Here is a 451,119-nt window from a genome sequence, read left to right as displayed (position 1 = left end):
TCCAGCATCTGCTCCGCGTAGTTCTCCCAGTCCGTCGCCAGGTGCAGCACACCGCCGGAGACGAGCCGGGAAGCGATCAACCCGACCGTCTCCGGCTGCACGAGCCGCCGCTTGTGGTGGCGCTTCTTCGGCCATGGGTCCGGGAAGTAGATCCGGACCTCGTCCAGCGATCCCGGGGTCAGGTGCTCGCGCAGCAGGACGACGGCATCACCTCGGAGGAGGCGCAGGTTGGTCACGCCGAAGTTCTCCGCGCGCAGCAGGAGCTGGGCGAGCCCCGGCTTGTAGACCTCCACCGCCAGGTAGTTCACGTCGGGCTGGGCAGCGGCGAGCTGCGCCGTCGTCTCGCCCATGCCGGAGCCGATCTCCAGCACGACCGGCGCGGTGCGGTCGAACCACGTCGCGGTGTCGAGCGGTCCGTCGGGCAGCCCGGCTACCTCCGCGCCGAATTCCGGCCAGTGCCGGTCCCAGGCGCGCTGCTGGCCCACCGTCATCCGCTCACCGCGCTGGACGTAGCTGACAACCTGGCGGAACGGAACCTGCTGGTCAGAGGCATTCACAGGGAGCCAGTATCGCAAACCGCGCGAGGACCACGACAACCGGCGACCGACCGCGCCGCCGCCCGCCCGACTTCACCAGGTCTCGATCTGCGGGAGCGCCGCGACCAGCCCCGGCACCCCGCTGATCGGCACCGGCAGCGGCGGGGTGTCCCGGTGCGCCGGGACGACGCTCAGCCAGCCCCGGTGCTCATCGGTGAGCACCACGGTGGTGGGCATCATCATGGGAGCGCGGTCGGACGGCGCGTACTCCCAGAACCCCGCCTCGCTGATCCCCGCCCACGGCACGAAGACCCAGCCGGGGCGGTTGCTCAGCACGTGGTGCACCTCGTCCTCGATCTCGAACGCCGCCGCGCGGGATTCGATCTCCCCCCGGTCGAGGGCGCGCAGCCACCACGGGGCGGGCAGCCGCCGGTCGGAGCCGTGCAGCTTCCGGTACAGGCCGAGGACCTGCTCCTCCGTCGCGCGGTGGATCCAGCTGCGACGCAGCGAAGCGGGAGTGGCGGGTTCGGGCGGGGGTGGGTGCGCCTCGGTCGCCAACGACCATTCCAGGTGGGGGACCGGTTCCAGCAGGACCTCGGAACGCCGCGCCCGCTCCTCGTCCCGCGCGGCGTTCAGCGCCGACTCGTCAGTCGAATGCACCATGTGGCCCACCCCATCTGCTGTTGGCAAGCGCGGACCCAGCAGGAGTGGGCCGCCCTTGATCGACCCATGCCCCGAGCAACGCTGGTGCGGAGCACTGTTCTCACATAATGCCCTACCCATGGCCGATGGGTGAACAGCAAAAACGGATGTACTGTGGTAAACCTCACATACTAGCGGCCTGTTCCCGAGTCCCGGCGCTGGTCAACTCGACAAGCCGGAGGCCGGGGGTTGGAGTGGACTCGTGGCAGATCAGACGATTCAGCACGTCGAGGTCGACGGCGGCGTCGTGGTCGGCGTCGACGGTTCCCCGTCCTCGTTGCGGGCACTGGCCATCGCGGCCGACGAAGCCCGCATCCGCGATGCGGTGCTGCACGTGGTGCGCGCCTGGAGCATCCGGACCGCACCGCGTCCACCGGATTGCCCGCCGAACGCCATCCCGAGCGTCGACCAGTTCCACGACGAGGTCCTCAAGGACACCCAGCGGATCGTGGCGCAGCGGATCGGCGAGGACCCCGGCATCACGATCCGCTACCACGTCGCGCACGCACCGTCCCCGCACGCGCTGCTGTCCGCCTCGAAGGGCGCCGACGTCATCGTCGTCGGCCACCGCGGTCGCGGCGGCTTCGCGGGACTCATGCTCGGCTCCGTCGCCGAGCAGTGCGTGCGGCACGCCGCGTGCCCGGTCCTGGTCGTTCGCCCCAACGTCTGACCGCCCGCCGGGCCGCGCACCGCGGGCGCCTGCCCGACCGGGCGGCGCGCGCCGCGGCACGGCGCACAACACCGAACCGGCAGAACCACCGAAACGGGCGAACCGCTCGGCTCCCCCACCTCCGGGGAAGACCCCCGGACAGCACAGGGCCCGGGCCATCCCCCGAATGACAGCCCGGGCCCTCCCCCGTCCCGACCGCTGGCGCCCCCGAGCGCTGATGCAGTCGGTCGATCCTGTTGTGCCTGCCCGCGCCACCGCTGGTGTCCACTGGGGACTACCGCGGAGCTGGGCGCTACCTCGCCGCGATCTTATCGCCCGACGTGATCAGCCTCTCGGCCGCCCCGGGTAACACCGTGCGCCGACCGCACCACCAGGGCCTTCGATGCGTTGATCATGGTAGGTTCTCCTGTTGATCAGTACCGGCTGGTCAGGCGTCCCTGCGGTGCGTGACGAACAGCGCCAGCGCGAACACCGCCACCGAGACCGCCGCGAAGTAGCCGAGGGCGGCCCACTGGCCGAACGGCATGTCCGATCCCGAGACGTCCGCCGCGAGGAAGTGGCTCACCGAGCTGAACGGCATCCACTTCTGGATCTCCGGCCCGATGTTGGGGATGAGCGAGATCAGGTTCTCCACCAGCAGCGGCCACAGCAGCAGCAGGGTGATCGCCCCGGCGCTCTGCCGCACCAGCGCGCCGACCCCCACGGCGAGGATCGCGCAGAGCCCGTAGACCAGCCCGCCGCCCGCGACCTGCCGCCACGCGTCCACACCGGACAGCGCCAGGTCGGATTCGGGCGAGAGCACCCCGGCCAGACCCCACGACCCGAAGGCCGCGACCTCGCCGACGACCAGCGCCAGCACCGCGACGACCACGGCCTTGGCGACCAGCGCGGCGATCCGGTTCGGCACCGCGAGGAACGTCGCCCGGATGGTGCCGAAGCGGTACTCGGTGGTCACCGACAGCGCCGCCAGCACCAGCATCACCATCATGCCGAGCTGGCGCCCGCCCTGGGTCATCCCCAGGGTCATCGGCCCGTCCCACTGCCAGGCCATCATCGCCGCCATGCCGACGGTCAGCACCAGCGCGAGGGAGATGCACCACCACGGCGACCGGGTGGAGAACAGCTTCATCCGCTCAACGGCGAGCAAGGTCATCGGGCCACCCCCGCGAGCTGGTCGGAGCCGTCGCCGCGCAGTTGCGTCTGGTACTCCACGGCACCGCTGGTCATCTGCATGAACGCCTCTTCCAAGGAGCCCTGGCGGGCGGACAGCTCGTGCAGCACGACGCCGCGTTCGGCCGCCAGCTCCCCGATCTGGTCGGTGCTGGCGTCCTCGACGACCAGCGTGTCGGTCTCGGTGGACTGGACGCTCAGGCCTGCTTCGACCAGCGCCTTCTGCAGCACCGGCACCTGCGGCGTGCGGACCAGCACGGAGCGGTCACCCGCGTTGGTGACGAACTCCTCGGTGCTGCACTCGGCGATCAGCTCGCCGCGCCCGATGACCACCAGCTCCTCGGCGGTCAGCGCCATCTCGGAGAGCAGGTGGCTGGACACCAGCACGGTCCGCCCCTCGGCGGCCAGGCCCTGCATGAACCGGCGGATCCAGTGGATGCCCTCCGGGTCCAGCCCGTTGACCGGCTCGTCGAACATCAGCACCTGCGGGTCGCCGAGCAGCGCGGCGGCGATCCCCAGCCGCTGCGACATGCCCAGCGAGAACCCGCCCGCGTTGCGACCGGCGACCTCTTCCAGGCCGACCATGCCGAGCACCTCGTCGACCCGGCCGCCCGGGATGCCGTTGGACTTCGCCAGCCAGCGCAGGTGGGTGCGGGCCGACCGGTTCGGGTGGACCCACTTGGCGTCCATCAGCGCCCCGACGGTGCGCAGCGGGTGCTTGAGGTCGCGGTAGGCGCGACCGTCGATGCGGACCTCGCCCGCCGTCGGCCGGTCGAGCCCCAGGACCATCCGCATGGTGGTGGACTTGCCCGCCCCGTTCGGGCCGAGGAAGCCGGTGACCTTGCCCGGCTTGGCGGTGAACGTCAGGTTGTTCACCACCACCTTCTTCCCGTAGCGCTTGGTGAGGCCGATCGCCTCGATCATGTCTGCTCCCGCTCCCGCGAACTTTCCCCCGCTCGGGGGTCACCTGTTAAGGGTGGCAGTCCCCACGCTCGGAGCACATCGGCCCCTCGTCTGGACCTGGGTCAGCCTCAGGTCGTAGTGAACCCCGCGAGCGACCCCACGCGCCTCAGGGGCCACCCCGACCTCACCCCGGACGAACCCCCGCGGTCCTCGCCGGTCGGGGCCTGAGTGCGGGGCACCCGGTACCGAGTCACCGGGGGCGGGGCGCCCCTCGCTCAGGGTCTTTCCACCATGCGGCGGTGCCGGGTGCGGCACGCAACCGGCACCGCCGCCCGTGCTCGGACGGACCGCTCAGCGGTCCCCTCGCGAGGACAGCCGGAGCCGGGGTACCTCAGGAGCGGATCCCGCAGCGGGAAGACCGCTGGGGTTCCGGTACCCGCACCGCCACGCAAGCCCTCTGGAAGCGCCCCAGCCGAACGGGGGTCAGCGGAACCAGCGGTCCAGGGCCGTGGCCAGCCCGTCCTCGGCGACCGGTGCGGTGACCTCGTCGGCGGCGGCGTGCACGACCGCGGGCCCCTGGCCCATCGCGACGCCGTGCGCGGCCCACTCCAGCATCTGGACGTCGTTGTCCCCGTCACCGGCGGCGAAGGTCTCCGCGGCCGGAACGCCCAGCTCGGCGCGCAGCTTCTCCAGCGCCGCACCCTTGGTGACGTCCTGCGGCACCACCGTCACCCACGGCTCGTAGTGGTCCAGCGTGAAGGTCGCGCCGGGCAGCACCGCGCCGCGCATCGCCGCGACGACCTCGGCGGGCTCGTGCCCGACCCAGTTGGCGACCAGCCTGGGCACCGGTCCGGCGGTCACGTCCTCGATCGTGCCGACGTGCTGCGGGCCGTGCAGCTCGTCCGGGCCGAACGGCGCGGTGACCAGGTTCCCCTCGCCGAGCCGTTCGACGGCCAGGATCGAGCCGGGCACCCGGCGGGCGAGCTCGGCCACCACCGGCGCCGGCTCGAAGGTCTCGACCGACACCGCCTCACCGGTGGCCGCGTCGAGCACCACCGCGCCGTTGGAGCACAGCGCCACGCCCCGGGTCAGGCCGAGGTCGGCCAGCACCGGCAGGGCGCCCAGCATGCTGCGGCCGGTCGCGACGATCACCTCGGCGCCCGCGTCGACCGCGCGCCGCACCGAGGTGCGCACCGCCGCGGAGATGGTCTGGGTGTCGGGGTCCAGCAGGGTTCCGTCGACGTCGAGGGCGATCAGGCGAGGTTTCCAGGTCGCGTCGGGCACGACCGCAGGGTAGCCGGGCGGGCCCGCGAGGCGTTCCGGCGCGAGGCCGAAATCACGACTCGCCCGGCCGGACCAGGCCCGTCTCGTAGGCGAGCACCACGGCCTGCACCCGGTCCCGCAGGTCCAACTTGGACAGCACCCGGCCGAAGTGGGTCTTCACCGTCGCCTCGGACAAGTGCAGCTCGGCGGCGATCTCGGTGTTGGACAGCCCCTTGGCGACCAGCACCAGCACCTCGCGCTCCCGGTCGGTGAGCACGTCGAGCACCGAGGCGTCGCGCAGCGGACCGCTGCCCTCGGGCACGAACCGGTCCAGCAGCCTGCGGGTGACGCTGGGCGCGACCACCGCGTCGCCGCTGGCCACCGAGCGCACCGCCGAGACCAGGTTCTCCGGCGGGGTGTCCTTGAGCAGGAACCCGCTGGCCCCGCCGCGCAGCGCTGCCATGGCGTACTCGTCGAGGTCGAAGGTGGTCATCACCAGCACCTTCGCCGTGTCGGCCGCCGCGATCCGGCGGGTCGCCTCCACGCCGTCCACGCCCGGCATCCGGATGTCCATCAGCACCACGTCCGGGTGCAGCTCGGCGGCCAGCTCGACGGCGCGCTCGCCGTCGCCCGCCTCGCCGACGACCTCGACGTCGTCCTGCGAATCCAGGACCATCCGGAAACCCATCCGCATGAGTTCCTGGTCGTCCACCAGCAGCACCCGCACCATGCGGACCAGCCTAGAGCCCGCGACGCGGCGCAACGCCGCTACTTCGCCGCCGGTTCCGATCGGGCCGCCAGCGGCAGTTCCGCCCGCACCCGCCAGCCACCGCCCGCCGCCGGACCGGCGTCGAGCGTGCCGCCGTAGACCGCGGCGCGCTCCCGCAGCCCGATCAGCCCGTTGCCCCCGGAGGCCAGCCCGGAGGTCCGCGCGGTGGTGCCGTCGTCGACGACCTCCACCAGCACCCGGGAGCCGTCGTTGTCCACCCGCACCGCGGCGGTGGTGCCCGGACCGCTGTGCTTGACGGTGTTGGTCAGCGACTCCTGCACGATCCGGTAGAGGCTCAGCCCGATGCCGGTGGGCAGCCCGGCCAGGTCGCCGGACATCGCCAGCCGCACCGGCAGCCCCAGCCCGCGCACCCGGTCGACGAGCTCGTGCAGCCCTTCGGCGGACGGCTGCGGCGCCCGCTCGCCGGGGGTGTCGGTGTCGCGCAGCACGGTGAGCAGTTCCCGCAGTTCGGCGAGCGCGGTGCGGCCGGTGCCGCTGATCGCCCGCAGCGCCCGCTCCACCAGCTCCGGCCGGGACGGCATCGCGTACCCGGCGCCGTCGGCCTGGGTGATCATCACGCTGACCGAGTGGGCGAGCACGTCGTGCAGCTCGCGGGCGATCCGGTTGCGCTCCTCGGCGACCGCGATCCGGGCCCGCTGGTCGCGCTCGAACTCCAGGTTGCGCAGTCGCCGCTCGACCTCCGCGTGGTAGGCGCGGCGGGCCCCGATGAACTCGCCGAGCATCCAGCAGAACCCGGCGATGACGGCGAAGAACGCGATCTGGATCAGCACCAGGCCGAGCACGTCGTCCGGCAGCGTCCGGTTGGTGAACAGCCGCACCACGGAGAACACCCCGACGAGGACGGTGTAGAGCGTGGCGATCGGCCTGCTGGTGTAGGCGACCAGGGTGTAGATCATCAGGCACGGGACGAGCGTCCCGATCGACAGGTGCGGCCCGTACTGCGCGACCGAGGCGATCCCGAGCCCGCCGAGCGCGGTGTAGGCGGCGGGCACCGGCCACCGCCTGCGCCCCACCAGCGCCGCGGCCACCAGCAGCCCGGTCAGCACGTACAGCGGGACCCACATGCCCTGCCCGGAGATGTCGAGCGACCACAGGTGCAGCAGCAGCACCACCGCGGCGATCGCGCTGTCGCCGACCACCGGGTGCGCGCTCAGCCACAGGCTCAACCTCCGCATTGCACGAGGTTAAGCGCTCTTCGCGGTACCCGTCCTGCGCAGCGGTGCCGGTGGCGAGCGGCTGGCGCCGCTCCGAACGACGCGGTTCGGAGGCCCCGCGCCGTCGGTCCCGGGGACCGTCCGGGAGTCCTCCCGAGGTCGTGGTTGCCCGCCCGGGCGGGGGGCGGCTCGTGGCAGGATGGGCCGCTGGATCGGTGGGACGAGAGGTCGACGTGAGCACGGCAACCGAACAGCAGCACTGGGCCGGTCAGCACTGGGCCGGTCCGCTGTCGGCCGCTGTCGCGCGGCTGTGCACCGGTCTGCAACCGCAGGTGTCCGAGCGCACCGCCGCCGGGTTCGGCGAGGTGCTGCGCCGGTTGGCGGCGCCGTTGCAGGTCGCCGTCGCGGGCCGGATCAAGTCCGGCAAGTCCACCCTGGTCAACGCGCTGATCGGCCGCCGGGTCGCGCCCACCGACGTCGGCGAGTGCACCCGGCTGGTGACCCGCTTCCAGTACGGCACGGTGGACCGCGTCGAGGTCGTCTTCCGGGACGGCCGCAAGCAGGCCGTGCCGTTCGACGCCGACGGCGGCATCCCCGCCGACCTCGGGGTGGACGTCGCCACCGTCTCGCACCTGGAGGCGTACCTGACCAACGCGGTGCTGCGCGACCTCACCGTCATCGACACCCCCGGCCTCGGTTCGCTGGACAGCGACTCGGTGGCGCGCACCGAGGAACTCCTCGGCACCGAGGACGCCGCCGACCTGGACCCGGTGTCGCGCAACGCCGTCGCGGGCGCCGAAGCCGTGCTCTACGTGGTCACCCAGGGCGTGCGCGCCGACGACCAGGACGCGCTCGCCTCGTTCACCGCCGCCACCGCCAGCCGCGAAGCCGGTCCGGTGAACGCCATCGCGGTGCTCAACAAGGCCGACACCCTCGACCCGGACGAGGCCGGCGAGGTGTGGGGCACCGCCGCCCGGCTCGCCGCGACGCAGGCGCGGCTGCTCGGGTCCCGGGTCGCCGACGTGCTGCCGGTGATCGGGCTGCTCGCCGAGACCGCCGAGACGGGCGCGTTCACCACCGCCGACGCCGAGGCGCTGCGCTCGCTGGCCGCGCTCGACGAGGTCACCCGGGAGACGCTGCTGCTGTCGGCCGACCTGTTCACGAGCTGGGAGTGCGACGTCCCGGAAGGCGTGCGGGCCGGGCTGCTGGAGCGGATGGACCTGTTCGGCGTCGAGCGGGCGCTGGCCGCCCTGGACGCCGATCCCGGGCTGACGGCCGGGGCGCTGCGCCGGGCGCTGCTGGACTCCTCCGGGCTCGCCGCCGTGCTGGGCAGGCTCGACGCGGTGTTCCGCGCCCGCGCGGACGGGATCAAGGCCGCCGCCGCGCTGGCGTCGGTGACCGCGCTCGCGCACGCCTCCGGGGACCCGGGCGAGCGGCAGCGGGTGCACGACGCCATCGAGGTGCTGCTGGCCAGGCCGGAGGCGCACCAGCTCCGGGTGCTGGAGGCGTTGACGCTGGTCGCCGCCGGGACGGTGGACATGCCGGCGGACCTCGCCGAGGAGGTCGTGCGGGTCGGCAGCAGCACCGACGCCGCCGAGCAGCTCGGCCTGGTCGGGCACGGGCACCAGGAACTCACCGACTACGCGCTGGAACGGGCGGGCTGGTGGCGGTCGTTCTCCTCGTTCGGCGCCACCCCCGCGCAGGCCCGGGTGGCGCACGTGGTGCACCGCGCCTACTTCCTGATCTGGCAGCAGCTCCGCGGTGAGCGGCGGTGATTTCCCCGACCGGGGGAACGCGGCGATCGGGGGCCGCGTCGGAGACGTCGAGGGCCGGCCGGGGGGCTGGCGATGCCGAGGTGGTGAGGACATGGATGCCATGACCAGCGATGCCGTCACCGATCCGCTCGACCGCGCCCTGACCGAGCGCGCGACCCTGATCGAGCTGTGCGTGTACGCGATGGACCGGGCCCGCAGCGCGGGCGTGGTGGAACGGCTCGCCGAGGGGCTGGGGCGGATCGGGGTCACGGCGCTGCGGCCCGACGGGCAGCGGTTCGACCCGGCGCACCACGAGGCGGGCGGCACCGCGCCGACCGACGACCCGGCGCTGATCGGCACCATCGCCGAGACCGAGGTCCTCGGGTTCGCCGATCGCGAGCGGGTGCTGCGCCCACCGGTGGTCACCGTCTACCAATCGGCCGGGGCCTCGGCATGAGCTCGCCGATCACCACCGCAGCGCTGCCGCAGCAGGTGAAGCAGACCCGGGACCAGCTCCTCGCGCTGCTCCGGGAGGCCGATCCGCGGGCCGCCGACTGGGTCGCGTCGGTCCGCCGGAACCGGCCCGCGACGCCCAGCGTGGTGGTCGTCGGGGAGACCAACCGGGGCAAGAGCTCGCTGGTCAACGCGCTCGTCGGGCAACCGGGGCTCTCTCCGGTGGACGCCGACGTGGCGACCACGACCTACCTGCGGTTCGAGCACGGGCCGGAGTGGGCGGCCCGCGCCTGCTACCCGCACCAGGACCCGGTGCCGTTCGATCCCGCCGAGCTGGCCGACTGGGTCAGCGTCGGCGGGCGGCTGCCGGAGGGGCGGCTGCCCCCGCGCCACGTCCAGGTGACGGCGCCGCTGGACGCGCTGGCGCAGGTGTCGGTGGTGGACACGCCCGGCGTCGGCGGGCTGGACGAGGTCCACGGCGAGCTGGCGATGGAGGCCGCCGCCTCGGCCACCGCGCTGCTGTTCGTGGTGGACGCCTCGGCCCCGTTCACCCGGGGCGAGCTGGACTTCCTGCGCCAGGTCGCCGAACGCGTGGAGACCGTGGTGTTCGCGCTGGCCAAGACCGATCTGCACCGGGGCTGGCGGCAGGTGCTGGAGGCCGACCGCGCGCTGCTGGCCGGGCACGCGCCCCGGTTCGCCGAGCTGCCGATCCACCCGGTCTCGGCGCGGATGCAGGAGCTGGCCGCGCGGGCGCCGAGCGAGCAGGCCGCGGCGGCGCTGCTGGAGCGCTCCGGGATCGGCGAGCTGCGCAGCGCGCTGGAGCAGCTGATCGGCGGCCGGACGGCGATGCTCGGCGAGGCCAACACGATGCGCGCGCTGGCCACCGTGCTCGGCGAGCTCCGGGTGACGCTGGCGGGCCGGAAGCGGGCGCTGAGCGTCGGCGAGGACGAGGCGGAGGTGCTGCGGCGGCGGCGCGACGAGCTGGCCGCCGAGCGGCGGTCGTCGACCCGGGGCTGGCAGGTCAAGCTGCGCGGCGAGGTCCAGCGCACCCGGGTCGAGTCCGGCCACGAGGTCACCCGGCAGGTCCGCGACGTGCAGAACTGGTTCCGCCGGGCCATCGACACCGCCGACCGCGCGCAGCTCGCCCAGCTCCCGCAGCAGGTGGACGTGGCGCTGCAGATGGCCTCGACGCGGGTCGCCGGTCAGCTCTCCGCGCGGTTGGCGCAGGTCGCCGAGCACGCGCTGGCCGACCTGTTCTCCGCCGAGGAGCTGGACGTGATCCGGTCGCAGTTCGCGCGGGGCGTGCAGGCGCCGATCGCGCTGCGCCCACCGGACCGGCGACCGCCGACCGCCGAGGACAAGCTGCTGGTGTTCATGGGCGTGTCCGGCGGGCTCGGCGTGGGGCGGGCGGCGGCGATGCCGCTGGCCGGGCTCGGGGTGGCCGCGCTGAACCCGGTCGTGCTGCCGGTGACCATCGTGCTCGGGCTCGGGGCGGGCTGGTGGATGGCCCGCACCCGCAAGCACGCCGCCGACAAGCAGCACCTCAAGCAGTGGCTCACCGAGGCCATCGCGGACGCCCGGTCGGCGCTGGACCAGCTCGTCGCCGAGCAGCTCATCGAGGCCGAGCAGCAGTTGTCGCTGGCCCTGGACGACGCGCTGGCCAAGCGGATCGAGGGCATCGAGGCGGAGCTGCGCGAGGTCGACCAGGCGCTGAAGCTGGACGCCGCCGAGCGCGGCGAGCAGGTCCAGGACCTCGACCGCCGGATCGCCGAGGCCACCTCCGGACGCGACCGCGCCGAGAAGCTGCTCACCGCCATCCGCACGCTCCGCGACGCACCCCAGACCTGACCCCCGGAGCCTGACCCACGGGGGCCGACACACCGGGCCGACGCCCGTTCGCGCCTCAGGTGAGGGGCACCCTGTACCCGGTGACGTGGTACAGGGTGCCCCTCACCTCGTTCCCGAACGGGTGAGGTGCTCCGGTTCGGCACCCGGGCTCGTGCTGAGTGAGGGGCACCTTCATCCGGCATAGTCGGATGAAGGTGCCCCTCACTCGGGTCACGAACGGGTTAGCCGCCCGTTGAGGGGTCAGCCGCCGATGAGGTCCAGCTCGGAGTCGGGGCCGCCCGGGGCGCGGAGGCGGACGGTGGCGCGGTAGCTGCCCTCCGGGAGGCCCCGGGTGGAGAGGCGCACCGCGCGCTCCAGCTCGCCGTCGCGGGTGAGCACCAGCAGCTCGGCGCGCTCGGTGAGGAAGTCGCCGAGGCCGGTGCGGTGGCCGACCTGCTCGTCGATGGCCTCCGAGGTCGCCGGGCCGAGAACCACGTGCGCGGTGTCCCAGTCGCCTGGCACCAGCGCCTTGAGCAGGCGCTCACCGCCCTCGGCGCGCAGCCGCTCGATGCCCGCGGTGAGCCGCTCCCCGTCCGCCACCTCGGTCGTGCAGGCCGTGACCAGCGGCGCAGCCAGCAGCGCGGCCAGCAGCAGACCGCCGAACGGCCGCCGCGCGGTCCACCGCCCGAGCGCGAGTCCGGTCATGCCGCTGCTCCTCCGCCGCTCCGGCCGCGGTGTCCCCCGACCGCGGGGGCACGGTACTCGGCCCGGGCCAAGAGCAAGCCGCGGGCCGCACTCCCGCCGCGGACCCGTGGCGAATTCACGTCAGCGGCGGGGAGCGGGTCCTTCGGCTGGTCGGACCCGCACTGCGCGGGTCGGGCGCGGGTCGGGGGCTGGTCCGGGGCCAAGTTGGGGGTGCGATGGTCCCACCCTCGTTAGTCGGACCTCCATTGCTTTGATGACCTGCGGATTCTCCGCCGGGGGCGCGGTCGTACGGTGATCCGCGGGCGGGCTCGGCCGAGCCTTCCCGCTGTGGCAGGGCTCACGGAAGGGCCCGGTTTCGTGCCAGGATGGCGGTGAGCGTTCCCACCGGCCCCGGCCTTCCGCCCGGGCGCACACCCCGCGCCCCGCGGTGACCGCGGCCAGCCGGGCACGCCGCCACAAGCGGCGGTCCGGTGCGACACGAGGAGATCCGCATGTCCCCTGAACGATGGACACGCCCCGGAGACGAGACCGACACCGCGACCGGACCCCCTGCCGCTACCGCAGCGAAACCCACACGGGAGCAGGTGATCGCCGGTTTGCGCGCGACGAGTGAAGGTGGGGCTGACCTCGTTCAGCTCCTCAGCCCGGAAGGCCAGCGGGTCGAGCACCCCGCCTTCGACATCGATCTGACCGACGCGGAGCTGCGCGACCTGTACCGGGACATGGTGCTGGTGCGCCGCGCCGACCGGGAGGGCAACGCGCTCCAGCGCCAGGGGCAGCTCGGCATCTGGGTGCCGCTGCTGGGGCAGGAGGCCGCGCAGATCGGGGCCGGCCGCGCGCTGCGCTCGCAGGACATGGCCTTCCCGAGCTACCGGGAGCACGGCGTCGCGTGGTGCCGGGGCATCGACCCCACCGACCTGCTGGGCATCTTCCGCGGGACCGACCACGGCTCCTGGGACCCGATCGCCGCCGGGTTCCACCTGTACACGATCGTCATCGGCAACCAGTGCCTGAACGCCGCCGGGTACGCGATGGGCCAGCGCTTCGACGGCAAGGTCGGCGACGCCGACGGCGAGGCGACCATGGCGTTCTTCGGCGACGGCGCCACCAGCCAGGGCGACGTGCACGAGGCGATGGTGTGGGCGGCCGTCTACGACTCGCCGGTGGTGTTCTTCTGCCAGAACAACCAGTGGGCGATCTCCGAGCCGCTGGAGCGCCAGACCCGCGTCCCGATCTACCAGCGGGCCGCCGGCTACGGCTTCCCCGGCATCCGGGTGGACGGCAACGACGTGCTGGCCAGCCTCGCGGTCTCCCGGTGGGCGCTGGACGAGTGCCGCCAGGGCAACGGCCCGGTGCTCATCGAGGCCTACACCTACCGGATGGACGCGCACACCACCTCCGACGACCCGAGCCGCTACCGGCTCAGCGACGAGATGGAGGCGTGGAAGCTCAAGGACCCGATCGAGCGGCTGAAGGCGCACCTGCTGCGCGACCGGATCGCCGACGAGGACTTCGTGCGCTCGATCGACGCCGAGGCCGACGAGCTGGCGGCGCGGTTCCGGGACTTCTGCTTCAACATGCCCGAACCACCACCCGAGCGGATCTTCTCCGAGGTCTACGCGGAGGAGACGCCGCAGCTCGCCGGGCAGCGCGAGGACTACCTGCGCTACCTCGCCGGCTTCGCGGACGAGACGCTGGCGGGAGGTGTTCGCTGATGGCCGCGCCCGCGCTGGAGCGCCCGACCTCGGCGGAGTCGGGAACGCGCACGGTCACCATCGCCAAGGCCCTCAACATGGGGCTGCGGGCCGCGATGGAACGCGACCCGAAGGTGCTGGTGATGGGGGAGGACGTCGGCAAGCTCGGCGGCGTCTTCCGGATCACCGACGGCCTGCAGAAGGACTTCGGCGAGCACCGGGTGCTGGACACCCCGCTGGCCGAGTCCGGGATCATCGGCACCGCGATCGGCCTGGCCATCCGCGGCTACCGGCCGGTGTGCGAGATCCAGTTCGACGGGTTCATCTTCCCCGGCTTCGACCAAATCGTCTCCCAGCTCGCCAAGCTGCACTTCCGCAGCCAGGGCAAGGTGAAGGTGCCGATCGTGGTGCGGGTGCCCTTCGGCGGCGGGATCGGCGCGGTGGAGCACCACTCGGAGTCGCCCGAGTCGCTGTTCGCGCACGTCGCCGGGCTCAAGGTGGTGTCCTGCTCGAACCCGGCCGACGCCTACTGGATGCTCCAGCAGGCCATCGACTCCGACGACCCGGTGCTGTTCTTCGAACCCAAGCGCCGCTACTACGAGAAGGCGGAGCTGGACCTGTCGGCCGCCCCGCCGCCGCTGCTCACCTCGCAGGTGCGGCGCACCGGGTCGAAGGTGACCGTGGCCGGGTACGGCCCGGTGATGCGGACCTGCCTGGACGCGGCGACCGCCGCCGAGGAGGAGGGCCTCGACCTGGAGGTCGTGGACCTGCGGACGCTGTCCCCGCTGGACCTGGCGCCGGTGTTCGAGTCGGTGCGCCGCACCGGTCGGCTGGTGCTGGTCAGCGAGGCGCCGTCGGAGTCGTCGGTGACCTCGGAGATCGCGACCCGGGTGCAGCAGGAGTGCTTCTACTCGCTGGAGGCACCGGTGCTGCGCGTGACCGGTTTCGACGCGCCGTACCCGCCGAGCAAGCTGGAGGAGGGCTTCCTGCCCGACCTCGACCGGGTGCTGGACGCGGTCGACCGCTCGCTCGCCTACTGATCCTGCTCGCGCGTTCAGCGGGCCCGCCGCGCGGCGGGCCCGCGAGGGAGTCGTCGATGGCACAGCTCAAGCACTTCCCCCTGCCCGACGTCGGGGAGGGGCTCACCGAAGCGGAGATCCTCGGCTGGAAGGTCCAGGCCGGGGACACCGTGACCGTCAACCAGGTCATCGTGGAGATCGAGACCGCGAAGGCCGCGGTCGAACTGCCGTGCCCGTGGGCGGGCACGGTGCACCAACTGCTCGTCGAACCGGGGCAGACGGTGGAGGTCGGGTCGCCGATCATCGCCATCGACCTGGACCCGGCCTCGGCGGAGGCCGCCGAGCAGCCCGCCGAGGAGGGCGAGTCCAACGGCCAGGTGGCCAACCTCGTCGGGTACGGGCCGCGGGCCAGCAGCGGCAAGCGCCGCCCGCGCAAGGCGGGCTCGGCCGGGGCCGCGCAGCAGGCGGTGCAGGGGGCCATGCAGGGCGCCGCACCGGCCGCCACCGAGGTCGCCGAGCCGGAACCGGCGCCGGAGCCGCAGCCGACCGCCCCGGAGCGCTCCGGCGGGTACGTGCCGCTGGCCAAGCCGCCGGTGCGCAAGCTCGCCAAGGACCTCGGGGTGGACCTGCACGTGCTGCACGGGTCCGGCGACGGCGGCGTGATCACCCGCGAGGACGTGCGGACGGCCGCCGAGCCGGAGCCGGTGCGGCCCGGGGCGCGGGAGCCCGGAACTCGGGAGCCCGGGGCTCGGGAACCCGGCGCTCGGGAGCACAGGGTGCCGGTCAAGGGCGTCCGCAAGGCCACCGCGCAGGCGATGGTGGACAGCGCCTTCACCGCGCCGCACGTCACCGAGTTCCTCACCGTCGACGTGACGCCGATGATGGAGCTGCGCGAGCGGCTCAAGGCGCACCCGGGGTTCCGGGACGTGCGGGTCTCGCCGCTGGCCTTCGCGGCCAAGGCGGTGTGCCTGGCGGCGCGCCGGACCCCGGACGTCAACGCCACCTGGGACGAGCCGGCCGGGGAGATCGTCTACAAGGACTACGTGCACCTGGGGATCGCGGCGGCCACCCCGCGCGGTCTGGTGGTGCCCAAGGTCCGCGACGCCGACGGCATGTCGCTGCGCGAGCTGGCCGAAGCGCTGGAGCAGCTCACCGCCACCGCGCGGGAGGGCCGCACCTCGCCCGAGGCGCTGCGCGACGGGACGTTCACCATCACCAACGTCGGCGTCTTCGGCGTCGACACCGGCACGCCGATCCTCAACCCGGGTGAGTCGGCGATCCTGGCGCTGGGCGCGGTCCGGGACATGCCGTGGGTGGTCGACGGCCAGGTGGTGCCGCGCAAGGTCTGCCAGCTCGCGCTGAGCTTCGATCACCGCGTGGTGGACGGCGAGCAGGGCTCCCGCTTCCTCGCCGACGTCGGCGCCCTGCTGTCCGACCCGAGCATGGCCATCACCTACTGACCACGTCCGGGTGATCCTGGCCAGGTGAGGGGCACCCTTGCCCAAGTAACTGGGACAAGGGTGCCCCTCACTCACAACTCTTTCGGGTGACGATCAGGTGCGGTGGTGCTCCTCGACGCCGCGGTCGGGGGTCCAGCGGCGGATCACCAGGTGGGTCCGTTCCGGGCTGAGACCGGTGGTGACGACCTCGGCGAGGTCCAGGCGGAACAGGTGGGAGTCCGCGCTCGGCGGCCGGACCTGCGCCACCCACTCGCGGTGCTCGGCGCCGGTGACCTCGACCGCGGTCCCGGCCAGCTTGCAGTCCGGACCGTCGGCCAGCTCGTCGGCCGGATCGGCGTGGACCGCGCACCGCCCGTCGCGGCGCAGGTCCAGCGCCTTGCGGGAGCGCGGCATCGAGCCGAGCACCAGGTCGGCGCCCCGCCAGTCGAGCTCGGTGCCGCTGACCCGGGGCGAGCCGTCCGCCCGCAGCGTCGCGAGCACGTGGTGCCGGTGCGCGGTCAGCCGCGCGCGGACCGCGTCGGCCATGTCGGGTGCTCGCTCTTCGAATTCCTGCCACGTGACCATGCCGGTCATCGTGCTGGCGATACCGGACGTCCGCTGTCGTGCTTCGGAGCGGGCGGGTCCGGGCCCGTGGGCGGACCCGCCCGCCGGGCTCACTCCGGCTTGCGGCGGCGGCCGCCCTTGCGCGGTGACTCGGCGCCGTCGTCCTCCGCGGCGCCCTCGTCCTCGGCGAGGTCGAAGGCGTGCTGGTCGAAGTCGTGGATGTCGAGCTGCGGCAGCCCGAGTTCGGCGGTCAGTTCGCCGAAGATCGGCGTGTTCGGGTCTGACGTGGTCTTGCTCATGGATCGGCCCTCCCAGATCGCTGTGCCGACGACCGGAGCGGAGGTCTCCGGTCAGCTCGTGGCCCGCCGGACCGGTGGAGGCGGGCGGACCGAATACGGTACTCACCCGTTCGGCCTAACATTGTCGCCGCCCCCGAACCGGACCCGATCATGGCCCCCCCGCGAATCGTGCACCGGGCGAGTACAACCAGCGACTCGGGACGGCCATTCCGCGCCGTGTCGAACGCCACTCCCCGCTCGCTGCCTGATCGTGCTACTCGCGCGGCGCGGCGGGCGGGACCGGATCACCATCAGCAGCGGTCGGTGCTCCCCCCGCCGTGGCCGGCCCCCGTGCCGGTCACCCAGGGCGCCGCGGGCCGTATCCCACGCTGCGGCCCGCGGCGCCCGCTCACCCGGTCGCCTCGGCGCGGGTCCGCGCGGTGGTGCGGTCCGGGTGCAGCCGGTCCAGCTCGGCGTTGACCGCGGCGCCGACCAGCACCGCGAGCGCGGTCACGTAGACCCACAGCAGCACCGCGATCGGGGCCGACAGGGTGCCGTAGAGCGGGCTGTTCTCGATGGTCAGCGCCAGGTAGCCGCGCAGGCCGGCGCTGCCGCCGACCCACACCAGCAGGGCCACCGCGGCGCCGGGCAGGTGCTCCCGCCACGGCGTGCGGACCGGCACCGACAGCGCGTAGAGCGTCGCCAGGAACAGCGTGGACAGCAGCAGCACCGCGGGCCAGTACACCCACCGGATCAGCGCGTCGGCGGCGGGCAGGAGCTGGACCAGCACGTTCGGGCCGACGGCGAGCAGCGGCACCAGGGCGACCCCGGCGACCAGCCCGAGCGCGTAGAGCGCGACGGACATGGCCCGCTGCCGGATCACGCCGCGCTGCCCGCTGAGGTCGTAGAGCACGGTGATCGCGTCGATGTAGACGTTCAGCGCCCGGGACCCGGACCACAGCGCCACCACGAAGCCGACCGCGCTGACCCCGGCGCGCCCGGTGCCGAGCACGTCGTCCAGCGCCGGGCGCACCACCTCGGCGACCGACCGCGGCGAGAGCACCGCGCCGGCCCCGCCGAGGATCAGCTCCCGGACCTGGCCGAGGGTGTCGGCGCCGAGCGCCCCGGCGAGGTAGCCGAGCAGCCCGACGAGCCCGAGCAGCAGCGGCGGCAGCGAGAGCAGGGTGAAGAACGCCGCCTCACCGGCCAGCCCGGTGATCCGGTTGCGCGAGCTGGTCACGACGGTGCCGACCGCCAGCCGCCCGGCTGCGGTCCGCCCGGCCCACCGCGCCGCTCCCGCCAACCGGCCCTCGGTCAGCCGTGCCGCCCACATCCGCGCTCCCGTCCCCGACGTCCGTTCCGCCCCCTGCTGATTCCCGGTGACCCCGGCACGTCACGGTGTAGTGACACAGATCACGTAACTTGGGAGGGCGTCGGGTTCCCCGGCCTGCGGTGCCCGCGCGCCCGGGAACGATCACCGCGCGCCCACACCGGGTACCCCGTTGTCCGGCTTGCGCCGCCCGGCCCGGCGCTGGTAACCGGCGGCGCGCGATTCGCGATTCCGCACTAGCCGGGAGTGACCGGAAATGGTCCGTTCCGGCCACGGCTTCGGCATTCGAATGAGCGCGGGGGTCGGCTGGACGGTCAAGATCGGCATCGCTAGAGTTCGTCGCGTCCACAGCGATTCCCGCGGCGATTGGCATGGAGGGCACCCATGACAACGCGCGACGGCAGTGGTCGTCCGGAACCCGGTGCGACCAGGTCCGACGGCGTCCCGGCAGCACGGCGGCAACGTGCGCGGCACCCGTTCCGCGCCTTCTCCGGAACGAAATACGAATAGTCTCCGCGAATTCACCGGAATCCGCGTCCCGCAATTCACGCCATCCCTGGGGGGTGCGCGGTTGAATCGACCTGACCAACCGGTTCTCCGCGCACCCGAACTCACTGCGTCCGGTCCGCGCCACACCCCGGATGAGTGAGCAGCGAGGGGCGCCCCCGTCCTCGGATCTCCGACGGGGGCGCCTCCCGCCTCCCACGTGAGCTGAGTGAGGGGCCCCCTTGCCCAAGTAACTCGGACAAGGGGGCCCCTCACCTACGTCCAGAGGTCATCGGCCCGCTGGGCAGTGCGACGGCTAGGCGCGTGCCGGGAGGGCGATCTCGCCGTGGGCGGCCCGCTGCGCGATGTCGGTGCGGTAGTGCGCGCCGGGCAGGTGGACCCGGGAGACCCGGTGGTAGACCTCGGTGCGCGCGGCCTCCAGGTCGGGGCCGGTGGCCACCACGGACAGCACCCGGCCGCCCGCGGACAGCACCGCGCCGTCCTCCCGGCGGCGGGTGCCGGAGTGCAGCACGCCCGGGGCGTCGCCGCCCTGGATGGTGTCGTCGACGCGCGGTCGGCCCGGGTAGCCCTCGGCGGCCAGCACCACCGCGACCGCGTAGCCCGGCTCCCACACCAGCGGCGGCTGCGCGGCGAGCTCGCCGGTGGCCACGGCGTGCAGCACGGTGGCCAGCGGCGTCTGGAGCAGCGCCAGCACGGCCTGGGTCTCGGGGTCGCCGAACCGGCAGTTGAACTCGATGACCTGCGGTCCGTCCGAGGTCAGCGCCAGGCCCGCGTAGAGCAGGCCGCTGAACGTCGCCCCGCGCCGGTCCAGCTCGTCGACGGTGGGCTGCACGACGGTGCGCACCACCTCGTCGACCAGGCCCTCCGGCGCCCACGGCAGCGGCGCGTAGGCGCCCATGCCGCCGGTGTTGGGCCCGGCGTCGTCGTCGCCGACCCGCTTGAAGTCCTGCGCGGGCACCAGCGGCACCACCGTGGTGCCGTCGACGAAGCAGAACAGGGACGCCTCGGGGCCGTCCAGGAAGCTCTCCAGCAGCACCGGGTGGCCGCCGTCGAGCAGCGTCAGCGCGTGCGCCCGCGCGTCGTCGAAGTCGCGGGTGACCAGCACGCCCTTGCCCGCGGCCAGCCCGTCGTCCTTGACCACCCAGGTGGGGCCGAAGCGGGCCAGCGCGGCGTCCAGCTTCGCCGGGTTGTCCACGATCTCGCCCTGCGCGGTCGGCACCCCGGCCGCCTCCATGACGTCCTTGGCGAACGCCTTCGAGCCCTCGATGCGGGCGGCGGCCCCGGACGGCCCGAAGCAGGGGACGCCCGCTTCGCGCACCGCGTCGGCCGCCCCGGCGACCAGCGGCACCTCGGGCCCGAAGACCACCAGGTCGGCGTGCCAGCGGGTCGCCAGGTCGACTACCTGGCGCGGTTTGGCCACGTCGACGGCGTAGGACTCGGCGAGCGCGGCGGTCCCGGCGTTGCCCGGGGCGCAGGCGAGCGCCGTCACCTGCGGGTCGCGGGAGAGCGCCAGCACGATCGCGTGTTCCCGGCCGCCGGCACCGATCACGAGGATTCGCACGAACCGCAGCGTAGAGCGTGGGACGCGGCGCGGTGGCCAGGCCCCCGACTACCGCGCGTGGTGATGCTGTCCCCGTTCGTTCACCCGGGTGTCGCCCGATCGCTCGCAGACGGTCGATTGCGGAGCGCAGGGTTCTGGCCGAACGTGCGACTGCCGGTCGCAGCGCGCGACCCGCACCGACAGGAGGTCACCCCATGACGATCCCGGCTCGACTGACGGCGCTGGCCGTCACCGGGGCGGCGGTGCTGGGCCTGGTCGCCCAGACCGGCGCGAGCGCGGCCCCCGTCCGGCCGCCGCACCAGCACGTGGACGAGATCGACGTCTACGGCCACCGGGGCGCCTCCGGCTACCGGCCCGAGCACACCCTCGCCGCCTACGAGCTCGCCGCCCGGATGGGTGCCGACTTCATCGAGCCGGACCTGGTGCCGACCAAGGACGGCCACCTCGTCGCCCGGCACGAGAACGAGATCAGCGGCACCACCGACGTCGCCGAGCGCCCGGAGTTCGCCGACCGCAAGACCACCAAGGTCGTCGACGGCACCGCGATCACCGGCTGGTTCACCGAGGACTTCACCCTCGCCGAGCTCAAGACGCTTCGCGCCGTGGAGCGCATCCCCGAGCTGCGCCCGAACAACACGATCTACGACGGCCGGTTCGAGGTCCCCACCCTCCAGGAGGTGCTGGACCTGCGCGCCCGGCTCTCCCGCGAGCTCGGCCGCGAGATCGGCGTCGCGCCCGAGACCAAGCACCCCAGCTACTTCGCCGCCATCGGGCTGCCGCTGGAACCGAGGCTGGCCGACGTGCTCGACCGCAACCGGCTCAACCACCCGCGCGCCAAGGTCGCCGTGCAGTCCTTCGAGGTCGGCAACCTGAAGCGGCTCGACCGGGAGGTGCGGGTCCGGCTGGTGCAGCTGATCAGCTCCAGCGGCGCCCCGCAGGACTTCATCGAGGCCGGTGACCCGCGCACCTACGCCGACCTGGTCACCCCCGAAGGGCTGCGGGAGATCGCCGGCTACGCCGACGTGATCGGGCCGGACACCAAGGTCGTGCTGCCGGTCGACGAGCGGGGCTTCCTCACCGAGCCCACCGAGGTGGTGGCCGACGCGCACCGCGCCGGTCTGGACGTCGTGCCCTACACCGTCCGCGCCGAGAACGAGTTCCTGCCCGCCGACTTCCGGTCCTCCGCCGACCCGGCCGCCCACGGCGACGTGTTCGCCTTCTACGAGGCGCTGTTCGACCAGGGCGTCGACGGGATCTTCAGCGACCACCCGGACACCGCCGTGCTCGCCGCCCAGGAGCACGCGCGGCGCTGACCGCAACCGGGCGCTGACCGCAACCGGGCGCGGCGGCCACCGGGCGGCCTAACCTCCGCGGAGGAGGTGACGCCCGGTGGCCGCACTGCTGCTCGTGCTGATCGGTGCCCTGCTGGTCACGGCGGTGGCGCGCAGCCGCGAGATCGCGGCCCCGCTGCTGCTCGTGCTCGTCGGGCTGGCCGTGTCGCTGATCCCGGGCGTCGACGAACCGCACATCCCGCCCGAGGCGCTGCTGACCGTGGTGCTGCCGCCGCTGCTCTACGCCGCGGCGCTGGAGAGCTCCTACCTGAACTTCCGGGCCCGCATCCGGCCGATCGCGCACCACGGCGTGCTCCAGGTCGTCGTCACCACCGCGGTCATCGGCTGGATCGCCTCCGTGCTGGTGCCGGAGCTGCCGCTGTCCTCCGCGCTGGTGCTCGGCGCCGTGGTCGCCCCGCCCGACGCGGTGACCGCCGCGGCCATCGGCCGCCAGCTCAAGCTGCCGCGCGGGATCATGACGGTGCTCGGCGGCGAGAGCCTGATCAACGACGCCGCCGCGCTCACGCTCTACCGGATGGCCATCGCCGCCGTCGCGGGCACCGCGCCCAGCTTCGCGCACGGCGCCGGGATGTTCGCGCTCGCCGTGGGCGTCGGGATCCTCGTCGGGCTGGTGCTGGGGGTGCTCGCCCACACCGCCCGCACCCACGTGCCGGACGTGCAGGTGTCCACCGTGCTCGGCGTGCTGGTGCCGTTCGTCGCCTACCTGCTGGCCGAGCAGTTCCACGGCTCCGGGGTGCTGGCGGTGGTCACCGCCGGGCTCTACGTCGGGCACAACCAGCCGCGCGCGCGGTCGGCGGGCCGGTTGCAGGAGCAGACCGTGTGGGCGTCGATCAACCTGCTGCTGGAGAGCCTGGTGTTCGCCCTGATCGGGCTCCAGCTCCACGAGGTCGTCAACGAGGTCGGCCAGCGCCGCGACATCGGCCTGCTGGTCGTCGACGGGCTCCTGCTGCTGCTGGCCACGATGGCCTTCCGGGTGCTGTGGATGTACGGGTCGAACCTGGTCCCCGGGCTGCCCGCGCTGGTGCGGCGCGGTGCCACCGGCGGGCGGTGGCGGCGCACGGCGGTGCTGTCCTGGACCGGGATGCGCGGCGTGGTGACGCTGGCCGCCGCGGGCGCCGTCCCCTACACCACGGCCGACGGCGCGGAGTTCCCCGCGCGCAACGCCATCCAGTTCCTCGCGTTCGTGATCACCGTCGGCACCATCCTGATCCAGGGGACCACGCTGCCGTGGGTGATCCGGCGGCTGCAGGTGTCCGACCCGCGGGAGACCGAGCGCGACGACCGCGCGGAGGCCGGCGCCCGCCGCACCGCGACCGCCGCCGCGCTGCGCCACCTCGACGAGCTGCGCCCGGCCGACCTCGGCTACGACGAGCAGCGCTTCCACCGCGTCGTCAACCGGATGAAGGGCCTGATCGAGCACCAGGGGATGACCGCGGCCGAGCAGATCGGCCGCACCCCCGCCGAACGCGCCGACACCACCGGCAAGAAGTTCGCCGAGCTGCGCCGCGACCTGCTCGAAGTGGAACGCCGCGCGATGGCCGACGAGCGCGACGCGGGCCGCATCGACGACGAGGTCCTGCGCCGCGTGCTCCGCGAACTCGACATGCAGGAAGCCGCCCTCGACTCCTCCTGGCGCAACCGCTGACCCACCCGCGAACTGGGTGAGGGGCACCTTCATCCGACCATGCCGGATGAAGGTGCCCCTCACTCACAACACGACCAGGTGAGACAAGCGGCGCGAGCCGCTTCCAGCCCACGCACGCGCGAAACCCGATCACCGTCAGGCAAGCGGCGAAAGCCGCTTCCGCAGTACCCCACCCTCGCAGCTTGCACCGCCGCGGGTTCTCAGCTGTCTTCTCGCGAGGACGCCCTGTTGCCGTGTATTGACATACATCACGAAGGGCGCCCGGAGCGAGAAGACAGCTGAGGTTCCGCCACCGGCACCGCCCCGCAAAACGACCACCACACCCTCACGCCATCGTGTGGCGGACGATTGTTTGGTCCCTGCCCGGGCCCACCCCGATGGCCGACATCCGGGCGCCGGAGAGCTCCTCCAGGCGCAGCACGTAGGACCGGGCGTTGGCGGGCAGGTCCTCGAAGGTGCGGGCGTGGCTGATGTCCTCCCACCAGCCCGGCATCTCCTCGTACACCGGCACCGCGTGGTGCACGCCGGTCTGGGTCATCGGCATCTCGGTGACCCGCTCGCCGTCGACGTCGTAGGCCACGCACACCGGGATGGTCTCCAGGCCGGAGAGCACGTCGAGCTTGGTGAGGAAGTAGTCGGTGATGCCGTTGACCCGGGTCGCGTAGCGCGCGATGACCGAGTCGAACCAGCCGGTGCGCCGCGAGCGGCCGGTGGTGACGCCGAACTCGCCGCCCTGCTTGCGCAGGTTCTCGCCCGCCTCGTCGGTCAGCTCGGTGGGGAACGGGCCGGCGCCGACCCGCGTCGTGTACGCCTTGAGGATGCCGATCACCGCGTTGATCCGGGTCGGCCCGATGCCCGATCCGGCGCTGGCGCCGCCCGCCGTGGGGTTCGAGGAGGTGACGAACGGGTAGGTGCCGTGGTCGACGTCGAGCAGGGTGCCCTGCGAGCCTTCCAGCAGCACGGTCTCGCCGCGCTCCAGCGCCTGGTTGATCTCCAGCTTGGTGTCGGCGATCCGGGAGGCGAACCGCTCGGCCTGGCCGAGCACCGTGTCCACCACCTCGTCGACGTCCAGCGCGCGCCGGTTGTAGACCTTGACCAGGATCTGGTTCTTGACGTCGAGGGCGGCCTCGACCTTCTGCCGCAGGATCTTCTCGTCCAGCAGGTCCTGGGCGCGGACCCCGACCCGGGCGATCTTGTCCTGGTAGCAGGGCCCGATGCCGCGGCCGGTGGTGCCGATCTGCTTCTTGCCCAGGTAGCGCTCGGTGACCCGGTCGATCGCCACGTGGTACGGCATGATCAGGTGCGCGTCGGCGGACAGCAGCAGGCGGGAGGTGTCCACGCCGCGCTCCTCCAGCCCGGCGAGCTCCTCCAGCAGCACGCCCGGGTCGACCACCACGCCGTTGCCGATCACGTTGGTCACGCCGGGCGTGAGGATGCCCGACGGGATCAGGTGCAGCGCGAAGTCCTGCCCGTCCGGCAGCACCACGGTGTGACCCGCGTTGTTGCCGCCCTGGTAGCGGACGACCCACTGCGCCTGCTCGCCGAGCAGGTCGGTCGCCTTACCCTTGCCCTCGTCGCCCCATTGGGCTCCGATCAGCACGATCGCCGGCATCTGCAACTCCAAACCGGGCGGGGAAGCCGCCAACGTGTCCGACCACTGCCGGTCGATCAGGGTAAACCAGGAGCAGAACGTGAGTACCACCGCATTGTCCTGCGGAAACGACCACCGCGCAGAGCGCCCGTCCGGTCACGGTGTGCGATGGACCGAGGTACCGGCCGTGCCGGGGCGCGCCGAGATCGATCCGCTGCTCGACGCCGGGCGGATCGTGGTGCACGGCACCGACGCCGACCTGGCCGCCGTGGTGCTGCGGATGCTGCGCAAGCAGCGGCTCGCGGACCTGGTCGTGGCCTACGTGCCGGTGGCCGACTCCCCGGTCGCGCGGCTGTGGGGGCTGACCCCGGGCGACCTGGACCGCGCGATGACCGCGCCCGGCCGTCCGGCGCCGCTGGTCCGGGACGACTCCGGCGGGGTGCTGCTGGGCTCCGGCGTCGTCGCCCCGATCACCGGTCAGGTCTACTGCGACGACCAGCGGGTGCTCAACGGGCCGGCGCGGCGCCTGGTGGTCTCGCCCGATCCGGCGGCGACCCCGCTGCCCGAGTCGACCTCGGACCCGCTGAGCACCCAGCTCGAACCGGCCACCGACGGACTGCTGGTCACCGCGGTGCGGCGCGGGCTGATGCGCAGGCAGCAGGTCGCGCGCGGGCGCGCGGTGCAGGCGAGCTTCCGCGCCGCGACCGTGCACCGCGACGGCCTGGCGCACCCGCGCCCGGCGGAGAAGTGGGTCTGGTACCGCCACACCGAGGACCTCCTGCTGGCTCGGTGATGGTGTGGTGGTCGTTTTGCGGAGCGGTGCGGGTGGCGGAACCTCAGCGGCCTTCTCGCTCCGGGCGCCCTTCTTGATGTATTCCAATACACGGCATCAGGGCGTCCTCGCGAGAAGGCCGCTGAGAACCCGCGGCGGTGCAAGCTGCGAGGGTGGGGCAAAGCGGAAGCGGCTTTCGCCGCTTGCCTGACGGTGGTTGCTGGTGGCGCGTGCGTGGGCGCGTGCGTGCGGACGCGGCTGGCACCGCTTGTCTGGTGGCGGGCCTTGGTTTGTCGCTGAGGTGGGTGATGTCGGACTGCGCCATCGGTGGCGGTTTCACGTCAGGTCACCTGGTCGACACGCTCGGGCATTGCTCCGTCCACCGGGCTCGGTCATCGTCTGATCAGGCCGATCGCCTGATACGACGCCCACTCGGAGGCACCCATGGCAGTCCACCGATCGTTGCGCGCGACCCTCACCGCCCTCCCGCTCACGGCCCTGCTCGGCCTGGCGCCGACCGCCTCGGCCGTGGCCGAGCCGCCCGGCATCCCGACTCCCGGGACCGCGAAGTCCCAGCTCGCCGAGCTCACCGTCGCCCCCGAAGGTTCCATGGACGGCTACAGCCGGGACCGCTTCCCGCACTGGAGCTCCCACCCGGACAACTGCAACACCCGCGAGGTGGTGCTCAAGCGCGACGGCGACGGCGTGCAGGTGGGCACCGACTGCTACCCGACGGCCGGGTCCTGGTCCAGCCCCTACGACGGCGCCACCTGGCAGCAGCCCTCCGATGTGGACATCGACCACGTGGTGCCGCTGGCCGCCGCGTGGCGCTCCGGCGCGGCCGACTGGACCGACGACCGCCGCGAGCAGTTCGCCAACGACCTCGACGGCCCGCAGCTCATCGCCGTCACCGACAACGTGAACCAGAGCAAGGGCGACCAGACGCCGGACGAGTGGATGCCGCCGGAGGCCGGCTACCACTGCACCTACGCCGCGATGTGGATCGCGACCAAGCACAAGTGGCAGCTCACCGTCTCCGACGCCGAGAAGTCCAGCCTGGCGAGCACGCTCAGCGGGTGCTGACGCACCGACGTGGGGAGGGTTCCCGATGACCGCGGAGGTGCTGCGCTCCTCGCTGACCGCGCCCCCCGGCGGGGTGCGGACCGACGAGGTCGGCGTGATCACCGGTGACCTCGAACTCGCCACCGAGTGCGAGGCCGGTGCGGTGGTGGTGTGGCTGCGCTACGCGGGGGCCGACGAGTGGTACCGGATCTCCGGCGCCGACGTCGAGCTGCACGACGCGCGCGACCACGCCGCCCTGCACCGCGCCCTCGCCGCCGTCCTGCACCGGCCCGCGGGCTGACGGCGCCGGCTGACCGGGCGCTCAGTCGAGCATCGCGGTGGCCTGCACCTCGACCAGGTGCTCGGGCAGGTCCAGCGCCGCGACGCCCAGCATGGTCAGCGGCGGGACGGCGGTGGTCCCCAGCGCCGCCTTCGCCCGGTCGATGCCCGCCAGCAGCGCGGGCATCTTGTCCGGGTGCCAGTCGACGACGTAGAGGGACAGCCGCACCACGTCGTCGAAGGTGCCGCCGACCGCGGCCAGCGCGATGCCGACGTTGCGGTAGCAGCGCTCGACCTGCGCCCCGAGGTCGCCCGCGCCGACCACGACCTCGTCGGCGTCCCAGGAGACCTGCCCGGCGATGGAGACCAGCTTCGTCCCCGTCGCGATCGACACGTGCCGGTAGACGTCGATCTCCGGCAATCCGGCGGGGTGCACCGTGCTCACGGCCATGCTGTCGCCCTCCTCGTGCGAGACCACGCGGTCTCTTGCGGTTACTCGATCACCGTAGGAGAGTGTGCGCTGACGTGGAAGAACGCACTTTTCAGTGACTGGGGAACCTCATGGTGACCAAGCAGGGCAGCGGCACGGCCGACGACGCGGACCTCCGGCGCGCGGATTCCCTGGCGCGGGAGATCTTCTCCGACGTCGCCAACAAGTGGGCGCTGCTGATCATCGACGTGCTGGCCGGGCGCACCCGGCGGTTCAGCGAGCTCCGCGACGAGGTCGAGGGCATCAGCCACAAGATGCTCACCCAGAACCTGCGGATGCTGGAGCGCAACGGCCTGGTCGAGCGCACCGTCCACCCGACCGTGCCGCCGCGCGTCGACTACGCCCTCACCGGCCCCGGCCTGGCGCTGCGCGGGACGGTCGACGCGATGTGCGACTGGACCCACCAGCACATCACCCACATCGAGCAATCCCGCAACCGCTTCGACACCTGAGCTCCGCACCGCCCGAGCACGAGCCGACCACCGCCAGGCAAGCGGCGCGAGCCGCTTCCGCCTTACCCCACCCTCGCCACTGGCACCGCCGCGGGTTCTCAGCGGTCTTCTCGCGAGGACGCCCTGACGCTGTGTACGCGCTTGTACATGAGGAAGGGCGCCCGGAGCGAGAAGGCCGCTGAGGTTCCGCCACCGGCACCCCCAAGCAACATGACCACGAAACTCCCGCAGATCACTCAACTTCCGGATGTAGAGGTGGTAGGGCCGCACTGGCTTCTGTTCTGCTCAGCCCGCTGGCCTGGAGCAGGTCCACCGCGATCGAGCGGACCTGGAGCACCACGACCTGCATCGAGAAGTCGCCCTCGCCGAGCAGCTCGACGGTGGACCGGCGGGCGACCGACCGGGCGGCTTCGCGCGCCTGCATCGGTTCCGCGCCGCTGGCCAGTTCGTCGCGCAGCAGCACCACCGCCCCGGCGAGCTCCTCGAGCAGGCCGGGCAGCGGTCTGGGCACGGGTTCGTCGTCGCGCAGCGCCGCCATCGCGCGTCTGGCGAGCACGCGGGTGTTGCGCAACGCCCGGTCGATCGGGGTGGAGGCGGATTCGTAGCGCTGGAGCTCGCCGCGGCTGCGCCAGCGGATCGGGGCGAATCGGGAGATCTCCAGCCCGGCTTCCAGCGCGGTGCGGAACTCCTCGACGAGCCGCTGGCTCTTGCGGGCGTCGGCCAGCACGTCGGAGGCGCGTTCCACGTCGCTGCGGGAGACCGCGCCCGCGATGCCGCGCAGCGCGTCGGCGAGCGCGCCGAGCACCAGGCGACCGTTGCGGTGCGCCACCGCCAGCGGGTTGGCGGGCAGCAGCGCGGCGACGACGAAGCCGACCAGCCCGCCGATCGCCGCGTCGAGCATGCGGGTGAGCCCGCCGGCGCTGGCCGGGGGCAGCAGCGTCGCCACCAGCACCGAGGACGAGGCGGCTTGCAGCACGATGATCGCGCCGCTGTCCAGCAGCACGGCGGTGCTCATCGCCAGCGCCACGACCAGCGCGATCTGCCAGGAGCCGGTCCCGATGAACGAGATCAGGATGTCGCCGACGCCGATGCCGATGCTGACGCCGACGACGAGTTCCAGCGCACGCCGCATCCGCTGGCCGAGCGACACGCCCAGCGAGATGACGGCGGCGATCGGCGCGAAGAACGGCTTCGGGTGCTCGACGACCTCGGTCGCCAGGAACCAGGCGAGCCCGGCCGCGATCGCGCACTGCACGATCGGCACCCCGGTGCGCAGCAACCTGCGGATCCGGCGGATGACTTCCTCGCGCAAACGCAACACGGGCGCCATTGTCCGCCAACCCGGCCCGCTCCGGGCGCGACACCCGGAGCGGACGGGCGAGGTCACGCCAAGCCGGTGGCCTCCAGCGCGGCCTCGTCGCTGTCCAGGAGCAGTTGCCTGCACCGGTCGAACTCGTCGGTCTCGCCGATCTCGCGGGCGGCCTTGGCCAGCGCGGCCACCGAGCGGAGCACGCCGCGGTTGGGCTCGTGCCGCCACGGCACCGGCCCGAAGCCCTTCCACCCCGCCTTGCGCAGCGCGTCCAGCCCGCGGTGGTAACCGGTCCGGGCGTAGGCGTAGGCGGCGACCGGCTCACCGGCCTCCAGCGCGGCCTCGGCCAGCGACGCCCAGGCGGCGCTGAACGCCGGGTGCCCGGCGGCCACCCGCGACGGGTCGGTGCCGGTGTCGAGCTCCTGCTGCGCGGCCTCGTCGGTGGGCAGCAGCGTTTCCGGCGGTTCGAGCAGGTTTCGGTTCGTCATGGGCGCAATCCTGTCATCCGCGCGAGTCGGCGGTCGGGCACCGCCGGAATGCACCCGTCCAGGTGAGACCGAACGGAGTGAGGGGCACCCTTGCCCAACATACTGGGACAAGGGTGCCCCTCACTCAGGACACGAACGGGACTCAGGACACGAACGGGTGGTTCAGCCCGCGAGCATCCGGCCGGCGGACTTGAGCGTCTCGCAGGCGTTGGCGACGCGGGCGGCCATCGCCTGCTCGGCGACCTTGAGGTAGCTGCGCGGGTCGTAGACCTTCTTGTTGCCGACCTCGCCGTCCACCTTGAGCACGCCGTCGTAGTTCTTCAGCATGTGGTCGGCGATCGGCCGGGTGAAGGCGTACTGGGTGTCGGTGTCGATGTTCATCTTGATGACGCCGTAGGACACCGCCTCGTGGATCTCCTCCAGCAGCGAGCCGGACCCGCCGTGGAAGACCAGGTCGAACGGCTTGGAACCGGCGGGCAGCCCGAGCTTCTCGGCGGCGACCTCCTGGCCCTGCTTCAGGATCTCCGGGCGCAGCTTGACGTTGCCCGGCTTGTAGACGCCGTGCACGTTGCCGAAGGTCGCGGCCAGCAGGTAGCGGCCCTTCTCGCCGTTGCCGAGGGTCGCCACGGTGCGCTCGTAGTCGCCGGGCGCGGTGTAGAGCTTCTCGTTGATGTCGTTGGCGACGCCGTCCTCCTCGCCACCGACGACGCCGACCTCGATCTCCAGCACGATCTTCGCCTTGGCCGCCTGGTCGAGCAGCTCGGAGGCGATCTCCAGGTTCTCGGTCAGCTCCACCGCCGAGCCGTCCCACATGTGCGACTGGAACAGCGGGTTCTCGCCCCGGTCGACGCGCTCCTGGCTGACCTTGATCAGCGGCCGGACGAAGCCGTCCAGCTTGTCCTTCGGGCAGTGGTCGGTGTGCAGGGCGATGTTCACCGGGTACTTCGCCGCGACCACGTGGGCGTACTCGGCGAGCGCGGTCGCGCCGGTGACCATGTCCTTGACCTTGGTCCCGGAGGCGAATTCCGAGCCCCCGGTGGAGAATTGGATGATGCCGTCGCTCTCGGCCTCGGCGAACCCGCGCAGCGCCGCGTTGAGCGTCTCCGACGAGGTCACGTTGATGGCCGGGTAGGCGAATTCTCCCGCCTTGGCCCGGTCCAGCATCTCCGCGTAGACCTCGGGGGTCGCGATGGGCATCGGTGGTCCTCCTCGGGGTGGAGTGTGGCGTGGAGTCGCGCAGGATCCTACGAGTCCGCGGCGGCGGAGCTGTCGAGATCGGCGCTACACTTTCGCGTCACAGTGCCGCAGCTCGGTCGGCTTTGCAAAGCCGGTGACTGGATTCAGCGGCGGACCGGACCTGTGGACATGCTCACAGGATCACAGCCAGGAGCCGGTCACGGTGTTCCACTCGCGGATCGACGTCGAGGCGATCACACCCGCCCGGGTGTACGGGTCGTCGTCGAGGATGCGCTGGACGGCGTCGGCGTCGGCGGCCTCGTAGACGATCAGGGCGCCGCGCTGGTCCTCGAACGGCCCGCCCGCCAGCAGCACGCCCTGCTCGGCGAGCTCGCGGGAGTACTCGCGGTGCGCCGGGCGCACCTCCAGCCGGCGCTCCTCCTGCTCCCCGTACACGAGCTCGACCACGAACTTGGCCATCCGGACCTCCCTGACAGCGGATCTCCGGGCACGCTACCCGGTCGGGCGATCCTGGGGACCGCTCAACCGGTAGTTTTGCAGATCATGGGCGAGCAGCACGGAGTGGAACGGACCGTCGAGCGCACGCTCGGCCACCTGCGCGCGCTGGACTCCGAACCGGAGCCCGCTCCGGACCGGCCGCTGACCTTGGAAGACCTGTACCGGCAGCACCGGATGCGGTTGGTCCGGCTGGCGATCCTGCTGGTCGACGAACCGGCCACCGCCGAGGACGTGGTGCAGGAGGCGTTCACCGGCCTCTACCGCAACTGGGGGAAGCTGCGCGACGCGCGCGCGGCCGTCGGTTACCTGCGCACCGCGGTGGTCAACGGCAGCCGGTCGGTGCTGCGGCGGCGCAAGACCGCCCGCGAGTACCAGCCGCCGCACCAGGCCGACGCGCGCTCCGCGGAGTCGCTGGCGATGCTCAGCGCCGAGCACCAGGCGGTGGTGGCGGCGCTGGGCGAACTGCCGCGCCGCCAGCGCGAGGTGCTGGTGCTGCGCTACTACGGCGACCTGTCGGAGGCGGAGATCTCCGAGGCCACCGGGGTGTCCCGGGGGACGGTGAAGTCGACCGCGAGCCGGGCGCTGGACGCCCTGCAGAAGATCCTCGGCGTCGGGTAGCCGCGGACCCCGTTCGGCACCGCCCCCCAAGTTGGTGTAGACCAATGGGTGTGCGGTGGCGGAGGATCGACGGCGTGACCACACACGTCATCGCCGTCGACGTCGGCGGCACGGAGATGAAGGCCGCCCTGGTGGCGGTGGAACCCGGCACCGCCACGCCGCTGCGCGAGATCCGCCAGCCCACCCCGCGCGGGGACGGGCCGATCCTCGACGCGGTGCGGGGGCTCGTCGAGAGCCTGCGCGGCGGGGTCGAGCTGGCCGCCGCCGGGGTGGTGGTGCCCGGTGTCGTCGACGAACGCACCGGCGTCGGGATCTACTCGGCCAACCTCGGCTGGCGCGACCTGCCGATCCGCGACCGGCTCGCCGAGCAGCTCGACGTGCCGGTGATCCTCGGGCACGACGTGCGCGCGGGCGGGCTCGCCGAAGCGCGGCTGGGTGCCGCCCGGGGGCTGCGCGACGTGGCGGTGCTGCCCATCGGCACCGGCATCGCCGCCGCGCTGATCCTCGGCGGCGCGCTGCACACCGGGGGCGGCCGGGCCGGGGAGATCGGGCACGTCGACGTCGGCCACGGCGAGCGGTGCGGCTGCGGCCGGACCGGCTGCCTGGAGGCGGTGGCGTCCTCGGCGGCGATCGCCCGGCGGTACCGGGCGCGCTCCGGTGAACCGGCGGCCGGGGGCGCGGAGGTCGTCGCCGCGCTGCGCGACGGCGATCCGCACGCCGCGGCCGTCTGGCAGGACGCGGTCGACGGGCTGGCCCGCGGGCTGATCGTGCTGGCCGGCGTGGTGGCACCGGAATGCGTGGTGCTCGGCGGCGGGCTGGCCCGCGCGGGCGGACTGCTCGTCGAACCGCTGACCGCGCGGATCGACGAGCTGCTCGCCCCGCACCACCGGAAACCGCGCCTGGAGCTGGCGGAGCTAGGGGACACCGCGGGCTGCCTCGGGGCGGCCCTGCTGGCGACGGAAGGGCTGACAACGGCGTGAACACACCAGAACTGCTGTCCGGCGGGCGGATCGTCACCCCGGAGGGGGTGCTGGACCGGGGCTGGGTCCGGCTGTCCGGGACGACGATCCGCGAGGTCGGCCTCGGCGAACCGGACCCCACCGGCCCCGCGTTCGACCTCGCCGGGCGCTGGTTGGTGCCCGGGTTCATCGACCTGCACTGCCACGGGGGCGGCGGGGGCTCGTTCACCAGCCTCGACCCCGCGCAGGCGGTGGACGCCGTCCGCGCCCACCGCGCGCACGGCACCACCACCCTCCAGGCGAGCCTGGTGTCGGCCCCGCTGCCGGACCTGGCCAAGCAGATCGGCGCGCTGGCCGAGCTGGTCACCGACGGGCTGCTCGCCGGGATCCACCTCGAAGGCCCGTTCCTGTCCTCGGCGCGCTGCGGGGCGCACGACCCGGCGGTGCTGCGACCACCGGACCGGGACTCGGTGCGCGGGCTGCTCGACGCCGGAGCGGGCGCGGTCCGGATGGTCACCCTGGCCCCGGAGCTGCCCGGCTCGCTCGACGCCGTCCGCGATCTCGTCGACGCCGGGGTGATCGCCGCGGTCGGGCACACCGACGCGGTGCTCGACGAGGTGGTGCCCGCCGTCGAGGCCGGGGCGACGGTGGCGACCCACCTGTTCAACGCCATGCGCCCGCTGCACCACCGCGAACCGGGGCCGATCGGGGTGCTGCTGGACGACGAGCGGGTGACGGTGGAGCTGATCTGCGACCTCGTCCACCTGCACCCGACGGTGGCGAAGCTGGCCGCCTCGCACGCCGGGACCGAACGCACCGTGCTGGTCACCGACGCGATCAGCGCCACCGAGGCCGGGGACGGCAGCTACGAGCTGGGCAAGCTGCCGATCACCGTGGTCGACGGGGAGGCCCGGCTGGCCGACGGTTCGCTGGCGGGCAGCACCCTGACCATGGACGTGGCCTTCCGGAACCTGGTCGAGGTGTGCGGGCTCTCGGTGCCGGAAGCCGTCGCGGCGGCGTCCACGCGCCCCGCCGCGCTGCTCGGCGCCGCCGACCGGGTCGGCGCCATCCGGCCGGGGCTGGCGGCCGACCTCGTGGTGCTCGACGAGGACCTGCGGCTGGAGGGCGTGCTCAAGGACGGTTCCTGGGCGGTGCGGCCGGGTTGATCGCTACCCTCGGGGCGTGACCACCCGCGAACCCCAGGACGTCCTGGCCGCCGCGCTGCGCGCGCACGCCGTCGGCGGCAACCCCGCCCCGGCGCCGCGCCGGAAGCTGCCGGTGGCCGGGGTGCTGCTCTTCGCCCTGCTGCTCGGCGTCGTCGCGGGCGCCCTGGCAGCGGTCATCACCCTGCTCTGACACCCGAGCGAGGGGTACCTCTTGCGAGGATCCCGCCGATGATCTGCGTGGCGGTGCGGGTGGCGGAACCTCAGCGGCGGTGCGAGCTGCGTGCCCCACCGCATGCGGCTCCGCCGCATTGTGAAGAACCCTGGTGCGGGCAAGGTGCCCCTCACCGGGTGCCGAACCGCGTCACCAGGCCTGGGTGAGGTCGGCGTGCTGGCGGACCCAGGTGTGCATGACGATCCCGGCGGCGACCCCGGCGTTGATCGAGCGGGTCGAGCCGAACTGCGCGATGGAGACGACCAGGTCGGCGGCCTCGCGCGCGTCCGCGCGCAGCCCCGGGCCCTCCTGGCCGAACAGCAGCACGCAGCGGCGGGGCAGCTCGGTGCGCTCCACCGGCTCGGCGCCGGGGGCGTTGTCCACCGCGACCACCGCCAGGTCATGCGCCGAGGCGAACGCGCGCAGGTCCGCCACCTCCGGGTGGTGCCGGACGTGCTGGTAGCGGTCGGTGACCATCGCGCCGCGCCGGTTCCAGCGCCGCCTGCCCACGATGTGCACCGCCTCGGCCGCGAAGGCGTTCGCGGTGCGGACCACCGTGCCGATGTTGTGGTCGTGCTGGAAGTTCTCGATGGCCACGTGGAAGCCGTGCCGCCGCCGGTCGAGGTCGGCGACGATCGCCTCCCGCCGCCAGTACCGGTAGTGGTCGACGACGTTGCGCCGGTCGCCGTGCGCGAGCAGGTCCGGGTCGTAGCGCTCGTCCTCGGGCGGCGGGCCCTCCCACGGGCCGACGCCGACCGCCGTCCCCCACTCGGTCGGGCCGACCTCGGGCTCGGTCACAGGCCCAGCTCGGCCAGCCCGAGCAGCGTCCGGTACGGCAGCCCGGCGGCCTCCACGGCCTCCCGCGCGCCGGTGTCGCGATCCACCACGGTGGCCACCCCGACGACCTCCGCGCCGCCCTCGCGCAGCGCCTCGACGGCGGTCAGCACGCTGCCGCCGGTGGTGGAGGTGTCCTCGACGGCCAGCACCCGGCGGCCGGTGACGTCCGGGCCCTCGATCCGCCGCTGCATCCCGTGCGCCTTGGCGTTCTTGCGCACCACGAAGCTGTCCAGCGGGGCGCCCTCCGCGTGCAGCATGGCCGCCGCGACCGGGTCCGCGCCGAGGGTCAGGCCGCCGACGGCGGTGTAGTCCCAGTCCGCGGTGAGCTGCCGCAGCAGCGCCCCGATCAGCGGCGCCGCCCGGTGCTGCAACGTCACCCGCCGCAGATCGACGTAGTAGTCGGCCTCCTCGCCGGAGGACAACGTGACGCGTCCGCGCACCACGGCCAGTTCCCGGACCAGGCGGGCGAGCTCGGTGCGCTGCTGTTCATCGACCACGAGGTTCCAGCGTACCCGGCGGCCGGTGGCGCTCAGGTGCGGCCGGGCGTGGTGCGGAGGACGATGGCCCGCTGCACCGACTGCGGCACCAGGCGGCCGAGCGCGACGAGCGCCTTGTACTGCGCGCCGGGGATCGACACCATCCGGCCGCGCCGCAGGTCCGCCAGCGACTCGTGCACCACGTGGTCGACCTGCAACCAGAACGCCTTCGGCAACCGACCCATGTCCAGGTCGGCGCGCTGGTGGAACTCGGTGCGGGTGAAGCCCGGGCACACCGCCAGCACCCGGACCCCGGTGCCGGCCAGCGACACCGCGAGGCCCTGGCTGAACGTGGTCACGTACGACTTGGTGGCCGCGTAGGTGGAGCCGGAGGACGGGAAGAAGCCGGACACGCTGGACACGTTGAGCACGTCGCCGCGCCCGCGCTCGCGCATCCCCGGGACCACCGCGCGGGTCAGCTCCAGCACCGCGGCGACGTTGACCTCGAGCTGCTCGCGGAAGGTCTCGGCCGGGGTGTCCCAGAACGAGCCGGCGGTGCCGAACCCGGCGTTGTTCACCAGCAGGTCGACCGGGCGCTGCGGGTCGGCGAGCCGCCGCGCGACCGCCGCGCGCTGGTCGGGGTCGGCGAGGTCGGCGGTGAGCACCTCGGTCCGCACCCCGTGCCGGGCGTGCAGCCGCTGCGCCAGCTCGTCGAGCCGGGAGGTGTTCCTGGCGACCAGGACCACGTCGTGGCCCTCGGCGGCGAGGCGGCGGGCGTAGGCCCGGCCGATGCCGGAGGTGGCACCGGTGACAAGAGCGGTCGGCATGACCCCAACCTAACCGAGAGGTGCGACCGCGCTGAGGACCTGCCCGTGCTTGGCGGTGCGGGTGGGACCTCAGCGGTGCGAGCTCTCCGAGGACTCCTCGGACTCGACGCGCTCGGTGGGCTCCTCGTTCGGGTCGGTGTCGAACGGGTCCACCAGGTCGGCGAGGTCGCCGAGCGCGCGCAGCACCCGCTCCAGCCGGGACGGCTCGGCGTCGGCCGGGTCGAGCGCCGCCAGCACCCAGTCCTGCTCCAGCCACACCACGGTGACGTCGTGGCCGAAGTCCTCCGCCGCCGTCACCAGCGCGGGGGTGAGCAACCGGCGGGCGGCGCCGACGTCGGTGACGAAGGCGTAGCGGGAACCGACCGGCCCGAGCAGGTCGAGCTCGGAGTCCTGCGGCACCGGGACGTCGGGCAACCACAGCTCGACGGTCGCCGGGGTCCGGCGGCGGCAGCGCAGCGCGACCAGCACCGCGCGGGTCCGGCCGCCGTGGTCCAGGTCGAGCACGTAGACCTGGCGCCGCCCGTCGGTGGTGAACGTCGTGCCCGCCACCACGTCGACCGCGGTGGTGCCGCTGTGCTGGGCGAGCACGCCGCGCTCCCACCGGGTCGGCAGCACCCGGTCGGCCTCCTCGAACTGCCAGCCGCGCAGCGCCGCCCAGCGTCGTCGCTCCTTGTTGCCCGACGCGCGCTGGGAGCGGCCGGAGAGCAGCAGAGCGACACCCGCCCCGACGGCGATCGCGGCGATGACGAACCAGAGCCACGCAGGTATGCCCACACGACGCAGGGTAGTCCGATCCCCGCGCGCCGCGAAGATCAGCCGGGCAACCGACGACGAACGGCCCAGCCGCCCGACCATGACCAGCGATGACGATCACCGCTACGCGCTGCGCGAAACGCGTCGCGCGTCAGCACCCGACGGTGAGGCCGGTGTTGTCCCGGTCCACGTCGACCGTGACCACGTCGCCTTCCCGGACGTCCCCGGCCAGCAGCTTGCGCGCCAGCTCGTCCCCGATGGCCGACTGCACCGAGCGGCGCAGCGGCCGGGCGCCGTAGACCGGGTCGAAGCCGTTGAGCGCCAGCCATTCCCGCGCGGCCGGGCGCACGTCGAGGGTGAGCCTGCGCTGGGCCAGCCGCCGCGCGAGCCGGTCGACCTGGATGTCGACGATGGCGGTCAGCTCCTCGGTGGACAGCGCGTGGAACACCACCGAGTCGTCCAGCCGGTTGAGGAACTCGGGCTTGAAGTGCCCGCGCACCACCGACATCACCGCCTCGCCGCGGTCCCGCTCGGTCAGCGCCGGGTCGGCGATGGCCTGCGAGCCGAGGTTGGAGGTGAGCACCAGGATGGTGTTGCGGAAGTCCACCGTGCGGCCCTGGCCGTCGGTGAGCCTGCCGTCGTCGAGCACCTGGAGCAGCACGTCGAAGACGTCCTGGTGGGCCTTCTCCACCTCGTCGAGCAGCACCACCGAGTAGGGCCGCCTGCGCACCGCCTCGGTGAGCTGCCCGCCCTGGTCGTGGCCGACGTAGCCGGGCGGGGCGCCGACCAGCCGCGCCACCGAGTGCTTCTCGGCGTACTCGCTCATGTCGACGCGGACCATCGCCCGCTCGTCGTCGAACAGGAACTCCGCGAGCGCCTTGGCCAGCTCGGTCTTGCCGACGCCGGTCGGGCCCAGGAACAGGAACGACCCGGTCGGGCGGTCCGGGTCGGCGACCCCGGCGCGGGACCGGCGCACCGCGTCGGAGACGGCGCGGACCGCCTCCTCCTGGCCGACCACGCGGGCGCCGAGCGCCTCCTCCATGCGCAGCAGCTTGGCGGTCTCGCCCTCCAGCAGCCGCCCGGCGGGGATGCCGGTCCACGCGCTGATCACGTCGGCGATGTCGTCGGGGGTGACCTCCTCCTGGAGCATCGCCTTGCGCTCGTCCTGCGCCTCGGTGGCGGCGTCGAGCTCCTTCTCCAGCCCGGGGATGCGGCCGTAGCGCAGTTCGGCGGCCTTGCCCAGGTCGCCGTCGCGCTCGGCCCGCTCGGCCTGGCCGCGGAGCTGCTCCAACTGGGTCTTGAGGTCGCGGACCCGGTCGATGGACTCCTTCTCCTGCTGCCAGCGGGCGGTCAGCCCGGAGAGCCGCTCGCGGCGGTCGGCGAGCTCGCCGCGCAGCGCCGCCAGCCGGTCCAGGGAGGCCGGGTCGTCCTCCTTGGCCAGCGCCATCTCCTCGATCTCCAGCCGACGCACGGCGCGCTCGACCTCGTCGATCTCCACCGGCCGGGAGTCGATCTCCATCCGCAGCCGGGACGCCGCCTCGTCGACCAGGTCGATCGCCTTGTCCGGCAGGTACCGGGCGGTGATGTAGCGGTCGGACAGGGTCGCGGCGGCCACCAGCGCGCCATCGGTGATCCGCACCCCGTGGTGGACCTCGTAGCGCTCCTTGAGCCCGCGCAGGATGGCCACCGCGTCCTCCGGGCCGGGCTCGCCGACCAGGACCTGCTGGAACCGGCGCTCCAGGGCGGCATCGGTCTCGACGTGCTTGCGGTACTCGTCGAGGGTGGTGGCGCCGACCATGCGCAGCTCGCCGCGGGCCAGCATCGGCTTGATCATGTTGCCCGCGTCCATCGCGCCCTCGCCGGTCGCGCCCGCGCCGACGATGGTGTGCAGCTCGTCGATGAAGGTGATGACCTGCCCGGCCGAGTCGGTGATCTCCTTGAGCACGGCCTTGAGCCGTTCCTCGAACTCGCCGCGGTACTTCGCCCCGGCCACCATCGAGCCGAGGTCCAGCGCCACCACGCGCTTGCCGCGCAACGACTCCGGCACGTCGCCCGCGACGATCCGCTGCGCCAGGCCCTCGACGATCGCGGTCTTGCCGACGCCGGGTTCGCCGATGAGCACCGGGTTGTTCTTGGTGCGGCGGGACAGCACCTGCACCACCCGGCGGATCTCGGCGTCGCGGCCGATCACCGGGTCCAGGTCGCCCCCGCGGGCGCGGTCGGTGAGGTCCTGGCCGTACTTCGCCAACGCCTGGTAGGTGCCCTCGGGATCGGGGCTGGTGACCCGCGCCGAACCGCGCACCCGGGAGAACGCCTCGGTGAGCGCGTCGGGCGTGGCACCGTGCGCGCGGAGCAGTCCGGCGACCCGGCCGCCCTCGGCGGCGAGGCCGACGAGCAGGTGCTCGGTGGAGACGTACTCGTCGCCCATCTCGGTGGCCAGCCGCTGCGCGTGGCCGAGCGCCGCGACCGCCTCGCGGTCGAACTGCGGGGCCGACACGGTGGCGCCGCTGGCGGCGGGCAGGCCGCCGACGAGCCGCTCCAGCTCACCGCGCACCGCGGCCGGGTCGGCGCCGACGGCCGAGAGCAGCGGGGCGGTCAGCCCGTCGCCCTGGGCCAGCAGTGCGCCGAGCAGGTGGGCGGCGCCGACGTCGGGATGTCCGGCCACGGTGGCGGCCTGCACCGCCGAGGAGATCGCCTGCTGGGTCTTCGTGGTCGGGTTGAACGCGTCCATTCCTCACCTCGAGCGGTCCGGAACCGGGGCCGGGGACATCCTCCCCGGCGAACCCATGCTACTACGCAGGACCTGAGGAAAGTTGAGCTGCCGACGCTCAACTTGGCACGGCACGACACAACCCGGCTTCTTTTCGGGCAAATGTCACGCGCTGCGCTTGTCGGGGTAACGCGAGACTGATTCAGTAACCCGTCATGATGACGCATGCGCACGCAGAGTTATCCCCGCCGACGGCGGTCCTCGCCGCCGAAGGCGGGGTGCTTTCCGACGTGGAGAACGCGATCGACTCCGTGTTCACCCCGGTCTCCGACGCGTTCTACAACCTCGTGCTCGGCGAGGTCACGGTCTTCGGGCTCACCTTCCAGTGGATCGTGATCTGGCTGGCGCTCGCCGCGCTGATCTTCACCCTCGTCTTCGGGTTCATCCAGGTGCGCGAGTTCAAGCTCGCCCTCGACCTGGTGCGCGGCAAGTACACCGACGAGGACGACCCCGGCGAGATCAACCACTTCCAGGCGCTGACCGCGGCGGTGTCCGGGACCGTGGGGCTGGGCAACATCGCGGGCGTCGGCGTCGCGGTCACCATCGGCGGCGCCGGGGCGACGTTCTGGATGATCGTCTGCGGGTTCCTCGGCATGGCGACCAAGTTCGTCGAGTGCACCCTCGGCGTGAAGTACCGGGAGGTCGCCGCGGACGGCACCGTCTCCGGCGGTCCCATGCACTACCTGCGCAAGGGCCTCGCCGAGCGCATCCCCGGTGCGGCCGGGGCGGTGCTGGGCAAGGTGCTCGCGGTGCTGACCGCGGTGGGCATCCTGTTCTTCGCGCTGGCCGGCGGCAACATGTTCCAGGCCAACCAGACCTTCGCCCAGCTCCGCGACGTCACCGGCGGCGACGACGGGATCTTCGGGTCCGACGGCGCCGCCCTGATCTTCGGCATCCTGCTGGCCGCCGTCATCGGACTGGTGATCATCGGCGGGATCAAGTCCATCGGCGCGGTCACCAGCCGGCTCGTCCCGGCGATGGCCGTCATCTACGTGGTCGCCTGCCTGATCGTCATCGGCACCAACATCACCCTGGTGCCCGCCGCCGTCGGCGAGATCCTCTCCGGCGCGTTCACCCCGGAGGCCGGGCTCGGCGGCCTGATCGGCGTGCTCATCGTCGGCTTCCAGCGCGCCGCGTTCTCCAACGAGGCCGGGCTCGGCTCGTCCCCCATCGCGCACTCCGCCGTGCGCACCAAGCACCCCGCCACCGAGGGCCTGGTCGCGCTGCTGGAGCCGTTCATCGACACCGTGATCGTCTGCACCATGACGGCGCTGACCATCGTCATCGCCCGGCCGCAGTTCTGGGTCGACGCGCAGCAGACCGTGCTCTCCGGCGGCGAGACCCCGGACGGCGTCACGGTCACCTCGGAGGCCTTCGCCACCGTGCTGCCGTGGTTCCCGTACGTGCTGACCGTGGCGGTGGCGCTGTTCGCGATCTCGACGATCATCACCTGGGGCTACTACGGCCAGCGCGCCTGGCTGTACCTGTTCGGCGGCGGCAAGAGCAGCCTGCACGTCTACAACGCGCTGTTCTGCGTGTTCGTCGTGATCGGCGCGGTGCTGACGCTCAACAGCGTGCTGAACTTCGCCGACGCGGTGCTGTTCTCGCTGGCGCTGTTCAACATCATCGGGCTCTACATCATGATCCCGACGGTCAAGCGCGAACTCGCCGACTACAAGGCGCGGATCGCCTCCGGCGAAGTGGTCAAGAAGGAGAAGGTCACCGGCTGACCCCGGGCGGGCGCCCACCCGGGTGGTGGGCGTCCGCCGCCCGGCGCGGCGCCGCGATCGGCGGTGGCGCGCTCGCTACCTTCCGGCTCCGGTCCGCGTAGTCGGCACCACGCGGCGTGGTCGCGCGGACCGGACACCGGACCGTGGAGCGAGACCATGACCCCCTACGCACCGACCAGCACGGCGGCAGTGCTCGGCGCCCTCGAAGCCGAGCCGGAACGCCTCGCGCACCTCGACGACACCTGGCCCGAACTCGCCGCCGCGCTGGTCGCCCTGCACCGCGGCCACCACCGCGACCTCCCGGCCCGGGCGGTGGCCCGATGAGCCGGTTCGGCGCCGCGCTGTTCCTCGCCGGACTGGGCATCAGCGCGGTCTACCTCAGCGCCCACGCCCTCGGCCGCTGGCTCGACGAGCCCCTCACCCCGGACGACACCCCACCCCGCCCGGACCTGCACCCCCACCGCACCCGAACGAGACATGAGTGAGGGGCACCCTTGCCCAAGTAACTCGGACAAGGGTGCCCCTCACGCACTTCCCGAACGGGTGACCGTCCACCTGGACGGGTGGTGAGTGAGGGGCACCCTGTACCACGTAACGCGGTACAGGGTGCCCCTCACTCGGAAAAAGCGCCCGGGGTCAGTCCTCGCGGACCGCCTGGATGTCGATCTCCACCTTCAGGGTGGTGCCGATCGCCGCGATCCCGGTCTTGAGCGACTGGTTGAAGCTGATCGCGAAGTCCTCGCGGTGCAGCCGGGTGGTCGCCGTCGCCGAGGCGCGGGTGCCGCCCCACGGGTCCGGCCCCACCCCGGCGAACCGGGTGTCCAGCACCACCCGCCGGGTCACCCCGCACAGCGTCAGCTCGCCCGCCAGGTCCCAGCGGTCCTCGCCGCGCGGGCGCAGCCCCGTCGACCGGAACTCGATCGCCGGGTGCCGCGCCACGTCGAGGAAGTCCGCCGTGCGCAGGTGGTCGTCGCGCTGCCGGTTGCCGGTGTCGATGCTGTCCGCCGCGATCCGCACCGCGACCGACGAGGACTCCACCGGGTTGCCGATCAGCACCTCGCCCTCGAACTCGTCGAACCGGCCGTGGATGCTGCTGATCCCGAGGTGCCGCGCGGTCGCCCGGATCGAGGAGTGCGCGGCGTCGATCCGCCACGTCCCCGGCGCGGGCAGGTCGGCCCCGCCGACCCGGCGCAGCTCCACCTCGCCCAACGCCGCCGCGCCGCCCTCGTGCACCAGCGTGGTGCGGGCGACCGGCTCGTACCCCATCGCCGTGACGATCGCGGTGTAGGCGGCGGGGCGCAGCCCCGAGGCGACCACCGACCCCTGGCCGTCGCCCTGCACCCGCGCCACCTGCGTCCCCGAGCCGTCGATCACGGTCAGCACCGCCTCCGGCACCGGCCAGCCGTCCCCCGCTCGGACCTGCGCGGTCACCGCGCCGGTCCCGGCCTCCAGGTCCATCCCGAACATCCCTCCGTTCAGTCCGCTTCCGGGTAGCCGAGGGCGATGTCGTGCTCGTTGTGCTCGCCGGCCAACCGCAGCGACGACGCGTTCGGCGGGTAGCCGGTCGCGATCACCGTGTACTCCCCCGCGGGCAGGTCGGTGAAGGAGTAGCCGCCGTCGACGTCGGTGGTGGTCGCCGCGACCACCGCGCCGCCGCCGTCGAGCAGCGTCACCCGCGCGTCCGGCACCGCCACCCCGAGCTCGGCGGAGCGGACCACGCCGGTCAGCCGGCCGCCGTCCTGCAACGCCACGTCCAGCGTCTGCTGCCTGCCGTCGGCCACCTCCACCGGCGAGGCCACCGGGCGGTAGCCGGGTGCCGTCACCGTCAGCGCGTAGGAACCCCCGACCAGGTCGGCGAACGCATAGCGCCCGTCGGTCCCGGTCGGCGCGCTGGCCACCACCTCGCCGCGCACGTCGGTCAGCACGGCCATCGCCCCGGCCACCGGGGAACCCCCGGCCTGCACGAGCCCGGCGAGCCGCCCGGCGCCCAGCATCTGCACGTCGTGGCGCACCGGCCGGTCCACCACGACCACCATCGAGGCGGTCGGCTGGTAGTGGCCGCCGGAGGCGATGAGCACGTAGCTGCCGCCGTGCTCGACCGCCAGCCGGAACGCGCCGTCCTGCTCGCCGCGGGCCCGCTCGACCTGGCGCCCGTTGGCGTCGGTCAGCGTCAGCACCACGCCCGGGACCGGGTTGCCACCGGTGTCCTGCACGGTGCCGTGCACGAACAGCCCGCCGCCGTCCGCGGTCGCGGTGCCGGGCGTGGTCGGTTCGGTCCAGGCCTGCCGCACCGGTTCCTCGCGGGTCGTCGCCTCGGTCTCCCGGTCCGCCGTCGCCACCAGCGCTTCCTCCCGTTCCTCCGAACTGTCGATGGTGCTGCGCAGCGGGGTCTCCTTCAGGAACAGCACCGCGATCAGGGTCACCACCGAGATGCACGCCGAGATGAGGAAGATGTCCCCGATCGCGTCGCCGTAGGCGGCGCGCACCACGACCTGCACCGGCGCCGGCAGCGCCCCGACGTCCAGCGATCCGCTCTGCACCCCGGCCCCGGGCGGCACGCCCAGGTCGGCCAGCCCGTCGAGGATGTAGTCGGACACCCGTGCGGCCAGCACCGCGCCCAGCACCGACACCCCGGCCGACCCGCCGAGGGTCCGGAAGAAGGTGACCACCGAGGTCACCGACCCCATGTCCCGCGCGCTGGTGGTGTTCTGCACCGCCAGCACCAGGTTCTGCATCAGCATCCCCACGCCCATGCCCATCAGCGCGAGGTAGCAGCCGACCAGGACCAGATCGGTCTCGTGGTCGATCGTGCTCAGCAGGCTCATCGCCGCGATCATCAGCACCGAGCCGAGCAGCAGGAACGGCTTGATGCGGCCGGTGCGCCGGGAGATGATCTGGCCGGACGCGGTGGTCGACAGGAACATCCCGATCACCATCGGCAGCGTCATCAGCCCGGCCTCGGTGGGCGAGTAGCTGCGCGCGATCTGGAAGTACTGGCCGAGGAAGACCGCGCCGCCGAACATCGCGGTGCCCACCGCCACGGTGCCGATCGTCGCCAGCGTGACCGTCGGGTTGCGGAACATCCGCAGCGGCACGATCGGCTCGCTCACCCGGGTCTCGATGATCACGGCGATGATCAGCGAGACCAGGCCGCCGCCGACGTAGGCCGCCGTCTCCACCGACCACCAGTCGAAGGACTGGCCCGCCAGCGACACCCAGATCAGCAGCAGGCTCACGCCGCCGACCAGGAACAGCGCACCCAGCCAGTCGATCTTCACCGGGCGCTTGATCACCGGCAGCTTCAGCGTCTTGCCCAGCACGATGAACGCGATCACCGCGATCGGCACCGTGATCCAGAAGCACCAGCGCCAGCCCAGCCAGGAGGTGTCCACGATGACGCCGCCGATCAGCGGGCCGCTCACCGTGGCCACGGCGAACACCGCGCCGATGTAACCGGTGTAGCGACCGCGCTCGCGCGGCGAGACCATCGCGGCGATCACGACCTGGATCAGCGCCTGCAGACCGCCCATGCCGATGCCCTGCACCGCGCGGAAGCCGATCAGCATCTCCATGGACTGCGCGAACCCGCCGAGCACCGAGCCGACCGTGAAGATCGTGATGGCGAGCTGGTAGAGCAGCTTCTTGCTGAACAGGTCCGACAGCTTGCCCCAGATCGGGGTGCTCGCCGTGGACGTCAGCAGCATCGCGGTGACCACCCAGGTGTACTGGCTCTGGGTGCCGTCGAGATCACCGATGATGCGCGGCAGGGCGTTGGAGACGATGGTGGAGCTGAGGATGGCGACCAGCAGCGCCAGCATCAGCCCGGACATCGCCTCCAGCACCTGCCGGTGCGTCATCGGTGCAGCATCGGCGGACCCGGCGGACCCGCCGGACGTCGGCCCCGCGGCCTCCGCCTCCCGCACCGTCGAGCTGGTCATCGAGCTCCTTCCGCGTTCGAACCGCCGGCCTCGGCCGGCGCGTCGGTGGTCTTGTCCGGTCCGCTCCCCGAAGCGGTCGCCGGGTTCATCGCGTCGATCGTGTGGCGGCGGACGTCGTCCATCGCCGCGCCGAGCAGGTCCGCCAGTTCGCGCACCCGCTCGTCGTCCCAGCCGACCAGCGCCTCGCTGAGCCACTCGGCCTTGCGCCGCTCCAGCTCCGCGACCGCCTGCTCGCCCTTCGGCGTGGCCCGGAGCATCGAGACCCGGCGGTCGGCCGGGTCCGGGCGGCGCGTGATCAGGCCGGCCTGTTCGAGCTGGCCGACCTGCCTGCTCACCACCGAGGCGTCGACGACGCGGTGGTGCGCCAGGTCGGACGCCCGGCATTCACCCCGGAAGACCAGCTCGGCGAGCAGTCCGGCCGCCGCGTAGGGCACCTGGTCGGTGGTGAAGTGGCCTCGTTGCAGAGCGATCTGCTTCAGGCCCATCAGAGCGCGGAGCGGGCGGAGCAATTCGCTGCAGGTTTCCTGCGTCGGTCCCATCGCGCCCAATCCTTTAGTTGCTGCACGCAACTGTACGGAAGGTTAGTTGCTCAACGCAACCGATATTCGGCCCTCCGGCCCCCGCCCGACGCGTCCGTCCGCCGCATCCCCCCGCGCGACCAGGCATGGCGTCGCCGCGAGGACCGCCGTTGAGAGGCGCACCACAAGGGCAGCGCCGGTGCGGGCGGGGCAGGTGCGGGCGGGACTCAGAGCATGTGGTTGAGCTTGCCCAGGAGCCGCGCCAGATCGGCCAGGTCGGCGGTGGGCCAGTTGTCGAACTCGCCGAAGAGGTGGTTGCGCCGGATGGCGCGCAGCTCGGCGAAGCGGCGGCGGCCGTGCGCGGAGAGCTGGATGCGGCGAGCGCGACCGTCGTCCGGGTCGGGCACCCGCTCCAGCAGGTCGAGGTCCACGAGGGTGGCGATCTGCCTGCTGACGGTCGACTTGTCGAGCCCGGTGCGCTCGGCGACGTCCATGCCGCGCAGCGAACCGGCGTCGGCGATCACCAGCAGCAGGCTGTAGGACGCGGCGTCGAGGTCCGGGTGGACGTGCGCGGCGACGGCGGCCGACAGCGACCGCGCCCGCCGGAACATCAGCGCCAGCTCGCGCTCGATCGCCTCCGCGGCGCCGCGCCGCCGGGCATCCTCGTCGGGTGCCGCGCCGACCTCGTCCTGCTCGATCACGCCCCAACCCTACGGGTAGCGACCCGGGCCGGACCGATCGCGCGGCCGGTCAGGCGGGCTGGGTCGCGCGGCCCCAGGGCCGGTCGGCCTCCTTCGCGTCGAAGTAGTCACCGCCCTTGCGGCGGGCGTCGTCGGTGCCCCAGCTCCGCTCGTGCGGCATCGGGACCAGCCGCGGGATGTGCTTGCGGCAGTGCAGGTAGGCCTCCTCGACCTGCACCACGACCCAGCGCTGCGGACTGCGGCCGGGCGCGGACCCGGTCGGCAGCGAGGGGTGGATGGCGCGCAGGTCGCCGTCCTCGACGATGCGGGCCTTGCCGTTGACGTGCAGCCCGATGAGGGCCTCGGCGAAGTCGACCAGCAGGATGCCGACGTGCGGGTTCTCGCTGATGTTGCCGAGGCTGGCGTGCACGCCGTTGCCGCGGTACTCCGGGTAGGCCAGGTGCCGTTCGCCGAGCACCTCGACGAAGCCGGGCGGGCCGGCGCGCAGCGTGCTGTCGCACTCGCCCCGGGCGTCGGCGGTCGCGACGAAGGCGAGCTCCATCCGGCCGATGAACTCCCGCATCCGCGGGTTGAGGTGGTCGAGGACCTGCTCGTCGTAGAATCGGCGGGCGCGCTGCTCGGTGCCGTAGGCGGCCTGCAGCAGGTGTTCACCCGCGGAACCGGGCAGCGGTGCCGAACCGCCGGCGAACGGGTCGCCGGGGCTCGTCGCGGACGCCGGGACGGCTCGCCGATCGGTCGGGGGCGGCGGGTCGGACAGCTCCAGCGCGAGCAGCTCCGGGTCCGCGGTTCCACTCGGGGGCATGGAATCCGGGATCACGGCCGACACGGTGCCACGCCACCCATGTGCCGGACAACGACGTCCCGGAGGTTCCCCCCTTAGGTCCATGCGATCTCTACAAGAAGTAGTTAAGAATCCCTCAAAAGTGGCATCAAGGCACACGCGGAGCCCAGCAGAGGTTAGGGTCCCGGGTAGTCGGGGGACGTGTACCAAGAGCGATCTGCGCCAGTGCCGGAGAATGTGCCAGTGCCGACAGGCCGCCAACGTGGAGAAGACTGCCCCTCACCATGACCTCGAACGCCGACGCCGTACTGAGCCCCGGGCCGCCCCCGAACCGCGACTCCGAGCCCACCACCGGTGTGGACCGGATGGTGCGGCTGATCCGCGAGAGCTGGGCGGTCGTCGAACCCCACTCCGACGACGTGGCGCGGTTCTTCTACGGGATGCTGTTCAGCCTGTCCCCGGCGACCCGCGAGCTGTTCGCGGTCAACATGGAGGTGCAGCGCAGCCGGCTGCTGCGGGCGCTGGTGCACGTCATCCAGATGGTCGACCGGCCGGACGAGCTGCTGCCCTTCCTGCACCAGCTCGGCCGCGACCACCGCAAGTTCGGCGTCATCGCCGTGCACTACGAAGCGGTGGGCACCGCGCTGCTGGCCGCGATCAAGAAGTACGCGGGTGACACCTGGACCCCGCACGTCGAGCGGGCCTGGGCCGAGGCCTACACCGTGATGGCCTCGGCGATGACCGAAGCGGCCAGCAACGACGAGGGCCCCGCCTGGTACAACGGCGAGATCGTCCAGCACGAGCGGCTGAGCTGGGACATCGCCGTGATCCGGATCCGCACCGACCACCCGGTGCCCTACCACGCCGGGCAGTACGTCAGCGTCGAAGTCCCGCAGCGGCCGCGCCTGTGGCGCTACCTCACGCCGGCCAACGCCCCGAGCGACGACGGCACCCTGGAGTTCCACGTCCGCTCCGTGCACGGCGGCTGGGTGAGCCGGGCGCTGGTCGCCCACGCCCGGCCGGGGGACCAGTGGCGGATCGGTGCCCCGATGGGGCGGCTCGGCGTCGACCGGGAGCACGGCCGCGACGTGGTGATGGTCGCGGGCGGCACCGGGCTCACCCCGATGCGCTCGATCATCGACGACCTCGCCCAGTACGGCGAGAACCCGCGCGTCCACCTCTTCTACGGCGGTCGCACCCGCGAGGACCTCTACGAGCTGGAGAACCTCCAGCGGGTCGCGGTGAGCAACCCGTGGCTGTCGGTCACCCCGGTGCTGGAGAACGACCCGAACGTCTCCGGGGTCGAGCACGGCACCCTCGCCGAGGTCGTGACCCGCTACGGCGGCGCCTGGGAGGACCGCGACGTGCTGGTCAGCGGATCCCCGGCGATGATCCGGGCGACCGTGTCGAAGATGCTGGTGGCGGGAACGGCGCTGGACCGGATCCACTACGACCCGTTCGCCCTGGACTGATCCGCCCCGCGCGGAGGCCGTCCGCGCGACCCGCACCCGAGGTCGAACTGGGTGAGGGGCACCTCCAGCCGACCATGCCGGATGGAGGTGCCCTCACTCAGCACGCTGCCGGGTGACGATCACCCGTTCGGGACGTGAGTGAGGGGCACCCTTGTCCCAGTTACTTGGGCAAGGGTGCCCCTCACTCAGTTCGCGGTCAGCGCTTGCGGTCAGCGCTTGCGGTCGGGGCGCCAGACGACGAGGGCCGTCTCCTGGTGGATCGGGACCAGGTCGCGGCGGTACGAGGCGTGGACCTGGGCCGCCACCTGCTCGGCGGCGCCGTAGGCGGCGGCCAGCTCCTCGGTCAGCTCGCGGACCTTGTCGCGGAGGGCGTCCACCTGGTTCTCCAGGTCGATGATCCGCTTGATCCCGGCGAGGTTGACGCCTTCCTCCTGGGACAGCCGCTGCACCTCGCGCAGCAGCGCGATGTCCCGGAACGAGTAGCGCCTCCCACCTGCGGGGGTGCGGCCGGGCGAGACCAGCCCGAGCCGGTCGTAGCTGCGCAGCGTCTGCGCGTGCAGGCCGGACAGCTCGGCGGCCACCGAGATCACGAACATGGGCGTGTCCTCGTTGGCCCCGGGCGGGAACCCCGGCGGCACGGATGCGCCTCGACCGGCCATGACTACCTCCCGAGCAGCTCGTCCAAGTCCTGCCGCGGATCGTGGTCGGCGGTGGCCTCGGCGTAGGCCTCCAGCGCTTCGGCCGCCTTCCCGTCGAGCTTCGACGGGACCGCCACCTGCAGGGTGACCAGCAGGTCGCCGTGGGTGCCGTCCTTGCGGCCGACGCCCTTGCCGCGCACCCGCAGGATCCGTCCGGTGCCCGTGCCCGCCGCCACCCGCAGCGAGACCTTCCCGTCGAGCGTCGGCACGGTCAACGTAGTGCCCAGGGCCAGCTCCGGGAAGGTGACCGGCACCGTGATCGTCAGATCATCACCGGATCGTCCGAACACCCGGTGCGGCGCGACGTGCACCACCACGAACAGGTCACCGGCCGCGGCGCCGTTGCGCCCCGGCTCGCCCTGCCCGGCGAGCCGGATGCGCTGCCCGTCGGACACCCCGGCCGGGATGCGCACGGTCAGCGTCCGGCTGCGGGTGCTGACGCCCTCGCCCCGGCACTCGGTGCACGGGTCGTCGATGACCTTCCCGCGCCCCTGGCAGTCCGGGCACGCCTCGCTGAACGCGAACGCGCCCTGGTTGCGGGTGACCAGCCCGGAGCCGTCGCAGGTGGAGCACCCGCGCGGGCGGGTCCCCGGCCTGGCCCCCGAGCCGTGGCAGGTCGAGCACGTGGCCGGGCTGGACAGCCGCAGCGGCACGGTCGCCCCGCGCACCGACTCGGCGAAGTCGATGCGGACCTCGGTCTCCACGTCGGCACCGCGCCGCGGCCGGTTGGCCGTGGTCGAACCGCCGCCGGAGCGCCGGTTGCCGAACAGGCCGCCGAACAGGTCGCCGAGGCCGCCCGCGCCGCCGCCGGTGGTGGTCTGGCCGCCACCGAAGAGGTCACCGATGTCGAAGCCCCCGGTACCTCCGCCGCCGAAACCGCCGAAGCCGCCCTGGCCGCCTCCGCCGCCGAAACCGCCGGAGCCGAACAGCCGCCGCGACTCGTCGTACTGCTTGCGCTTGTCCGGGTCGGAGAGCACGCCGTAGGCCTCGGAGACGGCCTTGAACCGGTTCTCCGCCTGGGCGTTGCCGGGGTTGGCGTCGGGGTGGTTCTCCCGGGCCAGCTTCCGGTACGCCTTCTTGATCTCGTCCGCGCTCGCTCCGGAGGAGACGCCCAGATCGGCGTAGTAATCCTTGTTGAGCCACTCCCGCGCGCTCACCCGGCGCCCCTCCTTCCGACCTGATCGGCCACGTACCCGCCCGCGGGACCGCGGCGGTGGCGGCCGGGCGCGGTCACCCGGCCACCACCGCGCGCGGGATCATCCCTGCGCGCTGCCATCGGCCTCGTCCGCGGCGGGCTCGGCGGCCGGTTCGTGATCGGTCACCGCGACCATCGCGGGCCGCAGCACCCGGTCGTCGAAGCGGTAGCCGCGGCGCAGCACGGTGGTCACCGTCGGCCCGGAGACCTCCGGCGAGGTGGCGTGCTGCACGGCCTCGTGCACCGACGGGTCGAACTCGTCGCCCTCGGCGCCGAACGGCTCCAGGCCCGCCGCGCCCAGCGACGCGATCAGCTTGTCGGTGACCGCCTTGAACGCGCCGGTGAGGTCGCCGTGCGCCTCGGCCCGCTCCACGTCGTCGAGCACCGTCAGCAGGTCGCTCGCCACCCCCGCCTTCGCGGTGCTGATCACGGCCTCGCGGTCGCGCTCCACCCGCTTGCGGTAGTTGGCGTACTCGGCGGTCACCCGCTTGAGGTCGGCGGTCAGCTCGTCGACCTGCTGCTGCAGCGCCGCCTGCGCGCCGTCCTGCCCGGCACCGGAGTCCTCCTGCGGCGCGGCCTGCTCGGCCTGCTGCTGGAGGAGCTCCTCGTCGAGCGTTCCGGACATGCTCTCGGCCACCTGCGTCTCTCCTCCGTCCTCGGGCACCCGCCGCTGCCCGGTCTCGGGATCGATCCGCCGCCGGTCCCGGACCACGACGGGCTCCTGCTCGCCTTCGTCTCGTGACATCCCTGGCCCGTCCGCGGTCACTTCTTCTTCTCGTCCTCGTCGTCGACGATCTCGGCGTCCACCACGTCCTCGTCCTTGCCGGAGGTCGAGCCGGTGGAGCCGGTGGAGGTGGACTCACCGCCGGTGGCCCCGGCGTCGGCGCCCGCGGCGTTCGCCCCGGCGTCGGCGTAGAGGGCCTGGCCCAGCGCCTGGGACTCGGTGGCGAGCTTCTCCACCGCGGCCTTGATCGCGGCGACGTCCTCGCCCTTGAGCGCCTCGTTGACCTCGCCGATCGCGCCCTGGACCTTCTCCTTGGCCTCGGCGGGCAGCTTCTCGTCGTTGTCCTTGAGGACCTTCTCGGTCTGGTAGACGAGGGTCTCGGCCTGGTTGCGGGCCTCGGCCTCCTCGCGGCGCTGCTTGTCCTCCTCCGCGTGGGCCTCGGCGTCCTTGACCATCCGGTCGATGTCGTCCTTCGGCAGCGCGGAGCCGCCGGTGATGGTCATCGACTGCTCCTTGCCGGTGCCCAGGTCCTTGGCGGAGACGTGCACGATGCCGTTGGCGTCGATGTCGAAGGTGACCTCGATCTGCGGCACCCCGCGCGGCGCGGGCGGCAGGCCGGTCAGCTCGAACATGCCGAGCTTCTTGTTGTGCGCGGCGATCTCGCGCTCGCCCTGGAAGACCTGGATCTGCACCGACGGCTGGTTGTCGTCGGCGGTGGTGAAGGTCTCGGAGCGCTTGGTCGGGATCGTGGTGTTGCGCTCGATCAGCTTCGTCATGATGCCTCCCTTGGTCTCGATGCCCAGGGACAGCGGGGTGACGTCGAGCAGCAGGACGTCCTTGACCTCACCGCGCATCACACCGGCCTGGAGGCTGGCGCCGACCGCCACGACCTCGTCCGGGTTGACGCCCTTGTTCGGCTCCTTGCCGTCGGTCAGCTCCTTGACCAGGTCGCTGACCGCGGGCATCCGGGTGGAACCGCCGACCATCACCACGTGGTCGATGTCGTCGACCTTGACGCCGGCGTCGCGGATGACCGCCTCGAACGGCTTGCGGGTGCGCTCCAGCAGGTCGGAGGTGATCCGCTGGAACTCCGCCCGGGACAGCGTCTCGTCGAGGAACATCGGGTTCTTGTCCGCGTCGACGGTGATGTACGGGAGGTTGATGTTGGCCGTGGAGGAGCTGGACAGCTCGATCTTGGCCTTCTCGGCGGCCTCCTTGATGCGCTGGAGGGCCATCCGGTCCTTGGTCAGGTCGATGCCGTTGGAGGACTTGAACTTGTCCACCAGCCACTCGACGATGCGCTCGTCCCAGTCGTCACCACCGAGGTGGTTATCACCGCTGGTCGCGCGGACCTCGACGACGCCCTCGCCGATCTCCAGCAGCGAGACGTCGAAGGTGCCACCACCGAGGTCGAAGACCAGGATGGTCTGCTCCTTCTCGCCCTTGTCCAGGCCGTAGGCCAGCGCCGCCGCGGTCGGCTCGTTGACGATGCGCAGCACGTTGAGGCCCGCGATCTGGCCGGCCTCCTTGGTGGCCTGCCGCTGCGCGTCCTCGAAGTACGCCGGGACCGTGATCACCGCGTCGGTGACGTCCTCGCCCAGGTAGGACTCGGCGTCCCGCTTGAGCTTCATCAGCACGCGGGCGCTGATCTCCTGCGGGGTGTAGTCCTTGTCGTCGATGCCGACCTTCCAGTCGGTGCCCATGTGGCGCTTGACCGACCGGATGGTGCGATCGACGTTGGTGACCGCCTGGTTCTTCGCTGGCTGCCCGGTGAGGATCTCGCCGTTCTTCGCGAAGGCCACGATGGACGGGGTGGTCCGCGAGCCCTCGGAGTTGGCGATCACCGTCGACTCACCGCCCTCCAGGACGGAAACGACGGAGTTGGTCGTCCCCAGGTCGATGCCGACCGCTCGCGCCATGAAAGGTTCCTCCTGCTCTACACCTGTGCGCCCAAGGGTCCATACCCTTGAGCCTTGCTCACTCAAGTTCTACCGACCGCGGGTCGCGGACGTCAAACCGGGTTGAGCACCTGCCGCTCAACCTTCCTGCCGACCCAACGTCCGACCAGCCCCGGGAGTTCCCGCCCGACCGCCCCGGACCGGAGCGAGGTGCGCCGCCTCACCCGGACGGGGGCGGGTCAGTCGGCGCGGACTTCGATGTCGCCGCTGCCGGTGGACAGCTCCAGGGAGCGCGGCGCGTCCCGCTGCTCGGCGACCTCCACGTCGGCGGAGCCGCTGCCGGTGTCGGTGAGCACCCGGTAGGCGCCGTCGGGCACGGTCAGCTCGATCCCGCCGCTGCCGGTCTCCACCAGCACGGCCTCCGGCGCCTCGGCGACCAGCTCGACCTCCCCGGAACCGGTGTGCGCGCGCAGCGACCGGCCGCGCAGCCCCTCGCCCTCGATCCGGCCGCTGCCCGTCTCCGCCACCAGGTCGCCGTCGACGTCGGCGAGCTCGATCCCGCCCGAGCTGGTCCGCACGTCGACCGGTCCGGCGACGCCGCGCACGTCGATCTCACCGGAACCGGTCTCGGCCCGCACCGCGCCCATCCCGTGCACCCGCAGGTCACCGGAGCCGAGCCGCCCCGAGACCTCGACCGGTTCCGGCAGCTCGACGACGTAGTCCACCGAGCAGCCCCGCCCGCAGTCGGTGTCCAGGACCAGCCGGGAGCCCATCCGCCGGTGCGCCTCGTCCTCCGCGCCCGAGCCGAACCAGCTCCGGCTGACCGTCGCGGTGACCTCGCCCCGGCTGCCCGGCACGTGGCGCACCTCGACGTCGCCGCGACCGCCCTCCAGCACGACCGAGTCGATGCCCACGACCACGTCGGTGCTCGTGGCCTCGGACCTCGCCCCCCAGCTCAGCACCGCGCCGCCGAGCAGCACCAGCGCCGCTCCGCCGACCGCAATCCCCACTCGCACCGCAACCCCCTCGTGGTCGTCCCGATCGACGCTAGGCCGGTGCGCGCCCGGCCCGCATCGGGGAGATCCCCCACGCACCAGCACAGCGCATCGGGGCGTCCCGGTGGGGTGGATTCAGGAACCGAGCTCGTCGCGGGCGGCTTCGAAGGCGCTCAGCGCGGCGTCGTCGAACAGCACGAAGCGCACGTCCGCGACGTCGGTCGGGGTCTCCCGCACGGTGCGCAGCGCGATCCGGGCCGCCTCGTCGAGCGGGTAGCGGTAGATGCCGGTGGAGATGGCCGGGAACGCGACGCTGCCCGCGCCGAGCTCGTCGGCCACCCGCAGCGAGGAGCGGTAGCAGTCCGCGAGCTGCGCGGAGCGGTCGGCGGACTGGGCGTAGGTGGGCCCGACGGTGTGGATCACCCAGCGCGCCGGGAGCTCGCCCGCGGTGGTGGGCACGGCCTGCCCGGTGGGCAGCCCGTCCGGGTAGTCGCGGGTGCGCAGCAGCTCGCACTCGGCGAGGATCGCCGGACCGCCGCGGCGGTGGATCGCCCCGTCCACCCCGCCCCCGCCGAGCAGGCCGGAGTTCGCGGCGTTGACCACCGCGTCGACCTGCTGCTCGGTGATGTCGCCCCGCAGCAACGAGATCCGCATGGCCGCAGTGTCCTCCCGGACGAGCCCCCGGGCGACCCGGAACCCGCCCGCCAGCCAGGAACCCGCCCGCCAGCGGGTGCCCGCCCGGCGGGCGGCACGACCGCGTCCGCACCGCCCGCTCCGGCAGCCGCGTCACCCGTTCGAGACGTGAGTGAGGGGCACCCTTGTCCGAGTTACTTGGGCAAGGGTGCCCCTCACTCACGTCCACCGCACCCGTTCGGCGCAGCGCGCGGTTCAGCCGTCCCGGAGGCGCATGATGGCCCGGAGGGACTGGTGCAGGGCCTCCGGGTCCGGCGGCTCGTCGGCGATCAGGGCTTGCACCAGGAAGCCGTCGACGGCGGCGAGCAGCACCCGCACCGCCACCGGGTCGCCGCCGCAGGCGTCGCCGAAGTAGCCGGACGCGACGTCGATCCAGCGGCGCGCGGCGGGGCGCAGCGCGGGACGGCGGGCCGCCAGCAGGTACAGCTCGTACTCGGCGATGGTCCGCTCCCGGTGGTCCCGGACCATCGCGACCAGCAGGTCGGCCACCGCACCGGGCCAGTCCTCGGGGTCGTCGACCCGTTCGCGCAGCGCGTCGACGTCGGCGACCAGCGCGTCCACGCCGTCCAGCAGCGCCGCCACCAGCAGCTCGTCGATGCCGTCGAAGTAGTAGGCGATGGAGGCGGGCGGCACCTCGGCCTCGCGGGCCACGACGCGGTGGCTGATCGCGGCCACCCCGTCGCGGGCGACCACCCGCAGCGCGGCGTCGATGATCGCCCGGCGCCGCCGCTCGCCCTTGGCGCGCCTGCCGTCGGTCTCGGCGCTCAATGCGCGCCGCCGAGTTCGAGCGCCACCACGCCGCCGACGATCATGAGGATGCCGCCGATCTGCACGGCGGTGATGGTCTCACCGAGGAACAGCGCGCCGACGATCGCCACCAGCGCGACCCCGGCCCCGGCCCAGATCGCGTAGGCGACGCCGATCGGCAGCCCGAGCTTGAGCACGTAGGCCAGCGCGCTGAACGCGGCGACGTAGCCGATCACGACGAACACCGTGGGCAGCGGCTTGCTGAAGCCCTCGGAGTACTTCAGCGAGATCGTCGCGAAGACCTCGCTGACGATCGCCACGGCCAGGAGCAGGTACGCCACGACGCCTCCCACGAAGAAACCTGAACGGATGCCCAGGTTTCATCCTAGCTCAGCCGCCGGGCAGCTCCTCGGCGTCGTCGCGGCGCTTCTTCCGCTCCAGCTTCCGCTGCTTCTTCTCCAGCTTCTTGCGCTGCTCGGCCACGTCGTCACCGGAGATCATCCCGGCCACCAGCACGAGCGCCCAGATGCCGGAGGGGATGAGCGGCCAGAAGAAGTTCAGCCCACCCGAGGCGATCGAGGTGAACAGCCAGATGCCGACCAGCACGACGGTGACCGAGGCCCACTCGCGCCACTCCTTGTCCCGCTTGCGCTTGGCCACCTCCTTCGCCTGCTCGTCGAGGGCGGGTTCGGCGGACGGTTCGGGCGCCGGCGCGGGCAGGTCGGAGGTGATCGGCGCCAGCTCGCCGAGGGTCACCGCGGCGTAGGCCTGCCGCAGCCGCTCGTCGTACTCGGTGAGCGTCAGCCGCCCCTCGTCGAGCGCGACGCGCAGCCGCTCGGCGCTGCGTTCCCGGTCGCGGTCGGACGCCCGCGTCGAATCCGTCATCGCACACCCCCGGTGACAAGAACAGCTACCAGCGCCGGTCCGGGCGGCGCCCGGTCAGGAGGACGCCCACGATACCCAGCGATCACGGGCGACCGGCCCCGTTCGGCGCAGGCCGGCGAGCGGAGCGGGGATCACGTGGCGAAGATCGCACCTCCGGTGCGCCGCGGCGCGGGATCGATCCGGCCCGAGGCGCGGCGGGAGCGGGCGGGGCGACCGGGGCGCGGGATTCCGGCGCGTCCAGCAGGGACAACCCGCGCGACCCCGGACGACACGCCGGTGCGGACCCGGTCCCACGATCGGACCAGGTGACGCTCCCTCCGGGAAAATCGGGCGTTCGCCCAACTAGTTTTTCGTCCAGCGGCATCGCAGAATCACGCACTGTTCTCGACACGAAGCCGCGCCCCGATGGTTACCAACGAGTAACAGGGCGTACGCTCCCCAAACGGACAACGTCTCGAACTGGAGGCCGCGAGCATGGGAGCCCTGCAGCTCGTCCTGGGCCTGATCTGCCTCGCCGTGACGGTGGTCGCGGTGGTGATGGTCGTCAGGACCGTCCGGCGGATGGTGTCGTCCATCCGCCTCGGCCAACCCGATCCGACGAGGGGCGGGCCGTTCGGCGCCCGGTTCGGGAACATGGTCAAGGAGATCCTCGGCCACACCAAGATGCTCAAGTGGGGGCACGTCGGGGTCGCCCACTGGTTCGTCATGGTCGGCTTCGGACTGCTGAGCCTGAGCGTGCTGGAGGCCTACGGCGAGGTCGCCAACCCCGAGTTCGAGTTCTGGTTCCTCGGCGGGTTCGGCCCGTGGAACCTGGCCATCGAGCTGATCGGGTTCGCGACCCTGGTCGCCGGGATCTGGCTGGTGGTGGTGCGCCAGCTCAACCACCCGCGCCGGGCCGGGCGGGTCTCGCGGTTCCAGGGCTCCAACTTCTGGCAGGCCTACTTCGTCGAGGCGGTGGTGATCCTCGAAGGCGTCGGGATCATCGGGCTGCGGGCGTTCAAGGAGTCCAGCGGGCTGTTCCACGCGCCGGTGTGGTCGGCGCCGCTGACCCACGCGCTCGGCGCCGTGCTGCCGGCCAGCACCGCCGCGATCACGCTGTTCGCCGCGTTCAAGATCCTGTCCGCGATGATCTGGGTGATCGTGATCGCGCGGAACATCACGATGGGCGTGGCCTGGCACCGGTTCACCGCGTTCTTCAACATCTACTTCAAGCGCGAGCTGGGCGACGCCCCGGCGCTGGGCGCGGTGAAGCCGATGACCAGCGGGGGCAAGCCGCTGGACTTCGAGGAGGCCGACCCGGACACCGACGTCTTCGGCGCCGGGCAGGTCGAGGACTTCTCCTGGAAGGGCTGGCTGGACTTCACCACCTGCACCGAGTGCGGTCGCTGCCAGTCGCAGTGCCCGGCGTGGAACACCGGCAAGCCGCTCTCGCCGAAGCTGGTCATCACCTCGCTGCGCGACCACGCCTACGCCAAGGCCCCCTACCTGCTGGCCGGCGGCAAGAAGGACATGGCGGGCGACGAGGTCGGCATCACCGGTGACGGCGCCGAGGACAAGCTCGCCGGGATCGACGCGCTGGCGCTGGCCGAGTCGGACCGCCCGCTGGTCGGCGGCCCCGAGGAGATGGGCGTCATCGACCCCGAGGTGCTGTGGTCCTGCACGAGCTGCGGCGCCTGCGTCGAGCAGTGCCCGGTGGACATCGAGCACGTCGACCACATCATCGACATGCGCCGCTACCAGGTGATGATCGAGTCGAACTTCCCGACCGAGCTCGGCGGGATGTTCAAGAACCTGGAGAACAAGGGCAACCCGTGGGGACAGAACGCCAAGGACCGGCTGGCCTGGACCGAGGACCTGGACTTCGAGGTGCCGGTGTTCGACGGCGAGCTCGCCGACGACGTCGAGTACGTGTTCTGGGTCGGCTGCGCCGGGGCGTTCGAGGACCGCGCGAAGAAGACCACCCGCGCCGTCGCCGAGCTGCTGCACATGGCCGGGGTCAAGTACGTGGTGCTGGGCTCCGAGGAGACCTGCACCGGTGACCCGGCCCGGCGCGCGGGCAACGAGTTCGTCTTCCAGATGCTCGCGCAGCAGAACGTCGAGGTGCTCAACGGCGTCTTCGAGGGCCGCGAGCCCGGCAAGCGCAAGATCGTCGCCACCTGCGCGCACTGCTTCAACAGCCTGGCCAACGAGTACTCGCAGCTCGGCGGGGACTTCGAGGTCGTGCACCACACCCAGCTGCTGAACAAGCTGGTGCGGGAGAAGCGGCTGACCCCGGTGGCCCCGGTCGCCGAGGACGTCACCTACCACGACCCGTGCTTCCTGGGCCGCCACAACAAGGTCTACACGCCGCCGCGCGACCTGGTCGGTGCCGCGGGCGCCAACTTCCGGGAGATGCCCCGGCACGCGGACCGCTCGATGTGCTGCGGCGCAGGCGGGGCGCGGATGTGGATGGAGGAGCGCATCGGCAAGCGGATCAACCTGGACCGCGTCGACGAGGCGCTGGGCACCGCCCCGCAGAAGATCGCGACCGGCTGCCCGTTCTGCAAGGTGATGCTCTCCGACGGGCTCACCACGCGGCAGAGCGACAAGGTCGCCTCGGAGAACGTCGAGGTCGTCGACGTCGCGCAGTTGCTGCTCAACGCCGTCAAGCGCGGCGAGAGCACCGACGCCCCGGCCACGTCCGGGAGCTGACCGACCGAGCGAGCGGGCCCCTCCGGTGCGCACCGGAGGGGCCCGCTCCTTCTCACCGGGCACGCTCCGGGAACGACCGAGGGGCGGGTCCGGCCGGACCCGCCCCTCGTCCCGCGCTAGCTCAGCCGTCGAAGGAGATCGAGCTGCCCAGCCCGGCCCAGAAGTCGTACTCGTTCTGAGCGCTCTGCTCGATGTCGTTGCCGATGCCGTTGGCCTCGGCCTCCTGGACGGCGACGTCGCCGTCGTTGCCGATGACGTAGATGTCGGCGAAGGCGGCGGGGGCGGCGAGGGCGCCGAAGCCCAGCGTCAGGGTCGCGACGGCGGCGGCCTTGGCGAGGTTCGAGGACTTCATTCGGGGATCCACTCCATTTCGACTTCGTGAGCGGCGGCCGTTGTGACCGCCGCGTCCAGTCCTAGAGGCCGACGGGGTCCGAGCGCTGCCCCTGAGATCCACGATCACACCGACCGGTGACACCGAGTCGATCTTCAGAGTGTCACTCGATCTTGTAAAACCACGCTTCGTGATCAGAATCGGCGGGACTCCTGGGCGTATGAAAATCCCGAATCACCTTCGCCGGACCCGGGGCGGGTGTCATCCGGTCACGGCCGCGAAGAAGGCGCGGACGTCCGCGGTGAACAGCTCCGGGACCTCCGCGGCCGGGAAGGTGCCACCGCGGTCGTGCTCGGTCCACCGGACCACGTTGTTGATCCGCTCGGCGAACGGCCGCACCGGGCGCAGCACGTCGTGCGGGAACACCGCGACCCCGTGCGGCACCGCACCGGTCGCCAGCTCCGCCAGCACGCCTTCGCGCTCGGCGTGCTCGGCGTCGTCCGGCGTCTCCACGAACGACCGGGCCGCCGAGTTGGTGGTGCCGGTGAACCAGTAGAGCAGCGCGTGGGTGAGCACCAGGTCGGCCGCCAGCGGGGTGCGCGGATCGGTCCACTCCCGGAAGACCCCGCTGAACCAGCCGAGCAGGCCCGCCGGCGAGTCGGCCAGCGCGTAGGCGAGGGCCTGCGGCTTGGTGGACTGGATCAGCTTGTAGCCGTAGAGCTCGTCGGTGTAGCGCTGCCAGCCCGCCATCCGCTCCTGGTCGGCCGCCGAGAGCCCGGCGAGCTCCTCGGGATCGCCGGAGGGAAAGGTGATCATGCCGTTGGTGTGCACCCCGACCACCGAATCCGGCGCCACCAGCGCCAGCTCCCGGCTGATCCAGGTCCCCCAGTCACCGCCCTGCGCCCCGTAGCGGCGGTAACCCAGCCGCGCCATCAGCTCCACCCAGGTCTCGGCGATCCGGCGGGAACCCCAGCCGAACTCCCGGGTCGGTCCGGACAGGCCGTAGCCGGGCGGCGACGGGATCACCAGGTGGAACGCGGGGCCGTCGTCCTCGGGCTCGGTCAGCGGCGCGATCACGTCCAGGTACTCGGCGGGGGAGCTGGGCCAGCCGTGCGTGACGATCAGCGGCAGCGCGTCCGGCCGCGAGGAGCGCACGTGCAGGAAGTGCACCCGCTGGCCGTCGATCTCGGTGGTGAACTGCGGGAACGCGCGCAACCGCGCCTCCTGCGCGCGCCAGTCGTAGCGGTGCAGCGCGTGCTCGACGAGGTCGCGGACGTGGGCCAACGGCGGCCCGTACCGCCAGTCGCCCCCGTGATCGCCACCGGGCACGTCGTCGGGCCAGCGAACCCGGGCGAGCCGGGCCCGCAGGTCGTCGAGCTGCTCCTGCGGGATGTCGAGGTGGAACGGGGTGATGGCCATGCGCGCTCCTTCCGTACAACGTACGGTACTTCCTACGCGCGAAGCCCCGGATTTGTTCCCGCCCCCGAACAGCAATCGAGGGGCGCCCGACCCGGACACCCCTCGACCACAACCCCGTGCAGTTCTCAGCGACTCAAGGCCCGCGAGACGGAACCCCCGTCAGGCAAGCGGCAAAGCCGCTTCCAGCCCACGCACGCGCCGATCGGCACCCCCGTCAGGCAAGCGGCAAAGCCGCTTCCGCCTTGCCCCACCCTCGCAACTCGCACCGCCGCGGGTTCTCAGCGGCCTTCTCGCGAGGACAGCGCCGACGCCGTGTACGTGCTGGTACATCAGGAGGCGATCCCGCAGCGAGAAGGCCGCTGAGGTTCCGCTACCCGCACCGCAAAGCAGAGCGAGCCGCGTCCCAGGAGCACAACCCTCAAGTACCGATTTCCTCCAGGGTTTTGCCCTTCGTCTCCTTCAGGTACCGCAGCACGAACACCAGGGAGAGCAGGGCGAACCCGGCGTAGAGGAAGTAGGTCACGGGCAGGTTCCAGTCGCGCATGGACGGGAAGCTCACCGTCACCAGCCAGTTCGCGATCCAGTTCGTCGCGGTGCCCAGGGCGAGCGCGGCGGCCCGGATGCGCACCGGGAACATCTCGCCGAGCAGCACCCACATCACCACGCCCCAGGAGGAGGCGAAGAACAGCACGAAGGCGCTCGCCGACACCAGCGCCACGGCGCCCCAGACGAACGGGAGCTGCGCGTCCTCGCCGACGACCTCGGCGAAGCTGAACGCCCAGCCGGTGATCGCCAGCGACACCGCCATGCCGATCGAGCCGATCACCAGCAGCGGTTTGCGGCCGATCTTGTCGACCAGGGCGATGGCCACGAGGGTGCCGATGATGTTGACGATCGAGGTGAACAGGCTCAGCAGCAGCGAGCTGCTCTCGTCGACGCCGACCGAGCTCCACAGCGACGAGGAGTAGTAGAAGATGACGTTGATCCCGACGAACTGCTGCAACGCGGCGATCGCCATGCCGACCCAGACGATCGGCAGCAGCCCGAACCGGCCGCGCAGGTCGCTGAGCCGGGGCTTGCGCTCGCCGCCGAGGGCGGCCTGGATCTCGGCGACCTTGGCGCCCGCGTCACCGGAGTCGATGCGGGTCAGCACGCTGCGCGCCTCGGCCAGCCGACCGGCGGCCACCAGGTAGCGCGGCGATTCGGGGATGCGCGAGGCCACCACGAGGTAGACGATCGCGGGGATCGCGGCGGCGGCGAGCATCCACTGCCACGCCTGGAGCGGCCCGATCATCCCGGAGGCGCTGCCCCCGGCGCCGGCGGCCAGCCCGTAGTTCACCAGTTGCGACAGGGCGATGCCCAGCACGATCGCCAACTGCTGCAACGAGGCCAGCCGCCCCCGGTAGGCCGCGGGTGCGACCTCGGCGATGTAGGCGGGGGCGATCACCGAGGCGATGCCGATGGCGACACCGCCGACGACCCGCCAAGCGGCGAGGTCCCAGATCGCGAAGGGCAGCGCCGAGCCGATGGCGCTGACGATGAACAGGACGGCGGCGAGCTGCATGACGCGGATGCGCCCGACCCGGTCGGCCAGGCCGCCCGCGATCCCGGCGCCGACCGCCGAGCCCAGCAGGGCGGAGGAGACGGTGAGGCCGGTCAGGGCGGGGCCGACACCGAAGTGCTGCTGGATCGCGTCCACGCCGCCGTTGATGACGGAGGTGTCGTAGCCGAAGAGGAATCCGCCGAGCGCCGCGGCGCAGGCGATCATCACGACGTGCCCGAAGTGCTCGGTGGCAGCTCCCGAGGCACGCGACTGGGTTGCGGACATCGCGTTCTCCTGCTGCCCGCACGTCGACCCGCCACGGTGCGGGATCGTTCTAGAACGTCGGGCTTGAGGGATCGTAAGTTCTGAACCCCTTCTTTGCTGACACGATCCAGCGTGAAGTAGCTCACCGTAACCGAAACTCGGCCACTTGGGCCTTTTCGCCCCGCCGAACAGATGAGTTTCAGATCACTTGCACGCCGGAACGTGCACGCACAGTTACCGCCGGGTGTCGGCGCGCGAGAAGTTGATGTAGGCCCGCGACGGGGTCGGACCGCGCTGCCCCTGGTACCGCGAACCGGCCCGCTTCGAGCCGTACGGGTGGTCGGCGGGGCTGGACAGCCGGAACAGGCAGAGCTGGCCGATCTTCATCCCGGGCCACAGCGTGATCGGCAGGTTGGCGACGTTGGACAGCTCCAGCGTGATGTGCCCGGTGAACCCCGGGTCGATGAAGCCCGCGGTGGAGTGCGTCAGCAGCCCGAGCCGCCCGAGCGAGGACTTGCCCTCCAACCGGCCCGCGAGGTCCTCCGGCAGCCGGACCTCCTCGAAGGTCGCGCCCAGCACGAACTCCCCGGGGTGCAGCACGAACGGAACGTCGTCCGGCGTCTCGACCAGCGAGGTCAGCTCATCCTGCTGCTGCGACGGGTCGATGTGGGTGTACTTCGTGTTGTCGAAGACCCGGAAGAACCGGTCCAGCCGAACGTCGATGCTCGACGGCTGGATCATCGCCGCGTCGAACGGATCGACGTGCAGGCGCCCCTCGTCGAGCTCTTTGCGCAGGTCCCGGTCACTCAGCAGCACGGCGCCACCCTATCCGCACCCCGTCGACGATCGACGACGCCCACCGTGCTAAGCTCGATCACATCGCGACAGCGATGCGCGGATGTAGTTCAATGGTAGAACATCAGCTTCCCAAGCTGAATACGCGGGTTCGATTCCCGTCATCCGCTCAGCAGACGAAGGCCCAGCCCGGAGCGCAGTTCCGGCCTGGGCCTTCGGTGTTTCTGGGCCTCCGATGTTTCTGCGCCTTCGGTGTTCCTGCGCCTTCGGTGTATCTGCGCTGTGCCGTGCGGAATCGCCAGGCCGGCCCGCGAGTGCTGAAGTCCCGCGACGTGGGCGCTACGACTCGGTGGCGCGGGCTGCTCGGTTGGCCCTGCGGGTGGCGAGGAGGGCCGCGGCCAGGACGGCGGTGAAGCCGCCGCCGGGGACGATCAGGGCGAGCGGGTAGGTCTCGCCGAGGGCGAGCTGGGCCGCGATGAGCGCGGTGGTCACCGCTGCGGTGGTGTAGCCGGTGCGGGCGGCGGCGAGCATCCACGGGGCGGCTGCTCGGTGCCCGGCCCACCAGGCGGTGTCGGAGGCCATCGTCGCCTTGGTGCGGATGCCGATCGCGTGGTTGCGGCGGAGGGTGCCCGCCAGCGTCTGGTTCCGGACGGTGTGCGTGACGGCCGCGAGGCACAGCAGTCCGATGGCCAGGCCGATGAATCCGCTGATGGCTTCCACGACGTCCATCATCCCCGCCACAGTTGCGCGCAGGTGGGCAGTTCGGCCGGAGCCGTGGTCTCGCCGAGGAGTCCGGTGAGCTGGGCTAGGGACTGGCGGGTCACCGCGAGGTCGCCGCCGGGGACGGAGCAGAGCTCGCGGCGCACCGCGGTCGGGTCGAGGATGGCGAACTGGGGGCCGGGGCGGTAGCCGGGGAAGTCGTCGGCGGTTCCGCTGGTCGGCACGTGGCGCATCGCGGTGAGGTGGTGGTCGCCGGAGTGCAGGACGTAGCCCGGGAAGCGGTCCCGCACGGTGCCGTCCGCCGCCCGCACCGTGATCATCTCGGCGGGCAGCCACATCTGGTTCATGGAGAACGCGAAGGACGCGGGCGTGAACAGCGCGACGAAGGCGAGGCCGAGCAGCACCAGGCCGGAGAGCTGGCCCACGATCGCCGACAGCACGACGCGTCCGGCGGTCCGGCGGCGCAGCGCCGCCGCGGCGTAGGCGGCGCAGGGCAGCACGATCCACGGCGCCATCTGCATCGGCAGCAGCAGCACGACGATCGCCACGCCGAAACCCAGGGTCAGCGCCGCCGTTCCCGGGTCCTCGCGCCGCAGCGTCCAGTCCAGCACCCGGATCATCGCGAAGAACAGCAGCACCGGCACCAGCACCGTCGTGGCGTCGAGCGCGATCGCCGGGATGTTCAGGGTGGTGAGCAGGATCCGCACGGCGGCCGGATCGTGCCCCGCCACCAGCAGGATCCGGATCACCACCACGACCACCGGGATGACGGCGACGACCAGCGCCGCGGTGCCGTCCGCGCTCGCCCGCCGCGCGGCGGTGAGGGCGCGTTCCGCGAACTGGCTCAGCGAGGGCTCGGGGGCCGCCATGTCGGAACCTTACGGCTCCGATCCCCCGCGCCGGGGCGGTTTTTCACGCGGGGTCGACGAGCTCGTGGTGCCGCACGGTCGTCGTAGCAGTGGTGCAGGAGTCCCTTCCACCGCTGGTGATCCGGCGATCCCCCGGTGCGGTCGGTGAGGCTCCGCCAGCGCACCAGGTACCGGCCCGGCTCCTCGGCGCAGTGCCGGAGAGCCCGAGGAAACCCGGTGCTGCCGCGATGGTCCGCTCGAACTCCTGCCGCACGTGCGGCACCGCTGTTCCGAGGATCATGCCCCGGTGAGCAGCATCCCGAGGGCCGCGGCGGCGAGCCCGGCCGCCGCGGTGCCGAGCACGTTGAGCACCGCGAGCAGCCGGGCGCGTTCGGCGAACAACCGGACCGTCTCGTAGCCGAAGGTGCTGAACGTGGTGAGCGCCCCGCAGAAACCCGTGCCGAGCAGCGGGAACACCGGCCACGACGTGCCGACCAGCGCACCCAGCAGCAGCGAGCCGAGCACGTTCGCCGCGAGGGTGCCCAGCGGGAATCCGGTGGAGTGGCGCTGCACCCACCGGTCCAGGAGGAACCGCGCGCTCGCGCCCACCGCGCCGCCGAGCGCGACCAGCAGGACCGTCATCCGTACCGGACCACTTCCACCTCGTCGAGCAGGACCAGACCGCCCGCGGCCACGTCGTCGAGCTGCGGCAGGAAGTCCCGGACGCGCTGCTCCTCGTCGACGATCACGACCGAGATGGGCAGGTCCTCGCTGAGCGCCAGCACCCGCGTGGTGTGGATCGTCGAGGACGCGCCGAAGCCCTCGACCCCCCGGTACACCGACGCCCCCGCCAACCCGGCGCCGCGGGCCCGCAGCACGATCTCGTGGTAGGCCGGGTGGTGCCGGTAAGTGTCGCTCTCGCCGAGCACCACGGTCAGGCGCAGCGCCCGTCCGCTCAACCGCATGGTCACCTCCGTCGCAGCGATTCGGCCACCGAGCGGCTGCCCAGCAGCCCGAGGAGCACCGCGCCCAGGCAGGCGAACACCGAACCCACCAGGTACAGCGCGGCGAGGGCGGGTGCGCGCTCGGCGAGCCCGAGCCCCTCGACCACGTAGGTCGACAGGGTGGTGAACCCGCCGAGCACGCCGATCCCGACGAACGGCCGGACCAGCCGGTGCGCCTGCACGAGCTCGGTGATGACGTACATCAGCACCCCGATGGCCAGGCAGCCCGCGACGTTGGTCAGCAGCGTCGCCCACGGGAAACCGCGGTGCGGCAGCAGCACCGAGATCCCGTGCCGCAGCACGGCGCCGAGCGCGCCGCCGAGCGCGACGACGCCCAGCACGTCCCAGGGAACCGGTCGGATGGCGCACCTCCTCGAAACGCTGCCACTACACCACCGCGGGCATCTCCACGCGAGGTCGCCGCACCGCGGCGGTGCCCAGGTCACCGTAGTCTGGGAGCGTCGAACAGGAGTCCCGCACCATGGCCACCGAACCCGTCCCGATGCGGCTGGAGCACCTGGCCGGCGTCCTCGAACTGGGCAACCGCGTCTTCGACGTCTCCGCCATGCCGTACACGTCGTGGTCGCTGTCCAGCGTGGCGGTGCACCTGGACGCCCAGCCGGACTCGTGCTGGGTCGCCGAGCACGACGGGCGCGTGGTCGCCTTCGTGCTCGGGTCGCTGTCCTACGACGAGCGGGAGGACTGGGGTTACGTCGAGTGGATCGGCGTCGACCCGGAGCACCAGGGCGAGGGCTTGGCCCGCGCCCTGCTGGAGGCGTCCTGCCAGGCGCTGTTCGCGGCGGGCGCGACCCGGGTCATCACCGACGTCGAGAAGGACAACGAATCCTCGGCGAAGCTGATGCGGCGCAGCGGGTTCACCGACAGCGTGACCGTGACGCTGTTCATCCGGCACGCCCCCGAGCCCGGCCCGCCGCGCCCACCGCGGGTGCGGGAGGACCCGGCGAAGGCCAGGCTGCACGCCGCGGCCCGGAAGCGGCACCGCCAGGGCTAACCCCGGCGGTGGTCGGCGTTGGCGACGATCGCGGCGCGGACGAACTCCGCCAGGCCCGGCTCGATGGCCTCGTAGGTGGCGGTGAACCGCTCGTCGGCCACGTACATCTCGCCCAGGCCCCGGTGGATCTCGTAGGTGCAGTCGTAGCACCAGCGCGTGATCACCTGCCGGTGCTCCTCGGCGAGGTCGAGCACCGCCTCCTCGTCCGGGGCCGCGCCGGAGCGCAGCGCCTCGGCGAGCCGCTCGTGCACCGCGCTCTGCTCCCCGAGGAACCGCCGCCAGTCCTGCTCGCCGTACCCGGCCATCCGCTCCCGCGACTGCCGGTAGGCGTCGCTGCCGCCCCACCGGCGCTCGACCTCGGGCGCGTGGTCGTCCGGGTCGAAGTCGCCGAACAGCGCGAACTTCTCCTCCTGCGTCAGGTTGATGCCCATCGAAACCGCCTCCATCTCCTCGCGCACGGCCGCGGCGATCCGCTGGAGCCGGTCGATCCGCTCCAGCAGCAGCTCGTGCTGCCGCTCCAGGTGCGCGCGTGCACTGCCTTCGGCGAGGACCGCCGCGATGTCGTCGAGGCCGAGGTCCAGCTCCCGGTAGAACAGGACGCGGCGCAGCCGGTCCAGGTCCGCGTCCGAGTAGCTGCGGTACCCCGCGGACGTGCGACCGGAGGGCACCAGCAGCCCCACCTCGTCGTAGTGGTGCAGCGTCCGCACCGTCACGCCGGTCAGCCGGGCCACCTGGCCCACCGTGTAACCCACCGCCCTCACCTCCACGACGCTCAGCCTGCGGCCTCCCGCCACGTGAGGGTCAACCCGAGCCGCCACCACAACCCCCGCAACACGCCGGAGCACCGCCCGTCCAGGTGGGGTTTTTGCAGGTGAGGGGCACCCTGTACCAAGTCACGTGGTACAGGGTGCCCCTCACTCAGCTACCGAACGGGTGAGGCCGCATCGGGCTCGGATCAGCGCGAGTCGAGACCGCCCGCCTTGAGGTGGGTGAGGAATGACCGCCACTGCCCGGCGGTGAACCGGTGGAGGCCGGACCCGGGCGCCTTGCTGTCCCGCACCCACCGACCGTCACCGCCGGAGCCCGCCACCTCGACGCAGTGACCGTTCTGCCCGCTGTAGCTGGACCTGCGAAATCCGTTGCGCGGTGCCCCGCACCGAGGAACGTCTAACTCTCCGTCGCGCACTTTCACACCTCCTTGATGGCCCGCTCAATCATCCTCCGGGAGTCACCCGGTTCGGCAGCCAAGCCCGCAATTCGGCGGAACGTCCGCTCGTAGAGCAGGACTTCGGAGGGGTCTTCGAGGTAATGGCCGCTGCTGAGCAGTTCGTGGTAGACGACGCCGGGGTCACCGACCATGTCAACTGGGAACCGCATCAACGTGAAGGTCCCGCCCTGTTGAGCGGTATGGGCGTTGCCGGACAGCGGTAGGACCTGGAGATCTACGCGTGGCCGTTCCGACATGGCGAGCAACTGCCTGAGTTGGTCCCGCATCACGTCGGAGCTGCCGAGCGTCCGGTACAAGACCGATTCGTCCATGATGGTCCACAGCCGAACAGGTTCTTCAGACCGATCCAGCAGGTCCTGCCGTCTCATCCTCAGTTCGACCCGTTGACCGACCTCATCGTCGGAAAGGTCTGTGTCGGAACGGACCACAGCCTCGGCGTAAGCGCGTGTCTGGAGAAGTCCAGTCACGAGGAGGGCATCGAACGACGACAGCTCGGCCGCACCGGCTTCGAGCCCCAGGAAGAGGTCGAACCACTTCGGAACCGCACCGCTCAGGCCGGTCCACCAGTTGCGTCCCTTCTTCGCCGCGGAAAGCAGGTCACGCATGAAGTCGTGGCGGTCCTGCATCCCGTAGAGCCCAAGCAAGAGTTCCAGATCGCCGTGGGATGGCAGATTCCGAGCGCTCTCCAGGTAGCCGATGTGCTGTTGCGAGCGACCGATGCGCTGTGCGGCGTCCTTCTGCTTCAACCCGGCCTGCTTTCGCAGACGTCGCAACTCCAACGCGATCCAGCGCTTGAGCACGGCAGGACTCGACGGCGTAACCACGCTGCTCACCTTTCGCTGAGGTCCGGGGCACAAGCGTGCCCTACGGCATCGTCCACCGGATCGGATGACCACTTGGCCGTTGACGTTGTGAACACAACATTGTTGTATTCACAGTATTCCATTCACGTACTTCATGGGAGGTGTTCGATGCGATGTGCTGATCAGGTGCCCGAGGCGGCGGAGGCCGCGGTGTTGCGGGCGGTCGTCGAGTGGTTCGTCACCGCTCCGGTCGAGGAGACGCAGCTGCTCGTCAACGCCCACGGCGACGCGACCGCCGAGTCGCGGGTGCGGGTCCGGTGATCGACGTGACCGGAGTGCGCAAGGCCGTCGACCGGGCGGTGGAACCGCTGGTGCGGCGGCTCGTCGAGGCGGGGTTCAGCCCGCTGCCCTGCCCGTGGGCGGGCGGGGACGTGCAGCTCGTGCGGGTGCGCGACGAGGTGGTGATCGCCGTGCTGTCGGAGTACGGCTACGCGACGGTGAGCCGCTACGAAGCGCGCTACGAGCCGTCCGAACCGCTCGTGCACGCCGGGCGGTTGCTGACCAGGGTCGACGACGATCCGGTCAGCGCGCTGCGCGGACTGGTCGCCGGGCTCGGGCCCGCCGGGTCGTGGATGGTCTCCGGCTCGCTCCCGGAGTCCACCTCGTGACCGCCCCCGCCGAAGTGCTGCGCCGCGCCGAGGAGCGCTCCGCCGTCACCGCGTGGTCGGCCGGGCTCGACGCGGAACGCGCCGGGAACCCGGTGCTCGTGCTGCGCCGCGGCGCCCTCGGCCGCTGGCTCGTCGACGACGGCCGCGCGTGGACGATCGGCGACCTGGTGGTGATGCCCACCGCTCCCGGCGGACCGCGGTCCGCCATCGCCCGGGAGAAGCGGCACATCACCTGGGCGTTCGCGACGGCGCTGCACGCCGAGCTCACCGCGCTGGGCGTCCCGGCCTGGCTGACCGACGACGACCGCGCGCACCGGCTGCGCGACCTCCCGCCCGAACTCGCCGACGCCGTCTTCGACCGCGCCACCACCCAGGAGACCACCTCGTGAAGCGCTGGATCGCCGCCGGACTCCTCGCCACCGCCGCGCTCACCGCCTGGGCCGTCCACCGCCGCACCGCCCGACGCCCACCCGAACCGCCGGTCACCCCGCCCGACCCCACCCCGGAACCCGCGGCCGAGCCCGAACCGGTACCGCTCAGCACCACCTACTCCTACGACCCGGCCACCCTGCAACGCATCCTCGACGGCCTCCACCACCTCTGACCAGCGAACCGTGCCCGGACCAACCAGCGCGCCTTGGACGAGCTGCGCCTCCGCTGCGGCGTCACCCGGATGGGAGCTGAGTGAGGGGCACCCTTGCCCAAGTATGTTGGACAAGGGTGCCCCTCACTCAGGTGGCGGTGGGCTCGGGGGCCTGCTGCTCGGGCTGCTCGGGCTGGTCCTCGGTGGTGCGGGTGGCTCGTTGTTCGCGCCAGTAGCTCTTGTTGCCCCACCTGTTCCACTCGGCGTCGAAGTAGCCGATGCCGGTGCCGGTGTCCCGGCTCACCGCGTGCGCGTAGGCGTAGAAGAGGTCGCGCTTCCAGGTCAGCTGCGGGTCGGCGAGGTTGGCCGGGCGGTGTTCGATGTCGTAGCTGACCCAGTGGACGCGGTGGTAGGCGCTGCCGACGACGTCGCGGACCGCCTGGCTGGTGGCGTAGTGGTCGGTGTGGTCGTTCGGGTTGTTCGTCCCGAGGTGGTCGGCGGTGTTGACCCACTGCGGCGGCCGCAGCCGCGCCGCGGACATCTCCTGGTCGACGATCGCGCGGAGCGTGTTCCGGAAGTCGCTCCAGCTCGTGTAGACCGAGGCCGCGTCGCCGTCGACGGCCTGCATCCGGTTGATCCGGCCGTCGCGCAGCTTCACCAGGCTCGCGTGCCCGGTGCGCGGGAACCCGCCGCCGCCGATGTTGCCGTCCGGCAGCCGCAGGCAGTAGACCGCCCACTTCCCCGCGTCGTAGACGGTGACGTTCTTGCCGCCGAACCGCCGCTTCACGCCGGACGGGTCGGCGGCGTGGGCGCGCCCGTGCGCGTCGATCAGGCCCTTCTCGCGGGCCCGCCACCAGTACGCCTCCAGCCCGGCGTCGCCCGCCGTGGTCACCACGTGCACCACCCGCGCGTCCGGCGTGCTCGCGTCGGATCGCAGGAACTCGCCCCGGAACAGCAGCGCGTCGTCCTGGTGCGCGCCGAAGTAGAACCCGATCGAAGAAACCATCGTGCCTCCCCACGGCCGAAATCGGTCACCGACAGGGTGCGGCGGGGGCCGCGCCGGACCGGGGACGCTCGCCGCCCGCTCCTCCGGACCGGTGACAGGGGCAGGCACGACGCTCACCCGGACAGGCAGCGGGTGCGACCAGCTTTTCGAGGCCGATCGGTCCGGACCGGCCTCGACGGCCGCCGCCGGGCGGCATACTTCGCGCATGACGGTGACCATCCCCGGGGAGTTCGCGCTCCTGCTGCACAAGCCCAACGGCGGCCACTACGCCTCCTCCAACTACCTCGGCGCGGCGGAACTGGGCGAACTCGTGCTGCGGCACCGCATCGAGTTCGTCCGCCGGAAGGTCCGGGTCCTCGACGCCTCGCCCGCCGGGGAGCGGTGGATCGACGAAGCGCTGGCCCTGCTGGTCAGGCGCTCCGGTCCGGCCGGTCGGCCGGTGGACGCCGCCCGCTTCGTGCAGTCCCGCCGCACCCGGGTGCAGCACGCGAGCGACCTGGTCCGCGCGGGCCTGATGACCCACCAGCGGGAGAAGGTGCTCGGGCTGTTCCCCGTCGACCGCTTCCACCCGCACCCGGCCGCGCACGCGCAGCTGCTCGCCGAGCTGCGGCACTGCGCCGACGGCGGTCAGCTCACCAACCGGCTCGCGCTGCTCGCCGCGCTGGTGCACGCCACCCGGCTGTCCTGGTCGCTGGGCTTCACCGGTCCGCAGCGCGCCCGCCTCAAGCAGATCTGCCGCGGCGAGCAGCTCGGCACCGCCGTCGAGCACGCCGTCGCCGCCGCCAACGCCGCGATGGCCGGGGGCGCCGTCGTCGCCGCCACCGCCGCCGCGGGCTGAGCGGACCGGGGCGCTGGCCGGTGGGCATAGGATCGCGGGCGTGGACCGCTCAGCCCTGACCGCCACCGTCCGCGGGACCTGGCACGACTCCGTGCTGCCGAGCCTGTCGGACCTGGTGCGCATCCCCGCCGTCTCGCCCGCCTTCGACGCCGACTGGGCGGACACCGGACACCTGGACGCCGCCGTCGAGCACGTGCGGAGCTGGATCGCCGACCGCGAGCTGCCCGGCGTCGAGATCGAGGTGGTGCGGCTGCCCGGGCGCACCCCGCTGCTGCTGGTCGACGTGCCCGCCACCGGCGAGTCCGACGACACCGTGCTGCTCTACGGGCACCTCGACAAGCAGCCCCCGGTCGGCGGCTGGTCCGAGGGACTCGACCCGTGGACCCCGGTCGTCCGCGACGGCAGGCTCTACGGCCGCGGCTCGGTCGACGACGGCTACGCCGGGTACGCCGCCGTCACCGCCCTGGAAGCGGCGCGCGCGCACGGCGGCGAACACGCCCGCTGCGTCGTGCTGCTGGAGACCGGCGAGGAATCCGGCAGCCCCGACCTGCCCGCCTACCTCGACCACCTCGCCGACCGGCTCGGCGCCGTCTCCCTGGTGGTGTGCCTGGACTCCGGCGCCGGGGACTACGAGCGGATGTGGCTGACCACCTCGCTGCGCGGTCTGGTGCAGCTGGAGGTCACCGCCCACGTGCTCGACTCCGGGCAGCACTCCGGCACCGCGGGCGGCATCGTGCCGAGTTCCTTCCGGGTGCTGCGCCGGCTGCTCGACCGCATCGAGGACTCCCGCACCGGCGAGATCCTGCTGCCCGAGCTGCACGGCCCGATCCCGGAGGAGCGCGTCGAGGAGGCCCGCGCGGCGATCGAGGCCGTCCCCGGACTGGTCCGCCGCTCCGTCCCGCTGCCCGAGGGCCTGCGCCCCGAAGCCGACGACGAGGTCGAGCTCGCGCTGAACAACACCTGGCGACCCAGCCTCGCGGTGATCGGCGCCGCCGGGCTGCCCGACCCGGCCGAGGCGGGCAACGTGCTGCGGCCCTCCACCACGCTGATGCTCGGGTTCCGGCTGCCGCCGACCGCCGACGCCGACGCCGCGCTGGCCGCGGTGCGCGAGGTGCTGAGCACCGACGTGCCGCACGGCGCCCGGATCACCTTCGGCCACCAGGAAGCCGGGCCCGGCTGGAACGCCCCGGCCCCGGCGCCGTGGCTGTCCGACGCCCTGGACAGCGCCTCGGCGGACGTCTTCGGCGCGGGCTGGCGGACGATGGGGCTCGGCGGCTCGATCCCGTTCATGGGCCTGCTGCACGCCAAGTACCCGGAGGCGCAGTTCGTGGTCACCGGCGCCCTCGGCCCGGACAGCAACGCCCACGTGCCCGACGAATCGCTGCACCTGGACTTTGCCGCGCGCATCACCGCCTCGGTGGCCTGCGTCCTCGACGCGCACGCCCGGCGCTGACCCCGCGACGGCGGCGGCCCCGCTCGGGCCGCCGCCCGGTCAGGGCTTCCTGAGCTGGTCCAGGCCGCGCACGGCATCGCCGAACAGGCGGGTCAGGACCGCCGCACCGCGCTGGTTCTCCGCGCCCGCGGCGATGATCGCCCGCACCGCCGGATATCCGCGCAGGCCCACTTCGGTCGGCCGTCCCCCGGAGATGAGCGTGTAGACCTCGCGGACCGGGTAGGTGTGCAGGGCGCTGACGTGGTGGGCGAAGTCGGCCGGGCCCGCGAGGAGATCGCCGAGCACGGCCCCGTCGCGCACCGCGAGCTCGATCCAGCCGAGGTAGGTCTCCTCGCCCGGCCACCGGTGCGCCACACCGGGCGAGCTCATCGCCGACTCGTACGGCGGAAGCGGCTCGACGCGCAGCCGCACCACGTCCGGGTGCTCGCTCCACGGGCGCGCCACGCGCTCGGTCAGGAAGGCGTGGAACCCGTCGGCCGCTCCCGCTCGGGGGACGAAGCAGAGCGCGAAGGTCGGCACCGGCGGAGGTCCCTGCACGGCGGGATCGTTGATCCGGTCGACGAGGGTGCGACCACCGCCCGGAGGGGACAGCAGCGCACCGATGCGACCGAGGAAGTGGTGCGCATCGCGGGGGATGACGTCCTTGGGCAGCGGGTGGTCGCCGAAGGCGACCAGGTCGGCCTCGGACAGGAAGAGCCCGTGCGGGATGCCCTGCGGCTGGGCCACCTCCGGTGCGTCGAACGAGAGGCCCTGGACCGCCGGCCAGAGGTCGGGGCGGTTGCCGCCCAGGCGGAGCTGCCGGTACTGCCACAGGCCCGGGGCGCGGGCGAACATGATCCCGTGCACGTCGCGCCAGTAGGTCTCGCACACGGCCCGGGGGAGATCGGCGCGCCACCAGCAGAAGGACGTCAGGGCCAGTTCGGCGGCGTTCTCCAGGCCGACCACGTCCGGCACCTCGACCGATGCGTCCACGGGCCGAGTGTGCCAGCACCGCGGTCGCGAGCGACCTCGCAACACCCGTCCCGGTCGCGCCGTCGGCGCTGGAGGACGCGGGCGCCCGGGCCGGTCAGCTCGCGGGCGGCCCCGCGGCGAACGGCCGGTTACCCGCGAAGGGGCGAGGTGCCACGGGCACCGGTAGCCGTGCCGGGTAGCCGGTGTTCGGCTCCTGGCGGCCCGGCCACCGGGGTGTCCTGGCCAGGCGGTGCTGCTGGTCACCGCCTGGTGGGCGCGGCGGTGGTGGTCAGGCCTTGGGCACCAGGACCCACAGCAGCAGGTAGAGCAGGAACTGCGGTCCCGGCAGCACGCACGAGACCACGAACAGCAGCCGCACGGTGAACGGGCGCATCCCGAACCGGTCGGCGAGCCCGGCGCACACACCGGCGATCCGCTTGCCGTGACGGGGACGTCGAAGGGGCATCCGAGTAGCCATGTCCCCATCGTGCCCGTCCCGCGCGTCCCCGCACCTCGGGGCGAACCCCGAGCGAACCCGGAATCGCAGGTCATACCCCGAACATCGGCAGGCACGGCGACAGGCCGGTGATCGAGAACTCATCGCGGTCCGCCCATTCCGCCCGATCCAGGCGGAACCGCAGCTCCGTGCTCCGCCGCCCGCGCACCACCGCCCGCTGGACGCCGTCCGGCCGGTAGCCCAGCTTGCGCGTCACCGCCAGCGAGGCCGGGTTGTCGTCGTGCGCCCCCGACACCGCCTCCTCGGCGCCGAGCCCGGCGAAGGCCAGGTGCAGCACCGCCCGGCGCATCTCGGTGCCGATGCCCCGCCCCTGGTGCGCCTGGCCCAGCCACGAACCCGTGCTCACCTGCCGCAGCACCGCGAAGTCCTGCGCCTGCACCGCCTGGATCCCGACCGGGCGGCCCTCGACGAACACCGCCAGCGGCAGCACCCACCGCTCGGCGGACCAGTCGGCCAGCGCCCGCCAGTGGTGCTGCAGCACCGAACGCCCCCGCTCGGCGGGCGGCAGGTCGGTCCAGGGGTGCGCGAACGGCATCTGCTCCGGCGGGTGCACGCCCGCCAGCGCGACATCGGCCAGCGCGGCCAGCTCCGCGCCGTCGGGCAGCCGCAGTTCGAGGCGCGGGGTCCGCACCCGCAGCCCCGCCAGCGGCCAGTGATCGGTCAGCACCGGCCCAGCATGACCGACCGCGACCCGGCCGCGCAGCCGGTTTTCCCGCTGCTCGGCGGTCGCGTCGCGCCGGTTGGCGGGATTCCGGCGGCAGGCGGCGTTCTCGCCAGTTCCGGGGCCCGGCGCCGACTCCTAGCGTCCGGGGAGGACCGGCACCACAACCAGGAGACCACCATGATCGTCGTCACGGCCCTCTCGATCGGCGTGCTGTACGTGCTGCTGAACTCGCTCATCCGCGACCCGGACACCAGGCGCCGGTTCAACGCCATCGTGGTCGCCGGGGCCGGGGCCGCCTACCTCAGCGGCGGCGGCCTCGGGCTCTGGGAGTTCGCCTTCACCATCGTCGCGACCTGCTGCGCCTACCGCGGCCTGCGATCCTGGACCTTCATCGGCATCGCCTGGCTCCTGCACACCGCCTGGGACGTGGCGCACCACCTCAGCGGCGACCCGATCGTCCCGTTCGCCGAGCACTCCTCCCTGGGCTGCGCGATCTGCGACCCGGTGATCGCGCTGTGGTGCCTGGCCGGCGGACCCTCGGTCGGCGAACTCCGGGCTCGCTTCAGCCGCCGCGACCCCGCCGCCGACCACCTCCCGGCCTGAGCCCGGCCGGGCTCGGCGAGGAATCCCCGCCTCGGCAAGGGATTCCTCGTTCCGCGTTGCGCAGCGCGGCGGCTCAGTCCGCGGAGTGCTGGTGGTGCTGCCGGCCTGCCTCGCCGGCGTTGGCGGCGATCCGCTGCAGCGCGGCGATGTGCCGGGTCAGCGCAGCGCGGCCGGTTTCGCTGAGGTTGAGCCAGGTGCGCGGCCGCTTGCCGACGTAGCCCTTCTCCACCTCGGCGTACCCGAGCCGGTCCAGCGCACTGACCTGTTTGGACAGTGCCGAGTCGGACAGGCCGACGGAATCCCGGACGTAGCCGAACTCCGCCCAGCGCGTCGCCGCCAGCAGCGACACGATCGACAGCCGCGTCGGGTCCAGCAGTGCGGTGTCCAGCTCATCCATGCGTGCGCCTCCGCAGTCGGGCGCGCAGCGGTTCCCAGCCGAAGATCAGCACCGCCAGCAGCGCCATCCCGATCGTCGTGGGAAACGGCACGTCCGCGGCACGCAGGCCCGCCGCCAGCAGGAGCGCCAGCACCGCCCCCACGGCCAGCCGGGCCACGCGCCCGCCCCAGGAGACGTCCGGAGCCGGCGCGCGCCGGTAGCCCAGCGCCCCACCGAGCCGCCTCGACCGCGAAGCGGCGGTCAGGACCAGCGCGAACGCGGCCAGCCCGCAGTACACCAGCAGGTGCAGATCGCTGCCGAGATCCGCGGACACGCCGAGCGCGAGCGCCAGCACGGCGAGCACCGCGAGCGCCCAGCGCGGCTCGGCACCGCGCCGGGCGGCCGCCTGCTGGTCGCCGACCTGGTGCAGCGCCGCGCGGGCCTCTTCGGGAGTCGGGCTCATCATCGCAGTTCCTCCCTCGCTTGCTTCCTCGTCATGTTGTTGCCCACTGGGAAAGTACACGACCACTTTCCCGGTAGGCAAGTACCTTCCGGGGCGGAACCGCAGGGCGCCGTCGAACGGATCGACACGTGGCGCACCACCGCCTGGCGGGCGGCTGCCGGGGGAACCGGAGGTGGAAGGGCCGCTCGCCCGAGCTGCGGCCCGCCCCCGGACACCAGGGCCGCCCCACCCGCCGCGACCTGGCACCTCGGCCCGGTCCTCGCGCGCACGGCGGCGCCACCACCGCGACGAATCCGCTGGGCGCGGAATTCACCCGGAGCGCAACCGATTCCCGGCGCGCGGTGGCGGCCCTACCGTGGCCGCATGCGCTCACCGATCACCGGCACGGCGGCCGGCGTGCCCTTCACCGCCCTGCCACCGGCCCACGACGGCCCCGCCCCGCTCATCGTCACCTGGCACATGCTGGACGCGCCGAGGTCGGACGCCGCGTTCGCCGCCGCGCTGCCGATGGACGAGCTGCCCGCGTGGCGGGTCCACCTCGGCATGCCGATGTGCGGGGCCCGCATGGTCGACGGCAGCATGGACGCCGGCTGGGAACTGATCCAGCAGGACGTCCTGATGTCGGCGCTGCACCCGTTCGTCCGGCAGGCGACCGAGGAATTCCCCGCGGCGCTGGCGTCGATCCGCGCGCAGCTTCCGGTCGACGACGGGCCGATCGGCGTGCTCGGCGGCTCGCTCGGCGGCGCCGTCGCGCTGCGGGTCCTCGCCGACACCGGGGTCCCGGTCTTCGCCGCCGCCCTCGTCAACGCCGCCATCCGGATCCGGTCCGTCGTCGACCTGTTCCCCGGCGAGTACCCCTACGACGCCGAGTCCGCGGCGGTCGCCGACGGCCTGGACTTCGTCAGCCGGGCGGCGGCCATCGCCGGACGCGCACCGCTGCTGGTCGTCAGCGGCGAGCTGGACCACCCGGCGCTGCGCACCGACGCGTCCGAGCTGGTCGACGCGGTGGGCGACCGGGCCGAACTGCTGACCGTCCCCGGGCTGGCGCATCCGCTCGCCGACGAACCCGGCATCGAACCCGCACCGCAGCTCCCACTCGCCCGCGAAGTCGACGCCGGGCTGACCGCGTGGTTCCGCCGCCACCTCCCCGGCAGCCACCTCCAGGACAGCGACTGAGTTCACCCGTCAGGTACCTGAGTGAGGGGCACCCTTGCCCGAGTAACTGGGATGAGGGTGCCCCTCACCTGGCACCCAGGCCACTCGAACAGGTCACTCGGACAGGTCACTCGAACAGGTCACCCGGGCGTGTGCTCGGGTTCGCCCGAGGCGCCGAACCACTTCGAGAGGTGGGCGCGCAGGTCCCGCTGGTCGTCGCCCACCCACGCCACGTACCCGTCCGGCCGCAGCAGCACGGCGGGCACGTCCGGTTCCGCGCCACCGTCGGCGACGTGGTCGACCCGGTCCGCCCAGCCCGCGACCGACAGCCGACCGGTCCGGTCGAGCAGCAGTCCGCGACCACCGCGCGTCAGCTCGTAGAGCCGCCCGCGCCCCAGCTCCACGTCGCGCATCCGGCGGCCGAGCAGGTGGTGCCCCGGCCCGAAGTCGTAGCGCACCCCGATCGCGGTGATCTTCTCGATCAGGTACCGGTTCACCTCCTCGAACTCCATCAGCTCCGCCACCAGCCGCCGCGCCGCCCGGGGGCCCGGCTCGTCGGACAGCAGCTCCGTCTGCGCCCGGGTGTTGTCCAGCACGGCGGCGGCCACCGGGTGCCGCTCGGCGTGGTAGCTGTCCAGCAGGCCCTCCGGCGCCCAGCCGCCGACCTCGGCCGCCAGCTTCCAGCCGAGGTTGAACGCGTCCTGGAGGCCGAGGTTCAGCCCCTGCCCGCCGGTCGGCGGGTGGACGTGCGCCGCGTCCCCGGCCAGCAGCACCCGACCGCTCCGGTACCGCTCGGCCAGCCGGGTCGCGTCGCCGAAGCGGGACAGCCAGCGCGGCGAGTGCGCCCCGAAGTCGGTGCCCGCGAACGCCCGCAACTGCTGCCGCAGCTCGTCGAAGGTCGGCGCGACCGCGCGGTCCTCGGCCACCCCGTCGGCGGGCACGATGACGCGGTACGCGCCGTCGTCGAGGGGCATCGTGCCGAACCGCTTCTGGGTCTTGCGGACCTCGGCCACCACCTCGTCCAGCGTCTCGCACGGCACGTCCAGCTCCACCTCGCCCAGCAGCGTCTCCACCCGGCTGGGCTCACCGGGGAACGCGACGCCGAGCAGCTTCCGGACCGCGCTGCGACCGCCGTCGCAACCGACCAGGTAGCGGGCGCGCAGCTCGGTGCCGTCCGCCAGCTCGGCGGTCACCCCGTCCTCGTCCTGGGCCAGCCCGACCAGTGCGCGGCCCCGGCGGACCTCGGCGCCGAGCTCGGTGGCGCGCTCGGCCAGCAGGCGCTCGGTGGTGGTCTGCGGGATGGCCAGGACGTAGGAATGCGCGGTGTCCAGCCGTTCCGGCCACGACCTGCCGATCCCGGCGAAGAAACCCCCGGCCACGACCTTCCGGCCGTGCTCCAGGAACCGCCCCAGCAGGCCGCGCTGGTCCATCACCTCGATGCTGCGCACGTGCAGGCCGAGCGCGCGGACCTGCCCGGTCGGCACCGCTTCCCGCTCCAGCACGACCACCCGCACCCCGTGCAGCCGCAGCTCGCTCGCCAGCATCAGGCCGGTCGGCCCGCCGCCGACGACGATCACATCGATCACGCGGATTCCCCCGTTCGACGATTCCGGCCGGACGTCCCCACGATTCCGGCCTCGGACGGCGAATTCTGCGGCACGGCCGGGGTCTTGCCACAAGCCCAGGGGTGCGCTATAAGTTGAAGGTGGCCGGGGGAAGTCCCCGCGCATCGTCCGCTGTGGACGGGTTCGCCCACCGGCGAGGCGGAACCCGCGCCCAGCCGAAAGGTTCCTTGAGGAACTCAAACCCCGCGACTCTGGTTGACCCGCGGTTTCGCAGTTGTCCCACTGACTGACCACTCCGGTGGCGTCTCATCCCGGTGGCACTTCTTCGCATCCGAGGCGCGTGACGGCGTTGCCGCCCAGGCCCGGGGATGATTTTCACACTCGTCGAGTCCGCCCGGCAGCGGTGGCGGGCGGTCGTGCGGCCGACGGAGCCGGTTGGGCACTTCAGTGTTCGGCCCTGCTGGTCACGCGCCTTGTTCAGCTCTGCGGGCCCAGTCCCGCCACGGCCAGCCGGAACAGCCGGTCCGCCCGAGCGGCGGGGTCGGGGCAGTGTTCCGTGGCCAGGACGATGCCGACGATCAGCGTGATCAGGTCTGCGACGGTGATGCCCGTCGCCACCGCACCATCCTGCACGGCGCGGCGCAGCAGCGGATCTGCCGCCTCTTCCAGCGCCGCCGAGCAGGTGTTCTCGTGTGCCGGGTCGGACCCGGCATCGTCGTAGGCCAGTGCGGCCGCCAGTCCTCGGGCGGAGACGCAGTAGGCGACGACGTCACTCAGCCATTCCAGCAGTGCGTTGCGGCTGTCGCCCTCGCCTGCCAGGTCGTGAGCGCGGACGCGCAGGGCCTCGATCCGTTCCCGGGAAACCGCCTCCAACAGTGCGCGGCGAGTGGGGAAGTGGCGGCGCACGGTCGCCGACCCAACCCCCGCGGTGCGGGCGATCTGTTCCAGGGAGGCGTCGACACCATGGGCGGCGACCTCCTCTTCGGCCACGAGGAGGATGCGCGCGTAGTTGCGCCGCGCATCGGCGCGTCGGCGATCGGGCATGGCGTCATCTCCGAGCTTGCTAAGTGGCGGGGCCCGCCGTATTGTATCCCGCCAGAAGCGGCGGGCCCCGCCACTTATCGACGAGCCTGAGGAGCACCATGTCCGCGGATTCCGCGCCCGTCCTGGTCACCGGCGCCACCGGCAAGCAGGGCGGGGCCACCGCCCGCGCCCTGCGCGCGGCGGGCGTTCCCGTCCGCGCCCTGGTGCGTGACCCGGCCACCGGCCGGGCCAAGGCCGTCGAAGCACTCGGGGCCGAATTGGTCACCGGCGATCTCCATGACCGCGACTCGGTGATCCGGGCCGCCGAGGGTGCCCGCGCCGTCTTCTCCGTACAGGTGCCCGCCGTGACCGCGGAAGGCTTCGACTTCGACGGAGAGGTGGCCCAGGGCATCAACCTCATCGAGGCCGCATTGGCCGCCGGGGTGCCGCAGTTCGTGCACACCTCCGTCACCGGCGCCGGCCAGCACACCGAAACCCCCGGCTGGGCCGAAGGTCGCTGGGCTTCGATGGAACTCACCCTGGGCGCCAAGAGCGCGATCCAGGAGCGCCTCCGCGCGGCCGGTTTCCCCCGCTGGACCCTTCTCAAGCCGGGCTTCTTCATGGAGAACTTCCTCCCCTCCATGGCGTTCCTGTTCCCGCGCGGCGTAGCGGGCGGCCTGGTGAGCGTCCTGAACCCCGAGACCCGGCTGTCCCTGGTCGCGGTGGACGACATCGGCAAGGCGGCGGCCGCGGCCATCGCCGAGCCGGAGCGGTTCGACGAGGTCGAACTGGAACTGGCCAGCGACTACCTGTCGATGACGGAGATCGCCGAAGTCCTCTCCCGCGCACTGGGCACGCCACTGCCCGCGCCGGACATGACCGAGCAGGAGGCCCTCGCCGCCGGAATGCCGGCCATGGGCGCTACGCACGAGTGGCTGAACGTGGCCGGCCAACCGGGCCGCCCGCAGTACGCCAGGGACCTCGGCCTCACGCTCACCAGCTTCGAGGAATGGTCGCAGGGGCACATGGGGGCAACCGAAGATCCGGTCCACCCGATCTAGCGGCCCATCACCACATTCCCAGTCCGATGTCCGATTGGACGGACAGGGGACATCGGAATCGGGAATGGGACGTCGACTTCGAGACCCTGCAGTCCCCGGACTACTCCTGGGCCATGTCGACGAAGCGGCTGTAGTGGAGCTGGTGCGCCACGGTGATCGTCGAGGTCGGCCCGGCCCGGTGCTTGGCCAGGATCAGGTCCGCCTCACCCATCCTCGGGTCGTCCCGCTCGAAGGCGTCCGGCCGGTGGATCAGGATCACCATGTCCGCATCTTGTTCCAGCGAGTTGTGCATCGCGATGCCGTTGGCCACGAAGTTGTGCGTTTCCCCGACGGTGGCGTCGTAGACGGGCTGCTCGCCGAGACTGGTGATCTCCACGATCTCGTCCCAGAAGACGTCGTTCGTGGCGAGCATGTCCAGGTCCGCGTCGTCGAGCACGGCGGCCGCCTTCGCCAGCCGAGTTCGGCTCGGGGCCGCCTTCCACATCGTCGAACCGCAGAACTGGGTCTCCATCCGCTGCGCGAAGTCCCGGTGCGTCATCGATCGGGACGACAGCAGCCCGCGGACCCGCGTCCACACCTCCTTCGGCACCGTGTCGCGGTTGGTGTTGCCCTTGATCGACCGCAGCTTCTGCCTGACGACCTCGGCGCGCAGCGACCGGGCACCGTGGAAACCGGCCTCGTCCAGGAAGGCCAGTTGATTCTCGGCACCGTAGACGAGCACGTGGTAGCAGACCCGGTGGTCGGCCTTCGTCGTCGGTTTGATCCGGGCGAACACGTCGATCCGCCCGAGGAGCCGGACGAGATCGTCGGCGAGCCTCCTGCTGGTCGTCGCGTAGTAGAGCCGCGCCTGTCCGGCCTTCTCGTCCCACCGCACCGATCCATCGGTCGCCCAGAGGTGCCGGAGGAACAGCGCCACCTGTTCCCTCGGCAAGGAGAAGACGCGGTCCGGGAGGAACTTCTCGTGGCTGCGGAGACCGAACAGGCCCATCTCGTCGAGCCACGCGGCGATCGGGTTCCGCTTGCCGTGCGTGAGCCGGTGCGGAGCGGGCAAGCGCAACGTCGTCACCCGCGCCGCGGCGTAGTGGTCGCGGACGGCCGCGATCCCGAAGTGCGCCGCGGCGTCCTCGACGGCCCGCAGGTTCTCCTCGTCGACCGACGCGTAGCGGAGCGGTTGCCGCCTGACGAAGGAACCATCACCGATCAGATGCGCGAGCATGATCGCCTCGGCGTCCGGCATCTCCGCCTCGGCCAAGGGGGCCGGCGTGCGGCGCGGGACCGCCACTCGGCTGCCGACGGACAGTCCCTGGAGGGGGGACCAGCCGTCGACGGTGAGCATGGGGTGGTTCCCGGTCGCCTCGATCTCCCGACCGGAGGCCAATCGGACCTTGAAGACCTCTTTCACCCCACTGGCGAACACCCTGGTGATCGGGCGCGGGACCAACCTCATCCGATCGTCCAACGACCACACGATCGGCCGCTCCCCGCTGCGCATCAGCTCGCCGAAGCTCACTTCGGCCCCGGTATCGGCGCGGAGCAAGCGCGTTCCAGCGGTGAGGCAACCCGACTCGCGCAGGTCGGAGAGTTGCGGCTTCTTGTCGGTGCGCTGCTCGGGGCCTCGGTTGAGCTGGGAGATCGCGACCACCGGGACCTCCAGCTCCTTGGCCAGCAGCTTGAGGTTCCGGGAGAACTCCGAGACCTCCTGCTGGCGCGACTCGACGCGCTTGCCCGAGGTCATGAGCTGCATGTAGTCGACCACGATGAGCTGGATGTCGTGCCGCTGCTTGAGCCGGCGGGCCTTCGCGCGGATCTCCATCATGGTCAGGTTCGGCGAGTCATCGACGAAGATCGGCGCCTCGCTGATCTCGCTCATCCGCCGGGCCAGCCGGGTCCAGTCGTCGTCGGTCATCCGGCCACCGCGCATGTCGCCGAGCCGGATGCGGGCCTCCGCCGAGAGCATCCGCATCACGATCTCGGTGCGCCCCATCTCCAGCGAGAAGATCACGCTGGCCATGTTGTGCTTGATCGACGCGGACCGCGAAAAATCCAGTCCCAGCGTAGATTTGCCCACACCCGGACGGGCGGCGACGATGACCATCTGACCGGGGTGCAGGCCGTTGGTGACCGCGTCGAGGTCGGCGAAGCCGGTGGGGATGCCCTGGGACTCGCCGCCGCGCGAGGCGATGGCGTCGATCTCGTCCATCGTGGGCTGGAGCAGGTCCTCCAGCGCGGCGTAGTCCTCGCTGGTGCGGCGCTCGGTGACGTCGTAGATCGCCGCCTGGGCGCGGTCCACGACCTCTTCGATCGCGGCGCCTTCGGAGCCGTGGTAGCCGAGCTGGACGATCCGGGTGCCCGCCTCGACCAGCCGCCGCAGCACCGCCTTCTCGGCGACGATCTCGGCGTAGTAGTTGGCGTTGGCGGCGGTGGGGACGGTGGCGATCAGGGTGTGCAGGTACGGCGCGCCGCCGACCTTGACGAGCTCCTGGCGGCGTTCCAGCTCGGCGGAGACGGTGATCGCGTCGGCGGGTTCACCGCGGCCGTAGAGGTCGAGCACGCAGTCGTAGATCGCCTGGTGCGCGGGGCGGTAGAAGTCGTTCGGGCTGAGCGCCTCGACGACGTCGGCGATGGCGTCCTTGCTCAGCATCATGCCGCCGAGCACCGACTGCTCCGCCGCGAGGTCCTGCGGCGGGTGTCGCTCGAAGGTGCTCGGACTGCTCGCGCCTTCGTCGCCGTAGTACGGCTCGTCCCGGACGTCGGGTGCCCCCACCGGAACCGTCACCTCCTCGCGCCGACCTCGCGACGGTCGCACGTGTGCGCGGCGAAGTTAGATCGCCCCCGTCGAACCGGCAACTCAAGCTGTGGACAAACCTCGGGACAACCTGGGGATAGTTCTCCCCGGCCTGTGGACAACCGGGGACAACTTCCGCAGGAACTGGGGACAACCTGGGGACAACTAGTCATGATCAACTAGAAACCGCAGGTCATACCCTGTGTGCAGGCTGTGGAAAAAACCCGTGGAAAACCTTCGGCGTGTCGCGTGAAAAGGACCTCTTCGGCGTGTCGTCAAGGCGTCGACGCGCCGCGAGGACGAGACGGCCCCGGGCGTGTCGGTCTCCGGGCGCGCGGCACCGCGGCGGACCGGATGGGACGACGCGGGGACGACCGACCGCGACGGGACTTCCGGCGGTGGGCGGACGACGCCGCCCACCGCGGACGACGGGTGGTCCGGTCGACGGACCACCTCGGACGACCGCCGACCGGACCCGGGTGGACCGGGCCGGTTCAGCGATCGACGTGGCTCACTGAGCGGCGGTCACCTGGACGCTGACGGTCGCCTTCACGTCGGGGTGCAGGTTCACGTCGACGACGTGCTTGCCCAGCGACTTGATGTGACCGCGCAGCGCGACGGAGCGCTTGTCCAGGTTCGGGCCGCCGGCCTTGCGCACCGCGGCGACGACGTCGCCGCCGGTGATCGAGCCGAACAGCTTGCCCTGGGCGGACACCTTCGCGGTCAGCTCGACCGCGCCGAGGTCCTGGATCTGCTGCTTGAGCTCGTGCGCGTGCTCCAGGTTGCGCACCCGGCGGGATTCCTGGGCCCGGCGGATCGTCTCGATCTGCTTCTGCGCGCCCTTGGAGGCGACCATCGCCAGGCTCCGCGGGAGCAGGTAGTTGCGGGCGTAGCCGTCCTTCACCTCGACGATGTCACCCGACTCGCCGAGACCGGCCACGTCCGCGGTGAGGATGATCTTCACGACGTGTCTCCTTCGAAGTCTCTTCGATCCGCTCGGTCACCGCCGCGCCGGGCGGTGACCACTGCGCCGGATCAGCGGGCGGTCGAGGTGTAGGGCAGCAGGGCCATTTCGCGGGCGTTCTTCACCGCGATGGCGACGTCGCGCTGGTGCTGGCTGCAGTTGCCGGTCACGCGACGGGCCCGGATCTTGCCGCGGTCGGAGATGTACTTCCGCAGCAGGGTGGTGTCCTTGTAGTCGATCTGCACGGCTGCCTTGTCCTTGCAGAACACGCAGACCTTCTTCTTCGGCTTGCGCACGGGCGCCTTGGCCATCGGTCTTCCTCCTGAGCAAAAACTCTGTTAGCTGCCTGGATGCGCTAGAACGGCGGCTCGTCGCTGAACCCGCTGCCGGAACCGGCGGGCGGTGCGGAACCCCACGGGTCGTCGGCCTGGCTCGGGTTCGACTGACCTCCGCCGAACCCGCTGCCGCCGCGGCTCACCTTGTTCACCTTCGCGGTGGCGTAGCGCAGCGACGGGCCGATCTCGTCGACCTCCAGCTCCACGACGGTCCGCTTCTCGCCTTCCTTCGTCTCGAAGGAACGCTGCCGCAACCGGCCCTGCACCACGACCCGCATCCCGCGGGTCAGCGTCTCGGCCACGTTCTCGGCGGCCTGGCGCCAGATGTTGCAGCGCAGGAAGAGAGCTTCGCCGTCCTTCCACTCGCCCGTCTGGCGGTCGAACATCCGCGGCGTCGAAGCGACCGTGAAGTTCGCGACCGCCGCGCCGGACGGGGTGAAGCGCAGTTCCGGGTCGGCGGTGAGGTTGCCGACCACCGTGATTACCGTTTCACCGGCCATGACCTGGGGACTCCAGTCTGCTCGAAGCGGGTTCGGCTACCACCGGCGTCGGCGTCAGGCCGTCGCCTTGGCCTTCGCCTTGGCGTTGCGAGCGGCCTTGCGGGGCTGAACCCGGCGCAGCACCTTGGTCCGCAGGATGGACTCGTTCAGGTTGAGCTGGCGGTCGAGCTCCTTGACCGACGCGGACTCGCTGGTGACGTCGAGAACGACGTAGATGCCCTCGGTCTTCTTGTCGATCTCGTAGGACAGCCGGCGGCGCCCCCACACGTCGACCTTCTCGACGGCACCGCCGTCGTTGCGGACGACGTTGAGGAACTTCTCCAGGGACTGAGCGACGGTGCGCTCGTCCAGGCTCGGGTCGAGGATGACCATGAGCTCGTAGTGACGCATGATGACCTTCACCTCCTGTGGACTCACGGCCACGGGCTCTCCGTGGCAGGAGGGTCGTCGCGTCGACGAACTGGTCAAGGCTAGCAAGCACCCCCGCCACGACCGCCGACGGGGGCCCGCCACCTGCGACGTCACCTCCCGGGCGTGACGCCGCTCACCGCCTCGATCACCCGTTGGGGGAATGAGTGAGGGGCACCCTCATCCCAGTTACTCGGGCAAGGGTGCCCCTCACTCAGCGTCGACCACCCGGTCGGGTTCAGGTGCGGCGCAGGACCCAGGTGCGGACCAGGGCGGCGGTGGCCACCGCGAGCGCCACGGCCGCCACCAGCACCGGCAGCGCCACCCGGTCGGTCATCTCGGTCGGCATGGCCTGGGCCTGCCCGGCGGCGCGGACCTCCTCGCGCTGATCCTGCTGGCGCTGCTGCTCGCGGGACTCGGCCAGCAGGTCGCCCACCCGCGGGTCGAAGCCGGGGACCTGGCCGAACTCGGCGTGCGCCCACGGCGGCAGCGAGCCGGGCACGTAGGTGTAGTCGGGGACGATGCCGCCGAGCGCGCCGCTGGCGGCGGGGACCTGGGCGGTGGTCGGCGGTGTGCCGGTCCCGGGCGCGGAGGTCCGGGCCGGGGGTGGCCCGGCCGGGGCGGTGTCCGGCGGCTCGGTGGTCGGGTGCTGGGTGGTCGGCGGCCCGGTGGTCGGGGGCTGGGTGTCCGGCGGCTGGGTGGTCGGCGGAGGGGCGGGTTCGCCGGACGGCGGTGGTTCCTCGGCGGGTTCGGCGCGGACCGTGATCGCGTTGCCGAGGCTGACCAGGTTGACGAAGTGCCACCGCGCGGCGTCGACCCGGTCCTCGGGCAGGCCGATCCGGGCGAGCCGGTCCGCCGCGGCCTCGGCGACGTCGCGGCCGGAGAAGAAGCTGCGGCCCGCTTCGGCGGTGGTCAGCGGGATGGTGCCGAGCGCGAGGAACCGCTCGGAGGCCTCGGCGGCGGCGCCCAGCCGCAGCGGCATGGCGAGCTCGACGGCCCGGCGCAGCTTGAAGTCCATCGTCTCGGGGTCGATGACGACGTCCTGGCCGGGTTCGGCGTCGACGATCGACCAGGCGGTGCTGATCACCAGCGGTTCGGCGGCAGCCGCGGCGGGCGCGGCGCCGAGCAGTCCGCCCGCGGCGAGCACCGCGCCGCCGAGTCCTGCCGCGACCGTCCGCCGCAGTGCTGTCGGCTTGATCAGCGGATGCGCTCGCCGGCTCATCTCCTCGCCTCCCGCGGCTCGTTCGTGAACTGCTGTCACCTTCGCAGAGGGTTCAACGCGCGACCAGCCGCTCCGGTGACGTGTCGGCGGGGATTTTCGTCCGGATGGCCGCCGGGGCGGGCCGAGCGCACCGCGCGCCACCTCGGCGACCGGGGAACTCTAGACTCCGCACCATGCGAATCGGGGCCCACGTCCGCGACGACGATCCGGTGACCGCCGCCACCGAGCGGAACGCCGAGGTGGTGCAGTTCTTCCTGTCCGACCCGCAGGGCTGGAAGGCGCCCAAGCCGCACCCGCAGGCCGAGCTGCTCCGCGACGGCGACCTGTCGGTGTTCGTGCACGCCCCGTACGTGATCAACGTGGCGTCGCTGAACAACCGGATCCGGATCCCGTCCCGCAAGGCGGTGCTCCAGCAGTCGGTCGCCGCGGCGGAGGTCGGCGCGGAGGGGCTGATCGTGCACGGCGGGCACGTCACCAAGGACGACGACCCGGCCGAGGGCGTGGCCAACTGGCGCAAGATGTTCGAGCGGCAGGCCGCCGACGGGGGCTTCGCGGTGCCGATCCTGATCGAGAACACCGCGGGCGGGGCGAACGCGATGGCCCGGCGGTTCGACGCGCTGGCCCGGTTGTGGGACGCCGTCGGCGAGTTCGGCGCCGGGTTCTGCCTGGACACCTGCCACGCGCACGCGGCGGGCGAGGACCTGCTCGACGTGGTCGACCGGGTGCGGGCGATCACCGGGCGGATCGACCTGGTGCACCTCAACGACTCCCGCGACGAGTTCGGCTCCTCCCGGGACCGGCACGCCAACATCGGCGCCGGGCGCATCGAACCGGAACTGCTGGCCGCGGTGGTCCGCGCGGCGGGGGCCCCGGTGGTGGTGGAGACGCCGGGCGAGGGCCAGGCGGCCGACATCGCCTACCTGCGCGGCGCGGTCGGCTGAGGCGACGACCGGCACGACGGGGAAGGAGTCGACAGACCCGGTGGTGGACCTGCGGCGCTGGCCCGGCTCCCGGTGGCGGGGGCTGACCCTCTCCGGTGCGGTGTCGCTGTGCCTGCTCAGCGCGGTGGCGCTGGTGCTGGGCTGGGCGAACAAGGCCCGCTGCACCGGTCCCGGGTTCGACGTGTGGGGGCGTTCGACCCCGGACTACCAGGAGCGCGCCTACCGGGACGCCTGCTACTCCGACATCCAGAACCTGTGGATCGGCCGGGACATCGACCGGCACGTGTTCCCGTACGTCCACGGCGGCATCACCCCGGACGGCTCGCTGTACGGCGGGGTCGTGGAGTACCCGGTGCTGTCCGGGCTGCTGATGTGGCTGGGCGCGCTGTTCGTCGAGACCGACGCGGGGTTCCTGCTCGCCTCGGCGCTGCTGATGGCGCCGTTCGGGCTGGCGGTGACGTGGTGGTTGGGCCGGTTGAGCGGCTGGCGGGCGCTGCTGTGGGCGATCGGTCCGCCGGTGGTGCTCTACGCGTTCCACAACTGGGACCTGCCGGTGGTGGCGTGCGCGGTGGCGGCGGTGTTCGTGGTGCACCGGTGGCGGGTGCCGCTGCGGCGGCGGGCGCTGGTCGCGGCGGTGCTGCTCGGGCTGGGCGCGGCGCTGAAGCTGTACCCGGCGATGTTCGTGCTGCCGCTGGCGCTGTACGTGCTCACCGGTGGCCGCGATGGTGCGGAGCTGCCCGCGCGGAGCCGGTTCGACGTGGCGGGCGCGCTGGGCGCGGTCGGCGCCGCGGTCGGGACCGTGGTCGTGGTGAACCTGCCGTTCGCGATCGCCGGGTTCGGCGGCTGGCTCGCCTCGTTCGAGTTCCAGTCCCGGCGGCAGGTCGACCTGAGCACGAACTCGGTGTGGTACTGGGGTTTCCGGCACTGGACCGGCGACGAGGAGTTCCAGTCGGCGATGGGCGTGATCTCGCCCGCGCTGGTGCTGCTGTCGTTCGCGGTGGCCTGCCTGGCCGGGTGGTGGCTGCTGCGGCGCACCGGGACGTTCCCGTGGGTTCAGGTCTCGGCGGCGATGCTGTGCGGTTTCCTGCTGCTGCACAAGGTGCACTCGCCGCAGTACACGTTGTGGCTGCTGCCGTTCTTCGTGCTGCTGGGCGTGCGGTGGGGGTGGATCGCGGCCTACCTGGTCGCCGACGTGGCGATGGGGATCAGCATCTTCCACTGGCTGTACCTGAACATGGCCGGGGAGCCTTCGGGCATCCACGACGGGTTCACCGCGCAGGCGTTGATGATCGGCGTGTGGGGGCGCGCCGCGCTGCTGGTCGGGTTGTTCGTCGCGTTCCTGTCCGCGCGGGCGGTGATCGACGACCGCACCCGACGCAGCGACGCCCGAGGCGCCGTGAACCACCGCTCCTGGTGAGGGGCACCTTCATCCGACCATGCCGGATGAAGGTGCCCCTCACTCATGGGATCCCGCGGGTGTCAGCAGCGGAGCGGGGCGTAGGTGCGCTCGGCGTGGACGGTGCCGGCCGCGCGGACCCGGACCGTGGTCGTGCGGTCGGCGGGCACGGTGAGCTGCGCGGAGATGAAGCCGTTCTTCCCGACCATGCCGGTGCCGCGGACCTGCCCGTCGACGGTCACCTCGTACGGCGTGGGCCGGTCCAGCGCGGCGGTGCCCCGGATCTCGTAGCGGACCGTCGGCACCGCGGGGAGGTGGGCGAGGTGCTGGCCGATCAGCGGGACCGCCTGCATCGCGGACATGTCCTGGCAGGCGGCCGCGCCGAGCCGGGCCTGGATCGGCGCGGACGCCGGCGCGGACGGTGGCGCGGCAGCGGCAGCGGCGGCGGGGACGGCGGTGGTGGCGAGCGCGGCGGCGGCCAGGACGAGGGCTCGGCGGATCACGGCGTACTACCTCCTGGGGGAAGGAATCCCCAGCGCACCGCTGGTCCGCCGGGGGAATCCGGTCAGTGACGCCCCGAAGCTAGGTGCTCCCGTTGATCTCCGTCGGCTGAGTGCCTCCAACGTGGGATGCCGGGTAGCACGAACCGGTCGCCGCGCCCGTCCAGGACGCCGCCGGTGGGATCGTCCACCGCGTCCGGGACCAGCCGGGACGGCACCGCCAGCGTGGTGCGCACCCGGTCCAGCTCCGGGCGCAGCACCTCGCGCACGACCAGCACGCACAGCGCGACGACCACCGCGTCGCGGATCAGCACCGCGCCGAGGAACCACCCCTCGGGCAGGCCCTTGTTGCCGGTGCCGAGGTAGTAGTACATGCGCGGCGCCCAGATCGCCGCGTCGACGGCCATCCAGGCCAGCAGCAGCCGCCAGCGGGGCAGCGCGAGCACCGCGAGCGGCACCAGCCACAGCGAGTACTGCGGGCTCCACACCTTGTTGGTGAGCAGGAACGCGGCGACGACCAGGAAGCACAGCTGGGCCAGCCGGGGACGCCGGGGCGCGGCCAGCGCGAGCCAGCCGATCCCGGCGCAGGCCAGCAGGAACAGCACCAGGCTCACCGCGTTGAGCACGACCGGTGGCGCACCGGGTGCCAGCTGCCCGTCGAAGCCCGCCCAGCCGGTGAAGTGCATCAGCACGTTGTAGAGCGAGTCCGGGTCGGCGGGTCGTGCGCTGTTGAGCCGGAAGAACTCCGCCCAGCCCGTCGGGGCCACCAGCAGCAGCGGCACGTTGACCGCGAGCCAGCTCGCGGCGGCGGCGGTCAGCGCGCGCAGCCCGTCGCGGACCCGCCCGGCGCGCAGGCACAGCAGCAGCAGCGGCCCGAGGAAGAACAGCGGGTAGAGCTTGGCGGCCCCGCCGAGTCCGATGAGGACCCCGGCGAGGACGGGTCGTCGGCGCGCCCAGGCGAGCAGTCCCGCGGTGCCCAGCGCGGTGGCCAGCGCGTCGAAGTTGGTGAAGGCGTGCACGAACACCAGCGGGGACAGCGCGGCCAGCGCGGCGTCCCAGACCCGCCTGCGGCACAGCGAGGTCAGCGCCCAGATGGTGACCAGCCAGGCGGCGGCGAGCCAGAAGGCGGTGATGTTGAAGTAGAGCACCGAGGAGTTGCCGCCGGGCAGCAGGTCGAGCCCGGCCAGCGTGGACCAGCCGTCGGTGATCTTGGCGTTGACCCACTGGAACAGCCCGGTGAGCACCGGGTACTCCATGTACCGGACCTGCTCCTCGGCGGTGCCCTGGTTCTCCACCCACGACGTGACGTAGGGGAAGACGCCGTCCGGGGCGAGGTCGCCGACGCCGTAGCGCGGGATGATGTCGGTGTAGCACATCGCGACGTACTGGCGGTTGTCCCGCCAGTCGAGCTGCGGCCCGGCGTCGGTGTCGTAGGTGACCGTGCACGGCGCCTTGAACAGCCAGGCCGCCGCGAGCAGCAGCACGGCCAGCAGCAGGATCACCCGCAGCGGCGTCCAGAACCACTGCCTGCCGACCTGGGCGTGCCTGCCCAGCTCCCCGCCGAAGGGGCGGCTCGCCGCCCGGGCCAGCGCTTCGGTCCAGGTCGGCACCACCCGGTCGGCGGGACCGAGCGACTCGCCGTCCACCGCGGCGCTGCGCCGCGGTGTCGGTCCGGGGCTGGGCTCGGAGGTGGGCACGCCCGGAGATGCTACTTGGGGCGGTGACGACGAAGGGGCACCCGGCGGAACCGGGTGCCCCTGTCGTGCGGTGCCCGCGCTACTGGCCTTCGCGGCGGGTCGGCGGTAGCGCGCCGTTCGGGCCATCACCACCGCCGCCGTCGCCGTCACCGCCATCACCGTCGCCGCTGCCGTTGTCGTTCGACGGCGGGCAGAACACGACGCAGTCCTCGGAGGTCTCGGTGGTCGACGAGTCCGTCGGCTCCGAGGTGTCGGTCGGTTCGGAGGTGGTGGTGGGCGGCTCGGTGCTGGTCGGCGGCGGCGCCGTGGTGGTCGAGGTCGGCGGGGGTTCGGGGGCGAACTGGCCGATCGGCTCCGGCTCCGGGAACTGCTCGACCGGCAGGCCCTGGTGGTACTTGCTCATGAACTTCTGCCAGATGTCGCCGGGCAGTCCCGAGCCGTAGACGATGCTGCCCTGCGCGTTGTAGAGCGGGGCTGGCGTCTGGTCCTCGCTCTCGGCGAGCATCCCGACCGCCGCGGACAACTGCGGGGTGGCCCCGACCATCCAGGCGTTCTTGTTGTCCTTGGTGTCGAAGAACTGGTGGGTACCGGTCTTCGACATCACCGGGCGGCCGTCGTCCAGCGGCAGCTTGGAGGCGTCGGCCACGCCGATCATCGACTCGATGAGGTTGGCCGCCAGGTTGGCGCTCTCCTCCTGGTCGTCGGAGAAGGCCGGTTCGGGAGCGGCGTTGCCCCACTCCTCGCCTTCGCCCTGCTCGTTGCGGACGCTGGAGACCAGGTGCGGGGTGACCCGCTGCCCGTTGTTGGCGATGGTGGCGTACGAGGCGGCCATGTCGATGGTCCGGACCTGGTACATGCCCAGCGCGATACCGGCGTGGACCTGGCCGTTGGGGCTCTGCAGCGTCGGGTCGCCCCGGTACTCGCGGGGGATGCCCGCGTCGTAGGCGGCCTCGGCGACCTTGTCGGTGCCGAACTGGGCGGCCATGTTGACGAACGCGGTGTTGACCGACTCGTTCATCGCCTCCCGGACACCGCAGTACTTCGGGTTCTCGCACGCCGAGCCGGGCGCGTTGTCGAACGGCGTGCCGAAGATCGTCTGGTCCGGCGAGCCGTCGTAGGTCTCCCCGATGCCGATGCCCTGCTGCAACCCGGCCATCACCACGAACGGTTTGAACGAGGACCCGGGTTCCTGCGGTTGGCTGGCGTAGTCCAGGCCACCGACCTCGGTGCTGCCGCCGTAGTACGCCTTCACCGCCCCGGTTCCGGGTTCGACCGCCACCAGGGTGGAGCGGAGGTTCTCCGGCTGGCCGTTCATCACTTCGTTCACCGACTGCTCGGCCGCCTGCTGGGCCTTCGGGTCGATGGTCGTCTTGATGGTGAAGCCGCCGCGCATCAGGGTGTCCTCCCGCCAGCCCTTCTCCTCCAGCTCGGCGATGACCTGCCGCCGGATCGCGTCCTGCGGCGGGGTGAGCCTGCTGTCCTTGCGGTAGGCGTCGCGGTCGCGCATCTGCGGGTGCTGCATCGAGCTGCTCGACCCCGGCGGGATGAACCCGTGCCGCTCCATCTGGCCGATCACGTAGTCCCAGCGGTCCCAGCCGAGCTCGGGGTCGTAGCCGGGGTCGTTGTCCGTCGGGCGCTGCACGACGCCGGCCAGCACCGCGGCCTCCTGCGCGTTGAGCTCGCTGGGCTTCTTGCCGAAGTAGTGGTCGGCGGCGACGGTGATGCCGTTGGCGCTGCGCCCGTAGTAGGCGGTGTTGAGGTAGGCCAGCAGGATCTCGTCCTTGCTGCGCTCGTTGGTCATCTTGTAGGCGAGGACGATCTCGCGGATCTTGCGCTCGTAGGAGCTCATCTTGGTGTTGAGCTCGAGGTCGAGCTTGATGAACTGCTGCGTGATCGTCGAACCGCCGCCGACGCCGGAGCCGGTGGCCAGGAAGAACACCGACCGCAGGATGCCCATCATGTCGAAGCCCGGGTTGCTGTAGAAGCTCCCGTCCTCGGCGGCGATGGTCGCCTGCTGCATCGGCTTGGAGACCTCGTCGAGGCTGCGGACCATCGCCGTGGGCCCGCCCTTCTCCGGGTCGATGGTGGCCAGCGTCTCACCGTTGGCGTACTGGATCTCGATGGTCTCCTGGGCGTTGGCCAGGCGCTCCGCGTCGGGGATCTCCCACGCGAAGTAGCCGTAGGTGAACACGCCCACCGGCACCAGGATCATCAGCGTCAGCGCCACGTAGGCGGTCCTGCGGACGCGGCGCCAGATCGTGCGCCGCTTGAGCTGCTTCGGGCTCATCTCGTCGTCCGAATCGTCGTCCGGCTCGTCCGGCCCGAACGCCGCGAACTCGTCGTCGTACCGGTCGTCGTCATACCGGTCGTCGTCGTAGCGGTCGTCCCGGTGGCCGTAGGGATCGTCGTCGTCGAGTTCCTCGGCGTAGTAGTTGTAGCGGCCGGGCGACTCCTCGTGCGTGAGCAGCTCCGGCTCGCGCGGCACGTCACCGCCGCCCTGGCCGGGTCCGCCCGGCGCGCCGGGACCACCTTGGCCGGGTCCACCGGGGCCGCCCGGGCCGTGGCCCGCCATGCCCGCGGCACCGGCGCCCGCGGCACCGGCCGCACCGGCGCCCGCAGCTCCGGCGGCACCGGCCGCACCGGCGGCGCCGAGGGCCCCTCCGGCGGCGGCACCGGCGATCCCGCCCGCCGCGGCGGCGCCACCGCGCCCGCGGTCGTCGCGGCCCCGGTCACCGCCGGGGGCCTGCGGGATGTTCTCGGTCGGTTGCTCGCCGCGCTGCGGCGGACGTCCGGGCGGCGGGGGCGGCGGCCCCTGCCGGTGCTGCTGGGGACCGCCCTGCTGAGGTCCGCCTTGTTGGGGTCCGCCCTGCTGGGGTCCACCCGGGGGCGGTCCCGGGCGGTTCGGCGGCGGTCCCTGGTGGCCGTGCGCTCCGGGAGGTCCGGGCGGCGGGGCGGCCGAGTATCGGGTGTCCTCGGCCGCGAGCCGCCTGCTCAGCGGCGTTTCCTCTTCGTCGTCGTCGAACGACGGGGTCCAGGCACCGGTCTGCTCGGTGTTCGAACCGGCCTCGGGGCGGCGCCCGCCGGAGGGCGGCACGACGCCGTGCTGCTGCGTGGCGTCCTCGTCCCGGCGCGCGGGCGGCTCGCCCGGCCACTGGGGTCCGCCCTGCTGGGGTCCACCTTGCTGCGGTCCACCCTGCTGGGGCCGGGGCGGGGGCTGCGGCGGCCGTTGACCGCCGCCGCGCGGGTCCTCGCCCGGCCACGCGGGCCCGCCGGGCGGCGGGCCGGGGCGCTGCGGTGGCGGCCAGCCCTGCTCACCCTGCCGGGGACGGCCGGGGGGCGGTGGCGGGGGTGGCGTACCCCGGTCATCCGGCCGACCGGGGTCTCGACCTTCGTGCCGTGAGTGGCGGCCCGATCGGTCGTCACGCTCGTCGTTCACGAGTTGGCCTCCAGGACGGGCGCCACGCGGCGCCGTGGTGATGCGTTCTTGTCGGGGTGCGCCGCACCCGGCGCCCGGCCGCTTCGGGGACGGCCGGAATCTTCACTCGGCGGCAGCCATCTTCACTCGGCGGCGGTACGGCGCCGCGAACGGCCCTCGTTCCAGCCCCTGCCCGAGACGTATGACAGCACCAGGTGGTTCCAACTACATGTGCGGCACACCTCTACGACGTAGACGTTGAACTCATCGAACACGGTTGCCATCCGTTCCAGCTCATCGGGGGCGCGAGCCGTCCCGGAGGCCTTGCCGAGCTCGTCGCCGAAGATCCAGGAGACCTCGGTGAGCTGTTCCTTCCGGCACACGGGGCAGAGGTGGTCGGTCGACACCCCGTGGAAGGCCGCCGCCCGCAGCAGGTACGGATCCGCATCGCAGACCTCCATCACCCCGACGCGACCCGAGTGGACCTGCGCGAGCAGCGACCTGCGCTGCAACGCGTAATCGACCACCTGCCGTTGGGTCCGCACGACCACAGGGTACGTGCCGGTCGCCACCGCTCCATGCGCCGTTCAGGGCAGGGAGCCGTTCAGGCAGGGAACCCCGCCGAATCGACGTGGTGTTCGTCGCTCGCCGTCCTCGATCACCGGGAAGTGTGAACCGATATATCGACGCGATATACTGGCGCGCGGCCCGCACCGGCGTGATCACGCCGGTGAACAGCGCGAACCCGCGACCGGAGGTGCGCCGATGCTGGAGCTCGCCGTGCTCGGCCTGCTGCACGAGGCGCCGATGCACGGGTACGAGCTGCGCAGGCAGCTCCGCGAGGCCCCGGGGGCCTTCCGCGCCTGCTCCTGCGGAACGCTGTACCCGACATTACGCCGGATGTTGCGCGCCGGGCTGATCGAGGAGGTCGCCGACGACCCGGCGGCGGGCTCGGGCCGCCGCGCCCGGCGGGTGTACCGGCTCACCGCGGACGGCGTGGTCCGCTTCGACGAGCTGGTCGGCGAGTGCGGCCCGCAGGCCTGCGAGGACGCCTCCTTCGGCGTGCACGTGGCGTTCTTCTCCCGCACCCCGGCCGACGTTCGGCTGCGGCTGCTGGAACGGCGCCGCCTCCGGGTCGAGGAGCAGCGCGACGGCCTGCTGCAGGCGCTGGCCCGGTCCGGCAACGGGTTCGACCGGTACCTGGTCGAACTGCACCGGTTGCAGCTCGACCGCAGCGAGCGGGAGGTCCGCTGGCTGGACGAGATCATCCGGCAGGAACGCGCCGAGCAGGCAACCTCGGTGGAAGACCGGCCACGAGCCGGTGCGAATCGCAAGGACATCACTGATGAGCAATGAGGAGGGCCCTGCCATGGGCGGAGATCGTCCCGGTGAAGCCGCGGTGCGGGTGGCCATCGTCGGCGTCGGGAACTGCGCGGCATCCCTGGTGCAGGGCGTCCACTACTACGCCGACGCCGATCCGCAGACCCGGGTGCCCGGGTTGATGCACGTCACCTTCGGCGACTACCACGTGGGCGACGTGCGGTTCGTCGCCGCGTTCGACGTGGACGCCAAGAAGGTCGGCCGTGACCTGTCCGAGGCCATCGTGGCCAGCGAGAACAACACCATCTCGATCGCCGACGTGCCGCCGCTGGGCGTGGCGGTGCAGCGCGGTCCGACCCTCGACGGGCTCGGCCGCTTCTACACCGACACCATCGAGGAGTCCGACGAGCAGCCGGTCGACGTGGTGGAGGCCCTGCGCGAGGCGGACGTCGACGTGCTGGTGTCCTACCTGCCGGTGGGCTCCGAGGGCGCCGACCGCTACTACGCGCAGTGCGCGCTGGACGCCGGTGTGGCGTTCGTCAACGCGCTGCCGGTGTTCATCGCCTCCGACCCGGAGTGGGCGCAGAAGTTCACCGACGCCGGGGTGCCGATCGTCGGCGACGACATCAAGTCGCAGGTCGGCGCGACCATCACCCACCGGGTGCTGGCCAAGCTGTTCGAGGACCGGGGCGTGCACCTGGACCGCACGATGCAGCTCAACGTCGGCGGCAACATGGACTTCCTGAACATGAAGGAGCTCGACCGGCTGGAGTCGAAGAAGACCTCCAAGACCCAGTCGGTCACCTCCCAGGTCGAGCGCGACCTCGGCAAGAACAACGTGCACATCGGCCCGTCGGACTACGTGCCGTGGCTGGACGACCGCAAGTGGGCCTACGTGCGGCTGGAGGGCCGGGCGTTCGGCGACGTGCCGCTGAGCCTGGAGTACAAGCTGGAGGTGTGGGACTCGCCGAACTCGGCGGGGATCATCATCGACGCGGTGCGCGCGGCCAAGATCGCCAAGGACCGCGGCATCGGCGGTCCGATCCTGTCGGCGTCCTCGTACTTCATGAAGTCGCCGCCCGAGCAGTACTCGGACTCGGCCGCCTACCAGGCGGTCGAGGAGTTCATCGCGGGCGAGCGGGAGCGCTGAGCCGCGCGCCGGGCCGGGGTCGCACGACCCCGGCTCAGCGCGCGAGCTGCTGTTCGGCCCTGGACAGCACCGAGTGCACCGACGCCTGGCCGTCGGTGGTCACCCAGGACACCCGCAGCGCGGGCTGGACCCGCCTCCTGCCGATCCGCATCGGCCAGCTCGCCAGCTCCCGGGCGTGCTCGGCGATCTGCTCGCCGGCGCCGTTCGGGTGCTCGGCGACCACCGCGAACTCGTCCCCGCCGAAGCGCGCGACGGTGTACTCGTCGCTGAGCCCCTCGCGCAGCCGGGCGGCCAGCGTGGTCAGCAGCTCGTCGCCGCGGTCGAAGCCGTGTTCGCCGTTGAAGTCGGCCAGCCGGTGCACGTCCACCAGCACCAGGGTGGACAGCGTGCCGCGGGTGCGGGCCCGGACCAGCGACTGCTCGAGCCGGTCCAGCAGCAGCACCCGGCCCGGCAGGCCGGTCAGCGGATCGCGCAGCCCTCTGCTGTGCGAGACGTCGGTGTGCACCGACTGGAGCAGGATCAGCACCCGGCGCCTGCCCTGGACCTCGACGGCGTGGTAATCCGCCCAGATCCGGGTCCTGGGCTGGCCGGTGCGCTCGATCACCATCGGCGTGGACAGCGGGCTCCCGGCCCGCAGCACCTGGCCCGCCAGGTCGGCCCAGTCCGGCATCGGCGCACCGGTGTCGTCGCGCACCGTCCAGCCGCTCGGGCGGTTGCCGGTGAGCAGATCGGACTTCGCCAGCTGCATCAGGTCCGCGGCGACGTCGTTGGTGGCCAGCACCTGACCCCGCTCGTCGGTGAGCAGCATTCCCACGGTCAACCCGGTGATCAGCTCGTCCCACACCGGCGGCAGTTGGGACGGAGCGGTCACCCCGAGGACACTCATTCGGCCCTCACCTCCCCACCAAACGGAGCAGTTGTTCTGAGCCTCCCCCCGGCGACGACCGGTTTCAAGAGAGCCGCGACCACCCGTAACGGTGGTATTCACGGTCCGCGACTAACGCAGTGTCAGTGATTCACCCGATAAACAGAACGGGGTCACCTCGTCGATCGGAACTTGGTGATTCGAGCAGGTGACAGTGCACCTGAGCGGGCCGCTCAGCTTCGACCTCTACCCTGGTCACGAGCGGCTGGGCCGCAAGTGGCGCGGCCTCCCCACCTGCGGGCGATGGCGAGGAGGATGTGCCGGTGAACGGAGCAGCAGGGGTCCGGACCGGGTGGTGGCGCGAGCATCGCGCCCTGCTCGTGGTGATCGGCGTGGCGGAGCTGATCGCGTTGCTCATGGTCTCGGCGATCAGCCCGCACGACCACATCGACGGCGAGGTGTACCGGCTCGGTGCGCGGGCGCTGCTCGACGGCAAGGACATCTACCACAACCTGCCGCCCACCAACTCGGGGCTGAGCCTGCCCTTCATCTATCCCCCGTTCGCCGCGATCCTCTTCGCGCCGCTGGCGCTGCTGCCCAAGATGGGCGCGGTCGTGGTGATCATGGTGGTCTCGCACCTGGCGCTGCTGGCCACGCTGTACGTGGTGCTGGGCGCCTCGACGTTCCTCGCCGCGCACCGGGAGCGGGTGCTGCTCATCACGGCGGCGGTGCTGCCGCTGGCCACGGTCACCGAGCCGGTGCTGGAGACCATCACCTACGCCCAGATAAATCTGGTGCTGATGGCGCTGGTGGCGGTGGACTGCCTGTGGCGGGTCGGCGGTGACAAGAAGCTGCCCTACCCGCGCGGGATGCTGATCGGGATCGCCGCCGGGATCAAGCTGACCCCGCTGGTGTTCCTGCTGTTCCCGCTGCTGCGCCGGGACTTCCGGCTGATCGCGACCGCGCTGCTGACCTTCCTGGGCACGGCGGTGCTCGGGTTCCTGGTCACCTTCGACAACGCCCGGCACTTCTGGGTGCGCGAGATCATGGCGACCAGCGACGTCTCGTTCGGCCCGAAGTTCACCGGTGACGCCTCCACGTACGCGGGCAACCAGTCGGTCCGGTCGCTGCTGAGCAAGCTGGAGGTGCCCGGGCTGACCCCGATGTTCCTGGCGCTGTCGGTGGTCGTGCTGGCCATCGCGGTGCTCGGGATGGTGCACGCGCTGCGCCGCCGCGACCTGCCGACCGCGGTGGTGCTCAACGGCGTGCTCGGGCTCCTGGTGTCGCCGATCTCGTGGTCGCACCACTGGGTGTGGGCGATCCCGGCGCTGGTGCTGCTGATCGGCGCGGCGTGGTCGCGCCGGGACCACGCCCTGCTGCTGGCCTCGACGCTGGCCGCCCTGCTGTTCGTGATGGGACCGCACTGGAACGTGCCGCAGGGCCAGGGCCGGGAGCTGCGCTGGAACTTCTTCGAGCACCTGATCGGCAACGCCTACGTCTACTTCGGACTGGCGTTCCTGGCCTACTGGGCCGTGCAGTGGTGGCGCAGCCGCCAGCGGACCGGCGCGCTCAGCACCGACCAGACCCCGGAGGCCCCGGCCGCCGTGCCGTGACCGCCTGAACGACGAAGAACCGGGGCGGGAGCTCGGCTCCCGCCCCGGTTCTCGTTCTCGTCCTCGCCGCGGCCCGCTCAGCTGCGGGGTGCTCAGATGCGGGCGAAGACCACCGTGTCGTCCTCGGCACCACCGCGGTCGGCGAAGACCGCGGTGAGGTCGAACCGGACGGTCTCGTCGGTCAGCGTCGGCACCGCCTCGATCACCGGCACCGCGTCGATCACCGGCAGCGCCATCCCGCCGGGGGCGGGGGCGGGCGCGGCGGGCTCGCGGAACGGGTTGGTGGTGACCTGCTTGCCCTCCGGCATCCCGGCCGCCAGCTCGTCGAGGAGCACGACCTCCACCGGAGCGCTCATCGGGTCGGCGCTGAAGGCGACGCGGGCGTCGGCGCCGGTGAGCGCGGCGGTGATCCGGTTGAGCACCGGCAGCGAGGTCTGGCCACCGCTGAAACCGTTGAGCTCGCCGACCAGCGGCAGCGGCGCCTCGATGCCGCGGCCCTCGGGCAGGCCCTGCAGCGTCGGGACCTCGTCGACGGCGACCTGGTGCTCGCCCGGCACGGCCAGCGGCACGAAGTCCTGGCGCGCGGCGACCGGCTCGGCCCCGAACGCCGTGAGCAGCGCGCCGACCAGCCCGCGCGGCACGTCCACCAGGTCGACCCGGTGCTCCGGCAGGCCGGTCTCGGTGAGGTCGACGTCCTCGGTCGCGAGCAGACCGCGGCCGAGCGCGCCCTGCCACAGGTCGACGATGCCGGTCGAACCGAAGTCCGCGGCGTGCGCCGGGTCGTCCGCCGGGGTCACCAGGCCCGCAGCGACATGCTGGCCGCCAACGGGAAAGGCGCTGGTGCGCAGGCTCTCCGCGCCGCCGCGGATGACCTCGCCGATGGGTCCGGCCCAGCTCAGCGAGCGGTGGAAGCCGGCGGCGGGGGAGCCGACCCGCGGCTGGGGGGCCGGGGCGGCCTCCTCGGCGACCCAGCCCGCCAGCCGCATCGGGTCCACCGGCTCCGGCGCGTCGAGGTCGCGCAGCACCGGGATCTCCCGGGTCAGCTCGTTCTCGACCTCGGGGAGCAGGTCGCGGACCGGGTCGATGGTGCCGGTCATGGTGGTCACCGGGCGGGCCGGTGCCGCGTGGCGCGGGGTCGCCAGGTGGTGCCTGCCGCGCTCGGCCTCGGGGAACAGCTCGCCGGTGAAGCAGGTGCGGGCCGCCTCGTGGCCGCCGGGCAGCGGCGGCACCGCGTCCATCGGTCGGGTCGGGTGGTCGGGGTGCGACGGGCCGTGCGGGCAGGTTCCGTCGGCGGAGGCGACGCCGGTACCCGCGGCAAGCATGCCGCCGGTGACCAACGCGGCCTGCACACCGCGCTTCGCCCAAGTCTGCATGGAACTCTCCTTCACAGTGCTCCCCGGGGGAACGGGGAAATCGGGGGACGCCTCGGCCGTCGCGGGACGGCGGGCGCGGATGTCCGGACATGGCGCTGCTGCGGCCGCGCGGGGGCGCGGCGGGCGCGATCAGTCCGGGGTGGTGCCGGGCTGCGGCTCGGGGAGCCCGGTGGGCAGCGACGCGGCCTCGCGGGCGGCGGCGCTGGGACCGGCGCGGCCGGGCAGCCGGTCGACGGGGTGCCAGCCGAGGGCGGAACCGCCGTGCTGCGGCCCGTCGGCGCCCACCGCGCACCCCGCCCCGGCGGGCGCGGGCAGCACGAACGGCCCGGGTCCTTCGTGGACCGGGCGATCGCGGGCCGGGTCGTCCTGGGCCGAGTCGGGCGCGGGTTCCGCGGGCCGCGCGGCGGGTTCGGTGAGGACCACGCGGGCGGTGGTGTCCGCGGCGGACGGCGGTGCGGGCGCGGGGGCCGGGGGTTGCGGTGCGGGCTCCGGCGCGGGATCCGGTTCGGGGAGCGCCGGACGCGCGGCGGGTGCGGGCCTCCCGGGGTCGAGCGCCGGGCCCACCGCCGGACCGGGCTCCGCCGGTGCCAGACCGACCGACGAGCCGAGCTGCTCGGCCTGCTCGCCCGCACCGGTGAGGGCCCGTCCGGCCACCTTCCCGACCTCGTCGGCGGATTCCCGCAGCACGCCGGTGACCGGCTCGGCCGCGCCCAGCAGGGCCTGCGCGGACCGGTCGAGACCGAGCCGGGCGGTCGCACCGTCCACGGCGGACAGCGCGTCCCCGGACAGGCCGGACAGCGCGTCCACCCCGGGCAGCGCGACTTCCCCGGGCAGCGCGGTGTCGCCGGGGAGCACGGTGTCGCCGGGGAGTACGGTGTCGACGAAGGACGCGGGGCCGGGATCCGCCGCCTGGGCCGGGGTTCCGGTGCCGAGCAGCCAGGCGGCCGAGGTGCCCGCGGCGGTCGCGCCGAGCACGACGAGGGCCCGGGACAGCAACCGCCCGGGGCGGAAGCCTCCCGTCCTCAGCTCGGTGGGCGCCATCGTGCTGCTCGAACCTCCCCGGTGCGCGGTCGACCCGGTGTGCCGTCGAGCCGCACTGTTTCAGAACGACGCAGGATTGCCCATGCGTTGCGCGATCAATTCGCTACATCGGGTTACTGGTCCGGCGCGGGGCTCCTCGGACCGGACCGACGGCGCGCGGCCCGTTCACGACCGGTTCGCGCCGCGACGGCGCTACGGTGGAGACCGTGACCGACGACAAGATCACCACCCGGGACGACGCGGCGGCTTCGCTGCCGCCCGCGCTGCGGATCTCCGCCGCGGTGAGCTGGCGATTCCTCGTGATCGGCCTGGCCCTGTACGTGCTCGGGCTCGTGCTCTCCCGGATCTACGTCGTGGTGATCCCGGTCGCCATCGCGCTGCTGCTCTCGGCGCTGCTGGCGCCCGCGGTGTCCGCGCTGGCCCGGTGGGGCGTGCCCCGGGTGCTGGCCACCGTGGTGATGCTGATCGGCGGGCTGGCCGCCGTCGGCGGCGTGCTCACGTTCGTGATCAACGCGTTCATCGCGGGCTTCCCGAGCCTGCAGGACCAGGTGATCCGCAGCCTCAACGAGCTGCGGATGTGGCTGGCCCAGGGCCCGCTGCACATCAACGACCAGCAGATCAGCAACTACCTGGACCAGGCGCGGAACTGGTTGGAGGCCAACCAGGCCATGCTGACCAGCGGGGCGCTGTCCACCGCGGGCACCTTCGGCAACCTGCTCACCGGCATCCTGCTGATGCTGTTCACGCTGATCTTCCTGCTCTACGACGGCCGCCGGGTGTGGCTGTTCGTGATCCGGCTGGTGCCGCGCGGGGTCCGGGCGCGGGTGGACCTGGCGGGCGTGCGCGGCTTCGCCTCGCTGGTCGGCTACGTGCGGGCGACCGCGCTGGTCGCGGTGGTGGACGCGCTGGGCATCGGGCTGGGGCTGGCGATCCTCGGCGTGCCGCTGGCCGTGCCGCTGGCGGCGCTGGTGTTCCTCGGCGGGTTCGTGCCGATCGTCGGCGCGGTGGCCTCCGGCGTGGTCGCGGTGCTGGTCGCGCTGGTCACCAAGGGCTGGATCACGGCGCTGATCGTGCTCGGCATCGTGCTGGCCGTCCAGCAGCTCGAGGGCAACGTGCTGCAACCGCTGCTGCTCGGCCGCGCGGTCCAGGTGCACGCCCTGGCGGTGGTGCTCTCGATCAGCATCGGCGTGGTGGTCTCCGGCATCATCGGCGCGCTGCTGGCGGTTCCGCTGGTCGCGGTGCTCAACTCGGCGATCCGCTCGCTGGTCTCCGGGGAGGACCCGGACCAGGAGGTGACGCCCACCGACCCGCACGAAGCGGTGCCCGTCACCCCGATCCCGGCCGAGCAGCACGAGGCCGACGACGGCGCCGTCCCCGGTCCGGACGGGGAGAAGCACCGCGACGAACCCCCGTCCGGCGAGGGCCGGGACTGACCCCTGCCCGGGCACGCCCCCGCGCCGTCACGCCAGTGCGACGAGGTTGCGGCCGCCCGCCTTGGCCGCCAGCAGCGCGGCGTCGGCGGCGCTGAGCAGGTCGGCGAGCTCGTAGCCGAAGCGCGCCGTGGTGGCGACGCCGATGCTCGCGGTGAGGCCGTCGAGCTCGCAGGCCCGGCCCCGGGTGTCGTGGGTGCTGACCGACAGCGCGGCGGTGGCCACCCGCATCCGGTCGGCGACCGCGCGGGCGATCCCGGCGTCGGCACCGGGCAGCAGGACCACGAACTCCTCGCCGCCGAAGCGGCCGACCACGTCGGCGCGCCGCACGTTGGCCCGCAGCACCTCGGCGACGGCGACGAGCACCGCGTCGCCCGCCATGTGCCCGATCCGGTCGTTGACCCGCTTGAAGTGGTCGAGGTCCAGCAGCAGCAGGCCGACCGGCTGGGTGCGCGGGCGGGCGCGGGCGAGTTCGGCGCGGGCCAGCCGGTCCCAGTGCGCCGCGTTGGCCAGCCCGGTTTTGCCGTCGCGCTGGGCGGACCGGCGCCACTGCGGGAGCTGCCCGGCCAGGTCGAGCAGCGCCAGGGGCGGACCGGCGAGCAGCGCGCAGGCCGGTTCGGCGGTCACCGCGACGGCGAGCAGCCCGCCGAGGCTGGCCGCGACGATGCCGAGCAGCACGTCGATCGGCTCGCCGAGCACGTCCACCCGGGCCGCGCGGGGGTTGCGCAGCCGGATGCCGAGCGCGACCAGACCGGAGCGCACCACCAGCAGCACGGCACCCGCCAGCACGAACGTCACCGCGCCCCAGCGGGGTTCGGTCCAGCCGATCGCGAACCGGGCGGAGAAGGTGGCCAGCGTGATCGCGCCGGTGGTGAACAACCAGCGGTGCAGCTCGGGGCGCACGTCGAGGACACCGTGCAGCGCGGGGCCGAGCAGCAGCAGGACGAGCAGGTTCGGCGGCAGGGTGAGGATTCCGGTGGCCAGGTAGGCGATGTGCAGGGTCCACGGGTCGCGCCGGACCTGCCGCCGCACGGTGATCGACAGCGAGGTGAGCAGGATCACCGATCCCGCGGTGAGGGCGAGCAGGGCGAACACCGCCCACTCCCGCGCCGAGGGCACCGGCGTGAGCGCGACGACCAGCGCCACCAGGAGCACGGCGAGGGCTTGCACCAGCAGGACGTAACCGATCGCCACCGGCCGCAGGCTCCACAGCAGCCACCGCCGCACCGCGGCACCTCCTCGAGGTTCCTTCCCCCGGGGCTCGAGGTTTCTTCCCCCGGGCTCGAACTTCCGCCCCGGGCCGCGCCCACCGGTCGTTCCGGGAGCAGCGTGGCACAGCGCGGCTCCGATGCGGTGTAGGCCACTCGCGGCAATCGGCTTGCACCGGCGGTGAGCACGAACACCCGGCGTGCTCTGACAGGCGGTCTCGCCGTCCGACCGGGTGCGGCAGGATGATCCCCCGAGGAAGGAGCGAGATCGTGGCAACTGCCCAATCCTCAGGTCCACCGCCCGCCCCCCGGGTGGCCGATGGGCGCACGCCGCTGTGGCGCGCCCACAACGTCTACCGGGTGGTGACCCTGCTGTACGCGGGGGTGTGGGTGGTGCTGCTGTACCCGGAGTACCGGCGTCCCTGGCTGGCCGCGGTGGTGTACGCGCTGATGGTCGTCTGGACTGCCTACACCGTGCGGCGGTACGTGCACCGGACCGGACGCACGAAGCGGTTGGTGCTGGCGGACCAAGCCGTGGTGACGGTGCTGTTCCTCGCCAGCGAGTTCGTGCTCACCGAGCAGCAGATGGCCACCGGCCTGCCGTCGGTGGTGACCACCTGGCAGCCGGTGATGGTGATCACGGCGGCGATCCAGTTCGGGGTGTACGCCGGGGCCGCCTCGGGCCTGGTGTCGGCGGCGGCGAACTTCCTGCTGCGCGGCTACCTGGCACCGGACATCTGGATGGACACGCTGCTGCTGGTCGGCGTCGGGCTGGTGCTGGGGCTGGCCGCGGACACGGCGCGCCGGTCGACCGAGCGGCTGGCCCGCGCGCTGCGGGCGGAGGCCGCGACGGCCGAGCGGGAACGGCTGGCCCGGTCCATCCACGACAGCGTGCTGCAGGTGCTGGCCCGGGTCCGCCACCGCGGCGCGGAACTCGGCGGGGAAGCCGCCGAACTCGCGACGCTGGCCGGGGAGCAGGAGATCGCGCTGCGGGCGCTGATCGCCACCACCGAGCACGAGTCCACATCGGACGGTGGTGCGGATCTGGCGGGGCGGTTGCACGCGCTGCGCACCGCGCGGATCGAGGTGTCCACCCCGGGCGGTCCGGTGCGGCTGCCCGAGCCGATGTGCTCCGAGCTGGTCTCGCTGGCCCGCGAGGCGCTGGCCAACGTGGAGCGCCACGCCGGGGAATCGGCCCGCGCGTGGGTGTTCCTGGAGGAGCTGCCCGACGAGGTGGCGCTGACGATCCGGGACGACGGTCCGGGGATCCCGCAGGGCAGGCTCGACCAGGCCGCCGAGGAGGGCCGGATGGGGGTGGCCCAGTCGATCCGCGGACGCGCGGCGGCGATGGGCGGCACGGTGGAGCTCGACACGGCCCCGGGCGAGGGGACCGAGTGGGAAGTCCGGGTACCGCGCCCGGCCGGCTGCCGCGAAGGAGGAGGACGACGATGACCCAGCCCACCGTCTCGGTGATGGTGGTGGACGACCACCCGATGTGGCGGGACGGAGTGGCCCGCGACCTTTCCGAGCGCGGCTTCGACGTGCGCGCCACCGCCGGTGGCGCCGCCGCCGCGCTGCGCATCGCGCGGACCGTCACGCCGGACGTGGTGCTGATGGACCTCAACCTCGGCGAGAGCTCCGGGGTCGCCGCGACCTGGCAGATCACCCAGGAGATCCCGGGCACCCGGGTGCTGGTGCTGTCGGCCAGCGGCGAGCACAACGACGTGCTGGAGGCGGTGAAGGCCGGTGCGTCGGGCTACCTGGTGAAGTCCGCCTCGGCGGCCGAGCTCGTCGACGCCGTGCAGCGCACCGCCGACGGGGACGCGGTGTTCACCCCGGGCCTGGCGGGCCTGGTGCTGGGCGAGTACCGGCGGATGTCGGCCACCCCGGACGCCTCGGCGCAGGCGCCGCAGCTCACCGACCGGGAGACCGGGGTGCTGCGGCTGGTGGCCAAGGGCCTGACCGCCCGGCAGATCGCCAAGAAGCTGGGCATCTCGCACCGCACCGTGGAGAACCACGTGCAGTCCACGCTGCGCAAGCTCCAGCTGCACAACCGGGTCGAGCTGGCCCGCTACGCCATCGAGCACGGGCTGGACAACGGCGAGGAGGACGAGGAGAGCTGACCGCTCGCCACCCGGACGGGACATGAGTGAGGGGCACCCTTGCCCGAGTTACTTGGGCAAGGGTGCCCCTCACTCAACGTCCGAACGGGTGATCGGCACTCGGGCGTCACCCTTCGGGGATCCGCGCCTGCCTGGTGGGGCTCGGGTGGTCAGCTGCTGCCGTCGAGCAGCGCGTTCCAGCGCAGCCGCGTCGCCCGCTCCACGCTGGAGGTCGAGGCGCAGAGCCCGAGCACGATGTTGGACCAGAGCGGCAGGTCGACGGGCGAGGTGAAGGTGCCGAAGCGCTGGGCCACCGGGGGCACGTGCGAGACCGCCTCGACGACCTGCGGGATGACGAGGACGATCGGCGGACCTGCGCTTGACCCTGCCCCCGGGGCGGGGTGTGGACTGCGGGTCCGCGCGGGGCGCAGCGCGGCGGAAGAGGAGGCATCGCGTGGCGTGGAGCACTCAGCAGGTCGCCGAGCTCGCGGGCACCACGGTGAAAGCCGTTCGGTACTACCACGAGATCGGCTTGCTGGAGGTGCCGGACCGGACGGCCAACGGGTACAAGCAGTACGAGGTCGCACACCTGGTCCGCCTGCTGCAGATCACGCGGTTGCGGGATCTGGGGGTCCCGCTGTCGGAGGTCGCGTCGATGGGCCGGGCCGACGACGACCCGGACGAGGCGATCCGCGTGCTGGACCGGGAGCTGGCGGCGACGGTCGAGCGGCTCAACCGGGTGCGGGCGGAACTGGCCGTCATCCTGCGCCACCGCGCCCCGGCCTACGTCCCGCCCGCGTTCGCCCCGTTCTCCCGCGCCCTCACCGATCGGCAGCGTTCCCTGCTGATGGTCTACTCGACCGTGCTCAGCGAGCGGTCCGTCGAGGGGTTCCGCGAACTGATCAGCGAACCCGACGAGGTGGACGACGAGTTCGAGGCGCTGCCCGCGGACGCCGACGAGGCCGCGATCGACCACCTCGCCGCGCGCATGGCGCCGGTCGTCCGCAGGAAGCGCGAGCAGCACCCGTGGGTGAAGGATCCCGCGGCGGACGCGCCGCGCGGTGCGCAGCACGCCGAACGGACGATGGCCGAGGCGGTGGTGCAGTTGTACAACCCCGCGCAGATCCGGGTCCTCGTGCGGCTGAACGACCTCATCCAGGAGGAGGACCCGGACGCACCGTGACGCGCCCGGGGATGCGCCCGGGGTGCGGCGCTCAGGCGAGGGCCGCCGCGGCGGCCTCCTTGGCGGCGGCGGGGGACGGGGCGGCCAGCGCGGCCTCGGCGGCGGCGCGGTGCGCGGCCATCGGGTGCGCGCGCACGGCCGCGCCGACCGCGGGGATCGCCGAGGCGGTCATCGACAGGCTGGTGACGCCGAGCCCGGCGAGGACCCCGGCCAGCAGCGGGTCGGCCGCGGCCTCGCCGCAGACGCCCACCGGCTTGCCCGCCTCGGCGCCGGCCCGGCCGACCATCCCGATCAGCCGCAGCAGGGCGGGCTGCCACGGGTCGCCGAGCTCGGCCAGCGCCCCGGCCATCCGGTCGGCGGCGAAGACGTACTGCGCCAGGTCGTTGGTGCCGAGGCTGACGAAGTCGACCTCGGCGAGCACCTCGGCGGCGGTGAGGGCGGCGGCGGGCACCTCGATCATCACCCCGGCCCGGTCGATCCCGGCGGCGCGGGCCCGCGCGGCGAACCAGGCGGCCTCCTCGGCGGTGGAGACCATCGGGGCCATCACCGAGACCTGCGCGCCGCTGTCGGCGGCGGCACCGGCGATGGCGCTGAGCTGGCGGTCGAGCACGTCGGTCCGGTCCCGCGCCACGCGCAGTCCGCGCACGCCCAGCGCCGGGTTCGGTTCGGTCCCCATGTCCAGGAACGGCAGCGGCTTGTCGGCCCCCGCGTCGAGGGTGCGGACCACCACCGGCTTGCCCGCGAACGGCGCGAGCACCTCGGCGTAGGCGGCGCGCTGGACGTCCTCGCCGGGCTCCTCGGTGGCGGCCAGGAAGCAGAACTCGGTGCGGAACAGCCCCACGCCGCCCGCGCCCGCCGCGACCGCCGCGCGGGCGTCGCCCGCCGCGCCGACGTTGCCGAGGATGCCGACCGGCCGGTCGTCGGCGGTGCGGCCGGTGCCGTCCCAGTCGGCGTCGGCGGCGGGCTCGGCGGCGCGGGTCGGCACCGGTTCGGCGGAGAGCTCCACGGCGCCGGTGGACCCGTCGACCACCGCGCCGACCGCGCCGGTCTCGGCGAGCAGGCCGCGGACCGCGACGACGGCCGGGATGCCCAGGGAACGCGCCAGGATCGCGGTGTGGCTGGTCGGGCCGCCCTCGGCGGTGACCAGCGCGAACACCTGCCCGGGGTCGAGGTCGGCGGTGTCGGCGGGGGCCAGGTCGCGGGCCACCAGCACGCTGGGCCGCTCCAGGTCGGGCACGCCGGGCGGGGTGGCGCCGAGCAGCGCGGCGATGATCCGGTCGCGCACGTCGTGCACGTCGCGGACCCGCTCGGCCAGGTAGCCGCCCGCGGCGGCGAGGCCGTCGGCGAACCCGTTGGCGGACTCGAAGACGGCGCGCGGGGCGGGCAGCGCGCGGCCGGTGACGAGCTTCTCGGCCTGGGCGGTCAGCGCCGGGTCGAGGGCCATCGCGGCGGTCGTCTCCAGCACCGCCTTGGCCTCGCCGGTGACCCGCGCGGCGCGCTGGAACAGCGCGTCGGCGACCTCCTCGGCGGCCGGGCGGATGCGGGCCGCCTCGGCGGCCGGGTCCGCGGGTTCCGGGTGGGCAGCGGGTTCCGGCAGCGGCTCGGCGACCCGGGCGATCGGCCCGGAGGCGCGCCCCGGGCTCACTCCGACACCAGTCCAACGCGACATGGTCTAGACCATACTCCCCTCAACGGGCCGATGGGGCGATCGTAGGCAGTGCTGCACCGATCGACTGCACCAGCGGGCCTCCCGTGGTCACCCTCCGCCGTCGAAGTGGTTCCTACGTCGCTCGATCGTCGCAACGTCCGCGATTACTGCTGAGTAACAAGTGAGTAGCCGTACGGATCCGGCCAGAACGGTCGAACAGCACCCTTGGGGCCATGACCTTGACGATGAACGCACCGCTCACCGACCCCCGCGCAGCAGGCGACCGGCTCCGGGCCGCGCTCACCGCGCTGCTGGTCATGTCCGCTTCCGACGACCGGCGCCCCGGTGACCCGCGACCGCGCACCGGCGCCCGCGGAGCCGACCGGTTGCCTCCACCGACCACCGCGGCGCGACCCGACCCGGTTCCCGGCGAGCCGGTGGACACCAGCTTCGCCGACCCCGGACCGTACGCCGAGGACCCCTCCGACCCGTCCACCCGATGATGGCGGCGATATCGGCGAAATCGCAGCGCACGGCCACAGTGGAGGATCGCGGCCTACGCCCGGGGGTCCACCGTTCGAGCGAACTTGACGGTCGACGTGGATCTTTTTGGGCCCGCCGCGCGTCAAACTGAAGTGGTTGCTGCTCGCCGGTATCGCGCCACCGACGATCGCAACCGAGCTGTGGGCCGGCCGCAACGCCCCCCGTGCGGCCGGTCCACGGCGACAACCCCGAGCACGGTGGACCGCGGCGGCCCCGGCCCCGCCGCACCGACGACCGAACGAAACAGCGGTGCCCCCGAGGGACGATCCCCCCGGGGGCACCGCTGTCGGCGGGCTAGTTCTCCTTCTTGCGCAGCCCGAGCGCGTCCAGCGCGCCGCGCACCGGCCCCGGCCGCTGCGCCGGGACGAGTTCCGGCGCGTGCTCGGCGACCGCGTCGAGCACCTCCGCGGCCGACGGGTTGACCGCCTGCCACCGGCGCTCCGAGTCGTGGTCGACCACCACGGTCGGCACCGTCTCGTTGCCGTCGGCGATGGACCGCACCACCGCCGCCGCCTCGGCCTCCCGCCAGATGTCGACCTCGGTGAAGGACAGCTCCCGGCGGCGGAGCCCGGACCGCAGCGACATGCAGAACGGGCATCCCGGTCGGGTGTAGACGATCACTTCGCTGGCCATGCTGTCCTCCTAGTCCGCGGGCGTCACCGCACCGATTCCAGCTCCCGCTGGTCCTCGGACTCGTGGATACCCGCCTTCTGCTGCATCCGCTGCAACGGGCCCGGCGCCCACCACGCGGACCGGCCCATCAGCTTCAACACCGCGGGCACCAGAATCATCCGCACCACGGTCGCGTCCAGCGCCAGCGCGAAGATCATCCCGATGCCGACGAACCGCATGATGGTGACCTGGGAGAAGGCGAAGGCGCCGGTGACCACGATGAGCAGCAGCGCGGCGGCGGTGATCATCCGGCCGGTGCGCGACAACCCGACGCGCACCGCCTCCTCCGTGGAGGCGCCGCCCGCCCGCGCCTCGACCATCCGGGACAGCAGGAACACCTCGTAGTCGGTGGACAACCCGAACACCACCGAGGCCATCAGCACCACGATGCCGACCTCCAGCGGCGACGGCGTGACGCCGATCAGCTCGGCCCCGTGGCCCTGGACGAAGATCCAGGTCAGCACGCCGAAGGTGGCGAGCAGGCTGAGCGCGCTCATCACCACGGCCTTGACCGGCAGCAGGATCGACCCGAAGGCGAAGAACATCAGCACCAGCGTCGCGCCGATCAGCACCGCCGCCACCAGCGGCAGCGCCTCGGCGGTGGCCTGGAGGCTGTCCACGTTCAGCGCGGTCGGGCCGCCGACCAGCACCTCGCTGCCCGCCGGGGCGGGCAGGTCGCGGATCGCCTCGACCGCGGCGTTGGCCTGGTCGCCGTAGGGGTCGCCCTGGATCCCGGCGGAGAGCACGGTGACCTCGCCCTGCTGGGCGCTCGGCGCCACCTGGGTCACGCCGTCGACCGCGCCGACCTCCTCGGTGAAGCGCTGCACGTCGGCGGGTGCGGCGGTGCCGTCGAGCACCACCTGGATGCCGTTGTCGCTCATCGCCGGGAACTCGGCGCGCAACGTCTCGATGGCCTGCCGGGACGGGTCGCCCTCGGGCAGCATCCGCTCGTCCGGGGTGCCGAACTGCACGTTGAAGAACGGGGCGGCGAGCACGCCGAGCACCGCGACGATCGGGACGGCGGTGAGCAGCGGGCGCTTCATCACCTTGGTGGCGAACCGGGACCAGCCGTTGTCGTCGGTGGCCGGGCGGTTCTTGCGCCACGGCACGGCGAGCTTGTCGATCCGGGGGCCGAGCATCCCCAGCATCGCGGGCAGCACGGTCAGCGAGATGACGGCGGCCAGCCCCACCGCGGCCATGCCGCCGTAGGCCAGCGACTTGAGGAAGCTCTGCGGGAACAGGGTCAGCCCGCCCAGCGCGATGACCAGCAGGGTCGCCGAGAAGGCCACGGTGCGCCCGGCGCTGGCCACCGAGCGGCGCACCGCCTCGCCGGTGGCCATCCCGGTGGACATCTCCTCGCGGAACCGGCCGACGATGAACAGGCCGTAGTCGATCGCCAGCCCCAGTCCGAGCAGGCTGGCCACGTTGACGGCGAAGACGTTGACGTCGGAGAACAGCGACACCAGGTGCAGCAGGCCCAGCGAGCCGAACACGGCGAGGCCGCCGACCAGCACCGGCAGCGAAGCGGCGACCAGACCGCCGAAGATCAGCACCAGCAGCACCAGCGTGATGGGCAGCGACACCGCCTCGGCCATCACCAGGTCGGAGGTGGCGTGCTCCTCCACCGAGGCCTGCATCGGGATCATCCCCGCGACGTGGCTGTCCAGCCCCGCCACCTCGAAGGAGTCGGCGACCTTCTCGTAGGAGGCCGTCTTGGCCGCCATGTCCGCCCCGGCGAGCTCGACGGAGGCGATCCCGGCGGTGCGGTCGTCGTTGGCGAGCTGGGGAGCGGGGAGCTGCCAGTAGGAGGTGACCCCGCTGACCGCGTCCGGGGGCAGGTCGCCGAGGACGCGGTTGATGTCCTGGGCGTACTGGGGCTCGTCGATGGTGCGGCCGTCGGGCGCCTGGTACACCACGACCAGGTCACCACTGGTCCCCTGGGCCTGCTCGGCGAGGTCCGCGGCGGCCACCGCCTCGCTGCCCGGGGCTTCGTAGCCGCCTTGGCTCATCCGGTCGAAGACGCCGAGGCCCCACGTACCGCCTCCGATGACGGCGAGGAGGATGGCGATCAGCACCACGCGGCGATGCCGGAAGGCGAACGATCCCCAGGACGCGAACATGACTTGTCCTCCAGTGACTGACCCGAACGGGTTACGGTTCGGTAAACGCCGTCAACAAAGGTGAACGCCGTTTACCCTGCACACTGTACTGACGCGAATCCGCTTCAGCATTCAACGGAGGAAGGCATGACCGAGCTCACCCGCCGGGAGCGGATGCGCGCCGAGACCGAGCAGGAGATCCGCCAGCACGCCCGGGCGCTGCTCGTCGAGCACGGCCGGGAAGCCGTGACCCTGCGCGCCATCGCCCGCGAGCTCGGCATCACCGCGCCCGCGCTCTACCGCTACTACGACTCCCGCGAGGAGCTGCTCCGCCAGCTCTGCGACGACATCTGCACCGACCTCGCCGCCGAGCTGCACACCCACGTCGGCCCGGCCGGCGAGGAGTTCATGGACAAGGTGTTCGCGGTCTGCCGGGCGTTCCGCCGCTGGGCGCTGGCCCACCCGGAGGAGTTCACGCTGGTCTTCGCCAGCCCCGCCGGCCAGGTGCGCGACGGCGCGCAGGACCGGTTCGCCGAGGTCTTCCTGGGCATCGTCGGCCCGTTCATGGCCGCCCAGCCGACCACCGCGCCCACCGAACCCGGCTTCACCCTGCCCGACCTCAGCGCCCAGCAGGAGGTGCTGGCCACCGCGTTCTCCGACCAGGGCATCGAGGTCCCGCCCGAGGCGCTGGGACCGCACGCGGTGTACTTCCTGCTGCGCTGGTGGGTGCGGCTCTACGGGCACGTCGCGCTGGAGGTGTTCGGCCGCTTCCCGTTCGACCTCAAGCACGCCGACCAGCTCTTCGACTCGATGCTGCACGAGCTCGCCCACGAGATCGGGCTGCCCTGAACGGGCACCATCGCCCTCGGTGATGCGCGGTCAGCTGAGCGCTACCATGAGACCGGGCTCGAAAGCGGTCCCAGCTGGAACGATGCCCCCGGATCGATTCCCGGGACCTCCCGGGGCGAGCCCGGTCAACGACTGGAGGACGGCAGTGATCGGCGACTGGACGCGCCCGGCGGTCGCGGCGGCGCTCGGAGCGGCGGTGCTGGTCACCGGGGTGGTCACGGCCGATCCCGGGTGGGACGCCGAGGAGCGCCCGGGCGTGGCCGACGCGGCCTTCACCCCGGACGTGTTCGTCCGCAGCTACGCGCCCGTCGGTCCGGCGATCGAGACCGTCCGGTGGCCCGGCGAGTTCGTCCCCCCGGCCCCCGACGAAGAGGGGCCGGGCGACCTGCGGCTCACCGAACTCCGCTGGCAGCGCTGGGACTCCGACCGCGCCGAGGCCCTCGGGACCGCCGTGGTCGAGCGCGAGGACGGGCGCACCGACCACATCCCCGGCGTCTGGATCACCCTGCGCGACCCCGAGCGCATCGGGCAGGTCGTGCAGTACACGCGCTACCGGCTGGAGTGGCCCGGCGCCCTCGAACCCGACGACTACGAGCTCGACTTCACCGGGTCCGACTGACGTCCCGCACCACTCGAAGGGGTGGTGAGTGAGGGGCACCTTCACCTGGGAAAGGATCACTCGGTCGGGGGTGCGGTGTCGTGCTCGCGCATCTCCCGCTGCCTGCGCTCCTCCGCGCCCGTCGCGATGGGGGCGGTCAGCCACTGCCGCGGCACGCCGAAGGCGGTGACCAGCTCCACGGCGTGCGGGCGCAGCGCGCCGCACAGCGCGTTGACCGCCGCCGTGATCGACTTCGACCGGCGCGGGGTGATCCGCTCGTGCTCCAGGAACCAGCCCCGGTCCTGCTCGATCGCCGACAGCGCGAACAGGTCGCACAGCCGCTCCAGCACCGCCGCGACGTCGCGGTCCCGGCACCGGTCGATCGCCGCGACGAACGACTCCAGCACCGACCGCTCGACGTGCACCCGGGCCGCGTGCAGCACGTGGTCCTGCGCGTTGTTGAACACCTCGAACGCGTCGTCGCTCCCGGCCCCGCGCAACCGGCGGCCGAGCCCGTCGAGGACGTGCTTCTCCCGGTCGTCGAACATCGCGAGCTGCCAGCCCCGGTCGAAGATGACGTCCTCGTCGTCCTTGCCCGGCGCGGCGGCGATCAACCGCTGCACCAGCGAACGCGCCGCGGTGCGCTCGGCGACCGCGCCGACGAACCGGTCGGCGACGAACCGGACCATGCCCAGCGGGCTCAGGTCCCCGAACTGGTCCTTGTAGCCGGTCAGCAGCCCCTTGGCGACCAGTTGCAGCAGGACGGTGTTGTCGCCCTCGAAGGTGGTGAACACGTCGGTGTCGGCCTTGAGCCCGGCGAGCTGGTTCTCCGCGATGTACCCCGCGCCGCCGCACGCCTCGCGGCAGGCCTGGATGGTGGCGGTCGCGTGCCAGGTGGACAGCGCCTTGAGCCCGGCGGCGCGCGACTCCAGGGCGCGCTGGGCGCGCTCGTCCCCGCCGCCCTGCACGTCGTGCAGCGTCGAGACCAGGTCCTCCTGGGCGAAGTGCAGCGCGAAGGTGCGCGCCAGCGCGGGCAGCAGCTTGCGCTGGTGGCCCCGGTAGTCCAGCAGCACCGCTTCCTCGTCGGTGCCCGGCCGGGGGAACTGGCGGCGGGTGTCGCCGTAGCGCAGCGCGATCTCCAGCGCGAGCTTGGTGGCGCCGCCCGCGGTGCCGGACACCGCGATCCGGCCCCGGATCAAGGTGCCGAGCATGGTGAAGAACCTCTTGTTGGCCCCGGCGATCGGGCTGCGGTAGGTGCCGTCCGGCTCGACGTCGCCGTAGCGGTTGAGCAGCGCCTCGCGCGGCACCCGCACCCGGTCGAAGGTGATCCGACCGTTGTCCACGCCGTTGAGCCCGGCCTTGCGCCCGGTGTCCTCGATGTGCACGCCGGGCATCGGACGGCCTTCGGCGTCGCGGAGCGGCACCATCAGCGCGTGCACGCCGTGGCCCTTGCCGCCGGTGATGAGCTGGGCGAACACCACCGCCATCCGGCCGTCCCGGGCGGCGTTGCCGATGTACTCCTTGCGGGCCGCCTCGTGCGGGGTGTGCACCACGAACTCCCCGGCGTCCGGGTCGTAGGTCGCGGTGGTGCGCAGGCTCTGCACGTCGGAGCCGTGGCCGCTCTCGGTCATCGCGAAGCAGCCGGGCAGTTCCAGCCGCATGATGTCGTGCAGGTACCGCTCGTGGTGGCGCTCGGTGCCCAGCGCGACGACCGCCCCGCCGAACAGGCCCCACTGCACGCCGGACTTGACCATCAGCGACAGGTTGCCGGGCAGCATCTCCAGCGCCACCACCGAACCGCCGACGTCGCCCCCGCCGCCGTGCTCGGCGGGGAAGCCGTAGTCGATGGCGCCGGACCGGGCGACCATGCCGAGCTGCTCCAGCGTCCGCGCCCGGTGCGCCTCGGTGTCGAGGTCGTCGCCGGGGGAGAGGTCGAGGCCGGCCAGCGCCTCGCGGACCTCGGCGCGGACCCCGGCCCACCGGCCGTCCAGCAGCGCCGAGAGCTCCGCCGCGTCGAACCCGCTCGGGGTCTTCGGGATGTCCATCTGCCCGCCTCCACGCCAGTCGGTGCCGTGACCCCGAGCGTAGTTACCGGCGGGTAACTACGCCACGTGACCTGGCTCGCCACCGCCGAACGGAGCACCACCACCCGCCCGGACAGCACCGGCGGAGTACCCCGTGATCGAACGAGAACCACCCCGCGCGACCGATCCCGAACAGGCGTCACCCGTTGTCGACATGAGTGAGGGGCACCCTTGCCCAAGTAACTCGGACAAGGGTGCCCCTCACCTCGAAAAACAGAAGCACACCGCCCGCGCAAGCGGCGCCAGCCGCTTCAGCCCACGCACGCGCCGAACAGAACCCCCGTCAGGCAAGCGGCGAAAGCCGCTTCCGCTTTGCCCCACGCACGGAGCTTGCATCGCCGCGGGTTCTCAGCTGTCTTCTCGCGAGGACGCCCTGATGCCGTGTATTGGCATACATCAAGAAGGGCGCCCGGAGCGAGAAGGCAGCTGAGGTTCCGCCACCCGCACCGCCACGCAACGGGACCACGGCACCTTCAACCGCGAGAAGGCCGCTGAGGTTCCGCCACCCGCACCGCCACGCGAAAAGACCACCACACCAAAAACCTCAAGCGACGACGTTGACGAGGCGCCCTGGCACGACGATCACCTTGCGCGGCTCCTTGCCCTCCAGCGCGGCGGCGATCTTCTCGTCGGCCAGCGCCGCGGTCTTCACCGCGTCCTGGTCGGCCGAGGCGGGCACCACGACCCGCGACCGCACCTTGCCGTTGACCTGGATCGGGTACTCCGCGGTGTCCTCGACCAAGTAGCGCTCGTCGGCGACCGGGAACGGCGCGTGCACCAGGCTCTCGCCGTGGCCCAGCCGCTCCCACAGCTCCTCGGCCAGGTGCGGGGACAGCGGGGCGACCATCAGCACCAGCGGCTCCACCAGGGCGCGCGGCGTGGCGTCCTGACCCGCGTAGGCCTTGGTGATCCGGTTGTTGAACTCGATCAGCTTGGCCACCGCGGTGTTGAAGCGCAGCTCGGCGTAGTCCTCCCGGACCCCGGCGACGGTCTTGTGCAGCGCGCGCAGCGACTCCTCGTCCGGCTCGACGTCACCGACCTTGAGCGCACCGGACTGCTCGTCGACCGCGTTGCGCCACAACCGCTGCAGGAACCGGTGCGAGCCGACCACGTCCTTGGTCACCCACGGCCGGGACGCCTCCACCGGGCCCATCGACATCTCGTAGAGCCGCAGCGTGTCCACGCCGTAGCTGTCGATCATCTCGTCCGGGGAGACGGCGTTCTTCAGGCTCTTGCCCATCTTGCCGTACTCGCGCTGGACCTCCTCGCCCTGGAAGAAGAACCTCCCGTCGCGCTCCTCCACCTGCTCGGCGGGCACGTAGACGCCGCGCGCGTCGGTGAAGGCGTAGGCCTGGATGTAGCCCTGGTTGTACAGCCGCCGGTAGGGCTCCTCCGAGGACAGCAGGCCCAGGTCGTAGAGCACCTTGTGCCAGAACCGGGAGTACAGCAGGTGCAGCACCGCGTGCTCCACGCCGCCGACGTAGAGGTCCACCCCGCCCGGGTCGTCCGCGCCGTGCTCGGCCGGGCGCTTGCCCATCCAGTAGCGCTCGTTGTCCGGGTCGACGAACCGCTGGTCGTTGTCCGGGTCGACGTAGCGGAGCTGGTACCAGCAGGAACCGGCCCACTGCGGCATCACGTTGGTGTCGCGCTGGTAGCGCCGCAGCCCGTCACCGAGGTCCAGCTCCACCTCGGCCCAGTCGGTCGCCTTGGACAGCGGCGGTTCCGGCAGGGTGTCGGCGTCCTCCGGGTCGAAGGTGCGCGGCGAGTAGTCGTCGACGTCGGGCAGCACCACCGGGAGCTGGTCCTCCGGCACACCGCGCGGCACGCCGTGCTCGTCGTAGACGATCGGGAACGGCTCGCCCCAGTAGCGCTGCCGGGCGAACAGCCAGTCGCGCAGCTTGTACTGGACGGTCCCGCGGCCGTGACCGCGGTCCTCCAGCCAGGCGATCACCGTCTTCTTGGCGTCGGCCAGGTCCAGCCCGTCCAGGTCCAGCCCGGCCGCCGGGTTCGCCGAGTTGATCCGCGGGCCCTCGCCGGTGAAGGCGCCCCCGTCGAAGTCCTCCGGCGGCTGCACGGTGCGCACCACCGGCAACCCGAAGGCGTGCGCGAAGTCCCAGTCCCGGGCGTCCTCGCCGGGCACCGCCATGATCGCGCCGGTGCCGTAGCCCATCAGCACGTAGTCGGCGATGAACACCGGGATCTGCCGCCCGTCGACCGGGTTGGTCGCCCAGGCACCGGTGAACACGCCCGTCTTGACCTTGTTCTCCTGGCGGTCCAGGTCGGACTTCATCGAGGCGTCCCGCCGGTACGCCGCGACGGCCTCCGCCGGGGTCGCCGCGCCGCCGGTCCAGCGCCCGTCGACGTCGGCCGGCCACGCCGCGGCGGTCAGCTCGTCGACCAGCGGGTGCTCCGGCGCCAGCACCATGTAGGTCACGCCGAACAGCGTGTCCGGGCGGGTGGTGAACACCTCGATGCGGTCCGCCGAGCCGTCCAGCGGGAACTCGACGTTGGCGCCCTGCGAGCGACCGATCCAGTTCCGCTGCATGGTCTTGACCTTCTCCGGCCAGTCCAGCCGGTCCAGGTCGTCGACCAGGCGGTCGGCGTAGGCGGTGATCCGCATCATCCACTGCTTCAGGTTGCGGCGGAACACCGGGAAGTTGCCGCGCTCGCTCAGGCCCTCGGCGGTGACCTCCTCGTTGGCCACCACGGTGCCCAGGCCGGGAACCCAGTTCACCGGGGCCTCGGACAGGTAGGCCAGCCGGTAGGAGTCGACCACCCGGCGCTGCTGCTCGTCGGTCAGCTCGCCCCACGGCGTGCCGTCCGGGGTGGCGCGCTCACCGGTGGCGAACTGCTCGACCAGCGCGCTGATCGGCCGGGCCCGGCCGCGCCCGCCGTCGGCCTCGGTGTCGTACCAGGAGTGGAAGACCTGCAGGAAGATCCACTGGGTCCAGCGGTAGAACGGGATGTCGGTGGTGGCGATCCGGCGGCGCTCGTCGTGCCCCAGGCCCAGCCGGCGGATCTGCGCCAGGTACCGCTCGATGTTGGCCTCGGTCGTGGTGCGCGGGTGGGTGCCGGTCTGCACCGCGTACTGCTCGGCGGGCAGCCCGAACGAGTCGAAGCCCATCGTGTGCAGCACGTTGCGGCCCAGCATCCGGTGGAACCGGGCGTAGACGTCGGTGCTGATGTAGCCCAGCGGGTGCCCGACGTGCAGCCCGCTGCCCGAGGGGTACGGGAACATGTCCTGGATGAACAGCTTGTCGTCCGGGACCTCGCCGGCGAGCGAACCGACCGGGTTCGGTGCGTGGAACGTGCCACGTTCCTCCCAGCGGCGCTGCCACCGCTGCTCGATCTCGGCGGCGGTCTCCGCGGTGTAGCGGAACCGCGGGGCTTCCTCGCCGCCGGTCGTCGCGCCGTCTTCCTGGCCAGTCATCGTCTGCGTCCTTCCCTGGTCGCCCGAACGCGCGGAAAAATCGCCCTCAGTGTGCCGCCTGCCGGAAAAGCAAAACCCCCCAGCCCTGCCGGGCATGAGGGGTAGCCGCGTCGATCCGCCGTCAGCGGTCGGTCAACGCGGCCTCGGAAGGAGCAGCGTACGGGCGGTGCTCATACCGACATGGTAGCCGAGCGCGCAACCGGGATCCGGCATCGGGGAGTGATCGCCGCGCAGCGGAGGGTGACCGGCACACTACTCACGACGACCCGCGACCCGAACGGCGCGAGGACCAGAGCCTGAGCAGCGACAGAGCCCGGGCAGCAGCAGAGCCTGAGCAGCAAAAGGCCCCGGGCGGCATGCGAAGCAGCGGCGGACCCGGGGCGTACGTGATTCAGCGTAGCACAGCCGGTACCGAGACCGAGGAGCCCAGAAGAGTGATCGACGATCCCGACGAGCAGTCCACGGCCTGGGTGCAGCGCGCCCTGTCCCCGGCACGACTGGCTCCGTACCTCGCCGCGGCCGGTGGCGGCACCGCCGCCGCACTGGAGCTGTACCGCTGGAACCTCGACCTGTGCGCAGCGTTCTACCCACCGCTGCACTGGTGCGAGATCGCGCTGCGCAACGCCATGCACTCCCAACTGCGCAGCTACTTCGGCGCGCACCACTGGTGGGACGTCGCACCGCTCAACGAGAACGGCCGGTCGATGATCGGCAAGGCACGGGATGACCTGGCCAAGCGCGGGAGGCGCGAAACGCACACCCCGGACGACATCGTCGCCGCCGTTCCGCTGGGATTCTGGGTTTCACTGACCAGCCGGGGAGATCGCTACGACCAGACGTTCTGGAAGCACTCCCTGTACTTCGCGTTCCCGCACCTCACCGCTACGAGGCGGGTCCTCCACCGGGACCTCAACGGGATCCGCGAATTCCGCAACAGGATCATGCACCATGAACCCATCTTCAACCGGAACCTGCCGAACCAGCGGGACCGCGTTCACCGGGTCATCGGCTACCTGTCCACCCCGTTGTACGACGAGACCATCCGGGTCGACCGGATCCAGACCGTCTTGGCCGCCAAGCCGGGTCATGCTCCGCTGTGACGGCTCGGCATGGGCTGGGGCACATCCGAACGGGTGAGCGGCGGGGGTGCGTCGCCCGGAGGCTTAGGCTGGGCGGGTGCTCGCTGTTCAGGTGATCCTCTGCGCCCTGCTGCTCGTCGGCGGGATCGCGCTGCTCTACGTCGGACTGCGCGGCTGGCGCGGTCGGCTGGCCCGCAACCGCTTCGTCGGCGTCCGCACCCCGGCGGCGCTGCGCGGCGAGGAGGCGTTCGCCCTCGCCAACCGGGTCGCCTCGCCCGCCAACATCGCCGGGGGAGCGGTGGCCGTGCTGGCCGGGATCTCGCTGCCCGCGCTGGCCTCGACCGCGAGCGTGCTGCTGGTCGGTGCGCTCGGCCTGGTCGGTGCCGTGGTGCTGCAGGCCGTCGGCGGGGTGATGGGCAACCGCGCCGCCGAGGCGATGCCCGCCCCGGCTCCGGCCGTCGGTGGCTGCGGCGGCTGCGCCGGGGGCTGCTGCGGCGCCGCGCAGTGACCTGAAGGGGCGCCGACCGGCGCCCGACCGCCACCGCACGCGCGTTCCGGCGGCAGGCACCAGCCGTTGTTATCAACGGCGCGACGTCCGAGCGCACGACCTGCGGAACCCCACTCGGCATTATTAGCCGGTGCTCGACAACGCGAGCCGTCGTCCCGGAGCGGGCGCGGCGCCGCGCGACCCGCCGCCCGAAGCCCGGCGGGTGCCGGTTCACCCGGAAGCCTGGTGAGTGAGGGGCACCTCACTCACGCTGTCAGTTGACCTGGACGTCTCCGGGGTGGGTGGCGAGGAACGCCAGCGGTGGTCCCTGGCGGCGCAGCACCCGGCCCCAGAGCTCGGTGCCCGGGGCACCGACCACGTCGTCGGGCAGGGCCGGGACCACGTGCCAGTCGCCGCGCTCGATCTCGCCGGCGAGCTGCCCGGCCTCCCAGCCCGCGTACCCGGCGAAGAACCGCATCCCGCGCGCCTTGGCCACCAGCTCGTCGGGTTCGCCGTCGAGGTCCACCAGCCCGACCGGTCCGCGCACGCCGACCATGCCGGAGACCGCCGCGACGTCCTCCCCGGCGCGCAGCGCGGCCAGGCAGATCGCCGTGCGCTGCTCGACCGGTCCGCCGACGAACAGCGCCGACGGCTCGGTGGCGTGCGGTCCCCACTTGGGCAGCACCTCGCCGACCGCCACCTCGCTGGGCCGGTTCAGCACGACCCCGAGGGTGCCTTCCGGGCGGTGGTGGATGACGAAGACGACCGTCCGCCGGAAGTTCTGGTCGACGAGCTGCGGCGCGGCCACGAGCAGCGTCCCCGGTTCCACGTCCACGTCAGTTCCCACCGCCGCATGATCTCACCGCGGCGCCGCTCCGGAACCCGAAGTGTGCCGAAGTTCCCGAAGAAACCCGACCTCGGCGTACCAGCGGTACTAGCACCGCGCGGGCAGCACCGAGCAGTACCACCCAGCATTACCACCAGGTATTATTAACAGCCTCGTGACCTGCGATGACGTCTCGGTCAGCGGTCGGCGGGCGGCTCGATGCCCTGGTCCCGGGCCCACCGCAGCAGCGCCTCGACGGCCTCGTCGCGGTTCATCGGCCCCTGGTCCAGCCGGAGCTCCTTCAGGTGCCGCCACGCCTGGCCGACCAGCGGTCCGGGCTCGACGCCGAGCAGCCGCATGATCTCGTTGCCGTCCAGGTCGGGGCGCACCCGGGCCAGGTCCTCCTCGGCGGCGATCCGAGCGATCCGCTCCTCCAGGTCGTCGTAGGCGCGCTGGAGCGCCGCCGCCTTGCGCCGGTTGCGGGTCGTGCAGTCGGCCCGGACGAGCTTGTTCAGCCGGGGCAGCAGGTGCCCCGCGTCGGTGACGTAGCGGCGCACCGCCGAGTCGGTCCAGTGGCCATCGCTGTAGCCGTGGAAGCGCAGGTGCAGGAACACCAGCCCGGAGACGTCGGAGACGATCTCCTTCGAGAACTTCAGCGCGCGCAGCCGCTTGCGGGTCATCTTCGCCCCGACGACCTCGTGGTGGTGGAAGCTCACCCCGCCGCCCGGCTCGAACCGCCGCGTCGCCGGCTTGCCGATGTCGTGCAGCAGCGCCGCCAGCCGCAGCACCAGGTCCGGCTCGCCCTCCGGATCGGCCGCGCGCTCCAGGTCGATCGCCTGGTCCAGCACGGTCAGCGAGTGCCGGTAGACGTCCTTGTGCTGGTGGTGCTCGTCGATCTCCAGCTTCATCGCCGGCAGCTCGGGCAGCACGTGCTCGGCCAGCCCGCTGTCCACCAGCAGCTCGATCCCGCGCCGCGGGTACCGGCCGCACAGCAGCTTGGACAGCTCCGCCTGCACCCGCTCGGCGGTGATCCGGCTGATCTGCTCGGCCATCCCGGTCATCGCGCGGACCACCCGCTCGGCCGGGGTGAAGCCGAGCTGGGCGACGAACCGGGCCGCGCGCAGCATCCGCAGCGGATCGTCGGCGAAGGAGTCCTCCGGGGCGGCCGGGGTGTCCAGCCGCTCGTCGACCAGGTCCGCCATCCCGTCGTGCAGGTCGACGAACGACCGGCCCGGCAGCTCGATGGCCATCGCGTTGACCGTGAAGTCGCGGCGCACCAGGTCGCCCTCGATGCTGTCGCCGAAGGCCACGTCGGGGTTGCGCGTCACGCGGTCGTAGGTGTCCGCGCGGAAGGTCGTGATCTCGACGGTGGCGCCCCGGCGGTAGGCGCCGAGCGTGCCGAACTGGATGCCGGTGTCCCACACCGTCTCGGCCCAGCCGTCGAGCAGCACCCGCACCTGGTGCGGCAGGGCGTCGGTGGTGAAGTCCAGGTCGGTGCCCAACCGGCCCAGCAGCGCATCGCGCACGCTGCCACCGACCAGGTAGAGCCGGTGCCCGGCGGCGGCGAACAGCTCGCCGAGCTCCTCGGCCATCGGCGCGACCCGCACCAGCTCCACGACGGCGTTGCGCTGCGCTTGGCGTTCGCGCGCGCGGTGCTCAGCGGACGTCGTACCGGCGTTGGGCTGCGAGGATGACACGAGGAAGCAGGGTATCGGCCGCTCCCGCCCGCCTCGTGCGCACCGGTCCCGAGGAGGCCGCACCCGGTGGCAGCAGGGCCACTTTCCTGTCACTGATGGCAGCAGGGCCACTTTCCTGTCACCCGTGGCAGCAGGGGAACCTTCCTCTCACCGCCCCCACCGAGCGGCGCGGCGGCAGGGCGTCCGGCGGGAGCGGGCGTACCTCGTACGCCGCCGGGGGTGGAGCCGGTCGCACTACCATCGGGGCATGCCCCCGTCGCCTGGCCGCTCCGGCGGCGCCGAGCCGGGGCGCCGGAACCGGCGCCGGCGGCGGCGCAGGCTGCGGACGGTCGACGAGACCTCGGCGGGTGGGCTGGTGGTCGACGCGGCCTCGGAGCGCGCTGCGATCATCGGGCGGTTGGATCGTCGGGGCCGAATGCTGTGGTCGCTGCCGAAGGGGCACATCGAGGCTGGTGAGACGCCCGAGGTGACCGCGGTGCGCGAGGTCGCGGAGGAGACCGGGATCATCGGCCGGGTGCTGGTCCCGATCGGATCCATCGACTACTGGTTCGTCGCGGGCAGCAGGCGAATACACAAGACCGTGCACCACTTCCTGCTGGAGGCGGTGGGCGGCGACCTTTCCGACGAGGACGTGGAGGTCACCGAGGTGGCGTGGGTGCCGCTGGGCGAGCTGGACTCGGTCCTGGCTTACGCCGACGAACGACGGCTCGTGCGGCACGCGCTGAGCCTGCGCGCGGACGGCGCGGCGACGCGGAGGACGGAGCAGCCGGGGTGAGGTTTCTGCTGGTCGCCGTGATCGCGGCGCTGGGGATGGCGGCGACGGTGCTCCCGGGGGTGGTCCCGGGGACCGCACCGCGCGCGCACGCCCAGGACGCGCCGCTGACCCGACTGGAGGTGACCAATGTCACCCCTTCGGTGGTCCAGGGGAATTCGCCGGGTGAGCTGGTCGTCACCGGGCGCCTGACGAACATCAGCGACCGCACGATCAGCGGCGTGGAGGCCCGGATCGAGCGCGGCAACCCCGCGGCGACCGAGGCCGAGGCGCAGCGGGCGCTGCGCGCGGGCTCGCGCAGCGCGACCGGACCGGCGTTCCGCCCGGTGGTCGACGAGCTGAGCCCCGGGCAGGTGCTGCCCATCGAACTGCGCATCCCGCTCACCGGCCCGAACTCGCTCCAGCTCACCCAGCCCGGGGTGTACCCGCTGCTGGTGAACATCAACGGCGTGCCCGAGGCGGGCGGCCGGGCCCGGGTGGCCGAGGCGCAGTTCCTGCTCCCGGTGCTGGCGTTGCCGGGCGGGGCGCCCGCCGCGCCGCCGCCGCAGCCCACGCCGATGTCGATGCTGGTGCCGATCGTCGACTACCCGCGGATGGAGCGGGAGGCGCTGCCCAACGCCCGGGGCATCCTGGTCGACGACCAGCTCTCCACCTCGCTGGCGCCGGGCGGACGGCTCTACGAGCTGGTGCAGGCGGTGAGCGAGACCGCGCCGCCGGGGTCCCCGCTGGGCAACGGGCTGTGCTTCGCGATCGATCCGGACCTGCTGATGACGGTCCGCACCATGCAGGCGGGCTACCTGGTCCGGCAGGACGACGGCACCCTCGCGGAGGGCATCGGGTCGAGCGCGGCGGAGCTGTGGCTCAGCAAGCTGCGCGAGGCGACCAACGGCCGCTGCGTGATCGCGCTGCCCTACGCCGACGTCGACGTGGTCGCCCTCGGCCGCGCCGACCTGCCCGACCTGGTGACCGGGGCGATGGAGGGCCGCGCCCTGGTGCGCGGTGAGCTGGGCACCGAGCCGCGCGAGGTGATGTGGCCGGTCGAGGGCGCGCTGGACGGTCCGGCGGTGGAGCAGATGCCGCGCACGGTGCTGATGCAGCCGGAGGCGATCGGCATCCCGGCCGGGTCGCTCTCGCCCGCGCGGGTCCGGGGGGCCGACATCGCCGCGGTGCCGATCGATCCGCTGCTGAGCCGGGCGCTGGATCCGCTGCACGACACGCCGCAGCGGGTCACCGCGCTGTCCCCGCCGGAGAACGGCCGGTTGTCGGCGCAGAACGTGCTGGGCGCGCTGACCGTCCGGGCGACGACGGCGCGCGTGCCGAACGCCACCTCGGTGCTGGCCCCGCCGCGCCGCTGGCGGATGGGCGGCGACGACCTGCGCGGGCTGCTGCGCGGGATGCAGGACCTGTCCGAGGCCGGGTACGTCGAACCGACCGCGCTGCCCACCCCGGACCCGGCGAGCCTGCCCGAGGCGGACCTGACCTACCCGGTGGACGCGGGCGCCGACGAGATCCCGCAGCCGGTGCTCGACGCGCTGGCCGCCCAGAACTACAAGGTGGGCGACCTGTACCGGAGCTCGGACAACGAGCCGTCCAGCCAGGTGCAGCCGGGGCACGTCACCACGCCGCTGCGCAACGGCCTGCTGCGCGGCGCGTCGAGCGCGTGGCGGGGCGATCCGGACGCCGCGCGGCACTGGGTGCGGCTGGCGACCCGGACGCTGGAGGGCGTCCTCTCGCAGGTCCGGATCGGGGCGTTCCCGGGCACCATCATGATGGGCTCGAACACCAGCCACGTGCCGATCACGGTGATCAACGACCTGCCGATCCAGCTCCGGGTGGAGCTGGTGCTGCCCCGGCTGCCGGGCGTGGAGTACCGCGAGCTGGGCGTGCTGCGCATCCCGGCCAACGGCAAGCGGACGTTCTGGCTGGAGACCTCGGCGCAGCGGCCCGGCAAGTTCTTCATCGACGTCGGCCTGGTCACCGAGGGCGGCACCCGGCTCAGCTCGGGCGCCCGGATGCCGGTGCAGTCCACCGCCTACGGTGCGGTGATCCCGATCATCACGGCCATCGCCGGCGCGCTGCTGGTGGGGCTGTCGGTGCGGCGCATCGTCCGCAAGGTGCGGGCCAAGCGCCGCGACGAGCGGACCGGCGGCGGCACCGATCAGTCCGGTCCGGTCGACGCGGCGGTCCCGGCCGCCACTGACGGTGATCGGGACGCGGACTGACATCCTGTGCGGGTCCACGGATGAGTGCTTGGCGGTGACCGCGGGTCGCCACGGGCGGAGGTAGTGAGCGAGTGAACCACGACAGGGACGGCGGTCGACCGCCGTCCGGCCGACCCCAGCCACCACCTGACGCGCAGCCGACGCGACCGCTGTCCCGCCCCCAGCCCGGCGGTGGGCCGCACCGGCCCGCCCCCGGTCCGCCCCGGCCGCCGCAGCCGCCGCAGCCGCCCGGGGGGCACCGCCCACCGCCGCCGGGACCACCACCGCAGCCGGGACCACCGCGCGGCTGGCACGCGGCCCCGACCGAGCCGATCCCGCTGGTGGTGCCGGAGCCGGGCGTGGACCAGGCCACCGAGCAGGCGGTCGAGCAGACCCAGGTGATCCGCCCGGTCTCACCGGGCAAGCCGTCGCTGCTCAAGGCGACCGGGTCGATGGCGATCGCGACGCTGATCAGCCGGGTCACCGGGTTCCTGTGGAAGCTGCTGCTGGCCTTCGCGGTCGGCTTCGGCGTCGTCAACGACTCCTTCACGGTGGCCAACACGCTGCCGAACAGCATCTTCGAGCTGCTGATCGGCGGGGTGCTGACCAGCATCGTGGTGCCGGTGCTGGTCCGGGCGCAGAAGTCCGACCCGGACGGCGGCCAGCGGTTCACCCAGCAGATGATGTCGATCGCGATCGTCGTGCTGGGCATCGGCACCGTGCTGTCCCTGATCGCCGCGCCCGCGCTGACCTGGGTGATGGTCACCGAATCCGACGGTTCCAACCCGGAGCTGGTCACCGCGCTGGCGTACCTGCTGCTGCCGCAGATCTTCTTCTACGGGATCAGCGCGCTGGTCGGGGCGATCCTGCAGTCCAAGCAGACGTTCAGCCCGCCGGCCTGGGCGCCGGTGGTGAACAACCTGGTCGTCATCACCACGATCCTCGCCTACATGGCGCTGCCCGGGCAGATCACCGTCGACCCGGTGCGGATGACCGATTCCCACCTGCTCGTCCTCGGCGTCGGCGTCACCCTCGGCGTGGTGGCCCAGGCGCTGATCCAGCTCCCCGCGCTGCGCCGGACCGGGTTCCGGTTCCGGTGGCGGTTCGGCTGGGACTCCCGGCTCGGCGAGTTCGGCGGCCTGGCGCTGTGGACGGTCGGCTACGTCGCGGTGAGCATGATCGGGCTGGTCGCGCTGACCCGGGTGGCCACCGCCGCCGAGGTCGGGAGCTGGTCGACCTACAACTACGTGTGGATGCTGCTCCAGCTGCCCTACGGCGTCATCGGGTTCTCGGTGATGACCGCGATCCTGCCCCGGATGAGCGCCGCGGCGGCCGATCACGACTACGAGCGGGTCAAGGGCGACCTGTCGCTGGGCAACCGGCTGTCCACCGCGATGCTGCTGCCGATCAGCGGTGTCATGACCGGGCTCGGGGTGCCGCTGGGGACCGCGCTGTTCGCGCTCAACGGTTCCGGCGAGGACGCCTCGACGCTGGGCGTCGCGCTGGCGGTGTCGTCGTTCGGCGTGCTGCCGTACGCGATCACGATGATGCAGATGCGGACCTTCAACGCGTTGAAGGACGCGCGCACCCCGACGCTGATCATGGTGGTGATGACCGCCGCCAAGCTGCTCATGGCGCTGGCGGTGAGCGCGCTGCTGCCGCCGGAGCGGGTGGTGTACGGGTTGACGTTCATCAACTCGCTGAGCTTCGTGGTCGGCTGGCTGGTCGGGGAGGCGTGGCTGCGGCACCGGCTCGGGCCCTTGGGCAGTCGGCGTTTCCTGGTGACGCTGGGCAAAACGCTGGTCGCCTCGGTGGTCGGCGGCGGGCTGAGCTTCCTGTGCGCGTGGCTGATCGGCGCGGGCCAGATCGGCGGGCAGGTCGGTGCCGCGGTGGCGTGGGTGCAGCTCGTCGTCGGTGCCGTGGTCGGGTTCGCTGCGATCTTCGGCCTGATGGCCTTGCTGCGGGTCGCCGAACTTCAACCCGCGATCGGACGGCTCACCGGTTTGCTGCGTCGTGGCTGACTCCTGCGTCACGTACCCTCAACGGTGAAGTCTCCTCCCGTGCGGGAAAGTGGGTTGGCACGTACCCCGGCGGGACCGGGAGGAGCGGGAGAGGGAAGGTGACCAGCAAACCGACCGAGCAGATCGCGGCGGAACGCGACGAGACCGGTGGCAACGAGGGTCCGGCGGACCAGGGGCTCGTCGCGGGAGCCGTCCTGGACCACGGCCGATACCGACTCCTCGCGCAGGTCGGTTCGGATGCCCGGTGCGACGCGCAGCTCTGGCGCGCCAAGGACGGCGTGCTGGGTCGCGACGTCGCGCTGACGATCCTGGTGGGGGACCGCTCCGATTCCGAGTCCGCGACGAACGCGCGCCGCACCTTGGAACGCGCGATGCACGCGAGCACGTTCAACCACCTCGGCGTGGCGCGGGTGCTCGACGTCGTCACACCGTCGACGGGGGATCCGACCGGCGTGCTCGGCGTGGTGATCGCCGAGTGGACGCACGGGACCGACCTGCTGGACCTGGTGGCCGAGGGGCCGCTGCCGCCCGGCACCGCGGCGCGGCTGCTGCAGCCGCTGGCCGCCGCGGTGGAGGCGGCGCACCACGCGGGCCTGGTCCTCGGCGCGGACCACCCGCAGCGCATCCGGATCACCCCCGAGGGCGAGATCCGGATGGCGTTCCCGGGCCCGATGGCGCAGGCGAGCTCCAGCGACGACGTGCGCGGTCTCGGTGCCGCGCTGTACCTGCTGCTCACCGGCCGGTGGGCGCTGGGCAACCCGCCGGAGAACCTGCCCAGCGCGCCGACCGGACCGGACGGCACCGTGGTCGCGCCGCGCACGCTGCGGCCGACCGTGCCGATGGAGCTGTCGACCGTCGCGGTGCGCGCCCTGGGGAACCCGGATTCCACCGGGACGACCGGCGGCGTGCGCACCGGGGCGGCGGTGCTGCGGGTGCTGGAGCAGCACGCCACCTACGAACCCGCGCCGAACACCGGGCAGGCCGGTGCCGCCTCCGCCGGGGAGACCGGCGAGGTGTGGCGGCGCGAGGACCCCAAGCCGGACCGCACCAAGCGGCGCAAGCTGATGGTCAGCCTCGGCGTGCTGTCGGTGGCCACGCTGCTGGTGGTGAGCTGGATCGCGGTGCAGCTGATCGGCGCGTTCACCGAGGGCCCCACCGGCGACACCCGCACGCTCGACACCAACGGCGATCCGACGCAGCCGCCGCAGCAGGTCCCGGCGACGAAGGTGGACATCACCGGCGTCGTCCAGTTCAGCGCCAACGGCTCGCCGGACAACCCGAACAGCGTCGCCTACCTCGCCGACGGCGACCCGAACACCGACTGGGGGACCTCCCGCTACAACCAGCAGCTCGGTCCGGGCGGGATCAGCGACGGCACCGGCGCGGTGCTGAGCTTCGGCCAGCCGACCTCGCTGCGCCAGCTCGTGATCGACTCGCCGAGCGCGGGGGCCACGGTCCAGGTGCGCACCATCTCCGGGCAGCCGAGCATGCAGTCCGGCGAGGTGATCGGGGAGGCGACGCTGGAGGCGGGCGAGACGCCGATCCAGCTCCGCTCCGCTCAGCCCGTGGAGCAGGTGCTGGTGGTGATCACCCAGCTGGTGCCCTCCGAGGGCGGGTTCTCCTCCAGCATCAACGAGGTGTCGGTGCTCGGCTCCGCCACCTGAGGACGTTCCCCGGCGGGCCGGTGATCCACGAGGTCACCGGCCCGTCGTCGTACCGGGGCGCCGGGGGAGATCAGCGTCGGGCGTGTTCGACTTTTCACGTTCAGTACAGTGCTGAACCGTGTCTGTTCCCGCCAGCTCGGACGCCGAGCTCATCGCGGCGCACACCAGCGGAGATCCGAACGCGTTCTCCGAGCTCTTCCGCAGGCATCGGGATCGGCTCTGGGCGGTGGCGCTGCGCACCATGCGCGACCACGAAGAGGCGGCCGATGCACTGCAGGACGCGATGATCTCGGCGTTCCGCAACGCTTCTTCGTTCCGCGCCGAATCGCAGGTCACCACGTGGCTGCACCGGATCGTGGTGAACGCCTGCCTGGACCGCATCCGCCGCCGCCAGGCGCGCCCCACCGTTCCGCTACCGGACACCGGCCCGGCCGAACCGGCCGTGCCCCGCGACGCCATCGCCGAGCAGGACACCCGGATGGTCGTCCAGGACGCCCTGGCCGAGCTCCCCGAGGAGCAGCGCGCGCCCATCGTGCTGGTCGACGTCGAGGGCTACTCGGTGGCGGAGACCGCGACGATCCTCGGCGTCGCCGAAGGCACCATCAAGAGCCGGTGCGCACGCGGCCGGGTCAAGCTCGCCAAACTTCTGGGACATCTGCGGAACGCCAGTGCAGATGCGAACGTCCCAGATGACGCGATGGCCATGCGTCGACGGGAGGGACGATGAGTGGCGAGGAACGGCGCGCTGGAGCGCCGCAGGGGCCACCCTGGTCCCAGGACCTGCTGGCCGATCTCCACGCCGGCGCGCTGGACCGGGACACCGCGGACGCGCTGCGGGTCCAGGTGCGCGAGGACCCCGACGCCCGCCAGGTGCTCGCGGCCCTGGAGGCGGCCGAAGCCGGCCTGGCCGGGCTCCGCGCCGACCTCGCGCACCCGCCGCCGCTGAGCATCCCGGACGACGTCGCGGCGCGGATCGACGAAGCGCTGGAGAACGAGGTCCGGAACTGGTCCCGGCCCGCCCCGGAGCAGGGCCCGCCCGCCGAGGTGGTCGACTTCGCCGCGGCCCGGCGCCGCAGACGGCGGGGGATCACCGCCGGTGCCGGGCTGCTCGGCGTCGCGGCGGCCGCCGTCGCGGTGTTCTCGCTGGTCCCGACCGGTGACGACACCGATCGCACGGCCGCACCGCCGCCCGTCCCGCCGCCCGCCGCCGGCGGACCGCCTCCGCTGGCGCTGGGCGGCGGCCAGGTGTCGCTGACCGGGGCGCAGTTCGCCGACGTGCTCGGCACCGAGCAGTACGGCGCGCTGGCCGACCCGCAACGCCTGCTCGGCTGCCTGCAGGCCAACGGGGTGACCAGCGGTCGGCCGATGGGCGCCCGCGAGATCACCCTCGACGGACGTCCGGCCCAGCTCCTCGTGCTCCCGACCGGTCAGATCGGGCAGTTCCGGCTGCTCGCGGTCGGCCCCGACTGCGGCCCGGACAACCCGGCCACCCTCTCCGACACCACCTTCGGCGGCGGCTGATCGGCACCCGCCACCGGCCGCCCGCCACCGCGACTCGCCGGTGCACCCGGAAGGCTTCTGAGCGAGGGGCACCTCCATCCGACCACGCCGGATGGAGGTGCCCCTCGCCCGGTTCCGGAACGGGTGGTGGGCCGGTGTGTTCGACGCGCGGCGGTGCGCGGCCCGCGGGGGTGGCCGGGGTCAGGCCTTCGGGTTCCGGTGGGTGGGACGTCCCACTGGCCCCGGTGATCGGGAACAGAGCCGAATAGGATCGCGTTACCCCAGTACGGTCGCGCGGCGAGCGCGCGAGGGGCACGTGACGACGGAAAGGCACGCGGTGACTGACGACGTTCGCAACGTGATCATCGTGGGCTCCGGGCCCGCCGGGTACACCGCCGCGGTGTACGCCGCCCGGGCCGAGCTGCAACCCCTGGTGTTCGAGGGGACCCAGTTCGGCGGTGCGCTGATGACCACCACCGACGTGGAGAACTACCCGGGTTTCCGCGAGGGCATCATGGGCCCGGACCTGATGGACCAGATGCGCCAGCAGGCGGAGCGGTTCGGCGCCGAGCTGCGCGCGGAGGACGTCGAGCGGCTCGACCTGGCCGGTGACGTCAAGACCGTGCTGGCCAACGGCGTGGAGTACCGCGCGAAGGCGGTCATCCTGGCGATGGGCGCGGCGGCCCGCTACCTGGGCGTGCCGGGCGAGGAGGCGCTGCTCGGACGCGGCGTCTCGGCCTGCGCGACCTGCGACGGCTTCTTCTTCCGCGACCAGGACATCGCGGTGGTCGGCGGCGGCGACTCGGCGATGGAGGAGGCGACGTTCCTGACCCGGTTCGCCCGGTCGGTGACGATCATCCACCGCCGCGACGAGTTCCGCGCCTCGCGCATCATGCTGGACCGGGCCCGCGCCAACGACAAGATCCAGTGGCGGACGAACGCCCAGGTCAGCCAGGTGATCGGGGACGGCACCGTGCAGGGCCTGGAGCTGGCCGACACCACCACCGGCGAGACCTCGCGGCTGGACGTGTCCGGCATGTTCGTCGCCATCGGCCACGACCCGCGCAGCGAGCTGGTGCGCGGCCAGGTCGAGCTCGACGAGGAGGGCTACGTCGGCGTCCAGCACCCGACCACCCACACCGGCGTCCCCGGCGTGTTCGCCGCCGGTGACCTGGTCGACAGCACCTACCGGCAGGCCGTCACCGCCGCCGGCTCCGGCTGCTCGGCGGCGATCGACGCCGAGCGCTGGCTGGCCGAGCAGGAGGCCTCCGGCGTCGCCGAGGTCGCGCCCGAGCTCGTCGGCGGCGGCTACGGCCCCGGCACGAACTGACCCACCCACCGGGAAGAGGAGCAAACACATGGCAGGCACGCCCGTCGAGGTCAACGCCGAGAACTTCGACACCGAGGTGATCAAGAGCGACAAGCCGGTCCTGGTGGACTTCTGGGCCACCTGGTGCGGCCCGTGCAAGATGGTCGCCCCGGTGCTGGAGGAGATCGCCGCGGAGAATCCGGAGGCGATCAAGATCGCGAAGCTGGACATCGACAAGAACCCGTCCTTGCAGCGCGACTACCAGGTCATGTCGGTGCCGACGCTGCTGCTGTTCCACAACGGCGAGCCCGTCAAGCAGATCGTCGGGGCCAAGCCGAAGGCCGCCCTGCTGTCCGATCTGTCCGAGTACCTGTGAATTCGGCCTCTCCCTGAGGCAACCGACTAACACGGCCCCGCCGTCCACACGATGACACGTGTGACGGCGGGGCCGTGTTTTCGCGCACAGGGCCCGTTCCGCTGAGATCGCCCAGGCACCGCACGTCTGCGCACGTCCGCGCGGTACGCGTGGGCCGCGACGCCAGGTCCGGGCGGGCAAGGCACAATACCCGGTGGGTTCGGGGTAGTTCTCCCGAATCGCAGTCAGCGGACACCGGGGGAGTCCCGAAACGTTCGCGTCGGAGCCACCCCGGCGCCTGAATCGAGCGAGGAGTGCATGCAGCTACTCCACCGCGGTGACGTCGGTCCGGCCGTTGCCGAGATCAGGAACACCCTTGCTGCGCTGGGACTGCTCCCGGCCGCCAACGGCAGGCCGGGGCCCGCGGTCTTCGACGCGGCGGTGGAACACGCGGTCCGGGGCTTCCAGCAACAGCGGGGCCTGATCACCGACGGCGTGGTGGGTCCGGCGACCTACCGCGCGCTCACCGACGCCCGGTGGCGCCTCGGCGACCGCTCGCTGGCCTTCCTCGTCTCCCGCCCGATCAGCGGCGACGACGTCTTCGCGCTCCAGGAACGGCTGCTGGAACTCGGCTACGACGCCGGCCGCCCGGACGGCATCTTCGGCCGGGAGACCGACCTGGCGCTGCGCAACTTCCAGCGCGACTGCGGCCTGAACGCCGACGGCATCTGCGGCCCGGACACCCTGCGCACGTTCCGCCAGCTCGCGCCGAAGGTGCGCGGCGGCCGACCCGTCTTCCTGCGCGAGCAGGAGAAGGTCCGCCGGGCGGGCCCGCGGCTGCGCGGCAAGCGGATCGTGATCGATCCCGGGCACGGCGGACCGGACCGCGGCGCCCGGGTCGGCAACGTGTGCGAATCCGACCTCACCTGGGACCTGGCGCGCCGGCTGGAAGGCCGGATGGTCGCCACCGGGATGGAAGCGCTGATCACCCGCGGCCCGCACTCCTGCCCGGCGGACGCCGAGCGCGCGGGGCTGGCCAACGAGGCCGGCGCCGACATGTTCCTGTCGCTGCACATCGACGCCAACCGCTCGCCGGAGGCCCAGGGCGTCGCGAGCTTCCACTTCGGCACCGGCAACGGCACCACCTCCACGGTGGGCGAGGCGCTGGCCGGGTTCCTGCAGCGGGAGATCGTCGCCCGCACCGGGATGCTGGACTGCCAGACGCACCCCAAGACCTGGGAGGTGCTGCGCCTGACCCGGATGCCCGCGGTGCGGATGGAGATCGGCTACCTCACCAACCCGAGGGACCGCGACCGGCTGCTCGACCCCGCCTTCCGGGACGTCGTCGCCGAGGGCCTGCTGGTCGCGGTGAAGCGCCTGTACCTGCTGGGCAAGGACGACCAGCCCACCGGCACCTTCACCTTCGACGACCTGCTGAGACACGAGCTAGCCAGAGCAGAAGGCGCCTGAGCTTTTCTTCGGTGAGGCTCTTTTCGCGTAGCGGTGCGGGTGGCGGAACCTCAGGGCTCTTCTCGCTCCGGGCGCCCTTCTTGATGTATTCCAATACACGGCATCAGGGCGTCCTCGCGAGAAGAGCCCTGAGAACCCGCGGCGGTGCAAGCTGCGAGGGTGGGGTAGAGCGGAAGCGGCTTTCGCCGCTTGCCTGACGGTGGGCGGGTGCCGTTGTGGGCGTTCTACCCGTGCTCACCGGAAGACCGCTCGGGTGGGGCGGCTGCTGCGCCACTCGCACCGCCCCGCAAAAAGAGCCTTACCGAAGCAAAGGTTCGGCTGTGGTGATGCTGACCGTGCCTAGCAGCCTCTCCAGGGCCGCCTCGACGTCTTCCTTCCAGGTGATCGCGGTGCGCAGCTCCAGGCGCAGCCTGGGCCACCTCGGGTGGGCGCGGACGGTCTTGAAGCCGACCTGCTGGAGGAACCCGGCGGGGATCACGCAGCCCTCGCCGCTGTCCTGGAGGTCGCCGAACGCCTCGACGGCCTTGACCCCGCGCCGGGTGAGGTCCTTGGCCACGTTCTGCACCAGCACGCGCCCGAACCCGGCGTCCTCGAACTCCGGGACGATCTTGAGCGCGGTGAGCAGCACCGCGTCGGCGCTGACCGGGGCGGTGGGGAAGCTCGCCGCCCGGGGGACCGCGGCCGGCGGGGCGTACATCGCGTACCCGGCCGGAACGCCGTCGACGTGGATGATGCGGCCGCAGGAGCCCCACTCCAGCAGCACGCTGGAGACCCATGCCTCCTTCTCCAGGCCGGTCTCGCCGAACTCCTCGGCCTGCTCCCGGATGTGCGGCGCCAGCTCCCAGTACACGCAGCGGCGGCACCGCGGGGGGAGGTGATCGAGGTTGTCGAGCGTGACGCCCACGACGCGTCGCGACACCTGACCTCCTGGAAGCGCGAGGGGCCCGCGAACTGCGGCTGGTCGTCAGGATAGGCCGCCCACCGGACCCGGGGAAGTTCCGCAGGTCACCGTCCGCTACCCGATGGGGTGAGATGGGTTACCCATCCGCCGCAGCAGGAGTCGTGCGTGACACACCGCGGGGGTCGTGGCGATAAGACCGTTAGAATCGCCCGATCGCAGCCGTCACGCTGCGGTCGCGGCGCACAACCGAACCCCGGAGCGCGAATATGTCCGACGAGCACCAGCCGACCACCCCGCCGGAGAAGCACGGACCGGCGCGCAACCTCGACGCGCACCGGGCGCGCTACGCCCAGCGCACCGCAGGGATGACGGCCTCGGAGGTACGAGCTCTGTTCGCCGTCGCCAACCGCCCCGAGGTGGTCTCGCTGGCCGGCGGCATGCCCAACCTCGCCGCCCTGCCGCTGGACTCGCTGGCCGGCGAGGTCGCCTCGCTGATCGCCCAGGACGGCCAGGGCGCGTTGCAGTACGGCTCGGCGCACGGCGTTCCGGAGCTGCGCGAACAGATCTGCGACGTGATGGCGATGGAGGGCATCAGCGCCCACCCGGACGACGTGATGGTCACCGTCGGCTCGCAGATGGCGCTGGACATGGTCACCCGCATCTTCTGCGACCCGGGCGACGTGGTGCTGGCCGAGGGGCCGTCCTACGTCGGCGCGCTCGGCTCCTTCTCCGCCTACCAGGCCGAGGTCGTGCACGTCGCGATGGACGACGACGGCTTGCAGCCGGAGGCGCTGCGCGAGGCCATCGGGAACGTGACGGCCCGGGGCGGGCGGATCAAGTTCCTCTACACCATCCCGAACTTCCACAACCCGGGCGGCGTGACGATGGCGCTGAACCGGCGCGCCGAGGTGCTGGAGATCTGCGCTCAGCACGGCATCCTCGTGGTGGAGGACAACCCGTACGGGCTGCTCGGCTTCGACGGGCAGGTCTACCCGCCGCTGCGCAGCCTCGACGCGGACAACGTGGTCTACCTCGGCTCGTTCTCCAAGACCTTCGCCTCGGGCCTGCGGGTGGGCTGGGTGCTGGCCCCGCACGCGGTCCGGGAGAAGCTGGTGCTGGCGGCCGAGTCGGCGACGCTGTGCCCGCCCACGCTGAACCAGATGATCGTGTCCCGCTACCTCACCACGCACGACTGGAAGGGCCAGATCAAGGCCTTCCGCGAGCAGTACCGGGAGCGCCGCGACGCGATGCTCAGCGCCTTGGAGCAGCACATGCCCGAGGGCTGCACCTGGAACACGCCGGACGGGGGCTTCTTCGTGTGGGTCACCGTGCCGGAGGGCATCGACACCAAGGCGATGCTGCCGCGGGCGGTGACCCAGCGCGTGGCCTACGCCTCGGGCACCGGCTTCTACACCGATGGCTTCGGCAGCAGGCAGATGCGGCTGTCCTTCTGCTACCCGACGCCGGAACGCATCCGCGAGGGCGTCCGGCGACTGGCCAACACGCTGACCGAGGAGCGGGAACTGGTCCGCACCTTCGGCAGCATCCCGCAACGCGAGGTGCCCGGCCCGCAGGCACCGTCCCCGGACACCGCCTGAGCGTCCGGGTCCAGGGTCCGTCCGTGCAGTCCACCGCGCCCGCCCGCGCGGTGGACTGCTCGTCTGTCGTCCGTCGAGTAGTAGTAGCTGAGGTGTGCTGAACGTGTCTGATCGCTGGGTTGCCGTGCTGGCCGGGGGCTTGTCGCACGAGCGCGAGGTCTCGTTGCGATCGGGCCGCCGCCTGTCCGCGGCGCTGCGGTCCTCCGGCATGACGGTGGAGGAGTGGGACGCCGACTCACGGCTGCTGGCCCGGATCGAGCAGGAGCGCCCGGAGGCGGTCGTCGTCGCGCTGCACGGCGGCGAGGGCGAGAACGGCGCGGTGCAGAGCGTGCTCGACATGATGGGCGTGCCCTACGTCGGCACCGGCCCGCACGCCTGCCGCCGCGCCTGGGACAAGCCCACCGCGAAGGCCGAGCTGGCCCGCTCCGGCCTGGCCACGCCGGACTGGGTGGTGCTGCCGCACGCGACCTTCCGCGAGCTGGGTGCCCAGGCCGTGCTCGACGCGCTGGTCTCCAAGCTGGGGCTGCCGCTGATGCTCAAGCCCGACCAGGGCGGGTCGGCGCTGGGCGCGCACGTGGTCCGCGATGCGGCGGAGTTGCCCTCGGCGATGGTCGGCGCCCTCTCCTACGGCGACACCGTGCTGGTCGAGAAGTTCATCGAAGGCACCGAGGTGGCGATCACCGTCGTCGACGGGGCGGACGGACCGCAGGCGCTGCCCGCGGTGCAGATCGAGGCCGCGGACGGCGTGTACGACTACACCGCCCGCTACACCGCCGGGCTGACGAGCTACCGCACCCCGGCGGAGCTGCCGCGCGAGGTCGCGACCGCGGCGGGGGAGCTGGCCGTCGCCGCGCACCGGCTGCTCGGCCTGCGCGACCTCTCCCGCACCGACGCGATCATCGACCAGCGCGGCGTGCCGCACTTCCTGGAGGTGAACGTCTCGCCCGGGCTGACCGAGACCTCGCTGCTGCCGATGGCGGTCGAGGCGGCGGACCGCTCGCTGGGCGAGGTCTTCGCCGGGTTGATCGAGCAGGCGATCGCTCGCGACTGAACTGTTCCACGTGAAACATCAGGGGCCGCCTTCCACCGGGAGGCGGCCCCTTCGTCGCTACGCGGTCCGCGGTCGAGACGCGTCGTCCGGAAAACCACTACTGAACGTCACCGTCACCGTGACGAAAGACGTCGGTGTCATAGATCGTGGTCTTCATCGGCCTGATCGCCCAAGATCACCATCGCCAGCCGTTCCAGATCGTCCACCGAGCCGAACTCGACGACGATCCGTCCCTTGCGCTGGCCCCGCTCCACCTTCACCCGGGTGTCGAGCCGATCGGAGAGCCGGTTCGCCAGTCCGTCGAAGTCGGGGGAGTCGGGCTCGGGCTTCTTCGCCGGGGCCTTCTTCTTGGCCGGGGCTTCGCCCTTCTTGAGGGTGACTTCCTCCTCGGTCGCCCGGACCGACAGCCCTTCCTTGACGACGCGGCCGGCCAGCTCCTCTTGGCCGTCCGGATCGCTCAGCCCGAGCAGCGCCCGGGCGTGCCCGGCGGTGAGCACGCCGACCGCGACCCGCCGCTGCACCATGACCGGCAGCCGGAGCAGCCGGATGGTGTTGGTGATGACCGAGCGGGACCGGCCGAGCCGGTCCGCGAGCTCGTCGTGCGTCACCCCGAACTCGTCCAGCAACTGCTGGTACGCCGCCGCCTCCTCGAGCGGGTTGAGCTGGACCCGGTGGATGTTCTCCAGCAGCGCGTCGCGCAGCAGGTCGTCGTCCTGGGTCTCGCGCACGATCGCCGGGATCACGTCGAGCCCGGCCTGCTGCGACGCCCGCCAGCGGCGCTCGCCCATGATGAGTTCGAACGCCTCGGGCGCGATCTCGCGCACGACGATCGGCTGCATCAGCCCGAACTCGCGGATCGAGTGCTCCAGCTCGGCCAGCGCGGCCTCGTCGAAGACCTGCCGCGGCTGGCGCGGGTTGGGCGTGATGGCCGCGACCGGGATCTCCCGGTACACGGCCCCCGCGACCTCACCGCCGGACGTTTCACGTGAAACCGGAGCCGCCTCGGCGGTCGGCGCCGACGCCCCCTCGCCGAAACGCGGACCGTCCGCCCCGCCACCGCGCAGAACCGGGGTCTCGGCGCCCTGCTGCGGGCCGCTGGGGATCAGCGCGGCCAGGCCGCGCCCCAATCCGCCTCGACGCTCGGTCATGCCGTCTTCCTTTCCGCCCCGCGTTCCGCGATCTCGCGAGCGGCGTCGAGGTAGCTCATCGAGCCGCGCGAGCCGGGATCGTAGGTCAGCACCGTCTGCCCGAAGCCCGGGGCCTCGGAGATCTTCACGCTGCGCGGGATGACCGTCCGCAGCGCCAGGTCGCCGAAGTGACCGCGCACCTCCGCGGTGACCTGGTCGGCCAGCTTGGTGCGCCCGTCGTACATGGTCAGCAGAACCGTCGACACCCACAGCGAGGGGTTCAGGTGCGCCTGGACCAGCTCGATGTTGCGCAGGAGCTGCCCCAGCCCCTCCAGCGCGTAGTACTCGCACTGGATCGGGATCAGCACCTCGTGCGCGGCGACCATCGCGTTCACCGTGAGCAGGCCCAGCGACGGCGGGCAGTCGATGAGGACGTAGTCGGGCGCGAGCTCGTCCATCGCCGGCGAGTTCAGCGCCTCCTTGAGCCGCCCCTCGCGGGCGACCATCGTGACCAACTCGATCTCCGACCCGGCCAGGTCGATCGTCGCGGGCACGCACCACAGGTTGGGGGACTGGGTGCTCTGGCCCGCGGCGTCGACCACGCTCATCTCGCCGAGCAGCACCTCGTACACCGAGGGCGTGCCCGCACGGTGCTCCACGCCGAGCGCGGTGCTCGCGTTCCCCTGCGGGTCGAGGTCGATGACGAGCACCGTGAGCCCGTGCAGCGCGAGCCCGGCCGCGAGGTTCACCGTGCTGGTCGTCTTGCCGACGCCGCCCTTCTGGTTGGCGACGGTCATGATCCGCCTGCGCTCGGGGCGGGGGAGTTGCAACGCCTCGGGGTGCAGCACGCTGGTCGCCCGCTGCGCCTCCTCCATGATCGGGGTCCAGCCGATGTCGTCGGCGGCACCGAGACCGCCGACCGCACCGTCACCGCCGGTGCTGGGGAAGCGCATCCCCCCGACCGACCTGGTTTCACGTGAAACACGACCCGCTCCGTTTGGATTCACCGTCCACGATCCTTCCTCGGCCGACGTCCGCCGTCGCGACGCCGGGCGGAGGCGTTCGCCGCCACCCGTTCGACCACGACGACCGTTGTCGGCACGTCGAGCACACCGTCACCGCACGAGACCACTTCGCCCCGGTCGCCTCCGACCGCGGCGATGGCTGCCGCGTCCCGCTCCAGTTCCTCGGCCGCCGACTCGCCCTTCATCGCGAGCAGCCGGCCACCGGGGCGCAGCAGGGGGATGCACCACTTGGCGAGCCGTTCCATCGGCGCCACGGCACGGGCGGTCACGACGTCGTGATCCGCCAGTCGCGTGCGCACCGGTCCTTCCTCGGCGCGACCGCGCACCACCTCGACGCTGAGGTCCAACTCGGTGATGACTTCCTGCAACCACGTCACCCGTCGAGCCATCGGTTCCAACAGGGTCAGGTGGAGATCCGGGCGGGCGATCGCCAACGGGATGCCCGGCAGCCCCGCCCCAGAGCCTACGTCGATCACCCCGCACTCCGCTGGGAGCAACTCCGCAACAACTGCGGAGTTCAGCACATGTCGCTCCCAGAGGCGTCCCGCTTCGCGCGGACCGATCAGTCCGCGGCGCACGCCCTCCTCCCGAAGCCGCGCCACGAACCGCTCCGCGAGCTCCACCCGATCGCCGAACACGTCTCCAGCCGCCGCAGGCACCTGCTCCGGCTCACCTTCCGCTGCGGTCACTGCCTCTACCCCGATGTCGATGTTCCACGTGAAACACGTCCGCGCGGACGTGCCACCCCAGCCTGCCGGATCACGTCCGGAGCACTCGCGGCAACCCGCCGATGTTCCACGTGAAACAACGGTGCCCCCGGCCGAGCATCGACCGGGGGCACCGCAGGCTGGGGGAGAGGGGTCAGCCCTTGAGCACGACCACCTTGCGGTTCGGCTCCTCGCCCTCGCTCTCGCTCCGCACGCCGTCCACCGCGGCGACCGCGTCGTGGATGATCTTGCGCTCGAACGGGGTCATCGGCCGCAGCCGCGCCTCCTCGCCGGTCTCCAGGACGGTCTGCGCGGTGGAGCGGCCGAGCTCGGTGAGCTCCGCGCGGCGGTCGGCCCGCCACCCGGCGACGTCGAGCATGAGCCTGCTGCGGACGCCGGTGTCCTGCTGCACCGCGAGCCGGGTCAGCTCCTGGAGGGCTTCGAGCACCTGGCCGCGGTTGCCGACCAGCTTCTCCAGATCGCTCCCACCGTCGATGCTCACCACCGCACGGCCGGCCTCGACGTCGAGGTCGATGTCGCCGTCGAAGTCGAGGAGGTCGAGCAGGCGTTCGAGGTAGTCGCCCGCGATGTCGCCTTCCTGGACCAGCAGCGACTCGGTGTTCGACTCGCCCTGTTCGGGAGCCTCCGACTCGGCGGCCTCCGCGTCGGTCTGCTCGGCGTCAGTCTGTTCCGGGGCCTCCGGCTCGACCGGTGCCTCGGTGACCTGGCTCGGCTCCTGCACGGTTTCGGACACTAGGTGTCTCCTCTCCACGGGGTCGCGCGCGGTTACCGGGTCTCGCCCGGCTTGTCCGCGTCGCGGGAACGGTCTTCGATCACCCCGGGGGTCTCACCGGGTTGGTCCTGTGCGGCCTCGGCCCGCTCCGACGGCGCCGTCCGCGGCGTCTCAGCATCGGAGTCGGTGGCCGGAGCGGCGTCGATCTGCTGCGGCGTCCCGGTCCGCTGCGCCGGATCGGCCTCGCCGGCGGCGGGGGAGTCCTCCCGCTCGGCCGTCACCACCGTCGACTCGACGACGGTGGTGGACTCGGCCTGCTTCGCCGCTTCCTCCCGGTCGATCCGGCCGAACACCACGCGCTGCTGGCCCAGCGTCCAGAAGTTGTTCGCCAGCCAGTAGAGCAGGATCGCCAGCGGCAGGAACGGACCACCGATGATGGCGAACATCGGGAAGATCCACAGCGTCATCCGGTTCATCATCTGCGCCTGCGGGTTGTCCGCCTGCTCGGCGGTCTGCCGCTGCACCGAGTGCCGGGCGGTGAAGTGGGTGGCGATCGCGGCGGCGATCATCAGCGGGATGCCGACCAGCAGCATGTGGAACCGGTCGGTGTCGAAGTTCGCCAGGACCTCGGCGGGCTGCACGATGTGGTTCGACAGCTTGGCGCCGAACAGGTCCGCCGCCACGAAGGAGGCGACCTCGTCGGCGTTGAACACGAAGTTCGAGGGCGCCCCCGGCTTGAAGCCGTTGAGCACGTGGAACAGGCCGAACAGCACCGGGATCTGCACCAGCATCGGCAAGCAGCCGCCCAGCGGGTTGAACCCCTGTTCGAGCTGGAGCTTCTGCATCTCCCGCGCGAGCTTCTCGCGGTCGTCGCCGTGCTGGGCCTGGAGCTCGCGGATCTTCGGCGCGAACTCCTGCATCTTGCGCATCGCGCGCACCTGGTGCACGAACGGCTTGAACAGCAGGGCGCGCAGGGTGAAGACGAGGAAGATGATCGACAGCGCCCAGGCGTACCCGCTCGCCGGGTCGAGGAGGAAGCCGAACACCTTGTGCCAGAACCACAGGATGGCCGACACCGGGTAGTAGATGAAGTCCAGCAAAGCGGGCTACTCCTGGGTCTCGGATGCGGTTGATCCCCCGGTCCGGTCCGCGGGTCCGCGCGCCGGGGGGACGGGGTCCAGGCCGCCGGGGTGCCAGGGACCGCAGCGCAGCAGGCGGCGCGCGGCCAGCCAACCGCCGCGCAGCGCGCCGTGCGCGGTGAGCGCCTCCACCGCGTACGCGCTGCAGGTCGGGTAGAACCGGCAGGTCGGCGGGAGCAGCGGCGAGATCACCTTGCGGTAGACGTGGACCGGCCCCAGCAGCACCCGGGCCATCGGGCTCGGCCGGGCAGCCGAGGGGGCGGAGTCCTTCGTCATCGCAGCCTTCGCAGCGCAGCATCGAGGTCCGCGCCGAGTTCGCGACTGGACGCGGTCGCCGCCGGTGGCAGCGCGCGGACCACCACCAGTGTGCCAGGCGCCACGGCGTCGAGGCGGTCGCGCAGGAGGTGCCGCAGCCGTCGGGTCACCTGGTGCCGCACCACGGCGTTGCCCACGGCTTTGCTCACGACAAAACCCACCCGGGTCGAGACCCTCGAGTCCCGGGTGGGTGCCGTATTCAGCTCGGCTTCCAGCGACGTCTGCTGCCCCGACGTCACCGCGTCCGGCCGCAGCGCGTGGACGACCAGGCGTGGACGACCGGCCCGGCGGCCCCGACGGACCACCAACCGGAACTCCTCGCTGCTGGTCAGCCGGGCTGCCGCGGGAAGCACGGCGGCGCGATCAGGCAGACAGGCGAGCGCGACCCCGGCGACGACGGGCGGCCACGATGGCCCGCCCCGCCCGGGTGCGCATGCGCAGCCGGAACCCGTGCTTCCTCGCGCGGCGGCGGTTGTTCGGCTGGAAAGTGCGCTTGCCCTTGCTCACGGTCGGATCTCCCGGTTACTACAGGCGCGTTGACCCTCGTGGGCCACGGTTCGGTCAGGTATCCCCGTCTCGACGAAGCCGCATCCGCTGCGCGCCGGTCGTGCGATCGCCGGCACGAGCCGAGCGGGTGCACGAACACCGGCCACCAGGCGCAGTGACACGCCCGCTCGTCAAAGCGGGGGACTGCACGAGAATACGCACCGCACACGTGGCGCTCACAACCGGGGGCGCCACGACCGGGCTACCGAGTCGATCTCAGCCTGCCACATGCCGATCATGGCCCTACAGTCAGCGGGGTGTGCTTGTGAGCGGCAGGACAGCTTGTTAGCGTGCCCCTCTGCGTTGCGCGACCCGGTGGTGGGAGCACCGGGTTCGACGGGGGACGACCGAGCTGACCTCGGTGGCAGCGGAATCTCGGGGGTCCGGCTGATCACCGGGGCGCGCTGCCGTACCTTCATACACAGGCTGTGGACAACTCTGTGGACAGCTCGTCGAACAGAAGTTCAACCACGTCCGGTATCACCCGTCCCAGCGTCCGACGCCGTGGCCGGAACGTCGGTCCGCGGGGAAGCCGAGCGCGAACGAGGGGAGGGGAGCACAGCGGTGTCCGACCACCAAGCGGATCTCGTCCGGGTCTGGGACGAGGTGGTCCAGGAGCTGTCCTCCGGCACGCTCTCCCCGCAGCAACGCGCGTGGATGCGGGTGACCCGCCCGATCGGCCTGCTCGACGGTACCGCACTGCTCGCCGCGCCCAGCGACTTCGCCAAGGAGGCCATCGAGCGCGCGCTGCGGGACCCCATCACCGACGCGCTCTCCCGCCGCCTCGGCCGCGACGTCTCCCTCGCCGTGAAGGTCGACGCGACCACCCCCGGCCCGACCCGGCCGGTCGCCGCGCCGGGCGGCCCCGAGGTCTGGACGCCGCCGCGCGCGTCCGAGCCGCCGGCGCCACCCCTGCCGCAGAGCGGTCTGGGCCGCGCGCAACCGGCGTGGCCGGAGTCCTACTCCGGGGACAAGTACGTCCCCGAGAAGAACTACGGGACCGAGGGCTTCCCCGCCGACAAGTACGTCCCGGACAAGTACGTGCCCGACAAGTACGGCACCGAGGCGTTCGGCTCGGAGTCCTTCGGCCCCACCGCGCACACCGGCTCGATCCCGGCGATCACCGCCGACCACCCGTGGCGCCCCTCGGAGCCCAAGCAGCAGGACCTCGACTTCCCGACCACCGAGTTCAAGTGGCCCGGCGGTGAGATCCCGCAGCTCCCGGAGGCCGACGCCGAACCGGAGGACGAGCCGGACGAGGAGCCGGAGCAGGCCCAGCAGCAGGCCCAGCAGCAGGCCGAGTCCTGGCCGTCGTTCAACCGGGGCAGCGGCGAGCCGCAGGGGCAGGGCCAGCCGTTCACCGCGCCGAAGCACGCGCCGCCGACCTCGCAGACCAGGCTGAACGCGAAGTACACCTTCGACACCTTCGTGATCGGCTCGTCGAACCGCTTCGCGCACGCCGCCGCGGTCGCCGCCGCCGAGGCCCCGGCCCGCGCGTACAACCCGCTGTTCATCTGGGGCGAGTCCGGGCTCGGCAAGACGCACCTGCTGCACGCCGTCGGGCACTACACGCAGCGGCTGTTCCCGGGGATGCGGGTGCGCTACGTCTCCACCGAGGAGTTCACCAACGACTTCATCAACTCGCTGCGCGACGACCGGCAGGTCGCGTTCCAGCGGCGGTACCGCGACGTCGACGTGCTCCTGGTCGACGACATCCAGTTCCTCGAAGGCAAGGAAGGTACCCAGGAGGAGTTCTTCCACACCTTCAACACGCTGCACAACTCCAACAAGCAGATCGTCGTCTCCTCGGACCGCCCGCCGAAGGCGCTGCGGACCCTGGAGGACCGGCTGCGCACCCGGTTCGAGTGGGGGCTGATCACCGACATCCAGCCGCCGGAGCTGGAGACGCGGATCGCCATCCTGCGCAAGAAGGCCGCGCAGGACCGGATGAACGCGCCCGCCGACGTGCTGGAGTTCATCGCGTCCCGGATCGAGCGCAACATCCGCGAGCTGGAGGGCGCGCTGATCCGGGTGACCGCGTTCGCCTCGCTGAACCGGCAGCCGGTGGAGCTCCAGCTCGCCGAGATCGTGCTGCGCGACCTCATCCCGGACTCGCAGGTCCCGGAGATCACCGCGCCGACGATCATGGCGGTCACCGCGGAGTTCTTCGGCGTGACGATCGACGACCTGTGCGGGCCGGGCAAGACCAAGGCGCTGGCGCAGGCCCGGCAGATCGCGATGTACCTGTGCCGCGAGCTGACCGACTCCTCGCTGCCCAAGATCGGCCAGTACTTCGGCGGTCGGGACCACACCACCGTGATGTACGCCGACAAGAAGATCCGCAAGGAGATGGCCGAGCGGCGCCGGGTCTACGACCAGGTGCAGGAGCTCACCGCGCGGATCAAGCAGCAGTCGCGCTGAACCGGCGCACCACCCACCGCGGCGCGCGGGCGGTCGAGCACCGTCCGCGCGCCGGTTCGTCTCCGCACCCCGTCGGCTCGCGTGCGAGCGGGGGAACCTTCCTGTCACCGGTGGCAGCGGGGGAACCTTCCTGGCACCACCGCGGTCTCCGGCGGCACCTGACCTCCGGGCGCGCCCGCCGGGACCTTTCTGCCGGACCACCCCGACGCGACCGGTCCGGTCCGGGAGAAAGGTCCCGGCGCTTCCGGTGCGACCCCGGCCCCGCATCCCGCTGAGCCGACCGGGGCCCCGCTGAGCCCTGCCCGTGCCGCGCCCGGCCCCGGGGGACGGGCGCGGCACGGACGAACCTTTCTGCCGGACCGATGGGGCCGCGCCCCACCCCTCCACCGGAAATATCCGGCCGCTCGCGCGCGCCTCCCAACCCCGCGGCGCACCGCCCGGAAAAGCACCCGAAGTGCCCGGCCGCGCACGGTGCGCGGCCGGGCGAGCGCGCTGCGGGCTCGCGGCGCGCCGATCCGGGCGGATTCTTTTCTGGGAACCGGGTGGCTTTCGCCTCACCCCGCCGGGAGAAAAACGCGCGGTGAAGCCCAGTTGTCCACAGCACCACGATCCACAGCGCTGACCTGGGGTTTTCCCCAGACCATCCACAGGCTGTGCACAGCGCGGAGCGAGCTGCCCACAGGCTGGCGGGGAGTTGAGCACAGCTGGCCCACAGATCCGCCCACAACCCGACCGGGCGACGGGCGGCTATCGACAGGGCCTGGGTACAACTGGGCCTTGAGCTGTGGACAGCGGTGTGGAGAACTCGGCGCGGCTGTGGATGGACCCGAACGGGCCGGAAGTTGTCCACCACCCGCTTGCAGCAGTCCACGATCACATCCCGTGTTCATCCACAGCACGCCGCGCCGTGCGACCTGCGACAACGGCGGTTGTCCCCACAACTCACAGGACCTACTACTACTGCGCTCTTCTCTTCTCCTTCATGAAAAAAGAGAACAGAAGTAGGGCAGCGGCGAATCGGTGGATAACTCGCTTGCGAGCGCCCGGCGGGTGCGGCGGACCCGGATGCGGAGATCGGGGAAGACGCTCTACGGTGGAACTCCCGTGAGGACCGCTCCGCAGGTTCTCCGCTCCGCGGCACGGGGCAACGCGTCCGTCCGTGACGCCTGAAGCAGACCGACCCCCGATGAGCTGCTTCCAGCGAGTTCTCGGCAGCTTCAGCTATGGCTGGAACCGAAAGGACATCCATGAAGATCCGCGTGGAACGTGACGGTCTCGCCGATGCCGTCGCCTGGGTCGCGCGCAGCCTGCCGTCGCGCCCACCGGTCCCGGTGCTGGGCGGAGTGCTGCTCGACGCGAGTTCCGGCGAAGCGCTGACCATCTCCGGCTTCGACTACGAGGTCTCCGCCCAGGTGACCGTCGAGGCCTCGATCGACTCGACCGGCCGCACCCTGGTCTCGGGCCGGTTGCTCGCCGACATCACCAAGGCCCTGCCGCCCCGACCCGTCGAGCTCACTGTGGACGGTGCCCGGGTCACGATCACCTGCGGCAGCTCGCGGTTCTCCCTGCCGACGATGCCGGTGGAGGACTACCCGGAACTGCCCGCGATGCCCGAGCACGCCGGCTCGGTGCCCGGCGACCTGCTCGGCGAAGCCGTCGCCCAGGTCGCGATCGCGGCGGGCAAGGACGACACGCTGCCGATGCTCACCGGCATCCGGGTGGAGATCAACGCCGACAAGCTGACGATGGTGGCCACCGACCGCTTCCGGCTCGCGATGCGCGAGTTCACCTGGGAGCCGGGCACGTCCATCGAGGACACCGCGGTGCTGGTCCCGGCCAAGACGCTGGCCGACTCGGCCAAGACGCTGGGCACCGGCGGCGCCAAGGTGGAGATGTCGCTGGCCTCCGGTGACGGGCTGCTGGGCCTGTCCGGGACCACCCGGCGCAACACCACCCGGCTGCTCGACGCCGAGTTCCCGAAGTACCGGCAGCTGCTGCCCGCGGAGAGCGCCGTCACGGCCAACGTCGAGGTCGGGGCGCTCGCCGACGCGATCAAGCGCGTCTCGCTGGTCGCCGAGCGCGGCACCCAGGTGCGGCTGGAGTTCACCGAGGACGGGCTGCGGCTCACCGCCGGGGGCGACGACGAGGGCAGCGCCGAGGAGGAGCTCCCGGTCGAGCTGGTCGGCGAGCCGCTGACCATCGCGTTCAACCCGGCCTACCTGCTGGACGGGCTGGGGGCGCTGCGCAGCGACCGGGCCCAGCTCCAGTTCACCACGTCGAACCGCCCGGCGCTGCTGAAACCGGTCGGCGAAGATGGACAGGTGGCCGAGGGCTACCTGTACCTGCTGATGCCGGTGCGGTTGCCGGGCTGAGGACTGCTCCCGGAAAGATCCGCGCGGCCGCGGGGAGCGACCTCGGGCGTCGTCCCGGGAACGCTCCCCGCGTCCGGCCCCGCACGGCCACCGCCGCTTCCCGGGAGAGCCCAGACTCGGTCGCGGTCGTCACCACCGCCCGCGACCGGTCACCTCCCAGTGGCCACCCATGCCAGAAATTCGCTTCGCAAAGGGAGATCCGGTGCAACTCGGACTTGTCGGTCTAGGCAAGATGGGCTTCAACATGCGCGAGCGGCTGCGCGCCGCCGGGCACGACATCGTGGGTTACGACCGCAATCAGGACGTCAGCGACGTGGCCTCGATCGACGAGCTGGTGAGCCGGCTGTCCGGCCCGCGGGTGGTGTGGATCATGGTTCCGCACGGCGACCCGACCCGGCAGACCATCGAGCAGCTCGCGGGGCTGCTGGCGGCGGGCGACCTGGTGATCGAGGGCGGCAACTCGAAGTACACCGACGACCAGCGCAACGCCGCCCTGCTCGCCGAGCACGGGATCAAGTACCTCGACGTCGGCGTGTCCGGCGGCGTCTGGGGCGCGGCCAACGGCTACGGCCTGATGGCCGGCGGTGACGCCGAGGACGTCGAGCGCGCGATGCCGATCTTCGACGCGCTGCGGCCGGAGGGCCCGCGCGAGGAGGGCTTCGCGCACGCCGGTCCGGTCGGCGCCGGGCACTACGCCAAGATGGTGCACAACGGCATCGAGTACGGCCTGATGCAGGCCTACGCCGAGGGCTTCGAGCTGCTCGCCGCCTCCGACGTGGTCACCGACGTGCCCGCCACCATCAAGGCGTGGAGCCGGGGCACCGTGGTCCGCTCCTGGCTGCTGGACCTGCTGGTCCGCGCGCTGGAGGAGGACCCGGAGCTGTCCGAGCTGCGCGGCTGGGTCAGCGACTCGGGCGAGGGCCGCTGGACCGTCGAGGAGTCGATCAACAACGCGGTGCCGACCCCGGTGATCACCGCCTCGCTGTTCGCCCGGTTCTCCTCCCGGCAGGACGACTCGCCCGCGATGAAGGCGGTCGCCGCGCTGCGCAACCAGTTCGGCGGGCACAGCGTGCAGAAGTCCGAGGGCTGACGCGAGGGCGCTCCCCGGCGGTGCCCGCCGGGAGGTCGCGTCCTGGTCGCCGCCGTCGACGAGTCGGCTCGTCGACGGCCCGACATGTCGACAAGGCGATGCCTCGACTCGACGTCGCGGTCGCCGGACCGCCCCCGCGGTGGTCCGGCGACCGCCCGCCTCCGCCCCTGCTCCAGGTAGGACCTCCGTGCACGTCCGCCATCTGCAAGTCACCGATTTCCGCTCCTGGCCGCACGCCGACCTCGCGCTCGACCCCGGCCCGTCCGTGCTGGTCGGCGCCAACGGCCAGGGCAAGACGAACCTGGTCGAAGCGGTCGGCTACCTCGCCACGCTCGGCTCCCACCGGGTCGCCCAGGACGCCCCGCTGGTCCGCGACGGCGCGCAGCGGGCGGTGGTGCGCGGCGCCGTGGTGAACGCGGGCCGCGAACTGCTCGTCGAGCTGGAGATCAGCCCCGGCAAGGCCAACCGGGCGCGGATCAACCGCGGCGCGGCGGCCAAGCCGCGCGACGTGCTCGGCATCCTGCGCACGGTGCTGTTCGCCCCGGAGGACCTGGCGATCGTGCGCGGCGATCCGGGGGAGCGCCGCCGGTTCATGGACGACCTGCTGGTGTCCCGGGCCCCCCGCTACGCCGGGTTGCGCGCCGACTACGAGCGGGTGCTGCGGCAGCGCAGCGCGCTGCTGAAGACGGCGGGCGGCGCGCGGCGCGGCGGCGGGTCCGCCGATCTGCGCACCCTGGAGGTCTGGGACGGCCACCTGGCGCGCTTCGGGGCCGAGCTGCTGGCCGGGCGGCTGGACCTGGTCGCCGCCCTCGCCCCCCACGTGACCAGCGCGTACGCCAGCGTGGCGGCGACCGAGGAGGCGACCAGGCCGTCCGGTCGGGTCGCCGACCTGCACTACCGCAGCAGCCTCGGCGACGCGCTGCCCGCCGGGTACGGCGACCCGCTGGGCGAGCGCGCCGATCCGGCGGTGCTGGAGGCGGCGATGCTGGCGGAGCTGGAGCGGGTCCGGTCCCAGGAGATCGAGCGCGGCGTCTCGCTGGTCGGGCCGCACCGCGACGACCTGGAACTGCTGCTCGGCGAGCTGCCCGCCAAGGGCTACGCCAGCCACGGCGAATCGTGGTCGTTCGTGCTGGCGTTGCGGCTGGCTTCCTACCACCTGCTCACCGAGGATGGCGCGGAACCGGTGCTGATCCTCGACGACGTGTTCGCCGAGCTGGACCGCCGCCGCCGGGCGCGACTGGCCGAGCTGGTCGCCGGTGCCGAACAGGTGCTGGTCACCGCGGCGGTCGTGGAGGACGTCCCGGACGAGCTCTCCGGCGCGCGGTTCGACGTGCGCGAAGGCGAGGTGCGACGTGTCCGCTAACCGATCGCGATCGGCGGTTGCACGCAGCGTGACGCCCGCGGGGGCGGATCAGCCGCGACTACCCACATCTGGGGATAACTCTGTGGATGCTGTGGATAACCCGGTGCCATCCGCCGAGGCCGCGGCGGGCTCGGACGGCTCCGCGCTGCGCGGTCCGGACCTCGCGCGGGCCGCGCTCCAGGCCGCCAAGGAGCAGTCCGCAGCGCGCCGGTCCACCGCCCGCAAGGCCCGGGTCGGTCCCGGCCGCCGCAAGCGCCGGGGCTGGTCGGGGGCCCGACCGGACGACCGGGACCCGCAGCCGCTCGGGCGGCTGGCGTCCCGGATCGCCGCCGAGCGGGGGTGGACCGACCAGCTCGCGGGCGGTCAGGTCTTCGCCCGCTGGCCGACGCTGGTGGGCGGGGACATCGCCCAGCACACCCGGCCGGTGGCGCTGAAGGAGGGCGAGCTCACCGTGCAGGCCGAGTCGACCGCGTGGGCCACCCAGCTCCGGCTGCTGCAACGGCAGATCCTCAAGCGGATCGCCGACGGGGTGGGCGGTGACGTGGTGCGCCGGATCAAGGTCCAGGGCCCGGCCGCGCCGAGCTGGCGGCGGGGTCCGCGGCACGTGTCCGGCAGAGGGCCGCGCGACACCTACGGCTGAGCGTGCGGGTGGTGGGTGGTTCTCGCTGTGCGTGGCGGTGCGGGTGGCGGAACCTCAGCGGTGCGAGCTGTGTTGGTGGCCGCAAGCGGCTGCCGCCGCTTCGCGAAAGACGCACAGGAGCAAATTCCACAACGGGAACTCGGGGAGCTGCGGTGCGGGGCGGGCGGGGAGCCGTCCGATCGAGTCGTGGGCTCGCCGATCCGCCCGCGAGGCTGTCGGATGGTGTCCGGGTTCGAGTTATCCGCTCTGTGAGCAAGTCAGGGGTGTCCTTGCCCCGCTTCTGTCGCGGGGGACCAGTAGAATCGTGAACGGGGTGTGGTCGAGACTCACCGACAACGGCCGCGCCCGGGGGTGAGCGGCCCGGTCACCGAGCCGCCCAGGACCAGGTCCGCAGGGACCGGGCCCGCACCGATCAGGACCGGCACCGACCGGGATCCCACCGACCCCGGCCTGCGCCGCCGTCGGAGGGGGCCTGGCCCGCACCCCAGACTGGCATCGTCGGCTCAAGGAGAAATCGAGGCCCGTGGCACCGAAGAAGAGCGACTACAACGCTTCATCCATCACCGTTCTCGAGGGCCTTGAGGCCGTCCGCAAGCGCCCCGGCATGTACATCGGCTCCACCGGCGAGCGCGGGCTGCACCACCTGGTGCAGGAGGTCGTGGACAACTCGGTCGACGAGGCGATGGCCGGGCACGCCACCCGGGTCGAGGTCACCCTGCTGGCCGACGGCGGGGTCCGGGTCGTCGACGACGGCCGCGGCATCCCGGTGGACATGCACCCGGTGGAGCGCAAGCCGACCCTGGAGGTCGTGCTCACCGTGCTGCACGCGGGCGGCAAGTTCGGCGGCGACTCCTACGCGGTCTCCGGTGGTCTGCACGGCGTCGGCGTGTCCGTGGTGAACGCGCTGTCCACCGCGCTGGAGGCCGAGGTCATCCGGGACGGGTACGTGTGGCGGCAGCGCTACGAGGACTCCAAGCCGGTGTCCGAGGTGCAGCGCGGCGAGAAGACCCCCAAGACCGGCACCACGATCACCTTCTGGGCGGACCCGAACGTCTTCGAGACCACCCGGTACAACGCCGAGACGGTGTCCCGCCGGCTGCAGGAGATGGCCTTCCTGAACAAGGGCCTGACCATCGTGCTGCGCGACGAGCGGGTCCCGGAGGAGGACGAGTCGGGCGCGGACGCCAGCGGCACCGCGGCCCGCGCCACCGAGCGGGTCTTCCACTACCCGGGTGGCCTGGAGGACTTCGTCCGGCACATCAACGCCACCAAGGAGCCCATCCACAAGAAGGTCGTGTCGTTCAGCTCCTCCGGCAACGGGCACGACCTGGAGGTCGCCCTCCAGTGGAACTCCGGCTACAACCAGTCGGTCTACACCTTCGCCAACACCATCAACACGCACGAGGGCGGCACCCACGAGGAGGGCTTCCGCTCGGCGCTGACCCGGGTGGTCAACTCCTACGCCAAGGACAAGAAGCTGCTCAAGGACAAGGACGGCAGCCTCACCGGCGACGACGTCCGCGAGGGCCTGGCGGCGATCGTGTCGGTCAAGGTCTCCGAGCCGCAGTTCGAGGGCCAGACCAAGACCAAGCTGGGCAACACCGAGGTCAAGTCGTTCGTGCAGACCACCGCCTTCGAGTGGTTGACCGACTGGTTCGAGCGCAACCCGGCCGACGCCAAGACCATCGTGAACAAGGCGGTCGGCTCGGCGCAGGCCCGGATGGCGGCCCGGCGGGCCAAGGAGCTCGTCCGGCGCAAGAGCGCGATGGACATCGGCGGCCTGCCCGGCAAGCTCAAGGACTGCCAGTCCAACGTCCCCGACGAGTGCGAGCTCTACGTCGTCGAGGGCGACTCGGCGGGCGGTTCGGCCAAGGAGGGCCGGGAGTCCCGGTTCCAGGCGATCCTGCCGCTGCGCGGCAAGATCATCAACGTGGAGAAGTCGCGGATCGACAAGGTCCTCAAGAACGCCGAGGTCCAGGCGATCATCACCGCGCTGGGCACCGGCATCCACGACGAGTTCGACATCTCGAAGCTGCGCTACCACAAGATCGTGCTGATGGCCGACGCCGACGTCGACGGCCAGCACATCCGGACGCTGCTGCTCACCCTGCTGTTCCGCTTCATGCGCCCGCTGATCGAGGCCGGGCACGTGTACCTCGCGCAGCCGCCGCTCTACAAGATCAAGTGGCCGCGGTCGGAACCCGAGTACGCCTACAGCGACCGGGAGCGCGACCAGCTCCTCGAGCGCGGTGCCGCCCAGGGGCGCAAGCTGCCCAAGGAGGAGGGCATCCAGCGCTACAAGGGCCTCGGCGAGATGAACGCCGACGAGCTCTGGGAGACGACCATGAACCCGGACACGCGGCTGCTGATGCAGGTCACGCTCGACGACGCGGCCACCGCCGACGAGCTGTTCAGCGTGCTGATGGGGGAGGACGTCGAGGCGCGGCGCTCGTTCATCACGCGCAACGCCAAGGGCGTCCGCTTCCTCGACGTGTGAGCCCCGCCCGGGGCGGTCGGCGAACCGCCCCGGGCCGCGGTGCCCACCTCCCGAACACCTGAAAGGAACGTTGCCTCGTGACCGAAATCCTGCCGCCGGATCAGGGCCGCGTCGAACCGGTCGACATCCAGCAGGAGATGCAGAACTCCTACATCGACTACGCGATGAGCGTGATCGTGGCGCGGGCGCTGCCGGACGTGCGGGACGGCCTCAAGCCGGTGCACCGCCGGGTGCTCTACGCGATGTACGACTCGGGCTACCGCCCCGACCGCGGGTACGTGAAGTGCTCCCGCGTCGTCGGCGACGTGATGGGCAACTACCACCCGCACGGCGACTCGGCGATCTACGACACGCTCGTGCGGCTGGCCCAGCCGTGGTCGATGCGGCACCAGCTGATCGACGGCCAGGGCAACTTCGGCTCGCCGGGCAACGACCCGGCCGCGGCCATGCGCTACACCGAGTCGCGGCTGGCCCCGTTGGCGATGCACATGCTCGCCGACATCGAAGAGGACTCCGTCGACTTCTCCGACAACTACGACGGCCGCACCCAGGAGCCCGACGTGCTGCCGTCGCGGTTCCCGAACCTGCTGGTCAACGGCGGGAGCGGGATCGCGGTCGGGATGGCCACCAACATCCCGCCGCACAACCTGCGCGAGGTCTCCGAGGGCGTCATGTGGGCGCTGGACAACCCGGAGGCCGAGGACGACGAGCTGCTGGAGGCGCTGCTCGCCCGGGTCAAGGGTCCGGACTTCCCGACCCACGGGCTGATCCTGGGCACCAACGCGATCGCCGACGCCTACCGCACCGGTCGCGGCTCGATCAAGATGCGCGCCGTGGTGACCATCGAGGAGGACAGCAAGGGCCGCACCACGCTGGTCATCACCGAGCTGCCCTACCAGGTCAACCCGGACAACCTGATCGAGGGCATCGCGACGATGCACCGGGACGGCAAGATCTCGGGCATCTCCGACATCGCCGACGAGTCCAACTCGCGGCGCGGGATGCGGATCGTGATCACCCTCAAGCGCGACGCCATCCCCAAGGTCGTGCTGAACAACCTGTACAAGCACACCCAGCTCCAGACCACCTTCGGCGTCAACATGCTGGCGCTGGTCGAGGGCGTGCCCCGCACGCTGCGGCTGGACCAGGTGATCCGGTACTACGTCCAGCACCAGATCGACGTCATCGTGCGGCGCACCCGGTACCGGCTGCGCCGGGCCGAGGAGCGGGCCCACGTGCTGCGCGGCCTGGTCAAGGCGCTGGACGCGCTGGACGAGGTCATCGCGCTGATCCGCCGCTCGCCCACGGTCGACGAGGCCCGCCAGGGCCTGATCTCGCTGCTCGACGTCGACGAGGTCCAGGCCAACGCGATCCTGGAGATGCAGCTGCGCAGGCTGGCGGCCCTGGAGCGGCAGAAGATCGTCGACCAGCTCGCCGAGATCGAGCGGGAGATCGAGGACCTCAACGACATCCTGGCCAAGCCGGAGCGGCAGCGCGCCATCATCCGCGACGAGCTGAAGGAGATCGTCGACAAGTTCGGCGACGACCGGCGGACCAAGATCGTGCCCTACGAGGGCGAGGTCTCGATGGAAGACCTCATCGCCACCGAGGACGTGGTCGTCACCATCACGCGGACGGGGTACGCGAAGCGGACCCGGACCGACCTGTACCGCTCGCAGAAGCGCGGCGGCAAGGGCGTGCAGGGCGCGCAGCTCAAGCAGGACGACATCGTGTCGCACTTCTTCGTCTGCTCGACCCACGACTGGATCCTGTTCTTCACCAACAAGGGCCGGGTCTACCGCGCCAAGGCCTACGAGCTGCCGGAGGCCAACCGGACCGCGCGCGGTCAGCACGTGGCGAACCTGCTGGCGTTCCAGCCCGACGAGCAGATCGCCCAGGTCATGCAGATCAAGGACTACACGGCCGCGCCGTACCTGGTCCTCGCCACCCAGCAGGGCCTGGTCAAGAAGTCCAAGCTGACCGATTTCGATTCCAACCGATCGGGTGGACTCATCGGGATCAACCTCAAGGACGACGACGAGCTGGTCGGCGCCGTGCTCTGCTCGTCGGACGACGACCTGCTGCTGGTCTCGGCCGAGGGGCAGTCGATCCGCTTCCACGCCACCGACGAAGCGCTGCGCCCGATGGGCCGCGCCACCTCGGGCGTGCTGGGGATGCGGTTCAACCAGGGCGACGAGCTGCTCGCGATGGGCGTCGTGCGGCCCGACCGGTTCCTGCTGGTCGCCACGGACGGGGGATATGCCAAGCGCACCCCGATCGATGACTACCCCGTGCAGGGCCGCGGTGGAAAGGGTGTGCTGACCATCCAGCACGACACCAGGCGTGGCAGGCTGGTGGGTGCGCTCATCGCCGACGTGGACGATGAGCTCTACGCGATCACCTCCTCCGGTGGCGTGATCCGGACCTCCGCCAAGGAGGTGCGCAAGGCAGGCAGGCAGACGAAGGGAGTTCGTCTGATGAACCTGGACGAGGGCAACGCGCTCGTGGCCATCGCTCGCAATGCCGACGAGGCCGCGGACCCGGACACTGCGGGGCCGGAGCAGCAGCAGAAGTAACCACCACCGCCGCCGACGATCAGTGAAGGACCGATCGTGACTAGTTCCGAGAAACCGGATCGCCCGGATTCGCAACCGCAGGATGGGGACCGGACGTCGGCCAGCACGCAGACGGTTGCCGACAGCGCGCAGGCCGCCCCCGCCGGACCGGGCACCTCCCGGTCCGACTCCGCCGAGTCGGCGGCCGGGTCCGGTTCCGGCCAGGAGTCGGCACCCGCCGACGAGCCGGAGGGCACCGCGGTGCCGCCGCCGTGGCAGCGCGGCGCCGCGACCTCGGTCGCGGTCGACGCCCAGCAGAGCGCGCCCCAGCAGCCGGCGGCGGGCTCTGCTGGGGCGAGCGGCGCGCTGTTCGGCGGGCCGGACGCCGAGGACACCCAGACGATCCCCAAGCCGGTGCACGACCAGGAGACGGTCCGCACCAAGCTGCCGGACGCCGGGCGCACGAAGGTCTCCTTCACCGGCGGCGCCGGGGCGGCCGGGCAGGCCAGCGGCACCGCCGCGCGCCGGCCCAGCCGGGGACCGCGGCGGGCCAGCCTCCAGATCAAGCGGCTGGACCCGTGGTCGGTGCTCAAGCTCGCCCTGGTGCTCAGCGTCGCGATGTTCTTCGTCTGGATGATCGCCGTCGCGGTGCTCTACGGGGTGCTCGACGGGATGGGCGTCTGGGAACAGCTCAACGGCACCTTCACCGACCTCACCCAGCCGGAGGATGCGGCCAGCGAACCGCTGATCAGCGCGGGCCGGGTGTTCGGCGTGGCCATGATCATCGGCGCGATCAACATCGTGCTGATCACCGCGTTGTCGACGGTCGCCTCGTTCATCTACAACGTGGCCGCCGACCTCGCCGGGGGCGTCGAGGTCACCCTGTCCGAGCGCGAGTGACGCCGCGGGTGGCGTTCCCGGGCCGCCGGGAACGCCACCCCCCGGCGCCGACCGGATGATCCGTGCTGTACTGTAGGTGCAGAACGGAACAGGGGCCTATAGCTCAGGCGGTTAGAGCGCTTCGCTGATAACGAAGAGGTCGAAGGTTCAAGTCCTTCTAGGCCCACCCCCAGGAGACTGGGACGTCACAGGCTTCGTGCCCACTAGGAGGCGACCGGAATGAAGAAGCTGCTCGCACTCGCCGCCGTTGCCGGTGTCGTCCTGTTCGTCATCCGGCGCAACAAGGCCGCCAAGGCCGAGGCCGACCTGTGGCGCGAGGCCACCGCCGAGGCGTGAGTCGGCAACCCCAGATCCGGTAGTCCCGGCGGTTCGGGCGAGTTCGCACCGGCCGCCGGGATTTTCGCCGCCTCGGGCGGCCCGGTACCGATCCGGGGACGTAGCTCAATTGGCAGAGCACCGCCTTTGCAAGGCGGGGGTTAGGGGTTCGATTCCCCTCGTCTCCACCGAGGCGGCGGATGCTGCTCGCTGGAGCAGCTTCGCCGTTGCCCGCCAGTGCTTGTCGCGGGGGCCGAGCCCCCGCGGGCCCCCACGGTGCGGTGGCCGGCTTTTGGTCGGCTCCGCGCCTTTTTTTGTTTTTTGGCCTGGTCTTGGACCAGCCCCCCTGGCGTGAGGCTGGAGTTGTTGTTGGGGTTGTTGTTGGGGTTGTTGCGCGGGTTGGGTGTCTTCGGTCGCTTCGGGTGGTGATCGGGGGTTGGAGCCCTGCGGGTTTCTGCGGTGCGGTGGTCGGTTTGTCGACTCCGCACCTTTTTCGTTCTCGGCTGGTCCTTGCTTGGCCTTTGGTGGGGCTCGGGGTTGTTGCGCGGGTTCGGCCGCTCGTGGGCGGCTTCGTCTTCGTCCGGGGTCGTGGCGGTTGCTGGGTTTCCGGTTCGGGCCGTGCCTTCTGGCGCTTCTGCTTGCTGCAGGTCGAGTTCTGGTTACGAGTGGGGGTGCGTTTCTGCTGGGTGGAAGGCCGTTGCTGGTGTCACCTTCTCGTCGGTGCAGCATTCCCCGACGGGCCGCGTCCGGGTTCGGCGCGGCGTGCTGCGACGAGGCAGGTGGAGGTGTCATGTCGGCTCGGGGAACGGTTCGCGACGCCCGGTGGGTGTTGCCGCTGTGCTGGACGGCGGTGCTGCTCGACGGGTTCGACCTGGTGGTGCTCGGCAGCGTGCTGCCGGTGCTGCTGGACGAGGGGCAGTGGGGGCTCACCCCGGCGTCGGCTTCGCTGGTGTCCACGGCCGGGTTGGTCGGGATGACCATCGGCGCGCTGGCCATCGGCACCGTGACCGACGTCGTCGGCCGCCGCAAGGCGCTGATCTTCGCGGTCAGCTCGTTCTCGCTGCTCACCGCGTTGTGCGCGGTGGCGCCCTCCGCGCTCGTCTTCGGGCTGCTGCGCTTCCTCGCCGGGCTCGGCCTCGGCGGCTGCCTGCCGACCGCGATCGCCCTGGTCACCGAGTACGCCAAGCCGGGCCGCAGCGGTAGCGCCACCACCACGATCATGACCGGTTACCACGTCGGTGCGGTGCTCACCGCGCTGCTGGGCATCGCGGTGCTGCCGAACCTGGGCTGGCCCGCGATGTTCCTGATCGGCGCGGCTCCCGCCCTGGTGCTGGTGCCGCTGATGGTGCGCTACCTGCCGGAATCGGAGTCGTTCCTGGCCGCGCCGTCGCGCGGTTCCTCCGGCGGGGCCGCCGCGGCGGTCGCCTCGCTGTTCCGCGGCGGGTTCGCCCGCGCCACCCTCGCCTTCTGGGTGACGTCCTTCATGGGCCTGCTGCTGGTCTACGGGCTGAACACCTGGCTGCCGGAGATCATGCGCGCCGCGGGCTACCCGCTGGGTGCCGCGCTGGGCCTGCTGCTGACGCTGAACGTCGGCGCGGTGATCGGCCTCGTCGTGGCGGGGCGGGTCGCCGACCGGGTCGGTCCGCGGCCGGCGACCGTCGGGTGGTTCCTCGCCTCGGCGGTGTTCCTGGCGGCGCTGAGCATCCGGCTGCCGGGCATCGGCGTCTACGTCGCGGTGCTCGTCGCGGGCTGCTTCGTGTTCAGCTCGCAGGTGCTCGTCTACGCCTACATCGGACGGGTCTACCCGGCGGCGAACCGGGCCACCGGGCTGGGCTGGTCGGCCGGGATGGGGCGGATCGGCGCGATCTGCGGGCCGCTGCTCGGGGGCGCGATGCTCACGGCCGGGGTCGCCTACCCGTGGGGCTTCTACGCGTTCGCGGTGATCGGCCTGCTGGGTGCGCTCGGCGCGGCGGTGGTGCGGCGACCGGCTCAGGCCGACCGGCGCACCGAGGAGAGCACCGCGGCGTAGTCGACCCCGCGCTCCGCCAGCACCTCGGCGGCGACCCCGCCGCCGGTGCGCAGGGCGAGCAGCAGGTGCAGCTCGCGGACGGAGCGGTCCCCGTGCTCGAGCGCCTCGCGCAGGGAACGCTCCAGCACCGCCTTGGCCTCGGCGGTGAACGGCCGGTGCCCGGCGAACAGGCCGCGCCGGCGACGGCGCCGCCGGACGAGCGCCTCCGCGCCGTGCGACCGCTCCACGGCGGCCATCACCTCGCGCACGTCGATCCCGATGCCGTGCAGCGAATCGGACTCCGCCTCGCTGAGCCCGCCGCGGCGCCGGGACCGCGCGTAGGCGTCCTCGACCTCGGCCGACCGCACCCCGCGGCCCGCCAGCAGCGCTCCGGCCTCCCCGGTCCGGTCGCGCAGCAGGGCGAGCAGCAGGTGCTCCTCGCCGATCTCGTCGCGCTCCTGCCGCCGGGCCTCCTCGACGGCCTGCCGCACCGCCCGGCGGGTGTCCGCCGCGAACCGCTCGAACATCATCGCCTCCCGTGCTTTTTGTGCACCGCCTGGCGGGACACGCCGAGCTCGGCGGAGATCTCCTGCCACGACCAGCCCTGCGCGCGGGCGCTGCGCACCTGCACCGCCTCCAGCCGTTCGAGGAGCTTGCGCAGCGCGGCGACCGCCCGGAGCCCGGTCCGGGGATCGGGGCTGCCCGCCGCCGAGGCCAGATCCGTCGCTTCAGTCATGGTGTCAACGTAGGTTGACCACCAAGGTCATGTCAACGTGCTTTGACAACCCGTGCTGAGTGAGGGGCACCCTCATCCGACTTGCCCGGATGAAGGTGCCCCTCACTCAGCACCCGAACGGGTGGTGCCGAACCGCGGGCGGTGTCGTCGTGCCATCACCGGCAGCGGGCGGGGACGTGGCGCTTCCGCGGGCGGCCGGGTGCTCGGGGTGCCGATGCCGCGCTCGGCCGACGACCCGGTGCGGGAGCGCCGGGCGTGCGGGTCGCCGGGCGTGCGGTGGCCGGGCGTGCGGTGGCCGGGTGGGATCCAGGCCGTCGGCTCGCGCGGTCGGGCGCCGCAGTCCACTCATGCCGGCGTCACTCGGGCGCGCGTCGCCCATGCGCGGGTCGCTGCCGCGCGCCGAGCCGCGCGGGCGCGGACGGCTGCCGGGTGCGGGGCGGCCCAGGCGGACCGGGGGCGCGTCCCCGCGCCGTCCGCGCCCTCGCGCGGGTCAGGGGAGCTGGTCGCTCTTGCCGCTCTCGGCGGCCAGCCGCTCCGAGTCGGGGTGGTGGCCGTTGCCGTCGCGCTTGGTGAGGTCCTGGTCGGCCTCGGCGACGGGGAACTCCTCCGGGCGGCGGGACAGCGCCACCGCGGCCACCGCGCCGAGCGCGGCGAGGGCGAGCAGCAGCCACGGCCACTTGCGGCGCTTCGGCGGCGCCGGCTCGATCCGGGCGGCCAGCTCGCGGCGGGCCGCCTCGGTGTTGCGGGCGAGCTGCTCGCGCGACTTGGCCGTCTTCTTGTCCCACTGCTTGCGCGCCTTGCGGGCGCGCTTGGCCAGCTGCTTGCGGGACATGCCGGTCGTCTTCTGGGCGAGCAGTTCCTGCAGCTCGTCGGTGGACAAGCCGCGCTCGGCGAGTTCCTGCTCGGCGCGGGCCGCGGCCTGCTTGGACAGCGCCACGCCGACCTCGCCGGCCCGCTTGGTGCCGATCCTGGCCTGCTGCACTCCGGTCCCCACGGCCTTGCCGACGCTCTCCCCGGCTCGGGACATCGCCTTCACCTCGTCCATCGTGCCTCCGTTCGCTGTCACCAGCGGTGCGCCGACCCGTCACGGGTGCCGTCGCACCCGTCACCCCGGCTCCGCGGGCGTCGATCACCACCCATACTGCACCCAGAGACCGGCTGCGCGCTTTCCGATGGCAGGATGGACGGGTGGCTGAAGACAACGGATCGCTCGTTGGGACGACTGTGACCGCGACCCTGCACACCACGCAGGGCGACATCAGGGTCAACCTGTTCCCCAACCAGGCGCCCAAGACCGTGGCCAACTTCGTTGGCCTGGCCGAAGGTACGGCCGAGTACACCGAGCCGAACGCCCGGGGTGAGCGCTCCGGACCGTTCTACGACGGGGTCATCTTCCACCGCGTCATCGAAGGCTTCATGATCCAGACCGGTGACCCGACCGGTACCGGACGCGGTGGCCCGGGCTACACGTTCGCCGACGAGTTCCACCCCGAGCTGCAGTTCACCCAGCCCTACCTGCTGGCGATGGCCAACGCGGGCCCGAACACCAACGGCTCGCAGTTCTTCATCTCGGTCGCCGCGACGACCTGGCTGAACTTCAAGCACACCATCTTCGGCGAGGTGGCCGACCAGGAGTCCCGCGACGTGGTGGACTCCATCGCGAGCACCGCGACCGGCACCGCGGACCGCCCGCTCAACGACATCGTCATCGAGAAGGTGACCATCGAGCGCGGCGCCTGACGCCCAGGCGCCCGCTCCTGCTGCGAGGACGGCGACGTGACTGTTCCGCCTGAGCCTTCCGGGGCCGACGGGGCGCCGCAGCAGCTCCCGGGCTGCGCGCGGCACCCCGATCGGCCCACCGGCCTGCGCTGCACCCGGTGCGAACGACCGGCCTGCCCGGAATGCCTCCGGGAGGCGTCGGTCGGGTACCAGTGCGTCGACTGCGTCAACGAGGGTCGGCGCGGGGCGCGCGAGGCGGTCACCGTCGCCGGGGCGCGGCTGTCCCGCAAGCCGGTCGTGGTCCCGGCGCTGATCCTGATCAACGTGGCGTTCTTCCTGGCCACGGCGGTGCAGGCGGGCAGCGCCACGGCCAACCACTCGTCGGCGCTGTTCGCGGACTTCTCGCTGTACCCGCTGCTCACCGCGGGCGGCCAGTGGTGGCGGCTGCTCAGCAGCGGCTTCCTGCACATCGGGCTCATCCACCTGGCGATGAACATGCTCGCCCTGTGGGTGCTCGGCCGGGACCTGGAGATGGTGCTCGGCAAGCTCCGGTTCGGCGCGGTCTACCTGCTGTCGCTGCTGGGCGGCAGCACGGCGGTGTTCCTGTTCGGCGAACTGCTCCGCCCGGTGGCCGGCGCCTCGGGTGCGGTCTACGGCCTGATGGGCGGGATCGCGATCGTCGCGCTGCGCACGAAGCTGAGCCTGCGCCCGGTGCTGATCGTGATCGCGCTGAACCTCGTGGTGAGCGTCACCATACCGGGCATCTCGCTGCTCGGCCACGTCGGCGGCCTGGTGATCGGCGTCGCCGCGACGGCCGCCCTGGTCTACGCGCCGCGCGGACGCCGCAACGCCGTGCAGGCGGGGGTGCTGATCGCCCTGCTGCTGGTCCTGGTGGCGATGCTGGTGACCCGCGATCTGCAGTTCGGAGCGCTGAACTGCTGGGGCTCGGGCATCGAGACCAGGTGCGGCATCCGCCCCTGACCACCGCCCGCCAGCCACGCCCGCCGGGAACCACCGGATCCGCAGCCGGTCCTCGACACCCGCACCACCCGTTCGTGTGCTGAGTGAGGGGCACCCTTGTCCGAGTAACTTGGGCAAGGGTGCCCCTCACCTGTCGGACTCCACTCGAACGGGTGGGTCGTTGAGGGGTGGGGTCAGGGGCGCAGCGCCGCGAGTTCCTCGGCCGCGTCGGCCGGGTCGGCCCCCAGGTCCAGCCTGGTCAGCACGAACAGCGAGCCGTCGGTCAGGTCGAGTTCGAGCACTTCGACGGTGCGGCCGATGCGGCGGTCCCGGCGGACCCGGACGGTGACCTCCGACCAGGGCAGCCGCCGCGCGCCGGTGATGCCGCGCAGCAGCAGGCCCGCGTCGTCGGCGGTGAGCCTCGGGCGGCACCAGGATCCGAAGGCCGCGGCGGCGACCAGCACGACGACCATGGTGCCGACGAACAGCCGGTCCACCGCCGCGTCCAGGCTCAGCCACCACAGCGCCGCGACCAGCGCGAACACCCAGCCGCAGAGCACCAGCGGCAGCGGTGGCGACCAGCTGCGCGCGCTTTCCCGAGAGCTGCTCACGAGTTATCCACAGGGGTTATCCCCAATGGGGATGGCTTACATGAGTGTGTTTCACATACGCGGTGCGTACGGCAGGTGTCAGCGCCACCGCATCGTCATGAACAGCCCGATGATCATGAAGCCGAAGCCGACGGCGAAGTTCCACGCCCCGAGCTCGGCCATGAACGGGATCTGCTCGGCCGCGAGGTAGTTCACCACCAGCCACAGCAGCCCGACCAGCATCATGCCCAGCATCACCGCGACGTAGATCGGGTGCGACGGGCCGGAGGTCTTCGCCTTCACCGGCGTGCGGCGGTCGGTGACCGGCGCGGGGGAATCCTTCTTGCGGACCTTGGACTTCGGCATTCGTGTCCTCGCCAGGTGGTGCGGCGCGGGGCCGCTCGTGCTCGGGGCTGACTCGCTCGTGTTGTGGGCGGCGTCCACCGGCCGCGCCCGGAACGGGTGCGCGAACTCGCCCGGAACCGGCGCGGTTGCGGCTCGTTGTCCACCTACCACGTTAACGTAATCACGAAGCTGATCGAGCACCCGTGGCCCATCCCGTGACCAGAGAGGTATCCGTTGGGCTCCTCCGGTGAACAGCGGAACGCGACCGAGACCTCACCCCCGGTGCACCGACCGGCGCGGGGGCGCTTCGCCGTGCAGGTCTTCGGCGAGCTGCTCATCACGGTGGGACTGGTGGTGCTGCTCTTCGTCTTCTACACGCTCCACGTGACCGACCTGTTCACCGCGCGGCAGCAGGCCGAGGCCGGTCGGGAGCTCCAGCAGCGCTGGCAGGAGCGCGGGCCGCAGCCGATCACCGAGCCGGTCGTGCCGGTGGCGGGGGAGGGGTTCGCCCAGCTGCACATCCCCCGCTTCGGCCCCGACTACCGGTTCACCGTGCTGGAGGGCACCGACCAGGACACCCTCGCCGCCGGACCCGGCCACTACGCGAGCACCGCGCTACCGGGTGAGCGGGGCAACTTCGCCGTCGCCGGGCACCGGATCGGCCGCGGCGCCCCGTTCAACGACCTCGACGAGCTGGAGTCCTGCGACGCGCTGGTCGTGGAGACCGTCGCGGCATGGTACGTCTACCGGGTGCTGCCGATGGCCGACGAGGCGATCGGCTGGACCGGGCGCGGCGGCGACCCGCGCTGCGCCGGGGTGGCGCCGATCGGCCCGCCGTACGACGCCGCGGTCGGCAGGCGCGTGGTGGATCCCAGCAGCGGCGAGGTGATCCACCCGGTGCCCGGCGCGCCGCTGGGCGTGCTCCCGCCCGACCGGCGGACCCGGCTGATCACCCTGACCACCTGCCACCCCGAGTTCTCGGCCGCGCAGCGGCTCATCGTGCACGGGGTGCTCGCCGCGCAGTACCCGAAGGACGCCGCGCACCCCGAGCTGCGGCCGCCCGAGCTGGAGGAACGCTGATGTACGGGTGGATCTGGCGGCACCTGCCCGGACCGGTGCCGGTGCGCGCGGTGCAGGCGGTGCTGCTGGTCGCCGCGGTGGTGGCGGTGCTGCTGTTCGGGGTGTTCCCGTGGCTGGAGCCGCGGCTGCCGTTCAGCGCGGTCACCACGGGCTGACCCCGGCGCGTACCCTGGCTGCGTGCGCGTACTCGTCGTCGACAACTACGACAGCTTCGTCTACAACCTCGTGCAGTACCTCGCCCAGCTCGGCGCGGACTGCCAGGTGCGCCGCAACGACGTCGTCACCGACGACGACGTGGCCGCCGCCGACGGGGTGCTGCTGAGCCCCGGCCCGGGGACCCCGGACCGCGCGGGCCGCACGATGGAGCTGGTCGGGCAGTGCGCGGAGCAGCGCCGCCCGGTGTTCGGCGTGTGCCTGGGGCTCCAGGCGATCGGCGCCGCCTGGGGCGGGGTCGTGGAGCGCGCACCCGAGCTGCTGCACGGCAAGGTCAGCGACATCCGCCACTCCGGCGCGGGCGTGTTCGCCGGTCTGCCGGAGCCGTTCACCGCGACCCGCTACCACTCGCTGATCGTGCGCGCCGACACCGTCTCCGCGGAGTTCGAGGTCACCGCGCGCACCGAGTCCGGCATCGTGATGGGGCTGCGGCACCGGGAGTTGCCGGTCGAGGGCGTGCAGTTCCACCCCGAGTCGGTGCTCACCGACGGCGGGCACCGGATGCTGGCGAACTGGATGGCCGCCGCCGGGCACCCGGTCGACGAACCCCGGGTCGCGGAGCTGGAGCGCGGGATGCGCGAGGTCGCCGCCGCCGCCCGCACCTGACGACGCGCGGGACCGTCCGCGAACCGAGTGAGGGGCACCTTCGCCCCGGTTGGGATCCTGTCGGGATGCGGCGGAGCCGCATGCGGTGAGGCCGTCAACCGGCACCGCCGCTGAGGTTCCGCCACCCGCACCGCCACGCACGCCATCCGGTACAGCAGTTCTTCCCGGATGAAGGTGCCCCTCACTTAGTTCGTCAGTTGAACGGCGGGAGGATGCCGTCCGGGCTGGTGGGACTGGTCGGGCTGCTCTCGTACTCCCCGACGTAGATCGTCACCGACTGGTTCTTGTTGATCTTCTGCCCGGCGGACGGGGTGCTCCGGACGACCTTGCCGTCGAGGTTCTCGTCGTTGGTGGTCTCGTCGGACTCGTTGAGCTGGCCGGTCCAGCCGAGGTCCTTGAGCGCCTGCTCCGCCTGCTGGGGCGACATGCCCTGCAACGACGGCACCTGGATCTGCTGCCCGTTGGACACCACCAGGGTGATCTCGGACCCCGGCCGCACCTCCGAGCCGCCCGACGGGCTCTGGTTGATCACCGTGTCGGCCGGTTCGGCGGAGTCGGTGACCTGCTTGTTCACCGTGAACCCGCGGCCCCGGAGGAACGCCTCGGCGGTCGCGTAGGTGTCCCCGCGCACGTCCGGCACGGCGGTCGTCTCGATCTCCTTGCCGACGACGACCTTGATCGCGGTGCCCTCCGAGACGGCGACGCCCCGGGGCTCCCAGCTCATGATCTTGCCGATCTCGGACTCGTTGTCGGTCTCCCGGTACTCGGTGTCACCGAGGCCGAGCCCGACCTCCGCGAGCCGCTGGGACGCCTGCTGGGTGGTGAGCCCGGCCAGGTCCGGCACCTGGATCTGCTCCGGGCCGACGCCCTTGCACAGCGTCAGGGTCCGGCCCTCCTGGACCGCCCGGGTGTTGGCGCGCGGGGTCTGCTCCACCACCTTGTCCACGCTCTCCATCTCGGAGGCGCACTCGGTGACCGTGGCGTTCCAGCCGTCCGCGCGGGCCTGCGCCAGCGCGACGTTGCTCTCCATGCCCACGTAGTTGCGGACCTGGACCGCGGCGGGTTCCTCCTCGCTGGTGAACACCGTGGCGGCCAGCCAGGCGACCAGGGCGAACACGATCACGCAGGCCGCGGTGACCCCGGCGTAGAGCCAGCGCTTGCGGCGGCCGCGGCGCTCCTCCTCGTCGATCTCCGGCGGCTCGCCGCCCTCGTCGGTGCGGTGCCTGCCGGAGGAGATCACCTCGGTCGCCGAGGCCGGCGCCAGCATCCCGGTGCGCTCGTCCTCCGACATGATCATCGGGGCCTTCGGGCGCTGCCCGGACAGCACCCGCACCAGGTCGGCGCGCATCTCGGCGGCCGACTGGTAGCGGTTGGCCGGGTTCTTGCTCAGCGCCTTGAGCACCACCGCGTCCAGCGAGGCGGGCACCGTCGGCACCACGTCGGAGGGCTTGCGCGGGTCCTCCCGGACGTGCTGGTAGGCGACCGCCACCGGCGAGTCGCCGGTGAACGGCGGTTCCCCGGTGAGCAGCTCGAACACCACGCAGCCCGAGGCGTAGACGTCGCTGCGCGCGTCCACCGACTCGCCCCGCGCCTGCTCCGGCGACAGGTACTGCGCGGTGCCGATCACCGCCGCGGTCTGGGTGACGGCGGCCTGCCCGTCGGCCAGCGCGCGGGCGATGCCGAAGTCCATCACCTTCACCGCGCCGGAGCGGGTGATCATGATGTTCGCCGGCTTGACGTCGCGGTGCACGATGCCGTGCCGGTGGCTGAAGTCCAGCGCCGCCGAGGCGTCGGCCATGACCTCCATCGCGCGGCGCGGCGACAGCGGGCCCTCGGTCTTGACGATGTCCCGCAGCGTCCGGCCGTCGACGTACTCCATCACGATGTAGGGCAGCGGACCCTGGTCGGATTCCGTCTCGCCGGTGTCGTAGACGGCGACGATCGCCGGGTGGTTCAGCGCGGCGGCGTTCTGCGCCTCGCGCCGGAACCGCAGCTGGAACGTGGGGTCGCGGGCGAGGTCGGCGCGCAGGATCTTGACCGCCACGTCCCGCCCGAGCCGGATGTCCCGGCCGCGGAAGACCTCCGACATACCGCCGTACCCGAGCGTGTCACCGATCTCGTAGCGGTTGGAGAGCAGTCGCGGTGAACTCATCGATGCGTCGTTCCGATCCTTGTCAACGATCGTCCCATCACAGGCGGTCCGTCGTGCCCGGGTGATGCGGCCAGCACGACGTTCGCGGTTCCCCCGACCTCGGTTGTGCTCGAAGTGGCCTCGTGCGCGTTCGCGGTCGCGTGCTGCGCAGTGTGGCGCAAACGCGAACCGATATCCAGGTCGGCCCCCGCGAGCGGATCGACCCGCTCGACGCCGAACGCGCTGGTCGGCGCGGGTCGCAGCGCACCGGCCCGGTTCTCCACCAGCATCCAGTAGGTGGCGTACCCCACGGCGATCAGGACGACCAGCGCGAACGCCGCCAGCACGATCCACACCGCGATCCTCCCACCGCGCGGCTGCGTCGAGCGCGGCGGGAGCGCCGGTGCGGGGGCCGGCGCCGGGGCCTGCGGCGGGATCAGCCCGGGCGGGTAGGTGTTGCCCATCGGCGGGAGCTGCGCCGGGAGCTGCTGCGGCCCGGTGACGCCCCTGCGCTGCGGCGGGATCGCGGCCAGCGACGCCGGGGTGGGCAGCGGACCGCCGCCCCGCACGCTGGCGACCGCGGCGGCGAACTCGCCCCCGTCGCCGTAGCGGCGCCGCGGGTCCTTGGCCATCGTCGCCTCGATCAGCGCGCGGGCCCCCGGCGGCACGTCCGGCGGCAGCGGCGGCGCGAGGTCCCGGATGTGCATCATCGCGACCGTGACCGCGTTGTCCGACAGGAACGGGCGGTGGCCCATCAGGCACTCGTAGCCCACCACCGCCAGCGAGTACACGTCGCTGGCCGGGGTCGCGTCGGCGCCCAGCGCCTGCTCCGGGGCGATGTAGTGCGCGGTGCCCATCACCATCCCGGAGCGGGTGACCGGTGCCGCGTCGGCCGCTTTCGCGATGCCGAAGTCGGTCAGCTTCACCTTCCCCTCCGGGGTGATCAGGATGTTGCCGGGCTTGACGTCGCGGTGCACCAGGCCGCGTTCGTGCGCGGCCTTGAGCGCGAGCCCGGCCTGTTCCAGCATGTCGAGCACGTGGTCGGTGTTGATCCGGCCCTCGCGCGCCAGGATCGCCGCCAGCGGCTCACCCTCGACCAGTTCCATCACCAGGTACGCCGTGTCCTGCGGACCGTCCGGGACGGCGGCGGTCTCGCCGTAGTCGTGCACCGCGGCGATCCCCGGGTGGTTCAGCGAGGCGGTGGTGCGGGCTTCGGTGCGGAAGCGGTGCAGGAACTCGGCGTCCCCGCACAGCTCCGGCTTGAGCACCTTGATGGCCACCGTCCGGTCCAGCCGGATGTCCACCGCCTGCCACACCTCGCCCATGCCGCCGACGGCGATCCGGCGTTCCAGCCGGTACCGCTCGGCGAGCAACTGGCCGGAGGTCAGCACCGATCAGCCACCTCCCTGGAGACCGGCCCGGATGACCTCCCGGCCGATCGGGGCGGCGATCGACCCGCCGGTCGCCTCGGCCCCCTCGTCACCGCCGTTCTCCACGATCACCGCGACGGCGATCTGCGGGTTCTCGGCGGGGGCGAACGCCACGTACCAGCCGTGCGGCTTGTCCTCCGGATCGCCGTGCTGGGCGGTCCCGGTCTTGGAGGCGATCTGCACCCCGGAGATCTTGCCGGAGCCCTTGGTGTTCTTCTCCGACTCCAGCATCATCTCGCGGATCGTGTGCGCGATCTCCGGGCTGACCGACTGGCGCAGCTCCTCGGGCTGGAAGCTGTCCAGCTCGCTCATGTCCGGCGCCCGGGTGCTCTTGACCAGCTGCGGCTTCATCATGGTGCCGTCGTTGGCGATGGCCGCGGTCATCATCGCGTTCATCATCGGCGTGGTGCGCACGTCGCGCTGCCCGATCGCGCTCTGGTACAGCGCGGCCTCGTCGGCCATCGGGCCCAGGCTGGAGTTCTCCACGCCCATCGGGATGTTGACCTCCTGGCCGAACCCGAAGTTCGCCGCGGTCTCGCGCAGCGCGTCCGCGCCGATGTCCCCGGCGATCTTGGCGAACGCGGTGTTGCAGGAGTGCGCCAGCGCCTCGGACAGGGTGTCGCCCGCGCACTGCGTGCCGCCGTAGTTCGGCAGCGGTGTGCTGCTGTTCGGCAAGGTGATCGAGGCGGCGTCCTCGACCTTGCTGTTCGGCGTGTAGCCGTGCTCCAGGGCGGCGGCCGTGGTGATCAGCTTGAACACCGAGCCGGGCGGGTAGATCGTGGAGACCGCGCGGTTGACCATCGGGTCGCCCTCGGCCTGGTTGAGCTCCTGCCACGCGGCGCTGGCGTCCTCGGTGCTGTGGGTGGCCAGCCGGTTCGGGTCGTAGGACGGCGCGTTGGCCATCGCCAGGATCTCCCCGGACGACGGGTTCAGCGCCACCACCGAGCCCTCGAAGCCGTTCTGGGTGAGCTGCTCGTAGGCGACCTGCTGCATCGCCGGGTTGATCGTCAGCTCGACGTTGGCGCCGCGCTGCGGCTCCCCGGTGATCAGGTCCGAGAAGTTGCGGAACGCCATGCTGTCGTCGGTGCCGTTGAGCACGTCGTTGCGGGCCCGCTCGATGCCGTTGGAGCCGTAGATCGACGAGTAGAACCCGGTGACCGGCGCGAACATCGGCCCGTTCGGGTACTGGCGCAGGTACTTGAGCTGGTCGTCGGTCTCCACCGAGTTCGCCAGCGACTGCCCGCCCGCGATGATCTGCCCGCGCTGGCGCTCGTACTCGGCGATCCGGGAGCGGCTGTTGCGCGGGTCGTCCTTGAGCGCGTCGGCCTGGATGACCTGGATGTAGGTCACGTTGCCCATGAGCAGCAGCACCATGGCCATCATGGCCAGCGCCACGCGGCGCAGCGGCTTGTTCATCGCGGACGCTCCACCAGTTCGGTATGTGCTTCGGCGATCGGCGCCTGCTTCGGCTTCGGCTTCGGCGTCTCCTGCGGTCGGCGAGCGGCGTCGGAGACCCGGAGCAGCAGGGCGACCAGGATGTAGTTGGCCAGCATCGACGAACCACCGGCGGCCAGGAACGGCGCCGTCAGACCGGTCATCGGGATCAGCCCGGTGCCGCCACCGGCCACCACGAACAGCTGCAGGGCGAGGGTGAACGACAACCCGCCGGCGAACAGCTTGCCGAACGAGTCGCGCACCGCCAGCGCGCTGCGCAGCCCGCGCATCATCAGCAGCACGTACAGCATGAACAGCGCCATCAGCCCGATCAGGCCGATCTCCTCACCCAGCGCCGGGATGATGAAGTCGCTGAACGCCAGCGGCGTGCGGTCCGGCATCCCGCTGCCCAGGCCGGAGCCGGTGATGCCCCCGCTGCCCAGCCCGAACAGCGCGTTGCGGAGCTGGTAGCCGGGGTCGTAGGAATCGGGGTCCTCGGGGATCGCCAGCGGGTCCAGCCAGGTGTTCACGCGCTCCTGCACGTGCGTGAACAGGTTGAACGCCAGCAGGCAGCCCGCCGCGAACAGCGACAGGCCGAGGAACACCCACACCGCGCGCTCGGTGGCGATGTAGATCATCACCAGCACGATGCCGAAGAACAGCAGCGAGGTGCCCAGGTCCTTCTCCAGCACCACGATGCCGATGGACAGCAACCAGGCCACCAGCAGCGGACCGAGGTCGCGGGGGCGCGGCCAGTCCACCCCGAGGAAGCGCCGGCCCGCGGTGGTGAACAGCTCGCGCTTGGACACCAGGAACGAGGCGAAGAACACCAGCATCAGGATCTTCGCGAACTCGCCGGGCTGGATCGAACCGAGCGGACCCAGCCGGATCCACAGCTTCGCCCCGTTGGACTCGGAGATGCTCGCCGGCAGCAAGCCGGGCAGGGCCAGCAGGGCGAGGCCGACCAGCCCGCAGGTGTAGCCGTAGCGGGCCAGCGTCCGGTGGTCCGTGATGAACGCCAGGACCAGGCCGAACAGCACCACGCCCACCGTGGTGAACAGGATCTGGCTGCCGGTGTAGGGCGCACCGGGGACCTCGGCGAGGTCCAGCCGGTGCAGCATCACCAGCCCGATCCCGTTGATCAGCGCCACCAGCGGCAGGATCAGCGGATCGGCGTAGGGCGCCCAGCGGCGGACCGCCAGGTGCGCCGCGCCGAACAGCACCAGGTACGCGGCGCCGTAGTAGAACAGCTCGCTGGTGACCGTGTTCTCCTGGCTGAGCTCCACCACGGTGAGCGCGAAGGTGACGATCACCGCGGCGAAGATCAGCATGACCAGTTCGGTACCGCGGCGGTTCTTGACCTGCGCGGCCGGGGCGTCACCGCCGCCGGCCGATTGGGGAGCGGCGGTCGGTTGCGACATCAGCTCACCGTCCGGCAGGTCACGCCCGGCGTCTGCTCCTCGGCCTCCAGCGGGGTGGCGCCGGGAGTGGTCGGCTCCCCGGGCGGCGGGCCCGGGGTCTGCTCGCCCTCCGGCGGACCGGGGGGCTGCTCGCCCTGCGTCGGTTCACCCGGCGGCGGCGGCGGGGGCTGCCCCGGCGTCTGCTGGCCGGGGACCTGCTGCTCCGGCGGCTCCGGCTCCTTGCACTCGGGCAGCAGCGCGGTCATCCGCAGGCGCAGCATCGCGTCCCGCGCGGCGTCGAGGCCGTTGACCTCGGTGATGCCGTTGCGGACGTCGGGCCGCTGGGCCTCCTGCAGGTCGTCGATGGTGATGGGGGTGCAGTCGGCGGCCGAGCCCTGCGGGCACGAGTCCTCGACCTGCCGGTTCAGCGACACCCCGACGAGGCTGCCCTGCAACCCCTGGAAGATCACCACTTCATCGGTGTCGTTGACCCCGATGAAGTACTGGTTGAGCACCCACCAACGCCCGACCAGCACGGCTCCTGCCAGCACGACGAGCACGCCACAGGTCACCAGCAGCGAACGCAGCCAGCGCCGGCGGCGCCGGGGCTGCTCCGGTGGTGAGGTGGGCTCGAAACGCTGCGACACCTGCCGCGGTGCCACCGCGGAGGCCCGGGCCGCAGACGAATCGGGTTGCGGGTGCTCATCGCCATTTCCCGCCGCGCCCCCGACGATCGGGGCGTCGTCGCCGAACTCGACGTCGACGACGTCGGCGACGATGACGGTGACGTTGTCCGGACCGCCACCGCGCAGCGCGAGTTCGATCAGCCGGTCCGCGCACTGCTGCGGATCGGCGATGCGCAGCGCGTCGGCGATCGTCTCCGTGCTGACCGGACCGGTGAGGCCGTCCGAGCACAGCAGGTACCGATCACCGGCGCGGGCTTCCCGGATCGCCAGGCTCGGTTCCACCTCGTGACCGGTCAACGCGTGCAGCAGCAGGGACCGCTGCGGGTGGTTGGCGGCTTCTTCCTCGGTGATCCGGCCTTCGTCGATCAGGGACTGCACGAAGGTGTCGTCGTGGGTGATCTGGGTCAACTCGCCGTCGCGGACCTGGTACGCGCGGGAATCGCCGATGTGCACCAGGCCGAGCCTGGTACCGGCGAACAGCACCGCCGTCAGGGTGGTGCCCATCCCTTCGAGGTCCGGGTCACCGGAGACCAGTTCGGCGATCGCCCCGTTGCCCGCCATGACGGCGTCGCGGAGCTGGCCGAGCAGGTCATCGCCCGGTTCGTCGTCGTCGAGCGGCGCGAGGGCCGCGATGACGACCTTGCTGGCTACCTCTCCGGCGGCATGGCCACCCATGCCGTCCGCGAGGGCGAGGAGTCGTGGGCCGGCGTAGACCGAGTCCTGGTTGTTGGAGCGCACCAGGCCGCGGTCGCTGCGGGCTGCGTAGTGGAGGACGAGGGTCATGAGCGCAGCTCGATCACCGTCTTGCCGATTCGGATCGGAACGCCGAGCGGAACCTTCGTCGGTCCCGTGACCTTCGCCCGATCGAGGTATGTGCCATTAGTGGAGCCTAGATCCTCCACGTACCAGTCGTTGCCGCGAAGCGACAATCTGGCGTGTCGGGTCGACGCGTAGTCGTCGTCGAGCACCAACGTGGAGTCGTCGGCTCGCCCGATCAGGATCGGACGGCCGTCCAGGGAAATGCGCGTGCCGGCCAGAGCTCCGTGCGTCACCACCATCTGTCGGGGCGACTTGCTCTTGTTCCCGGGCTTCTTGCTCGGGGACCGGCTCGCACCGGGCATCGGGACGCGCATCCCGGAGGCCGAGTACAGATCGGACCGGACCACGCGGAGCGCGGCCAGCACGAACAACCAGAGCAGGGCGAGGAACCCTGCTCTGGTCAGCTGCATCACCAGCTCTGGCACCTGTTGTGACCGTTCCTACTCGATCCGGACGCGTGGGAGCCGGGGTGCTCTCACGCCTGCTGGGCGCGGAAGACCAGTGACGAGTGCCCGACCCGGACCACGTCTCCGTCCGCCAGTTGCCAAGTCTGCACCGGAGTGCCGTTCACCGTGGTGCCGTTCGTCGAACCGAGGTCGGCCAGCATCGCGCTCTGCCCATCCCAGGTGATCTCGATGTGCTTGCGGGACACCCCGGTGTCGGGCAGCCGGAACTGGCCCTCCTGGCCGCGGCCGATGATGTTCGACCCGTGCTGCAGGGTGTACGAGCGGTTCGAGCCGTCGTCCAGGTGCAGCGTCGCGGTGACCTGGCGCGCCTCCGGGTAGCCGCCCGGCGCGCTCGGCGGGTACGCCCCGCCGGGCTGGCCGTAGCCCTGCTCCGGGAAGCCGCCGGACTGCGGGTAGCCGCCACCGGGCTGGCCGTAACCGGCCGGGGGCTGGCCGTAGCCGGGGTCGAACCCGGGCTGCGGCTGGCCGTAACCCTGGTCGTAGCCGGCGGGCGGCTGACCGTAACCCTGCCCGTAGCCCTGGTCGTAACCGGCCGGCGGCTGACCGTAACCCTGGTCGTACCCGGGCTGCGGCGGCTGGCCGTAACCGGCGGGCGGCTGGCCGTAGCCGGGGTCGAACCCGGGCTGCGGCTGGCCGTAACCCTGGTCGTAGCCGCCGGGCTGACCGTAACCCTGGTCGTAACCGCCGGGCTGACCGTACCCGGGCGGCTGGCCGTAGCCCTGGTCGTAGCCGGGCTGCGGCTGACCGTAGCCCTGGTCGTAGCCGGCCGGGGGCTGGCCGTAGCCCTGGTCGTAGGCCCCGGGCTGCTGTCCGTACTGGCCTTGGCCGTAGCCCTGGTCGTAGCCGTACTGACCCTGCTGGTTGTACGGATCTCCCTGGGGGTAGTGGCCTGGTGGCTGGCTCATGGGTCGGTCTCCTGCGGTACGCGGTTGTGCCGGCCGTCGAGTCACGTCGGGGTCGACGGTCGAGCTGATTCGAAACTGTCCCGTGTGCAGCGTCTCAGAGCGCTCCAGGGAGACTACGACGTCACCATATGTGTCCCACCCCTGCTCGGTGAGGTGCTCCTGAACGCAATCGGCGAGGAGATCGGTCACCCGGTCCTCGTCGTCGGCGAGCCGACCGTGATCGGACGGGCTCAGTTGCACAACGTAGTGGTTGCACGCGAGCAACCGGCCCCCGGCGAGCTCGCGGACCTGCAATTCGGCTTCCCGTTGCAGCGCCTGCGCGACTTCCTGGGGGACGACCTGTCCGCCGAACACCCGCGCGAAGCTGTTTCCCACGATGCCTTCGAGCCGGCGCTCGAAGCGCTGCACGAGGCCCACGGCAATCCCCTCCACGCGTACGACTCCTGCCACCATCGTATCCGGGTCAACGGGCCGGGACACCGCCCAGTTCCCAACTGGCGCGACCCCCCGCCGAAGCGGCTCGTCAGCGCGTGCTAATCTGCCTCAGCCAACAGGGCAGCGGACGCGAAAGCGACCCCGGTGCCAGGTCCGGAATCGAGCGGTGTAGAGTTCGGACCAAGCCACGGGCGAGTGGCGGAATGGCAGACGCGCACGGTTCAGGTCCGTGTGTCCGTAAGGACGTGAGGGTTCAACTCCCTCCTCGCCCACTCGGAAAGGCCCCCGGTTTCGACCGGGGGCCTTTTTCGCGCCCCGCTCCGATTCGCGCCCCGCTCCGATTCGCGCACGGTCCGATTCGCGCCCGATGCGTTCCCTTCGTGCGCCGAAGCCCGGTTTTCGCGCGATTCTTCGTTCGCCAGGAGCTGAGCGCCGCGGGCTGTGGTCTCCGGCACTCCCGCCACCTGTGGCCTTCTCCACAGCGCGGCGGCGCCAGCGCGCGGGCCGGTCCGCGAAGCGGTTCCGAGGTCTTGGCTCCCGGGTCCGGTTGTGCTGGGCTGAACGCCATTCGCGGACCACGGGAGGCGAGATGGCGGGCAACAGTCGGGATCCGGGCCGGTCGGTGACGGCCCGAGCGCTCAGCGTGCTCACCGCCTTCGACGTCGAGCACACCCGGCTGACCCTGACCGCCATCGCCCGCCGCGCGGCGATCCCGCTGGCCACCGCGCACCGCCTGGTCCGCGAACTGGAGATGTGGGGCGCGCTGACCCGCGACGGCGACGGCCGGTACGCGATCGGCCTGCGGTTGTGGGAGATCGGCCTGCTGGCCCCGGTCAACAGCAGCCTGCGCGAGGTCGCGCTGCCGTTCCTCCAGGACCTGTGCGCCAGCACCCACGACAACGTGCACCTGGCGGTCCGCGACGAGCTCGCGGCGGTCTACGTGGAGAAGCTGTCCACCCCCCGCGCGGTGCCGATCCTGTCCCGCACCGGCGGGCGGCTGCCGCTGCACGCCACCGGGGTCGGCAAGGTGCTGCTGGCGCACGCCCCCGCGTCGGTGGTGCAGGAGTGCTGCGAACGCGGGCTCGCCCGCCGGACGCCGTACACCATCACCGAGCCGGGGCGGCTGAACCAGGAGCTGCACGCGGTGCGGACCCGCGGCTTCGCCCGGGCCAACGAGGAGATGACGTTGGGCAACTGCTCGGTCGCGGTGCCGGTGCTCGACGCGACCGGCGAGGTGATCGCCGCGCTGGGGATCGTGGCGCACAGCGTCCGCGCCGACGTGGCCAAGCTGGTCAAGCCGCTGTTCCCGGCCGCCGAGGGCATCCGGCAGCGGCTGCTGGAGCACGAGCGCGCCGGGCACGACGCGGTCTCCCGCTAGGCGACCGCCCCCGCCGGTGATCCGCGTGGCGCGACCGCGGGCAGCGCCGCGGTCGCTCACCTGAATGGCGGCATCGCTGGGCTGAAGTCCCGTTGTCATTCGTCGACCAGTCACCGATCCAAGCGCGCCGCCGGTCGCAGCACCCCCCGCTGGACAGCGCGGTCCGTCGGGCGAGCTGTTCAAATCGGGGAGGCCCGCAGCGGCGGGCCTGCGGAAGTGCAAGCGAGGTGCTTCAAGGGAGGCGGAAAGTCGTGACCGGAACACCGGGACGTACCGCGATCGACGGCGAGGCACGGGTCGACCCGGCCGGGGATCGGTCACCGCTGGGCTTCTCCACCGCGATGGGCACGCTCCTCGAGGCCGCGGTGGATCCGCTGGGCTGGCCGGGCAGCGTGCTGCCCCCGGTCAAGCTCCTCGGCCGCCGCGTCGTGGCCGTCGCCGAGCTGGTGCCCGAGGCCCACGCCGAGCGGCTGTGCCTGGGCAGCGCCCCGGTGCTGGACCGCGCCGAGATCGCCACCTGGGTCTGGCCCGAGATGTCCGGCCGGGTGCCGCCGGCCGCCGCCCGGATCAGCGGCCTGCTGGCCCCGGCCCGGCACTGGCGCACCGCGCTCACCGCGGCGGTGCCCTTCGCCCGGTTCGCCGCGACCGCGATCGTGGTGCCCAAGAGCGTCGCGGTCGCACCGGACTTCGCCGAGACCTGCCTCATCCGGGCCCGGCAGTTCGGCATCGCGGTGCTCAGCGCGGACGCCGACGAGGTGCGGGTGGAACTGCCCGGCCGCGGCTTCGCCGAGCCGGGGGAGGACACCGCCATCTCGCGCTGGGTGAACGAGGTGGTGTACGGGCAGTTGGTAGAGACAGAAGTACCAACCCCGTCGCGGGGTTGAGTGTGCGGTCGCTTTGCGGGGCGGTGCCGGTGGCGGAACCTCAGCGGCCTTCTCGTCGGGAAGAGGTGCGGTGGTCGTGTTGGTGCGGTGCGGGTGGCGGAACCTCAGCGGCCTTCTCGCTCCGGGCGCCCTTCCTCATGTACCAACCACGTACACAGCGTCAGGGCGTCCTCGCGAGAAGACCGCTGAGAACCCGCGGCGGTGCAAGCTGCGAGGGTGAGGCAAGGCGGAAGCGGCTTTGCCGCTTGCCTGACGGTGGTTGGCTCGTGCTTTGGTGGCGGAGCTCCGGCTTCGCCGCTTGTCCGGCGGTTGCTTTGTGCTCGTGTGGTTGCTTTGCCGGTTGCTTGGTGTTGCGCCGGTTCTGGTTGCTTCGCCGCCGTGCGGGGGCTTCCCGGGACCGGTGTTCGCGGGACTCCCCCGTCCCGACCGCGCTGCCGCCCGCAGCGCCCGCGGTGTCCCCGCCCCCGAGGGGCGCCGCTGAGGAGGCCGCCCGTCGGCGTGGTGGTCTCCGCGTCCCCGGCCGCCCCGAAGGCCGGTCCGACGCGTGCGGTGCCCACCGGGATCGGGCGCGAGATGCCGGTGGGCACCGTGGAGTTGTCCACAGGTCCGCGGGAGTTGTCCACAGGTCGGTGCCGCGCCGGAACCGCGCGCCGTCAGTACCGTGAGGACCATGCGCATCGTGATTGCCGGAGCCCACGGGAAGATCGCCCGCCAACTCGGACGCGAGCTCGTCGGACGCGGTGACTCGGTCCTCGGGCTGGTCCGCAACCAGGACCACGCCGACGAGCTGGGGGCCGACGGCATCGAGCCCGCGATCGTCGATCTGGAGGCCGCCGAGTCGGGCGAGCTGGTCGGTCTGATCACCGGCGCGGACGCCGCCGTGTTCGCCGCCGGGGCCGGTCCGGGCAGCGGCGCGCCCCGCAAGGACACCGTCGACCGGGGCGGCTCGGTGCTGCTCGCCGAGGCCGCGGAACGGGCCGGTGTCCGGCGGTTCGTGCAGATCAGCGCGATGGGGACCACCCGGCCGAACCCGCCGGACGTGGGTGAGGTCTTCGGCGCCTACCTCGACGCCAAGCGCGCGGCGGAGGCCGACCTGCGGCAGCGCGACCTCGACTGGACGATCCTGCGCCCGGGGCGGCTCACCGACGACGCCGCCACCGGCCGGGTGCGGTTGGAGGTCTCGGTCGAGCGCGGCGAGGTGACCCGCGCCGACGTCGCCTCGGTGGTGGTCGCGCTGCTCGACCAGCCGCGCACCTCGCACCGGGCGCTGGAGGTCGTCGGCGGTGACGTGCCGATCGACGAGGCGGTCCGGGCGACCCTGAGCTGAGCCCGGTTCGCCCGTTCGGTGCTCCACCGGTCCGGCGAGTTATCCACAGGGCCGGGGACCGAGGACGCGGTCGAGGTAGGGGTTGCGGAACGTGCCGCCGGGGTCGACCTCGGCGCGGACCCGGCCGAAGTCGTCGAACCTCGGGTACCGCTCGCGCAGCGCCGCGGCGTCCAGCCGGTGCAGCTTGCCCCAGTGCGGTCGGCCGCCCGCGGCGTCGGCGATGTCGGCGAGCACCGAGAACCAGTGCCGGTAGGGCATCCCGGCGAACTGGTGCACCGCGACGTAGGCGCTGCGGCGCCGGTGCGCGGTGGACAGCCAGGCGTCGTCGGCGTCGGCGACCCGCACCTCGACCGGGAACATCACCGGGTGCTCCAGCCCGCGCACCGCCGCGCGCAGCTCGCGCAGCACGTCGACCAGCGACTCGCGGGGCACCGCGTACTCGGATTCGACGAAGCGCACGCTGCGCGGGGTGGTGAACACCCGGTGCGAGCGGTCGCTGTAGGAGCGGGCCGACCAGGTGGCGCCGCACAACCGGTTCAGCGGCCGGACCAGTCCGGGCAGCGCCCGGCCGATCCGGCACACCGCGCCGAACAGCCGGTTCTCCAGCAGCTCGTACTCGACGTGGTGCCGCCACGGCGGCAGCGGTGCGGGCTCGGCGTCCGCGGGCAGCCGGTTGTTCCGCTTGACCAGGGCGAGCGGGCTGTGCGGGAACCAGTAGAACTCGGCGTGGTCGTTGCCGTCGACGAGCTCGTCGAACCCCTCCAGCACGGCGTCGAGCGGTACCGGGCGCTCGTCGGCGGCCAGCGCGAACGCGGGGACGCAGCGCAGGGTGACCTCGGTGACCACGCCGAGCGCGCCGAGCCCGACCCGCGCCGCGGCGAACAGCTCCGGGTGCGCGGTCGGCGAGCAGCGCCGCGTCGTGCCGTCGGCGAGCAGCAGTTCCAGCTCGGCGACCTGGGCGGCGAGCCCGCCGAGCCGGGCGCCGGTGCCGTGGGTGCCGGTGGCCAGCGCGCCCGCCACGGTCTGCCGGTCGATGTCGCCGAGGTTGGGCAGGGCGAGCCCGAGCGCGTCGAGTTCGGCGTTGAGCCGGTGCAGCGGGGTGCCCGCCCGCGCGGTGACCAGGCCGCTGTCCCGGTCGGCGCGCACGATCCCGGACCACGCCGACAGGTCCAGGGCCAGCGCGCCCTCGGGTGCGCCGATTCCGGTGAACGAGTGGCCGCTGCCCAGCGGTCGGACGGTGCGCCCGTCGCGGACGGCGGCGCGCAGCGCCTCGGCGGCGGCGTCGACGTCGAGCGGCCGGAGCCGCCCGGACGGTTCGGCGGCGGAGGTGCCCGCCCAGTTCGACCAAGACCTCACCACGACGCCCCCATCACCACCAGCCCCGCCCCGACCCGCGCTCCGGGAACCGGGTGCGGGGCACCTTCATCCGGGTATGTCGGATGAAGGTGCCCCGCACTCATCCACCGTCCGGGTGAAGCGGCCTCCGCAGACCACCTCGAAGCCCCCGTCCTCACCCGTTCGAGGGGCAGGTGAGGGGCGCGGGCACGTCGTTGGTACATCAGGAGCGGCTCCCGCAGCGAGAAGGCCGCTGAGGTTCCGCCACCGGCACCGCCACGCAGGCCATCCTGGAAGCGGTCCTTGCCGGGGCAAGGGGGCCCCTCACCTGCTTCCTGAGCGAGGTCGGGGGTGGGTGGTCCGGGTGGGCGCCTCGCTTCTGGTGGGGGTTGCGGCATGGGCGGGACACCTCCGGGCGGGCGCGGCGGGTGCTGATTGGGGGAAGTTATGTGAAACGGATTCGCATAACAAGGGTTCTCGGCTTACCGTTGGTGCTGTGCGCACGCTCGATGCGGTGACCGCCGAGCTCGACCCGCCCTTCGCGGTGGTCGGGCTCGATGCCCTGGACCACAACGCCGACGACCTGGTCCGGCGGGCGGCCGGGGTGCCGATCCGGATCGCCACCAAGTCGGTCCGCTGCCGCGAGCTGCTGCGCCGGGTGCTCGACCGGCCCGGTTTCGCCGGGCTGATGTGCTATTCGCTGGCCGAAGCGCTGTGGCTGCACCGGTGCGGGACCTCGGACGACCTGCTGGTCGCCTACCCGACGGCCGACCGGGCCGCGCTGCGCGCACTGGCCGCCGACCCCGCCGCCGCGGCGGCGATCACCCTGGTGGTCGACTCCGCGGAGCACCTCGACGTGATCGACGCGGCGCTCGGCGCTCAGCACCCCGAGATCCGGCTCTGCCTGGAGGTCGACGCGTCCTGGCGGCCGCTGCCCGGCGTCCACGTGGGCACCCGCCGCTCGCCGGTGCACACCGCCGCCCAGGCCCGCCGGGCGGCCGAGGAACTGGTGCGGCGCCGCGGTTTCCGGCTTGTCGGGCTGATGGCCTACGAGGGCCAGATCGCCGGGCTCGGCGACGCGCCGACCGGCGCGCCGGTGCGCGGTGCGGTGCTGCGCTGGATCCAGCGGCGCTCGGCGGCCGAGCTCGCCGACCGCCGGGCCGAGGTGGTGCGCGCGGTGGGCGCGCTGGCCCCGCTGGAGTTCGTCAACGGCGGCGGGACCGGGAGCCTGGAGCGCACCCGGGCCGACGGCGCGATCACCGAGGTCGCCGCCGGGTCCGGGCTGATCGGCCCGACGCTGTTCGACCGCTACCGCGCGTTCCACCCCGAACCGGCGCTGCTGTACGCGCTGCCCGTGGTGCACCGGCCGACCCGCCGGGTCGCCACCGCCTTCAGCGGCGGCTACATCGCCTCCGGCCCGGCGGGCGCGGACAAGGTGCCCGCGCCGCACCTGCCCGCCGGGCTCCGGCTGCTCGGCACCGAAGGCGCGGGCGAGGTGCAGACGCCGGTGACCGGTCCGGCCGCCCGGCGGCTCCGCCTCGGCGACCGGGTGTGGTTCCGGCCGGCCAAGGCGGGGGAGCTCGCCGAGCGGTTCACCCACTACCACCTGATCGGCGCGGACGGGCCGGTCGCCGCCACGCCGACCTACCGGGGCGAGGGCAGGTGCTTCGGCTGATCGGCGGGCATCCGGGTGGACAGGTAGCCGCGCACCAGCTCCTTCGCCTCGGCGACCAGCGCGTCGTCACCCGCCGGATCGCGCCGGAACGCCATGTGCAGGATGGCGTCGGCGGCCTCCACCGCCACCGCCAGCGGGAGCGCCAGGTCGGTCAGCTCGATGCCGAACCGCGCCGAGATGAGCGTGGTGAGCTGCTCGGCGATGACCGCGTTGTTGTCCTTGCCCGGGTCGAGCAGCCGCAGGTCCACCACGTCGCCGAAGTGCAGCCTGCTGAACGCCGGGACCTCGCGGTGCATGGTGAGGTAGACGTCGAAGACCGCGCCCACCGCGTCCCACCAGTGCTCCAGCTCCAGCTCCTCGAAGCGGGCCGAGATGGTGCGCACGAAGCGGTCCAGGTTGCGCAGCGTCAGTTCCTGCACGACCGCCCGCTTGTCCGGGAAGAACTGGTACAGCGAACCGACCGCCACGCCGGCCCGCTCGGCGATCAGGGTCGTCGTCAACCCGTCGTAGCCGACCTCGTCGATGAGTTGGGCGCAGGCGACCAGCATCTTCTCGACGCGTTGCGCGCTGCGTTGCTGGACGGGCTTGCGGCGCAAGGGGGTTGCTTCGGCTGGCAAGGCGACTCCTCGATCACGCGACCCGGCCCGCGCCGCCGATCGCCCACCGCCGGCGGCGGCGGGGCTGCCGAGCGGGTGCTCGACGGTCGGGACGACGACGGTCCGGTGAGGATTGTCCTCGAATCCGGTGCTCTGGACAGTTTCCCGGTCGAAATGCCCGCACGCGTCCCGGACTCGCCGAAAGTTGATCATACGAACAGGTGATTCCGGGTCAGACATCTTGACCGTTCCTTCCAGCGGCGGAGCCCCCGGGGCCGGGCGGATCGGCGGACGGGAGCGCCGCGTTACGGCTGCGGCATATGCATTCAGTCATGTTGTCAGCGCGCAAGGTCACTATCTAGCGTGAGTCCGTCGTCGTGCTCCGCGGCAGGAAGGTCAACGTGGGTTACTGCGCAGACGCCTCTCGTTTCCGGTGCGTTCATCGTGCTGTGCTGGCTCGATGGACACCAGCAGGGGGGATCAGCGGGCGGCGCGCCACGTCGGCTGCCCGCACGGCAGGACCCGCACCAGCAGACCGCCGAGCGGCGGGCCGCACGGCCCCGTGACCGCCCGACTCGCCGAACTCCACCCGGTCCACCGGGACACCGAGCCGCCGCCGGCGCCCGACCCGTGGTCGCCGCTGGACCCGGCCGAGGCCGACGCGCTGCTCGCGGCCGGCCGCTACGGCCTCCGGCTGGACCGCGACCGGTGCGGTCGGCTGCTGCTCACCGGGCCCGGCACCGGGCGCGGCCTGCCGCTGGGGCGGGACCCGCGCTGGACCGACCTCTACCGGGCGCTGATCCGGTTGCGCCGCACCCGGCAGCGCTACGACCCGGAGTGGCTGCGGCGGCTGACCGGTTCGCTCCCCGGGGCGGCCCGGCCGATCGCGCCCGCGCCGCCCGCCCCGCCCGGCGAGGTGATCACCGCCGGGCCGGAGGACCACCTGGTCCGCGACTGCGTCGCCGCGCTGACCGGGACCGCGCCGCGACCGGCGACCCGCGCGGGCCGGTCGTTGCAGCTCGACGTGGCCGGTGACCGGACCGAGGTGCTGCACCGCATCCGGGGCTGGCGGCGGCTGGCGGCGGCGGTGGAGTCCGACCCGGTGCTGCGGATGCACTGCGCGACGCAGCCGACCCCGGCCGCGGTGGTCGACGCGGGCAGCGGAACGGCCGCGCTGGCCCGCGTCCCCGACCCCGCACCCGCGCATCCCGCGCATCCCGGCGGCACCGTGGTCGCCCCGCTCGCCGCGCTGCTCGGCGGGCCGGGGGAGCCGCCGAAGCTGCTGCGCACGGTCGTCGGCAACCGCTTCGAGCGGCACGAGGACGGCCTGGACCACTTCCTGGAGCACTTCGTCCGGCCGCTGCTGCGCACCTTCCGGCTCGCCCTGGACGGCCACCGGCTCGGGCTGTTCTCGCTGGACGCCGCCGGGGTCGGCTTCGAGCTGTCCCCGGAGCTGGAGGCCACCGGCCGGGTGGTGGTCACCGACTGCGCGCGGGTGTCGGAGCGGCCCACCGAGGCCGAGGTCGCCGCCGGGGTGCAGGCGCTGGTCGGCACCCTGGACCGGCTCAGCGAGGGGTTCGGCCGGACCGGACCCGGCTACCGGTCGGTGCGCCGGGCGGTGGACCGGGTGATCGGCGAGGAGCTGCGCTACCTCGCCCCGCGCACCGCGGAACTGCTCGGCGGCCGGCATCCGCTGCGGTGCTTCGTGCACTCGGTGCCGGAGGAGCAGCACGCGGTGCTCACCGACGTGCTCGGCCGGGTGCAGGAGCGGACCCGGCGGCGGCGGTGGGATCCCGGGCTGCCGCAGCCCGCCGTGGTCATCGACGTCGACCTGTGCGCGCTGCTGCCGTTGCAGCGCATCCTCGACGCGGTGCGCTCGGTGTCCGGCCCGCGCCCCGGTGCGCCGGAGGGCATCCCGGAGTTCTCCGGACCCGGCGCGCTGCCGGTGCTGCCCACCCACGCGGTGTCCACCTGGCGGCACTTCGTGGACCGCTGCGGGCTGCGCGGCCGGTACCCGGAGGTGGACTGGCACCAAGTGCGCTCCGAGTTCCTGCGCGCCTTCCTGTCCCGGCCGCAGGATCGGTTGCGCGGCGACGGCGTCAACGCCGGGTTGGCCCGGTTCGTGTGGGACGTGCAGGACGCGGGCGGCCGGGTGGTGTTCTGCACCGGCAGGCGGGAGCGCTACCGGGAGCACACCGAGGACGTGCTGCGCGCCGCCGGGGTGCCCGCCGCGACGCTGCTGTTCCTGCCCGACGACCGCACCCGCCCGCGCTGCGAGCTCACCGTCGAGCGGTTGCGCGACCTCGGACCGGTCGACGTGGTGGCGGTGTTCGACGACCTGGTGGCCAACCGGCTCGCGGTGGCCAAGGAGTTCACCGGCGCGCTGCCGGTGGCCGTCGCCGCGCCCGGACTGGCCACCGAGCACCCGCCGGAGGAACCCGCGGTGGACACCGACGCGGTGATCGCGACCTTCGAGACCAGCCCCCGGCCGCGGTCGGGACCGCGCCTGTCGCACACGCACTCCCTGGAGGAGTTGCAGGTCGGCGCGCTGCGGCAGAACCGGCTCGCGCGGCGCTGGGCGGTGCACCTGAGCGAGTCGGAGTCGCTGTCCATCGTCGGGTCGATCCTGGCCGACGGGGACCGCGCCGCGGCCCGGGTCGCCCGCGGCGCCGCCGCCAAGTTCGGCCTGGACCGGTGCCGCGCGCTGCCCGACCGCCGGGACCGGGTGGTCCGGGCGCTGCACCACGTGCTCACCCGCAAGCAGTTCATCAAGGGCGCCCGGGCGCACTACCCCGTCGAGGACCTGCGCCGGGACGTCGAGCCGTTCCTCCGGCAGGACCGGCCGATCGACGTGGTGCTGCTGGGCTTCCCGGTCAAGCAGTGCCTGAACCGGCTCAAGGCCGCCGGGCCGCTGCCCGACCTGGCCGAGCTCGGCGGCCTGGCCCGGCTGCGCGAGCTGCAGCGGGCGGTCAGCGCGATCCACCCGCCGGGGCTGCACTTCAACATCCTCAGCGACGGGCGGCACTTCCGGAGCCGCCCGCCCGCCATCACCGAGGCGTACCGGCGCAAGCTGCGCGAGTACGTCGAGCTGGTGGGCATCGCCGACTGCACCACGGTGGAGGAGATCGACGAGGTCGCCGGGCAGCGGCTCGGGCCGGACCTGCACGCGGTGCGCGCGGCGCGGATCAGCCGCTACCGGGCGCTGCTCGCGGATTCGCTGCGGGACTTCGACATCACCGACGAGCCGTTGCGCACCCTGGAGCGGGTGCACGAGCGCACCGCGGGCATCACCGGCCTGCGCCCGCACATCGTCGGGCTGTTCCGCGAGATGCTGATGTCGCTGATCTACTCGGTGCCGGTGGGCGAGCCGCCCGGCGGTGACCGGCTGGCCTGGTCGGCGGCGGTCTACGCCGACATCTACAACACCACCGATCGCGGGGTGCCCGCCGCGGTGCGCGCCGAGCGGTCGGCGGTGCTGCGCCGGGCGTGGCGCACCGCGATCCGCTACCTGGCGACGTTGCAGGTCGACGAGGACCTCGGCTACGAGCGGATGTTCGGGCACCGGGTCCGGCTCACCGTCACCGCGTCGCGCCCGGGATGCCTCGGCTTCACCTACCTCGGCGGGTCCGGGCTGCTGCCGTGGCAGGGCACCGGGGTGGTCGACGGCCGGGGCCAGGTGGCGGTGGACTTCGCCATCTCGACGCTGGACCAGGGGTTCGTGCCGGTGTACTCGCCGCTGCTCGGACCCCGCCAGCCCTGGCTCATGGTCCCGGCCGACCGCACCGAACTCCCCGAGCCGGGCCACCAACCGGTACCGGCCCAGCGGGGCGCGGAACCCCCACCGGCGGTGTCCGGGGGCGTGCGCCTGGACCCGGACTTCGCCGCCAGGATCCGCCTCCGCCGCCGCTGAGACGCGTTGACCCGGATGTGAACTGAGTGAGGGGCACCCTTGCCCGAGTATCTGGGACAAGGGTGCCCCTCACCTGCTGGCGGAACCCGCGGCGGCGCGGGCGCGGGGCAGGGGTGGATGAAGCGGAAGGCACTGGTGGCCCGTGTCGGGGGGACGAGCCACCAGTGCCTTCCCACCTCCGGGCCGTCCGGGGAAACGGCAGCCGGAGAGGTGGAGTCCGCGGACCAGCACCGGTCGGGGGGAGGGGAGTGCGTCAGCACCGGCCCGCGGAAATCTGGACCCCTGTGGAGTTTTTCAGCGGCGGTCGGCGAACGCGGTGCCGAGGTCGGGGGCGCACGGCTGGTGCGTCGCCGACCGCCGCCAGGCGGGCCCGGGAACCGGTCGGGGAGGGGGTGGTGCTTTCCGGTCCCGGGTCCGCCGGTCTACGGCACCTGCGCCGCCGGTCGCGCGTCGGGCGCGGGTCGCAGGTGCCGGGCGGGACGGGGGGCCAGGCCACCGCTCACCAGGTGCTCGTAGGCCGAGCGCCACACCGAGCACGGTGCTTTCTGGGGGCGCCAGCGGCTCGAGCACTCCGGGCAGTTGCCCTTGTCGTCGGCGTCGTGAGCGGCCAGCAGCGTCCGCCACCCCTCCGTGAGCCGGGGGAGTTCGGAGCGCGCCACGGAGAGCAGGGAAGGGGCGTCCGCGCGGTCGGCCAGTTCGGACAGCAAGTCCAGCCGCTCCCACACCGCGCGCCGCAGCACCTGACCCAGTATCTCGTCCACCGAAGCGTCACCGTCACTTTCTCGCCTGAGAAGCGGCATCCCGCAGCGCCGTGCTCACCCGGACCGTTCCGGTGCGGGTCAGCGCCGAGGAATTGCCGGGCGGTCCGACGAGGACCACCCTGTCCCGGTTGACCAGCACGGTCAGGAAGCGGCGGGAACCCGTCACGTCGCGGCAGTCGACGCGCCACCAGCGGCGGCGGTCGGCGGGCGCCGGAGCGGACTCGGCCGGACGGCCCATCCCCTCCTGCTCCTGCCGCGACGTGGTGTCCACCGGTTCCGCCTTTCCCCGTCCGTGCTCGGTTGCTTGCTGATGACTAGATTGGAGTGCGTCGGCCACCGCGGCTAGCGGGTAGGCGACGACCGGGCCGACGGCGACGACGAACGGTCGGCGGACTTCGGCCCTGCCGATCACCTCTACCGAAACGCACTTCACCGCATTGACGGAGTGCCCTTACTCTGCGACCAACGCCCGTGCAGAGCGTCAGGGGGTCTAAATGAACATCATCGGTTCGAGCGGCTCGCCCGTTACTCCCGATACCTGGAACGAACGGGAGATGCGGGACGCGTTGGCGCGGCGCGATGTCAGCGAGATCTACAAGCAGCTCCGCAGGCACGGGGTCTCGCAGCGGCAGATCGCGGCGTCGACGGGGCAGTCGCAGTCCGAGGTGTCCGAGATCCTCAAGGGTCGGCAGGTCATGGCCTACGACGTGCTGGCGCGCATCGCTGACGGGCTGGGTATCCCGAGGGGGTTCATGGGCCTCGCCTACGACGGGGCCACGGCGGTCCGGGTCGGCTCGGCGAAGAACCCCGAGGCTGAGGAGGACGAGTCGGTGAAACGCCGAAACTTTCTGTCCCACGCCGCGACCGTGACGATGGGCGCGGCGGTGCTCGGTGTGGAGGCGAGCGCGTGGAACCCCGCCAGCGCGCAAACGCCGGCACCGACCCGGATCGGCATGACCGACGTGCAGCAGATCCAGGCCGCCACCAAAGCGCTGCGCGACCTGGACTACCGCTACGGCGGCGGGACCTGCCGCGACGCGGTGGTCGCGCAGCTGTCCTGGGCGCAGCAGCTCCTCGACGCCAGCGCCACCGAGCAGGTGCGCAGGCACCTGTTCGTCGCGCTGGCCGACATGCACAGCCTGGCGGGGTGGACGTCCTTCGACACCGGGCTGCTCGACCCGGCGCGCGGCCACTTCGGCAAGGCCCTGGAGTTCGCCAAGCAGGCCGGCGACGAGGGCCTGGTGGCCTGCGTGCTCTACCGGATGGGTCGGGTCTACCTGCACTACCAGGAGCCCAACGAGGCGCTGAAGCTGTTCCAGCTCGGCCAGGTCGCCGCCCAGGAGTCCGGCTGCGCGCTGACCGTCGCGGTGCTCAGCGCCAACCAGGCGTGGGCCTACGGGATGCTCAACCGGCCGGACCAGGTGCAGCAGATGCTCGGCCGCACCAAGGACGAGTTCGCCCGGCACGACGGCCGCGAGGCCCCGGACTGGGTGCGCTTCTTCGACGCCAACGACCTGCACTGCATGATCGGTTCGGCGCAGGACGCGCTGGCGGTGTACTCGCCGGAGAAGCACGCGCCGCTGGCGGTGGCCGCGACGATGAAGGCCAACGCCTCCTACGGGCCGAGCATGCAGCGCTCGCACGTGTTCGGGCTGAGCATGCAGGCGACGAACCACATCCGCTCCGGTGACCTGCAGGAGGGCATCCGGACCGGCCGCAAGGCGCTGCAGCTCGCCGAGCGGGTCAAGTCGCAGCGGATCGTGGACCGGATGCGCCCGCTGCAGCTCGAAGCGGCCCGGCACCGGATGAACCCCGACGCCCGCGAGCTGGTCGAGGACGTCCGGTTGTTCCGCGACGCCTGATCCGGACGTCCTCGCGCACGACCCCCGCCGCGGCGGGTTCTTCCCGGTTGGAGCACATGGTTTCGCAAGTCCGCTCGGGCACCGGCGAGCGGTCGTCCCGTTCCGCGCCCGCGGGGCGCTACAGCGGCCCGAAGCTGGCGATGGCGCTGGCCGACGTCTGCGCGGCGGCCGGTCTCGATCCCCGCGGCGCCCGGCTGCTGCGCTTCGTCAACAACGCGGTCTTCCGGCTGCGCGAGCACCCCGTGGTGGTGCGCATCGTGCTGGCGCCGTCGCTGGCGCACCGCGCCGGGCACGTGGTCGCGGCGGCGCGCTGGCTGGCCGAGCACGACGTCCCGGCGGTGCGGCTGCTGCCCGGCGTGGAGCAGCCGGTGCGGGTCGGCGAGCACGTCGCGACGTTGTGGGAGGCGGTCCCGGAGGTCGGGGCGGCGACCGCCGAGCACCTCGGCGGGCTGCTGCGCCGGTTGCACGAGTTGCCCGCGCCCGCGGTGCTGCCCTGGTGGCAGCCGTTGCGCGACGTGCGGCGCAAGTTCGCCGACGCCGAGGAGCTCGACCCCGGGGACCGGCGCTTCCTGGAGCGGCACTGCGCCGACGTGGAGCACCGCCTGGAGGAGATGAGCCTGTCGCTGCCGTGGACGGTGGTGCACGGCGACGCGCACCTGGGCAACGTGATCGCCGGGCCGGACGGGCCGGTGCTGTGCGACCTGGACTCGATGTGCGTCGGCCCGCCGGAGTGGGACCTGACGCCGCTGGCGGTCGGCAGGCTGCGGATGGGGCACCCGGCGGAGCGCTACGAGCGGTTCGCCGCCGCCTACGGTCGCGATGTCACCACGTGGCCCGGGTTCCCGGTGCTGCGCGACTTGCGGGAGCTCAAGATCGCGGTGAGCGCGCTGCCGATCCTGCGGAGCAACCCGGGCGTCCGGGAGCAGTTGCGGCACCGGCTGCGGGCGATCCGGGAGCGGGACTTCGACACCCAGTGGGCCCCGTACGGTTAGTGCTCATGCGTCCGAATGCGCTAGGCCGTTCGGGGGAAAAACTCCTGGCTTGTGCGGGCATTCGGTGATGGATGGTGACGAAAGCCGCGCCGAGCGGGTAAACCATACGAGCGAACGGGCTGCACCTCGGCGCGAACGGGTTACCCATGAACTTCTTCAAGTCGTTCCCCCTCCGGCGTCGCCGCGCGCTGCGCTCCGCGCGGGTCCTGGACGAGGTGGTGGACGCGCAGCTCGCGCTGCTGCCCGAACTCCCGGACGACCTGCGGGAACGCGCCGCCGACCGGCTCGCCGAACTCGTCGGGCTGAGCCAGGCGTACCGGCACTTCAGCCAGGGCTGGATCACCCGCCGGGAGCTGGAGACCCGGGGCCGCGCCGCGCTCCGGCGCCTCGAAGGCGATCCGTTCCACCCGGATGGAGCAACTCACCGAATCTGAGCTACCGCTCACCGAGATCCGGGTTGTTCCGCCCAGCGGGAGCCCGGACGGCGATCTTCGGCCCGGCGGTCCCCCTGCCGGGGTGATCGCCCGTCCGCCCACGTGCTCGTCCCGTGCACGGCGGCGGCGGCCGTGCACGGGACTGCGGTCTCAGGTCTGCGGTCTGCGGCTCAGGACGAGTCGAGGGCGTCGCGCAGGCCGGCGAGCCAGTCGAGGTGCCCGCGGATCGCGACCCGGCCCTCCTTGGTCAGCCGGAACCAGGTCCGCGGCCGACGGCCCACCGAGCCCTTGCGCACTTCGAGGTAGCCGGCTTCCTCCAGCGTGCGGCTGTGCTTGGAGACCGCGGAGTCGCTCGCGCCGAGCATGTCGCGGGCCGTGGCGAAGTCGACCCACTTCGCGCCCTGCAGCAGCGCGCACAGCGCCAGCCGGGGTCCGGTCTCGAAGATCGGGTTCCGCCCCGCGCCCTCGTCCGGCGTCCGGTCCGGTCCGGGATCGTGGCCGGTCACGGCTTGACCTTGCCCGATTCGATGTCCCGGCGCATCGCCGAGCGGGTCTTGATCTGGATGACGAGCACGGCGATCGCCAGGACCGGGTACACCACGAACGCGACCTGCCGCTGCCCGTTCTCGACCAGCGCGAAGAGGCTGCCGAACCCGATCACCGCGATCGCGATTCCGGCCAGCCAGATCAGTCGGGCGCTGGGGTAGGAGTAGATCCGCTTGGGGAGGTAGACCCCGGAGCGGCGGCGCCGGGACCAGGAGTGGACGGCCGAGGCGAGCACCACCGCCACCAGCCCCCACTGGAGGTACTGCGAACCGCCCCCGTCCAGCCAGGAGAACCAGATCGGGAGGCCGGCCACGAGCGCCAGGAGGACGCCGTTGACCACCCAGTAGGAGGTGGAGAACTCGGCGTGGGCCGCGAGGCGGCGGCGTGCGTCGGCAACTTGGTCGAGCTCGGACTTCTCGGACATCGGAGGCTCCCTCTCGCATGTACTTGCAATATGGAAAGCGTAACCGACTTGGGAAGTAGATGCCACACCACCCGGGAAGTCGCCGACCACGCACGTCATCAACGCTGGTCGGGGCGCGGACGCGGGGTGGCGCGAGGACAGGTGCCGACCGCCCGGCGTGGGGTTCCGCCCGCTCGGCGGGGGACGTGCTGGACGAAAAAGTGCCCCCCACCTGGCGGGAACCAGGTGAGGGGCACCCTCACTCAACTCGGGCCGGGCCCGAACGTCACTTCTTCGGTTTGCCCAGGCGCAGGGCCAGCACCATCCCGAGGACCACGAGCACCGCGGCGCCCGCGATCCACGGCCAGACCGGCATCCCGCCGGTGCCCTCCTCCTGGGACGCGGCCTCCGGCGGCGGCGCCGGGGTGCCCGAGCCGGCCTGGGCCACGCTGAACGTGACCTTGCCGGACACCGGGTGGCCGTCGTTGGACAGCACGCGGTAGCCGATCACGTACTCCCCGGCCGGACCGAGCTCGCGGACCGGCGCGACGACCGAGTTGCCCTCGATCCGCACCTGCCCGTCGGTCCAGTAGGTCTCGCCGGGGCCGACCACGGTCACGGTGTTGTAGTCCTCACCCGCGCGGACCGGCTGGTCGAAGGTGAGCACCACCTCCCGGGGCCCGGTCTCCAGCCGCGCCCCTTCGGCCGGGTCGCTGCCGACCAGCACGTTGTGCGCCAACGCCGGACCCGCCCCGCCGAGCAGGGCGGCGACCGCGAGGGCCGTCACCACCAGCGCGCGCCTCATGAGCGCCTGCTCCGCAGCAGCGCGCCGGCGCCCACGCCGAGCCCGAGCGCGCCGACGACCAGGCCGGCCCCGCCCAGCCACCGGGCGGTGTCGTCCGAGCCGCCGCCCGCCGCCGCGGCGCCGTCCTCCTGGTGGGAGCCGCCGCCGTGCGAGTGGCCGTCCTCGGACTCGACCAGGGTCAGCGTCGGCGCCGGGTGCTCCGGTTCGGAGCCGTCCGGGGCCGGCGGCTGGTCCCAGCGGACCACCTCACCGCTGTCGTAGGTCTGCGCGGTGGGCAGCACCAGCGTGTCGGTGTCGGTGGGCATCGTGCCGAGGCTGGCCTCGAACTCCTGGTACTCCCCGGGGTCGATCCGGGTGCCGGGCCGGGCGGTCCAGGTGATGGAACGCACGGCCTCGGTGACCTCGGCCCCGGCGACCTGCACCGGCCGGTCCAGGGTGACCTTCTCCACGGAGGCGGTCCAGCCCGGCAGCGGCTTGGTCCGCACCGAGCTCAGCGGGGTGTCGGTCGGCAGGGTGACCTGGATCGCCACGGTGCCCGCGTCCGGGCGCTCGTTGGGCACCCGGAACGCGAGGGTGGCGTGGCCGCCCTTCGGGGCCTCCCCGGGTTGGGCGCTGACGTGGGCGGACGCGGTGCCCGCGCCGGCGAAGGCGAGCAGCGCGCTGATCGCTCCGGCGGCGGCGAACCGCGCGCCGAGAGACTTCTCGGACAAGATTGTTCTCCCGTTCTGGTATCGCGCGCGAATAGTGGCGCGAATGCGAATTGACAACGATCAGGTGTCGGATGGCACCGAATCGTGATCGAAAACGGGAGTTCCGGGCGGGCCGCGAAGTCCGTGAATGCGCTGTCCGATCAACTCCGCCAGAACGCGCACGACGGGCGCCGGAATCATGATCGGGCACACGTCGGCGACTACGGGGAGTGGCGACGGTCGGCGCGGCAGGAGGCGTCCGAGCAACGAGGCGGCCACGAACAGCGCGCGCTCCGCGTGGGCCATCACGAGGGCCGTGCCGACCGCGACGGCGGCGTGCCCGGCGGTCATCTCCCAGGGCGAGAACGGCATCGGAGCGACCCCGCTGCCGTGCTGGTGAGTGCCCACGAGCTGGAGAAATGCGTGAAGTGCCCCCTGGCTCACGGCCAGGGCCCCTAGAATGCTCCACGACCCGCGCTTGCGACCAGCGAGCGCCGCACCGGCACCGGCGATGAGGGAGATGATCACTGCGGTGCTGCCCGGACCAGGCAACGCGCCGCCCGCGGCGGCATGCGCCGCTACGGACAGTGATGCCGATGTGATGGCCAGCACAGCACCGCGCAGGACCCGCACAAGGCCCTGCGCAGGAGCCACGTAGACCACCACGACGGTCAAGTCTAGATGTCGGTTCGGCCACGTCGAACGCTGGTGAGCTTGCCTTGTTCACCCGTTTGGGTCACGGTTTATAGGTTGCAGACGGTCGGGATCAATCCCTGCACACGTGCACGAGCACACGGTTCCGAATCGTCGTGACTGACGACGGAGAGGAGGGGGCGTCGGTTTTCGACGCCGTAACCTGTGTCGAGCGAACCTGAACACAGCGGTACCGCCACGGCGGCACCCACGGAATTACCCGGAAAACCCGATTACACCGGTGGTAGGCCCCGAACCGACTGGGTCGTGTTCGGCGTCACCGCGGCCATCATGTTCGTCCTGGTCGGCTGGGGCGTGGCGAGCACCGAGACGCTGAGCAGCGTGTCGAAGGCCGCGCTGGACTGGCTGATCCTGAACACCGGTTGGGGCTTCGTGCTGGCCGCCACCGGATTCGTGTTCTTCGCCCTGTTCCTGGCCTTCAGCAAGTACGGCCGGATCCCGCTGGGCAACGACGGCGAGAAGCCGGAGTTCCGGACGGTCTCGTGGATCGCCATGATGTTCAGCGCCGGGATGGGCATCGGTCTGATGTTCTTCGGCGTCAGCGAGCCGCTGAGCCACTTCGTCTCGCCGCCGCCGGGCACCGTGCCCGGCGAGACCGACGAGGCCATCCGGACGGCGATGGCGACCTCGCTGTTCCACTGGACCCTGCACCCGTGGGCGATCTACGCGGTGGCGGGCCTGGCGATCGCCTACAGCAGCTTCCGCCGCGGGCGCAGCCAGCTCATCAGCAGCGTGTTCCGCCCGCTCATCGGCAAGCGCAACGCCGAGGGCCCGATCGGCAGGCTGATCGACATCCTGGCGCTGTTCGCCACCCTGTTCGGGTCGGCGGCGTCGCTGGGCATCGGCACCCTGCAGATCCGCAGCGGCATGGAGGCCGCGGGCTGGCTGGACCCGGACAGCGCCTCGACCACGGTCCTGGTGCTGATCATCGCGGTGCTGACGGTCTGCTTCATCGCCTCCGCGGTGTCCGGCGTGGCCAAGGGCATCCAGTGGCTGTCCAACATCAACATGGTGCTCGCCGCGGTGCTGGCGATCTTCGTGTTCGTGGTCGGCCCGACCATCCTGATCCTGAACCTGCTGCCGACCTCGCTGGGCACCTACCTGAGCGACTTCGGCGAGATGGCGTCGCGGTCGGGTGCCACCGGCGGCGACCCCATGCACGAGTGGCTGGCCGGCTGGACGGTCTTCTACTGGGCGTGGTGGATCTCCTGGACGCCGTTCGTGGCGATGTTCATCGCCCGGATCAGCCGGGGCCGCACCATCCGCCAGTTCATCAGCGGCGTGCTGCTGGTGCCCAGCGCGGTGAGCCTGGTGTGGTTCGCGATCTTCGGCGGCGCCGGGATCGACAGCCAGCAGGCGGGCAACAACGTCTACGGCGACGGCACGCCCGAGGCGCAGACCTTCGCGGTGCTGGAGCACCTGCCGCTGACCCTGGTCACCTCGGTGATCGTGATGATCCTGGTGGCGATCTTCTTCGTCTCCGGTGCCGACGCCGCCTCGGTGGTGATGGGCACGCTGTCCCAGCGCGGTTCCATCGAGCCGAGCAAGTGGGTGGTCATCTTCTGGGGTGCCGCCACCGGTGCCGTCGCGGCGATCATGCTGGTCGTCGGAGGCGGCGAGGACGAAGCGCTGTCCGGCATCCAGAACCTGACGTTCATCGGTGCGCTGCCGTTCGCGGTGATCATGGTGCTGATGTGCGTCGCGTTGATGAAGGACCTGCGCAGCGACGACATCACGCTGCGCGACGCCAAGGGCGCCGAGGTCCTGGAGCAGGCGGTCATCATCGGCGAGGAGGAGCACGAGGGCGAGTTCCAGCTCGTCACCACTCCCGCCGAGCCCAACGGGGACGAGAACGGTTCCGCGAGCAGCGGTTCCGGCGACCCCGACGACCTCGGTGACGAGGACGAGGGCAAGGGCAGGACCGAGGAAGCGGGTAAGGCGTGAGTTTCCTCGATTACGTCGGTTCGCGTTGGCAGCAGCTGCTGGTCGACGCGTACCAGCACGCCAGCATGGTGGTGCAGTGCATCGTGCTGGCGACGATCGTCGGCGTCCTCGTCGGGGTTGCGGTCTACCGCAGCCCCGCCGGGGCGGCGATCGCCACCGCGCTGTCCAGCGCGGTCCTCACGGTTCCGTCCTTCGCCCTGTTCGGCCTGCTCATCCCCGTGCTGGGGCTGGGCGTGGCGCCGTCGGTGCTGACGCTGGTGCTGTACGCGCTGCTGCCGATCGTGCGCAACACGATCGTCGGGCTCTCCACGGTCGACCGGCCGATCGTCGACGCCGCCCGGGGCATCGGGATGAGCCGCTTCTCGGTGCTCACCAAGGTCGAGCTGCGGCTGGCCTGGCCCCCGATCCTCGCGGGCATGCGGGTGAGCACCCAGATGCTGATGGGCATCGCGGCCATCGCCGCGTACGCCAAGGGGCCCGGGCTGGGCAACAGCATCTTCAGCGGACTGTCCCAACTCGGCGGCGCCAACGCGTTGAACATGGCGCTCGCGGGCACCATCGGCGTGATCGTCCTCGCCCTGGTGCTGGACGCCGTCTTCGTGCTGATCGGACGGCTGACCACTTCGAGGGGAATTCGTGGCTGACAACAACAACCCCGGTACGACCGGCGGGCACGGTGTGGAGATCCACCTGGAAGAGGTCTCCAAGCGGTACCCGGGGCAGCAGGCCCCCGCGGTGGAGTCGGTGACCATGACCATCCCCGCCGGCGAGACGGTGGTGCTGGTCGGGCCTTCGGGCAGCGGCAAGACCACCACCATGCGCATGATCAACCGGTTGATCGAGCCGACCTCCGGCAAGATCAGCATCGCGGGCGAGGACGTGCTCGCGCTGGATCCGGACAAGCTGCGCCGCGAGATCGGCTACTCGATCCAGCAGGCCGGGCTGTTCCCGCACATGACCGTGGGCGAGAACGTCGGGATGGTCCCGGGGCTGGTCGGCTGGAGCAAGCAGCGGATCGCGGAGCGGGTCGAGGAGATGCTCGACCTGGTCGGGCTGGACCCGGCGGAGTACACCAAGCGGTTCCCGCGGCAGCTCTCCGGCGGTCAGCAGCAGCGCGTCGGGGTGGCCCGCGCGCTGGCGGCGAACCCGCCGGTGCTGCTGATGGACGAGCCGTTCGGCGCGGTCGACCCGATCACCCGCGGCGTGCTCCAGGACGAGCTGATGCGGCTGCAGGCCGACCTCGGCAAGACCATCGTGTTCGTCACGCACGACTTCGACGAGGCCGTCAAGCTGGGCGACCGGATCGCGGTGCTCGGCGAGCGGTCGAAGATCCTGCAGTACGACACGCCCGAGGCGATCCTGACCAACCCGGCCGACGACACCGTCGCGGGCTTCGTCGGCGCCGGTGCCGCGCTCAAGCAGCTCACCCTGCGCCGGGTCCGCGACATCGACGTCACCGAGGTGCCGACCGCGAAGGTCGACGAGGCGCCCTCGGCGCTGGCCGAGCGGCTCGGCTCCCGGCGCGGCGCGATCGGCCTGGTGCTCGACCGCCGCAACCGGCCGCTGCGCTGGGCCACCGCGCGGGAGGCCGGCGCGGTGGCGGCGCTGGAGCGGGCCGGACGTCCGGTGGAGGACAGCGTCTCGCTGGCCTCCACGTTGCAGGACGCCCTGGAGGCGATCCTCACCGACGACGACGGCGTCGCGGTGGTCACCGGCAAGCGCGGCGAGTACGCCGGCGTGGTCGACATCGACACGGTGATGAACGCGATCAAGGCGTTGCGCGAGGAGAACGCCGAACCGGACGAGGCCGCCGTCGCCGGAGCGGGCTCATGACCGCTCAGCTCACCGCCGACTCGGGCCTGTCCCGCGCGGACCGGTTGCGGCTGCTGGCCCAGCCGGTCGCGGTGCTGGTCCTGGTGCTGGGCGTGCTGGCGTGGGCGTTCGCCAACAACGACGACGACGTCACCGCCCGCAGCATCAACGGGCCGACGATCCTGAACCTCACCTGGCAGCACTTCCTGATGAGCCTCGCGGTCGCGCTGATCGTGGTGCTCCTCGCGGTGCCGCTCGGGGTGCTGCTCAGCCGGTCCTGGGCGCGGCTGGCCGCGCCGCTGGTGATCGGCCTGGCCAACATCGGCCAGGCGGCCCCGTCGGTGGGCCTGCTGGTGCTGTTCTTCCTGTTCACCGGCGGGAGCACCGGCTTCTGGATCGCGGTGCTGCCGATCGCGCTGTACGCGCTGCTGCCGGTGCTGCGCAACACCATCGTCGGGTTGCAGCAGGTGGACTCGTCGCTGATCGACGCGGGCCGGGGCATCGGGATGTCGGCGGGCAAGGTGCTGCTGCGCATCGAGCTCCCGCTGGCCATCCCGTACATCCTGGCCGGGCTGCGCACCGCGCTGGTGCTCGCGGTCGGGACCGCGACGCTGGCGCTGTTCGTCGGCGCGGGCGGGCTCGGCGAGCTGATCGACACCGGGTACAAGCTGAACAACTGGACCGTGATGGTCGTCGGCTCCGTGCTGGCGATGGCGCTGGCGCTGCTGGTCGACTGGCTGGGCGCGCTGGCCGAGACCTACCTGTCGCCGAGGGGGCTGCGATGAAACTGCGAACCCGACGAGGTGCGATCAAGCTGGCGTCGCTGGCGATGGCCGGTGCGCTGGTGACCTCCGGCTGCGGGTTGTCGTCCGGTTCGGCGATCCCGCTCCAGGTCGAGCCCGGTTCGATCCGGCCGGTGCCGGAGCTGGAGGGCGTCACGCTGACGGTGGGCTCCAAGGCGTTCACCGAACAGCTCGTGCTCGGCTACATCGCCGAGTTCGCGCTGGACGCGGCGGGCGCCAACGTGCGCGACCTGACCAACATCGTCGGCTCGTCCAGCGCGCGGCACGCCCTCAAGAGCGACCAGATCGACCTGCTCTGGGAGTACATCGGGACGTCCTGGGTCAGCTACAACGGCCAGACCGAGGTGATCCCGGACGCGGAGCGGGCGTACCAGGCCGTCAAGAAGATGGACCTGGAACGGCACGACGTGGCGTGGACGGCGCTGGCCTACGGCGTCGACAACACCTACGCGTTCGCGGTGAACCAGGAGAACGCGGAGAAGTACGGGCTGGAGACGGTCTCCGACATGGCCGAGCTCGTGCGGGAGAACCCGGAGGCCGGGTCCTTCTGCCTCGACACCGAGTTCGCCAACCGCAACGACGGGATGCCCGGCGTCGAGCAGGAGTACGGCTTCAAGGCCGACCCGTCGAAGATCCGCATCCTGATGGAGGGCCCGATCTACCAGGCCACCGCCAACGGGACCTGCGTCTTCGGCGAGGTGTTCACCACCGACGGCCGGATCAAGGCGCTGGACCTCAAGGTGCTGGAGGACGACCGGCAGTTCTTCCCGCGCTACAACGCCGGGATCAACACCCGCGCCGAGATCCTGGAGCGCTACCCGCAGATCACGGAGGTGTTCGAGCCCGTCTCGGCGGCGCTGAACAACGAGGAGCTCAAGGAGCTCAACGCCGAGGTGGACGTGGAGGGCCGCGACCCGGCCGACGTCGCCCGCGACTGGATGGTGGAGAAGGGCTTCGTCACGCTCCCCGACTCCCCCCAGAACCAGAGCGGCTGACCCACCCCGACGAGAGCGCCCGCCCGGCCACCGGGCGGGCGCTCTCGTCGCATCGAGGACGGGTCCCGGCGCCCCTACAATGCGCGGGTTGCAGCAGGGGAGCTGGGAGGGCGCGACGATGGGACGTTCGTGGAACGACGTCAAGCAGGCCAAGGCCGACATCGACCGGCGCAACGGCCGGGACCTCGAGTCCGCGGCGGAGCTGGCCGAACGCCGGACCCGGGCCTACGTCCTCGCTGACCGACTGGCCGAACTGCACGAGCACGAAGGGCGCACGCCGGAGCGCTCCTTCCCGCCCGGGTGACTCTTGCTGAGTGAGGGGCACCCTTGTCCAAGTAATTTGGGCAAGGGTGCCCCTCACTCATGTCCCTTTCGGGTGAGGCGCGGCGGATGCGCCGTTCCCTGGGGTGGCTCAGGTGTCGTAGCGGCCGGTCTTGATCGCGGTCAGGAAGCTGGTCCACTGGGCGCCGGTGGTGGTGAAGTACCCGGTGGCGCGGTCCTTGGTGTCGCGGACGGCGGCGCCCTCGCCGACGCGGCCGACCTCGACGCAGTTGGTCTGCTGCGACGAACGGGTCGACTTGCGCCATCCAACGGGCTGAATGCTCATCGTGTTCCCTTCTCCAACTCCTTGACGCGATCGGCGATGACGCCTGCCGACTCGTCCGGTGCCATCGCCAGTCGCGTGAGGTTAGCGACGGCGTCGCTGTACACCCTGACATCTCCGGGTGCGTACAAGAACGCCGATGAGCTCAGATGCTCGAGGTGCACGATGGACGGTTCCTTGCGGAAATCGAAGAGCATGAACGGTCCGGCATGGGCCGGATGCCAGGACGTCGCCCCGCCCGCGAGTACGTGCACCGTGATGTTCGGCTGGTCCGCGACATCGAGGATGTGCCGGAGCTGGTCCGCCATGACGGCGGCACCACCGGGTGACTCTTGCTGAGTGAGGGGCACCCTGTACCAAGTCACGTGGTACAGGGTGCCCCTCACTCATGTCCCTTTCGGGTGAGGCGCGGCGGGTGCGCGGCTCCTCCGGGGTGGTTCAGGTGTCGTAGCGGCCGGTCTTGATCGCGGTCAGGAAGCCGGACCACGTTGATCGGCTGAAGGCCAGCGTGCCGTAGCCCCGGTCCTTGGTGTCTCGGACGCCGGCGAAATTCTGCGCGATACCCACTTCGACGCAGGCGCCGTTGTTTCCGTTGCTTCGACTGGACTTGCGCCATGCAGCGCGGGACAGGTCCGGAGTGTTCATCGTCCGTCCCCTTCGTGTCGATTCACAGTGATTCGGCCGCGGATTCGATCATCGACCGTGAGCTGACGTGGCTCAGGGCGACACGATCGAGTTCGCTGAGTATGAGGTTATAGCGGTCGATGTCGCCAGGATCTTCCTGGTAGACCGCTCCACGGTCGTTCTCCACGTAGGCGAAGGCTGGTTCGGGTTCATCCGGGAACCGCATCATGATGAAGGACGCAGACATGGCGGCGTGGGCTCCTGCGGAGAACGGCACGATCCGAAGCTCGATGTGATCGGCCGTACCGGCCGCAACGAGATGTTCCAGCTGCTCGCGCATGACCTCTGCGCCGCCCACGGTGCGGCGGATCACGGCTTCGTTCAGGTAGAAGCGCAGTTGAGGCGGTTCTCCTTCGTCGAGCCGTTCTTGCCGTTCCCGACGCAGGCTCACGGACCGATTGACTTCCGCATCACTGGCGTTCGGGCGTGAGGCCCGTGTGATCGCTGCTACGTAAGCAGGCGTTTGGAGCAGTCCTGGGACGTACTCGGCTTGGTAGTCCCAGATGGCGGCTGCATCAGCTTCGTGCCCTACGAATCGCCGGAACGACTCCGGCACGGTATCGCGGTACGCGACCCACCATCCGCGTTGGTTCGCTTCCTTTGCCAGGCGGAGGAGGTTGTCCAGCGTGCCCGCGTCGACGTCGTAGAGCTGGCACAACAAGCGAACGTGAGGCGCCTTGATCGTCTGGCGCCCGATTTCGATCTTGCTCAGCGTTTGCTGGCTGATCTCAAGCCACTCAGCGGCGTCATCGCGCTCTTTGCCCGCGTCCTTCCGCAGTTGTCGGAGCATCGCGCCGAGCTGACGCCGTCGAACGCTCGGGCCGGGCCGTTTCGCCACTGGTGTGACCTCCACAGGTGTTGAGCAGGTGGCGTGTTGAGTCTGGCACGCCGGAACGGCATACCGGCGGACCTCTCTTTGGGTGAACAAGAGGCGCGCGCCTATACACAGGCGCGCGCCTCTGGAAGGTTTCGAGTACCAGGTGATCGCCGACCTCGGACCAGCGATCGCTCATATCTCGCGAAAGGTGGTCGAAAATGGCTCCCGAACAGCTGGGTCCGTACTCACCTCATCCGTTCCACTGGGTTCCGGGCGCTGAGCGGCGGCACGCGACGAAGGTGTCGCGGTGGCGGTGCGAGAGGACCGTGGGGACGTTGTGCGGCCAGGAGGTCGCGCCCGCGGACACGGTCCTGGCGTGGTTGTGGGAGACCTGCCCGGCCTGCGACGTCGCGGCGCACCGGCTCGCGGGCGTGCCGATGCCGCCCGGCCGACGGGCGCGCGCGTCGCCGCGTCGCGGGGCCGCGGCGAGGGTCGGCGATGAGGCGGAGCGCGGCCGGTGAGCGCGGGGTGGTGGGCGGCCGGACTGGCGGTCGCGGGCGTCGCGGCGGTGTGCGCGTCGCGGTACTTCGCCTCGGGGCGCCACGGTGGCGCGGGCGCCGGGGCGACGTCGGCGTGGTGGCTGATCGAGCAGCACCGCACCACCGGCTCCGCGCCCGCGCCGGTGCGCACGTCGTGGAGCGGGAATCTCGCCGAGGCGCTGGCCGAAGCCGTGGCCGAGGCGCCGACCGAGGTGCTGCCGAAGGTCCCGGACCTGCCGCCGTCCTCGTTCGTGCGGGACCCGGCGTCGCTGCAACGGCTGCTGGACGGCCTGCGGGCCCTGTAGTCCCGGCCCGGCGCCGACCGCACCCGGTGCTCGGCGCGGGGTCGCGGCCGACCGGTGTCACCCCGAGCACCGGTCGGCCTTCCACTCCAGGCGTGGCTCCCCGCGAGCAGAGGACGTGCCGGTCGGCAGGTCGGAGTGGCCCGAACGCTGTTGAGCAACTCCGCCGACCGGCCGGTTACCCGGTGGAGGCGCGAGTAACTCCTCGCTACAGTGGTGGCATGGCAGATGCGCAGGTCACGATTTCGGACCTCATCCATCGCCATCGCCAGGTCCTGAGCCGCCTCCAGCGGGAACGGCGGATGACCGTGACCCGGGACGGCGTGGTGGTGGCGATCATGACCGCCCCGGACGAGGACCACCAGCAGATGGACGAGTGGGCCGCCGCCGGGCTCGCTCACCCGGATTGGCGGGAGCGGCAGGAAAAGCTCTGGGACGACCTGCTGGCCTCGCCGACCCGGACTTCCTCCGGTTCGCTCGACACGGCGGGCACCGATGCGATCCTGGCCGACCGCGAGGAAACCGACCGGTGATCCAGCTCGACTCCTGCGCGGTGCTGAAGCTCGTGCGCCCGGAACAGGAGACCGCAGCGCTCACCGGCTGGCTCGGTGAGCACCGCGGCACGCCGCTCGTCGCCAGCGCCTTGGTGCGCGTCGAAGTGATGCGCGCGCTGACGCGCGTGGAAGCCGACCGCGGCGATCGATCCCGAGCCGCGTTGCTCCTCAGCGGCCTGCACCTGCACCCCGTCGCCGACGACGTGCTGGAACTGGCCGCCGGGATCGGCGGACAGCACCTGCGCAGCCTGGACGCCCTGCACCTGGCCACCGCGCTCGTCCAGCGGAGCAGCCCCACCCTGGTCACCTACGACAAGCGCCTGGCCGCGGCAGCCGAGGACGAAGGCATCCCCGTGGCCATGCCGCTCTGACGGTCCTCCGAACGCCCGAGGAGCGCGACCGCGGGTAACGCCCCGGACACCGGCTGCGACGTGATCACCAGGAGTCGTGTCCGGGAGGTGGGAGCGTGGCGGGTTGGCAGGTGCTCGCGGCGGTGGCGTTGGCCGCCGTCGTGGTGGCGGTGCTGTCCGGGGTGGGGATCGAGACGGGCGGGGTCGAGATCACCGGCGACCCCGCGGTCGCCGTCACCGAGCCGCCCACCCGTTGACCCGTTCGCGTGGGTCCGTCCGGAGTGAAGGTGCCCCTCACCCGGCGCTCAGAGGCCGAAGCGGGTCATCAGCTCCTTCTCGATCCCGTTCAGCTCGCGGTGCACCGAGCGGTGGGTGGCCCGGCGGCGCCCCGCGGGGACGCGCTCCGCGGCCCGGACGGCGCTGATCAGCTGCTTGAGGCGCGCGCCGGTCCGCTCGGCGAACTGGTCCACCGACTGCTGCTCCTCGGTGCCGCGCCCGGTGCTCTGGGTGCGCAGCGCGGCCAGCGCCTGCGCGTCGCCGTCGATCCGCGCGTGCAGTCCGGCGCCCCGACCCGAGTAGGTGCCGAGCTGGTCGGCGGAGATGCCCATCCGCCGCGCCTTGAACCGGTCGTAGTTCTCCCGCACGGCGGTGGCGGCCCACATCGCGTACGGCGCGACGACCGGGGCGAGCACCCTGGTCACGCCCACCACCTTCTTGGCGTTGCCGGGCGTGAACCGGCCGAGCTCGCCGCGCTGCTGCGCCTTGGCGCGCTGCTTGCCGAGCTTGACCTCCTGCTTGCCCGCCTTGAGCCGCTGCTTGCCCACCGTGCGGTCCAGCCGGCTGTCCCGGCCCGACCCGACCGCGCTGCCGAGGCGGTCGAGCGCCGACCGCCCGCCCCTGCTGCGACGCACCGGACGCCACCTCCCTCGTCGGCCCCACGGTCACGCTAAGTCCGCGCGCCCCGACCCGCGAACGCTGCGCGCACCCCCGGCCACGCCGGGTGTCCGACGCGCCCGGCGTCGGGGTGTCGAACGGCCGGGTCGGCCCCACCGCATACGCTTTCCGGGTGGAAGATGAGGTGCTGCTCGACGCCGGCGTGGTGACGCGGTGTCGCCGTCGCGTGCACCTGGAGCACGATCCGGCGATGCGCGATGCCCCGCGCGCGCCGCTCGACCTGGGCATCGAGCAGCGCATCGCCGACGCCACCGCGCACCGCGCCGACGTGGCGCGCGTGCTCGGCGAACTGCTCGCCCCCGACTGGATCGACGTGCTCGCCGCCGACGTCGACGACCGCGTCGAGGTGACGCTGGCCGCGATGCGCGCGGGCGTCGGCCACCTCTCCGGCGCCCAGCTGCCGCCGGTCGACGGCAAGCGCGGCAGCGCGGAACTGCTGGTGCGCGACGGCGCGGGCTACCTGCCGGTGCTGGTCGTGCGGCACAAGATCAGCGACCCCGGGATGGGCGCCCGCCTCTCGCCGCTGGAGCGCCCGGTGCCCGCCGCCTCGTACGTCGACCAGCGCCGCAAGGTCCGCGCGCAGCCGCGCGACCTGCTCCGCCTCGCGCACCTCACCCGGATGCTCGACGCCGTCGGGATGAGCTCGTCGGCCGGGCTCGGCGGGGTGATCGGCGTGGACGGCGACGCGGTGCTCTGGCACGACCTGACGCTGCCGAACTGGCCCGGCGGGCGCAGCGCCCTCGACGAGTACGACACCCGCTTCGCCGACCGGTTCGCGGTGGCCACCGCCGCCGCCACCGGCGACGAGCCGCAGGCCCAGCCGTCCCGGGTCAACGAGTGCAAGGGCTGCCCGTGGTGGCCGGTGTGCGAGCGCGAGCTCACCGCGGACCGGGACGTCAGCCTGGTGGTGCGCGGGGAGGACGCCGTCGCGCTGCGCGGGGTCGGGGTGCGCACCGTCGACGACCTCGCCGGGCTCGACCCGCTCGCCGTCGAGACCCCGCTGACCGCGCCCCGGCTGGCCGACCTGGTGCTGCTGGCCAAGGCGTGGCGGCTGGAACTGCCGCTGGTGCGCCGGGTGCGGTCGGTGTCGGTGCCCCGCGCCGACGTCGAGGTCGACGTCGACATGGAGAGCTACGCCGACGCCGGGGCCTACCTGTGGGGGAGCTGGCTGTCCGGCGCCGACGTCGGGCAGGAACCCGGCTACCGCGCCTTCGCGAGCTGGGAACCGCTGCCGGACGACGACGAGGCCCGCTCGTTCGCCGAGTTCTGGGCCTGGTTCACCGGGGTCCGCCGGGAGGCCCGCAGGCGCGGCCTCACCTTCCGCGCCTACTGCTACAACGAGCTCGCCGAGAACCGCTGGCTGCTCGCCTCCGCCCAGCGCTTCGCGGGCAAGCCGGGCGTGCCGCCGGTCTCCGAGGTGCGCCGGTTCATCCGCTCCGACCAGTGGGTCGACCTGTTCGCCTCGGTCCGCGAGAACTTCCTGTGCCCCAACGGCAAGGGACTCAAGGTCATCGCCCCCTGCGCCGGTTTCCACTGGCGCGACCCGGAGGCCAGCGGGGAGAACTCGATGCGCTGGTACCGCGACGCGGTCGGCCTCACCGGCGCCGATCCGGACCCGGGGCAGCGCGACCGCATCCTGCGCTACAACGAGGACGACGTCCGGGCCACCTGGACGATCCGCCGCTGGATGACCTCCGAGGCCGTCCAGGACGTCCCGTTCGCCGCCGAGCTGTAGGAACCGGCCTCCCGCCCGGCCGCCGCGCGGGATCATGGGCGGCGTGGACGACCGGACCGCCAACACCACCGCAGGCCACGTCGGCGCGCAGGTCAACGCGCGCGACGTGCACGGCGGGGTGCACTTCCACGCGCCCGCCGGACCGCAGGCACCCGTGGAGCGGTGGCCGGTGCGGGTCGGAGTCGTGCCGCGCCGGGCGGGCTTCTTCCAACCGCGCGCGGTGCTCGCCGAGCTGGTCGCGGCCGTGTCCGGCGGTGAGGCGGCGGTGCTCACCGGCGAGGCCCGGGTGCTCAGCGGGCTCGGCGGGGTGGGCAAGACCCAGCTCGCCGCCGACTACGCCGAACGCGCCTGGCGGGCGGGCGAGCTCGACCTGCTGGTGTGGGTGGCGGCGGGCTCGGCGAGCGCGATCGTCGCCGCCTACGCCACCGCCGCCGACCGCCTCGGCTGGTACTCCGGCGACCAGCCCGAACTCGGCGCCCGGCGGTTCCTGGAACGCCTCGCGGAGCTGGACCGCCGCTGGCTCGTCGTGCTCGACGACCTGCGCGGTCCCGAGGAGGTCCGCGACCTGTGGCCGCCGCTGACCGGCACCGGCCGGGTGGTGGCGACCACCCGGCGGCGGGACGCGGCGCTCACCGGCGACCGGCGGCGGCTCGTCGAGGTCGGCGTGTTCAGCCCGGCCGAGTCGCTGGCCTACCTGCGCGCCCGACTCGGCGACGTGCCCGAGCGCGACGCGGCGGGCCTGGCCGACGACCTCGGCCACCTCCCGCTGGCGCTGTCGCAGGCCACCGCCTACCTGCTGGACGAGGGCCTGGACGTCGCCGCCTACCGCGCCAGGTTCGCCGAGCGGCGCCGCACGCTCGACGAGCTGCTGCCCGAGCCCGACGCCCTCCCGGACGACCACCGGAGCACCGTGTCGGCCACCTGGTCGCTGTCGGTCGAGCTGGCCGAACGCGCCCGGCCGCGCGGCCTGGCCCCCCGGGTCCTCGACCTCGCGTCGGTCCTCGACCCGCACGGCGTGCCCGAGGAGGTGTTCACCGCGCAACCGGTCCTGGACGCCCTGGAGGTCGACGCCGACCAGGTGCGCAGCGCCCTGCGCGTCCTGCACCGCCTCGGGCTGGTCACCCACGACACCACCGACCCGCACCGCTCGGTCCGCGTCCACGCCCTCGTCCAGCGGGCCACCCGCGACGAGCTCGGCGACCCGGCGCTCGGCGCGGTCGCCCGCACCGCCGCCGACGCCCTCCTCGACGTCTGGCCGCCGCACGCGCACGACCTTCCCCTGGCGCAAGCCCTCTACGACAACGTCGAGGCCCTGGCGCAGCACGGCGGTATCCACCTGTGGACTCCCCGAGCGCATCCGGTGCTGGCCGATGCCGGGACCAGCCTGGGCGAGCACGGGCTCGTGGACCGGGCGCGCGAGCACTTCGAGCGGTTGGCGGAGCGGTCGGCCGCGGTGCTCGGGGCCGACCACCACGATCACCTGCTCACCCGGGGAAATCTGGCGCGGTGGCGTGGTGAGTCGGGCGATGTGGCGGGTGCGGTGGCGGAGTGGGAGGCGGTGCTGGCCGACGGGGTGCGGGTGCTGGGTGCCGACCACCCGGATGTGCTGAGAACGCGGAACAACCTGGCGCGGTGGCGCGGTCAGTCGGGTGATGTGGCGGGCGCGCTCGCGGAATTCGAGGCGCTGTCGACCGATGTGGTTCGGGTGCTGGGTGCGGAAGACCTCGGCGCCCTGGCGGTGCGGGACAACCTGGCCAGGTGGCGCGGTGAGTCGGGTGATGTGGTGGGTGCGGTGGCGGAGTACGAGGCGGTGCTGGCCGATGCGGTGCGGGTGCTCGGTGCCGACCACCCGACCGTGCTGCGGACGCGGGGCAATCTGGCGCAGTGGCGCGGTAAGTCGGGTGATGTGGTGGGTGCGCTCGTGAAGTACGAGGAGTTGCTGGCCGATGGGATCCGGGTGCTCGGTGCCGACCACCCGGACGTGCTGACGATCCGGGGCGTCCTCGCAGACCTGCGTGGCTGGTCGGAGAACGCCGCGGTGGCGGTGGCCGAGCTGGCGGAGTTGCTCGCCGACGGGGTGCGCGTGCTGGGTGCCGAGCATCCGGACGTGCTGTCGATGCGGGGCAGTGCGGCGCAGTGGCGCGGCCGGTCGGGGGATGCGGCGGGTGCGGTGGCGGAGTACGAGGCGCTGCTGGCCGATGAGATCCGGGTGCTGGGCGCCGACCACCCGAGCGTGCTGGTGACGCGGGGCAACCTGACCCAATGGCACGGCATGCGAGGAGATGTCACGGCGGCGATCGACGGGATCGAGGCGCTGCTGCCGGACGTGGTCCGGGTCTTCGGCCCGGACCACCCGCACACGGCCACGACCCGCGACAACCTCGACTTCTGGCGCGAGAAGCGGTCGTAGCCCCGTGTCAGGGGAGGATGACCGCCCGGCCGCGGATGCCGCCCTCGCGGAAGCGGTCGTAGATCTCCGGGGTCTCCTCGATGCCGAAGGTCTCGACGTGGGCCTTGACCATGCCACCGCGGGCCAGTTCGAGGACCTCGATCAGCTCCGCGCGGCTGCCCCAGTACGGCGAGGACACCGAGACCTCGAACGGCAGCAGGCCGAAGCCGACCGGCAGCGGGGCGCCCGCGACGCCGACGATGTTGATGTCGGCCTCCACCGCGGCGCACCGCGCGGCGACGGCCACGGTGGGCTCGTTGCCGACGAAGTCCAGCACGACCTCCGCGCCGAGACCGTCGGTGAGCTCCTTGACCTGCGCCGCGGCGTCCTGGTCGGAGCGGACCACCTCGTGCGCGCCGACCTCGCGGGCCAGCGACAGCTTGTCGTCGGCGATGTCCATCGCGATCACCCGCGACGGCGTCATGGCGCGCAGCAGCTGGATCGCCAGGTGGCCGAGGCCGCCCGCGCCGATCACCACCGCCGTCGACCCGGCGACCAGCTTCGGGATCGACGTCTTGATCGCGTGGTACGGGGTGAGCCCGGCGTCGGTGAGCGGCGCGGCCTGCACCGGGTCGAGCCCGTGCAGCGGCACCAGGTGCCGGGCCGAGTCGACCAGCAGGTACTCCGCCATCGCACCGGGCCGGCCCAGACCCGGCGGCCGAATGCCCAGCTCGGCGGCGCGCAGGCAGTAGTTCTCCTTGCCCTGCGCGCACTTCCAGCACACGCCGCAACCCCACGGCCCGTACACCGCGACGGACTCGCCCTCTTCGACGCCGACCGTGCCGGGCCCGAGCGCCGCGACCGTGCCGACGCCCTCGTGGCCGAGGGTCATCGGCAGCTCGTAGGGCATCTCCTCGGCCGGCCAGCTCATCACCGAGATGTCCGAGTGGCACATGCCCGCCGCGGTCACCTTGAGCAGCACCTGTCCCGGCCCCGGCTCCGGCACCGGGACCTCGACGACGTGCGGGCTGCGCCCGACCTCGTAGTACTGCACCGCCTTCATGGTCCGGCCCATGCCGTTCCTCCCGCTGATCCGACTGCGCCCATCGTGCTGCGCGGCCTCGTCGACCGCAGGACTACCGGGGAGCCATGCGCAACGCGCCATCCATCCGGATGACCTCGCCGTTGAGGTAGTCGTGCTCGACGATCCCCACCGCGAGCCGCGCGTAGTCCTCCGGCACGCCGAGCCGCTTCGGGAACGGTACGCCCGCCGCCAGATTCGCCCGGAACTCCTCGCTCACCGTGGCCATCATCGGGGTGTCCACGATGCCGGGCGCGATGGTCATCACCCGGATGCCGGAGGACGCCAGGTCGCGCGCCGCCGGGAGCGTGAGGCTGACGATGCCGCCCTTGGACGCCGCGTAGGCGGCCTGGCCGATCTGCCCGTCGTAGGCGGCCACCGAGGCCGTGTTGACCACCACGCCGCGCTGCCCGTCGGCGTCCGGCTCGGTCTCGGCGATCGCCGCGGCGGCCAGCCGCAGCACGGTGAAGGTGCCGATCAGGTTGACCTCGACGACCTTGCTGAACAGGGCGTGGTCGTGCGGGCCCTGTCGCCCGACGACCCGGGCGGACGGGCCGATGCCCGCGCAGTTGACCACGATGCGCAGCGGGTTGCCGCCGCCCGCCGCCTGCGCCACCGCGGTCCGGACCTGGTCCTCGTCGGTGACGTCGGCGGCCACGTAGGTGACGCCGTCGAGCACCGGGGCCGAGCTGATCGCCTCCGGCAGGTCCACGGCGAACACCAGCGCGCCCTTGCCCGCCAGCGCCCGCGCGGTGGCGGCGCCGAGGCCGGAGGCCCCGCCGGTGACGATCGCCGCAGTGTCCGAGATCAACATCAGGTGTGCTCCTCGCGTCCGGGTGCTGGCGTCCTGTCTAGCACCCCGAGGCGAGCACCCGGGAGCCCGAGCGTCCGGCTCCGCGCTACGGGTCCCGGCGCGACCTGCCCTCCACGACGGCGAGCAGCACCACCAGCGGCACGGCGGCGAGCAGGGCGAGCAGGGCGAACATGGCGGCGATCCCGATCAGCTCCATGTTCCGAGGGTGGTCGTCACCGCCCGCGCCGCGCGTCTGCCGCAGGTGCCATTCTCCGCGCCGTCCGAGGGATTCCGCCGGTCACGGCGGGTGATCGGGAGCGCTGCGGTTCACAAGGCGTCCAGCTCGGCGAGCTGGGCCGCGTCCGGTCGCCACCGGCCCGCGGCGGCGTTGGTCCGCACCTGCTCCGGCGTGGTCGCCCCGGCGATCACCGAGCCGACCACCGGCTGCGCGGCCAGCCAGCCCAGCGCCACCGCGGTCATCGGCACCCCCGCCTGCTCGGCGAAGTACCGCAGCCGCTCGATCCGCTCCCACGGCGCGTCGGCCAGCAGGTGCCCGCGCTCGGCCAGCCTGCTGCCCGGCGGTGCGGTCTGACCGCGCCGGTACTTGCCGGTGAGCAGCCCGTTGGCCAGCGGGAAGTACGGCAGCAGGCCGACGCGGAACCGCTGGCACGCCGGCACCAGTTCCCGCTCGGCCTCCCGGGCCAGCAGCGAGTAGTGGTTCTGCGCCGCGATCGGGACGGTGCCGCCCGCGTCCGAGGCCGTCCACACCGCGTCCGCGAGCTGCCAGGCCGCCATGTTGCCCAGCCCCACGTAGCGGATCTTGCCCTCGCGCACCAGGTCGTCCAGCGCGTCCAGGGTCTCGGCCGGCGGCGTCAGCGGATCGGGGCGGTGCAGCTGGTAGAGGTCGATCCAGTCGGTGCCCAGCCGCCGCAGCGAGGACTCCACCGCCCGGCGCAGGTAGCGGCGCGACCCGCGCGCCCCGAAGTCCGGACCGTTCGAGCCCTGCATGTCCTGCCCGAACTTGGTGCCGATCACCGCGTTCTCCCGGCGACCCGACAGCGCCTGCCCCAGCAGCTCCTCGCTGCGCCCGCGCGGCGACCCGTAGACGTCGGCGACGTCGAAGAACGTGATCCCGCTGTCCAGCGCCGCGTCCACCACCTCCCGCGCCCCGGCCAGGGATTCCGTCGCCGTGCCCGGCCTGCCCAGGTTGTTGCAGCCGAGCCCGACCGCGCTGACCACCAGACCTGATTCGCCCAACCGCCGCTGCTCCACGCCCGGGAGCCTAGTTGTGGCCCGGCGCGCGCCGAGGCGGGTCGTCGGCGGGCGGTGGCCCGGCGTCGGCGGACGGCTGAACGCCCGATCACCACCGCGTCACCTGGGACGTCCGGGTGATGAACAGTTGCCGATGCGGCTCGGCGAGCGCCTCCGCTGTGCCACGCTGCCCCTGGTCACGAGCGTGTCGAGGGAGGGATCCGGGATGTTCGCCCGTCGGATTGTGGTGGTGGGGACCGGTTATGTCGGGTTGACCACGGGGGCGTGCCTGGCGTCGTTGGGGCATCGGGTGGTGTGCAGCGATGTGGATGCGGTGAAGGTGGCGGCGTTGCGTCGGGGTGAGGTGGGGATTCGGGAGCCGGGTTTGGGGGAGTTGGTGGCGGAGGGGTTGTCGGCGGGGCGGTTGGAGTTCGTGGTGGGTTCGGCGGAGGCGGCGGCGGGGGCGGAGGTGGTGTTCCTGTGCGTGCCGACGCCGATGGGTGCGGGGGGTTTGGCTGATTTGTCGGTGGTGGAGTCGGTGGTGGCCGAGGTGGGGCCGGTGCTGGCTTCGGGTGCGGTGCTGGTGACGAAGTCGACGGTGCCGGTGGGGACGGCGGCGCGGTTGCGGGCGTTGGTGGGGCGGCCGGATGTGGGGGTGGTGAGCAATCCGGAGTTCTTGCGGGAGGGTTCGGCGGTGGAGGATTTCCTGCGTCCGGACCGGATCGTGGTGGGGTCGGAGTCGCAGGACGCGGCGGAGCGGGTGGCGGCGTTGTACGCGCGGTTGGGGGCGCCGACGGTGCTCACGGATGCGGCGAGTGCGGAGATGGTGAAGTACGCGGCGAATTGTTTTCTGGCGATGAAGTTGTCGTATGTGAATGCGGTGGCGGAGTTGTGCGAGCGGGTGGGGGCCGATATCGGGGATGTGACCGAGGGGATGGGTTACGACCGGCGGATCGGGGGGTCGTTCCTGGCGCCGGGTCCGGGGTGGGGTGGTTCGTGTCTGCCGAAGGACACGGCGGCGTTGTTGGGGGTGGCGGAGTCGGTGGGGTTCGAGTTCGGGTTGTTGCGGGCGGCGGTGGCGGCCAATGAGCGGCAGCGGGAGCGGGTGGTGGGCAAGGTGGTGGCCGCGTGCGGGGGGTCGGTGGCCGGTAAGCGCGTGGGGTTGTGGGGGTTGGCGTTCAAGGCCGGTACTGATGATGTGCGGGAGTCGCCGGCGTTGGCGGTGGCGGGGTTGCTGGCCGAGCGGGGGGCGGAGCTGGTGGCCTGCGATCCGGGTCTGGCGGGTCCGGTCGAGGGGATCGCGTTGGTGGAGGATCCGTACGAGGTGGTCAAGGGTGCGGCGGGGTTGGTGGTGCTGACCGAGTGGCCGGTGTTCCGGTCGATGGACTGGGCGCGGGTGGCGGGGTTGATGGCCTCGCCGGTGGTGGTCGATGCCCGCAACCACCTGGACCCGGACGCGCTGGGCCGGGCGGGTCTGGTCTGGCACGGCGTCGGCCACCCCACCCCGGACACCACCGCAGTGTGAACCGCGCGCGTGGCGGGCACCGCCCGCTCGGCCGGGTGATCGTGAACGGGGTGAGGGGCACCCTTGTCCCAGTGTGTTGGGCAAGGGTGCCCCTCACTCCGATCCCGTCCCCGCGCACTATCGCTCGGAAGGGTGAGAGGTGCCTAAGGTGTCGAGGTGTTCACCACTCGCCCCGAAATCGCCGGAACGCACGGGATGGTCGCCTCGACCCACTGGCTCGCCTCCGCGGCGGGCATGGCGGTGCTCGAGGACGACGGCAACGCCTTCGACGCCGCCGTCGCCGCGGGCTTCGTCCTCCAGGTCGTCGAGCCGCACCTCAACGGTCCGGGCGGTGAGGTGCCCGCGCTGTTCGCCACCGCGGAGGACCCGCGCCCGCGCGCGCTGTGCGGGCAGGGCCCGGCGCCCGCCGGAGCCACCCTCGGCCACTACCGCGACGAACTCGGCCTGGAACTGGTGCCCGGCACCGGTTTCCTCGCCACCACCGTCCCCGGCGCCTGGGACGGCTGGCTGCTGCTGCTGCGCGACCACGGCACCAAGACGCTGCGCGAGGTGCTGAAGTACGCGATCGGCTACGCCCGCGGCGGGTTCCCGGCCGTGGAGAAGATCCGCACCACGATCGACACCGTCCGCGCCATGTTCACCGAGCACTGGCCGACCTCCGCGCAGCTCTGGCTCACCGACGGCGCCACCCCCGCCCCGGGCGGCCTGCTGCGCAACCCCGCGCTCGCCGACACCTGGGAGCGGCTGCTCGCCGAGGCCGAAGCCGCCGGGGCGGGCCGGGAGGCCCAGCTCGACGCCGCCCGCCGCGCCTGGTCGCAGGGCTTCGTCGCCGAGGCGGTGGAGAAGTTCGTCGCCACCCCGCACCGGGACAACTCCGGCCGCGACCACGCCGGGGTGCTCACCGCGCAGGACATGGCCGACTACCAGGCCACCTACGAGGAGCCGCTGACCGCCGAGCTGGGCGAGGACTGGACGCTGGCCAAGTTCGGCATCTGGACGCAGGGCCCCGCGCTGGCGCAGCAGCTCCGGCTGCTGGAGGGGCTGCCGGTCGGCTACCAGGACGGCATCGCCGACGCCGACACCGTGCACGCCGCGGTGGAGGCCGCCAAGCTCGCCTTCGCCGACCGCGAGGCCTGGTACGGCGACTCCGCCGACCCCGCCGTGCTCGCCGACCTGGTCTCCCGCGAGTACGCCGCGTCGCGGCGCGAGCTGATCGGCGACCGCGCCTCCCTCGAACTGCGCCCCGGCGCGCCCGGGGGCCGCACCCCGGTGCTGCCCCGCTACGTCGCCGAGGGGCGCGGCCTGGAGGCCCCGAAGGATCCCAGCGGCGTGGGCATCGGCGAGCCCACCGTCTCGCCGACCGGGGAGAGCCGCGGCGACACCGTGCACCTCGACGTGGTCGACCGCTGGGGCAACATGGTGACCGCGACGCCCTCCGGCGGCTGGTTGCAGTCCTCGCCGACCATCCCCGAGCTGGGCTTCTGCCTCGGCAGCCGGGCGCAGATGTTCTGGTTGGAGGAGGGCCTGCCCGACTCGCTGGCCCCCGGCAAGCGCCCCCGGATCACCCTCAGCCCGTCGTTGGCGTTGCGCGGCGGGGTTCCGGCGCTGGCCTTCGGCACCCCCGGCGGGGACCAGCAGGACCAGTGGCAGCTCTGCTTCTGGCTGGCCCACGTGCACGGCGGGCTGAACCTGCAGGAGGCCATCGACGCCCCCGCCTGGCACACCGGCGCGTTCCCGGCCTCGTTCTACCCGCGCGGCTGGGAACCCGGTCGGCTGGTCGCCGAGTCCCGCCTCGGCGCCGACCGCCTCGACGAGCTGCGCCGCCGGGGTCACGACGTGCTCGACGCGGGGGAGTGGGCCCTCGGCCGCCTCTCGGCGGTCTCCCGCGACCCGGAGACCGGCCTGCTCCGCGCGGCGGCCAACGCCCGGGGTGCCCAGGGGTACGCGGCGGGCCGCTGACGCCGGAAGCGACCTGGGTGCGGGGCACCTCCATCCGAGCAAGCCGGATGAAGGTGCCCCGCACCTGCCGGGGATCAGGCGGTGAGTGCGCGGCCGACGAGGAGCATCCGGAGGGTGCGCGCGGTCGCGTCGGCGATGAGCTCGGGCGCGCGGGTGATGGCGTCGGCGAGTTCGACCGGGCCGGTGAGGATGCCCGTGAACGCGTCGATCCCGGTGTCGTAGCTGCTCTCGGCGCCCGGACCGATGGTGCCGCACAGGGCGATCACCGGCTTGCCGTGGCGCTTGGCCCGCCGCGCGACCTCGGCCGGGATCTTGCCCAGCGCGGTGGAGGCGTCGATCGAGCCCTCCGCGGTGATCACCAGGTCCGCGGCCCGCAGCCGGTGCACCAGCTCGCCGCCGTCGAGGAAGACGTCGAACCGCGACTCCAGCCGCGCGCCGAGCACCCCGGCCAACCCCGCGCCCAGCCCGCCGGAGGCACCGCCGCCGGGCAGCCCGGAGTAGTCCGTCCCGCTGTGCTCGGCCAGCAGCGCCGACCAGCGGCGCATCCCCCGGGCGAGCTGCTCGATCCGCTCCGGCGTCGCCCCCTTCTGCGGCCCGTACCGGCGGGCGACCCCCACCGGGCCGCACAGCACGTTGTCCGGGTTGACCGCCACGGTGAGCTCCACCTTCGCCAACCGGGGATCGAGGTCGGCGGTGTCGATCCGCGCCGCCTCGGCCAGGTGCCGCCCGCCTTCCCCGATCTCCCGGCCGTCGACGTCGAGCACCCGCGCGCCCAGCGCCCGCAGCGCCCCGAGCCCGCCGTCGCAGGTGCCGGAATCGCCGCAGCCGATGGTGATCCGCTCGACGCCGAGGTCGAGGGCCGCGCTGATCAGCTCGCCGACGCCCCGGCTCGTCGTCGCCCCGGGATCGCGCTGCGTCGGGGGGACCAGCGCCAGCCCGGCGGCGGCGGCCATCTCGACGAACGCGGTGCGCGGCCCCGGGCCGCCGAGCAGGGCGAAGTGCGAGTCGATCCGCTCCCCGACGGGGCCGGTGACCGCGACGGGCACCAGCTCGCCCCCGGTGGAGTCGGCCAGCAACCGGGCCGAGCCCTCACCACCGTCGACCAGCGGCATGGTGTCGACGATCGCGGCCGGGACGACGCGGCGGATGCCCACGCCGATCCAGTCGGCCACCGCATCGGCGTCCAAGCACTCCTTGAACCCGGTGGGGGCGACGACGAAACGCATCATGATCTCTCCTCGGTGGACGGGGTGGTCAGAACAGCGGGAGGCCCAGGTGCGGCCAGACGACGAGGGCGAACACCACGACCAGCGCGCTGATCAGCGGCGCCAGCAGCGCGGACAGCCGCAGCAGGTCGCGCGGCGGGCAGGCCAGCGGCGGGTCGAGCCGGGAGAACATCGCGACCGGCTTGGCCGACGAGGGCAGCGTGTGGCAGAAGCCGGCCGCGGCGGTGGAGGCGAACGCCAGCGCCACCGGGTTCAGCCCGCTCTCCAGCGCCGCCGCGACGACCAGCGGCACCAGCACCGACGAGCGCGCCGAGCGGGACTGCACCACCAGGTGCGCGGCCGTGCTCACCACGACCACCGCGATGAGCAGCGCGGTGCCCTCCGCCTCGTCCAGCGCCAGGTCGGCCAGCCAGGTCGCCGCGCCGGACGCGGCCAGCGCCGCGCCGAGGGCCGCGGTGGCCGCCATGAACAGCAGCAGCGACCACGGGATCTCCCCGACGGCCTTGCCGAGCTTGACCACGCCGATCCGCGGCGAGGTGATCAGCAGCGCACCGGCCAGCGCGACCAGGGCGGGCGGCAGCCCGTGCAGCGGCTCGGTGCTCCACAGCAGCACGACGCCGCCGAGCAGCAGCAGGGCGCGCAGCTCGGCGCGGGTCCGCTGCTCCGGCACGCCCAGCTCGGCGCGCAGCGCGGCGGCGTCCACCCGCACCGGGGCGCGGCGCTCGGCGTGATCGGTGGTCAGCAGCAGCACCAGCTCCGCGGCCAGGTGCGAGCTGACCACCGCGAACGGCAGCCCCCACAGCAGCCACTCGGCGAAACCGATGCCCGCGCCGGTGGTCGCGGCGAGGATCTCGCTGGTGATCAGGTGCGCGCCGGCCCCGACGAGGGTCGCGACGGCGGAGAGCAGCACCGTGGTGGGCAGCAGCAGCGCCAAGGCGCGCACCAGCCGCGGGCGTCCTTCGAACGCGGTGCCCAGCGCGCGGTGCAGCGGGACCAGCAGCGCGGCCCGGCCGCTGGTGCTCGGGATCAGCAGCGCGGTGAGCACCACGCCGAGCGTGATCAGGTGCGCCAGACCGCGCGGCCCGCGGGCGCGGGCGGCCAGCCCGATCGCCAGCCGGGCGGGCAGACCCGTGGTGTTCACCCCGGCGGCCAGCACGAAGGCGGCGATGAGCAGCCAGATCGGTTCCGCGCCGAGGGTGGCGAACAACGCGTCCGGGTCCAGCGCGCCGAGCAGCACCGCGGTCGCGGCCGCCGCCAGCGCGACGTGGGTGTCGTCGAGCCGCGGGTGCAGCCAGCCCGCCACCGCGGCCGCGAAGAGCAGCAGGGTGAGCAGCCCGGTGCCGTTGAGCCCGTCGAAGCTGAAGCTCGACGAGGGGAGCGCGACCAGTCCCAGCGCGGCGAGCGCGGCGGCGGTGATGCCGATCGCCCATCCCGCGCCGGCGTTCGCGGGTGCGGGCCGGGGACGCGACGGCCGGGGAACGGTGGCGTAGTCCGTGCGGTCCTCGGTCATGTTGCCAGCGTCGGTCGTACTGCTGAGGCGCACGTGAACCAACCATGAGGACCGCTTCACATTCATCTTCGCCCCAGTTGTCCACAGTCCTGTGGATTGAGTTATCCACAGGGGCTTGAACTGCGGAAATGCGGCCACGAGGGGTGGGTTGTGCACAGCTGTGGAGAGAGTTATCCACAGTTGTGCACAACCCGCGTTCATGATCTGTGGAGCAACCGTCGAACTCGGACCCGACCCGACGCCGCGGACGGCGCGCCCCCACGACTTCCACCCGAACGAGTGAGGCAATGCCCCGCGCCTCGAAGGCCATCGGATGCCAGCAGGGGAACCTTCCTGTCGCCCGGTGCGAGGAAGGTTCCCCTCCGGCGCGTCAGGGGCGCCGGGTGCCCGCCAGGACGAGCCCGGCGAGGAGGAGCGCCATGCCGAGCCAGGACTGCGCGCCGAACCGCTCACCGACCACGACCACGCCGAGCACCGCCGCGACCAGCGGTTCCAGCAGGGTGAGCGTGGTGGCGACGCGGACCGGCGTGCGGCGCAGCCCGGCCCCGAAGGCGACGTAGGCGAGCCCCATCGGCACCAGCGCGAGGTAGCCCGCGACCAGCACGCCGGTCGTCGAGCGCAACAGCCCCCCGCCGGTCAGCGCGAGCACCGGCAGCAGCACCGCGGCACCGGCTCCGAACAGCGCGCCGAGCACCGCGCGCGAGCCGTGCCCGCGCCGCATCAACCGACCGGCGACCCACGAGTAGACGACGTAGGTGGCCCCGGCCAGCAACCCGAGCAGCACGCCGAGGACCGAGCCGTCCCCGCCGCCCTCCCGGGAACCGCCGGTGATGAGCAGCGCCCCGCCGAGGACGGACAGCGCGGCGGCCAGGGCCCACCGGCCGTCGAGCCGGGCGCCGTCGGCCCAGCGCTCCAGCAGCGCGGCGAACACGGGTGCGGAGCCGAGCGCCACGACGGTGCCGATGGCGACCCCGGCCAGCGCCATCGAGGTGTAGAACGCCAGCGGGTAGACGGCGACCGCCAGCGCGCCGAGCAGCAGCAGGCCGGGCCCGGCGGCGCGGGCGGCGGTGAGCGCCGAACGCCCGGCGAGGGCGAGCAGCAGCAGGCCGCCGAAACCCATGGTCGCGGCACCGATCGACACCGGGTCGGCGGGCGCGAAGGACGCGGCGGTGCCGGTGGTGCCCCAGAGCGCCGCGGCGACGAGCACCGGCAGCGGTCCGGCGGCGAAGGTGCGCAGCCGGGTGGGCGGGACGGACGTGTGCAGATCCATGTGAACTCTTCCGTTCGCGGGGACGCGGGCGAACGGGCGCGCGAGGACACCCCCGCGGTGGCGGGGGTGCGGTGGAGGACGCCGCCCGTCAGGCGGACGGGGGCGGCAGGACGCGGTGCCAGTGCGAGTTCACGGCCCAACCCTAGGTGCCCCGCCCCGCCCGGCGGTCCCGGGGAGCGGTGGTTCCGCGAAATCGCGGCGGCCGGGTGCCGCCGGTAGCGTCCGGAACCGGAGCCCGACGGGGAGGTCTTCATGGCGATCCTGCACACCGACATCCCGACCCGGAGGCAGATCAGCGCCCTGCTGGCGGCGCGCGATCGGGCCAGCGCCTCGCTCTACCTCGTCACGGACCCGACCGCGATCGACAACTCGAACCAGCTCGAACTGCGCGGGCGCGGGCGCGAGGCGCTGGACCAGCTCCGCGCGGGCGGGGTGGACAAGCACGACGTGGCGGCGGTCGAGGAACACCTGGTCGCGCTGATCGAGGACACCGAGTTCTGGCGCTTCCAGGCCCGCAGCCTCGCCGTCTTCGCCACGCCGGGTTCGATCCGGACGTTCCGGCTGCCGAACCGGTTGCAGCCGGGCGTCGAGGTCGCCGACAGGTTCCACGTGAAACCGCTGCTGCGCGCGGTCACCTTCCCGCAGACCGCGCTGCTGCTCGCGCTGGCGCAGAACTCGGTGCGGGTGCTCCAGATCGTCTCGGACATGGACCCGAAGCACGTGGAGGTCCGCGACCTGCCGAAGAACATCGACACGATCCTCGGGCACTACTACACCGACGACCGGTCGCCGATCCGCCGCCTCCAGGGCGACGAGGGCCGCAAGCTGCGCCTGACCCAGTACGCGCGGGAGGTCGACCGGGCGCTGCGCCCGCTGGTCACCGGCAGCGGGATGCCGCTGATCCTGGCCGCGACGGAGCCGTTGCAGAGCACCTTCCGCTCGATCTGCGGCGCGGCCGAGCTGGCCCCGGTCGGGCTCACCGGCAATCCCGAGGAGAGCACCGATCGCGAGCTCGCTTCGGACGCCCGCGCGGTGCTCGACGACGTCCACGCCGACGAGCTGCGCGCCGTGCGCGAGCGCTTCGACGCCCGCGTCAGCCAGGCGCTCACCGCGACCGACGTCGCCGAGGTCGCCCGGCTCGCCACCCTCGGCGCGGTGGACACCGCCTTCGTCGACATCGACAGCGTCGAGCCCGGCCACGTCGACGACGCGGGCGGCGTCACCTTCACCGGGAGCGACCCCAGCCCGGCCGAGTCCGCCGCCGACTACGGCGTGGTGGACGAGATCGCCCGGCGCGTCTGGCTCACCGACGGGCGGGTCCTGGCGGTCCGCCGCCCGGACATCCCCGGCGAAGGCCCGGTGGCGGCGATCCTCCGCTACCGCCCACCCGCCTGACCACCCCGGCCCCGTCACCGGCGCGCGCGCCACCCGAACGTGAACTGAGTGAGGGGCACCCTGTACCAAGTCACGTGGTACAGGGTGCCCCTCACCCACAACCCACGCGGTGCGACGACGCGGGGAGCGGCCTCCGCCGCATCCCGCGCACACGCCCCACCTCGCACATGGCGCCGAGGTGGCCCGGACCCCGACGCGCCCGTTCGCCACCCGTTCGGGAAGTAGGTGAGGGGCACCCTTGCCCGAGTAACTTGGGCAAGGGTGCCCCTCACTCATGGCACGAACGGGTGTTCCCCGGGGCGCGCCGTTGTGGGCGCCGGGGGGTCAGGCGCCTAGGCGGTAGCCCATGCCGCGGACGGTGCGGATGCGCTTGGCACCGATCTTGCGGCGCAGCGCCCGGACGTAGACGTCGACGACGTTGGAGCCCGGGTCGAAGTCGTAGCCCCAGACGTGCGACAGGATCTGCTCGCGGGAGAGCACCTGGCCCGCGTGGCGCAGGAACAGCTCCAGCATGGCGAACTCGCGGGCGGTGAGGTCGACAACGGCCTCCGGCACCTGGGCCCGCCGGGTGCGCAGGTCCAGCGACAGGTCGCCGTCGCGGAGCACGGTCACCTCGGGCGCCCGGTCGCCGGGCCGCAGCCGCAGCCGCACCCGGGCCAGCAGCTCCTCGAACCGGAACGGCTTGGTCATGTAGTCGTCCGCGCCGCCCTCCAGCCCGGCGACCGTGTCGTGCACCGAGTCCCGCGCGGTCAGGATGATCACCGGGACCGTGACGTGCTGGGACCGCACCGCGCGCAGCACCGAGAAGCCGTCCTTGCCGGGCAGCCCGAGGTCGAGCACCACCAGGTCGAAGTCCCCGGTCAGCAGGTAGTCCAGGGCCGTGTCGCCGTCGCCGACGACGGTGGTGCCGAAGCCGTTCGCGCGCAGGCCCTTCTCGATGAACGCGGCGATCCGGTCCTCGTCCTCGACGATCAGGATCTTGCTCATGCCGTGGTCTCCTCGGTCGGGGCGTGCGGGGGGAAGGCGGGCAGCTCGAGCCCGAAGGTGGCGCCCTCGCCCGGGGCGGAGAGCACCCGCACCCGCCCGTGGTGGGCGTCGGCGATGGCCTTGACGATCGCCAGGCCGAGTCCGGCGCCGCCCTTGCCCGGCCCGGGGCCGTGCGCGAACCGGTCGAAGATCTTCTCCACGTCGTCGGGCGCGACGCCGGGACCGGTGTCGGTGACCCACAGCGACACCACGCCCTGCCGCAGCGCGGAGCCGACCTTGATCCGCGCACCGGGCTGGGTGTGCTGCACGGCGTTCTGCGCGAGCTGGATCATCGCCTGGGTGACGCGCTGCTCGTCGACGGCCACCTCGCCCTCGCCGATGGCCTCCAGCGACCACTGCCGGTCGGCCAGCGACCGCGCCTTGGCCTCGATGTCGCTGGTCAGCTCGGCCAGCGAGACCGGGGCCGGGCGGACGAAGTCGGGCCGGTCGGCCTTGGCCAGGATGAGCAGGTCCTCCACGATCCGGGTCATCCGGTCCAGCTCGTCGGTGCAGAGCCGGACCACCTCCTCGCGCTCGGCCGGGTCGTCGCCGAGCAGTTCCAGGTTGCCCCGGACGATGGTGATGGGGGTGCGCAGCTCGTGGCTGGCGTCGTCGACGAACTGCCGCTGGATGCGGAAGGCGTCCTCCAGCCGGTCGAGCATCGCGTTGAACTGGTCGGACAGCGCGGCGATGTCGTCGCGCCCGGCCACCGGGATGCGCCGGGTCAGGTCCTGCTCGCTGATCTCGGCGGCGGTCTGCCGGACCTGCCGGATCGGCGCCAGGATCAACCCGGCCACCACCCAGGACAGCGCCGCGGCCAGCAGCACCCCGAACGCGCTGATCAGCAGCAGCATCCGGACGGTCCGCTCGGTGTCGGCGATGCTGTCCGCGGTGAAGTGGGCGGTGACGAACCAGGCCCGCTCGCCGGTGCCGGTGTCGGCCTGCACCCGCAGCCAGCGCATCGGCCCGGCTGCGGTGTCGACCTCGCCGTGCGGGAGCGGGGACGAGGTGATCCGGGCCAGCAGCGCCGGATCGCGGGCGAGCCGCTCCAGCTCGTCCTCCTGGCCCTGGGACAGCGGCCGGCTGAGCCCGGTCGGGGTCTCCCACACCCCGACCAGCGCCTCGGCCTGGTCGGGGTACTGCTGCTCCAGGTAGCTGAGGAACAGCGACTCGGCGCCGGTGAAGGGCTGCCCGCGCTGGTCGCGGCCGCGTTCGGCGAACGCGACGAACTCCCCGGCCTCCTGCTCCAGCGCCTGGGTGACCTGGTCCTCGGAGTCGTTGTAGAGGTGTTGCCGGACGATCAGCATGATCGCCATCAGGACGACGACGAGCACCAGCAGCAGCCAGCCCATGATCTGCGCGCGGGCCGGGATGCGGGTGCCCTGCCGACGGGCGGGCTCGGCGGCCCGATCAGTCGTCGTCGTCATCGTCATCGTCGTCGTCATCGTCCTCGGGCGGCGGCGGTGGCAGTTGGTCGGGCGGCGGCGGTGGCGGTGCGCCGGGGTTCGAGCCCGGGTTCGGCTCGGGCGGCGGTGCGGGCGGTTGCTGTCCCGGCGAGCTGCCCACCTCGACCTTCGCGGGCACTTCGGGGCTGCGCGGGCCGCCGGTCAGGGCGAAGCTCAGCAGCACGGCGGCGATCGGCAGCGCCAACGCCGCGAGGAGCAGGGCCGCTCTGGGAACCGATCTCATGGTCCTCAGCGTGTCGTGATCTTCGGAAGCGGAGATGAAAGGCGAATGAGAACTCTTTCATCCGCGCCGACCTGGCACGTCGACCGCCACCCCGCCGGGTGAGCACCACGACCTCAGCAGTCCCCCGAACAGCGGACCCGTCGAAGCGCTAGCCTGCCTTCGGCAACGGCGCTCGCTCCGCCACTCGCGCAGGTCATGAGGAACTTTCGATGAACGAGACCGACACCCCGCTCGACTGGACCGGGGAACGTTGCGTGCCGTGGGCCGATGACCTCCAGGTCGTCTACGAGCACTACCACCGCTACGCCCTGGCCGCACGCCACGTGCGCGGCAAGCGGGTGCTCGACCTCGGCAGCGGTGAAGGCTACGGCGCCGCGCTGCTGGCGCGCGAGGCCGCGGCGGTGGTGGGCGTGGACGTCGACGAGGCCGCCGTCGAACACGCCCGGGCCCGCTACCCCGACGTCCGCTTCGAGATCGGCTCGCTCACCGACGCCGACCTGCTCGCCGACGAGCCGCCGTTCGACGTGGTGGTGTGCTTCGAGGCGATCGAGCACGTCGCCGACCACGACGCGGTGCTCGCCCTGGTCCGCGCCCGGCTCGCGCCCGGTGGCCTGGCGCTGATCAGCACGCCGGACACCACCGCCCACGCCGCCGACAACCCGTTCCACGTCGAGGAGCTCACCGCCACCGAGTTCACCGGCCTGCTCGAAGGCGCCTTCCGGCACGTCGCGGTGCTCAAGCAGAACGTCGCGGCCGGGTCGTTGCTCGCGCCGACCGACCCCGGCGACCTGGACACCGTCGTGGAGGGCGTGCGGTTGCAGACGCTGCGCCGCGACGGCACCGGCTGGACCGTCGAACCCGGCGTGCCGCACACTTACCTGCTCGGCGTCGCCTCCGACCGCCAGCTCCCGAAGCTGCCCGCCGCGGCGCTGCTGCTCGACGCCGACGGCCGGGTCGGCCCCGAGCCCGGCGCCGACGTCCGCGCCGAGCGGGACCGGGCGGTCGCCGACGTCGCGCGGCTCAACGACCTGCACCGGGCGGTGCAGGCCGACGCCGAGGAGCTCAAGGGCGCCGTGGCCCGGCTGGAGGAGCTGCGCCGCGTCGAGGCCGAGCGCGCCGAGGGCGCCGGGGTCGAGCTGCTCGAAGCGCGGCAGCAGGCCGAGCGCGCCGAGGTCCGCATCGAGTGGCTCACCGACACCATCGCCCGGCTGGAGGGCCGGGTGGCCGGCGCCGAGCGCCGCGCCGAGGAGCTCACCGAGCGCAACGCCGAGCTCGAAGCGCAGAACTCCGCGCTGGTGCAGCGCGCGGTGACCAAGTACCGGCAGCTCGTGGAGCGGGTCGCACCGCGCGGCACCGGACGCCGCGACGTCTACGAGATCGCGCTGGGCCGCGAGCCCGGCGCCGCCCGGCCGGTCGAGGAGGTCGGTACCGGACCGCTGCCAGTGCCGCGCAGCGAGCACCCGGTGGTCAGCGTGATCGTCCCGGTGCACGGCAAGTGGTCCTACACCCGGCAGTGCCTGCGGTTCCTCGGCGGCCACCACGTGACGGTGCCGTTCGAGGTGATCGTCGTCGACGACGCCTCCCCGGACGACAGCGCCGCCAAGCTCGCCGAGTGCGAGGGCGTCCGGCTGGTCCGCGCCGAGCGCAACCTCGGGTTCATCGGCGCCTGCAACCTCGGCGCCGAACACGCCCGGGGCGAGCACCTGTTCTTCCTGAACAACGACGCCACCGTCACCGAGTCCTGGCTCGACGTCCTGATGGACACGATGAACTCCGACGACCGGATCGGGCTGGTCGGGGCGAAGCTGGTCTACCCGGACGGCACGCTCCAGGAGGCCGGCGGCATCGTCTGGTCCGACGGCACCGGCTGGAACTACGGCCGGAACCGGACCGCCGGGGGCGCCGAGTTCAACGTGCTGCGCGACGTCGACTACTGCTCCGGCGCGGCGATCCTGGTGCGCGCCGAGGTGTTCCACCAGCTCGGCGGGTTCGACACCCGCTTCGCCCCGGCCTACTACGAGGACACCGACCTGGCCTTCGCGGTGCGCGCCGCCGGGTACCGCACGGTGGTGCAGCCCAAGGCCGTCGTCGTGCACCACGAAGGCGTCTCCCACGGCACTGACGAGACCACCGGGGTGAAGAAGCACCAAGAGCTCAACCGGCAGGTGTTCGTCGAGAAGTGGGGCGAGGTGCTGGCCGCCGAGCACCTGCCGGAGGCCTCGCCGACCGCGCTGTGGCTGGCCCGGCAGCGCGGCACCCGCGGGCACCGCGGGCCGCTCGTGCTGGTCAAGGACCACCAGGTGCCGCGGCCGGACTTCGACTCCGGCTCGGTGCGGATCAGCCGGGTGCTGGAGCAGCTCGTCGCACTGGGCTGCCGGGTGGTGTTCTTCCCCGCCAACCACGCCGCGCCGAAGCGCTACACCGAGGAGTTGCAGCAGCTCGGCGTGACCGTGCTGCCCGCCCCGGAACTCCAGCAGGCGTTCCTCGCCGAGGCGGGCCAGGAGATCTCGCTGGCGCTGCTGTCCCGGCCGCAGGTCGCGTGGAGCCTGGTCGAGGAGCTGCGCACCTGCGCTCCCCAGGCCGTCATCGCCTACGACACGGTGGACGTGCACTTCCTGCGGCTGGACCGGGAGGCGGAGCTGGCCGAGCGGGAAGGCGAGCGGGACCGCGCCGCCGCGCTGCGCCGCAAGTCCTTCGCCTCCCGCGAGATGGAGCTGGGGCTGACCCGGTCCTGCGACGTCACCCTGGTCGTCTCCGAGGCCGAGCAGCGCCTGCTGCGCGAGCTGGTGCCCGACGCCGACGTGCGGGTGCTGTCCAACGTGCACCTGCCGGACCGCACGCCGGTGACCCTCGACGGCCGCCGCGACGTGGTGTTCGTCGGCGGCTTCGACCACCCGCCGAACACCGACGCGGCCCGCTGGGCGGCGCGGGAGATCATGCCGCTGGTCCGCGAGGTCTGCCCGGACGCGGTGCTGCACGTGGTGGGCAGCAACCCGACCGAGGAGGTGCGCGCGCTGGCCGGAGCGGGCGTCGAGGTGCACGGCTGGGTCGCCGACCTGGGGCCGATGTACGACCGGGCCCGCGCCACCCTCGCGCCGCTGCGCTTCGGCGCCGGGGTGAAGGGCAAGGTCGGCGAGAGCCTGAGCCTGGGCGTGCCGGTCGCGGGCACCACGATGGCCGTCGAGGGGATGCACCTGGACCACGGCCGCGACGTGCTGGTCGCCGACGACGCCGCCGGGCTGGCCGCCGCCGTGATCCGGCTGCTCACCGACGACGACCACTGGCTGCGGATGTCGGCCTCCGGCCGGGACGCCATCGAGGCCCAGTTCGGCCCGGAGGTCTCGAAGCGCTGCCTCACCGAGCTGCTCACCACCGTCGACGGCCTCACCACCGCCGACCTCCGCACCACCCCCGACCCCCGCACCAGCCCGGCATAGCACCAGCCCGGCGTAGCACCGGATCCAGGTGAGGGGCACCCTTGCCCAAGTAACTCGGGCAAGGGTGCCCCTCACTCAACACCGGAACGGGTGACGCCCCGGTCACCGCACCTCTTCGTGCCTTGAGTGAGGGGCACCCTGTACCAAGTCACGTGGTACAGGGTGCCCCTCACTCATGTCACGTTCGAGTGAGGGCAGGTGCCGGGTGCGTTCGGGCTGAATCCGGCTCGCGGGGTGTGGCACGGTCGGGGTGCGCCTTGATCCGCACCCGTGCTCGTGGAGGTGCCGTGGCACGCCAGAAGCCGTGGGAGGTCGACGACGGGACGTGGGCGATGGTCGAGCCGTTGCTGCCCTGGCCGCAGGACACGTCCCCCGGAGATCCCGACGACCGCACGACGTTGCAGGGCGTCCTGTTCGTGCTCTACAACGGTCTCCGCTGGGAGCACTTGCCGCCGGAGGTGGGGTTCGGTTCCGGTGCGACCTGCCAGCGGCGGCTGGCCGAATGGCAGCGGACCGGGGTGTGGGCGGAGCTGCGGCCGATCCTGCGGGACCGGTTGCCGTCCTCCTACCGGATGGACTTCACCCGGTCGGCGATGGCCTCTCCCGGGCCCGAGCCCTGGTGAGGGTACCTCCGGCAGGCCGGAGGCACCCCCTCGGTGGTCACTCGCCCAGGTAGGTGGGCGGGAGGTGGTTGAGCTGCTGGGTGAGCAGGTCGTCGAAGACCTGCTTGGCCTGCGCGTCCTGGTCGGCGGAGACGTCGACGATGACCGCCCACTGGTGGCCGACGTAGGCGGTGCGGAAGGTGTCGCCCGTGGTCACCACCGGCACGCCCTGGTACGACAGGTCGTCCACCTCGGACAGCCCGGTCTGGCGGTCCATGTAGTTCTCGACCACGTCGAGCGCGGCCTGCTCGTCCGGCATCTGGAACGCCAGCAGCGTGACCCGCGGCGCGGGCGCGTTCGGGTCGCTGCCGTTGAACCAGCCGTCGACCAGCCCGGCCTGCAACGCGGGCTCCAGCACCTCGGGGATCAGCAGACCGCCCTTGGCGCCTTGCAGCGCGGGCACGTCGAGCGGGCCGCTCCAGGTGTGCGGCGGGCCCGGCGCGGGGATCAGCGCCTCGGCCGAACCGGGCGGGGCCGGCTTGGCCGCCGGGGGAGCGGGCAGTTCGGGCGTCGGCGGCGGCGGAGGTGCCTGCTGGGTCTGCTGCGCCTGCGGATCGGGTTCCTCCCCGCCGCTGGTGAAGTAGAAGACGCCCGCGACGACGAGCACCACGACCAGCACGGCGCCGATCGAAACGCCGACCCACAGGCCCTTCTTGGACTTGCCCGCGGACTCGAAGACCTCCGGGCCCTGCCGCATCCAGGCGGGCTCGGTGCCCCGGTCCTGCGGGGGCGGCGGCGGAGGCATGTCGGATCCGCCCCACGGCGTGTTCGTGCTGCCGCTCTCGTTGCCCCAGCTCGACTGCTGCGGTCCCCAGGCCGCCTGCTGGCCCCAGCCCTGCTGGCCGACGTTGACCACCTGGGTGCTCTCGGAGTTCGGGTTCGGCACCACCTGGGTGCTGTTGTCCTGCTGGGCGGCCTGCGCCGCCTCGCCCCAGCTGAACGCGGGCGGGAACGGGTTCTGCTGCGGCACACCGCCGGAGTTCGGCCCCTGCTGCGGGAAGCCGCCGGAGTTCGGGCCCTGCTGCGGGAAGCCGCCCGAGGACGGTCCGTTCTGGGCCCGCCCGAGCACCGCGTCCCGCCGCTGGCGGTACTCTTCAGCTGAGATCCGCCCCGCCGCGAGCTCGGCGTCGAGGTTCTGCAGCTCGTCTTGCCAGGTCACCGATGCGCCCTTTCCCGTTCGCGCGAAACGCCCCCACATGCGATCGATCGCCATTCTGCACGGTGCCGAGGTTCGCGGGTGCACCGGCCGGATAACGATCGGAGCAGGTGGCTGGTCGGGTGCGTCCGACTGGCGGCAATGACCGCCCAAACCCGTTCGTGGGAGATACGCTACCCGGCGTCGTGCAGGTCGTGGGGGCCTTTTTTAGCTGATGGGGTGATCTGAGTGGGTGACGCTCGGGTCGTTCACACCAACCCTGAGTCGTTCGCCCAGCCGCACCACGGCTTCGCCTGGATCCGGATGATCGGTGCGCTGCTGGTCATCTACGGGCACTGCTCGCCGCTGGTCGGCTCCGGGGAGCTGTTCCCGCCGGAGTGGCCGGTGCAGCCGGACGAGGGCGTGCTCATGGGGTTCTTCGCCATGAGCGGCTTCCAGATCACCGAGAGCTGGATGCGCGATCCGCACCCGCTGCGCTTCGCCGTCAAGCGGGTGCTGCGGCTGTGGCCGCCGATGCTCACCGTGTCGATCGGGATGGCGCTGATCGTCGGGCCGCTGATCACCACGCTCTCGCTCGGCGACTACTTCGGCTCCCGGGACACCTGGGGCTACGTGATCAACAACGCCGGACTGCTCACCCTGGAGCACGAACTCCCCGGCGTGTTCAGCGACAACCCGTGGCCGGACGCGGTGAACGGCTCGCTGTGGACGCTGCCGATGGAGCTGCTGGCCTACGCCGGCCTCTACGCCCTGCTGCTGATCGGCGCGGCCAAGCACCGCTTCCGCTGGATCTCGGTGGCGGCGCTGGTCGCGCTGGTGGTCTGGGACCGGCACCTGGAGCACCAGCCGGAACCGGAGTCGGCGGGCTCGCTGCTGGCGGTCCCGGTGGAGTCGCTGGTGGCGTTCCTGGTGGCCTTCGCGCTGGGCGTGGTGCTCAACCTCTACCGGATCCCGCTGTCGCCGACCGCGATGCTCGCCGGGATCGCGGTGGTGGCGATGATGCCGAACAGCGTCGCGGCGTCGTTCCTGATGACGTTCGTGGTGGGCTACGCGGTCATCGTCGTCGGGCACTTCTGGCCCGCCCGGCTGACCGTGCCGGGGCTGTGGGTCAACGGCAGCTACGGCGTCTACGTGTGGGGCTTCCCGGTGCAGCAGCTGCTCGCCATGGCCGGGGTCGCCAACCAGTACCTGATGCTGGTGTGCGCGATGCCGATCGCCTACGTGCTGGGCACGTTGTCGTGGAAGTTCGTCGAGGAGCCGACGATGCAGCTCCGGCACTACATCGCCCCGCAGCGCTCGCCGCGGCACGACTCGGTCGGCCCGAAGGACGACGAGGACGACGCCGACGAGGACTTCGACGACGACGACTTCGACGACCGCGAGGACTACGACGACTACGACGACTACGAGGACTACGAGGACCACGGGGACTTCGAGGAGGAGCCGGAGGAGGACGTGCGCCCCGAGCCGCCGACGCACCGCCGTCCGCAGCCGGGGCGCCCGGGTCCGCCGCGCCCGCCCGCGACTCCGCCCCCGGGCCTGCCGAACCCCGGCACCCCGGCGGGCGGCCTGCCCGCGCCCGGCCGGGGCGGCCCGCCCCGACACGGTGCGCGGCCACCCGGCACTCCCGTACCGGGCACTCCGGCGCCGGGCACTCCCGCGCGGGGCACTCCCGCACCGGGTACTCCGGCACCGGGCACTCCCGCGCCGGGTACTCCGGCGCCGGGTACTCCGGCACCAGGCACTCCCGCACCGGGCATCCCCGCGCCGGGCGCTCCGCCGAACGGCGCTCCAGGCCCAGGCGCCGCGCCGAACGGCGGTCGAGCTCCGGGCCTCCCGCCGAACGGTGCTCGGACTCCCGGCCCGCCGGTGAACGGCGCTCCCGCCCCAGGCACCCCCGCGAACGGTCTGCCCGTTCCGGGACCGCCCGCGCAGGCCCGGCGTCCGGCCGCCCGCCCGCCCGCGGGACGTCCGGCGGCGCCCCGCCCGGGGCCGTGGCGCGCGCCCGACGAGGCGTCGCTGTCCGGGGACCTCGCGCCGCCGCCTCCCGAGCGCCCGGGGGCGCCGCCGCGCCCACCGGGGAGCAGGCACGGTCGTGCGCCGGAGCCCGCCGAGGAGGCCACCCGGCCCAGCTTCCGGGACCCGCGTTCGGACCGGATCGACCGGCGCTGACCGCGTACCCTGGAGGCATGGCACTCTTCGGTGACAAGTCCCGGATGATCGACGCGGACGAGGCGCTGCCCGGGCGTTCGACCGCGCTGGCGGTGGATCCGCAGCACGCGGTGTTCCCGGATCGCCGGATCGTGCCCCCGTTCCCGGAGGGAATGTCCGTCGCGGTGCTCGGGATGGGCTGCTTCTGGGGCGCGGAGCGGATCTTCTGGCGGACCGAGGGCGTGTGGACCACGGCGGTGGGCTACGCGGGCGGTCACACGCCGAACCCGACCTACCAGGAGGTGTGCTCCGGCCGCACCAGGCACGCCGAGGTGGTGCTCGTCGTGTTCGACCCGGAGGTGATCAGCTACCCGCAGGTCCTCCAGCTCTTCTGGGAGAACCACGACCCGACGCAGGGGATGCGGCAGGGCAACGACCTCGGCACCCAGTACCGCTCGGCGATCTACTACACCGACGACCGGCAGCGGATCCAGGCCGAGAACAGCCGGGACCGCTACCAGGAGGCGCTGCGCACCGCCCACCTCGGCGACATCACGACCGAGATCGCGCCGCTGGGCGAGTTCTACTACGCCGAGACCTACCACCAGCAGTACCTCTCGGACGCGAAGAACCCGAACGGCTACTGCGGCATCGCGGGCACCGGCGTCGCCTGCCCGATCGGCACCGGCGTCTCCACCTGACCCGATCGAGTCCACCCGAACCCGAGTGAGGGGCACCCTGTACCAAGTGACGTGGTACAGGGTGCCCCTCACTCACAACCCGAACGGATGAGCGAACCCCAGCACGGGCGCCACTCACCCGTTCGGGAGCTGAGTGAGGGGCACCCTTGCCCAAGTAACTCGGACAAGGGTGCCCCTCACTCACTTCACGTTCGGGTGCGGTGCGGCGGCGAGCGGGTGCGAGGTCGGGGCGGTCGCGGTTGCGGGGTGGTCGGGGCGGTCCCACGCTGCGGGCATGGACGACCACATCTACCGGGTGACGAACGTCGTCGGTTCCTCCCGCGAGGGGATCGACGACGCGATCCGCAAGGGCATCGAACGCGCGTCGCGGACGCTGCGCGAAGTGGAGTGGTTCGAGGTCGACTCGATCCGGGGCCACGTGGAGGACGGGCAGGTCGGGCACTTCCAGGTCGGCCTGAAGATCGGCTTCCGCCTGGACGAATGAGCCGCGAACGACGAAGGCCCCGTCCGCGGACGGGGCCTTCGTCGGTACGAGCGGATGACGGGATTCGAACCCGCGACCCTCACCTTGGCAAGGTGATGCGCTACCAGCTGCGCTACATCCGCACCGCCGTTGTCGGCGTGATGGGAATACTCTAACCCATCCGGACAAGCCCCTCGGAGGGGGGTCGGTCAGCCCACGGCGCGGGTGGGGGTGAGCCGCAGCAGCACCCGGTCCTCGCTGCGCATCGCCTCGCGGTAGGCGTCCCAGTCCTCGTGCTCGCCGGAGATCGAGCGGTAGTAGTCCTCCAGCAGCGGCAGCGCCTCGGGCTGGTCGACGACCTCGGCGTCGCAGTCCACCTGGATCCACCGCCCGAAGAACGCCTCGGGCAGCACGCACACCCAGGCGCGCGGGTGCCTGCGCAGGTTGCGCACCTTCGCCGCGCCCGCCCTGGTGCTCACCGCGAGCACGCCCGGCCCGCCGGTGGTGATCAGCACCGGCGAGAGCTGCGGTTCGCCGCCGGCGCGCAGCGTGCCGAGCACGGCGCGGTGCTGCTCGGCGACGATCCGGTGGGCTTCGTCGAGGTCCACGGCCGCTCCCTTCGTCGGGGACGGTTCCACGGTAGGCGCGCGGCGGGCTTGGCGCGGGCGGGTGCATGATCGACAATGGGCTCACTTTCACCCATCGGGCCCATGCCGCACGCGGTACCGTGGCAGCACGCTCGGTGACCGGAGGTCGGCCCGGCGGGACGAGATCCGATGCGACCAGCCCGGGTGGGCGGGGAGGCGACGATGAACCGGGGTGTCCGGGGCTCCGACGGCCGCGTGTGGAACATCAAGGCGAACCTGGAGTGGTCGAACCCGATCACCGGCGACGACTTCGAGCACGAGGTCAGCGGCGGTTCGGCCCCCGCGATCCTGATGGGCGGCGCGCTGCTGTTCCTGGTGGTGCTGTTCGTGCTGTGGACGCCGCCCGCGGTGTACGTGCCGATCTGGCTGGTCCTGGCGCTGATCGCGGCGGCGGCCTTCTTCCCGGTCCGCTGGCTGGTGCGCCGCCCGTGGACGATCACCGCGTCCACGCCCGGCGACGCCGACGACAACCCGCCGGAGACCTGGGTCGGCGTGGTGCGCGGCTTCCTCAACGTGCGCCAGGAGGTCGCGCAGGTGGCCCGGCACATCGAGCTCTACGCCGAGCCGGACATGAACGGGGAGCTGCAGCCCACCGAGTAGCGCGACCGCCGGGCCGCGCTGGGGCACACTGGGGGAGTGCCGGAACTCCCCGAGGTCGAAGCGCTGGCCCAGCACCTGCGCGAGCACGCCGTGGGCCGGGCGGTGACGCGCGTCGACGTGGTGTCGATGAGCGTGCTCAAGACCTTCCAGCCGCCGATCACCGAGCTCACCGGGCGGGAGGTCACCGGGGCGACCCGCTGGGGGAAGTTCCTGGACCTCGACTGCGACGGCGTGCACCTGGTGTTCCACCTCGCCCGGGCGGGGTGGCTGCGCTGGTCCGACGCGCTCCCGGCCGCGCCGCCGAAGCCGGGGCGGGGGCCGATCGCGCTGCGGGTGCACCTCGGCGGCCCCGGGTTCGACCTGACCGAGGCGGGCACCCAGAAGAAGCTCGCCGCCTGGGTGGTGCACCGCCCCGCCGAGGTGGAGCGGCTGGGGCGGCTCGGTCCGGACGCGCTGGGCCTGGAGCTCGACGAGCTGGCGGCGATCCTGTCCGGCCGCACCGAGCGGTTGAAGAACCTGCTCACCGACCAGTCGGCCATCGCCGGCATCGGCAACGCCTACTCCGACGAGATCCTGCACGCGGCGAAGCTGTCCCCGTTCGCCACGCCCGCCAAGCTGGACCGGGCGGCGGTGGAGCGGCTGCACGGCGCGCTGCGGGAGATCCTGCAGGACGCGCTGCGGCGCTCGCTGGAGCAGGACGCGGCCCGGCTCAAGGCCGAGAAGCGCTCCGGGATGCGGGTGCACGCCCGCACCGGGCTGCCGTGCCCGGTGTGCGGCGACGCGGTGCGCGAGGTGTCCTACGCCGACCGCTCGATGCAGTACTGCCCCACCTGCCAGACCGGCGGCAAGCCGCTCGCGGACCGGCGGATGTCGCGGCTGCTGAAGTGAAGGACCGCTTAGCGCGGCTTTCCCGCCGAGCCGCTAAGGGGTCCTTTCAGCATGCGGCGGAGCCGCATGCGGTGCGGCCGTCAACCGGCACCGCTGCGGGTTCTCAGCGGTCTTCTCGCGAGGACGCCCTGATGCCGTGTATGGGCATACATCAAGAAGGGCGCCCGGAGCGAGAAGGCCGCTGAGGTTCCGCCACCCGCACCGCCACGCAGGCCATTGGCGAAAACAGTCCTCAAGAGGCCCGGCGCTGCTCCGGACGGTGATACCGGGTTCCGCTGACCAGAACACGGGTGACCGCTCACCGATGGAATGGCGACACCCAGCGTAGTCGCCTTGATTCCGGGCGTGCCGACCACGAAGATTGGTGCCGTGCCGGAGCTGTTGACGGAGCGCACGGTGCTGACCTCGCTCGCCGCGCTCGCCGTGCTCGGAATGTTCGTCATGCTGTGCCGCGCCAGACGGGTGTCCACCTCGGTGGAGGACGCCACGTTGTCGGCGCTGCAACGCGTGACCCGCGCCGCCCCCCACCTGCGGGACGGCCTGACCCAGGAGTCCGCCGACCGGGCGGCGCCCCACCTGCGGGAACTCGGCGCCTGCGTGGCGGTCGGGTTGATCGACGCCGAGGGCACGCTGCTGAGCTGGGACGGCGAGGCCAACCACCACTACGCGGACCTGCGGACCAGGATCGAGGCGGTGCTGCGCACCGGCAAGCGGGAGTTCCTCGACCACGGCCAACTGCTGTGCCCGCACCGGCCGTGCCCGATGCGCCACGCCATCGTGGTACCTCTGGAGGTCGAGGGCGAGACGGTCGGCGCGCTGGCGCTGATCGCCAACTTCGACCGCAAGCGGCTGCTGCGCGCCTCCGCGGCGGTGGCCGACTTCGTGTCCACCCAGCTCGAACTCGCCGAGCTCCAGGAGTCCAAGGAGCGGCTGGCCCAGGCCGAGGTGCGGGCGCTGCGGGCGCAGATCTCGCCGCACTTCATCTACAACGCGCTGAACACGATCAGCTCGCTGATCCGCACCGACCCGGACCACGCGCGGGACCTGCTCCAGGAGTTCGCCGACTTCACCCGCTACTCGTTCCGCACCAACGGGCTCTACACGACGCTGGCCGACGAGATCCGCAACGTCGACCGGTACCTGATCCTGGAGCGCGCCCGGTTCGGCCCGGACCGGCTCAAGGTGCAGCTCAAGATCGCCCCCGAGGTGCTGCCCGTGGTGATGCCGTTCCTCGCGCTGCAACCGCTGGTGGAGAACGCGGTGCGGCACGGGCTGGCCAACAAGCCCGGCGGCGGCACCCTCACCGTGGTCGCCGAGGACAACGGGGCGGAGGCGCTGATCAGCGTCGACGACGACGGCATCGGGATGGACCCGGACCGGCTCGACGCCGAGCTCGCCGACGCCCACCTCACCGGCGCGCACGTCGGGCTGGGCAACATCAACAGCCGGATGCGGGCCACCTTCGGCAACGAGTACCGGCTGGTCGTGGAGACCAACGAGGGCGCCGGGATGAAGGTCATCATGCGGGTGCCGAAGTACGCGCCCGGGGTGCGCCCGCTGGCCGCGCACGAGTTCGACGACCCGGGTCTCGACCTCGCGGCCGGAGCGCCTGCCAGCCGGTAACGTCGGGGCATGACCGACAAGGCTCCGCAGAAGTTCACCGACGCGCTCAGCGAGAAGCTGTCCGCCAAGCTCCCCGGCAAGCTCGCCGAGCGGACCGAGCGCGGTCCGGTCGTCGCCGTCGTCAAGCTGCACGGGGTCATCACGCCCAACCCGACCCCGGTGAACCGCCAGTCGATCTCGTTGCAGAACGTCGATTCCGCGCTGGGCCGCGCGTTCAGCCACGAGCGGCTGAGCGCGGTGGCGCTGGCGATCAACTCGCCCGGCGGGTCGGCCACCCAGTCCGCGCTGGTCGCCGAGCGGGTCCGGGGCCTGGCCGAGGAGAAGAAGGTCCCGGTGCTCGCGTTCTGCGAGGACGTCGCGGCCTCCGGCGGGTACTGGCTGGCCTGCGCCGGGGACGAGATCTACGCGCACCCCACCTCGATGGTCGGCTCCGTCGGCGTGATCAGCTCCAGCTTCGGGCTCACCGGCCTGCTCGACAAGCTCGGCGTGGAGCGCCGCGTCTACACCGCGGGCACCAACAAGATGCGGCTGGACCCGTTCCTCCCCGAGAAGGAGGACGACGTCCGGTGGTTGCACGGGATGCAGGAGGAGCTGCACGGCCAGTTCCGCGACTGGGTCCGGCAGCGCCGCGGCGACAAGCTGGCCGGCTCCGACGACGACCTGTTCTCCGGCGAGGTGTGGACCGGGCGGAAGGCCCGCGAGCTCGGGCTCGTCGACGGCCTCGGCACCCTGCGCACCGTGGTGAAGGAGAAGTTCCCGGACGCCCACCTGCTCACCGTCGAACCGCGCAAGCCGCTGCTGGCCCGCCTCGGCGTGGCGAACTCGGTGCGCGGACCGGAATCGCTGCTGGCCGCGTTCCAGGCGCTGGAGCACAAGGCCCACTGGAGCCGCTTCGGCCTGTGACCTCCCCGGCGACCGCGCGCGCCGGATTTCCCGAGTCCGGATTTCCTGAGTGAGGGGCACCTTCATCCGGAAGGTGCCCCTCACTCAGCTCTCGAACGCGTGAGCGGGCCGTGCTTCGGCGGCTCGGGTTCGTGCTTTCGGGGTCGGAACCACCCGGGAGATGGCACGGCACTGCTCTTTTCGGGCGATCATGGGTGTCTTTCCGTTGGGGAAAGGGGAAAGTGGGCCCCTGGTGTCCGGCCGCGCCGGGTGAACCACTAGCGTGGAACCGCGCATGAGTGACTCAGCTCACTCTCCGGCCCGATGTGGTGCCAGAGTGATCCAACGGGGTGGGAACGGGGCATCCGAGCATGGCAGGGATGGACGTTGCGGTGACCGCACAGGGGAGTTCGCGAGGGCTGGTCGTCCTGGCCGTGGACGACGAGACGGCCGGGCTGGACGAGATGGAGTTCCTGCTCGGCAGCAACCCCCGGGTCACCAAGGTGCTGACGGCGTTCGACGCCGCCGAGGCGCTGCGCGAGCTGCGCACCGAGGAACCGGGTCCGGAGCAGGACGCCCCGGTGGTGGACGCGGTGTTCGCCGACGTCTCGATGCCCGGGCTCAGCGGGATGGAACTGGCCAGGGTGCTGACCGCCTTCAAGCACCCGCCCGCGCTGGTCTTCATCACCGGGCACGAGGAGAACGCGCTGGAGGCCTTCGAGGTCGGCGCGCTCGACTACATCATGAAACCGGCCAACGCCGAGCGGGTGGACCGGGCGCTGCGCACCATCGAGCGCCGCAAGGCCCAGGCCGGGGTCAAGCGCGCCCTGGAAGCCGCCCCGGCGCAGGCCCCGGACGAGGAGGAGGTCATCCCGGTGGAGCTGGGCGGCACCACCAAGCTCGTCCCCCGGTCGTCGGTGCGCTGGGTGGAGGCGCAGGGCGACTACGCCCGGCTGCACACCACCGACGGCTCGCACCTGGTGCGGATCCCCTTGGCGCAGCTGGAGGAACGCTGGTCCGACGCCGGTTTCCTGCGGATCCACCGGTCCTACCTGGTGGCGCTGCCGCTGGTGACCGAGCTGCGGATGTCGTCCTCGGGCTACTCGGTGGTGCTCGGCGGCGGGCCGCAGCGCGAACTGCCGGTCAGCCGCAGGCACACCCGCGAGCTCAAGGACCGCCTGGTGCGGGCGCCCCGGCAGGGCTGGGAGCAGCAGAATTGAGCCCGGAGCACGGTTTCGAGCTGCGCAACCGCAACGGCGAACCGGCCCGGCCGCGCCGCAGGCGGGTGGTGCTCGCCGACCGCAGGCGCACCCGCCAGGTGGCCCGCACGATGTCCGAGCTGGAGGAGCAGACCAGCGTCGGCGAGGTGCTGGTGCAGCACCTGGTGCGGGTCCAGCTGCGCAGCGCGCTGCTGCTCGGCGGGGCGGTGGCGCTGGTGATGCTGGCGTTGCCCACCGCGTTCTACCTCTTCCCGGCGTTCGGCACCTACGAGGTCTTCGGCATCCGGCTGGCCTGGCTGCTGCTCGGGGTGCTCGCGTACCCGGCCCTGGTCGTCGCCGGCTACCTGTGCACCCGGACGGCGGAGCGGCACGAGCGCGATTTCGTCCACATGGTCGAGCAATGACCGCCGCGACGCGGTTGGGATGATCGGGTCGGCCCGCTGGGCCCGATGGTGACGGCTGGCAACGAGGGCGGTGCGATGGATCCGAACGCCTGGTCGCTCGTGGGGGTCGCGCTGATCGTCGTCGCGACATTCGCGATCGGCATCTGGGGTTCCCGGTCGGCGCGCACCACCTCGGACTTCTCCACGGCGCGGCAGATGGTCCCGGCCGAGCGCAACGCGGCGGCCATCTCCGGCGAGTACCTGTCGGCGGCCTCGTTCCTCGGCGTGGCCGGGCTGGTGCTCAAGGACGGCGCCGACGCGCTGTGGTACCCGATCGGCTTCGCCGCGGGCTACCTCGCGCTGATGCTGTTCGTCGCCGCGCCGATGCGCCGCTCCGGCGTGTTCACGCTGCCCGACTTCGCCGAGGCGCGGCTGGATTCGCGCCCGCTGCGCTCGCTGTGCACCGCGCTGGTGCTGGTGATCGGCTGGTTCTACCTGGTGCCGCAGCTCCAGGGCGCCGGCCTGACGCTCTCGGCGATCCTGCCGATGCCGTACTGGGTCGCGCTGCTGGTGGTCGCGGTGATCACGCTGACCAGCGTGGTCTCCGGCGCGATGCGGGCGGTGACCCTGGTCCAGGCCTTCCAGTACTGGGTGAAGCTGTTCGCCATCACGCTGCCCGCCTTCGCGCTGTTCGTGGTGTTCCTGTCCACCGGCGGCCCGCGCGCGCAGGCGCTGGACCGGCCGCTGCCGCCGGTGTTCCCGCAGGACACCTCGGTGCACGTGCACACCGACGTGCGGTTGCAGGTCACCGCGCCGGTGTGGCTGGCCGACGGTCCGGACGCGCTGTACCTGCGGCCGGGGGAGTACTCGGTGCCGGCGGGTTCGGTGCTGCACTTCCCGGAGGGCGCCGCCGTGCCGGTGGTGGTCGGCGGCGAGACGAACAACGCCGACTGGCTGCGCCCGCAGCACGGCGGACCCACCGGCCTGATCGAGACCTACTCGGTGCTGATCGCGACGTTCCTGGGCACGATGGGCCTGCCGCACGTGCTGGCCCGCTTCTACACCAACCCCAGCGGGCAGGGCGCCCGGCGCACCACGCTGTACGTGCTGGCGATGCTCGGCGCGTTCTACCTGTTCCCCACGATCTTCGGGTTGCTGTCCCGGTTGTACGTGCCGCAGCTCCTGGTCACCGGGGACACCGACGCCGCCGTGCTGATGCTGCCGCACGCGATGCTCGGCAACTGGGTCGGCGGCCTGCTGGGCGCGGTCACCGCGGCCGGTGCGTTCGCGGCGTTCCTGGCCACCTCCTCGGGGCTGATCATGAGCGTCGCGGGCGTGCTGTCCACCGACGTGCTGCGCGGGCGGATCCGCGACTTCCGGTGGGTCGCGGTGCTGGCCTGCGTGCCGCCGGTCGTGCTGGCGTTCCCGGGGCTGGAGCAGGACGTCGCCCGCAGCGTGGGGATGGCGTTCGCGATGGCGGCCTCGACGTTCAGCCCGCTGCTGGTGCTGGGCATCTGGTGGCGCGGGCTGACCGCGGTGGGCGCGGCGGCCGGGATGACCGTCGGCGGCGTGCTGGTGGCGCTGGCCATGGTCGTCAACCGGGTGTTCGGCCCCACCGGCACCTGGTACGCGACCCTGATCGAGCAGCCCGCGCTGCTCACCGTGCCGCTCGCCTTCGCGGTGACGGTCGTGGTCAGCCGGGCCACCCGCAACCGGGTGCCGGCCGGGGTCGGGCGGGAGATGCTCCGGATGCACGCGCCCGACCGGCTGGGCTTCGTCCGCGACCAGACCCGCCGCCCGGGCGAGGACACGGTGCCGCCCACCGGTGGCAGGCACCAGCGCCGCGTGGAATGACCCGAGGATCCCGAACCACCAATTCCGCGCGCGAATTTCTTCCGAATGCAATCCGCTGAACGGCGCAATGCTGCTTCGAAAAGGGCATTTCGGTGATCTCAATGGGTCAGGACTTCTTCATTCGATCGTTAGCCGCACTGCTCCCAACGGGCCTTCACAGCTCCCGCGCGACTCCGTAGTTTTTCGCCTTGATCAACGAACGACGAGGTCGCGGGCGGTAGTGCGCCGGGCCATGCACGCGGGGGAGGACGCCGTGAGCAGCACGGGCCAGAGCGGGTCCGAATCGGAAATCGACGCGGAAACCTGGGCGGCCGCGCAGCGCAGTCCTGAATTCGCCACGTTGCGGAGGCGGTTGCGCGCCTTCGTCTTCCCGGTATCGGGTCTCTTCCTCGCCTGGTACCTGGTGTACGTGCTCCTCGCGGACTACGCGCACGGATTCATGAGCATCAGGCTGGTCGGCAACATCAACGTCGGCCTCGTCCTGGGCCTGCTCCAGTTCGTCTCCACCTTCGTCATCACCACCCTCTACGTCCGCTACGCCAACCGGCAGCTCGACCCGGTGTCCGAGGAGATCCGGGACCGCGTGGAAGGAGCGGCGCAGTGAACCTCGCGCTGACCGCGCTGGCGCAGAACCAGACCGCGGACAACCGCTGGCTCAACATCGGCATCTTCGCCGTGTTCGTCGCGGTCACGATGGTGATCGTGCTGCGGGCCAGCAAGAACACCAAGACCGCCTCCGACTACTACGCGGCGGGCCGGGCGTTCACCGGACCGCAGAACGGCATCGCCATCGCGGGCGACTACCTGTCGGCGGCGTCGTTCCTCGGCATCGCCGGAGCCATCGCCGTCTACGGCTACGACGGGTTCCTGTACTCGATCGGCTTCCTGGTCGCCTGGCTGGTGGCGCTGCTGCTGGTCGCCGAGCTGCTGCGCAACACCGGCCGCTACACGATGGCCGACGTGCTCAGCTTCCGGATGCGGGAACGCCCGGTGCGCACCGCCGCCTCGCTGTCCACGCTCGCGGTGACGTTCTTCTACCTGCTGGCGCAGATGGCCGGGGCCGGCGGGCTGATCGCGCTGCTGCTGGGCATCACCCACCCCGGCGGGCAGGCCGCGGTGATCGCCGTCGTCGGTGCGCTGATGATCCTGTACGTGCTGGTCGGCGGCATGAAGGGCACCACGTGGGTGCAGATCATCAAGGCCGCGCTGCTCATCGCGGGCGCGTTCGTGATGACCGTCTGGGTGCTGGCGCTGCACGGCTTCAACCTCTCCGGGCTGCTCGGGGCTGCGGTGCAGACCGCGGGACCGGGCGGTGAGGCGCTGCTCAACCCCGGTGCGCAGTACGGGGAGAGCCCGGCGACCCAGCTCGACTTCGTGTCGCTGGGCATCGCCCTGGTGCTGGGCACGGCCGGTCTGCCGCACGTGCTGATGCGCTTCTACACCGTCCCGACCGCCAAGGAGGCCCGCCGCTCGGTGGTCTGGGCGATCTGGCTGATCGGGTTGTTCTACCTGTTCACGCTGGTGCTCGGCTACGGTGCCGGGGCACTGGTCGGGCCGGATGCCATCCAGGACGCCCCGGGCGGGGTGAACTCGGCGGCGCCGCTGCTGGCCCTCGAACTCGGCGGTCCGCTGCTGCTCGGCTTCATCTCGGCGGTGGCGTTCGCGACGATCCTCGCGGTGGTCGCGGGCCTGACCATCACCGCCTCGGCGTCCTTCGCGCACGACATCTACGCCAACGTGATCAAGAAGGGCGCGGTCGACGACAAGAACCAGGAGGTGCGGGTCGCCCGGATCACCGCGGTCGTCATCGGCGTGGTCTCGATCCTCGGCGGCATCGCGGCCAACGGGCAGAACGTGGCGTTCCTGGTGGCGCTGGCGTTCGCGGTGGCGGCCTCGGCGAACCTGCCGACGCTGCTGTACTCGCTGTTCTGGAAGCGGTTCAACACCACCGGCGCGCTGTGGAGCATCTACGGCGGGCTCGCGGTGACGATCGTGCTCATCGTGTTCTCCCCGGCCGTGTCCGGCAACGAGTCCGCGATGTTCCCGGGGATCGACATCGCCTGGTTCCCGCTGAAGAACCCGGGCCTGGTCTCCATCCCGCTGTCGTTCCTGCTCGGCTACCTCGGCACGGTGCTGAGCAAGGAGCCGTTCAACGAGGAGAAGTACGCCGAGATGGAGGTCCGCTCGCTGACCGGCGCCGGCGCGGAGAAGGCCAACCCGCACTGAACCCGCGCCGACGGCCGGGACCGGGGTCCGCCCCGGTCCCGGCCGTCCGCGTCCGGCGGTCGCGCGGTGCCGCGGCGCGCTGTCGCCGGTGGGCGGCCGCGGGGCTCGGCGCGGCGGGTCCGGCGCTCAGGCGGCGGTGGGCTGCCCGGCGATGAGCGGGACCGACAGCTCCCAGACCTCGGTGTCGTCCAGGCTGGCCGGTGAGCGGTCGAGCAGCACCTGCAGGCGCGGTTCGGAAAGCCGCACGAAGCCGCAGAATCGCGGCCGGCCTTCCTCGACGACCGCGAGGTGCCCCCACTCGCCTTCATCCGACCACCGCAGAATGGCACGTCGAGACACGAGATTCCTTCTTCCCATCGGAGCGATTTCGAACCCGCGAACCGTAGGCAGTCGGAAGTCCCTTCGGTTGTGCGACATTCCGTCAAGTCATACGAACGAGTGGCTGACACCCACCCGAACGTTTGACCGAGTGATCGTTGCGGCCGAGCGGACGTGCCGGGTGATGAGCACCCCGCAGGAACCTCCCGAACGGGGGTCGCGCGGACGTGGGGCAGTCCTCACACCCGCACCACGCCGCGCGTGGCAGCATCGGGGGCGTGACTACTCCGGTTCCCCCTGATCAGATCCCCGGCGTCCAGCCCGAAGACCTGCCCGCGGACCTCCCCGAGGGCAGCGCCCTGCTCGACGTCCGCGAAGACGACGAGTGGCGCGCCGGGCACGCCGCCGAGGCGGTGCACCTCCCGATGAGCGAGCTGCCGCAGCGGCTCGACGAGATCCCGGAGGCCGACCGGCTCTACGTGGTGTGCCGCTCCGGCGGCCGGTCGGCGCGGGTCACCGCCTACCTCAACGCCAACGGCTGGGACGCGGTCAACGTCGAGCGCGGGATGAACGGCTGGGCGGCCATCGGCAGGCCGCTGGTGTCCGACGGCCCCGGCGAGCCCTGCGTGCTGTGACCCGCCGACCGCCGCGGACCCGGGTGGAGTGGGTGGCCACGCCACCCGGCGACCCGCGTCCCGTCCGCCGCCCGGCCCGGCGCCCGCGCTACACCGGTCCGCCGTCGTACCCGGCGGTCCCCCGGTGGGGCTTCCCGCTGCTGGCCTGGCGCTGGCCGCTGGCGCTGCCGCTGCGCCCGCAGGCCGACGCCACGGTCCGCGCGGAGTCCTCCGGCGCCACCGCCGTGACCGCGCTGTGGATCACCACCGGGGTCGCCGGGCTCGCGGCGGTCGCCGAGGTGTGGCGCTACCTGCTGCTGCTGCGCAGCCGCGACGAGGCGCTGTCCCGGGTGGTGCTGACGGTCTCCGACGCCCTGGTCGGCACCACCGGCCTGCTCACCTGGCTGCTCGGCGCGGTGAGCGCGGTGATCGTGCTGGTCTGGGCGCTGCGCACCCGGGTGGCGGCCAACGAACGGGTCGGCGTCACCAGCGCCCGCCCGGACTGGCAGGTGGTCGTCGGCACCCTGGTGCCCGGCCTGAACCTCGTCGTGCCCGGAGCGGCGCTGGCCGAGCTGGAGCACACCGTGCTGGTCGGCGAGGGCGCCCGCGCCCCCGGCACCCGGCCGTCCCCGTCGCTGCTGGTCCGGTTCTGGTGGGCGGCGTGGGCGACGACCCTGCTGCTCGGCTGGCTGTCGTTCGCCTGGGCGTTCCGCACCAGCGTGCAGGCGATGGCCGACGGGGTGCTGCTGCACGCGGTGAACAACGCGGCGGTCGTGGTCCTCGCGCTGCTCACCCTCCGGTTGATCAAGGAGATCACCGCGCTGGTCGCCCCCGTCGACCCCACCGAGCTCCGCCGCCTCCGCGTCCTCGACGTCCACGGCGCCCCGCGCCCCACCAAGGCCCCCCGCCCCCAGGACACCCCCCGCTGACCCCCGCCGAGGTTTCCGAGCCCCTCGCGCAGGACTGCTTTCGCCGTTGATCTGCGTGGCCGGTGCCGGTGGCGGAACCTCAGCGGTCCCCTCGCTGCGGGATCCGCTCCTGATGTACCCGCTCCGTGCACGGCGTCCTCGCGAGGGGACCGCTGAGCGGCAACGTCCGAGCACGGGCGGGCGGTGCAGGCTGCGTGCCGCACCGCAATGCGGCTCCGCCGCATTCTCGAAGACCTCCCAGCGATCGAACGGGTGAGGGTGAGGTGAGCCGGTGGACGAGCGGGTTCCGCATAATGGCGGCGTGTCGACGCGGAGCCTCGAAGTCGTGGCGCACCGGGGGGCGTCGGCGGAGCGCGCCGAGCACACCCGGGGTGCCTACGAGCTGGCCTTGGAGCAGGGCGCCGACGGGCTGGAGTGCGACGTCCGGGTGACCCTCGACGGGCACCTGGTGTGCGTGCACGACCGCCGCATCGACCGCACCTCGGACGGTCGCGGGGTGGTGAGCCGCCGCACCGCGGAGTCGATGGCGGCGCTGGACTTCACCGGCTGGTTCCGCTCCTCGGCCGGGCTGGCCCCGCCGACGGGCCCGGAGGGCGTGCTGCGGCTGGAGGAGCTGCTCGGCCTGGTCCGCGACCACGGGCGCGCGGTGCGGCTGTTCATCGAGACCAAGCACCCGGTGCGCTACCGGGGACTGGTGGAGCGCGAGCTGGCGCGGTTGCTGCGCCGGTACGGCCTGGCCGCGCCGCCGGTCCGGGACGAGTCGGCGGTGCTGATGATGTCGTTCTCGGCCGCGGCGGTGCGCCGGTTCCGGGCCGAGGCCCCCGGGGTGCCGACCGTGCTGCTGTTCGAGCAGGCGCGCGGGGCGCTGCGCCGGGGCGTGCTGCCGCCGTGGGCCGATCTCGCCGGGCCGGGCATCCGGGTGGTGCGCCGCGATCCCGGGCTGGTGCCGCGGATCGCCGCGCACGGCCGGGACACCTACTGCTGGACGGTGGACGATCCGCGCGACGTGGCGCTGTGCCGCGACGCCGGGGTCCGGTTCGTGGCCACCGACGCGCCCGCCACCACCCGCTCCCACCTGTCCGGTTCCTGACCGGGTTTCGGTAGCGTCGGCGCTCCAGCAGCGCCGACGACGAGGAGACTTCCGTGGCCAAGCGAACTGCCCCCACCCGCGAGGACGGCGGGATCGGTCGGCGCCAGCCCTGCCCGTGCGGTTCCGGCAAGCGCTACAAGGCTTGCCACGGTGCCGCGGGAGGGGCGGCCGACGTCATCGTGACCCGGCCGTTCGAGGGGCTGGCGGCGGAGACGGAGCTCGTCGCGCTGCGGGAGTTCGTGCCGTCCGGCACCGCGCCGCTGCCGCTGCGCGACGGCGGGTCCCTCACCCTGGCCACGGTGCTGCCGATGGCCGCGGCGGCGCTGCGCCGCAACGACGACCGCGCGTTCGTCGGGCTCCAGGTGCAGACCAAGTCCGGTGACATCAGCCGCGACCTGGCGCGCGCGGTGGAGTGGGTGCGCACCGCCGAGACCGGCGCGTCGCTGCCGGTGGTCGGGCCGGAGACCGGCGGGGGCGAGCTGGTCCGGTTGCAGGACCTCGTGGATCCGGCGGCCGAGCTCGACGTCGAGGTGCACGAGGACTTCTCCTGGTGGATGCCCGACGACGTGGAGCCCACCGGCGACGTCGCCCTGTCGCTGGAGCGCGCCAACGCCGCGATCATGCCCACCTCCCGGCTGCGGGCCGAGGGCGTGACCTCGGCGTACTGGGTGGACGCCGGGGAGAAGGCGCACCTGCGCTGGGTGCGGCCGGAGCCGGAGGAGAAGCTGGTCGCGGCGCTGGCCCGGTTGAGCGCGCGGGGCGAGCTGGCGCTGGACGAGGACAGCCGGTACGCGGGTTCGTTCCGGGCGCACGGCCTGCTGGTGCCGGTGTGGGACCTGGACCGCGAGAAGCACGCCCGCGAGTGGGACGAACCGGCCGCCGCGCTCGGCCGCCGACTGGACGAGGCGCTGGCCTCGCTGGAGTCCGAGCCGCTGGACGCCGCCGAGCGCCGGGCCCGCGACGGCCTCCGGGGCCGCCAGGTCACCATCCGCTGACCGAGCGCCCACCGGCCCGCGGGCGGGACAAGCCCTGACTGGTGAGGGGCACCCTGTACTCCGTGACGTGGTACAGGGTGCCCCTCACTCAAGTTCCGGACGGGTGGTGCCCGGCGTTCGACCGCGCGGTTCACCCGAACGGGGATCAGGTGAGGGGCACCCTTGTCCCAGTAACTTGGGCAAGGGTGCCCCTCACTCAGGTTCCGAACGGGTGGCGGAGCCGCATGTGGTGCGGTCGTCAACTCGCACCGTTGAGGTCCCGCCAGCCGCACCGCCATGCAGGCCATCGGCGGAACGGTCCCCCGTCGGATGACGGTGCCCCTCACCTTGCGCGTACCACCCGTCCGGGTGCCGGTGGCGGTCGCGGTGACCGCCCGTGGTCCACTGGTGGCGGACGATCAACTGGAGACCACGTTGCCCTGAACGGGTGGTATCCGGGTTTCGCGGGCAACCGTGGGGACCGCGCTGACGTGCTCGGGTACGGCCGGTGGATGCGGAGGGGGTGGTGCGGATGACCGCGCAGCTTCCCGCTGCGCCCGCCGTTCCCGAAGCGACGGGCGCGTGGCGCGAGGGGGCGCGTCGAGGGGACATGGCGTCGGCGGAAGACGACTTCGCGGAATTCGTCCGGGTGGCCTTGCCCGGGCTGATGCGCTACGGCCACGCGCTGACCGGGAACCCGCACGACGCGGCCGACCTGGTCCAGACCGTGCTGGAGAAGGTGGGCGCGCGGTGGTCGAAGATCAACCGCAGCTGCGCCGATCCGATGGCGTACGTGCGCAAGGCGATGGCCAACACCCACGTCAGCCGCTGGCGGCGGACCCGGCGGGAGACGCTGCTCGCCGACTTCCCGGACATGCCCGCCGCGTCCCGCCACGACCGGCTGGAGGACGAGCCGGTGTGGGCGGCGCTGCGGGCGCTGCCGCCGCGGCAGCGCGCCGTGGTGGTGCTGCGGTACTACGAGGGCCTGTCCGAGGCCGAGATCGCCGAGAGCCTCGGGATCAGCGCCGGGACGGTCAAGAGCCAGGCCAGCAAGGCGCTGGCGGCACTGCGCAAGCGGCTCGGGCCGTTGGCGGAGGGAGGTGACGTGTGATGGACCTGGAGGACGAGCTCCGTCGCGTCCTGTCCGACGACGAGCGGCTCGACGTCCCGGTGCGGACCGGGGTCGAGTGGTCGCTGGTCGAGCGCGCACGTCGCCGCAGGCGGCGCCACCACGTCGCGGCGCTGACCGGGGGCGCGGTCGCCGCCGCGGCCCTGTTCGGCGGCGGTATCGCGCTGGTCGCGATGCCCGACCGGCCGGAGTACCGGCGGCCCGCGGTGCCGCACCCGGTGGTCACCTCCACCTCGGAGTCCGAACCGAAGACGACCCGGCCGCCGGTCGAGGAGCCGCCGCCGTTCGTCCCCGAGCCGCCGGACTGGGAGCCGCCCCGGCACACGCCGGTCACCACGACCACGGAGCCGGTGGTGCTGAGCGAGACGACCAGCGCCCCGCCGCCGACGTCCTCCTCGGTCCCGGAGTCGAGCGGCCAGGACGTCCCGTCGTCCCAGGACCAGCCGCCGACGACGCAGCCCAGCCAGCGCGACGACAAGCCCGCCGGCTGAGCGCTCAGAGCGCGCCGCCCGCGGCGGGCGGCGCGGTGGCGTCCTCGCCCGCGTCGCCGACCGACTCCCGGTACAGGTAGTTCTCCACGTCGAACAGGTTGCCGTTGGAGCGGTCGACCACGTTGAGCAGGGTCGACATCTGGGAGACCTCCTCGACCTGCTCCTTGAGGAACCACTGCACGAACTGCTCGCCGAGGTAGTCGTTCTCCTCGCGCGCGGTGCGGGCGAGGGCCTCGATCTCCCGGGTCACCTCCCGCTCCTGCTCCAGGGCGAGCGCGACCAGCTCGCGGGTGTCGCCGAAGTCGTTGCGGACCTGCTCGATCCCCGGGATGCGCGGGCTGACGTCGCGGTCCATCAGGTACTGGACGATCATCATCGCGTGGTTGCGCTCCTCCAGCGACTGCGCGTAGAAGTGCTTCGCCAGTCGGGGGAGGTCGTTGTTGTCGAACCACACCGCGAGCGCGATGTACTGCTGCGACGCGGCGAACTCGTTGGCCACCTGCTCCTGGAGGAGGCGGTGGAAACCGGATTCGTGCTGCTCGATCTTCTTCGCGCTGAATGCCATGTCCCCAAGCTACTCTGGAATGAGTCCAGTTTCATCCCAGGGTAACCTAAGAAGAATGCGGTGACCCTCATTTCGTAAAAGGAAGGCTCACCTCACCAAGGCAAACCGAACCTCACCGAGCCCACCCCCCGCGCCATGCCGCAACCGCAGGTCAGAGCCATGATCACCACTCTGGAGTTCCATTCCCCGGCGCGCCCGGGAATGATCTACGCGAATGCGCTTCGCGGAATGAGTCCCCCGTCACGGAACGCGCCGCGGAAAAAGATAACGCCATTCCGGTGCTCGCGCGCGGCGTGTCCCGCGCTTCCACCGGAACCGCACCGGCCCGACCGATCCGGCCCGACCCAACCGCGCACCGCTGCTCGATCGGGTGAACAACCGTAGGTGAGGGGCACCCTTGCCCAAGTAACTCGGACAAGGGTGCCCCTCACTCCGTCCCCGTTCGGGTGAGCGAGGTGGTTCAGAGGGCGTCGCGGTGGGTCGGGCAGGACATGCAGCGCGGCCCGCCCCGGCCGGTGCCCAGCTCGGAGCCGTCGATCCGCAGCACCTCGATCCCGGCCTCCTCCAGGCGGGCGTTGGTCTCCACGTTGCGCTCGTAGGCCACCACGACGCCCGGCGCCACCGCCAGCGTGTTGTTGCCGTCCTCCCACTGCTCCCGCTCGGCGGTCACCGGGTCCAGCCCGGTGTCGATCACCCGCAGCGCGTCGATCCCCATCGCCTCGGCGGCCGCGGTCAGGAACGGCTCCGGCCCGGCCACGTCGATCCCGCCGTCGTGCGGGCGCAGCACGTAGGCCTGCAACGAGTGCTGCACCGCCGGGTACATCACCACGGCGTCCCGGTCCACCATCGTGCAGACCGTGTCCAGGTGCATCGACGCCCGCGCCTGCGCGATCGGCACCGCGAGCACGGTGTGCGCCAGGTCGTCGGCGAACAGCGAGCGGGCGAAGGACTCCGCGCCCGCCGGGGTGGTCCGCTCGCCCACGCCGACGGCGACCACGCCCGGGTCCAGCAGCAGCACGTCACCGCCCTCGACCGGCGCCGAATGCGCCCCGTACGCGCGGCCGGCGTGCGCGAAGCGCGGGTGGTAGGCGTAGATCAGATCGGTGAGCGCGGCCTCCCGGCGTCGCGCGGGCAGCGCCAGCGAGCCGACCGCGACCCGTTCGCCGACCCAGATCGACGAGTCCCTGGTGAACAGCAGGTTCGGCAGCGGCTCGATCGCGAAGTCGTGCGGGTGGTGCATCCGCCGCACCAGCGAACGGCCGTCGCCCGCCGGGAGCTCCTCGAAGGTCATCCCGCCGATCAGGACCTCGGCCAGCGCGGCGTCGTCCCGCCCGGCGAGGTGCGAGGACAGCGCGTCGGCGATGTCGGTGCCCACCCGCAGCTCGTCGACCGCGGCCAGCACCGCCGCCGCGCGCGCCCGCTCGTCGGCCAGCGCCTCGGCCAGCAGGTCCCGCAGCAGCAGCACCTCCACGCCCCGCCCGCGCAGCACTTCGGCGAAGGCGTCGTGCTCCCGCTGCGCCCGGTCCACCCACGGGATCGCGTCGAACAGCAGCTGATCGCTGTTGCGCGGGGTGAGGCGCTTGAGCTCGGTGCCCGGCCGGTGCAGCACCACCGTGCGCAGCGGGCCTACTTCGCTTCGGACCTGCGGTTCGCTCACACCGCGCAGCCTAGCCGCCGACGCCCGCCATCACCCGTCCGTGACGGGTTCCCGACCGCGACCGGTTCAGTGCCCGACCGGATCAGGGCCCGACCGGTTCAGTGCCCGACCGGATCAGGGCAGCCAGCCGACCCTGCCGCGCAGCGCCGCGTACCCGACGAAGGCGACCACGTCGATCAGGGCGTGCCCGACGACCAGCGGCCACAGCCGGTTGGTGCGCTGCCACACCCGCCCGTACACCAGGCCCATCACCACGTTGCCGAGGAATCCGCCGAATCCCTGGTACAGGTGGTAGCCACCGCGCAGCACCGCGGCGAACCACAGCGACCGGTTCTCCGACCAGCCGAGCTGGCGCAGCCGCGTGATGAGGTAGGCGACGACGAGCACCTCCTCGGCGAAGGAGTTGCCGAACGCCGACAGCACCAGCACCGGCGCCCGCCACCACGCTTCGTCCAACGTGGACGGTTGCACGGTGAGGCTCAGCCCGAGCGTGTGCGCGGTCAGGTAGAAGGCGAGCCCGGGGACGCCGATCAGCGCGGCGAGCCCGGCGCCGCCCGCCGCGTCGCGCCACGGTCGCGACCGGTCCAGCCCGATCCGCCACAGCGCCATCCCGCCGCGCCACAGCAGCAGCGCGCCGAGCGCGCCCCACGCGCACAGCCGCAGCACGTTGGTGAGTTGCTGGAGCAGGTCGAGCATCCCGAGGTCGGCGCGCGAGACGTTGATCGCGGCGTTCTGGGCGGCCAGCGGTTCGGGCCGCAGCAGCGCGTCGATCAGCGACAGCAGGCTCTGCACCGCGGAGAGCCCGAGGGTCACGGTGAACACCACGAGCAGCTCGATGACGATCGCGCGGCGCTCGGCCGGGTCCACCACCGAGGGCGGTTCCGGGGGACGCGCCGGGACGAGCCAACTGCGCAGGGTGCCGCTCACGCGCGCCGAGACTACCGGTACCGGGAAATCCGGTGAGGATCCCGGCACAACGCGGCGGCCGGGCTGGGCGTCGACACCAGTGGTGGCGGTGGTGAGGAGCGGTGTGGACGGATTGCGGGTGTTGTTGTGGGGCGGGGCCGACGCCGACCACGCGGTGCGGGCGATGACCGCGCTGCGCCCGTTCCAGGTCCTCGACGGGCCGTTGGGCGCGGCCGACCTGGTGGGGCTGCGCGACGGCGTGCTGGTGGAGCTGCGCGGCGTGGGTCCGGCCGGGCTCGCGGTGCGGTTCCTCGACGCGGAAGCGGCGGGGCGCGCGTGGATCGCCGCGCACTCGTTCCTGTGGGTGATCACGCGGTGGGGCCGGGTGGAGGAGGCGGTGCTGTTCGGCGGCGGCGCGGAACCGCTGCGGTTCAGCGACGGTCGGTTCCGCCCGATGCCCCGGCCCGACCTGCGCTGAGGCGCCCGGGCCGGGGCTCGAATCCGGTCAGCGGTGCGTGGTGGCCCCGGTCAAGGCGCAGTCGGCGCGGGACAGGTCCACCCGCGAGCCCTCGGTCAGGCAGTCGGTGATCCGGTGGACCTGCTGGCCGTAGCTGCGGCCCCGCACCGCGGTCACGGTCCCGTCCCGATCGACCTCGCACGGGTTGCCCTCGGTGCACCGCTCGCCGGCGCGGTTGGAGGTGTTGTTGATGCCCACGACCGTGTTCCCGTCGGGGCTCAGCAGCGCCGCGCCGGAGTGGCCGGGCCTGCTGGCGCAGGTGTCGCCGGGGGCGTAGCGCACCGCGCCGTCCTGCTGGTACCCGGCTTCCCGCAGGTGCGGAACCACGGCTCCCACCGTGCACTCCGGACGGCTGCTCCGGATGCCCAGGAGGAACTCGTCCCCGGCGCGCATCGGGGCGGTGGACAACTCGAAGACCTTCGCGCCCTCCGCGGCGAGCTGGCCGTAGGTCTTGTCCAGCCGGTACAGCGCGATGTCGGTGCCGGTCATCGTCGCGTACTCCAGCCGGGTCGCGCGGGCGCTGGTCAGCGGATAACCGGCGGAGTCGTTGATGGTGACCGGGTTCGCCAGGTCGGAGGGCTGGTCCACCACCGCGGTTCCCGGCGCGGGACGCCCGCTCGGCAGGCAGTGGCCGTTGGTCAGCGCCAGCGCCGGGTCCTCGGGGCGCGCGGTGGCGGTGCGCACCACCGACCCGTGGCAGCTGCCCACCGTGGCCACGCCTTCGACGTTCGGGATCGGGCTGAGCGGGGGCACGTCGGTCCCGGACACGATGCCGCCGATCCAGTCGGCGTTCTTCGCGACGTCGGTGTACATGACGGGCAGGTCGGCGCCCCGGATGCCGGGGCCGATGACCGTTCCGGCCAGCGCCCAGCCGTCGCCCTCGCGGACCAGAGCAGGACCACCGGAGTCCATGTTGCCCGCCCCGACGGCAGGATCGGCCTGGCCGACGCACAACGGCAGGGTGTGCCCGTCGTCGTCGAAGCACCGGTCGAGCGGCACGATCTCGGTGTCGGCTTCGCGCAGCTCGCTGGGGTAGCAGGTGGGGTCGGTGTAGTCGCTGAAGCAGTCCGACGAGGTCGCGCCCCAGCCGAGGAGGCGCACGGGCGTGCCGACGGCGGGTGTGGTCCCGGCGAGCCGCACGGGTTCGGCCTGCACCGGCTCGCTCAGGTGCAGCAGCGCGATGTCCTCCCCGGCGGGGTTGTACGAGTTGTGGCGCCGGTAGAACCTGTCGACCTCGGCGAGTTCGCCACCGCTGGCGGCGTCCGGCGATCCGACCCGGACCTGCCAGCCGCGGGGGACGCCGGCCGTCGCGCCGGTCGGGGTGTTGGCGCAGTGGCCGGCGGTCACCACCCACTCCGGGTCGATGAGCACCGCCCCGCAGCGGTGCCCGTCCGGGCGGGGCGAGTCGTACTGCAACGAGGCCATGAACGGGTACGGCTGGGTGGACTCGGTGCCGCCGATGATGGCCGACGCGGGGGCCGCGCCCGCAATCGTCGTCACCAGCGTGAGCCCGGCCAGCAGCGCGGCGGATCGAGGACGGAATTTCATGCCCACGACCCTGGCCGGTCCCCGTCCGCGCGGCGCCATCGTCACGTCATGGGTCGGCAACGGCGAGCGCGACCCCCCGGGGGCGTCAGCCGGTGCGCTGCTGGGCGAGGAAGGGGCAGCCGACCAGGTGGCGGAGTTCCCGGCCGAGGTCGTCGGTGGTCATGGCGGGGCGGGAGAACGCCAGCCGCACGTCGTGGTCGCCGTCGCCGGACTCGACGCGCAGCCGCAGACCGCACTTGTCGAGCCCGAGGGGCCGGATGTGCCCGCCGCGCAGGTGTTCGGGCAGGTGCCGGGACAGCAGCCCGACGACGTCGCGGTGGGCCAGGTCGAGGTGCCGCAGCCAGCCGTCCTCCATCAGGCAGAACGGGTCGGGCGCGGCGGCGCGGAAGTCCTCGGCCACCACCGGGCCGGTGTCCTCGGCGTCGGCGAGCACCATCGAGGCCGCGTCCAGGCGCAGCAGGCTGGCGCCGTGGCCGACGTCGAGCAGCCGGCTGTCGGGGCGCTCCTCGGCGACGGCGAGCGCGTGCTCGCGCGCCTGCTCGGGCTCGACCGGCCGCAGCAGGCCGGTGAGCCACAGCAGGCCGCGCACCGGTTCGCGCAGCCGCACCGGCGTGGGGTCGGCGACCTCCAGCACGGCGGCGAGTTCGCGCTGCGGCGCGTGCCAGGTGGTGGCGACCAGGGGGTGCTCGTCGGCGAGCAGGACGGTGGCGGTGCCGTCGCGGTGCACGTGGTGCAGCAGGGGCACGATCCGCGCCGAGGTCTCTCCGGACGGCAGCAGCGCGGCGCGACCGCCGCGCCTGGCGATGCTCCTGGCACGTTCGGCGGGGCTCGGCGTGGCGGGCCGCCGGGTGGTCGTTTCGCCCACGGGATCACCTCCAACTTAGGTAAGCCTAACCTAGACCACTCGGCGAAGGAAAGTCGTCGTTCCGTCCTACCAGGTCATCAGGCGTGCCGGGAGGCACGGGAGGGTGAGTTCGCGGGCCCGGACCGGACCAATCCGGCGAAGCGGGGATGATGGGGGCGCCCGGCGGGTTCCGGTGCGGACCGCGTCCGTTTCGACGTCCGTTTTCCGGGCGCCTTTGTTCGCTGGGCGATGCGGCACTAGCGTGTCAGCCGTGTCAAGCGCTGTTGAGCTTCGCGCGCCTGGTCCGCGCGGCATCCCGCCCCTGTTCGCCCGACTGGTCGACGACGCCGCGCTGTTCCCACCGGGAACCGCGACCGTCCCGGAGGCGGTGAGCGCCCACCTCGACGCGCGCAGCGGCAAGTTCGCCGGTGTGCTGGGACCGATGCTGTGCCAGGCGTCCCGGCTCGCCGAGCTGATCACCGAACTGGCGAAGATCAAGCCCGCCGAACCCGTCCCGCTCTCGCTGGTCTGCGACAGCGGGCTCGGCGGCGTGCCGAAGTCGCTGTCCATCATCGAGGGGCGGCAGGAACTGCTCTCGCTGCGGATGGTCGAGATGCCCGCGCCGTCCGACGTCGACGACGTCTGGCTCGAACGGGTCTCGGAATTCGTGCCGGAGGACGTCATCCGCGTCGTCGAACCCCGCCGCGGCGGGGAGGGTTGGCTCGACGGGGTGCGCCGGGTCGCCGAGCACGGCTGCTGGCCCAAGCTGCGCGTCTCCGGGCCGACCACCGAATCCGTGCCGCCGGCCGAGGTGGTGAAGGACTTCCTCGTCGTGGCCAGCAGCCTCGACGTGCCGTTCAAGGCCACCACCGGCCTGCACACCGCGGTGCGCGCGGAACGCTCCGGCGTCGAGCACCACGGTTTCCTCAACCTGCTGGTGGCCACCGCGCGCTCGCTGTCCGGCACCGACGTGCGGGAGGCCCTGGTCACCACGGACGGCGCCGCGCTCGCCGAGGAGGCAGGGTCGTTGTCGACGGACGCGGCCAACGCGGTGCGGGACGTCTTCGCCTCCTACGGCGGCTGCTCGCTGACGGACCCCGTCGCGGACCTGGAAGGACTGGGACTGCTGTGAGCTGGATCGAGGACCCGGAGTTCGGCCCGGACCGGCCGTTCGGGCCGCAGACGCTGCCCTACGGGGTGCTGGTGACCGGTTCCGGTCCCGGCGTCGCGGTCCGGGTCGGTCGCCACGCCATCCCGCTGCGCGGCATCGCCGAGCACCTGGGTCCTCGACTCGCCGAACCCGTCGCCGCCGCCTCGCTCGACCCGCTGCTGGCGGCGGGCCGGGACGCCTGGCGGGAACTCCGGGAACGGCTCACCGAACTGGTCACCGCCGACCGCGCCCCGGCAGGCGCCACCCTGGTGCGCACCGACTGGCACACCGTGGCGATGCCGTTCACCGTCGCCGACTTCGTCGACTTCTACTCCTCCCGGCACCACGCCGAGAACGTCGGCCGGATCTTCCGGCGGGCCGCCGCGACGCTGCCGGAGAACTGGGCGCACCTGCCGGTGGCCTACCACGGCCGGGCGGGCACGGTGTGCGTCTCGGGCACCGACGTGCACCGGCCCAGCGGTCAGCGCCGCGCCGCGGGCGACGTCAACCCCGCGTTCGGGCCGACCCGGCGGCTGGACTTCGAGGCCGAGGTCGGGTTCGTCTGCGGCGGGACGCCCACCTCCCGGGTGCGCACCGCCGACTTCGCCGACCACGTCTTCGGGGTGGCGCTGGTCAACGACTGGTCGGCCCGCGACATCCAGCTCTGGGAGTCGCAGCCGCTCGGCCCGTTCCTGGCGAAGTCCTTCGCGACCTCGCTGTCGGGCTGGATCACCCCGCTGGAGGCGCTGGAGCACGCCCGGGTGAGCCCGCCGGAACCGGAGCACCCGCTGCACGACTACCTCGTCGAGGACCAGCCCTGGGGCCTGGACCTGCGGCTGGAGGTGCGCTGCAACGACACCCCCGTCGCCGGACCGCGGTTCGAGCACATGGCGTGGACGCCCGCGCAGCAGTTGGCGCACCTGACCGTCGGCGGCGCCACCGCCCGGCCCGGCGACCTGTTCGCCTCCGGCACCGTCTCCGGCCCCGAGCGCGAGCAGCGCGGCTGCCTGCTGGAGCTCACCTGGGGCGGGGCCGAGCCGATCACCCTGGAGGACGGCGAGCAGCGCACCTTCCTGCAGGACGGCGACCGGGTGTCGATCAGCGGCACCGCGCCCGGCCCGGACGGATCCGTGGTCGGGCTCGGCGAGGTGACCGGCACGGTCCTGGCCGCGGTGCGGAGGTGACGTGATGGCCCCGCCCACCCCGGAACCGATCCGCACCCCGATGGGCGGTCAGCGCGAGGTCCCGCAGCCCAAGGAGAGCTCGCTGACCCTCGAACGCGGCCTGAGCCTGCTCCAGGCCATCGCCGACGCCGACAGCGAGGCGCCCACCATCAGCGAGCTCGCCGCCGGGGTGGGGGTCAGCCGGGCGGCCGTGTACCGGCTGCTCGGGCCGTTGCAGCGCCGCGGGCTGGTGCGCCGCGAGGGCAGCAAGGTGCGCCTCGGGCTCGGCGTCCTGTGGCTGGCCGGGCAGGTGCTGCCGCAGCTGCGCGCCGCCGCGCTGCCCGCGCTGCGCGCGCTGGCCGAACGGGTCGGCGCCACCGTGCACCTCACCGTGGCCGACGGCGCCGAGGCGCAGGCCATCGCCGTGGTGGAACCGTCCTGGACCAGCTACCACGTGTCCTACCGGGTGGGCAGCAGGCACCCGGTGCAGCGCGGCGCGGCGGGCCGGGCGGTGGACCTGCCGCCGGGCGGCCCGCGCTGGCTCAGCAGCACCGGTGATCCGCAGCCGGGCGCCTGCGCCATCGCCGCCCCGGTCCGCGGCGTCCCCGGCCTGCGCGCCAGCGTCGGCGTGGTCGCGCTGCAACCGCTCAAGTCCGACGAGATCGGCCCCCTGGTCGTGGAAGCGGCCGAGGCGGTAGCGAAAACCCTCCGCTGACAAGGACCGCTTTCGCCAATGGCCTGCGTGGCGGTGCGGGTGGCGGAACCTCAGCGGCCTTCTCGCTCCGGGAGCCGTTCCTGATGTACCAACGACGTACACGGCGTCACGGCTGTCCTCGCGAGAAGACCGCTGAGAACCCGCGGCGGTGCAAGTTGCGTGCCTCACCGCATGCGGCTCCGCCGCATTGTGAAAGGACTCCTCACTCGGTCAAGGGTGCCCCTCACTCCGCACCCGATCGGGTGGTTCGCGCGCCGGGACGGGCGCCGTGCGGGTTCCGGTGCGCGCGGCCGGGTTCCGCGTTGACCAGTGGCGATGCTGGAAGGCCTTCCGCCGTCGGCGTGCGGGTGCTACAACGGGAGGACGCGTGCGGCGCCCGGCGGGACCTTGGTCCCGCTGATCTCAGGCCCCTGGTCCGGTGACATCGGGACGCCCGCCCCTGCGGGGCGGTCCCCGCCCGGACGCAGGGTGGACCCGTGGAATTGCTCGACATCGCACGGTGGCAGTTCGGGATCACGACCGTCTACCACTTCCTGATGGTGCCGCTGACCATCGGGCTCGGCGTGCTGGTCGCCGGGATGCAGACCGCGTGGTACCGGACGGGCAACCCGCGCTACCTGAAGATGACCAAGTTCTGGGGCAAGTTGATGCTGATCAACTTCGCCATGGGCGTGGTCACCGGGATCGTGCAGGAGTTCCAGTTCGGCATGTCGTGGAGCGCGTACTCGCGCTTCGTCGGCGACGTGTTCGGCGCGCCGCTGGCGATGGAGGGCCTGGTCGCGTTCTTCGTCGAGTCGACCTTCCTCGGCCTGTGGATCTTCGGCTGGGACCGGCTGTCCAAGGGCGTCCACCTGGCCTGCGTGTGGGCGTTCTCGCTGGCCACGGTCGCCTCGGCGTACTTCATCCTGGCCGCGAACTCGTGGATGCAGCACCCGGTGGGCGTCGAGGTGGTCGACGGGACGCCCCGGCTGAACTCGATCTGGGCGGTGCTGACCAACAACACGCTGCTGGCGGCGTTCCCGCACACCATCTTCGGCTGCTTCGCGGTGGCCGGGGCGTTCCTGGTCGGCATCGCGGCCTGGCAGCTCGCCAAGAACCACCGCGGTTCCTCGCCGGAGGACGAGGACCGCAAGGTCTGGCACGGGTCGATCCGGCTCGGCGCCTGGGTCGGCGTGGTGGCCTTCGCCGGGCTGGCGATCTCCGGTGACTTCCAGGCCAAGCTGATGTTCCAGCAGCAGCCGATGAAGATGGCCTCCGCCGAGGCGCTGTGCCACTCCGAGGCCCCGGCGGGCTTCTCGGTGTTCGCCGTCGGCGACGTCAGCCGTCCCGACTGCGAGAGCGTCAAGAGCGTCACGGTGCCCTACGTGCTGTCCGCGCTGGCCAACGGCGACCTGCACAGCGAGGTCAAGGGCGTCCAGGAGCTGCTGCCGGAGTACCAGGAGCGCTTCGGCACCCACTACCCGGACGACCCGAAGCTGGGTTCGCTGGCCGGGCAGCCGGTCGACTACGTGCCGAACCTGCCCGCGACCTACTGGGGCTTCCGGTTCATGATCGGCTTCGGCGCGGTGGCGGCGCTCGGCGCGGTGGCGGTGCTGTGGCTGACCCGGCGCGGCCGGTTCCCGAAGGGCCGGTACTGGGCGCCGCTGGCCATCGCCAGCATCGCCACCCCGTTCCTGGGCAACGCGTTCGGGTGGATCTTCACCGAGCTCGGCCGCCAGCCGTTCGTGGTGGCGCCCAACCCCGATCCGTCCGGCATCGACGGGGTGTGGATGTACACCGCCAGCGCGGTGTCCTCCGGGGTCACCGCCGGCGAGATGCTGACCTCGGTGATCGCCCTGACCGCGCTCTACGGCGTGCTGGCCGTCGTCGAGATCTGGCTGATCGCGAAGTTCGTGCGCGGCGGCATCGAGGGCGTGATGCCGCCGAAGCCGAAGGACCGCGATCCGGACGACGAATCCCTGTCCTTCGCCTACTGACGAGGAGCCGAGGTGGATCTGCCGACTCTGTGGTTCTGCGCGATCGCCCTGCTGTGGTTGGGCTACCTCTTCCTGGAGGGCTTCGACTTCGGCGTCGGGATGCTCGGCCCGGTCCTGGCCCGCAAGGAGTCCGAGCGCCGGGTGCTGATCAACACGATCGGCCCGGTGTGGGACGGCAACGAGGTGTGGCTGATCGTGGCGGGCGGCGCGATGTTCGCCGCCTTCCCCGGCTGGTACGCGTCCCTGCTCAGCACCGCCTACCTGCCGTTCCTGGTGCTGCTGCTGGTGCTGATCGGGCGCGGCGTGGCCTTCGAGTACCGGGGCAAGCACGACTCCGCGCGGTGGCGCCGCAGTTGGGACGCGGTGATCGTGATCGCCTCGTGGACCGCGCCGTTCGTCGTCGGGCTGGTGCTGTCGGCCAACGTGTTCGGGCTGCCGCTGGACGCCGGCGGCGACCGGGTCGGCGGCTGGTGGCAGATCTTCACCGTGCCCAGCGTGCTCGGCGGGCTGGCCGTGCTCGGGTTCTCGCTGCTGCACGGCGCGGTGTTCCTCGCGCTCAAGACGGAGGGCGGGATCCGCGAGCGGGCGCACCGCTTCGCCGTCCGCTACGGCCTGGTGCTGCTGGCGCCGGTGGTCGCGCTGGTGCTGCTCGCCCAGCTCACCGAGGGGCACGCCTGGACCTGGGTGCCGCTGGCGCTGGTGCTGGTCGCCGGGCCGGCCGCGCTGGCCCGGATGGCGGCCTGGCGCGAGGGCCAGGCGTTCGCGTTGCAGGGCGTGGCGCTGGCCGCCGCCGTGGTGACGCTGTTCGGCGCGCTGTGGCCGAACGTCATCCCGTCCACACTCGACCCGGCGTGGTCGCTGTCCATCGCGGGCACCGCCTCCAGCCCCTACACCCTCACCGTCATCACCTGGGTCGCCGCGTTCGGGATGCCCGCGGTGCTGGTCTACCAGGGCTGGACCTACTGGGTGTTCCGCAAGCGCATCGGGACCCGGCACATCCCGCCGGTGCACACGCCCGCATGAACCCGCTCGGCGCGCTCCCGAAGCTGTCCCGCTCCGCCCGCCGGGCGCTGCTGCTGGCCGGCGGGCTGGCGGTGCTCAACGCGGTCGCCCTGATCGTGCAGGCGTGGGCGCTGGCGCACGGCCTGGCCGAGGTGGTCACCGCGGGCGCCGACCCGGACCGCATCGCCGACCACGTCGGCTGGCTGGCCGGTGCGGTGCTGGCCCGCGCGGTGCTCGGCTGGGCGACGGAGTCGGTGTCGGCCCGCGCGGCGGCCGGGGCGAAGGAGGAGCTGCGCGCCCTGCTGCTGGACGCGTCGCTGCGCCGGGGGCCGGAGTGGATCCGCGGCCGGGGCCCGGCGGAGCTCACCGCGCTGGCCACCAAGGGCCTGGACGCGCTGGACGCCTACTTCACCAAGTACCTGCCCGCGCTGGTCACGGCCGCGGTGGTGCCGCTGCTGGTGGGCGGCTGGATCCTGCTGTCGGACTGGCTCTCGGCGCTGCTGGTGCTCATCACGGTGCCGCTGATCCCGCTGTTCGCGTGGCTGGTCGGCAAGTTCACCGAGCAGCGCACCGCGCGCGCCGCCGACGCCGTGCAGCGGTTGTCCGGGCAGCTGCTGGAGCTGATCCGGGCGCAGCCGGTGCTCACCGCGTTCGGCCGGGCGGCGGCGCAGGGCCGGGTGGTGCGCCGGGCGGGTGCGGCGCACCGGCGGACCACCATGGGCACGCTGCGGATCGCCTTCCTGTCCGCGCTGGTGCTGGAGCTGGCGGCCTCGCTGTCGGTGGCGCTGATCGCGGTGAGCATCGGGGTGCGGCTGGTCGGCGGCGAGCTCGACCTGGCCACCGGGCTGCTGGTGCTGGTGCTGGCCCCCGAGTGCTACCTGCCGCTGCGCTCGGCCGGGGCGGCGCACCACGCCAGCGAGGACGGCGTGGAGGCGGTCCGCCGGGTGGACGAGGTGGTCGACCGCGCCCCGGCGACCTCGGGGACCCGCGCGGTGCCCGCGGACTCGGTGCTGCGGGTGTCCGGACTGCGGGTGCGCAGGCGCGGCGGGTTCGCCCCGGACGGGCTGAGCTTCACCGCGCGCCCCGGCGAGGTCCTCCGGCTGGACGGCTTCGACGGGATCGGGCCGAGCGGCAGCGGCAAGTCCACCGCCCTGTCGGTGCTGCTCGGGTTCACCGCCCCGGACGGCGGTGCGGTCACCTGCGGCGGCGTGGACGTCGCCGAGCTCGACCCGGCGCGGTGGCGGCGACGGCTGGCCTGGGTGCCGCAGCAACCGACGTTCAGCGGCGGCACCGTCGCCGACGAGCTGCTGCTCGCCGTCGCCGACCAGCCCGAGGGCACCGCGCGGTGGCGGGACGCGGCGCTCGCCGACGCCGCCGCCGGGCACCTGCGGGACCGCCGGGTGGACGAGCTGTCGACGGGGGAGCGGCAGCGCGTCGCGGTGGCCCGGGCGCTGCTGCGGCTGCGCGGCGACGCCACGATCCTGCTGCTCGACGAGCCCACCGCCCACCTCGACGGCGCCACCGGGCGGCGGATCGGCGAGGCGATCGACCGCGCCGCCGCCTCCGGCGCCACCGTCGTGCTGGCCAGCCACCGGGGCGCGGGCGCCGGGGACCGGCCGGAGCGGACCGCGGCCGAACCCCCCGCCGCCGCCCCGGAACTGCCCGCGGTGCGGGGTCGGCTGCGCGAGCTGATCACCCGGCGCACCGCGTGGGGCGTGCTGCTCGGCGCGCTGTCGCTGCTGTTCGGGATCGCGCTCACGGCCACCGCGGCGTGGCTGATCGCCCGCGCCTCGCAGCAGCCGCCGATCCTGTCGCTGTCGGTGGCCGCGGTCGGGGTGCGCACCTTCGCGCTGTCCCGCGCCCTGCTGCGCTACCTGGAGCGGCTGGTCACCCACGACGCGGCGTTCCGGCTCTCCGGCGGGCTGCGGGAGCGGCTGTGGGACGCGCTGGTGCGGCTCGGCCCGGTGCGCGCCGCGGGTCTGCGCCGGGGCGACGGGCTGAGCCGGCTCGTCGACGACGTGGACGAGGTGCGCGACCTGGTGCCCCGGGTGCTGGTGCCGCCGCTGGTCGCGGTCGTCGTGGTGCTGGCCTCGGTGGTGCTGCTCGCGGTGGTGCTGCCCGCGGCCGGGCTGGTGGCCGCGGTGGCGCTGGGCGCGGCGCTGGTGCTGGCCCCGCTGGTCGCGGTGGCCGCCGAGCGGCGCGCGAGCAGCGCGGTCGCCGCGGGCAGGCGCCGGGTCGCCGAGCGGGTGCTGGCGCTGCTCGACGGGGCCGCCGAGCTGCTGGCCTTCGGCGCGCACCGCGCCCGCCGGGACGATCTCGCCGAACAGGACCGGTTGCTGGCCGCGCGGGCCAGGCGGGCGGCGTTCGGCGCCGGGGCGGCCACGGCGGTGAGCACGCTGCTGGTCGGCGTCGCGGTCGTCGGCGGCGTGGTGCTGGGCTCGCTGGCGGTGTCGCAGGGGAGGTTGGCGCCGGAGCTGGCGCCGCTGCTCGCGCTGGTCCCGCTGGCCACCGCCGAGGCGATCGGGCTGCTGCCCCCGGCCGCCCAGCAGTGGCGGTCGCTGCGCGCCGCGCACGACCGGGTGGCCCCGCTGCTGGCGGTCCCGGAGCGTCCCGCGCCGCGCCCGGAGACCGGTCCCGAGCTGGTGCTGGACCGGGTCACCGCGCGCTGGCCGGGCTCGGCGGTACCGGCGCTGCACGAGGTGTCCGCGCAGGTCCCGGCGGGTCTGCACGTCGCGGTCGTCGGCCCGTCCGGCAGCGGCAAGTCCACCCTGGTCGCGGTGCTGCTCGGGTTGCTGCCCGCCGAATCCGGGACGGTGCGGCTGCCCGGCCGGGTCGCCTGGTGCCCGCAGGAACCGCAGCTGGTGTCCACCACGGTCCGGGAGAACCTGCGGCTGGCCGACCCGCACGCCGACGACGCCGCCCTCGCCGAGGCGCTGCGGCTGGCCGGGCTGCCCGGCTGGTCGGACCGCCTGGACGTCGTGGTCGGCGCCGGGGGAGCGGCGGTCTCGGGCGGGGAGGCGCAGCGGCTCGCGCTGGCCCGCGCGCTGCTGCTGCCCGACGCCCCGGTGCTGGTCCTCGACGAGCCGACCGCCCACCTCGACGTCCCGACGGCCGAGGCGCTGCTGGACCGGCTGCGCGCGGAACTGCCGGACCGCACCGTGGTCCACGTGACCCACCGGCCCGCGGAGGCCCGGCACGCCGACCGGGTGCTGCGCGTCGAGCGCGGCCTGCTCACCGATCGGGCGGAACTCGGTGCGGGAACCGGGTGAGCGGCGTTGCACCGCCGCCGTCGGCCGCTGATGCTGCGATCAGCGGCGATCCGGCCGCGCACTGGTGAGGAGGTCGGGATGGACGGGCACGACTACATCGCACCGGAACTCGTCGAGGTCGGCGGCTTCGGCACCGACACGCTGGGCGGCGGGGGCAACCGCGTCTACGACTACCAGGGGTTCTTCTCCTGACCGCCCGACCGGGTGACCGCGACCGGTTCCCGGGCAGGTGCGGGGCACCTTCATCCGACACAGCCGGATGGAGGTGCCCCGCACTCAGGTGTCGAACGGGTGAGGACCGGGGTGCCGGGTCCGGGAGGATGGGCGCCCCCGGACCCGAGGAGGACCATGAACCGCGCCCCCGCGCTCGCCGCGCGCATCGACCGGCTCGCCGAGGTCGCCGCGGCCGAACCCCGGCTGGACGGGGTGGTGCTGTACGGGTCGTGGACCCTCGGTGAGGCCGACGAGCACTCCGACGTCGAGGCCTACGTCTTCGTCCGGGACGAGCACGCCGCGGACTTCGACGGCGACGCGTTCCTCGCCCGGGTCGCGCCGCTGGCGCTGGCCTGCACCAACTCCTTCGGCGTGCGCGCGGTGGTCTTCGACGACCTGATGCGCGGCGAGTTCCACTTCGGACCGGCGGGGCCGGGCATCGCGGCGATGGCGGGCTGGCGCGGCCTGGTCCACTTCCCCGAGCCGGAGCGGGCGGTGCTGCTGGACCGCAGCGGTCGGCTCACCGAGCAGGTCGCGCGGCTGGCCGAGTTCGTGCCGCCGGAACCGGGCAGCACTGCCCGGCAGCGCGTCGACGAGCTCACCAACTGGACGCTGCTGCTGGCCCACCTCCTCGACCGCGGCGAGACCGCCCGCGCGCACGCGGCCCTGACCACGCTGGTCGCGCCGCACCAGTTGCAGCTCTGCCGCCTGCTCCGGGGCAGCACCCGGCACTGGCTCACGCCCTCGCGGGCCCTGGAGGCCGACCTGCCCGCCGCCGACCAGGTCCGCTACACGACCACCACCGCCGCGGCCGAACCGGACGCGATCCGCGCGGCGGCGCGGGAGAGCTGGCGCTGGAGCCGGGAACTCGCGGGCGAAGCCGAGCAGCGCTGGGGCGTGGCCGTCCCGCACGAGCTGCACGCCCGGATCACCCACCGCCTCGACCCCTGACCAGCCCGCGTCACCCGTCCGGGAGCTGAGTGAGGGGCACCCTTGCCCAAGTAACTGCGACAAGGGTGCCCCTCACTCACGTCCCTTCCGGGTGAACGCGCGAGTTCCCGGGGTCATCGGTCGGGTAGCCGTCGCCACCACCACGGTGCGGTGATCCCGCCGGGCCAGATGAGCGGGCGGGGATCGCGGTAGGTGCGCCTGCGGAACTCCTCGTCGAGGGGAGCCAGCGCCCGGCGCAGCTCCGCCCGGGACCGGGGTGGCAGCAGCGACCGCGCTGCTTCCAGCTCGTCGCGCACGGCGGCGACACCGCAGTACGGGTCCGCGAGGGAGGCGGCGATCCGGTCGCCGGACCGCACGAGCCGCCGGTACCGGCCGAGCGGGTGGGCGACGTGGAGCAGCCACCACTGCCTGCGGGCCACGACCGGGTCGATCGCGGACCGGGGGCCGCGGCCCGCACCGGGGAGGTGGCATCCCCGCCGGATGAGCCCGACGCGGTGGCGGTCGGCCCGCACCGCGCCCGGTCGCCTACGCGGCAACGTCCTTTCGGATCGAGGTCATGCCACCACTCTGCCACGGTGGTCGACCGGCGGTGAGCTGCGTCCGGAGCTCACCTCGGAGGGGTGGTGGCGCGGTGAGCCTCGGAGGTGCCTCCGCCGAGGGTCGGGTGCGGGTGCAGCAGGTTTCGTGCGGCGGGAAGGGCGCTGCCCCCTCCCCCGGGCGCCGGAACGCGAGGGGCGAGGGGGCCGGTGCCGAGGCCCCGCTGGATTCGCGGACGCGATCAACGGCTCCGCGCGGAGCACGTCGGCGGGTGACCGGACCCGAAGCCGGTCACCGGTTCCGTCCTCAGGCCTTGACCATGACCTCGAGGTTCCACTTGCCGTCCTTGTCCCAGTCGAAGCAGCCGCCGCCGTGGACCCGGTGGTCGTGGTTGATCGCCGTGTCCAAGCGCTGCTGGCACTGCTCATGGGTGAGACCGGTGGCCCAGACCTCGTTGCGGTACTCGGCGGCGAGCGCGGTTCCGGCGCCCAGCACGGACATTCCGGCGGCGGTCAGCACCAGGGTGGTGGCGAACTTCTTGATGCGCATGGGTGTTCCTCCAGAACTCGCGGTCGTGCAGGACGTCGGTCGTCGTTGCCTCCGGCGGGCGGTCGATCGCCCGCCGCGTCCTTCGCCGTGGGAGACGTGCCGGTCCGGTTCGGGTTGCGCGGCGGGTTCGCCTCTGTCCGAACGGGAAACCGGTCTGCCCGGAGGGGAGCGGGGACGTCGGTCCGGTGGCGAGGTCGTCGACGCGCATCGAACTCCGGCAGCCGGGCGCCGGGGCGTGGTGGTCGCCGGAATCGGCGTCGGGCGAGACGCGCTACGGGCTCACCGTCCTCGGGGACACCACCGACCCGACCTGCTGCGGCCTGGTCGGGCCGACGCTGCTGGTCGGCATGATCGCCCGCCGCATCCGGGGCGCGGTGCCCCTCGCCGTGGCGGTCGCGGGAGCCGCGGCCATCGCCACGGCGTTCGTCTTCGCGTACTGCGGGCTCGGGTACGTGCGGCTCTGATGGCGAGGACCCGCTGAGGCGGTGCGGCCGGGCGCCGAGCAGCGGTCCAGCGGTTCGGGGCGACCGCGGTGCCGTCCAGCGCCGGAGCACCACTCGTCGTCCCACCGGCGCCCCGTACGCCTCTGACTCCGCCCCGGCACCGCCGGAACCCTCGCCACTCGGAAGGGTGGTGAGTGAGGGGCACCCTGTACCGAGTAACCGGGTACAGGGTGCCCCTCACCTGGTCACGATCACCCGGTCGGGACGGGCCGTGAGCTGCGCCGGTGGTGCATCAGGCGAGGTCGACGACCTCGTGCAGGCGCATTCGGCGGTTGAACGCACCGGCCACCCGCGCGACGACGGTGCGCGGCAGCACGCGCGCGGGCCAGGTGAGGGCCCGGTTCACGGCACGGGTGACGGCACGGCCCGGGTAGGACACCGCGCGCCGCCGGGCGTAGTCGTCCAGGGTCCGGGCCGCGACGGTGGCCGGAGTGTCCGCCACCGGGTTGATCGTGGCGGAGGTGCCGTCGAAGAAGCCGGTCGCGATCGGGCCGGGATGCGCGGCCATGACGTGCACCCCGGTGCCGCGCAGTTCCTCGGCCAGCGCCTCGGTGAAGGAGAGCACGAACGCCTTGGTCGCGGCGTAGCTGGCCTGGTAGGGCATGGGTTGGAAGGCCGCGGTGGAGGACACGTTGATGATGCCGCCGCGACCGCGGCTGACCAGTTCGGCGCCGATCGCGTGGGTCAGCGCGATCAGGCCGTCGACGTTGAGCGCGACCGAACGCAGCTGCGGTTCGAGCGGACGGCCGAGGAACGGGCCCGCGCTGCCCGTACCGGCGTTGTTGAGCAGCAGGTCGACGGACAGGTCGCGGTCGCGCAGCTCCCGCAGGACCCGCTCCGGGCCGTCCGGCGCGGCGAGGTCGGCGACGATCACCTCGGCGTCCGGCCCGCCGTGCTGTTCCCGGATGTGCGCGGCGAGCTCCCGCAGGTCGCCCTCCGAGCGGGCCAGCAGGATCACCCGCGCTCCCCGACGGGCCAGCTCCAGCGCGTACGCCCGTCCCAGCCCCTTCGACGCGCCGGTGACGAGTGCGGTGACACCGCGATAGCCCTCTCCCACGTCAACCTCCTGTTGATTCGAGTCTCGAAGCATCGACGCCAGCATAGTACTTCGACACTCGAATCAACGGTAGGATGACGGCATGACCGCGCCCGATCTCCACGCGGCGCTCGCCGCGACCTACGACGTCTGGATGCGGACCGTCGATCAGACCGGGTCGGCACTGGCCGGGCACCGCCTGACCCCGGCGACGTTCCAGGCGCTGTGGGTGATCGACCCGGCCGAGCCGCCACCCTCGATGAAGGCGATGGCCGAGCGCCTGTACTGCAACGCCCCGAACCTGACCTTCATGACCAACCAGCTCGTCGACCGCGGCCTGGTGGAGCGCGCCGTGGACCCGGCCGACCGCCGGTCCCGAGTGCTGGTCCTGACCGCCAAAGGCCGCCGGGTCCGCGACGAGGTGGTCCGGGACGCCCTCCGGAGCACCCCGCTGGCGGTGCTGACCGACGCCGAACTGCGGCAGCTCACCACCCTGCTCGACCGAGCCCTCCACCCCGGCTGACCGGGCACGACACGCAGGCGCGCGCCGTCCCCCTCGCGATCCGGCCGGGCGGGGTGGTTCTCCGGCATCCCGCAATCGCGTCGGCGCGCAACGCGCCCGGTGCGCTGCGGGGCATCGCCTCGACCACGGCCTCCGCATCGGCCTCGGTGATCCCGCCTCGGCGGTCGTGCAGCCTCCGCGTCCCAGCCCAGGACCGTCCGCCCGGCGGGTCTGCCAGGGGTTGTGAGCTGCGTCCGGAGCTCACCCGGTGAGGTGGTGGCGCGGTTAGCCTCGGAGGCGAGATGGAACCCAGACTCGCCAAGCGGATGCTGGCGGCCTCCACCGAGATCACCCGGGTCGCGCTGTCCACCGACGACCCGGACGCGGTGCTGCCGCTGGTGGTGCGCCGCGCCGCCGAACTCGCCGAGGCCGACCTCGGGCTGGTCACCGTGCGCACCGACGACGGCCGCGTCGCCGTCGAGGCCACCTACGGCGCCCCGTCGGCCACCGGGCCGCTGGCCGATCCGGTCGGCACCGTGCTGTCGTCGCGCTCGGCCGCCGCCCGGGTGGCGCGCAGCGGCGTCCCGGTGGTGGTCGACGACCTCATCGACGATCCGCTGACCGCCCCGTACGTGCCGCCGTCGCTGCGGGTGTACGGGCCGTTCGCCGTGGCGCCGTTCGGCACCCGGGAACGCCGTCTCGGCGCGCTGGCGGTGTACCGGCGGCGCGGGGCGAGCACCTTCACCCGCGTCGCGGTGGACGTGCTCACCTCGTTCGCGGCGCAGGCCGGGCTCGCCCTGGTGCTCGCCGAGGGCTCGACCGCCCGCCAGCGGATCGCCGTCTACCAGGAGCGCGAGCGCATCGCCCGCGACCTGCACGACGTGATCGTGCAGCGGCTCTACGCGGCCGGCGTGCAGCTCGAAGTGCTGGAACGCCGGCTGTCCGGGCGGCTCGACGGCACCGACGCGGACCGGCTCTCCGAGACGATGGAGCAGATCGACCAGGCCATCGCCGAGGTCCGCGCCACCGCCCGCACGCTGCGCTCCGCCGACCCCGAAGCCTCCGCGCAGGCACCGGCGCTCGACGAGTCGATGCGCTCCGAGGTGCGCATCGCCGGGGAGCTCCTCGGGCGCCCGGCCAAGCTCGACCTGTCCGGCGACCTCACCGACGTGCCCGTCGCCGTCGCCGACCACGCCCGCGCCGCCCTGCGCGAAGCCCTGTCCAACGTGGTGCGGCACTCCGGGGCCCGCTCGGTCCTGGTCCGCGTCCGCCGCTCCGACCGGGGCCTGCGGCTCCAGGTCGTCGACGACGGCTGCGGCATCCCGCGCGACGTGAGCAAGCGCGGGCTGCGCAACATGGAGGAGCGGGCCACGGCGGCGGGCGGGCAGTGCGCCATCACCTCCTCGCCGGACAGCGGGACCACCATCACCTGGGAGGTCCCGCTGGGCTGACGCCCGGGGGCGCCTCAGGCGTCGTTCTGCCTGCGCGCGACCCAGGCGGCCGCCTGGGTGCGCCGCTCCATGCCGAGCTTGGCCAGCACCGAGGTGACGTAGTTCTTCACCGTCTTCTCGGCGAGGAAGAGCCGCTCGGCGATCTGGCGGTTGGTGAGCCCTTCGCCGATCAGCTCCAGGACGCGGCGTTCCCGCTCGGTCAGCGCCGCCAGCTCGTCGGGTTCGGGGTTGGCGGACTGCCGGAGCCGGTCGAGCACCCGCGCCGTGGTCACCGGGTCGAGCAGCGAATGCCCGGCGGCGACCTCCCGGACCGCGTTCACCAGGTCCTGCCCGCGCACCTGCTTGAGCAGGTAGCCGGACGCGCCCGCGTTGATCGCGCCGACCAGCGCCTGCTCGTCGTCGAAGGCGGTGAGGACCAGGCAGCGCGGCGGGTCGGGCAGGGCGCGCAGCCGCCGGCACAGCTCCAGGCCGTCGCCGTCGGGCAGCCGCATGTCGACGACGGCGACGTCGGGCCGTCCCGCCTGGGCGCGCACCACGGCCTCGTCGACGCCGCCCGCCTCCGCCACGATCGACACGTCGGGCTCGGTGTCCAGCAGGTCGCGAAGACCTCGCCGGACCACCTCGTGATCGTCGACCAACAGCACCCGCACCGGCACGGCCTCCACGCTACTGACCGGCTCCGGAGCAGGTCGCGCGAGGGTCGGCCTACTTCAGCCCCGCCTTCCGCTTGCCCTTCTCGGCGCTGAGCTTCGCGGCGCCCTTGGCCTGGTGCGCCTGGGCGGCCACCCGGTCGGCCCGGTGCCGCGCCCGGTAGCCCACCGAGGGACGCCCCTCGTGGTCCACCGCGGTGATCAGCAGGCCGCCGAGCAGTCCCAGGTTCTTCAGGAAGTGGATCTGCTGGCCCGCCCGCTCGTCGGGGTCGTCGAGCTCCCAGAACGCGTGGGAGGACAGGGTCGTGGGCACCAGGCTGCCCGCGAGCAGCAGCGCGGCGAAGCGCGGGCACTTGCCCAGCGCCAGCAGCACGCCACCGCCGATCTTCACCGCGCCGTCGATGCGCACCAGCGTCTCGGGATCGGACGGCACCTGCTCGGGAACCGAGTCCTGCACCGACGACGGCGCCTTCTCCATCAGGTGCGACGCGGCCTTCGCGTGGTTGCGCACGTCCCGCAGCACCCCGATGCCGCCGTAGACGAACACGGCGGCGAGCATCGGGCGGGCCAGTCGGCGAACGAGCATCTGTGACCTCCTCGGTGGTCGGCCGGTGGGCCCGACGGTACGCACTCCACCGCCGCTCCGCCCGGTTTCACCGCTGCTCCGAAAGTACCCGGGAGGTGTCCGCCGAAAAGCCGCACCAGGCCCGTTGAGCTGCACCGATGCCGTCGGTGGGACGGTCCGGTCAGCGTTGGTCGACCGGTGCGAAGACCTCGTCCCAGGCGGCGGCGACCTGCCGCGCGCACAGTTCCGGCGCCACCCCGCCGATCCCGGTGCCCATCCCGGGCATCGCGATCGAGTGCACCACGTGGCGCACCGGCGTCCCGTTCTCCAGGATCGCGCTGGCCCACAGCCGCAGCACCGCGCGCGCCGCCAGGTAGGGGTGCACGGTGTCGGCCGGGAGCTGTTCGCCGGGTTGGCGCATGGTGGGCGAGCTGATCAGCCAGATCGGGTTGGGGACGCCGGTCGGCACCAGCAGCGCTTCGCCGACGGGCAGCTCCCCGCCGTGGTAGGCGAGCACCGCGCTGCGCACCTGCCCTTCCACCTCGGGGAAGGCGGCGGCGTACACGGCGTCGATGCCGCCGCGCATCCAGCCGTAGGAGTTCGCGGGGCTCACCGCCGCGTCGATCCGCAGGTCCAGCACCGAACCCCGGTGGACGGCGAGACCCTCGCGGTGGTCGGCGATCTCGTGCCAGGCCGCGGCGAGCGGCTCGTCCACGGCGCAGAGGACGAGCCGCAGCTCCGGCTCCGCCCCTGTCGTGGAGCGCTCCGAGTCTGCGGTCACGCCTGACAGCATCGCAGGAATGTCCGCGGGCGTGGCATCGGGTAGGTCACACCCGTTCGGAGGCCCGCTCCGACCAGCGAGGAGAACGCACCGACGTGCCGCGCACAACACCGGCCGCACCAACGTCACCCGGTCGGCCGCCCCGCCCGGGTGAACCCGCGGGTGAGGCGCCGTCGGCGGGTGCGGTGGCGCCGCGCCGTACCCTGTGCAGGTGCCACTAGTCGCGTACCTGGGCCCCCGAGGCACCTTCACCGAGCAGGCCTCCCGTTGCCTCACCGACGACTTCGACGCCGAGCTGGTCCCGTTCGACGCGGTGTCGCAGGCGTTGCGGGCGGTGCGGACGGGCGAGGTGCTCGCGGCGGCCGTCCCGGTGGAGAACTCGGTGGAAGGCTCGGTGCCCGCCACCCTCGACGCGCTCAGCGCCGGCGATCCGCTCGTCGCGGTGCGCGAGGCCATGCTGCCGATCCGGTTCGACGTGCTGGTGCGGCCGGGGACCCGCGACGTCCGCTCGGTCGCCAGCCACCCGCACGCCCTCGGGCAGGTGCGCGGCTGGCTCGCCGAGCACCTGCCCGGCGCCGAGGTGCGGGTCAGCGGGTCCACCGCCGCCGCGGCGGCCGAGGTGCTCGCCGGTGAGCACGACGCCGCCGTCACCGCGCCCACGGCGATCGAGGAGTACCCGTCGCTGGTGCGGCTGGCCGAGGGGATCGCCGACCTGCCCGACGCGGTGACCCGGTTCCTGCTGCTGCGCCGGCCCGGGATCCCCCCGGAACCCACCGGCGCGGACCGGACGTCCATCGCCGCCGTGATCGGCGACGAGGTGGGCGCGCTCACCGAACTGCTCGCCGAGCTCTCGCTGCGCGGGATCAACCTGAGCCGGATCGAATCGCGGCCGACCAAGGACCGCCTCGGCGAGTACCGTTTCTTCCTGGACTTCGACGGCCACATCGCCGACGCCCGGATCGGGGACGCGCTCAGCGCCCTGCACCGGCGGTGCAGCGAGGTCCGGTTCCTCGGGTCCTACCCGAAGGCCGACCGGTCGCCCGCCACCGTCCGGCCCGCCGCCTCCGAGCAGGTGTTCCGGCACTCGGCGCAGTGGGTGGACGACCTGCGAGCGGGAGCGATCGGATGACCCTGGAAGCACCGGCGGGCGCGCGGCTCGTCCTGGCACGGCACGGCCAGACCATCGCCAACGTGCACCACGTGCTCGACACCCTGCCGCCCGGACCGGGCCTCACCGAACTGGGCACCCGGCAGGCCCTGACCCTGGCCGAGCGGCTCGGCGAGGAGAAGATCGCCGCGATCCACGCCAGCCGCGCCCGGCGCGCCCAGGAGACCGCGGCCCCGCTGGCCCGGCGCCTCGGGCTGCCGGTGGAGATCGCCGAGGGCACCCACGAGATCGGCGCGGGCGACTACGAGGGCCGCGGCGACCCGGAGGCGATGGGCGTCTTCGAGGACGTCTACCGGCGCTGGCAGCTCGGCGAGCTGGACGTCCGGATGCCCGGCGCCCAGACCGGCCGCGAGGTGCTCACCCGGTTCCTCGACTCGGCCCGGAGCACCCTCGACGGGGTGTCCGGCGGGGCGATCGTGCTGGTCAGCCACGGTGCGATGCTGCGCATGGTGGGACAGCACCTGGCGGCCAACGTCACCGGCGAGATGGCCGACGCGGTCCACCTGCCCAACACCGGCCTCATCGTGCTCGACGCCGACCCGGACGCCGCGACCGGCTGGACCTGCACCACCTGGGACGGCCTGGACCTGTAGCCCCGCCCAAGTGAGGACCGCTTTCAGGATGGCCTGCGTGGCGGTGCGGGTGGCGGAACCTCAGCGGTCTTCTCGCTCCGGGAGCCGTTCCTGATGTACCAACGACGTACACGGCGTCACGGCTGTCCTCGCGAGAAGACCGCTGAGAACCCGCGGCGGTGCAAGCTGACAGCCTCACCGCATGCGGCTCCGCCGCATTCCCCAACCGGAGCAAGGGTGCCCCTCACTCAGTGTTGGGACTGGTGCGTCGGCGCGTCGGTCGGAGTCGCCCGGCGTCGGCTGAGGGGCCGGCACCGCCTTCACCGCTCCGAGCTGGAGGCCCATACCCCGTGGGGCCTGACGACGAGGTCGTCCTGACCGGGTTGCCGGGTGTTGACCGCCTCGTCGATGTGGACCAGGAAGAGCTGGAGAGCGCCCACCAGCGGTGCTTCGCCCGGGAACGCGCGGTCACCGTCACCGGCCATCGAGCGCAGGTGCTCGCCCAAGGAGTCGCGCGTGATGTGCAGGCGCACCGGAGTCGATTCCCCATCGGCGGCCGGAACGAATTCGATCACCGGGCCCGAGGACCGGTCGGCGGTGTGGGCACCGCCGCCGAGCCGTCGGATCAGCTCTGCGTACAGCTCGTCATCATCCATGCCCGGTCCTCACCCGAGGGCTATCGCGCCGGGTATGCCGCAATGATTTTGGTGTCCTGGTGGGCGATGATGACGAAGGGGCGATACGTGTCCCGCACCACCCCGTTCTGGTCGATGATCTGGACCGGGACGTCAGCACGGTCGCCGCGACCGCCAGCGCCATTCGTGCTCCGGTGATCCGTTTCATCAGCAATCCTCGCGAATGGTGACGCGGGCGGGTTCGCGGCGTGAGAGCAGTGGAGCTGATCCCGATTTCCCGGCAGGTGCGTGAACTCGGGTCGTGTCGTCACTCGACCAGGTGGCGAGGCTCGTGCTGCTGCTCGATCCCGGACGGCGGCGGGCCCGCGGCCACCGCCTCGACCGGCGGGTTCACCCGGACCGCTCGCCTCGTGGCGCCGAGCAGCGCGGCGCCGAAGGCATCATGGGCGCATGAACGTGACGCGCGGTGAGTTCGACGAGCTCGTCTCGGATGCCTTGGACACGATCCCGGAAGAGCTGATGCGTTTGCTGAACAACGTCGTCGTGCTCGTCGAGGACGAACACCCTTCAGACCCGGGCTTGCTCGGCTTGTACGAGGGCATCGCGCTGACCGAGCGGGACAGCACCTACGGCGGAGTGCTCCCGGACCACATCACCATCTACCGCGAGCCGGTGCTCCGGATGTGCTCGACGCACGACGAGGTCGTGCGCGAGGTCGCGACGACCGTGATCCACGAGGTGGGACACCACTTCGGCATCTCCGACCAGCGCCTTCACGAACTCGGGTGGGCGTAGCACCAGCGGGCGCCCAGCGCCGTGGAAGTCAGCGCGGTTCGGTGGCGGGAGCGCCCGGCTGCGGCGGGGTGGGGTCCACCGGCGCGGGTTCGGTGCCGACCTGCACCTCGCCCTTGACGCTGCCGGTGACCGGGGCCAGCCCGCTGCCGTCCGGCAGGGTCGCGCCGACCTTGCAGTTCACCTCGCGCGATCCCGCGTCCCAGCTCTCCTGCGCCAGGGTGTCCCAGGACACCACCAGGCCCTTGTCCCGCGCGGCGGTCGGGCTGCCCGCGTACTCGGCGGTGATCTCCTCGCAGCGGGTGGCCAGGAAGCCGTCCTGCTCCTCGACCGGCGGGTAGCCCTCGGGGAACTGCTCGGCGAGGTTGACCAGCCCGGTGATCTCCAGCGAGTGCGGCTGGGCGCAGTCCACCGGGTCCCACGGCTCGGTGCCGTTGATGCCCAGGCAGGTGCCGACCGGCCAGGTGTTGGACTGGTCGATCCGCGCGGCGTCGCCGGTGATCGGGTGCAGCCTGCCGGAGGGCCCGGGCTGCTGGAGCCCGCAGAACAGGGTCCGGTCGCCGCGCTGCCAGCTCTCCTCGCTGGGGGTGAACGCGCCCACGCCGAACTTGCCGTTGGGGTCGAAGCGCCCGCCCAGGAAGTTCCGCGCCACCTGCGTGCAGTGGTCCATCTTGAGCTGCTGCCACTGCTCGGTGGGCGGGTACGGCGCGTTCGGCGGGAACTGCGCGGCCAGGTCCGCCTTGCCGGTGACCTCGAACAGGTGCGGGCGCTCGCAGCCGATCTTGCCGATGTCGGAGGCGTCGGCCGACCGCCAGGTCAGGCAGGTGCCCGCGGTGGCGTCGAACACCGCGGGCGGGGCCGGGTTCGCGCCGAACCGGTTCGAGCCGCCGCCACCACCGCCGGTCGGCCAGTTCAGCAGCGCGCTGACCACCAGGATCAGCAGCGCACCGAGCGCCGCGGAGATCATCACGAGCCGGGTGTCGGGCTTCTTCCGGCGCTGGTGTGGAGGGGGAGCTGACTCGGCCACACGAACATCATGCCCGTTCGCTCGCGGCGCCGCGCGGCACCTCGGAACCGATTCTTGACCCGCGCGCTGGTGGGGATGGGTAATGTGGCTACCGGGAGTGGCTACGAGGGAAGATGGCTAGCAGTGGCAGATGACGACCGGCCGCAGCGGGACGACGAGCAGCCGAACGGGGTCCCGGAGGAGTCCGAGGCGGGAGCCGACGAGGCCCGCCGCGGACGCATCCGCTACCAGGACGCCGAGACGACGACACCTCGCGAACCCACGCTGGCGGAGAAGCGCGCCCGGATCGCCGCCGAGAAGCGGCAGGAGGAACAGCGCCAGGCGGAGGTGCAGGCCGCCGCGGACAAGACCAGGAAGCGGCGCCGGGTGATGATCGGCGGCGGCGCGACGGTGGGCGTCGTGGCGCTGGTCGCCGCGATGTACTCCGCCTCGGAGTACCGCAACGAGGCGACCGCCGTCACCGAGTTCTGCGCGTCGAACGACCCGAACAACCCGGTCGCGCAGGACCCGGAGAAGTGCACCCCGGAGTACGCCGAGTCGCAGGGCGGCTACGTCAGCGGCGGGATGTTCTTCATGCCGATGATCCTCCCTGGCGGCACGCTCGGTCCGCCGACGCCGCAGTACCGCTACGGCTACACCCAGCCCGGCGCGCCGGCGCCGACTCCGGGGCAGACCGTGCAGGGCTCCTCGTTCACCAAGCCGACCGACTCGCAGATCAAGAACACCCGCGGGCAGACCATCCAGCGCGGCGGTTTCGGCATCACCAACAAGGGCGGAAGCGGGAGCTGACGGGTGCGACGCAGGACTGGTCAGCGCAGGCCGGACTGGCAGGCGAAGGTCGAGGAGCTGGGGCTGGTCTTCGGCACCCCCGCGCGCGAGGCCGACGGCACCGCCCGGCCCTACTGGGACGAGGGCGTGCACTACGAGTTCGGCCTCGACGAGGTGCTCTCGCTGGAGGCCGACGTCGAGCTGCTGCACTCGATGTGCCTGGACGCGGTGGACCACGTGATCACCACCGAGCGGTACAAGGACTTCGGCATCCCCGAGTACGTCTGGCCGCACATCGCCGAGTCGTGGCGGCGCGGTGACCCGCACCTCTACGGCCGCTTCGACCTGCGCTACGACGGCAGCGGCCCGGCCAAGCTGCTGGAGTACAACGCCGACACGCCGACCTCGCTGCTGGAGGCGGCGGTCGTGCAGTGGCACTGGCTGACCGAGGTGCACGGCGGCGACGACCAGTGGAACTCGATCCACGAGAAGCTGGTCGAGCGCTGGGAGGAGATCAGCGACCAGCTCGCCACCCGCGAGGTGCACTTCACCTGGTCGTCCTCGGACACCTCCGGGGAGGACAACCTCACCGCCGCCTACCTCCAGGAGACCGCCGCCGAGGCGGGGATGGACACCGTCGGGCTGCCCATCGAGGAGATCGGCTGGGACTCGCTGCTGGAGCGGTTCGTCGACCTCGAAGAGTCCCCGATGAACACCGCCGTCAAGATCTACCCCTGGGAGTGGATGGTCGACGACGAGTTCGGCAAGCACGCGGTGAGCGCGCTGCCCAAGACGCAGTGGGTCGAGCCGCTGTGGAAGATGCTGCTGTCGAACAAGGCGCTGCTGGTGATCCTCTGGGAGATGCACCCGGGCCACCCGAACCTGCTGCCCACGTTCCTCGACCAGCCCGGCCTGCTCACCGAGTACGTGCGCAAGCCCCGGCTCGGCCGCGAGGGCAGCAACATCACCGTCGTCGCCCCCGGCTGGGAGACCGAGACCGGCGGCGTCTACGGCGAGGAGGGCTACGTCTACCAGGCGTTCGACCCGCTGCCCGAGTTCGACGGGATGCGTCCGGCGCTGGGCGCCTGGATCGTCGGCGACTCCTCGGCGGGCCTGGGCATCCGGGAGACCGCCGGCCTGATCACCGACGACGGCGCCGCCTTCGTCCCGCACCGCATCCCCGGCTCCTGACCGGGTGACGCTTTCCCGAGTGAGGGGCACCCTGTACCGCATTACTGGGTACAGGGTGCCCCTCACCCAATCCCGCTCTCACCCGTTCGGGAGTTGAGTGAGGGGCACCCTTGTCCCAGTAACTTGGGCAAGGGTGCCCCTCACTCACTTCACTTCGGGGTGAAACCGGTGGTGGGTCGGGCGCTGCTGCCCAGTGGCACCCGATGGCCGTCGGGGGTGCGCGGGCCGCTACGCTGACCTGCTGTGATCGACCTGAAGACGCTACGCGAGGATCCGGAAGCGGTGCGCGCTTCGCAGCGCGCCCGGGGCGAGGACGCGGCGCTGGTGGACGCGCTGCTGTCCGCCGACGAGCGTCGCAGGTCGGCGGTGTCCCAGGCCGACACGCTGCGCGCCGAGCAGAAGCGGCTGGGCAAGCTCGTCGGCGGGGCCAAGGGCGAGGAGCGCGAAGGGCTGCTCGCCGAGGCCAAGCAGCTCGCCGCGCGGGTGAAGACCGCCGAGGCGGAGCAGTCCGCGGCCGACGAGGAGCTGCTCGCGGCGCAGCGTCGGCTCTCCAACGTCATCGACCCGCGCACGCCGGCCGGTGGCGAGGCCGACTTCGTCACGCTCAAGCACGTCGGCACCCCGCGCGAGTTCGACTTCCCGGTCAAGGACCACCTGGAGCTGGGCACCGGGCTCGGCGCGATCGACATGGAGCGCGGCGCGAAGGTCTCGGGCGCCCGGTTCTACTTCCTCAAGGGCGTCGGCGCGCAGCTGGAGCTGGCGCTGCTGAACATGGCCGCCGCCCAGGCCACCGCCGCCGGGTTCGACCTGGTCGTGCCGCCGGTGCTGGTGCGCCCGGAGATCATGGACGGCACCGGGTTCCTCGGCGCGCACGCCGGCGAGGTGTACCGGCTGGAGGAGGACGACCTCTACCTGGTCGGGACCTCGGAGGTGCCGCTGGCCGGCTACCACGCGGACGAGATCGTGGACCTCTCCGGCGGACCGCTGCGCTACGCGGGCTGGTCGACCTGCTTCCGCCGCGAGGCCGGGTCGTACGGCAAGGACACCCGGGGGATCATCCGGGTCCACCAGTTCAACAAGCTGGAGATGTTCGTCTACTGCGCCGAGCAGGACGCGGAGGCCGAGCACGAGCGCCTGCTCGCGTGGGAAGAGGAGATGCTCGCCAAGATCGAGGTGCCCTACCGGGTCATCGACACGGCGGCCGGTGACCTCGGCGCGAGCGCGGCCCGCAAGCTGGACTGCGAGGCGTGGGTGCCGAGCCAGCAGACCTACCGCGAGCTGACCTCGACGTCGAACACCACCACCTTCCAGGCGCGGCGGCTCAACGTCCGCCACCGCGACGAGGGCCGCACCCAGCACTGCGCCACGCTCAACGGCACGCTGGCCACGACCCGCTGGATGGTGGCGATCCTGGAGAACCACCAGCAGGCCGACGGCTCGGTCCGGGTGCCCGAGGCCCTGCGCCCGTTCCTCGGCGGCGTCGAGGTCCTGGAGCCGAAGGGCTGAGCACCCCGCTCAGGGGCTCGGTCCCGGACAGCGGGACCGCAGCGTCGCACCCGGAACCGCCCCGTGATGCACGCGAGAGGGCCGCTGAGCACCCGCCGCGGTGCCGACCGGGTGCCGCACCGCGGCTCCGCTCCGAAGGGGCCGTCACCCGAACGTGACGTGAGTGAGGGGCACCCTTGCCCAAGTAACTGGGGCAAGGGTGCCCCTCACTCAGCTCACGAACGGGTGAGGGGCGGGTCAGCTGAGCAGGTCCGGTTCGAGGTCGACGCGGATCAGCGCCGCCGCGAAGCGGTCCAGGTCGGCGGCGCGCACCAGCTTCGCCAAGCCGTCCGGGTCGGTGGGCAGGCCGATGCGCTCGGCGGACTGGAGCGCCTTGCGGTCGAAGTAGGGCCGCAGCTCCGGCCACACGCCCTGCGCCTCGCGGCAGAAGATGTCCGCGCCGACCGGACCGAGCCGGGGGAACTCCTGGAGCAGCCGCCGCACCGCGCGCGGGTCGCCGTCGGCCTCCGCGCGGAGCTTGCGCAGGTCGTCGCCGTAGCGCTGGTGCATCAGATCGGCGCCCTGGCCGAGAGCGGTCGCGGTGCTCTCGTCGTAGCGCCGGTAGTGGCCCCGGACCAGCGCGTCGACCCGCTGCTGCCAGGTGGCCTCGCGCATCCGGCGGGGCGTGCCGAAGCCCTTGAGCTCGCGGGTCGCCGACAGCGCGATGCCCGCCTTGATCCGGGTGGACAGCAGGACCGACATGGTCAGCAGCCGGTACAGCGGGGACGGCTTGTCGGCCAGCGTGATGCCCGCCTCCGCCGCGTAGGTGGTGCCCGCGCGCTCCAGCAGCCGCCGAGCCGTCGTCCCGGTGCCGCCGCGCTGCGCCGGGACCTGCGCGGTGCGCTTCGCCTGCTTCGTGGCCATCGGCCATCACCTCCTGGTCGTCGGCCTACCCGGTGTCCGACCAGCGCACACCCGACGTCGCGGCGGAGCGGGCGCGGCCGTCCTATGGTGGGGGCGTGGCTGATCGAGCGGACGGGCCGGAGCCCCCGGGGCAAGCCCTGGAGGGCCTGGGCGACCGGGTCCGCCGCCGGCGCGAGGAGCGCGGCCTCGCCCCGGCGGCGCTGGCCGAACGCGCCGGGCTCGACACCGCGCAGCTCGGCGACCTGGAAGGCGGCGGCCCGACGCCCGCGCTGGAGGTGCTGGCGCGCCTGGCCGACGCGCTGGACATCGACCTCTCCGAGCTGTTCACCGACACCAAGCCGGGCCCGGCGGTGGTCGTGCTGCGCGGCGACGAGGCCAGGACGGTCGTCGACGAGGGCCTGGTGCTCCAGGTGCTCACGCCGCGCGCGGTGATCCCCGGGATGTACGCGGCGCGCTACCGGCTGACCCGCACCGCCGAGGGCGTCCGGCCGGTGCGCCACGTCGGGCACGACTGGCTGTACGTGCTCAGCGGGGAGCTGCTGGTCGAGTTCGGCGAGGACTCCACGACGCTGCGGGCGGGCGACAGCGTCAGCTTCAGCTCCCGGGTGCCGCACCGGCTCTCGGCGGTGGGCCGGGAACCCGCGGAGTTCCTGGCGGTAGGAGCAACCCTCGCCGAATGAGGGTTGTTCGGTGGTGTCGTGGTCCGGTTGCGTGCCGGTGCGGGTGGCGTGGCGGTCAGGGGGCCGCGGAGCGTCCGGACACGGCCGGAACGCCAACACCACCCTCACAGTCAGGCAAGCGGCGAAGCCGCTTCCGCTTTGCCCCACGCACGCAACCGGCACCGCCGCGGGTTCTCAGCGGTCCCCTCGCGAGGACAGCCGCGACGCCGTGCACGCGCCTGGTACATCAGGAGCGGATCCCGCAGCGAGGGGGCCGCTGAGGTTCCGCCACCCGCACCGCTCCGCCGGGTGCGCCGGACACCTAGAGCTCCGGCAGGACCTCGGAGGCGACCTCTTCGACCGTGGCTTCCGAACCCATGTAGGGCTCCTCGGGGCGCGGCCAGTGCGTGATGACGTCGGTGAACCCGAGCTCGGCCGCGCGGCCGACCGCCTCGCGGAAGTGCTCGGCGCTGGACAGCGCGTAGGCCGGTCCGGCGTCGATCTGGAGGTAGCGGTCCACCGAGGCCGGTTCGCGGCCGTGCTCGGCGAGGGTGTCGGCGAACCGCAGCGACAGGTCGGCGACCGAGCGCCACCACGACTCGACGTCGTCGGCGGGGCGGCCGGTGGTCACCCAGCCCTTGCCGTAGCGGGCCGCGAGCCGCATCGTGCGCGGGCCGTTGGCGGCGACGACGAACGGCAGTCGCGGCACCTGCACGCAGCCGGGGCTGCGCCGCGCTCCGACGGCCGCGTAGTGCTCGCCCTGGTAGTCGGTGCGGTCCGAGGTCAGGATGCGGTCGAGCAGGTCGAGGAACTCGGCGAACCGGTCGGCCCGCTGCCCGGCGGTGAGCTCGGGCGCGCCCAGCACGCCCGCGTCGAAGCCCGGGCCCCCGGCGCCGATGCCGAGGGTGAGCCGCCCGTCGCTGATGTCGTCGAGCGCGGTGAGTTCGCGGGCGAAGTGCACCGGGTGCCGGAAGTTCGGCGACGCCACCAGCGTGCCCAGCCGGATCGTCGTGGTCACGGTGGCGGCGGCGGTGAGCGTCGGCACCGCGTCGAACCACGGTTTGTCCACCAGCTCGCCCCAGCCGATGTGGTCGTAGGTCCAGGCGTGGGCGAAGCCGTACTCCTCGGCCATCCGCCACAGCGGCTCGGCGGCCCACCACCGGTGTTCGGGCAGAATCACGATCCCAACTCGCACGGCTCCGACCGTATCGGTACGCGCCCGGGGGATCGACCCGATGACGCCAACGCGCTGTGCGCCGATGCCCGGGACGCAATCGCTCGGGCGGGCGAAACCGCCCGGTACGTCCGTCCCGACCACCCAGGAGCCCGCCGGACGAGGACATCCCGCGGGGAGACCTCCGCTCCGAGCGCCGTCACCCGATCGGGAGCTGAGTGAGGGGCACCCTTGCCCGAGTAACTGGGATGAGGGTGCCCCTCACTCAGCGACCGATCACCCGGACGGGTGTGGTGCGTCGGCTGCGGCTCGGCGTACCGCTGCCGGGCGCGGGCGGGGGACGATGCAGCGATGCGCCCTCCTCGCCTGATCGCCTCCGACGTCGACGGCACCCTGCTCGGCCCGCTCGAACGCCTCACCGCCCGCACCACCGCGACCGTCCGCCGGGCGACCGCGGCCGGAGTCCCGTTCGTCCTGGTCACCGGCCGTCCGCCGCGCTGGCTGGGGCCGCTGGTCGACGAGCTCGGCGGGGTCGGGTTCGCGGTCTGCGCGAACGGGGCGGTGCGCTACGACGTGGCGGCGGACCGGATCCTGGGCAGCCACCTCATCGACCCGCTGGTGCTGCACGACGCGGTGCACGACCTGCGCGAGGAGCTGCCGGGGTGCACCTTCGCCGTGGAGCGGGTCGGCGACCGGGCGCGGGGGACGACGGCCGCGCAGTTCCTCGCCGAACCGGGTTTCCGCCGGTCCTGGGCGGTGGACGTGCGGACGGCCCCGCCCGACGAGCTCACCGGCAAGCCCGCGGTGAAGCTGCTGGTGGTGCACGACGAGCTGACCAGCGCCGAGATGGCCCCGGCGGCCGAGGAGGTGCTCGCCGCGCGGCTGGGCGTCACCTACTCGACGGGTTCGGGTCTGCTGGAGCTGTCCGCGCCGGGTGTCGACAAGGCGACCGGGCTGGCGGAGGTCGCCGAGGAGCTGGGGGTGCCGCGCGGCGAGGTGATCGCCTTCGGCGACATGCCCAACGACGTGCCGATGCTGCGCTGGGCGGGCCGCGGGATCGCGGTGCGCAACGCCCACCCCGCCGTCCTCGCGGTCGCCGACGAGGTGGCGCCGAGCAACGCCGAGGACGGGGTGGCCGCGGTGCTGGAGCGCTGGTGGTGAGCTACAGCGCCTGCTGGGCGGCGTCATCCTCCTCGGCAGGCGGCTCCTCGGCGGGCGGGTCCTGAGCGGGTGGATGCTGGGCGGCGGCGGCCCGGGCGCGGATGTCGCCGAGCGCGGCGTAGCCGAACCTCCCCGGGCACAGCGTCCGGCCGACGTCGCGGTGCCCGAAGATCGTCGGCAGCGTGACCCGCGCGCCCGCCGCGTGCAGCGAGCCGCCCTGGCCGGTGAGCACGACGGTGCCGTCGGCGGGCACGCCCGCGCGGTCCAGCTTCCAGCCGCTGATCCGGGCGACGCCGTCCAGCATCTCGGGGCTGGGCCGGGCCTGTTCGAGGTTGCCGAGCATCGCCACCCCGAAGGTCTCGTGGTTGAAGCCGAGCGCGTGCCCGCCGATGACGTCGCCGTCGAGCCCGCCCCGGCGGCCCTCGAAGACGGTGCCGCACTTGTCGACGAGCGCGTGGTAGCCGATGTCGCCCCAGCCCAGTTCGACGGCGTGGTAGTGGAACAGGCCGCGCACCACCGACGCCGAGTCGGCGCAGCGGTAGTCGTTGCTCCCGGCGGTGTGGTGCACGGCGACCGCGCGGGTGGTGGTGGCCTGCCCGGCCCAGGTCGTCTGCTTCTCGTCGGCGCCCCACCCGGCGCGCTCGACCACCGGTGGTCGCCCGCCCGGTCCGGCGGCGGGGGCCTGCCGGGCGGCGGGGGCGGGGCCCGGGTCGAGCGCGATGAGCTGGAGCTCGGCGGTGACGTCGCGGCCGTCGCGGGTGGCGCGGACCTGCGCGGTGCGCGCGTCCCCGGTCCACAGCGGTTCGCTGGCCCGGTCGGTGGCCGGTTCCAGCGGGGTCCACGGCCGCCAGCCCCGGTCGGTGCGGCTCCGGACCGCGACCTCGTCGGGCGCGGCGCCGGACCAGCGCACGCCGAGCATCGAGAACGGCCGGTCGGTGCGGACCTCGCGGGTGGCGTCGCGGGCGGTCGGCACTTCGCCCAGCGCGACGCGCTCGACGCGCGGGCCGGGTTCGACGGCGGTGGCCGCGGGCGCCAGGGCACCGGGAGCCAGGGCGCCGGGAGCCAGGGCGGCGGTGGCCAGCAGGACGAGCGGCAGGACGAGCCGGCGGCGCATGGGTACCTCGCTGCGCGGGAGCGCACCGCGGCGGCGGTGCTCGGTCGGGGGCGCGGCCGAGTATGGGGCGCCCTCCGTTCGGATGGTGCTGCTTACCGCCGATCAGGCGATCAAAGCCGACCCGGACGGGTGGATCACCGCGCCTTCCGGTGAACGTCGAGCCGTCCGGGTGACGTGCCGCCGTCGCCGGTGCGGCGGACGTGGCTCACGCTCTGCCGTAGGTCGGCGCCTCGGTGGCCGCCGCCGGCCGGTACCGGGTGAACCGCAGGTGGCCGATCGCCCCGGCGATCAGGAAGCCGATCCCGATCAGCACGTAGGAGTTGCCGACCACCTGCTGCGAGAACGTCCAGTCCAGTTCCCGGTCGTTGGTGTAGGGCAGGTACCAGTGCGGCCCGATCGCCACCGCCAGCGCGCACAGGCCGACGGTGAGCTGCACGCCGTACCAGCGGTGCCGCACCGCCATCGCGCCGACCAGCGCCAGCGCGGGCGCCGCCCACACCCAGTGGTGGGACCAGGAGATCGGCGAGACCAGCAGCACCAGGACGGCGTTGAACATCAGCGCCAGCGGCACGTTGGCGGTGCGCAGCGCGTAGCGCATCGCGAGCACGGCGACGACCAGCAGCAGCGCGCAGCCCAGCAGCCACGGCACGTTCAGCGCGGCGTCGGTCAGCTCCTGCTTGGCGAGCAGGCTGCGCAGCGTCTGGTTGCCCGCGTAGACCAGGCCGTGCTCGTCGCCGGTCGCGACCATCTCCTCCAGCCACCACACCGCGGAGTCGCGCGGCGCGGCGAGCACCCCGATCAGCACCGTGGCCAGGAAGGTGAGCCCGGTCACCGCCATCGCGCGCAGGTCGCGGCGCAGCAGGAACAGCAGCAGGAAGCCCAGCGGGGTCAGCTTGATCGCCCCGGCCAGGCCGACCAGCAGCCCGCGCGGCCACGGGGTGCGGGGCAGCAGGCAGTCCAGCGCGACCAGGCCCATCAGCAGCAGGTTGATCTGGCCGTAGTTGATGGTGTCGCGGGCCGGTTCGAGGACGGTGAACCACGGCAGCAGCAGCGCGGTGGCCAGCGCGACCTGCCCCGCCCGGGGCGCGAAGTAGCGGCTGGACCGGGCGAGCGCGTAGGCGGTGGCCAGGATCGCCAGGTGCGAGAGCACCGAGACGACCACCACCGCGCCCTCGGTGGACAACCACGTCAGCGGGGTGAACAGGATGGCCGCGAACGGCGGGTAGATGAACGGCAGGGTGCCCGAATCCGGCGTTTCCGGGGTGAGGTCACCGCCGTATATCTCGTTGCCGCGAAGCCACGCGCGAGCGCCGAGTCGGTAAATTTCGGCGTCCATGTATCCCCGGGTGTCGATCCAGTGCACGAACCAGATCGCCACCACTTCCAGCACGATCGCCACGGCCAGCAGAGATCGCTCGCGTGCGGAAGTCACGCTCCTAGATCACCTTTCCCCGCGTCCCGGTGGCGCGCCCGCCGACCGGATGGACCGGCGAATCGGATATCGCGGGACGATGCGGATCACCCCGGGGGTCGCGCCGCCGCGATGCTACCCAATGCGAACTCGCCGGCCTGGTCATCCGGCCCGGTCAGGATTGGTCGCGGTCGCTTCGGGGAGTGCGCGGTTCGTCACTCGATACGGTGGACAAAATTGCAGGACACGCGGTTCTCGTCCTCCGCAACGCGGCGATATCACCACTACGGGTAACGATGTCCCTCCGCTAATGTCAACGCGGTTTCGGAGCGTCGCGCCGCCCCAGCTACCCTCGTCGCCGTGAGCTTCGCAGGCTATGACCTGATCGTCGTTGGTTCCGGATTCTTCGGCCTCACGATCGCAGAGCGCGCCGCCACCCAGCTCGACAAGCGGGTGCTGGTGCTGGACCGTCGTGACCACATCGGTGGCAACGCCTATTCCGAGGCGGAGCCCGAAACGGGCATCGAGGTGCACCGCTACGGCGCCCACCTGTTCCACACGTCCAACAAGCGGGTGTGGGAGTACGTGAACCAGTTCACGGACTTCACCGATTACCAGCACCGGGTGTTCACCAAGCACCAGGGGCAGGTGTACTCGTTCCCGATGAACCTCGGCCTGCTGTCGCAGTTCTTCGGCCGCGCGTTCAGCCCGGACGAGGCCAAGGAGCTGGTCGCCGAGCAGGCCGCCGAGATCGACACCGCCGAGGCCGCGAACCTCGAGGAGAAGGCGATCTCGCTGATCGGGCGCCCGCTGTACGAGGCGTTCGTGCGCGGCTACACCGCCAAGCAGTGGCAGACCGACCCGAAGGAACTGCCCGCCGCCACGATCAGCAGGCTCCCGGTCCGCTACACCTTCAACAACCGCTACTTCAACGACACCTACGAGGGCCTGCCGGTCGAGGGCTACACCGCCTGGCTGACCCGGATGGCCGAGCACGACAACATCGACGTGCGGCTGAGCACCGACTACTTCGACGTGCGCGACGAGCTGCCCGCCGACGTCCCGGTCGTCTACACCGGCCCGCTGGACCGCTACTTCGACTTCGTCGAGGGCGAGCTGGGCTGGCGCACCCTGGACTTCGAGAGCGAGGTCGTGCCGACCGGCGACTTCCAGGGCACCCCGGTGATGAACTACGCCGACGAGGAGATCCCCTACACCCGGATCCACGAGTTCCGGCACTTCCACCCGGAGCGGAGCCACTACCCGTCGGACAAGACGGTCGTCGTCCGCGAGTACTCCCGGGCCGCGGAGAGCGGGGACGAGCCGTACTACCCGATCAACACCCCGGAGGACCGGCGCAAGCTGGAGGCCTACCGCGCGCTGGCCAAGCAGGAGGCCGCGGAGCGCGGTGTGCTCTTCGGTGGTCGACTGGGGACGTACAAGTACCTGGACATGCACATGGCCATCGGTTCGGCGCTGAGCATGTTCGACAACAAGATCGCCCCTTACTTCACCGAGGGACGTTCGCTGGACGGCTCCCTGGAGGACTGACGTGACCGACCGGACCGCCCCCGAGGACCCCGGCGCCGCCAAGGCCGCGAGCAAGCGCGCCGCGACCAGGACCGCTCCCGCCAAGGGACCCGCGGTCGGCGAGAGCAAGATCAGCGACGCGACGTCGATGCGCGCGGGCACCGGCGCGGTGGCCGCCGAGCAGGTGCTGCAGCGCATCGTGTTCCCGCGCGGTGAGGACCCCCTCGACGTGCGGGCGCTGTACCTCGACGAGCCGGAGGCCCGCAGCAGCGCGGCCACCGTGCTCTCGCGGCGCTCGCTGAAGGTCCCGGCCAACAGCAAGATCTCGCTCGCCTCGTACTTCAACGCCTTCCCGGCCAGCTACTGGAAGCGCTGGACGAAGGTCGAGGAGGTCGTGCTCCGGCTGAAGGTCAAGGGCGCCGGTCGGCTCGACGTCTACCGCTCCAAGCCCAACGGCGACAGCGTCCACCTCCAGGGCGCGCCGGTGTCCAGCCCGAAGTCCTGGAAGTCGCTGGAGTTCCGGGTCGCGCTGACCCCGTTCGAGGACGGCGGCTGGATCTGGTTCGACGTCTTCACCAACGACGCCGCGCTGGAGATCGACGAGGGCTCCTGGACCACCGACCTGGAGCTGCCCAAGCAGCAGGTCGTGGTCGGCACCACCACCATCCGGCCCGCCGACTGCGTGCTCGCGCTGCAGACCCTCGGCGAGGACCCGCAGGTGATGGACGTCGTCGAGCGCGTCATCGTGGCCGACCAGGGGCCGCAGAAGATCCGCGACACCGAGGGCTTCGACCTGGCCGCCCAGCGGCTCGGCGACAAGCTCCAGGTGATCGAGCAGGCCAACCTCGGCGGTTCCGGCGGGTTCACCCGCGTCATGTACGAGGGCGTCTACCACTCCGACGCCGAGCAAGTCATGGTCATCGACGACGACATCGCGCTGGAGCCGGACGGCGTGCTGCGGGCCAACGCGTTCGCCCGCGCCGCCTCCCAGCCGGTGATCGTCGGCGGCCAGATGCTCAACCTGCAGGCCCGGTCCCGGCTGCACACCATGGGCGAGGTCGTCGACCTCGGCGGGGCGATGTGGCGGGCGGCGCCCGGCGCGGTCACCGACCACGACTTCGCCAAGAAGCCGCTGCGCAAGTCTCCCAAGCTGCACCCGCGGATCCACTCCACCTACAACGGCTGGTGGATGTGCCTGTTCCCGCGCGAGGTCATCGAGGAGACCGGGCTGCCGCTCCCGCTGTTCATCAAGTGGGACGACGCGGAGTACTCGCTGCGCGCGGGCGGCCACGGCTACCCGACGGTCACCCTGCCGGGCGCGGCGATCTGGCACATGCCGTGGACCGACAAGAACGACGCGACCGACTGGACGGCGTACTTCCACACCCGCAACCGGCTGATCCTGGCCGCGCTGCACAGCCCGGAGGACGTCAAGACCGGCATCGTCAAGCAGGGCCTCAAGCTCACCCTGCGGCACCTGCTGTCCATGGAGTACTCCACGGTCGCGGTGCAGCAGCGGGCCATCGAGGACTTCATGGCCGGGCCGGAGGGCCTGTTCGAGAGCCTGCGCACGGCGCTGCCGGAGGTCCGCGAGCTGCGCAAGGACTACGACGACGCGCGGACGCTGCCCTCGGCCCGCGAGTTCCCGCAGCCCTTCGCCGACCCGGTGATGGCCGAGGGGCTGCTCAAGCCGCCGGTGAACCCGGCGGTGATCGCGGCGCGGGCGTCCAAGGCGCTGCTGCACAACCTCAAGGAGCCCTCCGGCGAGGCCTCCGACCGGCCGCAGCTCAACGTGCCCGCCGCCAGCGCCCGCTGGTTCCTGCTCGGCAACCTGGACAGCGCGACCGTGTCCAACGCCGACGGCAGCGGCGTGGCCTTCCGCCGTCGCGACCCCGAGGAGTTCCGGCGGCTGGGGCTCCGGGCGATGGCCAACTACAAGAAGCTGGGCCAGGAGTGGTCCCGGCTGCGCGCGGCCTACCGCGCCGCGCTTCCCGAGCTCACCAGTGCCGAGTCCTGGAAGCAGGTCTTCGACCAGAAGTGACCCGGCCCCGAAACCCCCCGGAGATGAAGTGGCTGCAGAGCTGACCTCGGCGACCGCCCCCGACGTGCCGGTCGCCGTGCCCGACGACGAACCGGCGCCGGAGGTCACCACCGAGACCCGGGCGCTGCGCTCGGTGCAGGGCGCCCTGGCCAAGCCGCCCGTGGTGAAGGCCGCGCGGGCGATGTCGCTGTTCGGCGAGCACGCGGGCGGCTGGCTGGCAATCGGCGCGATCGGCGCCGTCGCCGACCGCCCGCGCCGCGCCGAGTGGCTCACCGCCGCGGCCGGGGTCGCCGCCGCCCACGCCGCGTCGATCGCGGTCAAGCGGGTGGTCCGGCGCCGCCGCCCGGGCGACCCCGGCGTGCGGGTGCTGGTCGGCACGCCGAGCAAGTTGAGCTTCCCGTCCTCGCACGCGACCTCCACGACGGCGGCCGCGGTGCTCTACGGCGGGTTGACGGGCAAGAAGCTGACCCCGGTGCTCGTGCCGCCGATGATGGTCAGCCGTCTTGTCCTGGGGGTTCACTATCCGAGCGATGTGGTCGCCGGGTCCGCGCTGGGCGGGGCCGTCGCGCTGGGCGTCCGGCGATTCATGACACGGCGGAGGAACCGTGCCTGACAAGAACGAACAGGAGCAGCGGCCGGACGACCTCCAGGTCGACACCGCTGCGAAGACCGACGACGAGGGGACGACCGCCGACGCGTCGTCGAACGGCGTCGCCTCGAACAACGGGGCCTCGAACAACGGGGCCGCGAAGAACGACGCCACGGACGACGACGCCACGGACGACGATGCCTCGAACGGCGGTGCCGCGAAGGACGGCGCCTCGACGAACGGGGCCTCGGTGAACGGCAGCGCGTCGCGGCGGACCGAGCTGGAGCGCGAAGAGGCCGAGGTCGAGACCGACTCGGAGGGCACCATCGGCGCCGAGTTCGGCGACGAGGTGCTGGAGCCCGGCGCGGCGGCCTCGGACGACGTCAAGGACAAGTCGTCCGACGCCTACCACGCGAAGGTCACCGCCAAGGCGGGCACGCCGGCCGGACTGGTCTCCGGGCTGGTCAAGGAGCTGCGCCCGAAGCAGTGGGTGAAGAACGTCCTGGTGCTGGCGGTGCCGTTCGCGGCGGGCCACATCCTGGAACCGGCGATCCTGCTGGACGCGGTGATCGCCTTCATCGTCTTCTCGATGGCCGCCTCGGGCATCTACTTCGTCAACGACGCCATCGACGTCGAGGCCGACCGGCAGCACCCGACCAAGCGCAACCGCCCGATCGCCGCCGGGCTGATCCCGGTGCCGATCGCCTACGCGGTGTGCGTGCTGCTGCTCGGCGGCTCGCTGGTGATCTCCGCGCTGACCAGCGTGCCGCTGCTGACCGTGATGGCGGTCTACATCGCGGTGCAGCTCGGCTACTGCTTCGGGCTGAAGCACCAGCCGGTGATCGACCTGTGCATCGTGGCCTCCGGCTTCCTGCTGCGCGCCATCGCCGGTGGTGCCGCCGCCGGGCTCGTCATCACGCAGTGGTTCTACCTGATCGTGGCGTTCGGCTCGCTGTTCATGGTGGCGGGCAAGCGCTACGCCGAGGTGAAGCTGGCGCTGGACACCGGCGCGAAGATCCGCAAGTCGCTGAAGGCGTACTCGCCGTCCTACCTGCGCTTCGTGTGGGCGATCGCGGCGGCGATCACGATCATGTCCTACGCGCTGTGGGCCTACGACATCCGCACGGTCGAGGAGTCCCGGTGGGGCCTGATCTCGATCATCCCGATGGTCATCGCGATACTGCGCTACGCGGTCGACATCGACAAGGGCGTCGCGGGCGAGCCGGAGGAGGTCGTCCTCAAGGACAAGGTCCTCATGGTCCTCGGCGTCGTCCTGGCCGGGTTCCTCTTCCTGGCCTTCTACCTCTAGCCGGACCACCCGGCCCCCACGTCACCCGGACGTGTGCTGAGTGAGGGGCACCCTTGCCCAAGTAACTGGGACAAGGGTGCCCCTCACTCACGTCCCGACCCGGTGGCGTCACCCGGGCGGGTGGTGGAGGCCTAGGTCGCGGATGACGTCGTGGGCCATCCGGATCGCGTAGCTCTGGCCGCGGTCGTGCGGGTAGATCTGCGCCATGGTGGCGAGGGTGACGCCCGGCAGGTGGGTGCGGTGGCCGGGGATGCCCGCGCGGTACCCGGGCGTGACGATCGGCTGCGCGAACGGGGCCCGGGAGAAGTGCCAGTCGCGGATCCAGGACCGCTCGAAGTCCGGGTTCAGCGCCCGCAGCCACGGCAGGTAGTGCTCCAGCACGGCGGCGGGGTCGGCGGTGAAGCGCCAGTCCTCGCGCGGCACGTAGTTGCCGACGTAGACGACGTGCCTGCCGCCGTACTCGGCCGGGTCCACCAGGTTGGTGTGCTCGACCACCGCGAGGAACGGGAACGCCGGGTCGTTGATGTTGAGCCAGTAGTGCGGGATCAGGCTCCGGTCGCACTCCAGCACGAAGCAGGTCGCGCCGAGGTACCGGTTGCGCCGCAGCACGTGGTCGGCCCCGATCCCGGCGGCCTCGGCGAACACCGGCTGCGGGACGGTGACGACGACGTGGTCGAACAGGTACCCGCTGTCGTCGGCGGTGCGCACCCGGACCTCGGCGCCGACCTGCTCGATCGCCGTCATCGGCTTGCCGGTCTCGACCTTGCCGCCGCGCTGGGTCACCGCGTCCAGCAGCGCCCGGTACAGCAGCTCGAAGCCGCCGTGCAGGTAGCCGAGCTCGAAGGTGCGGCAGTGGATCCGCGCCCACAGCCAGGCCATCGAGATGTCCGCGGCGTGCGCGCCGAACTTCCCGGTCAGCAGCGGTTCCCAGATCGTCTCGGTGACCCGCGGTCCGGCCCAGCGGCGCATCCAGTCCAGCGCGCGCACCTCGGTGAACCGCGAGCCGTCCCGGACCGCCTTGAGCACCGCGGCCGACGCCGCGAAGCGCAGCCGGTCCGGCACCGACCACCCCGGGAACCGCAGCATCTCGCCGGGGGTGCCGAAGGGGTGCAGCGCCCCGTCCCGGTACACCCCGGTGCTCGGGCGGTGGAAGCGCAGCCGGTCGCCGAGGCCGAGCTCCTCGACCAGCTCGATCAGCGCCCGGTCGGTGCGGAAGCTGTGGTGGTAGAACCGCTCCAGCGGGGTCCCGGCGACCTCGATCGAGGACGCCAGCCCGCCGGGCTCGTCCGCCGCCTCCAGCACCGTCACGTCGTGCCCGGCCTTGACCGCGTCGTGCGCCGCCGTCAGCCCGGTCGCCCCCGCCCCCACGATGCCCAGCTTCATCCGAAGCTCCACTTCTTGTTCACGGTGTACTGCAGGAACACCACGACGGGCAGCGCGCCGCCCTTCACCCACCTCGGGTCCAGGCCCAGCCAGCCGGAGAACACCTGGAGCACGACGAAGGTCAGTGCCAGCCCGGTCAGGCCGACCGCGTAGAAGCGCAGGAACCGCACCGCGAACCGGTCCCGGGTGCGGAAGTTCAGCAGCGCGTTGAGCAGGAAGTTGTTGGTGATCCCGACCGTGGTGCTGATCGCGTTGGCCACCTGCGGGTGCAGCGCGTCGAGGCCGAGCAGGAGCAGGAACACCAGGTAGTCCAGCAGCACCCCGCTGACGCCGATCACGCCGTAGAGCGCCAGGGTGCGCGGGACGCGCACCTCAGTCCGCGTCATACCGGACCACGTCGCGCACGATGTAGAGCGGACGCTGCTGCACCTCGTGGTAGATCCGTCCGATGTAGCCGCCGATCACGCCGAGGGACAGCATCTGCGCCCCGCCGACGAACAGCAGCACCACCATCAGCATGGTCCAGCCCGACACCGTCACCTCGGGCAGGAACACCCGCATCCCCACGGCGTAGAGGATGCCGATCGCGGAGAGCACCAGCCCCGCGAAGCCGATCCGGGTGATCAGCTTCAGCGGTGCGGTGGAGAACCCGGTGACGCCGTCGGCGGCCAGCCGCAGCATCCTGCGCAGCGGGTACTTGGTGTTGCCGGTGACCCGTTCGTCGCGGTCGAAGACCACTTCGGACTGCTCGAACCCCATCGACGCGACCATCCCGCGGATGAACCGGCTGCGTTCCCGGAAGCCGCGCAGCTCCTCGGCGGCGCGCCGGTCCAGCAGCCGGAAGTCGCCGGTGTCGAGCGGGATCTTCACGTCGGCGCAGCGCCGCAGCACGCGGTAGTAGGCGTGCGCGGTGGCCCGCTTGAACTTCGAGTCCTGCCGGGTGCCGCGCCGGGCGGAGACGATCTCGGCGCCGTCGAGCCATTCGTCGAGCAGCGCGAGGCTGACCTCCGGCGGGTCCTGCAGGTCGGTGTCCATGGTGATCACCGCGTCGCCGTCGGCGTGGTCCAGGCCCGCCGTGATGGCGATCTGGTGGCCGAAGTTGCGGGCCAGGTCGACCACCCGCACCCGCTCGTCGTTCTTGGCGATGTCGTGCAGCGCGCGCAGCGATCCGTCGGTGGAACCGTCGTTGACGTAGATGAACTCGTAGTCGAACTCGGGTCTTTCGGCCACCGCCCCGGCGAGCTGTTCGTGGAACCGCCGGATGGCGCCGATCTCGTCGTAGACCGGCAGCACGTAGGACACCAGCGGCGGTTCCGCCGGTTCGGTGCTCGCCTGCACCGGGACGGGTACGGGGACCTCGGTCCCCAGCATGTCGGACATGGCGCACCCCCAGGCCAATCCGGCTCCTCGGGTTCAGCCGGGCGGCACCCCCACGCCGCCGGCACCCGGACACCGAGAGTATCCGCACCGTCCGAGGTCAGCGCGGTGAAGTCGCCCGGGTTCAGCAGCCCAGGGTCCATCAGCTCAGGGCTCATCCGCCGAACGGGTAAGGCGGATCGCCCGCCGCGCCGCCGATGCGCTCCCGGTGCACGCGGGTCGCGTAGGCGTCCCGCGCCAGGTCGCCGTAGGACGCCAGCAGCAGGTGGCCCCACACCGCGCCGGGCGCGCCGCGCAACCGGCTCGGCAGCTCGTACCGCTCGGCCAGCGCGGGAACCCCGGCGAACACGCCGCCCATCGTCGGGTCGTAGGCCATCGAGTCCTCCCCGGCGGCGGGGGTGATCAGCGCGCGCGGGCTCGCCGCGGTCCCGCCGCCGACCCGCGGGTACGCCCGGTGGCACGGGAAGTGGAAGCTCAGCGGCCAGTCGACCAGCGTCGGCCCGGCCCCGGCGAGCACCCGGTGCAGCGGCACCACCTCGCGCAGCACCGGCCCGCCGACCGCCAGCCAGCCGTCCGCCGCGGTGCTGCGGTCCTCGGCGCGCAGCCGGAGCCGGTCGGCGCCCGGCGGCGGGGCGTCGAGGGTGAACACCCGCCACTCCGCGCGTCCCGGGGCCGGTCGGCCGCGTCGCGGGTCGTCGTAGGGGAGGGCGGCGGGCGGCGGATCGCGCAGCTCGCGGGTGCCGAGCGTCCGGTCCCCGGCGGCGAACTCCACCCGCAGCGCGGTGCCGTCGCCCGGTCGGCCCGCCACCCGCAGCGCCACCACGTGACCGTCGGGCACCGGGGGCAGCGCGAACCACGGCGTGCTGAGCGATCCGGTGCCCGGGGCGGTGGAGGCCCACGCGTGCGGGGTGGCCCGCACGGCCTCGACCGCCGCCGACGCGGTGGGCGGCGCGGGTTCGAGCGGCACGTCGGTCGGGGTGAAGCCGTCCGGTTCGGCGGCGCTGCCCGGCACCGGGTGCAGCGCGGCGCGCAGCGGCAGCACCTCGACGGCCTCGGCGAGCCCGCAGTCGGCGGTGGAGACCCGGTCGTCGCGCGCGGTGAGGAACGAGCCGAGCAGCACCAGGACCCCGGCCAGCGCCGCCGAGCCGAGCACCGCGCCGGGCATCGCCGTCCACCCCGGACCGGCGCGCCGCCGGACCGCGGCCCAGGTCCCCAGCCCGGCCAGCGCGCCGACCGCCAGCCACAGCGGCGGGCTGTCCAGCGGCCGGACCGGGGTGTCGGCCCACGGCAGCCCGAGTTCGCCCGGGAACGGCCAGGCGTTCGGGCCGCGGAAGGCCAACGCCGCCGCCCCGGCCGCGGCGAGCCCGCCGACCACCCCGAGCAGCCGCGCCTCCCGCCGCGCCCGCTCCAGCGCGCCGACCCGCGCCAGCAGCACCACGACCACCGCCAGCAGGGCGGGGCCGACCCCGGCCAGCGCGCCGAAGTGGTGCGTCCACTTCGACGGGACCACCACCAGCACGGCGAACACCCCGACGACGGAGCCCAGCAGCGGCGGCAGCCCGGGAATCCCGGTGTAGTAGTGCAGCCGCCGCAGGGCGCACGCCGCGGCCAGCAGCACGGCCACCAGGACCAGGAACACCGCGAGCCGCTTGCTCGCCGAGCCCCACGTCCCGGTGGACAGCAGCGAGGCGTAGCGGTTGAGCTCCTGGTACCAGCCCAGGCTCGGCCCGAACGCCTCGTGCAGGTGCGTCGCCCGCCGCACCCCGGTCCAGGTGGAGTCGGCGAACATCGCCACCAGACCGAGGCAGCCCAGGCAGCCCAGCGCCGCCAGCCGCGCGGACACTGCCAGCGGGAGGAGCACCGCGCCGGGTCGGGCCAGCAGCCGCAGCACGCGGGGCGCGAACGCCGCCACCGCGACCAGCGCGGCGATCCCGGTCGGCGTGACCGCGACGGTCAGCCCGGCCGAGGCGGCGGCGAGCCCGAGCCAGCCCGCCGGAGCCGCCGAGCGGTCGGCTTTGAACAGCGCCGCGACGGTCGCGGTCAGCCCCAGCGCGACCGCCGGTTCGGGGCGGATGCCCAGCCCGAACGGCAGCCAGCAGGCCAGGAAGAACACCGACGCCAGCGGCACCGCGGCCCGGCTGCCCCGGCACAGCGGCGCGACGATCCCCCGGCTGAGCAGCAGCCAGGTGAGCAGCCCGGCGACGGCGCTGGGGGCGCGCAGCACCGCGGGGCCCTCCTCGGCCACCGCCCGCATCAGGTGCTGGACCAGGGTGAACGGCGCCTCGGCGGCGTTGAACCAGCGGTAGTAGTTGCCGATGTAGCCGTCGGCCTCGTAGTTGCGGACGGTCATCATCGCGAAGCCGTCGTCCTCGGTGTTCGGCCCGATCAGCAGCCACAGCGCCAGCACCCCGGCCACCGCGAGGTCGACCGGGAGCCGCAGTCCGGACCGCCACCGCGGCGCGGCGGCCGGCGCGCGCGGGCCGTGCGCGACCAGCAGCAGCAGCGACGCGGCGGCCAGCACCACCGCGGTCACCGCCAGGTCCGACTTGCCCCGGGTCGGCGCGGTGTCGAACCAGGAGTACGGCCGCGCGGTGACCGACACCCCCGCGGCCGGGTCGAGGTCGGTGCGGAAGGCGAAGACCTCCGGGGCGGGCACCTCGGGCAGCAGGATCGGCGGGGCGATCCCGGTGCGCACCGCGGTGCCGTGCGCGCCGGACTCGATCCGCAGCCCGCACGTCCCGGCGGGCAGCGGCACCTCGCGCTGGCCGAGCACCAGGTGCGGCTCGCCGTCGCGGGTGGTCAGCACCAGGCCGTCGCGGGCGCTGCCCTCGGACACCGTGCTCAGCACCGTCGTCGGCCGGTCCGGGGTCCCGCGCAGCGCCGGGCACGGCACCGATGCGGTGAACTCCGCGGGCCGGTAGGGGGCGAACAGCGCCGTCGTGGACTCGCCCGACCAGTGCACCTCGGTGCGCTCGGCCCACACCGGGGCGAACGGCAGCGCCACCGCGCAGCCGATCCCGGCGAGCCCGGCGCACAGCGCCAGCAGGTGCCAGCACCAGGCCGCCCACCTGCGGTTCCGGCTCCGCCCGGCGTCGGTGGTCGACGTCGGCGGTGCCGGGCTGCTCCACCTGTCCACCGGCGCTCCCCGACCGCGTTCGCGTGCTGCCGGTCATGGTCGCCGGATCGGGGGTCCGGCGCTGGCCGACGAAGCGCCGGACGCCGCGCGCCGACCTACCATCGGAGCATCCCGGCACAACCCTCCACTGAGGACTGTTGTGCGCCGCCCGCGACCCGGATGGTGCCGGATGGCCGTCGACGCGCTCACCCGCTCTGGTGAAATCCCGCCCAGCACCCGCACCGCGGCGTCGTTCCTGCTGCCCGGCGGGGTCGGCCTGCTCGCCGCGGCGCTGTTCTGGCTGGTCCACGACGCGCTGATCGACGACAGCTACATCGCGCTCGGCTACGCCCGCAACCTCGCCTTCCACGGGCACTGGGGGCTGATCGCCGAGGAGCCCGCGAACACCGCGACCGCCCCGCTCAACGTGCTGCTGCTGGCCGCCGGGACCGCGCTGCTGCGCAGCCCGGTGGCCGCGCTCGGCGTGCTGTTCGTGCTCTCGGCGGTGGTGCTCGCGCTGAGCCTGCGCCGCGCCGCCCTGGAGACCGGGCTGCCCGGTTGGACCGGGGCGCTCGGCGCCGGGCTGGTGCTGCTCAACCCGCTGGTGCTGTCCAGCGCCGGACTGGAGGTGGCGCCCGCCGCCGCGCTGCTGGGTGTGCTGCTGCTCAGCGCGGTGCGCCCGCGGCCCGTGCTGTTCGGGCTGGCCACCGGGGCGCTGGCGCTGCTGCGGCTGGACCTGCTGCTGTTCGCGGTCGTGGTGCTGCTCGGGCGGCCCGCGCTGTGGCGGGGGTGGACGCGGTGGCTGCCGATCGCCGCCCTGGCGCTGCCCTGGTTCCTGTGGAGCTGGCTGCACTTCGGCTCGGCGGTGCCGGACACGCTGCTGATCAAGCAGCTCCAGGAGTCCTGGGGCGGCTGGACGGTGCGCGACGGCATCGCGCTCTACGTCGACTTCTTCCCGGCGGCGGTGCTGCTGTCCGCGGTGCCCGCCTACACCGGGGCCGGGTTCGCGGTGTTCCTGGTGCTGCTGCGAATCCGGGGGCGGGTGCCGGAGCTGTGGCCGTGGACGCTGCTCGGCGTCGGTGCGGTGCTGCACCACTACGCCTACACGCTGCTCGGCGTGCCGCCGTACCACTGGTACTACGCGCCGGCGGTCGTCGGGCTCTGCGTGCTGCTGGCCGGCGGGATCGGCGCGATGGCCCCGCACCGCTTCGCGGTGGTGCCCGTGCTGGTGGCGGCGGTCGGGGTGCTCGCGGTCTCGGCGGCCTTCGCGGTGCAGCACGGGATGCCGTGGCGCTCCGCGGCGATCACGACGAACTGGGCGGCCCCCGCCGAGTACGCCCGGATCGGCACCGAGCTGGGCCGCGTCGTCGGCGACCGCACCGTGTCCAGCCCGGGGGAGATCGGCACGCTGGCGTACTTCTGCGGGTGCCGGATCGTCGACCAGTTCTCCGACCGGGGCTACCTGGACGAGCGGCTCCGGCAGCGGCTCGACCGGGCGGGATCGCTGGAGCGGGCGCTGCTGGCCTGGAACCACCGGCACTTCGAGCCGACCGAACCCCGGCCGGTGGACCTCGTGCTGCGCCGGGTGCCGGGACCGGGGCCGGATCCGAGGTGGACGGTGCGCTCCCCGTGGTCGGGCACCGCGCACTTCGTGCTCGAATCCCGGTAGGACGCGGCCGCGGGCCCTCGGCGCATCGAGGACCCGCGGCCCGAGGCGGTCCCCGCGGACCCCACTCCGCGGGGCGACGCCCGTCATCGACCCGGCGCGCGCCGGGTGCCTTCCCGTGTCAGGGTCGGTGCGAACCCCCTCGCGGGTTGCTCGCGTTACCGATCCGTGTCATCGCGGGGCGTCGACGACCTCACCGGTCTCCCGGTTCCAGGTGATGATCCCTCCTTGGAACTCCACGGCCCGACCGACCTCGACCTCGTGCTCGCCGCTGATCGGGAAGCCCAGGTAGGAGCGCTCCCAGCCGAGGTTCGCCCAGTGCGCGCGGATGCCGCCGTAGACCTCGTGGGCGCCGGTGCCCGCGGACCAGTAGATCGAGGCGCCGCCGGTGCCGGTGAAGTGGTTGTAGCGACCGGTGCCGCCCGGCGTGGCGGTCTCGTCGGTGGTCGGGTAGCCGAGGATCCCGGCCGGGCCGCCCAGTCCGACGTAGCGCTCCGCGATCACGCCCTGCACGCTGTGCGCGCCGGTCTCCGGGCTCCACACGATCCCCGCGGGGTAGGTGCCGTCCCCGGAGAACATCGAGTACTTGCCGACCCCGTCACCGGCGTCGGTCTCGTCGGTGGTCGGGTAGCCCAGCGGGCCCTGCTCCCAGCCCGAGGCGGCCCACTTGTCCCGGATCGCGCCCTGGACGGCGTGGGTGCCGGTCTCGACGGTCGAGTAGATCGACGCGCCGTGCCCCGACGGCGTGACGAAGTGGTTGTAGGTGCCGCGGCTGTCCGGGGTGGCCGCCGTGTCGGTGGTCGGGACGCCGAAGCCGAGGTCGGCACCGAGGGCGCGGTAGTGCTCCAGCACCGGACCGCTGATCAGGTGCGCGCCGTGCGCCGGGGTCCAGTAGATCGCCGAGAGGGCGCCGTCGTCGTCGAAGTCGCTGTAGCGGCTGCCGCCCTCGCCGATCTGCTCGTCGGCCACCGGCACGCCCAGGGTGCCGTGCGCGCCCAGCGACAGGAAGTGCACGTAGATCCCGCCGTAGACGGCGGTGACGCCGCGCTCCGGGGTCCAGTAGAAGCGGCCGTTGGCGTAGGCCTGCCAGCGCAGCGAGTCGCCCTCCACGACCTCCTCGCCCTGCGGCGCGCCGAGCTGCTCGCGCTCCTCCGGGGTGAGGGACTCGTAGCGCTCCTGGATGGCGCCCGCACCCGGCTCCGGGTCCTCGGGCTCCTCCGGCGGGTCGGTCGGCTCGGGCTCCTCGGGCTGCGAGCTCTCCGGCGGGTCGGTGGGCTCCGGCGCCGGTTCCTCGGTCGTGGTGCTGGTGGGCGGGTCGACGGGCGCCGACGAGCTGGTCGGCGGCTCGGTGCTGCCCGGGGTCTCCTGGGCGAGCGCCGGAGCGGCGGTCAGGGCGAGCACCGCCGAGGCGGCGACGACCGCTCCCATGTGTCGTTTGATCCTCACAACTTCCCCTTTCGGACGCGTCCACCACGTGATCGCGCGGCGAGCCCGGAAGGTTGCCCGTTGTTACCGATTCGCTGCATTGGAGCAGCACGTCCGGGTTCACCTCACCCGAACGGACGAGCCCCGTCCCCGGCCGGACATGAGTGAGGGGCACCCTGTACCAAGTCACGGGGTACAGGGTGCCCCTCACTCACGAAACTTTCGGGTGACGCGGTGGTTGGTCTGGCCGCCACCGGCGCCCGTTCCCGGGGAACGGGCTCAGAAGGGGAGGCGGCGGAAGATCGCGCGGGGGACGTGCCGGAGCACGGTCATCACCCAGCGCATCTGGCCCGGCGCCCACACCTGCTCCTTGCCCTTGCGCACGGCGTCGACGATGACGTCGGCGACCTGCTCCGGGGTCTGCGCCATCGGCGCGGGCTTGAGGCCCTCGGTGAGCTTGGTGTGCACGAAGTTCGGCCGCACCACGGTGACCTGCACGCCGGAACCGCTCAGCGCGTAGGTCAGCCCGGTGTAGAAGGCGTCCAGCCCGGCCTTCGAGGAGCCGTAGACGAAGTTCGAGCGGCGGGCCCGCTCGGCGGCGGGGGAGGACATCGCGACCAGGTGGCCGTGGCCCTGCTTGCGCAGCTTCTCGACCAGCCGGACGCCCAGCGTCATCGGCGCCACGTAGTTGATCTCGGCGACCTCGCGGGCGGCCTCCACGTCGGTCCAGCCCTGCTCGTTGTCGCCCTGGACGCCGAAGGCGACCAGCGTGACGTCGATGTCGCCGTCGGCGAAGGCCTTGTCGACCACCTCGCCGTGGGTCTCCGGGGAGCGGGCGTCGAACGGCAGCGTGGTCACGGTGCTGCCGGTGGCGCGCAGCCGCTCGGCCGCCGCCTCCAGCCGGTCCGACCCGCGGGCGGCCAGCACGATCCGCAGCGGGCGCTGCGCGGCGTACTTCTCGGCCGTGGCCAGGGCGATGTCGGAGGTCCCACCGAGGACGAGCAAGGACTGCGGGTTTCCAACGGCGTCAATCACAGCTCAAGCCTCCGGCTCATGTCTGAGGCGAAAATGCCTTCGGGGTCAACGGATTGGCGGATCTTGCGGAATTCCTCGACGCGCGGGTACATCCGGTGGAACGTCTCCGCCGCGGTCCGCGAATCCTTCGCGGTGTACAGCCGACCGCCGAGCGCCAGGACGTCCTCGTCCAGCTCGGTGCAGAACCGGCCCAGCCCGTCCACGATCGGGAAGTCCAGGCACACCATCCAACCCGGGTGCGGGTAGGACAGCGGGGCCCGGTTGCCCTCGCCCATCTTCTTGATGACGTTGAGGAACGAGACGTGCCCGGAGTGCGCGATCCGGCGGATGATCCGCTTGAGGTCCTCCTCCTTGCCGTAGGGCACGGAGAACTGGTACTGCGCGAAGCCCTGCGAGCCGTACGCCCGGTTCCACTCGCCGACGAGGTCGAGCATGTGGTAGAAGCCGCTGATGTTCTGGATCAGGCCGCGGCCGCGCTTCGGGGTCTTCCGGTAGTACAGCTCACCGATCGCGCTGAACGTCAGCTTGTTGCCCAGCCGCGGCGGGAACACGTCCGGCAGCGTCAGCAGCTGCGGGGCGTCGAACTTGAGCGGATTCGCGCGCAGCTTCGGCGGTAGCTGGTCGACCGTGGCGAGCGAGCCCCGGCCGAACGCGGCGCGGCCCAGCTTCGGGCCGGTGGAGATCGAGTCGAACCACGCCGAGGAGTAGGTGTACCTGTCGTCGGAGCCGTCGTCGAACAGCGCGATCGTCTCGTCCAGATCGGCCGTCCGGTCCACGTCCGCGAGGAAGTAGGCGGTTTCCGTCCGGGTCATCCGGATCTTCGCCCGGAGCACGATGCCGGTCAGCCCGACCCCCGCGACGGTGGCCCAGAACAGCTCGGACTCCGGGCCGTCCGGGGTCACGGTGCGCACCTGGCCGTCGGCGGTGAGCAGCTCCATCGACAGCACGTGGTTGCCGAAGCTGCCCGCGCTGTGGTGGTTCTTGCCGTGGATGTCGTTGGCGATCGCGCCGCCGATGGTCACCTGGCGGGTGCCCGGCAGCACCGGGACCCACAGGCCGTGCGGCAGCGCCGCCTTCATCAGCTGGTCCAGGCTGACCCCGGCGTCCACGTCCACGATCGCGGTGTCCGGGTCGATCTCGTGGATCCGGGTCAGCCGCGTCATGTCGATGACCACGCCGCCGGCGTTCTGCGCGACGTCGCCGTAGCTGCGGCCCAGGCCGCGGGCGACGACCCCGCGCTCGTCGGCCTCGCGCACGGCGCGGGCGATCTCGTCGAGGTCGGTGGTGCTGAGCACCCGCGCCCGGGAGGGCGCGGTGCGGGCCCAGCCGGTCAGGTTCCGGACGGTCGTCGTCACAGGTTCAGCCTCCGGGCCAGGTCGGAGCGGAACACCCCGGCCGGGTCGACCGCGGCGCGGACCTCGCGCCACCGGTCGATCTGCGGGTACATCCGCTCGATCATCTCGGCGTTGGTGCGGGATTCCTTGGCCAGGTACAGCCGCCCGTCCGCGTGCAGCACCATCTCGTCGAGCTCCTGGCAGAGCCGGTCCAGCCCGGGGGTGATCGGGATGTCGACGGTGAGCGTCCAGCCCTCGCGGGGGAAGGACAGCGGCGCCTGGTTGCCCGGGCCGAAGGTCTTGAGCACGTTGAGGAACGACGCGTGGCCGGACGCGCTGATCTTGTCGATCGAGCGCCGGAACATGTCCTCCTGGCCGAACGGCACCATGAACTGGTACTGGAGGAACCCGTTCGGGCCGTAGATCCGGTTCCACTCGCCGACCAGGTCGAGCGGGTGGAAGAACTGGGTGATGTTCTGCACCGCGCCGTACTTCGTCGGCGCCTTGCGGTACCAGACCTCGTTGAACGCGGTGATGGTGTACTTGTTGACCAGGCCGTTCGGGAACACCGGCGGCGCGGTCATGAGCTGCGGGGCGTTGAACTTCAGCGGGTCCTTGCGCAGCTTCTTCGGCAGGTCCTCCAGCTTCGCGGAGTTGCCCCGGGTGAGCAGCGCGCGGCCCATCTGGTCGCCGCGGGCCAGCGAGTCGAACCAGGCCACCGAGTAGACGTAGTTCTGGTCGGAGCCGTCGGTGAAGTGCTCGATCAGCTCGTCCAGGTTCTTGGTCCGGACGTTGTCGACCACGAAGTAGGCCGTCTCGACGCGCTTGAGCTGGATCGTCGCGCTGAGGATGATGCCGGTCAGGCCCATCCCGCCGACGGTCGCCCAGAACAGCTCGGCGCCCTCGCCCCGCGGGGTGAGGCTGTGCACCTGGCCGTCGGCGGTGAGCAGGTCGAGCGCGAGCACGTGGCTGCCGAACGAGCCCTGCGAGTGGTGGTTCTTGCCGTGGATGTCCGAGCCGATGGCGCCGCCGATGGTGACCTGGCGGGTGCCCGGCAGCACCGGGATCCACAGGCCGTAGGGCAGCAGCCGCCGCATCAGGGTGTCCAGCGACACACCGGCGTCGACCACCACGGTGGCCTCGTCCACGTCGATCTTGTGCACGCGGTCCAGCGCGGTCATGTCGATGACCGTGCCGCCGGCGTTCTGCGACGGGTCGCCGTAGCTGCGCCCGAGACCGCGGGCGATGACGCCCCGGTCACCGGCTTCGCGGACCGCCCGCGCGATCTCCTCGACGTCCGGGGTGCTGACGACTCGCGCCCGGGTGGGCGCGGTGCGCCCCCAACCGGTCAGCGTCTGAAGCTCGTCCTTTACCGATCCCACCCAGCCGAGTCTATCCGCGCCGGACCGGTGGGTACCGGCGGGTAGCGGCCGGTCTCCGGCGATGTGCGGTGGGTCATCGCTACACTTCCGGTGGACCCGGTTCGCCCGGGGACCCCTGTGGTGCCGACCGCCCGAGGTGAATCAGTGACCGTGGCCGAACCCGCCGCTGCGACCCAGACCGCCCGGCTGGGCGTCGTGCACCAGCTCCTCCGATTCGGGCTCATCGGCGGTGGCTGCGCGCTCATCGACTTCGGCACCTACTCGCTGCTGCTGGGCGCGGTGGGCTGGCCGTCCTGGCTGGCCAAGTCGATCTCGTTCATCCTGGGCACCACCGCGTCCTACGTGATCAACCGGAAGTTCACCTTCCAGGGCGCGAGCAAGGGCAACACCAAGGCCCGGGCCGGTGCCTTCGCCGTGCTCTACACCACGACGTTCTTCGTCAACATGGGCTCGAACGAGGCGCTGGTCCAGATCTTCGACGCCACCGAGCCGTGGCAGTTCACCCTGTTCTGGGTGATCGCGCAGGGTCTCGGGACGATGATCAACTTCGTGATGCTGAAGCTGCTGATCTTCCGCGACTGAGGGTCCTGCCGCGATGCGGTGGAGCCGCATCGCGGTGTGGCACGCAGCTCGCGCGGTTCTCAGCGGTCCCCCCGCGAGGACGCCCTCGGCGGGCGCCCGGGGCGAGAAGGCCGCTGAGTTCCGCGCCGCGGCGCAGATCGTTGGCGAAACCGCTCTCGAGCGGGGTGGCCGCGTCACCGCGCCGTGGTGGGCTACCGGCGGAACCCGGTCTGCCGCGACGGTGCCCCGTAGGCGTTCGACTCCGAACGGGTCGTCTCGATGTGCGCCGTCGCCACGTGCCCGAAGTTGATCGCGAAGTGCCCGCCGTCGGCGGTGGCCAACGACTTCGTCTGGCCGGCCGCCATCAGCTCGGCGAGCACGTCCCGCAGCGCCTCCGCTTCCGCGGCGGCGAGCGCGACGGTCACCGGCTGGTCGACGCCGGCGAGGTGCAGTACCAGTCCTGGGCGCGTCTCACTCGTCATCCTCCGAGAGCACCACGTCCGGGCTCCCCGCGACACCCCGGTTCGCCCACGGCGGACCGGGATCCGCCCACAGCGCAATCCCACCCCGCGCCACCGCACCAGCACCCCGACCCGACGTCCGGCACCCCAGCAGCACGGGGAACCCCGGCATCACCCGGCCCCTCACCAGGCAAGACTCACCCGTTCGGGAGATGAGTGAGGGGCACCCTTGTCCCAGTAACTTGGGCAAGGGTGCCCCTCACTCCGCGAGAACCACCCGGACGGGTGCGCCGGACGAGTCGCGGGTGGCTACTCCTCGGTGCCCTCCTCCTCGGGGCTTTCGAAGACGCGGACGTCGTTGCGGTCGTCCGAGCTCGGCACGTCACCGGGGAGCTGGACCGTCTTGGTCAGCGGTCCCGGCGTCCAGGTGCCCCACTTCGTCTCGGTGTGCACCTCCATCGCGGCCTGCGCGGGCAGCGCGTCGGGCTCGTACTGGTCCACCGCGTACAGCGAACCCCAGTCGCGGTGGATGTTGTTGCGCAGGTACGTCGGCAGCTCGCGCATGCTGGTGGACACGTTGAGCCAGCCGAACGGCCCGCCCGCGTCCGGCGACGACCAGCCCTGGCCGATGTCGCGGACCTCGGCGCCCGCCTGCACCCGGAACTTCGGGATCTCGGCGATGCCGTTGTGGATGCCCGGGATGTTCAGGCACGGGTGCACCAGCCCCGCGGTCCACTCGACGAAGGCGGTCTGGTCGCCGACGAAGTCGGTCATGTTGACCAGTTGCGGCGCGCGCGGCGCGCTCACCGCGAGCCAGCCGTTGGGGCCCAGCGAGTTGTCGGTGGCCACGACCCGCATCTTGGTGGCCTCCTCGGACTTGCCCGAGATCGTGTAGCGGTAGTCCCGCCACGGCGGCGCGGCGCCCTGGGTGACGTAGTGCCTGCCGATGACCTCGAAGCCCTCCTCGGTGTCCCGGCCGAACTCCAGCGCCAGCGAGTTGGCGCCCAGCTCGGCGCCCGCCAGCGACAGCACGATCGGCACCTCGCCGTTGATCGCCCGCTCCGGCAGCTCGTACCACTGGGTGCGCAGCTCACCGGTGCCCGCGCCGGCCGGGTCGTAGCTGCCCCACACCGGCGCGTCGTCGGTGCCGAACTGGTGCGGCGGCTTCCAGTCGGGTTCCTGCGGGTCGGAGCCGTCGCCCGGCGGCAGGCCGGGCCGGTTGAAGCCGACCAGCTTGGCGCCGAGGTACTCGTCGGCGTTCTCCCGGCCCTCCAGCCGCTCGGGCGGCATCCCGATGTCGGGGTCCCGGGACGGCGCGGCCGTGGCCGGCTGCTCCGGGGCGACCCGCAGCATCCCGCTCTGCGGGTTGGTCTCCACGTAGATGTAGTCGGACAGCCCGCAGCTCGACCCGACGAGCTGCTTGATGTTGTCCGCGCCGAGGCTGTAGCTGCCCCACTGCTCCTGGATGACCTTGCCGAAGTTGGCGAGCTCGAACACCACCAGCAGCGCGCAGAGGATCGACAGCGGGGCGGTGCCCAGCCGCAGCGCCCGGCTGCGCTTCTCCAGCGGTCGCTCGTCGACGACCTTCGGGTTGTTCTCGTCGATGCGCAGGTGCTCGACGAACGCCACGATCAGCGCGATGGCCGCGACCACCAGGAACAGCGTGCTGAAGTGGTAGCCGGACAGCTGCGGTGCCTTGTCGAACCACGGCACGCCCCAGCCGGACACGTACCACCAGGCGTTGGGCCCGGTGGCGGCGAAGGCCAGGATCATCATCAGCCCGGCGAAGAAGATCGCCCGGTTGCGCCTGGACCGCAGCACCGTGCTGCTGGTGGCCAGCGCGGTCAGCGCGGCCAGCGCCCCGCCCATCGCGGCGTAGATCCCGAAGTGGTGCGACCACTTGGTCGGGGTCATGATCAGCACGACGAAGGACAGCGCGGTGATCGCCAGCAGCCGCCGGCTCGGGCCGAGCGCGGCGCCCCGGATGCGGCCCCGGCGCAGCAGCACCACCGCGCACACCGCCAGGCACAGGATCACCAGCAGCACCGGGAAGCGGCGCGTCATGGAGCCGTCGGCGGTGGGGCTGAACAGCAGGCTGTAGCGGCTCAGCTCCTCGTACCAGCTCTGGCTGGGGCCGAGGTCGGTGCGCAGGTCGGTGGCGTCCATGACCGACTGCCAGGTCTGGTCGGCGAACACCACGGTGAGGATCACGAACCCGGAGGCCGAGATCGGCGCCAGCACCGATGTCCAGCTGAACTCCTGGGCGCGTTTGCGCACCAGCAGGAACAGCGGCTTGATCGCGGCGACGAACGGCAGCACCGACACCAGGCCGTGCGGGTTGGCGCCGACCGACAGCGCCGCCACCACCAGGCCGAGCGCGGCGGGCATCAGCCGGCCGGTGGCCACCGCGCGCTCCACCGCGCAGAGCGCCAGCAGCGAGAACAGCACCACGACCGGCTCGGGGCGCAGGCCGTTGTTGTAGGGCAGCCAGAACGCCAGGAAGACGGCGGCGGCGGCCCACCCGGCGGCGTTGCTGCGCCGCACCTGCTGGCCGAGCCGGGGCAGCACCTCGCGGCTGAGCAGCAGCCAGGACACGATGCCCATGAGCAGCGCGGGCAGCCGCACCCACGGTACCGAGGTGGAGACCTGCACCCACAGCGCGTAGAGCTCGTAGAACCACCCGAACGGGGCTTCGGGGACGGCGAACCAGCGGTAGTAGTTGCTGACGTACCCCGCGCTCTCGCGCGCTCGGGCGATGTTCAGGATGTACCCGTCGTCCGAGGTCATCGCGCCGATGATCCACCAGACGGCGAGGGCGCCGATGACCGCTATGTCGCGGAACGTGGGCTTCCACCAGCCCGCGGGCACCAGCTTCGGGGGGCGCCGCCCGGCGCGCACGTCCAGCCGCCGCAGGCACACCACGGAGCCGATGAAGGCGGCGATGGCCAGCACGATGGCGGCCACCTTCAGCGCGGTCGGGTAGCTCTCGTAGCGGTTGTCGACGCGGGCCTCGAAGGACAGCCCGCTGACCGGGTCGATGTTCTCGTCCAGCGCGGAGTAGATGCCGGTGACCTGCGGGCGGGCGTCACCGGCGAAGTTGGCGAGCGACTGGTCGCCGACGCTGGCCTTGAAGCCGTAGCCGTCGGAGTGCACCGAGATCGTGCAGTCGCCCGCGGCCAAGGGCACGGTGCCGACCTGCTGGCCCTTGTTCATCATGGTGAGCTGCCCGCCGTCGACCTGCAGGATCAGCCCGGTGAGGTGGCCGTAGTCCGAGGACGGCGGGTTGGTGCTCAGCAGCACGGCCGGTCCCTCGGTGCGCTCGTCGAGGCTGCGCGCCGCGGCGCAGGGCACCTCGGCGTCGAGCCACACCGGGGAGTAGGCGACCAGCGGCGCGGAGACCGACTTGGTGCCTTCGGCGGTCGGCCACCGCAACGTGGTGATGTCGTGGTGGACCGGGAGGAACGGGATCGACAGCGCGAGGACCGTTCCGAGCAGTCCCAGCACCGACGCGAAGACCTTCAGCCGCGTCGCCGACGGGCGCGGTGTCGTTCCGGTGGATGCCGGATCGTCGTTCGATGCCATGTCGTCATCGCCCGATCGGCGGTTATCTCCGTGGCCGTTGAGCACGCAGGCGAGAATAGTATCCCCAGGTCCGGGGCCTTCCGGCGCATTCCGTACCGCCGCCGACGGCCCGCGACACGAGGGCTGTGAGCAGGCAACTCAGCAGCCTCTCAGGCGGGTCTCAGCATCCCGAGACCGCGCAGTGATCTCCCGGAAACACCCCGTAGACCCACCCGCACCCCGAGCACCAGTCCACAGAGGAAGCCCCACAACCGGCAAAGCCAAGCACACGCCAACCGACCATCAGGCAAGCGGCGAAGCCGCTTCCACCCCACGCACGCGCCGAACGGGACCCTCGTCAGGCAAGCGGCGAAGCCGCTTTCGCTTCACCCCACCTAAGCAACTTGCACCGCCGCGGGTTCTCAGCGGTCTTCTCGCGAGGACGCCCTGACGCTGTGTACGCGTTTGTACATGAGGAAGGGCGCCCGGAGCGAGAAGGCCGCTGAGGTTCCGCCACCGGCACCCCTACGCAACCGGACCACAACACCGCCCTAACGACGGAAGAAGTGTTCCTTTTGTCCTTGCCTCAGCAACCTCAACCACTCGCGGAAAGCCTTCGGGTCCTTGCGCTGCCCCACGAAGTACAGCCCGAACCGCAGCACCTCCAGGGCGCCGATCTTGCGCATCCCGGGCTGGGACAGCAGGTACCCGCGGTTGCGGTAGGTGTAGTAGCGCTTGGTGTCGTCGGAGGGGTCCTGGGCGTGGAACCGGCCGCCGAGCATCGGCTTGAACTCCGCGGAGCCGTCCGGGTGCAGGAAGCGGGTGCGGAAGGTGGTGCCGAACGGCAGCCCGGAGCGCACCACCCGGCGGTGCAGCTCCACCTCGTCGCCCCGGAAGAACAGCCGGTAGTCCGGCACGCCCACCACGTCCAGCGTGGCGGCGCGGAACAGCGCGCCGTTGAAGAACGAGGCGATCCCGGGCAGGAAGTCGCCCTCGCCGAGCTCGCTCACCCGGCGCTTCCAGGTGAGCCCGCGGCGCAGCGGGAAGGCCAGCACGTCCGGGGTGTCGATGTTGACCACGACCGGCGACACGGCGGCCAGCCGGCGCTTCTCGGCGACCTCCAGCAGGGTTTCCAGCGCCTGCTCGTCGGCCGGGCGGCCGTCGTCGTCGCCCAGCCACACCCATTCGGCGCCGATCGACAGCGCGTGCAGCATCCCCAGCGCGAACCCGCCCGCGCCGCCGAGGTTGCGCTGCGAGGGCAGGTAGGTCGACGGGATCGGGCAGTCGGCCACCACGTCGCGGGCCGACTGGTCCGGGCCGTTGTCCACGACCACGAGGTGATCGGGCAGGCGGGTCTGCGTGGCGATCACCTTCAACGACTCGGCCAGCAGCTCGCGCCGATGTCTGGTGACGATCACCGCGACCACGGAGCCGGCGGGAAGCTGCTGGGCGGAGTCTGCGTTCATGGGCTCTCGTTGCTCCCGATCGTGGCCGCGGACTCGCCGATCCGGGCCAGGGTTTCCTGGCTGAGGTTCTCGAAGGGGTCGTAGCCCTTGTAGTGGGTCAGCACGGTGCGCAGCGGCCCCTGCTCCTTGATGCTGCCCTTGTCCATCCACAGCGCGGTGTCGCACAGCTCGACCAGGAACTCGTCGGAGTGCGAGGCGAACACCAGGATGCCGGAGCGCTTGACCAGGTCGTGCAACCTGGTGCGGGCCTTCTCCAGGAAGTCGGCGTCGACCGCGCCGATGCCCTCGTCCAGGATCAGGATCTCCGGGTCGATGGAGGTGACCACGCCGATCGCCAGCCGCACCCGCATCCCGGTGGAGTAGGTGCGCAGCGGCATCGACAGGTAGTCGCCGAGCTCGGTGAACTCGGCGATCTCGTCCATCCGGTCTTCCATCTGCTTGCGGTTCATGCCGAGGAACAGCCCGCGGATGATGATGTTCTCGTAACCGGAGATCTCCGGGTCCATCCCGACGCCGAGGTCGAACACCGGCGCCACCTTGCCGACCACCCGGGCGCTGCCCCGGGTCGGCTCGTAGATGCCCGCGAGCAGGCGCAGCAGCGTGGACTTCCCGGCGCCGTTGTGGCCGACGAGCGCCACCCGGTCGCCGTGCTTGAGCGACAGGTCGATGTCGTGCAGGGCCTCGATGATCGGTACCTTGCTGTCGGTGCCGATCCGGCCGCCCGCCCTGCCGAGCACGGCCTTCTTCATCGAACGGGACTTCGCGTCGAAGATCGGGAAGTCGACCGCCGCGTTCCAGACGTCGATGCTCACCATGAGTCTCTCAGCCTCCCCGCTCAGACCCAGTACGCGACGCGCGCGCGGTAGTTGCGCAGGACCAGCAGCGCCAGCAGCCAGCCGCCGACGGTGAAGCCGATGACCACGTACCAGTGGTGCCACGCGATCGGCTCGCCGAGCATCGGGGCCCGCAGGATCTCCACGAAGTGGTAGATCGGGTTGATCTGGGCCAGCGCGGCCCGCGGCCCGGCGTTCTGCTCCAGCAGCTCGATCGGCCAGACGATCGGCGACATGAAGAACAGCAGCTGCATGAAGCTGGTGACCACCGGCGGGATGTCCCGGAACCGGGTGCTCGCCACGCCCAGCAGCATGATCACCCAGCCGCCGTTGAACAGCAGCAGGGCCAGGCCCGGCACCATCAGCACCAGGGTCCAGTTCACCGGCGGCAGGAAGATCGCCAGGATCGCCAGGTAGACGACCAGGTTGTGCAGGAAGAGCAGGAACTCCCGCCACACGGTGCGCAGCACGTGCACGGTGATCGGCGCCGGGAGCTGCTTGATCAGGCCCTCGTTGCGGATGAAGACCTCGGTGCCCGCGGTCAGGCAGCCCTGGATGAAGTACCAGATCATGAACCCGGTGGTCATGTACGGGACGTATTCGCTCGGGTCCTGCCCGAAGATCGTCGAGTACATGATGCCGAGACCGGCGGCGGTGACGCCCATGCCGATCGTGATCCACAACGGGCCCAGCACGGAGCGCCGGTACCGCTGCTTGATGTCCTGCCAACCGAGGTGCGCCCACAACTGCCGCTGCGAGAGGCCCTCAGTGATGTCCTTGAACGCTTTGCGCCAGCTCCGCGACGAACTCTCAGCCGGCGCGGACGGTCGGTCTAGCGTGCTCGTGGCCTGCACAGTGCGTCAGAGTACCGACCGTCGGTAGGCAGCAGAGGGCTGGGCGTCACTCGATGCGGGTTTGCCGCAAAACGGGCGCGACCCCCCGTGGCGGCCGGGCCGGGGGTGCCCCGGGCGGTGCCGCGCCCACCCCCGAGGCCGTTCCCGGGGGTGCGGGCGGGCGCGCGGGCTCAGAGGTACTGGCCGCCGCGCTGCGGGGGCTCCGACTCCCCGCTGCCCGCCGGGAGCCCACGGCGCATCTGCTCCAGCTGCGCCCGGGCCGCCATCTGCTGCGCGAACAGCGCGGTCTGCATCCCGTGGAACAGGCCCTCCAGCCAGCCGACGAGCTGGGCCTGGGCGATCCGCAGCTCCGCCTCGGACGGCGTGTCCTGGGCGAAGGGCAGCGACAGCCGCTCCAGCTCCTCGATCAGCTCGGGCGCCAGGCCCTGCTCCAGCTCCTTGATCGAGGACTGGTGGATCTCCTTGAGCCTGCTGCGGCTGGCCTCGTCCAGCGGCGCCGCCCGCACCTCCTCCAGCAGTTGCTTGATCATCGTGCCGATCCGCATCACCTTGGCGGGCTGCTCGACCAGGTCCCCGATGGCCTCGCCGTGCTCCGCGCCCTCGCCCGAGGCCGCACCGACCGGCGAGCCGTCCTCGCCGACCACGAACACCGAGGGCTTCTCCTCGTTCCGATCGCCGTTCATGCCTCCATCCTGGCGCGTGGGCGCGCGCGGCGGGAGCCTGGGACGCCCTCGCGTGTCGCACGGGGCCGTCGCCGATCCGTGATGCGATAGAGACCACCCGGCGGCGAGATCGGGGGTGCGGCTCCGTACGGTGGACTCATGGCGTTCGACGTCGCTGCGGTCCGCGGATTGTTCCCCGCGCTCGGCGACGGGTGGGTGCACCTCGACGCCCCGGCGGGCATGCAGGTTCCCGAGCAGGTCGCCACCGCGGTGTCGACCGCGATGCGCGCGCCGGTCTCCGGGCCGGGCGGGGTCTTCCCCGCGTCGCAGCGCGCCGAGGCCATCGTGGAGGCCGCCCGTCGGGCCATCGCCGACCTGGTGGGGGCCAGCCCGGCCGGGGTGGTGCTCGGCCCGAGCTCGGCCGTGCTGCTGCAACGGCTCGCCGACGCGCTCGGGGACGGCTGGATGATCGGCGACGACGTGATCGTCTCCCGCCTGGACCACCCGGCCAACGTGGCGCCCTGGCAGCGCGCCGCGCAGCGCTCCGGCAGCAGCGTCCGGTGGGCCGAGGTCGACATCGAGACCTGCGAGCTGCCCACCTGGCAGTACCAGGACCTGATCACCCCGCGCACCAAGGTGGTGGCGCTGACCGCGGCCTCCGGGTCGGTCGGCACCCGCCCGGACGTGCGCCCGGCCGCGGCGGCCGCCGCCGAGCACGGCGCGCTGGTCGTGGTGGACGCCTCCGCCGCCGCGCCGTTCGTGCCGGTGGACATCACCTCGATGGGCGCCGACGTGGTGGCGGTCAACGCGACGTCCTGGGGCGGGCCGCCGGTCGGCGCGCTGGCCTTCCGCAACCCCGCGATGCTCGACCAGCTCCCGTCGGTGGCGCTGGAGGCGGGCGCGCGGGGGGCGGAGCGCTTCGAGCTGGGCCCGCACGCCTACGCGCACCTGGCGGGGCTGGTGGCCTCCGTCGACTACCTGGCGGGCCTGGACGACGCCGCGCTCGGCCCGCGCCGCGAGCGGCTGCTCACCTCGATGGGGTCGGTCAAGTCCTACCAGGCGGGCCTGCTCGCCCACCTCACCAGCGGCCTCCGCCGGATGGGTCATGTCATGGTCATCGGCGACGCGATGCGCCGGGTGCCCTCGATGGCGTTCACCATCAACGGCGTCAAGGCGGAGGACGCCGTCGAGCACCTGGCCGACCGGGGCGTCTGCGCCTTCGCCGACCCGGGCACCCACGGCGTGTTCGCCGTGCTCGGCGTCGGCGAGGTCGGCGGCGCGGTGCGCGTCGGCCTGGCCCACTACACCAACGCCCACGAGGTCGAGGAACTCCTCAGAGCGGTAGCCGAACTAGCCTGAGCCGAGCCGTCCCCGCGCCCACGCCCGGGTCCGCGCCCACGTCAGGGTGAACTTTTTCCAGGTGAGGGGCACCCTTGCCCCAGTAACTTGGTCAAGGGTGCCCCTCACTCACGTCCCGAACGGGTGATCAGCGGACGAGCAGGATCTTGCCGTGGACGCCGCCGGCTTCGAGGGTGGCGTGGGCCCGGGCGGCTTCGGCCATCGGGATGCGGTCGTGCACCAGGGTGCGCACCTGGCCGGACTCGACCAGCGGCCACAGCCGGTTGCGCACGTCGGCGACGATGGTGGCCTTGCCCTGCGGTCCGCCGAGGGGACGGCCGCGCAGCCCGAGCGCCGACATCCGCAGCCGCTTGACCAGCATCTTGCCCATGTCGAGCTCGGTCTTGCGCCCGCCCTGCATCCCGATCACCGCGAGGTGCCCGTCGGGGGCCAGCGCGGAGAGGTTGCGGTCGAGGTAGGCCGCGCCCATGTTGTCCAGGACGACGTCCGCCCCGCCGAGCTCCTTGACCACGGCGACGAAGTCCTCGTCGCGGTAGCTGATCGCCGGGTCGGCGCCGAGCTCCCGGCAGAGCCGGAGGCTGTCCGCGGAACCGGCGGTGGCGGCCACCCGGGCGCCCAGCGCGCGGCCGATCTGGATGGCGCAGGTGCCGATCCCGCCGGAACCGCCGTGCACCAGCAGGAGCTGCCCGTCGGCGAGCCCGGCCTCCATCACGACGTTGGACCACACGGTGCAGGCGACCTCCGGGATGCCCGCGGCCTCGACGAGGTCCACCCCGGTGGGCTTGGGCAGCACCTGCGCGGCCGGGACGGCGACCCGCTCGGCGTAGCCGCCGCCGGCGAGCAGCGCGCAGACCTCGTCGCCGACCTGCCAGCCGGTGACGTCGGCGCCGAGCTCGGCGACGGTGCCGGAGCACTCCAGGCCGGGGATCTCGCTGGCGCCCTTCGGCGGCGGGTAGTTGCCCTGCCGCTGGTTGAGGTCGGCGCGGTTGACCGCGCTGGCGGCCACGTCGATCAGCACCTCGCCCGGACCCGGTCGCGGGTCGGGGTGCTCGGTCCACTCCAGAACGTCCGGCTCGCCCGGCTCTCGGATCGCGATCGCGTACATGCCCCGACCGTAATGCGCCGCGGCGGGATGGCGGGCGCGGCGCGTCAGGAGCAGACTCCGAGAGATCGCCCAAACCGGCAAAAACGGGAATCGGTTCCCGAAAAATAACTCTTCCGGGTAAGTGCTTGACGCCGCTGCGTGACCTTGCCAAGGCTGACGACCACCACAGAACCCACCCGAATCGGGGAGCACGATGAGTCTTCGAACCATCAGATCCCGTCGTAGCGCCGCCACGGCGATCGCACTCGTCGCCGTGCTGGGGGCCGCGGCCCCGGCCGCCGCGGCACCGGACCGGGAGCTCGGCGACCGGATCGGCGTCAACGAGGTCAACCGTCACCTGATCGCGTTCCAGCGGATCGCCGACATCCACGGCAACCGCGCCTCCGGGCATCCCGGCTACGAGGCGAGCGTGGACTACGTGGCGGGCAAGCTCCGGGCGGCCGGTTTCGACGTGAGCACGCCGGAGTTCAGCTACCAGGCGTACTTCCTCGATTCGTTCGCGCTGAGCGCCGGTGGGCAGCCGGTGGAGGGCGACGCGCTGGAGTACTCCCCGGCGACCCCGCCCGGCGGCGTGACGGCGCCGCTGTCGGTCGCGCCGGTGGACGACACGCCGGGCTGCGAGGCCGCCGACTACGCGGGCACCGATCTCGCGGGCACCGTCGTGCTGGTGCAGCGCGGGGCGTGCAACTTCTCCGAGAAGGCCCGGGTGGCCTCCGAGCTGGGCGCCGAGGCCGCGATCGTCTACAACAACGTCGACGGCCCGCTCAACGGCACCCTCGGCGACCCGGCGGCGGCCACCATCCCGACGGCCGGGGTGACCCGGCAGGTCGGCGAGCAGCTCGCCGGGCGGGCGGGCACCGAGGTGACCGTCGACGTGCAGTCCCGGCTGGAGTCGGTGACCACCCGCAACGTCCTGGCCCAGACCCGGACCGGCCGCACCGACAACGTGGTGATGGCCGGGGCCCACCTGGACAGCGTGCCGGACGGCGCGGGCATCAACGACAACGGCACCGGCAGCGCCGGGCTGCTGGCCGCCGCGCTGGAGATGGGCGGCAGCCCGGACGTGCACAACGCGGTGCGGTTCGCCTGGTGGGGTGCCGAGGAGTCCGGTCTGGTCGGCTCCACGAAGTACGTGCAGGGGTTGAGCTTCGAGCAGCAGCTCGACATCGCGCTGTACCTGAACTTCGACATGATCGGCTCGCCGAACGCCGGCTACTTCACCTTCGACGGCGACGACTCCGACGGGGTCGGCGCGGGTGAGGGCCCCTACGGCTCGGCGCAGATCGAGCAGGACTTCATCGACGCGATGGCGCGGCGCGGCGTGGAGCTGCGCGGCACCGACTTCAACGGCCGTTCCGACTACGGCGAGTTCATCGCGGTCGGCATCCCGGCGGGCGGTCTGTTCACCGGGGCCGAAGGGGTCAAGACCGAGGAGGAGGCGGCCCTGTGGGGCGGCACCGCCGGGGAGTCCTACGACCCGCACTACCACACCGCGGGCGATGACCTGGGCAACGTCGACCGGCGGGCGCTCAAGCTCAACACCAAGGGCCTGGCCGACGTCGTCGCCGGTTACGCCCGCAGCACCGAGGCGGTCAACGGGATGCGGACCCGGGCGGAGCGGGCGGAGCTGCGCGCCGCGCAGGGCTCGCTGATGGCCGCCCGGCTCGACACCGCGAAGGTCCCGCACGGGCACGACCTGTCCTGATCCGGGCCCGGCCCCCGCGCCGCGGGCACGCCGACGTGCACCTGCTGTTCACCACGTCGGCGTTGTCCGGTGCGGGGGCCGCTGGGATCCTGCGGGACGGGCGGACCCCGGACGGGGTCCGACGGCACAACCGAACGAGGAGCACCCGTGCGCCGCGCCCTGCTCGCCGCCCTCGCGGTCACCGCGACCGCGTTGGTCCCCGCCGCCCCGGCGGCGGCCGCCGACCCGATCCGGTTCGCGACGTTCAACGCGTCGCTGAACCGCCCCGCCGAAGGCGAACTCCTGGCGGACCTGTCCACACCGGACGACGAGCAGGCCCGGGCGATCGCCGAGGTCGTCCAGCGCACCCGCCCGGACGTGCTGCTGCTCAACGAGTTCGACCACGTCGCGGGCGGCGCGGCGGTGGACGCCTTCCGCCGCAACTACCTCGCCGTCGGCCAGCGCGGCGCCGACCCGATCCACTACCCGCACGCCTTCACCGCCCCGGTGAACACCGGCGTGCAGTCCGGTGTGGACCTCAACCGCGACGGCGAGGTCGGCGGCCCCGACGACGCGCACGGCTTCGGCCAGTTCCCCGGCCAGTACGGCATGGTGGTGCTGTCGAAGTACCCGCTCGGCGACGTCCGCACCTTCCAGCACTTCCGCTGGGCCGACCTGCCCGGCGCGTCCTGGCCGGACGACCCGGCGACGCCGGAGCCGGGGGACTGGTACTCGCCGGAGGCGAAGCGGGTGCTGCGGTTGTCCTCCAAGTCGCACTGGGACGTGCCGGTGCGGGTCGGCGGGAAGCCGGTGCACTTCCTGGTCTCGCACCCCACGCCGCCGAGCTTCGACGGCGCGGAGGACCGCAACGGGTTGCGCAACGCCGACGAGATCCGGTTCTGGGCCGACTACGTCACGCCGGGCCGGTCCGGCTACGTCCACGACGACGAGGGGCGGCGCGGCGGTCTCGCACCGGGCGCGCGGTTCGTCGTCGCGGGCGACCAGAACTCCGACCCGGTCGACGGCGGCAGCACCGGCATCCGCGAGCTGCTGCGCGCGCCGAGGGTGATCGACCCGCTGCCCGCGAGCCTCGGCGGTGCCCGCGCCAGCCAGGAGCAGGGCGGCGCCAACGACCAGCACCGCGGGCTCTCCGTGTTCGACACCGCCGACTTCGCCGACGAGGCCCCCGGCAACCTGCGGGTGGACTACGTGCTGCCCTCGCTGTTCCCGCTGCGCTCCGGGGTGTTCTGGCCGTCCGGCAGGCTGGCCGAGGCTTCGGACCACCGCCTCGTGTGGGTCGACGTGCTCGGCTGAGCACCGGCGGGTGTGCGCGTGGCCAGCGGAAGGATGAACGGTCATCGCCCGGACGGCTGCTGAGCGCGCTTCCACCCGGCCGCGTCGGGCGCACCAGTGCGAGTGTTCGGCGGGAGAGGTTCGGTGGAAGGGGATCGGATGAACTCGTCGGCGTTGCTCGCGAAGGCCGCGGTGGTCGGCTTGTCGCTGTCCGCGCTCCTGGCGCCGGCGGCCTCCGGCGCTGAGCGTTCCACCCATCCCCTCGCGTTCCAGGGGGCGGGCGTGGGGGTGTGCGATCGGGGCACCTATTGCATCTACGAGTCGAAGAACTACAACGAGGAAGGCCCCGGGGCGCCGCCGCTGATGCAGGTGTGGCAGCACGACGGCGCGTGGAAGGACTTCCGGAAGCACCCGGTCACCGGACAGCCGTTCGTGCCCGACGCCACGAACCGGGTCCGGTCGGTGTCGAACGACCTGGACCGGACGATCTACTTCATGGAATGGGAGTGGGGCGACCCGGGGTCGGGCGTCACCGAGTGCATCGCGATCCCGCCGCATTCCGCCGTCCGGGACGTGCTCGCGCAGGGTTCGGACGGCGGGTACGGGTCGGTGTCGCTGGACCCGGACCTCGCGCGGCAGTACGGCTGCCGGGAGCTCACCCCCGACAGCACGATCACCTCCGGGCAATAGCGCCGAGCATTCCACCGCCGGTGGCCCCGCCGGGCTGGCACGATCGGTGCCATGGGCCTGTTCGAGGAGAAGCCGAAGCTCGCCACCGTGCTGGGGCGGGCGTTCCGATGCCTGGTGTGCGGGCACGCCCGGTTCTCGTCCCGAGAGGTGAAGCTGAACTCCACCGGCGCGGAGCTGTTCAACGTGGCGTGGGCGAACCAGTCCGCGATGGGGCTGATCTGCGCGCGGTGCGGGTACGTGCACGAGTTCACCGGCAACCGGCCCGAGCTGTGGAAGGAGAAGGACGGCTACCCGGAAGGAGCCGACTGACCACCGCAAGCACCGGCCCGACCGGCCTCACCCGGGCGGGCGCTCCCACGCCGACGGTTCTCGCACGAACTGGGTGCAGCGCAGGTCGCAGGCCCCCATGGTGCGAAAGTTGCGGCGAGCTTCGGTGAGGCTCAGCGAGCCGTTCGGGCCGCCGCGCACCCGGTCCGCGTCGTGGTCGTCCTGGCCGTCGTCCTCCCAGAAGCACACCGAGCAGACCTCGAAGCCGCCGCGCTCGTCGAGCGTCACGAATCCGCAGCAAGGGCAGGGGTACGGGCCGTCTTCCGGCTCCCCGTACACGTTCACGAACACCACCGGCTTCCCGCGTCGTGGTGGGGGATGGGTCCGCATGACCCAAGCACGCCAGGAACCCGCGAACAACTGATTTCGCCGGGACCGGCGCCGGCTCCCGCGGGACATCAGACCAGGCGGTGCACTTCCCGGATGCGGGCCGCCGTGCGGGCGGACGGCATCGCCGCCGCGCGGCGCCGGGCTTCGGCGAGGGTGCTGCGCGCGGCGTCGAGCTCACCGGCGCGGGCGTGGGACTCGGCGAGCCACGTCAGGTAGAGGGCGACCTCCCGCGCGTGCTCGGCGGGGTAGCCGCTGATGGCGTGGGCGAGCAGCGGCGCGGCGTCCCGCGGGCGGCCGAGCGCGACCATGCAGCGAGCGGCCATCACGTCGATCTCGCCGCGGTCGAGCCAGTAGGTCCATTCCGGCTCGTCGCCGCCGCGCCGGTCGTAGGTGTCGTCGACCGCGTCCAGCGTGCGCCACGTCAGTTCCGCGTCGCCGGACCGCGCCGCCGCCCACGCGGCCCGTTCGAGCAGCAGCGTGCGCACCACGGGCGTGGCCCCGTCCGCGCCGCGCACCGCGGTGCGCGCCAGCAGCGACGCGTCGACCGGGTCGCCGACGTTGGCGATCTGGTAGCTCAGGCTCGACAGGAGCTGGGCGCCGAGGACGCGATCGTGCGCGTTGTTCGCGGCCCGGACCCCGGTCAGGTAGTGGCGCCGGGCGTCGGCGTGGTTCCCGGCGTCGTCGGCCACCCATCCGGCGAGCTGGTACAACTCGCCGAGCGCGGTGAACAGGCGCCGCCCGATCGCCTCGGTGCACGAGGCGTCGTCGGCGAGCCGTTCGGCGCGGGCCAGCTCGCCGGTGATGACCGGGAGCAGATCGGCGCTGCTCACCACGTCGTCGAGGTGCCGAAGCTCGACCACGCGCGCTTCCAGCCCGGCCACGTCCGAACCACCGATGCGCCGACCCGCGCGGCCGGGCGGGGGCTCGGCGAGCAACCACTCGTGCGCCACGCGGAGCGGCTCACCCGGCGCGTCCGCCAACGGCACCCCGAGCACCTGCTCGTAGGCCAGGACGACAGCGCGCACCACCGGACGCTTCCCGGTCTCGATCATGCTGAGGTAGGAGCGGGCGAAGTGCGTCCGCAGCGCCATCCGGCCCAGGCTCAACCCGGCCGCCTCCCGAGCGGCCCGCAGATCCCACCCCAGCACCATCCCGGCTCCCGCTGCGAAGCTGCTCCTGCCGCGTCACTCCGCTGGGAAGGTGTAGCGCAGTTCGTACTGCCCGGCGGGCATGACCATGTCGTTCACCTCGACCACGCGCTCTCCGGACCGCGCGATGCGCCGGACGCGCAGCACGGCGCGGACCTGATCCCCGAGGACCGCCCGTTCCTCGGCGGTGCTCACACCGGCGGAGACGATCTCCTCGAAGTCGCTCAGCGCGAAGCCCATCTCCTCGATGCGCGCGTACGCGCCTCCGGGCCCGGTGACGACCTCTTCGAGCACCGTGCCTTCCGTGATCGACCGGGGCAGCCGGGACGTGGCGAGCTGCACCGGCATCCCGTCGGCCCGCATGACCCGATCGCGGACGCACACCTGCGCCTCGGGCGCGATTCCCAGCACCTCGGCGAAGTCCCCGGCCTCCTCGACCCGGATGCGGACGCTGGGACCGGCCGCGAATCCCTGGTCGTCCGCCTCGGCGAGGAACGCACCCTTGTCCTGTTCCCGGCGCGCCCGGGACAGCCGCTGGCGCGAGTCGAGCCGCTTCACGACCCGCGGCGGGGTCACGAACACGCCCTTGCCATGTTCGATGGTGACCACTCCGTCCTCCGCCAGCCTGCTCAACGCCTCCCGGACGGGACACGTCGTAGGCCGACCCGATCGCAGGCTCGCACCCGACGTCTGCACCTGAGTCGCCGCACCTCCGGACGTCCTGACGACAGGATCAGCCAGGGCCGGTACGGGCACAAGGAGCTCAGCGGGTGATGGCGCAGGCAGGAGCGTGGCAGTTCTGCCCGGCGGTGCGAAGTCCGCTCTGCCGTCATCACCGCCCGCTGCGGTAGCGTCGCGCCCCGTGGCGACCGATTCCGAACCCGTGCTGACGACGTGGACGATCCACGGGGAAAAGCTGCTGGACGACACCCGGCGGTTGAAGCTGAGCGTCGCTTCCGTGGAGCTGCCGGACGGTGTGACGTTCGAGCAGTACGTGTTGCGGATGCCGAAGGCCGCGATGACGGTCGTGGTCGATTCCGGTCACGTCCTGATGATCTGGCGGCACCGGTTCATCCTCGACAAGTGGGTCTGGGAGCTGCCCGGCGGCTACGTCGACCCGGACGAGGACCCGGCCCTGACCGCCGCTCGGGAGGTCGAGGAGGAAACCGGATGGCGCCCGCTGTCGGTCGAGCCGTTCGGGGCGTTCCAGCCGATCACCGGAACGGCGGATTTCGAGAACCTGCTGTTCCTGGCCGAGGGGGCTGAGGACACGGGTGCGGCCGCCGACGTCAACGAGACCGCCCGGGTCGCGTGGATCGATCTCGACGAGGTTCCCGCGATGGTCGCCCGCGGCGAGATTCCGGGAGCGGCGGCCCAGGTCGCGCTGTTCAAGCTCCTCGCGGCCCGGCGGTGACGCCGAGCTGCGCGAGGTCGGCCACGAACTCGGCCACAGCGGGAGCGCAACGGTAGCGGCGGAGGCGGCGTGCGACATCGCGCAGGTACTCCCGGCCCCGGGCCGATTGCACGGCACCGGCCAGGCGGACCGCTTCGCGTCCCACCGCGCATGCTTCATCGACGGCCCCCCGCGCGGCGAGCACGGAGGCCAGCAGGGCCGTGTTGAACAACCGGCTCCGGTCGTACCCGGCGCTCATGCGCAGTGACCGGCGCGCGAACTGCTCCGCCTGCCGGTGATCGCCGAGTTGGAGCAGGCAGTGCGCCGACTTCGCCGCGAGGTACGCCGCGTCGTAGTAGCTCAGCCACTCCGGATGGGCTTGGCCCGCAGCGCGGGCGAACGCCGCGTCGGCATCGTGCAAGGCGCGGAGCGCCGCCGGCTTGTCCCGCACCAAGGCGTGACCGTGAGCTGCCATCGCGGCCGTCTCCGACTCCAGGGCTGCGAAGGGCGTTCGCTTGGCGGTGTCGCGTGCTGCGGTGGCGAGCGCCAGCGCGGTGGCCCCGTTGCCCGCATGGGCCGCTTGGTGACTCATGCCGGCCAACATCTCGGCGCCGAGCGCCGCATCACCGGCGTGCTGGCACATGTGCAACGCGTGCTGGAGGTGCCGGCGCCCGGAAAGGGCGTCACCGACGTCGTAGGCCATCCATCCCGCGAGTTGGTTGAGCTCGGCGACAGCACCGGCGAACTCCGGGTTCGCGGTTCGCCACCCGGTCAGCGCGGGCGCGACCTCGGCGCTGAGGTAGGTACTCACCGCCGACCGGGCGTGGCCGCCGCCGAAGCGGTTGTCGAACCTGCGGAACATCGTCGTGTGTTGGCGGATCGATGTCACGTCGACCGGCGTAGCGGATGCGGCCGTGAGCACGGGCGGGGGCCCGCTGAACCAGCCGAAGGCCGCTCCGCTGCCCCGGTCACGAGCGGTCCTCCGATCGGGGAGCCGGAACCACAGGAAATTCTCCGGGATGTGCAGCACTTCCGCCCACGCCGCCAACTTGTCCAGGTCGGCAGGTGGACGAGGAGCCCGCTCGATCCGGCTGACCTGCGCCTGCGTGAGGCCGAGCCAGCGCGCGACCACGGCCTGCGTGAGCACCGGCCGGTGTTCGTACCGGTAGGCGTAGAGCACGGCACCGAAGTGGCGCGTCTTCAACGCCTCCGCCAACGCCGGACGTCGCCAGAACACGTCGGGTTTGGTTTCCGGCACAGTCGCGGCATCCCTGCGCTGGCATGCGCTGCACAGCGAAGCGGTGTTGTCCGCTGCAAGTCCCTTGCCGCAGGTCCTGCACACCCGCCTCGCATGTGAGCGCAACGCCAACTCCCCATCAGCCGCAGTGCGGACGCTCAGCATACGCCCGGGTCCGGACAGTGCTGGGCGAATATGCGTCACGCGCATATCGCATACCGAACGTGACGTTCCACCGGGCCCTCACCGCCACGACAGTCGGTCTTGTTCGGTCCTGCTCCTGCCTTCCCCTCGGGCGGAAGGCGCGTGAAGAATGAGGTGAAGACATGCTCCATCCGTTCCATCGGGTTCCTGCTGCGGGGCAGCGGCATGCGACGGCGGCGTCGCGGTGGTGCCACGGCGAGCGGGTCGTGGCGTTGTGCGGGGTGGCGTGGTTGTGGTGGACCTGCCCGCGGTGCGATGTGCGGGCGCACGAGCTGGCGGGCAGCGGGCCGGAGCGGCGTCCGCCGGGGTCACAGTCGGACGCGGGCCCAGCGGGCGAATCCGGCCAGGCTCCGGGTCGTCCGGTGGTCGGCGGTGGCCAGGGCCCGCACGGTCTCGCGCACCGACGGGTGGGTTCGGGTGCGGTGCGGCGAGATCCGGCGTGCCTGGTGGAGCTCGGCGAGGGCCCGTTCCCGATCGCCGTGCAGGGTCCAGGCGCGGGCTTGGTCGATGTGGTGGTGCCCGACGCGTTCCGGGCGCGTCCGGTCGGTGATGGTCACCCTGCTGGCGCGGGTCACGGCCTCGGTGCCGTCGTAGCGCTCGACCGGTACCGCGCACCAGTGGATCAGGACGTTGAGCTCGCTGGCATCGACGTTGTAGTACGGCTCCGGCACCGCCCCGCGCGCCACGCGGGCGCGCGCTTCCCGGAGGTGGCCGTCCGCGCGGGCGCCGTCCCCCAGGCGCGCGGACATGACCGCGGCACGCAGGTGCAGTTGTGCGGCGATGCCGTGCGCGGCGCCGTCCGGCGCGCGGTCGTCCACCCCGGTGAGCGCCCGGTCGAGGAGCCGGAGACCCGCGGCGTAGTGCCCGTTCTGCAGGAAGTGGCTCGACCGGTGCCAGTCGGAGACCGCGGCGCGCAGCGGGTCCCCGGTCGCGGGGGCGAGCGCTCGGTGCCGTTCCGAGGCGGTCGCGGCGATGTCGGGATGGCCGAACCGCCCGCCGACCGTCGCGGCCAACCGGTAGGCGTCGTGCAGCATGGCCCGCACCCGCTCGCCGGGTTCGGTGCCGGGCGAGGTCTCGGTCGCGCGCACGAACAACTGGTGCAGCACCGGCGGGAGGACGACGGCGAGGTCGGCGTACTTCTCCTTCTTCCGGAGCGCTTCGGCGCGGTCCAGCCGGGCCCGGATCGCGGCGGGGCCCAGCTCCGGCCCCTCGGGCAGCGGATCGTCGAAGGACTGGAGGGCTTCGCGCAGCGCGGCGATCTCCGCCGATTCGCTGTGCAGCTCGGCGATGCTGTCGGCGACCTCCACCCCGTAGAGCTCGCGCACCTCCACCCCGAAGGCCGAGGCGCACGCCGCGACGAAGGCCGGGCTCGGCGGGGTCCTGCCCTGCTCGACCTTCTTCACCAGGCTCACCGAGACGAACGCGTGTGCCGCCAGTCGCGCTTGGGTCCACCCGGCCAACTTGCGGAGGCGAGCGATCCGGTCGCCGACCCCGCCGTCTCCACCCATGACCGCATTGTCCCTTCGTTGTCCTTCCGGACCACCAAGCGCTCCTAGTGTCCACATGATTACAGGAGGTGATCACCATGTCGACATGGCGGACTTATCCGTTCAGCTGGGTTCCTGCTGCGGGGCAGCGGCATGCGACGGCGGCGCCGGGGTGGTGCCACGGCGAGCGGGTCGTGGCGTTGTGCGGGGCGGGTGTGGAGGCGGTCGATTCGGCGCAGGCGTGGTTGTGGTGGACCTGCCCGCGGTGCGACGTGAAGGCGCACGAGCTGGCCGGGGTGCCGATGCCGGGCAGCGGCCCGGTCGTGGTGTCGCGGTGGGCGGGTGTGTGGTGAGCGAGGATCTCCGGCGCCTGCTGCTGACCATGCAGGCCGCCGTGATCGGGCTCGGGGCGATGGCCCAGAACCTCGAATGCGGCTACCGGCCCACCGCGGCGCAACTCACCGAGCAGGCCCGCACCGCCGAACTGCTGGCGGCCCGGCTGCGCGAGGCCGCCGGAACCGGCGCCCCGCTGGTCATCGACAGCAACCCGGTGCGGCCATGAGCGGCCTGGTCGTCTTCGACGGCCTGCTGCTGCTGATCGCGCTCGTGCTGGGCATGACCGAGCACCACTTCCCAGACCAGCCCCCGCGCGTGTCCGCACCGGCATCCGGGCACGTGGCCGAACCGGAACGAGTCGCCGCAGCGCACTGGGTGATCTCGCCGGATCAGACGCGGTGCCACTTGAGCACGCTGCCCGGCTTGGCCGTGTGCGGACACCCGCTCCGGGGCGACTGGGCGCGCACCACTCGGCTCGACGCGATCCGCCCGGGAGAGCACGTGCCGTGCGAATCCTGCGTCGCCACCGGCGGCACCGAGCGCGAGTTCTACCAAGCCGCGAACGCCACCGGCCCACCCAAACCCGCCGAGGCAGCACGGCCGCTGCCGCCCCCGTCGACCTGGACCACCGACGAAATCCCGCTGATCACCGCCTACGTCGAAGCCGCACGACGCGCCCCGACCACGAGCGCCGCACGGAACCCCGCCCACCGGTCGGCCATCCCCGCACCCGGAAAGGCCAGACCATGACGACAACGCAGGCGCGGTCCGTGATCACCGGAATCTTCGGCCACGAGTTCCGCTACGCCTGGACGCCGGACGAGGCGCGGGACCTGGTCGACGCGATCCTCTACGGAGAGCCGGAGCAGTTCGCGCAGGTCTACGTGTGGGACCGGCCGTGCCGCCAGTCCGAGGACGGCACGGTTCACGAGTTCCCGCCGGGGCGCTTGCGCATCACCACCGACCGCGAGAACGGATGGGGCGCGCTGAACTACATGCACCCGGGCACTCCGGATGGTGACCTGGTCGACTCGTTCAACCCCGACACCGACGAGTCCGCGCCGGTGCTGCTGTTCGACGACGAGGGCGGGCTGCTGTTCCCCCGCTCGGCGTCGTTGCCGCTGGACCAGGTTCGCGGCGCCATCGCGGAGTTCTGCCGGACCGGGGCGCGGCCGACGTGCGTGCGGTGGCAGCCGGGCGAGTGGTTCTGACCGCGCCGGGCGAGGTCGGCGTGCTCGGAACGGACGGCAATGTCCCGAGTAGCGCCCAGTGATGAAGCCGCCCGACCAGCACGGCTGCTGCTGATCGCGGTCGTGCTGGGAGTGGTGCAGCCACTTCCCGGGCGAGCCCTCGCGCGGGGCCGCACCAGCCGACGGGCACGTGTCCAGCTTCGCCCCCTGCAGCGATGCGGGGGCGCCGTCGATGGTTACCCATTCCGGGCCGAGTGCGCCGCGATGATGCGCGAGGCCGGACACGCCCGCGGCGTGATCGTGCTGGACCGCACGGTGTGCGGCCTCGACGGCCGTAGCGCTCACCTTGGCGGAAATCCCCTGCGACCACGTGCGTTGCGCCAGGATCAGGGACATGGAGCGACGCCTCAGGGTTCTCATCTCGTCGGCGGATCAGCGGCCGCCAGCAAACCTCGTGATCACCGTAGCCGCCGCCCTGGCCGCATGGCCTGGTGCTCGACGTAGGCCGCATGTCTTGGCATACCGCGTGATCAAGCCGAAGCGGGGAGTGGGCGCATGACGGATGGCAACGGCGAGAACAAGGACAAGATCAACGGTGACATAGACGTGATCTGGTGGATCCTGGGAGCTGTCGCCGGGGTGGCCCTGACGGCGAAGTACATCCAATTTCTCGGAGTTGCCCGCGACGAAGAATTGCCGTTGTCGCAGGGACTATTGATGCTTGCCTGCATGTTCGGCCCGGCGGCGGTTCTTGGTTTGATCGCAGACCAGTTCCGCAAAGAGGTGCAGCGGGGGAGGATGCCTTGGGAGGTGTACTGGACCGTGCTGTCCGGCATCGCTGCCTCGGTGTTCACGTTCCTGGGCGTCACGGGTATCGACGACATCCTTGAAGCGGGGAGATTCGTGTTCTCCTCGGACGGGTGACGGTGAACCCGGCCGGGAACGTTCTGGCCGCGCCCGTGCTGACGGGTGGGCGGGGCGGCGTGCTCGGCGGTCGGGGACGGACGGTAATGTCCCGAGCACTCCAGGTGATGAAGCCGCCCGATCAGCGAGGAGCTTCCGTGACCCCGTACGCCCCGAGCTCGACCGCCGCGGTGCTCCACGCCGTCGAGAGCGCGCCCGACCGGTTCAAGGAGCTGCGCGACTCGTGGCCCGACCTCGCCGACGCGCTCGTCGTGCTGCTGCGCGCCCACCACCGCACCGTCCCGCCGGGAGCCGCGTCGTGAGCCGGTTCGGGAACGTCCTGGTGCTGCTCGGCATCGCGGGCGGGCTGGTGTACCTCGCGGCGGACGCGCTCGGGCGGGCGCTGGACGACCCGGCGCCGCCCCGGTCGGAGCTCGACGAGGACCAGGTCGAGGCGCTGCGCGCGGCGCTGGCCGAGCGGTAGCCGGTCCGGCCTCGAAAGCCGCGACCGCCCGGCGGGAGCGGCTCGGGGCGGAGGTGTGCGACCCTCGGCGCATCCGCTCTGCTGTGAGGGAAGGTCGATGCTCGTCCGCCGCGCCTACATCCCCGAGTCCCGCCGTCCCGGGGCGTTCGACGCGTGGCCCTACACGGTGCCCTGCGTGGCGGAGCTCGTCGAGCGGGGTCTGACCTTCACCGCCCCGGTGACCATGCTCGTCGGGGAGAACGGATCGGGGAAGTCGACGCTGGTCGAGGCGATCGCCGAGGGCTTCGACCTGGACGCGCACGGCGGACGCGCCGGCCGCAAGTACGCCAACGACCGCCCGAAGACGCCGCTGGGCGAGGTGATCGCGTTGGAGACCACCCCGGCCGGCGGGCGGATGCGGTCCGGCCCCCGGTTGCGGAAGAAGGGGTTCTTCCTCCGCGCCGAAACCGCGTTCGGTCTGATGAACGCCGTCAACGGCGGCTACGGCTACTGGCAGGACGACACCTCGACCATGTCGCACGGCGAGGGCTTCCTGACCGTGTTCGACGCGATGTTCCGGGACCGCGGCTTCTACGTCCTCGACGAACCCGAGGCCGCGCTGTCGTTCGACTCCTGCCTGCGCCTGGTCGCCCTGCTGCACGAGCTGGGGCGCACCGGGGCCCAGGTGGTCTGCGCGACGCACTCACCGATCCTGGCCGCCGCTCCGGGCGCGGACATCGTCGAGGTCGGCGACCACGGCAGCCGCCGCGTCGCGTGGGAGGACCTCGACGTGGTCGACCACTGGCGCCGCTACCTCACCGACCCGAGCCTGTACCTGCGCCACATCACCGGCTGATGCCCGCAACCGTCGCGCCGAGCAGGGTCCGGGTGCTCAGTCCAGGGCGCGGCGGAGGAAGAAGTGGATGCCGAGGCCGCCGAAGAGGAGCCCGGAGCCGACGAGGGCGAGGACGCAGACCCACGGTGGCAGGTGCGGGACGTGGGGGAGCAGGGCGCCGCGCATCCCTTCGCTGACGTAGGTGAGCGGGTTGAAGGCGCAGATCACCTGGAACCAGCGCAGGTCGTCGAGCTGCATCCAGGGGAACTGGGTGGCGCCGGTGAAGATCAGCGGGGCGAGGATCACCGCGAACATGATGTTGATGCGGCGCGGTGGCACGGCGGCGCCCACGGTCAGGCCGACCGCCCCGCCGCACAGCGAGCCCAGCACCATGCAGAGGAACGCGAACGGCAACCCGGCGAGGTCCCAGGTGACGGTGCCGAGCATCCAGAACCCGATCGGGACCATCAGCAGCGCGGCGACCAGCCCGCGCAGGGCACCGAACAGCATCTTCTCCACCGCCACGGCGCTGATCGGCAGCGGTGCGAGCAGCCGGTCCTCGATCTCGCGGGAGTACGAGAAGTCCAGGACCAGCGGGAACGAGGTGTTCTGCAGGGACACCAGGAAGGCGTTGAGCGCGACCATCCCGGGCAGCAGGATCTGGGCGTAGCCGGGCTGCACGTACCCGAGTTCGCCCAGGACCTTGCCGAAGATGAACAGCAGCGCCACCGGCTGCACCAGGACTTGCGCCAGGAAGCTGGGCAGCTCGCGGCCGGTGACGAACACGTCGCGGCCGAGGACGGCGAAGAACGCCCGCGCCGAGCTCATCGCAGTTCCCTCCCGGTGAGTCCGATGAAGACGTCCTCCAACGTCGCCGACCCCAGCGACAGACCGCTCAGCGCCACCCGGTGCTCGTCCAGCATCCCGGCGACCGGTCCGAGCAGCGACGCCGGTTCGCGGTCCACGTAGAGCCGCAGCCGGTGCTCGGTGACGCAGTCGGCGGCGGTGGTGACGCCGACCTCCTCGACCCCGCACACGCCCGCGACCCCGCGCAGCAGCTCCGGCACCCGCTCCGGGGCGAGCCCGTCGGGCCGCACCGAGGCGTCGATGGTCCCGCTGGCGGGCAGCGTGCCGATCAGCGCGCGCGGGGTGTCGAGCGCGAGCAGCCTGCCGTGGTCGACGACGCCGACCCGGTCGGAGAGCTTCTCGGCCTCGTCCATGTCGTGCGTGGTGAGCACGATCGTGACGCCCTGGGCGCGCAGGTCGGCGATCCGGTCGTGCACGAACAGGCGGGCCTGCGGGTCGAGCCCGGTGGACGGTTCGTCGAGGAACAGCACCTCGGGGCGGTGGATCAGCGCCCGGGCGATCATCAGCCGCTGCGCCTGCCCGCCGGAGAGGTCGTCGACCTGCGACTTGCCCTTGGCCGCCAAGCCCATCCGGTCCAGCAGCTCGTCGGCGAGCCGGTGCCGGTCGGCGCGCGGGACGCCGTGGTAGGTGGCGTGCCAGATCAGGTTCTGCCGGGCGTTGAGCGAGCGGTCCAGGTTGTTGCGCTGCGGGACGACGGCGACCTTGCGCCGCGCGCCCACCGGGTCGGCGGCCACGTCCACCCCCGCCACGACGGCGTTGCCGCTGGTCGGCAGCACCCGGGTGGTGAGGATGCCGACCGCGGTCGTCTTGCCCGCGCCGTTGGGGCCGAGCAGGCCGAACACCTCACCGGGCGGCACCCGGAAGCTGATCCCGTCCACGGCGTTCGTCCGGCTCTTGGGGTACCGCTTCACCAGCTCGTTGACGACGACAGCGGCTTCGGGCACGCCAGACGGTAACCCGCGGCACCCGTCCCGGAGCAACCGGAATTCCGCCCGGCGAGTCGACTACCGTGTCGGTGTGGACACCGAAGGTGAGCACGTCGGACGGGTCCGGGTGTGGCACACCGAGTACGGCTGGGGCGTCGTCGAGGTCGCGGGCGAGGAGGTCTGGGCGCACTTCTCGCGCCTGGAGGCGACCGGCTTCCGCGCGCTGGCCGAGGGCGACCGGGTGCGGCTGCGCGTCGAAGCGGCCGAGCAGGACGGCTACCGGTGGCGCGCGACGTGGGTCCGCCGGCTGCCGGAGCGGCGCCGGGGCCGCTGGTCCGTTCGCCGAAGGACCGGCCACTCCGGGTGAGGAGGGGTAATCTGGTCGGGTGAACGAACGGCAAGCCGCATGGCTCGACCAAGGCGAAATGGCCGCGTGGCGTTCGTACATCGACGGCAGCGCTCTGCTGGAACACCGCCTGAACAAGGAGCTCCACGCCGCGCACGGACTGTCGATCGCGGACTACGAGATCCTCGTCCGGCTCGCCGAACAACCCGACCGCCGGCTGCGGATGAGCAAGCTGGCCAAGGACGTCGCGCACTCCAAGAGCCGCGTCTCGCACCAGATCCGCCGCCTGGAATCCGGTGACCTGGTCCGGCGGGTGGAGTGCGACAGCGACGGCCGCGGCGTCCTCGCCGAACTCACCGACAAGGGCATGGCCAAGCTGCGCAGCGCCGCACCGATGCACGTGGCCGGGGTCCGCAGGCACCTGATCGACCTCCTCGAACCCCACGAGCAGCAGGTCCTCGCCACCGTCTTCAGCAGGCTCGTCGACCACCTGCACGACGTCGACGACTGACCCCACCGGGCCCGCAGCCCGCCCGGATTGGCTACGCTGCGCCCTGGAAGCGTGGCAGAGCGGCCGAATGCACTCGCCTTGAAAGCGAGCGTCCCGAGAGGGACCGGGGGTTCGAATCCCCCCGCTTCCGCTCTGGTGACCAGGCACGGCGGCGGCCGACGCCCCCGCGCCGACCGCCACCGCCCTTGGCCTCGGTCCTGGTCCCGTTGGGCTTTGCCGTCGTCGCTGGCCGTTGTTCGCGGCCCGGCCCACGACCTGTGCGCCATCTGGTCGGCGACGATCCGCGCACGGTCCCGTTCACGTGCGGGTAAGCGCCTCGCCATCAACGCGTTCGACCACGTGCATGGCCGTGCGGCTGTGGTCGCGGTTCCGCCACCCGAGCCCATTTCCGTCCGCACGAGGCAGCCGGTCCGGTGTCGTCCGGGGTGGTCACCAAGGCGGCCAGGCCCGTCGGGGGCTGCCCCGGGCCGGAAAGCTGTCGCGTGCCGTCGGCAGCCGCGCGGCATCGGCCGATCGGCCGATGCCCACTGCCGTGTCATCAGTCGATCGGCCCGACCTCACTAATATGAAATGGTCGATCGGCCGTAAACATCGGCTCCGCGGCTCCCTTGCTTGTTCGGAGTCCCATTTTCCCGGGAGTCGTCGTTACCTTTCATTCGTACACGCAGTCGACGAATGAGAAGTGCGATTGTGCTGAGTCTGGAATCGGTGTTCTCGACCGTGGAGAACACGTTGTCGAACCCGCTCATCCTCGTTGGAATGCTCGTGGGCGTGGTCCTGCTGGGCGCCGCAGGGCTGGTGGCGGCGCGTCGCTGGGGATGGCGGCCGGTGCCCTCGGTGCTGGCCGGGATGAGCCTCGGTGCGGTGTTGGGGGTGACGCTCTCCCGCACCCGGCCGGATTACGCCTCGATGCCCGGCGTGCGGGTGATCGAGGAACCGTTCTGCCAGTTGAACGGGTTCTCGATGATGGGCGGCAACGAGTTGTGGAACGTGCTGCTGTTCGTGCCGCTGGTGTTCTTCGCCGTCCTCGCCACGCGCAGGCCGCTCCCCGTGCTCGCTTCGGCCATCGGGCTCGGCGTGGTGATCGAGCTCGTGCAGCAGATCGCGAACCGAGGTGTGTGCGAGACGCAGGACCTGCTGAACAACGTCGTCGGTGCGGTGGTCGCCGCCGCGGTCGCGGCGCTGCTGACCCGCCGCCGGGGCAAGGAGGCAGCCATGCCCGCCCGCTGACCTGCACGGTCCCGTCACCTCGTCGGTGGCGGAGCAGCAGGTGCGTGGAGAACACCGGTGCGCTGGCGGCCGCGCTCTCCGCGCAGAGGAAATCCAGCAGCACTCGTGATCACGACCCGCGCATCCCGGACGCCTTCGCGGGCGGTCACGACACGTCCGCCTCGGTCTCGACCTGCGGGGCTCCACGAGCAGCGACGACGGATCAGCTCGAACGCGCCTGCTCAGGGCTCGGTGACGACCGTGCAGGGCGGCACCGGCGACCCGCTGCCGCCCTGACCCGCCGGGGCGCCGGGCGGAGGCGCCAGTGCGGTGGTGAGCGAGCGAGCAGGACGCCCGCTCGGTGGAACTGCGACATCAGGAATGGGGAAGAGCATGGAGACCGCCGCCGGTGCCCGAACGGGCAAGAGCCGCGGGGCGCGCACGCGGAATGCCGGAACGCCGGGCGATGCGGGTCCGGACGGCGCCGCGAGGACCGACGAGGCCGAGCGGACGCTGCCGCGAGCGGCTCCGCCGTGGATCGACCGCCGGTTTCGCCTGGTCCTGGTGGTGTCCGCACTGGCGCTCGCCTGCTGCCTGGGGACGTTGGTGTCGCTGTACTCGTTCTGGGGCGACTTCGAGGTCTACCGGTGGGCCGTGCACACCTGGCTTGCGGGCGGCGACTTCATCAACACCAGGTCGCCGGTCCGCAACCCCGATCCGCTGCCGTGGGTCTACCCGCCGTTCGCGCTGTTACCGCTGGCGCCCTTCGCCGTGGTGCCCTCGACGGTCGGTCTCAGCATGCTCAACGCCGTCGATGTGCTGGCTCTCGGCGCGACGCTCTACCTGGTCACCCGCCATGCGTGGCCGAGCGCGGGCACGCGGGGGGCGCTCTCGGTGGCCGCGGCCGGACTGCCGCTGACCTTCCTGCTCGAACCCGTGCACGCCTGCTTCGGGCAGGGCCAGGTCAACATCGCGCTGATGGGTCTGGTCGCGCTCGACTGCCTGGCCCGCGCGCCGCGCTGGCCGCGCGGGCTGCTGGTCGGCATCGCCGCCGCCATCAAGCTGACCCCGGCGGCGTTCCTGCTGTTCTTCCTGCTCCGCAAGGACTACCGCGCCGCCCTCACCGCAGTGATCACCGCGGCCGGGTGCACCGCGATCGGCTTCGCCGTCGACTTCACGGCGTCGGTCGACTACTGGTTCCGCCACGGCCCGGCCGCCGACGTCGCCGGACACGTGCTGAACAGCAACCAGTCGGTGTCGGGCGCGCTGAGCCGCCTGGACCTGCCACCGCTCGCGCAGCACGCCGGGTGGGCGCTGCTGTGCCTCGGCCTGCTCGTCCTGACCGCCCGCATCCTGCCCCGGGTGAGCGCTCCGACCGCCTTCGTCACCGTCGGCCTGTTCGCCGTGCTCGTCTCTCCGACCTCTTGGTCGAACCACTGGGTGTGGGCCGCGCCCGGCCTGCTGCTGCTGTGCGGCGCGGCGATCCGGCACCGGTGCGGCTACCTGCCGGTGGTCGCGACCGCGCTGGTCGCCATCACGGCTCCGTGGCACTTCCCGCCCAGCGTCGGGGGAGCCGAACTGACCTGGACACCGGTGCAGCACCTCGTCGGCAACACCTACGTGCTGACCGCCGTCGTCGCGCTGGTGTGGATCGCGCTGGCCACCAGGACCCGTCGATGAGGGCGCCGGTGCTCCGGTCGAGCGGGTGCCTCCGCCCTGGGAGCAGGGCGGTGCGGCCGAGTTCGCACCCGCGCGATGCCTTCGCGGGTTCGGTCGTCCCGAGCCCCGGTGCGCCGAGCGCCTGGTCGGGACGGCCTGGTGCGGGCCGCGCAGGTCGTCCCGCGAACGGCACGGGAGGGCGGACGCCCGCCGACCGTCGCAGGCACCCGGTGCTCACCGTCGGCACGTGTCCGCCGCCGTGGCCCACCTGGTCGCGGCTGCCCGCACGTCCGCCGGGCCCGGTGACGACCGCTCCCCGCGCTCAGTCGAGGTAGTTGCCGAGCTTGATCAGGTTCCCGTCGGGGTCGCGCAGGTGGAGGCTGTGGAGCGATGAACAGCGCCAAGCCGAATACCAAGAAGCCATGCAAAATGCTCCCGAGTCCGCTGAACACGAAGTCGTAATCGTGGCTTACCAAGCTGGAAATTATTGACAGCAGTACCCCTCGGGATCTAAAAAGAAGGAAACGGGCCTTGAGGGTAAGGCCGTAAAGCTTGAAGGGAAGGCCAAAGGGGATAAAGAATCGCCCACTTGCGAGTGGGTTATTGGCGGTGTCGGTATCTACCAAGGTTTTACGTGGGGCATGGCCTTCGGTCCTTGGGGCGCCGTCATCGCTGGCGGCGGTTGGCTGGCAATTTCGCAATTTGTTTGCTGAATGGATTGGTTGATTTCATGAAAAAAGAGCGCGACTTGGTGGCTGTTGGGATCAGTTCATCATTGATTGTTCTGTGCATTTCGGCACTGCTGTATATATTACAGCTCTCAGGGGTTGTGCCGTGGGGAGGCGCTCAGAAGACTGTTCCGTTTATTGTATTCTCGTCTATAGCTGTGGTAGTCTTTCTGGCGACCTATGCGGCCCGACGGCCACGAGGGAAAGATAAGTAGAGGCTCTGCCCAATCTGTTTGTCGATGTAGGGCTCCGTGGTCGGAAGGAATGGTATAGGTCCGGTAGTCATTATTGTTTAGGTGCTGCCACCTCCGGTGGGGTTGATGTACTTTGGCGCGGTATCAGCCCCACCGCCGCGCCCGAGCGACCAGGCGATCCATATCCGCAGCATGCGATTGATTGAACTGCCCAAGGGGGCTACGATGAGTCGAATTGTGGTCGGTGAGATTCTAGGGCTGATTGCCATGGCGCTCGCATGCGTTAGCCTGACTATCGGTGCCTTCTCCGAAAATCTTTCGGTATTTATCTCATCTATTTTTTTATCCGTGATGTCGGCCTTGGTCTTGCTTGTGGCGCGAAAGAGGCGGAACTCGGGTGAGCGGTAAGGAGGCTGTTCACGAAGGCCGTCAAGTCTTGGTGACGATCGTGCGGCGGCGCCGCAGTGGCCAGTATGTGAAAGAATTCGGCGGCCATGCCTTGAGAAGGTCACGGAGCCGGGGGAAAAGTCTACTCAGTCCTTTCTTCTGTGGCGCTTTTTCCGGGATTTGCAAGGGTGCCCCCGTTGGTTCCGGGCCTGGGGAGTGAGGTGGGCTTTTCCGCCCTGACGGTCATGCGTATGGTTTTGGCTGTGCGGCGCTTGCCATTGGTTTTCTCGCCATAAAGGCGGAAGGCTGTAGCGCTGTCCCGATGAATATCGGAGGGGTGGGAAGCAAATATTTCCCGCCCCTCCGGTGCTGCCTTTGAGGCAAGAGTGGTGCGAGCGGGTGCCAAATCGGCATGTGGGCAGTAGTAGCTCAAGCACGGCTTGCGCAGTCCTTCGTGCCACGCCCGATCGCGCGGGGTCCACCACGGCTGTCCGGCGAACAGCGGTCCGCTCAGTCGAGGTAGTTGCCGAGCTTGATCAGGTTCCCGTCGGGGTCGCGCAGGTGGAGGCTGTGGAGCGTGCCGCGTGCGCCGGTGCGGCTGACCGGGCCCGCCTCGATGCGCACGCCGCGGTCCTGGAGCTTGTCGATCAGGAGGAGTACCGGCTCTTCGACGACGAAGCCGAGCTCGGCGGTGCCCGGAACGGGGCCGGAGCGCTCCGCGTCCTGCCCGACCACGCGGAGGTCGATCCGGGTGTCGCCGAAGGCGAGCGCCGTGCGTCCCTCGTGCGCGACCACGTCGACGTCGAGCACCCGCGTGTAGAAGTCGATCGTGGCGTCCCGGTCCGCGACGTCGAGGACCAGGTCGTCGAGCCGGTCGATGCGCGCGGCACTGGTGATCCCGTTCGCCCGCGCATCGGCCGGTGCCGCGGGTTCCTCGGGCCCCGACTTCACGGTCGCGCCGGTCGCCGCTCGATGCGCGTTGGCGGTGCGGCCCCTCGCCACGAGCGCGCCGAAGCTGGGGAACGGCTCGGGGTCGGAGCCGTCACCGGTCGCCCATTCGTAGGCGATCGCTTCCCCGTCCGGCCCGGGCTTCGTCGGGTCGAGCAGCCAGTGGACGGCGCAACCGGAGTGGTCGCTCACCACCAGGCACGGCTTGACCACCTCGATGATCTCGTCGAGATCCGCGTCCGCCCAGGCTTCGAGCAGGTCGGCGTCCCGCTCCGCGAACCACTGGACCTCGTCGGCCCCGAGCAGCTCGCCGATCTCGGGATCGACGTCCCGCCAGCCGTTGCTGACGAGCAGGAAGTTGCGGTAGCTCGGCGGGAGCCGCACGCCGAGCCGCTCCTCGGTGGCGAGGACCGCTTCCTCGGTGGCCGCTTCGTAGCCCATCCAGCGGTTCTCGCGCTGGCGGGCATCGACGTGGGACAAGTCCTCGTTCGTGGCCGTTCGCAGGTATTCGTCGCTGTAGTCGCGGAGGAACTGCTGCCACTCGGGCACCGCGACGGGGTGGTTCGCACTCACGATCCCAGGGTCGCCGCGCGGTCGGCCGTCGGCGCCGATCGCGCGTGGGGCGCGGGGGATCCCTCGATCCGCAACGCGCGGCCAGACGCGCCCACCGCTGCCGGGTCAGTCGCGGTGGGGGACGTCGCGGGGTTCCGGACCGGTGTAGTCGGCGAGCAGGGAGCGGGGGATCGGGCCCTTGATGCGGGTTCCGCTGCGGCTTTCCTCCCAGGCGTGGGCGAGGACGCCCACCGAGCGGGACAGCACGAACAGCCCCCGGCCCAGTTCGGGCGCGAACCCCAGTTCGGAGTAGATCACCGCGGTGGCCCCGTCGATGTTCATCGGCACGGGTTTGCTGCGGCCCCGCGCCAACGCCCGCTCGACGGCCTGGGCCGCGCGCAGGTGGTGCCCGTCGACGACGCCTTCGGACACCGCGGATTCGACGAGCGACAGCAGCGGGTCGCGACGCGGATCGCGCGGGTGGAAGCGGTGCCCGAACCCGGGCACGTAGCGGTGCCTGCGCACCACGTCGGCGACGACCGGATCGAGGTCCTCGCCGTCGCGGGTGCGCCGCACCACCTCGGCCAGCAACTCCATGCACTGCTGACCGGCTCCGCCGTGCACGTCGCCGAGCAGGTTGGCCCCGGTGGCCACGGCGTTGTTGAGCCCCACCCCGCAGGTCGCGGCCATCCTGGCCGCTGCGATCGAGGGGGCCTGCGGCCCGTGGTCGACCCCGGCGGTCAGCGCGGCTTCCAGCAGCCGCGAGCTGCTGCGGTCGGGGAGTTCTCCCCGCAGCATCAGCCAGATGGTGTCGACGAACGAGGCGTCCCCGATGAGCTGCTCGACCGGGTAGCCGGAAAGCTCGATCTTCCCGGGTTCCACGCGCACCAGGTCCGTGGACCACCAGGCGGTCGTCTCCGAGCTCATACCGCTCCCTCCTCGCGCAGCGCCGCGATGGCGGCGGTGTCGTAGCCGAGTTCCCGCAGCAACTCGTCGGTGTGCTCGCCCAGCAACGGCGGCGGCCCCGCGGGCGCGGACGGGTTGTCGTCGATGCGGACGCCGTTGCCCACCACCTGAACGGTGTCCGCCGCGGCACCGGGGAACGGCAGGTCGTGCACGAACTCGCGCTCCGCGAGCTGGTCCAGCGCGAGCACGTCCGGCAGTTCGAGCACGCGGGCGGCGGGTACTCCGGCGGCGGAGAGCACCTCTTCCCAGTGCAGCGCCGGATGCCGGACGAGTCCTTCCTCCAGTTCCGCGCGCAGTTGCTCGCGGTGCTGCTTGCGGGACTCCCGTTCGGCGAACCGATCGTCGTCGATGAGCTCGGCGCGGCCGACCCGGCGGCAGAGCTCCTCGAACTGCTCCTGCTTGTTGGCGGCGATGTTGAGGTGGCCGTCGGCGGTGCGGAAGGTGCCGGAGGGCGCGGCCGTCGCGTTCTCGTTGCCCATCGGCGTCGGTTGGCGGTCGGCGATCAGGTGGTTGGACGCCACCCACCCGAGCGCGGTGATCGCCGTTTCCAGCATCGACAGGTCGAGGCAGGCGCCCCGCCCGGTCCGCTCGACCCGGACCAGGGCCGCCGAGACGGCGAAGGCCGCGGCCATCCCGCCGAGGGTGTCGCCGATGGGGAAACCCGCCCGCAGCGGCGTGGTGCCGGGCGTTCCGGTCACGCTCATCATGCCGGACAGGCCCTGGATGATCTGGTCGTAGGCGGGCCGGTCCCGCATCGGGCCGGTCTGCCCGAACCCGGAGATGGCGCAGTAGACCAACCGCGGGTTGAGCTCGTGCAGCCGCTCCTGGGAGAACCCGAGCCGGGCCAGCACCCCCGGGCGGAAGTTCTCCAGCAGCACGTCGGCGCCGGCGATCATCCGCTCCAGCACTTCCTTGCCCGACGGCGACTTGAGGTCGAGGGTGATCGAGCGCTTGCCGCCGTTCTGCGCGAGGAACGAGGTGCCGAGCAGCCGCCCGTTGAGCTCGGCGTCCGCGCCGAGCTGGCGGGCGAGGTCACCGCTGCCGGGCAGCTCGACCTTGATCACGTCCGCGCCGAGCAGGCCGAGCTGGTAGCTCGCGAACGGGCCGGCGAGCACGTTCGTCAGGTCCAGCACCCGCACGCCCGCCAGGACCTCCGGCGGAGCCGATTCGTCGAGTGGCACTGCTATCCCTCCGATCTACTGGGAGCTGCCCGGAACGAGTCCGATGCGGGAGACCTCGTCGGCGGCGCGCCGGACCGCCGCAGCGAACTCGACCACCTTCTCGTCCGTGAAGCGCGGGGTCGGTCCGCCCAGGCCCAGCGCGGCGACCACCCGGTTCGCCGAGTCGAGCACCGGAGCCGACAGCCCGGAGGCGCCCAGTTCCCGTTCCCCGTGGGTGACCGCGTAGCCCTGCTCGGCGGCGTGCGCGACCTGGGCGCGCAGGTCCGCGACCGCGACCTCGGCGGTGGCGCTGATCCGTTCGAGCAGCGCGTCGTCGGCATCGGCGAGCAGCACCTTGCCTGCCGCGCCCGACCACAGCGGCAGTTCGTCGCCGACGCGCACGACGTGGCGCAGGGCTTGCGGCCCCTCCTCCTGGGCGACGCACACCCGGTGGATGTCGCTGCGGACGTAGACGTTCACCGTCTCCCCGCAGTGCTGGGCGAGGTCCCGGATGATCTGGCGGGCGGGCTCGGAGAGCTGCCAGGCGGAGCGGGCCAGCCGCGACCAGCGCAGCAACCCGGGGCCGGCCGAGTACTCCCCGGCTCCCGCCGCCCACAGCAGGCCACGCCGTTCCAACGTGCTGACCAGCCGCAACGTGGTGGTCTTCGCGAGACCGCTGGCCTCGGCCAGCTCCCGCACGTTCCACCGCGAACTTCCCTCGGTGAACAGCGCGAGCAGGTCGAGCGCGCGCAGGACGCTGCGCACCCCGGCCTCCTCGGCCGGGCCGTCGTCCTTGGCGTTCATGGCGGGCTTCTCCCCTCGTGACTGTTGCCACCCGTCCGGGTGAGCCCTACAGTAGCCGGAACCATCAGGCGGTTCAAACGGACCACTCTGCGGACCCGCCGTGGGTCAGGCGCTCGACGACGCACGCCAAGGAGCACGCAATGCAACCACCCGCCCCACCGCCCTCGGGCGCTTCGCCGGATCCCGGCGGCACCTCGCGTCGGCGGCTGCTCACCAACGCGGCGGCCCTCGTCCTGGGCACCGCGGTGGTCGGCGCCGGATTCGCCGACGCCCGGAGCGGGGCCGGAGGTGGCGCCGGACCTCGGGACCGGTTGCACCTGCTGGTGCCCGCGGCACCCGGCGGTGGCTGGGACTCGGTCGCGCGCGAGGTGCAGGCGGTCGCCCAGCAACACGCGCTGGCGGGCACCATCGAGATCCTCAACGTGCCGGGGGCCGCGGGCACGATCGGGTTGGCCCGGCTGGTCAACCAGGCCGGTCGCGGGGACACGCTCATGATGACCGGGACCGTGATGATGGGCGGCATCGAAGTGACCGGTTCGCCGCACACGTTGCGCGACGCCACCCCGATCGCCCGGCTGGCCGACGACTACGCCGTGGTCGCCGTGCCCGCCGGATCGCCGTTCGCCCGGATCGACGACCTGCTCGCCGCCTGGCGCGCGAACGCGGCGGGCGTGGTCGTCGGCGGCGGCTCGATCGGGGGCACCGACCACCTGCTCGCCGGGATGCTCAGCAAGTCCGCGGGGGCCGACCCCCGGGACCTCAACTACATCGCCTACGCCGGTGGTGGTGAGGCGGTGGCGGGCGCGCTCAACGGCAGCCTCGACGTGGTCGTGTCCGGTTACACCGAACTCGCCGGGCAGTTCGAGTCCGGACAGCTGCGGGCGCTCGGGATCTCCGCTGCCCGGCCGGTCGAGGCGATCCCGGTGCCGTCGTTCCGGGAGCAGGGGGTGGACGTCGAACTGGCGAACTGGCGCGGCCTGTTCGCACCGCCGGGAATCGACCGCGGGCAGCGGCAGGAACTCGAATCGCTCGTCGCCGACGTCCACGGCACGCCGGAATGGCGGCGAACGCTGACGACGAACTCCTGGCAGGACACGTTCCAGACCGGGGACGAGTTCGAGCGCTTCGTCCGCAACGAGACCGACCGCATCGAGCGGATCAGCGAAGAACTGGGGCTGTCATGACCGCCGCGAGGGACGAGACGAGCAGCGCTGCGCCGCCACGACGCACCGCCGACCTCCTGGTCGCCGCCCTGGTGACCGGCATCGGCGCCTTCCTGCTGCACGGCGCCGCGACCATGGACGTGCCCGACACCGCGGGGTTCCTGGGTCCCCGCTTCTTCCCCACCGCGGTCGGGGCGTTCCTGGCCGGGCTGGGGGTCCTGTCCGCCATCCGGACGTTCTGGCGGGGCCGCACGGCCGCCGAGCCGCCGCGGGACCGCGTCGACTGGAAACCGCTCGGCGTGGTCGGCGCGACGCTGCTGCTGCACCTGCTGCTGCTCGACGTGCTCGGCTGGATCATCGCCGGAGCGCTGCTGTTCTGGGGCGTCTCCTACGCGCTGGGCAGCCGACGCGTGCTGCGCGACCTGGGCATCTCCTTCGTCGTCGCGGCCGCGGTCCAACTCGGCTTCTCCGCCGGGCTCGGCCTGAACCTGCCCGCCGGAATCCTGCTGGGAGTGGTGTGACGTGGAGACCTTCTCGCTGCTGCTCGGCGGATTCGCCGACGCGCTGACCCCGATGAACCTGCTGTGGTGCCTGATCGGAGTGGTGCTCGGCACCGCCGTGGGGGTGCTGCCGGGCCTCGGCTCCGCGATGGCGGTCGCGCTGCTCGTGCCCGTCACCTTCACGCTCGACCCCACCGGCGCGTTCATCATGTTCGCGGGCGTCTACTTCGGCGGGCAGTTCGGCGGTTCCACCACCGCGATCCTGCTCAACACCCCGGGGCAGAGCTCGTCGCTGGTCACCTCGTTCGAGGGCTACCAGATGGCCAAGCGCGGCCGGGCGCCGCAAGCCCTGGCCACCTCGGTGCTCGGCTCGTTCCTGTCGAGCATCGCCGCCGTCACCCTGGTGTCGTTCTTCGCCCCGGCGATGGTGGACCTGGCGGTGAACTTCGGCCCGGCCGAATACTTCGCGCTCGCCGTGTTCGCCTTCCTCGCCACCTCCGCGGTGGTGTCGGGCGATGCGCTGCGCGGACTGGTCTCGCTGGGGATCGGGTTGGCGCTGGCCATGGTCGGCATCGACGAGCAGAGCGGCGCGGTGCGGCTCACGCTCGGCTCGTCCCAACTCCTCGACGGGGTCAGCATCGTCGTCATCACCGTCGGCCTGCTCGCCATCGGCGAAGTGCTGCACGTGGCCTCCACGGCGGGCAGCCGACCGGCCACCGGGACCATCGCCTCCGGACGCCCCTGGATGAGCCGCGACGACCTGAGCCGGTCCTGGCGCCCCTGGATCCGCGGCACGATCCTCGGGCTGCCGTTCGGCGCGATCCCCGCCGGCGGCTCGGAGATCCCCACGTTCCTGTCCTACGGCGCGGAGAAGCACCTCGCCGCCCGCCGCGGGCGCAGCGAATTCGGCACCGGCGCGATCGAAGGGGTCGCCGGTCCGGAAGCCGCCAACAACGCGACGGTCGCGACCTCGCTGGTCCCGCTGCTCGGGCTCGGCCTGCCCACCTCCGCCACGGCGGCGATCATGCTCGGTGCCTTCCAGCAGTACGGCATCCAACCCGGGCCGCTGCTGTTCACCGAGGAAGCGGACCTGGTGTGGGCGTTGCTGGCCAGCCTGTTCGTCGGCAGCGTGATGCTGCTGGTGCTGAACCTGCCGTTCGCCCCGGTCTGGGCCAAGCTGCTGCGCATCCCGAGCAACTACCTCTACGCGGGCATCGTCGTGTTCGCCACCCTCGGCGTCTACGCCGCGAAGTCCTCGCTCACCGACGTCGTGCTGCTCTACGTCATCGGCGCGCTCGGCTTCGTGCTGCGCCGCCACGGCTTCCCCATCGCCCCGGTGCTCATCGGCGCGATCCTCGGGCCGCTGGCCGAGAGCGAACTCCGCCGCGCGCTGGCCATCAGCCAGGGCGACATCGGGATCCTCTTCGACAGCCCCGTCGCCCTCGCCCTCTACGGGATCATCGGAGTCGCCATCGTGCTCAAGCTGATCCACGTGGCACGAACCCGAGCGGCGCGGGCGCGACCGGCACCACAGCTCGACGACTGATCCGGCGGTGCCGAATGGCCGGTGCTGCCGCGGGGACGGTTGCGGTCGGTGGTCGAATTCGGATTCGGTTAATGGCATTCACCAATGGGCGGGAGAAGGGGTCGGGCCGACCGCGGAATTGTCCGAACGCGCGCGCCGGGGCTTCATTCCGGACGGCGGACGGCGACCGCATCCGACCCGATCCACCTGCGAAGACGGCGTCCGCGGAAGGTGGCCACCGCGGTGGCGATCCGGTCGGCGGCGGGCACGGTCCGATTCGGCGATTTCGCACATCGCGGACAGGGGTGCGGCGGGTCGTTCGCGGTTACCAGGAGTAGGGCGTGAATGAATTTCACATAAAATGGTTGTGGGGGTGCTCTCACGAAGTGCTGACCGAGAGGTATTGCGCATTCGAACGCGGCATTTGAAACTGCCCGCGATGAGCTACCACCCCCAGGGCCGCGCGCCGCGCGATCAGCCCCACTACCCACGGCAAGAACAGCCGCCCCACCGCGATCACGACGGCGAGCGCCATCGCGAGCGGGCGGACTCGGAGTCGGTCGCGGGCGTCGTGCGCGTGGTGATCGGCGCGATCGTCGCCATCTTCGTGCTGCACGTCCTGTTCGTGGTCTTCGACGCGAACCAGGGCAACGGCTTCGTGACGTTCGTCTACGGGGCGGCGAAGGTCTTCGTGCTCGGCCTCGGCGACGTGTTCACCCCGGACGACGCACTGCTCGGCCTGGTGCTCAACTACGGGCTGGCCGCGCTGGTGTACCTGGTCATCGGTCAGCTGGTCATCAAGGCCCTGCGGCGCTGAGCAGCGCGCCCCGGGGGTGCGACCCCCGCTCCCGGGGCGCCCGGCCCGGTCGGGATGCTGGTGCTCGGGCCGCGGTGGCCTCGTGCCCTGCGCGGGCAGCCGAGGTCGGCCCGGGGAGGAGGGACGATCGTGAGCCAGGTGGTCAACCTGCTCGCCGACCGGTACCGGCTCGAACGTCGGCTCGGCAGCGGGGCCATGGGCGTCGTGTGGCTCGCCACCGACGAGCGGTTGCGGCGGCCCGTGGCCGTCAAGCAGCTGATCGTGCGGACCGGCTTCGATCCGGCGCGCTCCGAGGAAGCCCAGCAGCGCGCGCTGCGGGAGGGCCGCATCGCGGGGCGGCTGCACCATCCGAACGTCGTCGCGGTGCACGACGTGGTGGAGCACGACGGCCTACCCGTCCTGGTCATGGAGTACCTGCCGTCGCGCAGCCTCGCCGACGTGCTCGCCGAGTCGGGCGCGATGGCGGTCGGGACGGTGGCGACCATCGGTGCGCAAGCGGCGTCCGCGCTGGCCGCGGCGCACGGGGCGGGGATCATCCACCGGGACGTCAAACCCGGCAACGTGCTGCTCGGCGACGACGGCACGGTCAAGCTCACCGACTTCGGGATCTCCTTGGCCGCGGGTGACGTGTCGGTGACGCAGACCGGGATGCTCAACGGCACGCCCGCCTTCCTCGCGCCGGAGATCGCCCGCGGGCAGCGGCCGACACCGGCTTCGGACGTGTTCTCGCTCGGCGCCACGCTCTACGCCGCCCTCGAAGGGCGCCCTCCCTTCGGCGACGAGACCGAGAACTCGCTGGCCGTGCTGCACCAAGCCGCCGCGGGGCAGGTCCCGCCGCCCCAGCGGGCCGGCGCCCTCCTCCCGCTGCTGGCGGGGATGATGCACGACGACCCCGCGGCCCGGCCGACGCCGCAGCAGGCGGGCGAATTCCTCCGCGCCGTGGCGGACGGGTCGCCGGTGGCGACCGAGCACAGCTCGCCGGAGGCCCGCACCCAGCCGCTCCCGGTGTTCGGCGAAGCGGCCACCGCGCCGAGGCCCTTCGCCCGGCACAGCGGCACGCGGGTCGCGGAGCACCCGGCCGGTGCCCGGGAGGTCACCGCGGCGTCGGCCGGCGCTGCGGTCCGGCGGCACCGCACGCCGTTGTCCGTCCTGGGCGCGGTGCTCGTCGCGGTCGTCCTCGCGCTCGTGCTGGTCCCGCAGCGCGACGACCCCCCGCCTCGGCCCGCGCCGGTCGCGGCACCCGCGGACCTGGAGCGGGTCGTGGCCGACTACTACGCGCTGTTGCCCGAACGTCCCGGCGATGCGTGGACGAGGCTGGGCCCCGCGCTGCGGGCCCGGGGGCACGGCGCCTACGAGGACCGGTGGAACGCGGTGCACGCGGTCGGGGTCATCGAACCGCCGCGGGCCACCGGCCACGACGTCCACGTCGGGGTCGAGCTGCGCATGGCCGACGGCAGCACGGTCCGCGAGTTCCACCGGCTCGGCATGACCCCGAACACCAGCACCCCGCTGATCGAGTCCGACACCGTCGTCCGCAGCGAGACGACGGCACCGCCCCCGCCTCCCTTGATCATCGAGCGGCCCGCGCCCGACGAGGACGAGAAGGCGGAGGAGAAGAAGGGCCGCGGCGAGGAGGAGGGCCGTGGCGAGGAGAAGGGCCGCGGCGAGAAGGACAAGAAGGGCGAAGAGGACAAGAAGGGCGAGGAGGGCTAGCCCTCCGGTCCGGCGCATCGCGACCCGGATTCCGGGCATTCACCGTGTTCGGCCGACAAGGCGGGGTTCGATTGAGTTCCCGGGGTGATAAGACCCATGCCGGTCGCCGGAGTCGGACCGGTTCTGGTTAGGGTGGGGAACCATGCTGCGAGCATTCATCCCCGGGCGCGGAGGTACCGCGTTCGTCATGGTGTTCGCTCTTTCGGCCTTCTTGGTGTGCCTCCTTTCGCCGCACCACTCGTGGGCGGAGGAATCCGCGCGGTCGGGCGTGTCCGCGTCCGCGGGCCACGCCTCCGCCGCGGACGCCGCTGCGGCATCGGACGCGGATCACCCGGATGGCGGCGAGGACCATCCGGCGCCGGTGTGCCACGCGACGAACGGGCACGTGGCGGACGTGGTGAAGCCGGTCCAGGGGCTGCTCGCGGGACTTCTCGCGGCGCTGTTCGTCGCGGTCGCCGCCGTGCGGCCCGATGCCCGGGCGCGGGCCCGGTGGTGGTCGACCCGACCGCTCACCTTCCTCTCAGGTTTCCGCCTGCTGCTCGCCCTCGGCGTGTCGCGGACCTGATCGCATTCCGCAGGATGATGTGAACTCTCGCTGAACAATTCCTGAGAGACATCACTTCCTTTCTCAGATATCGCCGACTTCGCTGCTGCCGCCATTGCGCGCAGCCGGTCGGAAATTCGTTCACCGCCCGCGTCGAAATCGCGGTCGGTTCCGTTGACGTGAATGCGTTCGGCCCCGCGCGCGTGTCGTGGTGGCCGACCGGGAGGTTGTCGTGACGTACGAATCCGTTCTGGACGCCGTTGGTTCGACCCCGCTGGTCCGGTTGCGGCGGTGCTTCCCCCGCCCCGGGGTCGAGGTGCTGGCCAAGCTGGAGATGCTCAACCCGTGCGGGAGCATGAAGGACCGCCCCGCGCGCTACATCGTCGAGCAGGGCGTCCGCGAGGGCACGCTGCGGCCGGGGATGCGGCTGGTGGAGAGCACCTCCGGCAACCTCGGCGTGGCGCTGGCCGTGGCCGCCCGGATGCACGGGCTGTCGTTCACGGCGGTGGTGGACCCGAACACCTCCGCGACGAACCTGCGGCTGCTGGACCTGTTCGGCGCCGACGTGGACATGGTCACCGAACCCGACGAGGCCGGTGGCTACCTGCACACCCGGGTGCACCGCGCGCGCGGCCACGCCGAGGCCGACCCGCACGTGGTGTGGATCAACCAGTACGCCAACGAGCGCAACTGGAAGGCCTACTACGACACGGTCGGCCCCGAGATCCTGCGGCAGGTGTCCGGGCCGATCGACTACCTGGTCGGCCCGGTGTCCACCACGGGATCGTTGCAGGGCACCGCGCGGCGGCTGCGCGAGTCGAACCCCGGGCTGCGGGTGGTGGCCGTCGACGCGGTCGGCTCGGTGATCTTCGGGGCCCCGCCGCGCAAGCGCCGCATCCCCGGGTTCGGCGCCAGCCGCGTGCCGGAGATCGCCAACCCGGACGACATCGACGAGGTCGTCCACGTCGCCGACCTGGACTCGGCCGCGGGCTGCCGGCGGCTGGTCGAGACCGAAGGCGTCCTGGCCGGCGGCTCCTCCGGTGCGGTGATCTCCGCGCTCGACGGGCTGGTGCGACGCCTGTCCGGTCCGGCGCGGGTGGTCGCGCTGCTGCCCGACCGCGGGGAGCGCTACCTCGACACGGTCTACGACGACGCCTGGGTCGAGGAGCTGAAGGACGAGGCCACCCGCGACGACCTGGCGGAGGCCCCGTGAGCACGGCCGACCGCGTCCAGCGGCGCAACCTCGTGCTGCTGTGGGCGAGCCAGTTCACCAACACCGCGGGCCTGATGGTGCTCGTGCCGATCATGCCGTTCTACGTGCAGGGCATGGGCGTGCGCGGCACGGCCGAGGTCCAGACGTGGGCCGGCGTGGCGATCGCGGCGCCCGCGCTGGCGTTGACCGTGGCGACCCCGCTGTGGGGCCGCCTCGGCGACCGCGTCGGACGGCACTGGATGGTCGTGCGCGCACTGGTCGGGCTCGCCGCGTCGATGGTGGTGATGGCCGTCGCGAGCAACCCGGTCGCGCTGGTCGTGGGGCGGCTGCTGCAAGGCACCCTCGGCGGGGTCGTCGAGGCCGCCCAAGCCTTCGCCAGCGCGGTCGGCCCGGGTGACAAGCGCGGCTCGGCGCTGGGCAAGTCCTTCAGCGCCACCGCCGCCGGTTCCCTCACCGGGCCGGTGCTCGGCGGCGCCCTCGTCGGCGCCGGTCAGCTCGACGGGCTGATGCTGGCCATCGCCGCCATCGCCACCCTGCTCGCCGGGGCCTGCGCGCTCGGGCTGCGCGATCCGCGCGCCGCCCGGCCCGGAACCCGCCCCGCACCGCAGGACCGCTCCCGGCGGCCCGGGTTCTGGCGGACCGGCTTCTGGCAGGTCCCCGGGGCGGCACCGCTGGCGGTGGCCGCGGTCGCCGCCTACCTCGGCGTCTACGGGCTGATCCCGGTCTTCGCCGAACACGTGCAGCGAGGGTTCCCGTCCGGCCAGGCCGGGCTCTGGGTGGGGGTCTTCCAATCGGTGACGTGGGGGGCGACGCTGATCGCCTCGTTCTGGTGGGGACGGCACAACGACCGGGCCCAACGCCCGGTGCGCGCCCTGGCCATCGCGGCGACGGCCTGCGGGGTGAGCATCGCCGCCCAGGCGCTCCCGCTCGGCGCGGCCGGCCTGGTCGTGCTGCGGATCGTGCAGGGGGCGAGCTTCGCCGCGCTGGCCCAGTCGCTGTTCTTCCACGTCGGCAAGCACGCCCCGGAGGAACGTCGCAGCGGTTGTGTGGGCGCTGCCAACAGCTTCCTGCTCGCGGGCCAATCGGCGGGACCGCTGCTGGCCGGTCCGATGGCCGTCGTCCTGCCCACCCACGCCTCGATCGCGCTGCTGGGTGCCGCGTGCGCGGTGGCCGGGCTGTGCTGCGTCCGGGCGCTGCGGGGCGAGCACCCGCACCGGGACCACGACCGCGCCGAGGTGCTCACCGGATGAGCGGGCCGCCGCCCGCGGCGAGCAGCCGCACGGCGTCGTCGGCGGTGCGGCACCCGGCCGTGGTCAGCTCCAGGGCGGCCAGCGACGCCTCGTGCGCGGTCTCGTCGGCGGCGGCCACGCAGTCGCGGACGACGTGGACGTGGAACCCGAGATCGGTGGCGTGGCGGGCGGTCTGCTCCACGGTCAGGTTCGTCGCGACCCCGGTGATCAGCAGCGTCCCGATGTCCCGGGCGCGCAACCGGTCGGCGAGGTCGCCGCCCGCGAGCCCGGAGAGCTTCTGGTTGTCCACCACCAGGTCCGGCTGGTCCGCCATCGCGGCGATCAGGGCTGATCCCGGCGAGTCCGGCCGGAACGACTCGCGCGCGTCGTCGACCGCCCGCATGAACCCGGTGTTGCGCACCAGCTCGCCGCCGCCCGCGGGCACGGTGAACCGGGTGAACACCAGCTCGGCGCCCGCTTCGGCCGCGGCGGCGTGGAACCGCGCCGCGCGCTCCACCACGCCGCTGCGGGCGACCGGCTCGGCGAGCATGCCGCCGAAGAAGCCCTCGGGTTCGATCACGTTGACCTGCCAGTGCAGTGCCAGCACGGCACACCTGCTCCCGTCCATGCGCCGAGTCTGCCGCAGCGCGAGCCCGTTCGGCGGGGCATCCGGCGGGCGGGCGGCGCGCGGCCTCAGCCCTCGGTGGCCTTGTCCGGGACGAGGACCAGGCTGATGACGTGCCGGGTGCGGCCGTCGCCGGGCGTGGTGCGGCGTTCGACGGCGGCTTCGAGCTCGTCGACGAGTTCGGCGAACTCCTCCTCGGTGACCCACACCGCGCCCTGCCGGTAGAGGACGCCTTCGCGGGCGGGTTCGGCGTCGTCCCGGGAGAGGTAGCGGTCGAAGTCGGCCATCAGGGCCCCGGTGAAGACGGTGAAGGCCTGCCGGTGGTCGTCCTTGGTCATGGTGGTGCGCGCGTCGTCGTCGACGAGGGCCTGGTCCTGGCGCACCCGGTAGCTGCGCTCGACGGTGCCGCGCACGGGCGTTTCCCGCACCACGTCGAGGATCCCGGCCTGGGTGAGGGCGGCGACGTGCCGGTACATGGTGGCCGGGGCGACGTCGGGCAGCCGGTCGCGCAGTTGGGCGGTGGTGAGCTCGCCCGAGCCGAGCAGGGTCTGCAGGATCCGCAGCCGGACGGGGTGGAGGAGGAGATCCGCGGTTGCCATGCCCTCATGGTCTCACATCTGATAACGTTCTCAACGTTGAGAACAATGAGAGGTGGAGCGCAGCCTTGTCCGACGTCGACATGACGGTCACCGCGGCCGACGGGACCCCGCTGGCCGGGACCCTGACCCTGCCCGCCGGGACCGGACCGCACCCCGCTGTCCTGCTGCTGCACGGCTCCGGGCCGCTGGACCGCGACGGCAACACCCGGAAGCTCCGGGTGGACCTCGGTCCGCAACTGGCCGCCGCCCTCGCGGCGCGCGGCATCGCCACGCTGCGCTACGACCGGCGCGGCGTCGGTGCCACCCCCGGCGACCCCCGGGCCACCGGCTTCACCGACCACCGCGAGGACGCCGCCGCCGCGGTGCGCGCCCTGTCCGCCCGCCCCGAGATCCGCTCCGGTGCCGTCGCCGTCGTCGGCCACAGCGAAGGCGCCCTGCACGCCACGGCCCTCGCCGCCCGCGACGACGTGCGGGCGGCGGTGCTGCTGGCCGGCTACGCCCGCCCGGGCGAGGAGGCGATGCGCTGGCAGGTCCGCTCGCTGCTCGGGACCATGCCCGCCCCCGTCCGGCTCCTGCGCCGCCCGCTGCGCGCCGCGGGTCCGCGGGTGCTCGCCCGGATCAAGCGCGGCGGATTCCCGCTCGGCTCCCGCTGGCTCCGCGAGAACCTGGTGCACGACTCCCGCGACGACCTCGCCGCCGCCACGGCGCCCGTGCTGGCCGTCACCGGCGCCAAGGACCTCCAGGTCGACCCGGCCGACCTGGACGTGATGCGGCGGCTGGTGCCGGGCGGGGCCGAGGTCCACCGCGTCCCGGACCTCACCCACCTGCTGCGCCGCGACACCGGGCGGCACACCCTGCGCTCCTACCCCCGGCTGCTGCGCGAGCCGGTCGACGCCGACCTGCTCTCGCTCGTCACCACCTGGCTCGCCCACCGGCTCGACGCCGCGTGAACCCCCCGACCCACACCACCAGGAGTCCTGACATGTCCGCACCCGCGAACCCGCACCGCGGCGACCTGATCCTGTTCATGGCCGCCACCTTCACCGCGAGCTGGGCGGCCTGGGCCGTGGCGATCGCGCTCGGCGGCCCGGCGGCCAACCCCGCCGCGCTCGTGCCCCACCTGCTCGGCGCCTTCGGCCCGATGGTCGGCGCGCTGGTGCTCCGGATCCGCCGCGCCCGGCGCGGTGCACCCGTCCCCGAGCACGCGGTCCGGTTCCGGCCGGCGCACCTGGTCGGGGCGCCGCTGCTGCTGGTGCTCGCCTCGGCCACCGTGCTGGGGGCCGTCCTGCTGGCGCACGTCGCGGGCGGCCCCGGCGTGAGCGCGGAGGGCGCGCTGGCCGCGGTGCAGGGCTCGGGCGGGCTCGCGGTGTTCCTGGTCAACATGGTCGTGGCCGGTCCGCTGGCCGAGGAGCCGGGTTGGCGCGGGACCGCCTACCCGCGGCTGCGCGCGTCGATGGGCCGCTTCCGGATCGGCCTGGTGCTGGGCGTCATCTGGGCCGTGTGGCACCTGCCGCTGTTCTTCCTGGACGGGACCGTCCAGCACCAGCTCGGTCTGCTGAGCCCGAGCGGCGTGCTCTTCGCCGTCAGCTCCATCCCGATGACCATGCTGGTGTGCTGCGCCTACGAGCGCGCCGGGGTCCTCGCCGCGATCGCGGTGCACTTCGCTACCAACACGACGATGGTCCTGCTGGGCGTGCACGCCCCGGTGGCGCAGGCGATGATCATGGGCTTCCAGGTGATCGTCGTCGCGGTCCTGCTGGCCACCCAGCGCCGGGGGAGCGGGCCGACCGCCGAGCCCGCCGCCCGGCCGCAGCCCGCCGTCGGCTGAGGCGCGGGCCGCACGGCAGGTCGGGCACCCGGTGCCCGACCTGCCGATCGCGGTGTCCTCAGACCGGGTTGAGCATGGCGGTGAGCCTGAGGGTCCGGTCGTGCGCGTCGAACTCGAAACGCAGGTAGCGGTTGTTGACCGCGTACCGGTCGAAATCCGGCCCGACCCGCTCCGGGCTGCCCAGGAAGGCCGTGACCTCGGCGCGGGTGGCGGTGGGGGACAGCCCCTCCACCAGCGCCGCCGGTCGCGGGTACACCCCGTAGGGCTCCTCCTCGTCGTTGGGCTGCGTCCGCACCACGGCGCCGATCAGGACGTCCTCTTCGAACATCAGCTCCGTGCCGGAATCGTTGAAGGTGTAGTGCGTCGACTTCTCACCGCCGAAGTCGAATTCCTCGACCTCCATTTTGGGGCCGACCAGGACGACCGCTTCGAGGATGCGGTCATCGCCCTTGCGGAGTCCCATCAGGTCCAGCATCACGGCCATTTCGCCGGTGACCGTACTCATATACCCCTCTTCTTGTTCTCGGCGCGCAACTCGTCGAGGGCCCTGTCGACAGCCTGGGGCGAGTGACCATCGGCGATGAGGTTCCTGCGGGTCGTAGCATAGTCCCTCTTCGCCGCCGCGCTGAGATCGGCCGCGTCGGCGTCGATCTGGGCCTGCGTGTTCTTGCCCCGGTACGTGTCGCTCTTGGCGTGGACGGAGCTGGGAACCTCGATCGTGTTCCCCTCGTTGTGGATCTTCCGCTTCTCGGCCTTGGTCAGCGGCCCGCCGCGCTTCTTTTCCGCGGCCCTGATGAGCGCGGCCGAGGACGGGATGTGGTCGTGCTCCAATTTGTCGCCGACCTTTTCGAGCTTCTTGTTCTCGATGTAGGTCCGGACGTCGAGCGGCTTGACGGCACCGGGCACCGGCTTGCTCTTGCGGGACTTCTTCACGACCCCTTGCAGGAGACCGGCCGCGGCCTTGCCCGCCGCGCTCCCCGCGCCGCTGCCCTTGCTGCTACCCATCGAGCACCGAGCTGATCGCCAGGTCGAGCGCCTGGTCCAGCAGCAGGTCGGTGATCTGCCGGAAGACCGGGATCTGAAGCAGCGAGGCCCCGAAGGTCGGCACCGCGGTGGCGATCGCCTGGGCGATCTGGACCGCGAGCATCGCCAACTGCGCGATCACGGTGGTCTTCAGCGCCAGGACCACACCGGCGCACGTGTTGAGCCCGGTGCTCATCAGCGCGCAGGCGGCGGCGCCGTCGTCGAGGTTCTGCTTCGGCGCCTCGCCGTCGGACCAGAACGTCCCGAACTGCTCCACCGCCGCACCGGAGTTGTTGCTCAGCACCTGCTGGGCCTGGTCGTCCGCCCCGGCCGCGGCGGGTTCGAGGCGCTCGCCGAACGACGACCACTGACCGGCGAGGTCGAAGAGCTTGCCCTCATCGCTGAGCGGCCAGCTGAAGCCGAGGGTGTTGAGCACGGCGGACAGCTCGGGCGGCAGCATGAGCCCGGTCGTCATGCCATCCCTCCCACCAACTGCTGGAAGGAGTCCTGGTTCGCGGTGTCGATCTCGGCGTACTCGTCGGCCATGGACCGCAGGTTCTCGCCGATCTCCTTGAGGCGCCCGGCGTTGTCGTGGAAGGACTCGAAAGCCGCCTCGGAGGCGACCTGGTAGATCCCGGCGAGCGCCGACCCGAGGTCGTCGTCGCCGAAGGCGTCACCGAGGGCTGCGGTCTCGGCTTGGAACGCCGTGATCTCGCCGGACAGGTTCTGCCCGGTGTCCGCCAGCTCGTCGGCCGCCTTGCCCATGTCCTCGGGATGGACGTTGAATCCCGCTGCCACCGTGGTGCCTCCCCGCTCTAGTCGGCATCGCGCATGATCGAGGTCATGCTGTCCGTGTAGGTGCGCAAGTGCTGCATGCTCCGCTCGCGGACGGCGTCGGCCCGCTCCGCCAACCGCCCCAGCGCCTCCAGGTCGAGCGGTCCGCGCTCCACCGCCGCGCTGCGCTGCTCCCACTCCGCCAGCGCGTCGTTCACCGCCTGCTGCACCGCCTGGCCCAGTTCGCCGGGCGACATCCGCAGCGCGAAGCCGCTCAGGGTCAACCGGGTCAGCTCGCCCTGGGACACGGTGGCCATGACCTCGTCCGACTCGTCCCGCCCCGCGCCGGTGACCGGCGTCGCGGAGCCGTCGTCGAGCGCGGTCCGCATGGACCGCACGACCGCCATCGCCTCGTCGAAGAGGGAATCGAGGTGCTGCGGGGAAGCGTCGCCCGAGAGCTGGACCTTCCCGTCCAGCTTCGCCATCGACTGCTCCACCGCGCCCTGGATCCGGCGCATGGCCTGACCGCTCTCGCGCGCGAAATCCGCCATCTGGTCGCCGAGCGCGGCGAGGTCCGGCCCCGGGTCACCGGCCTTCGGGGACTGCGCCAGCGACCGGGTCAGGGCGCGGTTGATCGCCTCCCGCAGCAGCTCGGCGGCTTCGCCGCGCGACTGCCCGGTCACGCCCGCGCCGAGGACGACCGAGGTGATCCGCCGCTCCCGCAGCACGACGCGCACCGCGCCGTCCCCGGAAGTCCCCACCGCTTCCAGGTCCGGCGCTTCCCGGTCCGCCGGCTCCGGCGCCGTCGCCGCGGCGCCCTCCGCCCGGATCCGGGCCAAGCGCGCCCGCTGCTCGGCGAGAAGCCGCTCGTGGTCCTCCCCCTGCTGCGCCACAATTCCCCTCACGTCGCGAACACGGATGATCACGCTTGGTAAAGAGATTAGCGGCCCGCGAGACGGGTTCCAAGCCTCATCACCCGCGGCCGCGGGGCGCGGGCGGAATCGGTGCAGCACAGCGGCTCGGGCGGCGCGGTGACCCCGGACGCATCCGCTTTCCCGGCGCGGGCGGCGGCGTCGGAGTTCCCCGATTTCCGCCTCGTGCGGGCGAAGGCGGCGCTACGCTCGCGGCTTCGGCACTGCTCCTTCGGCATGGGGGGTGCGGACGGTGGTCGTGCAGCAGCCGGAGCGGTTCCGGCGGCGCGGTGGCGGTGGTCTGACCACGCCGAGGACGACGCTGCGGGTGCTGGCCGTGATGTTCCTGCCGTGGCAGGCGGCCAAGTTCCTGCACAAGCCCGCGGTGGGCCGCGATCCCCGAGGTCGGCTGCTGGACCGGCTCGCGTTCTGGCGCGCGGCGGTCGGGCTGGCCGTGGTCGTGTTCGCCAGCCACGAGCACCAGACCGTTCGCGAAGTGCTGGGCAACGTCCGGGACAAGACGGAGCAGACCGGGCAGTACGCCCTGATCGGCTTGCCCGCGGTGTTCCTCGTCCTGCTCCTGGTGACCCGCTCCGCGCACCGCCGCCGGCTCCTCGCCCGGCTACCGCGGCTGCTGCGCCGCGCGCTGATCGGGTTCGCCTCCATCTGGTCGCCGATCGTGTGGTTCGCCGTCTTCGTCGGCTTCTTCACCCTGGTCGAGGGCTGGACCGACGCGGATTCGCTGCTGCGGCTGGTGGTGTTCCTCGGGGGCGTCGCGGTGGCGATCCTCTGGGCCCTATGGACCAGCGTGTTCGTGACGTGCACGCTCTACTGGGCCGCGCGGACGAGCATCTGGTTGAGCGAGCTGCACCCGCTGCTCGCGCCGGTGGCGTCGGTGGGCCTGGTGCTGGTGGTCAGCGGGCTGGAGATCCACGGGGGCGACACCAAGGGCCTGCCGTACTGGCTGTGGCTGGGGCTGAACCTCTGCGGGCTGGTCTCGACGCTGGTGCTGGCCTTCTTCGAGTACCGCCACCTGCGCTCCTCCGGCTACCGGTTCCGCGACGGGCCGACGCGGCTCCCGGCCCGGCGCCCGGTGTGAGCCTCACCCCGGGTGCAGGGCGGTGGCGGCGCCGGTGATGGCCGACAGCGCCGTGGTGAGCACCGGGTGCTCGCGGCTGCCGAGGCGGCTGGCGGTGAGGATGCGGCGCACCGGCGCGGGTTCGCCGCGCAGCGGGATGCGCTCGACGGGCCGGCTCGCGTGCAGCCGGGCCAGCCGGGGCACCAGGATGATGCCGAACCCGTGGGCGACCAGGGCGGCTCCGGTCTCCCACTCGTCGGCGTAGTGCGCGATGTTCGGGGTGAACCCGGCCGCGGTGCAGGCGGTGAGCACCAGGTGGTGGTAGGTGCTGCCCGGGCGGCCCACGATCCACGGCTCCTCGGCGGCGTCGGCGAGCGTGGCGGTCGCGCGGGCGGCCAGCGGGTGCCCGCTGGGCACCACGAGGTCGAGCGGGTCGTCGAGCAGCGGTCGCTGGTCGAACCGGGTGTCCGAGCTGGGCGGGGTCTGAGCGGTGGCGATCACCAGCGCGAGGTCGGCGTCCCCGGCCAGCAGCAGGTCGAAGCAGCGGGCCGGCTCGGCTTCGATCACCCGGACGCCGAGCTGCGGGTAGTGGTCCCGCAGCGCCGCCGCGGCGGGCGGCAGCAGGTGCGAGGCGGCGGTGGAGAACCCGCAGAGCGTGAACGAGCCGCCGGTCTCCTCGGCCGCGGCGGCCAGTTCGGCGCGGGCCCGTTCCTCCTGGGCGTAGAGCAGCTCCGCGTGCCGGAGCACGGTCGTCGCGGCGGCGGTGAGCCGGATGCCCCGCCCGGACTGGGTCACCAGCTCGACGCCGAGCTCCGCCGCGAGCTGGCGCAACTGGTGCGAGACGGCCGAGGGCGTGTAGTGCAGCGCCGCTGCCGCCGCGGTGACCGTGCCGTGGTGGGCGACCATCTGGAGCACCCGCAGCTTCGGATCGACCATGCGAACATTTTGCACGATCGCGTTCGGAAAGGTTCGCTTTTCCTCAGCGGTCCGGCGCGCCAGGCTGGAGGCGTGGTGCTGAAGGGAATCTCCGACGACGGTGCGCCTCGGGGTGTGCGCTGGGCCGCCGGCCGCGCGCGCGAGGCGCGCACCGCGCTGTACCTGCTCGTCGTGCTCACCGCCGGGGCCTACCTGCCCAGCCCGCTGTACCCGCTCTACCAGCGCGAGTTCGGCTTCAGCGACCTCACCATGACCCTCGTCTACGCGATGTTCGCGCTGGTCAGCGTGCCGGTGCTGGTGCTGTTCGGCTCGCTGTCCGACGCGCTGGGCAAGCGCGCGGTGCTGCGCGGCGGCATCGCGCTGGCCGCCGTCGGCTCCGCGTGCTTCGCCTTCGCCGCGGACCCGGGCTGGTTGCTCGTCGGCCGCGCGGCGCAGGGCCTGGCGCTCGGCGCCTGCACCGGGGCGGCGACCGCGCTGATCGCCGAGTGCGCGGACCGCCGGGACCGGAACCGGGCCTCGGTGCTGGCCAGCACCGCGTTCGTGCTCGGCACCGCGGCCGGGCCGAGCGCGGCGGGGCTGCTCGCGCAGCACGCCCCGGCGCCGCGGGTGCTGCCCTACGCGCTGCACGCCGCGCTGCTCGCGATCGCCTGGCACCGGGTGGCCGCCGTGCCCGGGGCGCGCTCCGGGCGGTGGCGGCCGGAGCTGCCGCGCATCCCCCGGGGGAGCCGCCTGCGGTTCACCGCCGCCGCCGGTACCGGATTCCTCGCCTGGACCGCGGCGGGCCTGTTCCTGGCGGTCATCCCGGCCGCGCTCGGCCGGGCGGCCGGGGTCGACGACCTGGCCGTCATCGGCGGCGTCCTGGCCGCGGTGCTGCTCTGCTCCGCGCTCACCCAGCCGCTCGTCCCCCGGCTCGGCGCGCGGCGGGCGCAGCTCGCCGGGCTCGCCGGTCTCGCGGTCGGCCTGGCCGCGCTGGCGTTCACCGGCGGCGGTTCGGTGCCGGTGACCCTGCTCGCGGCGGTGGCCACCGGGCTCGGGCACGGGCTCGCCTACGGCGGGGCCAGCGCCGCCATCGCCGCCGACGACCGGCGCGGCGCGGTCACCTCCGCCCTGTACCTGGCGTTCTACCTGGGCGCCGGGATACCGGCGGTGGCGGTCGGCCTGCTGGCGGGACGGTTCCCGCTGACCACGGCGACCTCCTGGCTCAGCGCCGCCGCCGTGGTGCTCGTCCCGCTGGTCGCCCTGGCCGTCCTGCGCACCGCGGTGGTCGGGCGGCCGCCTGCCACCCGGCCGCTCGTCCGGACCGTGCTCACCGAGGCCCGCACCGTCGTCGACGCCCGGGTGCGCTTCCTCGGCGGCCCCCGGGTCGAGCACCACCGGGCCGAGCACCGCCGGATCGGGCACCGCCGGATCGACCGGGCACCCGCCGCGCCGGTCCCGCACCGGCGGCACCCGGGAGCCGCGCACGTCCGCACCGCCCCGGCTCCGCAGCGACCCCGCGAGGACGTCGCGGCAGGCGTCTGAAGGGCGAGCCCCGAGACGGGCGCGCCGCTCGCCTGCGCCCGCAGGCGAGCGGCTTTCCTCAGGTGTTCTCGGCGGAGCGCTTGGGGTCGTAGTGGTCGGTCTCCGGCTTGGCCACTTCCTCCTCGCTGACCCGCTCCTCACCGCGCTTGCGGAAGAACTGGAAGCCCGGGATGCCGACGATGGCCCGTCGCACGTCGTGGGTGACCTCCAGCAGCTCGTGGATCTCCGGGCCGACCCGGTCGAGCGTGCGCAGGATCGGCAGCACGTCGGTGAGCACGTGCTCGGTGAGCACCGGCAGCTCGTCGACCAGCCGGATCGCCGCGTCCACCTCCTTGTCCGAGATCTCCGAGACGAACCGGTCGGCCAGCGGGGCGCCCCGCTGCGCGATCGGCGCGTAGGCCTGGAGGAGCTGGTCGGCGGTGGAGGCGGAGCGGGCCGCCTCGTCGGCGATCCCGGCGGCCCGGTGCACCAGCGCCTCGGCCGCCGCCGAGATGCGCTGCGCTTCGGTGACGGTGGTGGCGGCGGCCTCGGCGGTGCCGCGCGCCTCGTCGACCAGGCCATCGGTGCGTTCCAGCAGCTCCTCCACCCGGCCCACGACCTCGTGCACGCGGGCCAGCAGCGATTCGGCGCTGTCGAGCAGCCCGAGCGCGCGGGCCGGGGCACCGGCGAGCGCGGTGGCGGAGTCGACGGCCCAGCTCGCGGTGGACTGCGCGAAGCCGAGCACGTCGCCGGGGGTGGGGATCCGGATGACCATGCCTCCACTGTGCCCGCTGGGCGCACCCGGCTGCCAGCCGATCGCGTGACGGGGCGGCCTCGGTGCGGAACCGCGTCGCGACCGCGTTGCACTACTGACGAAAGTTCACCCGCTAGAGCGAAAAACGCCACCTGAAGGAGTGGGCAACCTTCGCTCAAGGGCGACGCCGGACCCGGCCTGGGAGTCATTGTTCCTGGTCAGCGTATCCGCACCGGCCTTCATCGGGGTCCGGATCGCGGTGCTACGCGAGTCAGCAGGGGTTTAGCGTCCGGACGGCACCTGATCAGCGGGTGTCCGAGCCGCGCCGCCTCCGGGAGCCGAGCATGAGTTCAGCCGCACGCCGCATCGGGATCGCCGCCCTCGGCGTCGCCCTGGGCGCGCTGGCCGGATGCGGTCCCGCTCCGGCGCCGCCGCCGATGGCCATGATGGCCCCGGCCGTCGCGGGCCACCCCGCGGCGACCACCTTCACCGAGCTGCCCGGTGCCCCGCAGGACCCGGATCCGGGCGCCGAGACCGACGGCGTCGTGCTCCGGGTCGCCGAGGATCTGACCGTGCACGACGCGCCGGCGGGCGAGGTCTTCTCGACGCTGCCCGCCACCCAGCTCGACAACCCCACCTGGGTCCCGGTGATCGACCAGCGCGGCGACTGGGCGCAGGTGATGCTGCCGTCCCGGCCGAACGGTTCGGTCGGGTGGATCCGGGCGAGCGGCCTGCAGGCGGCGCGCTCGCCCTACGTCGTGGACGTCGACGTCGACGCCCGCCGGATGGTGGTGCGCCGGGACGGCGCGCCGATCGGCGAATGGGTCGTCGGGGTGGGCGGGCCCGCCTCCCCGACCCCGCGCGGGCGCACCTACATCATGGCCTCGATCGAGGAGACCGTGACCACGTTCAGCCCGATCATCCTGCCGCTGGGCACCCACTCGGAGACCTTCAACAGCTACGGCGGTGGTCCCGGCACCGTGGCGCTGCACGGGTGGCCCGACCCGGCCGTCTTCGGCCAGGACTCCAGCGACGGGTGCGTCCGGGTTCCCGCCGACGCGATGGAGCTGCTCACCACCCTGCCGCTGGGCACGGTGGTCCTGCTCCGGTGACTCGACCAGACCTCCGGGCGCCGACCGCCCGGGCAACCGAGGAAAAGGAAGTGCGACGAATGCGCAAGACTGCGTCCATCGCCGGTGTCGTCGCGGCGAGCGCCGGAATGCTGGCCGCCGGGTCCCCGGCGTTCGCCGACTCCGCCGACAACGACGGCGCCAACGTCGGCAACGGCAACAACCTGAACGTGCTGCCGATCAACCTCTGCGGCAACAACATCGCCATCCTGGGCGTGGTGGCGCCGATCGCCTCGGCGCTCGGCAGCGACTGCGAGAACGCCCCGATCGTCGACCACCCGAGCACGGGCGGCGAGGAGAAGGAGCCGGAGACCCCGCGCACCCCGGAGGACCCGGGCACGCCGCAGGACCCGGGCACGCCGGGCACTCCGGGCACGCCCGGCGCGCCGACCGACCCGATCCTGGGCCGGGGCGAGGCGCAGCCGCAGCGCCAGGTGTCCTTCTCGGGGGAGCTGCTGCCGACCGCGCCGGCCCCGGTCTCCGTCCAGGGCCACCACGCGGTGACCGGCTGACCGATCATGCGGACGGTTGATCACGACCACCCGATGGGATCTTCCTCGGGTGCGTCGTCGATCGACGTCGTCGCGACGCAGCTAGATTGCGGACCTGCGCAGATCATTGCGCACTCCAGTGGCCGCCGGACGCGGGCGGCTACACCCCCAGGGCGGTGGTGTCCGGCGAAGTACTCCCCCCTCTCTTCGCCGGACACCACCAGCCGGAGGACCTGATCCGGCGCACCTGAGGACCGCTTTCGCCAACGGCCCGCGTGGCGGTGCGGGTGGCGGAACCTCAGCGGCCTTCTCACTGCGGGATCCGCTCCTGATGTACCAGGCGCGTACACGGCGTCACGGCTGTCCTCGCGAGAAGACCGCTGAGCGGCACCGTCCGAGCACGGGCGGCGGTGCCGGTCGGGATCAGCGCGGGAAGGCGCGCGCCGCGGCGAGGAACGCGTCGTTCTCCTCGGGGCGGCCGATGGTGACCCGGGCGCCCTCACCGGCGAAGGCCCGCACCACGACCTTGTGCTCCAGGCAGTGCTCGCTGAACTCCGCGGTGCGCTCGCCGAGCGGCAACCAGACGAAGTTCGCCTGCGTCCCCGGCACCTCGTAGCCCTCGTCGACCAGCGCGCGGTGCACCCGCTCCCGCTCGGCGGCGACGTTGGCGCACCGGGTCCGCAGCTCGTCCTGCGCCGCCAGCGAGGCGATCGCGGCGGCCTGGGCGAGGGCGTTGACGCTGAACGGGATGCAGACCTTGCGCAGCGCGGCGGCGACCGGCTCGGAGGTCACCGCGTAGCCCACCCGCAGCCCGGCCAGCCCGTAGGCCTTGGAGAAGGTGCGCATCGAGGCGACGTTGTCCCGCTCGCGGGCCAGCTCCATGCCGTCGGGGGCGGCGGGGTCGGTGACGAACTCGAAGTACGCCTCGTCCAGGACCACCAGCACGTCCGAGGGCACCCGGTCCAGGAAGGCGGTGAGCTCGTCGCGGCGCAGCGTCGTGCCGGTCGGGTTGTTCGGCGTGCACACGAACATCAGCCGGGTGGCGGGGGTGATCGCGGCGAGTATCGCCTCCAGGTCCAGGGCGTGCTCGCCGGTCAGCGGCACCCGCACCTGCCGGGCCCCGGCGACCTGCGTGATGATCGGGTAGGCCTCGAAGGAGCGCCAAGGGAAGATCACCTCGTCGTCCGGGGTGCAGGTGGCCTGCACGAGCTGCTCGCACAGCGCCACCGAGCCGCAGCCGACGGCGACCCGCTCCGGGGCGACCGCGTAGTGCTCGGCCAGCGCGGCGGTCAGCGCGCCGACCCCCATGTCCGGGTAGCGGTGGATCTCGGCGCTCGCCTGCTGGATGGCCGCCACGGCGCTGGGCAGCGGCCCTTCCGAGACCTCGTTGCTGGCGAGCTTGATCGCGCCGGGCACGGTCCGCCCGGCCACGTAGGCGGGCAGCTCGTCGAGATCGGCACGCGTGCGCACGCTCATCGGCAGACTCCTATGCTCTCGGCCTACTGCGACGTTAACCGGTGGCTCCGCGTCGCCGTGCCCGGACCAGCGGAAAGGCTTCCTGCGACGGTCGGCCCAACACCATGCCTCCGATCGGTGACGGTCAGTGGAACTCGCTCCGCCAACCGGATGACGTGTTGCCCCGACGGGCCATCCCCGTGGTTACCTGCACGGTATGACGCAGACCCGCGCCGAGACGATCGCGCTCACCGATGGCACCGAACTGCGCCTCACGGTGGCCCGGCCGGAGACCGTGGTGCGCGGCGGCCTCGTCGTGCTGCACGAGGCCAAGGGCGTCACGGACCGCGTCCGGGCGCTGGCGGCCCGGCTCGCCGAGGAGGGCTGGCTCACCGTCGTCCCGCACCTCTACCACCGCGACGGCGCCGACGAGCTCGCCGCCGAGGAGGTCGCCGAGCACGTCCGGCGGCTCTCCGGCGAGGACCTGCTGGCCGACACCGACGCGGCCTTCGTGTGGCTGGCCGAGCAGGGCGTGGACACCGACCGGCAGGGCATCGTCGGCTTCGACCTCGGCGGGTCGGCGGCACTCGTGGTGGCCGCCAGCCGCAGCCTCGGCGCGGCCGTCAGCGTCGGCGGGCCCGGCATCTGCGAACCGGTCTCGGCGGCGCTGCCACCGCTGGTCGAGGTGGTCGGCGAGCTGACCTGCCCGTGGCTCGGCCTCTACGGCGACGACGAGCAGGTGCCGGCCGGTGAGGTGGACAAGCTCCGGGAGGCCGCCGAGCGGGTCCGGGTGGTCACCGACGTGGTCCGCTACCCGGGAGCCGGACACCGCTTCGACCACGACGAGGACGCCGCCACCGAGGCGTGGCAGCGCGCGAGGAACTGGCTCGACCTGCACCTGCGCTGAGCCGACGCCCAGGTCGGACGGCCACGACGGGGGAGCGGGACCCCCCTTCGCAACGGGGTGCGAGGGGTGTGTACTCTTGTCTCCGGTGGCCGCGAAGAGGACTACCGGGAGGCTTCGCCTAGTCTGGTCTATGGCGCCGCACTGCTAATGCGGTTGGGGGTTACGCCCCCTCCCGGGTTCAAATCCCGGAGCCTCCGCAGAGTTCCCGCCGAGAGGCGGGGGCCGACAAGAGAATAGCAAGCGCCCGTAGCTCAACGGATAGAGCATCTGACTACGGATCAGAAGGTTTGGGGTTCGAATCCCTACGGGCGCGCGTCTGGTCGAGACAGCACGTACCCCCTCCTAGCAGGGGGTACGTTGCTTTTCGGGGGTCGCGACGTTGCCCACCGCCTTCACCCCTCGGCAGCGTGTGTCGAGGATGTGTCGAGCGCCGTTCCGGACGAGCGGGGGACGAGCGCCGCAGCAGCCGCCGCGGCTTCGGCCGCGACGGTCGGGTAGACGCTCGTGTAGGTGTCCGCGGTGATCGCCAACTGCGAGTGCCCCAACGTCTCCTGAACGACCTTCATGTCGACCCCGGCCGCCAGCATCAGCGACGCCGCGCCGTGCCGCAGATCGTGCAGCCGGACCGGCGGCAGGTCGGCCGCCGACACGAGTTCGGCGAACCGGTCCGACACCGACGCCGGGTGAAGGTCCGACCCGTCTTCGCGGGTGAACACCCGGTTGACCGCTCCGGCCCACGCCGGGCCCCATTCGAGCCGTTCCGCGGCTTGCCGCTTCCGGTGCGCCTTCAGCGCGGCCAGCGTGCCGGGGTCGAGCGCCACCGCCCGCTCACCCGCTTCGGACTTCGGCGGCGTCTCGGAGACCTTCCAATCGACCACGACGAGCTGCCGACGGACGGTCACCGTGCCGCCTGCCAAGTCGACGTCGTCCCACCGCAGCGCCGCCGCCTCGCCGCGCCGTAAGCCGCGGTGCGCGATGAGGTGCCACAGCGCGTACAGCCGATCTCCGCCCGCCGCGTCCAGGAAGGCGCCGAGCTGGTCGGGCCGCCAGCACATGACCGCCGACGGCCGCTCGACGAGTTCACGCGCCTTGCCCGCCGACTTCCCGGCCGCGACGTGCTCGGCTACCTGGTCGCGCCACTGCTGTTCGCGCTCATGCGTCCACACCAGCGCCTTCGGGCGCCGACCGGACGGCAGCTTGACGAGAGAGGCGACGTTCACCGTCACCAGCCCTTGCCGCTGCGCGTCCGTCAGCGCTGATCGCAGCGTCGCCCGGACCCGCTGCCGCGTGGCGTCCGAGCCCGGCACGGCGGACAGGACCGGGCCGACGTGCTCGACCCGCAGTGCGTCCAACTGGAGATGCCCCAGCTCAGGCGTCAGGATGCGCTCGATGTGCCCTTGGTAGCTGCGCAACGTCGCCGCGCGCAGCTCCGGCGACTTCTGCTCGATCCACTCGGCGAGGTACCGCCCGACGGTGATCCGGTCGGTGACGACCACACCGGCCGCGGCGCGCTGCTTCAGCTTGTCGAGCGCCGCCTGGGCGTCGTCGTACGACTCGAAACCGGACCGCACGACCTGGGTTCGCTTGCCGCCTTTCCCTTGCGCTGCAACGGAAAACGTCCACGTTCCGTGCCGCGGGTTCCAGCTCCCGTCCTTCCGCTTCAGCTTCGGGCAGTTCGCGCCCGCCTGCTTCCGCTTCGCCCGCCCCCTGCTGTCCCGCACGGGCTGCCCCTGCTCGTCGAGCACGGGCACGCTGCACCCGCACCGCTTGTAGAGCTGCCCTTTGCCGCTGCTCATTCGTTCCCCTTCTGCATCGCGCGCTGGACGACCTTGCTGTCGAGGTGAACATCGAAGATTTCGACGAGCGCCCGCATGGCTACCGCCGCCTTGGCGTAGCCGCGCTCAGCGTCCGCGGCGTAGCCGAGCGCCCGCCGGAGAAGTTCATGCATCTCCCCGAGTCCGACGTCGGAGCCTTCGGAGTCGGAGATCAGGTCCGTGTAGACGGCGGTGCGGAACGTGACGGCCGGAAGCCTTACCTCGCTCGTTTCGAGGTCAGGAGTTAGGAGCCTGGTCACGGTGGTCCCGAGCACGGCGGCGAGCGCGACGAGCTCGGCCACGGTGAAGGCTCGACCGCCCTTCTCCGCGACGCTCACGGCTTGCCTAGTCCAGGGTTTTCCCAGGTGGTTGGCTAGTTCGTCGCCGACCTGCTGCTGTGTCCATCCACAGACTTCGCGCGTCTCGCGAACGCGCTTCCCGACCATTTCGGCAATGTCCATCGAGCCTCCCTTGTCATTTCGAGCGTAACACCGAGCCGTTCGTGTTTGACACCGACCGACATTCGTGGTTGGGTCACGGCAGAACGCACATCGGGCGGAAGATGTTCGGTGTGGCATGACACGGGAGGATTCATGCCCCAGCAGCAAGCGGGCCCGACCAGGGCAAACGCAACCATGACCCGCGCAGAATTGCTTGCGCTGCCCGCCGCGATCGACCTGGTGACCGCCGGTCGCGCACTCGGCATCGGGCGCACCAAGGCGCATGAGCTGGCCCGGGCCGGACAGTTCCCGGTGCGCGTGCTTCGCCTCGGCAGTGCCTACCGCGTGCCGACCGCTGAAGTGCTCGACCTGCTCGGGATCACCACGCCCGTGACCAGCAGCGGCGCGGCCTGACACGTGGCCAGCAAGAACCACCGCGAAAACGGCCCTCAGACAAAGAGAAGCGGCGCCCCCCGCCAAGAGTGCGCCGCCTCGAAAGATCAGGAGATCACCACCATGACCAGCCCGATGGACCCCAGTATCCCAGACGCCAGCCGCGATGCACAGCCACCCACGTGGGCGGTCCTCGACCTCGGCGACGGATTCCATGCAACAGAGCCCTACGACGTCGAGACGCCGGGCGGCAGCGTGGCCGTGCAGGCGTACTGGTGTGCGGACGAAGGCACGCGGGTGTTCCTCACCCGTCGCGGCCCGTCCGACGTGCAGCGGCTCGAAGCGATGACGCTGCACGAAGCGGGTATCACCGGCGCCGCGCTCCGCGGGGTCGTCGAAGGCATCCGCCGCAGTGAGGAGGCGCAGCGGTGACCACACCCGCCTCGGTCGATCGTGACTCGCTCGCCGCTCAGCTCCGGCGTCGCCGGGAGGCCGCCCGCCGGCTCCCGCCCTTACGTGGTCGCTGCTCCGGCACCCTCGCCGATCGCGACCCGCACGCGGAGGTGAGGCGGCGGTGCCCGTGACTCTCACCAGCGAGCAGTACGCGGCCCTGAAAGCCGACGCCGAGCTTGGCGCGACGTTCCGTGAATGGCACCGGCGGTGCCTCGCCTCCGCATCGTCCAAGGCGATCGCAGCCGCCGAGAACTGGGCACGCATCGCCGCGGCCCCCACGTTCGCCGAGCTCGAACGCCGCCGCGCCGCCCCCGGTCCGCTAGCCCGCGCCATCGACCCACCCGACGTAGTCGCCCGATGGGTCACCACCGGCTACAGCCACCCCCAGGAGACCGCCGCGTGACCCTGACCCACCAGCACAACGCCTCGGTAGACGTCGACCAGTACGACCCGGAGCCGGTCAGGGATGAGGCACGAAACCTGCTCGACGGTCTCCGCGACGGCGCTTGGCTTGACCAACAGACGTTCCCGCCACTGCGGTACGCCGTTCCCGGTGTGCTGCCGGAAGGTTTCGCGCTGCTGGTCGGGCCGCCCAAGGCGGGCAAATCATGGATGGTGCTTGATCTCGCCCTTGCGGTGGCCGCTGGTGGCCGTGCCCTCGGCAACATCGCCGTGGGCGCGGCCCGCCCGGTGCTGTACCTCGCCCTCGAAGACGGCCACCGGCGGATGCAGGCTCGGTGCCGCGAACTGCTCGGCGCCGAGCCCATCCCGGCCCGGTTCGAGTACCTGACCCGTATCCAGCCTGGCCGCGTGGTGGACACCGTGCGTACCTGGTTGGCATTGCGCACCGAGCAGGACACGGCCCCGGTGGTCATCCTCGACACCCTCGGCAAGGTCATGCCTCCCGCGGTTGGCGGGGAATCGGCCTACCAGCGGGACTACCGGGTCGGCTCGGGTCTGAAGCGTGTTGTCGACGACTTCCCCGGCGCCTCGCTCGTGGTCATCCACCACGACCGCAAGGCAACCTCCGACGACTTCGTCGAGTCGGTATCCGGCACCAACGGTCTCGCCGGAGCCGCCGACACCGTCATCGTTCTGGTTCGCCCCCGCGGGGAATCCGGCGGCACACTGAAGGTCACCGGCCGCGACGTGACCGAAGCCGACTACGCGCTGACGATGGCAGGCGGCACCACCTGGCGACTCGACGGCGCCAACCTCGACGCCGCCGCAGCAACCGCCGACACCCGCAAGGCGTCCGACGGACTCGGCGACCGCTCCACCGAGATCGTGCGCGTCATCGGACAGCACCCCGACGGCATCGGTCCCACCAAGCTCGGCGCACTCATCGGCGTTGAAGCGAAGCACGCGGGCGAGTACCTGCGGCGCCTCGCCGACGCCGGACGTGTCGTCAAGACCGGACGCGGCGTGTACCGCTCTCCACGCACCCCTGTGGAAACCGTGGAAAGTGTGGAACCTGACCCGCCGAAGCTCGGGGTCGTCTCGTGACCCGACCCGTTTTCCACACCTTCCACAGTTTCCACACCAGCGTCGGAGGAGGCCAGTGACCGCACTCGACCTGATCCTGTTCACGTTCGGGATCAGCCTGTACCTCATCCACCGTCACGACCAAGTCCTACGCAAGCGCATCCTCCGCGCCTACACCGCGGGCACCCTGCCCAGCCGACCGGCAGAGGCCGCACAGGTCCCGCGCACGCGCGCGCGTCGTGACGGTGGACCGGTCTTGGCTGCTGACCGGCAGTCGACACACCACCGCGCATACGACGTTGACCAGGAAAAACGACCCTCCCATCGGATACAGAATCAGGAGGTGACTCGGTGAGCCAGCACCAGCACCGCGCCACCGTGGCCGTGTCCCTGGCAGGCGGAGCACGTCCGCAGGACATCGCCCGCGAGCTGGGGATCTCGCCGCGCACCATCCGCCGCTGGCTGGCCGATCCCGACTTCGCGGCCGAAGTCCGCTCCATGCGCATGGACATGCTCAACGCCGCCGTTGGCGAGCTGACCGCGGGCGCGACGGAAGCTGTGGCCGCGCTCCGGCGGGCACTCAGCGACGACGACGGCCGCAACTCCGTGCAGGCAGCACGGGTCATGCTCGAATTCGTCCTGGCAATGCGGGAATCCCTCGACCATGACCAGCGCATTGCCGCGCTGGAGTCCGCCGCCGCCGAACGCATGGCGGGTGCCTGATGTCGGCCCGCCAGACGCGCAAGATCGCCGAGCGGCTGGCCGCCGTCGAGCGGGCGCTGTCCACCGGCACCGTGACCCTGTCGATGGTTGACGGCACCAGCCTGCGCATGAGCGGTCAGCAGTTCCTCGCCGCTTTCAGAGACGCCGTTCACGGCCGGGCCAATCCCCGTCTCGACCGACTCGCCCGCGCCACCCCGGACGACCAGGACTCGATGATCGCCCGGGCTCTGGTTCAGATCGCACACAGCAACACCGACCCTCAGGAGCCGCAGTCATGACCGAGCAGCAGAACACCACCCAGGCCGACGAGCACGGTTTCCCCGTGGAGCCGACCGCGGGCGACGACCGGGCCGTCGGCAACGAGCACCAGGCCGAGCGCGAGCTGTCCGCCGACGCCGCCGACCCTTCGGAAGCCAAGCCGAACAGGGAAGCGGCGAAGTACCGCCGACAGCTCCGCGACACCGAGGCTGAGCGCGACGCGCTCGCTGCGCGCCTGGCGACGATGGAGCGCCGCCAGGTCGACCGCCTGGCCGCTGAGGTGCTGGCTGACCCGTCCGACTTCGCCCCGGCCCTCGACGAGCTGCGCGACGCCGGCGGCGCTCTCGACGAGGAGAAGGTGAGCGCCGCGCTCGACGAGCTGATCAAGGCCAAGCCGCACTACGCGAAGCGTCGAGTCGTCCCGACTCGTTCCAGCGCGGAGCATTCCGGCGGCAGCTACACCCCGCCGCGCCGCATGGGTGCGATCTTCGGCGGCTGACCCGCCACAGTGGACGCGGCCACGGCCCGGCGCTACACTCGAACGCGAGTGCGAGCGCTGGCCCGTGGCCGCGTCGCGTTCACCGTTCCGCCCCGTGGGCACCCGGCATGTCGGTCTGCGACCGCGCCGAACCTCAACCCTTCCGGCTCACGCTGCCCCACGGAGGCACCCCGCATGACCTGGCTCACCCACACCCGGCCCAATGACGGCGGCGCGTTCGCCCCGCCGGATGCCGCATCCCTGTTCTTCGACCGGCTCGTCGAGCAGTCCGTCGGCATGGCTTCCGGCTTCCGCCGCATCGACACCACCGCGGCCAAGCTGGAGATCCCGCGCCTGCTGGCCGACGGCGCCGCGAACTGGACCGCCGAAGGCGCCGAGATCGCCGTCAGCGACCCCAGCGCCGACGTGGTCACCGCGACCCCGCGCAAGCTCGCCGCGCTGTCGTTCATGTCCAACGAACTGGTATCGGACTCGAACCCGGCAGCTCAGGACATGGTCGCCGAGAACCTCGCCCGCGCCGTCGCGCTGAAGCTCGACCGCGGATTCTTCGAGGGCTCCGGCACCGCCCCGGAGATCACCGGACTGCGCAACCAACCCGGCATCCAGACCTACAGCATGGGCACCGACGGCGGCCCGCTGACCAACCTCGATCCGTTCGCCGACGCGCTCGGCCAGCTCGCCGGGGCCAACGCCACCGGCACCGCGATCGTGATGCACCCGCGCAACTGGCAGGCCATCACCAAGATCAAGGAGACCGACACCAGCACCAAGCCCGTGATCGTCGACGGGGCAGGCTCGCCCACCGCGGGCGTCCGCCGGTCGATCTACGGCGTGCCGGTGCACCTGACTTCGCAGCTCTCCACCGACGAGGCAGAAGGCGCCGGCACCGGTACGAACTCGATCTACGTCTACGAAGCCGCCCAGGTGGTCGCGGTGATGCGTCAGGACGTCGCCGTCGAAGTCGACACTTCCACCGCCTTCACCAGCGACCGCACCGCGGTCCGGGTCAAGATGCGCGCCGACCTGGTGCTACCCAACCCCGAGGCCGTCATCAGGATCACCGGCGTCCTTCCTGGTTGAGGACGCGCGTGCGTGGCACTCAGGGGCGGGCAGCTCGTGCCCGCCCCTGACGGTGCCCCTTCCAGCACGGCTACAGCCGGTCGAGCCCGTCAAGCACGCGGGTGAGCAACGCCGTGCTTGGCTCCGCCCAGCGGCCGGGTGGATGCGCGTGCCGCCGTTTCGTGGTCACGTCCGCCAGGACGTCGGCGAGATCACCGCGCATCGCCGTCAGGTAGCCGATCGGGCGCCGCGAGCGTGCCGAGCACGGCCGTCCCGGCTTCCGGCCGGTCACCGCTCGGCGTCCACGATCATCGGCCGCTCGTCATCGAGGGTGTGCACGACCGGCGCAGTGCCGTTGCCGGTCGATTCCCGTAGCGCCCCGGCGAGTTCTTCGAGCGCCACGGCGAGATCGCGTCTCTGCTGGTCGCTGTAGCGCCCGCCCCCGACCTCGTAGGCCGCTTCGTCGAGCATCCACTGTCCCGAGCGCAGCAGCACCGCGAGCTGCATGTCCCGACGGGTCATCGTGCGCTCACGCGCCGGGAGCGCTCCGCCATCGTGCCCGAGCGCGTGCTACTCGGCGCCGACTGCGCACGCCGTTCGGTGGCTTGGCGCTTGAGCGCGCCGACCTGGCGGTGCCCGGGTAGCCACCACAGCAGGAACAGCGGCCCGAAGATCAGCGCCCACGCGACCAGCGCCAGCAGGACCGCGAGATCGGAGATTCCGAGCGCCCGCGCGAGCTTGATCAGCATCGGCAGCCGCGGCACCTGAAGCCGCCCAACCTCGACCGCCTTCAGCCACTCGGCTGACCGGCCAACCAAGCCAGCTAGCACCGGCCTGGACATGCCCGCACGCTGGCGCGCCGCCTTGATCCGCCGTCCTACCTCGGCGCTCATCGCCGCTCACCTCTTCGCCGTCGTCCTCTTCACCGCCCCCGGGGAGCGACCCCGGGGGCTCAACCTCGGCGAAGAGGTGCAGCCAGCGTAGCGAGAACCGGATCAGGTGACGAGGGACCACGCTGGTCGGGCGCAGTGCCAGCGCTGTTCGAGGTCCGCGAGCGTGTCGAGTCCGTGTCGAGTGCGGGACTGGACCGGCCCGGCCGAGTGCGTCACCGTCTGGCACCCAGCCGAGCCGTTGACCTGCTGTTCTGACCCTGCGCGACACCCTTCGACCTATCTCGATCCGAGCCGTGGGGGACTACGGATCAGAAGGTTTGGGGTTCGAATCCCTACGGGCGCGCGTCTGGTCGAGACAGCAGAAACCCCCAGCACGCTGGGGGTTTCTTGCTATCCGCAGGTCGGCGCGAAGCCCGCAGGGCGGACCCGATTGGTCAGGTTCGAGGCGGCGGGTTATGCGGGGATCAGCTCGAACTCGAAGAGCTTCCTCTCGTCGGGGGACTCGTTCAGTGCGCCCTCGATGCTCCAGCTCCTACGGATCACTATTCTGAAGGTGGGCCAGTCGCGGGTCTCGACCCACTTGGTGCCACTGCTATCGGGCGAGGACACGAAGTCGGTTTCCTTGTGGAGCAGGAGCCCGTTCTCGGTGGGACGGGTGTGCCAGACGGTGGCGGGGCCCCACTTGCCGAGGTAGACGCCGTTCTTGTGCCGCGCCCAGTACTTGTGGCCGTCCCAGTGGCGGTAGGTGTGCTCGATGACGTATCCGCCGCCCTCGTACTCGTGGAAGATCACCGGCTCACCGGGGTCGTACTCGTCTTTGGCCGCGAATACCCAATCCCAGTTGCCGTGGGCGGCTACGTGGAGCCCCGTGCGCTGGTCGCGGTTGGTCAGGTAGTAGCGCTTACCTGTGGTGATGCCGTCAGTAGCCATGGAAGCCCTTCCAAGATCGTGAGCGATCGATACGCTACAAAACGACCCCGCCCGCCGGGGGACGGTGACACGAGCACAACACGAAAGTGGCGTCAGCACACTGGCTCCCCGCCAGTGCGAACACCTCGCGATGCTGAGATCGTCCGTCAAGCGCTGGCCGGAAGCGCGGCGCCTCCGTAGTTCGGGGGAGCAACCCCGCCTCCACAGTCGCGTTCGCAGCCCGGGGCGCCTGGGCGAGGCTCCGAGGGCAGGTGTGGCGCTCGTTGGGTGACGACAGACATCGATGATGGCGGACGCCGGATGAGAAGGTTTGGGGTTCGAATCCCTAAGGGCGCGCGTCTGGTCGAGACAGCACGTACCCCCTAGCACGGGGTACGTTGCCTTCCGGGGGCGCGACGTTGGTTCGGATTCGGGCCGTCCACGTCGGCGTATGGCGCATGTCGGTGGCGCTAGAGGCGGACGAGCCAGCAGAAGCGGCCAAGATCGCCGGGACGGTCAACCCAGCGGCGTTGCCGTCTCCGACCCGGCAGGCCGCTTACTGGCGCGAATACGGACGTGCGCTTGCGCATGCCCGAGCAGCGGGCCGCGGCCGTGAGGATGCTGCGCCGGGCCGAGCGGATATCACCGGGGAGAGTTCACCGGCACCCGTTCATGCGCTCGATCCTCGCCGAGCTGCTGACCAAGGCGAAACGCGATGCCGTCGGCCGCGAGCTGCGCGGCATGGCTTACCGGGCGGGCCTGCACGTGTAGCCGATCCGGGTGTTTGCCACCGAGGCAACATTGTGACCTCCGGTGGCGTCATGGTCGATGCATGCCGCAACTGCTGTTGGTCCTGGTCGCCGTGCAGGACGACGGTTCCGGCGCGTCGCGGCGTGATCTGGGGCCGGTGCTGATCGGTAGGATTCCCGGGGTGGACGGGATGACGGCGGTCGTGACCGGTGCGGGCAGCGGGATCGGGCGGGCGTTGGCCCGTGCGCTGGCGGCGCGCGGGGCCGACCTGGTGCTGGCCGACATCGACGCCGCCGCCTTGGGCGAGGTCGCGGAGTCCCTGGGCGCGCAGGCGGTCGTCACCGATGTCGCTTCGCCGGAATCGGTCGAGGCGCTGGCCCGAGCTGCCGGCGAGGCCCGGTTGGTGTGCCTGAACGCCGGGATCGTGGGTGCGGACCTCGGCGCGCCGTGGGAGGTGGCCGCGGCCGATTGGGACCGGGTGTTCGCGGTCAACGTCGGCGGTGTCGTCAACGGCCTGCGCGCGTTCGTGCCTCGCCTGCTGGCCGCCGACCGGCCGGCGCACGTCCTGATCACGGGCTCGTTGGCCGGGGCCGCGACGTTTCCCGGCGGCGGTGCCTACGGCCCCTCGAAGCACGCGGTCGTAGCCGTGGCCGAGCACGCCGCGATGGCGCTGGCCGACACGCCGATCGGCGTCAGCATGCTGTGCCCCGCCCTGGTGGCGACCGGCATGTCCGGCGAGGGGGTCCTGCCCGAGGACATCGCCGCGGCGGCGCTGGCCACGATCGAGGACGGGACGTTCGCCGTGATCCCGCCCGAATGGCAGCACGCCGTCGTCACCGCTGCCACGCGGCTCGCCAGCGGTCGACGTCCGCAAGCGGCCGCACCCGCCGATCGCCGCGCCGAGGAGGGCGTGCCGCCGCTGCCTCCCCGGTGACCCCGACGGCGTCCACGGTCGAACGGGATCTCCCGTGGGCAGCAGAATGGGGGCATGGCGCGCGCGTTCGACGATCTCTTGGGCGAGGCCGATTCGGCAGCCGTGGACGGGTGGGACTTCTCCTGGCTGGACGGTCGGGCCACCGAGCAACGCCCCTCGTGGGGCTACCAGCGGTCGATGAGCCGACGGCTCGCGGCGGCGTCCTCCGCGCTGGACGTCCAGACCGGCGGGGGTGAGGTGCTGGCGGAAGCAGCGCGCTTCCCGCCCGCGATGGCCGCCACGGAGTCGTGGCCGCCCAACCTCGCCCAGGCCACGCGGTTGCTGGGCCCGCGCGGTGTCGTCGTCGTCGCGGCCCCGGACCAGCGACCGCTGCCGTTCGCCGACGCCGCGTTCGAGCTGGTGACCAGCCGCCACCCCGCCACCGTGCGGTGGGGCGAGATCGCGCGCGTGCTGGCCCCCGGTGGCACCTACTTCGCCCAGCACGTCGGACCGGCCACCGCGTTCGAGCTGGTGGAGCACTTCCTCGGTCCGCAGCCCGAAGCGCGGCGCAAGCGCCACCCCGACGACGAGAGCGCGGAGGCCGAGGCCGCGGGCCTGGCGGTCGTGGACGTGCGCTGCGAGCGGCTGCGGATGGAGTTCTTCGACATCGGCGCGGTGGTCTACTTCCTGCGGAAGGTGATCTGGACCGTGCCCGGCTTCACCGTCGAGGGCTACCGCGACGCGTTGCACGCGCTGCACCAGCACATCGAGCGCGAGGGCTCGTTCGTGGCGCACTCCTCCCGCACCCTGTTCGAGGCCCGCAAGCCCGCCTGAGCAGCACCCGGCCAACGTGTCGGGAACAGTTGACATGTCGGATTCGGCTTACCTATCGTGCGGAGGTGTCCGAAGACGTCTTCCTCGCGCTGGCCAGCCCGGCCCGTCGTCGTCTGCTGGAGCTGCTGGCGGACGGTCCCCGGACGGCCGGTGACCTGGCGGCCCAGTTCGAGATGAGCCGTCCCGCGGTCGCCGAGCACCTGCAGGTCCTGCGCCGCGCGGCGCTCGTCCGGGACGAGCCGGTCGGCCGCCACCGCCTGTACCACCTGGAGGCCGAGCCGCTGGAGCAGGTCGGCGAGTGGCTGCACCCGTTCGAGAGGTTCTGGCGGGAGCGCCTGCGCAGCCTGGCCGACGTCGTGGAGAACGAGGAGGAATCCTGATGGCCTACGCCCGCACCGGAACCATCTCCGTCGACCAGTTCATCGACGCCCCGCCGGCGGAGGTCTGGCGGGCCCTGACCGATCCCAAACTGCACGCGCGGTGGTGGGCGCCCGGCGACATCGCCGAGCACGTCGGCCACCGGTTCCACCTCGAGATGCCCGGGTTCGGGTCGATCCCCTGCGAGGTGCTGGAATCCCGGCCGCACGAGCGGTTCGCCTACAGCTTCAACGGCGACTGGACGCTGACCTGGCGGCTGGTCCCGGAGGGGCGCGGGACGCGGCTCCTGCTCGACCACTCCGGGTTCGACCTCGACGACAAGCGCGGTCGCAACGCGTGCGAGCGGATGGGCCCCGGTTGGCGCGACGGGGTCCTGCCCCGGCTCGCCGAACTGCTCCCGGCGGGCGGCTGACCGCCTCGACGGCGCGCGGATCAGCCCGCGCGGACCGGTGGTGTCCGCGCCGGGTTCCGACCAGGCCGGCCGCGGGCGGTGGCGCCGAGCGGGGCCGCATTCCGCCCGCCGGAATCGATTCGTCTCCGCCTTGTCGTTCGAATTCCCCGCAGCTGCGGGAAACCCCTTCTCGGGCGCCGCACTTCGTGCTCCTCCTCCGGGGTGTGACACGGTCTGTGCCGACCTGGAACCGCGCATGGTCTGCGGATGGTCGCGGGCACGTTCGGTGCGGTGAACGAACCAGAAGGGAAGTCCGGTGAAGATCGGTAGCGTTCGGACGTCCAGCAGGAAATGGCTGGTGGCGTTGCCCGTGCTCGCGATGAGCGTTGCGGGCTGCGGCTCGCAGAGCGCGACGGCGGGCAAGGACGTCGCAGCGCCTGCTTCGGGCGACGGCACGAGCCGCACCGCGCCGCCATCGAAGCGGACCACCCCCGGCAAGCCGACCGGTGGGAGCGCCAAGCCGGACGAGGCCGTGAAGGACTTCGTCACGCAGGTGCTGAACGAGAACTACGCGGAGTGGTGCATGGGCAATGCGCCGGTTCTGCCGACCGACCAGGATCCCGCGGTCTTCTGCGCGCAGCCGACGATGCACAGGTCGCTGGGCTCGCTGCACGATGCGTGGGCCAAGCCCGGGGTGACACTGCCGCCGGAGGGGAGGGTGACGGTCGACGTGCCGGTCAAGAAGAAGGCCAAGGAGGTCGAGGTGCCGGACACGGCCATCACCCTCGACGGCCGGAGCCTGCGCGAGCTGGAACTCATCGGTTCGTCCGGCGACACCAGCTCGTTCTCGCTGTCCCTGGGCGTCGTCAAGAAGGACGGCCGGTGGTACGTCGAGAGCTGGAACATCGAGGTGTGAACGGATCTTCCGGCTGACTCCGCGCCGCGCCGGGCTGCGGAACCGGATCGATCCGGGTCGGCTGGAACCGGTCCGGCGCCGTGGCCGTGCACGGGCTGCCGACCGCGGGTCGTGCGCATCCGGGTCGCCGCCCCACCACGTCTCCGCCGGAGCGGATCAGCCCTCGCGGTCCGGTGGTGTCCACGCCGGGTTCCGCCCGGCCAGCCCGAGCGCCCGGTCGAACAGCGGGGCGTCCGCAGGCACCGGCACCACCGGGCCGAACAGGCCCGCCCGCGCCTCCGGGTCGTCGGGCACCGCCGAGGCGAACGCGTGCACGGCTTCGGCGCTCGCCGGGTCGACCTGGTACCCGCGGCCCAGCGCCTTGGCCAGGTCCCACCCGTGCAGCACCAGTTCGTCGAGGGCGACCGCACCGGCTTCCGCGGCGGGGAAGTTCTGCCCGCCCGCCCAGGTCGTGCCTTCCCACGCGGCGGGCTCCCGCCAGGCGGCGACCAGCGCGTCCAGCCGTTCCGGCAGCAGGCTCGGCCAGGACGGGTCCAGCCGCGAGACCGAGGGTTCCGGCGGGGGCCGCTTGACGATCTCGGTGTCGGTCTTGTCCGCCGCGTACCGGAAGGCCAGCGCCAGGGCCATGATGTGATCGAGCAGGTCGCCCACCGAGGTCCCCGCGCAGGGGGTGGGCGCGGTGAGCCGCCCCGTCGCGTCGGGCACCAGCGCGCGGAGCCGAACGGCCGCGGGTTCGAGATCGAGCATCGTCGTCACCTCGGCATCGGGTCTCGTGGTCGGATGTCGGCGCGCCGAGCATCATCACCCTGCCGGGCGACCTCGGCAACTCCTCGTGCCCGAGCCCCCGGCTCAGCGGTGGGCGACGGGGATCCGGCGGGTGGCGCTGCTGGGCCGGCGTCGGCGGGCGGGCTCCTCGGGCGCGGGGCGCTGGGCGGGGACCGCCGGTGCGCTCAGCACGTCGACGCGCTGGTTGAGCTCGGCGCTCACCGACATCAGGCCGAGGAACAGCAGTCCGAGCCCGAGCTCGTTCCAGCTCGCCCCGCCGCTCGGGGTGAGCACCAGATCGCCGACGACCATGCTCAGACCCGCCAGCACCAGCACCACGGTCAGCACTCGATGTCCCGTCGACTGCACAGGTCCTCCTCAACGCTCGGTGGTATCCGGTGGCCGCCGCACTGCTCTCCTCGGCGGCTGGTTGAAGACTGTCAAGCGGCCATGATCTTCGGCTGAATGCCGCGTGAGAGGGCTTTCATCGAGCCCCCGCCCCCTACCCCGGTGGCGAGATCGTCGAACCTCCCGCGCGTGGCCGGTTTTCCCCCGTGGGCGGGGGGTTCTCGCGCGTTCGTCCTTTTGCGGGACGTCCGGGGCGGCCCTAGCGTCGGAGGCGCCATCCGGGTCGCCGCGGTGCGGATTCGTGGGGCCCGGAGCCGATTTCCGTTCGAGGGGGGACCGATGGGTCGCGTGAGAACCCGTGATGGCGTGGAGCTGTTCTACAACGACTGGGGCAGCGGTCCTCCGGTGCTGTTCTGCCACGGCTGGCCGCTCAACGGCGACGCCTGGCAGGACCAGATGAAGCTCGTGGCCGACAACGGGTTCCGCGGCATCGCGCACGACCGCCGCGGGCACGGGCGCTCCGAGCAGCCGTGGGGCGGCTACGACTTCGATACCTTCGCCGACGACCTCAACGACCTGATCCAGGCGCTGGACCTGCAGGACGTGGCGCTCGTGGCGCACTCGATGGGCGGCGGCGAGCTCGCCCGCTACATCGGCAGGCACGGCACCGCCCGGGTGAGCAAGGCGGTGCTGCTCTCGGCGATCCCGCCGATGCTGGGCCAGAACGACCGGAACCCGGACGGGGTGCCCGGGCAGGTGTTCGAGGACCTCAAGAGCGGCATCCTGGGGGAGCGCTCCCAGTTCTGGAAGGACACGGCCACCGGGTTCTTCGGCGCCAACCGCCCGGGCAGCAACGCCACCCGGGGCAACGAGGACGCCTTCTGGTACATGGCGATGCAGGAGAGCATCGAGGCCGGGGTGCGGTGCGTGGACGCCTTCGCCTGGACCGACTTCACCGAGGACCTGGCGAAGTTCGACGTCCCGACGCTGGTCGTGCACGGCGACGACGACCAGGTGGTGCCGTACTCGGTCAGCGGCGGGAAGACCGCCGAGCTGGTGCGCGGCGCCCAGCTGAAGGTGTACGAGGGCGGCTCGCACGGCATCGCGCTGGTCCCCGGCGACAAGGAGCGGTTCAACAAGGACCTGCTGGAGTTCCTGCGGAGCTGACCCGCTGCTAGGCGGCGATGGACTTGCGCAGCGTGCGCAGGCAGAGGCTCAGCGCCTGGTGCTTGGTGACGTGCTCGGTGCTGGCGTGCTGCCACGCGGAGTACAGCAGCGACCACAGCAGGTTCTGCACCCACTCCGGCGGCAGCTCCGGGTCGACGGTGCCGTCGCGGTGACCGGACTCGACGAGCTCGATGATCGCGCGGTCGGAGGCGGTGTACTCCGTCCACGCGGCGGACTGGGTGAACTGCGGGTCGCTGAAGATGAGCATGAGGAGGTCGCCCAGCTCGAACAGCTCCTGGCAGAGTCGGCCGAGCGCCTCCGGCGCGGAACCGCGCGCGAGGTGCGCCCGCTCGGCCGCGTCGTCGATCCGCTCCAGCGCGTCCGAGCCCAGGTCGTGCTGCAACGCGGAGCGCTCCGGGAAGTACCGGTGCAGCGTGGTGCGGCCGACGCCCGCGGCGGCGGCGATGTCGCCGAGCGAGGCGGTGGGGTCCTGGGAGAGCACGGTGACCGCCGCGTCCAGGATGGCGCGCCGGGTGCGCGCGCGGGTGGCGGTCTCCAGGGCTCGTTCCGCACTGCTCATGGTCGACGAGCCTAGTGGAGCGTGCCCTTCTGGAAAATCGCTGGACCGGTGTGGAACAGATGTGTTCCACTTCCGGTCATGGCTGCTTCGGAGGGAAACACCGCCGACCGATCCGGTCGGCTGGGCGTGCTGTGGTCGTTCGCGCGACCGCACCTGCGCACGCTCGCGCTCGGGCTGCTCCTGGCGCTGATCGGCTCCGGCATGGGACTGGCCACGCCGATGGTCACCAAGTGGGTGCTCGACTCGGTCGGCGCGGGCAGTTCGCTGGTCGGGCCGATCGCGTCGCTGCTGGTGCTGATGGTGGTCGGCGCGGTGGTCTGGGCCGCGCAGTGGACGATGCTCGGCACGCTCGGGGAGCGGGTGGTGCTCGACGCCCGCGAGTCGATGGTGCGGCGGTTCTTCCGCGCGCGGGTGCCCGCGCTCGGCGCGCGCCCCTCCGGCGAGCTGGTCACCCGCGTCACGTCCGACACGCTGCTGCTGCGCGAGGCCGCCACGTCCAGCGTGATCGGGCTGATCAACGGCGCGATCATGCTGCTCGGCACGTTGGTGCTGATGGCGGTGCTGGACGTGGTGCTGCTCGGCGTCACGGTCGCCGCGGTGGCGGTCGTGGCGGTGCTGTTCGGCGTGCTGATGCCCGCCATCGCCAAGGCGGAGGGGAAGACGCAGGAGCACGTCGGCGCGCTCGGGGGCGCGCTCGAAGGCACGCTGCGCGCGATCCGCACCGTCAAGGCCAGCCGGGCCGAGGAGCGCCAGGCCGAGCGGGTCCTGGCGCACGCCCGGGAGTCCACCCGCAACGCGATCCGGGCGGTGCGCCGCACGGCGGCGTCCTGGACGATCGCGTGGACCGGCATCCAGCTCGCGATCATCCTGATCCTCGGCGTCGGGGCGTGGCGGGTCGGCGCGGGCGAGCTGGAGGTCTCCAGCCTGATCGCCTTCCTGCTCTACGCCTTCGGGCTGATGGACCCGATCACCGAGCTGAGCCAGAACGTCACCGCGTTGCAGTCCGGCGTCGCCGCGGCCGGCCGGATCCGCGAGGTGAGCGCGCTGGAGGTCGAGCCCGAGGGCGGTGCCGCGGCCGGCCGGGAAGCGGTCCCGGACACCCCGGTGCTGGAGCTGCGCGGCGTCACCGCGGCGTACGGGCCGGACGCGGCGCCCGCCGTGCGCGGCGTCGACCTGACCATCCCGCGCCGCGGCCACACGGCGATCGTGGGGCCGTCCGGCGCGGGCAAGACGACGATCTTCTCGCTGCTGCTGCGCTTCCTCGAACCGCAGCGGGGGGAGCTGCTGCTCGACGGCCACCCGTACCCCGAGCTCGGCCACGGGCAGGTGCGCGAGCGGCTGGCCTACGTCGAGCAGGAGACGCCGGTGGTGCCGGGCACGATCCGCGACAACCTGCTGTTCACCCACCCCGACGCCACCGAGGAGGAGATCGACGCCGCGCTGCGGGAGGTGCGGCTCGACGACAAGATCGCCGCGCTGGCGGAGGGCCTGGACACCCCGCTGGGCGAGACGTCGGTGTCCGGCGGTGAGCGGCAGCGGATCGCGCTGGCGCGGGCGATCCTGCGGACCCCCGACGTGCTGCTGCTCGACGAGGCCACGGCCCAGGTCGACGGCCGCACCGAGGCGGCGATCCACGACTGCATCCGCTCCCGGGCGGCCTCGGGCGCGGTGGTCACCATCGCGCACCGGCTGTCCACGGTGATCGACGCCGACACCATCGTCGTCCTGGAGGACGGGCAGGTCCGCGCCCGCGGCAGCCACGAGGAGCTGGTGGCCGCCGACCCGGTGTACCGGGAACTCGTGGAGGCGCTGCGGATCGCCGATTCCGGCGCGGAGCCCGTTCCGGTCAGCGCATCCGCCGAACTCCGGTGACCCTGGGAGGTGAGCCACCGAACCGAGAGGGGACCACCGATGATCGACTTTTCCGGCGAGGCAGCGGCCACCCGGCGCCAGGTGCACCAGCAGACCTTCGGCGACGACGAGCGGGTGAGCATGTTGCTCCGGCGCAGGTTCGCGGCGCCGCTCCGGGAGGTCTGGGATGCGGTGGCCGACCCGGAACGGCTCCGGAGCTGGTTCCTGCCGGTCCACGGCGACTTCCGCGTCGGCGGCTGGTTCCAGCTCGAAGGCAACGCGGGAGGTCGCATCCTCAAGTGCGCACCGCCGCGCCGGCTCAAGGTGCTGTTCGGCTCCGAGGACAGCGTGCTGGAGTTCCGGCTGTCCCAGTGCGACGACACCACCGCGCTGGAGCTGGAGCACTCGGTGCCGCTGGCCGTGGCGGGCAGCGGTGCTGGTGCGCTGTTCGCCGGCCCCGGTTGGGACGCCACCCTGCTCGCGCTGGACCTGCACCTGCGCGGAGAACCCGTGGTCGACCCGATCCGCTGGCAGCGCAGCGAGGAGGGCCAGCGGTTCTCGCAGCAGATGATCCGCTCGTGGGTGGCGGTGATCGGCTCCTCCGGCACCGCCGACGGGGACGCCATCGCCGAGGCGCTGCGGGAGGCTTCGGCGCAGTGGACCCCGGACCTCGTGGGCCGGGACCCGGTGCTGAGCTGGTCGGGCCGGATCGTCCCGGAGCAGACCCGGGGCGAGCGGCCCACCGCGGACCTCCACGTGGACTGAGAGCCCGCGCGGAGCGGGCGACGCCTGCCGCGCGGCGCTCCGCCGCGTTGTCTCCGCGGCTCCGCTGGGAATCCTGCGGCAGCCTCGCGGCTCGTCCACGTGGACAGCGCCGCACGACGGACACGCTCACGACGGCAGTCCCGCTCCGCGCGAACTCCCCGCGTCAGCGAACTCCCCGCGTCAGCGAGCGCACCGCGGCCCGCGCCTGCGATGGTGGTGGGGGACGAGCCGGGAGGTCGGGATGGACCAGGAGCAGTGGACCGCGGTCGACACCTACATCGCGGACCGGCTGGCGCCCGCGGACCAGGCGCGGGACGCCGCGCTGCGGACGGCGGCGGAATCGGGGCTGCCGCCGATCGCGGTCTCGGCGGCGCAGGGCAAGCTGCTGCAGGTGCTCGCCACGTCCGTCGGGGCCCGGTCGATCCTGGAGATCGGCACCCTGGCCGGGTACAGCGCGATGTGGCTCGGCCGCGCGCTGCCGCCCGGCGGCCGGGTGACCACGGTGGAGGCCGACCCGGTGCACGCGGAGGTCGCGCGCGGCAACCTCACCCGCGCCGGGCTGGCCGAGGTCGTCGACGTGCGGGTCGGCCGGGCGCTGGACGTGCTGCCCGAGCTGTCCGGGCCGTTCGACTTCACCTTCATCGACGCCGACAAGGCCACCATCCCGGAGTACGTCCGGTGGGCGCTGGCGCTGAGCCGGCCCGGCGCGCTGATCGTCGTGGACAACGTGGTGCGCGGCGGTGCCCTGGCCGACGCCGACTCGACCGACGAGGCGGTCGCCGGGGTCCGCCGCCTGCACGACCTGCTCGCCGAGGAACCCGGGCTGCTCGCCACCACGGTGCAGACGGTGGGGGCGAAGGGTTACGACGGTTTCACCCTTGCCCTGGTGCTGCCCGCTGACCGATGATCGGCGCAGTGGCCGCCTCGCAGCGGCGGCGGCCGTCGGCAGGAGGTCAGCATGGGGATCGCGGGCGGCGCAGCGGCCGACCTGTTCCGGCTCGACGGGCGCACCGCGGTCGTCGTCGGCGGCGGTAGCGGGCTCGGCAGGGCCGGTGCGCTGGGGATCGCCGGGTGCGGGGCCCGGGTGGTGATCGCCGACCTGGACACCGAGGGCGCGCGGCGGACCGCGGAGGAGATCGAGTCGTCCGGTGGTTCCGCGACGGCGCGGGAGCTCGACATCCGCGACGGGGCGGGCATCGCCGCGCTCGCCGAGGCGGAGCCGACCGCCGACGTCCTGGTGATCACGCCGGGCATCAACGTCCGCAAGCGGCTGGTGAACACCGTCGACGAGGAGTTCGACCGCGTCGTCGAGGTCAACCTCAAGGGCACCTACCGGCTGGTCCGCGACTTCGGCGCCCGGATGGCGGCGCGCGGGCGCGGCAGCATCATCACCTTCGCCAGCTTCCGCGCCGAGGTCGTCGAGCCCGGCCAGGGCATCTACGCGGCGACCAAGGCCGGGGTCGTGCAGCTCACCAAGGCGCTGGCCGCCGAGCTCGGCGGCCAGGGCGTGCGGGTCAACGCCGTCGCGCCGGGTCCGTTCGAGACCCCGCTCACCGCGCAGATCAAGTCCGACCCCACCTGGTACGGCGCCTACGCCGACAAGACCGCGCTGCGCCGCTGGGCCGCGCCCGACGAGATCGCCGGAGCCGTGGTCTACCTGGCCTCGGACGCCTCCTCCTACGTCACCGGCACGCTGCACCACGTCGACGGCGGCTGGACGGCCATCGACGGCCGCTTCGACCCCTCCCTCTGACGGCACCCGCACCCCCGCCGGACGAGGCGCACCCAGCGGGCCAGGGTCCACCACCGAACACGAACAGGTGCGGCCGGCACGTGGTAACCCAGGTGAGGGGCACCTTCATCCGACTGTGCCGGATGAAGGTGCCCCTCACTCATGACCCGTTCCGGTGAAGCGCTCGGGCGGCCGTGCCGGGTCCGGACGTGGTCCGGCCCCGCCGCCCGGGGAGGCGGCGGGGCCGGACAGGTCCCTCGCGTCAGCTGATGCCCGCGATGTTGACCTCTTCGTGCTCGTGGTTCTCGCTGTGCTCGTGGTTCAGGTGGTTGCACGAGAGGATCTTGCAGATCTCGGTGTTCGTCCAGTCCCATCCCCCGGACGCGGAGGCCAGACCAGCGGAGGACAGGGCGAGGGGCAGCGCGAGGGCGCCGACGAGAGCGGCACGGGAAAGCGGACGCATGTGCGTTCCTTTCGTCGAGATATCACCAATGCTGCGGTGCGATCAGGATCACCGCAGAACCCTGTCTACCGCCCCGCCGATTTCCCCGCCGTGCGCGGAACCCCCTTTCACCTCAAGGTGTTCACTCCGGTGAATTCAGGTGGCGGGCACGGTTTTCGCACGGTGCGTCATGGTGTGACCCGTTGGCCGGACCACGTGCGGGTGCCATTGTCCTGAAAGGAATTCGAATTCCTGGGTGATCGCGGAGGAATGCGCGACCGCGCCATTCGAGAAGGTGATCACCGACTCGGTTCCCGCGGCCGGAATCGCGACCGCCTGCGGCGTGCCACCGGAGCCGCACCGCCCTCGCGCGCTCGATTCCGGCACCCGCCCACATCTCCGGATGAGTCGTCCGGATCGGACCCGGGCGCCCGATCTGCGACCCCGCTGCCCGGTCGCGGCCGGAGCACCGGTGGCGCGGCGGACCGCGGGCACGTCGAGCCGCGCCACCGGGTGCCCGCGAACCGTCGGCCACCAGCGGCGGCTCCGGCCGCGAAGGCGGGGCTGCGGGCGGCCCGCGGGGGCTCGACCACCGCCTCGGCTCGGCGGGCCGACCGCTGGATCCGGTTGCGGCGAGCCGTTTCCGGGTACGGCGTAACGGCGCGCCCGCGCGAGACGAAACTCCGGGTGCGGCCCGTCGCGGCCGTGCTTGGTGGCCGCCCCGGGTCTGGTCCTCTCGACCGGCCGTCCGACGCCACCGCCAACCGAACACCCACCGCGTCCGCGTGGGCGGTTCTCCGCTTCCCGGCCATTTCCACCGAGGGGATCTCCTTGTCCTTCCGGCTGCTCGTGCTCGCCGTCGGCACGTTCGTGATCAACACCGGCTCGTACCTGGTGGCCGGGGTGCTCCCGGCCATCGCGGGGCAGGTCGACGTGCCGGTCACCACGGCGGGCCAGCTCGTCACCGTGCACGCGCTGACCTACGCGATCAGCGCGCCCCTGCTGTCCACGGCCGTCGGTCGGGTGGAACGACGACGGGTGCTGCGGCTGTCGCTCGCGCTGTTCGTGGTCGGCAACATCGCGACCGCCCTCGCCCCGGACTTCGGCAGCCTCACCGCCGCGCGGGTGCTGGGTGCGCTCGGCGCCGCCCTGTTCACCCCGACGGCCGTGGTGATCGCCGCCGACCTGGTGCCGCTGGAACGGCGCGGGCGCGCGGTGTCGATGGTGCTGGCCGGGTTGACGCTGGCCACGGTGATCGGCGTGCCGCTGGGCGTGCTGGGCGAGCCGCTGCTGGGCTACCGCGGGCTGTTCTGGTGCGTCGCGGTGCTCGGCCTGCTGGCCGCGGTGCTGCTGCGGGTGCTGCCGGAGGTGCCCGCGCCCGCCCCGGTCGACGGCCGCAAGCGGCTGGCGGTGCTGCGCGGCCGGACGGTGCGGCTGGTGCTGGCGGTCTCGGCGCTGGCCTCGCTCGCCGACTTCGCCGCCTACACCTACGCCGCACCGATGCTCTCCGAGCTCACCGGCGCCGGTGCCGGGGCGCTGAGCGCGCTGCTGTTCGGCTACGGCGTGGCCGGGGCGATGGGCAACGCCGTGGTGGGGCGGCTGACCGACCGGTTCGGCTCGGGCGTCGGGATCGTCGCCTCGCTGGTCGCGCTGGCGACCGGGCTGGTGCTGCTCCCGGTGGCCGCCGGGTCGGCGGTCGCCACGGTCGTCGTGCTGGTGCTGTGGGGCCTCGGCGGCTGGGGGATCATGCCCGCCGTGCAGCACCGCCTGCTCGACGCCGCGCCCGGTTCGGCCTCGGTGCTGATCGCGGTGAACTCCTCGGCGCTGTACCTGGGCATGGGTCTGGGCGGCATGGCGGGCGGCGCCGTCGCCGGGCAGTGGGGCTGGGGTGCCCTGGGCCCGGCGTCCGGGGCCGTCGCGGTGCTGGCACTGGCCCTGTTCGGCCACCTGGTGCTGCGCGCCGCGCCGACCCCGGAGCCGGCCGCGGAGCCGACCCCGGAGTCGACCCCGGAGTCGAACTGGCTCAGCGGGTCAGGAGCGGCAGCCGACGCACCCCGGTGAGGTTCGGGCTCCCCAGGAACTCCGGGCGGTCGTCGGGGTCGCAGCGCAGCGCCGGGAAGCGGTCGAACAGCATGTTCAGCGCCACCCGGCCCTCCAGCCTGGCCAGCGGGGCGCCCACGCAGAAGTGGATGCCCCGCCCGAAGCCGAGCTGCGGGTTCGGGTGCCGGTGCACGTCGAAGGTGTCCGGGTCGGCGAACTGCGCGGGATCCCGGTTGGCCGCCGCCAGCCACGGCAGCACCACCTGGTCGGCCGGGATCACCTGCCCGCCGAGGACGGCTTCCCGGGTGGTCGCCCGGGAAGCCGCCGCGAACGGGCTGAGGAACCGCAGCGACTCCTCGATCGCCGCGGGCACCAGCGAGCGGTCGGCCCGGACCTCGGCGCCCTGCTCCGGGTGCGCGTCCAGGCACAGCACGGTGTTGCCCAGCAGCATGGTGGTGGTGATGTGCCCGGCGATGAGCAGCACCATCGCGAAGTTGACCACCTCCGCCTGGGTGAGCCGCTCACCGTCCACTTCGGCCGTGACCAGCTTGCTGAGCAGGTCCTCGCGCGGGGCGCGGCGGCGCTCGGCGACGTGCTCGCCGAGGTAGGCGGTGAGGTGGCCGACCTGCTCCAGCGCGTCCTCGAACTGCCGGGCCTGCTCCTCGGACGGGTCGACGAGGGAGAACTTCTGGGTCTGCGCGAACATCGCGTCCACCCACCGCTTGAACAGGTGGCGGTCGTCGGTGGGCACGCCGAGCAGCTCGGCGATGACGATCACCGGCAGCGGGTAGGCGAGGTCGTCGACCAGCTCGGTGCGGTCGGTGATGCCGTCGAGCAGTTCGGCGGTGACCTCGGCGATGCGCGGTTCGAGGTCGGCGACGACCTTCGGGGTGAAGGCGTGCGAGACCAGCTTGCGCAGCTTCTGGTGCTCCGGCGGGTCCAGCTGGGGCAGGTTGCCCTCGGTGAACCCGGCCGCCTCGGGGATCAGCCGCCCGGTGTCGGAGGAGAAGGTCGCGTGGTCGGAGAGCAGTTCGACGGTCTCGGCGTAGCCGTAGACGTTCCAGACGCCAGTGGTCGCGTCGTACTCCACCGGTCGTTCGGGTCGCTCGCCGCGCAGCCAGAACTGCGCGTCGTGCAACCCCCAGGTGTCGGCGAGGCTCGTCATGGTGGGTGCCCCTTCTGCTGCGGAGGGCGGGATCAGCCGTCCCCCTCGTCGGTCCCGTAGATCCACTCGTGTTGGAGGTCGGCGACCTCCCGGTAGAGCGCGGCGAGTTCGGCCGCCGCGTGCCGGACCACCTCCGGTTCGGGATCGGTGGTGGGTTCGAGGGCCCGCCGCAGCGTGCGGGCCAGGGCGTCGGCCTTGCGGTGCTCGTCCAGGTCGTGCGGGTCGGGCGCGAGGGTGTCGACGGTGAAGAAGCCGCCGACGACGGCGCCGTAGGCGTACTCGGCGTCGGGGAAGTCCGCGCGCAGCAGGCCGTGGTCCCGCATGAGGTCGAAGTACCGCTGCCCGTAGAGGATCTGCTCCTGGCGCATCGAGCCGGTCTTGAGCGCACCGATCAGGTCCGCGTCGCGGCGGACCACCGCCCGCATCAGCGGTCGCTGCTGGATCGCCAGGTAGGTCCGCCGCGCGAAGCGGTGCGGTCGCACCTCGCCCGGGTCCTGTTCCAGCGCCTTCACCAGTTCGTCGATCACCTCACCCGCGTTGCGCAGGATCAGCGCCTGGAACACCCGCCGCTTGGTGCGCCAGTGCAGGTAGACGGTGCCCTTGCCCACCCCGGCCCGCTCGGCGACGTCCTCGACGGTCACCTTCCGGTGGCCGTGGTGGAGCAGCAGCTCCCCGGCGGCGTCGAGGATCCGGTCGGCGCGGGCGCGGGTCATGCGGTGGCTCTCCCTGATTGGTGACTGGCTGATTGGTGACTGGCTGACTGGTGACTGGATGACTGGATGACTGGATTTCGAATCTGGTCATCAGAAGGTAGTGCTCCGCCTGGAGCGGTGACAAGGCATCACCCGGAAGTTCGCTCAGCGGGCGCTGTCACCGGATCGGAGCTAATTTCGGGGGGCGACACCAGTCGACGAGCGAGGAGGGAGCGGTCGTGAAGCTCAGGGACCTGAAGGACAAGCTCACCCACCTCGGGCGCCAGCACCCGGAGCAGGCCGAGCAGGGCGTGGACCGGGCGGCGGGCGCCGCGAAGGAGCGCTTCGGCCACGGTGAGCAGATCGACAAGGCCGCGGAGAAGGGCAAGGAGCAGTTCCGGGGCCCCGACGCACCGCCGCAGCAGCGGGGCGAAGGTGGTCCGCCGCCGCCGGAGGGCGGTCCGCCGCCGCGCTGAGTTCCGCCGCTGGGCCGGGGCTGGCGCGACCGGGTCGGATGAGGGCCGTCCCGCGCGACAGGGGCCGCAGCGGGCCCGGGGGAGGGGCCGCCTCGTGCACGGGGGCGGCCCCTCCGCACGTCATCCCCGAGGTAGCGCCACGGCCTGCGCGGCGGAGCCGCATGCGGTGAAGGTCCCGTCAGGCGTGCGCGCTCACTCCGGCACTTCGACGGTGGCGCCGGTGCCCTCCAGCGCCACCACCCGGCCGCCCCGGTCGCCCAGCTCGCGCAGCTCGGCCAGCGCCTCGGTGCCGTCCACCGCGTGCTGCCGCCGCCCGCGCCGCTCGGCGCCGAGCCCGGTCAGCGCGGTGCGCGCGGCGTGCCCGGCTTCCACCGTGGACTTCAGCGATCCGCTGGAGGCCAGCGAGCCGCGCGCCGCGCCCAGCCGGCCCAGCGCGTCGTCCACCGCGTCCAGCAGCGCCACCCGGTTGCCCTCGGTCATCGCCTGCACCAGGTCCGGCGGCGAGCCGGCGACCCGGGTGCCGTCCCGGAACGACCCGGCGGCCAGCGACAGCGCGAGCGCTCCGCCGTCGGAGCCGACCGCGGCCAGGATCGCGGCGAACACGTGCGGCAGGTGCGACACCCGGGCCACCGCCGCGTCGTGCAGCCCCGCCGAGGTCGGCACCACCTGAGCCCCGCAGTCCAGCGCCAGCGCGGCGGCCTCCCGCCACGCCTCCGGCGTCGTCTCCTCCTCGACCACCACCGCCCAGGACGCCCCGGTGAACAGCTCCGCCGACCCGGCGTCCCACCCGGAGGTGGCGGTCCCGGCCATCGGGTGCCCGCCCGCGTAGCGGGCGCCGGGGACCAGGCTCCGCACCTCGGCGGCCACCGGGTCTTTGACGCTCACCACGTCGGTCAACCACACCTCCGGGGCGTGCCAGGCGACCAGCCGGAGCACGTCGCGGACCGCGGTCAGCGGCACGGCGAGCACCACCAGCGCGTCCTGCTCGGCGGCCCGGCGCAGCGCGTCCTCGGCGGACTCCGCCACGTCGTAGCCGTCGGCCCTGGCCGCTTCGGCGTCGGCGGCCGACGTCGTCGCCCCCCAGCCGGGGCGCCCGGCGGCGACCGCCGCCCGCAGCACCGATCCGCCGATCAATCCCAGTCCGATCACGCACACGGCACGCATTCGGCCATCCTGCCCGAATCCGCGCCGGAGTTCGCGCGCACCCGGACGGGCGTGAATCCGGTCCCAGCTTGGTGACGAGCGGGCACTAGTGCTTTCGGGTGGCCTTGCCACGCTCTACGGTGGTGCCATGACCGTGCAGGACCCGGTTGCGGGATTCGCCGTCGCCGTGGTGCGTGAAGACGGGCGCTGGCGTTGCAGCCCGCTGGACCGGCCGGTGCTCACCGGCGTCGACGCCACCATCACGGCCCTGCGCGGACTGCGGTCGCCCGGCGCGTGCTTCGGCATGTGCAACGTGGACGACGAGTTCTTCGTGCTGGTCCGGCCGGTGCCCGGCGGTGCCGACCTGCTGCTGTCCGACGCCGCCGCCGCGCTCGACTACGACATCGCCGCCGACGTGCTCGACCTGCTGCGGATCGAGCCGCCGGACGAGGACGACGACGAGGTGTGGCCGGAGGGCAACCTGGCGATCCTGGAGGACCTGGGCCTGCCCGAGGGCGAGCTGCTGGTGATCATCGAAGAGGTCGACCTCTACCCCGACGAGCAGCTGGAGATGATCGCCCAGCGCTGCGGTTTCGGCGACCAGCTCGCGGGCGTGCTGGAGAAGCTGGACACGTGAGGTCCGACGACGCGGCCCTGGTCCGGGCCGCGCTGGTGGCCGCCGAGGGGGCGCCCGCCACCGGGGACGTGCCGATCGGGGCGGTGGTGGTCGACGCCGACGGCCGCGAGCTGGCCCGCGCGCACAACCGGCGCGAGGACCTGGCCGACCCCACCGCGCACGCCGAGGTGCTGGCGCTGCGGGCCGCCGCCCGCGCGCACGGCGACGGCTGGCGGCTGGACGGCTGCACCCTGGCGGTGACCGTGGAGCCCTGCACGATGTGCGCGGGGGCGCTGGTGCTGGCCCGGGTGTCCCGGGTGGTGTTCGGCTGCTGGGAGCCGAGGACCGGCGCGGTCGGCTCGCTGTGGGACGTGGTCCGGGACCGGCGGCTCAACCACCGCCCGGAGGTCGTCGGCGGGGTGCTCGCCGACGAGTGCGCGGCGGCGCTCGCGGAATTCTTCGACGATCACCGCTGATTTTCACCCGGTCGAGTGGCTTGTCCACGGTGGAAGCGGGAACCCGGGCTATGACGATCCAGGGGTCCGCCGGGCGCGGACCCGTCGGACCTCAGCCGTCGGATTCCAGCCGTCGGTCATCAGGGGGTGCGCGTGCAGCCGACCGATCCCGAGGCGGGCCCGCCCGACGCCGTCCTCGCGGCGGCCATCGCCGGGGGCGACGCCGTCGCCTTCGAGCGGCTGGTGACCCGGTACTCCGGCCGGGTGCTCGCCATGGCGCTGCGGATGCTCGACGACCGCGCCGAGGCCGAGGACGTCGTCCAGGACGTGTTCCTGACCGTCTGGCACCGGGTGGGCGAACTCGCCGAGCCCGGCGCGCTGCGCGCCTGGATGTTCCAGATCGCCCGGCGGCACTGCCTCATCGTGCTGCGCAGGCGGCGGACCCGGCGCACCGTGCCGGTCGACGCCCTGCCCGAGCACCGGGCGGTGGTCGCCGGGGGAGCGGTGCCCGACCCGCAGCGCGCCGCCGAGCTCGGCGCCGGGGTCGGCGCCCTGGGCCGCGCGCTCGCCGGACTGCCCAGCGGCCAGCGCGACGTCTGGCTGCTCGCCGAGGTCGACGGCCTGTCCTCCGGTGAGATCGGCCGCCGCGTCGGCGCAGGTGAGCAAGCCGTCCGGGGGAGGCTGTCCCGGGCCCGCAGCCAGCTCGCCGACCTGATGCGCGCCTGGCGCTGACCCCCTCCCCGGATCGAGCGAAGCGTCCGTTACGCTTGTCGGCGGTAGCGTGTCCGAGCGGCCTAAGGAGCGCGCCTCGAAAGCGCGTGAGGTGAGAGCCTCCGTGGGTTCGAATCCCACCGCTACCGCAGGTGAGAGCCGGGTCCCGCAGCAGCGGGGCCCGGCTCTTCTCATGCGGGTCTCATTTCGGGTCTCAGTTGGCTACTCAGACGGGCGTCGGCACCCCGCCGGGGCTGTCATCCCCGTCCTCCTCGTCGCCCTCCGGCGATGCCCAGAAGAAGCCGCCGACGCGGTCCGCGATCGAGGTCGTCAGCTCCGGGGTCGTGTGTTGTTACCGCTTGGTCATCGAGGCTTGCGACCAGCCCATGACGTCAATCACCGCACGGGACGGCACGTTGAGGAGCAGCATGGTCGCTGCGGTGTGTCGAGCGTCGTGCAGGCACCGAGCCGACTCCGGTGCCCTCGGTGGTGGGGGCCACGGAGGTGGCCGAGGTGCGGGCCGCGGCGCAGGCCTTCGGGAGTTGGGATGCCCGTTACGGCGGTGGTTTCGTCCGGGAGGCGGTGATGGCGCAGCTTCGGTTCGCCGTGCAGCTCCTCGGTGCCCGGTGCCCGGAGCGGACTCATGCTGAGCTGTTGTCTGCGGTGGGCTACCTCGGGCACGTCACCGGGTTCATGGCCTTCGACGCCTACGCCCACGATGACGCGCGCCGGATGTTCCGGTTCGCGCTGGGCTGCGCCGAGGAAGCCGGTGACTGGCCGCTGCGGGCGAAAATCCTGTCGTCGATGGCGCGACAGGCGATCTGGTGCGGTGACCCCGACGCCGGGCTGACCTTCGCCGAGATGGCCCTGGTCCGCGCGGACCGGCTCACCGGCACAGCACAAGCGATGCTGCACACGGCCCGGGCGCGGGCGCTGGGCAAGCTCCACCGGTTCCAGGAGACCGCGATGGCCGTGGGCAACGCCGATGAGGCCTTCGCGCGCGCGGAACCGGCGAACGATCCTCCGTGGATGGCGTACTACGACGCTGCCCAGCACGCGGGCGATACCGGGCACGCCCTGTGGGAGCTGGCCGTCCAGGGACGTTTCGTCACTGACGCATCCACCCGGCTGGAGACGGCGGCACGGGGACATGGGGACGGGGCGGCGCGGTCCCGTGCGATCAGTCAGACCAAGCTCGCTTCCCTGATCATGGTCACCGGTGATCCGCTCGAAGCCGCGGCGCTGGGTGCCCGGGCGTTGGCAGCAGCGACGCCGATCAAGTCGCGCCGGGCGGCCGATGATCTCCGCGTGCTGAGCGGGTACGCACGCGCCCACCAGGACGTCGGCGAGGTCACCGAGCTGCGCGGACGGATCGAATCGGCGGTGGCCACGGTATGAGTGCCGCAACGGTGGAAGTGCTCCGGCAGGTCTGCGACCAGGTCGAGCTCGACCACAGGGAGGCCGAGCTGATCCGGGCAGGCGAGAACACGATCTATCGCCTTCCCGGCGGGGTCGTCGCCCGCATCACCCGTGCCGGCCAAACAGCAGCGGCCCAGAAGGAACTCCAGGTCACCCGCTGGCTGACGAGCCTCGGAGCCCCCGTCGTGCGCCCATGGGGAGACCTGAAAGCGCCGGTGGTCGTCGACGACCGTGCGGTGACGTTCTGGTGCGAACTCCCACCACACGAACAAGGCACCACAACCGACGTCGCACGGCTCGTCCGTGAGCTGCACAGCTTCGAACTACCCACCACCCTGGCGTTGCCCGAGCTGGCGCCTTTCGTCCACCTGGCCGAGCGCATCGAAGGCACAAGCTGGCTCGCTCCCGCAGACCGCACCTGGCTGCACGAGCGCCTGTCAGAGCTCCAAGCGGCCTACGCCGAGCTACCGGCGGGCATCCCGTGGCGCCTGGTCCACGGAGACGCATGGCGCGGCAACGTCGCCGCCACCACGACCGGCCCTGTCCTGCTCGACTTCGAACGCTGCGCCTACGGCCCACCGGAATGGGACCTGGTCTCCACCGCCGTGTCCCACGTGACCACGGGCTGGCTCGACGCGAACACCTGGGCGGACTACTGCCGCGCCTACGGCCACGACGTCACCACCTGGGACGGCTTCCAAGTCCTCCGCGACATCCGCGAACTCCGCATGACCACCATGGCCGCCCAAATCGCCGAAACCACCCCCGGCCGCCCGCGACCAGTTCACCCACCGCCTCGCCTGCCTACAGGGACTCAACGGGTCTCGCCCGTGGTCAGGGTGGCGACCGGTGCCGTGACGAGCCAGAAGCAACTCGGTAGTCCAGGCTTGCGCTATGCCTCTGTGGCCGTGGCGCGAGGACGTGGACAGATCGATCACCTCTGCGAGTGATGGCGGGCCCCATCGCTGATCGCTACTCTCGGCGTTCGTAATATCACGCAAGGTGACTATGCAAGGAGAAAGTTTTGAAGTTCAATCCGGGCCTCATCGTTGGGGCTCTCGTGGCTGCGCTCGCTGCCACGGCTGGCCTCGGCGGAGTCGCTCTTGCCGGCACCCCTCAGGCGCCACTGCACGCTCCCTATGCACAGGCCGCTGCGGTGGTGAAGGCCGACGCCACCGTGGTGCGCGCCAAGGGCGTCGTGCAGGTGGATAGGGTCAATGCCGGTCGCTACTGCGTGACGATCGCCGACGGAATCGACTGGGCCAAGAGCACCCCCCAGGCGACCATCGGCCCCGGAGGAAAGTGGAACGGAGAAATCCGGGTAGCCGCTGAGCCCTCCAAGGTCTGCGGCAAGGATCCGCGCAAGCTGGGCGTCTACACCGGCGTCAACGGCGCATACGCGGATCAGCCGTTCAACGTCCTGGTGCCCTGACCAAGTATTGAGACGGGGTGTGCCCGGCACCGGCAGGTCCGCGGGCCGGGCACACCCTGGTGCGAAGCACTGCACACTCACCGGCGTGCTGCGGTCTGAGGACCAGTCGTCGGGCCTATGCCCCGTTATTGGCAGTGGCTATGCACGCTCCGGCTCCGTCGTTTACGCATGTCGAACCGGGTCCTGGTCGGCGACCCGAGGCGCCTGCTTCTACCTGTGAGTGAGGCTCCAAGGCCAGCCTTCCTGCCGTCGGCTGGTGCCGAAACCCTGCTCTGTGCCAAATCCGTGCCCAGATTTGCCCCGCGATCGGCATTCTTCCTGCTCACGGCGTTATGCCATGCTGACTGTAAATCAGCCACCGCAGGTATCGGAGTTCCGAGTCTTTCTCTTGCTACGCCAGCCGGGACGGTCAGGCGGCTGCGAAGACGCGGTCGCCGGGCCGCTCGGCGCACTGAGCGTCGGGCCTGTCGACCGTTGGCCGCCGCGCGAGCTGAGTGGAAGTGGCACTGTCGGTGTCTGGAGGCGGTGTAAACGCAGCTCGAAGCTGGGTCCTGCCGACGTGCTTAGTCTCATTCTTAGTCTCATTCACCGCCGTTCGCGCCTATTCAGCGGCGTGCGGCGAGGCTTGTGACCAGCGCGTACGTACCGGCTGAACGGCACCGAATGGCCGGTCGCAGGCCTTGAAAGCGAGCGTCTTGTCCGGGTCTCAGTTCGGGTCTCGTTCGCGAACGTTCGCCGAGGGCCAGCGGGGACAGTACGGCGTTCTGACCAGCCCACACGCACGGGCTGGACCCTGGTGAACACCCGGTGGCAGACCTCGAAAGCGCGTGAGGTGAGAGCCTCCGTGGGTTCGAATCCCACCGCTACCGCAGGTGAAGAGCCGGGTCCCGCAGCAGCGGGGCCCGGCTCTCTTGCGTCCGGTCGCAGTTGCCGCTCAGCGAGGCGTCCGGGGGCAGGTGCTGTCCGGACCAGCGAGCTCACGACCACCCGCACGCGGTGTTCAGATCGTCCAGGTCGGCGCTCAGCTGGTCCGACGCCACGCGGTAGGAGGCCACGTCGGATCGGTTGGCGGCCCTGCTCAGGGCCTTGGAGTCGGCGGCGAGGGCGTCGAGCGCCGCCTCCACGTCGGAGTCCTCCGCCTCGGTGGAGTCGGAGGCGAACGCCGAGGCCATGTCCGCGAGGATCCCGGCGGCCGTCCCGTGGTCGTTGTCGGTGGGGATGAGGTCCCCGTACGCGTGGATGGTGTCCGACGCGGCCTCGCACCCGGGGTCCTCGGTCGACTCCTCGGTGGTGTGGTCGGGGCTGTAGTCGTACGTGGGGGTTGCGTAGGCGGTGTTGGCCGAGGTGGCTTGAGCGGACTCCTCCGGAGACGTGGCGAAGATCCGCTGCACGTCCTCGACGTTGTTGATTCCGAAGAACGCCAGCACCGCGAGGACCGACCCGGCGATGCCGAGCCACGTCACGGCCTTCTTGCTGTCGTCCTCCACGCCGCCCCCATCCCGCCCCCGGCGAAGAGATTACGGAGATCCGGGTGCCGTCAACAGCAGTTCGGGAAATTCTCCTGACCACCGGGTCCGGTGGGCGCGACCTTCGGCCCTCGTCGCGGTCGTTCAGCCCGGTGGCGGCGCGGCGAGGACGCGCGGGGCCGGTCCCGCGCGTCCTCGCCGGGGTCAGCGCGCCATCAGGGCGAAGACTCCCCAGCCGAGGTGGTCGCGCCCGTACCGCGCGTAGCGGGCGGGGGCGGTGGTGAGCTCGGCCCGCACGTCGGCCGCCAGTTCGTCGTCCGGGTTCCGGTCGAGCCAGGTGCGGAGGTTGAGCCACTGCGCCGCCCGGTAGCGGTCCCAGCCGTCCTGGTCGGCCAGCACCATCTCCACGACGTCGTAGCCGAGGTCGCCGAACTGCTCGATCAGCTCCGGGAGCGGCCGGAAGTCCTCCTTGCGGGTGGCGTCGCAGCCCTCGACGGTGTCCTGGTCGGGCGGGTCCAGGCGCCAGTACGGTTCGCCGATCAGCATGAGCCCGCCGGGTCGGAGGCTGCGGTCCAGCAGTTCGACCGTGCCGGCCACGCCACCGCCGATCCAGGTGGCGCCCACGCACGCGGCGAGATCGACCGGTGCGTCCGCGACGTGTCCGGCGGCGTCGCCGTGGACGAAGTCGACCCGGTCGGCGACGCCGAGTTCGGCGGCGCGGGTTCGGGCGTGCTCGGTGAACACCGTGCTGATGTCCACCCCGGTCCCGGTGATGCCGTGGTCGCGCGCCCAGGTGCACAGCAACTCGCCCGATCCGCTCGCCAGGTCGAGCGCGCGCGTCCCGGGCGCCAGCCTCAGCGCCTGGCCGAGGGTGGCGAGCTGGTCACCGGTGAACGGGTTGTGGATGTGGTGGCTGCTTTCGCGAATGGTGAAGATGCGTGGAAGGTCCACAGTGCGCATTCCTTGCGTTCGATGAGGTCATGGCGCTCGCGGAGGACAGTCGACCGGGGTCGACCGCCGTTGCCCGGACCGTCATCAACTCACCTCGCTGGAACGCGCGTACCTCGAACGCCGCTGAAGTTAGAACCCTCCGGGCCCGCGCGTCCACCGATTTTTCGCCGACCGCACGGGGTCGCCGTGGCGTGGGCCATGATGGGCCGGTGGGCGGAACGCGGCGGGGGAGCTTCCGGTTGGCGGCGTACGCCGTGTGCGTCGAGGACGGGCGGGTGCTGCTGATCCGCCACGCGTCGGGGGACTGGTCCTTGCCGGGCGGTGAGGTCGAGCACGCGGAGGACCCGTTCCACGCGGTCGTCCGGGAGTTCGCCGAGGAAACCGGCTGCGACGCGGTGGTCGAACGCCTGCTGGGCGTGGACTCGCGGGTGATCCCCGCGGCCGAGGCGCGCCGGGGGGTCGAGCACCAGAACGTCGGCGTCTTCTACCAGGTGCGCATCGCCGGCGGCGCGCTCCGGCCCGAGCCGGGCGGTGCGACCGTCGAGCCGGTCCGGACCCCGATCCCCGAGGTCGCCCACCTGCGCCGGTCGTCGCTGGTCGACGTGGGCCTCGCCCTGGCGCGGGACCTCCCGGCGAGCGGCCACGTCGCCGCCGTCCCGGTCGGCGACCTGATCCGGCACTGAGGCGCCCGTCGGCTCGGCGGAGCGGGGAGTGCGGGCGCTGCTCGCCACCCCCGACGACGTGCTGCCGTTCGCCCGGGGCGATGGCCCTGCGCGCGGCGAGCAGGGGCCTGGAGTTCCCCCCGCTGCCGGGTGATCCGCCGGATGCCGAGAACCCCCGGGGGCGCGCGGGGGTTCTCGGCGGAGAGGTGCGTGCGCTAGCTCAGCACGTCTCGCAGGGCGCGGGCGTTCTTGAGCAACTGGCTGGAGCCCTTGCGGGCGGCGAGTTCGGTGACGGCGGGGAGTTCGCCGGTGGCGCCGCAGCGGGCGGCGCATTCGGTGGCCAGCGCGAGCAGGGGTCCCGCGCCGCGCACCGGGGTGCTGGTGAGCAGGCCGGGCAGGGCGGCCCCGAGGATCGTCCAGGTGGTGCGGTGGGCGCCGGTCTCGGCCGCGGCCCGCAGCGTCTCGTGCACCCGGTTCGCCATGCCGAGCCCGCGCAGCAGCACCGCGAGCTGCTTCCCGAGCAGCCCGGCGTCCAGTTGTTCCCGCGCGGCCAGCACCAGCAGGGCGTCCACCGTCGCGGTCCGGTCCTGCTCGAAGGTCGTCGCCATGCTCCGCGCCACCGCGCAGTGCACCGCGAATCCGGCCGGACCACCGGATTCGGCGAGGTGCGGCAGGAGCCGGGGCCACCGGCGGACCCCGTAGCCGAGCCCTTCGAGGTAGCCGCGGGCGGCCAGCTCATCGCGGTGGTGCGGGAGCTGGGCGACCCAGAACGGTGCGGGCGGCCCCTCGCCGGCCCGGGCCTTCGGCCCGACCAGGTCCGCCGCGACCGGGGGCAGCGGCGGCTCCGGCTCCACCCCGGGGTGGGCCGCGTCGCACCACCGCTCGCGGTAGGAGGTCTCGTCCTTCGCCACGTCGAAATCGGCCCACCACGGCGGTGTCGAGTCCTGGTGCGGCAACCCGCCGTCGCGCAGCCACCGCGCGAGCCGCCGCCCGGCGTCCGAGCGCAGCTCCTCGGCGGCGCGCAGGACCTGCTCGTCCGCGGTCGGGGTGACGCGCAGGAGGGCTTGGCCGAAGTCGACCTCGGCCGGGATCACGTCGAGCCGTTCGCACTCCGCCACCCGTTCCACCAGCACCCCGGCGTCGAGGGCGCCGGTGGACAGCGTCGGCACCGCGAGCAGGAAGGGCTGCGCGCCGGACTCGACGATCCGCATCGCCTCGACCAGCCGCGCCGCCAGCATGGCCTTGGCCTGGTTGTCATCGCCGAAGTTGTAGCGGTAGGCCCAGTGGTCCCGGGACTGCACGGCCCATTCCCGAGGCTCGTCGCCGCGCACGAACCGGGCCACGTCGTAGACGTCGCTCTGGGTGCCGCCGATGCTGCGCGGGTCCCGGCGCACGACCGGTTCCAGGGCCGCGGCGAGGGCGGCCCGGTCGCGGGCGGCGTGCCGGACGAGCCCGTCGAGGGCGCGTTCGAACGGCACCACGTCCCAGTTGTCGGCGATGACGGCGGCGACCTCCTCGGCGACGTCGAGGGGCGTGCCGAGCGGTCCGGGCACCGGCTGCGGTTCCGGCACCGGCGGCAGCACCTCGACGTACGGCTCGGTGGTGTCCTCGGAGCCGAGGAGTTCGGCGGCGCGGGGGGCCAGGCTCGCGCCGAGGGCCCCGGCGGCGGTGCGCAGCTCCGGCAGCACCGCGTCCCCGGCCTTGCGGAGGTGGCGGCCGACCAGGGCGAGCGCGCGCTCCTGGAGCACCGGCTCGTGGTTGTGGAAGGTCAGCGCCGCGTCGCGCACCACCTGGTCCACCCGCTCCGGCTCCCGCTTGGCGACGCGGTCCAGCCAGGTGAGCTGGGCGCGGACGAGCTTCTTCTCCGGGCGCGGCAGGACCCGTCGGCAGGATTCGGAGAAGTCCTCGGGCGCCAGCAGTCCGGCGCCGTCCAAGCCGATGAGCACCTCTTGGGCGTGGGTGGCCACCGGTAGCGACCGGTCCAGCAGCGCCAGGTGCTCGCGGGTGCGCGGGGCGTTGTCGGCGGGCGTGGGCAGCAGCGCGCGCAGGTAGGTCAGCGCGGGCTCGGTCTCCGTCCGAGTGCCGTCGTCGAAGAGGCGGGTGAGCTGGGCGTCGACGATCGCGGCGAGGTCGTCGGCCAGTGCGACGCGCTCCTCGGCGGTGAGGGCCAGCAGCTCGAACTGGCCCACGTTCACCCTGGCGAGGAAGCGGTTCTCCGCCTGCGCGTCCCGGACCAGGTCGGCCATGATCCGGCGGAGCAGGACCCCCCGATCGACCAGGCCCTCCGCGGCGAACCGGACGAACCTGCGCAGCCAGGCCCGGACGTCGACCCCGGGCCGTTCCAGGGCCAGCGGCAGCAGCGACGCGGTGCGCTCGTCGGCGCGCAGCCCCGCCAGCACGTCCTCGTCCGGTGCGGGGAAGTACGTGTTGGGCAGGCTGATGTGCTTGGCCAGCCAGGCCGTGAGGAACGCGTCGCAGGTCGGCATCGGCATGCCGGTCGTGTCCACGATGTGCTCGACCACCGGGAACCAGTGGTCGTCGTGGTTGTGCGCCCCGTCCCGCAGCCGCTCGACCAGCTCGGTCCGCCAGGCGACCGGGTGCAGGTCCGCGACGGCGGGCAGCCAGCGGCCGCCGTCGGGCACGGCGCGGAACGGGATGAGCAGGTCCGCCGCGGTCCCCGGTGCGATCCCGCAGCCCAGGGTCGCGGCGAGCCAGGTCTGCTTCTTCTCGATGCCCCAGCCGATCGCCCAGGTGCTGTCCTGCTCGGCGGTCGTCCGCGCGGCGAGCAGCCGGTCACCGCAAGCGGTGTCGCGCTCCTCCGGCGGCAGGTCGGGCAGCGCCCGCAGCACCCCGTCGAAATCGGCCGCTTCCACGAGTTCCAGCAACTTCACCGCGTCTCCTCCAGGATCATCCCGGCGGCGAGCACGTGCGCGCACGGCCCCCGCCCGCCTCGGTACTTCGCCCACCACAGGCAGGTGCAGCTCAGCGCTCCCGCGTCGTCGCCGCGGACGAAGTGCGCGTGGTCCTCCGCACCCACCGAGAACACCGCGCCCTCGCGCCGGACCGCACCCTCGGCCACCAGCGCCCGCGCGCGCCGCAACCGGGGGTTGCGCGTCTCCACGGCGCCCGCCGAGAACGGCAGCGACCGGTGGAAGTACGCCTGCTCGGCGAGGTCGTAGCCGATCTGCCCGGACGTGCCGAGCACGGTCAGCGCCGCGCGCACCCGCTCCGGCGGCAGGTCGGCCTGCCGGGACAGCGCGGCCACGTCGACCGCCGGTTCCCAGGCCAGCAGCGCCGAGACGAGGTCCGCGTCCTCGGCCGCCGCGCCGCCCGCGAGGTCGTGCAGCACGCCGCCCTCGCCGGAGAACCCGCGCGAGGCCTCCGGCGAGAGCATCAGGGTCAGCCGCATGTGCGGCAGCGCGACCTCCCACGCCACCGCCGTGCTCTCCCCGGTGGCCGGGGCGTGCACCCGCAGCGCGTCGGCGTGCGGGAGCACCTGCCGCAGCGCCGTCAGCCGTTCCGGACCGGGCAGGCAGACGGCGCCGGGGCCGGGCCTGGTCACCGGGCGCAACGTCCGCCCGGCGGGCATCACCCAGCGCGTCGCGCGGGCACCGGACCGCTGGGTCGGCCGCGGCATCGACCGCAGCAGGGCCGCCGCCTCCGCCGCGGGCACCTCCGCGCGCAGCTCGAAACCGGCCCCGAGCACCTGGGCCTCGGCGAAGCCGCGCACCCAGCGCTCCGGCAGCGGGACCTTCTTCTCCACGAACCGGCCGTCGAGGGTCGCGACCGCCAGCTCGTCCGGCCCGACCGCCAGGTGCAGCGGGTCCAGCCCGCCGAGCGCGGCCAGCGCCCGCCGCAGCGGCGGGTTGATGTCCACATTGGTCGTGCCGTGGCCGATCTCGCCGCCGTCGAGCCCGGGCGCGAGCACGTCGAGGCGCGCGTAGACCCCGCCGCAGCCGGAGAACGACTCCATCCGCAGCCGGTCGCCGTTGGCGGTCACCACCGGGTCCAGCGAACGGGCCGCGCTGCGCTGGAAGTAGCGCGCGGAGGCCACTTCGGCGACGGCCAGCAGGGCCGCCGCCGCGGCGGTCGGCGCGGTCAGGAAACCGTCGTAGAACCGGGGATTCTCCACCGCGCCGGCCGGGGTGGCGCCACCGGAGGTCTCCAACGCGAGGGAACGCCCGGCGCCGGAGCCGTGCACGGCCGACGGCCGCACGTAGGCGTAGGACTGCGTTGCTGTTGCCATGCGCGCACCGTACGGTTGATCACCGACAGATCCGGGCGGTTCGCCCGAATTCGAGGCGGGCGCCCGCCGGCGTGCGGCGATCGGTCCGCATCGGACGGAACTCGCCGAGGCCCGCGCGCGGACGGATGAATCATCACGCTTCAGGGGCGTGTTGATCACCCGAAGGTGCGACGTCCGAATCATTGCCGGGTGGTCGCGTCTCTCTCTAGCGTGGAAAACACCGCGAAGATCCTTCGATGCCTGGTGGCGTCGGTCCTCCGCGCGTTCTGGCACCGGCTCCGCGCATCGCGGCGTGCCGCGCGGGCTCGTCCGGCGGATCGGACGTCGATCCCTGGCGTGAATCCGAGTGAGGCATGAACAAGACGAACCAGTACTTCCCGGAGCATCCGTGCGACCTGCGGTGCCTTCCCGAGGACGAGGACGAGGTCGAGGTGGTGGGCGAGGTCCGTTTCCTCCTGCGCCGACTGGCGATGCGCGCGCTCTACCCCGCGGCCTGGTGCGCCGGCGTCCTGGGCGCGGCGCTGCCCCGGTCGGCGGGTGCCGCGCTGTTCCGCTGGTGGGCGCGGGCGTGGTTGGCCGCGTCCGGCGTGCGGGTGCGGATCAGCGGCGAGCTCGGGTCCGATCCCGTGCTGCTGATCGCCAACCACGTGTCCTACTTCGACGCGCTCGCGTTCGTCGCCGCCCGCCCCTGCACCATCACCGCGGCCCACGACATGCGCGCGGACCGCTTCCTCGGCCGCTTCCTGAGCGCGGCCGGGACCATCTACCTGGAGCGGGACCGGTTGTCGGCGCTGCGGCGGTTCGTCGGCGAGGTCGCCGAGGAGCTGCGCTCGGGGCGGTGCGTGGTGGCCTTCCCCGAGGGGCGCATCCGGTGCTCGGCGCCGGGCGGGGCGTTCGCCCCCACGGTGCTGCAGGCGGCGGTCGACGCCGGCGTCCCGGTCCGCCCCGTGCTGCTGTGGTGCGAGCGCCCGGACGGCCGCCCCACGTCGCGCCTGTCCTGGCTCGGCGACGAGGGGCTGCACGACTCGCTGCGGCGGGTGCAGCGGATGCGCGGCGCGGCGGTGCGGGTCCAGGTCCTGCCGGACCTCGATCCCGGGCTCGGCCGCGCGGAGCTCGCCCGGCGGGCCGATGCGGCCCTCGCGGAAGCGGGCGCGCACCTGCCGGACACCTGCATCAGCGGTCCGGCGCTGGCCCGAGGAGGTGTCCGGTGAACCGGTGCGACGAGGCTTGCCTGGCCACCGACGACGGCGCCGCGCGGGTGGGTCGGCTGCGGCGGGCCTGGCGCACCGCGGCGGTGGGCGCGGCGATCGCCCTCTGCTGGGTCTTCGGCGTGCTGTCCGCGGCGTGCTCGCGCGGCGGCGCGCGGCGGCTGCTGCGGTGGTGGACCGCGCTCTACACCCGCGCCACCGGTGCGCGCTTCACCGCCACCGGCGAGCGCAGCCCCGGGGCCGCGCTCCTGCTGGCCAACCACGTGTCCTCGTTGGACGCGATGGCGGTGCTCGCCACCCGGCCCGCCGTCGCGGTGGCGCGGCGGGAACTGGCGGACCACCCGTTCCTCGGGCGGTTGTCCCGCAACGCCGGGACGATCTTCGTGGACCAGGACAGCCTCGCCGGGGTCCGCGCGCTCGTCGAGGCCATCACCGCAGAACTCCGCAGCGGCAACAGCGTGGTGGTGTTCCCGGAGGGGCGGGTCCGCTGCCTGCCCCCGGGCGGCGACTTCCGGCCCTCGGCCGTCCAGGCCGCGCTCGACGCGGGCGCCCCGGTGGTCCCGGTCGCGCTGTGGTGGGAGCTGCCCGGTGGGCGGGTCACCCCGCGCGCGACGTGGATCGGCACCGAACCGCTGGCGCGGTCGCTGCGGCGGATCACCGAGGCCCGGGGGCTGGTGATGCGGATCGCCGCGCTGGACGCGCTCGAACCGCGGGGCAAGCGGACCGAGCTGGCGCGACGAGCGCACCGGGCCGTCGCCGATGCCGCACCGCCGGTGCCCGGGACCTGCGCCGCGCACCGCACCGAACTCCAGGAGGTCGGCCCATGACCGCCGTGACCGTCGACCACGCGTGCCGGCTCGACTGCGTTCCGGACCACGACCGCCCGCCGGAGGTCGGCCCGCCGCGCCGCGCCGCCCGGCGGCTGGCGTTCGCCGCGTCCTGCGCCCTCGCCTACGTCCTCGGGCTCGTGGCCGCGGCGCTGCGCCCGCCCGCCGCACGACGGCTGCTCGGCCTGTGGTGCCGGAGCGCGCTGCGCGCCGCCGGGATCCGGGTCCGGATCGATGGCGTCGGCGAGCATTCCGGGCCCACGCTGGTGGTCGCCAACCACGTGTCCTTCTTCGACGGGCTGGCGATGCTGGCCGCGCACCCCCACCTCGTCGGGGTCGGCACGCACCAGAGCCGGAGCAACCCCGTGCTCGGCCGGCTCTTCACCCGCAGCGGGGTGATCTTCGTGGACGGCACCGACCGCGCCGCGATCCCGGGCATGGTGCGGGACGTGGCGGCGGAGCTCGCGGCGGGCGATTCGGTGCTGGTGTACCCGGAGGGCGCCCCGCGTTGCCGGGAACCAGGTGGTCCGTTCCGGCCCGCGGTGTTCCAAGCCGCCCTCGACGCGGGCGTTCCGGTGCAACCCGTGCTCACCCGGTGCGTCCTGCGCGACGGGACGCCCACCGCGCGGGCCTCCTGGTACACGGGGGAGGAGGAGGTGGGCTCCATGCTCGACCGCGTGTTCCGGATGCGGGGGTTGGAGCTCCGCATCACCCTGCTGCCTCCCGTCGAGTTGACGGACGCCCGCGATCGGCGCGAGCTGGCCCGGACGGCGTGGGACCGGCTCGTCGACCGCACCGGTCCGCTGCCGTCCGATTGCGTCACGGCCGACGAACGAGCGAGGTGCTGATTCCGCGATTCCCCGTTTCATCCCTTTTTCGCGGAGCTGTTTTCGCCGGGCGCGATTCGCGCGGTGCGGCACGGTGCCCGCGGAATTCCCGAGCGCGTTCGGAATCGTTCCCGCACGGCCGCTGTGCGTCGTCGACCTCGGAGGATCGGGGGAAATCGCGCCGCATTCGACACGAAGGAGTGAAACCAGGTCCAATGCCCCGGGAGCGACTTGCGGCGAAGAAGTGAAAGCCATTAATAATTGCCGGGTCGTCGCCGTGCGGATCCGTTTCCGGGTCGGGCGGCGGAATCCGTGCGGGGGGCGTGCAGGAAGGGAAGTGATCGACGTGCCGCCCGACGAATTCGAGGAGGCCTACATCGAGGGCCGCGAGGACGGGCTCGACGATCGCCGGCGGGGGACCGGGCGGAACATCCCCGTGAAGCACGGCGGCGAGGTGCAGCACTGGTACGCGCAGGGCTACCTCGACGGATTCAGCGCCGAGGTGCTCGCCTGCGGGCGCTGACCCCACCGCCGAACGCGAAGAACCCCGGGCGCTGGAGTGGCGCTCCGGGGTTCCGCGAGCGGAGGATAGGGGATTCGAACCCCTGAGGGCTGTTAACCCAACACGATTTCCAATCGTGCGCCTTAGGCCGCTCGGCCAATCCTCCGTGCGGAAGCCTAGCAGAGGGCCTTCTGAGCAGCGGGTATGGGTCGTGAGCTGGGGTGACGGGGTTGGCGCGATGATCCAGCGCGGCGGTCGTCGGCGGTGCCGGGGCGCGCGGCCGGGCGAGCGCGGCTGCGGCCGGATCGACCGGTCCGGTCCGCCGCGTGGAACCGCTTCGGCGTTCGCGCGTCCTCCGGTGAGCCGGTGCGTCCGGCGCCGTGGGTCCCGACGCCGTTGCGGCCCGATGATCTTGTCGGTACCTTGCGAGGCATGGTTCTGGACGGGAGCGCGGTGCTCACCCACCTGCGTCGTGGTGTGCTGGAGCACTGCATCCTGGCGATGATCGAGACCGAGCCGCTCTACGGGCTCGACATCGCGCGCAAGCTCGGCGCCCACGACGTCCTGCTGCAGAGCGAGGGCACGCTGTACCCCCTGCTCGCCCGCCTCCGGCGGCAAGGGCTCGTCGAGACGAGCCAGGTGAAGTCCTCGTCCGGACCGCCGCGTCGCTACTACTCGCTCACCGCCGAAGGGAGGGCGGCGCTGGCGACTTTCCGCTCCACCTGGTCCGCCTTCCGCGGCGCCGTCGACTCCGCGATGACAGGAGACCAGCCGTGACCAAGACCCATCCTCGCGTGACCACCTACCTCGACGAGCTGGACAAGCGGCTGCGGCACGCCCCCGCCGCCGTGCGCCGGGACGTGCTCGCCGGGGCCCACGAACACCTCGATGCCAGCGTGGGTCCGGACGCGGACGCCGCGACCGTCGATGCCGCGCTCGCCCGCATGGGCACCCCCGAAGCGATCGCCGCCGAGGCGGGGGTCGAGACCGGGTCCGCCCGCCAAGGCTCCCTCCTGGCCGCGGCGGTGGCCTGCGCCCTGCTGGCGGGCGCCGGGGCCCTCACCTTCCTGGTGGGCGGCCTGGTCAGCCTGTCGGCCGGTTTCGACGAGAACCCCGACTGGTCGGTGTCCGGGGCCGCGCACTTCGCCGCCGTCCTGCTCTCGGCGATGGCGTGGATCAGCGGTTCGGCGCTGGTGGCGCTGAACCGCTCGTGGTCGGGGCGGCAGAAGGTGTTGCTGCTCGCGTCCTGGCCGGTGGCGCTGGTGGTGTGCGAACTCTGCTACCTGCCCACCGGGGACGTCTACCTCACGGTCAACCTCGTCTCGTTCTGCGTCCAGGGGGTCCTCGGCCTGCTGTACGTCGTGGCCATCGCCAAGCTCTGGTTCGCCGCCCGGGGCTGAGCGGTCGACGACTCGGGCGGTCGGCGACCTGGGTGGGGCCCCGTGTCGTGCCCGCCCGCGGCATGGGTACACTGAACGCGGACCTCGTGCGGCGTCCATCCTGTGAACTCCCCCAGGGCCGGAAGGCAGCAAGGGTAAGCGGGCTCTGGCGGGTGCACGGGGTCCCCTTACTTTCCTGGGGTCGACCAGTCCTGTCCGCCGCACCGCGTAGGGTTTCCACCGTGGCGCTCGCCCTCTACCGCAAGTACCGGCCGGCGACCTTCGCCGAGGTCGCCGGGCAGGACCACGTGACCGCGCCGCTGCGGACCGCGCTGGCTTCGGGGCGGATCAACCACGCCTACCTGTTCTCCGGCCCGCGCGGCTGCGGCAAGACCTCCAGCGCCCGCATCCTGGCCCGCTCGCTGAACTGCGCCCAGGGGCCGACCGCCGACCCGTGCGGCGAGTGCGACTCCTGCGCGGCGCTGGCGCCCGAGGGCGCGGGCAGCGTCGACGTGGTGGAGCTCGACGCGGCCAGCCACGGCGGCGTGGACGACACCCGCGAGCTGCGCGATCGCGCCTTCTTCGCCCCCGCCCAGTCGCGGTACCGGATCTTCATCATCGACGAGGCCCACATGGTCACCACGCAGGGCTTCAACGCCCTGCTGAAGATCGTCGAGGAACCGCCCGAGCACCTGATCTTCATCTTCGCCACCACCGAGCCGGACAAGGTGCTCACCACCATCCGCTCCCGCACCCACCACTACCCGTTCCGGCTGATGCCGCCGGGCGTGATGCGCGAACTGGTGGACCGGATCTGCCAGGACGAGGGCGTGCGGATCGAACCGGCGGTGCACCCGCTGCTCATCCGCGCGGGCGGCGGCTCGGCCCGGGACACCCTCAGCGTGCTGGACCAGCTCGTCGCCGGGGCGGGCGAGCAGGGCGTCACCTACGACCGCGCGGTGGCGCTGCTCGGGGTCACCGACGTGGCGCTGATCGACGACATGGTCGACGCGCTGGCCGCCGAGGACGGCGCCGCGGTGTACGGGACGGTGGACCGGCTGGTGGAGGCCGGGCACGATCCCCGCCGCTTCGCCTCCGACCTGCTCGACCGGCTCCGCGACCTGGTGCTGCTGCACACCGTCCCGGACGCGGCCGAGCGCGGTCTGGTCGACGTCTCCGGCGAGGAGCTCACCCGGATGACCAGCCAGGCCGAGCGGCTGGGCGCGGCGACGCTGACCCGCTGCGCGGAGATCGTGCACACCGGCCTCACCGAGATGCGCGGGGCCACCGCGCCCCGGCTGCTGCTCGAACTGCTCTGCGCCCGGATGCTGCTGCCCGCCGTGTCCGCCGCGGACGTCGCCGTGCTGCAACGCCTGGAGCGGGTCGAGAACCGGATGACCATCGCGCCCGGCGCGCCCGCGGCCGAGCCCGGCGAGCCCGCGCCCGCCGGTGAGCAGAAGCCGAAACGCGTCTTCCAGCGCCCCCACGAGCGCGCCGCGCAGACCGCCGAGCCCGAGGCCCCCGCCGCCGAACCTCCGGCCCCCCAGCAATCGGCCCCCCAACAACCGGAGCAGCCGCAACCAGCTCCCCAGCAACCGGCGGCCCAGCAACCGGAGCGGCAGCCCGAGCAGGCGGAGAAGGCGCCGGAGGAAGCCGTGCAGCCGGAACCCCGCACGCCGACCCCGCAGGCCCCGGCGGCGGCCCGGGACGGTTCCGCGGGGAACGGGCAGCGGCCGAGCTCGGCTCCGACTCCCGAGCCCGCCGCATCGACCGCGGGCGCCGACGCCGCCGAGGTGCGCCGGGTCTGGACCGAGGTGCTGCGGGCGGTCGCCGAGCGCAACCGGCCGACCCAGGCGCTGCTGCTCAACGCCACCGTGCAGGACCTCCAGGACACCACCCTGGTGCTGTCGATGCCGACGTCCGGCCTGGTCAAGCAGCTCGCCCAGCAACGGCGGCTGGAGTTCGTCAAGGCCGCGCTGGCCTCGGTCCTCGGCGAGGGCGACTGGGAGGTGCACTGCGTCGAGGCGGGTGCCGCCCCGGCACGGCCCGCTCCGAAGCAGCAGGCCGCCCAGCGCCGGGAACCCCCACAACGCCGCTCCCAGAACGGCCAAGCGAACGGCAACGCGAACGGCAACGGCCAAGCGAACGGCAACGGCCACAGCACCAACGGCCAGGCCAAGCCGAACACCGGCAGCCCAGGTGCGGGCCAGAACGGCAACGGCGCGAGGGCGACCGCCGGACGCGCCACGGTCCCGCGCCCGCCGGAACCGGACGACATCCCGCCCCCGCCGGAGCCGCCGGACGAGGAACCGCCGCCGGACGACATCCCGCCACCACCGGAACCACCTGCCCCGGTCCCCGAGGTCCCGGACGAGGAGGAGGACGCGGAGGCGATGCTGGCCGGGTCCTCCCCGGTGGACGGCCCGGTGGCGCCGGCCCGCGACGTCGAGGCGGAAGCGGTCGACCTCCTCTCCCGGGAGCTAGGCGCCCGCAAGGTCGACGACTGACCCAGCCGTGAACCGAGTGAGGGGCACCCTTGCCCAAGTAACTGGGACAAGGGTGCCCCTCACTCACGTCACGTTCGGGTGAGGACCCCCTGCGGAGGACGGTGGAGGCGCGGTGCGGCACGCAGCTCGCACCGCGGCGGATCGGCGGGATTCCCGCCGGGACAGCCGCGTCGCCGTGGCCGTGCCCGGTACGTCGCCGAGCGCTCCCCGCGAACCGGTTCGCCTCGCTGCGGAGCTCATCGGCGAAAAGCGGTCCTGCGGGCCGGGGGTCAGCGGGCGAGGTGGCGGGTGAGGAAGGCCAGCGCCTTGGGGTAGGCGTCGAGGCGGTTGGCGCGCTTGGCCAGGCCGTGCCCCTCGTCGTCGTAGACCAGCAGCTCGCATTCCACGCCCTTGGCCCGCACCGCCTCGGTGATCTGCTCGGTCTCGGACAGCGGGACGCGCGGGTCGTTGGCGCCGTGCAGCGCGAACAGCGGCGCCGCGATCGCCGTGGCCCGGCTCAGCGGGGAGGCCCGCTGGAGGAAGTCGGCGTCGGTGGCCAGCGTGCCGTACTCCCGCTCGCGGTGGGCGCGGCGGTAGCGCGCGGTGTTGTTCAGGAACGTCACCAGCGACGAGATGCCGACGATGTCCACCCCGGCGGCCCAGCGCTCGGGCTGGAACGCCAGCCCGGCGAGCACCATGTACCCGCCGTAGGAGCCGCCCCACAGCGCGGCGCGGTCCGGGTCGAGCCCGAGTTCGGCCAGCCAGTCGTGCAGGTCGGCGAGGTCGGCGACGGATTCGAGCCGGTCGCGGCCGTCGTCGGCGGAGTACCAGCGCTTGCCGTAGCCGGTGGAGCCCCGCACGTTCGGCACCAGCACGTGGTGGCCGCGCCCGACGAGGGCCTGCACGATCGGGCTGAACGCGCGCACCGACTGGCTCTCCGGCCCGCCGTGGATCACCAGCACGCTCGATCCGGCCAGTTCCGGGTCGGGGTCGGTGGGGGAGTAGACGAAGCAGGGGATCCGCTGGCCGTCCCGGCTCGGTGCCCGGCGGACCTCGGGGACGGCGAGGTCGGCGTCGGCGAGCTGCGCGGTGGAGTCGGTGACCGGGCGCGCCGCGCCGGTGGCGGCGTCGACCACGATGGCGTCGCCGGGCACGTCGGGGGCGGAGAACGACAGCGCGATGTGCCGGGAGTCGGGGGACCAGACCGGTGCGGGCAGCGGGAACCCGCACCACCCGTCGCGGGGCAGCCGGACCCGGTGCCGCAGCTCCCCGGTGGTGGCGTCGTGCAGCGCGAGCCGGCTCACCCCGTCGTCGTTGGCGTGCACCAGCAGCGCGGTGCCGTCCGGGGACAGCCAGCCGGTGAGGTCGTGCTCCTCGGCGGTGATCAGCCAGGTGCGCTCGCCGCTGCGCCGGTCGATCCGGGCGATGCCGGTGCGGTCCCGGTCGGCGTTGCTGGTGACGATCAGCGCCTCGTCGTCCGGCCAGCCGGGGGTGGTGAACCGGGCGTGCTCGGTGCGTTCGGTGAGTGTGCTGAAGCGCCCGGAGGCGGTCGCGGGCATGGTGTCGACCACGACGAGCTGGTCGGACAGGGCGCGCACCGCCGGGATGGTGACCGCGACGTAGCGGCTGCCCGGGGAGAGCGCCACGTCGAGCACCATCCCGCCCCCGTCGTAGACGACGGCTTCCTCGCCGGTGTCGAGGTTGCGGATCACCACGTCGAAGTCGACGTCGTCGCGCCGGTTGGTGGCGTAGACGATGCGGCCGGGCAGCACGCCGACCAGCCGGTGCACGTGCTCCGGGTCGCGCACCACCGGTTCGAGGTCGTCGAGCGTCGCGGGCCCGGTGCGCTCCTCGTCGAGCCGCAGCAGGGAGAGCTGGGTGCGCTCGTCGCCGTCGGTGTCGTGCTGCACCACCACCGCGCGCTCGCCCGGCAGGTAGCGGCCGCTGACCGCGCCGGTCAGCTCGGTCAGCGGGGTGCGCGCCTCGCCGCTGAGCTCCACGAGCTGGACCGAGCCGGTTTCGTCCGACCCGGCGAGCACGCGTCCCCGGTCGTCGACGTCGAAGGCCCGCCAGCCGGTCAGTTCCAGCAACCGCACGATGTCCAGCCCCATGGAAGCCACCTTGTCACGCCGGAGGCCGGTCCGGAACGTCGTGCGCGGTGGCCGTGCGGACGAGTGGTCGGCGGGCACGTCTAGGCTGGTGGGGTAACCCGTGCAGGCGCTGCGGGCGCCCGGAGCCGGAGGAGGACCACGGTGCAACCTGGTGGCCAGCCGAACATGCAGCAGATCATGGAGCAGGCGCAGAAGATGCAGCAGCAGCTCATGACCGCGCAGCAGGAGCTGCAGTCCGCGGAGGTGAGCGGCACGGCGGGTGGCGGGCTGGTCACGGCCGTGGTCAGCGGCGCGGGCGAGCTGAAGTCGATGTCGATCGACCCGAAGGCCGCCGACCCGGAGGACACCGAGACGCTGGCGGACCTGGTCGTCGCGGCGGTGCGGGACGCCAACCGGGCGGCGCAGGAGCTCCAGGCCGAGAAGATGGGCCCGATGACCAATGCGCTCGGCGGCGGTGCGGGCCCGGACCTGGGTGGTCTCGGCCTGTCGGGGCTGTGAGCGCCGGGTGTACGAAGGACCCGTTCAGGACCTGATCGACGAGCTCGGCCGGTTGCCGGGCGTCGGTCCCAAGAGCGCGCAGCGCATCGCCTTCCACCTGCTGGCGGCCGAGCCCGCCGACGTCACCCGGTTGCAGGAATCCCTGCAGAAGGTGAAGGAAGGCGTGGTGTTCTGCGACGTCTGCGGCAACGTCTCGGCGGAGACCACCTGCCGGATCTGCGGCGACAGCCGCCGCGACCCGGCCGTGGTGTGCGTGGTGGAGGAACCCAAGGACGTGCTCGCGGTGGAGCGGACCCGCGAGTTCAAGGGCCGCTACCACGTGCTCGGCGGGGCCCTGGACCCGTTGTCCGGGGTGGGGCCCGATCAGCTGCGGGTGCGCGAGCTGATGGCGCGGATCGGCAGCGACGGGATCACCGAGGTGATCATCGCGACCGACCCGAACACCGAGGGCGAGGCGACCGCGACGTACCTGGTGCGGATGCTGCGGGACTTCCCGGGGCTCAACGTCACCCGGCTGGCCTCCGGGCTGCCGATGGGCGGTGACCTGGAGTTCGCCGACGAGCTGACGTTGACCCGCGCGCTGTCCGGCCGCCGCGCGGTGTGAGCGCGGCCGGTCGCGCGGCGGAGCTGGTCCGGGCCGCGCCGCCGAGGCTCGGCGGGGTGCGGCTGGTGGCGGTGGACGGGCCGTCGGGCTCGGGCAAGACGGTCTTCGCCCGGCGGCTGGTCGCGGAGCTGACCGGGCTCGCGGTCGCGCTGGTGCCCACCGACGACTTCGCGACCTGGGACGACCCGGTGGACTGGTGGCCGCGCCTGGCCACCGGCGTGCTCGATCCGCTGCGGCGCGGCGAGCCCGGCGGCTACCGGCGCATCGAGTGGCCGGACGGCCGACCGCGCCCCGGCGCCCGGGTGGCGGTGCCGGTCCCGGACGTGCTCGTGGTGGAGGGCATGTCGGCGGCCCGCCGCGAGGTGGCCCCGGAACTCTCCCTCACGATCTGGGTCGAGCTCCCCGACCCGGCGCTGCGCCTGGAGCGCGCGGTGGCCCGGGACGGCGAGCAGACCCGAGCCGAGCTGCGCCGCTGGCAGCACTTCGAGCACCGCTGGTTCCCCACCGACGACACCCGAACCCGAGCGGACCTCGTCATCGACGCCCCGCACCTGACGGATGGACCCGAGTGAGGGGCACCCTGTACCAAGTGACGTGGTACAGGGTGCCCCTCACTCAGTGCACGATCGTGCGTCCCCCGTTTTCTCCGTGAGTGAGGGGCACCCTTGCCCCAGTATGTTGGTCAAGGGTGCCCCTCACTCAGCTCACCATCGGGTTAGCGGTAGCGCGGACAGGGCGCGGACGTTCCTTCTGCTGCTCGCCGACGGTTCCCGCGAGTGCCCGTGTCGCGCGACGGATTCGCTCCCGGTGGCCGGTGCTGCGTCCTCGACGGCCTGCGGCGGCTCTGAAGGGGCGGCTCTGACGTCCGGGTCGGTCGGGGTTGTCGTATTTGCGCCAACTCGGCGAGTGCCCGGCGGCTTCGGCGCGTGCCTGCGGGGGTCCGCTGTGGACGATCATCGGGGGCGTGACCAGCGATGCATCCGTACGGGTGGCGACCAGTGGCGTGAGCTGAGCGGATGCGACGTCGCGTTAGGTTGCCCTAAGTATCTCGATCGTAACCTTCGGTGGCCTGGAACGGGCCGGAACGCGGGCTACTCTCACGAGCACTCTGAGACCTGAGCCACATCCCGAGGTGCACCGATGAGTAGAGCTCCGTCGACCGGTCGCGGTGCGCGGCGCCGGTTCGTGACAGCGGGCCTCGCCGCCGCGCTGACCGTGTCGTTGGCCGCGTGCGCGGAGTCCGAACGCGACGCCGCCGGGGGCGGTGAGGGCGGCACGCTGACCTTCGGGGCCGCGGGCGCGCCGAACCTGTTCGACCCGTTCTACGCCTCCGACGGCGAGACCTTCCGCGTCACCCGGCAGATCATGGAGGGCCTGGTCGGCTTCAAGCCGGGCACCGCCGACGTCGAGCCGGAACTGGCGACCGAGTGGACGCACAGCCCGGACGGCACCGACTGGACCTTCACCCTCCGGGAGGGCGTGAAGTTCCACGACGGCACCGACTTCAACGCCGCGGCGGTCTGCGCGAACTTCGAGCGCTGGTACCACCAGACCGGCGCGGGCCAGAACCAGGCGCTGTCGTACTACTGGATCGAGAACTTCGGCGGCTTCGCCGACGGGCAGCAGCCCTCGCTCTACGAGTCCTGCGAGGCGTCGAACCCGACCACGGTGACCGTGCACCTCACCCGGGCGACCTCGAAGTTCCCCGACCTGCTCGGGTTGCCGTCGTTCTCCATGCAGTCGCCGACCGCGATGGAGACCTACCGGGCCAACGACGTGCGCGCCCAGGGCGACAGCTTCGTCTACCCCGAGTACGCCAAGTCCCACCCCACCGGCACCGGGCCGTTCACCTTCACCGGCTACGACCAGGGCAACGGCACCATCACGCTGAGCCGCAACGAGGACTACTGGGGCGAGAAGGCCAAGCTCGACGAGCTGATCTTCCGGATCATCCCGGACGAGACGGTCCGCAAGCAGGAACTCCAGGCGGGCAGCATCGACGGCTACGACTTCCCCAACGCCGCCGACCTGCAGTCGCTGCGCGACGCGGGCAACAACGTCATGGTCCGCGACCCGTTCAACATCATGTACCTGGGCATCACCCAGAAGAACAACCCGGCGTTGCAGGACCTGCGGGTGCGGCAGGCGCTGGCCTACGCGGTGGACCGCGAGACGCTGGTGCAGGCGGCGCTGCCGGACGGCGCCGAGGTCGCGACCCAGTTCTACCCGGACACCGTCGACGGCTACGCCGAGGACGTGCAGGAGTACCCGCACGACCCGGAGCGCGCCCGGCAGCTCCTCGCCGAGGCGGGCCACCCGGACCTCACCGTGAACTTCTACTGGCCCACCGAGGTGACCCGGCCGTACATGCCGGACCCGCAGGGCATCTACAACAGCCTCGCCGAGGACCTGCGCGCCGTCGGCATCACGGTCAACCCGGTGAGCAAGCCGTGGAACGGCGGCTACATCGACGACGTGGACAACGCCCGCGCCGACCTGTTCCTGCTGGGCTGGACCGGTGACTACAACACGCCGGACAACTTCATCGGCACGTTCTTCGGCACCACCACCAACCGGTTCCACACCGCGTCCTCGCCGTGGGGCGAGGACCTCGCCGCCCAGCTCCGGGCCGCCGACAGCGAGCCCGACGAGAACCGGCGCGACGCGATGTACCAGGACATCAACCGGCGGCTGCTGTCGGAGTACCTGCCCGCGGTGCCGCTGTCGCACTCGCCGCCGGCCATCGTGGTCAGCCCCGAGGTCGAGGGACTGGTGCCCTCGCCGCTGACCGCCGAGGAGTTCGCCTCGGTCAGCATCTCGAGGTGATCGGCGGGGCCTGAGGGACGGCGGGAGGCGGTCGCACCGCACCGGGTGCGACCGCCGGGACGACTTCGACGGGGGATCAGTGCTCCGCTTCACGGTTCGACGGCTGGCCCAGCTCGTGCTGGTCGTCGTGGTGCTGTCGATGCTGCTGTTCGGGTGGCTGCGGCTGCTGCCCGGCGGGCCGGTGTCGGCGCTGCTCGGGGACCGCGCCACCCCGGAGGCCCGCGCCCAGCTGGAGGCCCAGCTCGGCATGGACCAGCCGCTGATCGTGCAGTACTGGAAGTTCCTGGAACGCGCGGTCAGCGGTGACTTCGGCACCTCCACCGGGGTGCAGCGCGGCACCCCGGCGCTGGAGGTCTTCCTGACCCGCTTCCCGGCGACGCTGGAGCTGTCCATCCTGGCGCTGCTGCTCGCCGTGGCCGTCGGGGTCCCGCTCGGCTACCTGGCCGCCCGCCGCCGCGGCACCTGGCTGGACAACCTGACCATCACCTCGTCGCTGGTCGGCGTGGCGGTGCCGGTGTTCTTCTCGGCGTTCCTGCTGAAGTACGTGTTCGCCATCGAGCTGGGCGTGCTGCCGGTCTCCGGCCGCCAGGACACCGGGATCGACGCCACCCGGGTCACCGGCTTCTACATCCTCGACGGCCTCCTCACCCGCGAGTTCGACGCGGCGTGGAACGCGCTGGTGCACCTGGTGCTGCCCGCCATCGCGCTGGCCACCATCCCGTTCGCGGTGATCTTCCGGATCACCCGGGCCGCGGTGCTCGACGTCGTCGACGAGGACTACGTGCGCACCGCGCGGGCCAAGGGCCTGTCGGCGATGGTGGTCCGCACCCGGCACGTGCTGCACAACGCGATGCTGCCGGTGGTCACCACGATCGGCCTGCAGACCGGCGCGCTGCTGGCCGGGGCGGTGCTCACCGAGCGCGTCTTCAACATCTCCGGCATCGGGCAGGCGGTGGCGATCGGCTTCCAGCGCAAGGACTTCCCGGTGCTCCAAGTGGTGATCCTGGCCGCGGCGATGGTCTACGTGCTGGTCAACCTGCTGGTCGACCTGACCTACGCGCTGATCGACCCCCGACTCCGGACCCGGTGATCGCATGGTGACCAAGACCCAGCGGATCGACGCGCTCTCCGACTCCGGCGTGAGCCTCACCGCCTCGGCCTGGCGGCGGCTCAAGCGCAGCCCGGTGTTCCTCGTCGGCGCCTCGATCATCGGGCTGTTCGTGCTGGTCGCGGTGACCGCACCGCTGCTCGCCCCGCACGACCCGGCGCTGCGGCTGCTGGAGGACCAGGTCTCGCGCGCCGACAACGTGATCCCGCCGCCGCAGGACGGGTATCCGCTCGGCGGCGACCAGTACGGGCGGGACCTGTTCTCCCGGCTGCTGCTCGGTTCCCAGCAGACGCTGCTGGTGGCGGTGCTGGCGACGGTGATCGGGCTCGGCGGCGGACTGCTGCTGGGCATCCTCGCCGGGGCGTTCGGCGGCTGGGTGGACTCGGTGGTGATGCGCGCGGTCGACGTGATGCTGTCGGTGCCCTCGCTGCTGCTGGCGGTGTCGATCGGCGCGCTGTTCGCCAGCCAGACCCAGTTCACCGTGATCCTCGCGGTGGCGATCGTGCAGGTGCCCATCTTCGCCCGGCTGCTGCGCGGCACCATGCTCGCGCAGCGGTCCAGCGATCACGTGCTCGCGGCGCGGGCGCTGGGCATCAAGGAAGGCGCGATCGTGTTCCGCCACATGCTGCCCAACGCGCTCGGCCCGGTGATCGTGCAGTCCACGCTGGTGCTGGCGGTGGCCATCATCGACGCCGCCGCGCTGTCGTTCCTCGGCCTCGGCGCCGCCGACGACTCGATCCCGGAGTGGGGGCAGATGCTCGGCGGGGCGCAGAACATCATCGATTCGCACCCGCAGCTCGCCTTCTGGCCCGCGGGCTGCATCATCGTCGTCGCCCTGGGCTTCACGTTGGTGGGCGAATCGCTGCGGGACGCGCTGGACCCGAAGCGCCGGCGCTGAAGGACGGAGCACCATGGCACTACTGGAAGTCCGCGACCTGTCGGTGGTCTTCGCGCGCAAGGGCGAACCGCCGACCACCGCCGTGGACGGCATCTCCTTCGACGTCGAACCCGGCCGCACGGTCGGGCTGGTCGGCGAGTCCGGCTGCGGCAAGTCGGTGACCTCGCTGGCGATCATGGGGCTGCTGCCGGAGCACGGCGCGGAGGTCACCGGCTCGGTGCGCTTCGACGGCACCGACCTGTTGGCGCTGAGCCCCAAGCAGCTCGACCAGCGCCGCGGGCGCGACCTGGGCATGGTGTTCCAGGACCCGCTGAGCTCGCTGAACCCGGTGGTGCCGATCGGTCTCCAGGTCGCCGAGGTCATCGAGCGGCACCGCGGGCTGCCGCGCAAGAAGGCGATGCCCGAGGCCGCCGAACTCCTCCAGCGGGTCGGCATCCCCGACCCGACGCGGCGGCTCAAGGAGTACCCGCACCAGCTCTCCGGCGGGATGCGGCAGCGCGCGCTGATCGCGATGGCGCTGGCCTGCCGCCCCCGGCTGCTCATCGCCGACGAGCCGACCACCGCGCTGGACGTCACCATCCAGGCGCAGATCCTCGCGCTGCTGGCCGAACTCGTCGCGGGCACCGACACCGCGCTGATCATGATCACGCACGACCTCGGGGTGGTCGCCGGGCTCTGCGACGAGGTGAACGTGCTCTACGCGGGCCGGGTGGTGGAGCGGGCCGCCCGGCACGACCTGTTCGCCCGGCCCCGCCACCCCTACACCGCGGGCCTGCTGGCCTCGGTGCCCCGGCTGGACGCGCCGCGCGGTGAGCGGCTGGCCACGATCCGGGGCTCGGTGGCCGACAACATCCCGTGGGACGCCGGGTGCGCGTTCTGCCCGCGTTGCCCGAACGCCCTGGAGCGGTGCGAGCAGGTCACCCCGGACGTCTCCGTCGACGTCGGCTCCCGCCTGCTGCGCTGCCACAACCCGGTGCGGGAAGACCCGATGGTGGAGCTGTCATGACCGAGACCCTGGTGGAGGTCGACGACCTCGCGGTGCACTTCCCGATCAAGCGCGGCGTGGTGCTGGACCGCACCATCGGCCACGTCTACGCGGTGGACGGGGTGTCGCTGCGCATCCGGCGCGGCGAGACCTACGGGCTGGTCGGCGAATCCGGCTGCGGCAAGTCCACGCTCGGCCGCGCCGTGCTGCGGCTGGAGAAGCCGACCGGGGGCCGGGTGGTGTTCGACGGCACCGACCTGTCCGGCATGAAGGGCGAACCGCTGCGCCGGATGCGGCGGCGGATGCAGATGGTCTTCCAGGACCCGCTGTCCTCCCTGGACCCGCGCCAGTCGGTGCGGTCGCTGCTGGTCGAAGGGCTGCGGGCGCACGGGCTCGACCAGGACCGGCAGCGCACCGACGAGCGGCTGCGCGAACTGCTCGACGCCGTCGGGATGCCCACCACCGCGCTGCGCAAGTACCCGCACGAGTTCTCCGGCGGGCAGCGGCAGCGGATCGGCATCGCCCGCGCGCTGTCGGTCGGACCGGACCTCATCGTCGCCGACGAGCCGGTCTCCGCGCTCGACGTCTCGGTGCAGGCCCAGGTGGTGAACCTGCTGGAGGACCTCCAGCAGGAGTTCGGCCTGACCTACCTGGTGATCGCGCACGACCTCGCCGTGGTGCGGCACATCGCCGACCGGGTCGGCGTGATGTACCTGGGCGGCGTGGTGGAGGAGGCGGATTCCGACTCCCTCTACGCCGCGCCGCTGCACCCCTACACCCGCGCGCTGCTGTCCGCGGTGCCGGTGCCGGACCCGGTGGTGGAGGACGAGCGGGAGCAGATCCTGCTCTCCGGCGACCTGCCGTCCCCGGCGGCGCCGCCGACCGGCTGCCGCTTCCACACCCGCTGCCCGTGGCGCCAGCAGTCCCGCTGCGACACCGAACGCCCGGTGCTGCGCGAACTCCGCCCCGGCCACCGCGTCGCCTGCCACTACGCCGAGGAGATCGAGGCGGGCAGCCTCACCCCCACCACCGCCGACCCCGCCGCGCCCACCACCGTCGCTTGAGTGAGGGGCACCCTTTACCAAGTCACGTGGTACAGGGTGCCCCTCACTCAGCTCTCGAACGGGTGGTGCCGCACCGCGGGACCCGAACTGGGTGAGGGGCACCCTTGCCCAAGTAACTTGGTCAAGGGTGCCCCTCACTCATGTCTCGAACGGGTGAGGGCTCGTGGTCGGTGCGGCGGGGGAACCTTCCTGTCCCGGGTGGCAGCGGGGGAACCTTCCGGTCACCGCGCTCCGGAGGTCCGCCGGTCCGGGCGGGTCGGGCCGAAGTGGACCCGGGATGATCTTCGACCGAGTAGGTTGGTCGCTCACCGGAGTGCCGTTCGACCGGGAGGCGTTGACCTAGTGCGATACAGCAGTGCACCACGCTGCTCTGGCTGTGATTTCCGGGCGCTGTTGGACGAACCGACGGCGCGGCGGCTGGTCGAGGGGTCGGGCGGCGTGCTGGTCGTCTACGCCTGCCCGGAGGGCGACGGCCTGCACGTGTGCAATCCGGACTTCGAGAGCTCCCAGACCCGCGCCCACTAGGGCTCGGCGGCCACGGGCTCGCGCGGACCGGTGGACCGGAGCTCCGGCGGGCGGCGCCGGAGGCTGCCGAACAGCACGCCGAGCACCACCACCGCCCCGGCGGTGAGCTCCACCGGGTGCGGGCGCTCGCCGAGCACCAGCCACGCGGCGGCGAAGCCGACCACCGGCACCAGCAGGGCGAACGGTGCGACCGAGCTGGCCGGGTGCCGGTTCATCAGCACCGTCCACAACCCGGCGCCGACCACCGTGGCGATCCCGGCGGTGTAGGCCAGGCCGCCGAGCGCGGCCAGCCCGTCGACGCTGGTGAACGCCGTGGCGAGCGCGTGCCAGCCGGTCGACGGTCCTTCGAGCGCGGCGGACAGCGCGAACATCGGCAGCGGCGGCACGACCGCGATCCACAGCGACAGGTGCAGCGGGTTCGGCGCGGCGGCCTTGCGCGCGCAGAGGTTGCCGAACGCCCAGGACAGCGCCCCGCACAAGGTGATCAGCACGGGCAGCAGGGCGGCGGTCTGCGCCCGGTGCCAGGCGATCGCGGCCATCCCGAGCACCGCGATCGCGATGCCGACGAGCTGCCGACCGCTGATCCGCTCCCGCAGCAGCAGCGCGCCGAGCACCACGGTGAACGGCGCGGACGCCTGCTGCACCAGCGAGGCCAGCCCGGTCGGCATCCCGACGTCCATCGCGATGAACAGGAAGACGAACTGCAAGGTGCCGAAGCACAGGCCGTAGCCGAGCAGCCACCGCCACTCGACCCGGGGGCGCGGCACCAGCAGCAGCACCGGGACCAGCAGCACGGCGAAGCGCAGCCCGGCGAAGAAGATCGGCGGGAAGTGGCGCAGCGCGAAGTCGATCGCGATGAAGTTGAACCCCCACAGCAGGGCGACGACGCAGGCGAGCAAGCGGTCGGCTCTGTTCACGGCATCGAGCCTGCGGCCTGCGTCCGTGAAGAACAAGCGACGGTATGTGCACCGTCCATGTAGGGTTCCTTCATGGACGTCCGGAGGCTGAGACTGCTGCGCGAGTTCGCCGACCGGGGGACCATCGCCGCGGTCGCCGCCGCGCTGTCCTACACCCCGTCGGCGGTGTCCCAGCAGCTCCGCGCCTTGCAGGCCGAGGTCGGCGTGCCCCTCACCGAACCGGCCGGCCGCGGCCTGCGGCTCACCGACGCCGGGCGGTCGCTGGCCGCCCGCGCCGACGAGATCCTCGCCGCCCTCGACCGCGCCGAGGCCGAGCTGAACACCTACCGCGCCACCCCGCGCGGCGGGGTGCGGATCGCGATCTTCCCGTCCGGGGCGTACCTGCTGCTGCCCGGACTGCTGCGGCGGATGGCCGCGCACCCCACCGTCCGGCTGGAGTGCCGCGACGTGGACATGACCCCGACGCAGGTGCCCGGCCTCACCGCCGACTTCGACCTGGTGGTGGCGCACCGCGACGACCACGCACCGCCGTTCGACGACGCGCGGATGGAGATCACCCCGGTGCTGCGCGAACCGCTGGACGTGGCGCTGCCGCCGGGGCACCGGCTCGCCGCCCGCGAGCGCGTCGAACTCACCGACCTGGTCGCCGAACCGTGGCTCAGCGTCGACGTCGGGTTCCCGGTCGACGACGTGCTGCGCTCGCTCGCGGTGCGCACCGGGGTCCGGCCGACCGTGGTGCAGCGCATCAACGACTTCCGGGTCACCGAATCGCTGGTCGCCGACGGCCACGGCGTCGCCCTGCTGCCCCGGCACACCGCCGACCGGTCGCGGCTGGTGCTGCGCCCGCTGGCCGGGGTGCGCGCCGGGCGCAACGTCGAAGTGCTCGCCCGCCGCGGCGCCACCGAGCGGCCCGCCGTCCGGGTCGTCCTCGACGCGCTGCTCGCCGAAGCCGCCGACGTCACCGCCTGCTGACGGCCCGCGGCCCGGTCCCGCCGGGCGCGCGAGCCGGGCTTCGCTCAGGTCGGCGTCGGGGGGCGTTCGGTCCGGCCGTCGGCCTGCACGGGGATGGTGTATCCGGCGGCGTTCTCCAGGAGGTTCGCGACGTCGACGGCCTCGTCGGCGGTGAACACCAGCGTGTCACCGGGCGGCAGCACCAGCGCGATCCGGTCGCCCATCACCAGGACGGTCACCGTGCCCTGCTCGCCGTGCGGGGTGGTGCACGGGATGCGCCACCGGAGCTGTTCGGTCGGATCTTCGGTCGGCCACATCGTCACACCTCTGCACCGGGGTTGTCGGTGCTTGACTGAACCGCGCGGCGGGCGGGGCATCAAGTCGGGTGCTCCGAACGAGTGGTGATCCGGACCTTTCGCCTGTCCCGGGCGCGCTGCGCGCGGGTCCGGTGCGCGGTGGCGGTGCTGCGGGCCGCGCGGTCCGGGCTCAGGTCGTCCAGGGGTCGAGGAACGGGAGGAGCGGGGCCGGGTCGAGGAGTCGGGCGTCCGGTCGGCCGGAGGTGCTTGGCCAGGAGGCGCGGGGCCGGTCGAGGAGTTGGAGGCCGGTCGACCGGGAGGCGCGGAGCGGGGAGTCCGCGGGCCGCCGGTCCGGGAGTGGGGGTCCGCGGGATGGGCGTCGGGGAAGCGGGCGGAGGGCGAGCGGGCGAACGGCTCGCGGTGGAGCCGGGCGCGCCCTCCGCCTCCCCCTTCGAGTCCCCCCGGACCGGTCGTGCGGGCAGCGGATGTCCGCACGACGTGCTCACCAGTCTCACAGCGGGGCGGTCGCCGCACTACCGTCTTTGGTCGAGTCCGGTGCCCGATCCAGGGCTGATTTCCGACCGCCGGATGTCGTATCCGCAGCGGATCCGTCGGCGTGTTCGACGCGGTGACTAGACCGCGGGCGAGGTGGGTAGTTAGGCGGGTGACCAGGTTCAGCCACGTGCCTGCGCGATACGCCTGTGCTGGAGGAGGTGGCTGGGTTGCCGGCCAACGTGTTCGTCCTGGGCCTCGACGAGGTCAACCTGCACGCCCTGCACGACTTGCCCCACTTGTCGCGATACCGGTTCCACCCGCTGCTGAGCGTGGCCGAACTCACCGAATCCGACGAGATCGACTTGCCCGCGCTGCTCGACGAGGCGCAGCGGCAGCTCGACGGGTTCGACGGCTCGGTGGACGCGATCATCGGCTACTGGGACTTCCCGGTCAGCTCGATGGTGCCGATCCTGTGCGAGCGCCTCGGCCTGCCGACCACCTCGCTGCGGGCCGTGGTGACCTGCGAGCACAAGTACTGGAGCCGGTTGGAGCAGCAGAAGGTCACCGACGCCCACCCGGCGTTCGGCATCGTCGACCTGGAGGCCGACCCGAAGCCGCCGCCGGAGGTCGGCTTCCCGATGTGGCTCAAGCCGGTCAAGTCGTTCTCCTCCGACCTCGCCTACAAGGTGCACGACGAGGCGGAGTTCGCCGACGCCGTGGAGCGGATCCGGGCGGGCATCGGCCGGGTCGGGCAGCCGTTCGACCACGTGCTCGGGATGCTCGACCTGCCGCCGGAGATCGCCGAGGTCGGCGGGCAGGCGTGCCTGGCGGAGGCCGCCGTGGGCGGTGAGCAGGCCACCGTGGAGGGCTACGTGCACCGCGGCGAGGTCCGCGTGCAGGGCGTGATCGACTCGCTCAACTACGAAGGCACGTCGAGCTTCCTGCGCTACCAGTACCCGTCGCGGCTCCCGGCCGAGGTCACCGATCGGCTGATCGACATCTCGACCCGGGTGCTGCAGCAGATCGGGCTCGACGAGAGCACCTTCAACATCGAGTACTTCTGGGACCGCGACACCGGGGCGATCAACCTGCTGGAGGTCAACCCCCGGCTGTCCCAGTCCCACGCCCGGCTGTTCGAGGCCGTCGACGGCGTGCCGAACCACCAGTGCATGGTCGGCCTCGCCCTCGGCGAGGACCCGGAACTGCCGCACCGCGCGGGCGAGCACGACTTCGCGGGCAAGTGCTTCCTGCGCCGCTTCGCCGACGGCGTGGTGCGCCGGGTGCCGACCGAGGAGGAGATCGAGCAGGTCCAGCGGGACGTGCCCGGGACGGCCATCGCGATCATCCCCGCCGAAGGCGACCGCCTGTCCGACCTGCCCGGGCAGGACAGCTACAGCTACGAGCTGGCCGACGTGTTCATCGGCGCCCGCGACGAGGCCGACCTGGAGGAGAAGTTCAGGAGGTGCAGCCAGGCCCTCAACTTCGAGTACGACTGAGTTTGGTGGTGTGGTGGTCTTTTTGGCGCGCGGTGCGGGTGGCGGAACCTCAGCTGCCTTCTCGGCTGGAGGGTGTTCGTGGTCCGGTTGGCGCGCGGTGCGGGTGGCGGAACCTCAGCGGCCTTCTCGCTCCGGGCGCCCTTCCTCATGTACCAAACACGTACACAGCGTCAGGGCGTCCTCGCGAGAAGACCGCTGAGAACCCGCGGCGGTGCCAGTTGCTGAGGTGGGGCAAGGCGGAAGCGGCTTCGCCGCTTGCCTGACGGTGGTTCCGTTCGGCGCGTGGGTGCGGGGCTTTGTGGGACTTCTGGGTGTGGTGAGGGGCCCCTCGCCCGAGTTGCTCGGGTGAGGGGCCCCTCGGCCGGGTCAGCGGTGGGCTCGGTTGACCGCGGAGACCGCTGCGCGCAGGGCCGCGGTCACGGTTGAGGTGTCGATGCCGACGCCCCAGAAGACCTCGCCGTCGACGCCGCACTCCAGGTAGGTCGCGGCGCGGGCGTCGTCGCCCGAGGTGAGCGCGTGCTCGTTGTAGTCCATCACGCGCACGTCGTAGCCGATGCTGCTCAGCGCGTCGACGAACGCCGACAGCGGACCGTTGCCGGTGCCGGTGATCTCGTGCTCCTCGCCGTCCACGACGACGGTCGCGGTGATCGACTCGGTGCCGTCCTCGCCGCCGGAGAAGCGCTGCCGGACCAGCTTCAGCGGCGCGGTCGCCTCCAGGTACTCGCGGGAGAACGCGGTCCACATGGCGGACGGGCTGACCTCGCCGCCCGCGGTGTCGGTGTGCTTCTGCACCGCCTTGGAGAACTCGATCTGCAGCTTGCGGGGCAGTTCGAGCTGGTGCTCGGTCTTCATGATGTAGGCGACGCCGCCCTTGCCGGACTGCGAGTTGACCCGGATCACCGCCTCGTAGCTGCGGCCCACGTCCTTCGGGTCGATCGGCAGGTACGGCACCTCCCACGGGTGGTCGTCGACCGCGTTGCCCGCCCGCTCGGCCTCGACGCGCAGCGCGTCCAGGCCCTTGTTGATGGCGTCCTGGTGGCTGCCGGAGAACGCGGTGTAGACGAGCTCACCGCCCCACGGCTGGCGCTCCGGTACCGGCAGCTGGTTGCAGTGCTCCACGGTGCGCTTGATGTGGTCCAGGTCGGAGAAGTCCAGCTGCGGGTCGACGCCCTGGCTGAACAGGTTCATGCCCAGCGCGACCAGGTCGACGTTGCCGGTGCGCTCGCCGTTGCCGAACAGGCAGCCCTCGATCCGGTCCGCCCCGGCCTGGTAGCCCAGCTCGGCGGCGGCCACGCCGGTGCCCCGGTCGTTGTGCGGGTGCAGCGACAGGATCACCGAGTCGCGGCGGGCCAGGTTGCGGTGCATCCACTCGATCGAGTCGGCGTAGACGTTGGGCGTGGCCATCTCGACGGTCGCGGGCAGGTTGAGGATGACCGGGCGCTCCGGGGTGGGCTGCCAGATCTCGGTCACCGCGTCGCACACCTCGACGGCGTAGGACAGCTCGGTGCCGGTGTAGGACTCCGGCGAGTACTGGAACCGGAAGTCGGTGTCCGGGTACTTGCCCGCGTACTCCTTGACCAGCTCAGCGGCGGTGGTGGCGATCTTCTTGATGCCCTCCTGCTCCTCGCGGAAGACCACCCGCCGCTGGATGATCGACGTCGAGTTGTAGATGTGCACGACCGCCTTCGGCGCGCCCTCCAGCGCGGCGAAGGTCCGCTCGATCAGCTCGGGGCGGCACTGGGTCAGCACCTGGATGCGCACGTCCTCGGGGATCGCGCCGTCCTCGATGATCTCGCGGACGAAGTCGAAGTCGGTCTGGCTCGCCGCCGGGAACCCGACCTCGATCTCCTTGAAGCCCATGCCGACCAGCAGGTCGAACATCCGCCGCTTGCGGGCCGGGGACATCGGGTCGATCAGCGCCTGGTTGCCGTCGCGCAGGTCCACCGCGCACCACAGCGGCGCGCGGGTGATCCGCTGGTCCGGCCAGGTCCGGTCGGGCAGCGAGACGTCCTCGACGACCTCGTGGAACGGGCGGTAGCGGTGGAACGGCATCGAGCTGCCGCGCTGCGGGTTCCACGGCGCCTGATCGGCGGGGGCGGGGCGGGACGGCGTGCGGACCTGGCCCGCGAAGGGGGCCTGGTGCTCGGACGGGATGCTCATGCGGGGCTGCTCCTGCTCGGTATTCGTGGGCCGGAAGACCGGCGCGTTCGAACCCCGCGACGAGGGGCCGGTCAGTTGACCCCGTCGCGGCGGCGAAGCAGGAGCGCGCGAGCCACGGACCCAGGCTAACCGCACCGGCCGTCCACCACGCAACCACCGGGTCCACAGTGTGAGATGCCGCGCGGTGTCGTCGCAGGTCGCGGCGGCGGCGGAAATTGGCCCCGGTGGTCGCTCGCACACCGGTCCGGGGCATCGGCAGACTTGATCGCATGGCTGCGAAGACGAAGCGCTCGGGGATCTCGACCTTGTTCAACGCGGTGGGCTTCGTGTTCGCCGCGGTGCTGGTGCTGCACGCGGTGTTCGTGCTGACCGGGTTCGAGGCGACCAACGGGCTGACCACCTCGGTGGCGCGGGCCGCCGAGCCGCTCGCGGTGTTCTTCCCCGGCCTGCTCGACGCGGGCAACCCGACGCTGCAGGTGCTGGCCGACTACGGGTTGGCCGCGGTGTTCTGGGTGCTGGTCGCGGGCCTGCTCGGGCGGATCTTCGGCTGACGCCGCCCCTTGTCGGATGACACACTCGTTGGTGTGACGCAGGAGCGAACCGGCGAGCTGCGCCGGACGTGGGCGCGCTTCGTGGGCATCCTCACCGCGGTCGTGCGCTGGGTCGGGACGGTGTTCGCGGCGGTGCTGGCGATCCACGTGGTGCTGACCATCGCCGCCGCCAACCCCGACAACGGCATCACCCGGTTCATCGCGGCCTGGGCCGAACCGCTGGCGCTGGGGTTCCAGGACCTGTTCATGCCCGCCGACCCGATGCTGGAAGTGCTGCTGAACTACGGGGCCGCGGCGCTGTTCTGGCTGCTCGCCTCCGGGCTCGCGGCGCGCGTCCTGCGGGCGCTGGCGTAGCCGATTCGCACGATTTAGGGCGCGGATAACGCGGCGGAAAGCGCGGGCTGGGGATCCCGGGCGGCGACGTCGCTGACCCCGCCGCCACGCCGTGCGAGGCTCGTGATCATGCAGACCGCGACCCGCGCCGAACCGCAGGTGGTCACGATTCCGCGCAACGCCCTGGGTTCGGTGCACACGTCCCGCCCGAGGCCGTCCACCCCGCGCCACTCCGCGAACCCCGAGGAGCCGCCGGAGACCGGTGCCGAGCTCGAACCGGCCGCCCCCACCGTGCTGAGCCCGGTGGTCCGGCCCGAGGAGACCGAGGCGCCCGCCCGCCCGGTGCCCGCCGTGCCCCCGATCGCCATGCTCGACAGCGAAGCCGCCCTCGCCCAGGAGCGGGAGCGCGGCCGGGCGCGGCGGGCCCGGGTGATCGCCGGGGTGCTGGAGTGGATCGGCTCGGCGATCGCCGTCCTGCTCGTCGTGCACGCCGTGCTGGTCATCGGCGGCGCCAACCCGCACAACACCGTCGCGCACCTCACCGGGGTGCTCGCGCCGCCGCTGACCGCGCTGGTCGACGACCTCTTCCAGCCCGCCGACCCGGCCCTCGGGCTGGTCCTCAACTCCGGCAGCGCCGCGGTGCTCTGGCTGCTCGCCGGCACCATGCTCGGCCGCCTGGTGCGCAAGGTCGCCACCTGAGGCTCCCGGTCGGCAGGCGCTGCGGACCCGCCGCCGACCGGGCCCCGGTGCGGGGCGGCCAGAGCGACGGCCGCCCCGCACCCCGCGGTCCCCGCCCGCCGCCTCGGGCCCGCGCCGGTTCCCCCGCGGGCGCACCGGTTTTCCCGCGGGCACAGCGGGTACCCACGCGTGACACCCCGACGATCACTCCCCGTGGAACGGAGGAAACATGATCACCCTCGGAGTCGTCCTGCTCCTCATCGGACTGCTGGCGAACATCTCGGTCCTCTGGACGATCGGCATCGTCCTCGTGGTGGTCGGCCTCGCCCTGGCGGTGGCCGGACGGCTGGGCCACGCCATCGGTGGTCGCAAGCACTGGTTCTGACGCTCGGCGGCGCAACCGGGAGGAGACGCAGCATGGCGAAGAAGAAGGACAAGACCGTCACCGATGCCGACGAGGCGCTGGCCCGCGCGCGCTCGGCGGCCTCCGACCTCAAACCCAAGGACGAGGCGCTGTACTGGGCGGTCATGGCCCAGGCGCTGGTGCTCGACGAGATCCGCGGGATGATGCGCGAGGACCGCGCGAACCGGGGCAGCGTGGAGCTGCCGGAGCAGGCGCCCGCCCGGGAGACGGCGCGGGTCAGCGTCGTGGAGGACTGACCGCCGCGACGTCGTGCAGCGCTCCGTGCAGCTCGTCGGTGGCTTCCCAGACGTCGACGTGGCGCAGCCAGGACGGGGCGAAGCTGAACCGCAGCCGGTCCGGCTCGACGCCCTCCACGAGCACGCCCCGGTTGTAGAGCGCATCGCCGAGCCGCTGGGCGTGCGGGTGCCGCAGCAGCACCTGCGCGCCCCGCGGCATCCCCGGCGGGGTCGGGACAACGTCGATCCCGGCGTCCGGGCAGTGCTCGTCGAGGCGGCGCAGGAACAGCGACACCAGCCCGCGGGTCTTGGCGGCCAGCGCGGCGGGCGGCACGTCGCGCAGCACGGACAGCCCGGCGTGCAGTTCGGCCAGCGGCAGCGCGGAGGAGGGATCGCCGAAGCCGCTGGACAGCGGATGCAGCACGACACCACCGCCGCACACCCGGGTCCGGGCGCGGTGCCGGTCGGCGACGAAGCAGTACGACGGTGCGCCCGCGCCCCCGCCGAGGAAGCGGTGCCCGGCGCCGATGGCGAAGTCGACGCCCCAGGCGTCCAGGTCGACGTCGAGGGCGCCGGCCGAGTAGCTGAGGTCCCACAGGGCGAGGGCGTCGCGTTCCCGGATCGCCGAGGTGAGCGCCGCCGCGTCGCGCACCGCCCCGGTGGGGTCGGTGTGGGCGAGCGCGACGATCACCACCTGATCGGCGGGCAGGTCGGCGAGTTCGTCGACGTGGTCGAGCAGGTGCAGGGTGCAGCCGGTGAACCGGGCGGCGGATTCGGCGACGTAGTGGTCCCCGGCGAAGCAGTTGCGCCCGAGCGCGAGGATGCGCCGGTGCGGGCGCAGCCGGGCCGCCGCCAGCAGCGCCTTGAACAGCGTGATGGACGGTTCGCCGAAGGTGATCTCCTCCGGCGCGGCGCCGATCAGCGGAGCCAGGGCGGTGGCCGCCCCGCGCGCCTCCCGGCGGCACTCGCCGTCGCCGCGGCGCGCCCTCGGCTCCGGCCGGTGGTCGACGAACCGGCGCAGCCGGGCGGGCGTGGTGCGCGGCTGCGGTCCGCCCGCGCCGCCGTCGAGGTGGATCACCCCCGGCGGCAGGCGGTAGTGGGCGCGCAGCGACGCGAGGTCGTCGGCGTCGTCCAACGCCGCGGCAGCGGGTCTGGTGCTCGTCCACACGAGTGAAGTAATACCCGAAGAATCGGCGCGTCGTCAGCGCACCCGGACGATTTCGCCGCGGCTCCAGGTGAATTCCGCGGTCCCCGCTCAGAACGGGGAGCGGCCCCAGCGCTCGGCGAAGACCAGCTCGGACAGCGGCTTCCGGGTGCGCGGGGCGAGCTCCTTCTCGCGCAACCGGTCCGGCAGCTCCTCGTGCGAGAGCGCCTGCCCGCCGATGGCGACCGCGACCATCGGCTGGTACTCGGCGGGGACCCCGAAGCCGCTGCGCACCACGTCCCGGTCGAAGCCCGCCATCTGGTGCGCCACGAGCCCCTCGGCAACGGCCTGGAGCACGAGGTTCTGGGTGGCCAGCGCCATCCCGTACTCGGCGTAGGGCAGCTTCTCGCCGTCCTCGTCGACCACCCGCGCCACGCCGACCAGCAGCACGGCGGCCGACTGAGCCCAGCCGGAGTTGCCCCGCGACAGCGCGGCGTGGATCCGGGTGAAGGTCTCCTCGCCCCGGCGGCCCACCAGGTAGCGCGCGGGCTGGGTGTTGCCCCACGACGGGGCCCAGCGCGCCGCCTCGAACAGCGCCCGCAGCGCGTCGTCGCCGATCTCGGCGGTCGGGTCCAGCGCGCGCGGGCTCCACCGCTCGGCCAGCAGCGGGTGCACCGGCACCGAGGTGTCGGCGGGCTTGGTCACGGGCAGCTCATCGGTCACGGTGCGTCCCTCCAGCGGTCGCGGCCAGTGCGGTGCACCACCGAGTCTTCCACCGATCACACCCCCCGGCGCACCTCGGAGGCCCGGCGCTCATCGTGCTGCGCCCCGGGCCGTCTGCGCCGCACTCCGCCCCGCGGGCGATGTTCCCGAGCCCCGGCGCCGCCGCAGCGGGATCAGCTCTGGGTGAACCCGAGCCGGGCGAGGAGATCGTCGACCATGGTGCGGAACAGGGGCTCGTGATCGGTGATGGCCGGTCCCATGTGCCCGAAGACCTCGAGGCACACCGCACCGTAGACCTGGCGCCAGCAGTCCAGGAACACCACGAGCACGCCCGCGGGCAGCCCGGATTGCCCGGTTACCTCGCCGTACTTCCCGAGCTGCTCCAGCAGTTCCGGATCGATCGCGTCCTCGTCCGGGACCGGGAAGCCGTTGCGCCGCCATGCCTCGGCGACCAGCGGCCCCCACACGTCGGCCAAGCGCACCACCCAGTCGCTCGAGAACGCCGCCGGGACCTTGCCCGCCGGTGCGTTCGGAGCACCGAACAGGAGCCCGTACTCGACCGGATGCTCCACCGACCACTGCCGGAACGTGCAGGTAGCCGCTCGAAGCCGGGCGGCAAGGTCGTTCGGCGGTTCCGCGTCGATCGCCGCCGACATCTTCTCGACCAGTTCGGTCACGAGGTCGGTGGCCAGGTTGGCCACGATGTCGTCGAGATCGTCGTAGTAGCGGTACAGCGCGGGCGGGGTGACGGCCACGGCGCGGGCGATCGACGACAGGGTCAACCCCGGCGGACCGTGTTCTACCATGATGCGCCGCGCACTACGCTTGATGTCCTGCGTCAACTGCTCTCGCAGCCGATCCCGCCGCGTCGTGTGGTCCACCGGGCCATCCTCGCACGAGGGAACCCGAAACATGCTCACAATCATCGAGCGGCATATTCCGCTTTCGCGACTCCATTCGGGTCAACCCTCGGAGAAAAACTAGAAATTTCGTAAAGTGCCTTTACCTGGCGATCCGGGCGCGCTAGAAAGTGCTGGACGGCGATGCGATGATGCGGAGGTCACCATGCCCGAATGCCGAGCGTGCCACGGCAACGGCGAGTGCGGGAGATGCGAGGGGTCCGGCGAAGTCGACGGCTTCTTCGACACCAGGTGCAAGACCTGCGGTGGGTCCGGAATCTGCTACCAGTGCCGAGGTTCCGGTGCCGGCTGGTAATCGATCGGTCAACGCGACCCCGGCCCGCGCCGCAGCGGGAACGGCCGTCGCCCGAATCCGCGGTAGGCGAGCAACGGAAAGCGATGGTGGAAGGAATGCACCAAGATCGGCACTTCTTCGGGGAGCAAGCCTCCACCGCGTACTACCGCCCGCATCCGGCCGGCCCAGCGGGACCCGGGCAGGTCATCAGCAGGATCGATGCACCCGCTACCGCAACGGTCGTCCTGGGCATTCCCAAAGCGCTGTGCAGCTTGCTCATCGTGATTCCGGTCGCCTACGTCATCGCGGCCGTCATGGGCCTCGCGCTGGCGGCGGCCGGAGTGCGCGGCGCAGCGCTGGAGTACGTGGTCAACCTCCTCGTGGTGCTGCTCGTGCTGGCCTGGTGCGCCAGCGGCGCACTCCTCGGTACGAAGGTGGGCGGGAATTTCCTCGCTCGGCGGGTGCTCGAACTGCGACCGGCGGTCGGCTACGAGCAAGCCAGGCTCCAGATGGCGTGGTACGGGTTGCTGCACGGCGTCGGCGAGGATCCGGCGAAGTACAGCCTGTGGGTCGAGGAGAGCACCGACATCAATGCCCATGCGTGCTCCGGCGGGATCGTGGCCGTCACCCGCGCGGCCCTGGAACGAGTCCCAGCGGGCCACCTGCAAGCGATCCTCGCGCACGAACTGGCGCACCACGTGCGACAGCACGCGCGCGCGTCCGCGCTGCTGGCCTATTACGGTTTTCCGGCCCGAATACTGGGTAAGATCACCCAGTTCTTCCTCCGGCTGACCACCGCCATGTTCTTCTGCAACCCGTTCCTCGGCTTGTTCATGGCAGCGTTGTGGTTCGGCTGCTTGTTCCCGATCGGGCTGATCATGACCGTGGGCACGCTCTTCATGGCGGCGACAGCGGCCTTCGACCGATCGACGGAACTGGCAGCCGACCGATTCGCCGCCGATCTGGGTTACGGCCCTGCGCTGATGCAGGTCCTCCAGCACTGGATCAACGAAGGGCACGATCAGGCGTACGCGGCGATGAGCTGGTGGCAACGCCTGACCGCGAGCCATCCGCCTGCCCACGAGCGGATCCAACACCTCTACACCCACCTGCAGCGCAGGAGCCAGCACTGGTGAATCGGTATCCGTCGCGTTCCGGCACAACAGCGTTGACGCCTGCGCACGAGCGAAGAGGATCGCTATGGGGTCGTATTGCACGGTGCACGTCGATGCTGGCTACCTGCTCACGGCAATGGCCAAACGGGCCACCGGGACCTCGCTTCGCAACGGCATCGAAGCGGACCACGAAGTGATCATCACGGCTTTGATCTCCCACGCCACGGAAGGCTCCGGACTCCCGCTGCTGCGAGTGCACTGGTACGACTCGGCTCGCAAGGGGATACCCGACCACACGCAGGAGAGGATCGGTCTCATCCCCAGGGTCAAACTCCGCCTCGGGCGCACCGGCTACAACGGCGAGCAAAAGGGCGTGGACCTCCGTATGGGCCTCGACCTGATCGCGCAAGCCCGAAATACGGCTGCCCGCGCCATCTACCTCGTCTCCGGGGATGACGATCTCACGGAAGCGGTCGAAGAAGCACAAGCTCATGGCGTCCAGGTCATAGTCCTGGCTGTTCGCACCCACGAAGGTGAGCCGCACGGCGTCAGCCGGAACCTGCGAGCAGCGGCCGACGGGCTGGACCTGTTGTCGACCGAGGCGCTCGACGCGGCGGTCTCGCCGCGCAACCCCGCTGCCGCTGCGGCCGTTGCCCCGACCTCGCCCACCCCGTCTCCATCGCTGCTCGCCCGCAGAGCAGCCCCGGTTCCGGACCGGGTCGGCTCATCGCCGGCGGGCGAAATCCGTGCCGCCGAGCTCACTGACGACGCCGTTGCCTGCTCCAGCGCCACCCCACTCGGCACCAGCGTCCGCACCGACTTCCTGACCGACGACGAGACCGCTGAGATCATGGACCGGATCGCAGGCCGCGTACTGGACACCTGGCTCGACGGGAGCGGCGTCGAACGGCGCGCGGAGCTGGTGACGAGCAAGCCGTCCATACCCCAGGACGTCGATCGAGCGTTGTTGGTGGACCTTTCCGCCGCACTGGGGGACTACGACCTGTCCGACTCGATCCGGTACAAGCTGCGCTCCCTCTTCTGGCGCAAATTCGACGCGATGAACGCGGACGCCCCGTGAAGTACCGCCTCCCGTAGCGATGCATGTGCGCGGACGCGAATGTTGCCGTCAGGGCGCACCGGTGCCGCGACGACACCTCAAATAGCGTACGGCCAGGCTGTTAGGGAATAGGCCCCGAACCACGACCCGAAAAACACCAGCAGCGCCGCGCTGGCCCAGGCCGTCGAGCGCCGGCGCTTGGACAGCCCGATCGCCACCGGGATGAGCAGCGGGAAGGCGGGCAGCATCAGCCGCACCTTGGAGTACATCAGGCCGTCGGAGCCGAGGTCGACCACCAGCACGGCGATCGCGAACACCAGCAGCGGCCACGGCATCCGCATCTTGACGCACAGCACGAGCAGCACGAGCGCGGCGAGCACGATCCAGGCGGTGAAGGTCTCCAGCACCGATTTGTCCATCGCCAGCGACTCCAGCAGGAACTCGCCGGTGGCCAGGCCGCCGTCGAAGGCCGACGACCAGCCGCGCTGCTGGAGTTCGAAGTAGCCGTTGAGCGCACCGGTCTGCGTCGCCACCCAGCCGATGTAGAGCGCCAGCCCGCTCGGCGCGAGCAGCATCGCCAGCCACGGCCGCCAGCCGTCGCGCCGTCGCACCACCGCGATCAGCGCGGCCAGGCCGACGACGGCGAGCAGCGCCGCCGCCGTGGGGCGGACCAGCCCGGCCGCCGCGCAGCACAACCCGGCCAGCACCCAGTTGCGCTCCAGGACGCCGATCAGCCCCCAGATCGCCAGCGCGCAGAACAGGGCCTCGGAGTAGGCCATCGACAGCACCACCGACATCGGCGCCGCCGCGAACAGCACGACGAGCAGCAGTCCCACCGTGCGGTTGCCGCCGACCCGCTCACCCAGCCGGGTCAGGCCGTAGGCGGCGAACACGCCCGCGATGAGGCTCACCGCCACGGCTCCGCCGAGCGCGCTGAACCCGGGCAGCAGCGAGAAGGCGTGCACGAGCACCGGGTAGGCGGGGAAGAACGCCATCGACGTCTCGGGGTAGCGGTTGCCGAAGCCGTCGACCATGCTCGGGTCGACGCCGGCGTACCCGTGCTCGGCGATCTCCAGGTACCACTCGCCGTCCCAGGCGGCCAGGTTGGACAGCACGTCCTCGTCGTTGGCGGCGGACAGCCACCCGAGCACCAGCAGCCCGATCGTCCGCACTGCGAGGTAGACCACACCGGGGGCCAGCAGCCGCGCCGCCGCCCGGTAGCGGGCGGGGATCGGATCCGGTGCCGTCCCCGACTCCGCCACCGGGTGTTTCCGCTGAGCAGTGACCGTGCTCTCAGGTTGCCCGGGGCGGGGTCCGACCGCTCCTGAGGTGGGGGACAACCGGCTCCTCCGACCTTGTCGACAATCCGGTCCCACACGGTAGTCAGGAATCACAGAGGTGGGTCCGGCCGGTGACAGTTCTGTAGGCTATTCGGGCAGCGGAGCGACCTGGTGGAAGGCGTCATCGACAGGATTCCGGTCGACGCTGCCGCCTACCGGTCGCGGGGCTCTCCGGCGCACCGTACCCGGCGCGCCGGGGTCCTTCGTCCACCCGGCGTCAGTGCGGGGACCACCCCCGCACCCGGGACGACCGCACGGCTCGAGGAGGTTTGGTTACAGGTGGCGCTCGTCGTCCAGAAGTACGGCGGTTCCTCACTCGAGAGTGCCGATCGCATCAAACGGGTCGCCGAACGCATCGTGGAGACCCGCAAGGCGGGCAACGACGTGGTCGTGGTGTGCTCCGCGATGGGAGACACCACCGACGAGCTGATGGACCTCGCCCAGCAGGTCAACCCGGCCGCTCCGGAGCGCGAGCTCGACATGCTGCTCACCGCGGGTGAGCGCATCTCCAACGCCCTGGTGGCGATGGCGATCGAGTCGCTCGGCGCGGAGGCGCGGTCCTTCTCCGGCTCGCAGGCCGGGGTGATCACCACCTCGGCGCACCAGAACGCCCGGATCATCGACGTCACCCCCGGCCGCGTGCAGGAGGCGCTGGCCGAGGGCCAGGTCGTGCTGGTCGCCGGCTTCCAGGGCGTCGCGCAGGACACCAAGGACATCACCACGCTCGGCCGGGGCGGCTCGGACACGACCGCGGTCGCGGTCGCCGCCGCGATGGGCGCCGACGTGTGCGAGATCTACACCGATGTCGACGGCGTCTACACCGCGGACCCGAGGATCGTTCCCGACGCGGAGCACCTGGACCGCATCACCTACGAGGAGATGCTGGAGATGGCGGCGACCGGCGCGAAGGTGCTGCACCTGCGCGCCGTCGAGTACGCCCGCCGCTACGGGGTGCCGCTGCACGTCCGCTCGTCGTACTCGCCCAAGCCCGGAACGATCGTGTCCGGTTCAGTGGAGGACCTTTCCGTGGAACAAGCGATGATCACCGGCGTCTCGCACGACCGGTCCGAAGCCAAGGTCACCGTGCGCGGCGTGCCGGACGAGCAGGGGATCGCGGGTCGCATCTTCCGGGCCGTCGCCGACGCCGAGATCGACATCGACATGGTGCTGCAGAACGTCTCGGGCACCTCGTCCGGGCGCACCGACATCACCTTCACCGTGTCCCGCAGCAACGGCGCGCAGGCCGTCTCGGAGCTGGAGAAGATCAAGGCGGAGCTCGGCTTCGAGCAGGTCGTCTACGACGACCACGTCGGCAAGGTCTCGCTGGTCGGCGCCGGGATGCGCTCGCACCCGGGCGTCACCGCGACGTTCTGCGAGGCGCTGTCCAATTCCGGGGTGAACATCGAGATCATCAACACCTCGGAGATCCGGATCTCGGTGCTGATCCGCGACACCCAGCTCGACGACGCGGTGCGCGCGCTGCACGCCGCGTTCGAGCTCGGTGGCGAGGAAGAGGCCGTGGTGTACGCGGGGAGTGGTCGCTGATGGCCCTGGGAACGAAGCCGACGCTGGCGATCGTCGGTGCCACCGGTGCGGTGGGCACCGTCATGATCGACATCATCAACGGCCGCGGCTCGGTGCCGTGGGGCGAGATCCGGCTGATCGCCTCGCCGCGCTCGGCGGGCAAGAAGATCACCGTGCGCGGGGCGGAGAACACCGTCGTGGCGCTGTCCCCGGAAGCGTTCGACGGCGTGGACATCGCGCTGTTCGACGTGCCGGACGAGGTCTCGGCGGAGTGGGCGCCGATCGCCGTGGAGCGCGGTGCGATCGCGGTGGACAACTCCGGCGCGTTCCGGATGGACCCGGAGGTGCCGCTGGTGGTGCCCGAGGTCAACGCCGCGCAGGTGCACGAGCGGCCCAAGGGCATCATCGCCAACCCGAACTGCACCACGCTGTCGATGATGGCCGCGCTCGGCGCGCTGCACCACGAGTTCGGCCTGCGCGAGCTGGTCGTGTCCTCGTACCAGGCGGCCTCCGGCGCTGGTCAGGAGGGCGTCGACCGGCTCTACGCCGAGGTGGCCGCCGTGGCGGGCAAGCAGGTCGGGGTGCGCGGCGGTGACGTCGCCGAGGCGCTGACCGCCGCAGGGCTCCCGGAGGAGACCCCGTTCAAGGCGCCGCTGGCGCTCAACGTGGTGCCGTGGGCCGGGTCGCGCAAGGACGACGGCTGGACCTCCGAGGAGCTCAAGGTCCGCAACGAGTCCCGCAAGATCCTGGGCATCCCGGAGCTGAAGGTCTCGGCGACCTGCGTGCGGGTGCCGGTCGTGACCACCCACTCGCTCGCGGTGCACGCGACCTTCGCCCAGGACGTGCCGGTGGAGCAGGCGCGGCGGGTGTTCGAGGCGCAGCCGACCGTGGTGCTCCAGGACGACCCGGAGCGGATGGCCTTCCCGACCCCGGCGGCCGTGGTGGGCGAGGAGCCGACCTACGTCGGCCGGATCCGGCAGGCGCTGGACTTCCCGAACACGCTGGACTTCTTCGTCTGCGGCGACAACCTGCGCAAGGGCGCCGCGCTGAACACCTACGAGATCGCGGAGACGCTCGCGGGCTGACCCCCGGTCGGAACGAGGCGGGCGCTCCCTCCCGGTGCGGGAGGGAGCGCCCGCCTCGTGTTTGTCCACGGCCGGGTGAACCTCCTCGAACTGGCGTGCGATCCGGGGCACTGTGGAGGCATGGACCTCTCGACGACCGCCGCGGGCCTGCTCGCCCGTCGGCTCGTGCGCGGCCGGCCCGCGCGCTGGTGGCTCACGCGCTGGTGGCCCGTGCGCGGCCGACTCGTGCGCTGGTGGCGGCGGGTCGTGCTCCGGTGGCGTTCAGCCGTTCGGGCGTCGTCGCGGTGGCCGACCAGGGGCCAGGCTGGTGACCTGCGCGGCGGTCGGTCCGCCGCGGCGAGCGGAACGGCTGGGGGAGACGGTGATGGGTTCGGAGCCGACCACGTCCGGGGAGCGCACGCCCGGGACCCGGGGCACGGCGGTGCGCGACGTGGTCCACGACGTGGTCGCCGCGGTGGCGCCGGAGGAGCGGCCGGTCGTGCTCGGGCTGCTCCGGCTCGACGACGACGCGGTGGTGCGCCGGCTGCGGGACCAGCGCGGTCGCCGCGAGCCGCTGGGCTTCGGCCTCGGCGATCTCGTGGTGATGGTGACGCCGGTGGTGTGGCTGGTGCTGGACGAGGCGGCGCGGAAGGTCGTCGGGTCCGCTGTGGACGGTGCGGCCAAGGGGCTCGGCGCGGGTCTGCGGAAGGTCTTCCGCAAGCGCCCCGCCGCGGTGGAGGTCCCGCCGCTGACCCGCGAGCAGCTCGCCGAGGTGCGGCAGCGGGTGCTGGAGGCGGCCCGCCAGCGCGGGATGCCGGAGGAGCGCGCCGTCGCGGTCGCCGACGCCGTGGTGGCCAGGCTGGCCCTGGAGTCCGACGAGTCCGACGAGGACGGCACCACCCCGGGCTGAGGTGGCTACCGGGATTCCGCCAGCACGTCGTTGAGCTGCTCGATGAGGGCGTTGCGGGTGTGCGTCGCCCGGGTGATCCGGTCCAGCCCGGCGCGCAGCGCGGCCTCGTCGCCGTGGTGGACCCACCGCAGGCAGTCCCGGCCGCCCGCCTCCGCCAGGCTGACGAAGGACTCCCAGTGCGGGGCCATGGCCGGGTCGGGAGCGGGGAAGTAGGCCCGGCCCTCCCGGCCCGCGCGGTCGAACTCGGTGCACGCCGCCCGGATCCCGGAGTGCAACGCCGCGGCGTCCGGGGCCCGGAGCATCTCGGTCACCAGGGCGCGGAGCCCGTTGTGCGCGTCGCCGTAGCGCCCCAGGACCTCCATCGCTCCGAGCGTGTACCAGGCGGCGGTCTGCGACGAGCGCATCTGGGCGGCCTGGATCTCCTCGCCGAGGTGTTCCGCGTCCGGCCGCTCCCGGACCGCGTCGGCGAGGAGGAATCCCGCCGCGACCGCGCTCAGCACGCCCGCGCAGATCAGGCGGGCGCCCCGGCGGCCCGGTCCGCCCGGTCGCGGGGGTGCGGCGCCGCGATCGCGGGCCCGGAGCGCCGCGACGATCCCGGCGGCCGCGATGGCGAGCAGCGCGCTGAGCACCAGGTCGACCGCCAGTTGGAACTGGAAGCCCTGCAACGCCGCGGCCGGGCGCCACTGGCAGCCGGGCGCGAGCGTGGCCAGCGGCGGGATGCAGCCGTCCGACGCGGTGAGCACCCAGACCACCGCGAAACCGGTCAGCACGGCGGTGTGGGCCGCGATGAGCGCGGCGATCAACCGGTGGCGGGGCACCGCGACGCTCGCGACGGTGGCCGCCAGCACCGCTCCCGCGAGCAACGCGGTCGAGGTCCACGCCTGGTACAGCAGGGCGAAGGGCGTCCCGCGCTGGCCGAGCGGGGGCGACCAGCCGTGCAGCACGGCCTTCGTCCCGACGATCCCGGCCCAGCAGAGCACCCCGCCGAGCGCACCGGCCAGCAGCGGGCGCCGCAGCGGCGGACGGCTCGGCCCAGCTGGCCCGGTGGCCCAGATCCACAGCGGCACCGCCCACGCCGCGACGATCGCGAGGAGGGCGAGCGGGGACGCCAGGACGGTGTTGGTCAGCGCCGAGACCACGACCGCCGAGTCCACGATCCCGGCGTGGTCGCCGGTCTGGAGCGCCACCAGCGTGCTGGACCACCCGCCCAGCGGATCGCCCAGGTTGGCCAGGACGACACCGGAGTGCGCCCACCACCAGAACCAGGCGAACAGCCCCAGGCAGGCGGTGGCCAGCACCGGCACGGCGCCGGTGCGCGCGTGCCCGGGCCGGGTGCTGAGCCACAGGTGCGTGGTCTGGTGCACCCACCACCCGAACACCGCTCCGGCGGCCACCAGGAGCAGCACGACGACGGGCTGGCCGGGCAGCCACCGGGTCGTCGCGATCCGGCTGACGAACAGCTCGCCGACGGCCATCCCGATCCCCAGCCACAGTCCGGCGCGCGCGCCGGACGGGGCCGGGTGCCCGGTGCGCGCGGCGTGCAGCACGGCCCGCCGGATGCCGACGCCGACGACGCCGGTGATCAGCAGGGCCGGGGCCAGCGTCATCACGAGTCGCCCGAGCCAGGCCCCGGGGAGCTCCAGGGCCAGGTGCGCCCACAGGTTGCCGTTGATCAGCGTCGTGGCCGCCCCGGTCAGCAGCATCGGCAGCGCGGGCAGGGTGAACAGCGACGCGGGTTCGCCGAGCGCGGCCCTGCGCCGCTGCCAGCCGGGGTGGGTCGACCACAGCTCCGCGAGCCGCGCCAGGACCCGGCGCGCGCCGGGCGGCGGCGCGGCGTCTCCGGCGCCGCCCCACCGCCGGGTGTCGGCGCCCCAGCGGGCGGCGGTGGCGTCGGCGTGCAGCTCCCGGGTTCGGAGCACGTCGGCCCGGGCCAGGTGCACCAGGACGGCGAGGAACAGCGGGAGGACCGTGGCGCGCACCGCGGGCAGACCCACGTAGCGGGCCCCGTCCTGGCTGAGCGTGGTGGCGATGAGCACGAGGAACCCGGCCGCGTACGGGAGGAGCACGAGCCCGGTGAACACCCGCCACAAGGCCACGGTGGCGTAGGTGAGCGTGATGTCGCCGTTGCGGATGTGCGCCAGCTCGTGCAGCAGCACGCCCCGGAAGTCCTCCGGCGCCGTGGTCCGGCGGGTGAGCAGGCCGCCGTGCAGGCAGAGCGTCGGACGTCCGGTGCGGCCGAACACCACCGCACCGACCGAGACCGCGGCGGGATCGACCACGACGCGCGGCAGCCGGGAGAGCCCGGCGAGCTCCGCGAACCGCTCCAGGTCGCGGCGGATCGCGCCGTCGTCGTCCACCTCGGCCAGCGGGACGAACCGCCCGCGCCGCGCCTTCCACGCGGGCAGGAGGAGGAACAGCGCGCCCGCGGCGATCGGCAGGGCGGCGAGCGCCGCCGGGGCGAGCCACGGCGGCGCGGGCGAGTGCTGGGCGGTGCACCGCTGGTACGCCTGGCTGCGCAGCAGTTCGGGCGGTGGGTCCGCGTTCGGCACGTGCCCGCCCGCGAGGAGGCAGGCCCCGCCGTCGGAGAACCCGGCGGCGACGAGGCCCATGCGCGCCATGAAGACGCTGCTCGCCAGGATCAGCACGACCAGGAGCGCGAAGCGGGCGGTGGTGCCCGCGGTGGCGCTGCGGTCGTGGAGTCGTGCCCGTGGAACCGACTTGGTCATCTCGTCGCCCCAGCCGTGAACCGGGAGGTGGCGCCGACTTGCCCGGACGACCCCCATCGCGTCCGCGGACCGGAGCGACGAGCGCCCACCGCAGCACAGTTGACCAGCGCACGGTTCGCGGCGTCAATCCTGACCGCGCCCGGTGGTGGCGGGCGGCGGAGGGCGACTGAACTCACGCCCGGCAGGACGGGGCGTCGAGAACGGCATTTCCGGCGACTAGGTTGGGAGCATGAGCGCAGCCCCGGTGGTCCTCGGCATCGATCTCGGCACCACGGCGACCAAGGTCGTGGCCGCGACCAGCGACGCGGAGGTGTTGCACCAGACCGAGCGACCGTACCCGCTGCGCACCGAGGAGACCGGGGAGGCGACGCAGGACGCCCGCGAGGTCCGCGATGCCGCGATCGACGCGCTGGCCGAGTGCGTGCGCTGGGCGGCCGAGCACGACCACCCGGTCCGGGCGCTGTCGTTCAGCACCGCGATGCACACCCTGGTCGGGCTGGACGCCGGTGGCGCCCCGGTGACGCCCGCCTTCACCTGGGGCGACACCCGGGCGGCGGCGGTGGCGGCCCGGTTGCGCGCCGACGCGGGGTCGCCCGCGCTGCACCGCGCCACCGGAACCCCGGTGCACACCCAGTCGGTGATGGTCAAGCTCGCGTGGCTGACCGCCGAGCGCGCCGACCTGACCTCCGGCGTGGCGCGCTGGTGCGCGCTCAAGGACTTCGTGGTGAGCGCGTTCGTCGACGAGTTCGTCACCGAGTACTCGCTGTCCTCCGGCAGCGGGCTGCAGGACATGCACGAGCTGGACTGGTACGCCCCGGCGCTGGAGGTCGCGGGCATCCGGGCCGACCAGTTGCCGCGCATCGCCGAGCCGACGGATTCGCTGCCGCTGAAGGCCGAGCTGGCCGACGCGGTGGGGCTGACGGCGGGACTGCCGGTGGTGCTGGGTGGTGGGGACGGCCCGCTGGCCAACCTCGGCGTCGGCGCGGTCCGCCCCGGGGTCGCCGCGCTGTCCCTGGGCACGAGCGGCGCGCTGCGGGTGACCCGGGAGCAGCCGGGCGTGGACGAGCGGTGCCGCACCTTCAGCTACGCGATCGGCGAGGGCCTGTGGGTGATCGGCGGGGCGGTGAGCAACGGCGGCGTGGTCGCGCAGTGGGCGTCGGAGGCGTTCGGGGTGGAGGTTCCCGAGCTGCTCGACGAGGCGCTGGAGGTGGCGCCCGGGGCGGACGGCCTCATCGCCCTGCCGTACCTGCTTGGCGAGCGGGCGCCGTGGTGGGAGCCGGGCCTGACCGGCGCGTTCGTCGGACTCCGCCGCTCCCACGGCCGCGCCGAGCTGACCCGGGCGGTCGTCGAAGGCGTGGCCCAGCAGCTCGCGCTGGTCCGCGATGCCGTGATCGACTCCGGTGCGCCGGTGCAGGCGGTGCGCGCCACCGGCGGCGGTTTCCGCAGCGCGCTCTGGGCCGACGCGATCGCTTCCGCGCTGGACATCGAGATCGAACTGGCCGAGGGCACCGGTGGCTCGGGGCTGGGCGCGGTGCTGCTCGGCTGGCGTTCCCTCGGCGAGATCGAGGACCTCCAGCACGCGGCGGACCTGGTCCAGCCCGACCGCACCGCCGCTCCCGACCCGCAGGCCGCGCTCCTGATGGCCAAGCGCCGTCCGCTCGTCGACCAGCTCCACAGCTTCCTCCGCGACCTGGCCTGACCGGGCGGCGGGACGCGCACGGGCCGACCGGGTTCGACGTGGGGCGCGGGCGGTGCCGCCTGCGGTTCAGGTCGCCGCCCTGACCCGGGCCACCCGCGCGTAGCTCTTCGGGCCCCACTGCCGCCACTCGTTGTGGAAGTAGTCCATGCCCATGCCGGTCGCGGCGTGCACCGAGTCGGCGTAGGTGTAGAACAAGGTGCGCTTGGCCGCCAGCAGGCCGGCGGGGAGGTTGGCGGGCCGTCCCGCGGTGGCGTAGGAGACCCAGAGGACCCGGTGGTGGGCCGTGGCCCCGGCGAGCAGCGCCGCCTGGGTGGTGGCGTAGTGGTCGAAGTGGTCTCCCGGGTTGGTCGACGCCACGTTGTCGGCCATGTTGAACCACTGCGGGGGACGCGGGTTCTGCGTCAGCTTCGCCAGTTCGTGGTTCATGATCGCCCGGAGCGTGGCCTGGACGTCCGCCCAGGAGTAGGTCGAGTCCGGGACGTTGCCGGTGACGTCGATGGCCTTCATCCGCCGGTTCTTGTCGTTGCGCAGCCACACCAGGCTGACGTACCCGGTGCGCGCGAACCCCTGGCCGCGGAGGTTGCCGTCGGGCAGGCGCAGGAAGTAGCACGCCCACCGGGGGGTGTCGTAGACGGTGACGTTCCGGTGGAACTTCTTCCGCACCGCGGTGGGGTACTGATCGGGGGCTTGGGCCCTGTTGTGCGCGGCGACCAGACCGGCCTCCCGCGCCTGCCACCAGGACGGCTGCCAGCCGTTGTCCCCGGCGGTGGTGACGATGTGCACGACCCGGGCGCCGGGCGTGTTCACGTCGGTCTGCAGGAACTCGCCGCGGAACAGCAGCGCGTCGTCCTGGTGCCCGGCGATGAAGAACGAGATCGAGGTAACCACTGCCCACCCCCGGCGAAGGCGAATCGGAACGCACAGGATGTGGCGCTCGCCCGCGCCGCCGGAAGCGTCCTGACGTCCGGCCCGTCGAAGGCGTGGCGCGTACCGACGACCGTGGTCCCCCGTTCGGGAGGCCGGTCGGCGCCACCACGGGTCCCCCGAGGCGGAGCGACGCCGGACGGGCCGCACCGGAGCACGCTCGACCGCGGCCGCTCCCGAGCCGCACCGCCTCCCTCGCCTGCGGCCGAGCGTCGACGGTGCGACGAACAGGCCGGACATCCCCGCTCAGGTGCCCGCAGCTCCGCGTCGCGGGCGCGGTCTCCCCGCCTGACCTGGCGGAGTCGCACCGGCGTGGTGGGCTCACCGGCGCGGCCGTCGCGGTCCGGTGGCCGGACCACCTCGGGCGGTGCGGGCTCCGCCGCAGCCCCGTCCTCCGGCCGCTGACCTGGGCGGGGGTGCGTCACCCGACAAGGTGATCTTGGATGAGGGGCCTCTCACCTCGTGCTCACGAATCGCTCACAGCCGTAGCGGAGAGTGCTCGGTGGCGTTGAAGTCGGCTCGATCGCGCGGTGATCGAGCGGGTTCCGGAGGATGTCATGAGTGCTCTGCGCACGGTTGCCCTGATCTCGGTTCTCGGCGGACTCGTCGCGACGGTGCTGCTGTGGTCGCACAGCCACCCGCACGAGATGTGGTCGGTGTGGTCCCTCGTCGACGTCGGTGCGCTGGTCCTGTCGCTGGTGGTCCTGCGGAAGGTGAACCGCCGGGTCAGCGCGGAGCCTCCTTCGGTGCGCCTGGCTGCCGTCCTGGGGCCGCCCAGGCGAACGCGGTGACCGGCGGCCGACTGGCGGTGCCGCCCGGCGCCGGGACGCAGCCCCGCGTGCCGCTGAGGCCGCAGGCGGGGATCCGGGGCGGGCACGCGGCGCCGCCGCGTGCCCGCCGGTGTCGGCTCGCCGGTGTCGGCTCGCCGGTGTCGGCTCGCCGGTGTCGGCTCGCCGGTGTCGGCTCGCCGGTGTCGGCTCGCCGGTGTCGGCTCGCCGGTGTCGGCTCGCCGGTGTCGGCCCGCCGGTGTCGCGAGGAGTGTCCGCCGGGGGCGTCGATCGCCGCGAGCCGTGGTGGTTGCTCGGCGCGGGGGGCGGGCCGGAGGTCGCGACCCGTGGGCGCGGCCCCGCCCGCCGAGCGCTACCCGCTGGGGTGGACCGGAGCGGCGGGTCCGGGTGAGTTTCCGGCGCGGTCTGGACGTGCGTCCCGCCGGCCTGGATGCTGGGGCGCGCCGGGGTGATCTGTGAGCGGCGGCTCGTCGGACGCGGCCGGGTTTTCTTGACTGATTCCAGTCTTGTCGTGGCATACTGGGGTCGTTATGGCTCAGACCCCCGAAACTCCAGCCGTCGACGCGGGCGATCCGCGGGAGCGGTTGCGTGCTGCCGGGCTTCGAGTCACCAAGCCGCGGATCGCGGTGCTGCGTTGGCTCTCCGGACATCCGCACTCGACCGCTGACCAGGTGGCCGGTGCGGTGCGCGAACAGCTCGGTTCGGTGTCCACGCAGGCCGTGTACGACGTGCTCAACGCATGCACCCACGTCGGGTTGCTGCGGCGGATCGAGCCGGCGGGGCATCCGGCTCGGTTCGAGACCAGAACAGCCGACAACCACCACCACCTCGTGTGCCGCAGGTGCGGCAAGGCCGAGGACGTCGATTGCGTCCGAGGCGCCGCGCCGTGCCTGGCGCCCAGCGACCTGGCCGGCTACGCGGTGGACGAGGCGGAAGTCGTGTTCTGGGGCCTCTGCCCAGACTGTCGGGCCTCGGTCGCCGAGGAACCCAGCCACCACCATGAGGAGGGACGATCGTGACGTCGGCACGACCCACGACGACCAACGCCGGTATCCCGGTCGCCAGCGACGACCACTCGCTGACCGCGGGCAGCAACGGCCCCGTGCTGCTGCAGGACCACTACCTGATCGAGAAGAACGCGCAGTTCAACCGCGAGCGCGTGCCGGAGCGCGTGGTGCACGCCAAGGGCGGCGGCGCCTTCGGTTTCTTCGAGGTCACCGAGGACGTCAGCCAGTACACCAAGGCGGCCGTCTTCCAGCCGGGCACCAGGACCGAGACCCTGATCCGCTTCTCCTCGGTCGCGGGTGAGCTGGGGTCCCCCGACACCTGGCGCGACCCGCGCGGCACCGCGATCAAGTTCTACACCAGCGAGGGCAACTACGACCTCGTCGGCAACAACACGCCGGTGTTCTTCATCCGCGACGCGATCAAGTTCCCCGACTTCATCCGCTCGCAGAAGCGCCGGGCCGACAACCACCTGCGCGACCACGACATGCAGTGGGACTTCTGGACCCACTGCCCCGAGTCGGCGCACCAGGTGACCTGGCTGATGGGTGACCGCGGCCTCCCGCGGACCTGGCGGCACATGAACCTCTACGGTTCGCACACCTACCTGTGGACCAACGCCGCGGGCGAGAAGTTCTGGGTCAAGTACCACTTCAAGACCGACCAGGGCCACGAGTTCCTGACCGGCGAGGAGGGCGAGCGCCTGGCCGGGGTGGACGCGGACCACCACATCCGCGACCTGTTCAACACCATCAAGGCCGGCGACCACCCGAGCTGGGTCCTCTACGTCCAGGTCATGCCGTTCGAGGACGCCGCGGACTACCGGTTCAACCCGTTCGACCTGACGAAGGTGTGGCCGCACGGCGACTACCCGCTGATCAAGGTCGGCCGGTTCGTCCTGAACCGGAACCCGGAGAACTACTTCGCGCAGATCGAGCAGGCCGCCTTCGAGCCGTCGAACCTGGTTCCGGGCATCGGCACCTCCCCGGACAAGATGCTCCAGGGCCGGCTGTTCTCCTACCCGGACGCGCACCGCTACCGCATCGGCGCCAACTACATGGACCTGCCGGTCAACCGCCCGGTGTCGCCGGTGAACAGCTACTCCAAGGACGGAGCGATGCGCTACAGCTTCGGCCAGGACCCGGTGTACGCGCCGAACTCCTACGGCGGCCCGCACGCCGACAGCTCGTTCGCCGGTGATGACGCCGCCACCGGCATCGAGCAGGAGGTCCTGCGCTCGGCCTACGCCAAGCACTCCGAGGACGACGACTTCGGCCAGCCCGGCACGCTGGTCCGCGAGGTCTTCAGCGACGAGGAGCGCGCGCGGTTCATCGACAACGTCTCCGGCCACCTCTCCAACGGCGTGAGCGCGCCGGTCCTGGAGCGGGCGCTGGAGTACTGGCGCAACGTCGACAAGGACGCGGGCGACAAGATCGCCGAGAAGGTCCAGGGCTGACCTGAACCGCTGACCGGACCCGGGAGCCGCGTGCTCCCGGGTCCGATCGCTTTCCTGGCAGGATGGGGGAGGCGGACGACGAGCCGAGGAGGCGGCGATGGGATTCCGGCTGCACAAGCGGTTCAAGCTCGGGCCGGTCTACATCAACACCCACAATGGGCGGATCACGTCGTGGGGCATCAAGTTCTGGCGGATCTCGCGCAACATGACGCACCGCTCGACCACGATCGACACCCCGGGGCCCGGCCACTACACCCACCACGACAAGCGCCGGTGAGTCCGGTGCCGCGCCACCTCGGGTCCGCGGGTCCGCGCCGCGCGGCGGGACCGGCGGTCCCGGACGCGCCGGAGCGGTGCCGCTCGACCGGCCGCCATCGCTTCCGGGTCCGGGATCCGCACCTCCGGTGCGGTGCCATGGCGCGGCTGGTGTGGCCGGCTGGTGCGTGGCGCCGTGGGTGCGGTGGCGCGGGCGGTGCCCACCGGGGGGCGTCAGTCGGCGCGCAGGCCCGCGTCGTGGGCGAGGATGGCGGCTTGGACCCGGTTGGCGCAGTCGAGGGCGGTGAGGATGCGGCTGACGTGCGCTTTCGCGGTGCCCGTGCTGATGTGCAGCCGTTGCGCGATCTCCGCGTTCGACAGCCCGGTGGAGACCAGCCGGAGCACGTCGCGCTCGGCGTCGGTGAGCCGGTCGAGCCGGCGCCGGGCGGTGCCGGCCTGATCGTCACCGGCGAGGACGTGGCGTTCGATGAGCCTGCGGGTGATCTGCGGGGACAGGATCGATTCGCCGGTGGCGGCGACCCGCACGGCGTGGATCAGCTCGACGGGCCCGGTGTCCTTGAGCAGGAAGCCGACGGCTCCGGCCCGGAGCGCCTCGGCGAGGTTGTGGTCGTCGCCGAACGCGGTGAGCATGGCGACGCGGGTGCGCGGTGATTCCCGGGCGATGCCCGCGATGGCGCTGATGCCGTCGCCGCCGGGCATGTGGACGTCGAGCAGTGCCACGTCGACCTCGTGCTCGCGGCAGGCCCGCACCGCCGCGTGCCCGTCCGGCGCCTCGGCCACGACTTCGAGGTCGTCGGCGTTGTCCAGGATGAGGCGGATGCCGGTTCGCATGAGCGCCTCGTCGTCGGCGATGAGGGTCCGGATCACAGAGTCATTCTAAAGACCAGCATGAAGATCAACAGGATCGTGGCGGTGACGACCGGCACCGCCGCCAGCAGTCCGAGGCAGCCGGCGCCCAGTGCTCGGGGCAGCGTGAGCACCTCGGCGTCGAGCGGCTCGGGGACTTCCCGGACCGCGGGAGGGTGCCGGGCGCCGGTGGTCGCGGGCAGTCCCGGATGCGCCGGCAGTTCGGCCGCGATCCGGAAGCCGCCCTCGGCGGTGGCACCGGCGGTGAACGCCCCGCGGAGCAGGGCGATCCGCTCCTCCAAGCCGACCAGGCCCTGACGCGTGCCCGGTGCGCGGGGTCGGGCGCCCGGCGCCGGAGCGCTGGTCACGCGCACCTCGACGCGCCCGGCCTCGTAGCCGACCGCGACCTCCGTCCGCGAGTTCGGGGAGTGCTTGTGCGCGTTGGTCAGCCCTTCCCGCACCACGCGGTGCACGCCGTGGCGGATCCGGAGGTCCACGTCGTCGAGGTCCGCGCCCGACCACGTCAGCTCCACGTCCACGCCCGCCCGCCGGGACTCGGACACCAGCTCGGTGATGTCCTCCCGGCTACCGCTGCGCTCGCCGACGGCACCGGGTGGATCGCCCGTGGTGTCGCGGAGCACGCCCAGGACGTCGCGCAGTTCGCTCAGCGCGGTGCCCGCCGTGGTGCGCAGCAGCTCGGCCTGGCCGCTCACCCGGGGCGCCTCCTGGGCGGCGGTGAGTTCCAGCGCGCCCGCGTGCATCGAGATCAGGCTGAGCCGGTGCCCGAGCATGTCGTGCATCTCGGCGGCGAGGTGCGCGCGTTCGGCCATGCGCGCCTTCTCCGCGGTGAGCAGCCGCGACTGCTCCAGGTATTCGTTGCGCTCCCGCAGCACCCGGACCAGGGGCCGGCGCCGTCCGAACAGGGCGCCGGACAGCGCGGGGAGCAGCAGCAGGAGCGCGAGGCCGGCCGCATGACCGGCGATCGCCAGGCCGATCCCGTACGGCTCGGAGCGCATGACGATCAGCACGAGCAGCAGGTCCGCCGCGGCGGTCGCCGACACCACCGTCCACAGTCGCCTCGCGGGGGCGATCCGCCGCGCCACCGCGAACGTGATGGCCGGCAGCGCGGCCTGGACCCAGACGTTGTGGAAGGCGAACACGGGTGCCGTGGCCAGCAGCGTCGCGCTCGGCCACCGCCGCCGGGCGGGTACCAGCAGCGCCGTCCAGCACGCGAGGGCCGCCGCGCCGACGAGTTGTCCGGTCGAGAGCTCCGGCGCGGGCATCGGTACGAGTCCGAGGAGGAGCACCGCGAGGGCCAGCGCCAGTTCGGTGACCAGCACGCGGCGCGGCGCCGACCGCACGGCGCCGCGGACCTCCCGCGCCTCGCGGGCGACGAGACCGACGGGCGAAGCCATGTCGCGAACCTCCCTTCCGACTCGATGACGGCTCCATCGTCGCCGAGCGCCCGTCGTCACCACCACGGCCGATCGGCTCGAGCATCCTGGCCGATCGGCCAGGAGACCTGGCCGATCGGCCCATGCCCGGCAGGGCGGCGGCTCCTTAGTCTGGGATCACGACGGATGGAGCGGGCTCGATCGCTGGAACGGTACCGCTCGGTCCGGTGTGGAAGGACAGCGCCGGTGAACGGCCCGGCAGCAGGACCGGCAGCAGGATCGGCAGCAGGATCGGCAGCAGGATCGGGCACAGGAAGGACGGACATGCGCACGGAATCGCATCCCATCACGGCCGACGCTTCAGGTGAGGCGACGACGCTGCTGGTCGAGGCGTTCAGGCAGGCGCTCCGCGCAGGGCACCCCGCCGTCGGGACCGAGCACCTGCTCGCCGCGCTGCTCCGGGGCGAAGTCGCGGCCAAGGAACTGCTGGTGCCCGGGGGGAGGGGCGCCGAGGAGTTGCTGTCGGTCGTGGCCAAGGACGCCGCGCGCTGGGGCAGCGAGGACGGGACCGACGACGTGGTGTTCGCCGACCACTTCGCGGTCGGTGCGCTGCTGCGCGAGGTGGAGTGGTCGGCGTGGCAGCGGAAGACCGACGCGGAAGGGGAGCCGCGTTCGGACGAACCGCGTCCACAGGCGACGCCGGGGCTCGTGGCGGCGGTCGGCCGGGCGCTGCTGGGCGCGCACGAGCTCGGCGTCGCCCGGGCGAACGCGACCCACCTGCTGCTGGGGTTGCTCCACGACCCCGCCAACCGCGCCGGTGAGGCGCTGCGCGCACGGCGGCTGGACCCGGACGAGATCCGCACCGGGCTCACCGAGCACCCCACCGCGCGGCAGGACGGTCCGTGGCACGGGGACAGCGTGACCGGCCTGCGCCACCTCGGCATGCTCGCCCAGCGGGGACCGTACTGGAGCGGCCTGGCCCGCTTCCTGTCCAGCGGGGGGTTCGGGTCCCCGATGGTGCTCACCGTCCGCCGCGAAGCCATGCGCCAGGCCGTCCGGTTCGGACA

General features: G+C 72.4%; 447 protein-coding genes, 10 tRNA genes, 1 other RNA gene and 1 pseudogene (2 of these 459 cut by a window edge). 249 read left to right on the top strand and 210 right to left on the bottom strand.

Going from position 1 to position 451,119, the window contains the following annotated elements:
• A protein-coding gene (gene trmB / locus ABD976_RS09660; RefSeq protein WP_369774952.1) for a tRNA (guanosine(46)-N7)-methyltransferase TrmB crosses the window boundary here: on the bottom strand, nt 1–491 show its 5' portion. It extends 154 nt beyond the left edge of the window; the window shows 491 of its 645 coding nt (coding positions 1–491); the start codon lies at nt 489–491; its stop codon lies beyond the left edge, outside the window.
• A 138-nt stretch (nt 492–629) separates the two neighbouring features.
• The gene (locus tag ABD976_RS09655; protein ID WP_345360534.1) at nt 630–1,199 is read right to left on the bottom strand and encodes a hypothetical protein; all 570 of its coding nucleotides are present in this window, start codon (nt 1,197–1,199) and stop codon (nt 630–632) included.
• A gap of 241 nt (nt 1,200–1,440) precedes the next feature.
• Between ABD976_RS09655 and ABD976_RS09650 the strand changes: the two genes are divergently transcribed.
• Nucleotides 1,441–1,908: a universal stress protein gene (locus ABD976_RS09650; RefSeq protein WP_345360531.1), complete on the top strand. Its 468-nt coding sequence runs from the start codon at nt 1,441–1,443 to the stop codon at nt 1,906–1,908.
• A gap of 427 nt (nt 1,909–2,335) precedes the next feature.
• Here ABD976_RS09650 and ABD976_RS09645 read toward each other — a convergent pair whose 3' ends face one another.
• The 5 genes from ABD976_RS09645 to ABD976_RS09625 all read right to left on the bottom strand — a co-directional run bounded on the left by ABD976_RS09645 (nt 2,336) and on the right by ABD976_RS09625 (nt 7,209).
• A complete protein-coding gene (locus ABD976_RS09645; protein WP_345360528.1) occupies nt 2,336–3,061 on the bottom strand; it encodes a hypothetical protein in 726 nt (241 codons plus the stop codon).
• On the bottom strand, nt 3,058–4,002 hold the full coding sequence (locus ABD976_RS09640; protein WP_345360525.1) for an ATP-binding cassette domain-containing protein: 945 nt from the start codon (nt 4,000–4,002) through the stop codon (nt 3,058–3,060). The genes ABD976_RS09645 and ABD976_RS09640 overlap by 4 nt, the downstream gene beginning before the upstream one ends.
• Before the next feature lie 462 nt (nt 4,003–4,464).
• A complete protein-coding gene (locus ABD976_RS09635; protein WP_345360522.1) occupies nt 4,465–5,265 on the bottom strand; it encodes an HAD family hydrolase in 801 nt (266 codons plus the stop codon).
• A 52-nt stretch (nt 5,266–5,317) separates the two neighbouring features.
• Nucleotides 5,318–5,974 carry a response regulator gene (locus ABD976_RS09630; protein ID WP_345360519.1) on the bottom strand — a complete coding sequence of 219 codons (657 nt, stop codon included), beginning with the start codon at nt 5,972–5,974 and terminating at the stop codon, nt 5,318–5,320.
• Nucleotides 5,975–6,012: 38 nt separating this feature from the next.
• Nucleotides 6,013–7,209, bottom strand: coding sequence for a sensor histidine kinase (locus tag ABD976_RS09625; protein WP_345360516.1), 1,197 nt, complete (start codon nt 7,207–7,209; stop codon nt 6,013–6,015).
• Between the two features lie 212 nt (nt 7,210–7,421).
• Between ABD976_RS09625 and ABD976_RS09620 the strand changes: the two genes are divergently transcribed.
• The 3 genes from ABD976_RS09620 (at nt 7,422) to ABD976_RS09610 (ending at nt 11,243) form a co-directional block, all read left to right on the top strand.
• Nucleotides 7,422–8,963 carry a dynamin family protein gene (locus ABD976_RS09620; protein ID WP_345360513.1) on the top strand — a complete coding sequence of 514 codons (1,542 nt, stop codon included), beginning with the start codon at nt 7,422–7,424 and terminating at the stop codon, nt 8,961–8,963.
• Nucleotides 8,964–9,054: 91 nt separating this feature from the next.
• Nucleotides 9,055–9,399: a nucleotide exchange factor GrpE gene (locus ABD976_RS09615; RefSeq protein ID WP_345360510.1), complete on the top strand. Its 345-nt coding sequence runs from the start codon at nt 9,055–9,057 to the stop codon at nt 9,397–9,399.
• Complete coding sequence (locus ABD976_RS09610) at nt 9,396–11,243, top strand: dynamin family protein (protein ID WP_345360507.1); 1,848 nt, start codon at nt 9,396–9,398, stop codon at nt 11,241–11,243. Before ABD976_RS09615 ends, ABD976_RS09610 begins: the two co-directional genes overlap by 4 nt.
• A 240-nt stretch (nt 11,244–11,483) precedes the next feature.
• On the opposite strand, the gene ABD976_RS09605 is transcribed toward ABD976_RS09610, so the two are convergent.
• Nucleotides 11,484–11,927 (bottom strand): hypothetical protein, encoded by a 444-nt coding sequence (locus ABD976_RS09605; protein WP_345360504.1) that lies wholly within the window; start codon nt 11,925–11,927, stop codon nt 11,484–11,486.
• A 491-nt stretch (nt 11,928–12,418) separates the two neighbouring features.
• Here ABD976_RS09605 and pdhA point away from each other — a divergent pair, with 491 nt between their 5' ends.
• The 3 genes from pdhA to ABD976_RS09590 are packed head-to-tail and all read left to right on the top strand — an operon-like array spanning nt 12,419 to nt 16,100.
• Entirely contained in the window at nt 12,419–13,642 is a 1,224-nt protein-coding gene (gene pdhA / locus ABD976_RS09600; RefSeq protein ID WP_345360501.1) for a pyruvate dehydrogenase (acetyl-transferring) E1 component subunit alpha, read from the top strand.
• Nucleotides 13,642–14,661, top strand: coding sequence for an alpha-ketoacid dehydrogenase subunit beta (locus ABD976_RS09595; protein ID WP_345360499.1), 1,020 nt, complete (start codon nt 13,642–13,644; stop codon nt 14,659–14,661). The genes pdhA and ABD976_RS09595 overlap by 1 nt, the downstream gene beginning before the upstream one ends.
• 56 nt (nt 14,662–14,717) lie before the next feature.
• On the top strand, nt 14,718–16,100 hold the full coding sequence (locus ABD976_RS09590; protein WP_345360496.1) for a dihydrolipoamide acetyltransferase family protein: 1,383 nt from the start codon (nt 14,718–14,720) through the stop codon (nt 16,098–16,100).
• Between the two features lie 93 nt (nt 16,101–16,193).
• On the opposite strand, the gene ABD976_RS09585 is transcribed toward ABD976_RS09590, so the two are convergent.
• From ABD976_RS09585 to purD, 4 genes are all read right to left on the bottom strand, one after another.
• Nucleotides 16,194–16,664: a pyridoxamine 5'-phosphate oxidase family protein gene (locus ABD976_RS09585; protein WP_345360490.1), complete on the bottom strand. Its 471-nt coding sequence runs from the start codon at nt 16,662–16,664 to the stop codon at nt 16,194–16,196.
• Between the two features lie 89 nt (nt 16,665–16,753).
• Nucleotides 16,754–16,942: a hypothetical protein gene (locus ABD976_RS09580; RefSeq protein WP_345360487.1), complete on the bottom strand. Its 189-nt coding sequence runs from the start codon at nt 16,940–16,942 to the stop codon at nt 16,754–16,756.
• 388 nt (nt 16,943–17,330) lie between these two features.
• Complete coding sequence (locus tag ABD976_RS09575) at nt 17,331–18,254, bottom strand: YihY/virulence factor BrkB family protein (protein ID WP_345360484.1); 924 nt, start codon at nt 18,252–18,254, stop codon at nt 17,331–17,333.
• A 799-nt stretch (nt 18,255–19,053) separates the two neighbouring features.
• Nucleotides 19,054–20,319: a phosphoribosylamine--glycine ligase gene (gene purD, locus ABD976_RS09570; RefSeq protein ID WP_345360481.1), complete on the bottom strand. Its 1,266-nt coding sequence runs from the start codon at nt 20,317–20,319 to the stop codon at nt 19,054–19,056.
• A 194-nt stretch (nt 20,320–20,513) separates the two neighbouring features.
• Between purD and ABD976_RS09565 the strand changes: the two genes are divergently transcribed.
• Both ABD976_RS09565 and ABD976_RS09560 read left to right on the top strand, forming a co-directional pair.
• Complete coding sequence (locus ABD976_RS09565; RefSeq protein WP_345360478.1) at nt 20,514–21,632, top strand: glycerophosphodiester phosphodiesterase; 1,119 nt, start codon at nt 20,514–20,516, stop codon at nt 21,630–21,632.
• 76 nt (nt 21,633–21,708) lie between these two features.
• A complete protein-coding gene (locus ABD976_RS09560) occupies nt 21,709–23,316 on the top strand; it encodes a Na+/H+ antiporter (RefSeq protein ID WP_345360475.1) in 1,608 nt (535 codons plus the stop codon).
• Between the two features lie 325 nt (nt 23,317–23,641).
• On the opposite strand, the gene ABD976_RS09555 is transcribed toward ABD976_RS09560, so the two are convergent.
• Nucleotides 23,642–24,928, bottom strand: coding sequence for an adenylosuccinate synthase (locus tag ABD976_RS09555; protein WP_345360473.1), 1,287 nt, complete (start codon nt 24,926–24,928; stop codon nt 23,642–23,644).
• Between the two features lie 166 nt (nt 24,929–25,094).
• Here ABD976_RS09555 and ABD976_RS09550 point away from each other — a divergent pair, with 166 nt between their 5' ends.
• The 3 genes from ABD976_RS09550 to ABD976_RS09540 all read left to right on the top strand — a co-directional run bounded on the left by ABD976_RS09550 (nt 25,095) and on the right by ABD976_RS09540 (nt 27,042).
• Nucleotides 25,095–25,700 carry a hypothetical protein gene (locus ABD976_RS09550; RefSeq protein WP_345360470.1) on the top strand — a complete coding sequence of 202 codons (606 nt, stop codon included), beginning with the start codon at nt 25,095–25,097 and terminating at the stop codon, nt 25,698–25,700.
• Nucleotides 25,701–26,123: 423 nt separating this feature from the next.
• The gene (locus tag ABD976_RS09545; RefSeq protein WP_345360467.1) at nt 26,124–26,762 is read left to right on the top strand and encodes an HNH endonuclease family protein; all 639 of its coding nucleotides are present in this window, start codon (nt 26,124–26,126) and stop codon (nt 26,760–26,762) included.
• A gap of 25 nt (nt 26,763–26,787) precedes the next feature.
• On the top strand, nt 26,788–27,042 hold the full coding sequence (locus ABD976_RS09540) for a hypothetical protein (RefSeq protein WP_345360464.1): 255 nt from the start codon (nt 26,788–26,790) through the stop codon (nt 27,040–27,042).
• A 21-nt stretch (nt 27,043–27,063) separates the two neighbouring features.
• On the opposite strand, the gene ABD976_RS09535 is transcribed toward ABD976_RS09540, so the two are convergent.
• Nucleotides 27,064–27,471: a RidA family protein gene (locus ABD976_RS09535; protein ID WP_345360461.1), complete on the bottom strand. Its 408-nt coding sequence runs from the start codon at nt 27,469–27,471 to the stop codon at nt 27,064–27,066.
• Nucleotides 27,472–27,581: 110 nt separating this feature from the next.
• Here ABD976_RS09535 and ABD976_RS09530 point away from each other — a divergent pair, with 110 nt between their 5' ends.
• A complete protein-coding gene (locus tag ABD976_RS09530) occupies nt 27,582–27,962 on the top strand; it encodes a winged helix-turn-helix transcriptional regulator (RefSeq protein WP_345360458.1) in 381 nt (126 codons plus the stop codon).
• A gap of 232 nt (nt 27,963–28,194) precedes the next feature.
• On the opposite strand, the gene ABD976_RS09525 is transcribed toward ABD976_RS09530, so the two are convergent.
• The 4 genes from ABD976_RS09525 to ABD976_RS09510 all read right to left on the bottom strand — a co-directional run bounded on the left by ABD976_RS09525 (nt 28,195) and on the right by ABD976_RS09510 (nt 31,415).
• Nucleotides 28,195–29,292, bottom strand: coding sequence for an FUSC family protein (locus ABD976_RS09525; protein ID WP_345360455.1), 1,098 nt, complete (start codon nt 29,290–29,292; stop codon nt 28,195–28,197).
• A 53-nt stretch (nt 29,293–29,345) separates the two neighbouring features.
• Nucleotides 29,346–29,759 (bottom strand): DUF3151 domain-containing protein, encoded by a 414-nt coding sequence (locus tag ABD976_RS09520; RefSeq protein ID WP_345360452.1) that lies wholly within the window; start codon nt 29,757–29,759, stop codon nt 29,346–29,348.
• 162 nt (nt 29,760–29,921) lie between these two features.
• Complete coding sequence (gene fbaA, locus ABD976_RS09515) at nt 29,922–30,956, bottom strand: class II fructose-bisphosphate aldolase (RefSeq protein WP_345360449.1); 1,035 nt, start codon at nt 30,954–30,956, stop codon at nt 29,922–29,924.
• Nucleotides 30,957–31,136: 180 nt separating this feature from the next.
• A complete protein-coding gene (locus tag ABD976_RS09510) occupies nt 31,137–31,415 on the bottom strand; it encodes a YciI family protein (protein WP_345360446.1) in 279 nt (92 codons plus the stop codon).
• A gap of 84 nt (nt 31,416–31,499) precedes the next feature.
• Here ABD976_RS09510 and ABD976_RS09505 point away from each other — a divergent pair, with 84 nt between their 5' ends.
• The 4 genes from ABD976_RS09505 to ABD976_RS09490 all read left to right on the top strand — a co-directional run bounded on the left by ABD976_RS09505 (nt 31,500) and on the right by ABD976_RS09490 (nt 34,387).
• Complete coding sequence (locus tag ABD976_RS09505; RefSeq protein WP_345360443.1) at nt 31,500–32,072, top strand: SigE family RNA polymerase sigma factor; 573 nt, start codon at nt 31,500–31,502, stop codon at nt 32,070–32,072.
• Nucleotides 32,073–32,146: 74 nt separating this feature from the next.
• The gene (locus ABD976_RS09500; protein WP_345360440.1) at nt 32,147–33,052 is read left to right on the top strand and encodes an ROK family protein; all 906 of its coding nucleotides are present in this window, start codon (nt 32,147–32,149) and stop codon (nt 33,050–33,052) included.
• Complete coding sequence (gene nagA, locus ABD976_RS09495) at nt 33,049–34,197, top strand: N-acetylglucosamine-6-phosphate deacetylase (RefSeq protein WP_345360437.1); 1,149 nt, start codon at nt 33,049–33,051, stop codon at nt 34,195–34,197. Before ABD976_RS09500 ends, nagA begins: the two co-directional genes overlap by 4 nt.
• A 16-nt stretch (nt 34,198–34,213) precedes the next feature.
• Complete coding sequence (locus tag ABD976_RS09490) at nt 34,214–34,387, top strand: hypothetical protein (protein ID WP_345360434.1); 174 nt, start codon at nt 34,214–34,216, stop codon at nt 34,385–34,387.
• 171 nt (nt 34,388–34,558) lie between these two features.
• Here the strand turns inward: ABD976_RS09490 and ABD976_RS09485 are convergent, their stop codons facing one another.
• The 5 genes from ABD976_RS09485 to clpB form a co-directional block, all read right to left on the bottom strand.
• Nucleotides 34,559–35,206 carry a TrmH family RNA methyltransferase gene (locus ABD976_RS09485; protein ID WP_345360431.1) on the bottom strand — a complete coding sequence of 216 codons (648 nt, stop codon included), beginning with the start codon at nt 35,204–35,206 and terminating at the stop codon, nt 34,559–34,561.
• Nucleotides 35,203–35,742 carry an orotate phosphoribosyltransferase gene (pyrE, locus tag ABD976_RS09480; protein WP_345360428.1) on the bottom strand — a complete coding sequence of 180 codons (540 nt, stop codon included), beginning with the start codon at nt 35,740–35,742 and terminating at the stop codon, nt 35,203–35,205. Before pyrE ends, ABD976_RS09485 begins: the two co-directional genes overlap by 4 nt.
• Before the next feature lie 32 nt (nt 35,743–35,774).
• Nucleotides 35,775–36,548 carry an SDR family NAD(P)-dependent oxidoreductase gene (locus ABD976_RS09475; protein WP_345360425.1) on the bottom strand — a complete coding sequence of 258 codons (774 nt, stop codon included), beginning with the start codon at nt 36,546–36,548 and terminating at the stop codon, nt 35,775–35,777.
• A gap of 69 nt (nt 36,549–36,617) precedes the next feature.
• Nucleotides 36,618–37,322: a type III secretion system chaperone family protein gene (locus ABD976_RS09470; RefSeq protein ID WP_345360422.1), complete on the bottom strand. Its 705-nt coding sequence runs from the start codon at nt 37,320–37,322 to the stop codon at nt 36,618–36,620.
• 130 nt (nt 37,323–37,452) lie between these two features.
• The gene (clpB, locus tag ABD976_RS09465) at nt 37,453–40,032 is read right to left on the bottom strand and encodes an ATP-dependent chaperone ClpB (RefSeq protein WP_345360419.1); all 2,580 of its coding nucleotides are present in this window, start codon (nt 40,030–40,032) and stop codon (nt 37,453–37,455) included.
• Between the two features lie 197 nt (nt 40,033–40,229).
• Between clpB and ABD976_RS09460 the strand changes: the two genes are divergently transcribed.
• From ABD976_RS09460 to ABD976_RS09450, 3 genes are all read left to right on the top strand, one after another.
• Nucleotides 40,230–41,801, top strand: coding sequence for an alanine/glycine:cation symporter family protein (locus tag ABD976_RS09460; RefSeq protein WP_345360416.1), 1,572 nt, complete (start codon nt 40,230–40,232; stop codon nt 41,799–41,801).
• A gap of 156 nt (nt 41,802–41,957) precedes the next feature.
• Nucleotides 41,958–42,125: a hypothetical protein gene (locus ABD976_RS09455; RefSeq protein WP_345360413.1), complete on the top strand. Its 168-nt coding sequence runs from the start codon at nt 41,958–41,960 to the stop codon at nt 42,123–42,125.
• Nucleotides 42,122–42,286 (top strand): hypothetical protein, encoded by a 165-nt coding sequence (locus tag ABD976_RS09450; RefSeq protein WP_345360410.1) that lies wholly within the window; start codon nt 42,122–42,124, stop codon nt 42,284–42,286. The genes ABD976_RS09455 and ABD976_RS09450 overlap by 4 nt, the downstream gene beginning before the upstream one ends.
• Nucleotides 42,287–42,437: 151 nt before the next feature.
• On the opposite strand, the gene ABD976_RS09445 is transcribed toward ABD976_RS09450, so the two are convergent.
• The 5 genes from ABD976_RS09445 to ABD976_RS09425 all read right to left on the bottom strand — a co-directional run bounded on the left by ABD976_RS09445 (nt 42,438) and on the right by ABD976_RS09425 (nt 47,760).
• Nucleotides 42,438–43,268 carry a YceI family protein gene (locus ABD976_RS09445; RefSeq protein ID WP_345360407.1) on the bottom strand — a complete coding sequence of 277 codons (831 nt, stop codon included), beginning with the start codon at nt 43,266–43,268 and terminating at the stop codon, nt 42,438–42,440.
• Nucleotides 43,269–43,276: 8 nt separating this feature from the next.
• Nucleotides 43,277–45,658 (bottom strand): MFS transporter, encoded by a 2,382-nt coding sequence (locus ABD976_RS09440; protein ID WP_345360630.1) that lies wholly within the window; start codon nt 45,656–45,658, stop codon nt 43,277–43,279.
• 77 nt (nt 45,659–45,735) lie between these two features.
• Entirely contained in the window at nt 45,736–46,278 is a 543-nt protein-coding gene (locus tag ABD976_RS09435) for a MarR family winged helix-turn-helix transcriptional regulator (RefSeq protein WP_345360404.1), read from the bottom strand.
• A gap of 206 nt (nt 46,279–46,484) precedes the next feature.
• Nucleotides 46,485–46,958, bottom strand: a complete 474-nt coding sequence (locus ABD976_RS09430; RefSeq protein WP_345360402.1) for a MarR family winged helix-turn-helix transcriptional regulator — start codon at nt 46,956–46,958, stop codon at nt 46,485–46,487.
• Nucleotides 46,959–47,007: 49 nt separating this feature from the next.
• Nucleotides 47,008–47,760: a pyridoxamine 5'-phosphate oxidase family protein gene (locus ABD976_RS09425; RefSeq protein WP_345360399.1), complete on the bottom strand. Its 753-nt coding sequence runs from the start codon at nt 47,758–47,760 to the stop codon at nt 47,008–47,010.
• Nucleotides 47,761–48,104: 344 nt separating this feature from the next.
• Here ABD976_RS09425 and ABD976_RS09420 point away from each other — a divergent pair, with 344 nt between their 5' ends.
• A complete protein-coding gene (locus ABD976_RS09420; RefSeq protein WP_345360627.1) occupies nt 48,105–49,211 on the top strand; it encodes an FAD-binding oxidoreductase in 1,107 nt (368 codons plus the stop codon).
• Nucleotides 49,212–49,420: 209 nt separating this feature from the next.
• Here ABD976_RS09420 and ABD976_RS09415 read toward each other — a convergent pair whose 3' ends face one another.
• From ABD976_RS09415 to ABD976_RS09375, 9 genes are all read right to left on the bottom strand, one after another.
• Nucleotides 49,421–49,870, bottom strand: a complete 450-nt coding sequence (locus tag ABD976_RS09415) for a heat shock protein transcriptional repressor HspR (protein ID WP_345360396.1) — start codon at nt 49,868–49,870, stop codon at nt 49,421–49,423.
• A gap of 2 nt (nt 49,871–49,872) precedes the next feature.
• On the bottom strand, nt 49,873–51,066 hold the full coding sequence (gene dnaJ, locus ABD976_RS09410; protein WP_345360393.1) for a molecular chaperone DnaJ: 1,194 nt from the start codon (nt 51,064–51,066) through the stop codon (nt 49,873–49,875).
• 99 nt (nt 51,067–51,165) lie between these two features.
• Nucleotides 51,166–51,849: a nucleotide exchange factor GrpE gene (gene grpE, locus ABD976_RS09405; protein WP_345360390.1), complete on the bottom strand. Its 684-nt coding sequence runs from the start codon at nt 51,847–51,849 to the stop codon at nt 51,166–51,168.
• A 17-nt stretch (nt 51,850–51,866) separates the two neighbouring features.
• Nucleotides 51,867–53,747: a molecular chaperone DnaK gene (gene dnaK, locus ABD976_RS09400; RefSeq protein WP_345360387.1), complete on the bottom strand. Its 1,881-nt coding sequence runs from the start codon at nt 53,745–53,747 to the stop codon at nt 51,867–51,869.
• A 218-nt stretch (nt 53,748–53,965) separates the two neighbouring features.
• On the bottom strand, nt 53,966–54,742 hold the full coding sequence (locus ABD976_RS09395) for a DUF4097 family beta strand repeat-containing protein (RefSeq protein WP_345360384.1): 777 nt from the start codon (nt 54,740–54,742) through the stop codon (nt 53,966–53,968).
• Nucleotides 54,743–54,856: 114 nt separating this feature from the next.
• The gene (locus ABD976_RS09390) at nt 54,857–55,375 is read right to left on the bottom strand and encodes an O-acetyl-ADP-ribose deacetylase (RefSeq protein ID WP_345360381.1); all 519 of its coding nucleotides are present in this window, start codon (nt 55,373–55,375) and stop codon (nt 54,857–54,859) included.
• A 234-nt stretch (nt 55,376–55,609) separates the two neighbouring features.
• The gene (locus ABD976_RS09385; RefSeq protein WP_345360378.1) at nt 55,610–56,182 is read right to left on the bottom strand and encodes a TetR/AcrR family transcriptional regulator; all 573 of its coding nucleotides are present in this window, start codon (nt 56,180–56,182) and stop codon (nt 55,610–55,612) included.
• Nucleotides 56,179–56,502, bottom strand: a complete 324-nt coding sequence (locus tag ABD976_RS09380) for a DMT family transporter (RefSeq protein ID WP_345360375.1) — start codon at nt 56,500–56,502, stop codon at nt 56,179–56,181. Before ABD976_RS09380 ends, ABD976_RS09385 begins: the two co-directional genes overlap by 4 nt.
• A gap of 49 nt (nt 56,503–56,551) precedes the next feature.
• Entirely contained in the window at nt 56,552–57,046 is a 495-nt protein-coding gene (locus ABD976_RS09375) for a DUF1707 domain-containing protein (RefSeq protein WP_345360372.1), read from the bottom strand.
• A gap of 474 nt (nt 57,047–57,520) precedes the next feature.
• Here ABD976_RS09375 and ABD976_RS09370 point away from each other — a divergent pair, with 474 nt between their 5' ends.
• Complete coding sequence (locus ABD976_RS09370; RefSeq protein WP_345360369.1) at nt 57,521–59,737, top strand: (Fe-S)-binding protein; 2,217 nt, start codon at nt 57,521–57,523, stop codon at nt 59,735–59,737.
• Nucleotides 59,738–59,858: 121 nt separating this feature from the next.
• Here the strand turns inward: ABD976_RS09370 and ABD976_RS09365 are convergent, their stop codons facing one another.
• The 4 genes from ABD976_RS09365 to dcd form a co-directional block, all read right to left on the bottom strand.
• Nucleotides 59,859–60,089 (bottom strand): hypothetical protein, encoded by a 231-nt coding sequence (locus ABD976_RS09365; protein ID WP_345360366.1) that lies wholly within the window; start codon nt 60,087–60,089, stop codon nt 59,859–59,861.
• Nucleotides 60,090–60,329: 240 nt separating this feature from the next.
• On the bottom strand, nt 60,330–61,487 hold the full coding sequence (locus ABD976_RS09360) for an epoxide hydrolase family protein (protein WP_345360363.1): 1,158 nt from the start codon (nt 61,485–61,487) through the stop codon (nt 60,330–60,332).
• 418 nt (nt 61,488–61,905) lie between these two features.
• Nucleotides 61,906–63,315, bottom strand: a complete 1,410-nt coding sequence (locus ABD976_RS09355; protein ID WP_345360360.1) for a sugar porter family MFS transporter — start codon at nt 63,313–63,315, stop codon at nt 61,906–61,908.
• 213 nt (nt 63,316–63,528) lie between these two features.
• Entirely contained in the window at nt 63,529–64,110 is a 582-nt protein-coding gene (dcd, locus tag ABD976_RS09350; RefSeq protein ID WP_345360357.1) for a dCTP deaminase, read from the bottom strand.
• A 78-nt stretch (nt 64,111–64,188) separates the two neighbouring features.
• Here dcd and ABD976_RS09345 point away from each other — a divergent pair.
• A tRNA-Gly gene (locus ABD976_RS09345) sits at nt 64,189–64,259 on the top strand.
• Nucleotides 64,260–64,428: 169 nt separating this feature from the next.
• Here ABD976_RS09345 and ABD976_RS09340 read toward each other — a convergent pair.
• The 5 genes from ABD976_RS09340 to ABD976_RS09320 form a co-directional block, all read right to left on the bottom strand.
• On the bottom strand, nt 64,429–64,821 hold the full coding sequence (locus ABD976_RS09340; protein WP_345360354.1) for an SdpI family protein: 393 nt from the start codon (nt 64,819–64,821) through the stop codon (nt 64,429–64,431).
• Entirely contained in the window at nt 64,818–65,678 is an 861-nt protein-coding gene (locus ABD976_RS09335; RefSeq protein ID WP_345360351.1) for a hypothetical protein, read from the bottom strand. The genes ABD976_RS09340 and ABD976_RS09335 overlap by 4 nt, the downstream gene beginning before the upstream one ends.
• A gap of 276 nt (nt 65,679–65,954) precedes the next feature.
• A complete protein-coding gene (gene crcB, locus ABD976_RS09330) occupies nt 65,955–66,299 on the bottom strand; it encodes a fluoride efflux transporter CrcB (protein WP_345360348.1) in 345 nt (114 codons plus the stop codon).
• On the bottom strand, nt 66,296–66,622 hold the full coding sequence (locus ABD976_RS09325) for a DUF190 domain-containing protein (protein ID WP_345360345.1): 327 nt from the start codon (nt 66,620–66,622) through the stop codon (nt 66,296–66,298). Before ABD976_RS09325 ends, crcB begins: the two co-directional genes overlap by 4 nt.
• Nucleotides 66,623–66,624: 2 nt before the next feature.
• Nucleotides 66,625–67,002, bottom strand: a complete 378-nt coding sequence (locus ABD976_RS09320; protein WP_345360342.1) for a fluoride efflux transporter FluC — start codon at nt 67,000–67,002, stop codon at nt 66,625–66,627.
• Between the two features lie 140 nt (nt 67,003–67,142).
• Between ABD976_RS09320 and ABD976_RS09315 the strand changes: the two genes are divergently transcribed.
• The gene (locus ABD976_RS09315; protein WP_345360339.1) at nt 67,143–67,673 is read left to right on the top strand and encodes a GNAT family N-acetyltransferase; all 531 of its coding nucleotides are present in this window, start codon (nt 67,143–67,145) and stop codon (nt 67,671–67,673) included.
• Here the strand turns inward: ABD976_RS09315 and ABD976_RS09310 are convergent.
• The 3 genes from ABD976_RS09310 to ABD976_RS09300 all read right to left on the bottom strand — a co-directional run bounded on the left by ABD976_RS09310 (nt 67,670) and on the right by ABD976_RS09300 (nt 69,725).
• Complete coding sequence (locus ABD976_RS09310; RefSeq protein WP_345360336.1) at nt 67,670–68,425, bottom strand: MerR family transcriptional regulator; 756 nt, start codon at nt 68,423–68,425, stop codon at nt 67,670–67,672. The two genes, ABD976_RS09315 and ABD976_RS09310, sit on opposite strands and share 4 nt — an antisense overlap.
• 203 nt (nt 68,426–68,628) lie before the next feature.
• The gene (locus tag ABD976_RS09305; RefSeq protein WP_345360333.1) at nt 68,629–68,859 is read right to left on the bottom strand and encodes a DUF397 domain-containing protein; all 231 of its coding nucleotides are present in this window, start codon (nt 68,857–68,859) and stop codon (nt 68,629–68,631) included.
• Between the two features lie 2 nt (nt 68,860–68,861).
• Nucleotides 68,862–69,725 carry a helix-turn-helix domain-containing protein gene (locus tag ABD976_RS09300; RefSeq protein ID WP_345360330.1) on the bottom strand — a complete coding sequence of 288 codons (864 nt, stop codon included), beginning with the start codon at nt 69,723–69,725 and terminating at the stop codon, nt 68,862–68,864.
• Nucleotides 69,726–69,872: 147 nt separating this feature from the next.
• On the opposite strand from ABD976_RS09300, the gene ABD976_RS09295 reads away from it, so the two are divergent.
• The 4 genes from ABD976_RS09295 to ABD976_RS09280 are packed head-to-tail and all read left to right on the top strand — an operon-like array spanning nt 69,873 to nt 70,976.
• The gene (locus ABD976_RS09295) at nt 69,873–70,025 is read left to right on the top strand and encodes a hypothetical protein (RefSeq protein ID WP_345360327.1); all 153 of its coding nucleotides are present in this window, start codon (nt 69,873–69,875) and stop codon (nt 70,023–70,025) included.
• Nucleotides 70,026–70,030: 5 nt separating this feature from the next.
• Nucleotides 70,031–70,372, top strand: a complete 342-nt coding sequence (locus ABD976_RS09290; protein WP_345360324.1) for a hypothetical protein — start codon at nt 70,031–70,033, stop codon at nt 70,370–70,372.
• Nucleotides 70,369–70,761: a hypothetical protein gene (locus ABD976_RS09285; protein ID WP_345360321.1), complete on the top strand. Its 393-nt coding sequence runs from the start codon at nt 70,369–70,371 to the stop codon at nt 70,759–70,761. The genes ABD976_RS09290 and ABD976_RS09285 overlap by 4 nt, the downstream gene beginning before the upstream one ends.
• Complete coding sequence (locus ABD976_RS09280; protein ID WP_345360318.1) at nt 70,758–70,976, top strand: hypothetical protein; 219 nt, start codon at nt 70,758–70,760, stop codon at nt 70,974–70,976. The genes ABD976_RS09285 and ABD976_RS09280 overlap by 4 nt, the downstream gene beginning before the upstream one ends.
• 127 nt (nt 70,977–71,103) lie before the next feature.
• Here the strand turns inward: ABD976_RS09280 and ABD976_RS09275 are convergent, their stop codons facing one another.
• Nucleotides 71,104–71,961, bottom strand: a complete 858-nt coding sequence (locus ABD976_RS09275; RefSeq protein WP_345360315.1) for a PIG-L family deacetylase — start codon at nt 71,959–71,961, stop codon at nt 71,104–71,106.
• A 205-nt stretch (nt 71,962–72,166) separates the two neighbouring features.
• Between ABD976_RS09275 and ABD976_RS09270 the strand changes: the two genes are divergently transcribed.
• Nucleotides 72,167–72,799 carry a GOLPH3/VPS74 family protein gene (locus tag ABD976_RS09270; protein WP_345360312.1) on the top strand — a complete coding sequence of 211 codons (633 nt, stop codon included), beginning with the start codon at nt 72,167–72,169 and terminating at the stop codon, nt 72,797–72,799.
• Nucleotides 72,800–72,830: 31 nt separating this feature from the next.
• Nucleotides 72,831–74,252 (top strand): M20/M25/M40 family metallo-hydrolase, encoded by a 1,422-nt coding sequence (locus ABD976_RS09265; RefSeq protein WP_345360624.1) that lies wholly within the window; start codon nt 72,831–72,833, stop codon nt 74,250–74,252.
• Nucleotides 74,253–74,291: 39 nt separating this feature from the next.
• Here ABD976_RS09265 and ABD976_RS09260 read toward each other — a convergent pair whose 3' ends face one another.
• The 3 genes from ABD976_RS09260 to ABD976_RS09250 form a co-directional block, all read right to left on the bottom strand.
• Entirely contained in the window at nt 74,292–75,224 is a 933-nt protein-coding gene (locus ABD976_RS09260; RefSeq protein WP_345360309.1) for an ethyl tert-butyl ether degradation protein EthD, read from the bottom strand.
• Between the two features lie 268 nt (nt 75,225–75,492).
• Nucleotides 75,493–75,681, bottom strand: coding sequence for a PspC domain-containing protein (locus ABD976_RS09255; protein ID WP_345360306.1), 189 nt, complete (start codon nt 75,679–75,681; stop codon nt 75,493–75,495).
• Nucleotides 75,682–75,751: 70 nt separating this feature from the next.
• Complete coding sequence (locus ABD976_RS09250) at nt 75,752–76,387, bottom strand: GNAT family N-acetyltransferase (protein WP_345360303.1); 636 nt, start codon at nt 76,385–76,387, stop codon at nt 75,752–75,754.
• Nucleotides 76,388–76,561: 174 nt separating this feature from the next.
• Between ABD976_RS09250 and ABD976_RS09245 the strand changes: the two genes are divergently transcribed.
• Nucleotides 76,562–76,987, top strand: coding sequence for a DUF6010 family protein (locus ABD976_RS09245; RefSeq protein ID WP_345360300.1), 426 nt, complete (start codon nt 76,562–76,564; stop codon nt 76,985–76,987).
• Nucleotides 76,988–77,060: 73 nt separating this feature from the next.
• Here ABD976_RS09245 and ABD976_RS09240 read toward each other — a convergent pair whose 3' ends face one another.
• Nucleotides 77,061–77,384: a winged helix-turn-helix domain-containing protein gene (locus ABD976_RS09240; protein ID WP_345360297.1), complete on the bottom strand. Its 324-nt coding sequence runs from the start codon at nt 77,382–77,384 to the stop codon at nt 77,061–77,063.
• The gene (locus ABD976_RS09235; RefSeq protein ID WP_345360294.1) at nt 77,377–77,829 is read right to left on the bottom strand and encodes a hypothetical protein; all 453 of its coding nucleotides are present in this window, start codon (nt 77,827–77,829) and stop codon (nt 77,377–77,379) included. The genes ABD976_RS09240 and ABD976_RS09235 overlap by 8 nt, the downstream gene beginning before the upstream one ends.
• 360 nt (nt 77,830–78,189) lie before the next feature.
• Here ABD976_RS09235 and ABD976_RS09230 point away from each other — a divergent pair, with 360 nt between their 5' ends.
• On the top strand, nt 78,190–79,002 hold the full coding sequence (locus tag ABD976_RS09230; protein WP_345360291.1) for an alpha/beta hydrolase: 813 nt from the start codon (nt 78,190–78,192) through the stop codon (nt 79,000–79,002).
• Nucleotides 79,003–79,121: 119 nt separating this feature from the next.
• Here ABD976_RS09230 and rox read toward each other — a convergent pair whose 3' ends face one another.
• Both rox and ABD976_RS09220 read right to left on the bottom strand, forming a co-directional pair.
• Complete coding sequence (gene rox / locus ABD976_RS09225; protein WP_345360288.1) at nt 79,122–80,567, bottom strand: rifampin monooxygenase; 1,446 nt, start codon at nt 80,565–80,567, stop codon at nt 79,122–79,124.
• Between the two features lie 456 nt (nt 80,568–81,023).
• On the bottom strand, nt 81,024–81,590 hold the full coding sequence (locus ABD976_RS09220) for a TetR/AcrR family transcriptional regulator (RefSeq protein ID WP_345360285.1): 567 nt from the start codon (nt 81,588–81,590) through the stop codon (nt 81,024–81,026).
• 98 nt (nt 81,591–81,688) lie between these two features.
• Here ABD976_RS09220 and ABD976_RS09215 point away from each other — a divergent pair, with 98 nt between their 5' ends.
• The gene (locus ABD976_RS09215; protein WP_345360282.1) at nt 81,689–82,630 is read left to right on the top strand and encodes an NmrA family NAD(P)-binding protein; all 942 of its coding nucleotides are present in this window, start codon (nt 81,689–81,691) and stop codon (nt 82,628–82,630) included.
• 100 nt (nt 82,631–82,730) lie between these two features.
• Here the strand turns inward: ABD976_RS09215 and ABD976_RS09210 are convergent, their stop codons facing one another.
• From ABD976_RS09210 to ABD976_RS09185, 6 genes are all read right to left on the bottom strand, one after another.
• Nucleotides 82,731–85,394: a replicative DNA helicase gene (locus ABD976_RS09210; protein WP_425570077.1), complete on the bottom strand. Its 2,664-nt coding sequence runs from the start codon at nt 85,392–85,394 to the stop codon at nt 82,731–82,733.
• A gap of 532 nt (nt 85,395–85,926) precedes the next feature.
• On the bottom strand, nt 85,927–86,379 hold the full coding sequence (gene rplI, locus ABD976_RS09205; protein WP_345360279.1) for a 50S ribosomal protein L9: 453 nt from the start codon (nt 86,377–86,379) through the stop codon (nt 85,927–85,929).
• A gap of 71 nt (nt 86,380–86,450) precedes the next feature.
• Complete coding sequence (rpsR, locus tag ABD976_RS09200) at nt 86,451–86,690, bottom strand: 30S ribosomal protein S18 (RefSeq protein ID WP_345360276.1); 240 nt, start codon at nt 86,688–86,690, stop codon at nt 86,451–86,453.
• Between the two features lie 44 nt (nt 86,691–86,734).
• On the bottom strand, nt 86,735–87,214 hold the full coding sequence (locus ABD976_RS09195; protein WP_345360273.1) for a single-stranded DNA-binding protein: 480 nt from the start codon (nt 87,212–87,214) through the stop codon (nt 86,735–86,737).
• Between the two features lie 54 nt (nt 87,215–87,268).
• Nucleotides 87,269–87,604, bottom strand: a complete 336-nt coding sequence (gene rpsF, locus ABD976_RS09190; protein WP_369775548.1) for a 30S ribosomal protein S6 — start codon at nt 87,602–87,604, stop codon at nt 87,269–87,271.
• Nucleotides 87,605–87,860: 256 nt separating this feature from the next.
• On the bottom strand, nt 87,861–88,844 hold the full coding sequence (locus ABD976_RS09185; RefSeq protein WP_345360270.1) for a hypothetical protein: 984 nt from the start codon (nt 88,842–88,844) through the stop codon (nt 87,861–87,863).
• Nucleotides 88,845–89,017: 173 nt separating this feature from the next.
• Here ABD976_RS09185 and ABD976_RS09180 point away from each other — a divergent pair, with 173 nt between their 5' ends.
• Entirely contained in the window at nt 89,018–89,785 is a 768-nt protein-coding gene (locus ABD976_RS09180) for a deoxyribonuclease IV (RefSeq protein ID WP_345360267.1), read from the top strand.
• Nucleotides 89,786–89,834: 49 nt separating this feature from the next.
• Nucleotides 89,835–91,202 carry a glycosyltransferase 87 family protein gene (locus ABD976_RS09175; RefSeq protein ID WP_369775546.1) on the top strand — a complete coding sequence of 456 codons (1,368 nt, stop codon included), beginning with the start codon at nt 89,835–89,837 and terminating at the stop codon, nt 91,200–91,202.
• Between the two features lie 62 nt (nt 91,203–91,264).
• On the opposite strand, the gene ABD976_RS09170 is transcribed toward ABD976_RS09175, so the two are convergent.
• The 4 genes from ABD976_RS09170 to ABD976_RS09155 all read right to left on the bottom strand — a co-directional run bounded on the left by ABD976_RS09170 (nt 91,265) and on the right by ABD976_RS09155 (nt 97,338).
• Nucleotides 91,265–91,684: a hypothetical protein gene (locus ABD976_RS09170; RefSeq protein ID WP_345360262.1), complete on the bottom strand. Its 420-nt coding sequence runs from the start codon at nt 91,682–91,684 to the stop codon at nt 91,265–91,267.
• 62 nt (nt 91,685–91,746) lie between these two features.
• Nucleotides 91,747–93,378, bottom strand: coding sequence for a glycosyltransferase family 87 protein (locus ABD976_RS09165; protein WP_369775541.1), 1,632 nt, complete (start codon nt 93,376–93,378; stop codon nt 91,747–91,749).
• A gap of 79 nt (nt 93,379–93,457) precedes the next feature.
• Nucleotides 93,458–96,472, bottom strand: coding sequence for a transglycosylase domain-containing protein (locus ABD976_RS09160; protein ID WP_345360259.1), 3,015 nt, complete (start codon nt 96,470–96,472; stop codon nt 93,458–93,460).
• 464 nt (nt 96,473–96,936) lie between these two features.
• A complete protein-coding gene (locus tag ABD976_RS09155) occupies nt 96,937–97,338 on the bottom strand; it encodes a DUF5318 domain-containing protein (protein WP_345360254.1) in 402 nt (133 codons plus the stop codon).
• 220 nt (nt 97,339–97,558) lie between these two features.
• On the opposite strand from ABD976_RS09155, the gene ABD976_RS09150 reads away from it, so the two are divergent.
• Nucleotides 97,559–98,149 (top strand): PadR family transcriptional regulator, encoded by a 591-nt coding sequence (locus ABD976_RS09150; RefSeq protein ID WP_345360251.1) that lies wholly within the window; start codon nt 97,559–97,561, stop codon nt 98,147–98,149.
• Between the two features lie 13 nt (nt 98,150–98,162).
• Entirely contained in the window at nt 98,163–99,263 is a 1,101-nt protein-coding gene (locus tag ABD976_RS09145) for an inositol-3-phosphate synthase (protein ID WP_345360248.1), read from the top strand.
• A gap of 34 nt (nt 99,264–99,297) precedes the next feature.
• Here ABD976_RS09145 and ABD976_RS09140 read toward each other — a convergent pair whose 3' ends face one another.
• Complete coding sequence (locus ABD976_RS09140; protein ID WP_345360245.1) at nt 99,298–100,149, bottom strand: sensor domain-containing diguanylate cyclase; 852 nt, start codon at nt 100,147–100,149, stop codon at nt 99,298–99,300.
• Between the two features lie 302 nt (nt 100,150–100,451).
• Here ABD976_RS09140 and ABD976_RS09135 point away from each other — a divergent pair, with 302 nt between their 5' ends.
• Entirely contained in the window at nt 100,452–101,741 is a 1,290-nt protein-coding gene (locus ABD976_RS09135; RefSeq protein WP_345360242.1) for a glycosyltransferase 87 family protein, read from the top strand.
• A 92-nt stretch (nt 101,742–101,833) separates the two neighbouring features.
• Here ABD976_RS09135 and ABD976_RS09130 read toward each other — a convergent pair whose 3' ends face one another.
• Both ABD976_RS09130 and ABD976_RS09125 read right to left on the bottom strand, forming a co-directional pair.
• Nucleotides 101,834–103,114, bottom strand: coding sequence for a hypothetical protein (locus tag ABD976_RS09130; RefSeq protein WP_345360239.1), 1,281 nt, complete (start codon nt 103,112–103,114; stop codon nt 101,834–101,836).
• Nucleotides 103,115–103,243: 129 nt separating this feature from the next.
• Nucleotides 103,244–104,155, bottom strand: coding sequence for a hypothetical protein (locus tag ABD976_RS09125; RefSeq protein ID WP_345360236.1), 912 nt, complete (start codon nt 104,153–104,155; stop codon nt 103,244–103,246).
• A 206-nt stretch (nt 104,156–104,361) separates the two neighbouring features.
• Here ABD976_RS09125 and ABD976_RS09120 point away from each other — a divergent pair, with 206 nt between their 5' ends.
• Entirely contained in the window at nt 104,362–105,588 is a 1,227-nt protein-coding gene (locus ABD976_RS09120) for an AI-2E family transporter (protein ID WP_345360233.1), read from the top strand.
• Nucleotides 105,589–105,615: 27 nt separating this feature from the next.
• On the opposite strand, the gene ABD976_RS09115 is transcribed toward ABD976_RS09120, so the two are convergent.
• Complete coding sequence (locus tag ABD976_RS09115) at nt 105,616–106,812, bottom strand: GGDEF domain-containing protein (RefSeq protein WP_345360230.1); 1,197 nt, start codon at nt 106,810–106,812, stop codon at nt 105,616–105,618.
• Nucleotides 106,813–107,063: 251 nt separating this feature from the next.
• Here ABD976_RS09115 and macS point away from each other — a divergent pair, with 251 nt between their 5' ends.
• Nucleotides 107,064–108,245 carry a MacS family sensor histidine kinase gene (gene macS / locus ABD976_RS09110; protein ID WP_345360227.1) on the top strand — a complete coding sequence of 394 codons (1,182 nt, stop codon included), beginning with the start codon at nt 107,064–107,066 and terminating at the stop codon, nt 108,243–108,245.
• Nucleotides 108,242–108,916, top strand: a complete 675-nt coding sequence (locus ABD976_RS09105) for a response regulator (protein ID WP_345360224.1) — start codon at nt 108,242–108,244, stop codon at nt 108,914–108,916. Before macS ends, ABD976_RS09105 begins: the two co-directional genes overlap by 4 nt.
• Before the next feature lie 149 nt (nt 108,917–109,065).
• Here the strand turns inward: ABD976_RS09105 and ABD976_RS09100 are convergent, their stop codons facing one another.
• Complete coding sequence (locus tag ABD976_RS09100; protein WP_345360221.1) at nt 109,066–109,218, bottom strand: hypothetical protein; 153 nt, start codon at nt 109,216–109,218, stop codon at nt 109,066–109,068.
• A gap of 131 nt (nt 109,219–109,349) precedes the next feature.
• Between ABD976_RS09100 and ABD976_RS09095 the strand changes: the two genes are divergently transcribed.
• A complete protein-coding gene (locus ABD976_RS09095) occupies nt 109,350–110,078 on the top strand; it encodes a MerR family transcriptional regulator (RefSeq protein ID WP_345360218.1) in 729 nt (242 codons plus the stop codon).
• A 31-nt stretch (nt 110,079–110,109) separates the two neighbouring features.
• On the opposite strand, the gene ABD976_RS09090 is transcribed toward ABD976_RS09095, so the two are convergent.
• Nucleotides 110,110–111,747, bottom strand: a complete 1,638-nt coding sequence (locus ABD976_RS09090) for a putative PEP-binding protein (protein WP_345360215.1) — start codon at nt 111,745–111,747, stop codon at nt 110,110–110,112.
• A 212-nt stretch (nt 111,748–111,959) separates the two neighbouring features.
• On the opposite strand from ABD976_RS09090, the gene ABD976_RS09085 reads away from it, so the two are divergent.
• Complete coding sequence (locus ABD976_RS09085) at nt 111,960–112,229, top strand: hypothetical protein (RefSeq protein WP_345360212.1); 270 nt, start codon at nt 111,960–111,962, stop codon at nt 112,227–112,229.
• 334 nt (nt 112,230–112,563) lie between these two features.
• Here ABD976_RS09085 and ABD976_RS09080 read toward each other — a convergent pair whose 3' ends face one another.
• Together ABD976_RS09080 and ABD976_RS09075 are read right to left on the bottom strand one after the other, a co-directional pair.
• Nucleotides 112,564–112,902, bottom strand: a complete 339-nt coding sequence (locus ABD976_RS09080; RefSeq protein WP_345360209.1) for a glutaredoxin domain-containing protein — start codon at nt 112,900–112,902, stop codon at nt 112,564–112,566.
• Between the two features lie 23 nt (nt 112,903–112,925).
• A complete protein-coding gene (locus ABD976_RS09075; protein WP_345360206.1) occupies nt 112,926–115,061 on the bottom strand; it encodes an MMPL family transporter in 2,136 nt (711 codons plus the stop codon).
• Between the two features lie 126 nt (nt 115,062–115,187).
• On the opposite strand from ABD976_RS09075, the gene ABD976_RS09070 reads away from it, so the two are divergent.
• Both ABD976_RS09070 and ABD976_RS09065 read left to right on the top strand, forming a co-directional pair.
• Nucleotides 115,188–115,889 carry a TetR/AcrR family transcriptional regulator gene (locus ABD976_RS09070; RefSeq protein WP_345360203.1) on the top strand — a complete coding sequence of 234 codons (702 nt, stop codon included), beginning with the start codon at nt 115,188–115,190 and terminating at the stop codon, nt 115,887–115,889.
• A gap of 145 nt (nt 115,890–116,034) precedes the next feature.
• Nucleotides 116,035–116,508, top strand: coding sequence for a hypothetical protein (locus tag ABD976_RS09065; protein WP_345360200.1), 474 nt, complete (start codon nt 116,035–116,037; stop codon nt 116,506–116,508).
• Between the two features lie 56 nt (nt 116,509–116,564).
• Here the strand turns inward: ABD976_RS09065 and ABD976_RS09060 are convergent, their stop codons facing one another.
• Nucleotides 116,565–118,532 carry an acyl-CoA dehydrogenase family protein gene (locus ABD976_RS09060; protein ID WP_345360197.1) on the bottom strand — a complete coding sequence of 656 codons (1,968 nt, stop codon included), beginning with the start codon at nt 118,530–118,532 and terminating at the stop codon, nt 116,565–116,567.
• A gap of 583 nt (nt 118,533–119,115) precedes the next feature.
• The gene (gene leuS / locus ABD976_RS09055) at nt 119,116–122,001 is read right to left on the bottom strand and encodes a leucine--tRNA ligase (protein ID WP_345360194.1); all 2,886 of its coding nucleotides are present in this window, start codon (nt 121,999–122,001) and stop codon (nt 119,116–119,118) included.
• 434 nt (nt 122,002–122,435) lie between these two features.
• Here leuS and ABD976_RS09050 point away from each other — a divergent pair, with 434 nt between their 5' ends.
• Together ABD976_RS09050 and ABD976_RS09045 are read left to right on the top strand one after the other, a co-directional pair.
• Nucleotides 122,436–123,101 carry a hypothetical protein gene (locus ABD976_RS09050; RefSeq protein WP_345360192.1) on the top strand — a complete coding sequence of 222 codons (666 nt, stop codon included), beginning with the start codon at nt 122,436–122,438 and terminating at the stop codon, nt 123,099–123,101.
• Nucleotides 123,102–123,177: 76 nt separating this feature from the next.
• Nucleotides 123,178–123,588, top strand: coding sequence for an SdpI family protein (locus tag ABD976_RS09045; protein ID WP_345360189.1), 411 nt, complete (start codon nt 123,178–123,180; stop codon nt 123,586–123,588).
• A gap of 253 nt (nt 123,589–123,841) precedes the next feature.
• Here ABD976_RS09045 and ABD976_RS09040 read toward each other — a convergent pair whose 3' ends face one another.
• Together ABD976_RS09040 and ABD976_RS09035 are read right to left on the bottom strand one after the other, a co-directional pair.
• The gene (locus ABD976_RS09040; protein ID WP_345360186.1) at nt 123,842–124,414 is read right to left on the bottom strand and encodes a YqgE/AlgH family protein; all 573 of its coding nucleotides are present in this window, start codon (nt 124,412–124,414) and stop codon (nt 123,842–123,844) included.
• A 176-nt stretch (nt 124,415–124,590) separates the two neighbouring features.
• Complete coding sequence (locus tag ABD976_RS09035; protein WP_345360183.1) at nt 124,591–126,090, bottom strand: CCA tRNA nucleotidyltransferase; 1,500 nt, start codon at nt 126,088–126,090, stop codon at nt 124,591–124,593.
• A 247-nt stretch (nt 126,091–126,337) separates the two neighbouring features.
• Here ABD976_RS09035 and ABD976_RS09030 point away from each other — a divergent pair, with 247 nt between their 5' ends.
• From ABD976_RS09030 to ABD976_RS08990, 9 genes are all read left to right on the top strand, one after another.
• Nucleotides 126,338–126,865 carry an NUDIX hydrolase gene (locus ABD976_RS09030; RefSeq protein WP_345360180.1) on the top strand — a complete coding sequence of 176 codons (528 nt, stop codon included), beginning with the start codon at nt 126,338–126,340 and terminating at the stop codon, nt 126,863–126,865.
• Nucleotides 126,862–129,084 carry a DUF6049 family protein gene (locus tag ABD976_RS09025; RefSeq protein WP_345360177.1) on the top strand — a complete coding sequence of 741 codons (2,223 nt, stop codon included), beginning with the start codon at nt 126,862–126,864 and terminating at the stop codon, nt 129,082–129,084. The genes ABD976_RS09030 and ABD976_RS09025 overlap by 4 nt, the downstream gene beginning before the upstream one ends.
• Before the next feature lie 71 nt (nt 129,085–129,155).
• Complete coding sequence (gene murJ, locus ABD976_RS09020) at nt 129,156–131,084, top strand: murein biosynthesis integral membrane protein MurJ (RefSeq protein WP_345360174.1); 1,929 nt, start codon at nt 129,156–129,158, stop codon at nt 131,082–131,084.
• A 98-nt stretch (nt 131,085–131,182) separates the two neighbouring features.
• Nucleotides 131,183–132,748, top strand: coding sequence for a protein kinase family protein (locus ABD976_RS09015; RefSeq protein ID WP_345360171.1), 1,566 nt, complete (start codon nt 131,183–131,185; stop codon nt 132,746–132,748).
• A 118-nt stretch (nt 132,749–132,866) separates the two neighbouring features.
• Nucleotides 132,867–133,475: an RNA polymerase sigma factor SigM gene (gene sigM, locus ABD976_RS09010; protein ID WP_345360168.1), complete on the top strand. Its 609-nt coding sequence runs from the start codon at nt 132,867–132,869 to the stop codon at nt 133,473–133,475.
• Nucleotides 133,472–134,269 carry a hypothetical protein gene (locus tag ABD976_RS09005; RefSeq protein ID WP_345360165.1) on the top strand — a complete coding sequence of 266 codons (798 nt, stop codon included), beginning with the start codon at nt 133,472–133,474 and terminating at the stop codon, nt 134,267–134,269. The genes sigM and ABD976_RS09005 overlap by 4 nt, the downstream gene beginning before the upstream one ends.
• A gap of 316 nt (nt 134,270–134,585) precedes the next feature.
• A complete protein-coding gene (gene trxB / locus ABD976_RS09000; RefSeq protein ID WP_345360162.1) occupies nt 134,586–135,578 on the top strand; it encodes a thioredoxin-disulfide reductase in 993 nt (330 codons plus the stop codon).
• A 28-nt stretch (nt 135,579–135,606) separates the two neighbouring features.
• Nucleotides 135,607–135,933, top strand: a complete 327-nt coding sequence (gene trxA, locus ABD976_RS08995; protein WP_345360159.1) for a thioredoxin — start codon at nt 135,607–135,609, stop codon at nt 135,931–135,933.
• A gap of 297 nt (nt 135,934–136,230) precedes the next feature.
• A complete protein-coding gene (locus tag ABD976_RS08990) occupies nt 136,231–137,382 on the top strand; it encodes an N-acetylmuramoyl-L-alanine amidase (protein ID WP_345360156.1) in 1,152 nt (383 codons plus the stop codon).
• A gap of 298 nt (nt 137,383–137,680) precedes the next feature.
• Here the strand turns inward: ABD976_RS08990 and ABD976_RS08985 are convergent, their stop codons facing one another.
• Nucleotides 137,681–138,301, bottom strand: coding sequence for a GNAT family N-acetyltransferase (locus ABD976_RS08985; protein WP_345360153.1), 621 nt, complete (start codon nt 138,299–138,301; stop codon nt 137,681–137,683).
• Between the two features lie 248 nt (nt 138,302–138,549).
• Between ABD976_RS08985 and ABD976_RS08980 the strand changes: the two genes are divergently transcribed.
• Entirely contained in the window at nt 138,550–139,881 is a 1,332-nt protein-coding gene (locus tag ABD976_RS08980) for an aminotransferase-like domain-containing protein (RefSeq protein ID WP_345360151.1), read from the top strand.
• 103 nt (nt 139,882–139,984) lie between these two features.
• Nucleotides 139,985–140,932: a D-alanine--D-alanine ligase family protein gene (locus ABD976_RS08975; RefSeq protein WP_345360148.1), complete on the top strand. Its 948-nt coding sequence runs from the start codon at nt 139,985–139,987 to the stop codon at nt 140,930–140,932.
• Between the two features lie 137 nt (nt 140,933–141,069).
• Here ABD976_RS08975 and ABD976_RS08970 read toward each other — a convergent pair whose 3' ends face one another.
• From ABD976_RS08970 to rpmH, 8 genes are all read right to left on the bottom strand, one after another.
• Nucleotides 141,070–142,080: a ParB/RepB/Spo0J family partition protein gene (locus ABD976_RS08970; RefSeq protein ID WP_345360145.1), complete on the bottom strand. Its 1,011-nt coding sequence runs from the start codon at nt 142,078–142,080 to the stop codon at nt 141,070–141,072.
• On the bottom strand, nt 142,077–143,012 hold the full coding sequence (locus ABD976_RS08965) for a ParA family protein (RefSeq protein WP_345360142.1): 936 nt from the start codon (nt 143,010–143,012) through the stop codon (nt 142,077–142,079). The genes ABD976_RS08970 and ABD976_RS08965 overlap by 4 nt, the downstream gene beginning before the upstream one ends.
• A gap of 50 nt (nt 143,013–143,062) precedes the next feature.
• Entirely contained in the window at nt 143,063–143,773 is a 711-nt protein-coding gene (rsmG, locus tag ABD976_RS08960) for a 16S rRNA (guanine(527)-N(7))-methyltransferase RsmG (RefSeq protein ID WP_345360139.1), read from the bottom strand.
• 172 nt (nt 143,774–143,945) lie between these two features.
• Nucleotides 143,946–144,545, bottom strand: a complete 600-nt coding sequence (locus tag ABD976_RS08955; protein ID WP_345360136.1) for a Jag family protein — start codon at nt 144,543–144,545, stop codon at nt 143,946–143,948.
• A gap of 32 nt (nt 144,546–144,577) precedes the next feature.
• Entirely contained in the window at nt 144,578–145,624 is a 1,047-nt protein-coding gene (gene yidC, locus ABD976_RS08950) for a membrane protein insertase YidC (protein ID WP_345360133.1), read from the bottom strand.
• A 6-nt stretch (nt 145,625–145,630) separates the two neighbouring features.
• Nucleotides 145,631–145,939 (bottom strand): membrane protein insertion efficiency factor YidD, encoded by a 309-nt coding sequence (gene yidD / locus ABD976_RS08945; protein ID WP_345360130.1) that lies wholly within the window; start codon nt 145,937–145,939, stop codon nt 145,631–145,633.
• Nucleotides 145,936–146,331, bottom strand: coding sequence for a ribonuclease P protein component (gene rnpA, locus ABD976_RS08940; RefSeq protein ID WP_345360127.1), 396 nt, complete (start codon nt 146,329–146,331; stop codon nt 145,936–145,938). The genes yidD and rnpA overlap by 4 nt, the downstream gene beginning before the upstream one ends.
• A gap of 10 nt (nt 146,332–146,341) precedes the next feature.
• Nucleotides 146,342–146,485 carry a 50S ribosomal protein L34 gene (gene rpmH, locus ABD976_RS08935; protein ID WP_345360124.1) on the bottom strand — a complete coding sequence of 48 codons (144 nt, stop codon included), beginning with the start codon at nt 146,483–146,485 and terminating at the stop codon, nt 146,342–146,344.
• Between the two features lie 603 nt (nt 146,486–147,088).
• Between rpmH and dnaA the strand changes: the two genes are divergently transcribed.
• From dnaA to ABD976_RS08875, 12 genes and pseudogenes are all read left to right on the top strand, one after another.
• A complete protein-coding gene (gene dnaA, locus ABD976_RS08930; RefSeq protein ID WP_345360121.1) occupies nt 147,089–148,945 on the top strand; it encodes a chromosomal replication initiator protein DnaA in 1,857 nt (618 codons plus the stop codon).
• 1,247 nt (nt 148,946–150,192) lie between these two features.
• A complete protein-coding gene (dnaN, locus tag ABD976_RS08925) occupies nt 150,193–151,317 on the top strand; it encodes a DNA polymerase III subunit beta (RefSeq protein WP_345360118.1) in 1,125 nt (374 codons plus the stop codon).
• A 202-nt stretch (nt 151,318–151,519) separates the two neighbouring features.
• Complete coding sequence (gene gnd / locus ABD976_RS08920; protein ID WP_345360115.1) at nt 151,520–152,407, top strand: phosphogluconate dehydrogenase (NAD(+)-dependent, decarboxylating); 888 nt, start codon at nt 151,520–151,522, stop codon at nt 152,405–152,407.
• Between the two features lie 187 nt (nt 152,408–152,594).
• Nucleotides 152,595–153,770, top strand: a complete 1,176-nt coding sequence (gene recF / locus ABD976_RS08915) for a DNA replication/repair protein RecF (RefSeq protein WP_345360112.1) — start codon at nt 152,595–152,597, stop codon at nt 153,768–153,770.
• 103 nt (nt 153,771–153,873) lie between these two features.
• Complete coding sequence (locus tag ABD976_RS08910) at nt 153,874–154,410, top strand: DciA family protein (protein ID WP_345360109.1); 537 nt, start codon at nt 153,874–153,876, stop codon at nt 154,408–154,410.
• A 523-nt stretch (nt 154,411–154,933) separates the two neighbouring features.
• Nucleotides 154,934–156,907 (top strand): DNA topoisomerase (ATP-hydrolyzing) subunit B, encoded by a 1,974-nt coding sequence (gene gyrB / locus ABD976_RS08905; protein ID WP_345360107.1) that lies wholly within the window; start codon nt 154,934–154,936, stop codon nt 156,905–156,907.
• A gap of 77 nt (nt 156,908–156,984) precedes the next feature.
• The gene (gene gyrA, locus ABD976_RS08900) at nt 156,985–159,483 is read left to right on the top strand and encodes a DNA gyrase subunit A (RefSeq protein WP_345360104.1); all 2,499 of its coding nucleotides are present in this window, start codon (nt 156,985–156,987) and stop codon (nt 159,481–159,483) included.
• Between the two features lie 36 nt (nt 159,484–159,519).
• On the top strand, nt 159,520–160,362 hold the full coding sequence (locus ABD976_RS08895; protein WP_345360101.1) for a DUF3566 domain-containing protein: 843 nt from the start codon (nt 159,520–159,522) through the stop codon (nt 160,360–160,362).
• A gap of 92 nt (nt 160,363–160,454) precedes the next feature.
• Nucleotides 160,455–160,528 (top strand) — tRNA-Ile (locus ABD976_RS08890).
• Nucleotides 160,529–160,581: 53 nt separating this feature from the next.
• Nucleotides 160,582–160,689, top strand: a pseudogene (locus tag ABD976_RS08885) (DLW-39 family protein); the annotation flags it as partial.
• A gap of 103 nt (nt 160,690–160,792) precedes the next feature.
• Nucleotides 160,793–160,865: transfer RNA gene (locus ABD976_RS08880), tRNA-Ala, on the top strand.
• A 602-nt stretch (nt 160,866–161,467) separates the two neighbouring features.
• Nucleotides 161,468–162,706 (top strand): MFS transporter, encoded by a 1,239-nt coding sequence (locus ABD976_RS08875; RefSeq protein WP_345360098.1) that lies wholly within the window; start codon nt 161,468–161,470, stop codon nt 162,704–162,706.
• Here the strand turns inward: ABD976_RS08875 and ABD976_RS08870 are convergent.
• From ABD976_RS08870 to ABD976_RS08860, 3 genes are all read right to left on the bottom strand, one after another.
• The gene (locus ABD976_RS08870; RefSeq protein ID WP_345360095.1) at nt 162,667–163,212 is read right to left on the bottom strand and encodes a Clp protease N-terminal domain-containing protein; all 546 of its coding nucleotides are present in this window, start codon (nt 163,210–163,212) and stop codon (nt 162,667–162,669) included. The two genes, ABD976_RS08875 and ABD976_RS08870, sit on opposite strands and share 40 nt — an antisense overlap.
• Complete coding sequence (locus ABD976_RS08865; protein ID WP_345360092.1) at nt 163,212–163,421, bottom strand: helix-turn-helix domain-containing protein; 210 nt, start codon at nt 163,419–163,421, stop codon at nt 163,212–163,214. Before ABD976_RS08865 ends, ABD976_RS08870 begins: the two co-directional genes overlap by 1 nt.
• A 490-nt stretch (nt 163,422–163,911) precedes the next feature.
• Nucleotides 163,912–164,466, bottom strand: a complete 555-nt coding sequence (locus ABD976_RS08860) for a hypothetical protein (protein ID WP_345360089.1) — start codon at nt 164,464–164,466, stop codon at nt 163,912–163,914.
• A gap of 143 nt (nt 164,467–164,609) precedes the next feature.
• Between ABD976_RS08860 and ABD976_RS08855 the strand changes: the two genes are divergently transcribed.
• Nucleotides 164,610–165,161, top strand: a complete 552-nt coding sequence (locus tag ABD976_RS08855; protein WP_345360086.1) for a peptidylprolyl isomerase — start codon at nt 164,610–164,612, stop codon at nt 165,159–165,161.
• A gap of 36 nt (nt 165,162–165,197) precedes the next feature.
• Complete coding sequence (locus ABD976_RS08850; protein WP_345360083.1) at nt 165,198–166,121, top strand: rhomboid family intramembrane serine protease; 924 nt, start codon at nt 165,198–165,200, stop codon at nt 166,119–166,121.
• Nucleotides 166,122–166,294: 173 nt separating this feature from the next.
• Here ABD976_RS08850 and ABD976_RS08845 read toward each other — a convergent pair whose 3' ends face one another.
• Together ABD976_RS08845 and crgA are read right to left on the bottom strand one after the other, a co-directional pair.
• The gene (locus ABD976_RS08845) at nt 166,295–166,711 is read right to left on the bottom strand and encodes a PH domain-containing protein (protein WP_345360080.1); all 417 of its coding nucleotides are present in this window, start codon (nt 166,709–166,711) and stop codon (nt 166,295–166,297) included.
• A 78-nt stretch (nt 166,712–166,789) separates the two neighbouring features.
• Nucleotides 166,790–167,056 (bottom strand): cell division protein CrgA, encoded by a 267-nt coding sequence (crgA, locus tag ABD976_RS08840; RefSeq protein WP_345360077.1) that lies wholly within the window; start codon nt 167,054–167,056, stop codon nt 166,790–166,792.
• Between the two features lie 261 nt (nt 167,057–167,317).
• Between crgA and ABD976_RS08835 the strand changes: the two genes are divergently transcribed.
• From ABD976_RS08835 to ABD976_RS08825, 3 genes are read left to right on the top strand one after another with little or no spacing between them, the layout of a single operon-like run.
• On the top strand, nt 167,318–168,115 hold the full coding sequence (locus ABD976_RS08835; RefSeq protein ID WP_345360074.1) for a class E sortase: 798 nt from the start codon (nt 167,318–167,320) through the stop codon (nt 168,113–168,115).
• Entirely contained in the window at nt 168,115–168,270 is a 156-nt protein-coding gene (locus ABD976_RS08830; RefSeq protein WP_345360071.1) for a hypothetical protein, read from the top strand. Before ABD976_RS08835 ends, ABD976_RS08830 begins: the two co-directional genes overlap by 1 nt.
• Nucleotides 168,271–168,292: 22 nt before the next feature.
• Nucleotides 168,293–168,934, top strand: coding sequence for an aminodeoxychorismate/anthranilate synthase component II (locus ABD976_RS08825; RefSeq protein WP_345360068.1), 642 nt, complete (start codon nt 168,293–168,295; stop codon nt 168,932–168,934).
• A 193-nt stretch (nt 168,935–169,127) separates the two neighbouring features.
• On the opposite strand, the gene pknB is transcribed toward ABD976_RS08825, so the two are convergent.
• Genes pknB through ABD976_RS08790 form a run of 7 tightly spaced genes read right to left on the bottom strand, consistent with a single transcriptional unit; the run spans nt 169,128 to nt 178,623 of the window.
• Nucleotides 169,128–171,086: a Stk1 family PASTA domain-containing Ser/Thr kinase gene (gene pknB, locus ABD976_RS08820; RefSeq protein WP_345360065.1), complete on the bottom strand. Its 1,959-nt coding sequence runs from the start codon at nt 171,084–171,086 to the stop codon at nt 169,128–169,130.
• Entirely contained in the window at nt 171,083–172,456 is a 1,374-nt protein-coding gene (locus ABD976_RS08815; RefSeq protein WP_345360062.1) for a protein kinase domain-containing protein, read from the bottom strand. The genes pknB and ABD976_RS08815 overlap by 4 nt, the downstream gene beginning before the upstream one ends.
• Before the next feature lie 3 nt (nt 172,457–172,459).
• Nucleotides 172,460–173,911: a peptidoglycan D,D-transpeptidase FtsI family protein gene (locus ABD976_RS08810; RefSeq protein ID WP_345360059.1), complete on the bottom strand. Its 1,452-nt coding sequence runs from the start codon at nt 173,909–173,911 to the stop codon at nt 172,460–172,462.
• A complete protein-coding gene (locus ABD976_RS08805; RefSeq protein WP_345360056.1) occupies nt 173,908–175,350 on the bottom strand; it encodes an FtsW/RodA/SpoVE family cell cycle protein in 1,443 nt (480 codons plus the stop codon). Before ABD976_RS08805 ends, ABD976_RS08810 begins: the two co-directional genes overlap by 4 nt.
• Nucleotides 175,350–176,798: a PP2C family protein-serine/threonine phosphatase gene (locus ABD976_RS08800; protein ID WP_345360053.1), complete on the bottom strand. Its 1,449-nt coding sequence runs from the start codon at nt 176,796–176,798 to the stop codon at nt 175,350–175,352. The genes ABD976_RS08805 and ABD976_RS08800 overlap by 1 nt, the downstream gene beginning before the upstream one ends.
• Entirely contained in the window at nt 176,795–177,259 is a 465-nt protein-coding gene (locus ABD976_RS08795) for an FHA domain-containing protein FhaB/FipA (protein ID WP_345360050.1), read from the bottom strand. Before ABD976_RS08795 ends, ABD976_RS08800 begins: the two co-directional genes overlap by 4 nt.
• 50 nt (nt 177,260–177,309) lie before the next feature.
• The gene (locus ABD976_RS08790; RefSeq protein ID WP_345360613.1) at nt 177,310–178,623 is read right to left on the bottom strand and encodes an FhaA domain-containing protein; all 1,314 of its coding nucleotides are present in this window, start codon (nt 178,621–178,623) and stop codon (nt 177,310–177,312) included.
• 207 nt (nt 178,624–178,830) lie between these two features.
• On the opposite strand from ABD976_RS08790, the gene ABD976_RS08785 reads away from it, so the two are divergent.
• The 4 genes from ABD976_RS08785 (at nt 178,831) to ABD976_RS08770 (ending at nt 182,230) form a co-directional block, all read left to right on the top strand.
• Nucleotides 178,831–178,913 (top strand) — tRNA-Leu (locus ABD976_RS08785).
• Between the two features lie 317 nt (nt 178,914–179,230).
• Nucleotides 179,231–180,019 carry an IclR family transcriptional regulator gene (locus ABD976_RS08780; RefSeq protein ID WP_345360048.1) on the top strand — a complete coding sequence of 263 codons (789 nt, stop codon included), beginning with the start codon at nt 179,231–179,233 and terminating at the stop codon, nt 180,017–180,019.
• Between the two features lie 251 nt (nt 180,020–180,270).
• Nucleotides 180,271–180,903, top strand: a complete 633-nt coding sequence (locus ABD976_RS08775) for a hypothetical protein (RefSeq protein WP_345360046.1) — start codon at nt 180,271–180,273, stop codon at nt 180,901–180,903.
• Between the two features lie 670 nt (nt 180,904–181,573).
• Complete coding sequence (locus ABD976_RS08770) at nt 181,574–182,230, top strand: SDR family oxidoreductase (RefSeq protein WP_345360044.1); 657 nt, start codon at nt 181,574–181,576, stop codon at nt 182,228–182,230.
• Nucleotides 182,231–182,269: 39 nt separating this feature from the next.
• Here the strand turns inward: ABD976_RS08770 and ABD976_RS08765 are convergent, their stop codons facing one another.
• Nucleotides 182,270–183,586, bottom strand: a complete 1,317-nt coding sequence (locus ABD976_RS08765) for a D-arabinono-1,4-lactone oxidase (protein ID WP_345360041.1) — start codon at nt 183,584–183,586, stop codon at nt 182,270–182,272.
• Nucleotides 183,587–184,061: 475 nt separating this feature from the next.
• Here ABD976_RS08765 and ABD976_RS08760 point away from each other — a divergent pair, with 475 nt between their 5' ends.
• Entirely contained in the window at nt 184,062–185,240 is a 1,179-nt protein-coding gene (locus ABD976_RS08760; RefSeq protein WP_345360038.1) for an amino acid deaminase/aldolase, read from the top strand.
• Here the strand turns inward: ABD976_RS08760 and ABD976_RS08755 are convergent.
• Nucleotides 185,210–185,788, bottom strand: coding sequence for a TetR/AcrR family transcriptional regulator (locus ABD976_RS08755; RefSeq protein ID WP_345360610.1), 579 nt, complete (start codon nt 185,786–185,788; stop codon nt 185,210–185,212). The two genes, ABD976_RS08760 and ABD976_RS08755, sit on opposite strands and share 31 nt — an antisense overlap.
• A 508-nt stretch (nt 185,789–186,296) precedes the next feature.
• Here ABD976_RS08755 and ABD976_RS08750 point away from each other — a divergent pair.
• The gene (locus tag ABD976_RS08750) at nt 186,297–189,746 is read left to right on the top strand and encodes an L-tyrosine/L-tryptophan isonitrile synthase family protein (RefSeq protein ID WP_345360035.1); all 3,450 of its coding nucleotides are present in this window, start codon (nt 186,297–186,299) and stop codon (nt 189,744–189,746) included.
• A gap of 422 nt (nt 189,747–190,168) precedes the next feature.
• On the opposite strand, the gene ABD976_RS08745 is transcribed toward ABD976_RS08750, so the two are convergent.
• Both ABD976_RS08745 and ABD976_RS08740 read right to left on the bottom strand, forming a co-directional pair.
• Entirely contained in the window at nt 190,169–190,507 is a 339-nt protein-coding gene (locus ABD976_RS08745; RefSeq protein WP_345360032.1) for a hypothetical protein, read from the bottom strand.
• A gap of 13 nt (nt 190,508–190,520) precedes the next feature.
• On the bottom strand, nt 190,521–190,778 hold the full coding sequence (locus ABD976_RS08740; protein WP_345360029.1) for a hypothetical protein: 258 nt from the start codon (nt 190,776–190,778) through the stop codon (nt 190,521–190,523).
• A gap of 223 nt (nt 190,779–191,001) precedes the next feature.
• Between ABD976_RS08740 and ABD976_RS08735 the strand changes: the two genes are divergently transcribed.
• From ABD976_RS08735 to ABD976_RS08725, 3 genes are all read left to right on the top strand, one after another.
• A complete protein-coding gene (locus ABD976_RS08735; protein ID WP_345360026.1) occupies nt 191,002–192,369 on the top strand; it encodes a helix-turn-helix domain-containing protein in 1,368 nt (455 codons plus the stop codon).
• Nucleotides 192,370–192,425: 56 nt separating this feature from the next.
• On the top strand, nt 192,426–193,361 hold the full coding sequence (locus ABD976_RS08730; protein WP_345360023.1) for a phosphotransferase enzyme family protein: 936 nt from the start codon (nt 192,426–192,428) through the stop codon (nt 193,359–193,361).
• A 146-nt stretch (nt 193,362–193,507) separates the two neighbouring features.
• Nucleotides 193,508–193,795, top strand: a complete 288-nt coding sequence (locus ABD976_RS08725; RefSeq protein ID WP_345360020.1) for a hypothetical protein — start codon at nt 193,508–193,510, stop codon at nt 193,793–193,795.
• Between the two features lie 170 nt (nt 193,796–193,965).
• On the opposite strand, the gene ABD976_RS08720 is transcribed toward ABD976_RS08725, so the two are convergent.
• From ABD976_RS08720 to ABD976_RS08700, 5 genes are all read right to left on the bottom strand, one after another.
• Entirely contained in the window at nt 193,966–194,301 is a 336-nt protein-coding gene (locus ABD976_RS08720; protein WP_345360017.1) for a winged helix-turn-helix domain-containing protein, read from the bottom strand.
• Entirely contained in the window at nt 194,298–194,765 is a 468-nt protein-coding gene (locus ABD976_RS08715; RefSeq protein WP_345360014.1) for a hypothetical protein, read from the bottom strand. Before ABD976_RS08715 ends, ABD976_RS08720 begins: the two co-directional genes overlap by 4 nt.
• 265 nt (nt 194,766–195,030) lie before the next feature.
• Nucleotides 195,031–195,549 carry a copper resistance CopC family protein gene (locus tag ABD976_RS08710; protein WP_345360011.1) on the bottom strand — a complete coding sequence of 173 codons (519 nt, stop codon included), beginning with the start codon at nt 195,547–195,549 and terminating at the stop codon, nt 195,031–195,033.
• Complete coding sequence (locus ABD976_RS08705; RefSeq protein WP_345360008.1) at nt 195,546–196,259, bottom strand: YcnI family copper-binding membrane protein; 714 nt, start codon at nt 196,257–196,259, stop codon at nt 195,546–195,548. Before ABD976_RS08705 ends, ABD976_RS08710 begins: the two co-directional genes overlap by 4 nt.
• Before the next feature lie 60 nt (nt 196,260–196,319).
• Complete coding sequence (locus ABD976_RS08700) at nt 196,320–196,904, bottom strand: hypothetical protein (RefSeq protein ID WP_345360005.1); 585 nt, start codon at nt 196,902–196,904, stop codon at nt 196,320–196,322.
• 318 nt (nt 196,905–197,222) lie between these two features.
• Between ABD976_RS08700 and ABD976_RS08695 the strand changes: the two genes are divergently transcribed.
• The 6 genes from ABD976_RS08695 (at nt 197,223) to ABD976_RS08670 (ending at nt 202,810) form a co-directional block, all read left to right on the top strand.
• Complete coding sequence (locus ABD976_RS08695; RefSeq protein ID WP_345360607.1) at nt 197,223–198,896, top strand: BCCT family transporter; 1,674 nt, start codon at nt 197,223–197,225, stop codon at nt 198,894–198,896.
• The gene (locus tag ABD976_RS08690; protein WP_345360002.1) at nt 198,893–199,540 is read left to right on the top strand and encodes an ABC transporter permease; all 648 of its coding nucleotides are present in this window, start codon (nt 198,893–198,895) and stop codon (nt 199,538–199,540) included. Before ABD976_RS08695 ends, ABD976_RS08690 begins: the two co-directional genes overlap by 4 nt.
• Nucleotides 199,533–200,729 (top strand): ABC transporter ATP-binding protein, encoded by a 1,197-nt coding sequence (locus ABD976_RS08685; RefSeq protein WP_345359999.1) that lies wholly within the window; start codon nt 199,533–199,535, stop codon nt 200,727–200,729. Before ABD976_RS08690 ends, ABD976_RS08685 begins: the two co-directional genes overlap by 8 nt.
• The gene (locus ABD976_RS08680) at nt 200,726–201,493 is read left to right on the top strand and encodes an ABC transporter permease (protein WP_345359996.1); all 768 of its coding nucleotides are present in this window, start codon (nt 200,726–200,728) and stop codon (nt 201,491–201,493) included. The genes ABD976_RS08685 and ABD976_RS08680 overlap by 4 nt, the downstream gene beginning before the upstream one ends.
• Nucleotides 201,490–202,506, top strand: a complete 1,017-nt coding sequence (locus tag ABD976_RS08675; protein WP_345359993.1) for a glycine betaine ABC transporter substrate-binding protein — start codon at nt 201,490–201,492, stop codon at nt 202,504–202,506. Before ABD976_RS08680 ends, ABD976_RS08675 begins: the two co-directional genes overlap by 4 nt.
• A gap of 88 nt (nt 202,507–202,594) precedes the next feature.
• On the top strand, nt 202,595–202,810 hold the full coding sequence (locus ABD976_RS08670; protein WP_345359990.1) for a hypothetical protein: 216 nt from the start codon (nt 202,595–202,597) through the stop codon (nt 202,808–202,810).
• Between the two features lie 108 nt (nt 202,811–202,918).
• Here the strand turns inward: ABD976_RS08670 and ABD976_RS08665 are convergent, their stop codons facing one another.
• The 4 genes from ABD976_RS08665 to ABD976_RS08650 form a co-directional block, all read right to left on the bottom strand.
• Complete coding sequence (locus ABD976_RS08665; RefSeq protein WP_345359987.1) at nt 202,919–203,113, bottom strand: DUF397 domain-containing protein; 195 nt, start codon at nt 203,111–203,113, stop codon at nt 202,919–202,921.
• The gene (locus tag ABD976_RS08660) at nt 203,110–203,460 is read right to left on the bottom strand and encodes a DUF5753 domain-containing protein (protein ID WP_345360604.1); all 351 of its coding nucleotides are present in this window, start codon (nt 203,458–203,460) and stop codon (nt 203,110–203,112) included. Before ABD976_RS08660 ends, ABD976_RS08665 begins: the two co-directional genes overlap by 4 nt.
• Nucleotides 203,461–203,548: 88 nt before the next feature.
• A complete protein-coding gene (locus ABD976_RS08655; protein WP_345359984.1) occupies nt 203,549–203,755 on the bottom strand; it encodes a DUF397 domain-containing protein in 207 nt (68 codons plus the stop codon).
• 22 nt (nt 203,756–203,777) lie between these two features.
• On the bottom strand, nt 203,778–204,584 hold the full coding sequence (locus tag ABD976_RS08650) for a helix-turn-helix domain-containing protein (protein WP_345359981.1): 807 nt from the start codon (nt 204,582–204,584) through the stop codon (nt 203,778–203,780).
• A gap of 245 nt (nt 204,585–204,829) precedes the next feature.
• On the opposite strand from ABD976_RS08650, the gene ABD976_RS08645 reads away from it, so the two are divergent.
• The 5 genes from ABD976_RS08645 to ABD976_RS08625 all read left to right on the top strand — a co-directional run bounded on the left by ABD976_RS08645 (nt 204,830) and on the right by ABD976_RS08625 (nt 206,613).
• Entirely contained in the window at nt 204,830–205,132 is a 303-nt protein-coding gene (locus ABD976_RS08645) for an HC3 family zinc finger protein (RefSeq protein WP_345359978.1), read from the top strand.
• Nucleotides 205,129–205,455, top strand: coding sequence for a hypothetical protein (locus tag ABD976_RS08640; RefSeq protein ID WP_345359975.1), 327 nt, complete (start codon nt 205,129–205,131; stop codon nt 205,453–205,455). Before ABD976_RS08645 ends, ABD976_RS08640 begins: the two co-directional genes overlap by 4 nt.
• Before the next feature lie 218 nt (nt 205,456–205,673).
• Entirely contained in the window at nt 205,674–205,985 is a 312-nt protein-coding gene (locus tag ABD976_RS08635; protein ID WP_345359972.1) for a hypothetical protein, read from the top strand.
• Nucleotides 205,982–206,377 carry a type II toxin-antitoxin system VapC family toxin gene (locus ABD976_RS08630; RefSeq protein WP_345359969.1) on the top strand — a complete coding sequence of 132 codons (396 nt, stop codon included), beginning with the start codon at nt 205,982–205,984 and terminating at the stop codon, nt 206,375–206,377. The genes ABD976_RS08635 and ABD976_RS08630 overlap by 4 nt, the downstream gene beginning before the upstream one ends.
• Before the next feature lie 95 nt (nt 206,378–206,472).
• Complete coding sequence (locus tag ABD976_RS08625) at nt 206,473–206,613, top strand: hypothetical protein (RefSeq protein WP_345359966.1); 141 nt, start codon at nt 206,473–206,475, stop codon at nt 206,611–206,613.
• Nucleotides 206,614–206,661: 48 nt separating this feature from the next.
• On the opposite strand, the gene ABD976_RS08620 is transcribed toward ABD976_RS08625, so the two are convergent.
• Nucleotides 206,662–207,267 carry a DUF6474 family protein gene (locus ABD976_RS08620; protein ID WP_345359963.1) on the bottom strand — a complete coding sequence of 202 codons (606 nt, stop codon included), beginning with the start codon at nt 207,265–207,267 and terminating at the stop codon, nt 206,662–206,664.
• A gap of 155 nt (nt 207,268–207,422) precedes the next feature.
• On the opposite strand from ABD976_RS08620, the gene ABD976_RS08615 reads away from it, so the two are divergent.
• Together ABD976_RS08615 and fxsT are read left to right on the top strand one after the other, a co-directional pair.
• The gene (locus ABD976_RS08615) at nt 207,423–209,045 is read left to right on the top strand and encodes a TM0106 family RecB-like putative nuclease (protein WP_345359960.1); all 1,623 of its coding nucleotides are present in this window, start codon (nt 207,423–207,425) and stop codon (nt 209,043–209,045) included.
• A 43-nt stretch (nt 209,046–209,088) separates the two neighbouring features.
• Nucleotides 209,089–211,455: an FxSxx-COOH system tetratricopeptide repeat protein gene (gene fxsT / locus ABD976_RS08610; RefSeq protein ID WP_345359957.1), complete on the top strand. Its 2,367-nt coding sequence runs from the start codon at nt 209,089–209,091 to the stop codon at nt 211,453–211,455.
• A 7-nt stretch (nt 211,456–211,462) separates the two neighbouring features.
• Here fxsT and ABD976_RS08605 read toward each other — a convergent pair whose 3' ends face one another.
• The 3 genes from ABD976_RS08605 to ABD976_RS08595 form a co-directional block, all read right to left on the bottom strand.
• Nucleotides 211,463–212,509 (bottom strand): NAD(P)-dependent alcohol dehydrogenase, encoded by a 1,047-nt coding sequence (locus tag ABD976_RS08605; protein ID WP_345359954.1) that lies wholly within the window; start codon nt 212,507–212,509, stop codon nt 211,463–211,465.
• Nucleotides 212,510–212,570: 61 nt separating this feature from the next.
• Nucleotides 212,571–213,329: an SDR family NAD(P)-dependent oxidoreductase gene (locus ABD976_RS08600; protein WP_345359951.1), complete on the bottom strand. Its 759-nt coding sequence runs from the start codon at nt 213,327–213,329 to the stop codon at nt 212,571–212,573.
• Nucleotides 213,330–213,635: 306 nt separating this feature from the next.
• Nucleotides 213,636–214,580 carry an aldo/keto reductase gene (locus tag ABD976_RS08595; protein WP_345359948.1) on the bottom strand — a complete coding sequence of 315 codons (945 nt, stop codon included), beginning with the start codon at nt 214,578–214,580 and terminating at the stop codon, nt 213,636–213,638.
• Nucleotides 214,581–214,785: 205 nt separating this feature from the next.
• On the opposite strand from ABD976_RS08595, the gene ABD976_RS08590 reads away from it, so the two are divergent.
• Both ABD976_RS08590 and ABD976_RS08585 read left to right on the top strand, forming a co-directional pair.
• A complete protein-coding gene (locus tag ABD976_RS08590; protein WP_345360601.1) occupies nt 214,786–216,084 on the top strand; it encodes a UDP-glucose dehydrogenase family protein in 1,299 nt (432 codons plus the stop codon).
• Nucleotides 216,085–216,240: 156 nt separating this feature from the next.
• Nucleotides 216,241–218,043 (top strand): gamma-glutamyltransferase family protein, encoded by a 1,803-nt coding sequence (locus tag ABD976_RS08585; protein ID WP_345359945.1) that lies wholly within the window; start codon nt 216,241–216,243, stop codon nt 218,041–218,043.
• A 74-nt stretch (nt 218,044–218,117) separates the two neighbouring features.
• Here ABD976_RS08585 and ABD976_RS08580 read toward each other — a convergent pair whose 3' ends face one another.
• From ABD976_RS08580 to ABD976_RS08570, 3 genes are all read right to left on the bottom strand, one after another.
• A complete protein-coding gene (locus ABD976_RS08580; RefSeq protein ID WP_345359942.1) occupies nt 218,118–219,272 on the bottom strand; it encodes a glycerate kinase family protein in 1,155 nt (384 codons plus the stop codon).
• A 25-nt stretch (nt 219,273–219,297) separates the two neighbouring features.
• Nucleotides 219,298–220,779, bottom strand: a complete 1,482-nt coding sequence (locus ABD976_RS08575; protein ID WP_345359939.1) for an SLC13 family permease — start codon at nt 220,777–220,779, stop codon at nt 219,298–219,300.
• Nucleotides 220,780–221,149: 370 nt separating this feature from the next.
• Nucleotides 221,150–222,049, bottom strand: a complete 900-nt coding sequence (locus tag ABD976_RS08570) for an EamA family transporter (protein ID WP_345359936.1) — start codon at nt 222,047–222,049, stop codon at nt 221,150–221,152.
• A gap of 252 nt (nt 222,050–222,301) precedes the next feature.
• On the opposite strand from ABD976_RS08570, the gene ABD976_RS08565 reads away from it, so the two are divergent.
• The gene (locus tag ABD976_RS08565) at nt 222,302–223,444 is read left to right on the top strand and encodes a baeRF11 domain-containing protein (protein WP_345359933.1); all 1,143 of its coding nucleotides are present in this window, start codon (nt 222,302–222,304) and stop codon (nt 223,442–223,444) included.
• Between the two features lie 324 nt (nt 223,445–223,768).
• Here ABD976_RS08565 and ABD976_RS08560 read toward each other — a convergent pair whose 3' ends face one another.
• The 3 genes from ABD976_RS08560 to ABD976_RS08550 are packed head-to-tail and all read right to left on the bottom strand — an operon-like array spanning nt 223,769 to nt 226,159.
• Complete coding sequence (locus ABD976_RS08560) at nt 223,769–224,431, bottom strand: response regulator transcription factor (protein WP_345359930.1); 663 nt, start codon at nt 224,429–224,431, stop codon at nt 223,769–223,771.
• Nucleotides 224,428–225,897 carry a sensor histidine kinase gene (locus ABD976_RS08555; RefSeq protein WP_345359927.1) on the bottom strand — a complete coding sequence of 490 codons (1,470 nt, stop codon included), beginning with the start codon at nt 225,895–225,897 and terminating at the stop codon, nt 224,428–224,430. Before ABD976_RS08555 ends, ABD976_RS08560 begins: the two co-directional genes overlap by 4 nt.
• Nucleotides 225,881–226,159, bottom strand: a complete 279-nt coding sequence (locus ABD976_RS08550; RefSeq protein ID WP_345359924.1) for a hypothetical protein — start codon at nt 226,157–226,159, stop codon at nt 225,881–225,883. Before ABD976_RS08550 ends, ABD976_RS08555 begins: the two co-directional genes overlap by 17 nt.
• Before the next feature lie 209 nt (nt 226,160–226,368).
• Here ABD976_RS08550 and ABD976_RS08545 point away from each other — a divergent pair, with 209 nt between their 5' ends.
• Together ABD976_RS08545 and ABD976_RS08540 are read left to right on the top strand one after the other, a co-directional pair.
• Nucleotides 226,369–229,596 carry a glycosyltransferase gene (locus tag ABD976_RS08545; protein WP_345359921.1) on the top strand — a complete coding sequence of 1,076 codons (3,228 nt, stop codon included), beginning with the start codon at nt 226,369–226,371 and terminating at the stop codon, nt 229,594–229,596.
• Nucleotides 229,597–229,883: 287 nt separating this feature from the next.
• Nucleotides 229,884–230,219, top strand: a complete 336-nt coding sequence (locus tag ABD976_RS08540; RefSeq protein WP_345359918.1) for a transposase — start codon at nt 229,884–229,886, stop codon at nt 230,217–230,219.
• A 37-nt stretch (nt 230,220–230,256) separates the two neighbouring features.
• On the opposite strand, the gene ABD976_RS08535 is transcribed toward ABD976_RS08540, so the two are convergent.
• On the bottom strand, nt 230,257–231,417 hold the full coding sequence (locus tag ABD976_RS08535; protein ID WP_345359915.1) for a hypothetical protein: 1,161 nt from the start codon (nt 231,415–231,417) through the stop codon (nt 230,257–230,259).
• A gap of 225 nt (nt 231,418–231,642) precedes the next feature.
• Here ABD976_RS08535 and ABD976_RS08530 point away from each other — a divergent pair, with 225 nt between their 5' ends.
• From ABD976_RS08530 to ABD976_RS08520, 3 genes are all read left to right on the top strand, one after another.
• Nucleotides 231,643–233,586: an acyltransferase family protein gene (locus ABD976_RS08530; RefSeq protein WP_345359912.1), complete on the top strand. Its 1,944-nt coding sequence runs from the start codon at nt 231,643–231,645 to the stop codon at nt 233,584–233,586.
• A gap of 17 nt (nt 233,587–233,603) precedes the next feature.
• A complete protein-coding gene (msrA, locus tag ABD976_RS08525; protein WP_345359909.1) occupies nt 233,604–234,266 on the top strand; it encodes a peptide-methionine (S)-S-oxide reductase MsrA in 663 nt (220 codons plus the stop codon).
• A 274-nt stretch (nt 234,267–234,540) separates the two neighbouring features.
• On the top strand, nt 234,541–234,750 hold the full coding sequence (locus tag ABD976_RS08520; protein ID WP_345359906.1) for a dodecin: 210 nt from the start codon (nt 234,541–234,543) through the stop codon (nt 234,748–234,750).
• Nucleotides 234,751–234,799: 49 nt separating this feature from the next.
• Here the strand turns inward: ABD976_RS08520 and ABD976_RS08515 are convergent.
• Both ABD976_RS08515 and ABD976_RS08510 read right to left on the bottom strand, forming a co-directional pair.
• Nucleotides 234,800–234,872: transfer RNA gene (locus ABD976_RS08515), tRNA-Gly, on the bottom strand.
• Between the two features lie 66 nt (nt 234,873–234,938).
• The gene (locus ABD976_RS08510) at nt 234,939–235,337 is read right to left on the bottom strand and encodes a PPOX class F420-dependent oxidoreductase (RefSeq protein WP_345359903.1); all 399 of its coding nucleotides are present in this window, start codon (nt 235,335–235,337) and stop codon (nt 234,939–234,941) included.
• A 201-nt stretch (nt 235,338–235,538) separates the two neighbouring features.
• On the opposite strand from ABD976_RS08510, the gene ABD976_RS08505 reads away from it, so the two are divergent.
• From ABD976_RS08505 to ABD976_RS08465, 9 genes are all read left to right on the top strand, one after another.
• Nucleotides 235,539–235,976 carry a DUF983 domain-containing protein gene (locus ABD976_RS08505; protein ID WP_345359900.1) on the top strand — a complete coding sequence of 146 codons (438 nt, stop codon included), beginning with the start codon at nt 235,539–235,541 and terminating at the stop codon, nt 235,974–235,976.
• Between the two features lie 36 nt (nt 235,977–236,012).
• Nucleotides 236,013–236,864 (top strand): Fpg/Nei family DNA glycosylase, encoded by an 852-nt coding sequence (locus ABD976_RS08500; protein ID WP_345359897.1) that lies wholly within the window; start codon nt 236,013–236,015, stop codon nt 236,862–236,864.
• Nucleotides 236,865–237,233: 369 nt separating this feature from the next.
• Nucleotides 237,234–238,487, top strand: coding sequence for a GAF domain-containing sensor histidine kinase (locus tag ABD976_RS08495; RefSeq protein ID WP_345359894.1), 1,254 nt, complete (start codon nt 237,234–237,236; stop codon nt 238,485–238,487).
• 9 nt (nt 238,488–238,496) lie between these two features.
• Nucleotides 238,497–239,390: a S49 family peptidase gene (locus ABD976_RS08490; RefSeq protein WP_345359891.1), complete on the top strand. Its 894-nt coding sequence runs from the start codon at nt 238,497–238,499 to the stop codon at nt 239,388–239,390.
• 359 nt (nt 239,391–239,749) lie between these two features.
• Nucleotides 239,750–240,589 carry a LytR/AlgR family response regulator transcription factor gene (locus tag ABD976_RS08485; RefSeq protein WP_369775457.1) on the top strand — a complete coding sequence of 280 codons (840 nt, stop codon included), beginning with the start codon at nt 239,750–239,752 and terminating at the stop codon, nt 240,587–240,589.
• Complete coding sequence (locus tag ABD976_RS08480; RefSeq protein ID WP_345359885.1) at nt 240,586–240,993, top strand: hypothetical protein; 408 nt, start codon at nt 240,586–240,588, stop codon at nt 240,991–240,993. Before ABD976_RS08485 ends, ABD976_RS08480 begins: the two co-directional genes overlap by 4 nt.
• 75 nt (nt 240,994–241,068) lie before the next feature.
• Nucleotides 241,069–242,826: a sodium/solute symporter gene (locus tag ABD976_RS08475; RefSeq protein WP_345359882.1), complete on the top strand. Its 1,758-nt coding sequence runs from the start codon at nt 241,069–241,071 to the stop codon at nt 242,824–242,826.
• 253 nt (nt 242,827–243,079) lie between these two features.
• Nucleotides 243,080–243,430 carry a DUF485 domain-containing protein gene (locus tag ABD976_RS08470; protein ID WP_369775456.1) on the top strand — a complete coding sequence of 117 codons (351 nt, stop codon included), beginning with the start codon at nt 243,080–243,082 and terminating at the stop codon, nt 243,428–243,430.
• Nucleotides 243,431–243,438: 8 nt separating this feature from the next.
• Entirely contained in the window at nt 243,439–245,052 is a 1,614-nt protein-coding gene (locus tag ABD976_RS08465) for a solute symporter family protein (protein ID WP_369775458.1), read from the top strand.
• A 126-nt stretch (nt 245,053–245,178) separates the two neighbouring features.
• Here ABD976_RS08465 and ABD976_RS08460 read toward each other — a convergent pair whose 3' ends face one another.
• Nucleotides 245,179–245,391, bottom strand: a complete 213-nt coding sequence (locus ABD976_RS08460; protein ID WP_345359879.1) for a hypothetical protein — start codon at nt 245,389–245,391, stop codon at nt 245,179–245,181.
• 257 nt (nt 245,392–245,648) lie between these two features.
• Here ABD976_RS08460 and ABD976_RS08455 point away from each other — a divergent pair, with 257 nt between their 5' ends.
• From ABD976_RS08455 to ABD976_RS08430, 6 genes are all read left to right on the top strand, one after another.
• Nucleotides 245,649–246,005 carry a rhodanese-like domain-containing protein gene (locus tag ABD976_RS08455; protein ID WP_345359876.1) on the top strand — a complete coding sequence of 119 codons (357 nt, stop codon included), beginning with the start codon at nt 245,649–245,651 and terminating at the stop codon, nt 246,003–246,005.
• A gap of 32 nt (nt 246,006–246,037) precedes the next feature.
• Nucleotides 246,038–246,913, top strand: a complete 876-nt coding sequence (locus ABD976_RS08450) for a DUF4328 domain-containing protein (RefSeq protein WP_345359873.1) — start codon at nt 246,038–246,040, stop codon at nt 246,911–246,913.
• A 301-nt stretch (nt 246,914–247,214) separates the two neighbouring features.
• A complete protein-coding gene (locus tag ABD976_RS08445) occupies nt 247,215–248,003 on the top strand; it encodes a glycerophosphodiester phosphodiesterase (protein ID WP_345359870.1) in 789 nt (262 codons plus the stop codon).
• 53 nt (nt 248,004–248,056) lie between these two features.
• A complete protein-coding gene (locus ABD976_RS08440; protein ID WP_345359867.1) occupies nt 248,057–248,998 on the top strand; it encodes a DUF5926 family protein in 942 nt (313 codons plus the stop codon).
• Between the two features lie 511 nt (nt 248,999–249,509).
• Nucleotides 249,510–250,088 carry a SigE family RNA polymerase sigma factor gene (locus ABD976_RS08435; protein WP_345359864.1) on the top strand — a complete coding sequence of 193 codons (579 nt, stop codon included), beginning with the start codon at nt 249,510–249,512 and terminating at the stop codon, nt 250,086–250,088.
• Nucleotides 250,088–250,597 (top strand): hypothetical protein, encoded by a 510-nt coding sequence (locus ABD976_RS08430; protein ID WP_345359862.1) that lies wholly within the window; start codon nt 250,088–250,090, stop codon nt 250,595–250,597. Before ABD976_RS08435 ends, ABD976_RS08430 begins: the two co-directional genes overlap by 1 nt.
• A gap of 4 nt (nt 250,598–250,601) precedes the next feature.
• Here ABD976_RS08430 and ABD976_RS08425 read toward each other — a convergent pair whose 3' ends face one another.
• The 3 genes from ABD976_RS08425 to ABD976_RS08415 all read right to left on the bottom strand — a co-directional run bounded on the left by ABD976_RS08425 (nt 250,602) and on the right by ABD976_RS08415 (nt 253,746).
• Nucleotides 250,602–251,162, bottom strand: a complete 561-nt coding sequence (locus tag ABD976_RS08425; RefSeq protein WP_345359859.1) for a ferritin — start codon at nt 251,160–251,162, stop codon at nt 250,602–250,604.
• Between the two features lie 460 nt (nt 251,163–251,622).
• Nucleotides 251,623–252,819, bottom strand: coding sequence for an arginine deiminase (locus ABD976_RS08420; RefSeq protein ID WP_345359856.1), 1,197 nt, complete (start codon nt 252,817–252,819; stop codon nt 251,623–251,625).
• A gap of 114 nt (nt 252,820–252,933) precedes the next feature.
• Nucleotides 252,934–253,746 (bottom strand): CPBP family intramembrane glutamic endopeptidase, encoded by an 813-nt coding sequence (locus ABD976_RS08415; RefSeq protein ID WP_345359853.1) that lies wholly within the window; start codon nt 253,744–253,746, stop codon nt 252,934–252,936.
• Nucleotides 253,747–253,849: 103 nt separating this feature from the next.
• On the opposite strand from ABD976_RS08415, the gene ABD976_RS08410 reads away from it, so the two are divergent.
• Entirely contained in the window at nt 253,850–254,203 is a 354-nt protein-coding gene (locus ABD976_RS08410; RefSeq protein ID WP_345359850.1) for a hypothetical protein, read from the top strand.
• A 27-nt stretch (nt 254,204–254,230) separates the two neighbouring features.
• On the opposite strand, the gene ABD976_RS08405 is transcribed toward ABD976_RS08410, so the two are convergent.
• Nucleotides 254,231–255,790, bottom strand: a complete 1,560-nt coding sequence (locus ABD976_RS08405) for a S1 family peptidase (RefSeq protein WP_345359847.1) — start codon at nt 255,788–255,790, stop codon at nt 254,231–254,233.
• A gap of 85 nt (nt 255,791–255,875) precedes the next feature.
• Nucleotides 255,876–256,655: a DUF2470 domain-containing protein gene (locus tag ABD976_RS08400; RefSeq protein WP_345359844.1), complete on the bottom strand. Its 780-nt coding sequence runs from the start codon at nt 256,653–256,655 to the stop codon at nt 255,876–255,878.
• Between the two features lie 250 nt (nt 256,656–256,905).
• Here ABD976_RS08400 and ABD976_RS08395 point away from each other — a divergent pair, with 250 nt between their 5' ends.
• The 8 genes from ABD976_RS08395 to ABD976_RS08360 all read left to right on the top strand — a co-directional run bounded on the left by ABD976_RS08395 (nt 256,906) and on the right by ABD976_RS08360 (nt 267,073).
• Entirely contained in the window at nt 256,906–257,766 is an 861-nt protein-coding gene (locus ABD976_RS08395) for a hypothetical protein (RefSeq protein ID WP_345359841.1), read from the top strand.
• On the top strand, nt 257,763–258,968 hold the full coding sequence (locus ABD976_RS08390; protein ID WP_345359838.1) for a fumarylacetoacetate hydrolase family protein: 1,206 nt from the start codon (nt 257,763–257,765) through the stop codon (nt 258,966–258,968). The genes ABD976_RS08395 and ABD976_RS08390 overlap by 4 nt, the downstream gene beginning before the upstream one ends.
• A 40-nt stretch (nt 258,969–259,008) precedes the next feature.
• Nucleotides 259,009–259,662 (top strand): IclR family transcriptional regulator, encoded by a 654-nt coding sequence (locus ABD976_RS08385; RefSeq protein ID WP_345360592.1) that lies wholly within the window; start codon nt 259,009–259,011, stop codon nt 259,660–259,662.
• Between the two features lie 476 nt (nt 259,663–260,138).
• Nucleotides 260,139–261,638 (top strand): cytochrome ubiquinol oxidase subunit I, encoded by a 1,500-nt coding sequence (locus tag ABD976_RS08380; RefSeq protein ID WP_345359835.1) that lies wholly within the window; start codon nt 260,139–260,141, stop codon nt 261,636–261,638.
• Nucleotides 261,639–261,650: 12 nt separating this feature from the next.
• Entirely contained in the window at nt 261,651–262,661 is a 1,011-nt protein-coding gene (gene cydB / locus ABD976_RS08375; protein WP_345359832.1) for a cytochrome d ubiquinol oxidase subunit II, read from the top strand.
• On the top strand, nt 262,658–265,909 hold the full coding sequence (cydD, locus tag ABD976_RS08370; protein ID WP_345359829.1) for a thiol reductant ABC exporter subunit CydD: 3,252 nt from the start codon (nt 262,658–262,660) through the stop codon (nt 265,907–265,909). The genes cydB and cydD overlap by 4 nt, the downstream gene beginning before the upstream one ends.
• 78 nt (nt 265,910–265,987) lie before the next feature.
• On the top strand, nt 265,988–266,101 hold the full coding sequence (locus ABD976_RS08365; RefSeq protein WP_345359826.1) for a lasso RiPP family leader peptide-containing protein: 114 nt from the start codon (nt 265,988–265,990) through the stop codon (nt 266,099–266,101).
• Between the two features lie 156 nt (nt 266,102–266,257).
• Nucleotides 266,258–267,073 carry a nucleotidyltransferase domain-containing protein gene (locus ABD976_RS08360; protein WP_345359823.1) on the top strand — a complete coding sequence of 272 codons (816 nt, stop codon included), beginning with the start codon at nt 266,258–266,260 and terminating at the stop codon, nt 267,071–267,073.
• A gap of 113 nt (nt 267,074–267,186) precedes the next feature.
• On the opposite strand, the gene ABD976_RS08355 is transcribed toward ABD976_RS08360, so the two are convergent.
• Together ABD976_RS08355 and ABD976_RS08350 are read right to left on the bottom strand one after the other, a co-directional pair.
• The gene (locus tag ABD976_RS08355; RefSeq protein WP_345359820.1) at nt 267,187–267,585 is read right to left on the bottom strand and encodes a glutathione S-transferase family protein; all 399 of its coding nucleotides are present in this window, start codon (nt 267,583–267,585) and stop codon (nt 267,187–267,189) included.
• A gap of 331 nt (nt 267,586–267,916) precedes the next feature.
• The gene (locus tag ABD976_RS08350) at nt 267,917–268,159 is read right to left on the bottom strand and encodes a hypothetical protein (protein ID WP_345359817.1); all 243 of its coding nucleotides are present in this window, start codon (nt 268,157–268,159) and stop codon (nt 267,917–267,919) included.
• Nucleotides 268,160–268,344: 185 nt separating this feature from the next.
• Here ABD976_RS08350 and ABD976_RS08345 point away from each other — a divergent pair, with 185 nt between their 5' ends.
• Nucleotides 268,345–268,623: a DUF6518 family protein gene (locus ABD976_RS08345; protein WP_345359814.1), complete on the top strand. Its 279-nt coding sequence runs from the start codon at nt 268,345–268,347 to the stop codon at nt 268,621–268,623.
• Between the two features lie 271 nt (nt 268,624–268,894).
• On the opposite strand, the gene ABD976_RS08340 is transcribed toward ABD976_RS08345, so the two are convergent.
• Complete coding sequence (locus ABD976_RS08340) at nt 268,895–269,719, bottom strand: SDR family NAD(P)-dependent oxidoreductase (protein ID WP_345359811.1); 825 nt, start codon at nt 269,717–269,719, stop codon at nt 268,895–268,897.
• Nucleotides 269,720–269,801: 82 nt separating this feature from the next.
• Between ABD976_RS08340 and ABD976_RS08335 the strand changes: the two genes are divergently transcribed.
• A complete protein-coding gene (locus ABD976_RS08335; RefSeq protein WP_345359808.1) occupies nt 269,802–270,221 on the top strand; it encodes a MarR family winged helix-turn-helix transcriptional regulator in 420 nt (139 codons plus the stop codon).
• A 281-nt stretch (nt 270,222–270,502) separates the two neighbouring features.
• Nucleotides 270,503–271,651 carry a GAF domain-containing sensor histidine kinase gene (locus tag ABD976_RS08330; protein ID WP_345359806.1) on the top strand — a complete coding sequence of 383 codons (1,149 nt, stop codon included), beginning with the start codon at nt 270,503–270,505 and terminating at the stop codon, nt 271,649–271,651.
• A 14-nt stretch (nt 271,652–271,665) separates the two neighbouring features.
• On the opposite strand, the gene ABD976_RS08325 is transcribed toward ABD976_RS08330, so the two are convergent.
• The 3 genes from ABD976_RS08325 to ABD976_RS08315 form a co-directional block, all read right to left on the bottom strand.
• On the bottom strand, nt 271,666–272,307 hold the full coding sequence (locus ABD976_RS08325; protein WP_345359803.1) for a response regulator: 642 nt from the start codon (nt 272,305–272,307) through the stop codon (nt 271,666–271,668).
• 49 nt (nt 272,308–272,356) lie between these two features.
• A complete protein-coding gene (locus ABD976_RS08320; protein ID WP_345359801.1) occupies nt 272,357–272,887 on the bottom strand; it encodes a DoxX family protein in 531 nt (176 codons plus the stop codon).
• 160 nt (nt 272,888–273,047) lie between these two features.
• Nucleotides 273,048–273,659 carry a macro domain-containing protein gene (locus ABD976_RS08315; RefSeq protein WP_345359799.1) on the bottom strand — a complete coding sequence of 204 codons (612 nt, stop codon included), beginning with the start codon at nt 273,657–273,659 and terminating at the stop codon, nt 273,048–273,050.
• Nucleotides 273,660–273,858: 199 nt separating this feature from the next.
• On the opposite strand from ABD976_RS08315, the gene pheA reads away from it, so the two are divergent.
• A complete protein-coding gene (gene pheA, locus ABD976_RS08310) occupies nt 273,859–274,776 on the top strand; it encodes a prephenate dehydratase (RefSeq protein ID WP_345359797.1) in 918 nt (305 codons plus the stop codon).
• Nucleotides 274,773–275,408 carry a histidine phosphatase family protein gene (locus ABD976_RS08305; RefSeq protein WP_345359796.1) on the top strand — a complete coding sequence of 212 codons (636 nt, stop codon included), beginning with the start codon at nt 274,773–274,775 and terminating at the stop codon, nt 275,406–275,408. Before pheA ends, ABD976_RS08305 begins: the two co-directional genes overlap by 4 nt.
• A gap of 299 nt (nt 275,409–275,707) precedes the next feature.
• Here the strand turns inward: ABD976_RS08305 and ABD976_RS08300 are convergent, their stop codons facing one another.
• Nucleotides 275,708–276,043 (bottom strand): hypothetical protein, encoded by a 336-nt coding sequence (locus ABD976_RS08300; RefSeq protein ID WP_345359794.1) that lies wholly within the window; start codon nt 276,041–276,043, stop codon nt 275,708–275,710.
• Between the two features lie 59 nt (nt 276,044–276,102).
• Here ABD976_RS08300 and ABD976_RS08295 point away from each other — a divergent pair, with 59 nt between their 5' ends.
• The 3 genes from ABD976_RS08295 (at nt 276,103) to ABD976_RS08285 (ending at nt 276,817) form a co-directional block, all read left to right on the top strand.
• Nucleotides 276,103–276,252 (top strand): hypothetical protein, encoded by a 150-nt coding sequence (locus ABD976_RS08295; protein ID WP_345359792.1) that lies wholly within the window; start codon nt 276,103–276,105, stop codon nt 276,250–276,252.
• A gap of 71 nt (nt 276,253–276,323) precedes the next feature.
• The gene (locus ABD976_RS08290) at nt 276,324–276,476 is read left to right on the top strand and encodes a hypothetical protein (RefSeq protein WP_345359789.1); all 153 of its coding nucleotides are present in this window, start codon (nt 276,324–276,326) and stop codon (nt 276,474–276,476) included.
• Nucleotides 276,473–276,817 carry a metallopeptidase family protein gene (locus tag ABD976_RS08285; protein ID WP_345359786.1) on the top strand — a complete coding sequence of 115 codons (345 nt, stop codon included), beginning with the start codon at nt 276,473–276,475 and terminating at the stop codon, nt 276,815–276,817. Before ABD976_RS08290 ends, ABD976_RS08285 begins: the two co-directional genes overlap by 4 nt.
• Before the next feature lie 28 nt (nt 276,818–276,845).
• Here the strand turns inward: ABD976_RS08285 and ABD976_RS08280 are convergent, their stop codons facing one another.
• Nucleotides 276,846–277,841 carry a septum formation family protein gene (locus ABD976_RS08280; RefSeq protein WP_345359783.1) on the bottom strand — a complete coding sequence of 332 codons (996 nt, stop codon included), beginning with the start codon at nt 277,839–277,841 and terminating at the stop codon, nt 276,846–276,848.
• 123 nt (nt 277,842–277,964) lie between these two features.
• Here ABD976_RS08280 and ABD976_RS08275 point away from each other — a divergent pair, with 123 nt between their 5' ends.
• From ABD976_RS08275 to serS, 3 genes are all read left to right on the top strand, one after another.
• Nucleotides 277,965–278,630, top strand: a complete 666-nt coding sequence (locus ABD976_RS08275; RefSeq protein ID WP_345359780.1) for a DUF1190 domain-containing protein — start codon at nt 277,965–277,967, stop codon at nt 278,628–278,630.
• A gap of 3 nt (nt 278,631–278,633) precedes the next feature.
• Nucleotides 278,634–279,800 (top strand): glutathionylspermidine synthase family protein, encoded by a 1,167-nt coding sequence (locus ABD976_RS08270; protein WP_345359777.1) that lies wholly within the window; start codon nt 278,634–278,636, stop codon nt 279,798–279,800.
• 243 nt (nt 279,801–280,043) lie between these two features.
• Nucleotides 280,044–281,306, top strand: coding sequence for a serine--tRNA ligase (gene serS / locus ABD976_RS08265; RefSeq protein ID WP_345359774.1), 1,263 nt, complete (start codon nt 280,044–280,046; stop codon nt 281,304–281,306).
• Nucleotides 281,307–281,543: 237 nt separating this feature from the next.
• Here the strand turns inward: serS and ABD976_RS08260 are convergent, their stop codons facing one another.
• Nucleotides 281,544–282,209 carry an endonuclease gene (locus tag ABD976_RS08260; protein ID WP_345359771.1) on the bottom strand — a complete coding sequence of 222 codons (666 nt, stop codon included), beginning with the start codon at nt 282,207–282,209 and terminating at the stop codon, nt 281,544–281,546.
• 95 nt (nt 282,210–282,304) lie between these two features.
• Between ABD976_RS08260 and ABD976_RS08255 the strand changes: the two genes are divergently transcribed.
• Nucleotides 282,305–282,889: a helix-turn-helix domain-containing protein gene (locus tag ABD976_RS08255; protein WP_345359768.1), complete on the top strand. Its 585-nt coding sequence runs from the start codon at nt 282,305–282,307 to the stop codon at nt 282,887–282,889.
• 301 nt (nt 282,890–283,190) lie between these two features.
• Here ABD976_RS08255 and ABD976_RS08250 read toward each other — a convergent pair whose 3' ends face one another.
• Entirely contained in the window at nt 283,191–284,063 is an 873-nt protein-coding gene (locus ABD976_RS08250; protein WP_345359765.1) for an LLM class flavin-dependent oxidoreductase, read from the bottom strand.
• Nucleotides 284,064–284,393: 330 nt separating this feature from the next.
• On the opposite strand from ABD976_RS08250, the gene ABD976_RS08245 reads away from it, so the two are divergent.
• A complete protein-coding gene (locus tag ABD976_RS08245) occupies nt 284,394–285,203 on the top strand; it encodes an HAD family hydrolase (RefSeq protein ID WP_345359762.1) in 810 nt (269 codons plus the stop codon).
• Nucleotide 285,204: 1 nt separating this feature from the next.
• Here ABD976_RS08245 and ABD976_RS08240 read toward each other — a convergent pair whose 3' ends face one another.
• On the bottom strand, nt 285,205–286,317 hold the full coding sequence (locus ABD976_RS08240; RefSeq protein WP_345359759.1) for an N-acetylmuramoyl-L-alanine amidase: 1,113 nt from the start codon (nt 286,315–286,317) through the stop codon (nt 285,205–285,207).
• A gap of 205 nt (nt 286,318–286,522) precedes the next feature.
• Complete coding sequence (locus ABD976_RS08235) at nt 286,523–287,749, bottom strand: glycosyltransferase 87 family protein (protein WP_345359756.1); 1,227 nt, start codon at nt 287,747–287,749, stop codon at nt 286,523–286,525.
• Nucleotides 287,750–288,088: 339 nt separating this feature from the next.
• Here ABD976_RS08235 and glf point away from each other — a divergent pair, with 339 nt between their 5' ends.
• From glf to ABD976_RS08215, 4 genes are all read left to right on the top strand, one after another.
• Nucleotides 288,089–289,279, top strand: coding sequence for a UDP-galactopyranose mutase (glf, locus tag ABD976_RS08230; protein WP_345359753.1), 1,191 nt, complete (start codon nt 288,089–288,091; stop codon nt 289,277–289,279).
• A 127-nt stretch (nt 289,280–289,406) separates the two neighbouring features.
• Entirely contained in the window at nt 289,407–291,299 is a 1,893-nt protein-coding gene (locus ABD976_RS08225) for a glycosyltransferase (protein WP_425570082.1), read from the top strand.
• Nucleotides 291,300–291,327: 28 nt separating this feature from the next.
• On the top strand, nt 291,328–291,912 hold the full coding sequence (locus ABD976_RS08220) for a phosphatase PAP2 family protein (protein ID WP_425570076.1): 585 nt from the start codon (nt 291,328–291,330) through the stop codon (nt 291,910–291,912).
• Nucleotides 291,913–292,213: 301 nt separating this feature from the next.
• Complete coding sequence (locus tag ABD976_RS08215; RefSeq protein ID WP_425570081.1) at nt 292,214–293,197, top strand: decaprenyl-phosphate phosphoribosyltransferase; 984 nt, start codon at nt 292,214–292,216, stop codon at nt 293,195–293,197.
• A 108-nt stretch (nt 293,198–293,305) separates the two neighbouring features.
• Here ABD976_RS08215 and ABD976_RS08210 read toward each other — a convergent pair whose 3' ends face one another.
• From ABD976_RS08210 to ABD976_RS08195, 4 genes are all read right to left on the bottom strand, one after another.
• Complete coding sequence (locus ABD976_RS08210) at nt 293,306–294,580, bottom strand: NAD(P)/FAD-dependent oxidoreductase (RefSeq protein WP_345359748.1); 1,275 nt, start codon at nt 294,578–294,580, stop codon at nt 293,306–293,308.
• On the bottom strand, nt 294,577–294,966 hold the full coding sequence (locus ABD976_RS08205) for a GtrA family protein (RefSeq protein ID WP_345359745.1): 390 nt from the start codon (nt 294,964–294,966) through the stop codon (nt 294,577–294,579). The genes ABD976_RS08210 and ABD976_RS08205 overlap by 4 nt, the downstream gene beginning before the upstream one ends.
• Complete coding sequence (locus tag ABD976_RS08200) at nt 294,953–295,960, bottom strand: glycosyltransferase family 2 protein (protein WP_345359742.1); 1,008 nt, start codon at nt 295,958–295,960, stop codon at nt 294,953–294,955. The genes ABD976_RS08205 and ABD976_RS08200 overlap by 14 nt, the downstream gene beginning before the upstream one ends.
• A 151-nt stretch (nt 295,961–296,111) precedes the next feature.
• On the bottom strand, nt 296,112–299,093 hold the full coding sequence (locus ABD976_RS08195; protein WP_345359739.1) for an arabinosyltransferase domain-containing protein: 2,982 nt from the start codon (nt 299,091–299,093) through the stop codon (nt 296,112–296,114).
• 169 nt (nt 299,094–299,262) lie between these two features.
• Here ABD976_RS08195 and ABD976_RS08190 point away from each other — a divergent pair, with 169 nt between their 5' ends.
• Nucleotides 299,263–300,741, top strand: a complete 1,479-nt coding sequence (locus ABD976_RS08190; RefSeq protein WP_345359736.1) for a hypothetical protein — start codon at nt 299,263–299,265, stop codon at nt 300,739–300,741.
• Between the two features lie 168 nt (nt 300,742–300,909).
• Here ABD976_RS08190 and ABD976_RS08185 read toward each other — a convergent pair whose 3' ends face one another.
• From ABD976_RS08185 to dprE1 (ABD976_RS08170), 4 genes are all read right to left on the bottom strand, one after another.
• Nucleotides 300,910–302,166, bottom strand: a complete 1,257-nt coding sequence (locus ABD976_RS08185; protein WP_345359733.1) for a hypothetical protein — start codon at nt 302,164–302,166, stop codon at nt 300,910–300,912.
• A 276-nt stretch (nt 302,167–302,442) separates the two neighbouring features.
• The gene (dprE2, locus tag ABD976_RS08180) at nt 302,443–303,198 is read right to left on the bottom strand and encodes a decaprenylphospho-beta-D-erythro-pentofuranosid-2-ulose 2-reductase (RefSeq protein WP_345359730.1); all 756 of its coding nucleotides are present in this window, start codon (nt 303,196–303,198) and stop codon (nt 302,443–302,445) included.
• Nucleotides 303,195–304,553, bottom strand: a complete 1,359-nt coding sequence (dprE1, locus tag ABD976_RS08175; RefSeq protein ID WP_345359727.1) for a decaprenylphosphoryl-beta-D-ribose oxidase — start codon at nt 304,551–304,553, stop codon at nt 303,195–303,197. Before dprE1 (ABD976_RS08175) ends, dprE2 begins: the two co-directional genes overlap by 4 nt.
• Nucleotides 304,550–305,914, bottom strand: a complete 1,365-nt coding sequence (gene dprE1, locus ABD976_RS08170) for a decaprenylphosphoryl-beta-D-ribose oxidase (protein WP_345359724.1) — start codon at nt 305,912–305,914, stop codon at nt 304,550–304,552. The genes dprE1 (ABD976_RS08175) and dprE1 (ABD976_RS08170) overlap by 4 nt, the downstream gene beginning before the upstream one ends.
• A gap of 144 nt (nt 305,915–306,058) precedes the next feature.
• Here dprE1 (ABD976_RS08170) and ABD976_RS08165 point away from each other — a divergent pair, with 144 nt between their 5' ends.
• Entirely contained in the window at nt 306,059–306,496 is a 438-nt protein-coding gene (locus ABD976_RS08165) for a GtrA family protein (RefSeq protein ID WP_345359721.1), read from the top strand.
• A gap of 191 nt (nt 306,497–306,687) precedes the next feature.
• On the opposite strand, the gene ABD976_RS08160 is transcribed toward ABD976_RS08165, so the two are convergent.
• The 6 genes from ABD976_RS08160 to ABD976_RS08135 form a co-directional block, all read right to left on the bottom strand.
• Nucleotides 306,688–306,957: a hypothetical protein gene (locus ABD976_RS08160; protein ID WP_345359718.1), complete on the bottom strand. Its 270-nt coding sequence runs from the start codon at nt 306,955–306,957 to the stop codon at nt 306,688–306,690.
• Between the two features lie 288 nt (nt 306,958–307,245).
• A complete protein-coding gene (locus ABD976_RS08155; RefSeq protein WP_345359715.1) occupies nt 307,246–310,518 on the bottom strand; it encodes an arabinosyltransferase domain-containing protein in 3,273 nt (1,090 codons plus the stop codon).
• Between the two features lie 530 nt (nt 310,519–311,048).
• Nucleotides 311,049–311,963, bottom strand: coding sequence for a galactofuranosyltransferase GlfT1 (gene glfT1 / locus ABD976_RS08150; RefSeq protein ID WP_345359712.1), 915 nt, complete (start codon nt 311,961–311,963; stop codon nt 311,049–311,051).
• Nucleotides 311,960–312,778 (bottom strand): galactan export ABC transporter ATP-binding subunit Wzt/RfbE, encoded by an 819-nt coding sequence (wzt, locus tag ABD976_RS08145; protein ID WP_345359709.1) that lies wholly within the window; start codon nt 312,776–312,778, stop codon nt 311,960–311,962. The genes glfT1 and wzt overlap by 4 nt, the downstream gene beginning before the upstream one ends.
• 20 nt (nt 312,779–312,798) lie before the next feature.
• Nucleotides 312,799–313,650, bottom strand: coding sequence for a galactan export ABC transporter permease subunit Wzm/RfbD (wzm, locus tag ABD976_RS08140; protein WP_345359706.1), 852 nt, complete (start codon nt 313,648–313,650; stop codon nt 312,799–312,801).
• Nucleotides 313,651–313,820: 170 nt separating this feature from the next.
• On the bottom strand, nt 313,821–314,333 hold the full coding sequence (locus ABD976_RS08135; RefSeq protein WP_345359703.1) for a bacterial proteasome activator family protein: 513 nt from the start codon (nt 314,331–314,333) through the stop codon (nt 313,821–313,823).
• A gap of 138 nt (nt 314,334–314,471) precedes the next feature.
• Between ABD976_RS08135 and ABD976_RS08130 the strand changes: the two genes are divergently transcribed.
• Nucleotides 314,472–315,671, top strand: a complete 1,200-nt coding sequence (locus tag ABD976_RS08130) for a cysteine desulfurase-like protein (protein ID WP_345359700.1) — start codon at nt 314,472–314,474, stop codon at nt 315,669–315,671.
• A 127-nt stretch (nt 315,672–315,798) separates the two neighbouring features.
• Here ABD976_RS08130 and ABD976_RS08125 read toward each other — a convergent pair whose 3' ends face one another.
• Nucleotides 315,799–316,776 carry an NAD(P)H-quinone oxidoreductase gene (locus ABD976_RS08125; RefSeq protein WP_345359697.1) on the bottom strand — a complete coding sequence of 326 codons (978 nt, stop codon included), beginning with the start codon at nt 316,774–316,776 and terminating at the stop codon, nt 315,799–315,801.
• A 193-nt stretch (nt 316,777–316,969) separates the two neighbouring features.
• Here ABD976_RS08125 and ABD976_RS08120 point away from each other — a divergent pair, with 193 nt between their 5' ends.
• The 4 genes from ABD976_RS08120 to ABD976_RS08105 all read left to right on the top strand — a co-directional run bounded on the left by ABD976_RS08120 (nt 316,970) and on the right by ABD976_RS08105 (nt 320,752).
• Nucleotides 316,970–318,481: a M28 family peptidase gene (locus ABD976_RS08120; protein WP_345359694.1), complete on the top strand. Its 1,512-nt coding sequence runs from the start codon at nt 316,970–316,972 to the stop codon at nt 318,479–318,481.
• A gap of 147 nt (nt 318,482–318,628) precedes the next feature.
• On the top strand, nt 318,629–319,774 hold the full coding sequence (locus ABD976_RS08115; RefSeq protein WP_345359691.1) for an endonuclease/exonuclease/phosphatase family protein: 1,146 nt from the start codon (nt 318,629–318,631) through the stop codon (nt 319,772–319,774).
• A gap of 138 nt (nt 319,775–319,912) precedes the next feature.
• Nucleotides 319,913–320,443: a hypothetical protein gene (locus ABD976_RS08110; RefSeq protein WP_345359688.1), complete on the top strand. Its 531-nt coding sequence runs from the start codon at nt 319,913–319,915 to the stop codon at nt 320,441–320,443.
• 51 nt (nt 320,444–320,494) lie between these two features.
• Nucleotides 320,495–320,752, top strand: coding sequence for a hypothetical protein (locus ABD976_RS08105; RefSeq protein WP_345359685.1), 258 nt, complete (start codon nt 320,495–320,497; stop codon nt 320,750–320,752).
• A 27-nt stretch (nt 320,753–320,779) separates the two neighbouring features.
• On the opposite strand, the gene ABD976_RS08100 is transcribed toward ABD976_RS08105, so the two are convergent.
• The 3 genes from ABD976_RS08100 to ABD976_RS08090 all read right to left on the bottom strand — a co-directional run bounded on the left by ABD976_RS08100 (nt 320,780) and on the right by ABD976_RS08090 (nt 322,944).
• A complete protein-coding gene (locus ABD976_RS08100) occupies nt 320,780–321,100 on the bottom strand; it encodes a CPCC family cysteine-rich protein (protein ID WP_345359683.1) in 321 nt (106 codons plus the stop codon).
• Nucleotides 321,101–321,168: 68 nt separating this feature from the next.
• Nucleotides 321,169–322,251, bottom strand: coding sequence for a helix-turn-helix domain-containing protein (locus ABD976_RS08095; RefSeq protein WP_345359680.1), 1,083 nt, complete (start codon nt 322,249–322,251; stop codon nt 321,169–321,171).
• Nucleotides 322,252–322,284: 33 nt separating this feature from the next.
• Complete coding sequence (locus ABD976_RS08090) at nt 322,285–322,944, bottom strand: GntR family transcriptional regulator (protein WP_345359678.1); 660 nt, start codon at nt 322,942–322,944, stop codon at nt 322,285–322,287.
• A 166-nt stretch (nt 322,945–323,110) separates the two neighbouring features.
• Here ABD976_RS08090 and ABD976_RS08085 point away from each other — a divergent pair, with 166 nt between their 5' ends.
• Entirely contained in the window at nt 323,111–323,662 is a 552-nt protein-coding gene (locus tag ABD976_RS08085) for an NUDIX hydrolase (protein WP_345359676.1), read from the top strand.
• On the opposite strand, the gene ABD976_RS08080 is transcribed toward ABD976_RS08085, so the two are convergent.
• Entirely contained in the window at nt 323,637–325,004 is a 1,368-nt protein-coding gene (locus tag ABD976_RS08080; RefSeq protein WP_345359674.1) for an NsdA family TPR-like regulatory protein, read from the bottom strand. The genes ABD976_RS08085 and ABD976_RS08080 overlap by 26 nt on opposite strands.
• A gap of 386 nt (nt 325,005–325,390) precedes the next feature.
• On the bottom strand, nt 325,391–326,590 hold the full coding sequence (locus ABD976_RS08075; RefSeq protein ID WP_345359672.1) for a helix-turn-helix domain-containing protein: 1,200 nt from the start codon (nt 326,588–326,590) through the stop codon (nt 325,391–325,393).
• A gap of 77 nt (nt 326,591–326,667) precedes the next feature.
• Between ABD976_RS08075 and ABD976_RS08070 the strand changes: the two genes are divergently transcribed.
• From ABD976_RS08070 to ABD976_RS08035, 8 genes are all read left to right on the top strand, one after another.
• Nucleotides 326,668–326,922, top strand: a complete 255-nt coding sequence (locus tag ABD976_RS08070; protein WP_345359669.1) for an HC3 family zinc finger protein — start codon at nt 326,668–326,670, stop codon at nt 326,920–326,922.
• The gene (locus ABD976_RS08065) at nt 326,919–327,131 is read left to right on the top strand and encodes a hypothetical protein (RefSeq protein WP_345359666.1); all 213 of its coding nucleotides are present in this window, start codon (nt 326,919–326,921) and stop codon (nt 327,129–327,131) included. Before ABD976_RS08070 ends, ABD976_RS08065 begins: the two co-directional genes overlap by 4 nt.
• A complete protein-coding gene (locus tag ABD976_RS08060) occupies nt 327,128–327,655 on the top strand; it encodes a hypothetical protein (protein WP_345359664.1) in 528 nt (175 codons plus the stop codon). The genes ABD976_RS08065 and ABD976_RS08060 overlap by 4 nt, the downstream gene beginning before the upstream one ends.
• The gene (locus tag ABD976_RS08055; protein WP_345359661.1) at nt 327,652–328,116 is read left to right on the top strand and encodes an Imm1 family immunity protein; all 465 of its coding nucleotides are present in this window, start codon (nt 327,652–327,654) and stop codon (nt 328,114–328,116) included. Before ABD976_RS08060 ends, ABD976_RS08055 begins: the two co-directional genes overlap by 4 nt.
• A 534-nt stretch (nt 328,117–328,650) precedes the next feature.
• A complete protein-coding gene (locus ABD976_RS08050) occupies nt 328,651–329,019 on the top strand; it encodes a hypothetical protein (RefSeq protein ID WP_345359658.1) in 369 nt (122 codons plus the stop codon).
• Between the two features lie 137 nt (nt 329,020–329,156).
• Nucleotides 329,157–329,321: a hypothetical protein gene (locus ABD976_RS08045; RefSeq protein WP_345359655.1), complete on the top strand. Its 165-nt coding sequence runs from the start codon at nt 329,157–329,159 to the stop codon at nt 329,319–329,321.
• A complete protein-coding gene (locus tag ABD976_RS08040; RefSeq protein ID WP_345359652.1) occupies nt 329,318–329,482 on the top strand; it encodes a hypothetical protein in 165 nt (54 codons plus the stop codon). The genes ABD976_RS08045 and ABD976_RS08040 overlap by 4 nt, the downstream gene beginning before the upstream one ends.
• A 97-nt stretch (nt 329,483–329,579) precedes the next feature.
• Nucleotides 329,580–330,317 (top strand): AAA family ATPase, encoded by a 738-nt coding sequence (locus ABD976_RS08035; protein ID WP_345359650.1) that lies wholly within the window; start codon nt 329,580–329,582, stop codon nt 330,315–330,317.
• 36 nt (nt 330,318–330,353) lie between these two features.
• Here the strand turns inward: ABD976_RS08035 and ABD976_RS08030 are convergent, their stop codons facing one another.
• Nucleotides 330,354–331,124: an ABC transporter permease gene (locus ABD976_RS08030; RefSeq protein ID WP_345359648.1), complete on the bottom strand. Its 771-nt coding sequence runs from the start codon at nt 331,122–331,124 to the stop codon at nt 330,354–330,356.
• The gene (locus ABD976_RS08025; RefSeq protein WP_345359646.1) at nt 331,121–332,107 is read right to left on the bottom strand and encodes an ABC transporter ATP-binding protein; all 987 of its coding nucleotides are present in this window, start codon (nt 332,105–332,107) and stop codon (nt 331,121–331,123) included. The genes ABD976_RS08030 and ABD976_RS08025 overlap by 4 nt, the downstream gene beginning before the upstream one ends.
• Before the next feature lie 73 nt (nt 332,108–332,180).
• On the opposite strand from ABD976_RS08025, the gene ABD976_RS08020 reads away from it, so the two are divergent.
• From ABD976_RS08020 to ABD976_RS08000, 5 genes are all read left to right on the top strand, one after another.
• Nucleotides 332,181–332,456, top strand: coding sequence for a cold-shock protein (locus ABD976_RS08020; RefSeq protein WP_345359644.1), 276 nt, complete (start codon nt 332,181–332,183; stop codon nt 332,454–332,456).
• Between the two features lie 19 nt (nt 332,457–332,475).
• On the top strand, nt 332,476–332,946 hold the full coding sequence (locus ABD976_RS08015; RefSeq protein ID WP_345359642.1) for a MarR family winged helix-turn-helix transcriptional regulator: 471 nt from the start codon (nt 332,476–332,478) through the stop codon (nt 332,944–332,946).
• A gap of 45 nt (nt 332,947–332,991) precedes the next feature.
• Nucleotides 332,992–333,076, top strand: a tRNA-Ser gene (locus ABD976_RS08010).
• 560 nt (nt 333,077–333,636) lie between these two features.
• Nucleotides 333,637–334,176: a VanZ family protein gene (locus tag ABD976_RS08005; protein ID WP_345359639.1), complete on the top strand. Its 540-nt coding sequence runs from the start codon at nt 333,637–333,639 to the stop codon at nt 334,174–334,176.
• A 543-nt stretch (nt 334,177–334,719) separates the two neighbouring features.
• Nucleotides 334,720–335,835, top strand: a complete 1,116-nt coding sequence (locus tag ABD976_RS08000) for a glycosyltransferase family 87 protein (protein ID WP_345359636.1) — start codon at nt 334,720–334,722, stop codon at nt 335,833–335,835.
• 1,798 nt (nt 335,836–337,633) lie between these two features.
• On the opposite strand, the gene ABD976_RS07995 is transcribed toward ABD976_RS08000, so the two are convergent.
• The 4 genes from ABD976_RS07995 to ABD976_RS07980 form a co-directional block, all read right to left on the bottom strand.
• Nucleotides 337,634–338,644: an SMI1/KNR4 family protein gene (locus tag ABD976_RS07995; protein ID WP_345359633.1), complete on the bottom strand. Its 1,011-nt coding sequence runs from the start codon at nt 338,642–338,644 to the stop codon at nt 337,634–337,636.
• Nucleotides 338,645–338,749: 105 nt separating this feature from the next.
• Nucleotides 338,750–339,550, bottom strand: coding sequence for a citryl-CoA lyase (locus ABD976_RS07990; RefSeq protein WP_345359630.1), 801 nt, complete (start codon nt 339,548–339,550; stop codon nt 338,750–338,752).
• The gene (locus tag ABD976_RS07985) at nt 339,547–340,770 is read right to left on the bottom strand and encodes a CaiB/BaiF CoA transferase family protein (RefSeq protein ID WP_345359627.1); all 1,224 of its coding nucleotides are present in this window, start codon (nt 340,768–340,770) and stop codon (nt 339,547–339,549) included. Before ABD976_RS07985 ends, ABD976_RS07990 begins: the two co-directional genes overlap by 4 nt.
• Before the next feature lie 15 nt (nt 340,771–340,785).
• On the bottom strand, nt 340,786–341,553 hold the full coding sequence (locus ABD976_RS07980; RefSeq protein WP_345359625.1) for an IclR family transcriptional regulator: 768 nt from the start codon (nt 341,551–341,553) through the stop codon (nt 340,786–340,788).
• Between the two features lie 140 nt (nt 341,554–341,693).
• On the opposite strand from ABD976_RS07980, the gene ABD976_RS07975 reads away from it, so the two are divergent.
• From ABD976_RS07975 to ABD976_RS07940, 8 genes are all read left to right on the top strand, one after another.
• On the top strand, nt 341,694–342,737 hold the full coding sequence (locus tag ABD976_RS07975; RefSeq protein WP_345359622.1) for a Bug family tripartite tricarboxylate transporter substrate binding protein: 1,044 nt from the start codon (nt 341,694–341,696) through the stop codon (nt 342,735–342,737).
• Nucleotides 342,734–343,237 (top strand): tripartite tricarboxylate transporter TctB family protein, encoded by a 504-nt coding sequence (locus ABD976_RS07970; RefSeq protein WP_345359620.1) that lies wholly within the window; start codon nt 342,734–342,736, stop codon nt 343,235–343,237. The genes ABD976_RS07975 and ABD976_RS07970 overlap by 4 nt, the downstream gene beginning before the upstream one ends.
• Before the next feature lies 1 nt (nt 343,238).
• The gene (locus tag ABD976_RS07965; RefSeq protein WP_345359617.1) at nt 343,239–344,762 is read left to right on the top strand and encodes a tripartite tricarboxylate transporter permease; all 1,524 of its coding nucleotides are present in this window, start codon (nt 343,239–343,241) and stop codon (nt 344,760–344,762) included.
• A gap of 418 nt (nt 344,763–345,180) precedes the next feature.
• Complete coding sequence (locus ABD976_RS07960; RefSeq protein ID WP_345359614.1) at nt 345,181–345,558, top strand: hypothetical protein; 378 nt, start codon at nt 345,181–345,183, stop codon at nt 345,556–345,558.
• Between the two features lie 129 nt (nt 345,559–345,687).
• Entirely contained in the window at nt 345,688–347,271 is a 1,584-nt protein-coding gene (locus tag ABD976_RS07955; RefSeq protein ID WP_345359611.1) for a serine/threonine-protein kinase, read from the top strand.
• Between the two features lie 361 nt (nt 347,272–347,632).
• Entirely contained in the window at nt 347,633–347,836 is a 204-nt protein-coding gene (locus ABD976_RS07950; protein ID WP_345359606.1) for a hypothetical protein, read from the top strand.
• Nucleotides 347,837–348,047: 211 nt separating this feature from the next.
• On the top strand, nt 348,048–349,028 hold the full coding sequence (sbnA, locus tag ABD976_RS07945; RefSeq protein WP_345359603.1) for a 2,3-diaminopropionate biosynthesis protein SbnA: 981 nt from the start codon (nt 348,048–348,050) through the stop codon (nt 349,026–349,028).
• Nucleotides 349,025–350,278 carry an MFS transporter gene (locus tag ABD976_RS07940; protein WP_345359600.1) on the top strand — a complete coding sequence of 418 codons (1,254 nt, stop codon included), beginning with the start codon at nt 349,025–349,027 and terminating at the stop codon, nt 350,276–350,278. Before sbnA ends, ABD976_RS07940 begins: the two co-directional genes overlap by 4 nt.
• Here ABD976_RS07940 and ABD976_RS07935 read toward each other — a convergent pair.
• Together ABD976_RS07935 and ABD976_RS07930 are read right to left on the bottom strand one after the other, a co-directional pair.
• Nucleotides 350,268–350,885 carry a cysteine hydrolase family protein gene (locus ABD976_RS07935; protein WP_345359597.1) on the bottom strand — a complete coding sequence of 206 codons (618 nt, stop codon included), beginning with the start codon at nt 350,883–350,885 and terminating at the stop codon, nt 350,268–350,270. The genes ABD976_RS07940 and ABD976_RS07935 overlap by 11 nt on opposite strands.
• Before the next feature lie 65 nt (nt 350,886–350,950).
• Nucleotides 350,951–351,481 carry a helix-turn-helix domain-containing protein gene (locus tag ABD976_RS07930; RefSeq protein ID WP_345359594.1) on the bottom strand — a complete coding sequence of 177 codons (531 nt, stop codon included), beginning with the start codon at nt 351,479–351,481 and terminating at the stop codon, nt 350,951–350,953.
• A gap of 65 nt (nt 351,482–351,546) precedes the next feature.
• Between ABD976_RS07930 and ABD976_RS07925 the strand changes: the two genes are divergently transcribed.
• Both ABD976_RS07925 and ABD976_RS07920 read left to right on the top strand, forming a co-directional pair.
• Nucleotides 351,547–352,431 carry an alpha/beta hydrolase gene (locus tag ABD976_RS07925; RefSeq protein ID WP_345359591.1) on the top strand — a complete coding sequence of 295 codons (885 nt, stop codon included), beginning with the start codon at nt 351,547–351,549 and terminating at the stop codon, nt 352,429–352,431.
• A 32-nt stretch (nt 352,432–352,463) separates the two neighbouring features.
• Entirely contained in the window at nt 352,464–353,309 is an 846-nt protein-coding gene (locus tag ABD976_RS07920) for a CPBP family intramembrane glutamic endopeptidase (protein ID WP_345359588.1), read from the top strand.
• A 58-nt stretch (nt 353,310–353,367) separates the two neighbouring features.
• Here the strand turns inward: ABD976_RS07920 and ABD976_RS07915 are convergent, their stop codons facing one another.
• The 5 genes from ABD976_RS07915 to ABD976_RS07895 are packed head-to-tail and all read right to left on the bottom strand — an operon-like array spanning nt 353,368 to nt 355,999.
• Nucleotides 353,368–353,814 (bottom strand): hypothetical protein, encoded by a 447-nt coding sequence (locus ABD976_RS07915; protein WP_345359585.1) that lies wholly within the window; start codon nt 353,812–353,814, stop codon nt 353,368–353,370.
• On the bottom strand, nt 353,811–354,314 hold the full coding sequence (locus ABD976_RS07910; RefSeq protein WP_345359582.1) for a hypothetical protein: 504 nt from the start codon (nt 354,312–354,314) through the stop codon (nt 353,811–353,813). The genes ABD976_RS07915 and ABD976_RS07910 overlap by 4 nt, the downstream gene beginning before the upstream one ends.
• Nucleotides 354,307–354,807, bottom strand: coding sequence for a WXG100-like domain-containing protein (locus tag ABD976_RS07905; RefSeq protein ID WP_345359579.1), 501 nt, complete (start codon nt 354,805–354,807; stop codon nt 354,307–354,309). The genes ABD976_RS07910 and ABD976_RS07905 overlap by 8 nt, the downstream gene beginning before the upstream one ends.
• On the bottom strand, nt 354,804–355,130 hold the full coding sequence (locus ABD976_RS07900) for a WXG100 family type VII secretion target (protein WP_345359576.1): 327 nt from the start codon (nt 355,128–355,130) through the stop codon (nt 354,804–354,806). The genes ABD976_RS07905 and ABD976_RS07900 overlap by 4 nt, the downstream gene beginning before the upstream one ends.
• A 17-nt stretch (nt 355,131–355,147) precedes the next feature.
• Nucleotides 355,148–355,999, bottom strand: coding sequence for a hypothetical protein (locus ABD976_RS07895; protein WP_345359573.1), 852 nt, complete (start codon nt 355,997–355,999; stop codon nt 355,148–355,150).
• A 271-nt stretch (nt 356,000–356,270) separates the two neighbouring features.
• Between ABD976_RS07895 and ABD976_RS07890 the strand changes: the two genes are divergently transcribed.
• Nucleotides 356,271–357,116 carry a hypothetical protein gene (locus ABD976_RS07890; protein ID WP_345359570.1) on the top strand — a complete coding sequence of 282 codons (846 nt, stop codon included), beginning with the start codon at nt 356,271–356,273 and terminating at the stop codon, nt 357,114–357,116.
• 3 nt (nt 357,117–357,119) lie between these two features.
• Here ABD976_RS07890 and ABD976_RS07885 read toward each other — a convergent pair whose 3' ends face one another.
• On the bottom strand, nt 357,120–358,031 hold the full coding sequence (locus ABD976_RS07885; RefSeq protein ID WP_345359567.1) for a LysR family transcriptional regulator: 912 nt from the start codon (nt 358,029–358,031) through the stop codon (nt 357,120–357,122).
• 72 nt (nt 358,032–358,103) lie between these two features.
• Here ABD976_RS07885 and ABD976_RS07880 point away from each other — a divergent pair, with 72 nt between their 5' ends.
• On the top strand, nt 358,104–359,552 hold the full coding sequence (locus tag ABD976_RS07880) for an MFS transporter (protein ID WP_345359564.1): 1,449 nt from the start codon (nt 358,104–358,106) through the stop codon (nt 359,550–359,552).
• A 58-nt stretch (nt 359,553–359,610) separates the two neighbouring features.
• Here the strand turns inward: ABD976_RS07880 and ABD976_RS07875 are convergent, their stop codons facing one another.
• The gene (locus ABD976_RS07875) at nt 359,611–360,306 is read right to left on the bottom strand and encodes a hypothetical protein (protein ID WP_345359561.1); all 696 of its coding nucleotides are present in this window, start codon (nt 360,304–360,306) and stop codon (nt 359,611–359,613) included.
• 323 nt (nt 360,307–360,629) lie between these two features.
• Between ABD976_RS07875 and ABD976_RS07870 the strand changes: the two genes are divergently transcribed.
• A complete protein-coding gene (locus ABD976_RS07870; protein ID WP_345359558.1) occupies nt 360,630–361,397 on the top strand; it encodes a L,D-transpeptidase family protein in 768 nt (255 codons plus the stop codon).
• 59 nt (nt 361,398–361,456) lie between these two features.
• Nucleotides 361,457–361,927 (top strand): hypothetical protein, encoded by a 471-nt coding sequence (locus tag ABD976_RS07865; protein WP_345359555.1) that lies wholly within the window; start codon nt 361,457–361,459, stop codon nt 361,925–361,927.
• A 402-nt stretch (nt 361,928–362,329) separates the two neighbouring features.
• On the opposite strand, the gene hisC is transcribed toward ABD976_RS07865, so the two are convergent.
• A complete protein-coding gene (gene hisC / locus ABD976_RS07860) occupies nt 362,330–363,382 on the bottom strand; it encodes a histidinol-phosphate transaminase (protein ID WP_345359552.1) in 1,053 nt (350 codons plus the stop codon).
• Nucleotides 363,383–363,578: 196 nt separating this feature from the next.
• Here hisC and ABD976_RS07855 point away from each other — a divergent pair, with 196 nt between their 5' ends.
• From ABD976_RS07855 to ABD976_RS07845, 3 genes are all read left to right on the top strand, one after another.
• On the top strand, nt 363,579–364,268 hold the full coding sequence (locus ABD976_RS07855; protein ID WP_345359549.1) for a dienelactone hydrolase family protein: 690 nt from the start codon (nt 363,579–363,581) through the stop codon (nt 364,266–364,268).
• 107 nt (nt 364,269–364,375) lie between these two features.
• Nucleotides 364,376–364,465, top strand: a tRNA-Ser gene (locus tag ABD976_RS07850).
• A 43-nt stretch (nt 364,466–364,508) separates the two neighbouring features.
• A tRNA-Arg gene (locus tag ABD976_RS07845) sits at nt 364,509–364,581 on the top strand.
• 79 nt (nt 364,582–364,660) lie between these two features.
• Here the strand turns inward: ABD976_RS07845 and ABD976_RS07840 are convergent.
• Both ABD976_RS07840 and ABD976_RS07835 read right to left on the bottom strand, forming a co-directional pair.
• Nucleotides 364,661–366,064: a tyrosine-type recombinase/integrase gene (locus ABD976_RS07840; protein WP_345359546.1), complete on the bottom strand. Its 1,404-nt coding sequence runs from the start codon at nt 366,062–366,064 to the stop codon at nt 364,661–364,663.
• On the bottom strand, nt 366,061–366,543 hold the full coding sequence (locus tag ABD976_RS07835) for a helix-turn-helix transcriptional regulator (protein WP_345359542.1): 483 nt from the start codon (nt 366,541–366,543) through the stop codon (nt 366,061–366,063). The genes ABD976_RS07840 and ABD976_RS07835 overlap by 4 nt, the downstream gene beginning before the upstream one ends.
• 132 nt (nt 366,544–366,675) lie before the next feature.
• Here ABD976_RS07835 and ABD976_RS07830 point away from each other — a divergent pair, with 132 nt between their 5' ends.
• The 9 genes from ABD976_RS07830 to ABD976_RS07790 all read left to right on the top strand — a co-directional run bounded on the left by ABD976_RS07830 (nt 366,676) and on the right by ABD976_RS07790 (nt 371,413).
• Nucleotides 366,676–366,936 carry a DNA-binding protein gene (locus ABD976_RS07830; RefSeq protein WP_345359539.1) on the top strand — a complete coding sequence of 87 codons (261 nt, stop codon included), beginning with the start codon at nt 366,676–366,678 and terminating at the stop codon, nt 366,934–366,936.
• Between the two features lie 102 nt (nt 366,937–367,038).
• Nucleotides 367,039–367,347 carry a hypothetical protein gene (locus ABD976_RS07825; protein ID WP_345359536.1) on the top strand — a complete coding sequence of 103 codons (309 nt, stop codon included), beginning with the start codon at nt 367,039–367,041 and terminating at the stop codon, nt 367,345–367,347.
• A 142-nt stretch (nt 367,348–367,489) separates the two neighbouring features.
• Nucleotides 367,490–367,771 carry a hypothetical protein gene (locus ABD976_RS07820; protein ID WP_345359534.1) on the top strand — a complete coding sequence of 94 codons (282 nt, stop codon included), beginning with the start codon at nt 367,490–367,492 and terminating at the stop codon, nt 367,769–367,771.
• A complete protein-coding gene (locus tag ABD976_RS07815; RefSeq protein WP_345359532.1) occupies nt 367,768–368,874 on the top strand; it encodes an AAA family ATPase in 1,107 nt (368 codons plus the stop codon). The genes ABD976_RS07820 and ABD976_RS07815 overlap by 4 nt, the downstream gene beginning before the upstream one ends.
• A gap of 55 nt (nt 368,875–368,929) precedes the next feature.
• Nucleotides 368,930–369,208: a hypothetical protein gene (locus ABD976_RS07810; protein WP_345359529.1), complete on the top strand. Its 279-nt coding sequence runs from the start codon at nt 368,930–368,932 to the stop codon at nt 369,206–369,208.
• Complete coding sequence (locus tag ABD976_RS07805) at nt 369,205–369,576, top strand: helix-turn-helix domain-containing protein (protein ID WP_345359526.1); 372 nt, start codon at nt 369,205–369,207, stop codon at nt 369,574–369,576. Before ABD976_RS07810 ends, ABD976_RS07805 begins: the two co-directional genes overlap by 4 nt.
• A complete protein-coding gene (locus ABD976_RS07800; RefSeq protein ID WP_345359523.1) occupies nt 369,576–369,854 on the top strand; it encodes a hypothetical protein in 279 nt (92 codons plus the stop codon). Before ABD976_RS07805 ends, ABD976_RS07800 begins: the two co-directional genes overlap by 1 nt.
• Entirely contained in the window at nt 369,851–370,333 is a 483-nt protein-coding gene (locus ABD976_RS07795; protein ID WP_345359520.1) for a hypothetical protein, read from the top strand. Before ABD976_RS07800 ends, ABD976_RS07795 begins: the two co-directional genes overlap by 4 nt.
• Nucleotides 370,334–370,507: 174 nt before the next feature.
• On the top strand, nt 370,508–371,413 hold the full coding sequence (locus tag ABD976_RS07790) for a phage major capsid protein (protein ID WP_345359517.1): 906 nt from the start codon (nt 370,508–370,510) through the stop codon (nt 371,411–371,413).
• A 267-nt stretch (nt 371,414–371,680) separates the two neighbouring features.
• Here ABD976_RS07790 and ABD976_RS07785 read toward each other — a convergent pair whose 3' ends face one another.
• The 3 genes from ABD976_RS07785 to ABD976_RS07775 all read right to left on the bottom strand — a co-directional run bounded on the left by ABD976_RS07785 (nt 371,681) and on the right by ABD976_RS07775 (nt 373,215).
• The gene (locus ABD976_RS07785; protein ID WP_345359514.1) at nt 371,681–371,914 is read right to left on the bottom strand and encodes a hypothetical protein; all 234 of its coding nucleotides are present in this window, start codon (nt 371,912–371,914) and stop codon (nt 371,681–371,683) included.
• The gene (locus tag ABD976_RS07780) at nt 371,911–372,285 is read right to left on the bottom strand and encodes a helix-turn-helix domain-containing protein (protein WP_345359511.1); all 375 of its coding nucleotides are present in this window, start codon (nt 372,283–372,285) and stop codon (nt 371,911–371,913) included. Before ABD976_RS07780 ends, ABD976_RS07785 begins: the two co-directional genes overlap by 4 nt.
• 453 nt (nt 372,286–372,738) lie before the next feature.
• The gene (locus ABD976_RS07775; protein ID WP_345359507.1) at nt 372,739–373,215 is read right to left on the bottom strand and encodes a hypothetical protein; all 477 of its coding nucleotides are present in this window, start codon (nt 373,213–373,215) and stop codon (nt 372,739–372,741) included.
• A 567-nt stretch (nt 373,216–373,782) separates the two neighbouring features.
• On the opposite strand from ABD976_RS07775, the gene ABD976_RS07770 reads away from it, so the two are divergent.
• The 6 genes from ABD976_RS07770 to ABD976_RS07745 all read left to right on the top strand — a co-directional run bounded on the left by ABD976_RS07770 (nt 373,783) and on the right by ABD976_RS07745 (nt 377,376).
• Nucleotides 373,783–373,965: a hypothetical protein gene (locus ABD976_RS07770; protein WP_345359504.1), complete on the top strand. Its 183-nt coding sequence runs from the start codon at nt 373,783–373,785 to the stop codon at nt 373,963–373,965.
• A gap of 61 nt (nt 373,966–374,026) precedes the next feature.
• Nucleotides 374,027–374,878, top strand: coding sequence for an SDR family NAD(P)-dependent oxidoreductase (locus ABD976_RS07765; protein ID WP_345359501.1), 852 nt, complete (start codon nt 374,027–374,029; stop codon nt 374,876–374,878).
• 54 nt (nt 374,879–374,932) lie between these two features.
• Complete coding sequence (locus ABD976_RS07760; RefSeq protein WP_345359498.1) at nt 374,933–375,691, top strand: class I SAM-dependent methyltransferase; 759 nt, start codon at nt 374,933–374,935, stop codon at nt 375,689–375,691.
• A 65-nt stretch (nt 375,692–375,756) separates the two neighbouring features.
• Nucleotides 375,757–376,071: an ArsR/SmtB family transcription factor gene (locus tag ABD976_RS07755; RefSeq protein WP_345359495.1), complete on the top strand. Its 315-nt coding sequence runs from the start codon at nt 375,757–375,759 to the stop codon at nt 376,069–376,071.
• On the top strand, nt 376,071–376,481 hold the full coding sequence (locus tag ABD976_RS07750) for an SRPBCC family protein (protein WP_345359492.1): 411 nt from the start codon (nt 376,071–376,073) through the stop codon (nt 376,479–376,481). The genes ABD976_RS07755 and ABD976_RS07750 overlap by 1 nt, the downstream gene beginning before the upstream one ends.
• Before the next feature lie 337 nt (nt 376,482–376,818).
• Nucleotides 376,819–377,376 (top strand): hypothetical protein, encoded by a 558-nt coding sequence (locus ABD976_RS07745; RefSeq protein ID WP_345359489.1) that lies wholly within the window; start codon nt 376,819–376,821, stop codon nt 377,374–377,376.
• Between the two features lie 156 nt (nt 377,377–377,532).
• Here the strand turns inward: ABD976_RS07745 and ABD976_RS07740 are convergent, their stop codons facing one another.
• A complete protein-coding gene (locus tag ABD976_RS07740) occupies nt 377,533–378,123 on the bottom strand; it encodes a TIGR03086 family metal-binding protein (protein WP_345359485.1) in 591 nt (196 codons plus the stop codon).
• Nucleotides 378,124–378,225: 102 nt separating this feature from the next.
• Nucleotides 378,226–378,510 carry a hypothetical protein gene (locus ABD976_RS07735; protein WP_345359482.1) on the bottom strand — a complete coding sequence of 95 codons (285 nt, stop codon included), beginning with the start codon at nt 378,508–378,510 and terminating at the stop codon, nt 378,226–378,228.
• Nucleotides 378,511–378,828: 318 nt separating this feature from the next.
• Here ABD976_RS07735 and ABD976_RS07730 point away from each other — a divergent pair, with 318 nt between their 5' ends.
• Nucleotides 378,829–379,656, top strand: a complete 828-nt coding sequence (locus tag ABD976_RS07730) for an alpha/beta fold hydrolase (protein ID WP_345359479.1) — start codon at nt 378,829–378,831, stop codon at nt 379,654–379,656.
• A gap of 7 nt (nt 379,657–379,663) precedes the next feature.
• Here the strand turns inward: ABD976_RS07730 and ABD976_RS07725 are convergent, their stop codons facing one another.
• A complete protein-coding gene (locus ABD976_RS07725; RefSeq protein WP_345359476.1) occupies nt 379,664–380,236 on the bottom strand; it encodes a TetR/AcrR family transcriptional regulator in 573 nt (190 codons plus the stop codon).
• A 78-nt stretch (nt 380,237–380,314) separates the two neighbouring features.
• Between ABD976_RS07725 and ABD976_RS07720 the strand changes: the two genes are divergently transcribed.
• The 4 genes from ABD976_RS07720 to ABD976_RS07705 all read left to right on the top strand — a co-directional run bounded on the left by ABD976_RS07720 (nt 380,315) and on the right by ABD976_RS07705 (nt 384,605).
• Nucleotides 380,315–382,108 (top strand): ABC transporter ATP-binding protein, encoded by a 1,794-nt coding sequence (locus ABD976_RS07720; RefSeq protein WP_345359473.1) that lies wholly within the window; start codon nt 380,315–380,317, stop codon nt 382,106–382,108.
• A gap of 39 nt (nt 382,109–382,147) precedes the next feature.
• Nucleotides 382,148–382,852, top strand: coding sequence for an SRPBCC domain-containing protein (locus ABD976_RS07715; RefSeq protein ID WP_345359469.1), 705 nt, complete (start codon nt 382,148–382,150; stop codon nt 382,850–382,852).
• Nucleotides 382,853–383,093: 241 nt separating this feature from the next.
• Nucleotides 383,094–383,759, top strand: a complete 666-nt coding sequence (locus ABD976_RS07710) for an O-methyltransferase (protein WP_345359466.1) — start codon at nt 383,094–383,096, stop codon at nt 383,757–383,759.
• 51 nt (nt 383,760–383,810) lie between these two features.
• Nucleotides 383,811–384,605: an SDR family NAD(P)-dependent oxidoreductase gene (locus ABD976_RS07705; RefSeq protein ID WP_345359463.1), complete on the top strand. Its 795-nt coding sequence runs from the start codon at nt 383,811–383,813 to the stop codon at nt 384,603–384,605.
• 241 nt (nt 384,606–384,846) lie between these two features.
• Here the strand turns inward: ABD976_RS07705 and ABD976_RS07700 are convergent, their stop codons facing one another.
• Both ABD976_RS07700 and ABD976_RS07695 read right to left on the bottom strand, forming a co-directional pair.
• Complete coding sequence (locus ABD976_RS07700; RefSeq protein ID WP_345359460.1) at nt 384,847–385,047, bottom strand: hypothetical protein; 201 nt, start codon at nt 385,045–385,047, stop codon at nt 384,847–384,849.
• A gap of 135 nt (nt 385,048–385,182) precedes the next feature.
• Nucleotides 385,183–385,413, bottom strand: a complete 231-nt coding sequence (locus ABD976_RS07695; protein ID WP_345359457.1) for a hypothetical protein — start codon at nt 385,411–385,413, stop codon at nt 385,183–385,185.
• Between the two features lie 444 nt (nt 385,414–385,857).
• Here ABD976_RS07695 and ABD976_RS07690 point away from each other — a divergent pair, with 444 nt between their 5' ends.
• Nucleotides 385,858–387,087 (top strand): MFS transporter, encoded by a 1,230-nt coding sequence (locus tag ABD976_RS07690; RefSeq protein ID WP_345359454.1) that lies wholly within the window; start codon nt 385,858–385,860, stop codon nt 387,085–387,087.
• Here the strand turns inward: ABD976_RS07690 and ABD976_RS07685 are convergent.
• Both ABD976_RS07685 and ABD976_RS07680 read right to left on the bottom strand, forming a co-directional pair.
• Nucleotides 387,050–388,231 carry a cytochrome P450 gene (locus ABD976_RS07685; RefSeq protein WP_345359451.1) on the bottom strand — a complete coding sequence of 394 codons (1,182 nt, stop codon included), beginning with the start codon at nt 388,229–388,231 and terminating at the stop codon, nt 387,050–387,052. The two genes, ABD976_RS07690 and ABD976_RS07685, sit on opposite strands and share 38 nt — an antisense overlap.
• Nucleotides 388,232–388,263: 32 nt before the next feature.
• The gene (locus ABD976_RS07680; RefSeq protein WP_345359447.1) at nt 388,264–388,944 is read right to left on the bottom strand and encodes a TetR/AcrR family transcriptional regulator; all 681 of its coding nucleotides are present in this window, start codon (nt 388,942–388,944) and stop codon (nt 388,264–388,266) included.
• A 218-nt stretch (nt 388,945–389,162) separates the two neighbouring features.
• Between ABD976_RS07680 and ABD976_RS07675 the strand changes: the two genes are divergently transcribed.
• Nucleotides 389,163–389,399 (top strand): antitoxin, encoded by a 237-nt coding sequence (locus tag ABD976_RS07675; RefSeq protein ID WP_345359444.1) that lies wholly within the window; start codon nt 389,163–389,165, stop codon nt 389,397–389,399.
• Between the two features lie 192 nt (nt 389,400–389,591).
• Here the strand turns inward: ABD976_RS07675 and ABD976_RS07670 are convergent, their stop codons facing one another.
• Nucleotides 389,592–390,563, bottom strand: coding sequence for a prephenate dehydrogenase (locus ABD976_RS07670; RefSeq protein ID WP_345359441.1), 972 nt, complete (start codon nt 390,561–390,563; stop codon nt 389,592–389,594).
• A 127-nt stretch (nt 390,564–390,690) separates the two neighbouring features.
• Here ABD976_RS07670 and ABD976_RS07665 point away from each other — a divergent pair, with 127 nt between their 5' ends.
• From ABD976_RS07665 to ABD976_RS07630, 7 genes are all read left to right on the top strand, one after another.
• Nucleotides 390,691–391,179, top strand: a complete 489-nt coding sequence (locus ABD976_RS07665; RefSeq protein ID WP_345359438.1) for a tRNA adenosine deaminase-associated protein — start codon at nt 390,691–390,693, stop codon at nt 391,177–391,179.
• Nucleotides 391,176–391,634 carry a nucleoside deaminase gene (locus ABD976_RS07660; RefSeq protein WP_345359435.1) on the top strand — a complete coding sequence of 153 codons (459 nt, stop codon included), beginning with the start codon at nt 391,176–391,178 and terminating at the stop codon, nt 391,632–391,634. The genes ABD976_RS07665 and ABD976_RS07660 overlap by 4 nt, the downstream gene beginning before the upstream one ends.
• Before the next feature lie 132 nt (nt 391,635–391,766).
• Entirely contained in the window at nt 391,767–392,345 is a 579-nt protein-coding gene (locus ABD976_RS07655; RefSeq protein WP_345359432.1) for an RNA polymerase sigma factor, read from the top strand.
• 43 nt (nt 392,346–392,388) lie between these two features.
• Nucleotides 392,389–392,473, top strand: a tRNA-Ser gene (locus ABD976_RS07650).
• A 328-nt stretch (nt 392,474–392,801) separates the two neighbouring features.
• Nucleotides 392,802–393,722, top strand: a complete 921-nt coding sequence (locus tag ABD976_RS07640) for an NsdA family TPR-like regulatory protein (protein WP_486374962.1) — start codon at nt 392,802–392,804, stop codon at nt 393,720–393,722.
• The gene (locus ABD976_RS07635; protein ID WP_345359425.1) at nt 393,719–394,693 is read left to right on the top strand and encodes a phosphotransferase enzyme family protein; all 975 of its coding nucleotides are present in this window, start codon (nt 393,719–393,721) and stop codon (nt 394,691–394,693) included. Before ABD976_RS07640 ends, ABD976_RS07635 begins: the two co-directional genes overlap by 4 nt.
• 74 nt (nt 394,694–394,767) lie before the next feature.
• Nucleotides 394,768–395,175, top strand: coding sequence for a hypothetical protein (locus ABD976_RS07630; protein WP_345359422.1), 408 nt, complete (start codon nt 394,768–394,770; stop codon nt 395,173–395,175).
• Nucleotides 395,176–396,152: 977 nt separating this feature from the next.
• On the opposite strand, the gene ABD976_RS07625 is transcribed toward ABD976_RS07630, so the two are convergent.
• Nucleotides 396,153–396,662, bottom strand: coding sequence for a hypothetical protein (locus ABD976_RS07625; RefSeq protein ID WP_345359419.1), 510 nt, complete (start codon nt 396,660–396,662; stop codon nt 396,153–396,155).
• 183 nt (nt 396,663–396,845) lie between these two features.
• Complete coding sequence (locus tag ABD976_RS07620; RefSeq protein WP_345359416.1) at nt 396,846–397,601, bottom strand: SAM-dependent methyltransferase; 756 nt, start codon at nt 397,599–397,601, stop codon at nt 396,846–396,848.
• A gap of 200 nt (nt 397,602–397,801) precedes the next feature.
• Between ABD976_RS07620 and ABD976_RS07615 the strand changes: the two genes are divergently transcribed.
• On the top strand, nt 397,802–398,275 hold the full coding sequence (locus ABD976_RS07615) for an NUDIX hydrolase (protein WP_345359413.1): 474 nt from the start codon (nt 397,802–397,804) through the stop codon (nt 398,273–398,275).
• Nucleotides 398,276–398,469: 194 nt separating this feature from the next.
• Here the strand turns inward: ABD976_RS07615 and ABD976_RS07610 are convergent, their stop codons facing one another.
• Nucleotides 398,470–401,145 carry a DUF6493 family protein gene (locus tag ABD976_RS07610; protein ID WP_345359410.1) on the bottom strand — a complete coding sequence of 892 codons (2,676 nt, stop codon included), beginning with the start codon at nt 401,143–401,145 and terminating at the stop codon, nt 398,470–398,472.
• Entirely contained in the window at nt 401,142–402,500 is a 1,359-nt protein-coding gene (locus tag ABD976_RS07605) for an SWIM zinc finger family protein (protein WP_345359407.1), read from the bottom strand. Before ABD976_RS07605 ends, ABD976_RS07610 begins: the two co-directional genes overlap by 4 nt.
• A gap of 353 nt (nt 402,501–402,853) precedes the next feature.
• Between ABD976_RS07605 and ABD976_RS07600 the strand changes: the two genes are divergently transcribed.
• The 4 genes from ABD976_RS07600 (at nt 402,854) to ABD976_RS07585 (ending at nt 405,885) form a co-directional block, all read left to right on the top strand.
• Nucleotides 402,854–403,711 carry a lysophospholipid acyltransferase family protein gene (locus tag ABD976_RS07600; RefSeq protein ID WP_345359403.1) on the top strand — a complete coding sequence of 286 codons (858 nt, stop codon included), beginning with the start codon at nt 402,854–402,856 and terminating at the stop codon, nt 403,709–403,711.
• Nucleotides 403,708–404,535: a lysophospholipid acyltransferase family protein gene (locus ABD976_RS07595; protein ID WP_345359400.1), complete on the top strand. Its 828-nt coding sequence runs from the start codon at nt 403,708–403,710 to the stop codon at nt 404,533–404,535. The genes ABD976_RS07600 and ABD976_RS07595 overlap by 4 nt, the downstream gene beginning before the upstream one ends.
• Nucleotides 404,532–405,383, top strand: coding sequence for a lysophospholipid acyltransferase family protein (locus ABD976_RS07590; RefSeq protein WP_345359397.1), 852 nt, complete (start codon nt 404,532–404,534; stop codon nt 405,381–405,383). Before ABD976_RS07595 ends, ABD976_RS07590 begins: the two co-directional genes overlap by 4 nt.
• A 316-nt stretch (nt 405,384–405,699) precedes the next feature.
• The gene (locus ABD976_RS07585; RefSeq protein WP_345359394.1) at nt 405,700–405,885 is read left to right on the top strand and encodes a hypothetical protein; all 186 of its coding nucleotides are present in this window, start codon (nt 405,700–405,702) and stop codon (nt 405,883–405,885) included.
• Nucleotides 405,886–405,944: 59 nt separating this feature from the next.
• Here ABD976_RS07585 and ABD976_RS07580 read toward each other — a convergent pair.
• A tRNA-Ser gene (locus ABD976_RS07580) sits at nt 405,945–406,030 on the bottom strand.
• 266 nt (nt 406,031–406,296) lie between these two features.
• Between ABD976_RS07580 and ABD976_RS07575 the strand changes: the two genes are divergently transcribed.
• The 4 genes from ABD976_RS07575 (at nt 406,297) to ABD976_RS07560 (ending at nt 409,750) form a co-directional block, all read left to right on the top strand.
• On the top strand, nt 406,297–406,641 hold the full coding sequence (locus ABD976_RS07575) for a PadR family transcriptional regulator (protein ID WP_345359391.1): 345 nt from the start codon (nt 406,297–406,299) through the stop codon (nt 406,639–406,641).
• Nucleotides 406,638–407,264: an HAAS signaling domain-containing protein gene (locus ABD976_RS07570; protein WP_345359388.1), complete on the top strand. Its 627-nt coding sequence runs from the start codon at nt 406,638–406,640 to the stop codon at nt 407,262–407,264. Before ABD976_RS07575 ends, ABD976_RS07570 begins: the two co-directional genes overlap by 4 nt.
• Before the next feature lie 76 nt (nt 407,265–407,340).
• Nucleotides 407,341–407,435: signal recognition particle sRNA small type (gene ffs / locus ABD976_RS07565), an RNA gene on the top strand.
• 50 nt (nt 407,436–407,485) lie between these two features.
• Nucleotides 407,486–409,750 carry a DNA polymerase III subunit gamma and tau gene (locus tag ABD976_RS07560; RefSeq protein WP_345359385.1) on the top strand — a complete coding sequence of 755 codons (2,265 nt, stop codon included), beginning with the start codon at nt 407,486–407,488 and terminating at the stop codon, nt 409,748–409,750.
• 269 nt (nt 409,751–410,019) lie between these two features.
• Here ABD976_RS07560 and ABD976_RS07555 read toward each other — a convergent pair whose 3' ends face one another.
• On the bottom strand, nt 410,020–411,840 hold the full coding sequence (locus tag ABD976_RS07555) for an alpha/beta hydrolase family protein (protein ID WP_345359382.1): 1,821 nt from the start codon (nt 411,838–411,840) through the stop codon (nt 410,020–410,022).
• 141 nt (nt 411,841–411,981) lie between these two features.
• On the opposite strand from ABD976_RS07555, the gene ABD976_RS07550 reads away from it, so the two are divergent.
• The 9 genes from ABD976_RS07550 to ABD976_RS07510 all read left to right on the top strand — a co-directional run bounded on the left by ABD976_RS07550 (nt 411,982) and on the right by ABD976_RS07510 (nt 420,348).
• Nucleotides 411,982–412,338, top strand: coding sequence for a YbaB/EbfC family nucleoid-associated protein (locus ABD976_RS07550; RefSeq protein WP_345359379.1), 357 nt, complete (start codon nt 411,982–411,984; stop codon nt 412,336–412,338).
• A gap of 7 nt (nt 412,339–412,345) precedes the next feature.
• Complete coding sequence (recR, locus tag ABD976_RS07545) at nt 412,346–412,942, top strand: recombination mediator RecR (RefSeq protein ID WP_345359376.1); 597 nt, start codon at nt 412,346–412,348, stop codon at nt 412,940–412,942.
• Nucleotides 412,939–413,514, top strand: coding sequence for a uridine kinase family protein (locus ABD976_RS07540; RefSeq protein ID WP_345359373.1), 576 nt, complete (start codon nt 412,939–412,941; stop codon nt 413,512–413,514). The genes recR and ABD976_RS07540 overlap by 4 nt, the downstream gene beginning before the upstream one ends.
• Before the next feature lie 568 nt (nt 413,515–414,082).
• Nucleotides 414,083–415,768 carry an ABC transporter substrate-binding protein gene (locus ABD976_RS07535; protein ID WP_345359370.1) on the top strand — a complete coding sequence of 562 codons (1,686 nt, stop codon included), beginning with the start codon at nt 414,083–414,085 and terminating at the stop codon, nt 415,766–415,768.
• 79 nt (nt 415,769–415,847) lie between these two features.
• On the top strand, nt 415,848–416,858 hold the full coding sequence (locus ABD976_RS07530) for an ABC transporter permease (protein WP_345359367.1): 1,011 nt from the start codon (nt 415,848–415,850) through the stop codon (nt 416,856–416,858).
• 4 nt (nt 416,859–416,862) lie between these two features.
• On the top strand, nt 416,863–417,774 hold the full coding sequence (locus ABD976_RS07525; RefSeq protein WP_345359364.1) for an ABC transporter permease: 912 nt from the start codon (nt 416,863–416,865) through the stop codon (nt 417,772–417,774).
• A gap of 13 nt (nt 417,775–417,787) precedes the next feature.
• Nucleotides 417,788–418,780, top strand: coding sequence for an ABC transporter ATP-binding protein (locus ABD976_RS07520; protein ID WP_345359361.1), 993 nt, complete (start codon nt 417,788–417,790; stop codon nt 418,778–418,780).
• Nucleotides 418,777–419,823 (top strand): ABC transporter ATP-binding protein, encoded by a 1,047-nt coding sequence (locus tag ABD976_RS07515; protein WP_345359358.1) that lies wholly within the window; start codon nt 418,777–418,779, stop codon nt 419,821–419,823. Before ABD976_RS07520 ends, ABD976_RS07515 begins: the two co-directional genes overlap by 4 nt.
• 393 nt (nt 419,824–420,216) lie before the next feature.
• Nucleotides 420,217–420,348, top strand: coding sequence for a hypothetical protein (locus tag ABD976_RS07510; RefSeq protein WP_345359355.1), 132 nt, complete (start codon nt 420,217–420,219; stop codon nt 420,346–420,348).
• On the opposite strand, the gene ABD976_RS07505 is transcribed toward ABD976_RS07510, so the two are convergent.
• A complete protein-coding gene (locus tag ABD976_RS07505; RefSeq protein WP_345359352.1) occupies nt 420,345–421,265 on the bottom strand; it encodes an EamA family transporter in 921 nt (306 codons plus the stop codon). The two genes, ABD976_RS07510 and ABD976_RS07505, sit on opposite strands and share 4 nt — an antisense overlap.
• 72 nt (nt 421,266–421,337) lie before the next feature.
• Between ABD976_RS07505 and ABD976_RS07500 the strand changes: the two genes are divergently transcribed.
• A complete protein-coding gene (locus tag ABD976_RS07500) occupies nt 421,338–422,237 on the top strand; it encodes a LysR family transcriptional regulator (protein WP_345359349.1) in 900 nt (299 codons plus the stop codon).
• 44 nt (nt 422,238–422,281) lie between these two features.
• Here ABD976_RS07500 and ABD976_RS07495 read toward each other — a convergent pair whose 3' ends face one another.
• Nucleotides 422,282–422,533 (bottom strand): hypothetical protein, encoded by a 252-nt coding sequence (locus tag ABD976_RS07495; RefSeq protein ID WP_345359346.1) that lies wholly within the window; start codon nt 422,531–422,533, stop codon nt 422,282–422,284.
• Nucleotides 422,534–423,225: 692 nt separating this feature from the next.
• On the opposite strand from ABD976_RS07495, the gene ABD976_RS07490 reads away from it, so the two are divergent.
• Nucleotides 423,226–424,503 (top strand): ATP-grasp domain-containing protein, encoded by a 1,278-nt coding sequence (locus tag ABD976_RS07490; protein ID WP_345359343.1) that lies wholly within the window; start codon nt 423,226–423,228, stop codon nt 424,501–424,503.
• 366 nt (nt 424,504–424,869) lie between these two features.
• Here the strand turns inward: ABD976_RS07490 and leuA are convergent, their stop codons facing one another.
• Complete coding sequence (gene leuA / locus ABD976_RS07485) at nt 424,870–426,663, bottom strand: 2-isopropylmalate synthase (protein ID WP_345359340.1); 1,794 nt, start codon at nt 426,661–426,663, stop codon at nt 424,870–424,872.
• A 269-nt stretch (nt 426,664–426,932) separates the two neighbouring features.
• Between leuA and ABD976_RS07480 the strand changes: the two genes are divergently transcribed.
• From ABD976_RS07480 to ABD976_RS07460, 5 genes are all read left to right on the top strand, one after another.
• Complete coding sequence (locus ABD976_RS07480; protein WP_345359337.1) at nt 426,933–427,214, top strand: hypothetical protein; 282 nt, start codon at nt 426,933–426,935, stop codon at nt 427,212–427,214.
• Between the two features lie 33 nt (nt 427,215–427,247).
• Entirely contained in the window at nt 427,248–427,568 is a 321-nt protein-coding gene (locus tag ABD976_RS07475) for a hypothetical protein (protein ID WP_345359334.1), read from the top strand.
• 108 nt (nt 427,569–427,676) lie between these two features.
• The gene (locus tag ABD976_RS07470) at nt 427,677–428,246 is read left to right on the top strand and encodes a hypothetical protein (RefSeq protein WP_345359331.1); all 570 of its coding nucleotides are present in this window, start codon (nt 427,677–427,679) and stop codon (nt 428,244–428,246) included.
• 208 nt (nt 428,247–428,454) lie between these two features.
• Complete coding sequence (locus tag ABD976_RS07465) at nt 428,455–428,610, top strand: DUF6131 family protein (protein ID WP_345359328.1); 156 nt, start codon at nt 428,455–428,457, stop codon at nt 428,608–428,610.
• A gap of 32 nt (nt 428,611–428,642) precedes the next feature.
• Nucleotides 428,643–428,885, top strand: a complete 243-nt coding sequence (locus ABD976_RS07460) for a hypothetical protein (RefSeq protein WP_345359325.1) — start codon at nt 428,643–428,645, stop codon at nt 428,883–428,885.
• Here ABD976_RS07460 and ABD976_RS07455 read toward each other — a convergent pair.
• From ABD976_RS07455 to ABD976_RS07445, 3 genes are all read right to left on the bottom strand, one after another.
• Entirely contained in the window at nt 428,866–430,032 is a 1,167-nt protein-coding gene (locus ABD976_RS07455; protein ID WP_345359322.1) for an aminotransferase class V-fold PLP-dependent enzyme, read from the bottom strand. The genes ABD976_RS07460 and ABD976_RS07455 overlap by 20 nt on opposite strands.
• A gap of 87 nt (nt 430,033–430,119) precedes the next feature.
• Nucleotides 430,120–430,731 carry a nitroreductase family protein gene (locus tag ABD976_RS07450; protein ID WP_345359319.1) on the bottom strand — a complete coding sequence of 204 codons (612 nt, stop codon included), beginning with the start codon at nt 430,729–430,731 and terminating at the stop codon, nt 430,120–430,122.
• A gap of 173 nt (nt 430,732–430,904) precedes the next feature.
• Nucleotides 430,905–431,645, bottom strand: a complete 741-nt coding sequence (locus ABD976_RS07445) for a TetR/AcrR family transcriptional regulator (RefSeq protein WP_345359316.1) — start codon at nt 431,643–431,645, stop codon at nt 430,905–430,907.
• Nucleotides 431,646–432,029: 384 nt separating this feature from the next.
• Between ABD976_RS07445 and ABD976_RS07440 the strand changes: the two genes are divergently transcribed.
• On the top strand, nt 432,030–433,061 hold the full coding sequence (locus tag ABD976_RS07440; protein ID WP_345359313.1) for a M48 family metalloprotease: 1,032 nt from the start codon (nt 432,030–432,032) through the stop codon (nt 433,059–433,061).
• 82 nt (nt 433,062–433,143) lie between these two features.
• Nucleotides 433,144–434,121 (top strand): NYN domain-containing protein, encoded by a 978-nt coding sequence (locus ABD976_RS07435; RefSeq protein WP_345359307.1) that lies wholly within the window; start codon nt 433,144–433,146, stop codon nt 434,119–434,121.
• 77 nt (nt 434,122–434,198) lie between these two features.
• Here the strand turns inward: ABD976_RS07435 and ABD976_RS07430 are convergent, their stop codons facing one another.
• On the bottom strand, nt 434,199–435,362 hold the full coding sequence (locus ABD976_RS07430; RefSeq protein ID WP_345359302.1) for a mannosyltransferase family protein: 1,164 nt from the start codon (nt 435,360–435,362) through the stop codon (nt 434,199–434,201).
• A gap of 357 nt (nt 435,363–435,719) precedes the next feature.
• Here ABD976_RS07430 and ABD976_RS07425 point away from each other — a divergent pair, with 357 nt between their 5' ends.
• From ABD976_RS07425 to ABD976_RS07415, 3 genes are all read left to right on the top strand, one after another.
• The gene (locus ABD976_RS07425; protein WP_345359299.1) at nt 435,720–436,985 is read left to right on the top strand and encodes an aspartate kinase; all 1,266 of its coding nucleotides are present in this window, start codon (nt 435,720–435,722) and stop codon (nt 436,983–436,985) included.
• Entirely contained in the window at nt 436,985–438,049 is a 1,065-nt protein-coding gene (locus ABD976_RS07420) for an aspartate-semialdehyde dehydrogenase (protein WP_345359296.1), read from the top strand. Before ABD976_RS07425 ends, ABD976_RS07420 begins: the two co-directional genes overlap by 1 nt.
• Before the next feature lie 364 nt (nt 438,050–438,413).
• On the top strand, nt 438,414–438,938 hold the full coding sequence (locus ABD976_RS07415; protein WP_345359293.1) for a hypothetical protein: 525 nt from the start codon (nt 438,414–438,416) through the stop codon (nt 438,936–438,938).
• A 5-nt stretch (nt 438,939–438,943) separates the two neighbouring features.
• Here ABD976_RS07415 and ABD976_RS07410 read toward each other — a convergent pair whose 3' ends face one another.
• Nucleotides 438,944–441,664 (bottom strand): M48 family metallopeptidase, encoded by a 2,721-nt coding sequence (locus ABD976_RS07410; RefSeq protein WP_345359290.1) that lies wholly within the window; start codon nt 441,662–441,664, stop codon nt 438,944–438,946.
• Nucleotides 441,665–441,893: 229 nt separating this feature from the next.
• Between ABD976_RS07410 and ABD976_RS07405 the strand changes: the two genes are divergently transcribed.
• A complete protein-coding gene (locus ABD976_RS07405; protein ID WP_345359287.1) occupies nt 441,894–443,363 on the top strand; it encodes a gluconokinase in 1,470 nt (489 codons plus the stop codon).
• A 66-nt stretch (nt 443,364–443,429) separates the two neighbouring features.
• Here ABD976_RS07405 and ABD976_RS07400 read toward each other — a convergent pair whose 3' ends face one another.
• A complete protein-coding gene (locus ABD976_RS07400) occupies nt 443,430–444,251 on the bottom strand; it encodes a GlcNAc-PI de-N-acetylase (protein WP_345359284.1) in 822 nt (273 codons plus the stop codon).
• A 593-nt stretch (nt 444,252–444,844) separates the two neighbouring features.
• On the opposite strand from ABD976_RS07400, the gene ABD976_RS07395 reads away from it, so the two are divergent.
• The 4 genes from ABD976_RS07395 (at nt 444,845) to ABD976_RS07380 (ending at nt 447,813) form a co-directional block, all read left to right on the top strand.
• Nucleotides 444,845–445,078 (top strand): hypothetical protein, encoded by a 234-nt coding sequence (locus ABD976_RS07395; protein ID WP_345359281.1) that lies wholly within the window; start codon nt 444,845–444,847, stop codon nt 445,076–445,078.
• 527 nt (nt 445,079–445,605) lie between these two features.
• Entirely contained in the window at nt 445,606–446,094 is a 489-nt protein-coding gene (locus ABD976_RS07390) for a Fur family transcriptional regulator (protein ID WP_345359278.1), read from the top strand.
• Nucleotides 446,091–447,536: a catalase gene (locus ABD976_RS07385; protein WP_345359275.1), complete on the top strand. Its 1,446-nt coding sequence runs from the start codon at nt 446,091–446,093 to the stop codon at nt 447,534–447,536. Before ABD976_RS07390 ends, ABD976_RS07385 begins: the two co-directional genes overlap by 4 nt.
• Nucleotides 447,537–447,633: 97 nt before the next feature.
• Entirely contained in the window at nt 447,634–447,813 is a 180-nt protein-coding gene (locus ABD976_RS07380) for a DUF4236 domain-containing protein (RefSeq protein ID WP_345359272.1), read from the top strand.
• Between the two features lie 212 nt (nt 447,814–448,025).
• Here ABD976_RS07380 and ABD976_RS07375 read toward each other — a convergent pair whose 3' ends face one another.
• Nucleotides 448,026–448,679 carry a response regulator gene (locus tag ABD976_RS07375; protein WP_345359269.1) on the bottom strand — a complete coding sequence of 218 codons (654 nt, stop codon included), beginning with the start codon at nt 448,677–448,679 and terminating at the stop codon, nt 448,026–448,028.
• Nucleotides 448,676–450,073 carry a sensor histidine kinase gene (locus ABD976_RS07370; RefSeq protein ID WP_345359266.1) on the bottom strand — a complete coding sequence of 466 codons (1,398 nt, stop codon included), beginning with the start codon at nt 450,071–450,073 and terminating at the stop codon, nt 448,676–448,678. The genes ABD976_RS07375 and ABD976_RS07370 overlap by 4 nt, the downstream gene beginning before the upstream one ends.
• A gap of 303 nt (nt 450,074–450,376) precedes the next feature.
• Here ABD976_RS07370 and ABD976_RS07365 point away from each other — a divergent pair, with 303 nt between their 5' ends.
• Nucleotides 450,377–451,119, top strand: the 5' portion of a protein-coding gene (locus ABD976_RS07365; RefSeq protein ID WP_345359263.1) for a Clp protease N-terminal domain-containing protein. It continues 397 nt past the right edge of the window; the window shows 743 of its 1,140 coding nt (coding positions 1–743); the start codon lies at nt 450,377–450,379; the stop codon falls past the right edge of the window.

Origin of the sequence: Saccharopolyspora cebuensis, from assembly GCF_039542665.1 — a bacterium.
In the GTDB taxonomy this organism is placed as follows: Bacteria; Actinomycetota; Actinomycetes; order Mycobacteriales; family Pseudonocardiaceae; genus Saccharopolyspora; species Saccharopolyspora cebuensis.
Note: the sequence above shows the minus strand (reverse complement) of the source record. Positions and strands in the feature narration are given on the sequence as shown.

Coding starts and splice junctions, on each gene's coding strand:
- ABD976_RS08365 (WP_345359826.1), top strand. CDS start 265,988: ATGGACGGGCACGACTACATCGCACCGGAACTCGTCGAGGTCGGCGGC.
- ABD976_RS07535 (WP_345359370.1), top strand. CDS start 414,083: ATGAGTAGAGCTCCGTCGACCGGTCGCGGTGCGCGGCGCCGGTTCGTG.
- ABD976_RS08160 (WP_345359718.1), bottom strand. CDS start 306,957: ATGACGAGTGAGACGCGCCCAGGACTGGTACTGCACCTCGCCGGCGTC.
- ABD976_RS07920 (WP_345359588.1), top strand. CDS start 352,464: ATGTCCGCACCCGCGAACCCGCACCGCGGCGACCTGATCCTGTTCATG.
- ABD976_RS08605 (WP_345359954.1), bottom strand. CDS start 212,509: ATGGGCCGGACCATGAAGGCGGTGCAGTACTACGAGGTCGGGCGCAGC.
- ABD976_RS09630 (WP_345360519.1), bottom strand. CDS start 5,974: ATGGTGCGGGTGCTGCTGGTGGACGACCAGGAACTCATGCGGATGGGT.
- ABD976_RS09610 (WP_345360507.1), top strand. CDS start 9,396: ATGAGCTCGCCGATCACCACCGCAGCGCTGCCGCAGCAGGTGAAGCAG.
- ABD976_RS08865 (WP_345360092.1), bottom strand. CDS start 163,421: ATGACTGAAGCGACGGATCTGGCCTCGGCGGCGGGCAGCCCCGATCCC.
- ABD976_RS09195 (WP_345360273.1), bottom strand. CDS start 87,214: ATGGCCGGTGAAACGGTAATCACGGTGGTCGGCAACCTCACCGCCGAC.
- ABD976_RS09180 (WP_345360267.1), top strand. CDS start 89,018: ATGCGAATCGGGGCCCACGTCCGCGACGACGATCCGGTGACCGCCGCC.
- ABD976_RS07825 (WP_345359536.1), top strand. CDS start 367,039: ATGACCAGCCCGATGGACCCCAGTATCCCAGACGCCAGCCGCGATGCA.
- ABD976_RS07395 (WP_345359281.1), top strand. CDS start 444,845: ATGAGTGCTCTGCGCACGGTTGCCCTGATCTCGGTTCTCGGCGGACTC.
- ABD976_RS09315 (WP_345360339.1), top strand. CDS start 67,143: ATGGCCACCGAACCCGTCCCGATGCGGCTGGAGCACCTGGCCGGCGTC.
- ABD976_RS09075 (WP_345360206.1), bottom strand. CDS start 115,061: ATGTTCGCGTCCTGGGGATCGTTCGCCTTCCGGCATCGCCGCGTGGTG.
- ABD976_RS08590 (WP_345360601.1), top strand. CDS start 214,786: ATGTTCGCCCGTCGGATTGTGGTGGTGGGGACCGGTTATGTCGGGTTG.
- ABD976_RS07410 (WP_345359290.1), bottom strand. CDS start 441,664: ATGACCAAGTCGGTTCCACGGGCACGACTCCACGACCGCAGCGCCACC.
- ABD976_RS08030 (WP_345359648.1), bottom strand. CDS start 331,124: ATGAGCTCGGCGCGGGCGTTCTTCGCCGTCCTCGGCCGCGACGTGTTC.
- ABD976_RS08555 (WP_345359927.1), bottom strand. CDS start 225,897: ATGACGACGACGACTGATCGGGCCGCCGAGCCCGCCCGTCGGCAGGGC.
- ABD976_RS08560 (WP_345359930.1), bottom strand. CDS start 224,431: ATGAGCAAGATCCTGATCGTCGAGGACGAGGACCGGATCGCCGCGTTC.
- ABD976_RS07440 (WP_345359313.1), top strand. CDS start 432,030: ATGGTGGAAGGAATGCACCAAGATCGGCACTTCTTCGGGGAGCAAGCC.
- ABD976_RS09540 (WP_345360464.1), top strand. CDS start 26,788: ATGACCGCGGAGGTGCTGCGCTCCTCGCTGACCGCGCCCCCCGGCGGG.
- ABD976_RS08245 (WP_345359762.1), top strand. CDS start 284,394: ATGCGCCCTCCTCGCCTGATCGCCTCCGACGTCGACGGCACCCTGCTC.
- ABD976_RS08190 (WP_345359736.1), top strand. CDS start 299,263: ATGGCCGTCGACGCGCTCACCCGCTCTGGTGAAATCCCGCCCAGCACC.
- ABD976_RS07415 (WP_345359293.1), top strand. CDS start 438,414: ATGGGTTCGGAGCCGACCACGTCCGGGGAGCGCACGCCCGGGACCCGG.
- ABD976_RS08655 (WP_345359984.1), bottom strand. CDS start 203,755: ATGAACACTCCGGACCTGTCCCGCGCTGCATGGCGCAAGTCCAGTCGA.
- ABD976_RS07960 (WP_345359614.1), top strand. CDS start 345,181: ATGAGCTACCACCCCCAGGGCCGCGCGCCGCGCGATCAGCCCCACTAC.
- ABD976_RS09545 (WP_345360467.1), top strand. CDS start 26,124: ATGGCAGTCCACCGATCGTTGCGCGCGACCCTCACCGCCCTCCCGCTC.
- ABD976_RS09125 (WP_345360236.1), bottom strand. CDS start 104,155: ATGGCGCCCACCGAGCTGAGGACGGGAGGCTTCCGCCCCGGGCGGTTG.
- ABD976_RS08225 (WP_425570082.1), top strand. CDS start 289,407: ATGCGCGCGGGCACCGGCGCGGTGGCCGCCGAGCAGGTGCTGCAGCGC.
- ABD976_RS09235 (WP_345360294.1), bottom strand. CDS start 77,829: ATGATGAGCCCGACTCCCGAAGAGGCCCGCGCGGCGCTGCACCAGGTC.
- ABD976_RS07830 (WP_345359539.1), top strand. CDS start 366,676: ATGCCCCAGCAGCAAGCGGGCCCGACCAGGGCAAACGCAACCATGACC.
- ABD976_RS09435 (WP_345360404.1), bottom strand. CDS start 46,278: ATGGGACCGACGCAGGAAACCTGCAGCGAATTGCTCCGCCCGCTCCGC.
- ABD976_RS08095 (WP_345359680.1), bottom strand. CDS start 322,251: ATGGTGCTGGGGTGGGATCTGCGGGCCGCTCGGGAGGCGGCCGGGTTG.
- ABD976_RS08425 (WP_345359859.1), bottom strand. CDS start 251,162: ATGGCATTCAGCGCGAAGAAGATCGAGCAGCACGAATCCGGTTTCCAC.
- ABD976_RS08565 (WP_345359933.1), top strand. CDS start 222,302: ATGGCGATCCTGCACACCGACATCCCGACCCGGAGGCAGATCAGCGCC.
- ABD976_RS07875 (WP_345359561.1), bottom strand. CDS start 360,306: ATGGTCATCCGGATCCCCACCCCCGGCGACGTGCTCGGCTTCGCGCAG.
- ABD976_RS07855 (WP_345359549.1), top strand. CDS start 363,579: ATGACGCAGACCCGCGCCGAGACGATCGCGCTCACCGATGGCACCGAA.
- ABD976_RS08730 (WP_345360023.1), top strand. CDS start 192,426: ATGGTTTCGCAAGTCCGCTCGGGCACCGGCGAGCGGTCGTCCCGTTCC.
- ABD976_RS08100 (WP_345359683.1), bottom strand. CDS start 321,100: ATGCGGACCCATCCCCCACCACGACGCGGGAAGCCGGTGGTGTTCGTG.
- yidD (WP_345360130.1), bottom strand. CDS start 145,939: ATGACGAAGGACTCCGCCCCCTCGGCTGCCCGGCCGAGCCCGATGGCC.
- ABD976_RS07635 (WP_345359425.1), top strand. CDS start 393,719: ATGAGTGCCGCAACGGTGGAAGTGCTCCGGCAGGTCTGCGACCAGGTC.
- ABD976_RS09070 (WP_345360203.1), top strand. CDS start 115,188: ATGACCGAGCTCACCCGCCGGGAGCGGATGCGCGCCGAGACCGAGCAG.
- ABD976_RS08490 (WP_345359891.1), top strand. CDS start 238,497: ATGACCGACAAGGCTCCGCAGAAGTTCACCGACGCGCTCAGCGAGAAG.
- ABD976_RS08300 (WP_345359794.1), bottom strand. CDS start 276,043: ATGGATGATGACGAGCTGTACGCAGAGCTGATCCGACGGCTCGGCGGC.
- ABD976_RS08570 (WP_345359936.1), bottom strand. CDS start 222,049: ATGGATCTGCACACGTCCGTCCCGCCCACCCGGCTGCGCACCTTCGCC.
- ABD976_RS09295 (WP_345360327.1), top strand. CDS start 69,873: ATGCGATGTGCTGATCAGGTGCCCGAGGCGGCGGAGGCCGCGGTGTTG.
- ABD976_RS09520 (WP_345360452.1), bottom strand. CDS start 29,759: ATGACGAACCGAAACCTGCTCGAACCGCCGGAAACGCTGCTGCCCACC.
- ABD976_RS09510 (WP_345360446.1), bottom strand. CDS start 31,415: ATGGCCAAGTTCGTGGTCGAGCTCGTGTACGGGGAGCAGGAGGAGCGC.
- crgA (WP_345360077.1), bottom strand. CDS start 167,056: ATGCCGAAGTCCAAGGTCCGCAAGAAGGATTCCCCCGCGCCGGTCACC.
- pknB (WP_345360065.1), bottom strand. CDS start 171,086: ATGAGTTCACCGCGACTGCTCTCCAACCGCTACGAGATCGGTGACACG.
- ABD976_RS09565 (WP_345360478.1), top strand. CDS start 20,514: ATGACGATCCCGGCTCGACTGACGGCGCTGGCCGTCACCGGGGCGGCG.
- ABD976_RS08805 (WP_345360056.1), bottom strand. CDS start 175,350: ATGTCGCAACCGACCGCCGCTCCCCAATCGGCCGGCGGCGGTGACGCC.
- ABD976_RS09450 (WP_345360410.1), top strand. CDS start 42,122: ATGAGCCGGTTCGGCGCCGCGCTGTTCCTCGCCGGACTGGGCATCAGC.
- ABD976_RS08200 (WP_345359742.1), bottom strand. CDS start 295,960: ATGTCCGACATGCTGGGGACCGAGGTCCCCGTACCCGTCCCGGTGCAG.
- ABD976_RS09590 (WP_345360496.1), top strand. CDS start 14,718: ATGGCACAGCTCAAGCACTTCCCCCTGCCCGACGTCGGGGAGGGGCTC.
- ABD976_RS07775 (WP_345359507.1), bottom strand. CDS start 373,215: ATGGCTACTGACGGCATCACCACAGGTAAGCGCTACTACCTGACCAAC.
- ABD976_RS09355 (WP_345360360.1), bottom strand. CDS start 63,315: ATGTCCGCAACCCAGTCGCGTGCCTCGGGAGCTGCCACCGAGCACTTC.
- ABD976_RS08990 (WP_345360156.1), top strand. CDS start 136,231: ATGCAGCTACTCCACCGCGGTGACGTCGGTCCGGCCGTTGCCGAGATC.
- ABD976_RS07720 (WP_345359473.1), top strand. CDS start 380,315: ATGGCTGCTTCGGAGGGAAACACCGCCGACCGATCCGGTCGGCTGGGC.
- ABD976_RS07680 (WP_345359447.1), bottom strand. CDS start 388,944: ATGACCCGCGCCCGCGCCGACCGGATCCTCGACGCCGCCGGGGAGCTG.
- ABD976_RS09625 (WP_345360516.1), bottom strand. CDS start 7,209: ATGCGGAGGTTGAGCCTGTGGCTGAGCGCGCACCCGGTGGTCGGCGAC.
- ABD976_RS07770 (WP_345359504.1), top strand. CDS start 373,783: ATGCCCGAGCAGCGGGCCGCGGCCGTGAGGATGCTGCGCCGGGCCGAG.
- ABD976_RS08475 (WP_345359882.1), top strand. CDS start 241,069: ATGGATCCGAACGCCTGGTCGCTCGTGGGGGTCGCGCTGATCGTCGTC.
- ABD976_RS07935 (WP_345359597.1), bottom strand. CDS start 350,885: ATGGACGGGAGCAGGTGTGCCGTGCTGGCACTGCACTGGCAGGTCAAC.
- pdhA (WP_345360501.1), top strand. CDS start 12,419: ATGTCCCCTGAACGATGGACACGCCCCGGAGACGAGACCGACACCGCG.
- fbaA (WP_345360449.1), bottom strand. CDS start 30,956: ATGCCCATCGCGACCCCCGAGGTCTACGCGGAGATGCTGGACCGGGCC.
- ABD976_RS08725 (WP_345360020.1), top strand. CDS start 193,508: ATGAACTTCTTCAAGTCGTTCCCCCTCCGGCGTCGCCGCGCGCTGCGC.
- ABD976_RS09585 (WP_345360490.1), bottom strand. CDS start 16,664: ATGGTCACGTGGCAGGAATTCGAAGAGCGAGCACCCGACATGGCCGAC.
- ABD976_RS07970 (WP_345359620.1), top strand. CDS start 342,734: ATGACCGCCGCGAGGGACGAGACGAGCAGCGCTGCGCCGCCACGACGC.
- grpE (WP_345360390.1), bottom strand. CDS start 51,849: ATGTCACGAGACGAAGGCGAGCAGGAGCCCGTCGTGGTCCGGGACCGG.
- ABD976_RS09140 (WP_345360245.1), bottom strand. CDS start 100,149: ATGAGTGTCCTCGGGGTGACCGCTCCGTCCCAACTGCCGCCGGTGTGG.
- ABD976_RS08750 (WP_345360035.1), top strand. CDS start 186,297: ATGGACACCAGCAGGGGGGATCAGCGGGCGGCGCGCCACGTCGGCTGC.
- ABD976_RS08505 (WP_345359900.1), top strand. CDS start 235,539: ATGAACCGGGGTGTCCGGGGCTCCGACGGCCGCGTGTGGAACATCAAG.
- ABD976_RS08735 (WP_345360026.1), top strand. CDS start 191,002: ATGAACATCATCGGTTCGAGCGGCTCGCCCGTTACTCCCGATACCTGG.
- ABD976_RS07465 (WP_345359328.1), top strand. CDS start 428,455: ATGATCACCCTCGGAGTCGTCCTGCTCCTCATCGGACTGCTGGCGAAC.
- ABD976_RS08680 (WP_345359996.1), top strand. CDS start 200,726: ATGACCGCTCAGCTCACCGCCGACTCGGGCCTGTCCCGCGCGGACCGG.
- ABD976_RS09440 (WP_345360630.1), bottom strand. CDS start 45,658: ATGACGCACCGGCAGGTGCTGGAGGCGATGTCCGGGCTGATGCTGGCG.
- ABD976_RS08135 (WP_345359703.1), bottom strand. CDS start 314,333: ATGAACGGCGATCGGAACGAGGAGAAGCCCTCGGTGTTCGTGGTCGGC.
- ABD976_RS08810 (WP_345360059.1), bottom strand. CDS start 173,911: ATGAACAAGCCGCTGCGCCGCGTGGCGCTGGCCATGATGGCCATGGTG.
- ABD976_RS08205 (WP_345359745.1), bottom strand. CDS start 294,966: ATGACGCGGACTGAGGTGCGCGTCCCGCGCACCCTGGCGCTCTACGGC.
- ABD976_RS07405 (WP_345359287.1), top strand. CDS start 441,894: ATGAGCGCAGCCCCGGTGGTCCTCGGCATCGATCTCGGCACCACGGCG.
- dnaN (WP_345360118.1), top strand. CDS start 150,193: ATGAAGATCCGCGTGGAACGTGACGGTCTCGCCGATGCCGTCGCCTGG.
- ABD976_RS07705 (WP_345359463.1), top strand. CDS start 383,811: ATGGGGATCGCGGGCGGCGCAGCGGCCGACCTGTTCCGGCTCGACGGG.
- ABD976_RS08110 (WP_345359688.1), top strand. CDS start 319,913: ATGAACTCGTCGGCGTTGCTCGCGAAGGCCGCGGTGGTCGGCTTGTCG.
- ABD976_RS09340 (WP_345360354.1), bottom strand. CDS start 64,821: ATGATGGACGTCGTGGAAGCCATCAGCGGATTCATCGGCCTGGCCATC.
- ABD976_RS07795 (WP_345359520.1), top strand. CDS start 369,851: ATGACCGAGCAGCAGAACACCACCCAGGCCGACGAGCACGGTTTCCCC.
- ABD976_RS09645 (WP_345360528.1), bottom strand. CDS start 3,061: ATGACCTTGCTCGCCGTTGAGCGGATGAAGCTGTTCTCCACCCGGTCG.
- ABD976_RS09580 (WP_345360487.1), bottom strand. CDS start 16,942: ATGAGCAAGACCACGTCAGACCCGAACACGCCGATCTTCGGCGAACTG.
- ABD976_RS09370 (WP_345360369.1), top strand. CDS start 57,521: ATGGGAGCCCTGCAGCTCGTCCTGGGCCTGATCTGCCTCGCCGTGACG.
- hisC (WP_345359552.1), bottom strand. CDS start 363,382: ATGAGCGTGCGCACGCGTGCCGATCTCGACGAGCTGCCCGCCTACGTG.
- ABD976_RS08710 (WP_345360011.1), bottom strand. CDS start 195,549: ATGAGGCGCGCGCTGGTGGTGACGGCCCTCGCGGTCGCCGCCCTGCTC.
- ABD976_RS07740 (WP_345359485.1), bottom strand. CDS start 378,123: ATGCTCGATCTCGAACCCGCGGCCGTTCGGCTCCGCGCGCTGGTGCCC.
- ABD976_RS08545 (WP_345359921.1), top strand. CDS start 226,369: ATGAACGAGACCGACACCCCGCTCGACTGGACCGGGGAACGTTGCGTG.
- ABD976_RS09445 (WP_345360407.1), bottom strand. CDS start 43,268: ATGTTCGGGATGGACCTGGAGGCCGGGACCGGCGCGGTGACCGCGCAG.
- ABD976_RS07520 (WP_345359361.1), top strand. CDS start 417,788: ATGGCACTACTGGAAGTCCGCGACCTGTCGGTGGTCTTCGCGCGCAAG.
- ABD976_RS09555 (WP_345360473.1), bottom strand. CDS start 24,928: ATGCCGGCGATCGTGCTGATCGGAGCCCAATGGGGCGACGAGGGCAAG.
- ABD976_RS09325 (WP_345360345.1), bottom strand. CDS start 66,622: ATGCGGTTGAGCGGACGGGCGCTGCGCCTGACCGTGGTGCTCGGCGAG.
- ABD976_RS07525 (WP_345359364.1), top strand. CDS start 416,863: ATGGTGACCAAGACCCAGCGGATCGACGCGCTCTCCGACTCCGGCGTG.
- ABD976_RS08665 (WP_345359987.1), bottom strand. CDS start 203,113: ATGAGCATTCAGCCCGTTGGATGGCGCAAGTCGACCCGTTCGTCGCAG.
- ABD976_RS07555 (WP_345359382.1), bottom strand. CDS start 411,840: ATGGGGCTGGACATCGTGCGGTTGCTGGAACTGACCGGCTGGCGGGCC.
- ABD976_RS09420 (WP_345360627.1), top strand. CDS start 48,105: ATGGTGCGGCTGATCCGCGAGAGCTGGGCGGTCGTCGAACCCCACTCC.
- ABD976_RS08755 (WP_345360610.1), bottom strand. CDS start 185,788: ATGCTGGTCGCCTGCGCCCAACTCATCGACGAGGTCGGCTACGACGGG.
- ABD976_RS08130 (WP_345359700.1), top strand. CDS start 314,472: ATGGCGTTCGACGTCGCTGCGGTCCGCGGATTGTTCCCCGCGCTCGGC.
- ABD976_RS09360 (WP_345360363.1), bottom strand. CDS start 61,487: ATGGCCATCACCCCGTTCCACCTCGACATCCCGCAGGAGCAGCTCGAC.
- ABD976_RS08305 (WP_345359796.1), top strand. CDS start 274,773: ATGACCCTGGAAGCACCGGCGGGCGCGCGGCTCGTCCTGGCACGGCAC.
- ABD976_RS08780 (WP_345360048.1), top strand. CDS start 179,231: ATGGCGGGCAACAGTCGGGATCCGGGCCGGTCGGTGACGGCCCGAGCG.
- ABD976_RS08875 (WP_345360098.1), top strand. CDS start 161,468: ATGTCGGCTCGGGGAACGGTTCGCGACGCCCGGTGGGTGTTGCCGCTG.
- ABD976_RS09335 (WP_345360351.1), bottom strand. CDS start 65,678: ATGGCGGCCCCCGAGCCCTCGCTGAGCCAGTTCGCGGAACGCGCCCTC.
- ABD976_RS08520 (WP_345359906.1), top strand. CDS start 234,541: ATGGACGACCACATCTACCGGGTGACGAACGTCGTCGGTTCCTCCCGC.
- cydD (WP_345359829.1), top strand. CDS start 262,658: ATGAACCCGCTCGGCGCGCTCCCGAAGCTGTCCCGCTCCGCCCGCCGG.
- ABD976_RS08650 (WP_345359981.1), bottom strand. CDS start 204,584: ATGCTCCGACAACTGCGGAAGGACGCGGGCAAAGAGCGCGATGACGCC.
- ABD976_RS07600 (WP_345359403.1), top strand. CDS start 402,854: ATGAACAAGACGAACCAGTACTTCCCGGAGCATCCGTGCGACCTGCGG.
- ABD976_RS08980 (WP_345360151.1), top strand. CDS start 138,550: ATGTCCGACGAGCACCAGCCGACCACCCCGCCGGAGAAGCACGGACCG.
- ABD976_RS08405 (WP_345359847.1), bottom strand. CDS start 255,790: ATGAAATTCCGTCCTCGATCCGCCGCGCTGCTGGCCGGGCTCACGCTG.
- ABD976_RS09475 (WP_345360425.1), bottom strand. CDS start 36,548: ATGCCGACCGCTCTTGTCACCGGTGCCACCTCCGGCATCGGCCGGGCC.
- ABD976_RS08360 (WP_345359823.1), top strand. CDS start 266,258: ATGAACCGCGCCCCCGCGCTCGCCGCGCGCATCGACCGGCTCGCCGAG.
- ABD976_RS07620 (WP_345359416.1), bottom strand. CDS start 397,601: ATGCGCACTGTGGACCTTCCACGCATCTTCACCATTCGCGAAAGCAGC.
- ABD976_RS09460 (WP_345360416.1), top strand. CDS start 40,230: ATGACGCATGCGCACGCAGAGTTATCCCCGCCGACGGCGGTCCTCGCC.
- wzt (WP_345359709.1), bottom strand. CDS start 312,778: ATGGTGAGCATCGACGTCTGGAACGCGGCGGTCGACTTCCCGATCTTC.
- ABD976_RS08435 (WP_345359864.1), top strand. CDS start 249,510: ATGACCGCGCAGCTTCCCGCTGCGCCCGCCGTTCCCGAAGCGACGGGC.
- ABD976_RS08870 (WP_345360095.1), bottom strand. CDS start 163,212: ATGTTCGAGCGGTTCGCGGCGGACACCCGCCGGGCGGTGCGGCAGGCC.
- ABD976_RS08830 (WP_345360071.1), top strand. CDS start 168,115: ATGTACGGGTGGATCTGGCGGCACCTGCCCGGACCGGTGCCGGTGCGC.
- ABD976_RS07870 (WP_345359558.1), top strand. CDS start 360,630: ATGAGTTCAGCCGCACGCCGCATCGGGATCGCCGCCCTCGGCGTCGCC.
- ABD976_RS08035 (WP_345359650.1), top strand. CDS start 329,580: ATGCTCGTCCGCCGCGCCTACATCCCCGAGTCCCGCCGTCCCGGGGCG.
- ABD976_RS07380 (WP_345359272.1), top strand. CDS start 447,634: ATGGGATTCCGGCTGCACAAGCGGTTCAAGCTCGGGCCGGTCTACATC.
- ABD976_RS07700 (WP_345359460.1), bottom strand. CDS start 385,047: ATGCGTCCGCTTTCCCGTGCCGCTCTCGTCGGCGCCCTCGCGCTGCCC.
- ABD976_RS07460 (WP_345359325.1), top strand. CDS start 428,643: ATGGCGAAGAAGAAGGACAAGACCGTCACCGATGCCGACGAGGCGCTG.
- ABD976_RS08635 (WP_345359972.1), top strand. CDS start 205,674: ATGGCAGATGCGCAGGTCACGATTTCGGACCTCATCCATCGCCATCGC.
- ABD976_RS07765 (WP_345359501.1), top strand. CDS start 374,027: ATGCCGCAACTGCTGTTGGTCCTGGTCGCCGTGCAGGACGACGGTTCC.
- ABD976_RS09505 (WP_345360443.1), top strand. CDS start 31,500: ATGGGCGAGCAGCACGGAGTGGAACGGACCGTCGAGCGCACGCTCGGC.
- ABD976_RS09615 (WP_345360510.1), top strand. CDS start 9,055: ATGGATGCCATGACCAGCGATGCCGTCACCGATCCGCTCGACCGCGCC.
- ABD976_RS09005 (WP_345360165.1), top strand. CDS start 133,472: ATGAGTGGCGAGGAACGGCGCGCTGGAGCGCCGCAGGGGCCACCCTGG.
- ABD976_RS07710 (WP_345359466.1), top strand. CDS start 383,094: ATGGACCAGGAGCAGTGGACCGCGGTCGACACCTACATCGCGGACCGG.
- ABD976_RS08860 (WP_345360089.1), bottom strand. CDS start 164,466: ATGGACGAGGTGAAGGCGATGTCCCGAGCCGGGGAGAGCGTCGGCAAG.
- ABD976_RS07665 (WP_345359438.1), top strand. CDS start 390,691: ATGACCGTGCAGGACCCGGTTGCGGGATTCGCCGTCGCCGTGGTGCGT.
- ABD976_RS08695 (WP_345360607.1), top strand. CDS start 197,223: ATGTTCGTCCTGGTCGGCTGGGGCGTGGCGAGCACCGAGACGCTGAGC.
- ABD976_RS07790 (WP_345359517.1), top strand. CDS start 370,508: ATGACCTGGCTCACCCACACCCGGCCCAATGACGGCGGCGCGTTCGCC.
- ABD976_RS07480 (WP_345359337.1), top strand. CDS start 426,933: ATGGCTGCGAAGACGAAGCGCTCGGGGATCTCGACCTTGTTCAACGCG.
- ABD976_RS09255 (WP_345360306.1), bottom strand. CDS start 75,681: ATGGCTACTCGGATGCCCCTTCGACGTCCCCGTCACGGCAAGCGGATC.
- ABD976_RS08970 (WP_345360145.1), bottom strand. CDS start 142,080: ATGACCGAGCGTCGAGGCGGATTGGGGCGCGGCCTGGCCGCGCTGATC.
- ABD976_RS07420 (WP_345359296.1), top strand. CDS start 436,985: ATGGCCCTGGGAACGAAGCCGACGCTGGCGATCGTCGGTGCCACCGGT.
- ABD976_RS09530 (WP_345360458.1), top strand. CDS start 27,582: ATGGTGACCAAGCAGGGCAGCGGCACGGCCGACGACGCGGACCTCCGG.
- ABD976_RS08770 (WP_345360044.1), top strand. CDS start 181,574: ATGCGCATCGTGATTGCCGGAGCCCACGGGAAGATCGCCCGCCAACTC.
- ABD976_RS09525 (WP_345360455.1), bottom strand. CDS start 29,292: ATGGCGCCCGTGTTGCGTTTGCGCGAGGAAGTCATCCGCCGGATCCGC.
- ABD976_RS07785 (WP_345359514.1), bottom strand. CDS start 371,914: ATGACCCGTCGGGACATGCAGCTCGCGGTGCTGCTGCGCTCGGGACAG.
- ABD976_RS07835 (WP_345359542.1), bottom strand. CDS start 366,543: ATGGACATTGCCGAAATGGTCGGGAAGCGCGTTCGCGAGACGCGCGAA.
- ABD976_RS08260 (WP_345359771.1), bottom strand. CDS start 282,209: ATGGCCACGAAGCAGGCGAAGCGCACCGCGCAGGTCCCGGCGCAGCGC.
- ABD976_RS07495 (WP_345359346.1), bottom strand. CDS start 422,533: ATGTGGCCGACCGAAGATCCGACCGAACAGCTCCGGTGGCGCATCCCG.
- ABD976_RS09245 (WP_345360300.1), top strand. CDS start 76,562: ATGATCGTCGTCACGGCCCTCTCGATCGGCGTGCTGTACGTGCTGCTG.
- ABD976_RS08800 (WP_345360053.1), bottom strand. CDS start 176,798: ATGACCCTCGTCCTCCACTACGCAGCCCGCAGCGACCGCGGCCTGGTG.
- clpB (WP_345360419.1), bottom strand. CDS start 40,032: ATGGACGCGTTCAACCCGACCACGAAGACCCAGCAGGCGATCTCCTCG.
- leuS (WP_345360194.1), bottom strand. CDS start 122,001: ATGACTGGCCAGGAAGACGGCGCGACGACCGGCGGCGAGGAAGCCCCG.
- ABD976_RS09215 (WP_345360282.1), top strand. CDS start 81,689: ATGTCCGCGGATTCCGCGCCCGTCCTGGTCACCGGCGCCACCGGCAAG.
- dnaK (WP_345360387.1), bottom strand. CDS start 53,747: ATGGCGCGAGCGGTCGGCATCGACCTGGGGACGACCAACTCCGTCGTT.
- ABD976_RS08485 (WP_369775457.1), top strand. CDS start 239,750: ATGGACGTTGCGGTGACCGCACAGGGGAGTTCGCGAGGGCTGGTCGTC.
- ABD976_RS07605 (WP_345359407.1), bottom strand. CDS start 402,500: ATGGCAACAGCAACGCAGTCCTACGCCTACGTGCGGCCGTCGGCCGTG.
- ABD976_RS08645 (WP_345359978.1), top strand. CDS start 204,830: ATGGCTCCCGAACAGCTGGGTCCGTACTCACCTCATCCGTTCCACTGG.
- ABD976_RS07370 (WP_345359266.1), bottom strand. CDS start 450,073: ATGGCTTCGCCCGTCGGTCTCGTCGCCCGCGAGGCGCGGGAGGTCCGC.
- ABD976_RS09640 (WP_345360525.1), bottom strand. CDS start 4,002: ATGATCGAGGCGATCGGCCTCACCAAGCGCTACGGGAAGAAGGTGGTG.
- ABD976_RS09145 (WP_345360248.1), top strand. CDS start 98,163: ATGGGCGGAGATCGTCCCGGTGAAGCCGCGGTGCGGGTGGCCATCGTC.
- ABD976_RS09415 (WP_345360396.1), bottom strand. CDS start 49,870: ATGGCCGGTCGAGGCGCATCCGTGCCGCCGGGGTTCCCGCCCGGGGCC.
- ABD976_RS09655 (WP_345360534.1), bottom strand. CDS start 1,199: ATGGTGCATTCGACTGACGAGTCGGCGCTGAACGCCGCGCGGGACGAG.
- trxA (WP_345360159.1), top strand. CDS start 135,607: ATGGCAGGCACGCCCGTCGAGGTCAACGCCGAGAACTTCGACACCGAG.
- ABD976_RS09425 (WP_345360399.1), bottom strand. CDS start 47,760: ATGCCCCCGAGTGGAACCGCGGACCCGGAGCTGCTCGCGCTGGAGCTG.
- ABD976_RS08075 (WP_345359672.1), bottom strand. CDS start 326,590: ATGGGTGGAGACGGCGGGGTCGGCGACCGGATCGCTCGCCTCCGCAAG.
- ABD976_RS08330 (WP_345359806.1), top strand. CDS start 270,503: ATGGAACCCAGACTCGCCAAGCGGATGCTGGCGGCCTCCACCGAGATC.
- ABD976_RS09365 (WP_345360366.1), bottom strand. CDS start 60,089: ATGAAGTCCTCGAACCTCGCCAAGGCCGCCGCCGTCGCGACCCTGACG.
- ABD976_RS08285 (WP_345359786.1), top strand. CDS start 276,473: ATGAACGTGACGCGCGGTGAGTTCGACGAGCTCGTCTCGGATGCCTTG.
- ABD976_RS07590 (WP_345359397.1), top strand. CDS start 404,532: ATGACCGCCGTGACCGTCGACCACGCGTGCCGGCTCGACTGCGTTCCG.
- ABD976_RS09575 (WP_345360484.1), bottom strand. CDS start 18,254: ATGTGGGCGGCACGGCTGACCGAGGGCCGGTTGGCGGGAGCGGCGCGG.
- ABD976_RS07725 (WP_345359476.1), bottom strand. CDS start 380,236: ATGAGCAGTGCGGAACGAGCCCTGGAGACCGCCACCCGCGCGCGCACC.
- ABD976_RS08350 (WP_345359817.1), bottom strand. CDS start 268,159: ATGCGCATCAAGAAGTTCGCCACCACCCTGGTGCTGACCGCCGCCGGA.
- ABD976_RS07750 (WP_345359492.1), top strand. CDS start 376,071: ATGGCCTACGCCCGCACCGGAACCATCTCCGTCGACCAGTTCATCGAC.
- ABD976_RS08050 (WP_345359658.1), top strand. CDS start 328,651: ATGACGGATGGCAACGGCGAGAACAAGGACAAGATCAACGGTGACATA.
- glfT1 (WP_345359712.1), bottom strand. CDS start 311,963: ATGAACGCAGACTCCGCCCAGCAGCTTCCCGCCGGCTCCGTGGTCGCG.
- ABD976_RS07390 (WP_345359278.1), top strand. CDS start 445,606: ATGGCTCAGACCCCCGAAACTCCAGCCGTCGACGCGGGCGATCCGCGG.
- ABD976_RS07500 (WP_345359349.1), top strand. CDS start 421,338: ATGGACGTCCGGAGGCTGAGACTGCTGCGCGAGTTCGCCGACCGGGGG.
- ABD976_RS09535 (WP_345360461.1), bottom strand. CDS start 27,471: ATGGCCGTGAGCACGGTGCACCCCGCCGGATTGCCGGAGATCGACGTC.
- msrA (WP_345359909.1), top strand. CDS start 233,604: ATGGCACTCTTCGGTGACAAGTCCCGGATGATCGACGCGGACGAGGCG.
- ABD976_RS08070 (WP_345359669.1), top strand. CDS start 326,668: ATGTCGACATGGCGGACTTATCCGTTCAGCTGGGTTCCTGCTGCGGGG.
- ABD976_RS07760 (WP_345359498.1), top strand. CDS start 374,933: ATGGCGCGCGCGTTCGACGATCTCTTGGGCGAGGCCGATTCGGCAGCC.
- ABD976_RS09270 (WP_345360312.1), top strand. CDS start 72,167: ATGACGGTGACCATCCCCGGGGAGTTCGCGCTCCTGCTGCACAAGCCC.
- ABD976_RS08155 (WP_345359715.1), bottom strand. CDS start 310,518: ATGGCATCGAACGACGATCCGGCATCCACCGGAACGACACCGCGCCCG.
- leuA (WP_345359340.1), bottom strand. CDS start 426,663: ATGAGCATCCCGTCCGAGCACCAGGCCCCCTTCGCGGGCCAGGTCCGC.
- ABD976_RS09085 (WP_345360212.1), top strand. CDS start 111,960: ATGACCTTGACGATGAACGCACCGCTCACCGACCCCCGCGCAGCAGGC.
- ABD976_RS07930 (WP_345359594.1), bottom strand. CDS start 351,481: ATGGCAACCGCGGATCTCCTCCTCCACCCCGTCCGGCTGCGGATCCTG.
- ABD976_RS07990 (WP_345359630.1), bottom strand. CDS start 339,550: ATGAGCTCGGAGACGACCGCCTGGTGGTCCACGGACCTGGTGCGCGTG.
- ABD976_RS07885 (WP_345359567.1), bottom strand. CDS start 358,031: ATGGTCGATCCGAAGCTGCGGGTGCTCCAGATGGTCGCCCACCACGGC.
- ABD976_RS08240 (WP_345359759.1), bottom strand. CDS start 286,317: ATGCGCCGCCGGCTCGTCCTGCCGCTCGTCCTGCTGGCCACCGCCGCC.
- ABD976_RS09595 (WP_345360499.1), top strand. CDS start 13,642: ATGGCCGCGCCCGCGCTGGAGCGCCCGACCTCGGCGGAGTCGGGAACG.
- ABD976_RS09605 (WP_345360504.1), bottom strand. CDS start 11,927: ATGACCGGACTCGCGCTCGGGCGGTGGACCGCGCGGCGGCCGTTCGGC.
- ABD976_RS07685 (WP_345359451.1), bottom strand. CDS start 388,231: ATGACGAGCCTCGCCGACACCTGGGGGTTGCACGACGCGCAGTTCTGG.
- ABD976_RS08580 (WP_345359942.1), bottom strand. CDS start 219,272: ATGATGCGTTTCGTCGTCGCCCCCACCGGGTTCAAGGAGTGCTTGGAC.
- ABD976_RS07905 (WP_345359579.1), bottom strand. CDS start 354,807: ATGACGACCGGGCTCATGCTGCCGCCCGAGCTGTCCGCCGTGCTCAAC.
- ABD976_RS07915 (WP_345359585.1), bottom strand. CDS start 353,814: ATGAGTACGGTCACCGGCGAAATGGCCGTGATGCTGGACCTGATGGGA.
- ABD976_RS07470 (WP_345359331.1), top strand. CDS start 427,677: ATGCAGACCGCGACCCGCGCCGAACCGCAGGTGGTCACGATTCCGCGC.
- ABD976_RS09240 (WP_345360297.1), bottom strand. CDS start 77,384: ATGGATGAGCTGGACACCGCACTGCTGGACCCGACGCGGCTGTCGATC.
- ABD976_RS08320 (WP_345359801.1), bottom strand. CDS start 272,887: ATGCTCGTTCGCCGACTGGCCCGCCCGATGCTCGCCGCCGTGTTCGTC.
- ABD976_RS09105 (WP_345360224.1), top strand. CDS start 108,242: ATGACCCAGCCCACCGTCTCGGTGATGGTGGTGGACGACCACCCGATG.
- ABD976_RS08550 (WP_345359924.1), bottom strand. CDS start 226,159: ATGAGATCGGTTCCCAGAGCGGCCCTGCTCCTCGCGGCGTTGGCGCTG.
- ABD976_RS09455 (WP_345360413.1), top strand. CDS start 41,958: ATGACCCCCTACGCACCGACCAGCACGGCGGCAGTGCTCGGCGCCCTC.
- ABD976_RS08105 (WP_345359685.1), top strand. CDS start 320,495: ATGGGCCTGTTCGAGGAGAAGCCGAAGCTCGCCACCGTGCTGGGGCGG.
- ABD976_RS09090 (WP_345360215.1), bottom strand. CDS start 111,747: ATGTCGCGTTGGACTGGTGTCGGAGTGAGCCCGGGGCGCGCCTCCGGG.
- ABD976_RS09150 (WP_345360251.1), top strand. CDS start 97,559: ATGCTGGAGCTCGCCGTGCTCGGCCTGCTGCACGAGGCGCCGATGCAC.
- ABD976_RS07730 (WP_345359479.1), top strand. CDS start 378,829: ATGGGTCGCGTGAGAACCCGTGATGGCGTGGAGCTGTTCTACAACGAC.
- ABD976_RS07980 (WP_345359625.1), bottom strand. CDS start 341,553: ATGAACGCCAAGGACGACGGCCCGGCCGAGGAGGCCGGGGTGCGCAGC.
- ABD976_RS08315 (WP_345359799.1), bottom strand. CDS start 273,659: ATGCTGTCAGGCGTGACCGCAGACTCGGAGCGCTCCACGACAGGGGCG.
- ABD976_RS09080 (WP_345360209.1), bottom strand. CDS start 112,902: ATGGCCAGCGAAGTGATCGTCTACACCCGACCGGGATGCCCGTTCTGC.
- rpsF (WP_369775548.1), bottom strand. CDS start 87,604: ATGCGTCACTACGAGCTCATGGTCATCCTCGACCCGAGCCTGGACGAG.
- ABD976_RS08715 (WP_345360014.1), bottom strand. CDS start 194,765: ATGTCCGAGAAGTCCGAGCTCGACCAAGTTGCCGACGCACGCCGCCGC.
- ABD976_RS07840 (WP_345359546.1), bottom strand. CDS start 366,064: ATGAGCAGCGGCAAAGGGCAGCTCTACAAGCGGTGCGGGTGCAGCGTG.
- ABD976_RS08060 (WP_345359664.1), top strand. CDS start 327,128: ATGAGCGGCCTGGTCGTCTTCGACGGCCTGCTGCTGCTGATCGCGCTC.
- ABD976_RS07515 (WP_345359358.1), top strand. CDS start 418,777: ATGACCGAGACCCTGGTGGAGGTCGACGACCTCGCGGTGCACTTCCCG.
- ABD976_RS08385 (WP_345360592.1), top strand. CDS start 259,009: ATGGGCGGTCAGCGCGAGGTCCCGCAGCCCAAGGAGAGCTCGCTGACC.
- ABD976_RS07715 (WP_345359469.1), top strand. CDS start 382,148: ATGATCGACTTTTCCGGCGAGGCAGCGGCCACCCGGCGCCAGGTGCAC.
- ABD976_RS07780 (WP_345359511.1), bottom strand. CDS start 372,285: ATGAGCGCCGAGGTAGGACGGCGGATCAAGGCGGCGCGCCAGCGTGCG.
- ABD976_RS09375 (WP_345360372.1), bottom strand. CDS start 57,046: ATGACGGATTCGACGCGGGCGTCCGACCGCGACCGGGAACGCAGCGCC.
- ABD976_RS09275 (WP_345360315.1), bottom strand. CDS start 71,961: ATGGTTTCTTCGATCGGGTTCTACTTCGGCGCGCACCAGGACGACGCG.
- ABD976_RS07575 (WP_345359391.1), top strand. CDS start 406,297: ATGGTTCTGGACGGGAGCGCGGTGCTCACCCACCTGCGTCGTGGTGTG.
- ABD976_RS09030 (WP_345360180.1), top strand. CDS start 126,338: ATGCCCCCGTCGCCTGGCCGCTCCGGCGGCGCCGAGCCGGGGCGCCGG.
- ABD976_RS09130 (WP_345360239.1), bottom strand. CDS start 103,114: ATGCAGACTTGGGCGAAGCGCGGTGTGCAGGCCGCGTTGGTCACCGGC.
- crcB (WP_345360348.1), bottom strand. CDS start 66,299: ATGACGGTCCTGCTGGTCGCGCTCGGCGGCGCGGTGGGCGCGAGCGCG.
- rpsR (WP_345360276.1), bottom strand. CDS start 86,690: ATGGCCAAGGCGCCCGTGCGCAAGCCGAAGAAGAAGGTCTGCGTGTTC.
- ABD976_RS08575 (WP_345359939.1), bottom strand. CDS start 220,779: ATGACCGAGGACCGCACGGACTACGCCACCGTTCCCCGGCCGTCGCGT.
- ABD976_RS08430 (WP_345359862.1), top strand. CDS start 250,088: ATGGACCTGGAGGACGAGCTCCGTCGCGTCCTGTCCGACGACGAGCGG.
- ABD976_RS07975 (WP_345359622.1), top strand. CDS start 341,694: ATGCAACCACCCGCCCCACCGCCCTCGGGCGCTTCGCCGGATCCCGGC.
- ABD976_RS08600 (WP_345359951.1), bottom strand. CDS start 213,329: ATGTTGATCTCGGACACTGCGGCGATCGTCACCGGCGGGGCCTCCGGC.
- ABD976_RS09390 (WP_345360381.1), bottom strand. CDS start 55,375: ATGCGGATCTCGTTGCTGCGGGGCGACATCACCGAGCAGCAGGTCGAC.
- ABD976_RS09185 (WP_345360270.1), bottom strand. CDS start 88,844: ATGAGCCGGCGAGCGCATCCGCTGATCAAGCCGACAGCACTGCGGCGG.
- ABD976_RS09220 (WP_345360285.1), bottom strand. CDS start 81,590: ATGCCCGATCGCCGACGCGCCGATGCGCGGCGCAACTACGCGCGCATC.
- ABD976_RS07670 (WP_345359441.1), bottom strand. CDS start 390,563: ATGCGTGCCGTGTGCGTGATCGGACTGGGATTGATCGGCGGATCGGTG.
- ABD976_RS07445 (WP_345359316.1), bottom strand. CDS start 431,645: ATGTTTCGGGTTCCCTCGTGCGAGGATGGCCCGGTGGACCACACGACG.
- ABD976_RS07865 (WP_345359555.1), top strand. CDS start 361,457: ATGCGCAAGACTGCGTCCATCGCCGGTGTCGTCGCGGCGAGCGCCGGA.
- ABD976_RS07910 (WP_345359582.1), bottom strand. CDS start 354,314: ATGGGTAGCAGCAAGGGCAGCGGCGCGGGGAGCGCGGCGGGCAAGGCC.
- ABD976_RS08210 (WP_345359748.1), bottom strand. CDS start 294,580: ATGAAGCTGGGCATCGTGGGGGCGGGGGCGACCGGGCTGACGGCGGCG.
- ABD976_RS08675 (WP_345359993.1), top strand. CDS start 201,490: ATGAAACTGCGAACCCGACGAGGTGCGATCAAGCTGGCGTCGCTGGCG.
- ABD976_RS08125 (WP_345359697.1), bottom strand. CDS start 316,776: ATGTACGCGATCGCGATCCGAGAGCCGGGCGAGCCGGACGTTCTGGAG.
- ABD976_RS08055 (WP_345359661.1), top strand. CDS start 327,652: ATGACGACAACGCAGGCGCGGTCCGTGATCACCGGAATCTTCGGCCAC.
- ABD976_RS07800 (WP_345359523.1), top strand. CDS start 369,576: ATGTCGGCCCGCCAGACGCGCAAGATCGCCGAGCGGCTGGCCGCCGTC.
- ABD976_RS09230 (WP_345360291.1), top strand. CDS start 78,190: ATGCGCTCACCGATCACCGGCACGGCGGCCGGCGTGCCCTTCACCGCC.
- ABD976_RS09060 (WP_345360197.1), bottom strand. CDS start 118,532: ATGGACATCCCGAAGACCCCGAGCGGGTTCGACGCGGCGGAGCTCTCG.
- ABD976_RS08335 (WP_345359808.1), top strand. CDS start 269,802: ATGACCGCGCCCGATCTCCACGCGGCGCTCGCCGCGACCTACGACGTC.
- ABD976_RS08965 (WP_345360142.1), bottom strand. CDS start 143,012: ATGCGCTTCCCCAGCACCGGCGGTGACGGTGCGGTCGGCGGTCTCGGT.
- ABD976_RS08120 (WP_345359694.1), top strand. CDS start 316,970: ATGAGTCTTCGAACCATCAGATCCCGTCGTAGCGCCGCCACGGCGATC.
- ABD976_RS08185 (WP_345359733.1), bottom strand. CDS start 302,166: ATGGGAGCGGTCGTCGCCGCCTCGGCGGTGCTCGCCCTGACCGCCGCT.